Source organism: Alkalihalophilus pseudofirmus OF4 (assembly GCF_000005825.2).
GTDB classification, from domain to species: domain Bacteria; phylum Bacillota; class Bacilli; order Bacillales; family Bacillaceae_D; genus Alkalihalophilus; species Alkalihalophilus pseudofirmus.
Genome location: NC_013791.2, coordinates 2,994,325 through 3,455,697, shown reverse-complemented (window position 1 = coordinate 3,455,697; position 461,373 = coordinate 2,994,325). Strand labels below are relative to the sequence as shown.

The following is a 461,373-nucleotide window of genomic DNA, read 5'->3' as shown; positions in this document are numbered from 1 at the left end:
GTTAATGTGAATCGAACTGCTTGATGTTCTACTTTCTAGAAATATACCTGAAGCATTGCTTGTTATTTCAAGGTCAAATAAATTAGCTGCATCACGTAAAGGAATATAGCTTTGATTATTATGAGTAAGCATAGTTCCTGGCAGAAGAGAGGCACTACCTTTATGCTCAACGATATATGGTTCTTCAAACATATATACATTTTGCAGGGAGCTAAAGGCAAATACATTCGTACTTGGGAATACAAGTATAAGCAACAAGACTATAAAAATACTTATTTGTAACAATTTATTCAATGGATTGATCCTCCTGATCGTAAAGATCTATTTATATAAACCTAATAAACTACTAAATTATACCATGTTAAGGAATGGGAGGTAACAGAAAAAAGACAGAAATAAAAACCAAGTCTATTTGTTTTAAAAAGACTTGGTTTAGGCTACTTTTAGTCGTTTGTTATTTCTTCTGACGTTTCTTCAGTTAAAGTAGATTCCTCTTTATGGTCGTCTGTATCATCAGAGGGAGCTTCCGTGTCTTCATCGACATCAGAAGTTGGGGAGTAGCTGCCTTCTTCATCTAGTTCTGTTGCTTCTGCGTCAGCATCAATAGTAACTTGTTCTTCCGTCATTTGCACAGCTTCCTCTAATGTGATCTTTACATGTCTTGTTTGTTGATTCCACTGTACATTTGCTCCAATAGCTTCACTAATGAAGCGTAGGGGGACAAAAGTTCTTCCATCAAGCAGCATTGCAGGCGCATCAAGTGAGACATTTTGACCATTTACTATAGCTTCATGTTTATGAATAGGAATTTCAATGCTTATGTCATCTTTAGTAACGTATACTTTTCTAGCTCGGGAATCCCATCTTAAAGTGGCTCCAAGCTCTTCAAAAATACTTCGAACAGGTACGAGGGTTCTTCCTTGTACAGAAAAAGCTCCGCTTGTTTGACCTAAATTATTCCCATTTACTTCAAGGCTGACTGGTAATTTTCTTGCTTCAAAGCGTGACATGAAGGCTCGATGGCTGTTGAGTCCCACATAAAGCCCTACTTGACGGTTTTGGTTCCAAATCCGGTCAAAGTATGAAAGTGGGACATGCGTATTGCCGACATAAGGTGCCAGCTCTGGTGTGAAAGCTGGACGCTTATACTCTTGGATAAACCAGTCTGTATAACCGCCTCCGCCTGTACGTGAAGGAACACCCATCATGGTGTAGCCGGTCATGCTGCTGATTGCTCTAGCATGCTGGCGGTCACGAGTGAGTTGAGCACCAGACTGGTGGAAGTTCCAAAATAAAATTTCTCCACTGCTGTGATAAGAAACAGCCATTTCAGGATCAATCTCATTTGTTAAGGACAACACAGCTTTTACCTCTTTGGCAGTATGAGGAGCACTCCCACGATGATTAGACCAGCTAGGCCGCCCAGGATCATTAGCTAAGTTATTCCAATTCGCATTAAATTGTCTGTTTAGGTCAATTCCGCGAGCATTTGCTTTCCAGCGTTGAAAGGAAAGGCTTCCGTTATTCATCGTTATAAGTGCACTATGAGCGCTTGATGGAAACGCTGATAAACCTCTTTGCTGAAGGGTTACTCCATCAGGGTTCATCATCGGGACAAACCAAAAGCTATGAAAGTCTAGGATATTTTTTACGTTGTAAGAGCCAATATTACGATTAGATCTATAGGCCTGGGCATATTGATCGATCATATTCATTGTAAGGTTCGTTGAAATCCATTCTCGAGCATGGTTTGATGCATTTATGTAAGAAGTTGATAGACCATTCCCGAGCTTTACCGCATAAATTGGTCTGCCATACTCACTTTCTCCAATTACCTTATATTCAATGATTTCTGGGTACGTTTCGGCTAATCGAACAATGTCTCTTTCCATTTGTTCAAATGAATAAACCTGCTTTGGATTTACAATATTTGAGGCATTTACCTCATTTGAAAAAGGAATTAAGACAACTACTATGAAACTTAAAAATAAGGACAAAAAGATAGACCTTTTGGACATTGAATCCACACCCTTCTTAACGGTTTACTATAATAGTAGCGTATAGCTAGTGGAAAAATTCGTCAATTTATTTTTTGAACTTTTTGAGATTGTCATAGATTTGAGTTTACGTTTTTCAAATATGGGAAACAATGAAATATAGATATCATAGACTGCTAGCTGGGACATATTAGTGAGAAGGGAGTGTGTGAGATGAAGAGAGTACTTATATTTTTCTTGTTTATTTTGATGGTGTTTCTAATACATAATCCAACAGCAGGTGCTTATCAGCCTATTAACGTGATGATGAATGATCATCAATTAGATATGAATGCCCCGGTACAGGTGCAAAAAGGAACAACCATGCTTCCGATGCGGGTTATTTTTGAAGAGTTAGGAGCTAAAATCAAGTGGGATCAAGCGACAAGAACAGTGACCGCCACAAGAGAAGGTACAGAAATCCTTCTAACAATCGGATCACACACAGCCCTTGTTAATGGGGAAAATAAGACTCTGGCTATCGCTCCGTATGTCTATCAGCAACGCACTTATGTCCCGCTTCGTTTTGTGTCAGAATCGCTAGGCGCCATGGTTAGATGGGATCAGGAGACAAGAACCGTATATATTGAATCAAACGATAAACTTACCCCTTCGGCACAAGAGATTAAGCTTGAAGTAGGCAATATTCAGCTTGGAGATACGATGGATCAAGTTGAATCCTTACTCGGAGGTTCATTAGAGCAATTAGCAAGCAGCTATTCATTTGATTGGCATGTGTTTCACGAAGGCTATGACCGCTATATGCAAATTGGAATTAATAAAAATGAAGTGACGGCCCTTTATACGAATCATATCTCAATGATCGGCAGTAACAACGAAAAATCAACGTATACGAGAGAACAAATACGCAATCTGCTTGGAACACCTCTTCAAACGATTAAAAAAGGAGAAAAAGTCTATCGCATAGACGGCTCAAACCGTGATACCTTTGATCACAAAGGCGCATATGTCACCGTCTTTTACGACAAACAACACAGTGATCAAGCAACCGCAATACAGATTGTAAAGAAAGAAGCAGAGCTTGAGAAGGCAGGCTATGTAGGTGCTGATCCAGCTGCTAAAATCAGCGATTATGAACGTCAATTATTTTTGCTGACCAATGCCGTCCGCGTTCGTGAAGGAGAGAAGGCGCTTAGTTGGAATGACTCCGTTTCAAATGTGGCACGCGATCACAGCGAGGATATGGCTGAGAATAGATACTTTAACCATTTTAATCAAGCAAATGAAACCCCATTTGACCGGTTAGACCGTGCTGGAATAAAGTATTCGCAAGCAGGAGAGAACCTTGCTTTTTCTCATAGTGATGCGATTTATGCACATGAAGCACTTTGGAATTCTGCTGGTCACAGGTCGAATACATTAGGTACAACATTTAAGCAAGCAGGTGTAGGGGTTGCATGGAATGGTGAGACTCCTTACTACACGATTAATTTCTTGAATCCATAAGATAAGAAAGAAGGTTCGACTGTTCGAACCTTCTTTTTGTATATTTTTTCAGAGGATATCATTTGTGCTTTTCACGTTCCCTTTGTATAATCAATCTTGTATAACAAATGTACAATGTTCGTCCAAAAATATAATAAACCTTGAAATGTGAGAGGAGAAAAGCCGATGATCTCTTGGCTGATACGAAAACGCAAAATTACTATTCTATTCTTTCTAATGTTTACTCTCGTCGGGGTGCTGAGCTTCCTGCAGCTGCCTCAGCGTGAAATCCCAGAATTCAACCCGCCAATTGCCCAAGTAATGACGGTGTATCCAGGGGCATCTAGTGAACAGGTGGAACAAAATGTGACCGACCTGCTTGAGGAAAACCTCTCACAAATGCAGGAAATTGCCTCACTCACCTCTGTCTCAAGTCCTGGTCTCTCCTTTGTCACAGTAGAGCTTGAAGAAGGCCTTGATGTCGATCAAGTGTGGAACGAAGTCCGTCAGCGCGTAAACGATGCCTCTGCAGAATTTCCTGATGATGCGAATGCGCCGATGTTTAATAATGAGCTTTCCACACAAGGACTCGCAACCTATCAGCTGACATTCGATAATTCTGATCTTGTGCCGGAAGTTGATGCGATGCTTGACCGCTGGAATACTAGGTTAAATGAGCTTCCGGATATCGTCTCTATGCAGACACAAGGGACGCTTGAAAAGGAAATTTTAATAGAAGTAGACCCAGAGGCGCTCGCGGATGAGAATATTTCAACCGATCAGCTTATTGGTGTCTTAAACGGCGAGGTCAGCGCGGTTCCGCCAGGTGAGTGGAAGACCGATGACTATAATTACCGCGTAGAACTTGAGACATTTACGAATCTCTCAGACCTTGAAACTCTTCCTGTAGGAGCAAATGCCGAAGGAGACATCATCCAATTTGGTGATGTCGCGACTATCAATGAAACGTTCAAGCCAGTTACAGAGCAAGTTGCCTTTGAAGGGGAAGAAGCAATCTCGCTTACGTTTTATCTGAAATCAGGAGCAAGTGTGACAAGCGCTCAAACGGAACTCGACAGCTTTGTAGATAGAATGGAAGCAGAGCTGCCAGACGGTGTAGAAATGACGTTATTGTACACCCAGGCAGATCTTGTAAATGAGCTGTTCCGTGACCTTGCGATTTCATTTGCGATCGCCGTTGTCTCCGTATTAATTGTTTGTTCACTGGGGCTTAATGTCTCAACAGCGTTAAGTGTGGCTCTAGCGATTCCTGTCTCTTTAAGCTTAGGAGCGATCATTCTGCCATTTATCGGCGTCGACTTAAACCAAATCTCCTTGATTGCCTTTATTATTGCCTTGGGAATATTGGTCGATGATGGAATTGTAGTCAATGAGAACATCGAACGCCGCTTACGTATGGGTGATAAGCCGATGGAAGCTGCAATTAACGGAACGAAGGAAGTGGCAGTATCTGTACTGACATCAACATTAACCGTTGTGTTCACATTCATGCCGCTCCTGCTTCTGCCAGGAGGCGCCGGTGGATTTATCCGCCCGCTGCCAGCCGTGTTAATTGCGACAATGATCGCATCGACACTCGTGGCATTATTCTTAATACCAATTTACCGAACCATCCGTGAAAAAACGGCTTCGCCTACTACAAGAACCGAGAGGAAGCCGGCCGGATTTTTAGGTGGCACGTTTGATAAGGCTGCTGGCTTCTACGGAAATCGAATGATGAGAGGCGTCACAAAGCGCCCGCTCTTAGTTGTAATCACTGGGTTCCTGCTCGGAACAGCAGCATATGCGCTGATTCCGTTTATCCCGCTTGAGTTTTTCCCAGACACAGACCGTGAGGAAGTATTTGTTGAGGTAACCTTGCCTGAGGGAACAGGACTATCTGCTACTGAAGAGCAAGCAAGAGAAATCGAAGCATGGCTGTATGATGTCGATCATGTCCGTTCGGTTTCAACCTATGTCGGAACAGATATCCCGCGCCTGTTTGGGGCAGGAAGAGGCGGAGCAGCTGGTGAAAATGCAGCGAACTTCCTTGTGTTCATAGACCGCGAGCAATTCTCGACACGCGAGACAATGAACGAGTGGAACGAAACGATGCCAGACGCGTTCCCTGAAGCCTCTAATATTAATGTATCGATGATTGAATCCGGTCCGCCAGTCGGCGCGCCGATTGCGATAGAAGTGAGCGGCGAAGAGTTTGACACGCTCCGTGAAATGGCTGATGAAGTGAAAGAAATCCTTGCTTCCACAGAAGGGGTCGCAAGCGTTGATGATGATGTCGGTGAAGATGTAGAAACGATCCAAGTCACACCAGACCGTGACGCGCTTGAAGAGAACGGAGTCGCAAGTGATGATCTTGCAACGGCGCTGCGTCTAGTCGGAGAAGGCTTGCCGCTTGGGCAGCTCCAGCAGCCGGGTGAGTTGATTGATATGCGCATGGTTTATGCCAATACAGGGCCTCTATCAGTTGATGTGCTAGATGAGATCACGGTAGAAGGCATCACTGGTGAACGACTTGCTGTCAGCGACCTTGTCACAGTTGATGAGGTCACCACAGAGCCGCGTATCCCGCATGCGAATACGGTGCCGACGATTACAGTACGTGCGTATCCAAGTGATCGTTCTAGTGATGAGATCTTAGCCGATGCTCGTGCAGACCTTGATGCAGTCACTGCAGACAACGCTGCATACTCGCTGTCAATCGGCGGAGAAACTTCTGCCCGTACAGATGTGTTTATTGATATCGGTCAAATTTTCATCGTCGTTGTATTCTTGATCTTAATTGTCATTGCGATTCAATTCTACTCGCTGACGTTGCCAATTTTGATTTTAAGTACGGTGTATTTAGCGATTGCCGGAGCATTGATCGGCTTATTCCTTACCCAGACCGGGCTCGGCTTTATGTCGATGATGGGAGCCGTCAGTCTAGCCGGAATTGTCGTCCGAAATGGAATTGTCTTAATTGAGTTTATTGAGCAGCGAAGAAAAGATGGAATGGATGCCCGTGAAGCTGTCATGATGGCAGCCAAGCAGCGCTTCCGCCCGATCGTCTTGACCTCACTCACATCGATTGCCGGCTTATTGCCGATTGCCCTCGGCAACAGCACGCTATTCAAGCCGCTCGGTATAGCGATCGTCTCAGGACTGATCTTCTCCACACTGCTCACATTGTTTATCGTGCCTGCACTGTACTTGCTGCAGTCGAATGCACGCCAGCGAATCCGCGCTAGACGCGAGAGGAGAGCAGTGTAGGAAGGAACCCGCGCCCCAAAGGCGCGGGTTTTTGTGTGGTGTTGTACGGCTGTGTGCTGAGCATTGGCCGAGTGCCGAGCGGAGAGCATTGGCGCAATGATCGCCGAGGTGAATACAATTTGATGCTGAACCGACGCATAAAAGGCGTGAACCGACGCAATAAGAGGAGAGTGACGCAATTAGTCCGTGAACCCACGCATATCGCGGCCGAAATGGCGCGATATTCTCTGCACTCACGAAATAACAGTGGTAACCGGCGCAATCCCCGCCGCAACAAACGCTCCAGCAACTCTCGAATAGTCTCTTTATAAAAACTTCCTACCGCCAAAATGTTATCTTCATGAAACTTTAGTGTTAACAATTGATAAATATTAACTAAAAAATCGTACATTTGTCTAATAGTGGAAATTAATGCTCGTATGCGAAGCTAGAATAGTGAGTTTTCCTACTATTCTCAAAATAAAAGGAGTGTTGTTATGAAGAGGCTTTTAGGTATAGTGCTTATCGTGTTCTTGCTGGGACAAGGATTTATGTTTGCTGGTCCATCAGCGGAGGCTTCGTCTACGATTGTCGATGAAAACGTGTGGGCTGCTCTAGATCGTCATTCATTAGCTGAGGTCATTGTTACATTTGAAGGAGAGGACAAGCCGACTGCTGCTCATTTATCTTTGCTGGAACGTCTTGATATCACATCGGCAGTGTCGCTTAACAACTTGCCGATTGTCGGTGCCCTTCTTACGAAAGGGCAAGTAGAAAGATTAGCGGAGAATGATGATGTGAAGTCCATCTACTTAAATGAGCGGCTTGAGTATTTTAATGCGGATGCTAATGAGATCACGGGTGTAAACAAAGTGAGGGCTGACGAGAATTTTACTGAGCAAAACGGAGGTCTTCCTGTTACTGGAGAAGGTGTCGGTGTTCTAGTCAACGATAGCGGCGTCGATGGTACACATGGTGACCACACGTTTAAAAAGAATCTCGTGCAAAATGTGTTAGGAACTTCTTATTTATCAAGCACAGGTATTATCCCAATTTCTTATATAGAGAATATCATTAACACAGATACCAATTCAGGACACGGGACTCATGTGGCTGGGACAGTTGGCGGTACGGGAGTGATGTCTGGCGGGAAATATGCAGGGGCAGCACCTGGTGCTGATCTAATCGGATACGGCTCAGGGGCTGTACTGCTCGTCCTTGATGGTATTGGCGGATTTGATTATGCTCTTGAACATCAAGATAAGTACAATATTCAAATCATCACGAACTCATGGGGCGGATCTGGGGACTTTGATCCTCATCATCCAATTAATGTGGCAAGCAAGAAAGCCTATGATGCCGGGATTACGGTATTATTTGCAGCTGGAAATGAAGGTCCAGAAGAAAATACACATAACCCATATGCAAAAGCACCTTGGGTCATCTCGGTTGGTGCTGGTGAGAAGGATGGCAGCCTTGCTGACTTTTCATCAAGAGGCTCTGATCAAGGGGGAACGTTTGAAATGGATGGTGAGCAGTGGACATGGAAAGATGAGCCGACTGTTGTAGCACCAGGTGTCGATATCATCTCAACACGAGTACTTTCACCTTTATCGGTCATCTCTGCGCCAAAAGATATTCAATTAATTGAAGCGAGATATTTACCGTTTTATACAACGATGAGCGGCACATCGATGGCAACACCGCATGTAGCAGGTATTGCTGCCCTGCTGCTAGAGGCAAATCCTTCGCTTACTCCAAGTGAGGTGAAAGAGATATTACAAGAGACGGCGACACCGATGCCAGGTTATGAGTCATGGGAAGTCGGAGCTGGATATGTGAATGCATATGATGCGGTGGAAGCAGCTTTTGCTCAATGATTGTATGAGGCTGATCCTTTTTAGAGGGTCAGTCTTTTTTTGGTTTTTGGAGCTGGGTGAAGTGGCGCAATCTGTCCCCCTTGTTGTTCCATCATCCACCTAATAACTTGGACTATATAATTACTCATTTTATAAAGAATTTATAAAATATCGGGACTTTTGTTGAAACTATTTTCCAATTTATGCGTAAATAGGAGAGGTGTTTATAAACTGACTAAGGATATAGGGGGAGTGCAGCATGTCTGAAACTGCATTAGAGAACAAACCAGAATTGCCGAAGGGTGAAAAGCCATCCATCTTTAAATTTATTACGGAGCCACAGGAGCAGTTCCGTCGTATGCGTGAGAATCCAAAGGTCCTTGTACCGCTTCTTATCGTGACAGCAGTGTATGCCTTGTGGGCTGCCTTGTTTTCGTTTTTAGCTGATTTTCAATTGATGATGGGAGATCTCTCTGCTGAAGATATGGCTATGATTGAAGGAGCAGAAACAGCTATTCGTGTGTCCACTTTTGTCACGTCACTCTTAATGCCTGTGATTGGCGGGGTGATCGGTGCCTTTATCATGTGGATTGTGGTGAAGCTGACTGCGGGTGATGCGACATTTAAGCAGTTGTTTTCATTAAATGTATTTATTATGTTCATTGGAGGAATTGGATTAGTCCTAAATAGCATTTTGACGTTAGCGTTGAATTTAAATCCTGCTCAGATGATTACGGGGCTGACCGTATTTTTTGATCCATATGATCCGATGTACTCGCTTGTCAGCTTGTTTGAAGTGTTTTCGATTTGGAGCATTATTCTAATGGCCATGGGTCTGCGTATTGTCGCTTCAATGAAACCCGTTACTGCTTGGGTTGTGACGCTGATCATTACGGTAGGTGCTGCATTAATCGGATTTTTAGCGGCTGGAGTGTAGGTGAAATTGATGAAAAAGAAAGTTTGGATTGGGTCGGCTATTGTCCTGTCGGTAATTCTTTTTACAGCGATCGCTGTCGTGCAGTCACAGGGGAGTGACACGTTCGACGTAGAGGCGGCTGCTCCTGAGATTCAAACGGTGAAGCATGAAATCATGGTGCCGGGTGAGATGGAGTTAGCAGAAATGGAGCACATTCGAATACGAGCGGAAGAAGACTATACGTTACTGGTCGAGGAAGGTGACACAGTTGAGGCTGGAACTCCATTGATTGAATACACAAGTGAGGATCTTGAGTTTGAATCAGAACAGCTCGCCATTCAAATTGAAGCAGGTTACTTACGGATTAACCAAGTCGGAAAGCAAGAAGACCGTCTTTCAGATGAACGAAATAAGCTTGCAGATGATGTAGGCCGAGAAGAGGCGAGAGATCATTTTCGCTCTGAGCATGAGCAGCTTGACTATGAGAAACGCGCAGCAAACCTTGACCTTAGACAGCTGTTAAAGCAAAAAGAACAGCTTGAAAATCGTACGAAAAATCTAACAGAAGAAAGTCCGATTGCGGGTGTCGTCCTAAAGATTGATGAAGGGACAGAAGCGCAGGTGACGATCGCTTCGACAGAGTCGTTTATAGCTAGCGGAGATCTATCTGAATATGACTCCCTTGAAATTAAGGAAGGACAGAAGGTAGGCATTACGTCCGATGCCATTCTTGATCAAACGTGGACGGGTGTGATCGATCAGATTGATTTTCTCCCTTCGCAAAATGAACTAGATGGAACAGGAATTAAGTATCCGTTCACCGTAAAAGTAGAAGAAGGGGACACAAGCTCTCTGCGTCCTGGGTACCAGGTGATTTTAAATGTCGTGTCAGATGAGAGAGAAGCCCTAACGGTGCCGATTTCAGCGGTGCGGCAGCTTGATGATACGGCCTATGTGTACACCATTGTAGAGGGGGCAGCAGTGGAGCGGGAAGTGGAGCTTGGTATGACTTCTGATGGCCGTTATGAAATTCGGTCTGGCCTTAGTGAGTCTGATCAAATCATCAGTGACATTCCAGAAGGGCTTCGTGATGGATCGGAAGTGATTGTCCTTGATTAAGCTGGAGGGTATTACGAAAAGCTATCGTGTTGGGGCAGAGGATACGACGATTTTAAAAGGAATTGATCTTGACATTGAACGGGGAGATTTTCTAGCGATTATGGGCCCGTCTGGATCTGGAAAATCAACGCTGATGAATATCATTGGCTGCCTCGATCCCCCTAGCACCGGCCACTACTTTTTAAATGGAGAAGACATCTCGAGTTATGATGAACAGGGGCTTGCGAAAGTACGTAATCAACAAATCGGCTTTGTGTTTCAACAGTTCCACCTCCTGCCAAGATTAACTGCGAAGAAAAATGTAGAACTGCCGATGATTTATGCAGGTCTCTCAAAAAAAGAGCGTGAAGAACGGGCTGAGGAGGCACTTAGTCTTGTTGGACTGAAAGATCGAATGGATTATCTCCCTAACTCGCTTTCTGGCGGGCAAAAGCAGCGTGTCGCCATTGCGAGATCACTTGTTAATGAACCGTCGATCATTTTAGCCGATGAGCCAACAGGAGCTCTTGATACAAAGACGAGTGAAACAATTATGGATTTGTTGACAGAGCTAAACGAAGGCGGGACAACGATTGCGCTTGTCACTCATGAGCCGGAGATTTCTGAGTACACAAAGAGAACCATCTATGTGCGGGACGGCGAGTTAACGTCGCATGTGAGCCGTGAGAGGGGGTAGAGCCAGTATGAGTGTAAAAGAAAATATTTTAATGGCAATCAACTCGATAAAAGCTCATAAGATGCGCTCTGTTCTCACGATGCTTGGGATCATAATTGGGGTAGCCGCGGTCATTATTGTCGTTGCGATCGGTCAGGGCGGCGAGGAAATGTTGAAGACCTCGATTGCAGGAGAGGGGAATACATCAGAAATTTTCTATATGCCATCGGATGAGGAGATGCAGACGAATCCGAATATCTGGAATGAACCTGCGTTTACCCTGGAAGATATCCGTGAAATTGAGACGGTTGATGGCATTGCAAATGTAGTCGCGACAAGCTATGAACATAGCTCTATCCGTTACCAAACAGAAACAAGTGATGCTTCCGTTAATGGAATCAGCGAAACGTATCTGGATGTTCACCAGCTCAATGTGGCAGAAGGATTTTCACTGCAGCCAGCCGATTTTCTCGGTGGACGTCGAGTAGCTTTAATCTCAGATTCTCTTAATGAAGAGCTGTTTCCCGAGCAGTCGGCGGTAGGCGAAGTGATACGTGTGGCTAATCAGCCGGTGGAGGTTATCGGTGTACTTGAAGCACCGAGTGGATTGTTTGCCTTTGGTATGCAGGAAGTTTATATGCCATGGGAGACGTGGCGGACGGTCTATAGTAAGAGTGAATTCAATCAAGTGACGATTCAAGCGGAGTCGCTTGAAGAGCTGCAGGCAGCAGGAGAAGAAGCTGTACAACTGTTGAATGCAAGAAAGAATACAGAAGAGGCCTATCAAGTAATGAATATGGAAGAGATTGCAGAGGGGATTGGTCAGATCACACGTATTATGACAATGATTATAGGCGGCATAGCAGGGATCTCTCTTTTTGTCGGCGGAATTGGTGTCATGAATATTATGCTCGTATCTGTAACAGAGCGAACGCGCGAGATCGGGATTCGTAAGTCACTCGGTGCAACCCGCCAGCAAATTCTCATTCAATTTCTCATTGAATCGATCATCCTGACGTTAATTGGCGGGATCATCGGTATCCTTTTAGGCGGAGGGATCTCTACTCTGATTTCCTTCTTTGCTGGATGGCCATCGCTTCTTTCATGGCCGGTCATCATCGGAGCACTATTATTCTCGATGATATTAGGCATTGTATTCGGCTTGCTTCCAGCGAACAAAGCGGCGAGATTGAATCCAATTGAGTCGTTGAGATATGAATAGATAGTTAGGAGGCATTGACTGAGTCAATGCCTCTTGTTGTATTTTCACAAGTATTGGCCGAATGCGGATGGGAGAGAGCGGCGCAATTACCGCCGAAGTGAATACAATTCACCGCTGAACATACGCATAAGCAGCGTAAACTGACGCAATCAGAGGAGAGTGACGCAAATAGACTGGAACCCGCGCATATAGCGGCCGGAGAGGCGCGATTAGCTTCAGAAAGGACGCAATTACAGCGGCAAAAGACGCAATCCAATTAGAGAGACCTCCATCCATTTTCTGAAAACTAAGAATAATTCATAAGTCATTTCTTTCTGAACCAAGGTCGTATATAGTACTATTTATCTGGTATTTTAGAATTAATGTGGAAGTCTTACATATTCTTGAGTGCCAAAATTGAACGAATTAAAAGAATGAGAGGAATTGCTGATGAGTCGCTTACTGAAACTACTTAAAACGTTAAAGATGAAATTGATTATTTCTTTTACCCTTATTCTCATTATCCCTTCGGTCGTTATCGGAATGTTAGCTTATAATGCTGCAAAAGGTGCGGTGGAAGAAGAAATCATTTCCGCTGGTAAACAAGATGTAAATCTATTAAACTCAATCATCACCAACACGATTGAGCCTAAAATCAATGATATGAATGTGTTTTCTGAATCAGTCACATCAGACCTTTATGACGGTACGGAGAGCCCTGAGTTAAGAGAGAAATTTGCACAATATGCAGCCCTCCACCCTGAGGCGACAAGTATATTTGTGGGGACAGAAGAAGATGGATTATTTATTCAAGAGCCTGCCGTAGCGATGGATCCTGATTACGACCCAAGAGAGAGAGACTGGTATATTGATGCCATGTCAAATACAAGTGATGTCGTTATATCTGAACCCTACATTGCCGCAGGAACAGATGATATGGTTATTACGGTATCAAAAGCTCTGCAAGACGGTTCTGGTGTTGTAGCTGTTAGTGTAGACCTAACACACCTTCAAGAGCTGGCTAATTCAGTCCAGATAGGGAATCAAGGGTACGCGATCTTATTAGATGATAACCAAATGTACATTGCCCATCCTTTTGAGGAGGGCGGAACACAGGCAACTCAAGCTTATTATAAAAATTTATACACTCAAGAGATTGGTGAATTTCCTTATGAGTTAAATGGTGATTCTAAGCACATGGTTTTTGTCACAAATGATATGACAGGATGGAAAGTTGCGGGCAATATGTATGAAGAGGAAGTAGACGAAGCAGCCTTCCCTATTTTTCTCACAACCATTGGTGTTATTGCAATGGCCTTAGTAGTAGGCGGTGTATCTGTATATTTTGTAATCCTTTCAATTATTAAACCGATTAGAAAACTAACTGATTCTGCAGTGACAGTGAGCAAGGGCGATCTTACTGAGGAAATCACCATCCATTCAAATGATGAAATTGGTCAATTGGCTTCAGCTTTTAAAGGAATGCAGATGAGTCTTAAAGAATTAATAAATGAAGTTGACTCAAAAACGGACTTAGTAGCGGCTTCAGCAGAAGAACTCACAGCAAGTTCAGAAGAAACGAGTGCTGCTACTTCACAAGTGGCTAGTTCCATACAAACAGTTGCCAGCAGTGCGGAAAGTCAAACAAACGGAATCGAAAAGAACTCACAATCCATCGAAGAACTGACGGTGGGTGTTGGGAGAATCGCTGAGAGTTCAATGAGTGTAGCTGAATTAACTCAACAAGCTACATTGCAGGCAGAGGAAGGAAATGAAGCCATTCAAAATACGATTAAACAAATGAATTCAATAGAGGCTTCTGTAACTGAATCAAATACTATGATTCGGTCATTATTTACACGCTCAAAAGAAATCACTTCAATTTTAGATGTCATAACAGGAATAGCAGAACAAACCAATTTACTTGCTTTGAATGCTGCAATAGAAGCAGCTAGAGCAGGTGAACACGGGAAAGGGTTTGCGGTTGTAGCTGGTGAAGTTCGGAAGCTTGCCGAGCAATCTCAAGACTCAGCTAAACAAATTTTTGAATTAATTCAAGGAATACAAAAGGATACAGAAAGCTCTGTAGAAGTGATGTCAAAAGTAACACATAATGTAAAAGATGGAATGACAATCTCTCACGATGCAATGGAAAAGTTTGCAGAAATCTTATCCAGCATGAGGTCCATTACGCCGCAAATGCAAGAGGTCTCTGCTACAGCTGAGCAGATGTCAGCAGGAATACAAGAAGTGAATGCAACAACCAGTGAATTAGCGGGTATTGCCAATAATAACGCGGCAACATCTGAAGAAGTGGCTGCAACAACAGAGGAGCAGTTAGCTGCAATGGAAGAGGTAGCTAGCTCAGCCAAATCTCTTTCTGAAATGGCTGAGGAATTAAAAATGCTGCTATCTAAATTTAAAGTGTAAACAGAATAGCTATTCTAATTAATATAACCCTGTCCTTCTTATGATCTTGATTGGATAGGGTTATTTTTTGTGAGGTTCGAGTAAAACTGTGAAACTTCTCTCACCAACTAACGTAAACTATCCTATAAGAACGGAGGGACCAACATGGAAGCCATCTTTATGCTGACCGTTTTCTTACTGATATTCGGCGGCTTTATTTTAAACGTTATCACAAGTATCTGGTGTTACCGCAACTTGATTACCACCGAATTTTAAATAAAGTAGCAGATAAAGCCATTACAAAAAGAGCGAAGGCTAAGATTAAAGCGAGCCGGCCTTTAACCAATAAAAAAAGAATTGAACATTTATTAGAGGAGGTCCGAGAAGCGGTTCAAATTCTCAAAATCTCATCTAGTGTGCCGATTCATTCTCTTGATGAGATGAGCGGCTACTTAGAACAGATCAATAAAGGACTGTTCCTGCGTCCTGATCAGTTGACGATTGTTCTATCTTTTTTAGATCATTGTCGTAAATTAAAACGGTTTATGCAGGACAAAGAATTTACCGCTCCGCTTATTACAACGTATGCATGGTCCATTAATGATTTAGGTGAGCTTGAACAGGAGGTATCCCGCTGCATCACACCATAGATACGAAGCAAAAAAGCTACGAAAAACAAATCATTATCAACAAGCATGCGAGAAAAAAGCCAACAACGAAGAAGAAGGATCAAGAGGCTGTAAGGAGCTTTGTTCAAGGAGATACAGTTCGTCTGTCCTCAACAAACGAATTGGGGATTGTCTACAAAGGACCGGATGAGGCAGGAAATTATATGGTGCAAGTGAAAGAAGAAAAGCAGACGGTCAACCATAAGAGACTGACTCTACAAGTTTCAGCCAATGAACTCTATCCTGAAGACTATGATATCGACATCATTTTCAAATCAAAGGAATATCGTAAAAAGAAGCATCAACTGGGAAGGAAGCATGTAGAGGGCTTAACGATCGACGAAGAAGAATAATGATTATTTTGCTCAAAAACCGGGTATATAAAGAGGGTGACTATTGAGGTAGAGGAGCGGATAAAGATGACTGAGAATATTTACGGAAATACCCCTCCATTTTTAGGAGCGATTAATGGAACGACGGAATCAACGGAAGACTCGGATGTATTAATCTACGGTGTCCCTTGGGAAGGTGCTGTTACATGGGGCGATTACACAGGCTGTGAGTTGGGGCCGAAAGTAATGCGCTTATGCTCAGGCCGATACAGCGGATACTTGCCTGAGCTTGATCATATCGATGTATTCGAGCACTTGAAGCTTGCGGATATGGGCGATGTGGATGTCGTTCCTGCAGATGTAATTGAGACGATGAACCGGATTGAGTCGTTTTCAGGCGATATGTGGGATTCCGGAAAATTCCCGCTCGCGCTTGGCGGCGACCACGGCATCACCTACCCGATTGTTAAAGCATTAACCGAGCGCACGGGTAAGAAAGTCGGCATTCTTCACTTAGATGCTCACTATGATAATATGCCGCATCACGACGGTGATAAATATGCCCGTTCGACACCATTTGCGAGACTTTATGAGCTTGATGGTGTCAGAAATGAAAGCTTAATTCATGCCGGAATCCACGGACCGCGCAACAAGCCAGAGAGCGGCAAGTTTGCACGAGAGGCTGGTGCGAAGACGGTTACGATCAATGATATCCGCGAAGCAAAGGATATTCGTAAGCTTGCGGCAGACTTGTATGACCAAGCAAGCGAAGGTGTAGATGTTGTCTACCTTTCAGTATGCAGTGACGTACTCGACTTTGCCTTTAATCCAGGTGGGCCAGTTGACGGAAACGGCCTCACGTCATATGAGCTGCTTACGTTAATTTATGAATTTACAAAGCGCGGCATTGTTGGGATGGACTTTGTTGAGGTGTACCCGCAGCAGGACCCAACGAATGTATCCAGCCACTTTGCTTCGATGATTGCTCTTTACGCCCTAGCAGGTGTGGTGGAGCACCAGAAGAAATAAATTGGGTGCTGAACCCCTCTTCTTAATGAAGAGGGGTTTTCCCTTTGATTGTCGAGATGGGGAAAGCTTGATATAATCGGTTGGGAGTTTGTTGAATTTTGTAAAAAGAGAGAGTGACATAAAGTGGGGGATTCGGTTGTTATTTAATTCATATGAATTTTTGTTTGTGTTTCTGCCAATCGTCTTTCTCTTCTATTTCGTTTTTAATCGATGTGGATGGATTACATTTAGCAAAGGGTGGCTCGTTGTTAGTTCACTCTTTTTTTATAGCTGGTGGAATGTTTTATATTTGCCATTGATTTTAGCCTCAATGGCGATGAACTTTTTGATTGGACGTGCTCTAGTATCTGATCGCAAACCCGCCATTCGAAAAGCTCTTGTTACACTAGGGATCATTGGAAATATAGCTTTACTTGGCTACTTTAAATACTCGGATTTCTTTATTGGAACGGTCAATACGCTGCTGGATGCGAACTGGGCCTTGCTGGAGTTAACACTTCCTCTTGCGATCAGCTTTTTTACGTTTCAACAGATAGCCTTTTTGGTTGATGCTTACCGGGGCGAGACAAAGAATTACCGTTTGCTTGATTATGCGCTTTTTGTCACGTTTTTCCCTCAGTTGATCGCGGGCCCTATTGTTCATCATAAAGAGATGATGCCTCAATTTGAAGACGTCCAAAATCGATGGATTAATCCAAAGCATATGGCTATGGGGATTTTTATTTTCTCGATTGGACTATTTAAAAAAGTGGCGATTGCAGATACGTTTGCCCAGACAGCGACAAACGGTTTTGATGTACGTGAGTCGTTAACCTTTCTAGAAGCGTGGCTCGTATCTTATTCGTACACGTTTCAGTTGTATTTTGATTTTAGCGGCTATGCTGATATGGCGATTGGCCTTGCACTCCTATTTAATATCAGCTTGCCTGTAAACTTCTTATCTCCTTATAAGTCTCTTAGTATTCAAGAGTTTTGGAGAAGGTGGCATATGACTCTTGGGCGTTTTCTTACCCATTACCTGTATATCCCGCTTGGTGGAAATAGGCGGGGGAAAGTAAGAACGTACGTAAATTTGTTCATTGTCTTTTTTGTGAGCGGAATTTGGCATGGGGCTGGCTGGACGTTTGTGCTATGGGGAGTGCTTCACGGTGTGGCGATGATGATCAATCGCCTGTGGCAGCAACTCGGGTTTAAGATGAATAAGGTGTTAGCTTGGTTTATTACCTTTCAATTTGTTAATTTTGCCTGGGTGTTCTTTAGAGCAGAGAGCTTTGAGGATGCGTTGAAAGTATTAAAAGGAATGGCTGGGTTCTCAGGGTTTGCGCTTCCTGAATGGGCAGCGGAGCAGATGGCTTGGTTTACGTTTGCGGCTGAGTTTCAAATGGCTGAGGCGGACTTTTATTGGGGGCTTGGTTTAACAGCAGCGGCATTTATCGTCGTTTTAACATGGCGAAACTCAATTGAGAGAATGGAAGCTTTTAAACCGAATTTTTATCATGTGTTGATTTGTGCAGCGGCATTAATCTACAGTATTTTAAGCTTATCTGAAGTGAGTGAGTTTTTATATTTCAATTTCTAAGTGTGGTGGTTATGGATGGGTGTCTATAAGGCTTGGCTCATAAAGCTTGCAGCCGTATGTGTGGTACTGGTTATGCTTGTTGGAGGATTTAATTATATGGTGGATCCATTATGGGCGTTTGATCATGCCAACCCATTTAATGATCGGCAAGACAGTATTAATGAGCGGGAGCAGAAATCACTTCACCTTGCCTATACCGATCAAGAGTACAATGCCCTTCTGCTTGGAAGCAGCCGCTCAACAGTTGTGGATCAGCATCAGTTTGAAGGCGTGAAAATGTTCAATTATTCCGTTCCTGCGGTTTCGATTGAAGAGTTTAATGAATATATTCATTTTGCTAAAAAACATGGGCATGAACTTGAACTGATCGTGCTCGGGCTTGATTTTTTCACAACGAATGAAACAAGGAAGCAGACAGAATTTCCAAGCGAGTATTTTGAAACGGTGGAAGATCCGCTTCATCGCTTTAAGACGTTATTATCAATGGATACATTTGAATATTCCTACAAGAATGCTTGGTCATCTTTAATCGATACCGAACAATTTGTGAGGCGTTATGACAGGCACCACACGGCTGAGTTTCAGCAGATCAGTCAAGAAGATAAGGACGAGCTGATTAAAGGTGACTTAAGACGGTATAAAGGGATCCATTATGCTCCTAGTTATCAATACCATTCTGGATACAAGAATCAATTGCAGCAAATGGTCGATGAAAATCCGGATACTGACTTTATCGTGTACGTAACACCGGTAACTGAGCCGCTGCTTCGTTTATTGTATGAACAAGAACGGCTTCCAGATTACACGCATTGGTTAAGGGAGATTATCGAGGTGTTCGGCGGTGTATATAACTTTATGACGATAAATGAAGTGACGACGAATCTGGATCGTTTTTATGATGCTCATCATTTTTATGCCGAAGTTGGAGATGGGATAGCAGCACGTCTTCAAGATGAAGAGGTTGAAGAAGCTGATTTTGGCGAGTGGGTAACAGAAGAAACATTCGAAGATCATATTGAAGAAGTACGGCAGTCGCTCGAAGCAGAGGCCCAGTAAGGGATTCTGCTTTTTGATCAAATAGTTTAAGGTTTTTTCACCAATTTGTAAAGTGTCTCTAGTCAGTATAATTTTAGTAAAAAACTAATTCTTTTATCCTGTATACAAAGTCTGTTATGAGAGAGTAAACTACGGTAGAAATCATTACTTGAAAAAGGAAGAAGGATGAAAGAGTTGAAAAAGATTTTTACGCTGTTTTTAGCTGTATTACTCTCGTTCACTGCCATTGTACCAATGTCTGCTTCTGCACAGACTCGTGATTTTGACAGCTACTTTTTATTTGATGTGTGGGATCACTGGGGTGCTGATCAGCTAGATGATTTAGTGAACGCTGATATATTTGGCGGCTATAAAACGAGCCAAGGTGATTATGAATTTAGACCAAATCGTACGATTACGCGTGCTGAGTTTGCAGCGATTATCGTTCGTTCCCTGCAGTTAACTAGAAAAAGTGCAAGCACAAGCTACCCTTTTACAGATGTACCAGCGAACCATGCCCTGCGTAATGAGATTGCGATTGCTAGTGATCACGGAATTATTGCTGGTCTTGGCGGGGGTAAATTTGGTCCAAACCAAAATGTAACTCGTGAACAAATCGCATCTATGATTGTACGTGCTTTCTCAGATACGATCAGCTTTACAGGCGGTACAGCAAAGAACTTCACAGATGTTCCGGCTGGCCACTGGGCTGCAGCAGATATCAAAAAAGCAAGCTCGATTGGACTTGTGAGCGGTGTAAGTCAAACAACTTTCGGTATGGGCCGTGCTGCTACACGCGGTGAGGCAGGAGTGCTTCTGCACCGTGCATTAAACCGTGAAACGAAAAATCTTACAAGTGCAGATACTCTTGTCTCACTTGCAAATTCATACCAAACAAGCTTGTTTTCTTTAGATAATGCAACTAAAGCACAGCTTACAAACCATATCAACACGTACTATACAGGATTCCAAAAAGCGTTTGCAACAGAAATCTATGAATATGGTTATTTAGCTGATATGAATATTACAGGTGAGCTGACTTTCACTGTGAAGAGCAACCATACGCGCTTTGCTCAAGTTAAAGGGACAGGGGCAACAATGACGTTTGAGTACTACGATCCAGATAAAAGACGTGATGTGGTAGAAACAGTCGATTATGAGCCGACATTCTACATGAAGAAAATCGGTTCAAGCTGGAAAATCTATTATGTAGAAGATTTTTCATTTGATTTTGAAGAAGATTATTTATATTAAGAACGAAAGCTGTGTAGAAGGTTATACCAATCTTCTACACAGCTTTTCTTTTTGCTCTACTACTTGAAAATAATTCTATATATTTCTACTATTTTCCTGTAAACTAGGGTAGATAGACTATTTAAACTAGTACACTGTAGGAGGGTAATCATGTTCAGACGCAGCAACAAAACGTTTCTACTATTTATGATTGTCTTATTAGTGAGCTCCTTAATCGCACAGCCAGTCTCAGCGGCTATAACGACAGGTGACTCGAACCAAGAAAGACTTGAGAAATTACTAGGTGATTTAGGAATAGAATCAGATGAACTTGTTTCCTCGAATCGAGTAAAGAATGAAGAGTTAAGACCGAGTGAGGATACATTAGTCATTAAGTATTCGGAGGCGATTTCTAATGCCGATCACCAAAAGGCGGGAGCGACTCTTCAAAAGCGTATTCCGACGCTGGGATATGATGTTGTAAAGGTCCGCGGCGGAATGAAGCTTGAGCAGGTGGCGAAGAAATACGCAGCCCTTGATTCAGTGATCAGCGTGCAGGCGAGTGTACCTTTTCAACAGCTGGCTGTCACCGATCCGAAAGCTTCATCTATGTATCATTTAAATGAACTTGGGATCGAGGAAGCACTTAAGCTGACAGGTGATCATGCGGTAACGGTCGGGGTAATCGACAGCGGCTTAGATCGTAATCACCCTGAATTAAAACATGCTCTAGTTGGTGAATACAATGTCCTTGACCCATTGAAGCGTCCGCAGATTGATTCACACGGTACGCATGTTGCCGGAATTATTGCGGGTGAAAAAGGAAATGAAGTTGGCGGTTATGGAGTTTATCCAGATGCTGACATTTATTCTATTGATGTATTTAACCGCAGTATGTTCACATCTGACTTCACAATTGCCGAAGGGATTCTTCATGCAGTTGAGAAGGATGTTGACGTCATTAATATGAGTATTGGTTCGACGATGCCGTCATCCATTATCCAAGATGCGATTGATGTTGCTGTTGAAGCAGGAATTGTATTAGTAGCTGCTGCAGGAAATAATGGCTCTACCATTAAAAGCTATCCCGGGGCGTATGCGGGGGTTATTAATGTCGGGGCGACTGATCAAGCAAATGAGCTTGCATGGTTCTCAAGCTATGGACCTGCTCTTGATGTGGTAGCACCAGGAAACCAGGTATATGCACCGATGTTTGATGTGGATAAGCACTCTACATTTGAAGAGATGTCAGGTACATCGATGGCTTCTCCGATTGTTGCAGGGGTTGCTGCGATGTTGAAATCAAAGTATCCTGACCTTACTTCGTATGAGGTGATGTATATCCTGCAACAGACAGCAACAGATCTTGGCGCAAAAGGGTATGATACAGAGTTTGGTTTTGGTATGGTCAATCCAAAAGGAGCTTTATCATTTGACGTTTCAAAACTGCCAAGTGCTGGCGGTGAGTCAACATCAACGTTGTCTTTTACAAATGACAAAGCAAAAGCTGAAGGTTCGTTTAAAAACATGGCTGACAAGTATTTGTACCGCATTGATGTCCGCGAAGGCGAGCTGCTTCAGTTTAAATTAGAAGGTTCTGCTTTATATGATTTAGCGATTGAGCTGACGTATGAAGGAAGCGACGAGGCACCAATTGTAATCGATAAAGTGCGTGAAGGAGAAATAGAAGCAGTTCTTCATGAGGCGCTGATGGATGGAACAATTGTTGCTGCTGTTTATGACACAAATGAACATTATCGGAATGACTCAACGCACACGTTCACACTAGAGGTAGAGCGTGCGGATGAGTACTTAGAAGATGGTCTAACTGTAGATTCACCAATTGAGATTAATCGTTTCCCGTTTACTACAGCAAAAGATGTCGCTGGGCCGCTTTATTTAGCTGGTCCTGAGGGAGATCAAGATTATTTCCGCTTCACATCAGATGAAGGTGAAGTAGTAGAGATCACGATTCCTGGGGTACCTGGAATTGATACGGCGATCAATGTTTATTTTGCAGAAGAATTTGATATGTTCTACGGCGAGCGTGAAGAGTTAGAAGAGTATATGGATATGGAAGATGTTTATTATGACGACTACGGTCCATACCCAATGTATCAGGATCAATCCTATGGTGTTGGAGTAGATACACAGCTTACGTTTGAGACGATTCCAGGTATGGAATATGTCGTAGAAGTAACAACGCGTTCAGCATTTGATTTAGATCCATTTATGTTCATGTTCTTTGATATGTTTGAATTTGGTCCAATGCACGGAGATTCCTCTCATCTTCCTTACCAAATGAATATCCGGGCAAAAGTCCTCCCTGAAGATGAAGACGGTTATCCAAATGATTACGATATGCCGCCATATGATGAAGAATGGACCGAAGAAGAGTTCGAGGATTACAGGACAGCACGTCAAAGCTTTGAAAAGCAGGTGCTTGATTACTTCCAATTAGGATTTGATCTGTACCTTGAAGAAGAAGAGCTTGAGAGCATCATTGGTACAGCAAGAGAACTTGACGTAAACAGCAATCTAGATGGTTATTTCCAAATGTACGGTGACTTTGATTTCTTTACGATTACGCCTGAAATGAATGGCTTATACCAATTGAATTGGAACAAGGCAAATTCATTAAACCCGTTATTAGAAGTATTTAAGTTGAATGAAACAGAAGAAGGAGAGACGTATTTGACGTACCTTACGCAATCAGGAGGGTACAACCTTTTTACGGGTGAAGAATTAGACGGAGAACCTGTGCTTCACCTGGGACTCGAAGAAGGCGCGACGTACTTAGTGGCAATGGGTAATAACGTAGGCTACGGTCAGCCATCGCTTGAAGCATACGAGCTTTCACTATCTATGCTTCGTGAAAATATTGAGGATGCTTACTGGAAAAATGATGACCTGACCAATGCTGCAAAGCTGCCAAACTACGCAATTAATGCCAATCTTTCTATGACAGGTCGTCAAGATGTATTCTATTACAAAGCTAAAGAAGATGGCGTTGCTGGTTTCCATTTTGAAAACCTCCCAGCTTCACAGGCAATTAAAAGCGGTTTACCGGAAAATCTTTTTGAAGATATCCTCCCGTTGATCTTAGTTATTGAAGACACAAATGGTGATGGTGAGATCACTGGGGATGAAGAGCAGCGTATCATGCCGTTTATGCCAATGTATATTGATGAGGCTGAACTGCGAGGTTCGTTCCGTGTTAAATCTGGAGCTGGTTACTTTATTGCGGTAGCCAATGATTCTTTCTTCTCTGGAGAAGATACGCTCTTGACGCCTTATCGTCTGCAAGTCTCAGAAATTGATCACACACGTGCACAACCACAAGCATTTCGTGCAGTTGGGGTGAATAGCTGGAGAACTACGGGCTTCTTGCCGGTAGAACATCACAGCGGCAAGGTACACCAAACGCACTCATTCACTGTGAATGAGCCAGGCTATTATACAGCAACATTAGACATTCCTTCTGATTTAGATGGAGTGATAAAAATTATTGATGGTGCCGGACAAACGGTAGCAAGTGCAGATTATTACGGCAAAGGCGATCGTGAATATGTACGAGCAAACTTAGCAAAAGGAACGTACAGCATTGTCGTTCAAGATACAAACGGCGACACAAGCCTGCATCCGTACTATATCAATATCGATAAAAAGTAAGAGAAAAATCCCTCAAGCTTATGGCCTGAGGGATTTTTTTGTTTTATTTAAAACGATCGTTAAGGGAACGGGCGACAAACATAGAAAATTCTGCGCGAGTCGTCTGTTTATTAGGCATGAAGTTTGCCCCTTGCTGTGAGGTGATCCCGTTTTCTGCAAGCTTGTTGATATATTCATACGACCAAGCATTGCGGTTTACATCCGTAAAATGGTGGAAGCGTGCCGGCTCAGCATAGTTAAAGCTCTTGCTAAGAAGAACACTTACCTCTGCTCTAGTAATAGGGTCATTTGGACGCATTTTCTTTTCATAGCCTTGCATAATTTTCTTTTGCTCAAGAGCACGGAGAGCATCATAGGCAAAATGGTTAGCAGAAACATCCGATACTTGTAATGAGTAGGAATCAGTTGCTTTTAATCCGGTAACATTAACAATCATTAATGCGGCTTCAGCACGGGTAATGCTGGCTTGCGGCGCAAATTGATGATTACCTTTACCAGAAATGTAGCCAAGGTTATGAAGGTAGTGGATCGCCTCATAAGCGAAGTGATCATTCGGTACGTCTGTAAAAGAGTCTACTAGTATTGCAGCTTGATTCTCTGCTGCTGGTAGTTTAACCGTATGTTCTGCAAGGGCAGCAGGAGTAAATAGAGTTGCTGCGAGGAAAGAAGTAGCTAAGATTGCTGGCATTGTTTTTTGCTTCATGTAAGTAGGCCTCCAATATGTAAAATTTGACAATGTGTTATTAACTCTACTATATATGAAAACAGGTTGTAATTATAGTAGAAAAAAACAAAATTACACAAATTATGAGCATAAAGTATGGTTTTACCTATTTAATCACAAAGTTTTCCAATAAATCTTTTAAACAACATGGTAATCTTGTAAAATCATAGATGAAATATGACGAAAGATATAAAGAAGAGTTATATTTTGAGAAAATATGATGGAGTGAAGCAAGTGAAACGTTTTATTAGTAAAATAGTTCTAGTCGCTTTGGTGGCCTCATTAGCGGTGCCGGTTGAAGCGTATAGTTATAACGGATTTGGAACGAAAACATCCGCAAAGAAAGAAGATTTAGCAGAAGGAGTTTCGCTTGTAAGAGAGTCTTACAGCGGGAGCGGCAGAAATCAAGCCGTACAAGTATTAGATGTTCAGTACCGTAATCCAAATGTTGGTTTAGAGTTGTATTATCCTACACCAATAGGGCGTGTTCAAACCACTTCTCAGCAAGCGATGGCAAATACATATGAAAACCATCGAGTAGTAGGGGCAGTAAATGCTTCTTTTTACAATATGAGTAATGGTATGCCGGTCAATTTGCTTGTTGAAAATAATAAGATCTTAAACTATGGAGTTCTATCTAATGATCAAGGAGGGCCGGTAAATGCACCATTTGCCTTCGGTGTGAATCGCAACGGGGCTTTAACGCTTACAGACTTTCAGACAAAGGCAACATTTTATGTTAATGGACAAACATATGATTTAGGCTCAATTAACGGTGCTCGCGGGGAAAGGGAAGCTGTCCTTTATACGAGCGGTTATAAAGAGGCAACGACTGGTGCAAGTCAGTGGGTTACAGATATTGTTGTAACAAACACGAATAAAAGTGCTGCGAATTTTTCATTCGGAGATAAGATTACTGGTACTGTTTCAGAGATTCGCAGATTAGGAGAAGGGGCGAATGCAACAATTCCTAAAGATGGATTTGTTATTTCAGCAAATGGAGGACCATTCCGTGATGCATTAACCGGTGTAAGCGTTGGAGATGAATTAACCGTCGAAGCCTCAATTAATGATGCGTGGAGAGATGCAGAGTTTATATTAGCAACAGGACCAACTCTCGTAAGAAATGGGCAAACATCTATTTCTATGAGTACATCAAGTCCTTTTGCTAGAGAGAGAGCACCTCGAACGGCAGTTGGTGCATCAAGTGATGGAACAAAACTTTTCTTAGTCACCATTGATGGCAGGCAGTCTGGCTACAGTAATGGTGTAACGATTCCCGAACTTGCTGCCTACATGCGTTCCATAGGTGCTCATAATGCCATCAATTTAGATGGGGGTGGGTCTACTACAATGGTAGCCCGTTATCCATGGGCTGATCATGTATCTGTAGTTAACCGACCATCTGATCCAGGAGGCAGACAGCGAGCGGTTCCAACTACTTTACAAGTTATATCTAAAGCAGCACCAATTGAAATTACAGAGGATGCTTTAGTGGTTAATGATTTTGATTCGACCACTGGACTCTCAGCAAGTGCAGCGAGAGCAACCGCATCTATTGCAAGAGCAACAAGTTATGAACCAATCCGAATGGGACAGTCTTCTGTGCGCCTGAATTATGATTATACTCAAGGTGAATCAGGTACATCAGCGGCCTACGTGAAATTTGATCAAGCGAAAACGTTATTAGGCAACCCGAAACAAATCGGTATGTGGGCGTATGGTGATGGACGTGAACACTGGTTACGGGCTACATTGCTTGATGGGCAGGGAAATCGTCATACTGTTGATTTTACACAAGAAAACCGATTCAATTGGAGAGGCTGGCAGCATGTCAGAGCTAATATACCTGAAGGCTTGACTGCACCTATCCGCATAGAGCAAGTATATATTGCTCAGCCTACAATTTCTAAGCAAGGTAATGGACGAGTATATTTTGATCATTTAGAAGCGATCTATAACCCATCTTATGAAGTGCAAAGATTCTCTGATGTTAATTCTACTTTTTGGGGTAGAGGAGCGATCTTAAACTTAAGTAATGAAGGAATTATAAGTGGTTTTGATAATGGAACATTTAGACCAAATGAACCAATCACTCGTGCTCAAACAGCCAGCATGATTGCTCGTGCGCTAGGTTTGACAAGCAACGGCAGTCAAACATCTTTAACAGATATAGATCCAAGTTCTACCTATTACTCTACTATACTAGCGGTGGAACAAGCGGGGGTTATGACAGGTAAAACGGCTACAAGGTTTGACCCGAATGCTACGTTAACACGTGCTGAGATGGCAGCTATTCTCCAACGTGCTTATAAACTATCAGGAACCAGCACCTCTCCATTCCCGGATGTGCCTAAAACACATTGGGCTTACGGAGCTATTGATACATTAAAAGCCAATAATATTTCCTCTGGTATGCCTAATGGAAATTATGGTCCTAACCAAGCGACTACTCGCGCTGAATTTTCTGTGTTTCTAGACCGAGTAAATAACTAATTTAATAGACAGGTCGAGGGGAGAAAATAGATATGAAGAAGTGTATACAACTGATGCTTGTCACCGTGTTATTTTTTTCTTCGTTTTTAATATATGCTCCAAATAAAATGGTGGCTCAAGTGCAGGATGATTTAACAGGCCATTCATTGGAAGCGGAAATGAGAGAAGCGGTGAACAGAGGTATCTTAAAAGGCTACGGGCCAGGTAGATTTGGACCAGATGATAGAGTGAACCGTGCTCAATTTGCAACATTTGTAGCAAGAGCATTGTCTCTTCCAAATGGTGTTTCAAACTTTGAGGATGTTCCCCAAAGTCACCCTCTTGCTCAAGGGATAGGAAGAACAGCTGCGAGTGGAATTGTTGCGGGTTACCCAAATGGTTCGTTTTATCCTGAACGTAACATAACAAGGGAACAAATGGCTGCGATGATTAGTCGTGCTTTAGAATATGAGGGCATGTCTTTGACACCTGCGGCTTTAACTTTTACAGATGTTGAGCAGATTCATCCTAATTTTAGAGAGGCGGTAGCGAATAACACCTATTTAGGAATTATTCACGGGATCCCAACCAGTAATCAAAGGCTGCGTTTTGGTCCTAAAGATGATGCTACCCGTGCACATGCTGCTGCGTTTATTGTACGTATGCTTCAAGTCTTAGAGTCTGGTGATAGTCTAAATGATTTATATAAAACAGGTACGATTGTAAACGGACAAGTGAGATTAGATACACAAGCTTATCTGACGTATCAACAAGCAGCAAATACTGGTAAAGATCTTATTTACCAAGGGCAGAACCTTATGAAGATGAAGAACGGGTTAGTGGTTGCAAATCCGCCTGCAGGTCAAGAAATTGTAAGGATTATGAATGCTGCTAAGACAAGCCAGCTGACCTATGTTGTTAAAGGGACAGAGCTTCAATATATTAATGCAGATGAAAATTGGGTGCACGTCCGCTATGCTGACGGAGAAGGGTATATTCGCCAATCTGAAGCTTGGCTGCTTCCAACTGAACTTCAAAAAGGCCGCGCTCAATATACGGTAACGAACGGAGTCCTGCATTACAGAGGGTTTGACCACCTAAAAGGAGAATATGAATGGGCACGGCCCTATTCAGATGCTCCTTCCTTTATGCAAAATGGACAAGTCTATTACAGTCTAAACGGATATGATTTCTTCAACGTGTCAGGCCAAAAAGTTGGCACTGCGTATCAATACTTTAACTTCCTGCCGCTTCGCACGAAGACTAATTATACAGCAGAAGATTTGAACCGCTACATCGCATCTGTTAACCAAACAATTAACGGTAAAAATGTAGCAACAGACAGCCCGCTTTTAAATCTTGGACATGTGTTTATTGAGGCACAGGAGAAATACGGAATTAATGCTCTCTATTTATTTGGAAAAGCGATTCATGAAAGCAGCTATGGACTAAGTGTGATAGCAGAGCAGCGTAAAAATCTATTCGGTTACGGAGCCTATGATAGTGATCCGCTCGGAAATGCGAAGCCGTTTAATAGTTTCGAAGAATCCATTCATCATGTCGCAAACTCAATGAACAACCGCTACTTAACTCCAGGCGGGGATCAGTACCGCGGTGCGGTGCTTGGTTTGAAAGGGCATGGTATGAATGTTAATTATGCCTCAGATCCGCTTTGGGGTCAGAAAATTGCTAGTCATATGTATCGTGCAGATAACTTTTTAGGCAAGAAAGATTATGGCTACTATACAATTGCGAAAACAACGACAGCTGGACTATACGTTCGCTCTGATGCGTCAACTAGTTCAGCCGCGCAATTCCAGTTCCCAAAAGCAGGTCATTATGTTGCTTACGTACCTGGCAGAAATCAAGCGGGTGCAACCTGGTATCAGATTTTCTCTGATCATAAAGATCACCAGTATGGCTACGTACACGGAAGTTATCTTGAACCAATCAACATTATGAAGCGTTAAATAAAATAGAGGGGTAGCAGTGTGTTACCTCTCTTTTTTAAAATTATTTAGGGGGTATATATTCCTATGACTAAACGCAGTATAGTCTTTTTACTTATGTTTATTCTCGTTTCTGTATTCAGCCCTCTTGAAACAGTTGATGCTTCATCAAAAGAGGGAGTTGTAACAGCTACCTCATTGCATGTGAGAGCTGAACCATCTTCTCAAGCCAACTCTATCGGCTCACTAAAAGTAAATGACAAAGTAGTGATTCTAAGATCTGTTCCATCATGGTATGAGATTACATATGGAAATCAAAAAGGTTATGTTCATCAAGATTACATAAGAGTGTCATCTACCCAACAGCCTGCCAACGGTGATATTAAAATATTTGTGAATGGTGAGAGGCTGGATCTGGATATCTCACAGGTACCAATGATTGATAATCGAGTGTTGCTGCCTTTTAGAGCGATAGGAGAAGCATTAGATATAGATGTCAAATGGCGTCATCAAGAAAGACAAGTATGGGCATCAGATCGAGGCACAGAAGTATTATTTACTTTAGATAATACGAATACGATTGTAAATAACCGTTCGGTGACTGTTTCACCAGCACCTCATTTATTTGAACAACGTACAGTTATACCTCTTCGTTTCTTTTCAGAAACCTTTGGAGCGGATGTAAACTGGAATCAGCAAGCTCGTGAAGTAAGAATTACAAGAGAAACACAAAGTGCAGGTTCAACTGGTGTGTATAGCGGGACTGTTGCACGAGCTGATACATTAAATGTGCGCTCGGGACCTGATACTAGTCATGCTTCCTTAGGGCGTTTAACAAGCGGACAAACAGTAGAAGTACATAGCTTTGATGACCGTTGGGCTAAAATCACTTTTAATGGCAGAGATGCCTATGTTCATTCCTATTATTTAGATCTGTATCAAAATGGTGTCCAAAAGCGTCTGTTAGGCCAACCTAAAGTAACGAAAGTCGGGGATGTGACTACTCTTTCATGGGCGAAAATTGGTGGTGTCGTCAATACATCGCATCAACAAAACGGAACGCTGCGAACGATTACAACCAATGCTGCTGAGATGCCGATCGTAGCATCATCTGTTAATGGAATGAGTCAAGTATCGGCTGTTAATCAATCAGCAGGAAAAGGGATGTCGTTCAGGGTAGCAGATGGATACCAGGCCTCCATATCTCATACAACAGCAGAGTTAATTATAAACGTTAGTCCCGTTCGTCAAGGCGGTTCTTTATCAGGGAAGAAGATTGTGATCGATCCTGGCCATGGCGGAAGTGACCCTGGGGCAGTCGGGAACGGATTGCAGGAAAAGGAGATTGCTCTAGATGTGGCTCAGCGTGCAGAGAAGCTCTTGCTGGCTGCTGGTGCTCATGTGATTATGACGAGAGACACGGATGTGTACCCGACTTTATCTGACCGCGTGAAAGTAGCCAATGATGCGAATGCGGATTTGTTTATTAGCATCCATGCCAATGCTGCCACCGCAACTTCTGCCAATGGGACAGAAACGTATTGGGATGCAACCTATGCCTCAGCCGGAAGCGAGAAGCTTGCTCACGCGATTCATGGCCATCTCATTGATAAATTAGGTACGCGCGACCGAGGAGTTAAGACAGCCGGCTTCCAAGTCATAAGACAAGCAAGAATGCCAAGCGTATTGCTCGAGCTCGCGTTTATTTCTAACTCGCAAGATGCAGCTAAGCTGAAGACGGATTCGTTCCGTCAACGATCTGCTGAAGCGATTTTAGAAGGTGTTGTGGATTATTATAAGTAAGGATGTGAACCGCCGATGGGAGTCGGCGGTTTTTTGGTGCTGTGGCGTGAGGCGTGGTGTGCCGGCGCGTGAGGTCAATCGGGGAGTGAAGTCAACCGGCGCAATTATAGCTAGAATGGACGCATAAGCAGCAGCGAGCGACGCAATATCAGGTTGAACCGACGCATAAAAGCCGGAGTGACGCAATTAACAGGTGAACGAACGCAATAAAGTGAGAGAGCCGCTCAATTAGCTCTGAGACAGGCGCATAAGTGAGCTGAATCGGCCCAATCATCTGAGGCCGCCTAGCATGTCACCTTGGCCTAACACAAAAACTCCCCGCTACGGCGGGGAGTTTCTTCATTATTTTTGGTTTGGTGGGTAAGCTTTCCACTTACTTAGGTCTGGTGTATCCTTTTTGACCATTGATTTAGGGAAAATGAATGTCCATGGCTTACTAGTATTAGCGCTCACTTTAAAGTCCTCTAACTTAAATCCGCCGGTCGCAACAACTTCACCTGTTGCATCCTCAACATTTAAAGGAATCTGCTCAAGGTTGATCGTTTTTTCACTTCCGTTGCGGACAAGCATAGTAATATGCAAGTCACCTGTTTCTTGTTTCTTTGCTTGAAGTCCCATGAAATTAACCTCACCTTTTTTAGGAGGCTCTAGGTTTTCAACCATTTCTTCTAGCTTCTGTTTGCTTTCTTTCGCTAGAGATTTTTTCCATGAGTCTGCTAGCTCTAGTGAATGCTTTCGTGCTGATGGATTAAGTTGGAACGCAAGCTTCCAGCCAGAAGCCGGTAGATCTGTAGTAAATAAATCCTTAGTTGTGAAGAAAAAATGCCAAGGGCGGCTGCTTCTTGCAGGGATTTCTCCTACTTCACTTAAATCAAACGCCTTACGTCCTAATACTTGATCCTTTTCATCTAGAAGAACAAGGGTTACTTCTTGCAGCTGGATCGCTTTGTCAAGACTGCTTCTAATAAAAGCAGAAGCGCGGAATTGATCTTCTTCCACTTGCATTAAGCTTATTCCAGATAGAGATAATTGATTAGGCTTTAAATCTTCAAGCTCCATGTTAAGGAATTGAAACGCATATTGATCTTCTTTTGCTACATTCCAGGCTGGGTGAATCGATAAAGCGGTTGAGATTGATTCATCCGCTGATTCTTCGCTTGTTTCATTTAATAATTCTTCAGTTGAAACAGCACTTTCTTTTCCTTCTAGTTTTGGCTTGTTGTCTTTATTTTTGTTGAAAAATGGTAGCATGCTAGATTAGTCCTCCTTGGTGGTTACACTTAAATAACGAGTAGTCATTTTTGAGTACTGGATGCTTGAATTACGCTGTAAGGTCTTGTACATCATGGTGAAAAGCTCGAATCCTTCACGTGTGTAGATGCGCATCGGATCTTCTTGACCGTAGCTGCGCAGACCAATTCCTTCTTTTAAGCGGTTCATTTCTTCAAGATGCTGCGTCCAATGTATGTCTAGGTTAGATAGTAAAATTCGATCGATTTGGATACGGATTTTTTCCTGCTCATGCAGCGGTTCAACGTCACCTATAAATTGCTCGTATGTCGCAGTGATATATGCTTGTACTTCCTTTTTCTCATCAGGGCGTTGAGTAAATCCTTTAAACGTAGGCAGGATTAATTGAATGCGCTGAGTTAGTTCCTCAAGATTCCATTCTTCAGGAAGAAGCTCGTCTGCACAATAATGATCCACGTAGTCTTTCCACGTCGTATCAATCATTTCGCGTACCGTGTCAAAGTTATTCTCTGACTCCAGCAGTTTATTACGAAGCTTGTAAATAACTTCCCGCTGTTCATTAATAATGTCATCAAGCTTTAATGTGTACTCACGAGCTGAGTAGTTATGGTCCTCAGACATCTTCTGAATTTTATCAACTAATTTGTTTATGTTTTCATTTTGGACTAGTCCGTTGTCGTCCGTTTTTATCTCTTCTTTAAATGCTTCAATCATTTCTCCGCCAAAGCGCAATAAAAGTTCGTCTTCAATGGAGATGATGAATTGAGATTCGCCTGGATCACCTTGTCGTCCGGAGCGTCCTCTTAATTGGTTATCGATTCGCTTGCTTTCATGGCGCTCGGTACCGATTACATACAGTCCACCGAGCTCATGGACACCCTGGCCCAGCATAATATCTGTCCCGCGGCCTGCCATGTTTGTTGCAATCGTCACTTGATTTTTTTGACCGGCAAGAGAGATCAACTGGACTTCTTTTTCCACACTCTTCGCGTTAAGAAGTTCATAAGGAATCTTTTTGTCATCAAGGTAGCTCGCCATTGTTTCTGATTGAATGATTGATGTTGTACCAATTAAGACAGGCTGTCCTGTTTTATGGCGTTCTTCCACTTCTGCTGCAACTGCCTTATACTTATCTTCGCTCGTTGCAAATACAAGATCATTACGGTCTTCACGGATGCGCGGCTTATTGGTTGGTACTTGAATAACATCCATGCCGTATACCATTCTAAATTCACGTTCTTCCGTTTTAGCTGTACCTGTCATCCCGCAAAGGTTAGGGTACATACGGAAGTAGTTTTGAATCGTGATCGAAGCTTGAGTTTTGTTTTCTTCAGTAATTTCAAGGCCTTCTTTGGCTTCAAGAGCTTGATGCAGACCATCGCTGAATGTTCTGCCTTCCATAATACGGCCTGTGAACATATCAACGAGCTGAATTTCGCCCTCTTTTACAATGTAGTCTACATCTAGCTTAAACATCACCCGTGCACGTAAGGCTTGTATCATAAAGTGATAAAGCGTGTGGTGCTCAAGGTCATATAGATTATCGACTCCAAAAGCACGTTCAATCTTTGTGATACCGTTATCGGTTAAGCTTGCGGCTTTAAGAAGAGGGTCGTACATATAGTCATCATTTTCTTTGAAGCTGCGTGCCACTTTTGCACAAATATGATAAAGGTTAGGACTTACTTGCGTTTTCGCAGCAATGATAAGCGGAGTCTTTGCTTCATCAATTAAAACCGAATCAATCTCATCAATTATGGCGAAATGATAAGGGCGCTGTACACGCTGGCTTGTTGCATAGACCATGTTCCCTCTTAAATAGTCGAATCCAAACTCATTTCCGACACCATATGTAATATCAGCGTCATAAGCTAGTTTCTTCTCTTCTGGTGAGATCATTGGAACGTTTAACCCAACTTTTAAGCCAAGGAACTCATGAACCGGTCCGATAATTTCACGGTCACGACTTGCAAGGTATTCATTTACAGTGATAACATGGACACCTTTTCCTTCAAGGGCACGTAAGTAACTTGGAAGAGAGGCAACAAGTGTTTTTCCTTCTCCTGTTGGCATTTCTGAGATATTTCCTTCACTTAATGCCAAGCCTCCGATTAATTGTGAATCATAATGGCGCAGCCCAAGGACGCGCTTTGAGGCTTCACGGACCACAGCGAAAGCTTCTGCTTTTAATTCATTAATAGAGGTACCGTTTTGTATTTGTTCCTTAAATAGGGAAGTTTTTTGACGTAATTCTTCATCTGACAGCTTTTCCATATGTGGCTCGAGTTCATTGATCTTCGCTACCACTTTTTCATATGACTTTATTTTTCGCTGCTGAGAGTCACCAATCAGCTTTTTAATTGAGCGTAACATAACGTTCTCTCCTTAATTTGTCATCATTTCCTAGTATAACATGATGCGCCGATTGTTTAATAGAGTAGAAGATAATAGAAGTATGTAGAAATATAAGGAAATTATTTTGGGGGATTTGGTGAAATCATGAATGATTTGAAAAGGTAATTCCATCCTTTGTTGTTTTTTGATATGATTTGCTAGGAGTATTATGTAGTAACATCTATGTTCCATAAAAATACAGAAGTTGGTGATTGACTTTGTCAGAACGATTTGTTGAAGTTCTTGGCGTTCCTTTTATTAACACGACTAAAGATCAATTTGTGGCTCGCCTCGGTGAGCATCTTAATAAGGAAGATAAAACATTTGTCGTAACAGCTAATCCTGAAATTGTGCTTCATGCATATGAAGATAAGACGTACAGAGAGTATCTTGATCGTGCGACCTATATAACAGCAGACGGAATCGGTGTAGTGAAAGCAGCCGGTATGCTAGGTCATCCGCTTCCAGAGCGAGTGACGGGGTTTGATACATTTATGGACCTGCTCGCACTTGCAAATGAGAAGTCATATTCAATCTATTTATTAGGGGCAAAGGATGAAGTTCTGCAAAAGACAATTGCAGAAATAAATCGTCAGTTCCCGAATGTAGTTATTGCAGGTTCTCATCATGGATTCTTTGATTGGTCAGAGACGACGATTGAAGATGAAATAAAAGAAAAGAAGCCGGATATGGTTTTTCTTGCATTAGGATTTCCGCGTCAGGAAAAATGGATTGCAGAGCGGATGGACCAATTTGATAAGGGGCTTTTCATGGGGATTGGCGGAAGCTTTGATGTGCTGGCAGGTGAGGTACAGCGAGCTCCTGAGTTTTGGCAGAAGGTTCATCTTGAATGGTTTTACCGCCTCGTAAAGCAGCCTTCTAGATGGAAGAGGATGCTTGCGCTGCCTATCTTTGCAGGCAAAGTGCTGCGTGAGAAGAGAAGGGCGAAAAAATGAGTAAATCGAGCTTGTTAAAAGGGGCAATCCTGCTTACGATTGCTACCTTTTTATCGAAACTATTAGGAAGCGTGTTTCGGATTCCTCTGCAAAACATTGCAGGGGATGAAGTGCTTGGTATTTTCAGTGTTGTCTACCCTGTGTATATGTCGATTTTAATTATCACAGTAGCTGGGATTCCACTTGCGATCTCGAAGCTGATTTCTGAAGCGAGAGCGAAGGGCCGAGATAACGATGTGTATTTCATCTACCGGACGGCAACGATTTTAGGAATGGTATTCGGCGTGATCAGTTTTATCTTAATGTTTGTGCTGGCCGAATGGATCGCAGGCTTCCTAGGCGGATCGTTGATGACGTATTCGATCCTAGCCGTGTCAGTGACGCTGATCTTTGCGCCGTATATGGCTGTCTACCGCGGTTTTTTCCAAGGGTATGAGGATATGGTGCCTACTGCGGTTTCTCAAGTGTTAGAGCAGTTTGTGCGTGTGTTTATCATTATTGTGGCCGCTTATTACTTAACGGTTCAAGCATTTGCCCCCGAGGTTGTGTCGGCAGGTGTCATGATTGGATCCGTTGTCGGGGTCCTTGCCTCACTCGTTTATTTAAAAGTGATATTTGCAAGACGCAAGCCTATTAAAACCGCGACCAAAATGAACAAGGGAACATTCTCACATTGGGCTAAACGGATTTTGATCGTGGCCTTGCCGATTTGTTTCGGTGCGTTAACGATGGCGCTGTTAAATGTCGTTGATTCGCTAACGATTCCTAGGCAGTTAAGTGCTCTAGGAAATACCGAATCAGAAGTCGCTCATATTTACGGAACAACTTTTGGACGTGGACAAGCGTTGGTGCAGATGGCTGTCGTATTTGCGAGCGCCCTGATTTTACCATTGATCCCTGCGATTACAAAAGCGCTTGCGACAAATGATAAAGATAGAGCTTCTATGATTGTTGATCGAGGAAATACGATTACTCATTTAACGGCTTGGCCTGCAGCGATGGGCCTTGCTGCGCTGACTGTCCCGATTAACTATGCGTTATTTGGAGATGTGCTCGGCAGTGATGTTATTTTCATTTTATCCGTAAGTGCATTATTCACTTCATTCTCTGTCTTAACAACGGGGATGCTGCAAGGGGCTAACCGCGAATTTGCCGCTGCAATTATTGTACTTATGTGTTCTGCTGTTAAATTTGTTCTAAATATTATTTTAGTTGCCCAGTACGGAATGATCGGGGCCGCGATTTCAACATTAATCGTGTATGTGGCGATCACCATTTTAAATGTGTACATCTTATACCGTACATTGCCATTCCCCGTTGTACGCCGGTCGCATGCGTTATATGCCTTAGCGAGTGTCGTCATGGGGGCAGTGCTGTTATTTGCAGTCGATTATTTACAGGTGGAGCTATGGACTCGTTTGAACGCGATGCTGTTTGTGGCAGCCGGGGTAGTTATAGGTGCCATCATATATGTTGTTATTTTAATTGGAACGAAAGCAATTGACGATGAGATCGCATCATCGCTCCCGCTTCTTTCTAAACTGAATAGACGTAAATAAGGAAAAGGAAGGGTGTTACCGTTGGTTAAGAAAATAGCGTGGGCGCTGATTGTGATTGCGTTGCTCGTATCAACACCATCAATTATTGATCGAGTGAACGTTGAAGAGAGCAATAAAAGTTATGAGATTACGATGGCCTATGATCAATACGAGCAGTGGCCGTTAATGCTTGATGAAATGATGACGGAAGAAGAAATACTTGAACAGTTAAGAGATAGTGGGCTGTCCTCGATGAGCTTTGAGCCTCTTACGATTTGGGACTTAGTATTAGAGGGAGAATTTGAGAGGAAATCACGCCCTGAAATTATCCATGACCACCCAGAGGCGAAGGATGAGCTTTCTGAATATAACGGGCAGTATATTCGAATTTTAGATGATGAGAGCCCTTATATTGACCTCATCAAAGAGGCTTACAATAATCATTATGAACTAATGTATGAGGATGAAATTTTTCTCACGCAATATGAAGTGGAAGAGTTTGAGTATGGTGAAGATCGAATTCTTTTTCTTCCTTATGAAGTAAGTTTAGCGGCAATGCCTATTACGTTTGATTTTGAAGCAATTGATTTAGTTTACGATGCAGGAATGGAGATCATCCCAAGATTACCTAACAGGTTTCCAACGATTCAGCATGAAAATCATTTTATTTATGACCAGTTAGAAAGGTTAGCAGTTGATTATCAAGCAGATAAAATATTGTTTTCTGGAAATGATGTTGTAGGTTTCAATGAACCAGAACAAATAAGAACCTTTACAGATGCTCTTAATGAGTATGGTTATAACATTGTAAAGATTGATTTTAATGATCAGCGCGGCATGGGATCCCTTCTTCGCGTTGGGAATAAAGAAGAAGATGTTGTGCGTTTGTTCAGCATGGAGCTGGGTAAAGGAAATGAACCAAAATATCAAGAAGAGCTGGATAAAGGAATTCGTGGCTATAAAGAACGTAATATTCGAATGCTTTTTGTTAATCCATTAGCACGTCCTGGCGGTACTTTACAAACATATCACCACCCGGGAGAAGCACAGCAAGGCTTCCATTACACAACAGAGATGCTAAATGAACTTCAAAGTCAATTAGGGGAAGATAGAAATACCGGGGCTGAGACATACGGATCTTTGTCTCAATCTACTATTGTTACGTTGATTGTTTCACTTGGAGCAGCTGCTCTGATTGCATTGACGGCATACAGAATATATCCTGTCCTTATTTGGCCTGCAGGAATTGGAGGGCTTGCTTTAACAGCAGCAGGGATATTGTTTAATATAGACCTAGCATTAAAGGGTCTTGCACTTCTGACAGCTATTTCGGCAGCTGTTTATGCCGGACTTCATTTTAGGGGAATAAAGAACTGGAAGCACCTGATTATAACGTATGCTATTTCTGCCGGTATCGCTTTAGTTGGGGCTTGGCTGGTTGTTGGAATGCTTTACGGTACTGAATTTCTCCTTAAAGTAGACGAATTCAGAGGTGTAAAAGTATTATCTATAGCACCTGCAGCTATTGTAGGGGTTGTGTTGTTTATAACATTTATTAGACAGACACTTAATGAGCCTGTACGATATTGGCATTTAATGGTCATGGCTATAGTGGGCGCGATTTTAGCTTTCTACGTTACACGTACAGGGAACGCTGCAACAGCTCTTCCATATGAGCTTGAATTCAGGCAGTGGCTTGAAAATCTTCTTTACGTCAGACCGAGAACAACGGAATTCTTAATCGGGTTCCCGATATTTATTTTAGGCTTGTACATGATGATGGTGAAAAATAAGCTTGCGCCGATCTTTATAACAATTGGAATGCTTGGTTTCGCTTCAATTGTAGGGACATTCACGCATCTGCACACACCTCTGTTAGTATCTGGTCTGCGCAGTGTGTACGGATTGTTATTTGGCCTTGGATTTGGCTTATTCTATATCTTCATATTCCGTGTGATAACAAATTATGTGTACCCTCAGGTTGAAAAGAGGTGGATGAATAGATGAGACTAGTGTTATCTGGTTATTATGGCTTTGATAATGTGGGGGATGAGGCAATTCTATTCTCGATTATCTCAGCGCTTCGCGAGCAACAGCCTGACATCAAACTAACCGTGCTGTCTAACCAGCCTGAGAAAACCGCAGAAACGTACCAAGTGGATGCGGTGGACCGCTGGAAGCTTAAAGACGTCTCCGCAGCCATAAAACGCGCAGACGGAGTGATCAGTGGGGGAGGGAGCCTCCTTCAAGATAAAACTGGGAATCGGAGCGTGGTTTATTACTCAGGAATTATGTGGCTTGCAAAGCTGCACAAAAAGCCATTCTTTGTGTATGCGCAAGGAATTGGGCCCGTTTCAAAAGGGTTTAATCAAAAGATTGTTAAAAGCACTGTGTCAAAGAGTTCGCTCCTCACTGTCCGAGATCACGAGTCAGAAGAGCTGCTTAAGCAGTTTGGTGTCACAAAAGAAATTAAGCTTGTGCCAGATCCGGTGCTTGGCATCACGCGTCCTAATGGTAGTGAACAAGCGAAAGGTGAGATCAAGCGGATCGCTGTGTCGGTGCGTGATTGGCCAAGTGACTACTCGTTTAAAGAAGAGATTGCAAAAGCCCTTGATCAAGTGGCAGACCGCGGATATAATATCCGTTTCATCCCCATGCATGGTGAACATGATCACAACGCCTCAAAGGATGTGTTAGATCTGATGAGGCATGAGGCAGAGATTATGCCGCATGACGGGGAGATCCAAGAGAAAATTCAATGGATTGAGGATTGTGATCTTCTAGTTGGAATGAGGCTTCATGCATTGATCTTTGCTGCAGTGGTAGATACGCCGTTTGTTGCGTTGTCATATGATCCTAAAATTGATTCATTTGCCTCACTTTGCAAGCAGCCTGTAGCGGCTCATGTTAATGAAAAATGGGAAGCAATGGAGCTAGTTGCTGTTATGAATGAGCAGCTCGAAGATTTACGTTCAGCCTTAGAAAAAATGAAGCAATATACAGACCACGCAAAAGAAGAAGCGCGCCATACAGCTAAATTAGTGGTTGATTCCATTAGGTAAAGGGTATATAAAGGACCAAGACGAATTGATGTCTTGGTTTTTTTGATTAGAACTTGATAAATACAAATGTTTCATCTCATTTGTTTGTGAAATTATGTAACGAAAACTGTTTTGTTTCAAAAGCGCTTCTCTTGATTAGGACAATGTGCTATAATCCGTTAGGTAGTAGATTAGGAGTATTATAGTTTTTGTCAAAACAGAATATATAAGGCAGAAGTATGAAATAAAAACATGATATTTGGAGAACGTATAAACAAGGAGGTTCAACCATGATCGCTTGGACATTATTGATATGTTTTATCGTCGCGGTTTTAATTACACCGGTCGTAAAACAATTTGCGATTAAGATTGGCGCTACAGATCAACCGAATCATCGTAAAGTCCATCAGAAAGTGATGGCCAGGTTAGGTGGTTTGGCAATATATATTGGATTTCTTATTGGTTTTATCATCTTACAACCGGCTAGTCCTTACATGATACCGATTCTAATCGGAAGCTTTATTATCATTTTAACCGGATTTTTAGATGATATGATTGAGCTGTCCGCTAAATGGAAATTGTTTGGCCAGTTATTAGCAGCAGGTGTCGTTATATTTTACGGAGTTCGCTTAGATTTTATTAACTTGCCTTTCGGCGGGGAATTGCACTTAGGATGGTTAGCGATACCAATTACGCTTTTATGGATTATCGGGATCACGAATGCGATTAACTTAATTGATGGCTTAGACGGTCTAGCAGCTGGTGTTTCATCAATTGTTTTAATTACCATTTCAGGTCTTGCGATTTTAGACGGCAATATATTTGTCGCATCTCTTGGGGTAATCTTATTAGGAAGTACGCTCGGATTTTTAGTTCATAACTTTAATCCGGCAAAAATCTTTATGGGTGATACAGGGGCCTTATTCTTAGGATATATGATTGCTGTTATTTCATTATTAGGATTTAAAAATGTTACGGCATTCTCATTAGTGATTCCTGTCATTATCTTAGCTGTTCCAATTTCAGATACACTGTTTGCGATCGTACGTCGTGTGGTGCAGAAGAAACCATTATCAGCACCAGATAAATCGCACTTACACCACTGCTTGCTGCGCATCGGTTTATCTCATAAACAAACTGTATTAGTTATTTATGCGATGACAGCATTCTTTGGTTTAGCAGCCGTTGTTCTTACGATGTCAACGCTATGGATCTCATTACTAGTTATTACTATCAGCTTGGTCGTTATTGAGCTGATTGCAGAGCGTGTCGGCTTAGTAAGTGATGAGTACCGTCCAGTGATGAATTTAGTTCGTCGCATTCAGAACAAAAATAGTGCAAGACGAATTTCATAAGAATGAATACAGCCTGAGTGATCGTGATGATTACTCAGGCTTTTTTGCGGCATATAGCGAGAGTTCCATTTATTTGATGCGTTTGCTAAAATAAAAGCTGTTTTCGCTGGATTATTTGCTGCTTTGCTAAGAAAAATGACGACTCTGCTAAAATTTCCTAATAATTTGCTCGAAACAACCTCAAAAAAAGGTTCATCGCACCAGATTGGTGGATGAACCTTCGCTTGTATTATTCTGTTTCTTCATCTTCGTTTGTATCAAATGAATCATAATCACGCTCTTCTGGTTCAACTAAACCTAAGTGAACACGGAAGATTGCTGATAACTCATCAATGGAGTCTTGTCTCGGTTCGAAGTAATACCCGCCATTAATTCGGCGATCGTCTCCTTCAATATGGATCGAATCCATATTGTTCAGCTCACTTGCATACGAGTGAAGAGCGACAATGTTTCCAAAGCTTAAGTTTGTTGAGATATGATCTTCAATGCTCTGCAATACTTCATTGTAGCTTGAGATGGAAGAGAAAGATGCCCCTTTACGAATAACGGCTTTAATGACTTCTTGCTGACGTTCGCCGCGGCCGAAGTCTCCACGTGGATCACTTTTTCTCATACGCGAGAAAGCAAGTGCTTCTTCACCGTCTAACAATTGTGTGCCTTCTTCTAATGTAATGGCACCGTGCGTGTCATTACTGTCCATTTCTGTAAATGTGAATGGAACCTCAACTTCTACGCCGCCTAATGCATCAACAATTTCAACAAAGGCAACGAAGTTTAATGTTACATAATAATCAACTGGGATATCAAATAAATTTTCAACCGTATCGATCGTTGTATCGAGTCCCCCGTACGCATGGGCGTGATTAATTTTGTCACGGTTTTTACGGCCAGGTATGTCCACAAGTGAATCACGAGGTATATTTAACAATTTGATGGATGCTAGTTCTTTATTGAAGGTAGCAAGAAGCATTGCATCTGTGCGTCCCTCTAAATTTCCTTCACGGTCATCTAATCCTAAAAATAAAATCGATATATTATCTTTACTTGGATTTACAGGTTCAGTTCGAAGCTCTGATTTCTCCCCGCGTTCTAGCTCTACTTCAGATGATGTCGTTGCATTTGCTAATTGAAAAGCAAAATAGGTAACGGCTGCTCCAGCTAGTAAGAAGGAGAAAAGACCTATAAATACAAAGATCTTTACTGTTCGTTTCCAACGACTTTTACGTCGTCTCACTCTCGATTGCGCCATGGCAATACCTCACTTTAAATAATTTGTCCATATCTATCATATCATAGCGAATAATCGCTAGGGCGTAAAGAAAAAATTGTACGAAAGTATTCATATTAAATGAATAAATTATGGCAGTGAGTTTATTTGTATGCGTGTGAAACACATAGCATATAGATATTTTGTCGTAAATGAGCGAACGAATTTAGCCTAATTTAGAAAAAAAGTACTTGATTGTATTCAGAATATTATATATTTTAGAATATATCAGTAAAATTCTGAAAATTAACAAATCTATTATTCTTGTATGTGTTTTTGGTGTGTACATAATGTTATCGATAAATATCTTTCTACGATAAAGTCAAATGACATTTCTATAGGGATGTGTGAAGGAGGCATTTAAATGTCTGAAGTTGTTCTTGAGCTTAAAAATGTGCGGACGCATTTTTTTACAGACAATGGTGAGATTCCGGCTGTGGATGATGTGAGCATGAAAATACATAAAGGAGAAGTAGTCGGCATAGTTGGAGAGTCAGGCTGCGGGAAAAGTGTCACATCTTTATCAGTGATGAACCTTGTGCCGAATCCTCCAGGTAAAATTGTTGGCGGAGAAATTCTGTTTAAAGAAGAGAATCTCGCAGCCGTTTCAAAACGGCGGATGAAAAAAATTCGCGGCAATGAGATCGCGATGATTTTCCAAGAACCGATGACATCATTAAATCCTCTCTTTACAATCGGCAATCAATTGATGGAGGCGATCCGCAACCATCAAAAGCTGTCTAAAAAAGAAGCGAAAAGAAAAGCGGTCGATATGCTGAAGCTTGTTGGGATTCCACGTGCGGATGAAATTGTGGATGAGTATCCGCATCAATTATCTGGTGGAATGCGTCAGCGTGTCATGATTGCGATGGCGATGAGCTGTGATCCGGAAGTACTGATTGCGGATGAACCGACAACCGCCCTCGATGTAACGATCCAAGCGCAGATTCTTGATTTGATGAGGAAGTTAAATAAGGAGCAAGGGACAGCGATTATGATGATCACTCATGATCTCGGTGTGGTTGCGGAAATCTGTGACCGAGTGATTGTGATGTATGCAGGCAAAGTGGTGGAGGAAGGGACGGTTCGTGCAATTCTAAAAGAGCCGAAGCATCCTTATACAAAAGGATTGATTAAATCCCTGCCAAAGATTCATGAGAAAGAGCAGCGGCTGTATTCGATTCCAGGGAGTGTACCAAAGCCTGGGAGCATCAGGCAAGGCTGTCGTTTTGCAGCTCGTTGTGAATCGGCGTTTGGCCGCTGTATCACAGAAGATCCTGAGCTCTTAACGAATTCTGCCGGGCATCAGGTGCGGTGCTTCCTTTATGACACAGAAGGGAGCGAGAACGTTGGCTAAACCACTTTTAGAAGTAAACGGATTGAAAAAATATTTTGATGTGCACGGAGGCTTCCTAAGCAAAAAAGTAGGCGAGGTCAAAGCAGTTGATGATGTCAGTTTCACCGTCTATGAAGGCGAAATCTTAGGGATTGTTGGCGAGTCTGGCTGCGGCAAATCGACTACTGGTAAATCGATTTTACGATTGATTGAGCCGACAGAAGGTGAAGTGAAATTTGAAGGTCGGGATGTCACAAAGCTCTCGGATGAAGAGATGAGAAAGCTCAGACGAGACATGCAGATTATTTTCCAAGATCCGTATGCATCGCTTAATCCACGTCATAACATTGAGCGGATTATCAGCGAGCCGCTTCTTGTGCACGGGATTGGGACAAAGGAAGAGCGGCGTAAAAAAGTTGCCGAACTTCTTGAGGTGGTCGGACTCAGTTCGTATCACGCGAATCGTTACCCTCATCAATTCAGCGGAGGGCAGCGGCAGCGAATTGGGATAGCTAGAGCGCTTGCGGTGAACCCGAAGCTTGTCATATGTGATGAGCCGGTATCAGCGCTCGATGTTTCGGTGCAGTCGCAAATTCTTAATTTGATGGAAGATTTGAAGGATGAGTTTAAGTTAACGTATGTGTTTATTGCTCATGACCTTAGTGTCGTTAAGCATATAAGTGACCGCGTCGGGGTGATGTATCTTGGCCGGATGGTTGAGCTTGCTGGGAAGGATGCGCTTTATGAGGAGCCGAAGCATCCTTATACAAAAGCCCTGCTCTCAGCCGTACCTGTGCCAGACCCTGATGCGAAGGCGGACCGGATGATTTTAGAAGGCGATGTACCAAGCCCATCGAATCCGCCAAGCGGCTGCACGTTTCACACGCGGTGTCCGGAATGCATGGACATTTGCAAAACCGAACGCCCTGCCTTGCAGGATGTAGGAGATGATCATTTTGTAGCCTGCCACCTTTATAACTAGCAGCGCTGCATGAATGATAGAGAAAACAAAGAAGAGACAGGGGGAAATGATGCATGAAACATCGATTGTCGTTTTTGATGGTGCTCTTGCTTGCGTTCGTATTATTCCTTGCTGCATGCAGCAGTGATGATACGTCGGCACCAGAGTCTAGTGATGGTGAGGCAGAAGAGGAAGTAGAAGGCACAGAGGGTGAGTCCACAGGAGATCAAACATTAGTATTTGCCCGTGGTGGAGATTCTGTCAGCTTAGATTATGCAAGTGTAACAGATGGTGAATCGTCTCGTGTCACAAAGAATATTTATGAGACATTGATCGAGTTTGACCGCGATTCATTTGAAATCGGTCCAGGTCTTGCTCATGATTGGGAAGTAGATGATTCTGGTCTGCGTTTTGTGTTCCACCTTGAAGAGGGTGTGAAATTTCATGATGGAACAGACTTTAATGCAGAAGCTGTAAAAGTGAACTTCGAGCGCTGGGCTGACCCAGAGCATAAGTATGCATTCCTTGATGAAGGCTACACATACAGCGTGTATGGCACGCAGTTTGGCGGCTATAAAGGTGACGAGGGTCACGTGATTGAAGAAATCAACGTGCTTGGTGATTATGAAATTGAGTTTGTATTAAATCAACCGTTAGGGTCATTCCTGCAAAACATGGGGATGAGCTACTTTGCGATTACGTCTCCTCAAGCATTTGAAGAGCATGGAAGTGCAATCAATGAAAACCCTGTAGGAACAGGTCCATTTAAATTTGTCAGCTGGTCTCGTGATGACTCAATTATTTTAGAGAAAAACGAAGACTACTGGAAAGAAGGACTGCCGAAGCTTGACCGCGTTATCTTCCAGGTGATTCCTGATAACTCGGCTCGTCTGACAGCGTTACGTTCTGGCCAAATTGATATTATGGATGGGTTAAACCCTGATGATGTGGCTCAAATTGAGGGCGATGACAGCCTGCAAGTGTTTGAGCGTACAACAAATAATATTGGATACTTAGGCTTCCATGTCGATAAAGAGCCGTTTAACGATCCTGTGGTTCGTCGTGCCTTTAACCATGCGATTGATAAAGAAGGGTTAATTGCGATTCTTTACGGCGGTCTAGCAGAAACAGCGAAAAACACAATCCCGCCAGGATACCTTGGCTATAATGATGCCATTGATGAGTACAGCTATGATCCTGAGCTTGCAAAAGAACTTTTAGCTGAAGCTGGAATTGAAGATGGCTTCACATTTGATCTATGGACAATGCCTGTTGCTCGTCCTTACATGCCAGATCCGCAGCGTGCAGCAGAAGCAATCCAAGCAAACTTAGCTGATGTCGGCATTACGGCAAACATCGTGACAAAAGAGTGGGCAACATATCTTGAAGAAACAGAGCAAGGTAAACATGACGTGTTCATGCTTGGCTGGTCTGGTGTAAATGGTGACCCGGATTATTTCTTCTCAAACCTATTACACGGTGATGCGATCCCTGGTGGTAACCGTTCATTCTACAGCAATGAAGAAGTGAATGAGCTGCTTGTTCAGGCAAAAACAGAAGTGGACTTTGATGTGCGTGCTGAGCTTTACGAGCAAGTACAAGAGCTGATTCATGAAGATGCTCCAATGGTTCCGCTTGTTCACTCAATCCCGACACTAGCGGGTAGCTCGAACGTGAAGAACTATGTACCACACCCATCTACAAGTGAAACATTAGATGAAGTTGAACTAGAGAACTAAGCAAAAGGTGGGGAGTAGAGACGTCTCTACTCCTCCTTTTTTAGGATTAAATAGTAGCGAGGTGACATCATGCTGGCTTATGCGATGCGACGTTTATTATTGTTGATTCCTGTTTTAATCGGGATGACAATCGTGACGTTTTCAATCATTCACTTAATACCTGGAAACCCCGCACAAACCATTCTTGGTGAACAAGCCTCTCCTCAAGCAATCGCTGATCTTGAAGAGCGTCTTGGACTAAATGAGCCGTACTGGGTGCAATACGGGTTATACATGAAAGACTTGGCAACAGGGGATTTAGGGACGTCTCTTAGAACAAATAAACCGATTATGGAAGAAATTTGGCCATATTTAGCAGCCACTATCGAGTTGACGATTTTTGCAATGATTTTTGCCATTATTATTGGTGTCAACGCTGGTATTGTCAGTGCGTGGAAGCAAAATTCTTGGTTTGACTATTTGAGTATGTTCATTGCGCTCGTCGGAGTGTCGATGCCGATCTTTTGGCTCGCGTTGATGGAGCAGTGGATCTTTGCTCAAGAGCTTGGGTGGCTCCCGGCTTTCGGACGAGATAATCCGCGTGATCCGATTATTTCAACGACCGGACTCTACGTATTCGATACGATCATTAGCGGGCAATTTGATAAGACATGGGAGTCGATCAAACATTTAATTCTTCCGGGAATTGCACTTGGCACGATTCCGATGGCAATTATTGCAAGAATGACCCGTTCGAGTATGCTTGAAGTGCTTCGCTCGGATTATATTCGAACAGTCAATGCAAAAGGTTCAGGACAAGGTGTGGTTATTTATAAACATGCGCTGAAAAATGCATTAATTCCGGTATTAACGGTGGTTGGTCTGCAAACGGGGAACCTGTTAGGCGGCGCCATCTTAACCGAGACGATTTTCAGCTGGCCGGGAATTGGACGTTATATTTTTGAAGCCATCAATTATCGTGACTATCCGGTCATTCAATCTGGAATTCTCGTTGTTGCGACCATTTTTGTTTTAATTAATTTATTTGTTGATCTGCTGTATTCCTACATTGATCCGCGGATTAAATATTAAGGAGGGACTCGGATGAAAACAGAACATGCTAAGCCGTTGATGACACCAGAGCCTAATTCGCCCCCTCCAGAGGATCAATATACAGCGGTTTCTCCTTGGAGGGAAGCGTTTAAGCAGCTGAAGAAGAATAAGCTCGCAATTGTCGGGCTCATTATTATTACTAGTTTTATTTTAATTGCTATATTCGCTCCGCTTTTAACGAGCAGCTCTTATGCTGAAACCAACCCGTCAAACCGCCTGCAGGGTCCTTCTGCTGAACATTGGTTTGGAACCGATGATTTTGGGCGGGATATTTTTACGAGAATTGTGTACGGGGCAAGACTTTCCCTCCAAGTCGGGTTCTTTGCAGTTACAGGGGCTCTGATTTTCGGGACGACGCTTGGCTTGATCGCTGGCTACTACGGCCGCTGGATTGATATGTTGATCTCTCGCATTTTCGATATTATGCTCGCTTTCCCAAGCATTCTATTAGCAATTGCAATTGTTGCGATCTTAGGACCGTCATTGCAAAATGCGTTGATTGCGATTGCGATTGTCAACGTGCCTATTTTTGGACGGCTGGTCCGTTCAAAGGTCATCAGCTTGCGGGAAGAAGAATTTATTATGGCAGCCAAGGCGCAGGGGATGAAGAATGGCAGGATCATCTTCCATCATATTCTCCCAAATAGTCTCGCACCGATCATTGTTCAAGCAACGCTCGGATTCGGTACAGCGATACTCGAAGCCGCAGCACTTGGATTCCTCGGCTTAGGTGCCCAAGCGCCGATGCCAGAGTGGGGCAAGATGCTATCTGATTCACGACAATTCATCCAGTCCGCCCCATGGACGGTGCTGTTCCCAGGGTTCTCGATCATGCTTGTTGTACTAGGATTTAATATGATCGGAGACGGACTGCGTGATGCGCTCGATCCGAAAATGAAAAGCTAGATTAAAGAGTATAGCTCCTCTAGGCGATGAGGCCAGAGGAGCTTTACTTATGTGACGCGTTATAATATAGAAGAAACTCGGTATTTTATTTTGGGTAGCGGAAGATTTTTGGTACAAAAGCCACTGCGTGTGGAGCAACCGGCGCATTAATGCAGGGAAATATTACATATAAGCAGGAAATCGATCAAATAGCGGCGAAGACTGACGCAATAAGAGGAGAGAGGCGCAATATTGGTCTGAAGCGACGCAATTATAGAAGAGAGCGACGCATAAGTAGAGAGGGAAGACGCATTAAAGGCTACAACTGACGCAATCAGGCTCTGCACTATTCCTGCCCAGCACCCGATACATATTAATGTGGTATACACTCGTCCGACATCACACATCTACATCCATTAAATGTAAACGCTTACCTTTATATTAATATAATTTTTTGCTTGATTCTCCCAATTATGGGTCTATAAGCTTGTTTATAAATTCGTAAGGAATGGCTTTTTTATTTACACAATTCGAATTGGAAGCCTGTTAAATCGCATAAGGACAATGTTTCATTACATTTTGATTACGAAGTCTGTAAGAATTTATCACAAAGAAAAATTATTTTAAAAAGATTGAATATTGCATTCTTTATGACATTGACATATAATGACGTTAGTCCAATTTACTAAATTTGCAGAAAACTATGAGAAAAGTTGATAATAGCAGCTGAGACAATGGGTATGGCCGATTGTTTTAGTCCATACCAGGTATGAATGAGTATTCAATTCTCTTGATAATTCATAATTTTCTTGTTCTTGCTTACCTGGGAAATAGATTCAAGCTCTTTCTCGTTATTTCATAATTGGAATGTAGTCTTCTAGGATAAAGAGGTGTAAATGTTATGGTGGAAAACAAGCCATTGCTAGAGGTTCGAAATCTAAAAACCTATTTCTTTAAAAAAGGAAAAGAGCTTCCTGTTGTAGATGATGTGTCCTTTGAAGTGAAACAAGGGGAAACATTGGCGATTGTAGGGGAATCAGGGTCTGGTAAGAGTATGACTACGTTATCTCTTATGCGGCTGGTACCTTCTCCGGGCGGAAAAACCGTTGGCGGAGAAATTGTATTCAATGGTGAGGATCTTCTCAAGCAAGGGGAAGACAAGATGTATAAGGTTCGTGGAAATGATATCGGAATGATCTTCCAGGAGCCGATGACCTCATTAAACCCTGTATTTACAGTTGGAGATCAGTTGATGGAAACGCTCATCTACCACAAGAAGCTCTCAAAGAAACAAGCTTACGAGCGCGCTCGTGAAATGCTGCAGCTCGTTGGATTCTCTCGCGTAGATGAAATTCTTCGTGATTATCCGCACCGCTTATCTGGCGGGATGAGGCAGCGTGTCATGATTGCAATGGCGATGAGCTGTGACCCGAAACTATTAATTGCCGATGAGCCAACCACAGCACTGGATGTAACGGTTCAAGCGCAGATTCTTGATCTAATGCGAGGATTAAGTGATAAATTTAACTCTTCTATTATTCTCATTACTCATGATTTGGGAGTGGTAGCTGAACTTGCCGACCGCGTTGTCGTCATGTATGCAGGCCAGGTGGTTGAAGAAGCGAATGTGGTTCCGTTGTTTGATAAGCCTCTTCATCCTTATACAAAAGGATTAATGGAATCTGTACCGCATGTTGATGATGAAAAAGATCGGCTTACATCGATTGCCGGGAATGTGCCGACACCGGACAACTTTCCTACAGGATGCCGCTTTGTCACACGATGTCCGCACGCTATGGCGCGCTGTGTAGGAGAGCAGCCTGAGCTGCTTGAGGTTGAACCGGGACGTAAGGTGAGATGTTTCTTGTTTGAGGAAGGAGCGAGCAACAATGAGCACACAACTAACTGACCGCCCGGATGCTGGCGCGGCTAAAGAGAACGATGTATTGCTTGAAGTAAATGGCCTGAAAAAACATTTCCCAATCAAAAAAGGAATGTTTCAAAGAACAGTGGGTCATGTCAAAGCAGTAGATGACATCAGCTTCTTCGTTCGAAAAGGAGAAACATTCGGTCTTGTAGGAGAGTCTGGCTGCGGGAAGTCCACAACCGGACGAACGTTAATGCGTCTATATGAACCGACTGATGGTCAGATCATCTTTGACGGAAAAGATATCTCCAACATGAAAGAAAGAGAGCTGCATCCATTTCGTAAGGATATCCAAATGGTATTCCAGGATCCATTCTCTTCGCTTAACCCGCGAAAAACGGTGCAAACAATCTTACGTGAACCATTAAGCGTTCACGGTATGTATAAAGGGAAAGCTAGGCAGGAATACATTGAAGATTTGATGGAAAAAGTTGGTTTGAATCCAGCCTACGCCAATCGTTACCCGCATGAGTTTTCAGGTGGTCAGCGTCAGCGTATCGGGATTGCACGAGCCCTGGCATTAAATCCTAAATTGATTATTGGAGATGAGCCAGTATCAGCCCTTGATGTGTCTGTTCAGTCTCAGGTATTGAATCTATTTAAAGATCTTCAAGATGAGTTTGGACTCACTTACTTATTTATTGCCCATGATCTGGGGGTTGTTAAACATATTTCTGATCGAATCGGTGTAATGTACCTTGGGAAAATGATGGAAGTAGCAAGTAAGAAGGATTTATATGCTGATCCATTGCATCCTTACACACAGGCGCTCTTATCAGCGGTGCCTCGTTCACACCCGACAGAAGTGAAACGTGAGCGCATTATTTTAACAGGGGAAATTCCAAGTCCATCTAACCCGCCGACAGGATGTGTGTTCCATACACGCTGTCCGATGGCGATGGAAGAGTGTAAGCAAGTCACGCCGGCATATAGAGAAGTGAAAAAAGATCATTTTGTAGCTTGTCACCTTTATAAGTAAGCCAAGAATGTTTGAAAAAGGTTAATCATTAAGGGAGGTGTTGCCTACATACTAAGGCTAAAGGCAAAGCAGTAGGATGTTAGCAAGACTGCAAGAAAAAATACTTAAAAAAGGTTTAGGGGGAAAGACGATGACAAAGAAAAGTTTGTTAGTGCTGTTAGGCATGGTCATGGCGCTTATGCTTGTACTTGCAGCATGCGGCGGTTCAGATGAGCCTGCATCAACAGATGAAGATCCAGATGTTGAAGATCCAGTAGAAGGTGAAGGCGAAGATGGTGATGGTGAGGAAGCTGCAAGCGGCGAGCCTCAACAAGGTGGAAGTATCGTTTTAAGCACATCGGGTGAGCCGGTAACATTCAACCCGCTTTATATTCAAGATACAGCTAGTAGTGATGTAGCAGATATGATTCATGCGCAGCTTATTGAGGCTGACCCTGAATTAAATCTAACTCCATCCCTTGCAACAGAATTGCCTGAGATTTCTGAAGATGGATTAGAGCATACGTATACGATTCATGAAGGTGTTCTATTCCACGATGGAGAAGAGCTTACAGCTGAAGATGTAAAGTTTACTTACGATATCTTCATCCACGAAGATTACACAGGCCCACGTGCTGGTGATTTTGAATACCTTGATAGTGTTGAGGTCATTGACGATTACACAGTAAAGTTCATTTTATCTGATGTAGATGCTACGTTCTCTACACGTACTACTTATGGAATTCTTCCTAAACATATTCTAGACGATGTTCCTGTAGCAGATCTTGAAGAGCACATGGAATATAACCGTAACAACCCAATTGGTGCCGGTCCATTTGAATTCGTTGAGTATGTAGATGGACAATATATTGAGCTTGTTGCTCATGAAGATTATTTTGCTGATGGTCCATATTTAGACAAAATCACATGGCGTGTAGCGTCGGATTCAAACGCTGAATTATTACTATTTGAAACTGGTGAAACAGATCATATGATTCTGCCTGCTACAGAATATGCTACAGCTGAAACATATGACCACGGTCGTATTTCTTCAACTCTAGCATTACGATATGACTACATTGGATGGAATAATGAGCGTCCATTATTCCAAGACCCTAAAGTACGTCAAGCTTTAACAATGGCTATTGATCGTCAGCTTATCGTTGATGAAATTATGGAAGGACGTGCAGAAGTAGCGCATGCTCCGGCATCTCCTCTTAGCTGGGCTTATCCTGATTCTGCTCCTGAATTTGATTATGATCCTGAAGGTGCAAAAGAGCTTTTAGCTGAAGCTGGCTGGGAGCCTGGTGCTGATGGCATCCTTGAAAAAGATGGAGAGCGTTTCGCTTTTGAAATCCTTTCTAATGATGGTAACGTCGTTCGTCGTGACATTGGTGTTATTGTTCAACAAATGCTTGGTGATATCGGTATTGAAGTAGAAGCTCGTCAAATGGAGTGGGGTGCGTTCTTAGAACAAACAAATCCTCCAAACCGTGATTTTGATGCAGTTGTGCTTGCATGGGGATTAGGTCTTGATCCAGATCCATCAGCGATTTGGCATTCCCGTGAAAATCAAGCTGGCTTAAACAGTATCTCTTACAATAATCCGACTGTTGATGAACTTGCAGATGCAAACAAGAAAATTGTGGATCAGGATGAGCGTGCAGAAGCAATTTCTGAGATCTTCCAAATTGTTGCTGAAGAGCAACCATACACGTTCTTATTCTATCCAGAACAACATGTACTTTTAAATAACCGTTTGCAAGGTTTTACTCATCACCCACGTTTAAACAGCTACAAAGTTAATGAGTGGTACGTAACAGAGTAAGCCTTCAAGTAGTGGGGGGAAGGGGATTTCCCTCCCCTTCCTACTCTACTAAACTATCTTGAGGGATTGTGAGGAATGAAATTATGACTAGTTACATCATCAGACGGCTGATCATGATGATCCCAATTCTAATTGGTATTTCCATCATATCATTTGCAATTATGTATGCTGCACCAGGTAAGCCTGCTATTTTAAATCTTGATCCTGAGATTTCTGCAGAAGTACGAGAAGCTCAAATTGAACGACTAGGGTTAAATGATCCGATTCCTGTGCAATATGTACGTTGGTTAGGTAACGTTGCTCAAGGTGACTTTGGAACGTCCTATTCACGTAAGATGCCTGTAACGGAAATGATTTTAGATCGTCTTCCAAATACTTTGCTACTAATGGCGACCTCGCTGTTTTTAGCAGCCATAATAGCGATACCATTTGGGGTTATTTCAGCTACTAGGCAGTATTCTTTAACGGATTATGGAGTGACCTTTGGGTCGTTTATTGGACTTGCCACACCGAACTTTTGGCTAGGAATTATGTTGATCATGGTATTCTCTGTACAACTCGGATGGACACCTATTGGGGGTGTGGCTACAATAGGGGCTGACTTCAGTATACTTGATCGACTAAAACACTTGATACTGCCAGCATTAGTTCTTGCCACAGCGGATATGGCGGGACTCACTCGTTATACACGTTCTAGTATGCTTGAAGTGGTTAATCAAGATTATATACGTACCGCTCGTGCAAAAGGTTTCAGAGAGCGCCGCGTTATTTATAAGCACGGACTTCGTAACGGATTAATTCCGGTTATCACCATGTTTGGTTTAATGCTTCCGACAATGATCGGCGGTTCAGCGATCGTTGAATCAGTATTTGGCTGGCCTGGAATCGGGAAATTATTTATCGATGCGACATTCCAGCGTGATTATCCTGTCATTATGGCGATCACAATGTTTGGTGCACTATTAACAGTAATTGGTAACTTAATTGCGGATATTTTATATGCAGTCCTTGATCCGCGGATTGAGTATTAAGGAGGGGAGACTTCATGGAATCTAATGCACAACAAGTATTTCAACCGAGTACACCTGAAGGGAAACCTCCGGTTGAGGACAAGCAGTTAATTGGAGAACGTCGCTCTCTCCTATCGATTATCATTGGTAAATTTTTACAAAATAAGCTTGCCGTATTTGGCATTATCACACTCGCTATAATTACAACTGCGTGTTTACTAGCACCTTATATTGCACCACATGATCCATCTTATCAAGACCTTAGAAATCGTCTGGCTCCTCCAAGCTCTGATTTCTGGCTTGGTACTGATCATTTAGGGCGTGATTTATTTAGCCGTATGCTTTACGGTGGGCAGGTATCTCTATATGTAGGGTTTGCATCGATGCTTGGAGCAGTGGCTATTGGCTCTGTTATTGGAGCTGTAGCAGGGTATTTCGGCGGACTGGTGGATGCATTTTTAATGCGTTTAGTAGACGTAATCCTTGCGTTCCCGAATATTTTCTTATTAATTACACTCGTTGCAATCCTGCAGCCAAGCATCAATATTCTCATTCTTGTGTTTGCTTTGCTAAGTTGGACGGGGACAGCTCGTGTAGTTCGTGGAGAGTTCTTAACCTTAAAGAAACGTGAATTTGTGCTTGCCTCTCGTACAATCGGGATGTCTAATGCCCGGATTATCTTTACACAGATTTTACCAAATGCACTTGGACCTGTTATCGTAGCGGCTACTCTAGCAGTAGGTGGATTTATCCTTGCCGAATCAGCGCTAAGCTTCTTCGGTCTTGGGGTTCAACCGCCAAATGCATCTTGGGGGAATATGTTAACGGACTCTCAAAGTATTACGATTTTCCGTAACGCTTGGTGGTACCCGACATTCCCAGGTTTATTGATCTTAATAACCGTATTATGCTTTAACTTCATTGGGGACGGCCTTCGTGATGCGCTTGATCCACGAGTAATTGAAAAATAAAAACGGAAAGGACAGAGAGAGCAATTCTCTGTCCTTTTATTAAACCTGTTGCTCATTTTTTAAACGTGAGTAAGACTTAAATGAAATGAGTGATGAACATGTCTAAGATCGATGAAATGGATTACACCATTCTAAGCTTTCTGCAAGAAGACGGGAAGAAGTCTTATACCGAAATAGCAAAAGAATTAAATGTAAGTGAAGGAACTGTCCGTACAAGAATTAACCGGATGCTAAAAGATAATGTCTTTGAATTCATTATCCATATGAACCCAAATAAAATCGGCTTAAACGTACAAGTCATTATCGGCATCTCAACCAAACTCGGCTACCAAGAGAGCATAGCACGCGAGCTGAACCGCTTCTCGGAAGTCCGCTTTGTCGGTGCTTTTTCCGGCCAGCATGACTTGATTATGCAAGCCTATTTCAAAAATAACGATGATCTCGTTCACTTTGTAAATAAAGAACTAGCAAAAATAGAAGGCATTATTTCAGCTGATGTGAATATTGAGCTGAAGCAATACAAAGACTCATTTTCTTATATTACAAAATAATTTTGCGAGGGAGAGACATTCGTTTCTACCTCTTTTATCTGTTTAATTAGGAGAGAAGATAAATGAAGACCATTCTAGTAACCGGATTTGAACCCTTTTTAGATCATGAAGACAACCCAACCCGCAAAATCGCAGCAGCTATTGATGGGGAAGTCATTGGAGAATATAAAGTGAAAGCTGCGGTATTGCCGGTGACGTTTAGTGGGGCAGCGGGTAAAGTTAAAGAAAAGATAGAAGAAATTAATCCGGATGCAGTAATTATGCTCGGTCTAGCCGCAGGTCGTAATCGCATCACGCCGGAGCGTGTGGCGATCAATTGCAACGATGGTGAAGTTGATAATGATGGTGTAAAAAAGCAAGATGAGGAAATTGTCGAAGGTGGCCCAGCAGCGTATTTCTCGACGCTGCCTATCCGCCCATTTGTCGATAGATTAACAGGAGCAGGGATCCCGGCAGCCATTTCAAATACAGCAGGGACGTACGTCTGCAACAATATTATGTATCAAACGCTGCACTATCTGGGCGAGCGCGGATTAAGTATACCCGCTGGATTTGTTCATGTTCCAGCAAGTCATCAGATGGCTCTAACCAAACCAAGTTTGCCGAGTATGAGTGAAGAGGAGATGTTGCGGGCAATGCAGGTGATGATTGAGGCGATGTAACAGCTATTGATTTTAAGGGCATGGCAGGTTGAGGGTGGGCGCGATTGCGTCGATTGAAGGAGTTATTGCCTCCTTCTCGGGCGGAATCGCGTCACTCTCCACTTTATATGCGTCAAAGGCAGGCGCAATTGCGTCAGTTCAGCTTGTTAATGTATCAACTACCTAATTAATTGCGCCGCTCACCTGGCGCCAAACGAGGTCAAAGCCCAAATCAAATATCTGTCTCCAAATATACTTCTTCGCCGCGCTTAATCTCCGCCTGACCATTCGTTAAGTTGGTCATCCATTCTTCAAATGCCTCGATTTCATCTGTCGCTACATAAGTCTGCACATCCACTTGATCAAGGTAATCTATATGCTTTAGTTGAAAGATTGATTGTCTTAATTCATTTTCAACCTTGCCGAGCCAGTGGTAATCAACTTGTGTATGCACCACACACATCAGCTTGCGCTCGACCACTCCAACTGCGTTCAAACCCTCGCTGACAGCACCGCCGTAAGCGCGAATAAGTCCGCCTGCACCGAGTTTAATTCCGCCGAAATAACGCGTGACGACGACAACTACATCTTTTAATTTACGTTTTTTCAAAACTTCAAGCATTGGAACACCGGCTGTCCCGCTTGGTTCACCGTCATCATTTGCTTTTTGGATGTTGTCAGTTTCTCCAATTAGATAAGCAGAGCAATTATGAGTAGCATCACGATTTAACTTTTTAATTTCTTCAATGAAGGCTTGAGCCTCTTCTTCTGTCGTCGCGCGAGAAAAGTAGGAGATGAAGCGCGACTTTTGAATGACAATTTCATGTTCTCCCCTGTCTTTTATCGTGTAATAAATAGGTAGCAAGGCCACCAATCCTCCTCTTTTTTTCATAGTTTTACAAATCAGCGTTATCGCTATGTAATAAAGGTTTGGTACTATAGTGTAGTCATCCGATAAAGCAGTCGAGATGAGTAAAAGGACGCTAGGAATAAGTAACGCTTTTTTCATCCTATTGTTGTAAGATAAGGATAGCGGAAACTTTATCATGAAGCAAATGGACAAGCTTTAAATTTCTGCACCAGTTAGCGCCAGTATAAGGCGGTGGGGGTTGGTGAGAGCCTTGACTGACAAGAACATGTTAGACAAGATAATTGATCAAACATTAGATACGGTGGGACAAAGCCGGGAACAGATCTTTGACATTGGTGAAAAATCGAGGCAGGAGTATCAAATGCTTCAAAAAGAGCTTCAAGATGTCAGGATGAAAGTGGCCGGCGTTATTGAAAGAACAGATCGTACTCATTTACATGCGAAATTTGCGAGAAATCGCTTAGTGGAAGTAAGCAAAGCGTTCGATCGTTATAGTCATGAAGAAGTAAAATCGGCATACGAACAGGCAAATGATTTCCAAGTTCAGCTAGCCGTACTGCAACAAGAAGAAATTAAGCTTCGAGAGCGTCGTGACCATATCGAACGAAGGCTGATTAATTTAAATGAAACGATTGAAAGAGCGGAGCAATTAGCCAGTCAAATGGCTGTTGTCTACAACTTCTTATCCAGTGATTTAAAGCAAGTAGGTGAAGTTATAGAAGATGCTAGGGAAAAGCAAAGGTTTGGGCTTAAGATTATCGAGGCCCAAGAAGAAGAACGGAAAAAGCTTTCCCGGGAAATTCATGACGGACCAGCTCAAATGATGGCGAATGTTCTGCTTAGGTCTGAGCTAATAGAACGAATTTATCATGATCGCGGCATTGAAGAAGCGCTAAATGAGATTCGTGACCTTAGAAAAATGGTAAAAAGTTCACTTGCGGAAGTGAGAAGGATTATTTACGATTTGAGACCGATGGCGTTAGATGATTTGGGATTAATACCTACATTGAAGAAGTATTTAGCAAATTTTGAAGAACGCAATGGCATTGCTGTCAGGTTTCAGCATTTGGGCCGTGATCAACGAATTCCAGAAGAATATGAAGTGGCATTGTTTCGATTAATCCAAGAAGGGGTACAAAATGCCTATAAGCATGCGAACCCTACAGAAATCCAAGTTAAAATTGAAATTAAGCCTACAAAGGTTATAATGATCATTAAAGACGATGGAGTAGGATTTGATACATCAAAATTAAAAGAAGGATCATTTGGCCTCATGGGTATGAGGGAGAGGGTCAACATGCTCAAAGGAGAGCTGCAGATCCAATCGAAAATTGATATCGGCACCCTCATTTCCATTGCTGTACCATTAACATAAAGATCGATATTGTATGATTCATGATTAAATTGGATTAATTGAACTAGTAATTGGCAAAGATAATACCGTGTAAACGGAGAGGTGATAAGGATGAACGAAAATAAAAAGATCCGTATAGTACTAATTGATGACCACCAACTATTTCGTGAAGGTGTTAAACGAATCCTAGCAATGGAGCCTGATTTTGAAATTGTAGCAGACGGAGAAGATGGTTCTGAAGCAAGAGCGCTTGTAGATGAGCATCGCCCTGATGTGATTTTAATGGATATCAATATGCCAAAAGTGAACGGTGTAGAGGCAACGCGTGAGCTTGTTGCAGCATATCCAAATGTGAGAGTGTTAATCCTATCGATCCATGATGACGAGACATATGTCACGCATGTTCTTAAAACAGGTGCATCAGGCTACTTGTTAAAAGAAATGGATGCAGGTGCTCTAATTGAAGCTGTTAAAGTTGTTGCTTCAGGCGGATCTTACATTCATCCGAAAGTAACACATAACCTAATTAAAGAATACCGTCGTCTAGCTACAGAGGACGATAAATATGAAGAGTCAATCGGCTTCCGTGAAGTCGAATACAGAAAGCCACTTCATATCTTAACTCGTCGTGAGTGTGAAGTACTTCAGCTGATGACTGACGGTCAAAGCAACCGTGCGATCGGTGAGTCATTATACATTAGTGAAAAAACAGTTAAAAACCATGTAAGTAACATCCTGCAAAAAATGAGCGTAAACGACCGTACTCAAGCGGTAGTTGAAGCGATTAAAAAAGGATATGTCATCGTTCGTTAATTCGTATGGTGGACAAGAGGTACCGCTTAGTGGTATCTCTTGTTTTTGGTTGGGAGAGGAAGACTTTAAGGACAGACTAACAATGGACTGAGCGCTCAGTTGAGGTAATAACAGTCTAGACAGACGCAATCGCTCGCCACACCGGCGCAATTCAGCTCTGAATTGACGCATTCCCTGTCAACCCGCGCAATTACATGCTGAGTCGACGCAAATACCCCTGACATCCGCGCAATTCCTAGCTCCACCGACGCAATCAGAAACCGAACAGACGCAATTCCATATCCCTACATAAATCGACTATCTCTCCTCTTGTATCTTAGTAGAATTAACGGTACATTTAATAGAAGAGAAAACGAGTATAATCGAAATGAATTATTCAAATTAAATTATTCAAATTAAATTATTCAAATTAAATTATTCAAATTAAATTATTTAAAATTGAATCTTCCCAAGATGGGAAAGTAAAGTGAGGATCTATTAGATATGAATAAAGTCGCAATTGTAACAGATAGTACCGCGTATCTCGCGCCAGATATACGAGATCAGTATTCAATAGAGATGGTACCGTTAAATGTTGTTATTGGTGAAGATTCTTATCAAGAAGAAATCGACCTTACGACGAGCCAATTTTATAAGCTGTTAAAGAATACAGAAAAACTGCCTACGACATCCCAGCCGGCAATCGGACATTTTCTCGAGACATTTGAGAAACTGAAAGATCAAGGCTATGAAGAAATCATTACAATCCACTTATCTAGCAAAATTAGTGGCACATACCAGTCTGCGATGAGTGCTGCTAGTATGGTTGAAGATATCTCGGTAGAGGGATTTGACTCTGAAATCAGTTGTGCCCCTCAAGGCTATTTTGTGCTTGAAGCAGCGAAGATGGCCGCTGAAGGCGCGGATGCGAAATCCATACTAGCGCATCTAAAAGAGATTAAAACAACACTTAAAGCCTATTTCATGGTAGACAGCCTCCAGCACTTACACCGCGGCGGCCGTTTGAACGCAGCGCAGCTTGTAGTGGGTAATCTATTAAAGATCAAGCCGATTCTTCATTTTGAAGAAGGAAGCATTGTACCGTTTGAAAAAGTCCGTACGGAGAAGAAAGCTGTGGCACGTATTTGTCAGCTGCTAGAAGAAGATGTGACACAAGGCGGGGCGTACAAAGTGACAGTGATCCACGCCAACCGCTTAGAGTCAGCGCAAACTCTTGCAAAAGAAATCCAAGTGAAATTTGAAAATGTCGAAGTAGACATCAGCCATTTCGGTCCGGTGATCGGGACACATTTAGGAGAAGGAAGCCTAGGTGTATCATGGTATAAATTATCCCGCTAAAATAAATAAAGCATGAAGCAGCACCCGTTGTTTCATGCTTTTCTTTTTATCATTATCCCCAAACTTAACTAATCCTTCGAGGTGATCCCACTTGTCCACCGACTTACTCACATTTATCACAGGCAAGCGCCTGCTGCGAACAGAAATTCCCTTTCCAAAGCATGAACTAGATTTACTTATCCACACTGGTGCATTAATAGAATCTCCCAGCATCCTTTATCAACAGTCTATCCCCAGCTGTGTACGGTGCGGAAACCGTGACCGCAGTTTATTCGCCTCTCATTTTTGTCACACGTGTCAGAAGGACTGCTTGTACTGCCGACATTGCATTAAACTTGGTAAAGTTCAAGAATGTAAGCCTCTAATCCACCTCGCAACTTCTGATAAAACTCCATTTCTCAATCACTCATCCTCTTTAAAATGGAAAGGGGAACTATCGCTAGCTCAAGAGAAAGCTTCAAATTCTGTAATCAAAGCAGTAGAAGAGAAGAGTTCTCTCTTACTGTGGGCCGTGTGCGGGGCAGGGAAAACAGAGATGCTTTTTAAAGGAATCGAAGCGGCTATCAATAAAGGTGAAAGAGTATTGATTGCGACGCCTCGTGTGGATGTGGTCAAAGAGTTATCCCCACGACTCCGTACTGTCTTCCCTTCTATACCAATAGCAAGCCTATACGGCGGCAGTAAAGACCAGCACATAAACGCCCAGCTTGTGATCGCCACCACTCATCAAGTGATGCGGTACTTCCAAAGCTTTGATGTGGTGATTGTAGATGAAGTCGATGCATTTCCGTTCAGTTACGACAAAAGCCTCCAATATGCGATTAAACAAGCAAGAAAGCCCCAATCGAGCCTCATCTATTTAACAGCTACCCCTACCAGCCAAATTAGAAAAATACCCAAACTAGAAATCGTTTATGTACCGAGGCGTTACCACGGCTTTTCACTGCCTGTCCCAACCTTCACCTGGTGCGGCAATTGGCGGACACGTCTCACGAAAAAGAAACTCCCTCCTGTTGTGATGAAGTGGCTTCAGGAACGACTCGAAGCTAAGAAGCCTACGCTCTTATTCTTGCCATCAGTTGACGTGTTAAAGGAAATTTCTCATCTATTAGGCTCTCAATCTATTAAACATGAAGCGGTCTATGCAGCTGATAAAGCGAGGCATGAAAAAGTAGCTAGATTTCGAAACGAAGAGTATTCTCTTTTGCTAACGACAACGATTCTTGAGCGTGGAATAACCATTTCAAACCTTGATGTTGCGGTACTCGGGGCGGAAGATCATGTGTTTACCGAATCAGCGCTTGTTCAAATTGCAGGACGGGTTGGAAGAAGTGCCAAGATGCCAACGGGTGATGTCACCTTTTTTCATTACGGGAAGACTGACGCAATGGTACGGGCGAGAGCGCAGATTAACTGGATGAACAAGAGGGAGGTATAGGTGGTGAGGTGTTTAATTTGTCACGAGAAAACGCAGGCTAAGTTGAGTTGGAGTACGATCTTTTTAGGAAGTGAGGAAGAGTTGGTTTGCGAGAGATGTGAAGAGGGGCTGGAAATGTTAGGCGGGGAGCAATGCGAGCTGTGCAGCCGTGTGCTCGGAGGTATGTGGCGATCTTCTGCTGAGTCCTTATGTCTTGATTGTACTAAATGGAACCAGCACGAAACAGCACAAGACCTGCTTGTCAAAAACACCTCGCTTTACGCATATAATGAGACGATGAAAGAGTGGCTCGCTCAATATAAATACCAAGGGGATGCTGAGGTTAGCCGCTATTTTTCAACCAAACTAAAAAGCTTTTATGCTAAAAACTTTAGAGACTATTCGCCTGTTCTCATGCCACTCAGCAACGAACGTCTTCATGCTCGCGGTTTTAATCAAGTGGAGCTGATAACAAAGGAGTGGCTTGCTCCTACTGTGACGCTGGGCAGGAGGGAGAGCGAGCAGCAAAGCAAGAAAAATCGTAAAGCGAGAGTCTCTCAATTGAATCAATCGCCTTTTTATATACAGAGTGGAATAGACTCGGTGAAAACACTTAAAAAAATCGTGTTAGTTGACGATGTATATACTACAGGGACAACGGTGCGGCAGGCTGCTTACGTCTTAAGGAAGCACGGCGCAGAGCATATTGAATCGTTAACGCTTGCTAGGTAAGAATGCGCCGCATACGTTATAATGAAATGGTAAGAGAGGAGAGGCGGATATGAAAAATGTAGCCAATTGCCCGAAGTGTGGGGCTTTATTTGTAAAGGCACTCCGTCCATTATGCAACGCATGTTATAAAGAACAAGAAGAGAACTACGATAAAGTTTCACGCTTTATGCGTCGTAAACAAAACCGTATGGCCTCAATCCGCGAGGTGCATGAGAAAACAGAGGTGCCCCTTGAACAGATTCATCAATTTGTGAAAGAAGGGCGAATCCTCGTCACTCATTTTCCAAACATGGGTTACCCATGTGAATCATGCGGTGCGCTTATTCAAGAAGGCCGTATCTGTGAAAGCTGCAAAGGGAATATAACAGGTGGTTTAGAACAGATTCAAAAAGAGAAAGAGTTTAAAGAGCGCGTGGCAGAAAATTTAAAAGCTGAAGAAAGTGCCCAGAATAAAACGTATCACTCTTTAGATGACCGGTTTGATAAATAATCCTTAACAGAGACAACCCCCGTGCCGATATAAGCTGTAAGAGCCATCGGTACGTTTTTATGTCAGTGATGTTAAAAAAGGAGGGAAAACGATGAAGATTAATTCATACCAGTCCATCCAGCAAAATCCTTACAGAAAACAAGTAGACACATCTGAAAAGCTTCAAGGTGCAAAGAAGAAAGTTGATAAGCTTGAAATTTCAACAGAAGCACTTGAAATGCAAAAAGGAAACCCAATCGAGAAGGCGCGCGAGGAAAAAGTAGAGGCGCTTAAAAAGCAGATCGAAGCTGGGGAATACAAAGTGAATCCAGAAGCTGTAGCGAAGAAAATGTATGAGTTCTGGAATGATAAATAAAAGGACAGGTGAGTATCATGTCAGCACAATTGGTGATCCAAGCATTAGCGGAGCTGTTAAAGCTTCATCAAGAATTGAATAAGACAGCAGTGCAGAAGCTTGGTGCGATTAAAGCCAATGACATGAATGCTCTTGGCCAGGTTGTTCGCGAGGAAGCTAAGCTGATTCGTGCTATACAAACGGCAGATGCAAAAAGGGTACGTACAGCAGAAGAGTTTATGAGGCATAAGGGAGAGGGCAGAGAAGACGCGACGGTTCAAACATTGCTCACCTATACGGAGGGTGAAGACCGTCTCATGATCGAGAGATTGCAGAAAGCTTTGCTAAAGGAAGTAAGGAGACTTTCTGAGCAGAACGAGCAAAACAAAGAGTTAATTGAAGAATCCTTGCGTTTTGTTAACCTTTCCCTTGACCTCATGGTGCCGCAGACAGAGGATGTGCACTATCAGAATCCAACAAACAAACAAGATCAAACAGAGCTTTACAGCCGCTCTGCCTTTGATTCGAAAGCTTAAGTAAGTGGAGGAGCAGAAATGAAATCAACTTTTCATGGATTAGAAACAGCAAGACGTGCGATGATGACGCAGCAGTACGCTTTGCACACAACCGGTCATAATATTGCCAACGCGAACACACCTGGCTACTCGCGTCAGCGTGTTAATTTTACGCAAGCAGAGCCTTACCCAAGTATTGGAATGAACCGTCCAATGCTGCCGGGGCATCTTGGGACGGGTACGAAAGCGGGATCGATTCAGCGTGTGCGCGAGCATTTTCTTGATATTCAATTTAGAAATGAACAAAGTAAAACAGGCTACTGGAGCACACGCCACACTGGCCTTCAAAAAATGGAAGACATCCTAAATGAGCCGAGCACAGACGGGATTGCAAGTACGATGGACCGCTTTTGGAATGCGCTGCAAGATTTATCAACAGACCCGCAGGATTCGGGGGCGCGTTCTGTTGTTCGGGAGCGCGGGGTTGCTGTGGCTGAAGTGTTTAATTATGTTTCCAACTCTCTAACAATCATCCAGAAAGATTTAAAAGGGGAGATAGGTGTTCAAGAAAAAGCCTTTAATTCGATTCTTGATCAAATAAAAAATATCAATGAAGAGATTTCTAAAGTGGAGCCGCACGGGTATGTTCCTAATGACCTTTACGATCGCAGAGACAACTTGATTGATGAGTTATCGCAATATGTAAACGTGAAGATAGACCGCATTGAATCAGGCGGAAATGCTTCTAGTGTGGCAGAAGGTGCTTACAATGTAAGACTTGTTGACAGTGACGGAAAAGACTTAGGAATTACGCTGATTGACGGTGCAAATCATTCGGTTAACTACCTCTCCATCGATTTTGCTGGAACTAACGGAGAAGGTCTTGTTGAGAATCTATCATTTGGCGGGAATAGTATGTCAGTTGCCGAGTTTGAGTCTAGAGGAAGCATTAAAGCGATCATTGAATCGTTTGGTTACATGGATGGAGGCGCGGAAAAAGGTGTCTACCCTGAAATGCTGCATGATCTAGATCAGATGGTAGCGACCTTTGTCGAAGAGTTTAATAAAGTCCACCGCGCAGGCTGGAATCTTGAAGATATTGAGGCTGGAGAAAAAGGACCGTCTCTTAACTTCTTCACCTATAGTGGAACCGGAGCATCTCCTACATCTGATCAACCAGCGGGAGCTGCAAGCCGTTTACAATTATCAGCGGATATTATGACAAGCAGCAATAAAATTGCCGCCGCAAAGCCTGGTGTTGACGGTGTGGCGTTCGTAGGGAGTGGTGCGAATGCGCTTGAACTTGCCAATGTGAAAGATAAAACACTTAATTACGGGGGAACGAACACGAGCGTTCAAAGCTTCTATCAGAGCGTGATTGGTGATATGGCTGTTCATACAAATGAGGCAAACCGTATGATGAGAAATGCAGATATGCTGAGAAATACGGTAGAGGAACGCAGGCAGTCAGTGAGCAGCGTATCATTAGATGAAGAAATGACCGATATGATTAAATTTCAACATGCATACAATGCGGCAGCTAGAAATATTACGATGGTCGATGAGATGCTTGATCGTATTATTAACGGCTTGGGTGTTGTGGGCAGATAAGAAGGTGTGAGATAGATGCGTGTAACTCAATCAATGTTAGCTAATAATGCGCTCAGAAACATTAGTTCTGGCTATGCGAATTTAGCCCAAATACAAGATAGACTAGCAACAGGAAAAAAGTTTACGAGAGCGTCTCAGGATCCTGTTGTTGCCATGAACGGAATGCGCTACCGCACGCAAGTAACAGAAGTGACTCAATTTAAACGTAATCTTGCGGAGATGTACAATTTTATGGAGAGCTCGGACTCCGCTTTAGGTGAAGTCAATCAGGCGTTACAGCGTATTCGTGAACTGACAGTCCAAGCGTCAAACGATACGTATAATTCCAACGACCGTAAAAATATTATTCAAGAAATCCAGCAGCTGAGCGAGCACTTAGCTTCGATTGGAAATACAAAAGTTAACAATAAGTATTTATTTAATGGAACGAATACTTCAAAGCAGCCAATCGACTTATCGAAACTGCCAAACTATCTTAATCGACCACAATTTGTAGGGGTTTCCGATACGCCAAATCCAATGCCGTATCAAAATCTTGGTTCCTATGACGTTGAAAGCACGTTTACTGGTTTGTCTTTTGATGCCGACCAATTGCGAGAAACATTTAATCTAGAAAATGTAGAAGATTTAGAAGGTAAAACATTGCGAATTGGCCCATTTGAAGGCGGGGGTACTGTTGAGGTGACCTTAGCAGCAGTGGGAGATGGTGTTTATAAAGTTCCACTAACCACTCAGCAACATAATTATCTCGAAGGAAACAATGAGGTGGACGTTCAGTTATTTGAAATTGAACCACTTGATGGCGAAACCGTCCAATTTACTGACACTAATGGCGAATTAAAGTTTCAAGAGCCTCAGAATATTTCCCTAACGATACCAGCTAGTACACTGCAGGCGTCAGCAAATGATGTAGTAACGGTGAATATTCCGGGGCATGATCCAATCCAGCTTCCTTACCGTTCTGCAACAGGTTCATTTGAAGTGAGTGGATTAAATGGTTATTCACTAGAAGAAATTCAAAATGCAACCGTGGAAGTAAACGGGCAAACTGTAGAAACTCGTATTGAGATCGAGCTTAGTGATCTTGAGCCGCCATATCAAGCGGAGGACTACTTTGCTACGCTAATGTTTAACAATAAAGAGTATCGTTTTGTATATGACGAAGCTACTGGGAAATATGTAAATCAACAACCGATCTATGCACCAATAGAAGAAATAGAGGCAGCGATTAAAGCAGTTGATAAACAAAACAATAATCGTTTCTTTAATGTAAACGTCATTCCATCTAAGTCACCAGTATCCGGAAACAATGAAACAATTGAAATTGAACTTCTTAAAGGCGTAACCATTGCCAGCAATGTAAATACGCAAAATGTTATTTCAGCTGAGTTGTTTGCGATTATTAAAGAGATAACAGATGAGCTTGAACTATTGATGGATGATATGGAACACTCGAGCGGAAGCAAGATTAACGGGTATTTAGATCGATTAGATAAATGCATGGATGATGTGTTATCAGCCCGCGCCAATCTAGGAGCGCGTATTAACCGGGTTGAGATGATTGAAAACCGCGTTCTAGAGCAAGAAGTAATTGCCAAACGTATTATGTCTGAAAATGAAGATGCGGATATGGAGCAAGTAATTATTGATTTAACTACACAAGAAAGTGTTCACCGTGCAGCGATGGCGGTCGGGGCACGAATTATCCAGCCGTCTTTACTCGACTTCTTACGTTAATCTCATAAATAGGAGGTGGGGTTGTGCAGCTAGCATCACTCAATATCCAAACGACTCCCGCCCAAACGGGATTAAGATCACAAAAAGGGACACTGCAGCTTAAGCAGCATCAAGCTGACTTGAACATCCAAACGAATCGAGAGCCGCTTAAGATCAGCACAACCTATCCGCAGTTATCGATAGATCAAACAGAAGCCTTCGCTGATGCGAATCTAAAGAATCCATTACGTTTTGCCAATGATAACTACGGGAAGATAAAATCGATCGTCTATGAGTATCTTGCAAAGAAAACTCAAGAAGGCACTCAGATGATGGAAATAGAGCATGGGTACGGCGGAGCGATTGCACGGATCGCAAAGCAAAACAGCCAATCTCCTGAACCGCAGCTACAATTAGTGAACATCCCTCGCTCGATGAACCAAACAAAGATTGATTTTCGACCAAGTGAAATCAGTTTTCAAGTTCCGCGTCACGAAGCAGCTATTTCTGTGAACCGGCGTGAGCCAGAAGTACACATGCCAAAATGGCAGACCGAAACGTATGTAAAACAAAAAAATAGCATCTCCTTTCAAGCGATTGGAGCTGCTATTGATTCAAGCTTATAGGGCGACAGTTCGCAAGAGAGCTGCAGAGGATTGCAGTCTCTCGCCAGGTCTGTCAATGCTGTTCGGGGCACTGCTTTTGAACAGAACTCCACACCTGTAACGAACGACTTGCCCCGCGCTCAGCAAGATGTCTCCGCCAAACCTTACATACCTCCATTTAAACACACCAAAATAAAGGATTGAACACACTACACCTTTTATGCAAAGCCCTTTTTTAAGTTGTTTTCAAATTGGAAATACGTAACGTTTGAGAAGGCATATTGAAGAATGTGAGGCAGGCTGCCGCTTGGTTACCCAAACGGTTCAACCAGTCGTATGGGGTAGGTACCTAGGTAAATAGCGGACTATTTACCTAGGTATAATGTAATTTTCTACATAAGTTTGTAAATTCCTTCAAGTTTTTAAAAGTTTTTAATTATTTTTAAGAATCTTGTTAAACAAAGTCGAGATTGCTAGAAGACATGCTATCATAAAGGAAGAAATCGACAAAAGGTGTGATAGATTTGAAGATTGAAACCAAATATACAGGAACGATTGAAATAGAAGAAAGCCGATTCATTCGCTTTGAAAAGGGGATTCCGGCATTTGAAGAAGAGAAGTCTTTTGTGCTGCTTCCTTTTGAAGAAGGAACGCCTTTTTATGTGCTGCAATCAACGACAACACAAGAGGTAGCATTTATTGTCATTAACCCATTTCAATTTGTACCGGGCTATCAGGTGAAGCTGCCTGACTCAACAATTGAGCAGCTAGATATTCAATCAGAGGAAGAAGTGGCGACATTCGTAATGCTGACAGTGAAAGAACCGTTTGAAGAGACAACGGCTAATTTGCAAGCGCCTGTTATTATTAATGCTGCCAAACAAAAAGGAAAGCAGCTTTTATTAAGCAACACAGACTACCTCACGAAAGCTCAAATCTTTAAGCAACCAGTGAAAGGAGAGGCGTAAATGCTCGTCCTGACACGAAAGTTAAAAGAAGCGATCCAAATTGGAGATGACATTGAAGTTAAGATCCTTGCTGTTGACGGAGATCAAATTAAGCTTGGAATTGATGCCCCGCGAAATATTGAAATTCATCGTAAAGAAGTGTACTTAGATATTCAAAAGGAAAACCATGAAGCAGCAAGAAAAGTATCTTTAGAAGGGCTGAGAGGATATATCAAGCGAGATCAAACCTAAAAAGAACAAATCTCACATACTGGTGAGATTTGTTCTTTTTTGTCGTATTTAGCAGAATTTTAGGTAAAAACTAATAGTCTAAAAGGATCTTTTATGATATATTCTTTGTAATACGAAATTTTGACAAGGATGTCGATTAAATTTGTCGAATGAATAGAGTAAGTCAGTAAATGAGGGAGGATTTACATGCATACAACAACACAGAAAGAGTCCATCACCTTTATAACGACTGATGCTTCCTTGCAAACAAAAATCATAGAAGGTCTAAATGAATACCAACAAAACGAACTAACCTTTCGAGTGATACATAATCCTGAAGACGTCCGCACTTGTTTAGAACTTCTACAAAAGAAAACGAAGAAGTATAGCAGTCAGCAGAAAAAATACATATGGGTTATCAGCGAAGAAGAGCAAGATCTCGCAAAAGAAATATTGTCGTATGGGCAAGCAAGCATTATCGCTAAAGAAAGCAGCTGCCTCATCAAATCAATGGATCAAGCCATCAAGCATTATCCATGCCTAGATCTGCCGTTTCAAAAGGGTATACTAGCTATGGTCTACCGCAATAACAAGCCAAAGCGAACGGAAGACTTAACGATCAGCCTCGACTCGCACTCTGAATTTAATCAAACCGAAAAAGATATCATTTATTACTTACTTCAAGGCAAAACGGCAGAGCAAATTGCAGAGCAAACGTATAACTCTGTCCACACGATTAATAACAACATCGTGAAAATTAAGAGGAAGCTCAATGTAAGGTCGAAGGTAGAGATTATCACGCATTTTGTGAAGAAGAATAGAAGGTAGAGGAAAGCACTTGATCGAAGGATCAGGTGTTTTTTTGTTAGAAGAAAAGTCACAAATAAAAGTAAAAAAACACTAAACACTTTACCTCTCATACCGATATAAAGAGTGTAAGCACGAGGACCTAGTTAGCGGCCGATAACAAAGTCCTACGGCTCAAATATCACTATCCAACCACAAGGACGTGGGCGGACTCAAATTCAAGGAGGAATTTTACATGATTATTAACAATAATATCCCAGCGTTGAATACGTACCGTCAGATGGGTGTAAACCAACAAAACGGACAAAATGCAATGGAGAAATTAGCATCTGGTCTTCGTATTAACCGTGCAGGTGATGATGCAGCCGGACTTGCAATCTCTGAGAAAATGCGTGGACAGATCAGAGGTTTAGATCAAGCTTCTCGTAACTCTCAAGATGGTATCTCTTTAATTCAAACAGCTGAAGGAGCTTTACAAGAAACACACTCAATTCTTCAACGTATGCGTGAATTAGCAGTTCAATCTTCAAACGATACGAATAACGATAAAGACCGTGAAGAATTACAAAAAGAAGTTGATCAGTTAGCTCAAGAAATCACACGTATTGCAGATAATACTGAGTTTAATACTAAGAACTTAATGGGTGAAAATGGTTTTTCAGGTAAGTTTCATATTGGTGCAAATGCAGGACAAGATATTACATTAAGTATTGATAATATGACTTCAAAAGCATTGGGAGTTAATGAAGCTACAGCATCTGCAGTTGATGTTGGAGATTATGCATCCGTAAAAAATAATACTGAAACAGAAATAACAATTGAGTTTGCGGCACTTGGTGGAGGTGCTGAAATTAGTGAAACAACAGCTGTAATGAGTGAAGATGGAACTACAATTACTGTTACATTAGCTCAAGCTGCTGACAATAGTGCAACTGCTTCTAAACAAGATGTTATTGATGCTTTAAAGGGTATCGGTGAAATCTCAGTATTAGAAAAAGATGTTGACCTAACTGCAGACGCAGCAGTAGTAACTGATATTACTGTAGGTGCCGCTACTATTGATACATCAAAAGGAATTGATATTTCATCTTCTCAAGCTGCAGCATCAAGTGCTATTACAACTATTAACAGTGCAATTGAAACGGTTTCTGCAGAGAGGTCTAAACTGGGTGCGGTTCAAAACCGTTTAGAGCACACAATCTCTAACTTAAACAACTCTTCTGAGAACCTACAAGCTGCAGAATCACGTATCCGAGACGTAGACATGGCTCGTGAAGTAATGGAAATGACGAAGAATAACATTCTTTCTCAAGCTTCTCAAGCAATGCTTGCACAAGCGAACCAAGCTCCACAAGCTGTTTTACAGTTACTTGGATAATTTTAATATTCAATTTATGGGAGGCTCTAGATTTCTAGGGTCTCTTTTGTATAGTAAGGGGGAATGATTTGTTGAATTATAAATTTACTGATCCAAGCACTCATTTAGATTTTGGTTTTGGAGTATCAGCATCAAACTTTCATGATACAGCTAATTTCATGTGGGAAAATAACCCTTCTAGAAAAACAACAGGCTTATTACCAAATCTGTACATGTATCGGCATTCAATTGAACTTTATTTAAAATCACTAATTGTTATCATTCACAAGAAATTGAAAATAGACTATAAAGATGGTGAAGTATCCTATAATTCAAATATGCCATATGTTTTGGTTAAGCAAAATGAATGGAAGAAGATTACTTCTTGTCATTACATTTCAGCATTGTATAGATATTTTGAGCAATTAATTATTGAACATGAAGAATCTTTACATAAACAAGCCTCAATGAAGCTCTCAAAGATAATTAATCCTGACAATCAAAGGATAGTTGATCATATTAAGCAATATGATGATAAAAGCACATACTTTAGATATTCGGATTTAAGTAATTCGGACTCAAATCAGAACTCTAGGGAGTCAGAAAAACATTATAACAAAAAGGTTGAAGTACAAGACCTTGAAGAACATATCCCCATGGAGAAACCATCCACATTTTTTGTAGTGGTAAATCCAGAGTCTGGGGAACCAATTGAAGCACATAAAAGTGTAAAAGAAATGCCATTAAATAAGCTAGCAGCGGATTTGAAAAGTCTTACTGAGTATTTATCTAGTATACATGCAATGTTTCGGATGGCTCTTTGTGATGGCTACTAAGAACAAACTTTTCCTAGATACACAACAATAACCTAAAACGAACTAAATGAATATTCAACCATATATTATAAAAATGAACGTACGTTTGTTCTGTGAGCACTAGATGTTCAAGAAACAAGCGACCTAAGCCTCTACTTCCATTGTGGGAGTAGGGGCTTTTTCTATTTTAGGAGGAATGTAAAATGAGAAAGTATGATTACAGAAAGCAGTTACAGTTGCCATTGATGGATGTAGTGAAAGAAGAGAAATCACAGCCAGCTAAACGAGTAAGCATTGTTAGTCTAAAGATGGTGAGGGAGTCCAGTATGTTGTACAAGGAAAGGAAGGTAACATCACCTGATGATACTTTCAATTTGCTGAATCCGAAGCAAGCAGTGCACTGTCACCACCCGAAGATTGTTAGATTTTGTCGATTGATTACCATATATTTAAGATGCTGTTTTCTACTGCAAAGTAACTACTATGTATAGCATCGATAAAAGATAAGTACCTTTAAAAAAGCGAACCTCGCTAGTCACTACTCAACGTTAATAGATCTTGTCGTCTAAATGACAATCAAAACTTTCGCAAATTGCTGGAGTTTTTTTATTTTCCTTAACTTCCCTTCTAATTTACCGATACTACTAATAGAAACTTATTAGGGAAGTAGTGATAGTAGTGGAAAAATACCGTGATGTCATGGAGCAGTCGCTGGATTTAGTTAAGACGATGGTAGAGGGGACCCATCATCTTCAGCTTCTATTAAATGAAGGCAGGTTTGAGCAAGGGATTATCTTGTTTGAGGACATTATGAAGGCGTATGCGGCAATTGAACGTTCGATTGCTCCTGTGGTTGAAGAAGTTGAAGGGGAGGAAATCTGCGTTCAACTTGGTAAAGTTCGTGAGAGTTTGGAGCTTGTGTTAACTCATTTTGAGAAGAAGGAATTTGGTCGTGTGAAGGAAGTGGTTCAGTTTAATTTGCTTCTGCAGCTTAAGAAAGTGGAAGCGGATTCTTCAACGGCTTTTTCTAAGTATTTGGTTTCGTAATAGGTTAGGAGGGTTTAGATGGATATCGCACTACTTTCAATGGCTTTAAACCAAGGCCAGGTTCAGCAACAGGCATCTATGGCTGTGATAAAAAGGCAATGGGGAATGCTGAGCAGCAAGGTGAAGCGCTGCAGAAATTAATGAGTTCAGCTGATGCAAAGGTGATTCAACAAGCGGCTCAGCCTCATTTAGGGAGTACGATTGATTTGAGTTTGTGAGAGTAACCTCGGAGGTTGCTCTTTTTATATGGGGGGCTGTTAGGTGAAAGAGGGGAAAATGGATCAAGTGAATCAACTGTCTGTTCTGAGACAGCATTTAGAATGGAGTAAGGAGAGAGCGCGGTTACTAGAAGAGATAGAGAATACGCTTGTAGAGATGAGAGAATTAGCGGAAGAAGCGATGAATCCCCAGTTAGATGAAGAAGATCGTCAAGAGTTAAATGAACGTTTCATTAAGCTTGAATCGCAGTTAATTGAGCTGCAAAAGGAAGCCACAGGCGCTAACCTTCATTAAAACAAGAAACTTTTCTTTACTAAAAGGTATCTTCTGCCGATATAAAGAGTAACTAAGTGCAGTGTCGAGGAGTGAAGCGAATGAGGATGGGTGGTTTAGCCTCGGGTATGGATACCGAGCAAATCATGCGTGATTTAATGCGGGCCGAGCGGATGCCTGTTGATAATATGGTGAAGCAGCGCCAGGTCGTAGAATGGCAGATGGACGCGTACCGTGAAGTGAACCGGAAGTTTAATGAGTTTCGAAATAAAATGGTCGATCAGTTTATTTTAACGAGTGCGAATTTAAGTGCGAAACGGGTGACGAGCTCAAATAGCAGTTTAGTTTCGGCAACAGCGAGTGCTAGTTCCGGGAATGTCTCGTTAAGGATTTCTCAAGTAAATGAACTTGCTAGGGCAGAGTCTAATTTTAGTGCTGGTAGAATTTCTGGAGAAGAGAAAGTGGATACAAGTAAAGCTTTGAAGGATCAGAAGTTTGATCAAGCAATTGAATGGAAAGATGGGGCAGTGAAAACTGAAACCATCCGTACGAGCTCAGCAACAACCAGTGTTTCATTTGCTCAAGGTAATGTAAATAATCTAAAAGAAAATGCTGAAGCTGATACAGTTGTAAAAGTGAACGGTAAAGAATATGAGGTAGTTCAGGGAACACCTAATGAAAATCAAGTTGCGGTGGATTACAAAACTGGAACACTTACGTTTGCTAATTCGATTGCATCTGGCGCTCAAGTTTCTGTAACGTTTATTGAAGAGAGTGAAACTGAAAAATATACTACCTCGTCTATCACTACTTTCGATAGAGATGGAAAAGAGGTAAAGGATACTTTTGTTATAAAAGATTCTGAAACTCTTAGCCAGGTGTTTCAAAAGGTAAATCGCTCAAATGTTGGGGTTAGTATTTTTTATGACGAGCATAATGATGGAGTCTCAGCCACCCGTAAAGAAACTGGTATAAACAATAAAAATAGTGGAAATGAGATGGTCTTTGGAGATGGCTTTTTTAATGAAGTACTGAAGCTAAAAGAAAATTACCAAGTAGTAAATGAAGAAGGTGATCCTGAGACACGTTCAAACGTACAGGAGGCCAAAAACGCCGTCTTCACCATCAATGGCATGGAAACACAACGTCAAACCAACACCTTCACCATTGATGGGGTAACCATCACACTCAGAGGAGAAACGGTAGGTAATGAAGAAGTCTCTCTAAACGTCAGCACCGACACAGACAAAGTATTCGACACGATCAAGGGATTCGTTGATCAGTACAACGAGCTTCTCGACTTTGTAAATGGCAAGCTGACCGAAGAGCGTTACCGTGATTATAAGCCGCTTACGGATGAAGAACGTGACGCGATCAGCGAGAAGGAAGCAGAGCGTTGGGATGAGCGTGCACAAAGCGGAATGCTGCGGAATGACCGGATGATCCAAAGTGTAATGGACCGGATGCGTACGGATATTTACGGGATGGTCTCTAATAACCTAGGTTCCGATTATAATCAGCTCTCAGCAATCGGGATTACAACCTCTCGTGATTATAACGACCGTGGGAAACTTGAGATTAATGAAGACCGGCTTCGTCAGGCAATCGAAAGAGATCCTGCTGGTGTTGCTGCAATCTTTAACTCCGATGGTCCGACTTCAGGTGAAAAAGGGATCATCCGCCGCATGCGTGAGACATTGACGAGCGGGATTGACAGCATCTCGAGCCGTGCCGGTGGAATGGGCGGTAAGGTTGCGAACCATCAGTTCACCCTAGGGCGTGAAATTGAATCAATTAATACCCGAATTACCAATTTTGAACGCCGTCTTCAGCAAGTAGAAGACCGTTACTGGCGCCAGTTTACGGCCATGGAAAAAGCGATGCAGCAAGCGAATGCGCAAGCAGAATCGTTATTTGCCCAATTATATGGAAATCAGTAATCTGTTGTGAAGATCAGTTCATTTAGCTGGTCTTCTTTAGCTTAAAGGGATGGAGGAAGAGGGGGAATATGAAGAAGCTCGTTGTCTATTTATCATACCTAGTCATTCTTGGGTTAGCAGCCTATGTCTTTCAACTATTTTTCTTTATATGGGTGGGAATGTCGAGATTTAGAGCGGCAGATGGCCCTCCAGGGATCTCACCCTGATTGAAAAGTTATATTATGGCTTTGGGTACCCCACTCTGTTTTTCTTATTATTTTTCTATCTCGCTCATCGAATCGTAAAAAGTTGTAAAAGGAATCATATTCAGTTAAGTAAAACGGTTTTTGTTACGACAAATAGTCTTATTGTGATCTATTTAATGATTCGGTTTAACCTTTACTTATTTGATATTGTTGGTTTATAAAAGTTGCGTGCAGAAACCATTTTCTGTGCGTTTTTTTATGTCTGTAATCCTTCTCGTTCTAACTTTCATCCATTTCCATCCAAATTTCCATGTCAGATAACATAACATATCTGACCATTCCGAAAAGATTTTCCTTTATAGTAGTAATTGAGAAAGGGGTTAGTCGACATGAAGAGAGGAATCGTTTATTTCGTTGGAGCAGGTCCGGGTGATAAAGAATTACTCACGATAAAGGGACTGAATGCGTTAAGAGAAGCGGATGTCGTGGTGTATGATCGGTTGGTTAACCCTGTATTGTTAACGGAAACGAAAGAGAGTGCCAAGCTGATCTATTGCGGGAAGCAGCCGTGCAAGCACACGCTTCGTCAAGAAGATATTCAAAAAGAGCTGTTGATTCATGCGAGAAAAGGAAAGAAGGTTGTTCGTTTAAAAGGCGGAGATCCTGCTGTGTTTGGCAGAGTTGGTGAAGAGGCTGAATTATTAGCCGACAACCATGTCCCCTATGAGATTATACCAGGGATTACAGCAGGTATTGCAGCGACGATGTATGCAGGCGTTCCGATTACACATAGGGAGCATTCTGGTTCTTTTGCGGTAGTGACCGGACATACGAAAACGAGTGATGGCAAGCCGGATGTGAAGTGGAAGTCGCTTGCTGAAAGTGTGAGTACGATCGTGTTCTATATGGGAGTGAAACATATCCGCACGATTGCAAGTGAGTTAATCAGTAATGGAAAACGCGCTGATACCCCTGTGATGGTTAGTCAGTGGGGAACTTACAGCAGACAGCAGACAATTACCGGTACATTAGCAACTATTGCAAATCTCGTAGAAGGCCAGATTCAAAATCCAGCGATTATTGTAGTTGGAGAAGTGGTCAAGCTGCGTTCGAAGTTAAATTGGTTTGATAACAGAATGCTTCATGGAAAAGGGATCTTAATGCCAACTTCAACAATAGAAGAGAAAGAAGCGGCACAGCATCTACGCAAACTAGGAGCAGATGTCTATGAACACCCAAAATTAACTGAATATTCAACCTGTTTAGATAATGAAGTGTTTGAAGATATCGAGCATTATGAGGAAATCGTTTTCTATTCTCCTAAGGCAGTTCAAACATTTCTGAAGGAGGTTGGTGAACGCGAAATGGACTTGCGTACACTGAACGCTTGTTTTTACGCAAGTAACGATGAGACGAAAACAGCTTTAAGACATGCAGGACATCTCGTACAAGAGTGGGTTGGTATCCATGAGTGGAAAAGGGCGCTTGTGATTGGCAGTGAGATCGAACTGGATCAATCTTCTCCGCTCCAAGCAACAAAGTGGGTGATCGCAGAAAAATGCGTGACAAACGGAGAAGTAACGGCCTTATCTCGTTTAATGGAAGAAGGCCATGTGAATACTCTCATAATCACAAGCGAGAATGAAGCGCAAAAGCTTATTGCCTTTTTTAAACTGACTGGCCAAAGTACAGCGGAGTGGTCGAATAAGCTTCGGGTAATATGCATGGGGCCTGCAGCAAGTAAACGTCTCGCGGAAATTGGTCTTATCGCAGATCACGTATTAGATGAGGAAAGTACAACAGAGGAGATCGCTTTAGCACTAGCAGGCAATGTCGTCTTGGCCAAAGGAAGCTGATTAAGCCCTTATAGGGAAAGAAAGGATCGTTTACATGTTCAAAGATACGTTAGAGACGCTGAATGGAATGGCACTTTCAAAGAAGAAACAGCTTGAGGCAAGTCGTTTTCGTTATTTAATTTCTGCTAGTTTAGCGGGTGCCTATGTCGGTCTTGGAATTGTGTTGATTATGTCTGTCGGGGCGCCGCTCGCTGAAATGTCGATGCAAGTGACTTCGCTTGTGATGGGGTTATCCTTTGGCGTCGCTCTTACACTCGTAATCTTTGCGGGAGCGGAACTTTTTACCGGTAATAATATGGTCTACACGGTCAGCACCTTATCGGGTCACACGACGTGGAAAGATACGCTCACGAACTGGTTTTGGTGTTACTTAGGCAATTTTATCGGGGCAATCGCTCTATGTTTGTTAATTTTAGCTTCAGGTATTTTTTCTGGAATTGGCGGGGATCACCTATTGATGACAGCTGCGGCAAACAAGATGAATTTGAGCACGAGTGAGTTATTTTTCCGCGGTATTCTTTGTAACTGGCTCGTCTGTTTAGCGATTTGGACAGCACTTCGCACGAAAAATGACGCTGCTAAGCTGATTTTGATTTTTTGGATGTTGTTTGCATTTATCGCCTCAGGCTATGAGCACAGCATCGCTAATATGACCGTACTCGGGTTAGCGCTTGTTCACCCTCATCCAGAGACGATTACCATCGCTGGATTTGTCCATAATTTAATACCTGTCACACTTGGAAACATCGTAGGCGGGGCGCTGTTTGTCGGAGCCTTGTATTGGATGATCAATCCGTTGAAGTCAAAAGAGAAAGCGGATCAGAAAGAAGTTGTCGTCAACCAGAAATTAGCTTCTATTAAATAGCTTTTATTAAATAGCCCCTATAAATAGATCTTAAAAAGGAGAGGTTTAGCTTGATGCGAGAGAAACTAGTTTTGATTGGGAATGGTATGGCAGGAATTCGAACGATTGAGGAAGTGTTGAAAAAAGATCCAGATCGTTTTGATATCACGGTCTTTGGCGAGGAGCCTCACCCAAACTACAACCGGATTATGCTCTCATCTGTTCTGCAAGGGGATGCAAGTGTCGATGATATTGTCCTAAATTCCTATGAGTGGTATGCGGAGAACCATATCACGCTGCATACAGGAGATGCTGTAAAGAAAGTCGATACGAAAAAGCAAGTGGTCTACAGTGAGAAAGGAATGGTCCAGAGCTATGATAAGTTAATCATGGCAACCGGTTCTAATGCGTTCATGCTGCCGCTGCCGGGTGCGGATAAAGAAGGCGTGATTGCATTTCGGAATATTAAAGACTGTGAAACGATGATTGAGACATCAAAAAACTATAAAAGGGCCGTTGTGATTGGCGGGGGCTTGCTAGGCCTTGAAGCGGCTCGTGGTCTTTTAAACTTAAATATGGAAGTAGACGTCATTCATATCAGTGATTTCCTAATGGAGAGGCAGCTTGATGAGCCAGCGGGAAGGATGCTGAAAGAAGAGCTTGAAGCGCAAGGGATGAGGTTCCATTTAAAGAAAAATACCGAGCAGATCCTCGGCAAAGATCGTGTAGAAGAGGTGCGGTTTACAGACGGTTCGGTCCTAAAAACTGACCTTGTCGTCATGGCTGTTGGCATCAAACCGAATATTGAATTAGGGAAGAGAAGCGGTCTTAAGACAGAACGAGCGATTATTGTTAATGACTATATGCAGACAAGTGCTGAAAATGTCTATGCGGTCGGGGAATGTGCCGAGCATCGAGGCATTGCATACGGCTTGGTTGCACCGCTTTATGAACAAGGCAAAGTGCTTGCTGCCCATCTTTGTTCAACAGATGCCGCTTCAGAACCAGGCTACAAAGGGTCCATCGTTTATACCCAGTTAAAAGTGTCAGGAGTCGATGTGTTCTCAGCAGGGGTGTTTCAAGATAATGAAAAAACAAAAGCAATCCGGGTGCATGATGAATTTGAAGGCATTTATAAGAAGGTCGTCGTTCAAGACAATAAAGTGGTCGGGGCTGTGCTGTTTGGTGATACCGGGGATTCCCCGCGGCTGTTAAATATGATGAGGAGCGGAGAAGACATTTCTCAAATGAGCAAAGTGGCGATCCTGCCGTCAGAGTCTTCCTCGGATTCAAAGGTGAGTCCAGTTGTGGCGATGGCAGACGGAGAAACGATCTGCGGCTGTAATGGCGTCTCAAAAGGAGACATTTGTACGGCGATCACAGATCTTGGCTTGCAGTCTGTGGAGCAGGTGAAGCAATGTACGAATGCCGGCAGATCCTGCGGAGGGTGTAAGCCGTTGGTTGCTGACCTGTTGGAGTTAACGACGGGTGAAGAAGTGGGGAATGTGAAAGAGCCGATGTGCGGCTGTACGGAATACACCCATGAGGAAGTGGTATCTGAGATCCGCGAGCTTGGATTATCTCACCCTCGGGAAGTGATGAATGTACTTGGCTGGGAATCGGATGAAGGCTGTTCAAAGTGTCGTCCGGCGATTAACTACTATCTGCAAATGGTTGATCCGATCAAAAATGCTGATGATCCATCTTCTCGTTTTGTTAATGAGCGAGTTCATGCCAATATCAATCATAATGGGACATTTACGGTTGTGCCGAGAATGTACGGCGGCGTAACGAATGCCGATCAACTCCGTAAAATTGCTGATGTGGCAGATAAGTACAGCGTTCCTCTCCTGAAAGTAACAGGCGGACAGCGCATCGACTTATTTGGCGTAGAAAAAGAAGACCTGCCGAAAGTGTGGAGTGATCTAGGGATGAGATCCGGTTCAGCTTATGCAAAAGCGCTTCGTACGGTAAAAACTTGTGTCGGTGAACAGTTCTGCCGTTTCGGTACACAGGATTCAATCGGTCTTGGCATTGAGCTAGAGAAAAAATTTGAATACATTAACACCCCTCATAAAGTGAAGATGGCCGTCTCAGCCTGTCCGAGAAACTGTGCCGAATCAGGGATTAAAGATTTTGGCGTTGTCGGCGTGGAAGGAGCGTGGGAGCTTTATGTCGGCGGAAATGGCGGGGTTGACCTGCGCGGGGGCGACTTATTTTGTAAAGTGAAAACGAAAGAAGAGCTCATTGATACGATCAGTGCCTTCCTGCAATATTACCGCGAACATGCCCGTTACCTAGAACGTACGTCTCATTTTGTGGAGCGTGTCGGGCTTGATCATATGAAACAGGTGGTCTTAGAAGATACGGAAGGACGAAACGCTTTAATTGAGCGCTTGGAGATTGCTTTATCAACTGGAAAAGACCCGTGGAAAGAGATCGTTGAAAATGAAGAGAAGCAGAAGCAATATCAAAAAACGCATGTGACGATGTCCTAAGGAGGAAACGTATGAGTACAGTAAACAGCGTAAAAAAGGTATTAGTAGCCACGATTCAAGAGCTCTCAGTCGGGATCGGAAAACGAGTGAAGGTAGAAGGCATTGAGCTTGCTTTATTTAAACAAGAAGATCATACCGTGCATGCAGTCGAAAATAAATGTCCTCATAAAGGAGGTCCCCTTTCTGAAGGGATTGTCAGTGGCGAACATGTCTTTTGCCCGCTGCATGATTGGAAGGTGAACGTCCGTGACGGCCAGGTCCAGGCGCCGGATCAAGGCTGTGTGAACCGTTATGACGTGGAGATCGAGGGCGAGCGGGTGTATGTATATATTGAATAGAAGATGGGAGGAAGCTGACTCTGGTGACAGAGCAGCTTCTTTTTTATGGAAAATGCTATAACGGGACGCGATATGGACCGATAAAAAAGAAAAAAGCGTCGTGCTGCGGAGGTGCCTTATGGAGATTCAACATTCAACGTCATCACAGCTTATTGACCTATCAAAGAAACCTGCAAAAACAATCGAGAACACACCGGGTGAATTGATTCAAAAAGGGATTGAATATGTAAGAGAAGAAAGACGGAATCATTATTCGAAGGATCTGCTGGATGATCAGGTTGAGAGCATGAATGATTTGTTAAAGACGAATCAGACGTCGGTGAAATTTAATGTTCATGAAGACTTGGACCGAATGTATGTGCAAGTGGTTGATCTTGAAACAGATGAAGTGGTCAAAGAGATTCCGCCTGAACAATTTCTCGATATGGTTGCCTCAATGTTAAAACATGCGGGATTAATTGTCGATCAACGAATTTAATGTTTAACAATGACGAATAAAAGCCGATATAAATAATGTGAAATCACCACAATGATTGAAGTGGAAAGGGTGACTTGATATGGCAACAGCAATGCAATCGGCTTACAAACAAAATGCGATGAAAACAGCTTCCCCGGGGGAGTTAACGTTAATGTTATATAATGGCTGCTTGAAATTTATTAAGCAGACACGTCTGGCAATGGAAGAAAATGATTTAGAAAAACGCAATCTGAACTCGACGAAAGCACAAAATATTATTCGTGAGTTAATGGTGACATTAAAAACAGATAATGAAGTCGGGCAAAATATGATGCGGATGTATGATTTTATTTTGAGCCGTCTGATCGAAGCAAACGTGAAAAACGATGCCAATGCGTTAACAGAAGCAGAAGGGCTCGTTGTTGAGTTTCGCGATACATGGAAAGAAGTGATCCAGCTTGATCGCAAGCAGCGTCACGGGGCGGGCGGCAAGGCATAATGTCTGTCGTAAAAGAACTGTATATTGCCACACAATCTTTGTATGAACATACTGAAAAGCCGCTGCCTAAAGAGGATGATTCAAGGGATCAATTTATAGCGATTATTGATCTCAAGCTCGAGTATCGCGCGGCATTGATTGAGCAAATTGAGCGAGAGAATCTGACAGCTGGTGAGAAAAAGCTTGGAGATGAGCTGATAAAGCTGAATACGAAGCTGAATGCGCGGCTTGAAGTGATCCAAGCGAAGATCCAGGCCAATCTTTCTGAGTTGAAAGTGAAAAAACAGACCCACAAAAAATATGAAAATCCTTACGATGGACCAACAACGGATGGTGTGTTTTTTGATAAACGGGGAGTATAAGATGAGCATAAGTTCCTTATTTGGGAGCTTGTGCTTTTTTGTGGTGAAAAGAGGGGTGCATGCTTGGTATAATAAGAGGAGCAACTGCATAAGCAAGGTGGCGGCTGAACTCCCTTTATGAAAGGGGGTGATGCTTATTACGACATACGAGGCGCTTAGTTTATCGGCACAAATGATTGTTGTGCTCGTTTCGGTACTCGGCTTAGTGATCACGATCGTCGTGGAGTTAAACAAAAAGAAATAGCCACCCTGCCTGCCAGTAAGGTGTGCTATTTCTATGCAATAACCTGATGGTCAGTCGCTCCATTAGCGACATGTAGTTGCGTTTGCAGGGTGTTTGCCGCACCCTGCTTTTTTCGTTTTGTTCTGTTAGGTCTATTATACAAAAAGATTTGCTTTCTATGCAATAAAAAGCAGCGCATGAAGATACGCTGCTCACAATCAATGTTATTCTGTTTCTTCTTCCTCTAGCTCAAACTCTGTCTCATCAAAGTCTTCAAAGCCGCCGAAATCAAGGTCTAATTCTTCTGCAGAATCAATAATTTCTTGTGGGACTTCAATGTTTTCAATTTCGTTGAAGTTTGAGAATGTTCCTTTTGAATGCTGAATCATCGAGATTTTCTCGCCTTCAGCTTCCATTGAGAATTCCATCATCATATCGATTGCTTCTTGATAGAATGTTTCTTTATTTATGTGAAGCGTGTAATCTAATTGAGTAATATCCATCATTGATGTTAACTCACCGAAACCTTCACCTAAGTTTTCGCCAAACATCATGTTCAGCTGGTCAGCCATTTGATCAATCGTCTGATCTGAACCTTCCACTGTAATAACGTAGTGATCGCCATCCTCTGTCATCGTTAAATTCTCAGAATAGCTTTTTAAGATCTCAAGCTGCTCTTCAGGCTGCATTTGCATTTCTTGAAGGGCAAGCAAATCTTGTGTGAAGTCATCTGGATACTTGAACCAGACATCTTCCATACCGTCATTCATATATGCGCCGTCTTCAGTAAAGTATACTTTCGCCATTAAGTCGCCTTCATCAAAATCAGGAACTTGCATAGACGTTTCTTGATAGAGGCCAAATGGATTTTGTGTGGCATCCATTTTCATTGTCATTTTCGTTGCAATGGTCTCTTCCTCACCTAGAGTCGTTTCTTGATCGACTTCCATCTCTGTAGAGAAGCTTTCAACACCGTTCATTGCTTCAATTGATTTAGCTAAAACATCTTCTACTGTAAGCTCCTCACTGACTTCTTCTTCAGCAGGCTCTGTTTCATCTGCTGCCGGCTCTTCTTCTGGCCCTGGTTCCTCTCCCTCAGCAGGTTCAGCCGCTTCCACTTCTTCTAGTTCATCAATCTCTGTTGTAGAGCTTTCATTACAACCTGTCATGATCATCACAGCGGCAATCCCAGCACCTAGCCATTTCATTTTTTTCATTTGTTCATCCCCTTTATGTTGTTGCTCCATATGTCATGTTTCATTTTACCAGAGAGTACCAATTGATGATAGGTCATTCTTATAATCAATTGGTAAAAAGAAGGGAAATCATTCTTTTTGCTCATGAAAAGGATAAGAGAAAGGACATAATAGAGACAATGAATTATTCCCTGATTTAGGTAAAATGAAACCTAAAAAGCAAACGTTTACAACTATTTCAGTATTGTACTTTATAAATTTACTATTTTTTCTGTAAATTTAAAATGAAACCGTTTGACAACAGAATCTGACGCTGCTATAGTAAAAGTGTGGAAATTATTCCACGTGAATTAAGTTACGAAGGGAATGTGAAAACATGCAAGGAAAAGTAAAATGGTTTAATGCAGAAAAAGGTTTCGGTTTTATCGAGCGTGAAGATGGAGACGACGTATTCGTACACTTCTCAGCTATCAATTCTGAAGGATTCAAGTCTCTAGACGAAGGTCAAGACGTTGAGTTTGAAATTGTTGAAGGTGCTCGCGGACCTCAAGCTGCAAACGTAGTTAAGCTTTAATTCACATTCCTGGGCAGGAAATGAACTATAGCTATAACGATACAACCCATCCCGTTTTCGGGATGGGTTTTTACTTTTTCAAGATAGATTATCCCTGCAGTTTCATTTACTTTTGTCGAATGAGGGAAGTTTTGGAACGTGTGTCTCGATCGTTTTTGGAAATGTTATAGATGTGGCAATTTCTTACCTAGAAAGGCTTCTGCGCCATTGGAGTGGTGGAACGCTTGTGTTATGTGAACACCTTATGAACGCCTGATGTAGAATGTTGTCACATTATTAAATCTTTTTAAAGGTTTAAGAAGGAATAGATGAAGGGTATGTAGAATATTAAGTACATAGAAAAGGAGGAGTTCTTTATGAATTATAATATTCGTGGCGAAAACATCGAAGTAACTCCAGCATTACGCGACTATGTTGAGAAAAAGGTTGGGAAGCTCGAGCGTTATTTTGACACTACCCCTGTAGCGGATGTCAATGTACGCATGCAGGTGTTAAATAACCAGCATATTATTGAGATTACAATCCCAATGCCGCAGCTTTTACTACGTGGTGAGGAAACTCATACCGACATGTATGCTGCTATTGATAATGTGATTGAAAAGCTTGAAAGACAAATTCGTAAGCACAAAACAAAAGTAAACCGTAAGTTCCGTCAAGAAGGAAGCTTAAAATATATGTTCAAGAATGAGTTAGAGCCTCTTGAGCAGGAAGAAGTCGAGCCGGATGAAGATGAAATCGAAGTGGTTCGTAAAAAGCGCTTTAACTTAAAGCCGATGGATGCAGAAGAAGCGATTTTACAAATGGATATGTTAGGCCATAATTTCTTCGTCTTTTCAAATGCAGTAAATGGCGATACAAGCGTTGTCTACCGTCGTAAAGATGGCAAGTACGGCTTAATCGAGCCGGAAGCTTAAAATAACGTGAAAAAGGAGTGCAGCTTACGAGCTGTGCTCCTTTGTTTTTGTTTAGGGGTGAGGGATGATTGCGTCAGTCTGGCTGGTTATTATATGGGTTGCTTGTGCTATTGCGTCGGTTGCCGGCAGATATGCGTGAGTCTAAGCTCGGACTGCGCTGGTTGGGTGATTAAATGCGCTTATTAGGTCCTAATTGCGTCAGTCTCTACCCCAGGGTCTCATACAGCCTTGCTTCCATTAAGACGGTATTAATTGGGCAGGATTCAGAATCGCGTCCATATTGCCATGCCCATACATTAGCATCACAACTCGGTCGTGCTGGATTATAGCGCGGAATACGGTTTTTAGGCGTTGTGCCGGGCTCAGGTTCTGCGCTGAAGATCACCGCTTGCTGGCGGATGCTCTCACTTGCCTCAGACGCATTACAATACGCATCATTAAAGCCGCCTTCTACCGGATCGCCTAAAAAGCCTGGGCGGTAAGGACTCGTATAAAACGCATCGGACCAAGCAATCAGCCATGCTGGATCCACATTGAAGAAATTTTCAATAGTAGCGAAAATGAAGCTGCCTTCTAAAATGCCGAGCCGTCTTGCTTGGAAGATCGCATTACGTGCGGCCACTGCCCCGGCACGTTCACCGACTGCTTCACTGAAATTGTTATAGATCGGCATAATCTTCATCCCTTGATCGCGGATAAAGCGTATCTCTTCAGGAGTCAGGCCGTCGCATACATTTTCAATCGTGGTTAGGAAGCGGCCCCAAAAGTCAGGCTGTCCGTACGAGGAGGTGACGCACTCATACAGCTCTTGTGTGACAGCTGCGGCCGAGTCCACCCCCCAATTGATACTGCGTTGATTTCGATACATATCATGACCTCCTTCTTTATCACCACGATATGCAAGGGGTGCCAAGTTGGAAGGATGTCTAAATGAAAAAAAGAGGAAATCGCCTAGAAAAGTTGATTTCCTCTTTTTACTTATAAGCTGAATCCAGCTGGTACTACATTTAGATCAATGCCCCAGAATAGCGGCACCATGAAGTACACGGCAAGGACAATCAATACTGCAGCGATAAGGTTAACTAAGAACCCGACTCGTACCATTTCGATAATTTTTAATTTCCCCGTACCGAAAATGATCGCATTTGGCGGGGTACCAACCGGAAGCATAAATGCACAGTTAGCAGCCATCGCACAAGGAATCATGAGGGCGAATGGGTGAATATTTAACGCTAGTGCAAGGGACGCAACAACTGGAATAATCATTGTCGCTGTCGCTGTGTTTGATGTGATCTCTGTTAAGAATAGAACGAATAGAGCTGTTGCAGCGATCATGACGATTAAGTGCAAGCCGTCAAGGACTGTAAGCTGCGTACCCATCCAATCAGATAAGCCTGTTTCTCTAAATCCAGCAGCAATCGCAAGACCGCCCCCGAATAGAAGAAGCACGCCCCAAGGAATATCACGCGAGTCTTTCCATTCTAAAATACGAGAACCAAATTTACGTGAAGTTGGAATGACAAACAGCATAACAGCGGCTAATACGGCAATCATACCATCACGTAATTCAGGAACAAGATCGACCCAGATAAATTCGCGGGAGATCCACATGAATGCAGCAAACGAGAATACAGCAGCTACAGCTTTTTCTTCAAATGACGTTTTTCCAAGCTTAGAGCGCTCGCTTTGAATTAAATTTTTGCCTCCAGGAAGGCCTGTGATACTCATCTTAAATGCCACACGTCCAAGGTACATCCAGGCACTGACTAAGAGAAGAATAACAACAGGAACCCCGACCATCATCCATCTTGCAAATGAAATTTCAACATCAAATAATTGCTGTGCTTGTGCAGCTAAAATAATATTTGGCGGCGTCCCGATTAACGTACCAAGACCACCGATTGTACCCGCATAACCTACACCGAAGATCAGCGCTTTTTCAAATTTCGGCAAGTCGCGCTCTTCAGGCTTTCCTTTAAGAGCTGCTGCTACTTGAGCCGTGATAGCAAGTCCCATCGGCACCATCATCATAACGGCTGCCGTATTCGATACCCACATTGATAAAAATGCTGTAGCAATCATAAATCCAAGTAAAATACGCTGTGTACTTGTTCCGATAAAAGCGATAATCGCTAGAGCCATACGCTTGTGCAGGTTCCATTTTTCCATAGCTGTGGCAATAAAGAAACCACCTAGGAATAAGAAAATGATATCGTCACCGTAAGCAGAAGTAACTGTGCCCCCGTCAAGTGCACCGGTAATCGGCAGTAAGAATATCGGCAGGATCGACGTTGCCGGGATCGGAATCGCTTCAGTGATCCACCAGGTTGCAACCCATAATGTAATCGCAAGAACAGCTCTTGCTTCAAAGCTTAGTCCCTCTGGTGAAAAGAATAAGATGGTAAGTAAAAAGAGTGCTGGACCTAAAATCAGTCCGATCATTTGTGCTTTTGAATACGAATTTTTCGGTTCATTATCATTATTCTGCGGCTGCATCGACTGCCCCTCACGTGCGTTCGTGGCGCTTGCATTTGCAGCTTTTGCAGCTGATCCTTTTTGATAGGAAAAGACATTGAGCAAATTCTTCGTTTGGCGGTGTGAGTTCCACAGGCCGTTCCAAACATTCGCTACCATACTTTTCATGTTTAAAGCCTCCCTCTCTTGAAAGCGATTTCTTTCTTTATATTCTGAATCATTTGAGTCTTATCGTACAGTTTTAGAAACTATTATGCAGGGTTTTGTAACTAAAGAAAGTGAGAGAGGGTAGGTGTGTTCCAATATTTGTTATCATTTGTTAAAATAATTGAAAGATTTGCTAGAAAAGTCACCTAGTTTGCTAGAAAAAATGACGGTTTTGCTAAAAAAGACAACAAATTTGCTAAAAAACTCCTACTGAGCGCTCAGTCCTCCAGTATAAAACACCGCACCAAACCAAAAAACTGCCGCAAACACGGCAGTTCCCGCTTATTTCTCTTCCTTTAATACACTCACAATATAATCATAGCCTTGGTTGGTCAGCTTATATTGATGCAGCGGGCGGCCTGTGCGCTGATAATCGACATCGAACAGGAGAATATCTGAGTTCGTTAAATATTGCAGGTATTTTCTCAATGATACGCGTGAGATGCCTGTTGCGTCTACTAGATCATTGGTAGAGAACCAGTCGCTATGCTTATTAATTTCTCGCAGCACGCGTATGTACGTTTCTTTTGTGATTCCTTTTGGCAAGGGGAGATCAGCTTTTGGGACATTTTTGTTTGAATTGCCTTTTGTTAAAAATAAACGATCAACCTCTTCTTGCTGGATTGCTTCTTTTTTCATATCTTGAAAGGTCTGCTTATAACGTAAGAGCGCATCTTGAAAACGATCAAACTCAAACGGCTTAATCAAATAATCTACCGCACCAAAACGGAGGGCGGTTTGAATCGAACCGCGGTCATTGGCGGAGGAGACGACGATCACATCGACCGGATGATTCTCGCGTCGCAGTTCCATTAATAGATCCAGCCCGTTCTCATTTGTCATATATACATCTAGTAAAATTAAATCAACAGCTTCCTCGTTTAAATACGTCCAGCCCTCCTCAATGCCGCGTGCGACACCAACAAGCTTAAACTCTGGAATTCTTTCAACGAAGATCGCATTAAACTTAGCTACCATCGGGTCATCTTCAATAATGAGTACTCGTATCATGGTTGGTGTAGGGAATGCGTGCCTTAAAGGTCATTCCTTCTCCTTTCTGTGATTCAATTTCGAGCTCTCCGTTTGTACGGCGGATTGCTTCATTAATTAGATACATGCCGTAGCCGCGGTCGCCGCTTTTCGTCGTTTGCTTTTTCTCCAGCCAATTTCTCGGATGATCCTCATTAAGCCCTGGCCCGTTATCTTCTACGGTCCATTCTAAGTAACCATCTTCTGAATATGAAACGTCAATATAGAGTTCCTGCACATCTTGGTCTTTAATCGCTTCATAGGCGTTATCCAGCGAGTTGCCGATGACTGTAATAAGAGAATCCAGCACCTCAGCTTGTCTAATCGAAGGCCACGGCATTTCACCGCACAAATCAACTTCGACGCCTTGTTCTTCTAAGAAGCTTAATTTGTTTAGAAGATAGCCGGCTAAGACTGGGTCCTTTACATAGTCGGAGATCCAGCCGACATCCTTTTGATAGAAGTCAGAGATTGTTTGAATGTAAGATTGCAATTCATCATAGGACTCGGTAAAAACCATCGCCGAGATGACATGGAGTTTATTCATAAATTCATGGGTGTGGCTGCGCAGGGTTTCAGCATATGTTTTCGCACCTGATAATTGCTCTAGCATCATCGTCAGTTCTGTTTTATCACGGAAGGTAGCTAGGGCGCCGACTAATCGGCCGGACGTCTTAACAGGGACATGATTAATGACTATATCGAGCTTATTCAGCTTTTCCGCTTGGTCTAATTTCATCTCTTTATGCACTAATACCTCATGCAGTCGGGAGTTTGGCATGTAGGATGCGACATGCTGTCCTAATGGATTACCCTTAAGCCCGGCACGTTCAAACATGCTGAGAGCCGCACGGTTTGCAACGACGATCACACCTTTTTCATCAATCGCAATAATTCCTTCCCGAACAGAAGCAAGCATCGCCTCGCGTTCTTTAAGCAGCTGTGAAATTTCACTAGGTTCAAGCCCATTTAAGACATTTTTAATCTTTTGCGCTAAAAACAGGGCTCCGATTAAGCCAGCTAACAAACCGAGAATAAGCCCGTAAATGATGCTTGTTTGACCTTCAATGATCGTTGAGCGGATCTGGCTTTGCAAAATACCGGTAGAGACAACGCCGATCTGTTCATCTCCGTCATAGACGGGTACGAAGGCACGCATAGATTCTCCTAATGTCCCTTCTGCAACTGACGTGTAGGATTCACCTTGTAAGGCCCGGTCCTCATCGCCGCCGACAAATCTCTCCCCTATTAATTCTTCATTTGGGTGTGACAGCCGGATGCTGTTCATGTCCATGACGACGATATAGTGAACATCGGTTAGGTCTTGAACCTCTTTTGTAAAGGTTTGCACAGAACCATCTTGATCCCCGTTACGCAGCCCGTAAATGACATCTGGAGTTTGTCCGATCGTTGCAGCGATTGTCCGTGCTTTCTCTTCAAGAGTCCGCTCGCTGCGCTGGGCGGTATCGTAGGCAACAAGAAGGCCGGTTAACAGCAGGGCACTAACGACCACAATCGATACTAACAGGATGATGAGTGTTCGAAGTTGATACGGTCTCTCCTTTTTTAAATAGCTAAGCGGGTTCTTCATCAGAATTTCCTCATTTTTTGCATTTTTTTCTACTATATCAAATGAAAACGTTCAAGAAAATGGGTTTATTCCGTATATTGGGTGCAAGGTACCAAAAATAGAAGCTTGATGAAAAACAAGAAAGGCTAAGTGAAGCTTAGGTTTCGGGATGGGGCAAAAAAATCTCCCACCATTTAATAAAGTTTTACTTTTTCAATGATTCGCGTTGTCGATTCACTGACTGTAAGGCGGGTTCGTGTCGACATCTTCTAGGCCCCGTAGCGGTAATTACCTTGTAAGGGCAGATTTAACCTGTTAAAATTGAGCATATGCGAGATAAAGCTTCACGTTCATAGAAAGTTGTTGTTATGAGCTGAATGAAGAGAGGGCGAATTCAATGCTAGGACTACTAAAAAAAGTCATCGGTGATCCAAGTCAGCGTCAAGTAAAGAAAAACGAAAAGATCGTGGACCAAATTGATGCGCTAGCCGATGATATGAAAAAGCTATCAGATGATGGTCTTCAAAAGAAAACGTTTGAATTTAAAGAGCGTCTTGAAAAAGGCGAAAAACTAGATGACTTATTACCAGAAGCCTTCGCAACTGTTCGCGAAGCTTCAACACGTGTCCTTGGAATGACACCTTACCGCGTACAGTTATTAGGCGGTATTGCACTGCACCAAGGAAATATATCTGAGATGAAAACAGGGGAAGGTAAAACATTAGTTGGAACACTCCCTGTTTATTTAAATGCCTTAACAGGTAAAGGCGTTCATGTTGTAACAGTCAATGAATACTTAGCTCGTCGTGACTGTGAAACGATGGGTGAGTTATTCCGTTTCTTAGGATTGACTGTCGGGCTGAACGAATCAGGCCTTACTAAAGAAGAAAAAGCAGAAGCATACCGTGCGGATATTACGTACAGCACAAACAACGAGCTAGGCTTTGATTATCTTCGTGACAACATGGTTCTCTACAAAGAGCAGATGGTACAGCGTCCGCTTCACTTTGCTCTTGTCGATGAGGTTGATTCGATCTTAGTCGATGAAGCAAGAACCCCGTTAATTATTTCTGGCTCGGTTGAACGTTCAACCCAGCTGTACACGCAGGCAAACTCATTTATCCGCGTGTTAAAAGCAGAGGAAGATTACACGTTTGATGAGAAAACAAAAGCTGTTCAGCTGACAGAAGAAGGGGTTTCAAAAGCAGAGCGCGCGTTTGGAATTGAAAACTTATATGACCAAAAGCATGTTCAGTTAAACCACCACTTAAATCAGTCTTTAAAAGCACATGTCGTCATGCAGCGTGATGGGGACTATGTGGTGGAAGACGGTGAAGTGGTGATTGTTGACCAATTCACAGGCCGTCTGATGAAAGGACGCCGCTACAGTGATGGTCTTCACCAAGCGATTGAAGCAAAAGAAGGCATGCAGATCCAGCGCGAGAGCATGACACTTGCTTCTATCACGTTCCAAAACTACTTCCGTATGTATGAAAAGCTTGCCGGTATGACTGGTACTGCGAAGACAGAAGAAGAAGAATTCCGCAATATTTACGGCATGGACGTTATGGTGATTCCAACCAACAAACCAATTGCCCGTATCGATAAGCCGGATCTTATCTACAAGACGATGGAAGCGAAGTTTAGAGCGGTTGTTAACGAAATTGAAGAAATCCATAAAAAGGGACAACCTGTACTGGTTGGTACTGTAAGCGTTGAGACATCTGAACTTGTTTCAAAGCTGTTAAATAAACGCCGTGTCCCGCATCATGTATTAAATGCGAAAAATCATGAGCGTGAGGCTGAAATTATTGAGGGTGCAGGTCAACAAGGTGCGGTAACGATCGCAACAAACATGGCCGGCCGTGGTACAGATATTAAACTAGGCGAAGGTGTACGCGAGCTTGGCGGTCTTCATGTTCTAGGTACAGAACGCCATGAGAGTCGTCGTATTGATAACCAGCTTCGTGGTCGTGCCGGTCGTCAAGGGGACCCTGGTTCATCTCAATTCTATTTATCAATGGAAGATGAATTAATGCGCCGCTTCGGCTCTGATAATATGCGTTCAATGATGGAGCGTCTTGGCATGGAAGAGGATCAGCCGATTGAAAGCCGTCTTGTTTCACGTGCGGTTGAAACGGCTCAAAAACGAGTAGAGGGTAACAACTTCGATGCTCGTAAGCAAATCCTTCAATATGACGACGTAATGCGTGAGCAGCGTGAGATCATTTACAAGCAGCGTATGGAAGTACTTGAGTCTGACAACCTGCGTAAAATTGTGGAGACGATGATTAAGGATGTCATTGATCGCACAGTCCGTCTGCACACACCTGAGAATGAAGTGCCAGAGGATTGGGATCTTATGGCGATCGTCAACTATATGAATGCAAACCTTCTCCAAGAGGGCGAGCTTGAAGAGAAAGACATTAAAGGTTTAGATCCAGAGGAAATGGTGGAGGCTATTACGGAGAAAGTGATTGCTCGCTACAATGAAAAAGAAGAGCAGTTCACACCTGAACATATGCGTGAGTTCGAGAAAGTTATTATGCTCCGCACGGTTGACCGTAAATGGATGAACCATATTGACCAAATGGATCAGCTGCGCCAAGGGATTCACCTCCGTGCATACGGGCAGAACGATCCATTGCGTGAATACCGCTTCGAAGGCTTCGAAATGTTTGAAGCGATGATTGCTTCTATTGAAGAAGAGGTTTCAATGTACATCATGAAGGCACAAGTACAGCAGAACCTTGAGCGTCAAAAAGTAGCTGAAGGAAAAGCAGTTCATCAAGATACATCTAAACAAGAACCGAAGAAAAAGCAGCCAATCCGTAAAGGTGAAACGATCGGACGTAACGACGCGTGCATTTGCGGAAGCGGCAAGAAATACAAAAACTGCTGCGGAGCGGGGAAATAAAGCGCTAACGTATAATATAGGTATGAATGGAGCCCCGCTTATGCGGGCTCCTTTAGCCTTTTCGGCAATAAATCTATGTAGGGAATTAATTAATGAGGTGAGCGTATGGAATTAGTAGAAGTGAAGCAAGAACTAGCAGCAATGGCCAAAAGATTAACAGACTTTAGGGGGTCTCTTTGACTTAGAAGCGAAGCAAGAGCGCATGGCTGAACTTGATGAGTTTATGACTGCTCCTGACTTTTGGGATGACCAAGAGGCTGCCCAAACTGTAATTAATGAGTCAAACGGCTTAAAAGAACAAGTCAATGTATTTTTAGAGCTTGAAGAAAAGTACGAGAACCTTGAAGTATCCTATGAGCTTGTGAAAGAAGAAGCGGATGAAGAGCTTGAAAAAGAGCTTGAAGCAGGCGTAAAAGAGTTAATCTCTCGTCTAAATGACTTTGAACTGCAGCTTCTTTTAAGTGAGCCATATGATAAAAATAATGCAATTCTTGAGCTGCACCCAGGTGCTGGGGGTACGGAGTCACAAGACTGGGCATCCATGCTCCTTCGTATGTACACTCGCTGGTCCGAACAGCGCGGCTTTAAAGTCGAAACAATGGATTACCTGCCAGGTGATGAGGCTGGGGTGAAAAGCGTTACCCTCCTTATTAAAGGACATAACGCATACGGCTACTTAAAAGCGGAAAAAGGGGTTCACCGCCTCGTTCGTATTTCTCCGTTTGATTCATCAGGACGCCGTCACACATCCTTTGTATCTTGTGAAGTCATGCCGGAGCTTGATGATAATGTGGAAATTGATATCCGCACCGAGGACTTAAAAGTTGATACGTACCGTGCGAGCGGCGCCGGTGGTCAGCATATTAATACAACCGACTCTGCCATCCGTATCACTCACTTGCCGACAAACACAGTCGTTACATGTCAAAGTGAACGTTCACAGATTAAAAACCGTGACCAAGCAATGAAGATGTTAAAGGCGAAGCTTTATCAATTAGAGATTGAAAAGCAGCAGCAAGAACTTGCAGAAATCCGCGGTGAACAAAAAGAAATCGGCTGGGGAAGCCAGATCCGTTCGTATGTGTTCCATCCGTACAGCCTTGTAAAAGACCACCGCACAAACTTCGAGATCGGAAACACAAACGCAGTCATGGACGGCGATTTAGACGGATTTATCAATGCATATTTACGTTCATCATTGAAGATGTAATCTAGCAGGGAGACTGTTCTTTTGGGAACAGTCTTTTTTTGTGCGGTGCGGGAAGAGGGCGAGCAGAGTGGCGCAATGACGGCTTGAAGTGACGCAATAAATTGAGACAGCAGCACAAATAATTAACACGACCCGCGCAATTATAGATTGAACTGACGCAATTAACTTGTAATTGCGCCATCTGAGGAGTTTATAGCGTCAGTATTGGCAGGAATAGCGTCTGTATCTGAGTTATTTGTATCAACTGAGCGCTCGGTCTCGAGGTTCTTCAGTTGATGCTCAGTCCCGCGCCAGCACCCCGCAACCCCTTCACCGCATTAGCGAGCTCGCGTTTACAGCGCGAGGCCGTGGTGCTATACTACCGTAGGATTTAGGACATACTACGAAGAAAAGAGAGTGTGACAAGCATGGTGAACACAAGAAGACTGCCTGAGCCACGCAGCCGTTTAATGCAAGGAATGATTGATTATACGTATATTTTAGTTGGATCAGCAATCGTGGCATTGGCATTTAACTTATTTTTACTACCTAATAAGATCGCATCAGGCGGAGTAAGCGGGATTAGTACGCTGTTAACTTATACGGTCGGTTTTGAGCCGGCGTACACGTTATGGGCGTTTAACATTCCTTTATTTATTTTAGGGGTGCTGATGCTTGGTGGCTTTAAATACGGCATAAAAACGTTAGTCGGGACGATATTTTTACCGTTTGTCGTTTTTATTTCTAGAGATTGGTCAGTTGGGATTGAGGATCCTTTACTAGGGGCTTTATTTGGCGGGATTGGAGTCGGTTTAGGACTCGGGACGGTATTCCGTGCCAATGCGAGTACAGGAGGAACAGATCTTGCAGCTCAAATTTTCAATAAGTACACAGGGGTGTCCCTTGGCTTATGTGTCTTTGTCATTGACGGCTTAATCGTAGCGACTTCAGCTGTCGTATTTAGTCTGGAATTAGCACTTTATGCCTTAATTGCATTATTTGTTACAGGAAAAACGATTGATTTAGTGCAAATGGGGGTAGGATATGCAAAGGTAGCTCTTATTATCTCTGATCATCAAGAGGAAGTTCGCCAAAGCATTTTAAGAGATGTCGATCGCGGCGTGACGAAGCTGAGCGGACATGGCGGCTATACGGATGCGGAACGTCCTGTGCTGATGTGTGTGGTCAATCAGCAGGAGGTCACAAAATTGAAACAAATTGTCCGAGCCGTTGATCCAAAAGCGTTTGTCATTGTTACGAATGCCACAGAGGTGCTTGGGGAAGGATTCAAGCAAGCGTAAGGGATAATAAATCGGCTATAATATTGTGTGATGGGTTTCTACCCATATCTATCCAATTCATTTTAATAAAAAGGAGGAAACACAGATGAAAAAGTTTTTATTAGCTCTTGGCGCAGTTGTTGCTCTTACAGCATGTGGCGGCGGAGACGAAGCTGCTCCACCGGTTGATGAGGAGTCTCCAGCAGTAGATGAAGCTCCAGCAGATGAGCCTGCAGATGATGCAACAGCTGGTGATTACGATGCAGAATCAGCTCGTGCTACATATGAGCAAAGCTGTATCGCATGTCATGGCGGCGATCTTCAAGGGGCATCAGGTCCAGCTCTAGTAGGAACTGGCCTGTCAGCTGCTGAAATTCAAGACATCATCCAAAACGGACAAGGTTCAATGCCTGCTCAAAATTTAGATGATGACGAAGCTGCTAACCTAGCTGCATGGCTTGAAGCTCAATAAGCCAAAGGATCTACTCTCATATTGAGGGTAGATCTTTTTTTATGCATCCATTTATACCGAATTTTTTTACAATTTAAAGCACGTTTGAAATGAAAATGTAACATAAATGATCATGCACAAGTTTTAATAAATGGTATAATGGGTAAGCGAGCCGACAGGATAGGCTCATATTCTACAAAAAGTACTGACTTTAACGTCGTATTATGTTGCTTATGTAAGCAGCGTTCGTAGGAAATCATGAAGGTTAATAGACACCATGAGAGACTGAACGCAAGGAAGTGAGATACTTGATTGAAATGAAAGACGTTTGGAAGGTGTATCCAAACAATGTTTCTGCAATTAATGGCATTAATATAACAATTGAAAAAGGTGAATTTGTGTATGTCGTTGGGCCCAGCGGTGCTGGTAAATCAACGTTCATTAAAATGATGTACCGAGAAGAACGCCCAACAAGAGGCGATATCCTTATAGATAAGACGAATCTATCTACTTTAAAAGAAAAGCAAATTCCTCATCTGCGCCGTAGAATCGGTGTAGTGTTCCAAGACTTTAAGCTTCTTCCAAGTCTTACAGTCTATGAAAATGTTGCGTTTGCTCTTGAAGTAATTGAAGAGAATCCATCGGTCATTAAACGTAAGGTGATGGATGTTTTAGATATTGTTCGCTTAAAGAGTAAGGCTAGAGCACTCCCTGATGAATTATCAGGTGGGGAACAACAGCGTGTAGCAATTGCCCGTGCAATTGTAAACCAGCCGGATGTGCTTATTGCTGATGAGCCGACAGGAAACCTTGATCCAGATACTGCTTGGGAGATCATGGATATTTTAGAGGACATTAATCATCGCGGGACAACTGTGGTGATGGCTACTCATAATAAGGACATCGTAAACACTTTAAAAAGACGTGTCATAGCGATTGAGAATGGACGAGTTGTGCGTGACCAGGTAAGGGGGGAATACGGTTATGAAATTTAGAACCCTCGGACGCCATGTAAAAGAAGGCACGAAAAATCTCGGTCGAAACGGCTGGATGACGTTTGCATCGATCAGTGCTGTTACCGTCATGTTGTTTGTAGTAGGTGCGTTTTTACTTTTAATATTAAATGCCAATAATTTTGCAAGCAGTGTGGAAGATGATGTTGAGATTAGAGCTTATATTGAATTAACCGCAACTCCTGAACAACAAGAAGAACTAAGAACTCAAATAGAAAACACCCCAAACGTGGAGAGTGTAACCTTCTTAAGTAAGGATGAAGGTCTCGATCAGCTGATAGACAGTTTAAATGAAGCAGGAAGCGCTTTTGAATCGATACGAGAGGAAAACCCGCTTAATGATGCATTCATTGTCAGAGCAGCGAGTCCGCAATTAACAGAATCTATTTCTCAGCAAATAGATGAAATGCCTTATGTAGAGTCAACGAATTATGGACAAGATTTTGTTGAGCGCTTGTTCGCTTTTACAGATCTTGCTAGAACCATTGGCGTCATTCTTATTGTCGGGATGATGTTTACAGCGATGTTCTTAATTGCCAACACGATTAAAATTACGATTATCGCACGTAAACGAGAGATCCAAATTATGAAACTAGTAGGGGCAACAAACGGCTTTATCCGCTGGCCTTTCTTTGTAGAAGGACTGCTGTTAGGTGTAGTCGGTTCCTTAATTCCGATTGTCGTATTAGGTTTTGGTTATTCCTATCTTTACTCTGCGTATGGAGCACAGTTTGAAATGTTATTTTTCTCACTGTTATCGCCATTCCCTTATATATGGCAAATCGCTGCTCTGTTAGTTGGAATCGGAGCGTTTATCGGTGTATGGGGAAGCGTAATGTCAGTTCGTAAGTTTTTAAAAGTCTAAATGAATGTAATAAAAGGTAGCAGCTTCTTGCTGCTGCCTTACATATGAGGAGGAGCAAGGTCGAATGAGGAGAAGAATCGGATTAGTCGCAGCAGCCGCAATACTTACATTCAGTTCGTTTGGATTTTCGCCGAAAATGGATGTAGCCCATGCCAACAGTAAACTTAAACAACAAATCTCTGATGTTCAACGTGAGCAGCAGCAAAACTCAGAAAAAGCAACTCAGACGGAAGCGGAATTAGAGAAAATTGAGGCGGAACTCGAGTCAGTGAATGCTGAAATGCAGGAAATTGATGAGCAGATGTCTGAAACAAACCAAAAGATTCGTGAAAAGCGCGGAGAAATTGAAGAAACACGTGCTCATATTGAAGAACTTCAAGAAGAGATTGCTATTTTAGAAGAGCGTATCGCAGAACGTGATGAACTATTAAAGGATCGTGCTCGTTCAATGTATCAATCTGGCGGATCTATTGACTATTTAGAAGTGATCTTAGGATCAAAAGATTTCGGTGATTTCCTTGATCGTGTCAGTGCGTTAACGGTTATTGCTCAGCAGGACCGTAGTATCCTAGAAGCACATATGGAAGATCACTTAGCTCTTGAAGAAGCGAAAGAGACCGTTGAAAGCGAGCTTTCTAATTTAGAGCAGCAGCTAATCGAGCTTGAAGAGTTAAGTGCTGAACTTGAAGCACAACGTCAAGAAAAAGATCGTCTTCTCGGTCAGCTTGAGCAAAAAGAAGGCGAGCTTCATACCGATCTTGGTAACTTAGATAATGAAAATGAAATTCTAAAGCAGCAAGAAGCGGCATTAGCACAGCAGCTTGCAGAATATGAAGCAGAACAAGAGCGTAAACGCAAAGAAGAAGAAAAGCGTAAAGCAGAAGAAGCTGCAGCAGCGGCTGCGAGCCAGCAATCGACTTCAAGAAGTTCTGGATCAAACTCAAACTCTAGTTCAAATTCGAGTGCAAGCAGTAACACGCAGCATAGTGCACCTGCAGTAACGAACTCAGGGTTTATGCGTCCGGCAACAGGAACGATTACATCAACATACGGACCACGTGCAACATTTGGCGGCCGTATGCACCACGGAATTGATATTGGTAAGAATGGACGTACTGGTGACGTTCCAATTGTTGCAGTAGCAGATGGACAAGTTGTTCAGTCTTACTACTCTTCAAGTTACGGAAATACCGTATTAATTTCTCATATGGTAAATGGCCAGCAAATCACGACATTATATGCTCACCTAGAAAATCGTGAAGTGAGTAATGGAGACCGTGTAACAAAAGGACAGCGCCTTGGTATGATGGGTAATACAGGCCGTTCGTTTGGACCGCACTTACACTTTGAAGTACACGAAGGCGGCTGGAATGGCGCGAAATCTAACTCAGTCGATCCTTTAAAATATATTCCACGTTAATTCGTACGTAAAACATGTCAAACACAACTTGTATTCTTACAAGTTGTGTTTTTTTGTGTTTGGTAAAAAAGAATATGTTAGTTGATCTGACATGATTAAAGATTTTACACTTACTGGTTAGTTAAAATAGAAATGATATGTATTGGTACAAATCGTGCAGACAGTTTTTTAGATAAAAGTTATTAAAAACAGGAGGGGACTATATGGGGAAGCAACGATTAGTGGTCATTGGAAATGGGATGGCAGGAGTCCATTGTCTAGAAGAGATTTTCAAGCTTCAGCCTGATCGATTTGATGTTACCATATTCGGAAGCGAGCCACATTTCAATTATAACCGCATCCTGTTATCTTCCGTTTTACAAGGCTCAGCGAAGATAAGGGATATTACTCTAAATGATCGAAACTGGTATGAGAAGAATCGTATTCAATTGTATACAAGTGAGACCGTTACAGAGATTGATCATCAGCAAAAGTGTATCCGTACGAATCAAAATAAAGAAGTTCAGTATGATAAAGTGATCATTGCAACTGGATCTACCCCTTTTATCTTGCCAGTCCCAGGGGCAGAAAAAGAGGGAGTCCATACTTTTCGAACAATAGAGGATTGTACTCAGATGATGGAGAGTGCAAAGCGGTATAAAAAAGCTGTAGTCATAGGCGGCGGAGTGTTAGGGCTGGAAGCGGCAAGAGGCCTGTTGGGCTTAGGAATGGCGGTAGATGTGGTTCATCTTTCTAACTCATTGATGGATAAGCAGCTGGATTCTACCGCATCGAAAATGCTGCGGCATGAGCTTGAGCAACAAGGAATGAATTTTTTGCTTGAAAAAGAGACGGCTGAGATCATGGGTGAACGGCGGGTAGAAGGTATTCGTTTTAAAGACGGAACTAAAGCAGCTGCAGATGTAGTGGTCATGGCAGCTGGTGTCAGACCTAATATTCAGCTTGCAATAAAGGCCGGGATTGAAACAAGAAGAGCTATAAAAGTGAATGATTATCTTCAAACTAGTGCGCCTGATATATACGCAGTGGGTGAATGTGCAGAACACCGAAATAAGGTATATGGACTTGTTAAACCATTGTATGAGCAAGGAAAAGAGCTAGCAAAACATATATGTGAAGTGGATTCACATGGTTATCAAGGCTCTACTTTATCAACGAAATTAAAAATATCTGGAGTGGAAGTGTTCTCAGCAGGAAACTGGGGAGAGGATGATACAACCAAAACGATGATTCATTATGACGAAGATGAATCTATTTATAAGAAAATTGTTTTAAGAGATGACAGGGTTAAAGGAGCCATAATGTTTGGAGATGCCACTGCCTCCAATCGATTAATTGATTACATTTATAAGAAGAAAGCAATAACGGCTAAGGAAAAGAAGCTTTTAATGCAAGAAGGTTCACCAGAGAATTCAGAGATATCTACTATGGAAAGTGCTGCTATTGTTTGTAACTGTAATGGAGTGTCAAAAGGAGAAATAATTGAAGTTGCTCAAAAGCAGGCATTAACAACCATTGAGGAAGTAAAAAAATGTACAAAGGCTTCTGGTGCATGCGGCGGATGTAAGTCCTTGGTGGGCGATTTGTTGACGTACATGCAAAGTGCTGAGTTTAAAGAAGTGAAGGAAGAACGTTCATTATGTTCTTGTACGTCATTAACAGATGAGGAAGTAGTGACAAATATGCAGACGCTGCAGCTTGTGTCTTTTGAAGAAGTCACTTCTCGATTGGGCTGGTCAAATAAAGAAGGATGTTCACTGTGTGCTGCGGCCATCGATTATTACATTAAAATGCTAAACCCAAGCCATAAACAAGCAGAAGCATCATTCGAACTTTTTGATCATCCCTATGCGGTGAGGCAACATGATGGATCTTACATCGTTTCTCCTCATATGTATGGAGGATTTACAGATGCAAAACAACTAAGAAAGCTTGCAGACTTAATGGAAAAATATCGTATACGACAAGCTTTCATAACAGAAGAGCAAAGACTTTCGTTATTAGGTGTTAGTGAAGAGGCCCTGTGTGCAATAGATAATGAAACCGACCTTTCGTTAATGAGGAAAGATGCAAATATAGTTCAGGTTATGAATGAATGTATGGGAGACGAAAATTGTCTGTGCGACAAGCAGGAGGTGTTTAAGCTAGGTGAAAAAATGGATCAGATGATCACTCACATAAACACTCCTCATCGTATAAAAGTCAGGGTGTCAGGTTGTATTCATACTAAAAAAAGAATTGAGTTGGGGGATATAGGGGTTGTTCATTCTAATCTTGGTTGGGAAATTTATGTAGGTGGAATGCAAAAAGATATGAAGGCTGTCCAGCTGTTATATGTAGCGAACTCTGATCATGAATTACTAGAAATCTTTATAAGCCTTATTGAATACTATCGCCAAACCGCGAGATATAGTGAACAGCTTTTTGAGTGGCTGGAACGAATGAACCTTTTACATGTACGAGAGATTCTGTTAGATAATGAATTACGAGATGAATTGAACGAAAATTCAGAACTCGAAACAGGTGTACGTGTGTAGGGAAAGAAGTATCGGTTAAAGTGCGGACTTAATATTGACTATACTACTTTTTGAAGGAATGATTGGTAGATGACTGAACTGTTATTACGTTATTTTAGAAAAAAACAAAAAGAGGTCCAAACTGAAAAAATATATGATACTCAATGTCCTTTCTGCAGTATGCAATGTAAAATGCAGCTGATTGAGCAATCTACCGTTACGCGAAAAAAATATCAAACAATTGCTAAAGATAATCCAACTTCACAAGGACGTCTCTGTATCAAAGGGTTACATGCACACCAACATGCCCTGCATAAAGATCGAATAAGAAATCCGCTATTAAATGTAGATGGGGAATTTCAGGAAATCTCATGGGAACATGCTATTGCTCTGATTAAAGAGAAGTTCACAGGCATTCAATCATCTTATGGAAAAAATGCACTTTCTGTTTATGGCAGTGCAACCATTACGAATGAAGAAGCCTATTTGCTTGGCAAATTTGCCCGTGTTGCCCTTCAAACTAAATATATCGATTATAATGGTCGTCTCTGTATGTCATCAGCAGCCTCAGCGGCCGTTCAGACTTTTGGAATGGATCGGGGTTTTACAAATAGCATAAGGGATATTGAAGGTACCAGGTGCATCATATTAGCTGGAACGAATATTGCTGAATGTCAGCCAACGATGATGCCATACTTTGAAAGAGCAAAAGAGAAGGGCTGCTTTATCATAGCAATTGACCCAAGAGAGACGATGACAACTAAACTAGCAGATATCCATTTGAAGGTGAAACCTGGGATGGATGCAGCGTTAGCGAATGGAATATTAAAGGTCATTATTGAAAAAGGACTAATAGACCACTCTTTTATAGAACAAAGGGTAGCTGGTTTTGATGAAGTGAAAAGTCATGTAGCTTCTCTTGACCTAGAAGAGATTGCTAGGTTAACCGGGGTAGAAAGCAAATTAATTGAGCAAGCTGCGACTGTGTTTGGAAAAGAAGAAACAGGCATGATTTTTACCGCAAGGGGAGTCGAGCAGCAGACAGATGGGTCGATCTCAGTAAGGAATTTCTTGAATATTCTTTTAGCTACTGGAAAGGTGGGGAAAGCTTATTCAGGATTTGGAGCTGTTACAGGTCAGGGAAATGGTCAAGGGGCTAGAGAACACGGGCAAAAAGCAGATCAGCTGCCAGGCTACCGGTCCATTGAAAATCAAGAGCATCGTGAGTATGTGGCAAACCTATGGGGAGTGAAGGAAAAGGATTTACCTCGCAAGGGGGTTTCCGCTTTTGAGATGTTTGAAAAAATGAATGAAGGCGAAATAAAGGGTTTGTTTCTTATGTGTTCAAACCCAATAGTATCTAATCCTAGCTCGGCTTTTGTGAAACAAGCTATAGAGAAGTTAGACTTTTTCGTAGCCGTAGATATGTTTATTTCGGAAACGGCCAGCCTAGCCGATTTGATTTTACCTGCAACTTCTTATTTAGAAACCTCAGGGACCATGACAAATGTTGAAGGAAGAGTGACTTTAAGAGAGGCGAGCTTCCCATTAAAGGCAAATGCAAAGCATGACTGGCAAATTATTTGCGAAGTTGCTCAAGCACTTGGATATGGCGATTATTTTTCTTATCATACCTCCGAAGAAATCTTTGAAGAATTAAGGAAAGTCAGCAAAGGTGGATTAGCTGATTACTCTGGAATTACGTATGATCGCCTAAGAAAAGAAAACGGAATATTATGGCCTTGTACCGATGAATTACATCCTGGCACAGAACGTTTATTTGAAGAACGTTTTGCTCATTCGGACGGGAAAGCAAAAATGATCCCGGTGCCTAACAAAGCAGAAGTTAAAAAGGAAACACCCTCAGAGGATTTTCCTTTGTATTTAACTACAGGAAGAGTCATGTCTCACTATCTAACAGGTGTACAAACGCGCAAAAGTTCTAGTCTTGCTGCAAGGGAATTTGAGTCTTTTATGGAGATCCATCCGGAAACAGCGAGAGAATATAAAATTAACGATCAGGCTTTAGTTGAAATTGAGTCAGAACGAGGCAGCATTATAGTCAGGAGCAGGTTGAGTGCTTCCATTCGTAAAGACACACTATTTGTGCCGTTTCATTGGGAAGAAACTCAAAATGTAAATCAATTAATCTCAAAAAAACTAGATCCTACTTGCAGAATGCCAGGCTTTAAAGTTAGTGCCGTGAGAATACGTTCGGTTACAAACTAAAACAATCAATACTAGTAAAAACCGCTCTCAGATTTGCTTTGAGAGCGGTTTTTAATGACTATAAGGCTTTTCTTTTAAGTCCTTCTTCATTGATGGTTTGAGAAACTTCCTCTTCCTCTGATTTTAATTCATCTGAGGAAAGATAATATTCCTCGCTAAATGAATTTTTAGGCTCTTCCAGTGTAAAGAAGCAAATAATAAAGCTGCCTAATGCCCCTGTGGCAAGGATAAAAAAGAACTGTTGAGGCGTTACAAAAGTGTAAAGAGTTAAATAAATAGTCGCTCCAACATTCCCGTAAGCTCCAGCCATTCCTGCAATTTGACCTGTTACTCTCTTTTTAATCATAGGAATCACGGCAAAAGTAGCCCCTTCGGCACCTTGGATAAACATGGACGTTAAGACGGTAATGGCGACAGCAAATATAAGCGGCCAGCTAGAATCCATAAATCCCATTCCGAAAAGACCGAGGGTAATTCCGAACATGTAGATAAGCATCACTTTTCTTCTGCTGCCCATCCGATCAGATAGTATTCCGCCTAGAGGTCTGGCTAACAAGTTCACAAAGGCGAATGAGGCGGCAATAAGACCAGCTTGAGAGGCAGAGAGAGAGAATGTTAATTGAAAAAACATTGGAAGCATGGAAACAATGGCTAATTCAGCTCCAAAATTAGCAAAGTAAGTACTGTTTAGAGCACCGACATTTTTGAATTTATAGCGATCATCCTCAGGTACTCCTTTTTTTAGGATAGGTATGTTCACTTTTAAAATCATGAAAATTTGATAGATAAGGGTGATACCAATGACTGCATATACAAGATAGAGAGCCGTATTTGAGATGAAACCGAGGTTTGCAAGTCTCCATGCACTAAGGGCTAGTGCTCCCCCGAGTGGTAACGTCCAGAAGATTAATTGTGCTAGATCTCCCCAGCTGCTCACTTCTAGTGCCCCGCTTCTCTTGGGTCTAATAAACTCTTTTCCATCTGGAGTATCTTTAACATTAAAATAATAGATGAACCCATAAACAAAACATACTACTCCAGTGAAAGCTAGTGCATATCTCCATCCCTCATCTCCACCTAATAGAGTAAGAGCGAACCAAGGAAGAAGCATAGCAGCTACTGCGGACCCGAAATTTCCCCAACCGCCATAAATTCCTTCTGCAAAACCAATGCTTTTTGGAGGGAACCATTCAGCAACCATTCTAATCCCGATTACAAAACTAGCGCCAATACTTCCAAGTACTAAACGGGCAATCATTAATTGTGCCCAACTATCTCCAAAAGCAAATACGATAGCGGGGAAGGACATGATAATCAGTAATGCTGAATAGACCTTTCTAGGACCGTATTTATCTAACAACGTACCAATAATTACACGGGCTGGTATGGTTAGGGCAACATTACAAATACCTAGAGCTGCAATATGCTGAGGGGTTAACCAGTCCATAGTTTCAAGCATTGTTGTTGCAAGAGGCGCCATATTATACCAAGTGAAAAAGGAAATAAAGAAAGCGAACCATGTAAAATGCAATACCTTGATTCTTTCATTTTTGAATTTGAAAAGCTCAGTTACAGTCATTTAACTAGTCCTCCTAATAGTAGGTATGTCGCTAAGTATTTTTATACAGGAATTAGGAGTAATTGTCAGAATATTCGGCAGGAAATGTCACATTCTTTTTATCTGCAAAGAGATTCACAATCCTTCTCTTTGACAATCTTTCATACTATAAACACTTATCCTCTTTTGACTTGCGAAAGGTCCTTGTTTAAAATGGAAGTATTAGATAGATGCGACATAAACCGTACAAGCTACACATAAGATGAAGGTAAGATAGGGCATTGCACATGCGCGTGTAATGCCTTTTATTGCACATGAAAGAGTGTTCGGGGAAATTAATACACGCATACCGCTCAACATATGTGTTTTTTCTTGAAATGTTTTTGCAAGATCGTAACAAACAAGATAATCAATCGGCCCTTGTGGTTTGAGATCAAGTGGGAGTGGTGAGGATGAATAGCAAGAAATTGCTTCTCATACTAGTCGCTGTAGTGGCGATCGGCTTAGGAAGTATCTTTTTATTTACAGGCTCATTTGCATTAGAAGGAAATGAGAGGGCGTCAACAACTGATTCAGATAACCAGCCTGCAGAAGAGGTTCAGCTAGAGGATATTGAGTCACTTGAGAAGATTGCGAAGACACTCGCAATTATTCAAGAGCAATATGTAGAAGATGTGAGTGAAGAAGAGTTAATTCAAGGGGCCATTGAAGGAATGCTTGATACGTTAGATGATCCTTATTCCGTGTATATGGATCAAGAAACGGCTAATCAATTTGTGGAGTCGCTTGGCTCAAGCTTTGAAGGAATCGGAGCTGAAGTAAGCATGACAGATGGCACGGTCACGATTGTGGCACCGTTCCGTGAGTCCCCTGCAGAACAAGCAGGTCTTCAGCCGAACGATAAGATTATTGAAATTGACGGCGAGTCAACAGACGGTTTATCCCTTTATGAAGCAGTGTTAAAGATCCGCGGGGAAAAGGGAACGACCGTAACACTTACCGTTGAACGTGCTGGAGCAAACGAATTACTAACGATTCCAGTAGTACGAGATGACATTCCAATTGAAACGGTAAGAGTCAGCACGATTGAGCGTGACGGAAAAACGATCGGAATGCTCGACATTACTTCGTTCTCTGTTGATACAGCTGAACGTTTTGAAGAAGGCTTGGCGGAACTAGAAGCACAAGGTATTGATGGACTATTAATTGATGTTCGCGGAAATCCGGGCGGCTACTTAGATAGCGTGGAAAAAATCGGTAAGCTGATTATTCCTGGCGGCGAACCAATTGTACAAATCCAAGATCGTGCCGGAGAGCGTGTTCGTTACGTATCTTCATTAGATGAGAGAAAGCCTTATCCGATTGTTGGCTTAACAGACCGTTCAAGCGCTTCTGCGTCTGAGATTTTATCGGCTGCTTTAATTGAAGCAGGTGATTATGATGTGGTCGGTGAGACAACATTTGGAAAAGGAACGGTACAGCAAACGATTCAGCTCGGTGATGGAAGTGAATTAAAGCTTTCCTTATTCAAATGGTTGACATCAGCTGGGAATGATATTAATGGCAAAGGGGTCGACCCTACTGTGGAAGTGAAGCAGCCAGATTACTTCTATTCTGCACCGCTCACAGGTGATGAGACGTTAACGCTCGATATGATGAATGAGCAGATCCGTAGTGCGCAGACGATGCTTAAAGGACTTGGTCATGAGCCTGGCCGCACAGATGGGTATTATGATGAACAAACGGAGCAAGCGGTTCGTGCGTTTCAAAAAGCCCAAGGATTGAGTGAGACAGGCGATATTGACGAAGAAACAGCTGGCGCATTGCAGCAGATAATCGTTGATGAAGTCCGCGATGAGTCTAATGACAAGCAGCTGCAAACAGCGATTGAGTTAATTATGAAACAAGTGAATTAATGACGAAGAGACGGGGATGAAACGAAGTCTCTAACCGGGCCCTTATCGCGAGCTTTTCTTATTGAAAAGTTTGGATAAGGGCCTTTTGTATGTAATAAACATGGGTAATAGCGGACTCGCCGCTCCTGAAATATGCTTCGCTTTCCGTGGGGAGCTAGTGAGCTTCCTCGGGCTTTAGCCCTGTGGGATCTCAGCCCTGCTCTAGGCACCGCAGGAGTCTTCGCATATTTCATCCGCTGGGTTAATGCTTAATGTAATTATTATGTGGAGTGATTTAGTTATCTTAAAAAAAATACCTTAAATAAGATGCCTCAAACAAGGGTTATAGAATAGTTGTCGCTCCTGAAATATGCTTCGCTTTTCGCGGTGAGCTGCTGAGCTTCCTCAGGCTTATGCCCTGTGGGATCTCAGCCCTGCTCTAGGCACCGCAGAAGTCTACGCATATTTCATCCGCTGGGTTAATGCTTAATGTAATTATTATGTGGAGTGATTTAGTTATCTTTAAAAAAATACCTTAAATAAGATGCCTCAAACAAGGGTTATAGAATAGTTGTCGCTCCTGAAATATGCTTCGCTTTTCGCGGTGAGCTGCTGAGCTTCCTCGGGCTTATGCCCTGTGGGATCTCAGCCCTGCTCTAGGCACCGCAGAAGTCTTCGCATATTTCATCCGCTGGTTATTGCTTTTAGTAATTAGGATGTAGAGCGATTTTGTTAAGCTCAGTTCACATTATAAACCGCCCTTCGTTTACTAAATCACTGAGCAACGAACAAGTTCGATGAGGGAGCACTATACAACCTTCTCGCTTCGTTGATTGGAGCGGAAGGCACCGACTCCAGCGGGATGCGCGTGACCAGGGAGATCCCACAGGAGCTAAAGCGACGAGGAAGCTCCCGGGCCGCCCGCGGAAAGCGTGTGCCTGCAGCGGAGATCAACAATTATTGCAGGGAGAACTCTTTAGTAGCCTGAGATGCGTGGCCGTGGTGATCCCGTATGAGTGAAGCTATGGCTATGCTCCCGGGCCGCCCGCGGAAAGCGTGTGCCTGCAGCGGAGATCAACAATTATTGCAGGGAGAACTCTTTAGTAGCCTGAGATGCGTGGCCATGGTGATCCCGTATGAGTGAAGCTATGGCTATGCTCCCGGGCCGCCCGCGGAAAGCGTGTGCCTGCAGCGGAGATCAACAATTATTGCAGGGAGAACTCTTTAGTAGCCTGAGATGCGTGGCCATGGTGATCCCGTATGAGTGAAGCTATGGCTATGCTCCCGGTCAGCCCGTGGAAAGCGTGTGCCTGCAGCGGTAATCAACAACTATTGTAAGTAGGATACTAAGTTAGTGCATGTTATTTTTAGTTAATTTTTCTTAACCACCCTCTCCTTTGTAGGAAATTATCAAAAATCACAATTTCTCATAGATCCTTTATCTCTTTTCCCCTTATATAATGTAGAATAGAGAGAAAGAGTTCTGGAGGCGTTAGATGTATGATGATCGACATTCTGAAAAGCTTGGGACTTACGATTGGCTCATTTTTCGCCAACCCCATCTTGTACATAGGATTATTTGTGATTTTTTTAATTGCGCATCGCCGCGTTCAAAGAGAACGGGTAGCGTTTCATACGCGTGTGACAGATAAGATTGCTGATTTTGTCATTCCATTCTTGCCTGCGTTATTGATTGGGCTCATTATTTCAGCCGCAACGCTTGGAATTGGAATTGTGATCACGATGGAAGTGGTTTTTGTCATGATCGCGGCTTCGATTGTGATGGTGTTAACTACCTCTGTCAGATGGATGTCACCTTCTTATATTATGGGTCTGTCCCTTTTAGCTGTGGCGTTTGCACCTGTATTTACTAAGGTTAGTATGCTGCAAAATATCGCTGCTTTTCTGAGCGGCTTCCCGCTGCATTATATAGCCGTTATTCTTGCTTTATTAGTGATGGGTGAAGGGATCCTTATTTATCGCAATGGAGATGTGTATACATCACCAGGTGTTGAACGAAGTAAGCGTGGTAAATGGGTAGGATTTCAAGAGGCTAAGAGATTATGGATTGTTCCTGTCTTCTTCTTCGTACCCACAGGAATCATACCTGGCTTTGAGTATTGGCCGGTATTCTCTTTAGGTGAGACAAGCTTTCAGCCGATCCTGTTTCCTGTACTAGTAGGGTTTGGACAGCGTGTTCGTTCAAGCTTGCCAAAAGAGCCTATAAAGATGATGGGTATGCGAGTAGCCGGGCTTGGGGTGTTTCTAGGTATTCTTGCTGCAGTAAGCTATTGGTATCCATTTGTCGCGGTGCTCGCAGCTTCACTAGCAATCATTTTACGAGAAGTGTTATGGATGCTTGCCAAGGCTCGTGATGAGGCAGGCCCTGCATTTTACGGATCAAGGGATAAGGGCTGTGTGATTTTAGGCGTGATTCCGAATAGTCCAGCTACGAAAATGAAACTGCAAGTAGGAGAGACAATAGTTAAAGTGAATGGTCAAACCGTCCATGATGAGAACAGTTTCTATGAGGCGCTCCAGCTTAATGCTGCTGCCTTCTGTAAATTAGATGTGCTTGACCATTCCGGGGAAGTTCGATTTACCCAAGGGGCCCTTTATGACGGAGAACATCATCAGCTAGGTGTATTATTAGTAAAGCAAGACTATCAATTGCAAGATTCGGTGGTTTAAGCTTGAGATAAAGTAAAGGAGAAATCGTATAGAGCATGTCAGAAATATTATTAGCACTGTTCGCCCCGTTCTTGCTAATGGTCATCACCACAAGAGTAACCTTTAGTTTGGTCGGAGCAAGTATTGTCACATGGATGGTCATTCTGTCTGTCATCAGTGTGTATGATAAACCTTGGTGGCTTTTGCTGCTTGCCATCCCATCATTTGCAGCAGGCGTCCTTATCGCTAAAAAAGTATTAACCAAACGTCCAGGTATGTAGCGGAGAGTCGAGAAATCGGCTCTCTTTCTTTATGTTAATACGAAGTAGTTTCAAATTTAAGGAAAAAACATGGGGACGTACGTTCTTATTATTTGCTTTTAACCTAGCTGGTTGTGATATACTATTGCTAAGAGATCATAGGTTCGTGAGGAGGTTTTTTGGTGGATCAGACATTTGAACTTAACTCGCCTTATCAACCAGATGGCGATCAGCCTGCTGCGATTAAAGAGATTGTAGCAGGGATAAAAGAAGGAAAAAAGCATCAGACTTTGCTTGGTGCAACAGGTACAGGTAAGACATTTACGATATCTAATGTTATACAAGAAGTAAACAAGCCCACATTAATTATCGCCCATAATAAAACTCTTGCAGGCCAGCTTTATAGTGAGTTTAAAGAGTTCTTCCCAAACAATGCTGTAGAGTATTTTGTCAGCTACTATGATTATTACCAGCCAGAAGCTTACGTCCCTAGTTCTGATACGTATATTGAAAAAGATGCAAGTATAAATGAAGAAATAGATAAACTTAGACACTCGGCTACAAGTGCGCTTTTTGAAAGGAAAGATGTCATCATTATTGCCAGTGTCTCTTGTATTTACGGCTTAGGTTCGCCTGAGGAGTACCGCGACTTAGTCGTGTCTCTTAGAACTGGAATGGAAATGGACCGTAATGCTTTATTGCGTAATTTAGTAGACATTCAATATGACCGAAATGATGTCAATTTCACGCGTGGTACGTTCCGAGTTCGCGGCGATGTCGTAGAAATTTTCCCGGCATCTCGTGATGAACAATGTATTCGTGTGGAGTTTTTTGGTGATGAAATTGACCGGATGACAGAAGTAGATGCGCTGACAGGTGAAATTAAAGGCGAGCGAAATCATGTAGCCATTTTCCCAGCATCCCACTTCGTTACCCGTGAAGCAAAGCTTAAAAAAGCGATTGCTAATATCGAAGTAGAACTTGAAGAACAGCTGAAGAAAATGCATGAGGAAGGGAAGCTTCTAGAAGCGCAGCGTCTTGAACAGAGAACGCGCTATGATTTAGAGATGATGGCTGAAATGGGCTTTTGTTCAGGCATCGAGAACTATTCACGACACTTAACGTTGCGCGAAGCGGGAGCTACCCCTTATACACTGCTTGACTTCTTCCCTGAAGACTTTTTACTGATTGTCGATGAGTCACATGTTACACTTCCGCAAGTTCGGGGAATGTATAACGGAGACAGAGCTAGAAAAGAAGTGCTCGTGAATCACGGATTCCGTCTGCCTTCAGCGCTGGATAACCGGCCTTTAAAATTCGATGAGTTTGAAAAGAAGATTTCACAAAGCGTATACGTTTCAGCGACACCAGGGCCGTATGAGCTTGAACACACGCCGAAAATGGTCGAGCAGATTATCCGTCCAACAGGGTTACTCGACCCAACCATTGACGTGCGCCCGATCGAAGGCCAGATTGACGATATGATCGGCGAAATTAATGCAAGAGTCGAGAAAAATGAACGAGTGCTTGTCACGACACTGACGAAGAAAATGTCTGAGGATTTAACGGATTACTTAAAAGAGATCGGCATTAAAGTACGTTATCTCCACTCAGAGATAAAGACGCTTGAACGAATCGAAATTATTCGTCAGCTGCGGATGGGAACGTTTGATGTGTTAGTCGGCATTAACTTGCTGCGTGAAGGGCTTGATATTCCTGAGGTGTCTCTTGTTGCGATACTCGATGCTGATAAGGAAGGGTTCTTGCGTGCAGAACGTTCGTTAATTCAAACGATAGGACGTGCTGCTCGTAACTCTAATGGTCATGTCATTATGTATGCAGATAAGATGACGAAATCGATGCAGATCGCCATTGATGAAACGGCAAGACGCCGCAGCATTCAAGAAGAATATAACGAAAAACATGGCATCACCCCTAAGACGATTCAAAAGAAAATTCCAGAGGTGATCCAGGCAACGATTGTATCGGATGAAGACGGCGAGGCAACAGCCGCACCGAAGACGAAGTTAAGCAAGAAAGACAAAGAAGCAATGATCGAACGAATGGAAAAAGAAATGAAGGATGCTGCCCGCGAATTAAATTTCGAGCGTGCGGCAGAGCTTCGTGATTTATTATTAGAGCTAAAAGCGGAAGGGTGAACAGGATGGCATTAGAAGAAATCGTCGTAAAAGGAGCTCGCTCACATAACTTAAAAAATATTGATGTGACGATTCCTCGCGACAAGCTTGTCGTATTAACAGGCTTATCAGGCTCAGGTAAATCTTCGCTTGCCTTTGATACGATTTATGCAGAAGGGCAAAGAAGATATGTTGAATCCCTTTCTGCCTATGCTCGTCAATTTTTAGGACAGATGGATAAGCCTGATGTGGATGCAATTGAAGGCCTTTCACCAGCTATCTCAATTGATCAGAAAACAACAAGCCGCAATCCAAGATCTACTGTCGGTACGGTAACAGAAATCCATGATTATCTGCGGCTTTTATATGCACGTATCGGAAAACCAGTTTGTCCGAAGCATGGGATTGAAATCTCCTCGCAGACGATTCAGCAAATGGTGGACCGCCTGATTGAATATCCTGAGCGGACGAAAATGCAAATTTTAGCACCGCTCGTTTCAGGGCGGAAAGGAACACATGTGAAGGTGCTTGAAGACATTAAGAAACAAGGCTTTGTCCGTGTGCGTGTGGACGGCGAAATGCGTGAAGCAGCAGAGGAAATTGAGCTGGAAAAGAATAAAAAGCACAGCATTGAAGTCGTTATTGACCGAATTGTAATCAAAGAGGGCATTCATACTCGTTTAGCTGACTCACTTGAAACTGCACTGCAATTAGCAGACGGACGTGTCCTTGTTGATGTAATTGGTGAAGAAGAGCTGCTCTTCAGCCAGCATCATGCATGCCCTGAGTGCGGCTTTTCGATCTCAGAGCTTGAACCGCGGATGTTCTCGTTTAACAGTCCATACGGCGCGTGTCCAACATGTGATGGACTTGGTTCAAAGCTTGAATTGGACTTAGAGCTTGTGGTCCCTGACAAATCAAAAACACTTCGTGAGCATGCAATCGCAGCGTGGGAGCCGACGAGTTCACAGTATTATCCACAGCTCCTAGCTGCAGCTGCAGATCACTACGGAATTGATCTTGATCAGCCGGTGGAACAGATACCTGAAGCTTTATTTGATAAAGTGCTCCATGGAAGCGGACGAGAGAAGATCTTCTTCCGTTATGAAAATGAATTCGGACAAGTGAGAGAAAATGAGATTGTTTTTGAAGGGGTAGCGAACAATATTTCACGCCGCTATCATGAGACAAGCTCTGATTATATTCGTGATCAAATGGAAACGTATATGACGCATAAGCATTGTCCTAGCTGTAAGGGCTACCGTTTAAAGAAGGAAGCTCTAGCTGTAAAGATTAATGGAACACATATTGGTGAGGTTTCCTCTCTTTCAGTAAAAGAAGCAAAAGAGTTTTTTGAAAACCTAGAACTGAGTGAGAAGGATTATGCAATTGCTCGCCTTATTCTAAAAGAAATTAATGACCGTATCGGCTTTTTGATCAATGTTGGGCTCGACTACTTATCTCTATCGCGTGCAGCGGGTACCTTATCAGGCGGTGAGGCGCAGCGTATCCGCCTGGCGACTCAAATTGGGTCCTCGTTAATGGGCGTTCTCTACATTCTTGACGAACCGTCCATTGGCCTTCATCAACGGGATAATGACCGCTTAATTCAAACGCTTGAACATATGCGGAATCTTGGGAACACATTGATTGTGGTTGAACATGACGAGGATACGATGATGGCAGCTGACTATATTATTGATATTGGTCCAGGTGCGGGCGTTCACGGTGGACAGATTACGGCACAAGGGACGCCAGAAGAGATTATGAAAGATAAAGAATCACTTACAGGCCAGTATTTATCCGGCAAAAAGTTTATTCCGCTGCCAACAGAACGCAGAAATTCAGACGGTCGTTCATTTACTGTGAAAAAAGCAAGCGAAAATAACTTGAAAAACGTTTCAGTTACGTTCCCGCTTGGTTTATTTATGGCCGTAACAGGCGTTTCGGGCTCAGGAAAAAGTACCCTTATTAACGAGATTGTGTATAAATCATTGGCTCAAAAGCTTCATCGTGCGAAGGACAAGCCAGGGAAACATAAAGAAATTGCTGGTATCGATGAGATCGACAAGGTTATTGATATTGACCAGTCGCCGATCGGCCGTACACCTCGTTCAAATCCTGCAACGTATACGGGAGTGTTTGATGATATCCGCGATGTGTTTGCGATGACAAACGAGGCAAAAGTGCGCGGATATAAGAAAGGCCGCTTCAGCTTTAATGTAAAAGGCGGCCGCTGTGAGGCTTGCCGCGGGGATGGGATTATTAAAATTGAGATGCATTTCCTGCCTGATGTATATGTGCCTTGTGAAGTGTGCGAAGGGAAACGTTATAACCGTGAAACACTTGAAATTAAGTACAAAGGAAAGACCATTTCTGATGTGCTTGAAATGACAGTGGAAGAGAGTGTAGACTTCTTCGCTAACATCCCGAAAATTAAACGCAAGGTGCAGACCTTGGTCGATGTTGGGCTCGGCTACATTAAACTTGGCCAGCCAGCAACGACTTTATCAGGGGGGGAAGCGCAGCGTGTGAAACTTGCTTCTCAGCTTCACCGTCGTGCGACAGGCAGAACGTTATATATTTTAGATGAACCAACCACTGGTCTTCATGTTGATGATATTGACCGTTTATTAAAAGTGTTGCAGCGACTTGTCGATAATGGGGATACAGTCCTTGTTATTGAACATAATTTAGATGTGATCAAAACGGTGGACCATATTATTGATCTTGGACCTGAAGGCGGGGACAAAGGCGGGCAGATTGTCGCTGAAGGGACACCAGAGCAAGTGGCTGAAACAAAAGCTTCTTATACCGGCCGCTATTTAAAACCGATACTTGAACGTGATCGTAAACGGATGGAAGATCAAATGAATGATCAAATGAAAGAAAAAGAGTTACAAAAAAGCTAAAAGATTTGAAACATGATTGCAGGTTCATCCGTAATACAATAGAAGATGACAACAGAAAAGGTGCGTGCTTTTAGTGCGTACCTTTTCTACTAAGTATTATAGAAAATCTGACATGAGCTACATTAATTAAGGAGGCTTTAACGATGGAAGAGCGGAAAATGATTTTGAAGATGATCGAGGATGGTAAAATTACAGCTGAAGAGGGCATTAAGCTTTTAGAAGCGATGGATACGAAGGCGGAACCTGAACCAAGGCGTGCTGAGCCAGCTTCTCTATCAACAGATGTGAATTGGGATGAGGGAGAAGAGTATAAGAAACGCAACCGTCAATCCACTTCTGCTGAAAATCGATTTGCAAGCTTCATTGACACGGCACTCCAGAAAATTAAAGACTTTGATCTAGACTTTAACTTTGGTTCTTCTGTTGTGGTGGACCACATTTTCCAACATCGTGACCTAGCTCCTGCTAATGTGGATATTTCACTTGAAAACGGGTCGATTACCTTTGTTCCTTGGGAAGAGCCGGATGTTCGAATTGAATGTCAGGCGCGTGTATATCGCGTGAAAGACTCAGAAGAGGCACGCCGTGTGTTCTTGCAGGAAGCGACTTTCCGCGTGAACGAGCAAAAAGTATTATTCCATACCAAAGTAAAATCAATAAAAGTGCAAGCGACTGTTTATGTTCCTAAAACGACATTTGAACACCTTAAGCTCTATACGTTTAACGGTCAAATAAAAGGGGAACAGATTCATGTCGATACATTTGATGTAAATACGTTAAACGGAGCGATATCTTTTAAATCCATCAAAGCGAAAAAGATCATGGCAGAAACAGTAAATGGTGCTATTGAACTCGAGCATCAAGAGTCTGATCTTGTTGATGTGAAAACGGTCAATGGAAGCATCACGTTATCTGGAAAAGCTCAGGATGTGGATGCGGAGACAGTTAACGGTGGCATCACATACAAACTAGATGCCTTGAATGAGTCCGGATATGCGGACCTTAAAGCGACGACCGGCAGTATTCATTTATATGTGCCGGAGGATATCCGCGTCGAAGGTAAGCTGAAAACGAATGTGGGCGGCTTTACAGTGGACTTAGCCAACCATGAAATTCTAGATGAGAAGAAAGAATTTGCCCAAAAAAGCACAAGCTTTGTAGGGAACCAGCAGTCCTCGCCACGCGTGAAGGTGAATGCTGTGACCTATACAGGCTCTATTTTGGTAAAAGACCGCTAAGTTAAATACACGTGAAGCCGTCCAGAAAATGAGGTGATATGAGATGAAAAAATTAGTCAGAACACAATATGATCGCAAATTAGCTGGTGTATGTGGAGGACTTGCGAAATACTTTGGCATTGATTCAACGATTGTACGAATTATCTTTATCGTACTTTTCTTCTTGTCAGTCGGTTTTCCGCTTCTCCTTGCTTACTTTATCGCCATCTTCCTAATCCCTAATGAAGAGGATGTGCGTTAATCAATGAGATGGATCATAGGTCTTGTTATAAATGCTGTCATTTTATTACTCATTGCATATGTCTTTGACGGCTTTGAGCTTTCTGGTTTTTTGGCTGCCATTGTTGCCAGTGTGCTGCTTTCGATTGTGAACGCAATTGTTAAACCAATCTTGGTCGTATTAACGCTGCCGATCACGATTTTAACATTAGGGTTATTTTTGTTTGTGGTTAGTGCGTTAACACTAATGCTGACAGCGGCCCTTATGGGTGATGCGTTTGTGATTAATGGATTTGGCATGGCGCTGCTTGCTTCTATTCTAATCGCTTTAATCCAAACATTTGTCGTTAAGCCGCTCCGTAATTAATTGACAAAAAGGTCTGGCCTCTAAAGGTCCGGCCTTTTTCTAGTGAAAGAAATGAGCAGTGCTTCTCATGTTCGTCTTGCTCCTTAAAACATGATAAAATGGAAAATAGGTTTTAAAACTGGATTAGAGATTTTAAATCGGCATAAATGTGGGAAAGTGACGAGGTGGGAATAGCATGGCTAAAGTAACAGCAAATGATTTACTAGAACAATTTCAATTAGAGTTATTAGCGGGTGAGGAAGGAATCTACCGTCCGATTACAACGAGTGATATATCGCGTCCTGGTATGGAAATGGCAGGCTTTTTCACGTATTACCCGGCAAAACGTCTGCAGCTGTTAGGTAGAACGGAGCTCACGTTCTTTGAGCAGCTGACAAAAGAAGTTCAACAAGAGCGGATGCTTAAATTATGTACATATGATACACCGGGAATTATTATTTCACGTGGGAACGAGGCTCCTCGTGCGCTACTCGAAGCGGCTGAGCAAAACGGCGTTCCTGTTATGCGCTCGAAGCAGACAACAACACGTTTGAGCAGTAAATTGACAAACTATCTTGAAAGTAAGCTCTCACCAATGACAGCTGTACACGGTGTGTTGGTGGACATTTATGGCATTGGTGTGCTGATTACAGGAAACAGCGGTGTGGGTAAAAGTGAAACCGCTCTAGACTTAGTTCGCCGTGGACACAGATTAGTAGCGGATGATTCAGTAGAAATTCGCCAGGAAAATGAAGATACGCTCGTCGGCCGTTCTCCTGAATTGATTCAGCACTTATTAGAAATTCGCGGACTAGGCATTATTAACGTAATGACGTTATTCGGTGCCGGGGCGGTTCGTCCGTATAAACGAATTGTGTTATGTATTCATCTTGAGCTCTGGGATCAAAAGAAAGCCTATGATCGCTTAGGGCTTGAAGAAGAGACGATGAAAATCATGGACTCAGAAATTCAAAAGTTGACCGTGCCTGTACGTCCAGGTCGTAACCTTGCTGTTATTATTGAAGTTGCAGCGATGAACTTCCGTTTAAAACGCCTTGGCTTTAACGCAGCGGAAGAATTTTCTGAGCGTTTAACGGATGTAATAGAAGAAGGAGACCGTGACGAATTCAACTAAATGACTAAAACAAGAGATAGAGAGGATGATTTAAATGGAAGAATCGATTGAACCGCTTAGTCGGATCTTTTTAGATATAGGTCCATTTACGATTTATTGGTATGGCGTCATTATTGGGCTTGGGGTATTTCTTGGCTACATCTTAGCTTCAAGAGAATCCGTTCGCTTAGGAATGCCGAAGGAAACTTTCGCTGACCTCTTGCTGTTTGCGATTCCAATTTCAATAATTTCAGCTCGTATATACTATGTGACCTTTAGGTGGGAACAGTTTGCTGACGATCCAATTCGTGTTTTCTACATATGGGAAGGTGGAATTGCGATTCACGGAGCTCTTATTGGAGGGGTCTTAACGGCCTATGTGTTCACAAAAAGACATAATCTTTCCTTTTGGCAGCTCGTTGACGTAGCCGCACCAAGTATTTTATTAGGACAGGCGATTGGCCGCTGGGGTAATTTTATGAACCAAGAAGTATACGGCGGACCTGTGACGCGTGAGTTTCTTGAAGGGCTTATGCTGCCTGAATTCATTATTAATCAAATGTATATTAACGGCACCTACTATCACCCGACCTTTCTTTACGAATCGATCTGGAATCTGCTCGGGGTAGCCTTGTTGCTGTACTTACGTAGAGTGAACTTGAAACAAGGGGAAATTTTCTTTACGTATGTGATCTGGTATTCAGTAGGACGTTTCTTTATCGAGATCATTCGCTTAGATTATTTACTCATTTTCGGCGTGCTTAAAACAGCGCAGGTCATTTCAATCGTATTAGTAATTGGTGCCGTTATTCTATGGGTGTACCGCAGAAAACAGCCTGATACGAAAAGATATTTAGATCCTGCACTGCCAGTAACTAAAGCAAAAGCTTCTTCTAAAAAGACAAAGAAAAAGAAGAAGTAAATAAGGAGTTAGAGGGGGAGAGAGCACATGCTGAAAAGAGGTTTCTTAGTCGGTCTCAAAACGACGTGGACACTTGGGAAAATCATTTTTCCGATCACGTTAATTGTGACGATCCTAGGCTATACACCGCTGCTGGGATGGATGGCTGATTGGCTTGCACCGTTAATGAGATTTATTGGACTTCCTGGGGAAGCAGCGATTCCGCTCGTTCTTGGAAATGTGTTAAATCTGTACGCAGGGATTGGAGCCATTTTGACGCTTGATTTTACAGTGAAAGAAGTGTTTATCCTCGCTGTTATGCTCTCTTTCTCTCACAATCTTTTTGTAGAGTCGGCAGTTGCGACCAAAGTCGGCATCAGAATGAGCGTCGTCTTAGCAGTCCGCGTCGGGCTTGCGTTATTTTCCGCTTTTATGATCAATCTTTTTTGGAGCGGAGGAGGCGAGCAGGCACAGTATGGGTTTGTCTCCACAACTCCAAGTGCTGACCCGACGACATGGCTAGGAATTGCTTGGTCAGGTGTGGAAAGTGCGACACTTGGTATCCTGCAGCTTGCTATGATCGTCATTCCGTTAATGATTTTTGTGCAAATTGCAAAAGAAATGAATTGGCTGCAAGTGATGTCACGCTGGATGGCGCCTTTTACGCGGCTGCTTGGCATTCGTGAAAATACATCCACTACACTCGCTTCGGGTTTAGCATTCGGCTTGGCCTACGGGGCCGGGGTGATGATTCAAGCGGTGAAAGAAGACAATGTCTCGAAGAAAGATTTGTACTTAGTTTTTATTTTTCTCGTGGCTTGTCATGCGGTAGTTGAAGACACATTGATCTTTATTCCTCTTGGCATCCCTATTTGGCCGCTGTTAATTATCCGTCTTGTTACGGCAATTGTTCTCACGATGGCGGTGGCCTTCATCTGGAACCGGCTTGAAAAAGATCAACAGGTAAATCGAAAGGAAGCGACGACCTATGAACATTAATACGAACACTGAAACAGGTATCAAAACACTATTATTTGATCTGGATGGAACATTAATTAATACCAATGATTTAATTATTGCTTCATTTCTGCACACTCTTGAGCAATTTAAGCCTGGAGAGTACACCCGTGAACAGGTAATCAATTTTATCGGCCCGCCGTTAATTGACAGCTTCAGAAAAGTGGACCCTGAGCGTTATGAGGAAATGATTGACGTGTATCGTACGCATAACCATTCCTTCCACGATGAGCTAGTCAAAGAATACGAAGGTGTTTATGAGACCATTAAGGAACTTCACGAAAAAGGCTATAACCTAGCGATCGTGACAACAAAAATCCGCAAAACGGCCTTGATGGGGCTGAAGCTGATGAAGCTCGATCAATTTTTCGATGTTGTCATTGGTCTTGATGATGTTGAAAATGCGAAACCGCACACAGAGCCGCTTGAAAAAGCATTGAATGCCCTTGGTGTCACAAAAGAAGGCGCGATGATGATTGGCGATAGTCCTCATGACATTCATGCCGGCAAAAATATGGGGATCCCAACAGCTGCGGTCAGCTGGTCAATCAAAGGGGAAGAAGCGATGCGCGCCTTAGATCCGGACTTCATTTTAGCAGAAATGAGTGATCTGCTAGATATCGTGGAGGCGAGATAGTGAGTCGAAAAACTGAGAGCTATCCGGTGAAAACCGCAAATTCCTTATGGCATATTTACCGCACAGTTCCGTTTTTTAAAGTTGTTAAAAATTTTATTGTAATCCAAATTGCCCGCTACACTCCTTTTCTAAAGGTGAAAAATTGGCTGTACCGCATGTTTCTCAGAATGAAAGTCGGACCTGAGACGGCGGTCGCCTTGATGGTGATGATGGATGTTATGTTCCCAGAACGTATCTCGATTGGGCGCAATACGATTATCGGCTATAATACGACGATCCTTGCCCATGAATATTTGATTAAAGAGTACCGGCTTGGAGATGTCGTGATCGGCGATGAAGTGATGATCGGTGCGAATACGACAATTCTTCCAGGTGTAACGATTGGTGACGGGGCTGTCATCTCAGCTGGAACACTTGTCCACCGTGATGTACCAGCCGGCGCATTTGTCGGCGGCAACCCGATGCAAATAATAAAAGAACGAGTCTAGAACCGCTTCAGCACAAATAATGTGCTGGAGCGGTTTTTCTGTGCTGGAGGATTTATAGGAGAAAAAGTCGAATACTAAGTAGAATGGGAAGGTTATTGGTTTGTGCGGAGCAAGGGGATTGCGTCGGTTGGAGACGTAATCGCGTCTGTTCAAATGGTAATAGTGTCGCTTGCTCAAGTAATTGCGCCGCTTCAAGGCCTTATTGCGCCGATTGGATGTAATTACGCGGGTTGGATGGGTTATTGCGTTGGTCTCAGACGTTATTGCGTTGGTCTCAGACGTTATAGTATTCGTTCGAGCTATAATTGCGTCAATCGGCCTCACTGTCCCGCTGAAGCCCCATCTTCTATTACTCTATAATCTCAAAAAAATCAGTCTTTTCAGTTGACGGTATGGGTAACCTCGTGTAGACTACATATAAATTCTTTATTTCGGTAGTATATTAGCGAACTAAAGCAAAACGAAACGAACTAGTATGAGGAAGCCGCTTAAGCTGACTCACCTTATAAATAGAGATAACAAGGAGTGGAACGTGATGTCGAAGCCATTTATGTTTGAAAAGCCGATTGGAATGAGAGATACCTTACCTGCTCTTTATCGAACGAAAAAGTTGATTCGCGATCAGCTGACGACAGAAATGTCATTATGGGGCTATCAAACAATTGATACCCCAACACTTGAATTTTACGATACGGTTGGAGATGCGTCTGCGATTTTAGATCAGCAGCTCTTTAAATTACTGGATTCAAAAGGACATACCCTTGTGCTTCGTCCAGATATGACTGCACCGATTGCAAGACTTGTTGCATCAAGCTTAAAGGAAGCAACATTCCCAGTGCGTCTTAACTATCAGTCAAATGTATACCGTGCCCAGCAGCATGAAGGCGGCAAGCCGGCTGAATTTGAACAAGTTGGTGTCGAGCTGATTGGAGATGGGACAGTAAGTGCTGATGGTGAAGTGATTGCTTTAATGATCGCAAGCTTAAAGCGTGCCGGTCTTGATAACTTTAAAGTAGCGATTGGGCATGTCGGCTATGTCGATGCCTTGCTCTTAGATGTCGTCGGAAATGAGGAACGAGCGCTTGTTCTTCGCCGTTATTTATATGAGAAGAATTACGTCGGCTTCAAAGAGCATGTAAAAGAGCTCAGCCTTTCATCAATAGATAAGGACCGACTCTTAAAGCTGCTTAAGCTGCGCGGCGGGAAAGAAGCACTTGATCAAGCACGTGAATTGATTCAAACAGAACAAGGAGAGCGCGCTCTCAATGAATTAACACAGTTATGGGATGTGCTTGAGAGTTACGGTATTGATTCGTATGTGAAGCTTGACCTAAATCTTGTATTGCACCTGAGCTATTATACAGGGGTTGTATTTGAAGGCTACGGCGGTGACCTTGGTGTGCCATTAAGCAGCGGCGGCCGTTATGACCAGCTGCTTGAAAAGTTTAACCGTCCAGCACCTGCGACAGGGTTTGGCGTGCGTTTAGACTTATTAACGGAAGCGATCGGCAAGACAGCGCCTGGTAATGAGAATGTATGTGTGATTTTCAGCAAGGAGCGCCGCACTGAAGCAACAGAGTTAGCCCGTGGGAAACGTGAAGAAGGGATTTCTGTTGTCCTGCAAGATCTCTCTGGAGTTGGCGATGTGGATCAAATGAGCGAGCAGTACGATGATGTAATCTATTGCATTGGAAAGTCTAAAAAAGGAGGCGAGTAGAATGAGCGAAGTGTTAACAGTGGCAATGCCAAAAGGACGTATTTTTGAAGAGGCGGTTGAGTTATTACGTAAAGCCGGCTACCGCCTCCCAGAGGAATTTGATGATTCAAGAAAGTTAATTATAGATGTCGAAGAAGAGAACCTGCGCTTCATTCTAGCAAAGCCGATGGATGTACCGACGTATGTGGAGCACGGGGTAGCTGATATTGGGGTAGCCGGAAAAGATGTCATGATTGAAGAAGAACGTGATGTGTACGAGGTGCTTGACCTAAAAATCAGCGAGTGCTATTTAGCGGTGGCAGGTCTTCCGGGATATGAGAAAAAAGACATTAATCCGAAAGTTGCCTCCAAGTATCCAAATCTTGCAGCGCAGTATTTTAAAGAGCAAGGCGAGCAGGTCGAGATGATTAAGCTGAATGGTTCCATCGAGCTTGCACCGCTTATCGGACTGGCGGATCGCATTGTTGATATTGTTTCAACGGGGCGCACCTTGAAAGAAAACGGTCTGGTTGAGTTTGAAACAATTGTGCCGATCACCTCCCGTTTAATCGTTAACCCAGTCAGCTACCGCATGAAAGATGAGCAGATTGACCGCATGGTTGAACGTTTGTCGGGTGTTGTGGATGGTGTGGAAGCATGAGGATTATAGAGGTGACAGATTCGGTTAGTTTAAAAAGAGACTTAGATGCTGGTACGAGAGAGCAGCGCGAGGCAGTGAATGCGATTATTGAAGAGGTGCGAAATCGCGGCGATCAAGCCTTGTTCTCATATACCGAGAAGTTCGACGGGGCGAAGCTTGACGCACTTCTTGTTGAAGAGCCAGAATTTCTTGCGGCTTATGAACAGCTGGACCCAGGCGTTTTAAAAGCTATTAGAGAGGCAATTGGGAATATCCGTGATTTTCATCAGCGGCAGGTGCAGCAGTCTTGGATGACGACAAAAGAAGACGGAACAATCCTTGGCCAGAAAGTAACTCCGCTTGATGCTGTTGGCTTATATGTGCCAGGCGGCAAGGCAGCTTATCCTTCTTCGATTATGATGAACGTGATCCCGGCGCAGGCAGCGGGCGTAGGAAGAATTTCGATCGTTACTCCCCCGCAAAAAGACGGCACAATCCCGGCCAGTGTTCTCGTTACAGCGAAGGAGCTTGGCATCACTTCTATTTACAAAGTAGGAGGCGCTCAGGCAATTGCCGCTCTCGCTTACGGAACAGAGACCATTCAAGCTGTCGATAAAATCACAGGACCAGGCAACATTTTCGTGGCTTTGGCAAAACGCGCGGTATTTGGACGAGTGGATATTGATATGATTGCAGGACCGAGTGAAATTGTCGTCTTAGCGGATGAGAATGCGAATGCGCAATACATTGCAGCAGATCTGTTGAGTCAAGCAGAGCATGATGAACGAGCATCGGCCGTACTTGTGACACCAAGTCAGGACCTCGCCGATGAAGTAAAAGCGGAGGTCATTCGTCAGCTTGAAACCTTGCCGAAGCGAGAAATTGCCCAAGCATCAATTCAAGATTATGGAGCCATTTATGTGACGAAGGATTTAGAAGAAGCCGTGAATGTAACGAATGAACTGGCACCAGAACATCTGGAGATCCTAACAGAGGATGCGATGTCACTTGTTGGTCGTATCCGCCATGCGGGAGCGATTTTCGTTGGACCATACAGCTCAGAGCCAGTGGGTGATTACTTTGCCGGACCGAATCATGTGTTACCGACAAATGGCACCGCACGCTTTTCAAGTCCGTTAAGTGTCGATGATTTTGTGAAGAAATCAAGTGTTATTAGCTACAGTAAACAGGCAATGAAGCAGAACGGAGCAAGTATTTCAGCCCTTGCTAGATTAGAAGGATTAGAAGCGCATGCAAGAGCAATCGATATTAGGTTGGAGGATGAATAGAGATGAGACAAGCTAGACTGGCAAGAAAGACTGGAGAAACAGATATTGTTCTTGATTTTTCAATTGATGGGGAAGGTACTTCTAAGCTTGAGACAGGCGTTCCATTTCTCACTCATATGCTTGATTTGTTTACAAAGCACGGCCACTTTGATTTGACGGTTGATGCGAATGGTGACACAGAAGTAGATGATCACCACACAACTGAGGATATCGGAATCTGTCTTGGGACGGCTTTAAAAGAAGCTTTAGGTGATAAAAAAGGGATTAAGCGTTATGGAAGTGCCTTTGTTCCAATGGATGAAACACTTGCCCAAGTGGTAGTGGACTTAAGCAACCGTCCGCATCTCGAGTTCCGTGCTGAGTTCCCGAGCCAGAAGGTGGGCACATTTGATACGGAGCTTGTGCATGAGTTTTTATGGAAGCTTGCACTTGAAGCTAGAATGAATCTGCACGTTATTGTTCATTACGGACAGAACACTCACCATATTATTGAGGCAATCTTTAAAGCACTAGCGCGTGCCTTAGATGAGGCAACAACTATTGATGAGCGTGTTAAAGGGGTTCCATCCACGAAAGGAATGTTGTAGATGATTGGCATTGTCGATTATGGCATGGGGAATTTACATAGTGTCAGTAAAGCATTAGAGCGCAAGGACATGCCTTATTTTCTATCAGCGGACCCGGCTGAGCTTGAAAAGGCAGATGGGCTGATCTTGCCGGGAGTAGGCGCGTTTCGTGATGCGATGAGTATTTTAAATGAAACAGGTCTTGCGCTATTTTTACGTAACTGGGCAAATGAGGGCAAACCGCTGCTTGGTATCTGTCTAGGAATGCAGCTTTTATTTGAAAGCAGTGAGGAGCATGGCCTTACATCAGGGCTTGGTTTTCTCCCTGGACGTGTGGAACGCTTCAGCGGGGTGGATGATTCGGGCCAGACCTATAAAGTACCGCATATGGGCTGGAACAAACTGAAGTTTCATAAAGAAAGCTCGCTGCTTCGCGGGGTAGAACAAGGTCATGTGTATTTTGTGCATTCCTATGTTGTGAAAACAGACGATAAGGATGTACTCCTTGCTACAAGTGAGTATGGAAGAGTCGTTCCCGCCGTTGTTGGCCGTGAGAATGTATTAGGAACACAATTTCACCCAGAGAAAAGCAGCACGGTCGGACTGGCGATCCTGAAAAATTACGGGGCTTATGTAGAGAGAGGAGCGATTGCACGTGGCTAAGTTTGAGATCTATCCAGCAATTGATATGCGTGATGGGAAATGTGTGCGTCTTGTTCAAGGCGATTACAACCAAGAGACGGTGTACGGTGATTCACCGTTTGAGATGGCTGAATTATTTGCTGAAGCAGGAGCAAAGTGGATTCATATGGTCGACTTAGACGGGGCGAAAGCGAAGACTCGCATTAACCATGAGCATGTTGTAAAAGTAGCGCAAGAACTTGATGTGTCCGTTCAAGTTGGTGGCGGCATCCGTACCGCTGAAGATATTGCGTATTATCTAGAGCGCGGGGTTGATCGTGTCATTTTAGGAAGTGTCGCAGTCAATAATCCTGCTTTCACTAAAGAAATGCTTTCTACATACGGCGGTGAGAAAATTGCAATCGGCTTAGATGCGCGCGATGGCTATGTGGCAACTGACGGCTGGCTTGAGACATCTTCTGTTCAGGCAGTTGATCTTGCCAATGAGCTCGCACGCCACGGGGCCGAGGTATTTATTTTCACAGATATCTCAAGAGATGGGATGTTATCCGGTCCTAACACAGATGCAATTGCAAAACTCGCTGAGGCGACAGGGAAAGAAGTGATTGCTTCAGGCGGCGTCAGCAATTTGGCTGACTTGAAAGAACTGCGCGAACACCCAAGTGAGATCGGCGGAGCAATCGTCGGCAAGGCTTTATATACGAATCAATTTACCCTCGAAGACGCATTAAAAGGAGAGTGAGACCGCATGCTTACGAAACGAATGATTCCATGCTTGGATGTGAAAGAAGGACGTGTGGTCAAAGGGGTTCAATTTGTGGACTTGCGTGATGCAGGTGATCCAGTTGAACTCGCTGCCTTTTATGATGAGCAGGGAGCTGATGAACTAGTATTCTTAGATATTTCCGCCTCGCATGAAGGGCGTGAAACGATGGTCGAAGTCGTGGAAGAAGTGGCCGGAAAGCTTGCTATTCCCTTTACGGTCGGCGGCGGGATTAATACGCTTGCAGATATGAAGAGAGTGCTGCGGGCCGGTGCTGATAAAGTATCACTGAATACAGCAGCAGTGAAACGTCCTGAGCTGATTCGTGAGGGAGCAGACTTTTTTGGCTCGCAATGTATTGTCGTGGCGATTGATGCGAAATATGACGAAGAGCTTGGCTCATGGAGAATTTATACACATGGCGGCCGTCAAGCAACGGAGTGGGAAGTACGTGATTGGGCGAAGGAAGCGACGCGTTTAGGTGCAGGTGAAATTTTGCTTACAAGCATGGACCAAGACGGGGCTAAGACTGGATTTGATCTTGCTTTAACAAAAGCGGTCAATGAAGTGGTCAGCGTACCGGTTATTGCTTCAGGCGGTGCAGGCAAAAAAGAAGACTTTGCTGATGTGTTTAAAGAAGCCAACGCGGATGCGGCACTCGCAGCTTCAATTTTCCATTACAAGGAAACATCTGTAGAAGAAGTAAAAACATACTTGAGAGAGGAAGGGGTGCTCGTTCGATGAGTGTAGATAAAATCAAATTTGACGAACGTGGACTAGTGCCGGCAATCGTTCAAGATGCGACAAGTAAAGAAGTGCTGACATTAGCTTATATGAACGAAGAATCTCTGCAAAAATCTCTAGAAACACGAGAAACATGGTTTTACAGCCGTTCTAGAGAAGAACTGTGGCATAAAGGCGCAACTTCTGGCAATACGCAGCTGATTGTTGACATGCGTTATGACTGTGATGCTGATGCGATTGTAGTACTCGTCACACCGGCAGGTCCGGCATGCCATAAAGGAGATTACACATGCTTCAGCGATTCGCTTTTCGGCGAAAATATCCGTACCAATCCTACACGATTTGCAATTATTGATGAGCTAGAGCGTGTCATTGCTAAGCGAGAGGCGGAGATGCCTGAAGGTGCGTACACGACCTATCTTTTTGAAAAAGGGGTCGATAAGATTTTGAAGAAAGTCGGCGAGGAAGCAGGGGAAGTGATTATCGCTGCGAAAAACCGTGACCCAGAAGAATTAAAATGGGAAGTGGCAGATCTCCTTTATCATGTTCTCGTGTTGTTAAGAGAACAAAAGCTGCCGTTAGACGAAGTGTTATCAGTGCTTGAAGAACGCCATAAGCCTAAATCATAAGAGACAGAGACTTATTCACATGTGGATAGGTCTCTTTTTATATAAAGTTTGCTCAACATTTCACGAAGTAGTCACAGAAAACATTGATATGTGATTAACTTCACAAACTAATCGTAGTATACTATGAGTGTAAGGAAGTTAGTGATCACTAATCCAAATCAAATTTTTTTAACTTGTCATGTGAAATGTTTCACAAAGCAATTTGCAAACTGAAATCATACCTAAAAGGAAAACAAGAGGAGGACATTACGATGTTTATGAATTTTTTACGGACGAACCGCTATGCAGCAGGAGCTCTAACGTTGATCCGATTATATATTGGCTGGATGTGGGTGACAGCCGGCTTTGGTAAAGTAACGGGAGGATTTAGTGCTGAGGGATATTTAATGGGCGTTGTGAATAACCCCGCTGTGCTTGAGCAATATCCAACATACCATGCTTTTATTGAGGGGTTTGCTGTTCCTAATGCAGAATTGTTCAGCTTCATGGTGGCATGGGGAGAGTTGTTTGTCGGTCTTGGATTGATCTTTGGGGTATTTACAACGGCTGCAGCCTTCTTCGGGATTATGATGAATTTTGCCTTCTTATTTGCCGGAACGATTTCTTCTAATCCGTGGATGATCTTATTTACCATCTTTATCTTGGCAGCAGGAGCGAATGCAGGCAGATACGGCGGCGACCGCTGGTTAATCCCATATATGAAAGGGTTCATTAACAACAAACGAAATGGCGGCCAAAGCATTCATAGGGATATGGCGAAGGCGGCTTAACATTCTATAAAAACTCAGGAACATGATGATATGTTCCTGAGTTTTCTTTAGTGGACAGAGGCGAAGAGAACTTCTACTTAATAGATTATTTATTTCACATTCCTACTTCTCGTTGTTTATTGTATACTTGGGTGTATGAATGAGAACTTGGGGGAATTAAACTTCATGAACTTAACACCTGAAAACGAGCAAGAAAACCGAAATGTGGTTCCGTTTTATCGCAGCGGCGATTATTTCTTTCATAGAGGTATTATCGCTTACCGTAAAAACCATCTGAAGCGTGCAGTGAAACTATTTGAACGTGCTGTTAAGCTGACGGATCAAGAGCCGGTTTTTCATGTTCAATTAGCGGCAGTTCTCTCAGAGGTCGGCCAGTATGAGAGATCGAATGACATTTTAGAGATGGTCCTAACGAATCACGGCGACGATCAATCTGAATGTTATTTCTTTATGGCAAACAACTACGCCTACCTTGGATTATTTGAAAAGGCTGAAGAGGCGGCAAAGCGTTATATGGTATTAACTCCTGGAGGGGAGTTCTTTAAAGATGCAGGGGATCTGTTGGATCTCATGCAAGTAGAGCAAAATGAAGCAGAGGCAGATGCGGACGACGAAGAAGATTGGGAGTCGTTTGATTTGTCATCTGATGAATATATTATTGAGCATGGCCGTGCCCGTACGCTTCTTAGGGATGGGAAGCCTGAAGAGGCGCTTCCTATTTTGCAAGATATTATTACGGAGCACCCTGCTTGCTGGTCGGCGCATAACCATTTAGCTGAAGCACTTTTTCGGTTAGGCGATGATTCGGCGTTTGAACTAAGCAGAAATGTGTTACAAGAAGATGAGGGGAATTTATTCGCCCTTTGTAATTTAGCTGTATTTTATACGATGAAAGAGGATGATTTGTCTGCATCTCCTTTTATTGATGCGATTAAGCGCATTTATCCGCTTGATATCGAACATCATATGAAGGTAGCACAAGTGCTGGCAGCAGTCGGACATTACGAGCAGGTTATCGGTCGGATTATGCGTGTAGAGCCATTTATTTTAGATCGTGAGCCGGATCTGTTCCATTGCTTAGCTGTTGCGCACTATCATACAGACCAATACGAAAAGGCCTTATTTTACTGGCGCAGAGCGGAAAAGCTAGGGAATAAAGCTGCGGCAGAAATTCTTGAAAAAGTAGAGCAAGGCACCCTTTTGGCGCGCGATGTGGAATACCGCCTGTGGTAATTGTAAAGAATTTGTGTCGTTTGAGCATATAAGTAGACACTTATATGTCTCTTGATTAGGATAAGGGTAGAAATCAATTTACAGCAATGATTGAAGGAGTGGATTAGGATGAGTGAAGAAAAAGTGTATGACGTCATTATCGCAGGAGCAGGTCCTGCCGGAATGACTGCAGCTGTTTATACATCTCGTGCAAACTTAAGCACGATTATGCTTGAGCGCGGAGTTCCTGGCGGTCAGATGGCTAATACAGAAGATGTAGAAAACTATCCCGGATTTGACCATATTTTAGGGCCTGAGCTTTCAACAAAAATGTTTGAGCATGCGAAGAAGTTCGGTGCTGAATATGGCTATGGCGATGTCAAAGAGATTATCGATGAAGGTAATTATAAGATCGTCAAAGCAGGCAGTAAAGAATACAAGGCGCGTTCTGTCATTGTTGCAACGGGTGCAGAATATAAAAAGCTTGGCATTCCAGGTGAAAAAGAGCTTAGCGGCCGCGGGGTTTCATACTGTGCTGTTTGTGACGGAGCTTTCTTTAAAGGGAAAGAGCTTGTTGTTGTCGGCGGAGGAGACTCGGCTGTTGAAGAGGCTGTATACTTAACTCGTTTTGCTTCTAAAGTGACAGTCATTCACCGCCGTGATCAGCTTCGTGCTCAAAAAATTCTTCAAGATCGTGCGTTTAACAATGACAAGATCGAATTTGTTTGGAATCATGTCGTAAACGAGATCAATGAAGAGGGTGGAAAAGTAGGCAGTGTCACAATTGAGAACACAGAAACAGGCGAAACAAAAGAGTTCAAGACAGATGGTGTATTCATCTACATCGGTATGCTTCCGCTAAATGCGAGTGTGAAAAATCTTGGCATCTTAAATGAAGAAGGATATGTTGTTACAAATGAAGAAATGGAAACGAAAGTACCTGGCATTTATGCAGCAGGTGATATTCGTGAAAAATCTCTTCGTCAAATCGTCACAGCAACAGGCGATGGTAGCTTAGCAGCTCAAAATGTGCAACATTATTTAGAAAGTCTCGCAGAAGGGACAAAATAATTCAAAAAACTGCAGAAAAAAACGTAATTCGGTCTTAATGAGTTTGTAACAAGGATGAAATATATATGGGGTATGATATAAATAAGTAATTGACCCCCTTTTTTATATAATTTGCACGGACACACCGTCCGTGCCCTTTTTTTGTCTATTTTTGAAATTATTCGACAAAATCAACTCCCCATGCAAATTTTCCCTAATCCAAGTAATTGTGACGTTATCAAAATGAATGTATAATATTAAGGAGTAGTAGAACTGAGGTGAAGCTGTTGCAAAGGGTTACAAACTGTGTACTAGTAAATGGAGAACAAGCGTTATTGTTACAGAAGCCACGTAGAGGATGGTGGGTGGCACCAGGCGGAAAAATGGAATCTGGTGAATCCATTAAAGAAGCAGTGACAAGAGAGTTCCGTGAAGAAACAGGATTTCTTGTGAAAGATGCGAAGCTGCGTGCCGTTTTTTCAATGGTTATTATTGAAGATGACAAGATTCAATCTGAGTGGATGATGTTTACATTTCAAGCAACACAGTATGAAGGTGAACAGCTTGAGGAATCACCAGAAGGATCTTTAAAATGGCAGCCGCTAGATCAGATTACATCCCTGCCTATGGCTGAAGGAGATAAACAGTTATTCCATCACGTGTTAGAACACGACGGACTGATGTATGGAACATTCCATTACACACCCGATTTTAAATTACTATCTTATCGATTAGATCCAGATCCATCAGATCCCTGATCAATCTAAGTAAAGATAAGCTGAAAGATAAATTAAACATAAATAAGGTTATTTTTAATAAGATTGAACTAAATCTAAGAGCAGGTGATAGGCTATGACCAATCAAGAAGAAATACAAATCGTAATCATCACAGGAATGTCTGGGGCAGGAAAAACTGTGGCTGTCCAAAGTTTTGAAGACTTAGGATATTTCTGTGTGGATAATTTGCCGCCTGCTTTAATTCCAAAATTTGTTGATCTCTTAAAAGGATCTAACGGGACGATGAATAAAGTCGCACTCGTCATTGACCTTCGCGGGAAAGCATTTTTTGATCATTTATTTGAGGCAATTGATGCGATCAGCATAGAAGAAAACATCCAGCTTAAAATGCAAATTTTGTTCTTAGATGCAAAGGATGCCAAGCTCGTACAACGCTACAAAGAAACGAGAAGGTCTCATCCATTAGCTAAAGGCGGGCTTCCGCTGGATGGAATTAAAAAAGAACGTGAATTGCTTGAAGAGTTAAAAGGCCGCGCCCAGCAAATTATTGATACAACAGAGATGAAGCCAATCCAGCTGCGTGAGAGAATCATCCAGCGCTTTAAAACGACGGACCGTCATCCATTCTCGATCAATATTATGTCGTTTGGCTTTAAATACGGAATTCCGATTGATGCCGACCTTGTTTTTGATGTGAGATTCCTGCCTAACCCTCATTATGTCGATCATCTAAGACCTCAAACAGGATTAAATGAAGAGGTTTCATCTTATGTATTAAAGTGGAGTGAAACACAGACATTTATTGAAAAGCTTCGTGACTTGCTGACGTATATGCTTCCTCAGTATAAACGTGAAGGGAAGAGCCAGGTCGTCATCGGAATTGGATGTACTGGCGGAAAGCACCGTTCGGTTACTTTAGCGGAATACTTTGGTGAGGCATTTTCAAATGAGTATGTAATGCATGTGAGTCATAGAGATATTGAAAAGGGGAAGGAAAAAACAACGTGAAGCAAAAAAAAATTGTTGTAATCGGCGGAGGAACAGGACTATCTGTATTGCTTCGAGGATTAAAAACATTTCCTGTTTCGATCACGGCGGTTGTAACAGTGGCCGATGATGGGGGCAGCTCAGGGCGTTTGAGGCAAGAGCTTGATATTCCGCCTCCAGGAGATGTTCGTAACGTTCTCGTTGCCCTTGCTGAAGTAGAGCCATTAGTAGAAGAGTTATTTCAGCATCGTTTTCAAAATGGGAATGGCTTATCAGGACATTCCTTAGGCAACTTGCTGTTAGCAGGAATGACTTCTCTAACTGGTGATTTTGCCAAAGGGATTGCAGAGCTCAGCAAGGTCTTAAATGTACGTGGAAAAGTATTTCCTGCTGCTAATCGCAGTGTCGTCTTACATGGTGAGATGGAAGATGGCACCGTGGTAACAGGGGAGTCTAAAATACCGCTTTCCAAAAAACGAATTAAACGAGTCTTTTTAACACCAGCAGACATTAGTCCGCTTTATGAAAGTGTTAAAGCTATTCAAGAGGCAGACCTCATCGTACTTGGACCAGGAAGCTTATATACAAGTGTCCTGCCAAATCTGCTTGTTCCAGGGATCAGTGAAGCTGTTTCAGAGTCAGAAGCGAAAAAGGTATATATCTGCAATGTGATGACACAAAGCGGAGAGACTGACGGCTATACAGCATCCGAACACCTCGATGCGTTGTTTTCTCATTGCGGAAAAGGTATGATAGATGAAATCCTCGTTCATGGGTCATCTATATCTGATGAAGTGAGGAAGCATTATTCAAAAGAACATGCTGTCCCTGTTACTGTAGATACAGACCGGCTTCAATCAATGGGCGTCGGCATAATCTGTGATCATTTTGTTGTAGAGTATGAGAAAATGCTGAGACATGATGCGATTAAAGTATCTAAGGCATTGATAGATGTAATAGATAAAAGGTAAATGGCGTAAAAGGTTACTAGAATATTGGCGTGTGGTTTTGCAAACGATCAATTAGTAAAAGCGGGTCATACATGCGTGCTGCACGGCTGAAAGGAGTGAACGTAATGTCCTTCGCAGCCACTACTAAAAAAGAACTAACCCAGTTTGAGCAGGAGGATTGTTGTGCTAAAGCAGAACTTTCCGCTTTAATCCGTATGAATGGATCGATGTCACTTGGAAACAAGCAGCTTGGACTTGATGTGACCACCGAGAACGCAGCGATTGCTCGTCGGATTTACACTTTAATTAAAAAATTATATCCAGAGATTTTTGTAGAGCTTCTGGTTCGAAAAAAGATGCGCTTAAAGAAAAATAACGTCTATCTTGTTCGAATCTCTCATGAGGCAAAACGATTGCTTGAGCAGCTTGGAATCCTTGGAGAAGGGTTTTCATTTATTCGCACGATCTCACAAGAAATAGTGAACACATCATGCTGTAAGAGAGCATACTTAAGAGGGGCGTTTTTAGCAGGGGGCTCAATTAATCACCCAGAAACCTCATCTTATCATTTAGAGGTTTTTTCTCTATATGAGGAACATAATCAATCTTTATGTGAATTGATGAACGAATACGATCTAAATGCAAAAACATTGGAACGTAAGAAGGGGTTCATCACGTATATGAAAGAGAGCGAAAAAATTACGGAGTTCTTAAACATCATCGGCGCACATCAAGCTCTTCTTTATTTTGAGGACGTGCGTATTATGAAAGATATGCGTAATTCTGTAAACCGTCTTGTAAACTGCGAAACCGCTAACTTAAATAAGACGGTAGGTGCAGCTTTAAGACAAGTGGAGAATATCCGGCTGGTGGAACGTGAGATCGGCCTTGAGCAGCTCCCGCCGAAACTACGTGAAATCGCAGAACTTCGAATGAAACACCAAGATGTTACATTGAAAGAGCTTGGGGAAATGGTGGAAAGCGGTGTCGTTAGTAAATCAGGCATCAATCATCGTCTCCGGAAAATTGACCAGCTGGCTGAACGTATTCGCTCTGGGCAATCGGTGGAATTAAAAATGTAAGACTAGAACGAAAAACAGTAGAGGAGGGACACAGATGGCAGAAAAAGAAGTACAAGTTAAACTAAAAACCGGTTTGCAAGCAAGACCTGCAGCTCTATTTGTCCAAGAAGCGAATCGTTTTTCATCTGATGTATTTATTCAAAAGGGTGAAAAGAAAGTGAATGCGAAGAGTATTATGGGTCTTATGAGCCTAGCTTTAAGCCAGGGCACGTCGATTACCCTTATTACTGAAGGACATGATGAGGCAGAAGCGTTAAAAGCACTAGCTGCCTATGTAGAGAAAGAAGCTTAAAAAGGGACGGCCTGATGCAGGGCCGTTTTTTTGTTTGGGAATAGTTTCAATACAATGGTACGTAAGTTGGCTTGACGCTCCTGAGAAAATCCGCTATGTTATGCTTTTTTGGGGAGTTAGAAGATCAAGTGAAAAACAAAAATGCAGTGTAGGTGTAAACTCGTCGCTCCTAAAATATGCTTCGCTTTCCGCGGTGAGCTGCTGAGCTTCCTCGGGCTTGTGCCCTGTGGGATCTCAGCCCTGCTCTAGGCACCGCAGGAGTCTACACATATTTCATCCGCGGGGTTACTGCTTTTTGTAATTATTATGTGGAGCGATTTAGTTAGGCTCAGTTCAAATTATAAACCGCTCTTCGTTTACTAAACCACTGAGCAAAGAACACGTTCGATGAGGGAGCACTATCCAACCTTCTCTCTCGGTTGATTGGAGCGGAAGGCACCGACTCCTGCGGGATGCGCGTGACCAGGGAGATCCCACAGGAGCCGTAGCGACGAGGAAGCTCCCGGGCCGCCCGCGGAAAGCGAGTGCCTGCAGCGGAAATCAACAACTACTGTAGGAGGAACTCAATCAAAGACCTTGGGATATCTATAACAAGAAAACCGCCTGACAAAATGCCAGGTGGTTTTTCGTTTTGTGCTTATTTTTTTGGTGAAGAAATTACTTCGTCAATTAAGCCGTATTCTTTTGCTCTTGAGGCAGTCATGAAGTTATCACGGTCTGTATCGCGTGCGATGACTTCTAATGGTTGACCTGTACGCTCAGCAAGAATTTTGTTTAATGTTTCGCGCATTTCAATAATGCGGCGAGCATGGATTTCGATATCAGAAGCTTGACCGCGTGTTCCGCCAAGCGGTTGGTGAATCATCACTTCACTGTTTGGAAGAGCAAGACGTTTGCCAGGCTCACCAGCAGCAAGAAGGAATGCCCCCATAGAAGCTGCCATACCGATACAAATAGTTGATACTTTCGGCTTGATAAAGTTCATCGTATCATAGATCGCCATACCAGCTGTGATCGAACCACCTGGGCTGTTAATATAAAGAGAAATATCTTTTTCTGGATCTTCTGCTTGTAGGAATAAAAGCTGAGCAACAATAGAGTTTGCTACGTTGTCATCAATAGCACTACCAAGCATGATGATACGGTCTTTAAGTAGGCGAGAGTAGATGTCATAAGCACGCTCACCTCGGTTTGTCTGCTCAATAACTGTAGGAATTAAGTTCATAATAAGTTCCTCCTTATAATGGATTGTTCTAAAATCATTAGGCTGATTCTAGCTGTCTTGCCGCCGTCTGGTAAACAGTTTCTTATGTACGAACGGCTTTTTAAATATATGTACATCATACCTAATAGGTCAAAGAAGGTCAAATGTTTTGCCTCCTCTATTACATACTATTCCCTATGTTGGTGCTTAAACCCTTCTTACATCATAGCCGAATTTAAAGTAGTTCAAACGTAAAATGCTTTTGGCTGGTCTTAAAAGAAGTCAAAGAGCGACTTCTTATTGTTTCCTCTAATTTTTCTCCATGCCAGAACACTCATTTCCACTTTTCTTGTCTAGCTCATTGGCTCAGGTATTCGGATGCTTCACTTTGTCAAACGAAGTCAAAGAACGACTTCTCATTGCCAAAGCTCCACCACCTTCATACCTAAACGAGCCAAAATCACTTTTCTGTCTAGTTTCAATTCGTTGGCCTGCTAGAAAAAACGATGAACCAAATGAAGTCAAAGAACGACTTCATATTGTTTCCTCTAATTTTTCTACATGCCAGAACACTCATTTCCACTTTTCTGTAGTATAATGGCTTTAGTTGGTCTGATTTTTATTTGTATTCATACTATTTTAGTAAGCGCTTACAATGCGGCTCGCATATCTGGTTTTTATGGTATGATACTTTTACGGAAGGAAGGAGGAAGTTTATGCAGTTTGGTCTTTTTCAACAGCAGACAACAACATTAATTATGACGCAGCAGCTGCGCCAGGCGATTAATTTGTTGCAGTACTCCACAACAGACTTGTCCGCCTTCATACATGAACAGGCACTTGAGAATCCATTAATTGACTTACAAGATCAAGCTTCTATGCAAGCGGGGAGCGAATCTTCATATATAGGGGCACCGGCACCGAGGTCCGGTAGCACTAGAAAGAGTGAAGACGAGGCATCGCCTATTGACTATGCCCTTGTTGACCATAAAAGTTTGAGCGAGCACTTAGTTTCCCAAGCAGGGGAGATTGCGTTATCAGAAGAACTTGAGCGTCAGCTTCATTATTTTATTTTCAGCTTGAGAGAAGACGGCTACTTTTGCCGCCCGTTTGAAGAGGTGTGCAGTGATTTAGCCATCTCAACAGAAGAGGGAGAAGATGTTTTACGTATTTTGCAAAGCTTTGAGCCTGCCGGGGTAGGTGCTAGATCTCTTTCAGAATGTCTTCTCCTGCAGCTTAAGCACCTTTCAAATAAAGCGCCATTGGCTGAAATCATCGTTTCCCGGCATATGGAGGATCTTGCTTCTAAAAAATGGAAGACTCTCGCGACTGAATTAGATGTGACAATGAGTGATATCCAAGATGTGTACGACTTAATTCAAACACTAGATCCGCGTCCGGGCACCCAATACTCAGGGGAGCCGACGAATTATTTGATCCCGGATCTTTCAATTACATGGAAGAACGGCGAGTTAGTCGTGCAGTTAATAGATGACTCCTTGCCGCCAATCAGGCTTAACCGTGATTATGAACAGCTTCTGCATCGTTCGAATCATGCGGAAGCGACTGAATATGCTAAGCAAAAATATCAACAGATTCAATGGCTCCTAAAAAGTATTGAACAGCGTCAGCAGACGATTAAAAAAGTAGCCGAAGCGATTGTCCGTCATCAGCGCGATTTCTTTGAATCAAAAAGTGGGGTATTGAAGCCACTGACACTAAAAGATATTGCTGAAGAAATTGATATGCATGAGTCCACTGTCAGCCGTGCCACCACTCATAAATACGCGCAGACACCGCGCGGGCTGTATGAGCTGAAAGCATTCTTTACATCAAGTGTGAAGAACGGCTTCGGGGAATCCACCTCGAGTCAATCAATCAAAGAATTGATCAAAGAGCTGATTGCAGGTGAATCGAAGCAAAAGCCATTATCAGACCAAAAAATTGTCACATGGCTTGAGAGTGAAAAAGGAATCACTGTTTCTCGCCGTGCGATTGCGAAATACAGAGATGAGCTTGGGATTCCGTCTTCCTCAAAGCGCAAGAGGTATGAATAGGAGATGAATAGTGACGCATGCTACAAGTAGTAATGTATTCGAAAGAGCAATGCCCGCTTTGTGATAAAGGGGAGCAAATGCTGCAAGAACTAAAAGAAGAGCTTCCTTTTGAGTTATCGGTAGTGGATATTTATAAAGACGATGAACTGCTTTTGAATTATCAACTGATGATTCCAGTTGCAGCGGTGCAAACAGAAGAAGGCATCGAAGAAATTGATTACGGGCAATTATCAAAAGAAAAAATAAGAAAACGTTTACTTCAGATAATTGGGTAAATATCGCTTGTAACCAGATCATATCCTTGTTAAAATGAACGTGAAGATGAGGATTTGATCTTTTTTTACCCATATCGGGACGTAAAATGACTGTGCGGGACACAAAATAACCCAATAGGAATTTTATGTGAGTAACGAATGAGGAGTTTTGTGTGATGCGAGTATTATTAGATATTCAGCAAAAATTATTACCAGACTTGCTCGATGTTATGGTAAAACGTTTCAAAATTCTCCAGTACATTCGTTTGATGCAGCCGATTGGTAGAAGGAGCTTATCCACAAATCTGCAAATGTCAGAGCGAGTACTGAGAACAGAAGTGACGTTTTTAAAAGACCAAGGACTCGTTCACTTTGCCACATCAGGAATGACGGTTACACCTTCTGGTGAGGCGCTTTTTTACCAGCTGGAAGATGTAATGAAAGAATTGCTTGGTCTTAGAAATCTTGAAGAGCAAGTAGAGCTTAAGCTTGGTGTAAAAAAGGTATTAGTTGTCGCTGGAAATAGTGATGAAGACCATTGGGTAAAGCATGAGCTTGGACGTGCAAGTGTGGCTGAGCTGAAAGCCAAACGTGAACCAAGTGATGTTATTGCTGTCATGGGAGGAACCACACTAGCCGCTGTTGCTGAAATGATGACGCCTGATGTTGGAATGCGGGATGTCACGTTTGTGCCGGCACGCGGTGGGTTAGGTGAGAACGTAGAAAATCAAGCCAATACAATCAGCGCCGAGCTTGCAACTAGAGCAGGGGCTCAGTACAGGCTGCTTCACGTTCCTGACCAACTAAGTGAAGATGCTTATTCTTCTCTTGTATTAGAGCCTTCAATCGGGGATATCCTAAAGCTGATTAAATCAGCCCGTGTGGTTATTCACGGAATAGGTGAAGCCAATACAATGGCGTCACGCCGAGGATCTAAGAGCACGTTTATCGAGAAGATTGAGCGGGAACAAGCGGTAGCAGAAGCATTTGGCTACTACTTTAACCGTGAAGGTGACATTATTCACAAACAGCGTACGATCGGCCTGCAGCTTGACGAGTTAGATAACAAGTATGTGATAAGCGTTGCTGGGGGAGAATCTAAGGCAGAGGCCATCTCTGCATACATGAAATACCGCCCAAGCGATGTACTGATTACAGATGAGTCTGCAGCAAGACGATTGCTTGAAATCGAGTAAAGCATAATCGAGTAAACATAATGATGGTAGATAAAAGGGTAACGCCCTTTTTGATATAGATAGGATGCTAGTTACTTTAGTATTTCTTATCAAAAACTTACTTACTACTAGGAGGAATTTTATCATGGCAACAAAAATTGGTATTAACGGTTTTGGTCGTATTGGACGTAACGTATTCCGTGCAGCATTAAATAATCCGAACGTTGAGGTTGTAGCAATCAATGACCTTACAGATGCAAACATGCTTGCACACCTTCTAAAGTATGATTCAGTACACGGTGTACTTGATGTAGAAATCGAAGTAAAAGACAACGCATTAGTTGTAAACGGAAAAGAAATCAACGTATCTGCTGAGCGTAACCCAGCTGAGCTTGCTTGGGGCGATCGTGGAGTAGAAGTAGTTGTAGAATCAACTGGTTTCTTCACTAAGCGTGAAGATGCAGCGAAACACATCGAAGCTGGCGCTAAGAAAGTAATCATCTCAGCTCCTGCATCTGATGAAGATATCACAGTTGTTATGGGTGTTAACGAAGACAAGTACGATGCAGGAAGCCACCACGTTATTTCTAACGCATCTTGTACAACAAACTGTCTTGCACCATTTGCAAAAGTTCTTAACGACAAATTCGGTATCCGCCGCGGTATGATGACAACAGTTCACTCATATACAAATGATCAGCAAATTCTTGACCTTCCGCACAAAGACTACCGTCGTGCTCGTGCGGCAGCTGAGAACATCATTCCTACAACAACAGGTGCTGCTAAAGCAGTTGCATTAGTCTTACCTGAACTTAAAGGTAAATTAAACGGTGGTGCTATGCGTGTTCCGACACCAAACGTATCACTAGTTGACCTTGTAGCTGAACTTGATCAAGAAGTAACAGCTGAAGATGTAAATGCAGCATTCAAAGAAGCGTCTGAAGGTGCTCTAAACGGAGTTCTAGCATACAGCGAAGAGCCGCTTGTATCTGGTGACTACAACGGTAACCCAGCTTCTTCTACAATTGATGCATTATCAACAATGGTTATGGAAGGCAACATGGTTAAAGTCATCTCTTGGTATGACAACGAATCAGGTTATTCACACCGTGTTGTAGATCTTGTTGAATACATCGCTAAACAAGGACTATAATCAAATAAGATAGCAATGGGGGAGGAGAGTATGAGTACTAACTCCCCTTTCCGCTGTCAAGTATAGAGAGTAGAATGTGACTGGAGGTCCGATCTAATGAACAAAAAAACCGTTCGCGACATTGATCTTAAGGGAAAAAAGGTATTTTGCCGTGTGGACTTTAATGTTCCGATGAAAGATGGCGAAATCACTGATGAGACTCGTATTCGTGCAGCACTTCCTACGATTGAGTTCTTAATAGAAAAAGGGGCAAAAGTAATTCTTGCAAGCCACCTTGGCCGTCCTAAAGGCGAGGTAGTAGAAGAGCTTCGTTTAACACCAGTTGCTGCTCGTCTTGGAGAACTTCTTAATAAAGATGTTAAAAAAGTAGACGAAGCGCATGGTGCAGAAGCGGAAGCCGCTGCAAACAGCCTGCAAGATGGTGATGTGTTATTGCTTGAGAATGTTCGTTTCTATGCTGGTGAGGAGAAAAATGATCCTGAACTAGCTAAGGCATTTGCAAGCCTTGCTGATGTGTATGTGAATGATGCATTTGGCGCAGCTCACCGTGCTCACGCTTCAACAGAAGGAATTGCAAAACATATTCCTGCAGTTGCCGGCCTTCTTATGGAAAAAGAACTTGATGTACTTGGCAAAGCATTATCTAATCCTGAGCGTCCTTTCACAGCGATTATCGGCGGGGCGAAAGTAAAAGATAAGATCGGTGTGATTGATAATCTTCTAGAAAAAGTAGACAACTTAATCATTGGCGGAGGGCTTGCTTACACATTCGTCAAAGCTCAAGGTCATGAAGTAGGGAAGTCGCTTCTAGAAGAAGATAAGATTGACTTAGCTCGGTCATTTATGGACAAGGCGAAAGAAAAAGGCGTGAAATTCTACATGCCAGAAGATGTGGTTGTCGCTGATGATTTCTCAGAAGAGGCAAATACAGAGGTAGTAGATATTGATTCGATTCCAGCTGATTGGGAAGCGCTAGATATCGGACCGAAAACACGTGATACATATCGCAGCGTTATCGAGGAATCGAAGCTTGTGATCTGGAATGGACCAATGGGTGTATTTGAATTAAGCGTATTTGCAAATGGAACAAAGGCAGTAGCTGATGCTCTTGCAACAAGTGATGCTTATTCAGTAATCGGCGGCGGAGATTCTGCTGCAGCTGTTGAGAAGTTTGACTTAGCAGATAAGATGAGTCACATTTCTACTGGCGGCGGGGCTTCCCTTGAGTTCATGGAAGGAAAACAACTTCCGGGCGTCGTTGCATTAAACGAAAAATAATACGAGGACGAGGTGGTTCACATGCGTAAGCCAATTATCGCAGGTAACTGGAAAATGAATAAAACGCTTGGCGAAGCAAAACAATTTGTCCAAGAAGTAAAATCAAACGTTCCTGCTAACAGCGAAGTAGATGCAGTAGTATGCTCACCTGCTTTATTTCTTGAAAGCCTAGTATCTGAAACTAACGGTACAGACCTTAAAGTAGGAGCACAAAATGTACATTTTGAAGAAAATGGCGCATTTACTGGCGAAATCAGCCCTGTTGCTCTAGAAGACATGAACGTAGCTTATGTGATCATTGGTCACTCTGAGCGTCGTGAAATGTTTGCTGAAACAGATGAAACGGTAAACAAAAAAGTACATGCTGCGTTCAAACACAATTTAGTGCCAATCATGTGCTGCGGTGAAACAGACGCAGAGCGTGAAGCTGGAAAAACAAATGATGTTGTTCGCGAGCAAGTAGAAAAAGGTCTTAGCGGCCTGACAGAAGATCAAGTAAAAGAAACTGTTATTGCTTATGAGCCAATCTGGGCAATCGGAACAGGTAAATCATCTTCAGCAGCAGATGCAAACGAAGTATGTGCATACATCCGTAAAGTGGTTGCATCTAACTTCTCAGAGGATGCTGCAAATGCAGTACGTATTCAATACGGCGGCAGCGTGAAGCCTGCAAATATTGCAGAGTACATGGCGCAAGCTGATATTGACGGCGCACTTGTTGGCGGAGCCAGTCTTGAGCCAAAATCATTTCTTGAGCTTTTGGAGGCAGGTAAATGAGCAAGAAGCCAGTAGCACTCATTATCCTTGATGGATTCGCCATGCGCGATGAAGTGCTAGGAAATGCAGTGGCACAAGCAAAAAAACCAAACTTTGATCGTTATTGGGACAAGTACCCGCATGCGACACTTGAGGCAGCTGGTGAGGCGGTAGGATTACCTGGGGGCCAAATGGGGAACTCAGAAGTAGGTCACCTAAACATTGGAGCTGGCCGTATTGTGTATCAAAGTTTAACTCGTGTGAACCTTTCTATTCGTGAAGGAGATTTCTTTGAAAACGCGACCTTCCACGAAGCAATCAAGCATGTGAAGAGAAAGAATAGCGCACTTCATGTTTATGGGTTATTATCAGATGGTGGTATTCACAGTCATATCGATCATCTATTTGCCCTTCTTGAACTAGCAAAACGTGAACAAGTAGAGAAAGTGTACGTTCACGGATTCTTAGACGGACGTGATGTCGGACCAACATCAGCCGAAATTTACATTGAAGCGCTTGAGAAGAAATTAACCGAGCTCGGAACAGGCCAACTTGCCAGCCTGCACGGGCGTTATTATGCGATGGACCGTGACCGTCGCTGGGATCGTGTTGAAAAGTCATACCGCGCAATGGTTTATGGCGAAGGACCAGCTTATCAAGATCCGATTGAGCTGTTAAAAGACAGTTATGAAAACGGAATCCATGATGAGTTCGTCATTCCATCTGTGATGACGAATGAAGACGGTACACCAGTGGGTACGGTACAAGATGATGACGCGGTGATTTTCTTCAATTTCCGTCCGGATCGTGCGATTCAAATGTCACAAGTATTTACTAACGAAGACTTCCGTGGGTTTGAGCGTGGACCAGCTCATCCAACAGATGTTCATTATGTGTGTATGACGCACTTTAGTGAGACAGTCGACGGTTATGTGGCGTTTAAACCAACAAACCTAGATAACACATTAGGTGAGGTATTAGCACAACAAAACTACAAACAATTACGTATCGCCGAAACAGAGAAATATCCACATGTGACGTTTTTCTTCAGCGGCGGACGTGAGGAGCCATTTGAAGGAGAAGAACGTATTTTAATTGATTCTCCTAAAGTGGCAACGTATGATCTTCAACCTGAAATGAGTGCTTATGAAGTAACGGACGCACTCTTAGCAGACATTGAAGCAGACAAGCACGATGCGATCATCCTTAACTTTGCAAACCCTGATATGGTCGGACACTCAGGCATGCTTGAACCGACAATTAAGGCTGTAGAAACGGTGGATGAGTGCTTAGGTAAAATAGTCGATGCAATCATTGCTAAAGGCGGAGCGGCTGTCATTACTGCGGACCACGGTAATGCCGATGAAGTCACAACGCTTGATAATAAGCCAATGACTGCGCACACTACAAACCGAGTGCCTGTTATTGTGACACAAGAAGGTCTCACATTACGTGAAGATGGAATTTTAGCTGATTTAGCTCCTACAGTACTTGCCCTCTTAGGCGGCTCTCAGCCAAACGAAATGACTGGAAAGAAACTATTTTAAATTTTAAGGAGTGACTATATTATGACAATGATTACAGATGTTTACGCACGCGAAGTCCTTGACTCACGTGGTAATCCTACAGTAGAAGTAGAAGTATATCTTGAGTCTGGTGCGATGGGCCGTGCGCTTGTACCAAGCGGTGCGTCTACTGGTGAATATGAAGCAGTAGAATTACGTGATGGCGGCGAGCGCTACATGGGTAAAGGAGTTATTCAAGCAGTTGATAACGTAAATGACGTTATTGCTCCTGAGCTTATTGGCTTTGACGCTCTAGATCAACTTGGTATCGACCAATTAATGATTGAGCTTGATGGTACGGAAAATAAATCTAAATTAGGCGCTAACGCAATTCTTGGTGTATCTATGGCTGTAGCTCATGCTGCTGCTGAAGCACTTGGTGTACCTTTATACGTATACCTTGGCGGATTCAACGCGAAGCAGCTTCCTGTTCCAATGATGAATATCATCAACGGTGGTGAGCACGCTGATAACAATGTTGACATTCAAGAATTCATGGTTATGCCAATCGGTGCTGAAAACTTCAAAGAAGCATTACGCATGGGTGCTGAAATCTTCCATAACCTAAAAGCTGTTCTTAAAGGCAAAGGCTACAACACAGCTGTAGGTGATGAGGGTGGATTTGCTCCTAACTTATCTTCAAATGAAGAAGCACTTTCAACAATCATTGAAGCAATCGAAAAAGCTGGTTACAAGCCAGGCGAAGAAGTTGTTCTTGCAATGGACGTTGCTGCTTCTGAAATCTACAACAAAGATGACGGTAAATACCATCTTTCTGGCGAAGGTAAAGTTCTTTCTTCAGAAGAAATGGTTTCATTCTATGAAGAGCTTGTTTCTAAATACCCAATCATCTCAATTGAAGATGGCTTAGACGAAAACGACTGGGATGGTTTCAAGCTGTTAACAGATCGTCTTGGCGATAAAGTACAGCTTGTTGGTGACGATCTATTCGTTACAAACACAACAAAGCTTTCTGAAGGTATTGAAAAAGGAATTGGTAACTCAATTCTAATCAAAGTGAACCAAATTGGTACACTTACTGAAACATTTGAAGCAATCGAAATGGCGAAGCGTGCTGGTTACACAGCAGTTATCTCTCACCGTTCTGGTGAAACAGAAGATGCTACAATCGCTGACATCGCTGTTGCGACAAATGCTGGACAAATTAAAACAGGTGCACCTTCTCGTACAGACCGCGTAGCGAAGTACAACCAACTTCTACGCATCGAAGACGAGCTGGCTAACGTTGCTCAATACGGCGGCCGCAGTGCATTCTACAACTTAAAGAAGTAATAAATCGATGAAAGGAGCGCATGACGATGCGCTTCTTTTTCTTTTGAACAACAACGGTCTTTAATATGGGTTCTAGAGGATTCACCGCTCCTGAAATATGCTTCGCTTTCCGCGGTGAGCTGCTGAGCTTCCTCGGGCTTATGCCCTGTGGGATCTCAGCCCTGCTCTAGGCACCGCAGGAGTCTACACATATTTCATCCGCTGGGTTACTGCTTTTTGTAATTATTATGTGGAGCGATTTAGTTATACTTTAAAAGCAATTAAACATAAAGCGGCTCAAACAAAGGTTATAGCAAAGTCGTCGCTCCTGAAATATGCTTCGCTTTCCGCGGTGAGCTGCTGAGCTTCCTCGGGCTTATGCCCTGTGGGATCTCAGCCCTGCTCTAGGCACCGCAGGAGTCTACGCATATTTCATCCGCTGGGTTATTGCTTTTTCCAAAAATGTAGCCGATTGAGATCGGAAGTGAGCTTAGTTCTAATTATTATCGCTTTCATCTTCCTTACCGTCTTTTAGGTTTTAGAAGCTACTTATACTGAGGGAGTAACTTAACAACATCCTTTCTCTGTTGATTGGAGCGGAAGGCACCGACTCCAGCGGGATGCGCGTGACCAGGGAGACCCCACAGGAGCGTAGCGACGAGGAGGCTCCCGGGCCGCCCGCGGAAAGCGTGTGCCTGGAGCGGAGATCAACAATTACTGCCAGGAGAAGCCTCAAGCATAGTACGAGAGGACGCGTTACCCTGTGGATATGGAGCATATTTCATAAGAATTATGATATTTAACTTCGAACTCTTTTATATTTAGTTGTTAGGTGATTCTGTAAATAATGTTGTTACAACACTCTTATTTGTGGTAAAGTTATAGAAGCGCATATTGTGCTTGGAGGTGTAGAAGGGGTGCAAACGGTTGCTTTTGTTATGTTAATTATCGTTTCAATCGCGTTAATTGCGGTTGTTCTACTTCAATCTGGACGTAGTGCTGGTTTATCTGGTGCAATCTCTGGTGGAGCAGAACAATTAGTAGGTAAGCAAAAAGCGCGTGGAATTGATGCAGTGTTAAGCCGAGCGACAGTTGTTCTTGCGGTATTGTTCTTTGTCTTAACAATTGCCGTCGCATATTTCATGTAATTACTAAGCAGCGGGTGCGATACCTGCTGCTTCTTTTGTTAGGGAAGCATAAAGATATAGAAGAATGTATGGAAAAGAAGATTGTAAAACATGTCAATCGGGTACAATCATAGTAACAGCAGAGAAGGGTGAGAGAGATGATCGGATGCCTCTGTTTGCATGGCTTTACCGGTGAACCGTGGGAAGTGGAGCCTGTGGCCTCTCATTTGCAAAAACAGGGGTGGCTTGTCTATGCCCCAACGCTTCCTGGACACGGACCTAGCGGGAATTTAAAAGACGTTACGTATAAAGAATGGGTGTACATGGCTGAAGTGGCGGTCAAAGAATTATTAGACCGCTGTGAAAAGGTGTATGTGATTGGTTTTTCAATGGGCGGTATGTTAGCCTGTTATATAGCTTCTAAATATCCTGTATCAAAGCTGGTGCTCCTTAGTGCCGCAGCTTATTACTTGAATCCAATGCAGCTGTTGCAAGATTTAAAAGAAGCTGTACGGATGCAGTTTCGCGGTGAGTTAAAGGATGATTTCACTTATAATTTATATCGTAAAAAAGTTCTTGAAACCCCAATGGCTGCGGTTTTTCAATTTATGCAGGCAGTGAAACTAATCCGGCCGTATTTAGCTAAAGTAAATATTCCCACTCTTATTATTCAAGGGGGAAAAGACGGTGTGGTCCCCAAAAAGAGTGCGCAGTATTTATTCGATATGATTACCTCAGAGGAAAAGGAGCTTCGCTTTTTAGAGAAGTCCAATCATATGATCTGCCACGGCTTTGAACGTGACGTATTAATTGAAGTAATTGAAGAATTTTTATTTGACGGAACCGATATAGATTCATTTAAATCAAGAGAGGAAGACGAACATGAAAGTAGTAGCACCTAAGCCATTTACATTTGAAGGAGGAGACCGTGCGGTTCTTCTGTTGCACGGCTTCACTGGAACAACGGCCGATGTGAGAATGATCGGACGCCACTTACAAAAAGAAGGGTACACATGCCACGCCCCTTTATATAAGGGGCACGGAGTTCCTCCTGAAGAGCTTGTTCATACAGGTCCTGAAGATTGGTGGAAGGATGTAGAGGCAGGCTATAACTACCTAAAAGAAAAAGGTCATGAGGAAATTGCGGTGTGCGGGCTTTCTCTTGGCGGGGTATTCTCCCTGAAAATCGGGTACACTTTACCTGTAAAGGGTATTGTGCCAATGTGCGCTCCCGTTCGCCCAAAAACAGAGGATGCGATGTATAAAGGCGTTCTAGCCTATGCCCGTGAGTACAAAAAGCGTGAACAAAAGTCAGATGATGTGATCAATCAAGAGATGGAAGCATTTAAACCGATGGGAACGCTAAGTGCCCTTGGTGAGTTAATACAAGATGTTCACAATCATCTCGATCATATTTATTCTCCAACTTTTGTGGTTCAGGCTAGGAATGATGAGATGATTGACGTGGAAAGTGCAAATATTATCCATGATCAAATCGAATCAGATGAAAAATCATTAAAATGGTATGAGGAATCAGGCCATGTTATTACATTAGATAAAGAAAAAGAACAGCTTCATGAAGATATTCTTCAATTTTTAGAAGGATTAGACTGGACTGTATAGAACAGAACAGGCGGGGCTGTTTGTACCGAAAGGAGATTATAAAATGAATGAAGAACAAATCCAGCAACTGTTGACCTACTTTCGCGACGAAGCCGAGAAGCCCGTTTCTGTAGCTGAGCTTGAAGAGGTTTTTCAAGTAGAAGGTAGCGAGAACTTTAAAGAGCTAGTGAAATCATTAAATGAAATGGAGGCCCGTGGTCTTGTCGTTCGTACAAGAAGCGACCGTTACGGGGTTCCGGAAAAAATGAATCTTGTCAGAGGCCGTGTACAAGGACATGCGAAAGGGTTTGCCTTTATTATCCCTGATATTGAGGGAGAGAAAGATGTGTATGTATCTCAAGCAGACCTTGAAAGTGCGATGAATGGTGATACGGTTCTTGTCCGTTTGCACCAGCATTCAAGAGGTGACAGGCCTGAAGGAAAGGTTGTCCGTATTTTAGAACGTGGTGTCACCGATGTAGTGGGGACGTACTTAGATCATGATTCATACGGAATGGTTGTAGCTGATGACAAGCGTATACCAAATGATATTTTAATTCCAAGCACCGCAAATAAAGGTGCTGTTGACGGACATAAAGTCGTCGTATCTATTACGAAGTACCCTGAAGGCCGAATGAGTGCAGAAGGAGAAGTGACGAAAATTCTTGGGCATAAAAATGACCCAGGGATGGACATTCTCTCTATTATTTATAAGCATGGCATTCCGCTTGAATTTACCGATGAAGTGCTTCAGCATGCCAACTCAATTAGTGATGAAATCGATCCGAAAGATATCGAGGGCCGACGTGACCTTCGAGATGAAGTGATCGTCACGATTGACGGGGCCGATGCAAAAGATCTAGATGATGCAGTTCATGTAAAGCAGTTAAGTAACGGCAACTTCTTACTTGGTGTTCATATTGCTGATGTCAGCCATTATGTCACAGAAGGATCGCCTATTGATAAGGAAGCGGCTGATCGGGCGACTAGTGTATATTTAGTAGACCGAGTCATTCCGATGATCCCGCACCGTCTCTCAAATGGAATCTGCAGTTTGAATCCACAAGTCGACCGCCTGACATTGTCGTGTGAAATGGAAATCACGCCTGATGGACAAGTGGTTAACCACGAGATTTTCCAAAGTGTGATTAAAACGACTGAGCGAATGACCTATTCAGATGTGAATAAAATTCTAGTGGATAATGACGAAGAAGTAAAAGCTCGTTATGAGTCCCTTGTTCCAAATTTTGAAGCGATGGAGAAGCTTGCAGCGATTCTTCGCAACAAACGTTTTGAGCGCGGAGCCATTGATTTTGATTTTAAAGAAGCAAAGGTTCTTGTGGATGAAGAAGGGAAAGCAAATGATGTGGTGCTTCGTTCACGTTCTGTAGCTGAGCGTTTAATCGAAGAATTCATGCTCGCAGCGAACGAAACGATTGCTGAGCATTTCCACTGGCTGAAGCTGCCATTTGTTTATCGAATTCACGAAGATCCTGATGCTGAAAAGCTCACTAAATTCTTAGAGTTTATCACAAACTTCGGCTATGTCGTACGAGGAAATGCCAACACGGTTCATCCGCGTGCGTTGCAAAAGCTTTTAGAAGAAGTTCGAGGAGAGCCTGAGGAAACGGTAATCAGCACGGTTATGCTTCGTTCGATGCAGCAAGCAAAATATGACCCGAACAGTTTAGGCCACTTTGGGTTATCAACAGAGTTCTACACACATTTCACATCCCCAATCCGTCGTTACCCGGATCTACTTGTCCATAGATTAATTCGTACGTATTTAATCAAGGGTAATGTCGATGCCGAGACGCAGGAGCATTGGCGTGAAAAACTGCCAGATCTTACTCGCCACGCATCGGAAATGGAGCGTCGTGCAGTAGAGGCAGAACGCGATACGGACAGTGTGAAAAAAGCTCAATATATGGAAGATAAAATTGGTGAAACGTTCCCAGGTATGATCAGCGGCGTGACCAACTTTGGCTTGTTTGTTGAGCTTGAGAACACAATTGAAGGTCTTGTGCATGTCAGCTACTTAACAGATGATTACTATCACTATGATGAGAAGCAATATGCGATGATCGGTGAGCGTACCGGCCAAGTCTTCCGTATTGGAGATGAAATTGAAGTACGTGTGCTCAATGTTAATGTCGACGAAGCTTCAATTGATTTTGAAGTAGTAGGCATGAAGCCGCGTAAACCGCGAGAAGGCCGCGGCCGTCCGAAAGTCATTGAAGGTGGTAAACGAAAAAAACGCGCAGGTCAAGGCGGCGAAGAAGGCGACCGTAGACGAGGCGGGCGCAGTAAAAAAGGAAACAGCAAAGGGCTTAATTTAAGCGAGGGCGGTAATGGTTCTAGTAAGAAGAAAAAGAAACGTGCTTTTTATGAGAATGCGCCAAGTGTGAAGCGTAAAAAAGGACGTAAGAAAAAACGTTAACACTTATGCAGGCTGTCTATTTAAGTAGGCAGCCTTTCCTTTTAACACATACGACACCGGACGCTGGTTGACCCGCTGATTGACCTGATTGACGCATTCCGCTTCTATTTGCTAAGATGAAAGAATGAAGAATGACGAGGTGTCGGACAATGGCTGGAACAGAAGGAAAAGTAATTGCCCAAAATAAAAAAGCAAGACATGATTATTTCATTGAAGAAACATATGAAGCAGGTATGGTACTGCAGGGAACTGAGATTAAATCGATGCGTGCCGGCCGTATGAATTTAAAGGACTCGTTTGCGCGGATTAAAAACGGGGAAGTATACCTTCATAACGCTCATATCAGCGAGTATGAACAAGGAAACCGTTACAACCATGAACCAGAACGTGCCCGCAAGCTGCTGCTTCACAAAAAGCAAATCAATCAGTTAATTGGTTTAACCAAGCAACAAGGTTACTCACTTGTTCCTTTAAAGGTCTATATTAAAAACGGCTATGCCAAGATTTTAATCGGCCTTGCTAAAGGTAAGAAGAACTTTGATAAACGTGAAACGCTTAAGCGTAAGGATGCCAAACGTGAAGTAGAACGTGCATTAAAGGACCGGATGAGAGGGTAACACTTCCAGTTGCAAGAAAAAGTAAGGGATGCTATAATAAGAAGTCCAGAGCACAGATGTTCTGGGCTGTTGATTACAACGGATGGCTTCGGTAATACAAAGAGATCCCACATATTTTTTACAACATGGGGACGTTTAGGATTCGACAGGGATAGGTCGTGCTTATGTTGCGAGTCGAGGGGGTCGGCCTCGTTAAAACGCCAAAGCCTATAACTGGCAAAGAAAACAACAACTTCGCAGTAGCTGCCTAATAGCACTCTGCGGTTCCACCCTCCATCGCCCATGTGGTAGGTACTGGAACTCACTCTAAGTGGGCTACGCCGGCTGCTCTCCGTCTGTGAGCGAAGGAAGAGATTGATCAGACTAGCCGTTCGGACGCCTGTTACTGGGCAGAAGAATTGGCGAAATGCTAATACAGTAACTACACTCGTAGAAGCATAAGTGTCGTTGTTTCTGGACGTGGGTTCGATTATGGAAATAGTCGCCTCATGTGGTGACGCATGAGTGATAACTTGGCTTTATCGGTGAAGTCTACGTCATGACGAATACGTTATGATAAGGTGATGCCGAGCGGTATGTGGAGCAATCCAACAGCCGTGTATCGACTTATAGGCTGCCTACAAGGTAGTACTAGGATGGAGCATTCTGCAATAGATTGCACAAAATACATGTTCCATAATACGCCAAGGGACTTGTTGATCAAGTTCAAGATATAGTCAGTGCCATTGCGAAAGCATGGAATTACATGTCCCACCGTCTCCACCATACTTATACCGTCAACCCGATCACTGCACCAGGTGATCGGGTTGTTTTGTTATAAAGAGAAAAAATCTTGCTCGAATTTTCGTTTTAATATTAATTTTTCATCAGTGTATTTACCATTCCGACAAGTCACGTTTTCGTAATGATCTAATATAAATTGAGCCCGTAATTTTTTTTGTTTTATTTTGAGATAGGGAATAATGTCTCTTAGAATACTCATAACCATACTTTTATTCTTGACCGATAAAACATAAGAATCTTTATGAGTTCCAGGCTTGTAGTTTTTCTTTGATGTAATATAACCTCCAACCAGGTTTTTAATGTAGTCTAATAGTTCCCTGTCTTTACTCGGTATAGAAATAACAGGTCTACGATTTTCTTTCAAATGCGCTCTAGTTAAAGAAATTGTACCTTCCCCATCAATAATTCCGGCTAAATAAGCAGCTTCAGTTTTTTCTAACATTAATACAGCTCCTTTCTTTATAAAGTAACCTCCATAAACAAAACATCTTCCTAACGCAATAACTGAAGGCACATATTTGAGCGTTTCCCGATTGTTTTCAGGGTCAGAAGGTATTGCTGTTTTTTAAAGCTGATGTTATCCACTTCTTATTCACATATTCAATAGACAAAAGGAAAAAACTAGATTATAGTACGATTATCCACAAAGGGGAATCAAAAATTAGGTAGGGGAGGTGTGTGTAGGATGGGCAAAGGGTTACTTATCGTTAGTTTTTTGTTATCAGTTATTGTGAGTTCTTACAGCCATGTACTCATACCTGAAGGACATCATGATCACCCTGCATACATTACCCATGAACTAGAAGAGTTAGAAAAGCTGGGAGGACTGAGCTCTGGACCAACCATTGAGTATACGGGTTATGTTTTAAAGGCTTATGTCTTGGCTTGTGCAGACAGTATTTCAGCTCATCTCCAGTTTTATCTGAAATCATCTATTCCTTTACTTAAGATAAAATGCCTACTCATGACGATCAAATATCAAAGTACTTTTTTCGCTCACTCTAATGTTATTCACAAGTTATAAACAACTCACACATTAGAGGAGATGAAATCAATGAATAATGATATTAAAGAGCCGTTCACAGGACTAGTAGTGGGAATTGTATTAATGATTATCGTGTTTCTAGTCGCTCATTTTGTTTTTGGCTTAGAAGCTTTTTCATAATAAAAACATCGTTTTGAGGTAGAGAATAAAAATAGGAATAAGAATAGCGTACCAATTCGCAATGATTTGGTACGCTATTTTTTGTTGATATATCAACAGCCCCAGCCTCATTTTGCATACATACTAAGCTGCTAATTTCCTGCACTCTTCCGCACACTTAAAGCATGCTTCTGCGCATTTTTGGCAGTGGTCGTGATCATGCTTTTTGCACTCATTTCCACAATCCTCGCATATTTTTGCACATAAGGCAGCGAGCTCACTTACATAAGGTGTGCCTCTAACTAGAGCTTGTTCAAAATAACTGCATATGTCGGCACATTCTCGGTCTAATCGAATACACTCTCTCATCATCTCAAGGTGATCTTCTTTTAAACAAGAGTCATAACAATGGTTACAAGCAGTCATGCATTCATGCAATGTCGTTATCATTGACTTATATTTCTCATGTGACATCAAAAGCCCTCCTTAGAATTGTATTCTTTCTACGTATACCTCCACTCGTAATGTTTAAACATTGTTCGAAACCGATTATAGCTTTTATACCAATCATCCAAAATAAATGAAAACCCCTATAAAATTGTCCAAAAAAATAATGCCTAGCTCATACGGGAACAAAAGTTAAAGCGGCATAATGCCAATAGGGGATGACCCTCTGTTAGTTTCGTTTAATTAAATTGTAAAAAATTTGGATTTTAAGAGGAGGATAGGCCGGTAAAAAAGGAATAAGTCGAATTAGGTTAGTTTTGAAGTAACTAATTCAGTCCGGGAATGCATGTGCAAAACGTCTTGATTAATGTTAGGTATTCGAAAGATAAAGGTATCATTGTGCTTAATTTAATTTAGGGTGTATCTCTGTTTTCGGTGAAAAAAGCATAGTGAACGATAATGAAATAGTACTAAGAATGACTGCCGCCACCTCGTTATCACCGCTCAGCACACAATTGCAGGGTTCGTCTTATTGATATAGGATACGAATGTATTTTATATAGGAAGACGGAGGTGAACGGTTATTTGTTTATAAAGAAAGCAGCTATTTTATTTATCATAAATAGTCTTGTCTTAAGCAGTCTGATACCAATGCATGCGGCTTCTGCTGAAGAACAAGGATTACCTAAAGAAAGTAAATACGATAATTACGGTGTCAGTGCTTCCCACCCTGCTGCAGTCGAAGCGGGGATGGAGGTTCTTGAAAATGGAGGAAATGCTGTTGATGCGGCAATTGCTGTTTCCTATGTGTTAGGTGTAGTTGAACCATATGGATCAGGGATTGGCGGCGGCGGTCAAATGCTTATTTTACCTCCTGAGAAAGAAGAGCCGGTTGTGTATGATTACCGGGCAAGTGCAACATCTGATGAAGAATGGAATGAACAATCAACGGGCGTCCCAGGACAAGTCAGAGGACTTGCTGAGATTCATGAGGATCTTGGGTTAACACCGATGGAACATCTGATTTCACCGGCGGTTACTCTTGCAGAAGAGGGGTTTGAAGTCGACTATCTTCTATGGGAACGGCTTGAAGCTGCGAAACCTCGTCTGCCAGTTGAAGAACTTCCACATTTCTTCCCAAACGGTCAGACTATTGAGCCTGGAGACAGCTTAAAGCAGCCAGAGTTAGCAGAGACATTATCGGCTATCCAGGAAATGGGGCCAAGAGCCTTTTATGCAGGGGAAATTGGTGAGAAATTCACAGCGGCAGTTCCTTATATAGATGCTGAAGAGTTAGCTGCATATGAAGTAGAAAGAACTGAAGCAGTAAAAGGTGAGCTTGAAAATGGAACGCTATACTCTGCAAGTGCGCCACTAGCCGGGGTTTCTGTTGTGCAGTCTATGCTTCTCGCGGAAGAAATGAATATAGAGGAAACGAAAGACAATGAATTTGAATTTGTTCATATTATGAATGAAATTTCAAAGATTACAAAGAACGAGCGAATTAAAAAAGTGGGGGATCCGGAATTTGCTGATGTTGATGTGGACGAGCTGACAAGCGACGAACATATTAAAGAGCTGGCAAGTCAAATTTCACTTTCTGAACCATCCGAAGAAACGATCTTTGATGAAGAAAGAGAACATGATGAAAAAACAGATACGACACATTTTGTCGTTGTGGATCCTGATGGAATGGTCGTATCAGCGACCGATACTCTGAGCAACTTCTTTGGTTCTGGTGAATATACATCTGGTTTTTTTATCAATAATTCTACTGAGCAATTTAGTGAGTTCGCTAATTCTCCAAACGCATATGCACCCAATAAACGTTCAAGAAGTTTATCGGCACCTACTATTTATGTAGAGGACGAGCGAGTGATTGGAATTGGGACGCCTGGAGGGAACCGAATACCTCCTGTCATGGCCCAGGTGTTATCAAGGCACCTCTATTTCGATGAGCCGCTTGAAGATGCAGTGGATGCCAAACGGTTTTACGGGGAAGATGATGTCTTATATGTAGAAGATGGCTTTCCTGAGGACGTATTAGGCGATATTGCACGAGCGGGCTATCAGTTTCAAAACAGGCAGCTTGCCGTCTATTTTGGCGGTATTCAAGCACTGGAGCTAAATAAAGTCAACGGAGCAATCACGGGGATTGCTGATTTGAGACGAAGCGGATTATGGGACGCTAAGGATTTATTTAAATGGAGTGAGTTTTTTGAGAAGCTGTTTTTTGTCTTCTTTATATTAGGGATTATTTTTCCTGCACTTCATTTACTTCATTCTCTGCCTTGGTTCAAATCAAAAGGTGAGAGTATTAGAAGACAGCTTGAAGAAGAAAAAGGCATCAGTGTGTTGGTTCCTTGTTACAACGAGCAAGGGATCATCGAAACCTCATTAAAAAATATGAGCTCCTTGCCTTATCAAAAGAAGGAAGTTATTTATATTAATGACGGCTCGAAAGACCGAACGTTTTCACTGTTAAATACGTATTTAAAGCTTAAGCCGAGTACGAAAAAACCTTTACAAAAATTATCGCATAAACGAGTGAGGGGTGTCTATCAATCCGAACTGTATCCGTTTATTTACGTTATTGATAAAGAAAATGGAGGAAAAGCGGATGCGCTGAATGCTGGGATTGAATATGCCGGAGAGGACATCGTCGTATCATTAGACGCCGATACTGTCTTAACTGAAAATGCCTTGCCGAAAGTAAATGAGGCTTTTGAAGATGAGGATGTGGTTGCTGCTGGAGGGATGGTGCATGTCCTGCAAACGAAAACAAAGAACCCGCTCAAGCGTTTATCGCTCCGTCACGCTAACTTCCTTGTCCGCTTGCAAATGTTTGATTTCTTAAAAGCCTTCTATATAACCAAAATATCATTAGCACGTTTTCACGCGCTAGCGGTTATTTCAGGGGCATTTGGGATTTTTAGAAAAGATGCATTGCTTGAAGTAGGAGGGTACCGTTCAACGATCGGCGAGGATATTGATATCACCTTGAAAATGCACGAGTATATTGCCAAACATGTGAACAAGAAAGTTATCCACTTGAAAGAAGCCATTTCTTATACGGAGATGCCTGAAACATGGAACGACTTTTTCAAGCAGCGTGTACGATGGCAGAAGGCTTATATTGATTGCGTGATTCATTTCCACTCCTTCTTTAGAAAGACCTTATTTAGGAAGGCTGTTTCTTTCTTTTATATTTTCGAATCATTTTTAGTCGGAATTGTTTCAGCCTTTATTATGACCGGCTTCTTTATTGCCAACGCGATTATATCGCCGCCGGAATCGTATCTAGCTTATGTGCTGTACTATCTAACCTTCCTGCTTATCTTCGGGGTCGTTTATGATATTTTTGCGCTCATTATGAATCGCTATCACGGGTTTAGATTTAGGTGGAAAGATATCCCGTCTTTATTTGTAACGATTCTCTTAGATGTATTTGTTTATCGATTTGCTCTGATGTACATTGTTATGCACGGGACCATTGAGTACTTCTTCAACACTGATTGGAACAAAGTATCTCGTACAGGCCGAAACTATCAAACGGAAACAAAGTCAGAGACAAGTCCTGCTGCTTAACTCGCAATGGGGAATTAAATCAGGAAATAAATCGTAAATGCTCAATCTGCTGTTGGGCATTTACGTCTTTTAAGCTGAAGCTAGAATGGAGGTGTCGACATGTCAGATAAAATGAAAAAAATAGTCCTTATTCTAATGACGGCTGCTCTAGTACTTGTAGTTGGAGCGGGTGGATATGTGTGGAGTGCTGCGACGTCTGCTTTTGGCAGTATTCAAGAAAACTTGGATCGTTCAAAGTCTGAAAAGCGGCTCGAAGAACTTAACTTAGATGAAGGAGATCCTCTTTCTGTTTTATTAATGGGAGTAGATGAACTTGAAGGTCGAGAAGATCTTGGGCGCAGCGATACGATGATCCTTCTAACGATTAATCCTAATCAGGAGTCGATCCAGATGGTCAGTATTCCACGTGATACGCTGGTGGATATAAGAGGTTATGTAACAAAAGATAAAATCAGTCATGCGCATGCCTTAGGCGGCAGAGAAACGGCTGTTTATACGGTGGAGCATTTCTTAGATGTGCCGGTAGATTACTATGTGAAAGTGAATATGGAAAGCTTTAAAGATACCGTCGATGCAGTAGGGGGCATTGAGGTAGAAAATGATCAAGAGTTTACTTTTCATGAGATGCATTACCCTGAAGGAACGATTAAGCTTGATGGCGAAAAAGCGCTTGGCTATGCTCGGATGAGGCATTTAGATCCGGATGATGATTTCGGACGCCAAGAAAGGCAGCGTGAAGTAATGGAAGCGGTGATGGAAAAGGGGTCGAGTATTTCTTCACTCACTAATTTCAATGATATTCTAAAAGTCGTAGAAGATAATGTTTTAACGAATCTCTCTTTAGGAGAACTATGGGACATTTATTCCACTTATAATGTGGCTATTGATCAAATCGAACAGCATGAATTAGAAGGAGAAGATATAAAGAAAGACGGTATTTATTATTTCTCTCCTGATGAAGAAGAGCTTGCATCCCTATCAACTAAGCTAAAAGAACATCTAGAGTTAGAGGATTGATACCTTACAAAGTACGAATCAAACGGGAGAAAAGGAGGGCGCTGAAAAGCTCCTCCTATTAGTAGTGGTTGATTACCGTGGGCGGGTACGGGAGCCTACTTGTCTTTTCTCCTGTGGGGTCTTGTTTTTAACGTACATAAGGCAACTGAAAAAACACCAGGAAGCTAGAGGAATCTAGTGATGTCACAGTTTAGTTCAAGGGAAAAAATGCAGTGTAGGCGTAAGCTCGCCGCTCCTGAAATATGCTTCGCTTTCCGCGGTGAGCTGCTGAGCTTCCTCGGGCTTGTGCCCTGCGGGATCTCAGCCCTGCTCTAGGCACCGCAGGAGTCTGCGCATATTTCAGGAGCTGAGTTATTGTTTTTTCCAGGAATGGGGTGGAATAATGTAGTTAATAGGCTCAGTTCTATTCACTAAGTACTACTTATTTTGAGGGAGCAACTGAACAACATCCTTCCTCCGTTGATTGGAGCGGAAGGCGCCGACTCCAGCGGGATGCGCGTGACCAGGGAGATCCCACAGGAGCAAAGCGACGAGGAAGCTCCCGGGCCGCCCGCGGAAAGCGTGCGCCTGCAGTGGAAATCAACAACTATGGCAGGGAAGTGTATCTCAGGAGCGGCGAGCACACTCAAGCACTATGAGGTATTCAGCAGTGGTAATACTATACAGCCTGCATTTGTAATGCTTGGAGTCCCCTGAGACAAAATACTTTTGTCCAGTCTCTTTTTCCCATACGCTTCTTGCTATCCAAACAGAAAAAACTATGTTATCATGAAGTTAAGTTAATAGACGGTAGGAGACACGGAGAACCAATGCGCGTAATAACAAACTTGTTATTATGCTTGTTGTCGTTTCTCGGTGTCTTTTTTGTATACAAAAATAAAAAGTGGAGGTTTGGAGGATCATGAGCACACATTTCTCAGCACGGACTAGATCAGATCAATTTAAACAAATGGAAAAAGAGCAATATGATGTATTAATTATCGGCGGGGGTATTACTGGAGCAGGAATCGCTCTAGATGCAGCCCTGCGTGGAATGAAAGTAGCCCTTGTGGAAATGCAGGATTTTGCGGCAGGTACATCTAGCCGCTCAACGAAGCTTGTTCACGGCGGTCTGCGTTATTTAAAACAATTCCAAGTCGGGATGGTAGCTGAAGTTGGTAAAGAACGAGCAATCGTTTATGAAAATGGACCGCATGTAACAACACCTGAATGGATGATGCTGCCGATGCATAAGGGCGGAACATTCGGAAAGAACAGTGCTTCCCTTGGGTTGTTTGTATACGACATGCTAGCTGGGGTTAAGAAGTCTGAGCGCAGAAAAATGCTCTCAGCTGAAGAAACAGCAAACAGAGAACCGCTTGTGAAAAAGGACGGCTTAACAGGCGGCGGTTATTATGTAGAGTACAGAACAGATGATGCACGCCTGACAATTGAGGTTATTAAAGCAGCAGCTGAGCATGGTGCAGATATTATTAACTACACGAAAGCAGAAGACTTCTTATATGATGAAAATAAGAAAGTATCTGGTGCTGTCGTCTCTGATCGTCTGACAGAAAACACGTATCAAATTAATGCGAGAAAAGTAGTTAATGCAGGAGGTCCTTGGGTCGATCAGATTATTAAAAAGGATTACTCTGAAACCAATAAGCAGCTGCGTCTAACAAAAGGGGTTCACTTAGTGATTGATCAATCGGTGTTCCCGCTGCGCCAAGCGATTTACTTTGATACTCCGGACGGCCGCATGGTGTTTGCGATTCCTCGTGATGGAAAAACATATGTCGGAACAACCGATACGTTCTTTGATCAAGAAACGGCAAGCCCTAAGATGACTTCTGAGGATCGTGAGTATATTTTAAACGCTATCCACTACATGTTCCCGGATGTGACTGTCACAAAAGAGGATGTAGAGTCAAGCTGGGCAGGGGTTCGTCCGCTTATTTATGAAAAAGGAAAAGATCCATCTGAAATCTCTCGTAAAGATGAGATTTGGGAAGGCGAGAGCGGTCTTCTTACGATGGCTGGCGGTAAATTAACAGGCTACCGTAAAATGGCTGAGTCTGTTGTCAATTTAATTGCCAGACGCTTTAAAGAAGATCAATATAAAGTGTTCAGCACGTGTGGGACAAAGAAATTCCCGATTTCAGGCGGAGATGTAGGCGGATCTATTGGTCTAGAGCCATTCATTGCTAAAAAAGCAGAAGAAGCAACAGGATATGGCTTTACGTACGAGGAAGGTAAAAAGCTTGCTGGCATGTATGGCTCTAATGTTGATAAACTCTTCTCTTATGCTAAAGATTATAAGAGTGAAGAAGAGACAAAGCTTAGCCTTTATGTATATGTGAAATTAAAATATGCAATGAATGATGAGATGACAGTGAAGCCTGTGGATTTCTTTATTCGCCGCACAGGGGCTCTATTCTTTGATATTCAGTGGGTCCGCACATGGAAAGAGCCGGTTCTTGCTTATATGAAGTCTGAACTTGGCTGGTCTAAAGAGGAATTAAACACCTACCGCAATGAGTTAGACAAAGAGCTAACAGATGCAGTTATTCCAGTAGACCTTCAAACAGAAGCTCAGATGGCAAAACGCTCATCATAAAAACGAACTGCACCTTGCATGTTGCAACATGTAAGGTGCAGCTTTTTTATTATGGCTTTAAAACAACTTTAATACAGTCATCTTCATGGTTATTAAAGATTTCATATCCTTTCTTCGCCTCATTTAGTGGGAGTTTATGAGTAATGATCTCCTTTGGGTCAAACTCTTTATTAGTTATTTTATCTAATAAAAGAGGCATAAACGGTATAACAGGAGCCTGTCCCATTTTTAAAGTGATATTCCTTGTGAAAAAAGCCCCTAAAGGGAATTGATTATAGAGACTCCCATATACCCCTGTGATCTGAACAGTGCCTGCTTTCCGAACAGCTTTAGTGGCTATTTGAATAGGACCGAGTGTCCCGCCTTGCAGTTTTAATTTCTGTTCAATAAACTCAATCGGCGATTTTTTACCGTCCATCCCCACACAATCAATGACAACATCCGCTCCGCCTTTAGTAATTTCTTTTAAATATTCACCCATATCTTCAAACGCAGCGAAGTCAAATACTTCTACGTTATTTAATGCTTTTGCTCGTCTTAAGCGGTAATCGAGATAATCCACTGCAATCACTCTTTTAGCTCCGTGCATCCAAGCAAATTTTTGGGTCATTAAACCAACCGGCCCACAACCGAGTACAATAACCGTATCTCCTTTTTTGACACCGGAATGAACCACACTCCAATAGGCAGTCGGGAGTACATCACTTAAAAACAGCAATGATTCATCTTCAAGTTCGCATGATTCAGGAATCACAAATGGTGTGTAATTTCCAAAAGGAACTTTTAAATATTCTGCCTGACCTCCGGGATGGTTTCCGAACTTTTCCGTGTATCCAAAATATCCGCCGGAATCATAGTGAGGATTAGAATTATCACATTGACTGGTCAAATCATGCTGGCAATACATACATTCACCACAGGAAACATTGAATGGAATAACGACGCGGTCTCCTTTTTTGACTCGCTCGACATCAGGTCCTACTTCTTCTACGATTCCCATCGGTTCATGACCGATGATGTATCCTTTTGGCAAAGGCATATTTCCTTGATACAAGTGAAGGTCAGACCCGCAAATAGCTGTCGAGGTGATACGAACGATCACATCATCTCGTTTTTCAAGCTTTGCATCGGGCACTTCACTTACTTCAACTGAGTGATTTCCTTGATACGTCACAGCTTTCATATACTACACTCCTCATCTTTTCGTCATTCCCATATAGTAGTATGGTGCAGAAAGTATGAAAGCTATTCTGATCTATGCAGGAATTGTAAGGTACGTCAGAAGGGTGGTAGGGTCAAGAACTAGCCTTACTCCGGCAGAGTTCTTTTTTTATGAGTAATGATTTTCTCAAGACTTATGGATCTATTCATTTGGAAAGAAATGACTTACTATAAATAGGAAAGGAGCTGACTAGATTGAAAGCATATCGTTTTCCTTTATTTTTAATAGCAGCCATTATTATAGGTAGTATTTTAGGTATTTTATTAGGTGAACGAGCAGAAGTGTTGAAGCCTTTAGGTGATATCTTCTTAAATCTCATGTTCACGATTGTTGTACCGCTCGTCTTTTTCTCGATTAGTGCGGTGATTGCCAATATGTCAAACTTAAAGAGGCTTGGCACAATTATGACGTGGATGATGATCGTCTTTATTGTAACGGGCATTATCTCCTCGATCGTCATGATTGCAGCGGTCACTCTATCGCCGCCAGCTGCTGGTGTGTCAATTCAATTTGAAACCCCAGAAGAAATCGATGAGTCACTTAGTCTAGGTGCTCAAATTGTCCAAGCTGTGACTGTTCCTGATTTCGTTGATATTTTCTCAAGAACGAGTATGCTCGCTTTGATTATTATGAGTGTATTAGTAGGGTTTGCAACGAATCTCGCCGGAAGCGAGGGACGTATTTTTGCACAGTTTTTAAATAGCGGCGCTCAAGTGATGCGCAAGCTTGTCGGCATTATTATGTATTATGCTCCAATTGGTCTCGGCGCTTATTTCGCTTCATTAGTAGGGGTATTCGGGCCAGAACTTTTAGGGAGCTATGCAAAAGCAATGATCGTCTATTATCCGGTTGCGATTCTCTATTTCCTGATTGGATTTACGTTATATGCTTTTATTGCCGGAGGGAAGTCAGGAGTGAAGGTGTTTTGGAAGAATATTTTAACGCCTGCAGTGACCGCTTTATCGACGGGAAGCAGTGTAGCGACCATTCCAGCCAACTTGCAAGCGACAGAAAAGATGGGTGTACATAAAGATGTACGAGATGTCGTCATTCCGCTAGGTGCATCAATCCATATGGATGGCTCCGCCTTAGCGGCAATATTAAAAATTGCTTTCTTGTTTGGGATTTTTCAAATGGATTTTCTAAGCTTTCAAACGTTCGCTATTGCGATTGGTATCTCTCTGTTAGTAGGGACTGTGATGAGCGGGGTGCCTGGCGGTGGATTTATTGGGGAAATGCTGATCATTACGATGTATGGTTTTCCGATGGAGGCTCTCCCTATTTTAGCAATTCTCGGTACGTTGGTTGATCCGCCTGCAACGATGGTTAATGCTTCAGGGGATGCCGTATCTAGTATGCTTGTTTCCCGCGCGGTTGAAGGAGACGAATGGATGGACGAAGCAGAACGGCCAGCAAGTTAGTGTATATAGGTTAATGAAGAAGACGACGATTCATTGATTGAAATGAAATGTCGTCTTTTTCTTGTTGAATAAGCTTACTTCATGGGGATTATTAATATATACAAAGACAGCGGTACATGATAAGGTAATAAGGTTTACTCAGTAAAATAAGGTATACTATATTTGTTGAATAGATTCTCTTTAAAGACAAGAAAAGTAGGTGAACAAAGTGGGAAAATATCAATTGGATTCTAAAGGTAAGGCAGCTGTAACAAAGTTTCATGAAAAACAGAAGCCTGCTAAATTGGATAAAAAGCAGCGACTCGAAAAAATACGTGCGGAGTATTTGAAAAAAAAGCAAACAGATAAATAATAATAAGAAAACCATAGGGAAACTAAAATCTCCCTATGGTTTTCTTATTTGAAATATTTTCTATGCATACTAAGCTCGCCGCTCCTGACATATACTTCGCTTTTCGCGAGGAGCTAGTGAGCTCCTCGGGCTTTGCCCTGTGGGATCTCACCCCTGCTCTAGTCCCTGCAGAAGTCTACGTATATTTCATCCGCTAAGTTATTGCTTTGGTAATTATCAAGTGGATTGATTTTGTTATAATTCAGTTCAACGTAAAAAAAGCTGGTGTCTAGGGCTTCGTTTGCAAAGATCAATGAACAGGTGTTTTTAATGATGAAATTGTTTAACTATATTCTCACTCTATTGATAAAAGACTCCGAGGCTGCCCGCAGGAAACGAGTGCCTAGGAGCCGAGATAACACCTAATGATAGGCGGCTTGCTATCAGTTCTTACTGCTCTACCAGCTGTGATAATGGTACGTCCTGCTCATTATTCGGCTCGTTCAGCGGATAAATTCTAGCCATTTGTGCGCCTTCATCAACATGTTGAATATACACAGCCTGTTCATTGTACATGACGTTTGCCATTACTGGTGATGCGGCAATCTCTTGTGCGCGTAGTGAGTTCATCTATACCCCTCCTTTAACTGAAGGTTAGGGTGTGCAGATCATCATAGAAATATGCGGTTAACTGCTCGCAGTATGAGAATGTCCTTTTTTAATGTTTACCCGGTTTCGTCCTTCTGTTTTAGCAGTATAAAGCTGTCTATCTGCAGCTTCAATGGCTTCATTTAACTGATCAGGAGCCTCTAGGCGGGCTATACCGACCGAGATGGTTACCCTGCCGATTTTCTCCCCTTCAATGTTCTGAAAAGGAAAAGACTCTACTTTCTCTCTAATAAGATCTGCGACCACATAGGCATCTCTAATAGAAGAAGCTTCGATACACAGAATAAATTCTTCTCCGCCATACCTTGCACAAAGCAAATGGTTTGATGAATATAACGTAAGAATTGTAGCAAGGTCTTTTAACACTTTATCACCGCTTGGGTGTCCATTCGAATCGTTAATACTTTTAAAATGGTCAATATCGAGCATAGCAATATATGAAGAGCCTGCCGACTTTTTCTCGCGAATCATCTCAGAAAACTTCCTTACATTATAAAGACCTGTCAACGGGTCATGATCGGCATAATGTTTAAGCTTATCCATAAGCTCAAGATTTCGGTAGCTAAGTGTAATAAAGTAAAACAACGTAAATGCGCCTAAATGAAATGAAACGAAGCGGATGAGCCAAAAATCCTGAAATGCTTCAAGACCGTTTGGAACAAAGAAAATAATCGGCAGATCACAAATTAACCAAAATAAAGTGTATAAGAAGAAACCTTTCATATACGTTAAAGGCGCTTTTTTAAGGTGAAACACTCCTAATGCGATAAACGTCGGAATCATTAATCCGAAAATAACCCCAGGCACAGCCCCGGGTCCTCCTATAACTGCGAAGCGCCAAATAGAGGTGATGATCAGCGTTGGAATAGCGAGCAAAGGTCCATGCAGGATTGCTAAAATCGTTATTGGAATCGTACGCAAATCAAACCTGAACTCATCAATAAAGATTGGCATATAAAACATTGCAATGATTGCACTTGAAATAATCAAGACATGCATAAATGATTTTTCAAACTTGAGTTTTGTAATATTTTTCTCTTTAAAATAGAGGCTCTGAATACAGAGGTGCATAAATAATAGAATTGAAATATTAGCTAGAATTGATTGGATCAAAATTTTCACATCCGTACTGTAGTGATTTCTACCTAATTATACGCATCTATTTTCCTCTTGGATAGGGAAAATTTGGTGGGATTGTGTCGAATAAATGAGGGAATTAATCGGGCTTACATTAGGGCACTGTCTGAGGTCAAACTAAAAAGGCTGCCCGCTAGAGGACAGCCTTTTTATTAATTTGTAGATTGTGCCAATCGTACAAGCATATGTGCTAGATGATGACGTTGTTCTTGATCACCTAATTGCCATAGCTCTTGAAGAAGCTTTTCTTCACGGTTTCTAGGATCTTCTTTTGCAGCGAGGTAATCGCCGACTTTTTCAGCATATTTTGCCAGTGTCTCTTCGCTCATGCCTAATTTTTCACCTTTTGCTACTTTGTCACCTAAGTAATCCTTAAACTGCTCAAAGTTTTGCAGGATCTCTTCTTTTTCTTCAGGAATAGATTGTTGAACTTCACTCTCAATTTTGTTTTCGTTCATTTTATAAAACCTCCTGATCCAAATTTTGGTGTACAGTAGTCTGTTCCCATATAGAAAGATCCTAAACATTTTAACCGAAAATAAGACGATCCTCCTATGATGGAGAATCGTCTTTGATATGGAAAAGTTTTTAGATGGAAGCTTTTGATAGACTGAAATAGCTTATGACTCCTAAAACAAAAGTTAGTGCAAGCATAACAAGAAATTCTGTTATAAACGTACCGCTGTTTGGTAAAGTGATCATCCAATCAATGATTGGTGTATGAATCGCCGGGATAAATAATAAGAGCACGGAAGCTGCTACAACAGACAGCATAGCCCATTGACCAAACCTCACTTGTAAGGAGGCAAGGAAGAATAAAAGCATTCCAAGCATACTCATAATTAATCCATCAGCCACTAGATTTACCCAAAATCCATTACCGGAAGAAAGAACGGAATCCCACGTGAAAAACGTAATTTCACTTTGAATAAGAAACGATTGAATTAGATCGATAAAGAAAATGTAGAGTTGATTAATGAGAGAGAATACAAGACTAAGCAGCAAAGTGAAAATCGTCACATTGAAAACAAATGCCTTTCTAGTCGTTCCTAAGTGAATCGCATGTTCAAAATCCCCGCTGCTTAATAATCTGTAGCCAAAAATAGCAAGGAACACATACATTGGTGCATTTGTCATCACAATCATATTAGGAATTCCAAGAAATAACACGAGTAAAAGGAAGAAGAGAACAAACCCTGTCAAAATCGCCCAGAAGGTGATGAAGCTCTTTTTTAAATCAGACATAATCATCGTACTTTGTGCAGTAAATTGTCTCATATTCTTGCCTCCTTTTTTCCGTCCGTAAGCATGACCATAGATTGCTGGAGGGTCAGTGTCTTTTTCTCGATCGATGGCGGCAGCGCGTCAAGCACTAGATCAGGGTCATATACAGTAGCTGAGTATTCGCCGATAAAAGACGACTCACTCAATAGTTTAACCTCATTAAGAAGCGGGGCGATTGCTTCTTTAGATCCACGCAGGACATACGTCTTTTCCTTTAATGCCTCTACGCTTTCTGTTAAAGCAAGCCGTCCATGATTGATTAGGTGGATATCTTGAAACAAATTGCTTACTTCATCAATTAAGTGAGTGGAGAGTATGATTGTTCTTGGGTGAGTAGTGTAATCATCGAGCAGCAAATCATAGAAGGTTTGTCTTGCTGCTGCATCCATACCGATATACGGTTCATCAAAGATTGTGAGAGGGGCTCTGCTTGCAATACCGATAGAAATTCCAAGAGCTGAAGTCATACCTTTTGATAATTGAGATACTTTCTTCTCTAAAGGCAGATTAAAGATGTTCAGGTACTCCATAGCGGCATCCTGGTCAAGCATTGGAAAGTATGCAGGAGCAATCTTCAATACATCTTTCACTTTCATCGCAGCCTTAAAATTACCGCTCTCTTTTATAAAACAGATTTTTGATTGAATAGCAGGGTTATCAAATGGTGTCTCCCCGTCAATAAGGATGGAGCCCGCGGAAGGAAGGGACTGACCAGTCATCAATTTCATCAATGTTGTTTTCCCTGCACCATTTCGACCAAGCAGTCCATAAATCCGGTTCTCTTCAAACGTACATGAAATAGAGTCAATGATGGTTTCTTTCTTTATCCTCTTAGACACGTCATTTAATACGATATTCGTGCTCATTTATTTTCCTCCCTTGTTGATCATCTCAATAATAGCCTCTTTTGATAACTGGAGTTTTTCTGCCTCATGAAGCAGCGGGGTAATAAAGTCATTACTGAACTTTTGCCTGCGTTCCTCAAGCAGTTTCTCTCTGGCACCTTCTGCAACAAACATACCTACACCCCTTCGTTTAAATAATATTCCTTGCTCTACTAAAAGATTGATCCCTTTTGCGGCTGTGGCAGGATTAATTTGATAATGTTTAGCAAATTGATTTGTAGAAGGAACTTGAGCGCCTTCTGCTAGTTCATCATGGATAATGTTATCAGCGATCTTTTCAGCGATTTGCAAAAAGATGGGCCGTGAGTCATCGAATCGCTCCATCATTACCTCCTTGGTTCATTACTTATGTAACTAACCATATTACGGTTACAAATATTTGTCAATAATAAGATTAAATAAATAATACTGATGGTGTTTTCCAAAAGATGTTTTTAATTTTGTCACTAAGGACATTGACGAAATTGCATTTAGATAGTGTTGAGAAGCCTATGAGAGCGCTTTACTATTAGAGTATAAGATTTATTACTTTTTGGGGGAGGAATGAACATGCCAAACGAACAAAGAAAAAACGCTGGTGTAAAAGCAAAGATTCAGCGATTTGGCAGTTATTTAAGCGGCATGATTATGCCTAATATAGGAGCATTTATTGCTTGGGGGATTATTACAGCCCTATTTATAGAAACCGGATGGATGCCTAATGAAAATTTAGTTCAGCTGGTTGATCCAATGATTATATATTTACTTCCATTATTGATTGCGTTTACAGGGGGTAAGATGGTCTATGACGCACGTGGAGGGGTAGTCGGAGCAACAGCTGCCATGGGTGTGATCGTCGGTGCAGATATTCCGATGTTTATCGGTGCGATGATTATGGGGCCGCTTGGCGGATATGCGATTAAGAAGGTCGATCAATTATTTGAAGGAAAAGTACGCTCTGGATTTGAAATGCTGGTCAATAACTTTACGGCTGGATTTGTCGGGTTATTTCTCACACTGCTTGCTTATCTTGGGGTAGGTCCAATTGTCTTAGCCTTTAATGGTATTTTAGCAGCAGGTGTACGTGTCATTGTAGATGCTGGAATGCTCCCGATTGCGAGTATTTTTGTTGAACCAGCGAAAGTATTATTTTTAAACAATGCCATTAACCACGGTATCCTTGGGCCATTAGGTATTCAAGAAGCCACAGAAACAGGGAAGTCAATTCTATTTATGCTAGAGTCTAACCCTGGTCCTGGTCTTGGGATTTTACTTGCCTTCTTAGTGTTTGGAAGAGGAGCAGCGAAGTATTCTTCTGGTGGAGCGGCAGTGATTCACTTCTTTGGGGGGATTCACGAAATCTACTTCCCGTACATCTTAATGAAGCCGATGCTTTTATTAGCAGCCATTGCCGGCGGTGCGAGCGGTGTATTCACATTCATGTTGTTTAACGTAGGATTAGTAGCCGTACCATCACCGGGAAGTATTATTGCTTACATGCTGATGACGCCTCGCGGGGATCATTTAGGAGTGCTGTTAGGTGTCATTGTGGCAACAGGTGTTTCGTTTGCTGTCGCATCTCTTATTTTAAAAAGTTCAAAAGATGACGAAGATGGTTTAGAAGAAGCAACGTCAAAAATGGAAGATATGAAGGGCAAGAAAAGCAGTGTCAGCGGTGCTTTAACAGCTGAATCAACATCTGAAACAACAGAAGAAGTAACAACAACTGCTGATCAAGCAGGAAAACTTGACCCAAGCAAGATTAATAAGATCATCTTTGCATGTGATGCCGGTATGGGATCAAGTGCGATGGGAGCCTCGATCTTGCGAAATAAAGTGAACAAAGCAGGGCTCTCAATTGAAGTAACAAATAAAGCAATTAATCAGATTCCAGATGATGCTGATTTAATTATTACTCATAAAGATTTAACGGATCGCGCAAAACAAAAGCAGCCGAATAAAACGCATATTTCAGTTGAAAACTTTATGAATGGTGCAAAGTACGATGAGATTGTCAATGAATTAAAGGGTGACGAATAAAAAACTCGCCGGATGAACGGGGGTGATTCAATGTATTTGTCAGCAAGGGAAAGACATATCATTCAGTATTTAATCGAAGCCGAACAAGGCATCACGATTAAGGAAATAGCCGACCGATTAAATGTCAGCACACGAACGATCCATCGAGATATACAAGGGATTGAGCAGATGTTAACTCAATATGAACTGACGTTAGAAAGGCAGTCGGGTGTTGGGTTAAAGCTCACCGGAAGAGATACTAAAAAGATAGAGTTAAAAGAGCTCATTACAGAATCTGAGCCTAATGAGTATACACCTTGGGAGCGGCAGCAGCTGCTCCTATCTATTCTCCTGCAAGAACGAGAGCCGGTGAAGCTGTTTACGTTAGCCAAAGAAATTGGTGTAACGATTGCTACGATCAGCAATGATTTAAATAAAATCAATGATTGGCTGCAGTCATTTGATCTTGAAATGGTGCGCAAGCGCAGTTACGGGATTGAAATACAAGGGGATGAACCTAAAAAAAGAATGGCGCTCAGACGGTTGATTACAGACAAAGTGAGCGAGGAAGAGCTGGTGTCTATCCTGGAGTCTTACCGCTTAAAAAGTGAACTTGGGGAACAAGCGTCTGAAAAGCTTCTTTATTTAATTGATCTAAACGTCATTTTAAAAGTGCTGGAAACGCTGCATGAGCTCCGGAGAGATGGGGAGCCGATTGCAGATGTCTCCTATGTTGGTTTAGCTGTTCATTTAAGCTTAGCAGTTGATCGTATCAAGCGTGGCGAGAAAATTGAAAAGCATTCCGAGGGATTTGAAAAAGTATTAAAAACAAATGAATATGAAGCAGCTAAACGGTTAGTTAAAAAGCTCGAAGAAACCTTTTCCATCGATATTCCTCAAATAGAGGTCGCTTATGTAGCAATGCATTTACTCGGAGCTAAGCAAGGGGATGATGGCAGCTTCTTTTTTCAGGAAACGTCACTTGATATTGCGATGCGGGCGAAGAAATTAATCGAAGCAGTTGGTGTTCGCACAGAAGTCGCATTAATCAATGATCACTCATTGTTAGAAGGGTTGATCAGCCATTTAAAACCTGCATTGTTTCGTATGGAGCAAGGAATGAAAATTTATAATTCGATGCTTCCTGCTATTAAAGAAGGTTACGCGCCTTTATTTAATACGATCAAAGAATGTGTAGTCGAAATTTTTCCGACGTGGTCATTTCCAGATGAAGAGATTGGGTATCTTGTGATGCATTTTGGATCAGCCATTGAACGGTCGAAAAAGAAAGCTGTGATAAAAGCGATTGTCATTTGTTCAAGCGGCATTGGGACATCTAAGCTTTTAGCAACAAGGCTTGAAAAAGAGATCCCAGAAATTCAGGGGATTACGCATATGTCAGCATTTGATATTACCCAGGATCAGATTCCTGACCATACAGTGGTTATCTCAACGGTTCCCTTAATGTCAATTGATCCTTATTTTCTCGTTAATCCATTTTTATCTAAAAAAGAAGTGGACCGGATCCGTCAGTATATCCATTCATACAATTGGAATCCAAACAATAAGACGAAAGAACAGGCTGCTGACGCAAAAGAGGTAAGCAAGATGGAACATCAAATAGATGCTGAGAGCGCTTCTGATGACAAATGGGCGAAAGAAACGGTTTTGAGTGAACTCGGTCATATCGAGCAGCTCAGTTCCTTGATTAATTCAGTGTTATCTCATTTCAAATTAAAGAGTTGGCCTGTGTGTGAGTCACTGAATGAGTTAATTATTCAATTAGCGAAAGACCAGGAAGACAGCTCACTTGTTCGTAATAGCGAATTAGTTGCAGATGCGTTAATGAAAAGGGAAGAGCTAGGAGGCCTTGCCATTCCAGGAACAACGCTTGCTCTATTCCACACCCGAAGTGATGCCGTAGACATTGCGACGTTTACTGTACATGAGCTAGAAGAATCGATGCTTTTACGTGGAATGGACAATGAAGACACTGAAGTGAAACGGATTTTATTGATGCTCGCCCCGTTGGAATGGAATAGAGAAGGGCTTGAATTAATGAGTTTCATTAGTGCTCTTGTCATAGAAAGCAGCGAATCCATCCGTCAATTTGAAACGGGGGATGAGCAAGAGATTTTTACCTTGCTTGAGAAAAAGTTGAAAGAGTATTTAATTACTAAATTACAAAAATAGGAGTGTATCAAACATGGCTAAAGCAGTATTACAACTAGAGAATATTTTACACGGTGAGAATGTGCAATCGAAGGAGGATGCGATTCAGACTGTGGGAGGGCTTCTTCATAAAAATGGCTATGTCAACGCAGAGTATGTAAACAAAATGATGGAGCGTGAGGAGCTGACATCAACTTATATGGGGAACTTCTTAGCGATCCCGCACGGAACAGAAGATGCGAAAAAAGAAGTGATCGAATCAGGTATTACGATTATGCTCCTAGACCAGCCGATTGATTGGGATGGAAACGAAGTAAAGCTTGTCATTGGTATTGCAGGTAAAGGGGATGAACACTTATCAATCCTATCAAATATTGCAATCACATGCTCTGAAGAGGATACACTACAGCAGATTTTAAATGCAGGTTCAAAAGAAGAATTAATGAGCTTCTTCAACGAGGTTGAGTAATATGCTTGCTGTACACTTTGGAGCAGGAAATATTGGACGAGGCTTTATTGGAGAAGTACTCCATAAAAATGGCTATGACATTTACTTTGTTGATGTCGCCCAGCCTTTAATTGACCAGTTAAACGAGCAAAAATCGTATTACATTCGTTTAGCTCAGGAAAAAGAAGAAACGGTCCTTATCAAAAATGTTTACGGGTTGAACAGTCAAACCCAAGCAGATGAGGTCATAGATACGTTAGCAAAAGCTGATTTAATTACGGTGTCTGCTGGAGTTAATATTCTTCCGCTGATCGCACCGATTCTTGCAAAAGGGTTATTAAAGCGAGTGGAAGCAGGAGCTGGTGCAGTCGATGTCATTGCGTGTGAGAATGCTATTGGTGCATCAACGACGTTAAAAGGACATGTCTTAGATGAGATGAAAGACAATAAAGCAAAAGAAGCAATCTTAGCGAACGTTGGATTCCCCGATGCCGCTGTAGACCGAATTGTTCCTAATCAAACGAGAGACGGATTAAATGTACTTGTAGAGCCTTTCTTTGAATGGGTTGTGGCTGCAAAAGGCATGAAGACAGGAGAGCGTCTTCAAGGGGTGAACTATGTAGAAGAACTCAATCCTTATATTGAGCGAAAGCTGTATACAGTGAATACCGGCCATGCCTGCCTGGCGTATGTAGGATTTGCAAAAGGAATTCCTTCGATTGCAGAGGCGGTGGCAGATCAATCGATTCGTAAGGAACTAGAGGAAGTATTGAAAGAAACGAGCCGTCTCTTAGAAGAGAAGTATCAATTTGATGGAGCAGAACTAAAGGAATACCGCGAAAAAATCATCAGCCGCTTTGAAAATGTACATCTGTCAGATCCTGTTGAGCGAGTTGGAAGAAATCCCCTACGAAAGCTAAGTGCTTCCGACAGGCTGATTGGCCCTCTAGTACAGCTTTATGATCGTGGGATACAGTCGCCTCATCTGGTTAAAGTGGCAGCCGCAGCATTTCAATTTGATGTTCCTTCAGATGAAGAGAGCGTTAAGATTCAGAGCATGCTGAAGGAAAAAGGCTTAGAAGAAACGATTACTAAAGTGACTTCATTATCTGCAGACCACCCGCTGGTAACTCAGATTAAAGAACAATTAGAAGCATAATAAGCGGCTTTGTATGAGACGCGGGTGCAGGGTGAGGATGCAGTTAATTGGATGATTTCTGGACGTTTATGCGTCAGTAAGTGAGCTGATTGCGTTTGTTCATCGAGTGATTGCGTCGCTTAATGACTAAATTGCGTCAATTCATTGTAATTGAGCCCATTCCAAAGAAAAATGCGTCATTTGAAAGCATAATTGTATCGCTTCACAGAGGAATTGTGTTATTCCAATAAAAATGAGCTGCCCGCTATAAGGCAGCTCTATTTTTTTAGTTCATCGAAGGATTGCCGCTGCCATTTCCATAAGGAAGCTGGTTTGTGTAGCCTTGGAATTGTTGATAGCTTTGCTGCATTTTCTGTACTTCAGCAGCTTCTAGCGCATAGAATCCTTTTCGGAACATCACATTATACAAATCGCGCTGACAGTCTTGCGTTTGCTGGCAAATGCCGGCTAAGTCCTGATACAAAGCAGCGTGGCTTGCTTCGTTTAAAGCGATGCTGTAAGAAGACGTCATGTATTTTTCTGTAGCAAGCTGATCGTTAATGAAATCACGCTCAGACATTTGCGTATTTTTAGGAACTTGAAGCTCTGGGTTCTTAATTTTGTTTTGTTGTTGCTGTTGATTCATATACGATTCCTCCTAATTAACGAATGCTAAAGCTTACTGCATTGGAATAGTTGATTGAGCTTGAGTCGGCTGCAAATGCGTTAATATTTTCTCATAGTGCTGCTGATGCATCATACCAGCTTTCTCAAGTGCTTGCTTAATCTCTTGGTCCTGACATTGCTCAGCAAAAAAATGGGCTTTTTTTGTGGCAAGTAAATTCCACGAAAGCATATCATTTAAATATAGAGAGTCTTTTGTTGTAATCACTTGCGGCGGTTCAGGATACTGCATTTGCCCCGTTTGTGATTGAGACATGTTTCCTTGTTGCATAGCTTGCTGTTGTGGTGTTGGTTGTTGTTGCATAAGGAAAACCTCCTTTTGATCATAGAAAATCTTGCGTACCAAGCTTTTTGATACAGCTTTAGTGTTAGGGAACAGGGCGAGATATATGCTATGAACAACTAGGACAGTTTACAAAACAATGGAAATATGAGGTGGGGAGCCATAAATATAAAGGCATTAAACAAACATTTAATTAATAATATTTGATCAAACAATAAGAAAGATGATAATTTTCAGAATTATGTATTGCAACTGAACGACAATTCATTTATTATAAAGATAGAAGTTACGACAAATTGCTCGTTGCCTTTTTTTTGAGGAAATAATGAATGAGTATTCATTCGGTAAGTTTCCTGCATATGAAATCAACAGCAATCATATATAAGGTAAGGCTTGGACAAATCATTTATCCTAATGGATCAATCAGAACTAACGATTAAGGGGGAGAACAATGGGTAGACAAATTAAAAAAGCAGCTGTCATTGGATCGGGAGTTATGGGCTCTGGAATTGCTGCTCACCTTGCAAATATCGGAATCCCATCATTATTATTAGACATTGTTCCAAGAGAGTTAACACCACAAGAGGAAGCAAAGGGCTTAACGCTTGAGAGCAAAGCCGTTCGTAATCGTATCAGTACAGAGTCAATTAAGCGTCTGGCTAAACAAAAACCAGCTCCACTTGCAACTAAATCACTTGCTACATACATTGAGCCAGGCAACTTAGAAGATGACCTAGCGCGTCTTAGCGAGGTTGATTGGATTATTGAAGTAGTCGTTGAGAACTTAGATATTAAACGTCAGTTATTTGAAAAAGTGGATGCGGTTCGTACACCTGGTACAATCGTCACTTCTAATACATCCGGAATCTCCATTGAAGCAATGGCAGAAGGCCGTTCAGAAGATTTCCAAGCACATTTCCTTGGAACGCACTTCTTTAACCCGCCTCGCTACTTAAAGCTTTTAGAGGTGATTCCAACAGAGAAAACAAATCCAGACGTACTGTCATTTGTGAAAGCGTTTGCTGAAGATACACTTGGTAAAGGTGTGGTTGAGTGTAAAGATACACCTAACTTTATCGCAAACCGTATCGGAACTTACGGACTTTTAGTAACAGCTAATGAAATGCTTAAAGGGGAGTACTCTGTTGGAGAGATTGACTCTGTAACAGGACCTTTAATCGGCCGTCCGAAGAGTGCGACGTTCCGTACATTAGATGTCGTTGGACTAGATACATTCTTACACGTTGCTAAAAATGTGTATGACGAAGTGGAGGGTGCGGAAAAAGACGTATTTGACCCGCCTGCATTTATGAAGGAAATGGCTGAAAAAGGCATGCTCGGAAGCAAGAGCGGGCAAGGCTTCTTTGTACAAAAGCGTACGGAGAAGGGGAAAGAAATTTTAGAACTTAATCCAGTAACGCTTGAATACCAAGAACGTAAAAAGCTTCGTGCAGCCTCTGTAGAACAAGCAAAACAAGCGAAAAAGCCTGGTGATAAGTTAAAGGTGCTTGCTTATGCAGATGATCGTGCAGGACAGTTGATCTGGAACTTAGTGAAGCCAACCTTATTATACTCTGCTGAAAAAGCATATGAGATTGCAAATGACATTAAAGCTGTTGATGAAGCAATGCGCTGGGGCTTCGGCTGGGAGCTTGGTCCATTTGAAATGTGGGATGCGATCGGTGTGGCCAAGTCTGTTGAACGTATGGAAGCAGAAGGCGAAACGGTTCCTGGCTGGGTAAAGGAAATGCTTGAGACAGGAAACGAAACATTCTATAAAGGATCAAGCTACTTCCACCAGGGTGAATATAAGGGTGTGGAATCAAACCCTAAAAACATCCATCTAAAATCATTAAAGCCAGACAATGTGGTAATGAAAAACAGCGGTGCATCACTTATTGATATCGGTGATGATGTAGCATTGCTTGAATTCCACTCACCGAACAATTCCATCGGCCTTGATGTGATTCAAATGGTTAATAAGTCTATTGAAGAAGTAGAAAAGAACTTTAAAGGGCTTGTGATCTCAAACCAAGGAAAGAACTTCTGTGTAGGTGCGAACTTAATGATGATCTTAATGGAAGCACAAGATGATAATTTCTTTGAGATTGATTTAGTTATCCGTCAGTTCCAGCAAGCGATGGCCAATGTACGTTATTCAGCAAAGCCTGTTGTCACAGGACCGTTTGGAATGACGCTTGGCGGCGGAGCAGAGATCTGCCTGCCTTCTGCAAGCATTCAAGCAGCTCATGAAACGTATATGGGACTTGTTGAAGTCGGCGTCGGCCTCATTCCTGGCGGCGGAGGAAACAAAGAATTGTACCTTCGCAACCTTGAAAGCCTGCCGCAAGGAGCACAAATTGACCTTCAAGCAATCGCAAATAAAACATTTGAAACGATTGCCATGGCAAAAGTGGCAACATCGGCTCATGAAGCGCGTGAAAATGGCTTCTTAAGTGAACGCGACGGGGTTGTAATGAATGGGGAACACGTCATTCACCGTGCGAAACAGCAAGTCATTCACTTAGAAGAGTCTGGCTATCGTCCGCCAGAGCGTAAGAAGATTCCTGTAGTTGGTGAAACAGGCTATGCGACACTGTTGCTTGGAGCAAAAACAATGAAGTTTGGCGGCATGATTTCTGATCACGACTTAAAGATTGCCGAGAAGCTTGCATTCGTCTTAGCGGGCGGCCGCGTCCCTAAAGGAACACTTGTGGATGAGCAATACTTGCTTGATTTAGAGCGTGAGGCGTTCTTGAGTCTTGTTGGTGAGCCGAAATCACAACAACGTATGCAATACATGCTGACAAAAGGAAAGCCGTTACGTAACTAATTCAAACAGGCAGGAGGGATACGATAATGAGAGAAGCAGTAATCGTTGCTGGCGCTCGTACGCCAGTCGGAAAAGCAAAGCGTGGAACTTTAGCAAATGTGAGACCAGATGATCTTGGTGCTCTTACGATAAAAGAAACATTAAGACGTGCAGAAGGATTTGATCCAGCACAAATAGATGATGTGATTATTGGCTGCTCAATGCCAGAAGCAGAGCAAGGAATGAACGTCGCTAGAAGCATCTCTGCTCTTGCGGGACTTCCTAACACAGTACCAGCTATTACGATAAACCGTTACTGTTCATCAGGTTTGCAAAGTATTGCTTACGGGGCTGAGCGCATTATGCTGGGCCACTCAAAAGCGATCATTGCAGGCGGTGCAGAATCAATGAGTATGATCCCAATGGGCGGGCATGTCATTGCTCCTAACCCTACGCTTGTTGAAGAACAGCCTGAGTATTACATGGGCATGGGATATACCGCAGAAGAAGTAGCGAATCGTTTTGGCATCAGCCGCGAAGATCAGGATGCTTTCGCTGTAGAGAGTCATAAGCGAGCAGCGGCTGCGATTGAAGCGAATCGTTTTGCTGATGAAATTGTACCAGTCGATGTTACGCTTCGTGCAGTTGGACCTGACAATAAATTAAAAGAGAAAAAGGTTGTATTTGATACAGATGAAGGTGTTCGTCTTGATACAACGCTTGAAGGTCTTGCGAAACTTCGTCCGGCTTTCCATCCAAAAGGGTCTGTAACAGCTGGGAACTCGTCACAAATGAGTGATGGCGCAGCGTCGGTTCTTCTTATGGACCGTGAAGAAGCAGAAGCAAGCGGCCTGCAGCCGCTGCTTAAGTTTAGAAGTTTTGCTGTTGCAGGTGTTGCTCCTGAAATTATGGGGATCGGCCCGGTAGAAGCGATTCCTAAAGCTCTTAAACTAGCAGGTTTAGACATTTCTGATATTGGATTATTTGAATTAAATGAAGCATTCGCATCTCAATCACTTCAAGTTATTCGTCATTTAGAGCTTGATACAAATAAGGTGAATGTCAACGGAGGAGCCATTGCTCTTGGCCATCCGCTTGGATGCTCTGGTACAAAGCTGACGCTGTCATTGATGCATGAAATGAAGCGCCGCGGCGAGCAGTTTGGTGTTGTAACGATGTGTATTGGCGGCGGTATGGGTGCTGCTGGTGTGTTTGAATTAATTGGTTAATTAATAGGTGACAATTATTAGATCACATATATTAAGGGAGGAATTATGATGAGTAACACAGCAGAACGTGTCGTAAAAGGCGGGAGCTTCTTAGTAGAGGATATTGAGGCAGATAAGGTCTTTACTCCAGAGGACTTTACAGATGAGCAGATTATGATCGGCCGTACAACGGAAGAGTTTGCGGTGAAAGAAGTCGTACCTCATCTTGAAAAGATCGAAAACCACGAATTTGAGCACACAGTAAGGCTTTTAAAGCAAGCTGGTGAGATCGGACTTCTTGGTGCTGATGTACCTGAAGAATACGGCGGTTTAGGACTTGATAAGATCAGTTCATCTCTAATCTCTGAGAAATTTGTTCGCGGCGGTGCATTTGGATTAAGCCACGGCGCACACGTTGGAATCGGGTCACTTCCAATCGTATTTTTTGGAAATCACGAGCAAAAATCAAAGTACCTTCCTGGCCTGGCAAGCGGTGAAACCATTGCTGCTTATGCACTAACAGAGCCAAGCTCAGGTTCTGATGCTCTAGGTGCGAAAACAACTGCTGTTCTAAACGAAGCAGGAACGCACTATGTATTAAATGGGGAAAAGCAATGGATTACAAACTCTGCCTTTGCTGATGTCTTCGTTGTTTATGCAAAAATCGACGGTGAGCAGTTCACAGCATTTATCGTAGAAAAAGACTACGAAGGCGTTTCAACTGGTCCAGAAGAAAAGAAAATGGGGATCAAAGGATCTTCTACTAGAACACTAATCCTAGAAGATGCACTAGTTCCAAAAGAAAACATACTTGGTGAGATCGGCAAGGGCCATGTCATTGCCTTCAATATCCTAAACGTTGGTCGTTACAAGCTTGGAGTAGGCTGTGTAGGAAGCTCAAAGCGTGCGCTGGAGCTTGCAGCTAAATATGCAAACGAGCGTAAGCAATTTAAAACACCAATTGGGAAATTTTCTTTAATCCAAGAAAAGCTTGCAAACATGGCAACAGCAACATATGCTGCTGAAAGCTCCATCTATCGTACGGGCGGATTATTTGAAGAACGTCTTGGCGGATTATCTGATGAAGAGCAAAAAGACGGCCGTGCCGTTGCTAATGCAATTGCTGAATATGCGATTGAGTGTTCTTTAAATAAAGTATCAGGTTCTGAAACGCTTGATTATGTAGCCGATGAGGCTGTTCAAATCCACGGCGGTTACGGCTTTATGGCTGAATACGAAGTAGAGCGCATTTATCGTGATTCTCGTATTAACCGTATCTTTGAAGGAACAAATGAAATCAACCGCCTTCTTGTACCAGGTACGATCATGCGTAAAGCAATGAAAGGCGAGCTTCCTCTTCTTCAAAAAGCAACTGCGCTTCAAGAAGAGTTAATGATGATGATGCCGCAAGAAATCGGTGACTCGCCGCTTGAGCAAGAGAAATACTTGCTTGGCATGGCTAAGAAAATCTTCTTAATGGTAGCTGGTACTGGAGCTCAGAAGTATCAACAAAAGCTTCAGCACGAGCAAGAGCTTCTTTCAAATGTGGCTGATATCGTAAGTGAAGTGTTCTCTATGGAATCAGTAATCTTACGTACAGAGAAACAAATGAATAAGTCTGGCGAAGAGAAAGCAGCTCAAAAGCTTCGCATGACTCAAGTATATTGCCAAGAAGCATTCAACCGCATTGAAGCTCATGCGAAAGAATCTTTAGTGGCCATGGAAAGCGGAGATACTCTTCGTACGATGCTTTCCATCCTGCGCAAATTAACGCGCCACACGCCAATTAATGTAGTAAGCATTAAGCGTGAAATTGCAGCGGAAGTTCTTAAAGAAGAACGCTACGTTGTTTAATAGTTACGACTGTTAGTCCAATTACGTTAACCAATTTTGGGGCTTAACCGCCCCAAAAATTATATAACTCCTTTCTTATGAAGCATTCTCCTCTCTAGTACAAAAAAGCCCTGGAAGCGGGCTTTTTTGTCGTTAGTGCGGGAAGTGCTCGGACCAGAGCGGAAAGAGCGGAAGCCCAGGAAGATGGAGGCACGATGCAGACTGGCGGCTTGTTGCAGACCGGCGTAATGCAGACAGGCGCAATTATGACGAAGGTAGATACAATTGTTCTTTAGAATGACGCAATCAGTACCTGAACCGGCGCAATAAAGAGCAACTGACGCAATACACCGCTGTAGTGACGCATATATCACTCTGAGCAGCGCAATAAACGTTTAGACCGGCGCAATTCAACGCCACACCGACGCAATTGCCGCCCAGAGCTTTAAGTTATGCGGTACTATCAGCCCCCTCTAAACTTCCAGAATCGTTTCGGCTCATTCGTAGCATCCTATAATCAAATTTAACAACAAGGGAAGGGATTACGATGAAAAAGCAGCCGAAGATTGAGTATACAGGACCATTAACTGGAGTAGAGGAGTTTGCGACGGATCTAACAGAAGATACAACTCAAGCAGCCATTCAGCAAATGTGGGAAAGTGATATAGATGATCATGAGCGTAACAGTTGTAGAAATAGAAAAAATAAGCAATAATGACGTAAAGTATCCAAGCAGGAGAGGAGTTTTTTTATGTTAGTAACGTTTTATCATTATCCGAAATGCGGGACATGCCGTAAAGCGAAGAAGTGGCTCGAAGAAAATGGAGTTGAATTAAACGAAGTACATATTGTAGAATCACCTCCTTCTAAAGAAGAGCTTGAATCATTTTATAAAAAAAGCGGACTTGAGCTTAAGAAATTTTTTAATACGAGCGGACAAAAATATCGTGAGCTTGGCTTAAAAGATAAGCTGGCAGATATGAGTGATGAGGAGAAACTTGAGCTGCTTGCTTCTGATGGCATGCTGATTAAGCGCCCGATTACAACGGACGGCAATCTTGTCACGGTAGGCTTTAAAGAAGAGCAATTTGAGCAAACATGGAAATAATCCTATACAAAATCACGTTGATCATGACACATTAAGACAAAATCTTTCGACTAAGCATTTAGTTTATATGGCAAAAAAGGTATAATAGAGTGAGTATGTACCAAATTGATGGAGGGATTATCACATGAGTGCAAATGTACCAAAGGAATTAAAGTATTCAGAAGAGCATGAGTGGGTGAAAGTTGAAGACGATAAAGTACGTATCGGAATTACAGACTTCGCTCAATCAGAACTAGGAGATATCGTTTTCGTTGAGCTTCCTGAAGTTGGAGACGACATCGAAGCAAACGAGCCTTTCGGTAGTGTAGAATCAGTTAAGACTGTTTCTGAACTATATGCACCAATTAGCGGGAAAGTCGTTGAAATCAACGAAGAGCTTGATGATTCCCCTGAATTTGTAAACGAATCACCGTATGAAAAAGCATGGATGATCGTTGTTGAGCCTAAGGATTCAAATGAAGTGGACAAGCTGATGAACGATTCTCAGTATGCAGAAATGATCAGCGAAGATTAATCATTTTAGAGAAGGAGGAACCTGCCTCCTTCTCTTTCTTTTTCCTTGAGTAGAACACACCGTGCGGCATACACTATAGCTACACCATACATTTGGAGGGGAAACGGTATGGATTTAGTGAAAGTGGATGTGACAAGCAAGGTAAAAGGAAAGTATGAAAACGGCCATATGAACCTGTATGTGGATGATGCTCGCATCGGACAAGTAACGGAAACAGAAGCGGGCTTGCAGCATATTATGAGTGCTGGATATGTATTTGAAGAGGATAAAGTATATAGATATGAACAGACCGACCCTAACCAAGTGACTTCCTATGTAGACAGCTGTGAAGAGGGCTGGTGTTAGAAGAACTGGTGTTAGATGATGTAAGCTTTTCGTCTGAAAACTTTGACGAAAGGCTTTTTATTTTGGGTGAAATCGACTATTATATTTAGGGGATCGAAATAATGAAAAGGTGATGGTCGATATGGCGCGTCTTATGGGAGACTGGTCAAGACAGCTTAAATCATATAATCGAAATGTGCGTTTGTTTCTTTTAGCCTCTGTCCTAGCTAATATTGGGATGGGGATTTTTATGGTTATTTATAATTATTATATACGTGAGTTAGGCTATGTTGATCAAGTCAACGGCAGAGTCATTGCGATGCAGGCTATGGCTAGTGCGATTGCACTTTTGCCTGCTGGCTTGTTGAGTGATAAGATCGGCCGAAAGAAAGTCATCTTGTTTGGAGCCGTTTTTGCAGCCGTCAGTCTTTTACTAAGAGGGGTGCTGACAGCTGAAACACTTCTATTAGCAACTGCTTTTATGACAGGACTTTTTATGGCGTTTATCCAAGTTTCTTCTATTCCACTCCTTGCGGAAAATTCATCTGAAAAAGAACGGGTGCACCTGTTCAGCTTTAACTTTGCTCTTATTATGGTAGCAAACGTAATCGGAAACACATTAGGCGGGACGATGTCTGATTTTTCATAATGTATTTGGCCTCGCCATGTTAACAAGTGTACGAATCACCTTGTTGTTTGGGGCAGCATTATTTTTTATAGCGTTAATTCCAATTTTAAAGATTCGTGAGGAACAAAAAGTCCGCAAAGAGAAAACAGGAGCAAGCTCTCTAGGGAAGTTATTTACGACACATCGTTCCAGTCTGAAAGTGATCGGACTTTTCGCTGTAGCTAACTTATTGATTGGCTTTGGATCTGGTCTCGTTATCCCTTACCTGAATCTCTATTTTACCGACCGCTTTGATGTAAGTTATTCGGTTGTCGGTATTATTCTCTCTTTAGGCCAGGCAATGACGGCGATTGCGCTAATGATCGGTCCAAGTGTCGTGCGAAGAGTGGGTGAAGTAAAAGCGGTGGTCATTTTGCAGCTGTCCTCCTTGCCGTTTCTTCTATTAACTGCCTACACAGAAATATTGTGGGTTGCTGTTATAGGTTTCTTATTTAGGCAGGCATTAATGAATGCAGGGAATCCAATCCAGATGGCATTGATGATGCGGAAGGTAGATGACTCGATGAAAGGTCTTGCTAACTCAGTGGGCCAGATGGTGTTCCAGCTTGGCTGGGCGGTAATGGGTCCTGTTTCAACTACCCTTGTAATGATTCATGGTTCCTACTACGGGTATGCGTATGTATTCACGATCACAGCAAGCCTGTATCTCATCGGTTCGGTCTATTTTTTTCTAGTATTTAGGGAGAAAAAAGAAGCGGAAATATCTTCTTCAAATGTTTCGGCATAAAATCGTTGACAGCTAAAAAACCCGCGTGCTATGATGCATTCATGTAAAAGCGAACGACAACAACTTTATATCTCTTATCGCGAGAGGTGGAGGGACTGGCCCGATGAAACCCAGCAACCACTAAGTCATATGTTGACCTAGAAGGTGCTAATTCCTGCAAAGCATGAGCTTTGGTAGATGAGAGAAGGGATAATGAATTTACGCCTTTCTGTTCATCATAAACAGAAGGGCTTTTTTATTGTGTATGAGTTTGTCGTACGTTAGAGTTAGGAGATCCTCATCCTTTCATGCTTTACTAAATAACTTCAGTAAAGCTTAAAACGTGGTTTGGGATTTATAGAGAAAGTAGGGAGTAATTAATGATTTCACTTCGATCGATTCGTAAACGATTTGAAACGAAGAATGGCACCGTTCATGCCGTCGATGGCGTTGATTTAAATATCGGCGAGGGTGAGATATTCGGTGTGATTGGATATAGCGGCGCAGGTAAAAGTACGTTAATTCGTATGTTAAATATGCTTGAACGTCCAACAGAAGGAGAGGTTGTTGTAGCTGGCAAAAAGCTTTCAGCACTCTCAACAAAAGAATTAAGAAAAGCCCGTCAAGAAATCGGGATGATTTTCCAGCATTTTAATTTGCTTTGGTCGCGTACGGTGCGAGATAATATCGCGTTTCCTCTTGAAATTGCAGGTGTGCCAAAAGCCAAACGTGAACAACGAGTGAATGAGTTAATTGAGCTAGTAGGGCTTAAAGGACGCGGAGACAGCTATCCATCGCAATTGAGCGGCGGACAAAAACAGCGTGTCGGTATTGCACGTGCGCTTGCTAACAATCCTAAGGTGCTGTTATGTGATGAAGCAACATCCGCACTAGATCCTAAGACGACAGATTCGATTTTGGACTTGCTCGTTGATATTAATCAAAAGTTAGGCTTAACGATCGTGCTGATCACACATGAAATGCACGTCATTCGTAAAATTTGTCATCAAGTGGCTGTGATGGAAGCCGGTAAAGTAGTTGAGCAGGGACCGGTGCTAGAAGTATTCCGTAAGCCAAAAGAAGAGATGACGAAGGAATTTGTTAAGCAAATTACAGAGCCTGAAGAAACGACAGATGCGATTAAGCAATTACTCGCAGATCACCCTGAAGGTAAAATTGTTCAGTTAACCTTCGTCGGTGAAGAGGCGGAAAGCCCATTAATTACGCAGCTGATTCGCTCATTTGATATTGAAGTAAATATTGTGCAAGGAAAGATCACGAAGATCCAAGAAGGGTCATACGGGACGTTATTTGTTGCTTTAAACGGAGAGACTGATGAAGTCGAGCGCGCGATTGCCTTTATCCGCAGCAAGAAAGTGGAAGTGGAGGTGATCACGTATGAATGATCAATTTCTAGCTGATGTGAAATGGGACCGCTTATGGGATGCGACGCTTGAAACGCTCTATATGACGTCTATTTCTGTCTTTGCTACATTTGTACTTGGACTCATTTTAGGATTAGTTCTTTATCTGACAGCCAAAGGGAATCTATGGGAGAATTATCTTGTTAACGTGGTGGCAAGCTTTATCGTTAATATTTTTAGATCAATCCCATTTATCATATTAATTGTTTTATTAATTCCATTTACAAGGGCCCTGACAGGTTCGATGCTTGGGGCAAATGCAGCGCTTCCTGCATTAATCATTGGAGCTGCCCCGTTCTATGCGCGTATGGTGGAGATTGCCCTGCGTGAGATCGATAAAGGGGTTATTGAAGCGTCACAATCAATGGGAGCGAGCAACTGGACAATCATTCGGAAAGTTTTAATTCCTGAATCCTTGCCAGCACTTATTTCTGGAATCACCGTTACAGCGATTGCACTTGTCAGCTATACAGCGATGGCAGGGGTCATTGGTGCAGGCGGTCTGGGCCATTTCGCGTACCTAGAAGGATTCCAGCGCAATAACAGCGAGATTACTTTGGTAGCAACAATCGCAATTCTATTGGTCGTTTTTGTGATCCAGTGGATTGGTGATTATTTTACAAATAAAACAGATAAACGGTAGGGGGAAAAGAGAGATGAAAAAGTTTTTAAGCGTAGTAGCAGCTGCAGCATTGTCTGTATCATTAGTGGCATGCGGCGGTGCAGAGGAAGAAACAACAGATAACGAAGCTGGTGAGGGTGCTGAAGGTGAAACAACGACATTAACAGTCGGTGCTTCTGCTGTACCGCATGCAGAAATCCTTGAAGCAGCACAGGAATTGCTTGCTGAAGAAGGCATTGACCTTCAAGTCCAAGTTTTCCAAGATTACATCTTGCCAAACCAAGCGTTACGTGATGGCGACATCGATGTGAACTATTTCCAAACGCCTGGTTATTTAGCAATGCAAATTGATGAGAACGACTATGACTTTGTCAGCGTTGGTGCAGTCCATGCAGAACCAATCGGTGTGTACTCTAAAGAATATTCAAGCCTTGATGAGCTTCCTGAAGGCGCGTCAATTATTATGAGTGATTCAATCAGTGACCACGGCCGTATTCTGCCGATCTTTGAGCGTGCAGGCTTAATTGAGCTAGATGTTGAAGAAGGTCAATTAGCAACAATCGATGATATTTCATCTAATCCGAAGAACTTACAATTTGGTTCAACTCAAGTAGAAGCTCGTATGCTTGCTCCTTCATTTGAAAGCGGCGAGGGTGATGCTGTTGTCATCAACACAAACTACGCTCTTGAGGGCGGAGTAGATATTGAGCAATACGGAATTGCATTTGAAGAAGAAGATGTACTTCAACCTAACCTGATCGTTGTTCGTGCAGAAGATGAAGAGCGTTCAGAAGTACAAAAGCTTTTAGAAGTTCTTCAATCTGAAGAGATCCAAAACTTCATCAACGAAGAGTATAATGGAGCTGTTATTCCTTTAACTGAAGAATAAGATGAAAAACAGATAAAGAGCGCCAAAATGGCGTTCTTTTTTGTATAAATGAATTCCTGAAATCGAATACTACCTTTGAAGTGGATTCAATTTTAGGAGGGATGAATGATGGAACAGCAGCAACAGCAGAACCAAAGTGCAGTTGAGATGGCACTACTTGAATATAAAGAAGGATTAGGACACTTCACAGAGAAGATGCCTGATATTGCTAAGAAATATAATGCGTTCACAGAAGCATGTTTTGCAAAAGGCAAGCTTTCTCAAAAAGAAAAGCAAATGATCGCACTTGGTATTAGTGTATTTTCACAAGATGAGTATTGTATTATTTATCATACAAAAGGATGCCTCGACCAAGGCTGTACTGAAGATGAAATTTTAGAAGCAGTGGGCGTTACAGCAGCATTCGGCGGCGGGGCAGCGATGAGCCAGGCTGTCACTCTTGTCCAAGAAGCAATGACCGACCTTAGCGGCAAAGGCAGTCAGATGCAGCAGTAAATTTTTCAAATATTGGGTCAAGTCGAAAAACGGTGGAAATAAGAGTTATCGTGTTGGTAAGTTTTCTGACAATGGCATAGGTGATCTGATAACCTGTAAAGGAACCTCAGCCTCTTTTTTGCGCTTTGGTCAATTAAAGCGTTCATGTTAAGATACATGTATCAAAAGAGAAGGGATTGATTCATTATCCAGTCATTAGACGCTGCGTATACGAGTGATATGGAAAAGGCAATGCATTCTGCACATGGAGTAGGTTATGAGGAATACAACCGAAGCCTCGATAAAAGAATGGAAATTGAGAGAGCTCGTGATAAAGAATACAAACGCTGCAATGAAATGGTAAGGGAATTCAATCAACACCATCTATAAGTTCTGTTAGGATAGAATAAAATGACATAAGGGAGTGGCCCATAACTGGCGCCGCTCCCTTTGTGTATGAACCAATCTATATTATAATGAAGAATGTTGCGTGAAACGCAATTGTACATACTAGTCTCGTTACCTTGAACTTATGTTGGATTTGTTATAAGATTGTAATGAGAATAGATTGAGAATAATTCGATTTAATCATCGAAATCACACTGCTTGTTATAAGCAAGATAAATTGGAGGTCATAAAGATGTCAGCACCATTCTTAAAAATCGAGAACTTACACGTTTCAATTGAAGGAAAGGAAATTCTTAAAGACTTCAGTATTGAAATTAACGGTGGAGAAATCCACGCAATCATGGGACCAAATGGTACAGGTAAATCAACTTTAGCTTCTGCAATCATGGGTCATCCGAAATATGAAATCACAAGCGGATCTGTAACAATGAACGGTGAAGATGTGCTTGAAATGGAAGTAGACGAGCGTGCACAAGCAGGTCTATTCCTAGCGATGCAATATCCATCTGAGATCAGTGGAATTACAAACGCGGACTTCTTACGTTCTGCTATTAATGCAGGCCGCGAAGAAGGTGATGAGATTTCTCTAATGAAATTCATCCGTAAATTAGATGAGAAAATGGATCTTCTTGAAATGGATCAACAGTTTGCACAGCGTTACTTAAATGAAGGATTCTCTGGCGGTGAGAAGAAGCGTAACGAGATTCTTCAATTAATGATGCTTGAGCCGAAGCTTGCAATCCTTGATGAGATCGATTCAGGTCTAGATATCGATGCACTTAAAGTCGTATCAAAAGGTGTTAATGCAATGCGTGGTTCTGAGTTTGGATGTCTAATCATCACTCACTACCAACGTCTTCTTGACTACATCAAGCCTGATAAAGTACACGTTATGATGCAAGGCCGTATCGTGAAATCTGGTGGTTCTGAATTAGCTGAACGTCTTGAGGCAGAAGGTTACGACTGGATTAAAGAAGAACTTGGCATTGAAGACGAGCGCGTAAACCAAGAAGCTTAAGTCAGTCTAGTTTTATCTGCAGTGCATGATTTGCACAGCAAGAAAAGAAGCAAATGAGCGAATCAACAGTAAAGGGTGGGTATGTATGTCAATCGAGACAAAAGTAACGTTCGACAAAGAACAGATTCAAGCATTCTCGGATGGACGCAATGAGCCGGCATGGCTTAAAGACATCCGTTTAAAAGGAGCAGAGCTATTCGATACGCTTGAGCTCCCTAAACCTGATAAAACAAAAATCGATAAATGGAACTTCACAGCAGCTAACTACAATCTTGCTGAAGTAAAAGCAGCGGACAATGTAGCAGCACTTGCTGAAGGAATCCGTAACTTAGTTGGCGATGAAGATAAAGTAGATAACCTTCTAGCACAGCAAGACGGTTCTACGGTTTATAAGAAGGTCTCAAAAGAGCTGACAGATAAAGGCGTTATTTTCACAGATCTTGCTACTGCAGTAGAAAAGCATGAAGATCTAGTGAAGAAATATCTTTTCGGTGAAGCTGTTCAAATGGATGAAAACCGTCTAACAGCTCTTCACGCTGCATTATTAAACGGCGGTACGTTCATCTATGTGCCTCGTAATGTAGATGTAGAAGTACCGCTTCAAGCTGTATATGCATTTGGTGCAAAGGATGCTGGTTTATACAACCACGTCATCGTCGTAGCAGAAGAGAATAGTTCAGTAACATACGTTGAAAACTATGTTTCGTTATCAGAAGATGAGGCGGTAGCTAATATTGTGGCAGAGGTTTATGCAGCACAAGGCGCAAAAGTAGCGTTCGGTGCAGTTGATAATCTTTCAAGCAATGTAACAACCTATGTAGTACGTCGTGGACACGTTGAGCGCGATGCTCGTCTTGAGTGGGCACTTGGTCAAATGAACGACGGAAATACCGTATCAGAGAACACGACTCATCTTGTAGGTGACGGTTCTTGGGCTGACACTAAGACTGTAACAATCGGTCGCGGCAGCCAAAAGCAAAACTTTACAACACAGATCTTCCATCATGGAAAGCATTCTGAAGGATATATCTTAAAGCATGGTGTTATGCGTGATGCAGCAACAGCCATCTTTAATGGAATTACGAAGATTGAACATGGAGCAACAAAATCAAATGGTGAACAAACTGAGCGCGTTCTTATGCTAAGTGAAAAAGCTCGTGGAGATGCCAACCCAATTCTTCTAATTGATGAAGATGATGTAACGGCAGGTCACGCAGCTTCTGTAGGCCGTATTGATCCGCTTCAAATGTTCTATCTAATGAGCCGCGGTATTCCGCGTAAGGAAGCAGAAAGACTCGTTATTCACGGTTTCTTAGCTCCTGTTGTGTCACAACTGCCGATCGAGTCAGTGAAAGAGCAATTGCGCGAAGCAATTGAAAGGAAAGTTCTGTAATGAATGTAGCTGAGATCAAGAAGCAATTTCCGATTCTTGACCAAAACGTAAACGGCCACCCTCTCGTGTACCTTGACAGTGCAGCGACTTCTCAAAAGCCGTTGTCTGTCATTGAAAAGCTTGATGATTATTATCGTCGTTATAATTCTAATGTACACCGTGGTGTGCATACACTAGGTACGATGGCGACAGATGAATATGAAGGAGCACGTGAGAAGGTTCGTTCGTTTATTAATGCTTCCTCCGCTGAAGAAATTATCTTTACTAGAGGAACAACAACAGCTCTGAACCTTGTTGCCGGAAGTTATGCGAGAAGCAATTTATCGGCTGGAGATGAAATTATCATTACCCCGATGGAGCATCACAGCAACATCATACCGTGGCAGCAAGTGGCTCGTGCAACAGGTGCTACGTTAACGTATTTACCTCTTCAAGCTGACGGAACCATTGATCTTAAAGATGTAGAGGAAACGATCAGCGAGAAAACAAAAATAGTATCGATCATGCAAGTATCAAATGTACTTGGAACGATCAATCCAGTAAAAGAAATTGCTGAGATTGCCCATCGCAACGGGGCTATTATGGTTGTTGACGGGGCACAAAGTGCTCCTCATATGAAAGTTGATGTGCGTGATCTTGACTGTGACTTCTTCGCATTTTCTGGTCACAAGATGGGTGCACCGACTGGAATCGGAGCATTGTATGGTAAAAAAGAGCTTTTAAACAATATGGAACCGATTGAATTTGGCGGAGAAATGATCGACTTCGTTGGACTGCAAGAATCAACTTGGAAAGAGCTGCCTTGGAAGTTTGAAGGCGGGACTCCGATTATTGCAGGAGCGATCGGCCTCGGTGCTGCGATTGATTTTCTAACTGAGATCGGTCTTGATGAAATAGAAAAGCATGAACATGAACTAGCAGAGTACGCACTTGAGCGCTTGTCAGAAGTAGATGGCATGACTATTTATGGACCAAAACATCGTGCAGGACTTGTTACTTTTAATTTAGATGATGTACACCCGCATGATGTTGCAACTGTTCTAGATGCGGAAGGAATTGCTGTTCGCGCAGGTCATCACTGTGCTCAGCCGCTTATGAAATGGCTGGATGTAACTGCAACGGCTCGTGCAAGCTTCTATATTTACAATACAAAAGAAGATATTGATACCCTTGCAGAGAGCTTAGTAAAAACAAAGGAGTACTTCGGAGATGTCTTTTAATAACCTTGATACCTTGTATCGTCAGGTGATTATGGATCATTATAAAAACCCGCGTAACCGTGGTGAGTTTGATGGTGACACACTGACAGTCAACATGAACAACCCGACATGTGGAGATCGTATACAGATTCAAATGAAGTTAGAGGACGATCGTATTTCTGAAGCGAAGTTTGTAGGAGAAGGCTGTTCAATCAGCCTTGCTTCTGCATCGATGATGACTCAAGCTGTTAAAGGATTAACAGCAGAAGAAGCCATCGCAATGTCTGAGATTTTCTCAAACATGATGCTTGGCAAAGAATACGATGAAGATCGTTTTGATTTAGGTGATATTGAAGCTCTTCAAGGGGTTTCAAAGTTCCCAGCGCGAATTAAATGTGCAACTCTTGCATGGAAAGCAATGGAGAAGGGCCTAAACGAAAAAGAATAACGGCTTAGCCTTTTGCAAAAAGGGGTAAGCAACTATCTAAGGAGGGTTTCCGACATGGCTAAAAAAATGCCTGATATCGGTGAATACAAATACGGGTTCTCGGATCGTGACGTATCCATCTTCCGTTCAAAGCGTGGTTTAACTCGTGAGATCGTAGAAGAAATTTCACGTATGAAAAAAGAGCCGCAATGGATGCTTGATTTCCGTTTGAAGTCATTAGAACAATTCTATAAAATGCCTATGCCTCAGTGGGGCGGAGATTTATCTGAACTTAACTTTGACGAAATTACGTACTACGTAAAGCCGTCTGAGAAGTCTGAGAAATCTTGGGATGAAGTTCCTGAAGAAATCAAAAACACATTTGATAAGCTTGGAATTCCAGAAGCTGAGCAAAAATATCTTGCAGGTGTATCTGCACAGTATGAATCTGAAGTTGTTTACCACAACATGAAAGAAGATTTAACTGAGCTAGGTATTCTTTTCACAGATACAGATACAGCACTTCGTGAACACGAAGAGATCTTTAAAGAGCACTTCGGTACAATTATCCCTCCATCTGATAACAAATTTGCAGCATTAAATTCTGCTGTATGGTCTGGTGGTTCATTTATCTACGTGCCAAAAGGTGTTAAAACGGATACGCCTCTTCAAGCGTACTTCCGTATCAACTCAGAGAACATGGGTCAATTCGAGCGTACGTTGATCATTGCTGATGAAGACAGCTCTGTACACTATGTTGAAGGTTGTACAGCACCTGTTTACTCAACAAACTCACTTCATAGTGCGGTTGTTGAAATCATCGTTAAAAAGAACGCATACTGCCGTTACACAACGATCCAAAACTGGGCGCCTAATATCTTCAATCTAGTAACTAAGCGTGCGGTAGCAGATGCTGGTGCAACAATGGAATGGGTTGATGGTAACATCGGTTCTAAATTAACGATGAAGTATCCAGCTGTTGTAATGCGCGGTGAAGGTGCAAAAGGTACGATCCTTTCAATCGCTATTGCGGGTAAAGGACAACACCAAGATGCGGGTGCAAAAGTTCACCACTTAGCGCCAAACTGTTCATCAACAATCGTTTCAAAATCAATCTCTAAACACGGCGGTAAAGTAACGTACCGTGGTATCTGTCACTTCGGACGCCGCTCTGAAGGGTCTAAATCAAAAATCGAGTGTGATACGCTTATCATGGATAACGAATCAACTTCTGATACGATTCCATACAATGAGATCTTAAATAACAACATCACACTTGAGCATGAAGCTACGGTATCAAAGGTATCTGAAGATCAACTCTTCTACTTGATGAGCCGCGGTATTTCTGAGCAAGAAGCAACAGAAATGATCGTAATGGGCTTCATCGAGCCATTTACAAAAGAACTTCCAATGGAATATGCCGTTGAAATGAACCGTCTGATCAAGTTCGAGATGGAAGGTTCAATCGGTTAAGGATTGGATAATGAATGATACGTGCTATGCACGTTGCGAAAAGCGAATCCATCATGGATTCGCTTTTCTTTTCTACATATATGGCATGGGTTTGCGGGACACGCGGGGCAGCCGACAGGCAACCGGCGCAATTACTGCCTGAACCGACGCAATCGCCTCGCGCTAGAACCCGCCACACAGCTCGCAGCACCCATATCGATCTTCTTAAAAAGGAAGGTGAGTTCATTGATCTACATTGGATTAGCTGGCTGGGGAGACCATGATGACTTATATGAGGGGACCCCTAGCAACCAAAAGCTTGAAACGTATGCTAGTTTCTTTCCTGTCGTTGAATTAGACTCTTCTTTTTATGCTGTTCAGCCGCTTCGCAACATGGAGAAATGGGCAAGAGTGACGCCGTCTTCTTTTAAATTTGTCGTAAAAGCCTATCAAGGCATGACAGGTCATCAGAAAAGCTCAGATCCGTTTGAATCGAGAGAAGAAATGTTTGCGGCCTTTAGAGCCTCGCTTGAGCCGCTTCAAAAAGCAGGGAAGCTTGCGATGGTTCTATGTCAGTTTCCTCCTTGGTTTGATTGTAAGAAAGAGCATGTGGCGTATTTACGTTATGTAAAAGAGCAGCTAAAGGATATTCCATGTGCACTCGAATTTCGGAATCAGACATGGTTCACCTCAGATATGAAAGAGAGAACTCTTTCCTTTATGAAAGAAGAAAATTGGATTCACAGCATCTGTGATGAGCCGCAAGCAGGCGTAGGCTCTATCCCTGCTGTTTTGCAGGCGACAAATAAAGAAGCGACATTAATTCGCATGCACGGCCGCAACCGTCATGGCTGGAATGATCCAGGCAACGGAAAGTGGCGTGATGTTCGGTACTTGTATCAGTATAAGGAACACGAGTTAAAAGAATGGCAAAAGAATCTCTCCCAGCTCGAAAAAGAATCGAAGACGATCTATATGATCTTCAATAATAATTCAGGCGGCGATGCTGCAGGAAATGCACAAGAGATGATCTCGATGCTTGATATTGAATACACAGGCCTTGCCCCTAGACAATTGGACTTATTTTCGGAATAATATAGTAAAATTAATTAAAGACAGAAATAAAGGAAGGTTCCTTTTATGGAGTGGATATTGCTCGTTATTGTTGGGCTGGTTGCAGGCACATTTGGAAGCTTACTCGGGCTTGGCGGGGGAATTATTGTCGTACCGGCCTTATTATTATTAAGTTCCACAGTCGGTATATTAGCAGGAGTCACACCGCAAGTAGCGGTTGGAACCTCGCTGTTAATCATGATTTTTACAGGCTTATCATCAACTCTTGCGTATATTAAACAGAAGAAAGTTGATTATAAGAGCGGCCTGCTCTTTTTTCTTGGAAGCGGACCGGGTGCACTTATTGGGGTCTGGTTAAACCGTTACCTTGAAGTGGAGCCATTTTTAATTTATTTTGGCTTATTTATGATTGTGGTGGCGATTGTATTAATCATAAGGCCATATTTAAAGCCGATCCCGTTATCTGAAAAAGGGGTTAAGCGTACATATGTAAACGATCTTGGTGAGTCATTTGAATATGGTTACCGGCCGGCTGTTGCCATTTCAATTGCGTTTGTTGTTGGTATGTTATCCGGACTTTTCGGTATTGGCGGTGGTTCGTTAATGGTGCCGGCAATGATTATGTTATTTCATTTTCCACCTCATATGGCAGTGGCTACGTCGATGTTTATGATTTTGCTCTCAGCGATAACAAGCTCGGTTTCACATATTGTACTTGGTAATGTGAACTGGCTGTATGCTCTTGCGTTAATTCCTGGAGCCTATCTTGGGGGAATAGCTGGGGCTGCAATTAATAAACGATTATCCAGTAATGCGTTGTTAATAGCGTTTCGTATCTTTTTAATCATTGCCGCTATACGATTGATTTACCAAGGGGTTACAGGAGCATAGGGAGGAGGAAACGATGTCAGTAGAGAGAATTACGATTTATCATACAAATGATATTCATAGCGGTTTTGATACATGGGCGAAGCTTGTTGCCTACATAAAGCAGCATAAGGATCCTAACAGTTTATATGTCGATTTGGGCGACCATGCAGATAGAAGTCATCCAATTACAGAAGCGACAAGCGGTGCTGGGAATGTATCTCTTTTAAATGAGGCAGGGGTGGAGTATGCAACCATCGGCAATAATGAAGGAATTACCTTCTCGCATGACGAGCTTGATGCTTTATATACGAATGCCCAGTTTCAGGTGTTAATCAGCAATTTATTTACTGCTGAAGGCAAGCGGCCGCGCTGGACAAAGCCCTATGCCATCCACCAAACGAAAAATGGGGTGAAAATTGCTTTGATCGGGGCTACTGCTCCTTTTAAGCAATTTTATCATCAGCTGGACTGGAAAATTACTCCGCCGATTGAGGCGATTAAACAGTGTGTAGAGGAAGTAAGAGACAAGGTAGATGTTGTCATTGTCTTATCGCACTTAGGCTTGTTTCGTGATGAGGAACTGGCTGAAGTAGTTGAAGGAATTGATGTGATCTTAGGGGCACATACTCATCATGTTCTTGAAAAAGGGAAACGACGTTACGGCACGTTAATTGCACAAGCTGGCAAGCACGGTGCGTATCTTGGAAAAGTAACGATTGATGTCGATCTTAAAACAAAAACCGTCGCAGCCGATGAGGCTGAATTGATTGATCCGGCTTCATTAGTGGAAGAAGATGATGCGACGCTTGCTTTGTTGGATCAATTAAATCAAGACTCAGAAACAGCCTTAGCCAAACATATTGCCAATCTTCCTAGAGTGTTGCCTGTTTCATGGCAAGAAGAGTCAGAGGCCTCGCAAATCCTTTGTGATGCCTTAACTGAATGGTGCAAAGAAGAGATTGGAATGATGAATGCAGGCGTTCTTCTTGAAACATTTACAGAAGGTCCTGTGACGATGCAGGATGTCCATAGATCGTGTCCGCATCCGATTAATCCCTGTGTTGTGGAATTAACAGGAGCAGCCCTTAGAAGCACCATTATCCGTTCTTTTAGTACAGAGATGAGGACATTGGCTTTAAAGGGATTTGGCTTTCGAGGCAAAGTATTAGGACGGATGATTTTTACTGGGATTGAAGTGGAGCTTGATAAGTATGAACAAGTGACTGAGGTCCTTATTTTAGGCAAGCCGCTTGATCTTAACCAAACCTATACGATTGCAACGCTTGATATGTATACGTTTGGCCACCTCTATCCGGCCATTGCAGATGCAAAAAAGAAAACCTACTATATGCCAGAGCTTTTGCGGGACGTTCTTAGTTGGAAGCTAGGACAAATTTGGGCATAACTGATGCTCACCCATTCCTTTGAAAGGTCATATCGTAATAAGGAAAACGGATGACTGGATTTGAAAAAGGAGTGGAGTAAAATGCTTGAAATGACACCTATTACTATCGAAGGAGAGACGTTTATAGCGGTCACTTTAAAGCTGCCGAAAACCAATTTTATGGCTGTCACAAATGATGTCGGCTATATTATGTGCGGAGCGCTTGATGTCGGGTTGTTAAACGCTAAGCTGAAAGAACGTAAAATCGTAGCGGGCAGGGCAGTAGGTGTGCGAACAATTGAACAGCTGCTAGAGGCCCCTCTTGAGTCAGTAACGCTTGAAGCTGAAGAGCTCGGAATTACCGTGGGAACGACAGGGAAAGAGGCTTTATTGAAAATGAAATACGATTCATAGAAGAAAGCCCTCTAATCGGCCGCTGATAAAAAGCAGCCGATCAAGGGCTTTTTATTTTTGTCACAGAGGGTTGTTCACAAATAGGCAGGCATGCGGTACACTTTGTTATAGTTGCGTGTTAAATACACAAGAATCAAGGTGAACGACTATGAGGTTAGTTTCTGTTAAGCATGTAGAGTCTGGAGCAACGCTCGGCCGGGATATTTATAATGACAGCGGCCAGATCTTGCTTTTTAGGGGAGTTGCCCTGACAGATCGTCTAAAAGCCCGTCTTGTTGGTATGGGAATCTATTATATCTACATAGAAGATGAGATGACAGAAGATGTTGTCATTGAATCAGTGATTCGTGAGGATACTAGGCACAAGGCGGTTCAAACGATTAAAGAAGAGTTCAAAGCGATAAGTGTGGAAACAAAGCTCAACAAAACGATTAATTTGGACCATCTCAGCAAGAGCTTTACATCAGTTATTGATTCCCTTTTAAAAGATATTAAAGAAAATCAAGATGCGCTTGCAATGCTGCAGGAAGCTTATGTGCATGACAACTACATATTTACCCATTCGTTAAATGTGACGGTCTACACGTTAGGTCTTGCGATGAAGCTCGGTTATTCATCGAAGAAATTAAATGAAATCGGGGTCGGTGCCTTACTGCATGACGTCGGTAAAGTGTCAGTTCCGCTTGAGGTTTTAAATAAACCAGGCCGATTAAATGATGATGAATATGAAATCATCAAGACGCATGCGATGGCAGGCTATGATATGCTGCGGGGAGTCCCGAATATTCCTCTTTTGGCTGCTCACTGTGCACTGCAGCATCATGAGCGCATAGATGGAAGCGGGTATCCTCGTAGGTTAAAAGGCGAACACATTCATCAGTATGCTAAAATTATTGGCATTGCCGATGTATTTGATGCGGTCACTTCTCATCGTGTCTATAGAAAACCGATGCTGCCTCATGAAGGGCTTGAACTGCTTTATTCCGGGGCAGGCCAGATCTTCGACAAAAAGCTTGTGGAAACGTTTCGTGAAACCATTTCGATTTATCCAATCGGCCTCACGGTAAAATTAAGTGACGGGCGTATGGCGATTGTGGTCAAACAGAACAAACAAATGAGCACCCGCCCTGTAGTACGCGTATTTAACGAGAATGGGCAGCGAATTAAACATTATTATGATATTGATTTAATGGATTATTTAGATGTGACGATCGTGGAAACAGAAGCAACACTTGCAAGCGTAAAATAAAGGAGTTGAACATAAATGGACCAATATCTTGCTTTATGTGAGCATGTTTTAAAAAATGGTGAAACAAAATCAGATCGTACGGGGACAGGCACGATTAGTACGTTTGGCTATCAGATGCGATTCGATCTAGCGGAAGGATTTCCGGCACTGACGACGAAAAAGCTTCACCTTCGTTCGATCATCCATGAATTATTGTGGTTCTTAAAAGGTGATACCAATATTGGATACCTTAAAGAAAATAACGTTCGAATCTGGAATGAATGGGCCGACGAAAATGGCGATCTAGGACCTGTTTATGGTAAGCAATGGCGTTCATGGGAAGGCGCAAATGGCAAAGTAGTTGATCAAATCTCTGAGTTGATCGAACAAATTAAACATAATCCGGATTCTAGAAGGCTGATTGTCAGTGCCTGGAATCCAGCAGAAATTGATGAAATGGCGCTTGCTCCTTGCCACTGTTTGTTCCAATTTTACGTAAATGATGGCAAGCTTTCCTGCCAGTTATATCAGCGCAGTGCCGATATTTTCTTAGGCGTGCCTTTTAATATTGCTTCATATGCGCTGTTGACGATGATGATTGCTCAAGTAACAGATCTTGAGCCAGGTGAGTTTGTTCACACATTTGGAGATGCTCACATCTATTCGAACCATGTTGAGCAAGTAAAGCTTCAGTTAACAAGAGAACCAAGAGCACTTCCTAAAATGAAAATCAATAAAGAAGTGAAATCGATCTTTGACTTTACAATTGAAGACTTTGAGTTAACAGATTATGATCCGCATCCGCATATTAAAGGCGAGGTATCTGTATGATTTCCTATATTGTAGCGATGGATAACAAGCGTACAATCGGAGCAAATAACGATCTTCCTTGGCATCTGCCTGCTGATTTAGCTCATTTTAAGAGAGTGACATCAGGGCATACCATTGTGATGGGGCGTAAAACATATGAATCGATCGGCCGTCCTCTTCCAAAGCGCAGAAATGTGATCTTAACGAGAAATAGAGATTTCAACGCAGAGGGCTGTGAGGTCGTTCATCAATTAGAAGAAGTATTAGACATCGCCAAACAAGAAGAGGAATGTTTCATTATAGGTGGGGCCGAATTATTCAAGCTGTTTTGGGCTGATACTGACCGCCTGTACATTACTCATATTGACGAAACCTTTGAGGGGGATACATTTTTTCCAGAGATAAAAGAAAGTGAGTGGGAAAAGGTCTCTGAGGAGGCAGGTAAAGTGGATGAGAAAAACCGCTATCCTCATACGTTCTGTACGTATGAGCGTAAAAAGTAATCAAGCATAAATAAATAGAAGTCAATTTGTCCCCCTTTGCTGCATATAGTTTTTGCAAAGGGGGTTTTCAACATGAGATTCGGCAAACGATCGAGACCCCGGAAAGGTCCCTTGCCATTTCGTTATGTACTGCTCTTATCCTTTTTAATCTTTGTTATTTTAACCGTCCAAGGCCTTTGGATCATTGAGAAAGGAATCAGACCGACACTTGTTCATATTGCCACAACAGAAACGAGAGTCATTGCAACAAAAGCGATAAACGATGCGGTATCTAAAAAGATCGCATCAGATCTTAATCAAGAAGAGCTGTTTATTCGGGATGCTGATAATACGATTCAATTTAATACGCAAATGTACAACCGTATTCTCTCAGAAGCAACAAACCGCGTACAGCGCCATTTAAAGGCGGTCGAACAAGGCGAGGCGTTTGATGTTTCGTTTGATAATGAAGAGGCTGTCACCTCAGACGGGGGAATAATTTATACGATTCCGTTAGGGCAGGCAACAAATAATGCCTTACTTGCTCATCTAGGACCGCAAGTACCTGTTCGTTTTTCAGCGATTGGGGATGTGAAAACGGATTTAAATTTAAAAACATTCAACACAGGCATTAATAATACGACGATGTCTGTCAATTTTGATGTCGTGGTTGATGTAAAGATTGTTATTCCTTTTGCTACAAATACAGAAGCGATTAAGACGACAATTCCAGTTGGCCTCATTAACATTCAAGGAGAAGTTCCTGAATACTACGGCGGGAACGGCGGCAGCATGATTATACCAGCACCTGGTAATACCTTAGGCGGTGGCGATAATTAACATTGTCAACCTTGTAAAACTATGATAAGATAATTCGGCAAACTTAATATGAAGTTGCCTCATCAACATGGTGGGGTAGAGGCGCGAATGCAGATAAGTACACACTTGGAGGATGACAACGTAGAGAAGTGTGAAAAGGATCATTTGCCGAAGTGGAAAAGAGGAGTCAGACCTTTTCTGCTGGGGTTGCATTGAAGAAGTGTAACACTGTCACAGTCAATAGACTGTGGAGAACTACTGTTGTGATGGGGATACCTGTGCTTATTAAGCCGATAATGGGTAGCCATTATCGGCTTTTTTTATACTCTTTTATCCGAGTATAGGATGCATCCCTGTATCAACAAACTCAAAAAAGGGGGATGGACCGAATGGAAGGTTCAATTTTATCGCTGCTGCCACCGATTCTAGCACTTGCGATGGTTATCTTAACTAGACGCGTGCTATTGTCACTTGGTGTCGGTATTATCGTCGGTGCACTAATGTTAAACGGGTATAATCCTGTTGATAGTGTAGCTGAAATTGTATCAATTGTTGCGGCAATCTTTGTCGCAGACGGCGCTATTAATGATTGGGAACTTTATATTATCTTTTTCCTATTACTGCTTGGTATGATGGCGGCGCTCGTTACTCGTTCAGGAGGGAGCCGTGCGTTTGGAGAATGGGCATTAAAGCGTGTCAAAACTCGTGTTGGCGCACAGCTTGTAACAGTCATGTTAGGGATTATTATCTTTATCGATGATTATTTCAACAGCTTAACAGTAGGTAACGTGTCTAGACCATTAACAGACCGTCACCGTGTATCTCGTGCAAAACTTGCTTACCTGGTTGACTCTACAGCAGCACCTATGTGTGTTATCGCACCGGTATCAAGCTGGGGAGCATACATCATTACGATTATTGCCGGCATTTTAGCTACACATGGTGTGACGCAGTATGAAGGCTTACAAGCGTTCATGCTGATGGTTCCGATGAACATTTATGCACTAGTTGCGATCGGGCTGGTTCTAGCGGTTGTATTCTTTAAGCTTGATTTTGGAGCAATGAGAGTACATGAAGAGCGTGCATTGAAAACTGGGGAGCTTGTTGACCCTGATTCTGGTGCGATTCCAGGAGATCAAGAAGACCTTAAAGTTAGTGATAAAGGCCGTGTCGGCGATCTTGTATGGCCGATTGTTGCCTTAGTTTTAGGAACAGTTGCTTTTATGATTATTACAGGTATTCAAGCATCAGAAGGTGCCGCAACGATTCTTTCTACATTTGAAAATACGGATGTAGCATCATCATTATTATATGGTGGTATCATCGGTTTTGCAGTGGCTCTAGTGCTTAATATTGTTAAGAAAACCGAAGCAAGTGACCTTGGTGCAACGATTTGGGCCGGGATTAAATCAATGCTTCCGGCGATTTATATTTTACTATTTGCATGGACGATTATTTCAATCATCGGCGACTTAGGAACAGGTCAATATCTAGCTTCTCTTGTAGATGGTAATATTCACCCAATGTTCTTACCTGCAATCCTCTTCTTAATTGCTGGATTTGCAGCATTTTCAACGGGTACATCTTGGGGTACATTCGGGCTGCTTCTTCCTATTGCTGGAGAGATGGCCGCTGTTATTGATATCACAATGATGCTTCCAATGCTTGCAGCCGTTCTTGCTGGAGCGATCTTTGGAGATCACTGTTCACCAATTTCAGATACGACAATCCTATCTTCTACAGGAGCAGGAAGTCATCATATTGACCATGTAGTCACGCAGCTTCCGTATGCGATTGTGGCAGCCGTTATTACATTGATTTCCTACCTAGTACTAGGTGGAACAGGAAGTGTCATCTTAACGCTTGTGACAGCTCTTGTATTATTAGTAATCACAGTTCTTATATTGAAAAAGTTATCAACACCGATCGAGTCCTAAAGAAAAGGCTTCTGCTGCCAAGCAGAAGCCTTTTTTGGATCATATTGCCTAATTCCTATACAATTTTTGAGAAAACCTTCGAAAAATGTGACAATTTCCTTAAAATTATTTTGACAAACATCTAGTAAATCATTATAATCAAAAAGTGAATAGTCAGATAACTCTAAAAAATGGAGGGGTTACAAAAACGGATACTACTACACGTTGATGCGCTAAATAGACTTGTTGAAATAATTGTCAAATAATTTTGATGGAAAATATTTTTAGTGCGGCTACTATTTACAGAATCTTTTGAATACAATTTAAGGAACTTAGTTCACAACAGAGAGGAGTTATCGACGATGGCTAGAGAGCAATGGGGAACACGAGCAGGATTTATTTTAGCGGCGATCGGTTCAGCAGTCGGTTTGGGTAACATTTGGCGTTTCCCTTATGTAGCGTATGAAAATGGTGGGGGGGCATTCTTTTTACCTTATCTTTTTGCACTATTAACAGCGGGAATTCCGCTACTTATTATGGAGTTTACATTAGGTCACAAGTATCGTGGCTCTGCACCGCTTTCATATGCTAGGTTAAACAAAAAAGCCGAATGGATCGGCTGGTGGCAGGTAGCGATTGCCTTTGTTATTTCCACTTACTATGCAGTTATTATTGCTTGGGCGATTGCCTACACGTATTTTGCTTTCAATCAAAGCTGGGGAGAAGATACCGGCGGATTTTTAATGGGAGAGTACTTGCAGCGTATTGACTTATCAGGCGGTGCGTTAGGTGAAGTTGGTTCCCTTGTACCGGGTGTATTCATTCCGTTATTAGTTGTATGGGCCGTAACGCTCGGCGTATTATTTAAAGGGGTTAAACGCGGTATTGAAATGGCCAACCGTATCTTTATCCCGATGTTACTTGTCATGTTCTTATTAATTGTTATTCGCGCGTTAACGCTTGAAGGAGCAATGGTTGGTTTAGATGCATTCTTTGCACCAAACTGGAGCGAGATCATGTCCCCTGGTGTATGGGTTGCAGCTTACGGACAAATCTTCTTTAGTTTATCGATTGCCTTTGCGATCATGATCACCTACTCAAGTTATCTTGGGAAGAAATCAGATATTAACAACAATGCCTTTATTACAGGCTTTAGTAACTCGAGCTTTGAGTTATTAGCAGGTATCGGGGTTTTCGCAGCATTAGGTTTCATGGCGACAGCATCTGGTGTCGGCGTTGATGAAGTAGCAAGTGCAGGGATTGGGCTAGCCTTTGTGGTCTTCCCAGAGATCATTAATACATTCCCTGGCATGAATGCATTTTTCGGAGTCTTATTCTTCGGATCTTTAGTGCTTGCAGGTTTATCTTCACTTATCTCAATTGTGGAGACATTTGTAGCAGGGATTCAAGATAAGTTTAAAGTATCTCGTACAAAAGCCGTTGCGTTTGGGGGCGGATTATCAGCCTTGATTTCATTGCTTTTTGCGACACAAGGCGGGTTGTTCTTCCTAGATACAGCAGATTACTTCATTAACCAATTTGGTGTAGCATTAGCTGGTCTTGTATCTGTTATTGCCGTATCATGGTTCATCCGTAAGCTTCCTGAATTACAAAGTCATGCAAACGGTGTTTCTGACTTTAAAACAGGCTTATGGTGGAAAGTATGCTTAAGCATTATCACGCCGATTGTTCTTGGTTACATGGCGATTCAAAATACGATTACAAATATCACATCTAATTACGAAGACTATCCAACATCGCTTGTTGTGAGCTGGGGCTGGGTAGTAGCAATCGGAGCGATTGTCATTGGATTCGTCTTTGCGGCATTCAAATGGCAGAAGAACGACCTTGATGTTCCGGCAGACTCAAATGATAAAGGAGCTGAGCTATAATGAGTACAGGCGCAATTGTTATGATGCTTGTCGGCATGTTGATTATTTGGGGCGGTATGGCTCTAAGTATTGCAAATGCAGTTAGAGTAGCTAAGCAGAAAAAAGCTTCTTCTTAAAAAGTACAAAAAATAAGGAGTCAGCATAAGCTGGCTCCTTATTTCTTCTTTTTGCGGTCTTGATACGCTTTACGCTCCCATTGCTTTAGGGAAGGGAATGGATCAAATGACCACTCAGTAAAGCCGTTATCTCTATACATACCATAATGAAGATGCGGCGGGAATTTGCCTTGGGTGCCGGGCTTACCGTAACCCGAGCTTCCGCAGTAACCAACCACATCGCCAGGAGACACAATGCTTCCTTCTTCAATTCCTTTCTCAAAGCCGCTTAAATGAGCGTAGTAATGATACACATTATCTAAGTCGCGAATACCGATACGCCAGCCGCCGTACATATTCCATCCTTTAACTTCTACTTTTCCGTAAGCTGTAGCACGCACTGGCACATTATAACCGGCAAAAATATCTGTTCCTTCATGGATCCGCCTTCCGCCCCAACCTCTGCGGTCCCCCCATGTGTTTTTGTAGCTGTAATTATAATTGAGAGGGATAGGGAACGCATGATCATCTAAATCAAGTGTTCCAAAATGCTCATACACAGCTGCATGACCGTGGATAATAGAAACAGACTGCTCGCGCTGGTAATAATCCCATAAAGCAATTCTAAAGTCATCTTCGTCAAATCCGTATTGTTCTAAGTAATGAGCAAATGTGTAAAGAACATCTTCATCGTCTGTTGGACTCGCGACGCCATCACCGTTTCCATCTAACCCTATACCATTAAATAAACTAATGGATAACGGATCTGTGTCTTCTTTATTTGGGTTGATCGGACCTGCCCATATTTCCGGATCATAAAAGATAGAAATAAATCCTTCTTCCCTCGGTCGGTCACGCTGAGCACGGCGCAGTCCACGCTCATACGTATCAACTGCAGCTAAATAATGCCACGGGACTTGGGTAATGGCCTCCATTTTTTGATACAGCTCCATCCGTGCATTGAATATTTCTTCTTGTGACATTTCTTCGGTCGTATTTGCTAAAGTAATCTGCGGAGCAGAACTGATTATAAATAAGGTCAGCATAAGTATTTGTAAAAACCGTTTAGCTCGTTTCACTTTATTCCCTCCTCTAGGAATTCTCTTCTTCTCTAGTGTGCAAAGTTTTTAGAGAAAAATATGAGTGAATCAATGGAAATTTCGAGCGATAGTTTGGTCATTTGGGAATAATCATGATAAAGTATAGAAAGATAAATGCAGCGAGGTTTGTCGATTTTCGTATGCAGAATATGGGAAAGCGGATGGAGTGAATAGCATGGCAAAGAAAGAAGAACATTTACGTAAGCCGGAGTGGCTGAAAATAAAATTAAACACAAATGAGACTTACACTGGTCTAAAGAAGATGATGCGCGAGAAAAATCTACATACAGTCTGTGAAGAAGCGCGTTGTCCAAATATCCATGAATGCTGGGCTGTTCGTAAGACGGCTACATTTATGATCTTAGGGGATGTATGTACACGTGCCTGCCGTTTCTGTGCCGTTAAAACAGGTCTTCCTAATGAACTTGACCTGCAAGAGCCGGAACGTGTAGCAGATTCTGTAGAAATGATGGGATTAAAGCATGCCGTTATTACAGCTGTCGCTCGTGATGATTTAAAAGACGGAGGGGCGGCTGTGTTTGCTGAAACCGTTCGTGCCGTACGCCGTAAAAATCCATTCTGTACGATTGAAGTACTGCCATCTGATATGTTAGGTAATTTTGATAGCCTGAAGACGTTAATGGATGCGAAACCGAATATTATGAACCATAATATTGAAACGGTTCGCCGCCTGTCGCCAAGAGTTCGCGCACGTGCAACGTATGACCGTACATTAGAGTTCTTGCGCCGCGCTAAAGAAATGAACCCAGATATCCCTACAAAATCAAGCCTGATGATCGGTCTTGGTGAAACAAGAGAAGAGATTATTGAAACAATGGATGATCTTCGTGCCAACAACGTGGATATCATGACTATTGGACAATACCTTCAACCGACGAAAAAGCATTTAAAAGTACAAAAGTATTACACACCAGAAGAATTTGCTGAATTTAAAGAGATTGCTCTTGAAAAAGGCTTCAGCCACTGTGAATCTGGTCCGCTTGTACGCTCTTCATACCATGCCGATGAGCAGGTAAACGAAGCCCAGGTAAGAGAAGAAGCGAACAAAGTAGCAAAAACACATAATTAATGAGGAAAGAGCGCTGCGGCGCTCTTTTCTATTTGATTGCCAGTGGATAGGGGCGAGGGCGTGCCGGGGAGAAATTGGCGCAATTCTAAGGAAACTAGTGACAATTATATTTAAAAGGAATATAAATAACGTTCACACTGATGCAATTCAATTCAATTGACGCAATAAATATGGCAATAAGAACAATCAGTAACTGCATCGACGCAATAAAAAGTGGAATAGGCGCAATAAACAATGAGAAGCAGTCAAATAATAAGTCAGAAACCGCCGTGTATTCTCTCTTGACAAGTCGGAATAGTGTGAATATTATTGAAGCAATACGTACTACTATTAAAAAGACGAAGTCAATGGGGGAATAAAGATGAGTGAAGAGAATCATTTCAGGCCGGAAACATTAGCTATTCATGCTGGACAAGAGATTGATCCAACCACGTTTTCACGCGCGGTTCCGCTTTACCAAACAACCTCTTATGGATTTAAAGACACAGATCATGCTGCAAATTTATTCTCGCTAAGTGAATTTGGAAATATTTATACACGCTTAATGAACCCGACTACCGATGTATTTGAAAAAAGAGTAGCCGCACTTGAAGGCGGGGCAGCGGCTCTTGCGACTGCTTCAGGACAGGCGGCAATTACGTACTCTATTTTAAATATTGCTGAGGCTGGAGATGAAATAGTGTCGGCCGCCAGTTTATACGGGGGTACATATAATTTATTTTCAACAACATTACCGAAGCTTGGCATCAAGGTTCATTTTGTTGACCCGACTGATCCTGCTAACTTTAAAGCAGCTATCACTGATAAAACAAAAGCCATCTATGCAGAGACGGTAGGGAATCCAAAAGGAGATGTGCTAGATATTGAGGCAGTGGCTCATATTGCTCATGAGCACAATCTTCCTCTCATAGTCGATAATACCTTCCCAAGTCCATACTTACTGCAGCCAATTAAGCATGGTGCGGATATTGTTGTTCATTCTGCCACAAAATTTATCGGTGGCCATGGTACTTCAATTGGCGGGGTGATCGTAGACAGTGGAAAGTTTGATTGGACAAAAACAGATAAGTATCCTGGGCTTACGACGCCGGATCCTAGTTATAACGGCGTCGTCTACACAGAAGCCGTTGGTCCAATTGCTTATATTATAAAAGCACGAGTACAGCTTCTTCGGGACTTAGGGGCATCTATTGCACCGTTTAACTCATTTTTACTTCTGCAAGGGCTAGAAACCCTTCATTTACGAATGAAGCAGCATAGTGAAAATGCGTTGGAGACAGCAAGATTTCTTGAGGCGCATCAGTCAGTTGACTGGGTTTCTTACTCTGGGTTAGAATCTCATTCCTCCTATGACCTCGCTCAAAAATATTTGCCAAAAGGTCAGGGAGCCATTTTAACATTCGGATTAAAAGGTGGAGTAGAGGCTGGGAAGAAGCTTATTCATTCGGTTGAATTGTTCTCACACCTAGCTAATGTAGGGGATTCAAAATCACTGATTATACACCCGGCTAGTACGACTCATCAGCAGTTAACAGAAGAAGAACAGCTCGCAGCAGGAGTGACACCTGGAATGATTCGTCTTTCAATCGGAACAGAAGCGATTGAAGACATTTTAGGCGATCTTGGCCAAGCGATTGAAAAAAGCCAGCAATAAGAATAGAGCAGCTCCTGAGTTAGGGAGCTGCTCTATTTTGGGTTTAGAGTAAAGGCTGGCGCTATTATTAGCCGAAGTGATACATATACGCTTGCTACAGACGCATATAACGTTTGATTAGGCGCAATTAAACTACATCGGCGCAATCAAGCCGGCAAGTAACGCAATAAGGCGAGAGAGGAGAGCAATGGCTGTATACATTGACGCATAAAAGGCTTGAATATATACAATCTTCTCTTCCCCTTATTTTACCGCAAGCCAGCCCACTCACCTCCGCTTTTCGTGTCTAGCTTCGGCTCGTTGTCCTGCGGGAAATAACGGTGCATCGAATGAAGACAAAAAGCGTCTTCATATCGCTGCCCCTTATATTTCCGCAAGCCAGCCCACTCGCCTCCGCTTTTCGTGTCTAGCTTCGGCTCGTTGTCCTGCGGGAAATAACGGTGCATCGAATGAAGACAAAAAGCGTCTTCATATCGCTGCCCCTAATATTTCCGTATGCCAGCCCACTCGCCTCCGCTTTTCATGTCTAGCTGCAGGGTTCAGATAATCGGTGGCTTCACTTTGCCAAACGAAGCAAAAAGCGCTTCTCATTGTCAAAGCTCCATCCTCCTCATACCTAAACGAACCCTTCCGCCTTTCCTTTAATCCATTAATTTCTGGTGTTTCTTTTCCATGACGTTCATGTTGTCGTCGGTGTCCTCGTTGTAGGCACCTTGTGGAGATTGGCGCATTTCTTGGATCGTTTGTTTAAGCGTTCCGTCTAAATTTCCAGTTGTTGTGGAGCCATCTTGGAAGCGTTCAATGTCTTCGAAATGACTATGATCATCTGTAATATAGACTTCATAGTAACGCGGAACTACAGAAATCGCACTGCGTTTTACTTGGTCCGCTACGTAATCGCGGTCGTTCGTATCGCAGTCATAGGCAACTAATACGTACTTATCTGTAACAAGCGTTGCGGCCTCGCTCACCGTTTCGTTCGTTAAGACCATTCTTGTTACCGTATCAGAAAGCTCTGTCCGGTCAAACATAGGTGTTGATTGTTGTCTGCCGTTTGCTTCTACCTGTTGTTTTTGATATCTTGTGTACCCATAATGGTTGTAGTCATTATTTTGATTTTGCTGACCCATTCCCATTGGATAATAGCCATGATTCGTTTGCATAGGGCCGTAATTCGGATTAGCTGTACGCTGCATCGATTGCTGCCCCACATCATTCATCTGGCAGCCGGTCATAAGCATTAAAGCTGCGACACCAGAGATCACCATTGATTTTTTTATCATGATGTTCATTCCCCCTCTACTTTAAGAATGACCAAAAAGAAATGTTTTTACTGATAGAAAATGATGCCACAAAGGTTACTGTAGGGAGGCTCGGGTGTGGTATAATAAGGGTATGAAAAGTGAGGTGAGCCCAGTGGTTCGCATTCAAGGAATGCAGTATGAAGTAATAGAGGATATAAAAGAGGGCTGGAATGAAGAAGCCTTTAAGTCACGTTACAGTGATGTGTTAAATAAATACGATTATATTGTTGGTGATTGGGGTTACAGCCAATTGCGTTTACGCGGCTTTTTTGAAGACCGCCATAAAAAGTCGACCTTTGATACGAAGATCAGTACTCTTCCTGATTATTTATACGAGTATTGTAATTTTGGCTGCGCTTATTTCGTGCTTAAGAAAGTGAAGGAAACGAAAGAAAAGGATAGGGAAAAAGAAAAACAGCCCGTACCTGCAGAAGAGGCAGCGGCATTAAGTGAAGAATAGGGGAGAGCCCTTTTAAAGGGCTCTTTGTTTAAGTGGTCGTGTAAGGTGGTTCTTCGTTTTTATCAGGATCATCATGAGTTGGGTGATGTCCTGGATATTTACGCGGAAGGTTTTGGTGCAAAGATTTAAACTCATAATTGAAAGCGCTGTAATAACGCTGCCCAGGCTTCCATGGGGTGCTTTTATTTTCAACAGGTTTATCCTTATTGATTGGTGAGCCGTAAGGGCCTTCTGGAGTAATTTCTGGCAAAATGAAATTACGCATCGTTTCGACGTTTGAGAAGTCAGTGTAATCTTCCGTTTCTTTATCACGTGAATCTGGCATAAAAAAACCACCTCCTGCCGTTAGTTTTACCGGAAGAGATGGTTTTTACTATTAAATGACTTCATATAAAAACGAACGTAATTCGCCAGCTTCTTCTTCACTGATTTGATAAGCGTGCTCAAGATAGCCAGGCTCTTCTAAATCGTCTGTACCAATAATGGCAAACCGATTAGATAATACATCTAGAACCAGCTTTTTCCCGTAATAGCGGGAAGAGGTGATGATGGCTAGGTCAAAACGTTGTGACTCACCCATAAAGCTTACAAATCTGGTCCTTGTTTCTTCTGTGTCATCATATAAATAAAAGCGCTCAGACATTCTTATTGCCCCCCAAGTAACATTGTTTTTTTATCATATCATGCCACAAGAGGGGATGCGATACTTAGTCGTTCATCACTAAATGAGGTTTATGATCAAGATGGTGATGTGTTTTAATGTAGCGGACTGTTCTTGTCTTAGCACGCATAACAATGGAGTCAGTTTCAGCAAGGTCTCCGCCTAAAAAGCGTACGCCTTCAACTAATTCACCAGAAGATACTCCCGTTGCAGCAAAAATAGCATCATCACCGCGAACAAGATCGTCTAATTGTAATACTTGACGAGGATCTTCTAGCCCCATTTTTTTGCAGCGTTCAAACTCTTCATCATTCATTGGTACAAGACGAGCTTGCATGTCACCGCCTAAAGCTTTTAGTGCAGCAGCAGAAATAACACCTTCTGGAGCTCCGCCTGTTCCAACAAACAAATCAATACCCGTTTGCGGCAAGGCAGTGGCAATAGAAGCACCAACGTCACCGTCACCAAATAATTTAACACGAGCACCCTTTTGGCGAACGCGTTCAATCAATTCAGCATGACGCTCACGCTCTTGGATAATCACTGTTACATCACGCACTCGTTTATTTGTCATTTTAGCCACAATATCAATTGTTTTTTCGATAGGGTCATCAAGACGGACAAGTCCAGCGGCAAGAGGTCCGACTGCGATCTTTTCCATATACATATCTGGTGCGTGAAGCAGCGTTCCTTTATCCGCTACCGCAATAACAGCCATCGCATTAGGGTGTCCTTTCGCTACGATGTTTGTTCCTTCAAGCGGGTCAACCGCGATGTCAACTTCAGGACCATGCCCACTGCCGACTTCTTCGCCAATATAGAGCATTGGTGCCTCGTCAAGTTCTCCTTCACCAATGACAACAGTACCTCTGCAGTTTACTGAATCAAACATTGTGCGCATGGCACTCGTTGCAGCATCATCTGCTTCATTTTTCTTCCCGCGGCCCATCCATTGAGATGAAGCTAGGGCTGCTGCTTCCGTTACACGGACGATTTCTAAGGCTAGTTCACGATCCAAGTTGTTTCTCCTCCATTTGTGTAAAAAAGTTTTGTGTAGCTTATTTTTTTTGTAGTAGCATAATGTGTGTAGCATTCACTACTTTTCATTTGTTCGACAATCAATCAGGTCCTTGTCGAATCATTTACGTTCTTTATCATAACAAAAACGCCGTAAAGAATAAATCATTTCTTTTGATGTGTTTAACTTTATCTAAAAAAAACGTTTAATGTGTTATACTAATTCAAAAAAAGAAGGTGTTCCTATGTATTTTGTGAATCGTGAAAAAATTGAAGATACCCTTACATATATGGATCAATTGTTAACAGAATTTGAGGAGAATCAACCTCTTGAAACCGTAAAGGATAAGCTTGCTTATGAGCGGTTTGCAACGGTTGTCATTGAATCAATTATTGATGTTGGGAATAGTATGATTGACGGCTTTATCATGCGTGATCCTGGGAGCTATGAAGACATTGTAGAAATCCTTTTTGATGAAAAAGTGCTCCAAAAAGAAGAGGCGGCTGCCCTAAAAAAAGTGGTCAGTTTAAGAAAGCCGCTTGTAACATACTACACACAAATTAAGCATGAAGATGTACAAGCTGTCATTCAAACGGAAAGAAAGGCTCTAGAGTCTTTCTCAAGCCATGTTAGACGCTATTTAGTCGAGGAGCTTGGTCCTGTTTCTGCGTTTTTGCCTGAACAGAATTAATAATTCAGGTAAGTGTTCAAGGTCAATGTAAGAATAGTTTTAAATTGACACATAAATTTACAATTGACCACACATCGCTTACAATGAGGTGAAGGATGGTGATGGTCGTGAATAATAATACCAACTCCACAAGGCAAGTCATCTTAGTGATGTTAAAAAAAAGCCAGCAGCTGACCGTCTCAGAAATAGCTGAGCAATTAGAAATTACAGAGATGGCGGTGCGCAGACACCTACAAGGATTAGAAAAAGAAGGGCTGATCGAATCGAGGCTTGAAAGACAGCCGATGGGCCGCCCTACACATAAATATTCTTTAACCCTTAAAGGAGAAGAGAGCTTCCCAAGGAATTACGGCAATCTCTCGCTTGAATTTTTACAAGACCTCGAACAATTAAGTGGTACGGAAATGATTGAAAAGTTATTTGAACAGCGCCGCGAACGACTGCTTGATAAATACAGCACTGCTGTAACAGGCAGTTTTGAAGAGCGTGTTGAGACACTTGCTCGTATTCAAAATGAGAGCGGGTATATGGTTGAGGTTGAGAAGCAGGATGATGGAACATATCGGTTTGTAGAATACAACTGCCCGATCGCGCAAGTCGCAACGGCTTATCCTGTTGCGTGTACGTGTGAACAGAAACTGTTTAAGTCTCTGCTTGATACGGATGAGATCGAAAGGGAAGAGTGCATGGCTAAGATGGATACGGCGGGCTGTGTATATGTTTTAAAAGAGAAAAGTAAAAAATAACACGACAGCCACCTTGCCTAAAGGTGGTTGTTTCTTATAAGGAGTAGAAAATGAAAGCATATAAAGGATTTCTAATTGATTTAGACGGAACAATGTACCGAGGCACTGAACCGATTCCTGAAGCTATTGATTTTGTGAAAAGAATAGAACAAATGGGGTATCCTTATTTATTTGTGACAAACAATTCTACCAAAACTCCAAGAGAAGCAGCAGGGATATTACAGAATATGGGGGTTCCTGCGACAAGTGAACATATTTTCACGACAAGTATGGCTGCAGCGGGTGTGATTAAAGACCTTAAGCCGAATGCAAAAGTTTTAATGGTAGGAGAAAATGGACTAAAGCAAAGTCTACTTGATGAGGGACATGAATTGGTTGATGTGGACCCAGATTATGTTGTGATGGGATTAGATCGAGAAATTACATATGAAAAGTTAGCAAAAGCAGCACTGGCTGTTCGAAGTGGTGCTGCGTTTATTGCAACAAATGGCGATCGTGCCCTACCGACTGAAAAAGGACTAATGCCTGGTGCCGGCTCACTTATATCAGTGATTACGACTTCTACTGGAGTGAAACCGACCTTTATTGGAAAGCCTGAGCCGATCATGATCGAACAGGCACTTGAGAAGATAGGGGTTAAAAAAGAAGAGGCACTGATGATTGGTGATAATTATGACACAGATATCTTAGCGGGAATCAATGCCGATGTTGATACATTAATGGTATTAACGGGAGTGAGCAATGAGGACCACTTAAAAGATGTGGATGATAAGCCAACCTATGTATTACCATCTTTGTCTGAATGGCAGTTTAATTAAACGTTTGTTTAAGAGGTTCATGCGTGTGCATGAGCCTTTTTGTGTCCTAGCCCAAGAATATTACCTTAGGCTTGTGTAAGCTCGCCGCTCCTGAAATATACTTCGCTTTTCGCGGGGAGCTGGTGAGCTTCCTCGGGCTTTTGCCCTGTGGGATCTCAGCCCTGCTCTAGTCCCCGCAGAAGTCTCGCATATTCATCCGCTGGGTTAGTGCATTTTCTAATTAATATGTGGAGTGATTTAGTTATGGCTTCAAAGATTCTTTATCTTAAAATACATTAAACATTAGTTATAGCATAGGCGTCGCTGCTGAAATATGCTTCGCTTTCCGTGTGGAGCTGGTGAGCTTCCTCGGGCTAAAGCCCTGCGGGATCTCACCCCTGCTCTAGTCCACACAGGAGTCTACGCATATTTCATCAGCTAAGTACGGTCGTTGAAACAGGTTTAGTGGCATTATTTCGTTTTGGATCAGTCGAATCGAAACCAATTACTTTCAATATGAGGAACCTCTAACAACCTACTCGCTCCGTTGATTGGAGCGGAAGATACGAGACTCCTGCGGGATGTGCGTGGCCAGGGGAGACCCCACAGGAGTGTAACGACGAGGAGGCTCCCGGGCCGCCCGCGGAAAGCGTGCGCCTGCAGCGGAGATCAACACTTATGGCATGGGGGATTTTACATTGTGTACGTGGCTAGTAGGAATCCTGCTAGAGCGTGGCGATGAGGAAATTTCCGGACGGCAACAACTATGTAAGGAGAGCGGGTCTTTAGGCGATGGAACAAAAAAAGTATCTTACAAGCTTGGATCTTTTTTAGGCATATGTAATAGATCCGACTAATCACTTAAGTGGCAGCCGAATCTAGGGTATGTTGATCGGATGTAGTAAACTAGGAAGCATATTTTAATCCATCCCTTAACACCTTACTCTACATTTGCAGCACGGTGAGCGAGGCGGCTTGAAGCAGCTGCTGCAATCGCACCTACAATATCATCTAAAAACGTGTGACACTCCCCACTTGACTTGTCATTTAATTTCTTTAAAATCCCAGGTTTTTGTTTATCAATATAGCCATAATTTGTAAAGCCGATTGAGCCGTACACATTTACGATAGACAATGCAATAATTTCATCGACCCCATATAACCCTTCATCTCTTGCAATAATCCCTTGAAGCGGTTCTTCGAGCTTTTTTTGCTCTGTTAATACATCTAATTGAATTCCTGTTAATATCGCATTTTGAATTTCGCGTTTGCGGATCACTCGATTGACGTTATGAATGCAGTCATCCATCTCTAAATTGGGATGGTATTTTTCCTGAAGAAAATAGACAAGATCGGCAATGTCGTTAATCGTTACGCCGCGCTCTTCAAGTGCTTCACGAGCTCTTTTTTCAACTTCATCAATAGGTTGTGGTTTTTTCTCAGACATAAAATCCCCTCCAGCGTTCGGTTCACCTTATCAACACTTGGTGTGGAGACAAAATGATTATTACTAGTCTACGGGAGTTGAACACATTTTATGCAGATGGGTCATAGACTAGATAAAAGGTGTGTATGGCAAGGAGGGGAAAAGTGTGTTTGAGCGCAATGTATATGATCAGTACGGGCTTTATTGTGACTCGCGTTTTGCTTTAGGAGACTTTGAAGGATTTGAAGCCGGCGGGAAGTCGTATGTATTCTTTCCAAAAGAAGATTGTGCTTCAAAAGAACAAGAAATGCTTGATTATGCTGAATATTACCGTTCGATTGGTGATGCTTCTATGCTCACTTTGCAAAAAACGAAATCAAACGGCAATGTCGGACTGATTGACGGGCAGGAAGTTTATTTATTTGAAATGCCTGAACCTGAGCGAAATGGAGGCCTTCACTTAGAATCTAGTTATGACATTGGCGGTCACTTAGCTACCATTCACTATTACGGAAAGCAAATGCCTCAAACGAGGAAATCGCATGACTATTTTGGACAGTGGCATAAGTTATGGGAGAAGAGACTTGAGCAGCTTGAGGGCTGGTATCAACAGATTGGTTATGAGCAGCCAAGATCCTATGTTGATGAGGCTTTTTTGTACTCTTACCCATATTATATGGGTCTTACAGAAAATGCGATTCAATATGCGGTCGATGCAAGGCTTGATGATCCTACTCATGACAAGGAGCAAGGGACGGTATGTCATAGACGATTTACAGATCAAACATGGCTTGTGACATCTACACGAGGCGGGATCATAAAACGACCGACAGAATTTGTATATGATCATCCTTGCCGAGATATCGCAGAGTGGATTAGGCAAAAGCGCTACGATCAGGCGCTAAGCCGTAATAATAATTGGGAAGATGTGCATTCATTTATTGAAGGCTATGAGCAATATGAACCTTTAAGCACGTATGCTTGGAGATTAACCTATGCTCGGCTGCTTTTCCCTGTACATTATTTTGAGTCGATTGAGAACTACTACCGGGCCCAAATAAATGAGGATAAACAAGAGCATGGTCAGGTGTTTTTCTCCTTAATTGAACAAGAAGGAGAAAACGAACAATTTTTAAAGCAATTTTCAGAGATGATACGGATTCCTAAAACCTCCTCAAGAACTCCAAATGTAGAATGGTTATAGTCAAATGCAAAGGAAGCCGCCTTTTTATAGGCGGTTTTTTTAGTGCGTGTATTTAATTGAGGGCGATAAATGGATAATGTGGTATGATATATTGAAATTGTTTGAACATTTACAAAATACCCCTTGTTTTAAATGGAAATTCATCTTATAATGTCCTTTATACAAATACAAATGTTCTTTTTAGAGGAACAAAACAGAGAAACAGATCGTATAGTTTGGATTGGAGTGGAGCAGAAATGAAACAAGGCATCAATGTAGGGTTATTAGGACTTGGAACGGTAGGAACAGGGGTTATTTCGATTATTAAACAGCACCAGCAGGAATTAAAGCATCAAGTAGGATGCGCTGTAAATGTGGCCAAGGTGCTTGTTCGTGATACAGATAAGAAACGTGGAGTTGAAGTTGAGGAAAACTGGCTGACAACAGACCCTGCGGAAGTATGCTGCGACCCAGAGATTGATGTGGTGATTGAAGTGATGGGCGGTGTGGAAGATACGAAAGAACATCTTGCCAATGCCCTGAAAAATAAAAAGCATGTCGTAACTGCAAATAAAGATTTAATGGCATTGTACGGAGCAGAGCTTTTGCATCTCGCTTCAGAAAACGGCTGTGACCTGTTTTATGAGGCAAGTGTAGCTGGAGGAATTCCTATTTTGAGAAGTTTAGCTGACGGGTTAGCGGCTGATCGGATTACAAAGATGATGGGGATTGTGAATGGAACAACAAACTATATTTTAACGAAGATGTCGCAAGAAGGAAGCCAATACTTAGATGTGTTAGCTCAAGCACAGGAATTAGGTTTTGCAGAAAGTGATCCGACTTCTGATGTGGAAGGGTTAGATGCTGCAAGAAAGATGGCAATTCTTTCTACTTTAGGGTTCTCGATGGATGTTAGTCTTGATGATGTTTCAGTCAAAGGGATTTCACAAGTCACGGATCGCGACCTTCATTACTGTGAACAGCTTGGTTATACAATGAAATTAATCGGTATCGCTAAGCGTGATGATGACCGAATTGAAGTAAGTGTAGGGCCGACACTTCTCCCAAATGACCATCCGCTAGCTGCAGTAAATAATGAATACAATGCTGTTTATGTGTACGGAGAAGCAGTTGGAGAGACAATGTTTTATGGCCCAGGTGCTGGCTCGCTGCCGACAGCAACAGCAGTGGTTTCAGATTTAGTGACTGTGATGAAGAACATGCGCTTAGGAGTGAATGGTCATACCGTTCATGCGCCGCTTCATGAGAAGGTACTTAAAGAAGATAAGGAAATTGATTCTAAGTATTTCTTACGAATGAGAGTAACAGATAAAGCAGGAACATTCTCTGCTATTACTTCTTTATTTGCAGAATATGAAGTCAGCTTTGAGAAGCTTCTGCAGCTTCCGCTAGATGGAGGAGAAGAAGCTGAAGTTATTGTGATTACGCATCATACAAGCAAAGAGAATTATCAGAAACTATATGAACGTTTACAAGCGCTTGAGGTTGTAGAAAACGTAGAGAGCAGCTACCGTGTTGAGGGAGGACAATAAATAATGAGCAAATGGAATGGGTTACTTCATGAATATAAAGAGTTTTTACCGGTAAATGATAAAACACCAATGTTAACGTTAAAAGAAGGAAATACTCCTTTGATCCCTCTTGAAAATCTGTCAAAGGAATGGGGAGTGGAGCTATACGTTAAGGTAGAAGGGGCAAACCCGACTGGTTCTTTTAAAGATCGCGGAATGGTCATGGCTGTTGCGAAAGCAAAGGAAGAAGGCAGTGACACAATTATTTGTGCTTCAACAGGAAATACGTCAGCAGCGGCTGCGGCTTACGGTGCGCGTCTTGGCATGAGATGTATTGTCGTTATTCCTGAAGGAAAAATCGCTCTTGGTAAATTAGCACAAGCTGTCATGTACGGAGCTGAAGTCATCGAGATTAAAGGAAACTTTGATCATGCGCTTGAAATTGTTCGTGCGATCAGTGAAACGGAGCCGATTACGTTAGTGAACTCGGTAAACCCTTATCGAATTGAAGGGCAGAAAACGGCTGCATTTGAAGTGTGTGATGCACTTGGGCAAGCGCCGGATGTACTTGCAATCCCAGTAGGAAATGCCGGAAATATTACAGCGTACTGGAAAGGGTTTAACGAATACCACGAAAAGAAAGGTACGGGCCTTCCTGAAATGCGTGGGTTTGAGGCAGAGGGAGCAGCCGCGATTGTTCGTGATGAAGTAATTGAAGAGCCTGAAACAGTTGCTACAGCTATCCGTATCGGAAATCCTGCCAGCTGGTCTCAAGCGGTAACTGCAGCTAATGATTCAAATGGAGCCATTGATTACGTAACAGATGAAGAAATTTTAGAGGCGTATCAGCTTCTTGCTAAGCGTGAAGGGGTATTTGCTGAACCGGCATCTTGCGCTTCATTAGCAGGTGTGAAAAAGCAGCTTGCTTCAGGTGAATTAAAGAAAGGCTCAAAGATTGTATGTGTGTTAACAGGAAACGGCTTAAAAGATCCAAGCACAGCAATGGATACAGTAGCTGTTAAACCAACGGTTCTTCCTAATGAAAAGGATGCATTCTTATCTCATATTAAAGGAGGGGTTAAGCTGTGAGCGTTGAACCTTTTATGATTACGGTTCCTGGCAGCACGGCAAACCTAGGACCTGGATTTGATTCTGTAGGACTTGCGGTTGATCGATATTTAACGTTAGTCGCAAAACCCGCAGATGCTTGGTCGTTTTATTCTGAATCACCGGATCTCAAAGGCGTTCCAACTGATGAAGAGAACCTTATTTACAAAGTGGCAAAACACGTAGCTGATACATACGGCTATATGCTCACCCCTTGTGAAGTCGAGATGACAAGCGATATTCCGTTAACAAGAGGTCTAGGAAGCAGTGCTGCTGCGATTGTAGCTGGAATAGAGCTTGCTAATCAACAAATGAATAATATTCTATCTCCTGAAGAGAAAGTGCGCCTGTCGAGTCTTTGGGAGGGTCACCCTGATAATGTAGCAGCCTCTGTATATGGAGGACTTGTTATCGGCACTCACACAGAGGAAGCGACGCATGTTCTGTATGGAGGAGTGCCTGAAGTTGATCTAGTCGTTGTCATTCCAAAGCACGAGCTGTTAACGAAAAAAGCTCGTGGGGTGCTGCCTGAATCCCTTCCGTACAAAAAAGCTGTCAGAGGGAGCGGGGTAGCTAATGTGTTAGTAGCTGCGCTTCTTCAGGGCAATTTCAGCTTAGCTGGAGAGATGATGAGTGCAGACATCTTTCATCATCCATACCGAGGAGAGCTGGTCCCGCACCTGCAAGATGTGATTGATGTCGTGCGCGAGGATACGGATGCATATGGTGCAGCATTAAGCGGTGCTGGTCCAACAATTTTCTGCTTAGCCCCTCTAAATCGCGGGGAAGCAGTGAAAGAAGTACTCTCGAAACGTTTCCCAGACTTTGAAATTGATGTTTTAGCCCCTGCGAAGCACGGGGTCTGTGTCAAGGTTCCGAGCTATTTACGAGAAGCTTAATCTAAGTTCCAGCCTAAACATTTTCATATGAATAGTTCAAGCATAGTCGGGCAAACCATAATCATCAGCCATGAAAAGGAGTGTCCGCTATGCTTGATATGAATCAATTACATGAGGGGCAGTCGGTATATGTGATCTATAGGAATCCTCACACGCCGACTGTCTCCTCTATTCAAGAGGCAACAATTGCCCTAGATCCAATGAATCCAGGCCAGATCTCTCTTGTCTTATTTGATTATTACCATCCCATTGAAGAAGACGATGCTATTTTTTCTTCCTATGAAGAAGCCGAAGCCTCTTACGATGATTATTTTATGTAAAAGAAAAAAGCCCGCAGCTGCGGGCTTTTTATTATGAAGCAGTATCGATCTTACTCAATACGAATAGCTTACATTAAAATACTTGCTCGATTTCTTTTACGCCAGGAACTTCTTCAAGAAGAGCGCGTTCAATTCCTGCTTTTAGCGTAATTGTTGAACTTGGGCAAGAACCGCATGCACCAAGAAGACGAACTTTAACGATACCATCTTCAACTTCTACAAGTTCAACGTCCCCGCCATCACGAAGCAAGAAAGGACGAAGCTTATCTAATACTTCCTGTACTTGCTCAACCATTTCAGTACTTGTTGCCATTATTAACAACCCCTTTCTATCTATATTATAATAGCCAGCACGAAAAAAATCCATGAATCTGCCATGATCATTTAAATATGGGCTGAATATTTTTTAAAATGCGCACCCGAACCTTTTCGAAGAAAAACATGCATATTTTGTATAAGATATGTATAATTAAAGTATATATATTGTGGAGGGGATGATGATGAGAGCGGTGTTAATAACAGGAGCTACCTCTGGAATCGGAAAAGCAGCCGTTCATCGCTTTGCTAAAGAAGGAGATCATGTGATTGCTGTCAGTAAATCTCATGAAAAAGGCTCGTTCTTTATTAGTGAAATTGATCGATGTGAGTACAAGGGACATGTCGATTTTTTTCAAGCCGATATTAGGTGTGAAAATGAAGTGGAGAGATTGTACGCAGAGCTTTCTATGACATTTCGATCGATTGATGTGCTCGTTAACAATGCAGGAGTGGTTCAGCCAGCTGCAGGAATGATTGAGAAAATCCAGGAAGATGAATGGGACGAGTTGTTTAACACAAACGTGAAAGCTGCTTTTTTGATGATGAAACATGGGTTGAAACAGATGGATCGAAAAACAGGAGCAGCGATTATTAATGTAGCTTCTGCTATGGGATCTACTACATATCCCCCTGCACTAGCTGCTTATAATTCATCAAAAGCGGCCCTCATTTCGTTAACAAAATCATTAGCCGCCCGCTACGCTAAGCAGGGAATAAGAATTAATACCATATCACCTGGACTTGTAGATACCCCGCTCGCTCATTGGCTGTATGGAGGAAAATGCTCATTTAAAAAGGTTAGCGAAAAGCACCCAAGAGGGTATGGGGCAGCTCCAGATGAGATTGCCTCCATTATTTATTTTCTTGCCTCAGAAGATGCTTCCTATGTGATCGGCCATAACTTGATTGCCGATGGAGGCCATTCCTTAAAGTAAGAGATTGATCTTTCGCTATCGTTTCCTATATGCTAAAAGTACAGATATGGTTAGGATAGGTAAACGAAGAGGGGTGCTGTTATGAGCGAAATTAGACTTGTCGTGTACGGAGCAGAAGAGAAATGTGCCAGCTGCATTAATTTACCCACTGCATATGAGACCAAAGAGTGGCTAGAAGCGGCTCTGTCAAGAAAGTATGAACAGGAGAATGTGAAAGTGGACTACGTAGATATCCACGGAATCTACGGTGAAGAGCATCAGTCTTACGTTAATGCTATTTTAGAGGATGAATATTTTTATCCGCTTATTGTATTTAACGATGAAGTAGTAGGGGAAGGGAATCCGCGTTTGAAGACTATCTATGAGAAGATTGAAGCGAGTCGCTAAGGGTGGTCCGTGTCTTGGTGTTTAATTGCGCCGTTTCAAGACGTTTATGCGTCGGTTGAAAACCTGATTGCGCGGGTGCAAAATGTTATTGCGTCGCTAGTCTGCTTAATTGCGCCAATCCAAGCTAATTGCGTCTTTTCAACCTTTTTATGCGTCTAAGTTTAAAGAAATTGATTTATTTCAAAGAGTATATGCGTCACTTGCTAAACAGGAAAAAGCTGTCCGCATAAATGGGACAGCTTTTCTTATTGGCTAGCTTCAGGGTTCAGGTAATCGGTGGCTTCACTTTGTCAAACGAAGCAAAAAGCGCTTCTCATTGCCAAAGCTCCATCCTCCTCATACCAAAACGAACCCTTCCGCTTTTCTTGTCTAGCTCCGGCTCGTTGCCTTGCGGGAAATAACGGTGCATCGAATGAAGTCAAAGAGCGACTTCATATCGCTGCCCCTCATATTTCCGCAAGCCAGCCCACTCGCCTCCGCTTTTCCTGTCTAGCTTCAGGGTTCAGGTAATCGGTGGCTTCACTTTGTCAAACGAAGCAAAAAGCGCTTCTCATTGCCAAAGCTCCATCCTCCTCATACCTAAACGAACCCTTCCGCTTTTCTTATGACCCTGAGTGGTGTTTGTACATCCAGAGGACGCCGCTTTTTAGGACGCGTGGCACTCGGCCTAGCAGGGTGCGTTCGCCCATTAGTCCGAAGCCGTGCTTTTTACCTAGTGATCCGAGTACTCCTTTTAACTTGATGCGCGGGAGTTCCTCAGGAAGCGGTTCGTTGTTCCATTGCTTCTTTAAGATCGTTACAATTTGCTCTGCTTGTCCTTCCGCAAGCTGTGCGCTTGGTGCATGCGGAAGGCTCGCACAGTCACCTACAACAAAGACATTTTCGTCTGTTGGAAGGAAGTGCTGGGGAGTTAATACCACACGGCCTTGCTTATCTTTTTCAACATCTAGGTTGCGAACAACTTCTACTGGCTGAATGCCGGCAGTCCAAATGACAGCATCGGTGTCAACACGCTCATCATGGTTGTATAGAGCGCCTTCTTCTACTTTGGTGATATTCGATTTATTAATCACTTCTACGCCATGGTCAATAAACCAATTTTGGACATACGTACTTAAGCGGCGAGGGAACATAGATAGAATGATCTCGCCACGGTCAAATAATTTAATTGTTAGATCAGGGCGGCTTTCACGAAGTTCACTAGCAAGCTCTACACCGCTTAAGCCAGCGCCGACAATTGATACGACACCTTGCGGGCGGATATTGTTGAGGGCTTCATACGTGCGTCTTGTTGCTTCCATCGTTTGAATGCCGTATGTGTGCTCCTTAGCGCCTGGTACGCCGTGGTATTTATCTTCACAGCCAAGACCGATAATTAACTGGTCATAAGGAACAAACTCCCCGTTGCTTAATTCAACGGTTTTATCGTTTAAATGGATTTCTGAAATCGTTTCGTATTTAATGTTCAGACGAGAGTCTTCTGGAAATTGAACGCGCAGATGATGATCTGCTGCTGTTCCTGCTGCAAGAGCATAGTATTCCGTTTTCAGACAGTGATAAGGCAGTCGGTCAATCAGTGTAATCTCAACGTCATTTGGCAGATCATTCGGTAAGAGGCGCTGTAAAATACGCATACCGCCATATCCTGCACCTAAAACAACAAGTTTTTTCATAAGTGAGTATCTCCTTTGCTCTGTAATAGATTCTAAACTGGCATGGATCAGGTCCATAATTTTAGAAAGTAACTGAGCTTTTGTAGGTTCTTTCGCAAACGTTTGTAAACCATACGAAACATGACTGTTTATAATGTGCGACCACGTTTTAATAGGAATAGAAGAACGAATATAACCTGTTTCTTCTGCTTGAGATAACAGGGTTTCCCAATGTGGGAGAAGCAGTTGTTCATCCTCGATCACATGCTTCCAAATTTGAATGGTTAATGCAGGGTGAATGTCATAATCACTTAAAATAAATTGAAGATAAGAGCGAATACGTACCCCGAGAGGAAGAGTCCTCAGATTAGGCTGTTCAATGTATGGAAGCGCAGCTTGTATCCGTTCGGTTGCAAGCGATTGCATAATGGATTCTTTAGTAGGAAAATAATTAAAGAACGTACCTTTTGCGACATTAGCTGCCTTTGTGATCTCTAAGACAGTCGTATGAGAGAAACCTTTTTCAAGAAATAGTTCTCTGGCTGCTTGTTCAATTCTCTTTTTCGTTTGTGTTTTCTTTGCTCTCTCACTCATGTCGTCGCTCCTTAAAAATGACCCTGGTCAGTTTTGATTATAACGAGTTATACAGTAAATAACAACAAATTTGTGAATTTTTTTAGACGAAGACAATATTAAATAAAAAGCATTAAAATGATGCGTTAAAATCTTCCTTCATATTATAAACAGATTATAATCAGATATCATTGACTTATAGTTCGCATCCGAGTAGGATTATAGACAAGAAATTTGAGGTGAAAGTGATGCGTCCTATTATCGAATTTTGTTTAAGTAATCTTGCAAGCGGCACTCAAAAGGCGATGGAAGAGCTAGAACGTGACCCTAATCTAGATATTATTGAATACGGATGTCTAGGAAATTGCGGGAGTTGTGCTGTCACACCTTTTGCGCTTGTAAATGGAGAATATATTTCCGGTGAAACAAATGAAGAGCTTGTAGAAAATATCTACACGTATTTAGAGGAAAATCCTATGTTTTAATAGTCAGCTTCTAGACATTCTAGAAGCTTCTTTTGTACGTCTGGAGCTGAACCTATACAACGAACAGCAATTTACTGAAGAGAGTAGGTGTAGAATATGGATGTGATACCTTTTCAACATACATTGCCATATGAGCGGCAATTTGAGGATATTTATGTGAGTTCTTGTCCGTTTTGTGAGGAAGAACAAGTCTTGACCCATATGAAACCTCGTGATTATAAGCAAGCTAAAGAAGGTGTCAAAACGATCTTAATTATGCCGTGCTGCCGTAGTAAAATTACAATATTAGAAGCAGACGACGATTATTTTTGGGCAGATGAGCCATTAAGAAAATAACCAGTAAAAAAAATGAGCGAGGGATCTAGATGAAATTCACGAAAATGCACGGCCTTGGAAACAGCTATATTTACGTTGATTTATTTAAAGAAACATTGGAAGAAGAGCAATTGGCCGCATTAGCTGTAGAGGTTGCTGACAAAAATAAAGGAATTGGTTCTGACGGGATGATCCTGGTATGTCCTTCAGACGTTGCGCCTGTGAAAATGAGAGTATTTAATAATGACGGGTCAGAAGCAAAAAACTGTGGTAACGGCCTTCGCTGTGTAGCAAAATTTGCTTATGAACATGGTTATGTTAAAGATCAAACATTCCAAATTGAAACATTAGGCGGGCTTGTTACGGCAACAGTCCATATAGAAGGAGAGCGCGTTCATACGGTGACGGTCAATATGGGCAAGCCTCGTCTAACTAGAGAGAGTCTTCCGATGCTTGGTTCATCAACGGAAAAAATAGTAGCAGAGCCGTTCGAAGTCGCTGAAACGAAGCTTGAGCTTACAGCTGTGTCAATGGGGAATCCGCATGGAGTGTTTTTTGTAGAAGATATTAACCAAGCACCAGTAGATACATTAGGACCGATTATTGAAAAAGATGAGCGTTTTCCGGAATGGATAAATGTAGAATTTGTAGAGGTTGTCAGTGAGTCAGAGCTTCATTTCCGCGTGTGGGAGAGAGGCTCAGGAATTACGCAGGCTTGCGGGACGGGAGCATGTGCTGCAGTCGTTGCATCAATCCTGAATGGACATTCTAACAAAGGGGAATCTGTAACGGTGCACCTGCTCGGGGGAGACCTTGAGATTGAATGGACCGAGTCAGGAGATGTGTTAATGACCGGTGCAGCTGAAGTTATTTGTGAAGGTGTATTTGAACGTAAATAAAGATAAATATTAGTACGAGGAAGTTGGTATAAAGCCAGCTTCTATTTTATATTTTATTTGTGAAGAATTTCACAAATTAGACGTAACTATTTATAAGAAGTGGTAGATTTTAGACATTTTTTAACATAGACTAAGGGGGAGTTAAGGAGAGATTTACGAGGAGGTATGACATGATTAATGAGTTGAAAAGCATGAAGGTAGTTTTAATAGGGGCAGGTTCTGTTGGAGCAAGTTACGCCTTTGCTTTACTAAATCAAGGATTTGTCAGAGATTTAGTAATCATCGATCTAAATCACGGAAAAGCGGAAGGAGATGCGATTGATCTTCTTCACGGCATGCCGTTTTCCTCTCCAATGAATATATGGGCTGGAACCTACGAGGATTGCAAGGATGCTGATCTTGTCGTAAATTGTGCTGGAGCTAACCAAGGGCCTGGAGAAACAAGATTAGACCTGCTTGAAAAGAATGCTAAGATTTTTAAAGTGATCACAGAGTCTGTAATGAAATCAGGGTTCAAAGGAATCTTTTTGATTGCGACAAACCCGGTGGATGTGCTTACTTATGCCACATGGAAGTATTCGGGTCTCCCAGCTCACCGAATTATCGGCTCTGGAACAGTTCTAGATACAGCGAGATTCCGTTATGCATTGGCAGATAAATTTGAAGTCGATGCTAGAAATGTACATGCCTACATATTAGGAGAGCATGGAGATTCCTCTCTTCCTGTATACAGCCACGTTACGATCGGCGGCAAGCCGCTCAAAGATTATCAAGACCCTAATAAACCCAACAGTGAAGAACTTGAACGGTTATTTGTCGGAGTTCGGGATGCTGCCTATGATATTATTCAAAAGAAAGGCTCAACCTATTATGGGATTGCGATGGGCCTTGCTAGAATCACAAAAGCCATCATAAAAAATGAGAATGCAGTGCTCCCGGTCTCGGCTTTGCTTGATGGTGAATACGGACAAAAAGATGTGTGTATCGGTGTGCCAGCCATTATCAACTCTAACGGAATTAGAGAACTGGTAGAATTAAATTTAACAGAGACTGAACAAAAGCAATTTAATAAGTCTGCTGACGTTTTAAAACAATCCATCAATCAAATTTTTAATTAACAAAAAGCCGTTCCATAAAAGGAACGGCTTTCTTTATGTTTAGTAAGTTTTGATAACGTTATAGAAGGTGTCACGTTCAACTGGAACTTTATTTGCACTCTTAATTAAGTGGATTAATTCATCACGAGTAATACCTTGAGAAGTGAGGGCTCCTACAGAGTGAGAGATACGCTCCTCAATAAGTGTACCGTGAATATCACTTGAGCCGAATGTCAGTGCCATTTGAGTCAGCTGCACACCGATGTTAATCCAGTATGCTTTAATATGATCAAAGTTATCTAACATAAGCCTGCTGATCGCAAGAGTTCTCATATCATCGTAAGCAGAAGTACGGCGTTTTAGACCAGCATTTACGCTGCGAGGCTGCATCGCAAGCGGGATAAATACCATATATCCATTTGTACGGTCTTGAAGCTGACGTAGACGATCCATATGGATAAGACGCTCTTCTTTCGATTCAATTGAACCATAAAGCATAGTAGCATGTGTTTTAAGTCCAAGATTGTGAGCTGTTTCATGAGCTTCGAGCCATTGGTCAGTTGAAGCTTTATCAGGGCTCATTTTTAAGCGGTAACGCTCAGTTAAAATCTCCGCTCCGCCGCCAGGAAGGGTATCTAAACCTGCTTTAATTAATTCTTCAAGCACTTCTTTCATAGATAATCCTGAAATACGTGAGAAGAACTCAATTTCAGCACCTGTATAAGCTTTTACAGTCACATTAGGATAGTGTTTTTTTAAGGTACGGATTGTATCAAGATAATAATCAAACGGCACTTCATGGTTGTGCCCCCCAACAATATGGAATTCACGGATGTTATCATTCCAGCGCTCTTCTACGTATTTTAGAAGAGCTTCACTGTCCATCGTATAGGCTCCCTCTTGACCAGGCTTACGCTTAAATCCACAGAACCCGCAATTTGCTTCACATACATTTGTAGGGTTGATGTACATATTCTGAATAAAATAAACGTTGTCCCCGTTTTTCTTGTAGTTTACTTGATTAGCGAGTTGTGCGATCCCTAGAAGGTCAGGCGTATCATATAAATATAGGCCATCTTCAATCGATAATCGCTCGCCGTGCTGAACTTTCTCTGCAATTCCTTGTAATTTTGTATCTGTAAGGATTGTTGTCATGTCCTTATCCTCCATTCCGTCTAAAGAGACGTTCGGTACATATTATTTTTCGTAACTCTAAGTAAAAGGCAGCAAACCTTATAAAAAGTATGTGGCAAAATGTTTGTACGATAATCACTATTATACTATCAGATAAAGATAATGAAAACAAAGTGAACGTTTTTGGAAAAGAGGAAGGATATTGAATATCTAGTGTAGAAATTGTAAAAAACAATGAAAATCATCTATATTTAGTTGTTTCATAGTTGATTTACTTACGGTAATTAATTAAAATGTAAGTAATATACAAATTTAGATGTACGGACGACTGTGATTTACTACTATATTATACTAAAGTTCTTTATTTATACATACATCTATTAGAGGGGTGAATGACGATGACTACAGCATTAACATATGATGCCTGTCTTGAAAAAATTGAATCTTTACGTGAAAAAATGATACATGCAGCAGCTAAACATGGTATGTCTCACCCACTCGTACTAGATTATAGCCAGGAATTAGATCGGGCCCATAACCTTGCTATGATGCATAACAATAATCAAGGAAAAAATAAACCTTTAAAGGAAGCGTTCGAATTTTGAGCAGATGATGAGAGCATGTCTCTTGAGGTTCAAGAGAACAAAAGGTATACTGAGAGCAATCGTTAATAGGAGTGATAAAATGATTACATTAACGGAAGCGGCAGTAAGCCAGATTAAAGAAATGATGAAAGCAGAAGGTCAAGAAGGTCTTATGCTTCGTGTCGGTGTTAAAGGCGGAGGCTGCAGCGGCTTGTCATATGGAATGGGTTTTGATACAGAAAAAACTGAAGATGACACAAAGCTTGAAATCAGCGGGCTGCCTGTATTAATCGACAATGAAAGTGCACCAATTATTAAAGGTGTCGTGATTGATTATAAACAAAACATGATGGGCGGCGGATTTACTATTGATAACCCTAATGCGATCGCAAACTGCGGGTGTGGTTCATCATTCCGTACAGCAACCAATGCCGGAACGCCAGAAGATTGTTAACATGTAAAATGCCTTAGCGGATATCGCTAAGGCATTTTCTTATTAAAATAAGCTCGTGCTATGTCCTGGATGTAATTTAGCATCAGGATCAATATAGGCTTTGGCATTATTAACAGCTGTCGGTGCTTCTCCAAATCCTGTGGCGATAAGTTTAACTTTGCCGTCATACGTACAAACATCCCCAGCCGAATAAATTCCTTTAATATTCGTTTCCATTTTAGAGTTGACGACGATGGAATTCTTTTCGATCTCAAGGCCCCACTGCTTAATTGGACCTAAGGAAGAAACAAACCCAAAGTTTACGATCACTGCGTCTACATCTAGTGTTTCTTTGCGGTCACCTTTGATTTCTTGAAGCGTGACTTGGTTAATAGCTTCTCCATCTCCATGGAGTTCTTTAATTTCAAAAGGTGTCATAACATTTACTTTTGATTGATGCAAAAGCTCGACACTATGTTCATGAGCACGGAACTTATCCCGACGGTGAATTAATGTGACTTCTTTTGCAAGCGGCTCAAGCATAAGCGACCAGTCAAGAGCTGAATCACCGCCGCCGCATACGAGCACCTTTTTACCTGTGAAGCTTGATAAATCGTTAATGAAGTAATGAAGGTTCTTTCCTTCGTATTCTTTTGCGCCGTCCACTTCAAGGCGACGAGGCTGGAAGGCACCTACGCCTGCAGTAATAATAATGGCTTTTGAAAAATGTGTTTCTTTATCCGTTGTGATCATAAATGTCTCATCTTCTTGCTTCTCGACCTGGGTCACAGACTGTTCAAGTGCAACAGTCGGATTAAATTGCTCAGCCTGCTTTGCCAGGCCGTCAACAAGATCTTGTGCCTTCACTTTTGGAAACCCGGCCACGTCATATATGTACTTTTCCGGATATAAGGCAGATAATTGACCGCCTAATTGAGGCATGCTTTCAATGATTTTTACTTTTGCTTGTCTCATCCCAGCATAAAAAGCAGCAAACAGCCCTGTAGGTCCACCACCAATAATTGTAATGTCATACATTTGATCTTCGTTTGTCATCGTTTCTTGCCACCCCCGAAAAAGTTTGTCTCTACAATCCCATTATATGCATATCCACTTATAAAAAGAAAGAAGACGGGTCCTATCATTCTTAATTAAATCGTACATTATTCAATTGCACAATCCGCTTGAATAAATTGCTTAGATTAGAACATCTTATGTTTAAATTCAAAAACGCTTTCTTCGTAATATGGAAAAACAAAGAAAAGTAAAAATGAAGTTGAAAATTAGCGGGAAAACCAATATGATAGGAATTGTATTTGTGAATATTTTGCGACATTCATCTTACTTATTATTCGTTCTTTATAAATTAGTTCGTGAAATAAATCACAATGTCATCGTTTATTGTATAATAAAGGCAAGTAAAAAATAAGAAAATGGAAGTGATTAGTTTGAAAAAGCCAAGTATCGTCCTTTTGGGTGCTGGTTACGGCGGAATGATTACAGCGACTCGTTTGTCAAAGCAGCTAGGACATAACGAAGCCAATATTACATTGGTGAACAAGCACGATTATCATTACCAAACAACATGGCTGCATGAGCCAGCTGCTGGTACACTTTCTCCTGAACGTACTCGTATGGAGATCAAAAGTGTTCTAGATCTCAACAAGATCAAGTTTGTAAAAGACTCTGTAGTTGAAATCAAAACAGACGTTAAAAAAGTCATCCTTGAAAATGGTGAACTTGACTATGACTATCTTGTAGTTGGACTCGGTTCTGAAGCAGAAACATTCGGCGTACCAGGTGTACACGAGCATGCATTCAGCAAATGGACTGTAAATGGCGCACGTGAAGTAAAAGAGCATATTGAGTATCAATTTGCTAGATATAACAACATGACAGAGAAGCGTGATGAGCTGTTAACGCTCATCGTTGCTGGTGCTGGATTCACAGGAATCGAGTTCATTGGTGAGCTTTCAGAGCGTGTTCCAGAGCTTTGCAAACACTATGACATTCCTCGTGAAAAAGTAAAAATGTACGTGATTGAAGCAGCTCCAACAGCGCTTCCAGGATTCGACCCTGAGCTTGTTGAGTATGCAATGAACCTTCTTGAAGCTCGTGGAGTAGAGTTCAAAATTAACTGCCCGATCAAAGAAGTAACAGAAACTGGCGTTACGCTTGCTAGTGGAGATGAAATCAAAGCTGAGACAGTTGTATGGGCAACAGGTGTACGCGGAAGCTCTGTGATCGAGAAGTCTGGATTTGAAGCAATGCGCGGACGCATTAAAGTAGAGCCAGATCTTCGTGCTCCTGGTCATGATGATGTATTTATCATTGGTGACTGTGCTCTTCTCATTAACGAAGAGATTAACCGTCCTTACCCTCCAACAGCTCAAATCGCTATGCAAATGGCTGAAACATGTGCAGAGAACATTAAGCTGTTAATGAAAGGCGGATCGTCACTGAAGACATTCAAGCCAGACATTAAAGGTACAGTAGCATCTCTAGGCGGCAAGGAAGCAATCGGAGTTGTTGGTACTCGTAAATTATTTGGTGCTCAAGCTAACTTCATAAAGAAGATGATTGATAACCGCTACCTATTCTTATTAGGCGGACCTGGTCTTGTATTGAAAAAAGGGAAAAACCCATTGTAAGAAGCAATTTATTTAACACAAGTGTGCACTCCAAGTGCGCACTTGTGTTTTTTTATTTTTGAAAAAGAGAGTAATTCTATTTAAGCGTAAGCATTCTAGAGAGAATATTTTTTGTTTGCGCTTACATGAGCGCGGAAGTCCTTAAAAAGAAGTTTTAATTATATAAATATTCTGATAATATAATTAAACAATCTATAAAGATAAAAGGGGTGTAGAGAATGAAGCGCTCATTAAAGTATACAGAGAACGGAACATGTCCATATTGCAACGGTGTAGGTTATTTTCAGTTATTACTAGGCGGCAGTGAAACATGTGAGCATTGCGGAGGCCATGGTAAGAGTCATAAAAAGCAATAATACGTAAAGAAGCAGGCTGTTCCTTTGAACAGTTTGCTTCTTTTTAATGATAAAGCAGAGGTGCTTCTTTTAATAGAGAAAGCTGATTTTGCCGCAAAGACACATGGAATGTATGATCTTTATTAAGAGAAGCAAAGAATACATCCTCTATTCTAGGGACTCCGAGCTCTTCTAATTGTTGATACACCCATTCCTCACTCACTTCTAAATGAGTAATGACATCTTTATACAAATAGCCATCAATAATGACAGGAAGAGCAAGCTCTGAGTGAGGTGCAGCCACATTAGCATCTGCACGAGTCAAAGGCTTTTTATCGGGTTTTTTATGCACGGTTAAGGTACCGTTTGCCTCAATAATTGCAAGCTCTACCTCGCTTACATCAAATACATCATTTTCCCGCAGCATCATTAGCACATTATCAATGGAATATCGGATCTGCTTTAAATTTTCGATTAAGAAAATGCCATTATAAATAACTACCGCTGGTTCAAAGGTGAGCATCTTTCCAAACGTTCGGTTAGATATTTTAAGGGTGGCAACAATGATTTGAAAAATTCCAATGAAAACGACGGCAGCAGCGGTATGCAGATGGTCAATATCAGGGTCAGCGAGGTCTGCACCAACTACAGCACCAAGTGTGATAATGATGAGGAAATCAAATACGGGCAGCTCTGCAATCGAACGCCTGCCCATCTTTAAGGTGATAAATAATAACAACGGAATAATCGTGATGATACGAATGATAAGAATGAACAGTTCTTTGGTTAGTTCCACTTATACACATCCTTTATATATGACTCATTAAAAGTATGTGTACTTCTGTAAGGTATTATTTGAATAGTTGTGCGGATATTGCCACAAAAGATAAGCGATGGATAGTTGACGCACCTGCCATGTATTCAGTAAACTATCTATGATACGGGGGTGCAAGTTGTGAGCTTACCACAATTGTTAATATCAATGGTGCTGTTCCTCATCTTATTTTTTGGGATCGGCTTCTTGTTAAATATGGTTTTACGTTCAACCTGGATTATGGCTGTTGCTTATCCGGTTATCGTTATTTTAATTATTGATAATGTCGGTTTCTTTGATTACTTTACATCACCAGCTGCTTCATTTGCCGATCTTGGTCAAACATTTGTCGCATTAAAGCTGGTAGATATTTTAATTTTAGTGAGTGGATTTGCCGGAGCTATTATTGCAGGTGTTGTGATAAAAATGCTTCGTGTACGTGGCTATCAAATGTTCTAAAGTGAAGTCTTCCTTTGAAAAAAGGAGGGCTTTTTTTGAAGTGATTATATCTGAAAATTGACTATATTTTAAATGACTTCAATTTAAGAGAATTTTAACCGTTATATAAAGAGGAGTAGGTAATTTAACCTAGATTTCTTAAGAGTGGGGGCTTTATATGTTTTTTAAAAAGATAGTAATCACAGCTTTTGCTATAGCGGGGCTTCTTCTTGTTGGCTGCCAAAATGAGGCGGTGCAAGAAGAGGTCGAAACAGAGTTGAGAGTTGGAATAATGTTGTCAGACGTCGGACTAGGAGATCAGTCATTTAGTGATGCTGCCTTTAACGGCTTGATTAGAGCGCGGGAAGAGCTTGGCATCATGTTTGATTACCGGGAATTAGAGGCTGCTGGGTCGTATGAGCAAGGTCTCACAGAATTAGTAAATGAGGACTTTGATCTTATTATTGGCCTTGGTTTTATGGTGAAGGATGCACTTGAAGAGACAGCTGATAAACACCCAGACCAGCACTTTCTCTTAATTGATGACCTGTCAGACAAAGAAAATATAGCATCTGTTTCCTTTAAAGAACATGAGGGAAGCTTTCTTGCAGGAGCAGCGGCAGCAATGGCTTCTGAAAGCGGGGTGATTGGCTTTGTCGGTGGAGCAGATGTCCCTCTTATTAATAAATTTGCTGCGGGGTACGAACAAGGTGCACGTTATGTGCAAGAAGATATTGAGGTGTTGATTGAGTTTGCAAATGACTTCGGGGCACCTGAGATAGGAACCACACTTGCAAGTCGCATGATCGATCAAGACGCAGATGTATTATATGCTGCTGCAGGTTTAACAGGGGTCGGTGTCCTTCAAACTGCCCAAGAAAGAGGAGTATTAAGTATCGGCGTAGATAGTGATCAATACGTGATAGCCGAGGATTCTGTCATGACTTCGATGATGAAATTCATAGATCAAGCAGTCTATCAATCGGTTGTTGCTTATGCTGATCAACATCTTGATGAGGAGGTTGTTTTCGGTTTAGCGGAAGCAGGTGTTGGCTTAGCCCCGTTTAGAATCGTAAATGAGGAGGCCTATATAAGTAAAATCGAAGAAATCAACGAAGCAATCATTAATGGTGAGGTAGTTATTTCAGAAAAGAGGGAGGGAGCACAATGAAACTTAAACATAAGCTTCTAGTACCTGTCGTTTCTATTTTAGGGCTTTCTGTTTTGTTGATTGCCTACATTGTTCTCGGCATGATCAATCTTCAATCAACAAATCGTGATTATGCGCATGTATTAATTGATGTGCAACGATTAGATGCATCAGTCGTGACAGGTCAGCAGAGTTTAAATTACTATGCATACAGCCAAACAGAGCAAAATAGACAAGCAGCAACCCTGCATTTACAGACCATGAGTGAGCGGTTTGATGCATTAGAGACAGCTTTAAAGGGAGATCCAAGTGAGGATATCTTTAATTCGGCTCGTGGGAAGTATGAGGAATTATCACAGACAGCAGCCGAAGCATTAGAAGTTGGGAATGCGACTGAGGTTATGCGTCAATCTGTGCGTGCCCTTGGGGTGTTAAATGATTTACATCGACTAAATGTGCAAACGACTAATCAATATAATCAGCTGATGGGCGACTCTGAAGCAGCTATGCAGAGATTAATTTGGACGACAATGATCAGTGCAGTATTATTGTTTGCCTTATCTCTTGTAATCAGCTTTTGGACGAGAAGGTCGATTACGATTCCGCTGCAAAAGATCTCTATTCAAGCTGAACAAGTCGCATCAGGTGATTTGACGGTCGAACCTGAACGAGTAGAAACCAATGATGAGATCGGACGCTTAACTACATCTTTCTCTCAAATGGTAGAACAATTAAAGGAGCTTTTGCACTCCATTCGTCTTACAAGCAATGAAGTGCTGTCCTACAGCGGGAAAGTCACTCAAGATACCACGCAGTTAGTAGAAACGAGTCAGCAGGTTATGATCTCAACAGAGGAGCTGGCCAGCGGAGCGGCTAAAGTATCTGAAAATCTTCAAGACACGGTCGTTTTTGTTGAGGAAATGGACGCAGCATTTGATAAAAATGTGGAAGCAATCGAAGCAGCTAGTGAGTTTGGGGAGCAAGTATCGGCTGCTGTGCTAGATGGAGAAAAAGCGATACAAGCACAAGAGAGCATCTCAGCTGAAAACAAAAAGGCGACAAATCAGATGGTCGCATCAGTCGGTTCGTTAACAGATCATATTCATTCCATTGAAGAAATGGCCGAGCTTGTATCAGGCATATCAGATCAAACAAATTTACTCGCCTTAAATGCAGCCATTGAAGCAGCTAGAGCTGGTGAAGCAGGTAAGGGATTTGCGGTAGTAGCTGATGAGGTGAGAAAGCTAGCAGAACAGTCAAGAGAAGCAACAAAAAAGATTTTTACGATGACCAATGCCTTAACCAAGCAAATGAGTGCGGCGCATGAAGCAGTGAAAAATGGTGAACATCTGCAAGCGGAGCAGTCTAGTGTCTTACAATCCACAACGGCCGTCTTTCAAGATATTGAGAAAGCGGCTAGTGCTATGTCTGCCCAATTACATTCACTCGTTCACACAACCAATGAAACGAAACAAAAAGCAAGTAAGGTTCTTGAAATTGTAGAAGAGATTAGTGCTGTTACCGAGGAGACAGCTGCCGGAAGCGAGGAAATCTCTGCTTCAACAAATGAACAGCTCCGCTCAACTGAAGAAATTACAAACACAGCAGAATACCTTACAGATGTAAGTAAGAAGCTTAACGCTAAGCTTCAGCATTTTAAAATGGACGACTTTAAAACGAAAGACTAAGCAGGGAATTTACTACACTACTCTTACAATTTACGGCTAGATGAATAGAATGCCTCTCTTTGGGACAAGATGACTCAAAGAGAGGAGGAGATTATGAATACGTGGAAACAAGCTGGCCGCAGGCTGGTCATGACAACGTTATTTTTAGCAGCATTTTTTACAACCTTTCAAACATTTTCAGGAGTAGGGGCACAGGAGCTTGGCCGGTGGGTAGGCGAACAAGCTGCTCATACAAATGATGAACTTAAACGAACGGCAGTTCAGCATATGGAAAAGGCGTCAGCTTTCTTTAAGCGAGCCATTCCAACGATGCAGATTGAGGAAAAGTCGATGTCAACAGAGGTGGAGGCTTCACCTGTCAGTCTTTTTGAAGCTGTTGACTGGGAGCGCTATCCAAGTGTACGAGTGGTCGCAACCGGATATACGGCAGGGTATGAATCAACTGGCAAGAACCCCGGACACCCGAGTTATGGCATTACATATTCAGGGGTGGAGGTTCATAGAGACCTATATTCAACGATTGCCGCAGATCCAAGTGTTTTTCCAATCGGAACGATCCTCTACATTCCTGGTTATGGATACGGGGTAGTTGCCGATACAGGATCAGCCATCAAAGGTCATATCATTGATCTTTACTATGATTCAGTTGATGACGTATTTAATAAATGGGGCAAGCGCGAATTAGATGTGTATGTGATTGAACGAGGCGAGGGAAAGTTAACTCAAGAGGAATTAATGGCTTTAAATGAAGATGAGGCTGTACAAGTATTTAGAAATGAAAAGTCTTATGAATAAGTAATTACTGACGAAGCCTAAAATCGTTATTGTATTTTTTCATGAGAGTTATGCGTTAGTTAAAGAGCTTATTGCGCTGATGTTTACGGATATTGTGCCGTTTGCCAGCTTTATTGCGTCTATCTGGTGTTATTGCGTCGTTTCAACCGCTATATGCGTCTATGCTAATTACAATAGTGTCGATTCAAAACAATATTGCGCCTATGAACAAACAGGAGCTGACCCGAGGTCAGCTCCTGTTTGTTATGCTTGTTGAAGCAGAGGGTCAACACCGTCATCCGCTGGAAAATGTTCGGGATGAAGGATTGCAGCAAGCTTTTTAAGTCCAAGTAAAAGCCTTGGAGAGGGTCTGCAGTAGAGGGGCTCAGGCAGAACATGGACTCGATTTTCTGCTACTGCTGGTAGCTCTGGCCAGTCAGGCCGTTTCAATAGCAGTTCTGGCTTCACCTTGTTTGTTTGAATACCTACCCATGCAAGACAGATATGGTCTGGGTTTCGATTGTATACATCTTCCCAATCTGTCTGGATGCTTGCTTCCTCTTTATCCATAAATGCATTTTCTCCCCCGCTTAATGAACTGATTTCAGTCAGCCAATTTGTTCTTCCTGGAGTAAAAACAGGTTTTGGCCACCATTCCCAATAGAGCGTTTGTTTTTCTACTTGTAATGCAATGCTTTTGTAATCGGAAATCATCGATTGATAGAGGGAGACAACATGGTTTGCATATTCTTCACGTCCAGTGCGTTTGCCTAGGTCGATAAGGTCGGAAGCGATATCATCAAGAGACTGTGGATTATAAACTACATGCGGGATGTCTCGTTGCACAAGCTCTTTAATATTTTTCTCCATTCCCGGAACGCTAAGGGAAGCGAGGACAAGGTCAGGCTGCAAAGCTTCAAGCTTATCCATATCGATGGATAAATCAGGGCCAAGGCGAGGGAGAGTTGTTATGGACTGTGGCCAATCAGAGTAATCGTCCACTCCAACCAACTGATCTTCTAACCCTAAGTATGCAGCAAGCTCTGTGTTACTAGGACAAATAGATACAATTCTCATAAGTGAACCTCCTTTTGCAGAAAAAAGTTAAGGATATAAAAAAAGCTCGGACTAAACGAGCGTGTTTCCATGATAAGCGAATGTCTAACTTGGAAGATGAAAAATACGGAGAATTTCTTTAGAACTCTCTCTCCGTCCAGTGGTTGTTAATTTCCGCTTCAGGTACTCGCTTTCCGCGGGCGGTCCGGGAGCCTCCTCATCGCTTCGCTCTTGTGGGGTCTCCCATGGCCACGCACATCCCGCAGGAGTCGAGTACCTTCCGCTCCAATCAACAGAGCGATAATGAGGTTGAACTGAGCCAAAATTAAATTTATCCTCATAACTTCTATACAAAGAAGTACCTTAGCGGATGAAATATATGTAGACTTCTGCAGGGACTAGAGCAGGAGTGAGATCCCGCAGGGCGAAAGCCCGAGGAAGCTCACTAGCTCCCTGCGAAAAGCGGAATATATTTCAGGAGCGGTGTATATGCGCGCTTCATCTTTTTTCGCATTGTTATTAAAACACTAAATGTCCAAACCTCTTACTCTTTAATTTTTTATTAATGGATCAAGGCATGTAGGATTAACGTTAGAATAATCCCGAGCAGGCCTCCAAAGAATACTTCAATTGGTTGATGACCTAATAATTCTTTTAATTCTTTACGCTTTTCGATTTCCTCTTTTTTAGGCCAGGACTTCACTTCTGAAACCAATTTATTAAAATCCGTTACCAGCTGGTTTAAAACCGTTGCGTGATAACCAGCATGTCTTCTCACCCCTGTTGCATCAAACATAACAATAATCCCAAAGATTGCTGCGACGGCAAAGATTGTGGAGTCCATCCCGTGTTCAATCGCTACGGCAGTTGAAAGAGCCGTAACTGCAGCCGAGTGAGAACTTGGCATGCCTCCTGTACTTGTAAACAGTGTCCAATCAAGCTTCCGCGTAGGGAGAAAGGCAAGAGGAATTTTAATGAATTGAGCAAAGAAAATAGCAAATAAAGCTGCCCAAAGCGGAAAATTATGAAAAATCTCCATGTAGACGTTCTTCCTTTCTATTGAGTCGAATGAGTCGAATGAGTCGAATCTATGAAAATACGAATTCACATGTAAGACAAGCAATTTGCTGCTTATTTGATCATGTGAATCTACGTAGCTGTCTAGTCAAATTGATTTCCATTATACCATACAATACCCGTTTCGTTCTGTTCTGAACATAGAAAGTTATGCTTCGAATATCGAAATATTTTGAAGATCGTGTATACTTAAGGTGGACATTATCAAAATGTAAAGCTGAAAGGGGTTTTAAAGATGTTTAATATACAGCAATCTTACGATCAAGCGGCAAAGCATGATGCCCTCATTATCGGGTTATTTGAAAAGAAACAGTTAACGAATACGGCTCAAGAAGTGGACGGATTTTTAGATGGTCAAATAACAACATTAAAGAAAAATAAGAAGATCTCAACAAAACGAGGTAAAGTTACACCGCTTTATACATTACAAAAGATTGAGTGTGATGTCATTTATATCGTTGGACTTGGCAAAGAAGAAGAATTGGACGCTGAAGGTCTGCGTGAAGTATTTGCTGCTGCAGGGAAGAAAGCGGGAAGTGACCGCTCAAAGAACATTGCTATTGATCTTGATAGCTTTCGCTCAGAGGCTGCTGAGCTTGAGGATTTGGCAGTGTTAGCAGGAGAATCATTAGCATTAAGTACATACCAAGTAGCGGATTATAAAGAAAAAACAAATGAAGTGGATGTGTCTATTGAAGAAGTAACATTCTATGCGGTTTCAGGAACAGAAGGGTTAGTGGAAGCAGCTGATTGCGGTTTTGCTTACGGAAAAGGGGCAAACCGTGCGCGTAAACTCATTAACATTCCAGGTAACCTGCTTACTCCGACTGAACTTGCTAAGGAGGCAAAAGAGTTAGCGGATCAGCATGGTTTTGAGTACGATGTGCTTGAGAAAGAAGACATGGAGAAACTTGGTATGGGCGCGCTTCTTGCGGTAGCAAAAGGAAGCGATGAACCGCCTAAAATGATTGTCTTAAAATATCAAGCGAAAGAGACATGGGATGATGTGTTAGGCTTTGTTGGAAAAGGCTTAACGTTTGATTCAGGTGGTATCTCAATTAAGCCTCGTGAAAATATGCATCAAATGAAAATGGACATGGGAGGAGCGGCAGCTGTTTTAGGCGCAATGGACATTATCGGTGAAATGAAGCCGGATGTAAATGTGTTAGCGGTCATTCCTTCCTCTGAGAATATGTTAAACGGTTCTGCACTGAAGCCAGGCGATGTTATCCGGGCAATGGATGGCAAAACGATCGAGGTTCGTAATACCGATGCAGAAGGACGCTTAATTCTAGCAGATGGAGTAGCTTATGCTAAGCAATTAGGAGCTACGAATTTAGTAGATGTAGCGACTCTTACAGGTGCTGTATTAATTGCACTAGGAGATTGTACGACAGGGGCAGTTACTAATAATGAGAGCTTTATGGAAGAAGTGTTAGAAGCATCTGTTGAAACAGGTGAGTGGATCTGGCGTCTGCCTAGCTATAAGCCGTATCGCGATATGTTGAAAACGAGCGATGTAGCAGATTTAAATAACGCCCCAGGCCGCTTAGCCGGCAGCATAACAGCAGGTTTGTTTATCGGTGAATTTGCGGGAGACACTCCTTGGGTTCACCTTGATATTGCAGGTACTGCTTGGAATTCAAAGCCAAATAACCTTTGCCCGCTCGGAGGCACAGGGGTGATGGCTAGAACGTTGGCACAGCTTGCTATGAACCGTGAAGAAATTGAATAAGATCGTTTTGGAGCACCTGCGTGATAGGTGCTCTTTTTTTATGCAGGAATAATAACTTTAAGAAAAGATATGAGATATATGTATTTTTATGGGACTAAATTCCTGTGTGAAGTTCTGAAATTCTGAATATTTAAGCGATGTGGCTAGTATATAGACAGATCATTCTGGTGACCTTTCGAGAACCTGTCTCATCCTATGACATCCGGAAATATACGTAGATATCACGTTTGTGGTGGAAACTTCTTTCCAGTATGATTTTTAGTAAGTGATTCTTTTTTATTCTTTTTCAAGTTTTTACATGCTGATTTAACTTGTTTAAACACTTATTTAGAAAGGGGGAAATTTTGCTTGAACGTCATTCGAAAGCTTGATTACGGGTTGATGAAGCTAGAAGAATATATTCTTAGTTATTCCATTATCATTATAGCCGTTATGGTTGTAGGAAATGTTTTAAGCCGTTCGATCTTTGGGAGCAGCTGGTCCTTTGCCAATGAAGTAAGTCAAATGGCGGTAATTATCGCAACGTTTATCGGCATCAGCTACGCAGCTAGAAAAGGCCGCCATATCAGCATGTCAGCATTTTTTGATCTAGCTCCGTATCCTATTAGAAAAGGGCTTGCGATCTTTATTCCTGCCGTTACAGCAGTTATTCTTTTTATCTTAGCCTATTATTCATACGGGTATTTCTTATCTGTTCACGGAACTGGGCGTGTGACGACATCCATGCAAATGCCAGTTTATATGATGGCCATCTTTTTACCAATCGGCTTTACATTAGGAGGCATCCAGTTTTTACGAAATATGTGGATTAATATAAAAGAAAAAGATGTGTACTTAGCACAAGATAAAAAAGATTACTCGTAATCAATAACAAAATAGATTGTGAGGAACGTACATGGTAGCAACAATGTTAACAGTTATGATCGTTTTGCTGGCACTTGGGTTTCCGATGATGATCCCAATGCTTGCCGCTTCTGTTGTTGTCATCCTCTTTTTCATGCCGAATGTTGATCCGATTTTTCTGGTACAACAAATGATGGAGGGTATTTCCTCTTATGTGCTATTAGCGGTTCCGTTGTTTATCTTTGCAGCAGACATTATGTCTACAGGAAAAACATCGAAACGGCTATTAGATTTTGTTGGTTCCTTTGTCGGACATGTTCGAGGAGGGTATGCCATAACAACGGCAGCCGCTTGTACACTTTTTGGATCGATTTCAGGTTCTACTCAAGCAACAGTTGTAGCAATCGGTAAACCAATGAGAAAGCGGCTATTATCAGTAGGTTACAAAGATTCCAGTGCCATCGCTTTAATTATTAATGCAAGTGATGTGGCGTTATTGATTCCGCCAAGTATTGGGATGATTATATACGCACTAGCAGCACCGAATGTATCTGTTGGCGACTTGTTTATCGCAGGTATAGGTCCTGGTGTCTTAATCTTCTTAATGTTCGCTATTTACAGCTACATCCATGCGAAAATATTCAATATTCCACTTGGAGAAAAAATGAGCTGGAGAGACCGCGGGAAAACGACAGTGCGTGCATTGTTTCCGCTCGGATTCCCAGTCATTATTGTCGGGGGTATTTATTTCGGTCATTTCAGTCCAACAGAGGCAGCAGGGATTTCAGTTTTATATGCCTTGATCTTAGAAGTGCTTATTTTCCGTTCGATCAAGGTGTTTGATATTCCAAAAATTGCTCTATCTACTGGACTCGTAACAGCAGCGGTCTTTATCTTGGTAGCAGCAGGGCAGGCGTTTTCTTGGTTGATTTCATACGCAAGAATTCCAAGACTATTAACAGAGACAGTTATTCCTGCTGATCCGACTGCGCTTCAAGTTTTATTAATTGTGGCGATCTTCTTCTTTATCGGCTGTATGTTTGTCGATCCAATCGTTGTTATTTTAATCTTGACTCCGATCTTCTATCCGGTTGCTGTTCAAGCCGGTGTCGATCCTGTTCATCTTGGAGTAGTGATTACGTTCCAAGCGGCGCTAGGTTCAGCTACCCCGCCATTTGGAGTTGATATCTTTACGGCGAGTGCCGTCTTTAATAAGTCATACTTAGATGTTATTAGAGGGACTCCGCCATACATTATTATGCTATTGATCGCATCCGTGCTGATTATACTATTTGAGGATATATCACTCTTCCTTCTTAGGTTTATGTGATGATCCTTTCAAAATAGAATTTGTTTCAATAGGTTTAATAGATTAAAAACAGGGGGTATTCGATGTTTTTTAAAAAGAGAAAAGTACTAACAGGCGCAATGGCAGCAGCACTTGCAGTAGGTCTTGCAGCATGTGGAAGTGACGGTGCTTCAACTGAGGGCGACAACGGAGCTAGCGGTGGGGAAACGTATGACTGGCGCTTTGTCGTAGAGGAAACAGAAGGACAGGTACAATATGAGTACGCACAAGAATTTGCTGAGCGTTTAAACGAAAAGACAGATGGCCAAGTAAATATTGATGTGTACGATTTCGGTTCATTAGGCAGTGAAGTAGACCAAGTTGAAGGCGTCCAGCAAGGGATGTTTGAAATGGGAATTATTTCTCCAGGATTCACTGGCGGCTTAGTAGCTGAAGGGCAAGTGTTCTCATTGCAATTCTTGTTCCCAGATGACCAAGAAGTCACACAAGAAATTTTAAATACTAGTGAAGCGTTAAACACACATTTAGTCGAATTATATGAAGCGCAAAACCTTAAGCCGCTTGCATTTATGTCAGAAGGGGCAATGCAGTGGACAGGGAACCGTGAATTACGTACACCAGAAGACTTTAACGGCTTCAAAATGCGTACACAAAGTTCACCTTTAATGCTTGAAACATACGGCGCTTACGGTGCAGATCCATCTCCGCTTAGCTGGTCAGAGCTTTATGTATCGCTTGATCGAGGGGTAGTGGACGGACAGGAAAATCCAATTTTCTTTATCGAGGATGCGTCCTTCCATGAGGTTCAAGATCATATGACAATCTCAAACCATAACACGTATGTAGCAATGGTGACGATTAACCCTGGTATCTACAATGATCTGCCTGAAGATATCCGCACAGCATTAGATGAGACGGTAGAAGAAATGCGTGACCGTGGATTTGAAATTCAAGACCAGCTAAACGAAGAGCTGCTTGATTCGATTGTCAATGATACGGATAACCCAACAGAAGTGATTGAGCTGACTGAAGAAGAGCGTGCAGAGTTCCGTGAGCTGCAGCTGCCAATTCGTGATTTCTTCCGCGATGAAATCATCGGTGATGAAGGCCGCGAGATGTTTGACCTTCTACTAGAAGAAATTGCTGAGCACGAATAAAAACAAATAGGAAGGGCTCGTCTGCTAGGTGAGTAGGGTGCGATTCTGATTGAACTGCAATTGTATCTTTTCAGACCATTTATGCGTCAGAGACAAATTCAATTGCGTGTATTCATCGCCTTATTGCGTCCTTTCCAATATGAACAAAAGCTGTCCTGCGATACGCGGGACAGCTTTTGTAATGTTGTTAGCTGGTGGGGGTGCTCATGAATCCGATAATCATTAAGCAAACTGTAATAAGTCCTGTTGCGATGGTTGAGAAGACAATCAGCTTTTTCATCAAAGGTATGTCATAGAAGTTTCTCGTCAATTCATCAATCACGAAAAAGCCAAATGCTGCGAAGACGGCAATATACCCTAAATTTGCATCCCATAACCCAAATAAAGCAACGAGCGCGATATGAACAGCAAGGGAAATGCCTCCTCGCACAATGGAATTCGTGTATTTACGGCTAATAAACTCGGCAAGCACGGATACAGGCAGCAGATAAAAGAGAATTCCCGTTACAGCGAATAAAGAAGCAAAAAACCAGGCTTCATAAAACGTTTGAAACATGTCCCAAGAGCTGATGTAGGTAGACCCAAAGAGAATAACAAAGAAGCTAGTAAGAATAGCGACTAGAACTTTACGTAATATCATGACTGTTTTCCTTCCTTTATGAAACAATAATAGTTTCATCGTACCATCCTCCATATAGACAGACAATGGAAGGAAGCAAGGAGTAAAAAAATCGACATTGTTAAGTCTGTGTAAAGGTTTCTTGGTGAAATTGAGATCTGACCTGTGTAATGATAAATTAAAGGAAGGATAAATCAACTAGAGGAGACAAAGATGGCACAAACAAAAGAAATGAGCTTTAAAACACTCATTGAACTTTTAATCATTTCTACAAGACTGGGTCTTACATCATTTGGCGGTCCCGTTGCGCACTTAGGGTATTTTCATCAAGAGTACGTGCGAAAGCGTAAGTGGATGGACGAATCAAGCTATGCAGATCTTGTAGCACTGGCACAGTTTTTACCGGGACCAGCCAGCAGTCAGGTCGGCATAGGGATCGGTGTGATGCGAGCAGGAGTGATAGGAGGAATCGTTTCATTTATCGGGTTTACGCTGCCTTCTGTTATTGTTTTAATCGTGTTTGCCCTGCTTGTTCAAACGTTTGATGCAGGCGATGCTGGATGGATTCACGGGTTGAAAATTGTTGCTGTTGTCGTGGTGGCTCACGCAATTTTAGGGATGGCTAAAAATTTAACGCCCGATGTGAAACGCAAAACAATCGCTTTAGCAGCCCTGATGGGTACGCTTTTGTGGCAAACAGCGTTTACACAAGTGGGAGTTATCCTGCTAGCAGCAATGGCCGGGTACATGTTGTATAAGAACCATGATAACGTAGACCAGGTGAAAATGAACTTTCCGATCAGCAAGCGTTTTGCCTCGGTTTGTTTAACTATATTTTTTGGGCTGTTAATTCTTCTTCCTATAGTAAGAGAGATGACAGCTTACAACTGGGTAGCGATGTTTGACAGCTTTTATCGTGCAGGCTCCCTAGTTTTCGGCGGTGGTCATGTTGTCTTGCCGCTGTTAGAGCGTGAATTTGTTCCCACTGGCTGGATAAGTGAAGAAGCCTTTCTTGCAGGATACGGGGCAGCACAAGCCGTACCAGGTCCTTTATTTACATTTGCTGCTTACCTTGGAGCTGTGATAAACGGATGGCAGGGCGGACTGCTTGCGACTGCTGCTATATTCTTGCCGGCTTTTCTATTAATCTTAGGAGCTCTACCTTTTTGGGATGCGCTGCGCCGTCATGATAAAGTGAGAGGAGCATTAATGGGAGTAAATGCGGCTGTAGTCGGGATCTTAATCTCAGCATTTTATCACCCGATCTTTACAAGCTCCATTTTATCTCCTGTTGACTTTGCATTCGCTGCTTTATTATTTACGATGCTTGTTTATTACAAATGGGCACCGTGGATTATCGTATTAACGGGTGCAATAGGCGGACTAATCTTATCTTTCATAGTTTAGTCCTGGAAGCTGTCTCGTATGGAGACGGCTTCTTTTTTTATAGAAGGAATTTGCGAGTCTGTTATGGAAATAATTTGTATGAAGAAATAGAAAGTAGGAGACATGATGAAGCTTGTTATATTAGACGATTATGAGCGCACCACTGATCGAATATCTTTTGAACAGCTTTCTTTAGCAAATGTAAACGTAGAAATCTTTTATGATCAGGCAGAGGGAGATGAATTAGTAAATCGTATCCGGAACGCAGAAATCATAATCCCGATTCGAGAACGCACCCACTTTACACGAGAGCTTTTTCTCCAACTGCCAAATCTTATGCTGATAGCACAAACTGGCTCTGGGACGGCTCATATTGATAAAGGGGCAGCAGAGGAGCAAGAAATCGAGATTCTCACTACACCGGGAGGATCTCAAGCTGTGACGGAGCTTGTATTTGGATTGATGATTGCTCATGCTAGACAAATTCTTCAGCTTAATCAAGAGACGAAACAAAATAAGTGGTCGAATGCTATGGGGACAGGCTTAGCTGGCAAGACGTTAGGTGTGGTTGGTTTAGGCAAGATCGGCGCTCGGGTAGCAGGTATTGCAAAAGTGTTCGGCATGAGAGTAATTGCTTGGGGTCCTCGTTTAACAGAGGAAAGAGCCTTTCTACATGATGTTGAATATGTAGAGTTGGAGCAATTGTTTTCTCAATCAGACTTTCTTTCAGTGCACGTGAGATTGGTCCCAGAAACAAAGAATCTAATCAAAGCTGAACATTTTAAAATGATGAAAAGAAGTGCGTTTTTTATGAATACATCACGAGGAGAAATTGTGGATGAAGAAGCACTCGTTCAAGCTTTAGAGGAGAAACAAATAGCGGGGGCAGGCATTGACGTATTTACTCAAGAACCGCTTAAGGCCAAGCATCCGCTTACCGAACTAGACAATGTGATTCTTACCCCGCATATCGGATGGAAGACAGATTCGACGTTTGAAATGTTCTTAAACAAAGCGTTAGATAATGTAACAACATTTCTTAAGGATAAAGCAAAAACAATAAACTAATTATTAAAAAAATGATTGACACAAGGGAATGAAAAACGTAAGATGAATTTAACTTAATAACCGAGAGATTTTTGTTTTAACTTCGATTAGAAGAGAGGCTTTAGCAGGCAGTTAATGAATATTGGCTGAATGAAGAAGCAGCTTGTTTGAGAGAAGGAAAAATAGGTATAAATCGGTATATTTCTTAATGGGAGGGGACTCTATTGGGGAATATACCGTTTTTTGTTTGCAGAGGAGAGAGAAAAATGGTTTCTAAAACAAAAGGAAGCATGGAAGCTGAAATAAGCAAGGTGTTAACACAGTGGGAAAAAGACTATCTTGGGCGAGGGTCTGTATCTGTGAAAACAGACATTTTGCGAGATATGATTATCGTTAATTTACTCGGAGTTTTAACGCCAGCAGAGCACTCGTTAAGTAAAACAAAAGAGGGTATGCTCTCGATTAAGAGAATAAGGGCCGATTTAATTGAGTCGGGAAAAGATGGATTAATTGACATTATCTCTTCCATTACTGGTGAAGAAGTGAAAAGTTTTCACACCGATGTCAGCACTACTACAGGTGAGAGAATTATGGTTTTTAAGCTTACAGCTAACCTTGAAAAGAAAGCAGCAAAGTAAATAGGTGGGAGATCATTCAAAAACCGAGAAGGTAGTTGAAGATAAACCGACAATGATCAGGACTAAATCCTGTAGTTGTCGGTTTTTTTTGATTAATCAAAAGGAGGAAGAGGATGCAAGAAATTATGTTGGAGAATTTATTATCGCCTGTCGTTTTGTTTTTTGTATTAGGCATTATTGCAGCCATATGTAAATCAGACTTAAAGTTCCCGCCTGCGCTAAGTGAAGCATTAAGTATTTACCTTCTGATAGCAATCGGGATAAAAGGGGGAATAGAGCTATCTCGTTATTCTATTCAAGATGTGTTAGCACCAATAGCGGCCGTTTTATTCTTGGGAACAATTATCCCTGTTTTAATCCTCGTCTTATTGCGGCTCACTCATTTAGATTTAGATAATTCAATTGGATTAGCAGCCACGTATGGTTCTGTGAGTATTGTTACATACGGGGCGGCCATCTCCTTTTTAGATAAGGTTGGCACGTCTTACGAAGGGTTCATGAATGCCTTAGTCGTATTGATGGAAAGTCCAGCTATATTAGTCTCACTCGTCTTACTAAAGCTGGTTGAAAAAAATAAACAAATAGCACCTGTTTCTCAGCGAACTTTAGGTATTGTCTCCACTTCTCATTTATTTGATAAAGAAGTCCTGAGAGAAAGTATTTTCGGCAAAAGCATTCTTCTATTATTAGGCAGTCTGCTTATCGGTCTGTTTTTAGGGGAGCGTGCCATTCCAATGATCAAGCCGCTTTTTATGGATTTATATAGCAGTGTACTGATCTTATTTTTATTGAATATGGGCTTGGTTGCGGGTGAACGCATTAAAGAAGTAAGAGAATTTGGTTGGAAACTTTTAATCTTTGGCCTCGTCTCTCCTGTTTTATTTGGACTTTTAGGGGTTTTGGCAGGTACAATTGCAGGCCTCTCGCTTGGAGGAGCTACGTTAATGGGAGTGTTGGCCGGAAGTGCTTCTTATATAGCTGCTCCAGCTGCTCTGAAAACATCCGTTCCAAAAGCAAACCCATCGATCTATCTAGGGCTGGCATTAGGAATTACATTTCCTTTTAACTTAATTGTTGGAATACCGCTCTACTTTGAACTAGCAAAGTGGATGCAATAAATATATGAAATTTGAACAATATGCTATCTAATATAGGGGGTAAAACAAATGGAAAAGAAAACAGCAGGTAAAAAGACCTTAATTATTACTAGTCTAGAAGGAAATCAGTCATTGTGGCTTTCCTCTGTTTTAAAGAAACCGCTGGATGAATTGCTCTTTATCCACTCATATGGCAGTTTTATTTCTCAGTCGTATGGCTGCATTATCCGCAGTATTATCATGGCGGCTTATTATGAAAATGTTGAAGATGTATATGTCATAGGGGTTGAAGGAGACAAACAGAGTAACATTCACAGAGAGGATCTTCTGTTGAAAATGGAGGAAGCGGGAGTCTCCGGAAATACACTCCATACACTTGATTACATTAGAGTGGTGGAAAAGGATATCATCTCTTGGTTAACCGGACCTGAAGATATGAAAGAGGTCATTAAGAAAAATATAGCGCTTATCGAACGTCACCCCTTAATGCCAAAGACAATCAATGTTCAGGGATTTATTACTGCTAAAGGGGCAAATACATTAAAAGCAATCTAATGAATAAGGGGCTGGAACAAAATTAAAGTAACTTATGGGAATTTGAATAGTGCAGGTGCGCTCTATGTGCCGCTCCTGAACTATACTTCGCTTTCCATGGGAAGCTGCTGAGCCTCCTCGGGCTTATGCCTTGTGGGGTCTCAGCTTTGCTTTAGTACTCATAGGTGTCTCCACATATTTCATCCGCTAAGTTATATTTTTGGAGGATGTTATTTGGAGGATTTAATTTATGGCGCGCAAAGTTCAAATGAATATCGGACTGAGCTACCACTTGTTACACTTCAAATTTCCGAAGCATTTTCTGCTAGTAATGAGGGAGTAACTAAACAACCTACGCGCTCCGTTGATTGTAGCGGAAGGGACTCGACTCCTGCGGGAAGTGCATGGCCAGGGAAGACCCCACAGGAGCGGAGTGACGAGGAGGCTTCCGGACCGCCCGCGGAAAGCGAGTACCTGCAGCGGAAATCAACAACTACTGTAGGGGGACTTTTTCATGACCTGTCTCAACCTCCTATACTTATGCAGCAGTTGATAAAGCTTTTTCTTTTCGTTTTACCATCGACATGATCACCACGCCTAACGAGAAGAGAACGAATACGCCTCCGACTGTTGCGTTCATTTCTACCGTTGACTGCTCAATCACAATACCGCCGATCATTGAACCTGCAGCAATTCCAAAGTGAAGAGCAGAGTTGTTCAAACTTTGTTGAATATCAGATGTTTCTGGGGCTGTTTCAATTAAGTAGCTTTGAATTGCTGGAGTAATCGCCCAGCTTAACATGCTCCAAACGACCATCACAACTAAGAACAGCGGCAGAATTGATGTTGTGTATGGAATTGTGAAAATAGAAACAGCAAAAACAATGATTACCCCCACAATCGTAGGCTTTGTCCCAAAACGGTCAGCAAGCATTCCGCCAACACCGCCCCCGATGATTGCTGCCACACCGAAGATTAAATACATCATACTAATCCAAGTCCCGTCCATTCCCATCGTCATACGTAAAAATGGAGTCAGGTACGCATAAAGCGTTAAATGACCAGCTAAGAATAGAAACGATGTTAACTGTATGAGTAAAATCTTTCTATTTTTTAATGTTTGCAATTGCTTTTTAATCGATAGTGCTGGTTTTGGCTCGATTTTGTCCATTAAGAAATAAACACCGATAAACGAGAGAGCAGTTAAGGCCGTAATCATGATAAATGGTGCTCTCCAGCCAAATGCATTTCCAAGCATAAGACCAGCAGGTACTCCAAGTACGAGTGATGCACTAATTCCCATGAAAACAATCCCAATCGCACGTGCTCTAAACTCTTCAGACACGATGTTTGAGGCGATCGTGACACATAGAGCAATTAAAAGAGCCCCGCTCATGGCAGAGATGATCCGTGCCACTAAAAGCATCGCATACCCAGAACTTAAAACAGCTAAAAGATTGGCAAAGAAAAACACGACCAACGCAATTAGCGTCAGTTTCTTTCTTTCCATTGTAGCTGTCGCCGTCAATAAGATCGGTCCAAAGACAGCAAAGACTAATGAGAAAATAGAAATGAGCATCCCGACTTGACCTAGTGTTACTCCAAGATCAAATGCAACGAGATCTAGGATGCCTCCCAATATAAGTTCTACTAAACCTACGATAAAAGAAACAATCGTTAATAAATAAACTCGTTTATCCATAAAAACACCTCTTTAATTAGTTACCACTAGAAGGGTAACACTAAAAGGTGGATGGCACAAGGAGAAATTTTATGATTATGTTTCCTGTGCTATGATTAAGACAAGGATAAATAAAGGAGAATGCAGCATGCTTCAACAATTTGGATTTACACAATATGAAAGCCAAGTGTATACGTCACTTATCACAGTGAACCAGCCGTTAGATGCTACGGCGATCGTGAAGCGCTCAAGTGTTCCAAGGTCAAAAGTATATGAAGTTCTTCAGCGTCTCTCAGATAAAGGAATGATTCTAGAAGCTACAGTTGAGAAGAAACGCTTATATACAGCGCTTCCGTTAGAATCAGTTATTGAAAAATTAAAAGCAGATTTTGAGGAGAATATTGAACAACTTAAAAAGATTGAAGTGGAAGATGTACCGCTTGATGACCGTATTTGGAGCTTGAAGGAAAACCAATCGATTCAATCCTTAATCAAGGAACTAACGGAAGGCGCAGAGCGTTCGATTTATCTATCTGCATGGGGCGATGACCTGAATCAATTTCTTCCAATATTAGAAGAGAAAGATCGACAAGGGCTCGACATTCATATTCATGCGATTGGAGAAATTGAGACAAGTATTAAAGCCGTGTCCACTCTTATTCCTGATCAGAATCATAATACGCTAGAACGCAGCAGGATTTTAATTGTCGATCAAAGAGAAATGCTCTTTGCAGGGATTGAAGAGTCGAGCTGGCAAGCGATCCGTACCCAATCACCGCCTTTAGTAAAATTCTTCACGGAATTTTTCTATCATGATGTGGCATTGACGAAAATTACAAAACGGTATAAAGAGACAATTATGAAAGACGAGGAAATTAAAGATATATTGCTGAAATTACGTTACTAACAACACTTGGATAAAGAGCCAAGTGTTTTTTTTCTTTAGTCCTTTATCACACGAAAGAAAGTCATTGACAATGAGGTTCGTAGAATGATAGTGTATATGTATGTTTTAGTTCATTAGTGATTTAATAAGATAAAGGATTAGGAGTTGATTTCGATGAATGCTGTATTACTCGCAGTCATCGTGATGCTTGTACTTAGTTTGGTACGTGTACACGTGGTGCTTGCCTTAATCATTGGAGCACTTGTAGGTGGATTTGTAGGCGGACTTGGACTTGAGCAGACGGTGGCAGTATTTAGTGATGGGTTAGGAGGAAGTGCCACTGTTGCATTAAGTTATGCTTTACTTGGAGCGTTTGCAGTCGCTATTGCAAGAACAGGTCTTCCTGATATGATGGTCAACACAGTAATTAAGCTTGTGGGACGTAATGGAGATACAGAGAAACAGATATTATCTAAAGCACTTATTTTCTTTTCTATTCTTGTCATTTCTTGTTTCTCTCAAAACGTGATTCCAATTCATATTGCGTTTATTCCGATTTTAATCCCGCCGATCTTAAAAGTGCTTAATCGTCTAGGAGTAGATCGCCGGGCCATTGCTGCAATCATGACATTTGGTTTAACAGCACCTTATATATTCCTGCCTTATGGCTTCGGTGCGATCTTCCACGGAATTGTAGCGGATAATATGGCAGAGAGCGGTTTAGCGATCGAGCTTGGCGATATTCCGGTGGCTATGGCGATCCCAACTGCAGGGCTTGTTCTAGGGCTGATTGTAGCGGTATTTGTAACATATCGTAAACGTCGTTTGTATGAAGACCGTCCGATTATTGGGGAGGCTTCAGAACAAACTCCTTATACTACATGGTCGATTACAGCAGCCATTATCGCTGTTGTGGCTACCTTAGTCGTTCAGCAAGTAACGGAATCTATGATTATTGCTGGATTAGCTGGTATTGTGATTTTATTAGTCAGCGGCGTTCTGAAATGGAGAGAAGCTGATGATGTTGTTACAAATGGTATGAAGATGATGGCATTCATTGGGTTCGTCATGCTTGCCGCATCAGGGTTTGCAGCGGTTATTCGTGAAACCGGTCATGTTGAGCTATTAGTGGATCAAGTTTCAGGAATCCTTGGAGATAGTAAAGCTGTTGCTGCCATTCTTATGTTAGTGGTTGGATTATTCATCACAATGGGAATCGGTTCTTCATTCTCAACGGTCCCTATTATTGCAACTCTGTTTGTACCGCTTGGTATGGCAGTAGGTTTCAGTCCAATGGCGATTATTGCTTTAATTGGTACAGCAGGGGCATTGGGTGATGCCGGAGCACCTGCATCAGATAGTACGCTTGGACCAACGGCTGGTTTAAATGCTGATGGACAGCATAACCACATTTGGGATACATGCGTACCGACATTCCTTCACTTTAATATTCCGCTATTAATCTTTGGATTTGCAGCGGCAATGATTTTATAAGCAGAAGAACCCCCTCAAACGAACTTGAGGGGGTCTTCGCTTTATGAAGCTAGCTTTCGTTGAAGGGGGTTCGCGTTTTTATTAACCGTGTGATAAATACGAGAAGCTAGAACAGCTGCGAAAATTGTAAAGATGATATCTTTTACAAGAGGTGCAACCATCCATGACCAAGCCATACCGTAAGTGATCGCATCTAGGTCTGCAATAAATTGATAAGCGAAGTACATATAATTCGTTCCGAGAACATAATTTATCGTAAGACCCACAAAGCATGCAACCATAAATGTTGAAACGGATTTCTTGCTGCTTCTCTCAATGATTTTACCAACGACAAAAGCTAGAATGATAAAAGATAATAAAAATCCAAACGTAGGGCTGACAAGAGAACCTAAGCCTCCGCGAAATTGGGCGAAAACAGGGAAGCCAGCTAGTCCAATCAGGACATAAATCATCATAGCTAGAGCACCGCGTCTTGAGCCTAAGAGAGCACCGGCTAATGTCGCAAACAGTGTCTGCAGCGTGATAGGTACCCCGCCAATCACTAAGAAGGATGTAACGTTTGCACCGATCGCCATTAAGGCTGCAAACATTGGGATAAGGACCAGTTCAATAGTAGAAAAATAGCGTTTACGACTTGACATATGTTCACCTCATGTTAGTAATTAGTTAACATTAGAATAATCTGAACATTGTTTTTTGTCAACTAGATTAAACGTCTTGTTAACAATGTTTGTGATAGTTTGGGAGAGTGAATAGTGATATAATGGAAAATGTTTGACTAATGTTTATCATATGGTTAACGTACTTATGAATAATAAAAGAGGTAAGAGAAGAAAGGGGAAGTCTATATGGTGAAACAACCCGCGGGATTTTGGATCCGTTTTGGAGCTTCTATTTTAGATGGATTGTTATTAGGACTTGTTACATTTATCATTTCAATGGCTTTGAATTTTAATGAGGATGGGCAGTTAATTTTTGATTCGGTTGTTCAGTTAGCCTATCTGCTGATTCTTCCTGTCTTATGGTACGGCTATACGTTAGGGAAGAAGGTATGCGGAATTCGTATTGTGAGAATGGACGGCAGCAACGTTGGATTCGGTACGATGCTTCTTCGCGTGCTCGTAGCAGGTTTTGTGTATGTGATTACACTAGGGATTGCCTATGTTGTATCGGCATTTATGGTCGGCTTACGTAAAGATAAACGTAGTATTCACGATATGATTGCGAATACGTATGTAACGTATGAGAAGCCAGTAGAAAATGAAAATCCATATCAAACCGAAGCATAAAATAAAAGCATGAACCTAATTGGGTTCATGCTTTTTATTTACATTAATTACTTAACAGCATCTTTCAGTTGTTTACCAGCTTTGAATGCCGGTGTTTTTGTTGCAGGAATATCAATTTCTTCACCAGTTTGCGGATTGCGCCCTTTTCTTGCAGCACGTTCACGCACTTCAAAGTTTCCAAAACCGATCAATTGAACGGTCTCGCCTTTTGACATTGTTTCTGAAATCACATCAAATACTTCATTTACTGCGTTCCCTGCATCTTTTTTAGATAATTGCGTACGTTCAGCAACTTCATTAATAAGTTCTGTTTTATTCATTATTCCCAACTCCTTTAAATATCTTCGTCCTGCCAATCTGATACAAGCATTGACCGTTTTCAGACTTTTATACATGAATTTAGTGAAATGGCTATAAATTCTCTGCTTTCGCCCGTTTTTGGTGAAAAATTGTCGCATTGATCTCTCCGCCGACGATGATAATCAGACCGGTTAAGAAAAACCAAAGCATTAGGATAATGACTCCGCCTAAACTTCCATAGGTTGCTGAGTAGTTACCAAAGTTAGTCACGTAATAGGAAAAAAGCAGAGAGATGATTTGCCACCCTATAGTAGCACTTAATGCCCCAATTATGACTTGTTTAAACTTCAATTTTACATTTGGCGCTGCCCAATATAAAAACATAAGAACAAGAGTCATAAGCCCGATCCCTATAATCCACCTTAATACGTTTAAGAATTCAGCAGTCTCGGGTGGTACGGCAAACAAGTATTCCATTCCATTAATAATTAATTTACCAAACACCGGCAAAAGGAGGGTCGTTACCACCACAAAAATCATGCATAACGTAAGCAGGATGGAAAGCAATCGCAGTGACAGGAAATTCCTTGTTTCCTCAATGCCATAAGCGCGGTTTACAGCGCGAATGAGGGCATTTACTCCATTTGATGCTGACCACATGGCTGCGATTACCCCAAATGAGACTAAACCGCCTTGAGGGTGGCTGATCACTTCAAGAATCGTATTCCCAAACAAATCGGCTAAATCGCTTGGCACATAATCATATAAGATTTGATACACTTGATCAATATTTAATTGAAAGTATGGCAAAAGGGCGATCATAAAAATCAGCAATGGGAAAATAGATAACATGAAGTAATAGGCAAATGTAGCTGACCAATCTGGGATGGGATCCGTTTTTAATTGTTCCATAAAATGCTTCATAAACGAGTTCTTTTTCATTGATTAATCCTCTCTGTAACTGATTAGGACAAGCTTTTATACAGTGAACATTATTCGTTCAATTAGTATTCATTATTCCCTTGCTTATTACCCGCTCAAACTATTGTATAATAAGAAGTTGGTAATGATGATTGACCTTCAGATCATTTATTCACTCGACATTCAATTAAAAGGGGAGAAGATTAATGAGCCGTACAAAGTTTTTATTAAGAACATCTGCCATTTATGCGTTGATCGGAACGTTTATGGGTTCACATATGGCCGGAGCAGGGTCGATGATGTTAAGAGCGATTCATGCTCATATTTTAGTAGTCGGCTGGCTTTCGCTGTTTGCTTTTGCAATTTTTTACCGGGTATACCCTATCCCAAAGCAGTCTAAATTAGCCGCTGCCCAAGTATGGACTGCATTTATTGGTGCTTTTGGACTGACAGCAGGCATGTACATTTACTACATGAAGCCAGACTTTATACCAGAGATCGTGCAGTTATTATTCTATATTATCGGCGGAACAGTCCTAGTGGTAAGCTTTATTTTATTTGCTGTTATGACGTTTGTACACAGTAAAGGGATGACGGATAAGGAATGAAGACATTTATAGCAGAAGAACCCAAGATTCTCTGGACGATTCTATTTTTTATGGCGATGACTTATGCGTATGCTCTAGAAGGTAATATTCAGTACTTTGCTTATGCAGCGATGGCTGTAAGCTTTCTAGCATTAACCACTCGTTATCATCTAACGGTAGAAGAAGATAGACTTGTAATGATAATAAAAGTAGCTGGTGTGAAGGTTCGGACGAAACAATTGCAAGCAATGGAGATTACAAATGTCCATCAAATTATTGCAGGATCGAAAGTCATTTTCATTGTTACGGGCAAGTCAGGTCAGCAGATGAAAATTCATCGTTTTAAGCCGCATTCATTTGAACAAGAGGTTAGTGAGTTTGTTGATCGTAATGAATTACAAATCAAACAGACGGTCACAAAGGAACGGAAACAATAGTCATATAATCAGAAAATTCTCGTAAATGTTTAGACTTCTCACTCTGCATTCGTTATACTGTAGTCAACTGCTAGATTAAAGCAAATGACAAGGAGTGATCAGTGTGCCGACTGTAGAGAGTTTTGAGTTAGACCATACAATTGTAAAAGCACCTTTTGTCAGACATTGTGGGCGTCATGACGTTGGAACTGACGGGGAAATTAATAAATTTGATATCCGTTTTTTTCAGCCTAATAAGCAAGCGATGAAGCCTAATGTCATCCATACGATGGAGCATTTACTTGCGCTGAATGTTCGCCGCTTTGCCGAAGACTATGACCATTTTGATGTGATTGACCTCTCACCAATGGGCTGTCAAACAGGTTTCTACTTAATTATGAGCGGGGCGCCTTCGGTTGATGAGATTATTGATGTTCTTGAGAAAACGATGAAGTATTCTATTGAACTTGAAGAGGTCCCGGCTGCGACTGAGAAGCAGTGCGGACAAGCGAAGCTTCATGATCTAAAAGGTGCAAAGAAACTGATGGAATACTGGTTAGAACAGGATAAAGCAAGCTTGCGTGAAGTATTTTCTTAAGTGATGAAGAGCATGGGGAGAACCTCATGCTCTTTTTCGTGCCGGTTGAATCTGTTAGCAATAATCGATAAAATGGCAGGATGAAATACATACTAATCTAGAATAAACAAAAAGCAGGTGCAGAAATGGACAAACAATGGTGGAAAGAAAGTGTCGTTTATCAAATCTATCCGCGCAGCTTTTATGACAGCAACGGGGACGGAATAGGAGATATTAAAGGAATCATTTCGAAGCTTGATTATCTAACTGAACTCGGGATTAATGTTGTCTGGCTTTCACCGGTATATGAATCGCCTAATGATGATAACGGCTATGATATTAGTGACTACAAAGCAATTATGGATGACTTCGGCACAATGGAAGACTGGGATCAATTATTAGATGAAATGCATAAACGCGGTATTAAGCTTGTCATGGATTTAGTCGTAAATCACACATCTGATGAGCATCACTGGTTTGCAGAATCTCGCTCATCTAAAGACAACCCTTACCGTGATTACTATATTTGGCGGCCGGGAAAAGGGGATGAACCTCCGACTGATTGGATTGCCTCTTTCGGCGGTTCAGCGTGGGAATATGATAAAAAGACAGATGAGTATTTCTTGCATATGTTCTCAAGAAAGCAGCCTGATCTAAATTGGGAAAATGAACAGGTGCGTCAAGATGTATATGAGATGATGCGTTTTTGGCTTGATAAGGGTGTGGATGGTTTTCGAATGGATGTCATAAATATGATCTCCAAAAAAGAAATTCTGCCAAGTTGTGATGCGTATCAAAAAGGGGACGCTGAAGCTGAGGCGTATCAATTTAATCTGCCAGGGGTTCATGATTACTTACGTGAAATGAATGAGGAAGTATTATCTAAGTACGATATTATGACAGTTGGAGAATGTCCGAAAGTCACTCCAGAAGAAGCAATTAAATATACAGCTGTCGAGCGTCAAGAGTTAAATATGGTCTTTCAGTTTGAACATATGGGCCTTGATAAACATAAGGGCAGACCAAAGTGGGAATTGAAGGAACTGGAATTACGTGATTTAAAAAATAATCTTTCCAAATGGCAAGAGGAGTTAGCGAATTCTGGGTGGAACAGCTTATATTGGAGCAACCATGATCAGCCCCGAACTGTCTCTCGTTTTGGGGATGACACCCACTATCACAGAGAGTCTGCAACGATGCTTGCTACGCTCCTTCATATGATGAAAGGGACGCCGTACATCTATCAAGGCGAAGAGATTGGCATGACCAATATCCATTTTGATTCGATTGAAGACTATCGTGATATTGAAACGCTGAATCATTACCGCGAAATGGTTGAAGAAAAAGGGATGAGGCCTGTGGATATAATGCCAGCCATATATGTGAAAAGCCGTGACAATGCACGTACGCCAATGCAGTGGAGTGCTGAAGAAAAGGCTGGATTTACAACAGGCACGCCTTGGATCGACGTAAACCCAAATTATCAAAACATAAATGTGGAGCAGGCATTAGAAGACAAGGATTCTATTTTCCACTATTACAAGAAGCTGATCCAATTAAGAAGACAGCATGAAGTCATTGTTTATGGAAAGTATCAACTGCTTGATGCCGATCATCCGTCTGTATTTGCCTATGAAAGGGAGCTAAACGGCGACCAACTTATTGTCATCTGTAATTTTTACGGTGAAGAGACAACGTTTGATTTAGGAAATAGAAAGGCAGCAGAAGTGGTCATTAGTAATTACGCAAACGAGCTGCCAGCAAGTGATGAAATTAAACTTAGACCATATGAAGCCATTGTTTACCGGTTAGATAATAACTCTCGCATGTAATGCGAGGGTTTTCATTTTGAATAAAAAAAGCTAGCTCAAAGATCCATTTGATCATAGAATAGAAGTAATGATTATTTGTGGAAATATAGAAAGCAAGGGGGAGTTTTATCGTGTCTAATAATGATAAGTCTAATAAGGATATAAATGAAATGTTTAACCAAGAAGAAAAAGATTCAATTTATAAAGTAATAGCAACTCGCCGTGACGTAAGAACATTCTTGTCTGCTCCAGTAGAAGAGGAGAAAATTCAACGGATCATTGAGGCTGGACATCAAGGTCCATCCGTTGGCTTTATGCAGCCTTGGAACTTTGTAGTTGTACAAAGTGATGAAGTGAAAGAAAAGCTTGCTTGGGCGGCTGATAAAGAGCGCCGTGCGCTGGCTATTCATTATGAGAATAAAGATGATCGCCATCAAAAATTCTTATCCCTTAAAATTGAGGGGTTAAAGCAAGCACCTGTGACGATCTGCGTGACATGTGACCCGACTCGAGGCGGCTCTCACGTACTTGGCCGTAACTCTATTCCAGAGACCGATATTCTCTCAACTGCCTGTGCGATTCAGAATATGTGGCTTGCTGCGACCGCAGAAGGTCTTGCTCTAGGGTGGGTAAGCTTCTATAAAAAGAATGATATTCGCGATATTCTTAATATCCCGCCTCATATTGAGCCTATTGCTCTATTGTCCATTGGATATACCGACAACTATCCGGACAAACCGATTCTTCAGTCTTCTGGCTGGGAAAAGCGCCGAGAGCTGGATAGTCTGATTTTTAATGAGAAATGGGATTCAAAATAAAAGTAGAGAAAGCCTGTCATATTTGTAATGGCAGGCTTTCTCTTTTATCTAAAAATAATCCTATTTAAGCGGCAAATCCAAATCAACGGACGGTGTTATATCAGCTTTCGCCACATTTTGCATCAGGTGAAGAGCTTCCGTATTCGCTTCTGCTGTATTAGATCCAGAGCAGTCGCTTGGTACATATATTTTGTAGTCATGCATATAAGCATCATTCGCTGTAAAGAGTACACACATATTACCCGCAACTCCAGTTAGGATAAGGGTATCCACATTTAAATGTTCCAATAGTAGATTTAGAGGTGTTGCAAAAAAGCCTGAGAACTTAGGCTTTAAGACGAAATAATCCTTCTCTTCGTCAGGATGGAGGATTTCAACAATAGGACGGCCCTTTACATCGTGTTCAAGGCAGTGAGCAACTAAATGTCTGAAATCAGATTGCCATTTTCCGTAATTATCGTTGACGTAAATGACAGGAATATGAGCTTCGTTTGCTCTCTTTTTAAGAGCTGCGATGTTTTTGGCAACAGGCATAGCATGTTTGATTAACAGCTCCGAATCCTCAAATTCAAAGTCGCTGATCATATCTATAATTAAAAGAGCTGTTCGGTTATTTGATGAATTAGATAGTTCCATTTATACAAGCACTCCTTTGTGTAGATTTATTCAGAATTTTATGTGAAAAACGTATCGAAAAATAGCTAATATGTTATGATAAACAAAATTGAACCAATCCATGCGCTATAAGCGAAAGGAGATAGAGAGAGATGGAGAGTAAAGCAATTGATATTTTGCATATTATAGAAGAAAATGGCCGTGTTTCCATACCGACCTTAGCTAAGATGGTAGACGCTTCTGAAGAAGAAGTAAAGGGGCTCTTGAAGAAGCTTGAGGATGATCACATTATTTTAAGCTACTCTGCGGTAATTGACTGGAGCAAAGTGGATCAAAATGAAGGGGTCACGGCGATGATCGATGTTAAGGTGACTCCCCAGCGCGGAGTAGGTTTTGATCAAGTAGCGGAGCGGATTTATCGTTTTCCTGAAGTGAAAGCTTTGTACTTAATGTCTGGTGCGTATGATTTATCGGTAGTTATTGAAGGGAAAACGATGTCTGAGATTGCACGCTTTGTTTCAGAGAAGCTTTCAACTGTAGATTCTGTTTTATCCACAACAACGCATTTTCAGCTGAAGAAATATAAACATGATGGCGTGGTCTTTGGAGAAGGAGAAGAAGATCGCCGAATTGTGGTGGCACCATGACAACCAAACAAGTAAACAAACGTTTATCTAAAAAAGTGCAATCCATCCAGCCATCAGGCATAAGACGATTTTTCGACCTTGCATCAAGTATGGATAATATCATTTCACTTGGTGTTGGGGAGCCTGATTTTGTGACACCCTGGAACGTACGTGAAGCAAGTATTTCTTCGATGGAGCGCGGTTTCACTGCTTACTCAGCCAATGCGGGCATCATTGAATTAAGAGAAGCAATCTCTAATTATATGACTTCTCGCTTCTCTGTTGATTACGATCCTGAATCAGAGATCCTGGTAACTGTAGGGGCAAGTGAAGCCATCGATGTCGGGATGAGGGCGATATTAGATGAAGGCGATGAAGTCATTGTAGTCGAGCCGAGTTTCGTATCGTATGCGCCTTTAGTATCGATGGCAGGCGGGGTGCCTGTGGCAGTAGGGACGAATATTGATACTGATTTTAAAGTGACCGCAGCTCAAATCGAGGCTGTCATCACAGACCGAACGAAAGCTATGATGCTCTGTTTCCCAAATAATCCTACGGGATCAACGATGAATAAAGAGGAATTAAAAGAGATAGCCGAGCTGGCTGAACGTCATGATTTATTAGTTTTCTCAGATGAGATCTATGCCGAATTAACCTATGACGAAGAGCATGTGGCCTTTTCGAGCCTTGAAGGAATGAAAGAGAGAACGGTCATCATTTCAGGGTTTTCAAAAGCATTTGCCATGACAGGATGGCGTCTTGGCTTTGTATGTGCCCCAAAAGACTTGCTTAGTGCAATGCTGAAAATCCACCAATACAGCCTTATGTGTGCCCCGACGATGGCACAGTACGGGGCGCTAGAGGCACTGAAGACCGGTATGGATGATGTCTACCGCATGAAGCAGTCCTATAAGCAGCGTCGTAATTATTTTGTTAAATCTTTTTCTGAAATTGGATTGGAATGTCACACGCCAGGCGGTGCCTTCTATGCTTTCCCGTCGATTGAAAAAACAGGCCTAACATCTGAACAGTTTGCAGAAAAGCTTTTGCTAGAAGAGCGAGTTGCTGTTGTTCCTGGACATGTTTTCGGTGAAGGCGGCGAGGGGCATATTCGTTGCTCCTATGCAACGTCTATGGAAAATCTCGAACTGTCGGTTGAGCGGATCGGCCGGTTTTTAAAACAGTTTTAAGCTGATAGGAGCTGTGTAATAGGTGAGGTCTTGAACAATGATAAGTTTTCAGGATGTTTATGCGTCTGTTACAAAGCTGATTGCGCTCCTTACTCGCGCAATTGCGTCGGTTAAAGGTTTCTTTGCGTCTTTCTCAACTAATTGCTTCAAGGCACAGCGGAATTGTATCTTTTTAGAGAGTAATTGCACCGTTTCACTAGCCAAAGCAACGTATCTACATCAGAAGAGCTGCTCCTCACTTTTAGAGGAGCTGCTCCTCACTTTTAGAGGAGCAGCTCTTTAACATAAAAAAAGGAGGCAAGAGCATGGCGCTCTTGCCTCAATTATGGGGGAATACGATTGTAATACCTAGTATGACCAATCGGGCACACTTTAAACGTCTCAAACTAAAAAAATATTAAATTTGTTTTCCACTAGTGTTGCATAAAACCCTATAATTATAGTAAGAATATTCTGTCTATATTTCACTCTGGTAAATGAGCTAAAAAGACAATCCAAAGCGAGAGGTGGCACTGACCATTTGGTAAAAATATACATTTAATACTTAAGCAACATCGACTAGTACATGTTTACGGACTTCCTCTTTGCTCAATGAACCTGAACCATGTTCTTGCTGGTCTCCACATAGTTGCCTTGAGCCATCGGGTAATCCGTAATAATGTAGGTTTTCCTTTGGCTTCAAGTTGAACGAGTACATTGAGGCAATACGTAATTAACGCAAGGAAAATTTGATTGTGTACAGCTTGTTCGCTGTATCCAAAAAATGTTTTGATTTCGACGTGCTGCTTTAACCATTTGAAAAATAACTCTATTGCCCATCTTGAACGGTATAGATCGCCTATTTCTTCCGCTTTTAAGTCAAAGCGATTCGTGATTAAACGTATTGGATTCCCTTTGGAATCAACTGTTTCAAGGATTCGAAATACATTTTCAGTACGCTTTTGTGTTGTACCGATGTACGCTATTTTATCCGTTGTAATCGGACTTCCTTCAGGTAAAGAATAGGATTCAACCTCTCTTATGACGGCATTCTTTTTCAGTCTTGAGAGAAAAAAGATTCCTTCATCAAAGTAGCGATCAAACCGTTGATAGTCGATATATCCACGATCAAACACATACATGGCATCTTTGTCATCAACGAGAATCTCCAATTGATTCCGATCGTGTTCAACGGCATTTGTGATAACCGCTTTATCAGGATAGACCGTATCTTGATCGACAAAAACTAATCTAAGATGAAGTTTGACACCACCCTTGCTCTTCCGAAATGTAGCCCAGTTACAACGGGTGAGATTTAGCGGCAGGGTGCTTGAATCAATAATTTTTAAAGGAAATGGTGACTGATATTGGTTGGTTTTCATCTGAATCTGCCGAACTAATTCAAGAAAGACGATGGAAAACAGCGATGAATCTATAGCCCTGTTTTTACGAGAAAGCTGAGAAACACTGATTGATTTGATCCCCAGTTCTTTCTGTAAGTTTTCATCGGCTAGTTCTGCATTCAACGCATGAAGGCTTTCCACTTGTTTCAAGTGTGCATAGAGAAATAGTTTTGTAAAAGAGGACGTTGATAATTTCTTCTTATACTTATCTAGTCCATCTTTTTTTACTTGTTCATCAAAAAGTTTCATATTTATGGGTGCAACCCATTTACCAAATGAAGATAATCGTGTATTCTTGTCCATAGCGGATATCCTTTACGTTGGATTTGGGCAGGAACCACCTGTACTTCCATTGTAAAGGATTTTTTTGTGCGCTCATGAACTGAAATTTGAATATTGGGTGTATTTTGAATCTTGAAATAATATTAATGCAACACTAGTGTTTGTTTTCATAAATAAAAAAAGGTAAGATTTTCTCAAACCCAACTATTTATCGAAGGGAAGTAATGACATGCTGTTAGAACGAATTAAAACAGAAAACCCGCTTATTCACTGTATGACAAATGTGGTGGTTACAAACTTTACTGCGAACGGATTACTCGCACTCGGTGCTTCTCCTGTTATGGCGTATGCGAAAGAAGAAGCAGCCGACCTAGCCCAGGTGGCAGGCGGCCTATTATTAAACATAGGAACACTATCAACAGAAGAAGTAGAAGCAATGATCATAGCTGGAAAGGCAGCAAATCAAGCTGGAGTTCCGGTCGTATTAGATCCGGTTGGAGCAGGGGCGACGTCGTTTCGAACAGAAGCGAGTCTTAAGATCTTAAAAGAAGTAGATATTACCGTTATTCGTGGAAATGCTGGGGAAGTTGCATCTCTTGCAGGGATAGAAGCTTCTGTAAAAGGTGTTGACGGAGCGATGGAAGGTGATACGATAGAACTTGCTAAGCTTGCAGCAAAACAGTTTTCTTGTGTAGCAGTTGTGACAGGAGAAGTGGATGTGATAAGTGACGGTGTTCATGTCCAAACGGTCTACAACGGTCATCCATGGCTGACTAAAGTTGTTGGGACAGGCTGTTTACTTGGTGCAGTAGTAGCTGCGTTTATCTCGGTATCAAAAGACGATATTCCGAATGCTTGCAGGAAAGCAGCCGCTTATTACGGAATTGCCAGTGAACGTGCATTTGCTGAAACGAACGAACAAGGTATCGGTTCTTTTCAACAAGCATTTTTAAATCAATTAAACAAATTGACTGATGCGGATGTTAAACAATTAACGCGCACAGAAAAATAAACAAAAAGAAAGAGGCTTAACTATGAGAGGTACGTTTGAAATCGACGGCTTGCCGTCAATGTATCAGGAAGCATTATCGAAAATGGGAGTAAGCGAACCAACGGATATCCAAGCGAAAATGATTCCAGAAGCACTCCAAGGTCAATCCATTATCGCACGCTCGCAGACAGGTACAGGGAAAACACTTGCTTTCCTTCTGCCGGCTCTTGCAAAAATTAACAGCAAGGAAAAAGGGCTTCAAGTATTAATTCTTGCCCCAACTCAAGAGCTTGCGATGCAAATTGTTGAGGTAGCACGTGAACTAACGAAAGAGGCACCGATTGAAATTGGTTCATTTATAGGTGGTGCGAATGTTAAACGTCAATTAGAACGTCTAAAAAAGAAAAAGCCGCAGCTTGCCGTTGGGACACCAGGCCGAGTGCTGGAACTTGTAGACATGAAGAAATTGAAATTGCATGAGTTAAAAGTCGTTGCAGTTGATGAAGCAGATCGCATGCTAGGAGAGAAATCTTCATGGGATGCTTTTACGGAAATTGCAAAGCGTGCCGGCCGTGATCGTCAGTTCTTATTCGTATCCGCGACGTTACCCGATGACTTTGCTGATATGATCGCTTCATTTGCACCTTTTACAGTCGAGATGGAAGCCGAGGGGGGCCTGTTAGTCGATCATATTGAGCATTTGCTCATTCGCGTGGAAGCAAGAGAGCGAGTCGATATGGCTAGAAAGCTGATCCATGCTGAAAAAATTGAAAAAGGGATTGTATTTGTTAATCAGCTTGAAAAATTAGCTGAAACGACAGAAAAGCTCGTATACCGGAAAATTAAAGCTGCTTCACTTTCTTCAGACAGTACGAAGCAAGAACGTGAGAAGGCTCTAAATCAATTCCGCAAAGGTGACATTCACATTTTAGTAGCTACAGATATAGCGGCTAGAGGACTTGATGTTGATGATGTGACCCATATCATTCAATTAGATCCTCCTGCAAGTCCTGATAGTTATCTTCACCGAGCAGGACGTACAGGCAGAATGGGCAAAGAAGGCAAGGTCGTTACTTTCATTGAACGCAAAGATGAATATAAGGTTGAAAAGTACAAAAGAGAGCTTGGAATTGAGCTTGATGAACGATTTATTGCAGGCGGAGTATTAACTTCGGAAAAGCCCAAAACAGGTAAACGTTAATTAATCCATAAGCCATCTGACATGTCGTCAGATGGCTTATAAGGTGTTGTCTCATTTCTTGTTTTACGTTTCTATATAAACCTGTTAAGATAAGCAAAGATGTAAAATAAAAACTTTTTAAACGATGTTTTGCGTAAAGTCGCATCCTATGTTAATATTAAAAGGTTAATAAATAGTTAGGAGATGTATGTAGATGTCAAATTATGAAGTAGGCAGTATTGTAGAAGGTAAAGTAACAGGAATCAAGCCTTTTGGTGCGTTCGTAGCAATTGACGAGCAAAAACAAGGCTTAGTACACATTTCGGAGGTAGCTCACGGTTTCGTTAAAGATATCAATGATGTTCTTTCTGTAGGCGATGAAGTTAAAGTGAAAATCATGAACGTAGAAGAAAATTCTGGTAAGATTTCACTTTCTATCCGTGCTACACAAGAAGCTCCTGAGCGCCCAGCTCGTCCAGCTAAGCCTCGTAACACTGGCGGCGGTCAAGGCGGACGTAAGCCACAACAACAAAACAAACCTCAACAAGGTTTCAACACACTTGAAGATAAGCTTAAAGAATGGTTAAAGCAATCTAACGAAATTCAAGCTGATCTTAACAAGCGCGCTAAGAAGTAATTCTTGCCACCGAAGCATCCGGTTATACTGGATGCTTTTTTATTTTATATATTTGGAGGAAAGTATCATCTATTGGAGAATATAGTGAGGCATAGGAATTAAAAGAAGCACCTCAAATTAAGATTTGAGATGCTTAAGCCATTTTTATCGTTCTGTTTCTGGTACGCGTTCAAGTTCCTCATCAGGCTTGAACAGAATTGAAATACAATAAAGACCAGCTAGACCAACAAGCGCGTAAATTAAACGAGATAGGCCTGCAGCTTGTCCGCCAAAGATTGCCGCGACAAGGTCAAAACGGAAAAATCCGATCAGCCCCCAGTTAATTGCGCCGATAATCGCTAAAACAAGCGCTGTACGTTGAATACCACTCACACCATTCACCTCCTGCTATTAAGGATTTGCACAACCATCGATGTGAGGGTGTGCTTCCCTTTTAGAATGAGGATGTCAGTGGACAATTATTCACTTATACCGTTGCCTATTGTTAGGAGACAGTGTTAATTTATGGGAAATGGGATTTGAAGTCTGTTTCCTTTACATATGTCACGGTATTTGTTGATAATAATAGGTAAATCCCTATCAAGGAGGAATACATATGAATCCATTTGTTTTTAAAAATCCAACTAAATTAGTTTTCGGTAAAGGCCAGAATGAAGAATTAGCCAATGAAGTAAAGCGTTATGGCAAGAAAGTATTAGTGGTTTATGGCGGAGGCAGTATTAAACGAAACGGTTTGTACGATCACGTCATCAGTCAATTAAGTGAGATCAATGCCGAAGTGACGGAACTTGCAGGTGTTGAACCCAACCCGCGTTTAACGACGGTTCGAAAAGGAATTGAGCTGTGCCGTGAGAATGATATCGAGTTTATTTTAGCTGTAGGTGGCGGAAGTGTTATTGATGCAACAAAGGCGATCGCTGTCGGGGCTAAATATGATGGCGATATCTGGGATGTCATCACGAAAAAAGATACGCCGAGTTCAGCACTTCCTTTTGGAACAATCTTAACTCTTGCTGCGACTGGTTCAGAAATGAATGCAGGGTCCGTTATTACGAATTGGGAAACTAGCCAGAAAGTCGGCTGGGGAAGTCCATACTCATTCCCTACTTTCTCTATTTTAGATCCTAAAAATACATTATCTGTACCAGAAGACCAAACGATCTATGGCATGGTTGATATGATGAGTCATGTAATTGAAGCGTATTTCCATCATGCTGAGAATACACCGCTTCAAGATCGTATTATGGAGTCAATTTTATTAACAGTGATGGAAACAGCTCCGAAGCTGCTAGCTGACCTAAATAATATTGAACATCGCGAAACAATTCTATACTGTGGAACGATGGCTTTAAACGGCATTACTCAAATGGGGCTAAGAGGAGACTGGGCGACACATAATATTGAACATGCAGTGTCTGCGGTGTATGATATCCCGCATGCAGGCGGATTGGCGATTATTTTCCCTCACTGGATGCGCAATAGTCTTGATGAGAGAATCGAGCGGCATGTACAGCTTGCGACTAGAGTGCTCGGAGTTGACCCAGAAGGCAAATCTGATCGTGAATTTGCACTTGAAGGAATTGATAAATTATCAGCTTTCTGGACGGAGCTTGGTGCGCCAAATCGCTTAGCTGATTATGATATCGACGAATCACAAATTGACCGCATGGCTGGAATTGCAGTTGAAAACGGCGAATTCGGCAACTTTAGAAAATTAAATAAAGACGATGTGAAAAAGATTTTAACAGAAGCACTATAAGGTGAAGATAGACTTGGACTGAAGATTGTATTTAAGGGGTTTTTTGAACGAAGCAATTCCTTAGCTGAAGAAATATACGTAGACTCCAGTGGGATCCAAAGCAACGGTGAGACCGCGCAGGAAGCTCGAGGAGGCTCACCAGCTTCCCATGGAAAGCGAAGTATATTTTTGGAGCGGCGTGCTTCCTAAATTCCACTTTAACATTCTTCTTTCCAAGTCTTTTTTCTTTAAGCATGAATTAATTTTCCACTGGTTCCGCTTACATTTCTAGATGAACTTGATTCTTATACAGGCATTCGGTTAAAGTGAATAGTGAAATGAACGTAAATGATTAAGGAGGCATCACCTTCATGGAAAAAATTCAATTCGATTATTCAAAAGCACTGTCTTTTTTTGGACAACATGAAATTGATAACATGCAAGATGCTGTAACTGCAGCTCATGAAGCTCTACATAACGGAACAGGTGCAGGAAATGATTTTTTAGGTTGGATTGACCTGCCAACAGCGTATGATCGTGAGGAATTTTCACGCATTCAAGCAGCGGCTGAAAAAATTAAAAATGATTCCGACGTACTTCTTGTTGTTGGAATTGGGGGCTCATACCTTGGAGCACGTGCAACGATTGAAGCATTGAATCATTCTTTTTATAATGTATTGTCAAAAGAAGAACGTAAAGCGCCGCAAGTATTCTTTGTTGGAAACAATATTTCCTCAACGTATGTAAAAGATTTATTTGCTTTGCTTGAAGGTAAAGATGTGTCTGTGAATGTTATTTCAAAATCAGGGACAACGACAGAGCCAGCTATTGCTTTCCGTATTTTCCGTGAATTCCTAGAAAAGAAATACGGACAAGAAGAAGCGCGTCGGCGAATTTATGCAACAACTGACCGTGAGAAAGGAGCTCTAAAAACTCTTGCAAATGAAGAGGGATATGAGTCCTTTATCATTCCTGACGATGTTGGGGGACGTTTCTCTGTACTTACTGCAGTAGGACTTCTGCCAATCGCTGTGAGTGGTCTTGATATTGAAGCACTGATGAAAGGTGCTGCTGATGCAAGTGCTGACCTTTCTAATCCAGACCTTAAAGAAAATCAAGCATATCAATATGCTGCTGTACGTAATGCGTTTTACAATAAAGGCAAAACGATTGAACTGATGGTGAACTATGAACCGTCTCTACACTATGTATCAGAATGGTGGAAGCAGCTGTACGGAGAAAGTGAAGGAAAAGACGGAAAAGGAATTTTCCCTGCTTCTGTTGACTTTTCAACAGACCTGCACTCAATGGGGCAATATGTCCAAGACGGCCGTCGTGACTTATTTGAAACGGTATTGAATGTAGGGAAGGTTCGTGAAGAGATTAAGATTGAGGAAGCTGATAATGATCTTGATGGCTTGAACTACCTTGCAGGGGAAACGATGGATTTTGTGAACAAGAAAGCCTTTGAAGGGACAATGCTTGCTCATACTGATGGCGGAGTGCCAAACTTAATTGTCAATATCCCAGAACTAAACGAGTATCATTTCGGTTATTTAATTTATTTCTTTGAAAAAGCATGTGGCATCAGCGGCTACTTACTTGGAGTCAACCCGTTTGACCAGCCAGGAGTAGAAGCATATAAGAAGAACATGTTCGCTCTTCTTGGGAAGCCTGGCTTTGAAAAAGAAAAAGCTGAGCTAGAAAAACGCCTTAAATAAAGATTGTTGAGATCACGCTTTTGCGTGATCTTTTTTGTTTGCTCATTTTTCTTTCGGTCAAAGCACATACTAGTTGTACATTATCTATAAGAAAGGGTGGGGTGAATGATTGCTTTACAATCTGCTGTAGAAGGTAAAGAATTTAAACTTCAAGTATTAGAAGAAAAACTGAAACCGCTTGGCTATGTTATAGGAGGCGGCTGGGATTATGATCATGGATATTTTGATTATAAAATTGATGAAGAGGTAGGATATATTTTTTTACGACTGCCTTTTCAGCCGGTTGACGGAGAGTTAGGGGAAAGAGGGGTAAGTGTTTCATTAGGGCAGCCATTTCTTTTAAGTCATAAATTTCAAAAAGGACTTGATGATAATACAGATCCTCTAAATGGGTTGATTCCGATGACATACAACAGCATCTTTAACCAATTTCAAGAGCCGGTAGATAAAGACGCTAAAGTAGACAATAAATACATGACTGTTGCAAGGAGCTTAGTTCAAGAGCTTGAACTTACGTTATTGTACTAGCATGGAGCCTGTTAATTAATATTAATAAATCACCTTGCTGTATTACTGTGTCATGAGGCGGATGGAGTAAAACTTCCTCAGAACGTTTTACTCCAATTAATAAATCTCCTCTGTTGTATAATTCGCTTAATAAAGCAGCAAACGTTTTGTTTACATGTTCTTCCACGATAGGGCTGAATGTTAATTGAGTTCTTTCATTAAAAGTTAATAAGTCGTCTAGTACGTCACTCATATGATGGTATAACAGACTGTTTATCAGAACCGAACCTGTCAACGTAGTAGATTCCACAATTTCATCCGCGCCAGCCCTTTTAGCATTAGCAATTTGTTCAGTTGTTAACACTTCCACAATCGTATACACTTCTGGATGCTGAGATTTGACAGCCAATGTGGATAAAATTGAATGAGCATCTGATGAAAACTCACTACCTTGATGCTGCGCAGTAATAAGCACACTGCTTGCGAGCCCTATGTTTGCCTGTTTTAATGTAGCATCCTCACTGCTGTTTCCTCTAACGAAATGAATATGTCTTAATCCTTGAGGCAGCTCCTGCAACGTATCATCAATTAATACGATTGATGATTTAGGTTCTACCTTTTGCAAATTTTCAATTGCGTGCCTGCTCCGTTCGTTCCATCCGATAATAATAACGTGTCCATCACCCATAAATGTTAACATCCCTTCACGAAAAGCGTTTACAGTCGAGATCATTTTAGCGGCAAGTGAGGTGACAAACAGAGTCATAAACCCCACTCCTGAAAAAATTAAAATAATTCCTAAAACACGTCCGATTGTTGTTACTGGTACAAAGTCCCCGTAGCCAACTGTAGAGACAGTGACTAGCGCCCACCATACGGCATCAAACCAAGTAGGGAACACATCAGGTTCGATAAAGTGAATAATTAACCCAATCGTTGTGGCTAAAATGAAAACGATTGATATTAATCGAGCGACAATCGGAATACGTCCTACAAGAGCACGTAAAACAACTAACTCTAACATGGTCGACAACCACCGATCCCTTTTAAATTAATAGTAATCAGTATAACCACTCTCTTGTCCTAGCAATCGTATCTCTGCTAAGATGAATGTGGAATGTATGAAGAGGAGAGGGACATATGGTAACTGCTGTTATTTTTGGATTTGCTATATTTTGTGGCTGGCTTGTCTTCGATGTCACAAAGCACAAGAAACTCACGTTAGAAAATGTCATAAGTTCTCTCGTGGTTGGCGTAGTTGGGGCACTAGGCTGGTGGCTGTTAGATTTAATCTTTTAACATACAAAAAGGAGTATTTCTGATGAGAAATACTCCTTTTTGATCTTCTATACGAGCTGACCATTTACTTAACTGGAACGTTGGCCGCCTTTTTTGCCAATTTCAGCGAAGTGATCAGAACCATACTCTTGCTTAACTTTTTCGCCACCTTTACGGCCAGCTTCTTCATAACTCATATTCTGGCTGCTGCTGTTGTTGCTGTTGTTGCTATTGCTGTTATTGCTGTTATTGCTGTTATTGCTGTTATTGCTGTTATTGCTGTTGTTGTTGCTATTGTTATTGCTGTTGTTGTTGCTATTGCTGTTGTTGTTGCTATTGTTATTGCTGTTGTTGTTGCTATTGCTGTTGTTGTTGCTATTGTTATTGCTGTTGTTGTTGCTATTGTTATTGCTGTTATTGCTATTGCTATTGCCGCTATTGTTATTGCTGTTGTTGCTATTGCTGTTGCTGCTATTGTTATTGCTGTTGCTATTGTTGTTGCTATTGTTATTGCTATTGCTATTGCTGCTGTTGTTGCTGCTATTGCTGCTGTTGTTGCTGCTATTGCTGTTGTTGCTATTGTTATTGCTGTTTGCTGTTGTGCTGTTATTGTTATTACTGTTGCTATTATTTGATGATGTGGAGTTTTGGTTATTTGAATTTTCTCCACCCTTTTGACCGATCTCTTGGAAATGTTCTTTACCGTATTCTTGTTTCACTTTCTCTCCACCCATACGGCCTGCTTCCTCTCGACTCATCGTGTTACCGTTATTGTTGTTATTATTATTGTTATTGTTTGTAGCCATGTAAATCATCCTCCTAAAAAATTTTAGTGATGTTACACTCCCTGTTTACCAAAGTTAGAAATTTTTCAAACATATTTATTCTATAAAATTCTAATTTTGACATTTTTAGTCTAAAGGATCGCATCTTTTACCATATTTCAACAAATCGTATATCGCCATCATATCACTAGGATGGTCTTCTGAATATCTAGCCGGAAATAAGGCGAAGAAAATATAGTATATTGAAAAGTAAACAAAATTATAGAAGAAGATATGTGGTGCAAGAATGTCCATTAAAATTAAGCCGTTAACGATGAGAATGCTTATGAAGTTAAACAAAGAGCCACCAATAAATACTAACAAATGGCTGAATGTCGTATCATGTTTAAGTTCTTCGAATTGAAAAAAAGAATGCCAGAAATAAATTCTTCTAATTTCTATGGAGCCAAAAGAAAATATTTTTTTACCGGCACCTATAACGAATGTAACTTTTCCACCGAAAAGCCAGACGAAAAATACATGACCGGCTTGGTGTATGATAGTAATCAGCGGAAGGAGAATGAACAAAGAGACAAGTAAAATTGGGATGTCAGATAGTGTGAACATGAAAGTGTCACCTCCAAAATCATGATGCTCTTACTCACATTGCCAACTTATAACTAAAATAATCCTCTTTTTCTATGTAAATTATTGATTGCTATTAAAGAAAAAGTTGCTATAATAAAAACAAGTACCTTACATACGGGGCATTAGCTCAGCTGGGAGAGCGCTTCGCTGGCAGCGAAGAGGTCAGCGGTTCGAGCCCGCTATGCTCCATCTTTTTTTACAAACCGCGGTACAACAACGTTTCTTATACGAAGGCTTATACGGAGACTTGTCGCAACGAAGCGTTCCTAATTTAGGAGTGTTTCGCTACAACTAACGTTCATAGCCGCAATTATTAACGCTTTCCTTATAAAGGGAGGCGTTTTTTGTCGTGTCTAATCGCGCAGGTAAGTCGGTAAAAAATGAACGTTCAGGCATAGAGTGGCGAAAGTCTATTTACGATTTAGATGCGCTATTCGAAAAATACTACGACTCTAAAGTTGCGGAGGGGCGTGCAGAAGGGACGCTTAAGTCATACAGACGCGTTTATGGCGTTTTTAGCGAATATTTAACTAACAACGACGTCCAATTAGATATACGCGCCATAGAAACTGATACTGTGCGGGGCTTTGTGGCTTGGTTGCTTAGAGAACGTATTAGATGGGATGGCCATAAGCACAAACCGGAATACGTGCAAACAAAAGGGCTTTCTCCACGTTCGGTAAACGATCATATAAAGACTCTAAAAACATTCTTTTCGTTCTTAGTAGACGAAGATTTAGCAGACTTTAATCCTGTTAGCAAGGTAAAGAAAGTTCGCCAAATAGAGAAGGAAATAGATGTTTTAACTGTCGATGAGCTTAAAGCGTTAATGTCAGTTCCCTATCACCGGAAATATGCTGATTTTCGTGATTACGTAATTATGACTTTTTTGTTAGACACAATGTGCAGGATTAATGAAGTTTGTACGCTTAGAAAGCGAGACATAGATTTCAAAGACAATACCGTTCATATACGAGCAGAAATTACAAAGACACGAAAAGGCAGGCATGTGCCATTTCAGAAAAGAACAGCACGCTTATTAAAAGAGCTAATAAAAGAAGTAGATGTTTTTGATAGTGAATATATCTTCTTGTCTAACTATGGAGAGCAACTTGAGCCAAATCATTTTCGTAGTCGTCTGAAAGGCTTTGCGAAGAAAGCCGGGATAGAAAGGAACGTTCATCCGCATCTGTTTAGACATACCGGAGCGACAATGTTCTTAGAAGCTGGGGGTGACATTCGCCATTTGCAATTAATACTTGGTCACGCGGATCTTAGAATGACTACTCGTTATACCCATGTAAGCGGCAAGAGTATTGCGAAGCAACACGAGCAGTATTCACCTATTAACGGAGTTATTGGGAAGTTAAATAAAGAGAGAAAAATCTTGAGATAAAAAAAAGAGCGCTTCACCTACGAATGCACTAGACACTCATCGGTAAACCACTCAAGCCTATGTTTAGTTTATCGAAAAAATCCGGTCTAGTCAATACGCAACCGGTCTATCTATTTAACCGAACGTATATTCGTGTGATGCGCACTCAAACGGGAGGGCATCGCCATGCTATTAGCCGATAAAAATACATACGAAAAGCTCGCTACCTTTGCGAGTATAGCCGATCTTAATGCGGCCATTAAAGAACACCGCGACCAACACGCGGAACAACTTACACCAACTATTCGCGAAGTCCTAGACGTAATTGCGCGTCATTCATGCAAGTATCTAGGCGTCTCTTATCTGCGCAAGAATAAAATCGCTGAATTGATCGGTAAGTCACGGCGTACTGTTATCCGCGCATGTAACCGCCTTGAAGAACTCGGCATAATCGAACAGCACGAATTGAAGCGAGTTAAAGGTGATCGTCGCCAAGCTGCAAATGCTATCGTAATTAAGCCGATTAAAGTTGATGTCATGCCGGAATGTCACGCCAAAGAAGCTCCTACTAAAGCGCAATCTATTAATACATTAAAAGATACTGTCGCGCCTGCCAATACGTTAGCTCAAGCGTTGCCTAAGGAAGTCTACGAAGCGATGTCTCGTTATTTCGAAGCAGACGACATTTATAAGTATTACGGCATCCTATTGCGTGCTAAACGTTCAATTAGCCGTAGCGTAATGGTTGAAGATAATCCGGAGCCATTCGTAGAAGCGTTTAATGCGTCAATATTCAAGCATAAGCGCGGTAAGATAAATAACTTCGCAAATTACTTATACAACGCATTCCAAGCAGCTACGGCTCGCGCTATCCGTTTGCTAGGGCGTGAAAAGCTGGCCCATGATATGACGTGGCTTACGAGCTAATTTCCTTCTCTATGCGATCAAGTACGGAGTTTAATTCACGAAATATTTGTCGACCACTGAAGCGCATGACACGCCAGCCATTATTACGCAAAAAGGCGTCTCTACGTTTATCGCGTGCTTTCTGTTGCGGTGAGCTATGGAATGCCTTACCGTCAGCTTCAATCGCTAATTTGTGAGACACAAGTGCTATGTCTATGCGATATTTTCCGCATGGTACCTGTGTTAATGGCGAATAACCCCGAGCAAGTAAACCGTCATATAAGCGCCGTTCTATTGGTGATTCACATTTGTCGCGGGGCGTGTGTTGGCGCGGTTTGTATTGTCTTTCAGAAAGGAAGAATAGTAGTAAACAAAAGCCAATTAGTGCAAAGAAGATAGCGTATTCAATTATCATAAGCCAAAGTTAGAAGGATCCTGCCCTAAATTAATAAGCGCTTTCTTAACTTTTAACTCGGTCGCCATTTTCGGCCTATAGTCTTTATCGTTACACATTTTAGATATCGTACCACGACTAAGATTTGACTCTTTTTCTAAGTCTAATTGTGTTATTCCGTACTTATCAATTTTCTTTCCGAATTTGCTGCGCGGTTTTCCGATTCCGAACATTCAGGACACCTCCTTAAGTGTAAGTCTGTCCATAATGTCATTTTTTAAACTTCGGGCAACTTTATGACATAACGGACAAGCGATGCTTTGTATACTTTATCAAGGACGTCGACGAGGCGTCACACATCATGAGGAGGCTGATTATATGACGAAGCAACTAGCAGAAGAATTGGTGAAAGTATTAGCGGAGGGTAATTACAAAATTTATCTGACACCAGCTGGACGTCTCGCAATTACCGAACTATTGCACGAGAAAGGTACCGAGCAAGATGTATAGGCCGACAGTACGGTATGCAGACGTCTATAAAGATTACGTTGATGCGCTATTTAAAGCAACGACTCTCGATCGCAATCAAATAATACGGGCGGCATTGTTTAACGCTGCCCACTCGAATCTATTTAGTGAGCTGATACGTCCTTATTTACGCAAAGACGTCCCTCTCCCCCGCGCTGATTGGAGCGCATCGGACCACGGTTTATGGCTATCGCAAGGGCAGTCGGAAGAGAGGGGAGGCGGGGACGTCAATGGCGAACAGAAAATCAGACGAACGGAAGAAGCAACTAGACGTCAGCAACCGGAACAGGGACGAATTAGGCAGGTTCGCGAAAACGGCGGAATTAAAATTACCATCGGATAGACCGATCAAGCTCGTTAGAATTCGAGGCTCTTACAAGTCTTACGAGGTTAGGGAGCGTTGGTTTACAGATGAGGAGCGAGCTTTAATATATGGAATGCTGGCATTATTAGGGTGGTTGTTTATTTTATAAAAATTTACATTGAAAGAAATAAATGTATACGTTACATTGGTAATAGGACAATATTACTTATCGGAGGTGCCGACAATGGGCGCATTTAAGAATTGGTATACGAAACAGGACGCAAAGTATCAAGCGAAGAAGGCGGAAAATGCCGCAAAAGCTGAAACAGTTAAACTTAACGCTGAGCAGGCGCAGAAGGAGCACGAAGAATTTGCGGATAAAACGAAAGCTGTCGGTCGTAAAGTACAGCGCGTCGGTTGCGGGCTTACCTTCTTATTGACGTTCCCTATCGTCGGCTTACTGTTAGGTCCGATCGGCTTCGTGCTAGGCTTGGCGCTCGGCGGGCTACTGTTTGCAGCGATGGTTATGAGCGGAAAGAAAGCGAAAGCATAACGAAAAAAAACCTCCTGCAAAAATGCAAGAGGCACTACCGATCCTTCTAAAATCGATTCTTTATTATTATATTCTTGTTTTATATTAATGTCTACTAATATCAGTATAATCAAAATATTAGTGTGAAGTAATCAGAGTTATGTAATTCAATACAATAAGTTAAAAGTAGAGGGGTATTTATTAATGAAAAAGATTCTAGCCGCCTTCTTGTTATTATTTGCTCTTACAGCATGCGGCAGTAGTGAGCCGAGGCATGAAGTTACAGAGGATATGATTAACTACGCTACGGATTTAATGAAAGATAATGAACACGTAAGCGATGCTGCGGTGTCCGTTCAAGACGACAATCAAATTAACCTTGCTATAATAGCAGAAAACGCCGCAATCTCTGAAGAGTTGGCCAAAGAGCTATCAGATAGCTTTGTTCGCGCATTGTCTTCTCGAGCGGCTATGTTAACCGATTATGAAGCGCCAAGCAATGAATCTTTAGGCGGACTATGGGACGATTACCGAGTATTAGTTGGAGTATACGACGATTCGCAAAATGAAATCGTTCTCGGTCGATCTACAGCAGGTAAGATCGTGTGGTAAACAAAAAACGCCTCAACTCGCATTAGTCGCGGGCTGGGGCGTTTTCTATGTATTTCAGCAATTCTCCAGGTGTTAGATTCAGTCCTTCGCAAAATTTATCTAATGTTTCGTAGTCAATGCGTTTAGAGGCATCTGATTGAAAGCCTTTAATAGTATTACGACTAACTCCGGTTAATTCAACGACGTCTTTATTAGATAAGCCGCGCTTTTCCATAATTTCACCAAGTGTACAAATAATCATAAGATCCCCTCCAAAATAATTTTATGTCAGCATGTTGACATTTAGACGTATCAATTGTATGATGATTACAGAAGGTCAGGATGTTGACATACAGACAAATTGACTACTAACTATTTTAACACTAAACGGAGGGGAAATTAACATGAACAAATTAATCGGATTTATTTTTCAACCGGAAATGAATGCTTTCCTAGTAACGTTGGCTGCGACTGGCGAGCAGTTAATAATTGAAGTAGAAGACTTTGACTCATTTATAGTCGAGCAAGGCTTTGCAGCACGAGGCGCCTATCTAGGCGGATCATATGTAAACTGCGAAGTGATCGAAGAATTGGGATTCACGTTACCGCATCAAGCGGAGGCGATGTTAGCATGAATTTCAGTCTAACGACAATCAAGGACTCCTTCGAATCGGATGGACGCATTAAGACGGAGCGGCATAGCGCATTAGTTGATCATAAGAATCGCATCGCAATATATACAGCACGAGACGAAGTAAGACTTGGCGCAGTAGATGCTGATAACCGTCTAGGTTGGTCGATCCTTTTGGCAGAAGGCATTCGTAAGCCGGTCGGGCTTACCGAGCTATATGGTCGACTACAAGCGCTATCAGCATACGATTACTTTCGGCTATATGCGGATCGATGTTCCGATTATAGCTTCGGTTTAGAGCGTTTGGTGTAGTTGGCGTCTCCGATGAACGCGCAAGGGTGTGGCAGCCCGATCGGGGAATGCGTCGGAGGAGCATCGGGGTATCGGCAAATACCCTACATAGATAGTCGGTTACGGCAATAATCGGCTAATAACGAAGGCCTCTTTAGGCGAGGGGCTTTCTAGGAGAGGAGCGGCATTGGCGTGTCGTTCCTTTAATTATATATTAGAACATATGTTTGTGTAAGTCAATAAACTTATTACGTCAGCTTTTCGGGGTTGGATTATTTTTTTAAAAACTAATTAAGGGAAAGTGTGCGACATAGCGGCTCAAAACGGTCTAGAAGTATATAGGGTTAAAAATTCTTTTCCCCTCGGAGGGGTTCTTTTGCGTATAGTCTTATGAAGACTTTTTTATGTCCCAATTTAATGGGTTACTGTCCCACATAGTAAGTGAGTATATAAAAAGTTTATCTATTTTTGCGCAGAATGGCATGTTTAGATTGTAGGATTTATTAAGGGGGGAAAAACATGAACGAACAGAAGCAATTACCGAACGATAAAAAGGAATTGTTAGAAGGGAGGAACTACGAAATGTATAATCTCGACGTCATACGTAAGGTATTTCCGCGCATCATAGCTGAAATTCAAGCGAATCACGGTCGAAATCAGCGGAAATTCCAGTCGCGTGACCTTATAGCGCTGTATTTTTACCTATTATCGTATGTGGACGGCAATTATTTACGCAAAGATGGCACGCAAAATGAGCGGTTTGGAGCTGCATTTCCGAGCGTGGCCCGCATTAAAAGCGCGTTAGGTATAGACGAAAAGAGGATTCCGAAGCTAGTTGGAATTTTAGTGGCGAACGGACTAATATCCGAGACTCGCGATCATTGGGATGGAACGAGGCGTGCAAAGTGGTACTTTGTTTCATTCTGCCCGCGGATAACTGATGACGGCTACCTGGTGAGTGAAAATGGGGAGATTATAGAGCCGAATTTTAGCGATTACGGTGTCTAACGGAGGTATGGAAATGGGTGTTAGACGGAGGATTGGATAGGGTGCTCTATCCCCCAAGTAAACATACCAATACGTAACATACCAATATGTAACATACCAACAAAAGATAGCGGGGGCAAAGTCAAAAGAACAATGGCGGGAAGAAGAACACTTCCCTTAACCTGCATTCACATTCGTTCATTTGGTTATCTACTATTGCGCGATATTTAAATTAAAAAGATAACGCGATATTAAGTACACGATATATTGCGAAGAGAAGCAAAGTCAAAAGATAAGGGGCAGGGTAGTCACGGCGCGCCTGGAAATCAGAGGAGGAGATTACGATGATTAGAAACGAAAAGAAACTTGAAGCGAAGGCGAAGGAAGTATTCAAAATGGTAGGAAGTAAATATGCTGCGCCAGAAGCTGTATTGAGGATAAGCACTCAAATTATCGCACTTGGGTTGCCGGAAATGGATGCAGTCAGCGCGAAGCAGCGTCAAAGTAATGCCAAAAAGGGAGTCGTTTTCGAAGGAGTACGTGGTGAAATTGAGGGATTTACTAACGCAATCCTAAAAGCCGATGAAAACAAGAGAAGGAGCCAAGTTCTGAATAAAACGCGTGAAGAATGGGAAGCTTTGGAGTTTGAGTATACCGGTTACATTCCGAAAGTAAATGCCTACGGGGAAACTATTTGCGCATGTTGGAGGTGTTCAGAGGCGTCAGCAAATAACAGTAAATATTGCGGGGAGAAATGTAGCAATGAGCAGAAGCGGGCTCTACGACAATTTAAAAAATACGGTACATATTTACCGACCGAAGCCTTCCAAGAAGTTCGCGAAGAAAACAAAGAGAAAAGGGAGAGAAGAAATACACTCACAATGCAGGAATACGAGCGAGCAATTGATAAGCAAATTAATGAGATTGGAGTTAAAAAGAAGGCACCAACTAGCGACTCTCTTGAGGGGCACAAGATAAAGGTACTAGGGCTGGACTACAGTAACTCTCAGGCGAGATTGCTTAGCGGTAAAGTAAATGAGTTTAAGATGTCTACTCCGATGCTTAAATGGTACCTTGCAATGGCATATGGGACAAAGCAAGAAGTAGAGTCGGTTGAGAATATGCTTATGGAACTCAATCACGTATATAGTGAGGAAGAGAATATTCATTTACCGGCGGTTGTCTAAGGACAAGCGTCTTTTTTTATGTCCAAATTGCTAATAAAAACTAACAATTGAGGAGGGTACTAAATGAAATTAACTTCTATTCAAGTAAAGAAAATTAGAGAGGTTTATGGTTTGACACTAGTTGAAATGAGTTCGCTAATGGGAGTTACTGATGCTCATCTATGCAATATCGAAAATGGTAAAAGGAGACTAACTGATAGATTAATTTTAAGACTGAAAAGAGAGCTAGAGTTAACGGAAAAAAAACTGGACCGTATTATGAGTATTCATAGCGAGTTCCAATTGGAGGCGGACATTGAGTCTTAAAACGGAAATTCAACGACAAGTTAAAAGTGAATGCGCAACATATGCAGGTAACGGGCGGTGTCTACTAGATAGGCAGTGTCCTTTTTTCGGTGCTGGCGAATCTTTTATACGGTGCTCTTATTACGAGAATTGCGTAATGCCAGGCGATGAATCTTTAACCGCTCGATATTGGAATGCGCTCGGTAATTCTGAATCACTTGCGGACTATTGCGAAAGCTGCAAGCAGCCGTTTCAAAAGCGATCCAATGCGCAGAAATATTGCTCGAGCTGCCAGTCGAAAATCAATGCGGAGCAACGTCGTAAAAGGGACCGAGAATATAGGGCAAGAAAACGACGCATTCAAGCCGAAATCAGCTAAATTTAGCGTGTTTTTAGCGTGTATACGCAAGGTTATGATGCGCCTAGTGTATTTGTAAGGTAATAGCAAATATGACGTTCTAATGCGTCGTTTTAAGGAGGAACGAAAATGGATTGCTTATATTATGCTCACGAACATTATGGACCGTACGGAGAGCAACGAAAGTATTTAGAACGTGAGGGCGGCCGGCCGTTATTTCCGGATAACGTGGCAATTATTGAGTTCGATGCAAAACCTTTCAATGATGGTTTTCTCTGTGAATACCAAGTTAAGACGATAGTAGGCGAGACGCTCGGATTTGAGCGGTTCTTTAATGAAACGAAAATTGAAGCTGAAGCGCGGCTTCTTGCTTTGGAGAAAGCTGTAATAGTTGCGAATACGTACAAGAGTCACGTAATGACATTGGTCGGCGGCAAGCTTTCCAGTGACATTGCGACGGTTCTCAAAATAAAAATTACAATTGCGAAGGAGAATGCAGAATGAACGAAATTTGGAAGAATGATGCAGAAACGTTAGAAGCTTTAGCGTGGATCAAACCTACAGGACACGTAAGCAAGCGAGAAGGGAAGAAGTCCAAGACCGAAAAGCCCGCACAAGATCGGCTCGCATGGTTCAATACTGCGCGAGGTTATGGTTATACCGAGAAAGACGTATTCATACATCGCGACTCTGTAATTAGTGGGGAGCCACGCCCGGGGGCAGCAGTGACGTATGAGCTAAAAGAAACGCGCAAAGGTAAACGAGGCGAGCGCGTATGCGTCCTTTAATTGTTGCGAATGTTGAGCAATTAGAGAGCGAAATGTTCTTGGTCGCGATACTTTATGGCGCTGACGGACTTTGTGCCGACAAGATTATCGTTAAGTTTGATGGCTATGGCGACGCGTTTGAACGCTTGAAGAAGCTCGGTGGCGATGATTTCGAGCTATATACCGCGGACAAGCAGCTATTTAAGGGAGCGTTGGAAGTTGCCGGCATTGCTGTATCTATTAAACGACCAAGTGACGTCGATGATACACGGCGCGAGATTGAATTGATCGCTGACTTGCTGCGTGAAGTACATGAAATAGAGCCAGTAATAAAAGAGGAGCGACCGAAGCCTTCTAAGTTGCGGGGGTTCTTGGTAAAAAAGCTAGAAAAAATATTGATGAAATTGCGAGGGGATTACGATTATGAAATTTGAGCTGTTAGATCAGTACACAGAAGAAAGAGCGGCTAGAGTGCGCCAATCAAGTGAAATGAGTTTTCGCGTTAAACAGGCAGAAGAAGAAGTGCAAGGCTTGAAAGCAGAATATGAAGCAAAACTACGGGCGTCTCTTATTGACGGTAAGGACATTACTAAAGAGTTGGACGCGTTAGACGAGAAGATCAAAGAAGCTGAAAAGGCACACGCGAGACGGAGACAGGAGCAGACGTTATTTACGCAAATGAAAACAACGTCAATTACGCCGGACGACATCGTTGAAGAGTGGCGCAGTAAGTATCTGCCGGAATTTAAAGCTATTAAACTAGCGCCAGCCTACGAGAAAATGTTCGAAGCTAAGAAGCAATGGGTCGAAGCATGGGCCGAATACCAAGCGGCAATCGCTGAATACAACGATGAAAAACAAGCGACGATTCACGAAGTAGGCGATTACGTGTATTACAAGCTAGGCAAGATCGAAGCTGACGCTGATGAACGCGATAAATACTTCTTTGGTGAGTACGACGCCAGCAAGTGGGCAGACAAACACGTTAAGGGGGCGAAATAATGAGCGTAATCTTAGAATCGCAAGTAGAAAAGGCGAAGGCAGAAGCTCAACAGTCCGGCAATCCTCGCAAACTAGCGGAGTACAGCCGATTAAAGCAACTATATCGCGAGCAATTAAACGTATTATTCGACGAAGAGAATCCGTTCTTGCGTAGTTTCAGAGGCGAAGCGCTCGATGAAATGAAGGCGAAAGCAGAAGCGGACGGCGCCACTAATGCGGATAAAGAGCGTTATGCAATTCAAGCGGACCGTTTCAAAATGCAAGAAGAAGGCAGGCGGGCGCATGTCGGCATTCATGAGGCGAAGGCTACATTGAGGCAAGCGTTACAAAGCGGCGAAGTAAAGCCGGAGCATGAAAAGATGGCGCGTGACTTAGCTGCGTCAAACTCTACCAACGAAAATGTTTCGATCTTTACGCAGATTCAAAGAGCTTTAAATTAATTTCAAATACCACACTAAAAAGGAGTCGGTCATTTATGAGTATTCAACAAATTAAGGAACGTATTGAGAAGGTAAAGTCATTAAAATATACAACGCCTGGAGAAGCGAAAGGTAATAGCTCGATGGCGCAAGCAGCAGTAATCTTCAATGAAGTCAAACAGAAGCTAAGCGAAGTAACAAACGATCGAACTTTATCAGCTTTTGGTATGGCCGAAAAAGAACGCGAAATTAAGAAAGAAGGCGCTCGCCAATTAGCGAAGATTATCAGTGTTATTGAGAACGTTAAGCAAAAAGAGCTTGAAGAGGCGGAACAAGTTGCGAAAAAGCTAGCGACAAGTCCGGAAGCGAAACCTGCTGACGTTGATATTGCGCTATTTGAGCAGAAATTCAGCGAGCTTAAAACGGAACTAGCGGTCTTTCCGAGTCGGACAAGTGCTCAAGCAATGCTCGACTTTATTTCCGGAATTGAATCGCCTTATTTTGCAAACAAAGTCGCGAGCGAGTTCGCTAGTTTCGGCGCTCAAATGAGTGCGCATACGGATCCAACTCGATTAAGAACAGTGTACGACGGTTTAAAGATTACAGGATCACGTTCTGAGAAAGTAGCTGCGCAAGATTTACTAAAAGAAATTGAAGCACTTAAAGGTAGCTCGGCGGTTGATGAAATGCAAATTAATGTCGGAGTTTCTAAACTGTTCGGCGAAGGTTACCAATCGTTAGTAAGAGATTATAAAAGTTTTATGTAACTTAAACATACTGCGATGAAGCTCGGATGCCTAGACATCATTCGATGTGGAGCTATGGATTCCTCCAATAAAAAAATCAAAAAGGGGTTGTTACGATGAAGATGAAATTTTACGAAGGAAAGCCGGTCATTACAGAAGACAGCGAAGTATTAGCAATGGTAGGCGACACTTACATTGAAACGGCGGACTATAAAGCCGAGCGAGACAGGTCGGCAGTGGCTCGAATTACAAGTGACCATGTAAATGCTGATAAGCTTAGTCGCGCGTATGGTGCAGCATTAACGTACAAGACACCGGAGTCAGCGGCAGTTTATGCTCGATTGAAAGGCGAGTTCTTAGCGCAGTACAACTAACTGAATAGAAATTCCTCCAATTTACGACGTCCGCAATGGGCGTCTTTTTTATTTATTCAAAAGGCGGTGATTAATTGAGCTTCATTTATGTAATTGGCTTTATTGTAATGCTTGCGTATCTGTACTTTACCGTTCAGATCGGCGGGCTATTTCTTTACCTACTAAAAAATGAAATTAGAAAAGAGGAGATCAAATGAAAACACTGACAGGATTATCCGAGCTATTCACTTCGATTCACGCCGAAATGGGAACCGGCATCATTTCCAAGCGATCCATTCGCAAACTTAAGGAGTACGACCGCTTCATTGATGGGCTTGAAGGCGAAACAAAAGAAGCGATGCGGGGAATATCCGATGCTCTCCAAGCTATGGCGGTGTCATTACGAAAGTATGACTACGATGAATGTGAACGCATTAACGACAGGATTATTGAGGTCAGCGAGAAGTGGGTGGTATAAATGGCGTTTAATTTAGAGGCTGTTTTAAAGCTAACTGATAAATTCAGTAAACCGCTAAGAAGCGCCAGTGAAGGCGTAAGTAAATTTAGCGATCAGATAGAAAAAAATCAAAAGAACTTCGAAAAATGGGGCGGTGCCCTTCAGAAATTCGGTAAAGTCGGATCGGTCGCTGTCACGGCGCCTTTAACAGCTATTGCGGGTACTTCAGTTAAGACAGTCGCTGCTTTCGATGATTCTATGGCGAAAGTACAAGCGATCAGCGGCGCCACAGGTGAGCAATTTGAAAAGATGCGCGAACAAGCGATGCAGCTCGGTTCTACGACAGCGCACTCGGCGTCCCAAGTAGCGGATGCCCAAAGTTACATGGCACTAGCCGGCTGGAATGCAAATCAGATTATGGAGGCGTCTCCTGGACTTCTAAACTTAGCGAGTGCTGCGTCAATGGATCTCGCAAGTGCTTCCGACATTCTAACCGATCAAATGGCCGCTTTTGGAATGGAAGCCGGTAGAGCTGGTGAAGCAGCCGATATGTTTGCTAAAACGCAAGCGGTCGCTAATACTGACGTTCATATGCTCGGTGAGGCTCTTAAATATGCGGGCGGTGCCGCTGCTTCAGCCGGTATGGATATGGCGCAAACAAACGCCGTACTCGGAGTTCTTGCCAACCAATCCCTCAAGGGGTCGCAAGCCGGTACGACATTAACGTCAATGTTGTCAGACATGCGTAATAAAGCGGTTGATGGCATGCTGGCGATAGGAGATATGACGTTAGAGCTATATGACGCGCAGGGGAACATGCGTGACTTAGGCTCGGTAATGGGAGACGTCGAAAAGGCTACGCAGGGAATGACTACCGCGCAGAAAGATGCCGCATTAGGTTCGATATTTGGCGAACAAGCGATGCGAGGAGTCAATGCGATGCTCCAAGAAGGATCGGCGAGCTACAACAAGCTTGAAGAAGCGATACGAGGCTCGACTGGATACGCAGAAGAAGCAGCCGGCATAATGGAAGATACGCTAGGCGGGGCGTTCCGGAGTATGAGGTCCTCGATTGAAGGCTTTATGCTCGTACTCGGCGACCAGTTAAAGCCGTATGTAAGACAAGCTGCCGAATTTATCGGGGAATTAGCATCTAAGTTCGGCGCACTTGATGACCGTTCACAAAAGATCATTATCGTACTTGGTATTTTAGCGGCAGCTATTGCTCCTATTGCGCTAGGCATAGGCATTGTACTTTCAATGATTCCGTCGATGGTGGCCGGATTCAAGATGCTAGCTGCAGCAAAGGCAATGTTAAACGTTACTTTATTGGCCTCTCCAATCACATGGGTTATCGCAGCGATCGTAGGATTAATCGCGGCCGGATATTTATTGTGGAAAAATTGGGACACGGTTAAAGAGAAGGCGCTTCAATTATGGGAACGTTTAAAAGACAATCCAATGCTCGCAATTGTAGCTGGACCAATAGGCGCTTTAATCGCGGCCGGTATCTCGCTTTATCAAAACTTCGACACGATCAAGGAGCGCGCATTACAGCTATGGGCACGACTGAAAGATAATCCGATGCTTGCTATTGTTGCGGGTCCTATTGGCGCACTAATTGCGGCAGGCGTATCTTTGTATCAAAACTTCGATGAGATCCGCGCTAAAGCAGCCGAATTGTGGTCGGGCATTAAATCGAACTTCACCGACATCGGCAGAAAGACTCGCGAAACGTGGGACGAGGTTAAAACGAAGATTAGCGACTCTATGTCATCGGCTACTTCAGCGGTAAGCGACTTCTTTAGTCCGCTAATGTCGTTCATTGATACTGCGAAAGGCAAGTGGGACTCATTTACGAGCGCGATTACTAACTTTAAGATGCCGAGCTTCAGCGGAGCTATTAATTTAGTAACAGGCGGAAGAGCAGGAAATGGGAACGGACATTATCACGGGTTAGATAACGTCAGATATGATGGATATCATGCGAGACTTCACCGCGGTGAAATGGTATTACCACGCGAAGAAGCACAAGCATACCGAGAAGGTCGCGCCGGTGGTGGTAATGGTGGTGGTACTACCGTAACTATCTCCGGAAATACTTTCCACGTACGCCAAGAGAGCGACATTGAAGCAATTGCTGAAGAGTTAGGTAAACAAATATTACGACATAAACCAAGTTTAACGGGGGCGTTTTAATTGACTATACACCGAAGTTTAAGAATCGAGGGCAGTGGTACCGCCAAATTAGCACAAGTTATCGAGAGGCTTGGCTACAATACAGATACTAAGTTAGAGCGAGCTACTGTACTCGAGCCAATGCCGAATATGCGCATTAGAATGAACAGCGATGAGATCGAATTAGATCGCGCTTTCCTAACCGTCACAAGGTCGGCTGCTAATTTAAAAGTCGGAGAGCAAGCGCTTGTTGCATGGGATGAGCGAGAGCAGTTTTGTGTAGTGTTAGACGAAATTATTTAAACGATGAGGGGCGCTTAATTGCGTCTCTTTCTCTTTACATAGCTTTAGTCGCATCTAGCCGGACATTGTTCGTTTATTGCGTATACATATAAGAAGAAACACATCGCAAATATGAGCGGGAATGACCGCCGGTGTCCGACTACATGCGACTATAGAGTCTAACGTCCATTTTTGCGGACATATATAGAAGGAACGGAAATCGAACGTTAGACTATTTGGACTCTAAACCTGCGAGGGGGTCCAGATAGACACGCGTCGGAAACTTTTCGAGCTTGTGATCCGCTGTGATATTTAACTGCGAAAGGCTTCGGATAGAGGCGCAGAGTGTAACGTTCAGTACCGATTACGCACTATATAGAAGAAAGGCGTCAGTAAGGCGGTCATAGTCGGTATTTTCCGTTACACTATTTACACTCTACGACTGCGACACGGGTCAGACGGAGAGGCATCGGAAGTTTTCGAAAGGGTACGCATATATAGAAGGAAGTGTACCGGGGCTATTCCGAATACTTCCGATATTACCTGCGACACGGTCCTTGCGCGTGGGGTCCGGAATACTTTGAACACGCAAAAAAGACGCCCTTTATTGAGCGCCTTCTTTCCTCCGATCCAATTCGCGGTACAAAGAGCCTTTACTAACTCCGGTAAGCTCCGTAATTTCCCTCACGCTATGAGACTTAGCTTCGTATAACCGCACCGCATGATCTAGCTTGCGAGCGTCAGTCTTAGGGCGACCACCTTTGCGACCACGAGCCCGCGCCGCTTCTAATCCCGCCTTAGTGCGTTCCCTTATCATATCTCGTTCCAGCTCGGCAATCACGCCGATCATACGAAACATCGCCTTGCCGATGGGCGTCTTGGTGTCCATATTATCGTTTATGCTTACGAGCTCCGCACCGAGTTCGTCGAGTAGGTCCGCCACCTCGATTAGCTTCTTGGTGGAACGGGCTAGGCGGTCTAGCTTATAGACGACGAGGGTGTCACCTTCGCGTAAGGTGTCGAGTACCCTCGCTAGCTCGATGCGGTCATCCTTGCCGCCGCTTGCCTTTTCCGTGTATATCCGTTCGCATCCGGCTTTGTTTAATGCGTCCATTTGTAAGTCGAGCGATTGATCCGCTGTTGATACGCGAGCATATCCGATAATCATAATAACGCCTCCTAGTATTCGTTAGGCTTATCGTATCATAAACGTATGTTATCGGTCAATAGATAATGAAACGGATATCGTACCGATTTATTGATTCATTTCAGCGCAAAAGTTTCGTTTTATTTAACGTTTCATAAACTATCGTTATCGGACTAGGTGCGGACGGGGTGAGTGGAGAAGTGGCGGCGACCCCCATAGCCTAGGGTCGTGTGTACCGGCATCTTCTTCGGATACACCGCGAATTTTTAGAAAACACTTTGACTCTTCATGAAAGGTGATAAATAATTGTAAAAATATAGTGAGTATTGTGTATTTATGTAGTATAGTAAAAATATACTATATCGAAAGGCGTGGTTATTTTGACAATGTATCTTAGATTTCAGCACAAAGGTAATAAATATAGTGATAAATTTTTTTCTATATTGGACCATACGCATGAAGGGATAATTAATGCAGTAGAGATATATAAAGAAGATGGTAAGATTGAAGTTCTTCACTGCGCAAAACAATCATTAACGCACTACACTTATGAAGCACATGAAAATAAAAGAATTGAAGGGCAAAGTTGTGTAATTACAATTAATAAAACTGAGTACCCATTTAAATTGATAGAGAAAATCGTGGAAGAATATGCATATCCTAATATCGAGTCTCTAAGTAAACAGAATAAACTTGTAACTATTAAGTTGAATACAGGCGATACATTTGAGGTTTCGAATGAATTTCATGATTATAGAGATTATAAAGAGAGTATGGATAATGATATAAATGAATTTTTAAGGGCATTAAAAAGGAACTTGTAATATTCGTTGTTGCTAGCAACGTCATACGTGCAACTAACTTTTGCGCGGTAGGTAATCGGTCGTTAGGTGCAGCGAAACGTTCTTTATATTGCGCCAACCAACGCCTGTATGTTAAGATTGCGTTATATTACATAATTTTCGGGAAAGTGTATGATAAACGTGGCTTAACGTTAGGCTTATCGTATAGACTTGCCGTATATAGAAACGTGGAATGGTTCGGAAGTATCGCTGGCAGCGAAGAGGTCAGCGGTTCGAGCCCGCTATGCTCCATAAAAAAAGAAAGGCGACCAAATGCGGTCGCCTTTTTTTGTTAGTGTATTTTATATTCTCCTACTTCGTAATTAGATTGCTCTTCATGCTGTTCGTTGAACTAATAGCTTTAACATTATTGAACTAATAACTTTAACATCCTTGGACTCTTTATTGCTAATATTTTAACTGTAATATACTATCACTAGCTAAAATGACTCAAGTAATAAAGAACTAATGAAATTTAAAGGGCTTATTACTCATTTTCAAATATCTTACAAGTGGATGAAGGGAAATTACTTAGAGAACCGAACATTTAAAAGGCGGTAAAAACATACGAGGAGGAATACGATGAAAAAATGGATTGCAGGATTAACATTAACAGGGTTATTGGCTTTTGGTGGCTCAGGAGTCTTAGCTGAGGAAAAAACGGACTATATTATTACATTCTCACAACAAACAATTCCAAAGGCTATTGTGGAAGAGATGGCTGATTTAGGAGTAGATGTTTTACAGGAAGTCCCGCAAATAGGAGTAATCAATGTGAGCACTTCAAATCCTGAATTTAAAGCATGGGCTCAACATCACGGTGGAATTGCAGCTGTTGCAGAGGATGTAGAACTGCGATCCCCAGAAGTTGAACTAGAGCGAGCGTACGAAATAAATCAATTGAGAGTCAATGCGAGTGAAGCTGATTTGTATGAGGAGTACCAATGGGATATTAAACGCGTAACTAATAACGGAGAATCATGGAAATTGAATGCTGGTAACCACGATGTCTTAGTAGGGGTTATTGATTCTGGAGTTGATACAACTCACCCTGATCTTAAGGATAATCTATTATTTGCAAAATCATTCGTTCCAGGAACAGCAGACAACTCCTACTCTGGCATGCATGGAACGCATGTGGCTGGTACGATTGCAGCTAATGGTCGAGTGATGGGAGTTGGTCCGGAACTTGCCATGGCCTCTTATAGAGTTAGTAATTGGACGAGTATATTAGCAGGAATTACTACTGCTGCTGATGATGGCGTAGATATTGCGAACTTGAGTCTTGGAACTTACAGCATGATGAATAACGAGCAGCAAAGAACTCTTCACCTTTCAGCTTCGCGTGCTGTGAGATATGCACAAAGCAAGGATATGATGATCGTAGGTGCTAATGGAAATAATGCCATTGATTTAGGGAAGAAAATGTATACGATTCCTGGAGAAGGAGCGCAATGGTCAGGGCCTCTCCATGATACATTCTCTGATATACCATGGGTTATTAGCGTGTCATCTTCTACGATTCATGATGAATTAGCTTATTACTCAAACTATGGAAATGTAGATCTTGCAGGACCTGGCGGGGATACGGAGGCAAGAGCTCTTTCAACCGTACCTGGGGGATATGGCTATGCGATTGGTACGAGTATGGCTGCTCCTAAAGTTGCTGCTTCACTTGCTTTAGTAAAAGCAGAGAATCCGGAATTGACTCCAGCGCAGATTCGTACTTTATTACAGCAAACAGCAGACTTTGGCACAGGAAAAAGCCGTCAACATTTTGGTCATGGAATTGTAAACGTTTATGAGGCACTAAAAAAATAACATCAACAAAAAGCTGCCAAAAAGGTATAGAAACCTTTTCGGGCAGCTTTTTAATTAAGGACTACTGATTTTGAATATCATTACTCTGTGAAATATCCGATAAAGCCTCTTCAGCTTCATTTTGAAGCGTGTTTTCAACAGCTAAGTCGCCAAGAGCAACCATACCAACTAATTGACCGTTATCAACAACTGGCAGGCGGCGGATTTGGTGCTGGGCCATTAAAGCAGCTGCTTCATGTGCATCCATTGTAGATGTTCCTACTGTAAGGTTGCTTGTCATACATTCGCGTACCGGAATATGTGTTGAAGTACCCTCCGCAGTTGAACGCAGAGTGATGTCACGGTCGGTAATCATACCTGCTACTTGACCATTTTCAACAACAGGGATGGATCCGACATTATGTTCTTTCATAAGAGCTGCTGCTTCTTGGATCGATTGTTCTGGTGTGACAGAAAATACTTGAGTGGACATAAGATTTTTTAGGTTTTGTGGCATTACGCTCACTCCTTTCGTATCTACTATTTGTTGTTTAGAGTGATTTATACTTGATTATTTCAAGAACGTTTAGGGTACATATAGAAAAAAAGAAAAGACAAAAAGAATGGAGGGGCTGTGCAATGCCTTGGAACAAAAATGATTATCCAGATGCGATGAAGAATTTAAACAAAGAAGTGAAAGAAAAAGCAATTGAAATTGCTAATTCATTAGTAGAAGATGGTTATGAAGAAGGAAGAGCGATACCTATTGCAATTGATGAAGCAGAGAAAATCGGGAACACAAAGAACGATGAAATTTATCAATTAATAAATCAAAATGATCAATGGGCGATCAAGAAAGAAGGAGCAGAGAGGGCAAGTAAGACATTTGAAACGAAAGAAGAAGCGCTGAAATATGGAGATGAGCTGTTAGCGAAAAAGCAGATTCAATTAAAAGTTTATAAAAAAGACGGTGCACTCGAGCGGACCAAGAAATACAGTGAAAAATAAAGGAAACAGACTGGGACATAACCACAGTGTTTGACTCATGATATGAACAGCTCTAATCTAGCGGATGATGTTCACGCAAGGTCTACTTTGGAAGTAAAGAATGTCACTCAGAAGTCCGCCTTACAGTAGGTGTTAACCTCTGCTGCAGGTACTCGCTTTCCGCGGGCGGTCCGGAAGCTTCCGCGGAAAGCGTAGTATATTTCGGGAGCTGCATACATAGGCCGCATCGGGAAGTTGAATTTACATAACATCAAACAGTTAATCGCTCAATAAGTTTAAAAGGGAGTTCGCGCTTTTTTTTGACTGGTTGGAGACCCTCTCTGATCTTATAAAGTGTTTTCAATGCTTCACTGCCCATTTCTTTAATAGGAATACCTATAGTAGAAATATCCATTACTTTTGAAATGTCTTGATTATCAAAACTTAACACAGCCAAGTCTTGTGGAATGTTTAACTGATGCTTTGCTGCTTCTAAAATGACTCCCGCTGCAAGCTGATCATTTGTGGTTAAAATAGCAGTCGGCTTTTCTTTTAGCAACAAGTATTTTTGAACGATAGAAACACCATCTTCCATTGATAAGCAGTGGTCAAATATCCAATTTTTTCTGATAGGTTCTTTTATTTGCTCCATCATTTTCTTATAGGAATGAATTCTTTTTTTGCTGTTGATCCCATCCGTTCGATTTAACGCGATGGCCATTTTTTTATGCCCTTTAGAATGAAGATATTCTAAGCCATAACTAAACGCTTGATCATGAGGGATGCTTATTGAATAAAAATCATCTTGATCAGTATCTTCTAAAAGGATGATCGGACCATATTCTTGATAGGTTCTTACTTCAATAAGTGAAATGGCACGTGAACAAAATATAATTCCGTCCATAAGATGTCCCCTTAATAGCTCCAAAGCTTCTCTTTCTTTTTCGGTTTCATAATTAGATTGAATAAGCACTAATTGAAGGTGGAGTTTTCTAGCTTCCTCAGCAAGACCTTCTACAATTTCACTGAAATACGGAAGGTCAATTTTTGGGAGGATCACCCCGACAAGATTTGAGTGTTTATTTGCTAATTGGATAGCTTTTAAATTTCTAGAGTAATTAAGTTCTTTTATAGCTTGGTGCACAGCCCTTTTTTTCTCTTTACTTACATAAGGGTGGTCGTTTAGTACTCTTGAAACAGTAGCTACTGACACTTGTGCGATCTTTGCAATTTCTCGAATCGTCGCCATGAGCAATCTCCCCTCAATTTAATTTTTGAAAAATCACTTGCTATGTAACGCGTTTCATACATTACCTTTTTAGTATCAGCTTAAAAAGGAGTGGATGAAGCATGGTAGCAGGTGTGTTAATTATCATTGTTTTATGTATGATTGAATTAATCTTAGCAAGTCACGTAACAAAAGACCAACAAAGATCGCTGATGAGTGTGTATGATTTTTTTGATCAATCAAAATAAACTAAGTTTGTCTGTGTTCTGTATGAGCGGTCAAACACATATCATTTAACTAGTGTGATGAGGGGGGATGATATGTTTTATCATGTGAAGGAACTGCAATATTGGGCGAAGCCAGAACGACCGGATCCAGTTTATGCGAAGAAACTTCAAGAAATACTGGGTGGACAATTTGGTGAAATTTCAGTAGCTATTCAATATTTGTTTCAAGGGTGGAATACAAGAGGGAATGAAAAGTACAGGGATATGCTGATGGATGTGGGGACAGAGGAGCTTGCACATATTGAAATGTTAACGACAATGATTGCTCACCTGCTAGAGGGGGCTCCAGTCGATCAGCAGGAGCAAGCTGCCCAAGATCCTGTGCTAGGTGCAATATTAGGAGGTATGAATCCGCAGCATGCTATTGTTTCAGGGCTCGGTGCGATGCCGGTAAATAGTGTAGGTGTTCCTTGGAATGGCGGTTATACTATTGCAAGCGGGAATTTATTAGCTGATTTTAGAGCGAATTTAAATGCTGAGTCTCAAGGAAGACTTCAAGCTGTAAGATTGTATGAACAGACAGACGATCGTGGTGTAAAGGATATGCTCTCCTTTTTAATTGCAAGGGACACAATGCACCAAAATCAATGGCTCGCTGCCATTAGTGAACTAGAAGCTCAAGAAGGTGTCATTGTTCCAAGTACTTTCCCAAGAGAGCTTGAGAAACGAGAAGTATCTCATTTATTTATCAATTTATCAAGGGGAGAAGAAAGTGCACAAGGACGCTGGGCGAGCGGTCCGAGTATGGACGGGGAAGGTGAATTTCAATATTTTGCTGAACCATACCCATTTGCGGATGCGCCTAGTTTAAATCCAGCTCCTCCGTATATTCATGATACTCCTCCAATGATGTAAAAAGAACAGTCCGAGCGCCTAAGCTTGGGCTGTTCTTTTAGTAGTTATACTAATGGTTGTTCTGAAACTAGTATCCCATCCTCATCAACGTACACATAAGCTCCCGGCTCAAAGTTAATCCCTGCAAATTGAACAGCAACTTGCTCTAGCCCTTTGCCTTGCTTAATGCTTTTTAAAGGGTGAGTGGCAATGGCTCTTACGCCAATATCCATTTGGTTAATTTCCGCGCTGTCTCGAATACAGCCATAAACGATAATTCCAGGGAGCTTCCGTGTAACGGCGATATCAGCTAAATTATCTCCGAGTAAGGCACAGCGAGTTGAACCACCGCCATCAACGACAAGAACACTGCCTTCGGGGATGGTTTGGAGAGCTTTTTTTACAAGGACATTATCTTCATACACTTTAACCGTATGTACAGGGCCGTAAAAAGATTTCCGTTTGCCGAACATCTTAAAAATGGGGTCTGCTATTTTTACTTTTTCTCTAAATTCATCACATAAATCTGCCGTAATAATTTCCATGTTTTCCTCCTGGCTGAATATTCTCAGTGAAAAGTCTGACTCAATAAATTGAATCAGACTTAATAGTTAAATGTTATATAACAGTATGTTGTTTAATCGTGGTTTGCATGTCTTAGACACTTCTCGCATTGATTGAAATAAGCCTCTTGGATTTGATTAATAACCTTTCCACAATCCGTACACTCTTTCATACCAGTTCTTCTTGTAATCATCGCTTTGTAAGTCATTATTAATCGCCTCCGTTTGTTTTGTTGAATTCATTGTACTATAACAGATAAGGGGAATGCAAGTATATTTTCAGATTATTTTTAAATTTGTTTTAAAAGAAACAAAAAGGCTTAAATCACAGCCCTTTGGGAGTGCTTAAGCCTTTATAAGTTTAGATTTTATAGAACGTATTTAAGCTGACCAGCTTTTGTTGGAGAGAATTAATTTCCGTTTGGAATAAGGTGAACGTTTCTTTATTAACCAATGTCATAAATTCTTCAGCAGCATGAAGCATTGAAATAATAGCTTCTTCCTTAGGTAGATCCCAGCTCTCTAAGCATGTTTTATCATCGGTGATAGAAAGAGTGAGTCGGGTATCTTTTAAATGTAGCTGAAGTTTTAGAGGCTGATAAAGATAGTCAATGGAGTATTCTCCTGTTTGAAAAAAGTTGAAACAGAAGATTTTAAAAAAAATTGATGACTTAACAAAGAAATTATTTAGAGATTAATAAGGTTTAAGATAAGAATGACAGGGAATCTCCTATACTAAAGAGGAGGGATTACCTTGGATAATAAAGAAAAAGACAAAGTTCTTAAAGAAAGAAATGATAAGTCAAAAGCTTTTAAAGAAGATAGAAGCAAACAAAAAGAGCGGGATCAAACAGTGATGCCTGTAGATGATCTTCCGCTAGATGAGATTAAATATGAAGAAGAAGAGGAACGGAAAAAAGAAAAGACGAAAGATCGTTCAACAAGTGAAGAATAAGACCAAGCCACAGTGCTTGGTCTTATTTTATGTGTAAATAGGTTCAGATGGGGTAAGGAAGTATTAGATACAACTTAATTAAAAGGAGAGGATCATAGTGGAACGTGAACGTTATTTTGTTTCAGTAGATATGCCAGTTTTAAGTATTACTAAAACAGAAACCCCTGATAATCTTATTCAATATGAGATTTATGCAACTCCTGATGAAAAGGATGAGATTCACGCTTTGCTTGAATCGGTCAGTAATCAAGATTTTGAACCGCAGCAGATTTTTGAAAGACCGTTTCAAGAAAGAAAAGCGGATAATGAAAAAGATCACACTCAAAAAGAGATAAGAGTTTTATATGAGAAGCTTTATGCGTTAGGATCGCCTGAAACAAAAGAAATATTAGCTGATATTATGCCGGTTGGAAAAACCGATAGCGGCCAAAGTTCTCTTTAGATCGTTCTTGAAGTAATTAACCAAATGTGTATTTTTCACACATTGTCTAACAATCTCACATAATTATTTTTTAAAAATAATGTTTGAGTTCTATGAATAACGGTTACTCAATAAGTACACTAAACAAATTAGGAGGCACAATTACTATGAAAAAAGCAAAAACAATCTTAGCAGGAGCATTTATTACATCAACGATCGTTTTAGGAGCTTGTAACACAGATCAAGAGGTGGACAACCCAGCACCAGAGGATCAGGTAGAAGAGGAAGATAACACAATGGGTGATGATACTGACGACACAATCGGTGACGATGATACAACAATGGGTGACGACACTGACACTGATGAAGATAATGATATGGGCGAAGACATGGGTGACATGACTGAAGACGAAGAGCCTGCAACAACCGCATTTGGTTTCTCGACATTTGAGCTAAATGTTAACTATGATGAAATGGGCGACAACTATGATGTAACGTATGAACATGATCCAGAGGAAGTACGTGCAGAAATTGATGATTCAGTAAATGACACTCAATTAGAGGGTGATGAAGCGTATACTGAACTAGAAACGACATTTGAAGAAATGGAACTAGACAGTTCTATGAGTGAAGAAGAAATCATTGATGCTGTTGTACAAGGTTTTGGTCTAGATCCAAACTATGACAGCCTTGAGTTAACAATTACTTGGGATGATGGAACAGACCTTGATATTGAACATTCTCAAGAAGATGACACTATGTAATAACCATATAAACGAAACCACATCTACTATAGATGTGGTTTTTTTATATTGATATAGTAATAAGCTCTCGTAGACATGAGTTGATGAACATTACATAAGTGTTTGGTATATACAGGATTTCCCAACGGATGCTGTACTAATTCTTTTTTAACAGGCATAGGATGAATTAGCTTGTATCTGTCCGCTCAGTCTTTTTCATTTTACCTAGATTAAGAGAACCCCCCATTATATTAGCTGTTGCTACCTTTTAAGCAGGTTCTCTTTCTCGATGATAATAGGGGGCATTCTAATGGGAAAACGCATAGATAAAGAAAGAAATAAATCTGATAAGAAACAATGGAAACTGTTCGCTTCCGGTGTGTTGTATTTGCTCCCTGCTTTAATTGTCATTAGTGTTTTTTTATTTTATCCCATGTTAAAGACGCTTTACTTCAGTTTTTTTGTTACCACAGCTGGCGGGGTCACCCAAGATTTTGTAGGAGCCGGACATTACACTAGGCTTCTGCAGTCAGGTGCCTTTCAAACTAGTATGTGGGCAACGTTTAAGTTTGTACTTTATACCGTTCCTACAGGCATCGTCTTTGCTTTGTTTTTAGCAGTGATAGCAAATGAGAAACTTAAAGGAATGGCTTTTTTTCGTGTCATTTTTTCATCGACTTTAGGAGTGTCAGTAGCTGCGGGGGCGACCATTTGGTTGTTTTTATTTCACCCGACACTTGGGGTGCTTAATAATATCTTAGCAGTGTTCGGTATAGACGGGATCAATTGGCTGACTTCATCAGATTGGGCTTTAGTTTCTGTAGCCATAACAACCATTTGGATGAACATAGGCTTTAACTTTATTGTTTTGTTAGGCGGCCTTCAAAATATACCAGAGGAACTTTATGAAAGCAGCCGAATTGATGGTGCGGGGTATTGGCATCAATTATTCAAGATTACTCTTCCTATGTTATCTCCAACATTATTTTTTGTAAGCGTTGTCACGTTAATTAACTCTTTTCAAACGTTCGGTCAAATCGATATTTTGACCGGAGGAGGGCCGTCTAATTCAACAAATCTCATTGTCTATTCGATTTACCGTGAGGCTTTCTATAACGGAAGGTTTGGATATGCTAGTGCACAAGCGATTGTTCTATTCTTGATTATTCTTATCTTTACTGTTCTTCAATTTAAAGTGGGAGAGAGGAAGGTGCACTACCAATGATGAAAAAAATCATTCTCTACATCTTATTAATTGCTTCAGCATTGGCTATTTTCTTTCCCATCCTCTATGCATTCTCAGCAAGTCTCATGTCTACTCGAGAGATTTTCAGCGGAGCTCTCATCCCTGCATCACCTAGCGTAGAAAGTTACGGGCAAGCGTTTAATAGAGTCCCGTTGCTCCAGTTCCTTACTAATAGTTTCATTGTTTCATTTGTTGTTATGATTGGTCAGTTAATTGTCTGTAGTCTGGCAGCGTATGCGTTTGTCTTCATTCCTTTTAAGGGAAGAGGAATTATCTTTGCACTTTTTATTTCAACGATGCTTATTCCTTGGGAAGCGACAGTCATCCCTAATTACTTTACGATCCTCAATTTAGGGTGGGTTAACACGTATCAAGGATTAACTGTGCCATTTTTTGCACTAGCTTTTGGAATCTTCTTGTTAAGACAGCATTTCTTAACGATTCCTAAGGAGATCTTTGAATCCGCTCAAATGGATGGGTGTTCAAGATTTCGTTTCTATTGGAACTTTGTTCTGCCTCTTTCTAAATCTACATTAAGTGCGCTTGGGATATATGGTTTCTTAACAACGTGGAATATGTATCTCTGGCCGCTTTTAGTGACGAGTAATAATGATGTCAGAACGGTTCAAATTGGACTGAAAATGATGATTGCTCAAGAATCATCGACATCTTGGAATATGGTAATGGCAGCAGTAGTGATGATTTTGCTGCCGACTCTGCTGCTTTTATTCTTTGGCCTAAAACACATTCGTAAAGGGTTAATGGCTGGAGCTATAAAGGGATAAATATAAAAAAGGGGAGAAGAAGATGAAGAGTCGGAAAGTCTGGCTAGGTGTGGTCGCCTGTTTAATGTTGTTTGTCGTGGCGGCTTGCGGCGGAAATGATTCTGCAACGGAAGAAGGCAAGAAAAAGATTACGTTTTGGCATGCAATGGGTGGAGGCCCTGGGCAGGCGATTGATGAAATGGTTGCAGATTTTAATGCTCAATCAGACACTGTTGAAGTAGAAGCCGTCTATCAGGGCAGCTATGAGGAGCTCCTAAATCAACTACGAGCAGTTGGCGGCTCAACTGAGGCCCCTTCTTTAGTGCAAGTGTACGAAGTGGGAACTAAATACATGAGTGACAGCGGTTTTATCACTCCGATGCAAGAATTTGTTGATGCAGACGGTTTTGATGTGAATCAGCTTGAAGAAAATATTTTAGGCTATTATGAATTAGATGGTGATCTGTATTCGATGCCGTTTAATACATCTAATGCCATTATGTTTTACAACAAGGATATGTTTAAAGAAGCGGGGCTTGACCCAGAAAATCCTCCTCGTACATTTGAAGAGGTGAAGGAAGCCGCTCAAACATTAACTGATCAAACAGATGCTAACGGTTTTGCTATTCTTATTTATGGCTGGTTCTTTGAGCAGTTATTAGCGAATCAAGGGGCTCATTATCTTGATCAAGACAACGGTCGCGGCGGAGAGCCTGCCGAAGCTCTGATTAATGGTGAGGCAGGGCAAAATATTTTTAATTGGTTAAACGAGATGGATGAAGCAGGAACGCTTGGCAACTTCGGTCGTCAGTGGGATGATATTCGCGCTGCATTCCGTGCAGGCCAGGTTGCAATGTATCTTGATTCCACAGCTGCAACTCGTGATAATGTCAATGATTCTCCCTTTGAAGTCGGTACAGCTTTCTTACCGCATGTAGACGGAGAAGAAGCAAACGGTGTGATTGTCGGAGGCGGATCTTTGTGGATTACAAACCAAGTATCGGCTGAGGAACAGCAAGCTGCATGGGAGTTTGTAAAGTATACAGCTGATCCTGAAGTGCAAGCAAAATGGGCTGCGGCAACAGGGTACTTCCCGATTACGCCGGCAGCTTATGAGGTAGAGGAGCTGGCTGCTGTATATGAAGAATTTCCTCAATTTACAACAGCTGTAGAGCAGCTGCAAAACACTCAGCTGACGCCTGCAACTCAAGGGGCATTGATGAATGTTTTCCCTGAGGCCAGAAATATTATCGAAAATGCGATTGAAGAGCTCTATGAGCAAAATGATCCTGATGCATCGCTGAATAAAGCAAAAGAGTTAATTGATGAAGCGTTAAATCATTAATTAAAACAATGAAAAGTCTTACTCATACGCATAGTGAGTAAGACTTTTCTATACAAGTATAAGAAGGGGGGATACGGATGCTGACACGGACCAACTTTCTTGACAGAGAAATAAATGAATTGAAAGAACGGCTTCTTTTAATGGTCGAATTAAGCTACCAGATGCTGCAGCTTAGCTCAGAATCGATAGAGAAAGACTCAACCTTTGATAAGGAAAGTATTTTGCAAGCAGAAAAAGATATGAATGCCATTAATAAAGTGATACAAAAAAAGGTGCTTGAGCTCTTATCCTATGAACAGCTCGCCATCAAACAAGTGAAGGGGCTTTTCTTATTTTCAAAGATGGCTAAAGATTTAGAGCGTGTTGGTGATCATGTCATTAATATCATTGTTGTGGCGCCAATTGACTCAGTACCTCATCTTGTCATACAATCTTTTTCTCAGTTTATGAAGAATATTGGTCAAATGCTTGAGTCTCTTAAAGAGGGGATTAAAGAGGAAGATTGTTCACGCTTAAAAGCTATTTATGAAAAAGAAGATGAGGTCGTTAATCGTTTGAATAAAAAGTCCTTTAAGCGGATTACTGATTCTCTTAGTCTAGAGCAGCTTCCTGCAGACAGCGGGGGCAAGTTGATTTTAATGAGTCGATTCTTTGAAAGGATGGCCGATCATGTTTCCAATGCAGCGAGAGATTACAGACAGTATTTACTAGACTGCCACTCCTCAATAAGCAGGAATTCTCCATGATGATTACACAGAGCCTTCTAAGCTTCATAGGAGGGCTTGGCATCTTTTTATATGGAATGAATCGACTAAGTAAAGGATTACAAAAAGCAGCTATTAATAAACTGCGTCATCAAATGGGCGTACTCGTTAAAAATAGATTACAGGCATTAATTGTTGGTCTCTTTTTTACTTTTTTCTTACAAAGCAGCACGGTGATGTCCATTATTGCAGTCGGACTAGTGAGTCACTCGATCATCACGTTTGTGCAAGCACTAGGTGTGATATTAGGTTCTGCGATTGGAACGACACTCACTGTGCAAGTGCTTGCTTTCAATATTAGTCAGCTATCCCCGGTATTTATCTTTCTCGGTGTTATTTTCCTTGTGTTTATCTCTACGGATCGTGTGAAACCAGCGGGTGAAGTTCTTCTCGGTCTAGGGTTAGTGTTATTCGGAATTTCTTACCTGTCACAAGCAGTCTCACCTTTAGCAAATGATCCTTTTATAACAGAATGGATGCTGCGTCTAACGAGTCAACCAATCTGGCTTTTTCTTTTGAGTGTAGGGGTAACCGCAGCCCTTCATAGCAGCGTGGCAATGATTATTATTGGGATTTCCTTTTATTCAGCAGGCGCGATGGGTTATGAAGAAGTCATTTGGCTTGTGCTTGGAGCAAATGTAGGATCAACTGTACCTGTCTTAATTGCTAGCTTCTCTGTTTCACGGGAAGGAAAAAGGGTTGCCTTTGCCTATTTAGTTATGAAGCTGTCAATTGTCGTTGTGGTTGGAATGATGTTATTGATATTCCCTGTGATTAGTATGTTTATCCCTGGAGAAGCAGAACGACAGATTGCTAACTTTCATACTGCTTTTAATATCTTTTTAGCACTATGCTGGCTCCCATTTTTAGCTCTTTTGGCTAAATTAATGACTAGGTTTCTCCCTCCATCTGAACCAAGGCAGGTTGTTCATATAAGTGAGCAATATTTAGCAATCCCGGATGAAGCCCTTATTCAGACTGAGAAAGAAGTACTCAAGCTCTCGCGTTATATTCAAACGGAAATAATTGCTCCCATTCCGGCAATTATAGACGGGAACATAGACCATCATGTGATCGTACGCAAAGAAGAATATATAGATCAAGCTTATTTAATTATTCAACAGTATCTTTTAAAGCTTGCCCAGCAAGATTTGTCAAAGGAACAATCAGACCAAGAGGTAAAGCTCCTATATATGTTAAATGACCTAGAGCAGATAGGTGATATTGTCCTCCAAATTTCAGCTAATATTGAAAAACTGCGAAATCAGCATTTTGAGTTAGTGGCAGAAGATGCCGAGAGATTAAAAGAGTTTATCCCAACTATTGAAGATATTTTGCAGCATGCAATCACAGCTTGTGAAGAAAAAAATAATAAGCAAGTTCGAAAAGTCATTAGAGAACAAGGCGCACTTAGTGAGAAAGAAAGAGATTTTAGATTTGATCATTTCAATACGCTGCTTCAGCAGAATGAATACAACCCGGCAATAAGCGCTATTTATCTTGATTTAGTCAATCAGCTTATGCGCTTGCAGCATGCCTCTATGAATATATCGAGAACGGTGCTAGGTATTATCTAAGCCTGAATTTAATGACAAATTATGTTAGGATGATAAGGTGAATTCATCTCTATGATGATTCACCTTATCTTTTTTTAATCTAGGCTATACATATCAGATCATAGATAACTAAGGGGGAAGCAGCTTGAATGAAGTAAGGATCAAGCTTAATCAACTATCAAAAGAGTACGGAGAAAATCATGCCGTTAAACCATTTGATTTAGAAGTGAAAAAGGGGGAACTTTTTTGCTTTCTAGGGCCCAATGGATCGGGGAAAACGACAACGATTAAGATGATGACAGGATTGCTAGAGCCAACAAACGGAACGGTTCATATTTCCGGGGTGAACATGTGGAAGGAAGCACTTGAGGCTAAAAAACAGATTGCCTATGTACCTGATCAGCCAAAGCTCTATCCTAAGCTGACAGGGAGTGAGTTCCTCCAGTTTACAGCGAGTGTGTTCCGATTGAAGGAAGAAGAGTTTGAAGAAAGGGCCGAGCGGTATGTCCGCATGTTTCAGCTTGAACATAGGTTAGATGAGCTCATTGAAACCTATTCCCATGGGATGAAACAAAAGCTTAGTCTGTGTGCAGCGCTTCTGCACGAACCGAAAGTGTTATTTCTTGATGAGCCTACTGTTGGACTAGATCCAAAAGGAGCTCGTACGATGAAAAATCTGCTTCAAGAATTATGTAGAGGCGGCATGACGGTATTTATGTCCACTCACATTTTAGAAATTGCTGAGCAGATGTGTGACCGGGTTGCTATTATTAAAAATGGGGATCTATTAACAGTTGGAACAGTAGATGAATTACGTCAGGAAAAAGGCAGTGAGGATTCATCGCTTGAAGATCTTTTCTTGGAGCTGACTGGAGATCGTGAAACACAATCATACGTGCAAGAAATGGAAGATTATCCATCAAAAGGGATTAGGGAATAGAGGTGAGGGTATGACGTGGAATCTAATTCGCTGGTTTTGGAGGATGAATCTTAATAGCTTTAAAGAATCTTCCGATAAAGCCAAAACGACGCTTATCATTTCTGGTGTTGCAATAGGATTTGCGGTTCTCTTTTTTAGCGGTATCGTATTTTCTGTAGCAAGGACGCTTCCGGGAGAATTACTAAGTGATATCCTTTCTCTTAGTTTTCTATCTCTTTTTGCTTTCTTAATTTTATTTGCTGTACCACAAGTGTTTACCAAATTGTACGGCGATGATGACTTAACCTTGTTGTTCACTTTGCCATTAAAATCAACTCATATTTACTGGGCAAAGTTCACGCAGGTATTTCTTGGAATACCAGGGCTGATTTTAGCAGCTTCACTCGTCTTACTTACCATGTTTGGTCTAGGTGCGGGGGCCAATATATTTTATTACCCATTTGCTTATTTTACAGCCATTTTGGTTGTATTAATGGGGCTTGGGATTGCTTATTTACTTAATTTACTTCTTATTCAAATGATCCCTGCCCATAGAGCGAAGGAATTGATGACTGTAATTACTGCTTTTGCAGGGATTCTAGGCTATGTGGCCTTTCAAATCCCTACAATGATGTCTCGAGGGGGCGGGGGGGAGTCTTCTATGCTTATCCCAGAGCTTCCTCAATGGCTGCCATTGTATTGGGCTGGAGAAAGCGTCAGTCATCTTTTACTCGGTGACGTAACGGGAGAAACCATTTTGTTTAGTGGATTGCTCGCAGGTTTGACATTAGCTGTCTTATATCTATCTTCTATGCTGGTGGATAAAGGATTTCGTACAGGCTGGATTCAGATGAATGAAAGCAGATCAAACCGAAAGAAAAAGAAGGCATCCTCTGCTGTATTTAAAGTAAGGACTCCAATCATTGAGGTTGGATTAAAAGAATGGCGGACGATCAAGAGGGATATGAGAGAATGGACGATGCTGATTCCTATGACATTTTTTATGTTCTTTCCTATATTCTCGATTATGATTCGAGACGGCAATATGGAGTTTCTTCAAACAGTTCCCGCCCTTTCTTGGATCAGTCTTCAAGCTATTGCTCTAGGGTTGTTTTCCTTTATGACGTCGACATTCACTTCTGGCTCTGTTGCAAGAGAAGGAAGTTCAATTGACCTGCTGCGGGTGCTGCCCTTAAAGGGAATTGAGGTTGCTGTTGGGAAACTGTGGATTCATTGGCTGATTCTATTCGGATTTATCGGAATACTGCAGATCATTTGTGCTATTATATTCGGATGGTCACCTTTTCATACGGTAGCTGGTTGGTTGTTAATTGGATTAACCGGTCTAGGCTCAAGCGCTATCGGATTATATTTTGGTGCCATTGGGGCGAAGTTTAATCATAAAAACCCTCAAAATCGCTTAGAAACAGGAACCTCGTTCATTTTATTATTTGTCGCAATGGGGTATGTGCTCATACAAGTAATTCCATTTGGCTTAACATTACTGCCTGCCAGTGAGCTAGTTTTTTTGCTGGGGGATGAATCAAGTGGTTTTTTTATGATGATTGTTCAATGGATAATCGGGTTAAAATCGAGTATGCCAATCATAGTGACGTTAGTCGGCTTGGCACTAAACCTGTTCATTACCGCTATAACGGTATGGGGAGCTTTAACCTTCACAGCCAAGGAGATTGACCGGGGAATCACTATTAATTTTGTAAAAGAATAATGGAAAAAGGTCCTGCGATAAGCATCAGCTTATGCGCAAGACCTTTTTTGGACTGACCAGTCAGTCTATTTTGCTGCTTGCAAGGTTAAGAAACGACTTGTTCCTGTCTTTGTTTTGTTTCTTGTTCACTCTTTTTAATATCTAGCTTCATCATAATAGACACAAGCAGCGCAAGCAGAATCAAGGCTGAGAAGACATAGAAAACGGGAATATAGCTGTCTGTACGTTCTCTAATTTGGGATACGATCATTGGACCCAATATCCCGCCAAGTGACCATGTTGTTAATAAGTAGCCGTGAATGGCCCCTAACTGTTTTGTTCCAAATAAATCTCCTACAAAGGCTGGGAGATTGGAGAAACCGCCGCCATAACAGCTGACAACAAGCAGTATAAGAAGCTGGAAGATGATAACATTAGTAATCATCGGTAATGTTAGAAAGGCAATCGTTTGGATTACAAAGAATATGAGAAAGACGTTTGAGCGTCCAATATAATCTGAAATGGCTGCCCAGCCAAGACGGCCGCCCCCATTAAAGATACCCATGATCCCAACCAATGTAGCAGCTGCAGCGGCAGATAAGCCTACAACCTCTTGAGCCATTGGAGAAGCAACAGAGATCATCATAATTCCGGCTGTTGTATTGATCAACATCATTGTCCAAAGCATCCAAAAGCGTTTCGTTTTGACAGCCTCGTTTGAAGTCAGCTGCTGAAGATCTTTTTTGATTACTTTTTTTCCAGAAGCGATATTACGTTTCATCGAAGCCGGCATCCAACCTTCTTTTGGCGGGGCAATATAGGAAGCACCCACAAGCATTAAGGCGAAATAACAGGCACCGAGTACGTAAAATGTAGCGGAGATGCCAATGGTGCTCATCAAATTAGCAGCGATGGGTGCTGTAATAAGTGCGCCGCTCCCAAATCCGAGAACTGCCATGCCTGTTGCGAGTCCTCGTCTGTCAGGAAACCACTTTACAAGAGTAGATACAGGTGAAATATATCCGATACCAAGACCTAATCCACTGGCTAGTCCATATGTTAACAGGAAAAGCGGCAAGGACCCGAGCGCAATGGCAACACCTGAACCAGCTTGTCCTAAACCGAAAAGGACAGCAGCAACAATGGCAGATTTTCTAGGTCCGCTGCGTTCAACAAATTTTCCGAAGAAAGCTGCAGAAGTACCAGCGAGCGCCATCATAATCGTAAAGGCAATCGTAATCTCTGTTGGCGACCAGCCCATTTGCTCACTTATAGGATACGTGTAGACACTGTAAGCATAAGCTCCGCCAATGGATAGGTGGATAGCGATGGCAGATAAAGCAATTAACCACCTGTTTTTCGTTGTATTCATCTTTCTCTCCTCCTTCTCTTTCTAAAGCTATGAAAACCCTTTCATATATAACAGGGTATAATCTCTAGATAGAAAAATCAATAAATTATGAAAATTTTGTTACTTTTTATTTTTTATATAAGTGTACAAATAGACATCTTTCTTCTTTTTTTACGCAAAAAAACCTGTAGAGCACGTACTCTACAGGAGGGGGTTTAATCAAGCCAAGCAGATCGAACCCTGTCAATAAAGCGATGGTTTTTTCGTTTTTTCATAAAGACCTGGATCATCGCATCTAACGTATTATGATCCATTAAGATGATTTTATTTGCGGTAGCATATTGTCCGGCTTCTTTTGTAAAGAGGTGATTCGTCACAATTATTACTTGATTTGCTTTATATTGTTCCTTAACGTAATTTATATCTCGCAGCGCTTTAGCCTGAACTTCATTTTGACTTAGCTTAGCATGTACAATCGCCTTTATGCCGCGCTTTCGTACAATGAGATGAACGCCATGTTCATTTGAGTGCTTTACTTTTGTGACTGAGTAACCTTGCTTTTGAAAGAGAGGCTTTAAGAATAAAGTGAATTGATGATGAGTCATCCCATCAATTTCACGGGCAGAAGATAATCGCTGTTCTGCGATCTTAAGCTGCTTCCATCCGTACCAAGATAGCGGAATGGATCCTAATAACCCTAATACGATAAAGAATACAGTCACGTTATATTGAAAAAGCTGGACCATATAAAATGTAATGACAAATAAGAGAGTAGGCAAAAAAGGATATCGTTTCTTTTTACCCATCATGGTTGTTTTCTTTTCTTGCACGAGGCAACATCCTTTCTATACAAATCATTCTTACTATTCCACTAAAAATCAATAATATGTAAATAATTCCTGAAAAACGGTGTTAACGTTATAATAAAGAGAAGGAGTTGGTCAGGTGAATGTCGTCCATACGCTTAAAGTCATCGCTCGAACGTTAAATGTGGGGGAAGACCTCTCTACTATGCTTCAATCTGTTTTAGAGAGGCTGTTAGAAGTAACTAATCATGATACAGGTTGGATCTTTTTAATTGAAGGCCATCGTCATCAAATGGTTGCTCATCATGGGCTTCCAAGCGGGCTCGAACATCGCTCAAAGCTCATGTGTGAGGGTGGCTGCTGGTGTAAAGATAAATATATGAACGGACAATTGAAAAAAGCAGCGAATATTATGGAATGCAGAAGGATTGAAAGAGCTAGTGAATTAGGCAGACCAACCAAAGGCTTAACTCATCATGCAACGGTCCCCATTTTTGCGGGGGATAGGACATATGGGTTAATTAATATTGCTTCTGTTGATAAAAACCACTTTTCTAACGAGGAATTAGAGGTATTAGAAACAGTAGCTCTTCAAATTGGTGCTGCTATTTATAGACTGAAACAGGAAGAAAAAAAAAGAGAACTTGCGAGAATGGATGAAAGAAATAAATTAGCTCGCGACTTGCACGATTCTGTAAATCAATTACTTTTTTCTGTGTCACTTACTGCTAAAGGGATAAAAGGCAAGGGTGAGGATACGAATGTAAACGAAGCCATAGATTTAATTGGAGAGGTATCCAGTGAGGCTCTTCTAAAGTTAAAGCAGATCATTTGGCAGACGAGTACGGAAGAACTAGAAGATGGGATTGTTGCTGCCATCCATCGTTATGCAGCACTGATTGGAATAAAAGTGAATGTAAAAGGTGACGGGAACGTTCAATTACCATCTAGGGTGGAGCGCAATGTGTGGAGAATCATTCAAGAATCAATAAATAATTGCAGCAAGCATTCAGGAGAAAAAAGCGTCGACCTGCATTTTGATCGAGATGAATCTAATTGGATGGTTAGTATTACAGACTTTGGATGCGGGTTTTCCCCACAAGATCATTCAATCTTTAGTGGGGACGGCTTTCTCAACATGCGAACAAGAGCACAAGAGATTGGCGCAACCTTTAACATGAAGAGTGCTCCTGATCAGGGAACTGTGATTTCAATTTCTATTCCTCTAGCCTCTAACGAACAAAACATCTTTCGAACAAAAAAGGAGAGAGAATGATGATTAAAGTGATTATCGTAGACGATCATCAAATGGTCAGACGAGGCCTGCGTTTTTTTCTAGATACACAAAGCGACATAGAAATAGTAGGAGAAGCAACAAACGGTGAGGAGGCTGTAAAGCTTGTTCAAACTGTAAAACCGGATGTGGTTCTTATGGATATTGTCATGCCTGTGATGGGCGGAATAGAAGCTACAAAACAGTTAATAAAGGTAAACCCCGAATTGAAGATTTTAGTTTTAACGAGCTTCTCGGATCAAGATTATGTGATTCCCGCGCTGAAAGCTGGTGCAAGCGGCTATCAGTTAAAAGACATTGACCCAGAAGAATTAGCAGAAACGATCCGTGCTCTTCATGCAGGTGAGAGTAAAGTGCACAGCAAAGTGATGAAGTACGTGCTGACTAGAATTTCACATAAGGAAGACGAGGAGGAAGCTAAAGTAAAAAGACTGACCAAGCGTGAAAAAGAAGTGCTCATAGAATTAGCAAAAGGACGAAGTAATAAAGAATTGGCGGATGTTCTACATATCAAAGAGAAAACAGTCAAAACGCATATTTCAAATATCCTCTCTAAATTAGAGCTCTCAGATCGAACACAAGCAGCCTTATTTGCAATGAGGATGGGGATAAATTAACAGGGTCTAGGGGCCAATCTTAAAAGTCGTCAAACGTGCGGGAGGGAAGAATAAGCTCGCCGCTCCTGAAATATACTTCGCTTTCCGCGTGAAGCTGCTGAGCCTCCTCAGGCTAGGCCCTGTGGGGTCTCAGCCCTGCTTTACATCACGCAGGAGCAAAGCGACGAGGAAGCTCCCGGGCCGCCCGCGGAAAGCGAGTGCCTGCAGCGGAAATCAACAACTACTGTAGGGAGATGTTTTATCAAGTGCGCGGCCCGCGGAAAGCGAGTACCTGCAGCAGGAATCAACCATTACTGAAGGAATGGGGGTTTCAATAGTGTCTATTTAAAGAGGAGTTTCCTCCAACCATTCTACATACAGCTCCTCATCTACCTCGAGGAAAATAGATGTCAAGCCATTTTCAAATTGATAGGGTCCTTCGATCTTTTTTTCGTCCTCGCTGCTTATGTGATTAAGAATGCGGTCAATCGAATCTACTTGCCATGCAACATGACAGCTTAATTGTTCTTTGGCAGGGTGATAAATAAGCTCGAGCATGAACTCATTCAGCTGGAAAAATCGGATCGTCTCCTCACCAAAAGTGATTTCAAAAAGAAACCGAGCTTGATAAGTAGATTGGACGTATTCTGTACTTTTATTAAGATCAACGACATCAATTCCAAGATGATGCAGCTTCATGCATAGGTCCGCTTCCAAATGAGATTCAAATCACCAAACTCATGCCATAGATACTGTTCGTTTATGGCTGCTTGGTAGGCCTCAATCAACTTTTTTTCTTGAACAAAGGCGCATAACATATCAAGGTGGCTCGCTTCAGGCTCATGAAATCCTGTAATCAGGCCGTCTACAACTTTTAAGGTCGTATCTTTTTCAATATATACATTAGTGAGCCCTTCTTGTGGCTGCAATCCAGCTTTGGGGTCATATGCACTTTCTAGCGCGCGCACCACAGTGGTTCCAACTGCCACCACACGATGTCCTCCCTTTTTTGTTTTGTATATATGTTCAACGGTATCAGCTCCCACTGAAAACCACTCAAAGTGTCTTAAAGGATCAGGCCAGCGGTTGTTCTCGTAATAGCTTAGGCCGGTGTGAAGGCACACATAGGCGATCTGAACTCCTTTATCCTTTAATTGTTTCAGCATTTTATGAGAAAATGCACGCCCCGCTGAATTCATCTCTACAGATCCAGGCTAATGGCTATAGACTGTTTGATAATGTGATAGCTGCCACGGAGAATCGATATATTCGTAGGTGATTGGCTGACCATGATTGTAAAAGAAGTGCATTAACTCCTCCCCTCCAATAGAAAATTCAATAAGAGTCAACTCAGGAGCCATACCTGGACCGACGATAGATGCCGAGATTCCATCATCAAAATAGAGAGTGGTGGATTCGTTTAAACGTTCCTCTAAGATTAAAACCTCCCATACCTGTTCATCTATCTTTCTTGAAAGTCGGACCTCTGCCCCATCTACTGTCCGAAGTGAGCTTGGAATGGTACGGCTAGTGTTTAAGATAAGAAGATCATTAGGCTGAAGAAGGTCTATAATATCTTCAAACGTGTGATGATCCCAAGCCCCGCTGTCTCCGTGTAAAGTCATTAACCTTACATCGCTGCGTTGATTTCTTGTAACTTCTGCAGGCGTAGTGGCATGCAGATTAGGTGGTAGTTTAAATGAATGGATCGTACTATTAATCATCATGAGGTCCCTCCTCGATAAGGTCTTGTGCTTCGAATCTTTTCCCGTTTAAGCTCATCGTTTCATCTAATACGACTGATTCTAGTGTTCGTGCAATTTGTTCTGGGGATGAGAGAGAGTAATTACAATCTGGTACCGCAATTTTGTGCATAATCGTATCCATTTCTCCTGGGTCGACCAGCACTATTTGGACTCCTGTACCTTTCAACTCATCCGCCCAGACAGCAGCCAATCCTTCTAGGGCATATTTTGAGACACTGTAGGCTCCCCATTCTGCATAGCCAGTAATACCAACTTCAGAAGTGATTGAGATGATGGTTCCTCTTTGTCTAGCAAGCATGCCGGGTAATACTCTCTTTGTCATATAAAAAGGGTTCGTAATATTTGAGAGAATGACGTCTTCAAATGCCTCATCAGGGTAATCTGCTAAGTACGTTGGGCCAGGGCCGAATACAGAGGCATTATTGATTAGAACATCAATCTTGCCGAAGGTATTTTCAGTTATAGAAACAAAGCGCTCTACATCTTTTTTATTACTTACATCAGCGACGGCCGCAACGACTTTTGCACCACGTCTGTGAATCTCATTTTCTACTTGCTTCAGCTCTTTCTCATTTCGTGCGCAAATCGCTAATTTATGGTCTTTAGCAGCAAGGTGAAGAGCTAATGCTTTTCCTAATCCTTTTGATGCTCCAGTGATCATAATTACTTTTTGTTTCTGCATGATCCTACCAGCTCCTTTGTTTTAGTTACTTTCAGTTTACGAATTACGCGGTCCGCGGTCCTCGGTGAAGATACGGATCTTTTTTGCATAATCTGGTTGAGCCGTCTCTACGACTTTTGATGTAGAGCGATGAAAAACATATGTTTGCATGCAGGGGGAGAATCCCGTATGATGAGGGCATGTGAATAGAAAGGTGTGAAGACGGTTGATTGATTCGTTTTCAATTAGTTCTTCGTTAGTGATCTGGATAGCGGTGGCTCTTGTAGTCCTTTTATTAATAGGCTGGATTAAATGGATAGTTGGGCGAAGAAGAAAATTTGATTTGGCTAAAATTACAATGCGTGATATCGATAAAATGGATGGACATGAATTTGAGGATTATCTCTATGTGCTGATCTCAGCTCTTGAGTATGAGCAGGTTTATCAGACCAAGAAAAGCCGAGATTACGGGGCTGATCTATTTTATGAGCAGCAAGACGGGACGAAGTGTGTCGTTCAAGCAAAGCGATATCGCGAGAAGTTAGGGTTATCCGCGGTGCAGGAAGTATATGCAGCAAAAGCCTTTTACGGGGCAGAGCGGGCTTTAATTATTACAACAGCAGATAAACTCTCAGATTCCTGCTTGAAACTTGCCGCAGCAACGGACGTTCATATTGTCGATCGCTTGGACTTAGATGTAGTTATTAAAGCCTTTAAAAAAGGAAGATACGCGGAGGCGTGGGAAGTGTTAGACGTTCCTTTAGAACCGGTCGCCTTTAGTTCAACAAACAGCTTAGAGAAGCCTCCTGAGGTCAGAGGTGCTATTCAGGCGGGGGAATACTTTTATAAGCAGTAAGGTTCACTAGTCATAAGACAATCATGTGGCATCATAAACTGCCCAAAAGAGGAGCGTGCCGTGATGCTAAAAGGAATTGACCTTCAAATGGTTGCGTTTGTTGGAGCTTCATTACTGCTTGAGTATGTTCCATTTTTCCATATTCCGAAATTGTATTATTTTACTTCAAAAACAGATAAAGAAGATGATGACCGGGCAGCGTAAACGTTGTCCGGTTTTTATGGTGGAGCTAGAAGGCTGAGTTGCTTGAGATGATCAAGGAGGCTTGGGAAATGCGAAGAATAGATCCGTTACCTTCTTATACCGAAAAATCGGAGGAATATCTTAAAATAATTGAAGAGGGGCTGCCCGATATCGGAGCACCTCAAAAAGATATATTAATTTTGGGAGCTGGAATGGCTGGGCTTGTAACTGCTTATCTCTTAAAGCAGGCAGGCCACAAAGTGACGATTATTGAGGGAAATGACCGAATTGGTGGAAGAGTTCATACGATCCGAGAACCGTTCTCTGAAGGGAACTATTTTGAAGCGGGTGCAATGCGTATCCCGAGTCATCATGTCTTAACACTTTCCTGGATCAACAAATGGAGCCTATCTATAAACCCTTTTATCACAAGCACACCGAATGATCTTTTATATGTTAATGGACAATTGGTTAGAAGATATCAATACGAAGAAGATCCCGCCATTTTGAAGTTCCCGCTTTTAGAAAATGAAAAAGGTAAGACAGCCGAACAATTATTACAAGAAGCTGTAACTAGCTTTGTTGACCTTTACAGAAAGTCAAACGAGCAGCAAAGAGAGCTGCTAAGACGAAATTTTGATCAGTATTCAATGACTACTTTTTTTCGGAATAATCCAATCGGAAGAACGTTATCAACTCAAGCTATCCATAAGATACAGACCCTTTTGGGGATCGAAGGATTTCCTTCCTTATCCTTTTTAGATACCCTCTTAAACATTGTAAATACAATCTTTATGGAAGATGTGTCGTTTTATGAGATCGAAGGGGGAAATGACCGGCTTCCTTATTCCTTTTATCCTGATTTAGAAGAGGATATTTATTTAAATCATGTAGTGAAAAAAATAATCCAGCATGATAAAGGAGTAGAAGTAAATACAGAAGGGCCTCAATCTATTCATAGTTTTCAAGCAGATTATGTCATTTCAACGATTCCTTTTTCTGTATTCCAGTTTATTGAAGTGGAGCCCTACCATTCCATTAGATATGAAAAGTGGAAAGCGATACGGACGCTGCCTTATGTCTCCTCTGTGAAAGTCGGCCTAGAATTTAGTGAGAGATTTTGGGAGGAAGATGGGATGCTAGGGGGGAAGCTGATTACGGATTTGCCGACTCAGTTTATGTATTATCCAAACCAAGGGATCGGTAAGCCAGGTCCTGGGGTCTTATTAGGAAGCTACAGCTGGGGTGAGAATGCCAGGTTATGGGAGGCGATGTCTGATGAGGAGCGAGTGGAATATGCGTTGACTTTTATTACAAGGATCCATGGCGAAAAAGCAGAACAAACCTTTCTAGCAGGAACCTCATATAATTGGGGACAAAATCGTTTTTCAGGCGGGTGTTTCTCCTTATATGGACCTTATCAAGCCACGACATATCCAGAGATCATAACAATGCAGGAACAACGGATTCATTTTGCAGGAGAGCATACTTCTTTCATGCATGCCTGGATTGAGGGTGCAGTTGAGTCAGGCATAAGAGCAGCCTTGGAGGTCCATCAACTGACTGAATGATGTCCTTGAAAAAGAAGCACCCACCTTATGGGGTTGGCCCGTTAAGGTGGGTGTTGTTGAGGTAATAGACGTATCGGTCAAAGGAGATGGAACATTCATTATGTTCAATAACAGGATACTTTACTTTTTCTGGTCGTTGTGAGCGCATTTGAGCCACACTTGCTAAATAAGCGAATCCAGGTCTTGTCACCATATTTGTTAAATAGGCAGGCTGCGTGGCCCAAGGCGCTCTGGATTCATTTAAACTCGCAATCATCTGGTCGGCTCTCATAATCCCCATGCCATGGCCATAATAGGTTCCGTCTTCAAGTAAAACCGCATTAACTCCTCGCCATTCCGGGGTTTGGGGATGATATTGAGGGTTGTTAAAATACACAACATCCCCTGGGACAAACTGAGCAGAAAATCCGGTTTGCAGGGCAAGATCAGGGTCAAAATTCCAGCTGTACAAGTAAAGGTCAGGAAATAATTGATCAAATTTAGCTGGACCGATGACATTCAAGACCGCGTGGTAATAAACAATCACCATGGCTGTCGCACATTCAAACCCATACATATGACTATTACGGTAAATATCATCAATCGCAACAGAAGGTCTGGCTCCAGGTCTTAATTGAAAACCTCCGTATCTTGTTGTATACCAATACATTGGATTGCTGCGAGAGGTCTCAAATACTTCAAAAGCGGCATTACTTTGATTAAGCATTCGAGAACTTCGTATGATGCTTCTCCGTAATTCCACTTCAAATTGCTGTTCATTCATTGAACGATAGGAAAAAGTAGCAGAAGAATTCATCATCTGATCCACAATACTTCGCTCTAAACTCCCGGCAGGCCAGCTTGTGCTTGAGTGAAAAGGGACTCCTGATATTTCAATCATTCTATACCTCGCTAGTTATGACATGTTGCCCTATCATATTCAGCTTTGAGGGTAATTATGAGTTGACGAGCTATGTTGGATAGAAATAAAAAATCCCCCTTAGAGAACTAAGGAGGGATGTATGTTACAGCTGAGCAGCTGTCTGATTGCTTTCAATAACGTCTCCGATTTTAGCAATAATCGGCTCAATATCATTCTCGTTACGAAGCAGGTCGTAATCAGATATATTTAGGCGCAGGACAGGACAGGAAGTAAACGAGTCAATCCATGTTTCATAACGCTTATGCATTTCTTCCCAGTAAGAGACTGGTGTTTGCTGCTCCATTTCACGTCCTCGTTTTTGAATGCGGTCAATAATATCATCAAGACTTCCTTCAAGATAAATGAGAACATGTGGGTGAGGGAAGAATGGGGTCATAACCATCGCATCAAACAAGCTTGTATACGTTTCGTAATCTACAGGGTTCATCGTTCCTTTATCTGCATGCATTTTCGCAAATATACCTGTATCTTCATAAATCGAACGGTCTTGTACAAATCCGCCGCCTTGTTCAAACATACGCTTTTGTTCTTTAAAGCGTTCGGCTAAAAAATAGATCTGCAAATGAAAGCTCCAACGCTCAAAGTCTGCGTAAAATTTATCTAAATATGGATTATGGTCTACATTTTCAAAAGAGGTTTGAAAACCAAGCGCTTTTGCAATGGACTTGGTCATCGTGGATTTCCCAACGCCAACTGTACCGGCAATTGTGATAATAGCATCTTTTGGGATATTGTATTTATCTCGTAGATTCAAGGCAAAAAGCTCCTTCTTTTCTAGCATCATCAATCAGGGTGAAGATTTTTTGCAAATCTTGTTCATGTTGAACAAAATCCAGCTCATCTCCATTGATGCGGATTATTGGTATATCAGGGTATTCGACGGCCCATTTAGCCATGGCCGTTTCGTAATCTTCTCTAAGCTGACGCAAGTATGCAGGATCCATTTTCAGTTCCATTTCACGGCCGCGCATCTCTATTCGTTTTAACAATGTCGGCAGGCTTGCATCAAGGTAGATAATAAAGTTCGGCTTAGGCATATCTTGGGTCATAATATCATAGATTGCGGTGTACTTTTCATATTGGTCGCTTCTTAATGTGCGCTGGGCAAAAATAATATTTTTATAAATATGGTAGTCCGCAACGACAGGAACATTGGAGGCTAGAAATTTCCGCTGGATATCTTCAAGCTGTTTATAGCGATTGCAGAGAAAAAACATCTCTGTTTGAAAACTCCATTCCTCTATGTTTTCATAAAACTTGCTTAGAAATGGGTTCTCGTGGACAATTTCTTTTAGTAAATGATATTGATAATGAAGCGATATCGCTTTAGCCAGAGAGGTTTTTCCCACTCCAATCGGTCCTTCAACGGCAATAAAAGGTGTATGGCTCATAGGTGGACATGCCTCCTTTTTAGTAAGGTTCGCTGTATATTTTTTGAGAGTCAGGCAGCTTATTTTTTTCAGACAAGCGTTATTGTACCACATGTTTGACGCACTTTGGGGATTAAACAAACGTTTAATTAATAGAAGTGTTCGCATAGGGAGGAATTAAAAAAGAATCACCCGAAATTTTTCTGGTGATCCTTCTTTTTCTCAAGATACTTTTTATCTGTTCGAATGATTTTCCATTTTTCTTCAAAGATTCGTGCCGACTCTGCTTTTTCCTCATCTATCTGCCGCTTGTTCACATGACCGTCTTCATCGTACTTTTTCCCGCCTTTATAATTTGCATAGCGTCTGGCTCTCGTATAACCCATTTGAATGAATTTACGAGCCATATCCATGCCGATGAAATCGTCATTTTCTTTGTAGGATTGGAAGAGTTGGTAGATTTTCTCAGATGATTCGCGTGCAATTTCTTGTGTTTTAAAACGCCAATGAGGAAGAATTTCACTTTTATAAGGTTCCACGAGAAGAACGCCTTGCTCCCCGCGTCCGACTCGATACTTTTCAGGGTTTTCACGGAAATTGATGTTGTCAAAGTCTTGCTCATAATCAAAGCTCATATGATCACTCCTCTAATGCCATCATTCCCCGGTACGAATGAATGAAACAAGAAGCTTGAATGGTGTAAGGCAGCCGCCGCTGAACTATACTCCGCTTTCCGTGGGGAGCTAGTGAGCTTCCTCGGGCTTATGCCCTGCGGGATCTCACTCCTGCTCTAATCCCCATCGGAGTCTGCGCATAGTTCATCCGCTAAGTTATCGCTTAATTTAGAAATGTAGTGGAATGATGTAGGAAGTGAGCCCAGTTCTAATGATTATTGCTTTCATCTGCCGCACCGTATTTTAGGGTTAGAAGCTGTTTATAATGAGGGAGCACCTTCACAACATCCTTCCTCTGTTAATTGGAGCGGGATGTGCGTGACCAGGGAGACCTCACAGGAGCAAAGCGACGAGGAGGCAACTGGTGCCGCCCGTGGAAAGCGAGTGCCTGCAGCGAAGATCAACAACTATGATAGGGATGTATTTCTTTTTGAGAAAGTTCGGCTAAGTCACTGCTTATTGAAAGGTTATCCTTCAAAAAAAGAAACAGCGCGTATCTGCAGAACAGATGCGCGCTGTTTCTCATCTATAAATGACTTTTGTCACGAATTCTTATTTATACTAATTTCGTCGTCCAACTTTCGCAGTTCCACACGTCTGTTACGAGGTCTTCATAAAATTCTGGTTCGTGCGAGATCAGAAGAATACTGCCTTTGTATGCCTTTAAGGCACGTTTGAGTTCAGCTTTAGCTTCTACATCTAAGTGGTTTGTCGGCTCATCGAGAATAAGGATATTTGATTCACGATTAATCAATTTACAAAGGCGGACCTTTGCTTTTTCTCCACCGCTTAATACAATCATTTTACTTTCAATATGCTTTGTCGTCAGGCCGCATTTAGCAAGAGCTGCACGGACTTCTGCTTGTCCAAGTGAAGGGAACTCCTGCCATATCTCTTCAATACACGTGTTAGAGGAGTCTTTTGCTTCTTGTTCAAAATAGCCGATTTCTTGATAATCTCCGCGTTCAACTGATCCAGAGAGAGGCTTATTAATACCTAACAGGCTCTTAAGCAGGGTCGTCTTACCAATACCGTTTGCCCCAACTAAAGCAATTTTTTGACCGCGTTCCATACGTAAGTCAAGAGGACGAGATAACGGCTCATCATACCCAATCACAAGGTCTTTTGTTTCAAAAATAAGCTTGCTTGTTGTGCGTGCTTCTTTAAAATTGAATTCAGGCTTTGGCTTCTCCTTAGCTAATTCAATTACATCCATTTTATCTAGCTTCTTTTGACGAGACATAGCCATATTTCGTGTAGATACACGTGCTTTGTTTCTTGCTACGAAATCTTTAAGCTGTGAGATCTCTTGCTGCTGGCGCTTATAAGCGGCCTCTAATTGCTGCTTTTTCATTTCATGAACTTCAAGGAAATGATCATAATCGCCGACATAACGATTCAACTCTTGATTTTCCATATGATAAATTAAATTAATTACACTGTTTAAGAAAGGAATATCATGTGAAATCAAAATAAAGGCATTTTCATATTCCTGCAGGTAACGCTTTAACCACTCGATATGTTGTTCATCTAAATAGTTCGTCGGCTCATCAAGCAAGAGGATATCTGGCTTTTCAAGCAACAGCTTAGCAAGAAGAACTTTAGTACGCTGACCGCCGCTTAGATCTTCAACATCCTTCTCAAGACCAACATCATCAAGACCAAGGCCGCGAGCAATTTCTTCTACTTTGGCATCAATAACATAGAAATCGTTGTTTGTGAGAGTATCTTGAATCACACCGACATCTTCTAAAAGCTTTTCTAACTCTTCTGGAGTTACATCCCCCATTTTGTCATACATCGCATTCATTTCAGCTTCTAGGTCAAATAAATATTTGAATGCACTCTTAAGAACATCACGCATTGTCATGCCTCGCTCAAGTACGGTATGCTGATCTAGGTAACCGACACGAACTTTTTTTGACCATTCTACTTTTCCTTCATCAGGCATTAACTTACCTGTAATAATGTTCATAAATGTAGACTTACCTTCGCCGTTTGCGCCAATTAAGCCGATATGCTCGCCTTTTAATAAGCGGAAGGAAACGTCATGAAAAATAGCACGGTCACCAAAACCGTGGCTTAAGTTTTTAACGGTTAATATACTCATGGACTAACACCTTTCCTTTTAAACAGTCTCCAATACTACTGTAGCCATCTTACCATATTCATTCCTATAAAGTGATGTTTATTCTTCCCTAAATGAGGTTATATATCTTTAACAAACAAAGGAGGAATAAAACGATGGCAAACAATAATGATGGACTTTCAGATAAGGTTAAAGGCGGAGTGAACAAAACAAAAGGTGAAGTGAAGGATCAAGTGGGAAATGCAACAAACAATAACAAAATGCAGCGAGAAGGCAAGAAAGAAAAAACAAAGGGGAATGTTCAAAAAGAGATCGGGAAAGTTAAAGATCTATAAGTTCACCTTATAAAACCGCATATTTCAACATAAAATGAGTAGCATATAAGGGTTCGTTTCTTATATGCTTTTTTGTTCTCATTTGATTTTAATAAGGCATTCTTATCTCAAGTACACATGTTCATTATCAGTGCATATGTTGGTAATAAGCACATTTTAATTGGGGAGAGTTGGTGATCATTGATGAATACACCACCAATAGGATTTTATCTGCATTCAGGAGTAGTAGCAGGAGAGACGACTATTCATGTAAAAGGGATTGGTATCGATCAATTAAGTGATAATGATCTCAAAGAAAATATCCATATTAAAAGCCATACCGGCGAGGATATTCCAATAGATGAAGTAAGAAAAATTGAAGACGATCTAATTGAACTAAGCGGTGTATTTTCAATAGAACACATACCATTTACAGTGACATATAAAGAACAAGCCATACAGCTCCGTCTTCATTGGACGTTAATGGATACCTATTTTAAATATGAGGGACAATTAGGAGCCGCTTTGCATGAAAATGGAAATGCCACTTTAAAGCTATGGTCTCCATTAGCCGACTCTGTTAGTGTAATTGTTTATGATAAAGAAGATCAGTTCAATATCATAGCTGATGAAATCATCATGACCAAAGAAGATCAAGGTGTATGGAAGGTGACACTTACCCATGAAAATACGGGCGTAAGTAACTTAGAAGGCTATTATTATCACTATGTTATTGAAGTGAATGGTCAGAAGAAACTAGGGCTTGACCCATATGCAAAATCAATGGCAGCATGGGATTTCAGAGGAGGTTATTTAGTGGGGAAAGCGGCCATTATTAATCCTTCAACCATAGGTCCAGAGCTGGATTTTGCAGCGATCGAACAATATGAAAAAAGAGAAGATGCAGTCATTTATGAGGTACATGTAAGAGACTTCACTTCTGATCCAATGATTGAAAATGATTTAGAGTCGCCTTTTGGGACATACACTGCTTTCATTGATAAACTTGATTATATTAAAACACTCGGGGTCACTCATATTCAGCTTTTGCCCATCATGAGCTGTTATAAAGTGAATGAAAATGATAATAAAACACGCGAACTGGATTTTTCATCTGAGGGAAATAATTATAATTGGGGCTATGATCCGCATGGGTACTTCTCGCCATCAGGCATGTACTCAGATCAACCTGAAATCGCTAGGCGTCGAATTGAAGAATTGAAGCTTTTAATAGAGGCGGTCCACCTTAAAGGAATGGGCGTCATATTAGATGTTGTCTATAACCATACAGCTCTCGTTGAAATCCTAGAAACCTTAGTTCCTCATTATTATCATTTTATGGACATAGATGGGACTGCAAGAACGAGCTTTGGCGGAGGACGGTTAGGTACCACACATTTTATGGCACGAAAGCTTTTGTTAGATTCAATTACCTATTGGGTGGAAGAATTTAAAATAGACGGCTTTCGTTTTGATATGATGGGAGACCATGATAGTGAAACAATCCAACTAGCATATAATCAGGCTAAAGCTCTCAATCCCAAGATCTTAATGATAGGAGAAGGCTGGAGGACATTTGTAGGCGATGAGGGATTGCCTGTCCGTGCAGCTGATCAAGATTGGATGCAATATACCGACAGTGTGGGTGTGTTTTCTGATGAATTTAGAAATGAATTAAAGTCTGGCTATGGAAGTGAAGGACAGCCAAGATTTTTAACGAATGGCGCAAGAAACATACGTCAAATATTTGATAATATTAAAGCCCAGCCACATAATTTCATCGCTACTTCACCTGGTGATGTCGTGCCTTATATTGAGGCACATGATAATTTAACCCTTCACGATGTCATTGCTCAGTCGATCATGAAAGATCCAGAGTACCATCAAGAAGAAATTCATAAACGAATCAGAATAGGAAATGCGCTCGTGTTGTTAAGTCAGGGAACAGCTTTTATCCATGCCGGCCAAGAGTATGGCAGGACAAAGCAGTTTTTAGCGAACACAGGGCACGCGCCTTATAAATCAACGTTTATGGTAAATGAGCAAGGGGAACCGTTTAGATATCCTCATTTTATTCATGATTCATACAACTCTTCTGATCGAATAAATATGTTTGACTGGTCAAAGGCTGCGGATGCAAACCAGTTTCCTGTTCATACAGCAACAAGAAAATTTACATCGGGATTAATTCATTTGAGACGGTCTACGAATGCGTTCAGGCTAGGAACAAAGGAGCTCATAGATCAGCATGTACACCTGATAGAAGCGCCTGAAATTCAAGAATTTGACTTAATCTTAGCCTACAGAAATGCAGCTACTGACGGAACGGGCAGCTATTATGTATTTGTCAATGCCAGTTTGCATGAGCGAATGCTGACGTTATCTGAAGACATCACCCAAGGGATTGTCATAGCAGATGCCGCTAATGCAGGCACTGATAAGATTGAGAACCCAACTGGCTTTACATTAACCGCTAAAAGCATAACGATCGATCCTTTGACAGTCGTTGTTATAAAAAAAGAAGACAGTTGATAAGAAGGAGCAGCCCAAAATTAAGTGGGCTGTTTTTTTCGTTTAAGAATGATTAGTGGAAACTGAGAGAGGCTAAGTAGATACATTGAAAAAGGGGGAGCTCTGATGAAAAGATTAGGGATGGTTTATATATGCTTTCTTCTCTTGTTTTTACCAATACAAAATCACGTTTATTCTAAAGAACTTAATCTAAATGTGGACAGTTTAGAGCTTCAGGTTCAAGATATCATGATGCTTCAATTGACAGATCCAGTTAGTGACGCCGTTAAGAAGTATTATGCAAAAAGTCTTAAGGAGGTACCCGTTGTATATCCTTACGAAATGTCCGTCTTACATATTGAAAGAATGGATGGATTTCGTTCCTTCCGTTTTAAAGTAGTTCTTGATGTTGTACCGGTAATTGGCCCTCATATAAGGGTCGGGAGGGATCGAGTTACATTGCTCGTGACAGCAGGGGAAACAAAAGTTATATCTTTTGAACATATTGAAACGTTCGAGCTGCCTCCAAAGTGGGCACAATTTAAGAAAGAGGAGTAGAAGCTTTTACCTGTAATGAATACTGTGATACGTTAGTGGAGGAATAAGGAACATTTAGTCGAATCTTATAAAGTAGAGAGAGAAAGGAGTGGATTTGGATGAAGGTTGTCGTAACAAGAAAGTTTCCAGATTCGATCATCAACCCGTTAAGAGACAAATATGAGGTAGTGATGTGGGAATATGAAGATAAAGTAATGCCTCGTGACCTTTTATTAAAAGAAAGTAAGGATGCTGATGCATTACTAGTGAATTTAACAGATGACATTAATAATGAATTATATGAACAGTCGCCAAAGCTAAAAGTAGTGAGTACAATGGCGGTTGGATATGACAATATAGACGTAGCAGGGGCTATAGAGCGAGGAATTAAAGTCGGGCATACGCCTAACGTTTTAACAGATGCAACGGCTGATCTGACATTTGCTTTAATTTTAGCGAGTGGAAGAAGGCTTATAGAAGCAGCAGATGTAATTAGAAGAGACGAATGGAAAAGCTGGGCGCCTTTTTATTTGACCGGTCAAGAAGTTTCGCATAAGACAATTGGCATTATCGGTATGGGGCGTATAGGTGAAGCAGTAGCAAAGAGAGCTCAAGGATTCTCGATGAAAATTCTCTATCATAATCGATCAAGAAAACGAGAAGCAGAAGAGACATTACATGCTTCCTATGTTACTTTTGATGAGCTTTTGGAGCGATCAGACTATGTAGTCTTATTAGCCCCTTCTACTCCTGAGACGAAAAAAATGATGGGACATGAACAATTTGCTAAGATGAAAAAATCCGCTGTGTTTATTAATACGTCCCGTGGTACAAACGTAGATGAAGAGGCTTTATATGAGGCTTTAAAAACAAATGAAATTTATGCCGCTGGCTTAGATGTATTTGATCAGGAGCCGATCTCTGCAGATCATCCGCTGCTTAAGTTACCTAATGTTACCGCAATGCCTCACATTGGGAGTGCTGCGCTTGAAACAAGAATGAAAATGGCTCAAATGGCAAGAGACCATATTATCCAAGGATTAGAAGGCAGGGACCTTACACACGAAGTAAACTGAAAATAATGTATGTTGTCTAAATTCTTTTTGTAGAATGAAAAGGAAATAAGTATGTTTATATTGAATACTAGTTAGTGGTGTCGATAAGATACTTTTTTGCAATGGAAGGAGAAGGTTGTTTTGAGTACAAAGCTAGAATTTATTGAAGATAGAAGAGGGACAGACTCTATGAAATGGGATATGACGGAAGCTCGTTTTGGAGCGAAGGACGTTATTCCTTTATGGGTAGCTGATATGGATATTAAAGCACCGCGCCCAGTTATAGATGCATTAAAAGATAAAGTAGAACACGGTATTTTTGGGTACCCAGCTCCTTCTGTAAAAGCAGACGAAGCTATATGCACTTGGTTACTAAACCGATATAGCTGGGAAGTTAATCCTGAATCCTTTATTTACACATCAGGGATTGTCCCGACAATCAGTCATATGATTCAAGCTTTTACAGAACCGGGTGACGAAGTTATTATTCAAACGCCTGTTTACTATCCTTTTTACGATGTTATTGAGAAAAATGGGCGTATTATTTTGAAGAACTCGCTTAAGCGAGTAGAAGATCAATATGAGATGGACTATGACCATTTAGAATCATTGATTACTGAAAAGACAAAAGTGCTGCTGCTGTCTCATCCTCACAACCCTGTAGGCCGCGTGTGGAAGCAAGAGGAACTTGAAAAAGTAGCTCAAATCTGCAAGAAGCATGATTTGCTAGTTATATCTGATGAAATTCATGCTGACCTCCTTTTTGATGGTCAAAAGCATATTCCGATCGCTTCTATCAATGAAGATATGGCAATGCGGACATTGACGTGCCTTGCGCCTAGCAAAACGTTTAACCTGGCCGGAATCCAGGCATCATATGCTGTTGTGATTGATCCAAATAAGAGACTAAAGCTTAAACAATTTATCCAATCAACATTCAGCTCGATAAATATTTTCTCACAAGCAGCGACAGAGGCAGCATATCGTCACGGAGAAGAATGGCTAAGCGAGTTGATGGATTATATCCAGCAAAACTATGAATTTGTGGAACAGTACTTTAAAGAACATATGCCAAAAATCAAACCAATTAAGCCAGAAGGCACATATCTTCTATGGATTGATTTTGAGGAGCTTGGTATGCCTGAGAAAGAGCGAAATGAATGGCTGCTGCACGAAGCGAAAGTAGCTTTTAATCACGGTCCGATCTTTGGTCCAGAAGGCGAGCATTTTGAAAGAATGAACTTAGCTTGTTCAAAAGACACCTTAGCAAAAGCACTTAAGCAAATGAAGCAAGCATATGATAAAAAAGGATTCTAAGAATGGAAGACAACCAGTCCGGTTGCTTATAATAGAATGAAGAGAGGTTGCTAAGGTAAAATGGAACAGATTCGTAATGATATTCTTATTGATGCTTATTTAAAAGCAATAGAGCTAGAGTTAGATCTTGAATTTTTAGAGCTTCTTTACCAAGAATTACAGACCAGGGAACTTGAGCAATTTGTGTCTCCTCCTTCGAAAAAAACAACGAAAATAAGTTGAATTTCAAATTAATTAGTGCAGGATTTGCAATATTCAGATAGAATGAATTATATGTAGAACATAATATGGAATCTAGATGAATAGACTAGGGTTATGTTACACAATATTAGGTCAAGCCTTCACCTTTTATTGGAGTTTTTCGAAAAGGAGACATTTACACATGGCACTTGAAGAATGGTATGAAGAGCTCTTAGTAGAATGTAAATGTAAGCTTGGTAGAGAATTGACTGAAAAAGAGGTAGAACTCTTGAACTGGGTGAAAGATAAGCAATTTGAATCCGTTTATCAGCAAATAAAAACCTCATAATTAATGGTGACGATACCCTACACATATGACTTTCTGCCTTTTGGCAGAAAGTTTCTTTTTATCATTATTGTTAACCTAGATATAAAAAAAGTTAACAAATTTGCTCGATTCTATTGAAAAGCAGTTATAACAATGTTAATTTTTAGAAAAGTAAGCTGCGAGGAGGGGATCAGATTGGCAGGAATATTTATTACGGGAAATGATACAGACGTAGGAAAAACAGTAGCATGTGCTTATGTAGTACGTGCATTGAGACAAGCTGGCATTAATGCAGTGGCTTACAAACCTGTACAGACGGGAATCGAAACCGACCAAGCGGACATGGAGTTCTATAAACAAGTGGCAGGACATGCTGCGGCAGCACAGACTACATATACATATAAGGTGCCTTGTTCACCTCATTTAGCAGCTGAACTCGAAAATTCAGCAATTGGTATTGAACAGATAATTATTCAAATAAGACAGTTAGAAAAAGAGTATGATCTAGTCGTTGTTGAAGGGGCGGGAGGACTGGTTGTCCCGTTATCATCTGATGGTACGACGATGACCACGCTTATTCAGCAAATAGGCTTTCCAGTGCTCGTGGTAGCTAAATCAAAAGTAGGAGTCTTAAATCATACGGCCTTGACCATTTATTATGCGAGAAGCAAAGGAATTAAAGTTAATGGAATCATCTTGAATGAATGCGGCAATAAGTTTGATCCGATCGAAGAAGACAATAAACGAATGCTTGAAGAAATGAATGACACATCAATTATTGTAAAGCTGCCAGTCTTTGAGCCAACCGCGCTAATAGAAGAGCTGCAACAAATGGCCGATTCCGTTTTAAATGAAAGATTACTACAAGCTTGTGAGGTGCATAAAAATGGAAAAAGATATGCTTATTCAAAAAAGTAAGGACTTGCTTTGGCTGCCTTTTACTCAAATGAAAGATTATGAAGAAGACCCGTTAGTTATTGAACATGGAGAAGGGGTCAGATTATATGATACAGAGGGCAAAAGTTATTATGATGGATATTCATCCCTGTGGTTAAATGTCCACGGCCATAAAAAGAAAGAACTAGATGATGCGATTAAAGAGCAGCTAGGAAAAGTCGCTCATACAACGCTTTTAGGAGCAGCGAATAGACCAGCTATTGAACTCGCTGAACGATTGATTGATCTAACTCCTGCTCCATTAAAGAGAGTATTTTACTCAGACAGCGGGGCAGAAGCTGTTGAAATAGGGTTGAAGATTGCCTTTCAATATTGGAGAAATAAAGGATATCAAGATAAAACGAAATTTGTGACAGTGACCAATGGCTACCATGGTGACACAGTTGGGGCAATTAGCGTTGGGGCAGTAGACATTTTTCATACTACATACAAGCCGTTAATGTTTGACAGCTATAAAGTGCCGTTTCCGACGGTTTATCGCAATGAGCTGCCGGACCCGGTTGACGTTAGGGATCAAGCGCTGGCTGAACTTGAGACGATGTTAAGTGAAAAAGGCAAGGAGATTGCCGCTGTTATAATGGAAGGTATGGTCCAAGGTGCAGGCGGAATGCATGTGATGCCTAATGGGTATTTAAAAGGGGTAAAGAACCTTTGCAAGAAACACGACGTCTTATTAATTGTCGATGAAGTGGCAACAGGATTTGGGCGCACAGGTAAAATGTTTGCGGTGGAGCATGAAGAAGTGGAGCCGGACATTATGATGGTAGCTAAAGGAATTACAGGAGGCTACCTGCCTATTGCAGCCACGTTAACAACCGAAGAAATTTATAAAGCCTTTTATGCAGATTATGCTGAGCTGAAAACGTTCTTTCACGGGCATTCCTATACAGGAAATCAACTGGGGTGTGCTGCTGCTCTTGCAAACTTAGATATTTTTGAGAAAGAAAACGTAATGGAAGATGTTGAGAGGAAAACGGCATTTGTCAAAGAAAAGCTGGAGGCATTAAAAGCCTTGCCGCATGTGGGAGATATTAGACAGCTTGGCTTAATGGTGGGGATTGAACTTGTACTTGATAAAGAGACGAAGCAGCCTTTTCCATGGGTTGAACGCATTGGTTATCAGACAACTCTTGAAATGAGGAAGCTCGGCATGTTATCACGTCCACTAGGCGATACCATTGTATTTATGCCTCCTTATGCAAGCAGCTACGAGGACCTCGATGCGATGATTTCCATTATGGAACAAGCGATAAAAGAAACAACGAGTAAGGTGCTGCAAACTTAATAAAAAGATCTATGCCTGCCGCAGTATGCGAACGAAGAGCAGGGCAAAAAAAGTCCTTTGTAGTTGTTGATCTCCGCTCCAATCAACGTAGGAAGGATGTTGTATAGTGCTCCCATTATAAGTAACTGATCAGTGATTTAAGCAAACGAAGGCTTGGTTTGTTCACTTGAACTGAGTGAGACTTCATCTAACTCATATATTACTAAGAGTAAATTACCTAGCGGATGAAATCTGCGGAGACTCCTGCGGTGCCTAGAGCAGGGCTGAGATCCCACAGGGCCAAAGCCCGAGGAAGCTCAGCAGCTCACCGCGGAAAGCGAAGCATATTTCAGGAGCGGTGACTATGCTATAACCCATGTTTTAGTGATTTTATTTAAATAATATGAGAAGACCAGATGTATTTTTGCCCTTCATTTCTCCATAAATTACTAGCTCCCCATGGAAAGAGAATTATATTACAGGAGCGGCAACTCTCCTTTGATACGTTCTAACCCAGCCTTTTTTTTAGTTGTGTTATACTTAAATAAATAAAAAGCACTGTACATATTTTCCTTACACACGAAACAGGAGGGGATTTTGTGAAAACGTTTAAGCTTTACTCACTATGTATATTAGAAGGCAGCGAGGGTTCGATTAAGCAGCGTGCGGTCCCATTAAAAGATGGATTAATTATAAACATGGAAAACGAGGAACATACTTGGCATATTGATGCTGTCATGGAGGAATCATTTAAAGGTTATTTCGAGGAAATCAAACAAGAAAGCGGCCATTTGCTAGTAGATGCTATTATTACGTCTAAAAACAATCACCCTGCAACAATGGTCACAAATGTTGTTACGATCACAGACTTATCGGATGGAATCAGTGTGTTATTAGAAGCCAAGTTAGTTCTGCAAAAGGACGAAGTGATTGAAGATGTGATTGAGGACCTGGTCGAAGAGGGACTTAGTGGTGAGCAGTTAGTCCAGGAATTCAAAAGCCGTAAAGAAAACTTAGCAGCTCACTCAGAAAATACGTTAGCTGAAGTGTATGCATCATTAAAAGAGAGCGGCAACTATCAACTGAAATAAGAGCAATCAAAGGCTGGTCAAACATTTGTAGTTTGATCAGCCTTTTTTTGGTTCTGCATAGTTAAAAAGAAACTCTCCATACTAAGAGTACCGAATGTTTAACGCGTTTGGATGATGGTGACAAGGAGAGGAAAAATCGAAATGAAAGATAAGAAAAAATGGGACTTGTTATCGATCGCATCAATTCCCCTTGTCATGACATTAGGGAATTCGATGCTTATTCCTGTGTTGCCTATTATTGAACGTGAATTATCCATAAGTTCGTTTCAAGCAAGCTTGTTAATAACCGTTTATTCGGTGGTGGCCATTATATGTATACCAATAGCGGGGTATATCTCCGACCAAATCGGTAGAAAGCGTGTCATTATCCCAAGTCTAATCATTGCAGCACTAGGAGGTTTACTAGCCGGCTTTGCGGCGTGGCAGATGGAGTCCTCGTATTGGGTGATTATGTTTGGCAGACTGCTGCAAGGGGTTGGCGCAGCTGGTGCTTCTCCAATCGTACTGCCGCTTGTAGGTGATTTATTTACAGATGAGCAGGAAGTCAGCAATGGACTTGGAGTGATTGAGACGTCTAATACATTTGGAAAAGTGCTTAGCCCAATCGTCGGTGCTTTTTTGGCTTCGCTCCTTTGGTACTTGCCTTTTTTAGCCTTTCCCGTCTTCTGTGTCATTTCTATTGCTCTTATCATTTTTCTAGTGAAATCTCCACCGATGCAAAAGGACCCTTTAGCTGGAAAAGAATTTTTCCTGTCATTAAAAGTCATCTTTAAAAGGGAAGGGGCTTGGTTATACGCTGTATTTCTGATTGGTGCGATTTGTATGTTTATTTTATTTGGTGTTCTGTTTTATTTATCTACCATGTTAGAGGAGCAATATCAAATTGAAGGAGTGAAAAAAGGGATTATTCTAGCGATCCCGCTCGCAGCCCTTTGCATAGCTTCTTTATCTGCGGGGAAAATCATCGGGCAAGAAAAATGGCTGATGAAACGAATGACATTAACTGGGGTAAGTTTATTAACTATTTCAATGCTTGCACTGTCCTTTTCAGATGACATCTACTTTTTACTAACGGCCTTACTCAGCAGCGGGATTGGAATTGGAATTGCTCTGCCTAGTCTGGATGCATTGGTAACCGAAGGAATACAGATGGAACAAAGAGGGTCTGTTACTTCTTTATATTCAAGTATGCGCTTTGTTGGTGTAGCAGCAGGTCCCCCTGTTTTTGCAATATTAATGAATACGACCCATTCTCTTCTCTTTCTAATCCAAGCAGGCGTTGGAGCGGCAGCCATTATCATTGCCATTTGCTTTATACGACCTGATAAAGGCAGCGATCCAACATGGTAAATCGGTTGGATTGTTGTATGAAACAACGTATACTTCTAAGTAGATAGATGGGGAAGGATGGGGACGCCTGAATGCGGCAATTTACTGATCAAAATGGGAATACGGTTCGTCTAGTGTTAAAGGGGGAAGAACCGTTCTCAAATGACCCTAAACATGTGTGGGTCATCTGTAAATATCGTTATCAGTGGCTTCTAACGACACATCAAAAGAGAGGTCTGGAGTTTCCTGGCGGCAAGGTTGAGTACGGGGAAACCCCATTAGAAGCTGCGCATAGAGAAGTACTTGAAGAGACTGGTGCTCTGATTCATTCGATAACATGGCTTGGGCAATATGAAGTAGCCGCAGAGGAAGAGCGTATTCATAAGAATATTTACTTTGCAGTGATATCAACTTTGCAAGAAAAAGATTGTTACTATGAGACAAATGGGCCAGTTTGCCTTGACGCTCTGCCTGATACAATCAGAGAGGATTCACGCTTTAGTTTTGTAATGAAAGATGACGTGTTAACCTATTGCTTAGACTATTTAAGAAAAGAGCAGCTCCTGAAATGAGCTGCTCTTTTTGGGCTAGAAATGTTTGACAAGCTTTGTCTCAAGCCATTCAACTGCTTTATACATAATGGTTGCAAGTATAGCGATAACAAACAAGCTCATTAGGACAAGTGTGAAATTAAACACTTGGAAGCCGTAAATGATAAGATAGCCAAGTCCTTGCTTTGAGACTAAAAATTCACCAACAATGACTCCCACCCAGCTAAGTCCTACATTGACCTTTAAGGTTGAGATAATTGTTGGAACACAAGCAGGCAATATGACTGATTGGAAGGTCTGCCTCTTAGAAGCCTGGAATGTTTGCATCACTTTAATATAATTAGCATCCACTTCTTTAAATGCTGTGTAGACGACCATCGTGGTAATAATAACAGAAATTAACGCCCCCATGGCGATAATTGAAGTGAAGCCTGGTCCAAGCCCCACAATTAAAATGGGCCCAAGCGCCACTTTGGGCATTGAATTTAAAATGACTAAATAAGGGTCAAGCACCTTAGAAGTAAAAGGGGACCACCATAAGACAGCTGCTAAGATCGTTCCGGCTAGTGTTCCTATAATAAATCCAAGCACCGTTTCAAATAAAGTGACTGAGGTATGTGTGATCAGAGTTCCATCCGTTATTCGGGTGACTAAAAGGTTGAAAATTCGAGAGGGCATGCTGAACAATAGTTGGTCGATCCAGCCATTTCTCGCAGAAATTTCCCATATGCCGATAAATGACATCAGGATGATTAATTGAACAAATAGTACATTTCGTTTTTCCTTCTTTAAGGAGCGCAGATACGTTTGGTGCAAATCAGCTTGACTTAAATCATCCTTTGTTTGTTTCAAGACTCTCCAGCTCCTTCCATATTTCATTAAAAAGCTCTGTATAGGAAGAAAGCTGTCTTGCTTCAAATGGAAGAACGCCTCTGATTTCCTTTGGAATGTCAAAGATTTTAGCGATCCGGCCTGGTCTGGCAGATAATAAAATCACACGGTCAGACATCGCAATGGCTTCACCGATATCATGGGTGACAAGAATCGCTGTCTTTTGTTCTTCTTTTAAAATCGTGGCTACTAAATCTTCCAGCTTTAATTTTGTTTGATAATCAAGAGCAGAGAATGGTTCATCTAAAAGCAGAAGAGAAGGATTTGTAGCCATCATTCTCACAAGTGCCACGCGCTGTCTCATTCCTCCTGAGAGCTGGGAGGGGTAGTGTGTCAGCTTATCAAGAAGCCCCACTTTCTCTAATAACGAGAGAGCTGAATCCTTAGACTGCGGCGTATCCATTCTTAAAATTTTTTGACCAAGCTTAATATTGGACTCAATTGACAGCCAAGGAAACAAATAATCTTGTTGAAGCATGTAGCCGATATTCGCCTGCTTACTTGAGGTAGGAATCCCGTCTAGTGTTACGGTTCCTGAAGTGGGCTTAAGGATTCCTGCTACAAGGGATAAGAGAGTGGTTTTCCCGCAGCCGCTTGGGCCGAGAATGGAGATGAATTCTCCATTCTCAACTGAAAAGTGAATGTCGACAAGAGCTTTAGTGGCATCACTCTTGGATAAATAAGTGAGTGAGACATCATCTACACGTAAATTTCCCATCGGTCTAACCACCTTACTCTACGATCGATTCTGCAATTTGGGTGTTTACCAGCTCTTCGTATTCAACATACAATGGCAGCTCCCCTGATGCATCCATGATCGTTTGTAAATTGTCCCAAGCACCTGATGATAAGAAAGGATCCGTTGCATAAGACCCTTGTTCCTTATAGCGCTCTACTACTTGAGTGACGACATCAACCGGCGTATCTTCAAAAAAGGTTACAATGGTCGCAGCGATGATTTCAGGAGGTTGTTCACTTACCCATTGTTGTCCTTTGTATAGTGCACGGGTAAAGCGTTCAATCATTTCGTTGTTATTCGTAAGGGTACTTTCTTTTGTCATAAAGACCGTGTATGGAACCTCTCCAGACTCTTCACCAAATGAGGCAACAATATGGCCTAATCCTTCATTTTCAAACAACGTTGCTTGAGGCTCGAATAATTGAACATAATCACCTGTACCAGAAGCAAAAGCACTCGGGATGTTTCCAAAATCGATATGCTGCAGCAAGTTTAAGTCTTTCCTAGGGTCAATTCCATGCTGTCTTAATACATGCTCGCCTACCATTTGCGGCATGCCGCCTTTACGTTGACCGAGGAACGTACTGCCTTTTAAATCATCCCAATGAAACTCATCAGTCGGTTCTCTAGCTACAAGAAATGTGCCGTCTGTTTGGGTAAGTCCGGCAAAGTTAATAACAGGATCAGAGGCATTTTGTGCATAGACATATATCGATGTCTCAGCCCCAACGAGTGCAATATCAGCACCGTCAGATAATAACGCAGTCATTGTTTTATCTCCGCCCCAAGCAGTAGTTAACTCAAGATCAATTCCTTCTTCTTCAAAATAACCTTGTGCCATTGCGGCATAAAGAGGGGCATAAAAGATAGACCGGGTCACTTCAGCTACTCTTACTTTTTCATTAGAACTATTTCCAAATGAACAGCTAATAGAAATAAGGATCAGACTGATAAGTAACGGGAGCCATATCCATTTTTTCAGTTTCATTGCATGTCAACTCCTCATCATGTGAATCTTGAAATATCTTATGTAGGAAAACATAAATGTGTGTATGCCCATCACATACTAGATGATTGGTGTTTTAAAAGCGGGATTGGTATGCTAGAGGCGACATGAAAGAGGTGAAGGCATGATGAAAATGATCATTGATAAACAAAAAGTTCCATCCCCTCACTCCTACATTTCATTGTATTTAATTACATACATAAGTGATGGGTTGAAAGTAAAGGGATATTTAGCTGAACCGCAAACACTCACTCGTGAGAAGCTTCCGGGACTTGTTTATTTAAGAGGGGGCATAAAAAATGTTGGGATGGTTCGAATTCAGCGGGTGATTCAATGGGCAGCCGAAGGATTTGTCGTCATTGCTCCATTTTATCGTGGCAATAAAGGGGGAGAGGGACAGGAAGATTTTGCAGGGGAAGATCGAGAAGATGCACATACAGCTTGTGATATCCTATTCAGTCATCCAACTGTTGACCCCGATAGCATCCACCTTATCGGATTCTCAAGAGGGGGAGTCATGGCACTTTTAACTGCACTGAACAATAAGAAAGTTGCTTCTCTTATCAGCTGGAACGGTGTGACGGATATGTTTTTAACGTATGAGGAACGAGTCGATTTAAGAAGGATGATGAAGAGAGTGATAGGAGGGACACCAAATAAATATCCAGAGAGATATGTAGACCGAACACCCCTGGATCAACTGCAGGATCTTCAATCTTCTGTTTTAATTATCCACGGGATGAAAGATGAGCACGTATCGATTGAGCATGCTTATAGACTAGAGCAGGCTCTAAATCAGGTAAATAAAAAAGTTGATGCTTGGTATTACCGTGATTACACTCATCATTTTCCTGCAAAAGAACAACAGAGAATCCTGACAGAGGCAGGGAAGTGGCTAAAAGCGCAACGAAAACACGGACTTGGTTAATCACCGACTTATTCAGGTCGGTGTTTTTTTGTGCTTTAGTGGAATATGTTTGGAAATTTGTTAAAACGGTTAGAGAAACATATACGCTAACATGAAAGGATGAGATTAATGGCAACTGTAACAGCAGGATTTCAAGTATTACCGAACGGGAAAGATGTTGATACGGACGGTGTGATTCCAAAGATTGTAGAGGTTGTTCAAAACTCTGGACTCACCTATCATGTAGGACCGATGGAAACGGTAATAGAAGGAAGTATTGATGATGTATTTAATGTGATTAAATCAGCACAGCAAGTTGGTATTGATGAAGGGGCAAGCGATGTGTTAACGAATATCAAGCTTCATTACCACAAAGATGGTGTTTCGATAAAGGATAAGCTGACCCATGTCAATGAAGGAATGCAGGGTAAATAGTAAACGAAATAAGATACTAAAAAGCCAAGTCGTGTAAGGCGACTTGGCTTTTAGTGGGAAAAGTATGATTAATAATGGGATTATAATGTTGGTCCTGCAGATTTGATCTCGTCGCTGACATTTTCAAATTTCTTGAAGTTTTCTTGGAAGTCAGCAGCAAGTTGTTTTGCCTTTTCATCATACGCAGCTTTATCTGTCCATGTATCACGCGGGTGTAGAACTTCATCAGGCACACCTGGGCAGTGAAGTGGGACGTGCAGACCAAAAATTGGGTCAACTGCTGTTTCTGTTTGACGAAGCTCACCTTGCAATGCAGCTTGAATCATTGCACGAGTGTACGGCAGGTTCATGCGTTTGCCGATACCGTATGGACCGCCAGACCATCCAGTATTCACTAGAAATACTTGAACATCATGCTGGGAGATCTTCTCGCCTAACATTTCTGCATAACGAGCTGCAGGAAGCGGTAAGAACGGTGCACCAAAGCATGTTGAGAACGTTGCTTCTGGTGATGTAACCCCGCGCTCTGTTCCAGCTAACTTACTAGTGTAGCCAGATAAGAAATGGTACATTGCTTGTTCTTTTGTTAATTTGCTGATTGGTGGCAATACGCCAAAAGCATCAGCCGTTAAAAAGATAATTGTATTCGGATGACCTGCAACACTTGGTGTAAGTGCATTAGGAATCGCTTCAAGCGGGTAAGCAGCACGTGTATTTTCTGTTAAAACCGTGTTGTCAAAATCAGGTAATGCTGTCTTTTCATCTACGACAACGTTTTCAAGAACAGATCCAAAACGAATCGCATTCCAAATTTGCGGTTCTTTCTCTTCAGAAAGGTTAATGCATTTTGCATAGCAGCCGCCCTCAATATTAAATACACCGTTAGATGACCACCCGTGCTCATCATCTCCAATTAAGTAACGATTCGGGTCAGCAGATAAGGTAGTTTTACCTGTACCTGATAAGCCAAAGAATAAAGCAACATCGCCTTCTTTTCCTGCATTCGCAGAGCAGTGCATTGAAAGAACGTTTTGTTCAGGGAGCATGAAGTTCATCACAGAGAAAATAGATTTTTTCATTTCACCTGCATATTCAGTTCCTCCAATTAAAACGATACGTTCTTCAAATGAAATAATAATGAATGTTTCAGAGCGAGTTCCATCTACTGCAGGATCAGCTTTAAACGTTGGTGCTGAAACAATCGTAAAGTCTGCAATGGTTTCTTGATTCAATTCCTCAGCAGTTGGACGGATAAATAATTGTCTAGCAAAAGCTTGATGCCATGCAAATTCATTTACAACTTTTAAAGAAAGACGGAAGTTTTTATCAGCTCCAGCATATCCCTTTGAAACAAATAATTCTTCTTTCGTTCCAAGGTGGGCCAGCACTTTTTTGTAAAGCTTCGTAAATACATCCTTCTCGATTGGCTGATTAACAGGGCCCCATGCAATTTTGTCGGTTACACTTGGCTCGTTGACAATGAACTTATCTTTTGGCGAACGTCCTGTGTACGTACCAGTCTCAACGCTTAATGCACCAGAAGCTGTTAATTTACCTTCTTTACGCATCAGTGATTTTTCAACTAATGCCGAGATCGGTAAATCATGGTGTGTCTGCTCACTTTTCAATAATTGGTCAAGTTCTGATGTAAGGCTTAAAGTAGTCATTGTCGCAAAACCCTTTCCTATTTAAAGTAATTTAACTTTTTATTGGTATTTGGTACTTGTCATCGTTTCTATGTCAATTAGTATAACACATTATATCTATTAGTCTATACTAATGTGAAAGTTTTTTTGAAAAATGATGCAATGAACCAAAAGCCGCCCTTTTGGTATGGAAAGGGCCAAAGGGGAAAAGGTGTTAGTTCTTACGATTTGAGACGAAAATGAAGAAGAGTTTAAATGAATAAGTCCATAAAATATGAAGAAATGAATTCTGGAAGAAGCATAATACTATATAGAAGAAAAGGGTTTAATCTAGATGGTGATGATAATAAAATGACATTAATAAATGAATAGTATAACTCATTATAAACGAGTTCTACTCCGACTAAAAGTATGAATATTAGTGAATTTTCGGCCGGTGTTGACAGAGGATTCTATGTACGTTATGATATGTCGCGAACGGATACTCTTATCCAGAGTAGGTGGAGGGACAGGCCCGAAGAAACCCAGCAACCAACACTCATGCCAAACGAGTGAAAAGGTGCTAACCTGCAAGGCAGCTGCCTTGAACGATAAGAGGCGAAAGGTAAACATTTCAACCCTTTTCCTCGATGGAATGGGGTTTTCTACGTTTATACACGTCTTAAACCGTTTTATCACCCATTGGATGAGAAACGAGTGCCGTCTCAAATCATTCGCACACAACCGTTGTAGTTGTCTGCATAGGAGGAATTTGAACATGGTAGAAAAGCAAAGTCGTCGTTTATTTACATCAGAATCAGTAACAGAAGGTCATCCAGATAAAATTAGTGATCAAATCTCTGATGCGATTCTTGATGAGATCTTAGCGAAAGATCCTAATGCTCGTGTAGCTTGTGAAACATCTGTAACAACTGGTTTAGTTTTAGTTGCGGGTGAGATCACTACAAACACATATGTAGATATCCCTAAAGTCGTTCGTGAGACGATCAAAGGAATTGGTTACACACGTGCTAAATATGGTTTCGATGCAGAGACTTGTGCTGTTTTAACATCAATTGATGAGCAATCAGCAGATATCGCAGCTGGGGTTGACCAAGCATTAGAAGCTCGCGAAGGACAAATGACTGATGCAGAAATTGAAGCAATTGGTGCAGGTGACCAAGGTTTAATGTTTGGTTATGCAAATAACGAAACAAAAGAACTTATGCCGCTTCCTATTTCATTAAGTCATAAACTAGCTCGCCGCTTAACTGAAGTACGTAAAGAAGAAATTCTTCCTTACTTACGTCCAGATGGGAAAACACAAGTGACTGTGGAATATGATGAGGACGGAAAACCAGCTCGTATTGATACGATTGTTATCTCAACTCAACATCATCCAGAAGTAACTCTTGAGCAAATTCAACGCAACTTAAAAGAGTATGTCATTAACCCGGTTGTACCAGCTGAATTGCTTGATGAGGATACGAAATACTTCATTAACCCAACAGGACGCTTTGTTATCGGCGGACCTCAAGGGGATGCTGGTTTGACTGGACGTAAAATCATTGTAGACACTTACGGTGGATATGCTCGTCACGGCGGCGGTGCATTCTCTGGTAAAGATGCAACAAAAGTTGACCGCTCAGGTGCTTATGCAGCTCGTTATGTAGCGAAAAACATCGTTGCAGCTGGACTAGCTGATAAGTGTGAGGTGCAGCTTGCATATGCAATCGGTGTTGCTCAGCCAGTGTCAATTTCAATTGATACATTTGGTACGGGTAAAGTTTCTGAGGAAACACTCGTTTCATTAGTTCGTGATAACTTTGACCTTCGTCCTGCTGGCATCATTAAAATGCTAGACCTTCGTCGTCCTATCTATAAGCAAACAGCAGCATACGGACACTTTGGACGTACAGATATTGAGCTTCCATGGGAGCAAACGGATAAAGCGGCTGTTCTTAAAGAACAAGCAGGACTTTAATTTACAGTTTTATTAAAGGAAATACAAACAAGCACAATTTCTCATTTGAGAGATTGTGTTTTTTGTTTTAGATTCCATAAACGGGGTATAGCAATTTATAGAAACACTTCGAGGTATGCTTCTCTTCAAAAAAGGCCAAGCTAGGCAGTAAGAGGGAGGTGGACTAATATGGCACAAGATGTTTTATGTGAAGTGAACAATTGTGTACATTGGTCACATGGTAACCAATGTGCAGCGGATAAGATTTATGTGATCAGTCATAAAGGGAAACAAGCAGATCGTCAAGAGGAAACGGATTGCAAAACGTTTGAACCAAGCTAAGAGTATAAAAAGAGGGCATTCTCCGTGCCTTCTTTTTATACTCTTAGTATTGAGAATAAGAATCAATGTTATTCATGTGGATAAAAAAACGTACCTGTTTTGGCACAGGTACGTTTTTTCTTATACACATTGAAAAGATGAAATTCTTCTTAAATCAATCCCGAAGTTTACCCAGCGGAAAAACCACCATCGATAACCGGCAACTGAGTTTCGGCCTACAAATGTAGGAAAGAACCAAAACGTTTCACCATTTGTTAGGCGGATAAATGTAAATCGAAATAAACAGCGATTAATGGCTCCAGGATCCACCGCGAAAGCTTGAGGACCGCTTGGAAGCTGAGGCGTCATCTGCGGAGGAGGCCCAGGGGGTCCTTGCCTCTCCATCTGTTCAAACATTGGATCGTAATAATACATTCTCCCACTCCTTAGCAAAAGATCAGTTAACTCTTTATTACACTATGCTCACGCCTAGAAAGTGGTGAGGATTGAAGGGGAGAGAGGTTAGGCAAGGGATCTTTTATCCAAGGAACCAATGCTAAGTTTTTTATAGTCTGATAATAATCCGTCGAAAATAGAATCCCATGATTGGGATAAGGCATACGTTCTTGCTGCAAATCCCATCTCAAGCCGCTGACTAGGAGAGTAAAGGAGCTTAGTAATGGCTTGAACAAAAGATTCGGCATTACCAGACTTACAAATCATTCCTGTTTTTTCATGTTCCACAATTTCCCTAACGCCTCCTTTATCAGCAACAATAGCTGGTGTTCCTGAAGCCAAAGCTTCTAATACGACATTACCGAACGTCTCCGTTTGGGAAGGGAAAATGAATAAGTCGGCTAAAGCGTATAGTGCTGAGAGAGCCTCGCCGTTTAAATAGCCTGTAAACGTCACCTGATCACATTGGAACTCAGACTTCATTTCAGACAGCATCGGCCCATCTCCAACATAAATCCAATGAACTTGTTCACATATCTCTTTAGGAAGCTGGCGCATAATCCTTTTCATGGCTGCAAGATCTTTCTCGGGTGCCATACGGCCAACATAAAGGAGAACAAATTTTTGTTCTATATTGTAGAGGTCATACAAATATCCTTCTTTCTTTGAGGGTGAGAACTGCTGGCAATCTACACCTCGGCTCCATATATCTAGATGGTTAAATTTTTTAGAGGCAAGATGGAGCTTTGTTTCAATTGAAGGAACGAGGACCTTCTTACAGTCTGCATAAAACCATCTTAAGTAAGACCACATCAAGTCGGACAGGAAAGTGAGTTTATAGTATTGCAAGTAATGATCAAAATGAGTGTGATAAGAGCCAACTAAAGGAATGTGATATTTCTTGCTGAGGTGAACACCTGCCAATCCCAGGTTAAAAGGTGTGGTTACATGGAGGACGGTTGGATTAAATGCTAGCAGCTCTTTTTTTAATCTCAGCATATTAGGCCAAGCAACTCTACACTCTGGATAGAGGAAAAAGGGAAAGCTTGTGAAAGAATGAATGTTGCTTTTAAATGGGTCTGTATGTTCTAGCTGATCAGGGATAAACAATTGATATTCAACGTTTCGTTTCTCTAGGTGGCTGACAAGTCTCGTTAACGTTCTAGCTACTCCGTTTACCTGTGGACTGTACGTATCAGAAAATATAGCGATTCTCATCTTTCATCCTCCTATCGATCTCAACTCATCAAAGCAACAACTGCTGCATAAAAAAGTACACCACTTACAAACCCAAGTCCCCATCCGGCCATAACATCAGAAGGGTAATGCAGCCCAAGACTAATGCGTGAAATGCCAACAAGAAATGACGTAATTAAAAAGAGAATAGAATAGGCTGGGAACATCATCATAAAAGGCGTGCAGGCTGCTATGGCTGCTGTTGTATGTCCAGATGGAAACGAATGATCTTTTAAAGGCTTTTTTAATACATGGGATTCTTTGAGAGATACATAAGGTCTGTATCTAGGGGTACGGTGTTTTATACCCCTGACAATAAGGTGGCTTGTGATTAATGCAGCCATGGCAGCTATACTGGCTGTAAACATATCACCCGATGTGAGGAGTAATAAACTTAGTAAAGAAATAATAGTTAATGGAGCGCTGCCCAAGTGAGTGATATACTGCATCGGCAGCATGAGGCGGTGATGCTTATTAATTAAATAAAACAGCTGGCAGTCCGTTTCATACAACCAAGATTTATTTATGATCATCTTCATTCCCCCTCTCTATTTTCTTATAGTGTAAGGGGGAATTATTGAGTTACTATCAAGGGAAGGTAAATGTATTGTTTAGAAGTGTGAAGGCGTCTTAACGACTTTAGACAGGAGGCGGCATATTTTATGAGAACATGACAAAAAACCTTCTATCTTGAGTAGATGCAAGATAAAAGGTTTTGATTATTTATTTTTTATTTACTTCTGATTGCACTTGTTTGTAGTGCTGACCTTTTTCTACGTATTCCCGCCTAATTCTTGCCATGTCTGCTAGATCCTCATCCGTTAAATCACGGACTACTTTAGCAGGACGACCGAATGCGAGGGTATTAGGTGGGATTTTCTTTCCTTGAGGGACAAGACTTCCGGCACCGATAAATGCACCCTCGCCGATTTCAGCTCCATCAAGAATAATCGACCCCATTCCGATGAGGGCATTTTTTCTAATGGTGCAGCTATGTAGAAGGACCTGGTGGCCTACAGTGACATCATCTTCAATAATAAGCGGGTATTTAGGGCTTTGATGAAGCATGGATTGATCTTGAATATTCACACGTTCGCCAATAATGGTTGGAGACACATCACCGCGGATCACAGTTTGATACCATATACTGCTCATTGCTCCAATAGTAACATCGCCGGTGATTGTGACATAATCAGCAATAAAAGCGCTCTCATCAATTTTAGGCCATTTCCCCTCGTATGGATAAATCATTTTATACACATCCTTTTGATTTGATAAAAAAACAGCTATACTAATTTTAACGTAAATATCATAGAGGTGGAAACGAATATAAAAAAAGAGAAGAAATGAAGTTAGGGGGAATCAATTATGTGGAAATCAGAGATTTCTGAGCCGCGTGGTGTAATCGTAATGGTACACGGAGCCGGTGAGCATCACGGGAGATATATGTGGCTTGCTAAGAAGTGGAATGACCACGGCTTTGATGTGGTGATGGGAGACTTGCCAGGTCAAGGGAAGACAAGAGGTACAAGAGGCCATGTGCAATCATTTAATCAATATTTAGATGCGGTTGATGAATGGATGCTTGAGGCAAAAAAGAAAGATTTACCGATTATTTTGTTTGGCCATAGTATGGGAGGTCTTGTTTGTGTTCGTTCGTTAATGGAGCGTAATCATACTCATATTACTGGAGTAATCTTATCTTCACCTTGCTTAGGATTAAGCAGCCCCCCTCCAAAAACAAAGGCATTGGCTACAAAGCTTTTGCACAGAGTCGCACCAACCTTCAGTGCTAAATCTGGATTGCGTACTGAGCATTGTACGCGCAATGAAGAAGTACGTGAAGCTTATTTGAAAGATGAACTGCGTGTAACGAGGGTGACCGCTAGGTGGTATCAAGAGCTGACGAAAGCGATGCACCTTGCCAACCGCTATCCTGAAAAAATGCCGAATCTGCCTATATTAGTGATGCAGTCTGGTGAAGATTATATTGTCGACCAAATCGCTGTAAGGGACTGGTTTGATCATTTACTTTTAACTGAAAAGAGTTATAAAGAATGGGAAGGGCTGTATCATGAAATTTTTAATGAGCCGGAAAGAGAAGATGTATTCAGGTATGCCATCGGATTTGTAAACATCCTCCTTCCATAGAATGACTCTTACAAGAAAGCTTTAACAAGGCTTTCTTTTTTTGTGTAAGCAATAATTATAAGCAATAAGCAGCGGCCGGCGGAATTTATGAGGATGCTTTGACATTAACGGTAGATTTATTGTTGCTTGCTTTTTTTTGTGCTAAGGTACTAATTATGGAAAGTGAATGGAGGAGAACACTTCATATGAAAGTCCCTACAAAACCGATTCCGATTTTAATGAATATTTATCGTGATGTTGTCCCTACTGTAAATCGTTATTTTAATCAATGGATAGAAAAGGCACAAACGATTCCTGATGATGAATTGCGCTCACAAGCCTTAGATGCCTTAAGTAAAAAGAAATTTCATTGCGAAGGGGGAGGAGTGTTTGGATTAGTTGCTAGAGATCGTTTTGATGAATTAATCCAATTTATCATTGCTTATCAGATTATGTGCGATTACTTAGACAACTTATGTGACCAAAGCGACTCGCTAGACCCTAAAGACTTTCGCGCCCTACATAATGCGTTGCTTACAGCCCTGACACCAGGGGCACCGCTTGAGAATAACTATGAGTTCCGTAACGAGCAAGAAGATGGCGGTTACTTACACGCGCTGATAGAGACTTGTCAGCAAATCCTATCAACCTTCCCGTCTTTTAAAAAGATGCAGCCTGCTATGCTTGAGTTAAGCGGATACTATTGTGATCTGCAAGTGTATAAACATGTGAAAAAAGAAGACAGGATTCCTATGCTTAAAGCTTGGTATGAGCGTCATCGTCATAAGATGCCTGAGATGACATGGTATGAATTTTCAGCTTGTACAGCCTCTACGTTAGGTGTATACGCACTAGCTACGTATTCAACAAAACCTAATATGACGAGTGAGACTGCTGAAACAATTAAAGCCGGGTACTTCCCGTGGGTTCAAGGATTTCATATTTTACTTGATTATTTTATTGATCAAGAAGAAGACATTGCTGATGATGAGCTTAACTTCCTATTTTACTATGACAGTGAAGAGGAAATGATTGAGCGCTTTCGCTATTTTGTCAAAAAGGCAGAAGAAAGTCTTTCAACCCTCCCAGACCCTAAATTCCACCGTTTGATTTATCAAGGGATTATTGCTATCTATTTATCTGATGAAAAAGTGCAGGGAAATAAAGAGATGAAGAAAAAGTCGAAAAAAATGATCAAGACCGGCGGACTTCCTACCTTTATTTTTTATTTGAACAGCTGGGTTTTTAGAAGAAGTTAAACGATAGAGATAGGCTGCAGCGAGTTAGATGGCTGCAGTTCTTTTTTTAGGAGGCGTACATTGGATGGGACATAAAAGAGTCGTCCTTATTACAGGAGCGAACAGCGGATTTGGATTATTGTCATCATTATCGCTTGCCAAAAGGGGATGCCAAGTCATCGCAGCGGTGCGAGATGTGAAAAAGAGCAATGAACTGCTAGATAGAGCCAAGCGTGAAGGGACCAGTCATTTAATAGATGTAATTCAGCTTGATGTCACGAGAGAAGATCATATTAAAGAGGCATTTTTATATGTGGAATCGCAATATGGTCAATTAAATGTGCTGGTGAATAATGCAGGGTACAGCGCAGGCGGAATGATTGAGAAGCTTGAAATAGAGGAATGGCGGAAGCAGCTAGATACGAACTTGTTTGGCGTCATCACAATGACGAAGACGTTTTTGCCGTTATTAAAGAATGGAAAAGGAGCAAAGATCATTAATCTAGGAAGCATTAGCGGCAGAGTCGGATTTCCGGGGCTGGCACCATATGTTACGTCCAAATTTGCTATTGGCGGATTTAGCGAATCTCTGCGTTTAGAGCTCCTTCCGCAAAATATTTATGTCTGTCTGATTGAAGCAGGTTCTTTTCAAACAAATATTTGGAACAAAGGACTGGAAAGTGTTCGTTCAAAAAAGAATGGGATGAATGATCCATTTTTTGATTCTATTTATCAGCAAGCAAAACAAACAGCAGCAGGCGCCCAAGATCCTGCTGAAGTCATTCAACTGATTGTCAAAATCTCGGAAGCAAAAAAGCCTAAGTTCCGCTATCATGCTGGTAAAGGGGTCCGACTGTTAGTGCTTTTCAAAAGCATTTTACCTTGGTCTCTCGTAGAATGGTTGATTAATAAAAGGTTGATAAAGAAAAAGTGATGACGTAAAATAAAGAATCCGCTGCACATAGATGGCAGCGGATTTTGTAATTATAGATGATCGTATCCATTTACAACGACATCTAGTTTCCCTGTGTCAGGGCAAATTACAAGCCCGTGAACCGGAATTTGGCGAACGAATAACGGATGATTATTAATCACATCAACACTATGAGCAACATTATCTTCAACTTTTGAGAAGCCTGTTAAGAACCCTTTCACATCAATGCCTGAGTATTCAAGCGTATCCACTACATCTACGTCGAGTCCTCTCTCTTTTGCTTTCTCAAGAATGGATTCAGACTCGAGTCCTGCCATACCGCAGCCGTGGTGTCCAACTACAACGACTTCATCAGCCTGCAGCTCATAGACCGCCACTAAAATACTTCTCATAATACTTCCGAATGGGTGAGAAATAACAGCACCTGCATTACGGATAATTTTGGCATCCCCATTTTTTAGATCCATAGCCCGGTGAAGGAGTTCGACAAGACGAGTATCCATACACGTAAGGATTACAAGTTTCTTGTCTGGAAACTTCGTTGTTTGGAATGGTTCATACTGCTTTGTTTCAACAAATGATTTGTTATAGTCTAAGATCGAATCAAGAATTGTCATGATGAGTACACCCCTTCGTAATATTGAACTTATTTCCAATAAAAAGTTTGATTTATCAATCATTTCTTTTATATAAGTGTAAAGAAATCACGAAACTTGTCAACTAATCTTTTTGATACTGAACTCACTTATCTTTTTTCTATCGCAACAATGAACGGGGGATTATTCGCTTGATTAATAAACGAATAGTTTAGAACATGAGCTTTTTTTTGGTCAAGTCTTGTTACATACTCTCTCAAATGATCACGTTCTGCAGCCCCTTCGGCATGTCCATGGTAAATGACAAGCACAATCATGCCTCCCTTGGGCATGAGTTCAAGTAGAGAGTCAATTGCTTTAATTGTGGTCTGAGATTGAGTCACAATCGACTTATCCCCTCCAGGAAGGTAACCCAAATTAAAAATCGCCCCTTTGACCCGACCATATTCTTCTTTTGGAATGAGAGTAGAAATATGTTCATGTCCGCTTTGGTGAAGGGTTACTCGATTGGCCACTTCAGCCTCTCCTACTTTTAATTTTGTGTTTGTGATCGCAGTTTCTTGGATATCAACACTGTACACATGGCCAGTATTGCCAACTAAGTTTGCTAAGAATAAAGTATCGTGCCCGTTTCCTGCAGTACAATCGACGGCAATATCACCTGGTGAGATACTTCGTTCAAGTAAAAAACGCGCAAAAGGAAGAACGCCTAATAATTTCATCTATTCTTTAACCTCCGCTTGATAAAACTTACCTTGCCAGCTGTCACGGCGCTTAAGTTCCGCTTCAATGGCATTGAATACCGACCACTTTTGAGTGCTCCACATCGGGCCGATCATTAAATCTGCAGGGCCATCTCCTGTTAATCGATGAATGACAAAGTGCGGCGGAATCACTTCAAGTTGGTCAACAACAAGGTTTACATACTCTTCCATGCTCATGAATTCAACCAGTCCTTTTTCATATTGTTTGACCATAGGGGTTTTTTTCAAAAGGTGAAGAGAGTGGATCTTAATCCCTTGAACATCGAGCTTAGAAACTTCACGTGCTGTTTCCATCATCATCTTATGATCTTCTTTTGGGAGCCCGTTAATGATGTGAGCACACACGCGGATCCCGTGCTTTCTTAACTTTTTTACACCTTCTACATAGCATTGATAGTCATGAGCACGGTTGATAAGCTGTGCTGTCTCTTCATGAATTGTTTGTAAGCCTAGCTCTACCCATAGATAGGTTCGTTCATTTAACTCAGCCAAATACTCAACGACATCATCAGGAAGACAGTCAGGCCTTGTGGCGATAGATAAACCAACGACGCCTTCTTGCTCGAGTATCACTTCATAATATTTACGCAAGGTGCGAACCGGGGCGTATGTATTTGTGTACGCTTGGAAGTAGCCGATGTATTTGCCGCTTTTCCATTTATGGTGCATTCGTTCTTTAATGGTATTAAATTGAGTGACAAGGTCATCTGAGCGGTCACCAGCAAAATCACCAGACCCTCTTTCGCTGCAAAATGTACAGCCTCCGTAAGCTGCAGATCCGTCTCTGTTCGGGCAATCAAAGCCAGCATCAAGTGAAACTTTAAAAACTTTCTCGCCAAAATGCTGACGTAGGTGGTTATTCCATGAATAATAGCGTTTATCGCCAAACTGTTTGAAACGCTCAGAGTCAGCGGCGTTTACTATCGATTGATTACACATATAAGTCAGCCTCTCTAAAATATTAGGTCCATTCGATTTTCTTTCATACTTGTAGCAAGATTATTGTAGCATGAGAGTCTTGGTGAAAAAAAGAAATGGCAAAGATTCAGACAGTATGTAAATACGAAAAAATGATTGCGTTCTTCAGATGATTCTACTAGTATTATTTTGGTGCTCGAAATAATGCTCGCGTTACACGTTAGAAGAAGGAGGGCGCTTTTATGCCTAAGGCTCTTTGGCTGTTAGTAGTGGCGATGGTGATTAATGTGACGGGGGCTTCTTTTTTATGGCCGCTAAATGCGATTATCATCCACCAAGAATTAGGACGCTCATTAACAGCAGCTGGATTTATATTAATGCTTAATGCTTTTGCCGGGGTGATCGGCAACCTTATCGGCGGAAGATTATTCGATAAAATAGGTGCCTACCGGACAATGATTTTATCTATTATTATTACAACCATAAGTGCTACGATATTGGCCTTTTTTCATAGCTATTACTTTTATATGTTTTTATTAATGGGGCTTGGATTTGGTTCTGGAATGATGTTTCCAGCGATGTATGCCTTAGGTGGAAGTCTATGGCCTGAAGGGGGAAGAAAGCCGTTTAATGCCATGTACGTCGCGCAAAATGTAGGAGTAGCGCTTGGAACAGCATTGGTAGGGATCGTTGCTTCTATTCAATTAACCTATGTGTTTAGCGCGAATGCTTTGATGTATGCTTTTCTGCTCGTATTTGTAGTTTTTGCATTTAGAGGGATGAAGGCGAAAACAGCTGACGCCAATGCTGTGAATGTATTTGAACAAAAGACTTCTCTCCGAAGCAATTACCGGCTTCATTCATTACTTTTGCTATCCGTTGCCTTTTTTATCTGCTGGGTTGCCTACACGCAGTGGCAGGCTAATGTGTCTGTTCATACGCAATCTCTGGGTATTTCCTTGCAGCAATATAGTTTATTTTGGACAGTGAACGGTCTAATGATCGTTTTTGCACAGCCTGTGGTCTCATGGCTGATTAAAAGGGGTAAGATGTCCTTAAAAGGTCAAATGATAGTAGGTGTCATTATTTTTATGGCTTCTTATATCGTGCTGTCTGAAGCAACAATCTTCAGCGGATTTTTAGCTGCGATGATTATCTTGACGTTTGGTGAAATGTTTGTATGGCCGGCTGTACCGACGATAGCAAATGATTTAGCTCCGAAGGGAAAAGAGGGGTTCTATCAAGGGATTGTCAACAGTGTGTCTACTGGAGGGAAAATGATCGGACCATTACTCGGAGGAATGTTAGTGGATTTCTATTCAATGACAATTCTCATTTATGTGCTCTTAGTTATGTTTGGAATAGCAATCGTGTTTCTTATGAAATATGACACCCCTATTATTAAGAGAAACATGTCCTTAGAAAAAGAAGAGATGAACCTGCCGAGTTAAATCGGAATATAGTGTTGTTAAAGCTTGACATCGAACGATTCACTTCATACAATACTAATTAAGTTCATATTAAGACGTTTAGAAGGAGTAGTAATGATATCTGGGAAATAAGAGAGCAGACGGCTGCTGAAAGTCTGCCAGAAGGATATGATGAACTCGCCTTTTAGTTTTGAGAGTGAAAAATGTAGTAATTCTCAACGGGTCACGTCCGTTAAGCGTGCTGAGCGAACAAGTAATGTTACTTGTTAATTTGGGTGGTACCGCGGGAATAACACAACTCTCGTCCCTGACTATTGTTAGGGGCGGGAGTTTTTTGTTTCTTAAAATCATTAGCGATTTAAAATCTTGTGATTTCAATTTAACCCTAATCGTTCGATTGAAAATGAGGTTGCGTGGCAATCATGAATAGATAGCTCAAGCAGGCAGGATGACAACAATACGTATAAACTCGAAGGAGGAAAAGATATGTCGTTTTCACATTTAGACATTGAAAAAAAGTGGCAAAAGCATTGGGAAGAAAATAAAACGTTCAAAACTACAGAAGAGGCAGATAAGCCAAAGTTTTATGCTTTAGATATGTTTCCATTCCCATCAGGAGCTGGCCTGCATGTTGGTCACCCAGAAGGCTATACGGCAACAGATATTCTATCACGTATGAAAAGAATGCAAGGGTATAATGTGCTTCATCCAATGGGCTGGGATGCATTTGGACTTCCAGCAGAGCAATATGCACTAGACACAGGAAACGATCCAGCTGAATTCACGCTGAAAAATATTGATACGTTCCGCCGTCAAATTAAGTCACTTGGTTTCTCTTATGATTGGGACCGAGAAGTGAATACGATTGACCCTGATTATTATAAGTGGACACAATGGATTTTCTTAAAGCTTTATGAAAAAGGGTTGGCTTACATTGATGAAGTAGCTGTAAACTGGTGCCCTGCACTTGGAACAGTACTTGCAAATGAAGAAGTTATTGACGGGAAAAGTGAGCGCGGGGGGCACCCTGTAGAACGTCGTCCCATGAAACAATGGATGTTGAAAATTACAGCTTATGCTGACCGCTTGTTAGAAGACCTTGATGAGCTTGATTGGTCAGAAAGCATCAAAGATATGCAGCGCAACTGGATCGGCCGTTCAGAAGGGGCTGAGGTTACATTTAAAGTAGACGGACACGACGCGGAGAAAGTTGATGTATTCACGACTCGGCCGGATACATTATTTGGCGCAACTTATATGGTGCTTGCTCCTGAACATAAGCTGGTAGATGTAATTACAACAGCAGAACAACAAGAAGCTGTCGAGAAGTATAAAAAACAAGTGGCATTAAAGAGTGATTTAGAGCGTACAGAGCTTTCTAAAGAAAAGACGGGCGTATTTACAGGTGCATTTGCTGTAAACCCTGCCAACGGTAAACGTATTCCGATCTGGATTGCTGATTACGTACTTGTAAGCTACGGTACTGGAGCAATTATGGCTGTTCCGGCTCATGATGAGCGTGATTATGAGTTCGCTAAGACGTTTGACCTTGAAATTATTGAAGTAGTAGCTGGCGGAGACGTTCTAAAAGAGGCTTATACAGGTGACGGGGAGCATGTAAATTCTGACTTCCTTAACGGTCTTGATAAAGAATCTGCTATTACAAATATGATTGAATGGCTTGAAGCGAATCATTACGGAACGAAAAAAGTAACGTACCGTCTACGTGACTGGTTATTCAGCCGTCAGCGTTACTGGGGTGAGCCAATTCCTATGATTCACTGGGAAGACGGTTCAATGACACCGGTCGCTTATGAAGAACTGCCATTAACTTTGCCAAAAATGGATGAGATCAAGCCGTCTGATACAGGAGAATCACCGCTTGCTAACCACAAAGAATGGCTTGAAGTGACAGATCCTAAAACGGGCATGAAGGGCAGACGCGAAACAAACACAATGCCTAACTGGGCAGGAAGCTGCTGGTATTATCTTCGCTACATCGATCCAAACAACAGCGAAGCCTTAGCAGATCCTGAAAAATTAAAGCAATGGCTGCCTGTAGATATTTATATTGGCGGAGCAGAGCATGCGGTTCTTCACTTGTTGTATGCACGCTTCTGGCACAAGTTCCTTTATGACCTTGGAGTTGTGCCAACGAAAGAGCCGTTCCAAAAGCTTTATAACCAAGGAATGATTCTTGGTGAAAACAATGAGAAGATGAGTAAATCAAAAGGAAACGTAGTTAATCCTGATGATATCGTTCTAAGCCATGGTGCAGATACCCTGCGTTTATACGAGATGTTCATGGGACCTCTTGATGCATCGATCGCTTGGTCTACAAACGGCTTAGACGGAGCACGCAGATTCTTAGATCGTGTATGGCGTCTATTTATCGATGAAAAGACAAACGAGCTGAACCCTGCAATCACAGATACAAAAGGGACAGATGAATTTATCCGTACGTATCACCAAACGGTCAAAAAAGTGACGGAAGACTTTGCAGCGCTTCGCTTTAACGTTGGAATTTCTCAAATGATGGTGTTCATCAATGATGCCTACAAACAAGAGAAGCTTCCACGTGAGTTAATGGAAGGCTTTGTTAAGCTTCTAGCGCCACTCGCTCCTCACATTGCAGAAGAGCTTTGGCAGAAGTTCGGACACAACGAAACCATCACATATGCTGAGTGGCCAACATACGAAGAATCACTTCTTGTTGAAAATGAAGTAGAAGTAGTTGTTCAAATTAACGGTAAAGTACGTGCAAAGCTTGTAATTCCAGCAGATGCATCACGCGATCAAATGGAAGAAATCGCAAAGAATGACGACAAAGTTCAAGAAGCAATCGGCGGCAAAACGGTAAGAAAAATTATCGCCGTCCCAGGTAAGCTGGTTAATATCGTAGTGAGCTAAAAGGAAAAGTGAAAGCGACTGTTCTGGCTGAAGTCGCTCAGCTGGCTGCTAAACCGTAATTGTACGTTTTCAAGCAGTTTATGCGTCGGTAAGAACACTAATTACGCTCGTTCCACACGTATATGCGTCATTGCCGAATGTTATTGCACTTTTCTAAGGTAATTGCGTCGGTTCAACTGAGATATGCGTCGATGCCAGATGGTTATGTATGATCTCAGCATATAATTACGCCGGTTCACAAATGAGAGAAAAAGGAGCTGTCCACAAGGGCAGCTCCTCTTTTCTTTTATCATTAAATGAATGAATATTCAATCACATATTATATCCACATAAATTTGTTAATAAAGAAAGCGTTATCAACAAATTTTCAGAAAATACTAACAGACTGTGTATAACTTGTGGATAAAAAATGAGTTATGCACAGTCTGTTGAAATCCAAACGGACAAATATTGGTTTATTAAGGGGAGTGATCTGTGGAATTGTGAATAACTTAAATTCCCCTATAATGAGCTGACTAGCTCTCCTGCTGCTTTTCCAGCCGTGTAGCCAGTAGAGAAGGCGCAGGTAATATTATATCCTCCTGTATATCCATGAATATCTAATACTTCTCCGCAGAAGAAGAGACCTTGCTTCTTCTTAGACTGCATCGTTTTCGGTTCTACTTCTTTAACAGAAACGCCTCCGCCTGTAACAAACGCTTTTTCTATAGAGAGCGTACCATTTGCTTTAAAAGAAAAGGCCTTACAGAAGCCGGCGATCTCACGTAAGCGGTCATGTGAAAAAGTGTTAGCTGCCTGAGTACTATCTAGGTCCAGCTGCTCGAACATAAATAAAAGAAAGCGTTCAGGTACAAAGCCTTTTAATAAGTTCTTTAAGGATTTTTTTGGTTCCTCTTTGACGCGTTTCACTAAATTTTGAAAGAGCATTTCTTTATTAGTGGCAGGAAAAAGGTCAATTTGCATTTCAATGGTCTTAACGGAAAATTTCTTTAATGCTTTAACCACATACTGGCTGCAGCGAAGAGCAGCCGGACCGGAAATTCCAAAGTGAGTAAAGATCATATCACCGTCATGAGTTTTGATCACTTTTCCTTTCGGGTTGATAACAGAGAGATGAATGTCTCTAAGGGACAAGCCTTGGAGCTGCTTTTGCTTAATAAAGCGCTCATTTGATGTGATCGGAACTTCTGTAGGATAGAGTTCTGTAATCGTATGTCCAGCTTCCTCTGCCCACGGATATGCATCACCTGTACTGCCGGTATGAGGTACTGATTTCCCGCCTGTAGCGACGATAACAGCATCAGCCTCGAGAGTTTCACCATTTTGTAATTGAACGGAGTGGACTTTCTCCTCGTTAAATTGAAGGGATTTTACTCCTGTATTTGTTCGGATATTGACATTCAATGCATGGACACGATTTAGAAGAGTAGAGACAACGGTCGTTGCTTTATCATTAACCGGAAACATTCTGCCCCGGTCTTCTTCTTTTAACTCGATACCAAGCCCTTCAAAGAAGGTAATAATGTCTTCATTATTAAAGACAGAAAACGGACTGTGCATAAACCTACCATTTCCAGGGATGTGAGCAATTAATTCCTGCAAGTCCATTCTGTTTGTCACATTGCAGCGGCCGCCTCCTGAAATAGCCAGCTTTCGACCAAGTTTATTTCCTTTATCAAGAAGTGTTACATTTGCGCCGTGTTCCGCTGCAGCAATAGAAGCCATTAGCCCGGCTGGACCGCCGCCAATGACAATTACGTGTTTATTCATTTATATCACCTTATTTATCTTCATTTGATTGTTTTAGAGTAGCATCTTTTATAGGCAAAAGGAAGTTTGTCCTGATATATCGCACATTTTAATGAGTGTAAGCTTTATCTCAAATGCAGTTATTTCTCGATTAGACTTTTTTATATAATTACTAAATATTTAGTGTGTCTCTATGCTACAATGCTTACTAGTGTTAAATATCATTTCTAGAAGTGAAAAATAGAGGTCGTTTGTTACGAAGTGTTCTAGTAAAAGTAGGAGGAAAAGATGGCTGATCAAAAATTAATGCGTGGCACAATGGTTTTAACGGCTGCGACGCTTATCTCGAAGATCCTTGGTTTTGTCTATATTGTTCCGTTTTCTGCATTAGTAGGACAAGTAGGTCTTGCTTTATATGGATACGGATATGCACAATATGTAGTCATATTAAGTTTAGCTACACTCGGTGTTCCTTTAGCCGTATCAAAGTTTGTTTCTAAATATCATTCACTAGGAGATTATGAAACCGGTCATCGATTATTCAAATCTGGCTTATTATTTATGTCTATTACAGGGTTTCTAGCGTTTCTGACGCTGTTTCTTTTGGCGCCTGTCTTGGCACCTAGTATTCTTCCTGTGGAAAAGCCTGGCGGTAACACTCAAGCAGATGTTATTTTTACCATCCGTATGGTCAGTGTTGCGCTGATCATTGTCCCGGTGATGGCTGTTATTCGAGGGTATTTCCAAGGGTTTCAATCCATGGGGCCGACGAGTGTGTCACAAGTAGTTGAACAGATTGTTCGTATTTCTTTTATCCTTGCAATGGCCTTTATAATTGTAGGGGTTGGCGATGGCGGTATCGGTTTAGCCGTCGGATTTGCTACATTCGGCGCCTTTGTCGGGGGGCTTGGCGGTCTTGCGGTTCTTTTATATTATTGGTTTAAACGAAGAAAACATATTTTAAAGCAAGTAGAAGAAAGTACGATAAGGCATGACTTAACTCTTCCTCAAATGTATAAGGAGCTGATTGCTTATGCACTGCCTTTATCATTTGTTGGCTTAGCCATTCCTTTGTTTCAGTATGTTGATTTATTCACCGTAAATAACGCTCTTTCTGGTACTTCCTATGAAGCAGTTTCAGAGGCGTTCTTTGGTGCGCTAAACCAATCTGTTCATAAGATTGTGCTTATACCGATGGCTTTAGCAACGGCATTGTCTATTACATTAGTGCCGACGATTACAAAGTCTTTTACTTCCGGTGATCACGCTGCCTTGCAGCGTCAAATCACTCAGACGTATCAGATTATTTTATTTATCTCTGTGCCAGCTGCAGTAGGGATGGCGGCACTTGCTTACCCAGTTTTTGCTTCTCTTTATGGACTTGAAGATTTAGCGATTGGCGGAATGGTTTTACAATATTATGGACCTATGACGCTGCTATTCTCGCTATTTGCTGTAACAGCTGCGATTCTGCAAGGGATGAATCGTCAAAAGCAAGCAGTCTTATCTCTTGTAGCAGCTCTATTAGTTAAATTAGCTTTAAATTATTTGATGCTCCTTCTAATGGGGCCTGCTGGAGCAATTGTATCGACTTATGCCGGCTATCTAGTAGGGATTATGATTAATGTGTGGGCTATTGGCCGCTATGCGCAATTTGATTACTCCTCCATTTTCAAACGATTCCTTCTTGTATTAATGTTTTCAGGTGTCATGGCAGGAGCCGTCGTATTAGGGATTAATGGACTTCAATCGTTTATGCCTCTTGATACAAGATTGAACAGCTTTATTCTTATGTTCATAGGTGTTGGGATCGGTGCACTTGTTTATGGGTATTTTGTATACCGATCTGGTCTTGCAGAAAAAGTATTAGGCCACCGTTTTCGCTTTCTAAAACGAAAAAAGGCCGCCAAAGAAAATAGTTAGAGGAATAGGTGTGAGAAGCTGATTGCCGTGGCAGTCAGCTTTTTCAATTTTTATCTTAAATTAATGGTCTTTTACTGGTCTTTCTTTTTTTGCGTAATCATGTAAAATATTGAAGGATATGATGAATCTTGTCTAAACGCCGTTATTTCGACAAGTGTTGGCAACGAAAGCCCCTTTTTCTAATTTCAGTCGTTTGATATAATGAATCAAGCTAGAACAGTCATGGAAAAAAATAAAGACTGAACAAGTTGGGGGACCGGATGAAATATTCATTTATTAAAGATAATGATTGGGTTCTTATCATTACAACGTTCCTATTAGCTGGGTTCGGTCTGTTAATGGTATTTAGCTCAAGTTATGTATTGGCGATTGATAAGTTTAATAATCCTTATCATTTTATTACAAGACAAGCTGTGTGGTTCTTGCTTGCCATACCAGCTTTTTTATTCTTCATGCACTTTCCATACCGGCTATACAGAAAGCTTGCCATCGTTATTGTCGGGCTTATGGTAGTATCCTTAATCCTTGTTAAAACCCCATTAGGTCATGAAGTAGGTGGGGCCCAGCGCTGGATTCGTATTGGTCCGCTTAATTTGCAGCCCTCAGAATTTGTGAAAATCGGAATTGTCATTTACCTTGCACATGTCTATTCCAAAAAACAAGTGTATATTGATCAGTTTATCAAAGGGGTTCTTCCGCCGCTCGTTGTGGTTGCGGTTATTTTTGGACTGATTATGCTTCAGCCAGACCTAGGTACTGCTACATCGATTTTAATGGTTTCTTTATTAATTGTTTTCTTTTCAGGGGCTAGGTTTAGACATTTATTAGGATTGGGGCTTGTGGGAGGCGGACTGTTTGCGACCCTCGCTATTACAGAGCCTTACCGAATAAGGCGTCTTACTTCTTTTACAGATCCATTTTCCGATCAATTCGGCGATGGACTTCAACTCGTTAATTCCTACATAGCCATTGCTCATGGGGGATTAACAGGTACGGGACTTGGACAAAGTGTACAAAAGCTTCTATACTTACCTGAGGCACATACTGATTTTATTTTAGCGATTGTCTCAGAAGAATTAGGTTTTTTAGGCGTTATTTTCGTATTAGCATGTCATGGGTTAATTTTGTTCCGTGGTGTTATTATTGGAACTCGCTGTAAAAGTCCATTTGGAAGTTTGATGGCATTTGGAATTGTGTTCCAAATTGCTATTCAAGTTATTTTTAATGTGGGAGCAGTATCAGGACTCTTGCCTATTACAGGAATTCCGCTTCCACTCGTTAGTAACGGGGGATCTTCGTTGCTTGTTACATTAGTATCAATAGCGATACTTGCAAATATATCTAGAAATAACATCCGGCAAAAGCGGCTGAACCAGCATGAAGATGAACCGTTGACTGCCTAAGTGCGTATAGGTGTAGTTGTTTCGTTTGGAGGAGACAATGGAAGAACGTAAAACAAATTTGCAACAAATTGATTATACATTGCTTTTTCTCTTGTTTGTGTTGATGTGTTTTAGTCTGCTGGCTATCTATAGCGGATCTGGGCAGTATTTCAGCAGTGACCCTACCTTATTCTTAAGAAGGCAGGTCATATTCTTTGTTGCTGGAACTCTCATTATGGCGCTTGTGATGGTAATGGATTACGATTTATTTAAAAACTTTTCGATTCCGCTTTATGCGATCGGAATGATTGCACTGATGCTTGTTTCATTTACTCCGCTTGGGGTATTTAGAAACGGGTCAACTCGATGGTTAAACCTGGGCTTTGCACAGCCGCAGCCATCTGAATTTGTTAAGATTTTTGTTATTTTAGCTTTAGCCCATCTGCTGTACAAGATTACGACAGAGCGAAGGGAAAAAGACTTCAAATCAGATATGATTGTGGTGGCTAAAGTTCTAGCGGTAGGGCTGCCTCCATTCTTTCTCATACTTCAGCAGCCAGACCTAGGTACAGCACTTGTTATTGCAAGTATTATTGCTACAATGCTGTTAATGTCAGGTATTGCATGGAGGATTCTTGGCTTTTTAGGCTTATCTGCTGTCACGGGGATTATTTCCTTAGTCTGGCTCCACAATAATCATTTCGAAATATTTACTAAGATTATTGCACAGCATCAGCTCGAGAGAATTTATGGCTGGCTTGACCCAGAAGGATATGCGTCTGGCTACGGCTATCAGTTAACGCAGGCTATCCGTGGTATTGGTTCAGGTCAGCTTTATGGAAGCGGCTATCTACAAGGTGTGCAAACACAAAGTGATACAATACCAGAAATTCATACCGACTTTATCTTTACCGTTATCGGTGAGGAGTTTGGTTTTATAGGAGCTACTGTTTTACTTGTTACGTATTTCTTGATTTTTTATCGCATGATTATCATTGCGCTGACATGTAATAATTTATATGGAACGTATTTAGTAGCTGGTGTGATTGGATTACTTGTGTTCCAAGTGTTCCAAAACATCGCGATGACAATCGGATTAATGCCGATTACAGGTCTTGCTCTTCCGTTTATCAGTTACGGTGGTAGTTCGCTTATAACGAATATGCTGGCCGTTGGAATTGTTTTAAATGTTGGAATGCGAACCCGTCACTACATGTTCCAAACCGAAGAGATTGCTTCATAAGAGCTGTTAATCACCCGATTGCAGTTCTTTTATTATTTAAACAGGAGGGGTCAAAATGGTTATTATCATAGGCTCAGGACGTCTAAGTAAAGCGTTGCTCTCTCAAATAAAACATGACCAAGTTGGAGTGTACGGAAGAAATCAGAAGACAGTAAGGGAGCTCACAAGTCAGTACCCATTTGCAGTCCCAGTTAAAAAAGAAGAACTTAAGAAGGCAGAAATGATGCTCGTTTGTCTTCCTAAGAATGCCTATGAGGAATTCTTTACAGAGCATATCCATCACTTAGATGAAGATGTCATTATTTTTCATTTTGCTACTGCCTTATTAGAAAAAGATGTGATGCCGTTAGTAAAGGGAAGAACATTGCTTCCTTGTAAACTAGTTGGGCATGCGGCACAATTGCTGAAGGATAAGGATGGTTTATTAGCGATTCCGCCTGAATGCGGACACTTTAAAGAGAAAGTTCAAACACTCTTTCCAGCTCTCAGGGTGGAGCTGGTGAGTGAAGAGGATGTACTGGCTGCGAATAAACTAGCTACAAAAGAAACCTTAAAAATGCTCATACAAATTGAAACTAAAGCCAAAGAGATGAAGCTTTCAAATCAGGTAATAAAACAGATACAAAAGCAAATTGCACCTGGTGTGGTTCGAGGGTACCTAAACAATGACCTGGGTGGATTTGCAAAGTCTATTATTGATGAATTGAAATCGAATAGTTAAAATCCATCATAAAGTAATCGATAGAAAGGTGAAGAGGATGAGGCTAGATAAATTGCTTTCGAACATGGGATATGGTTCACGAAAAGAAGTGAAAAAAGTTCTTAAAAGCGGCAGTGTACGAATTAATGAAAAGGTGATAAAAGATGGCTCATATAAAGTAGACCCTGATCAATCCGATGTGACAGTCCATGGCGAACTGGTAGAATATAAGCCGTATGTTTACCTAATGTTAAATAAACCGCAAGGCGTCATTTCTGCTACGGAAGACAACCATCATAAAACCGTTATAGACCTGTTAGATGAATCGTATCTCTTATATGATCCATTCCCGGTTGGCAGGCTCGATAAAGATACGGAAGGAATGCTGCTTCTTACAAATGACGGGAAATTTTCTCACTCTTTGATGTCACCCAAGAAACATGTCAAAAAAACGTATTATGCTAAAGTAAAAGGAACCGTAACAGAAGAGGACATTGGTTTATTTAAAAAGGGAGTAACCCTTGATGATGGATACGTAACAAAACCTGCGGATTTAACCATCATTACCGCAGGTGAGCAATCGGAGGTCGAATTAACGATTACTGAAGGAAAGTTTCATCAAGTAAAAAGAATGTTTGAAGCAGTAGACAAGAAAGTGACGTTTTTAAAGCGCATATCAATAGGTGGCTTGAAACTTGATCCAAGTTTAGAAAAGGGCATGGTCCGGGAGTTGACTGAAGAAGATAAGCTGGCCTTGTTTGAAGAACTAATTTGAAGAACTAAAATAAAGAGAAGAAATCAAAGAACAAAATCAAAGCCACAAAAAGACGAAAGGATCTGCTCCTTTCGTCTTTTTGTGGCTTTAAGTATTATACATGTTCTCATAGAAGTCGTTATCAATTCGTAAGGTAGTGTCCAGCATACAGCAATTTCAAGTTAAAGAAACTATGAAACGCGTGTTTTTCTGTCTGTTACGCTCCATTTTCCTCTTGAAGGACTGCTAACAAGATTATTGTACTCTAGTACATTCAAGTCACGCTGGATGGTGCGTTGGGTAATCCCGAATTCTTCAACCAATTCAGTCGTCGTGACGGTCCCCCTTTGTTTGATGTAGAGGTAAATGGATTTAATACGGGTCAGCATACGATCAGTTGAAGTTTTCAAAAAACCACTCCTTATTCATAATCATGACCTAGTCCTATAGCACATTCTATGCTTCTTTAAACATATATATGCAGGACTACAGCGGATCACTTACCGTCAGAGGGGGATGAGATGTAGATGCGTTCTTATTTTCTGGCTCTTGACTGCCAGCTAAGAGTGAGAAATGATTTCTCGTCTTAACGTAATAAGAGCATTACACAAATCTTGGTTGTAGTGGGTCATTTGATTTTTATCTTATAGCAAGGTAATGTTGATATTGGTTCGTGATAGTGATTTAGAAACACATGATCACATCGAACCCTCCAGACACCTATATTCTATAATAATTCTTGAAATTTAGCAAAGGTTTTGCTTGACTATTGTTCATGTATGTAAAGGAGAATCGGAAAAATGAAGATTAATTGGCTCAACGAAGTAGAAAAAAGAAAAGATCAGTTAATAAATGAAACTCAAGAATTTCTGCGTATTAACAGTGTTTTAGATGAGTCGACGGCATCAGCAGGCCAGCCGTTTGGTAAGGGAATTGCAAACGCATTGCAACATATGTTAACAGAAGGTGAAGATCGTGGTTTTTCTGTTAAGAATCTTGATGGGTATGCGGGGTATGTAGAACATGGCTCTGGAAAAGAGAGTGTAGGTATATTATGTCATCTCGATGTGGTGCCGGCAGGAACGGGGTGGACAAGCCCGCCATTTGCTGCAGAGATTCGGGAAGAGAAACTGTTTGCTAGAGGGGCAATAGATAACAAAGGTCCAACAATGGCAGCTTTTTTTGCCTTAGCCTTAGTAAAAGAATTAAATGTAGAGTTGTCAAAGCGTGTTCGGATTATTTTCGGGACGGATGAGGAAAGCAACTGGAGATGTGTAGAGCATTATTTTGAGCATGAAGAAATGCCGACAATCGGCTTCGCACCTGATGCTGATTTTCCCATTATCCATGCAGAAAAGGGAATTATGGATGTAGAACTTAAATTCTCCGAAAAAGATTCAGACGGAGAGGTTAAACTAGAAACATTTAAGTCAGGCGAACGTTTAAATATGGTGCCAGAATCTGCAGAAGTGAAGTTGAAGGGGAACGAGGAACACCTAGCCTCTATTATCGCTTCATTTTCCGCATTTCTAGAAGAAAAAACGTTTGAAGGTTCCTTTGACCATACGAAGGAAACCCTCGTTTTATCTATTCTTGGGAAATCTGCACATGGCTCTACACCAGAGAGAGGAATAAATGCAAGCCTTTACTTAGCAGAGTTTTTGCACTCGCTTCAGTTAACTAAACTTCCGGCCTTTATTTCGCTGTTAGGCGAGAAATGTCAAGGAGACTTCTATGGTCAAACGCTCGGTATAAACGTAGAGGATGAAGTATCTGGTCCGTTAACTGTGAATGTTGGTAAAGTATCTTACAAGCGGGGATCTAGTGCTGGAGTTGGATTAAATATCAGGTATCCCGTGACGGCTGATGGAGACAAGATTATTCATGCGTTAAAGCAGGCAGCAAGTGATAATCAAGCCGAGATAAAGGTGATTGATCATATGACACCAAGCTATGTAGAGGGAGACCACCCTCTAATTAAAACGCTTCAAGGAGTGTATGAACGCCAAACAGGTGAGAAAGCCGGTTTACTTGCGATCGGAGGAGGAACCTATGCTCGTTCTCTTGATGTCGGCGTAGCCTTTGGGCCGATGTTTCCTGGAAGAGAAGATGTTGCCCATCAAAAGGATGAGTACATTTTAATAGATGACTTAATTAAAGCAGCAGCTATTTATGCTGAGGCTATTTATGAGCTTGCTAAATAATAAAAGCGGAGAGATCATTAATCTCTCCGCTTTTTCTTATTGATCGTTAAACTCGAATAAGTCAGTAGATAAATAACGCTCACCCGTATCACAAGCAATCGCTACAACCACATCCTCAGGTGATAAGCGTTTAGCTACTTCTAGCGCTGCAAAGCAAGCAGCACCTGAAGATGGACCGACTAGAATCCCTTCTTGTTGGGCAAGTTCTCGTGTAACGCGGTAAGCATCCTCATCTTCAATTTTCAAGATTTCATCATACACTTGCTCATTAAGGATAGGAGGGATAAATCCAGGACTTGTACCGACTAATTTATGAGGTCCTGGCTTGCCTCCAGATAAGACTGGTGAACCTGCAGGCTCTACTACATGAATAGAGGCCTCTGGGTAGAAACGTTTTAGTTCTTCACCTGTCCCAGTAATCGTACCTCCTGTACCTGATGCAGCTACAAAAGCAGATAATGATTCATCTACACTATCAAGCGCGGTTTTAATTTCTACAGCTGTTGTTTTGCGGTGTGCATCTGAGTTTGCTTCATTTTCAAACTGCATAGGCATGTAACTATTTGGTATTTCTTTAACTAATTCATGAGCTTTTTCAATGGCACCTGGCATTTTCTTATCGCCTTCTGTCAGTACTACCTCTGCACCGTAGGCTTTTAGTAAATTAATTCGCTCTTGTGACATCGTGTCAGGCATGACTAAAATCGCACGGTATCCTTTAGCTGCGGCATTCATCGCTAAGCCAATACCTGTATTTCCGCTTGTTGGCTCAATGATGGTTGAGCCTTCCTTTAAATGACCTTGTTTCTCGGCTTCTATAATCATATTGTATGCAGCACGGTCTTTAACACTTCCGCTAGGGTTCATCATTTCCATTTTGAGATAAACTTTGGCACCGCCTGGAGCTGGGATGCGATTTAACTTTACAAGTGGCGTTTGACCAATTAATTCTGCCATATTATTAACTACTCTCATCATTCCACATCCAATCCTGATTTCTATACGTATAGTTTATCACAGCTGTGTTTTGATTTCCTATTAACAAGATAGGAAAAGATGATAAATAAATGTTTTACTTATATTCATTCTTTCTTTTGATACAATATCATTTATAAGAGTACCCCAAAAGACAGTTCCATAAAAGGAGTTATTAGGATGAAAAAGGCGGTCTTAGTATGAACGAACAACATTATTTTCTGTCAGTGCCAGTTAGCGCGGAAATTAAAGAACTGTATAGTAAGCACTTAGCTGATTTGAAAAAACAATATCCATTTAAACAATGGCCTCATCCAGAGGATCTGCATATTACGCTCGTATTTCTAGGGGCTGTATCAACGAAGAAAAGGCAAGAATTGATTGAACAGATAAATCAGACCCTCAACTCAAGCGGGCTCTCTAGCTTTACTTTAAGAATAGGCGGGCTAAACACATTCGGTAATGAACGGTCACCGCGCATTCTTTGGGCAGATGTTCAGGGCAATCTAGAAAAGCTTCATAAACTCCAAAGAGAAATAAATGGTGTATGTCAAAATTTAGACCTGCGTACAGACAACAGACCGTACCGTCCACATATGACTATTGCTAAAAAATGGGTTGGACAAATGGAATTTTTATTGTCAGATGATCCATTTACTGAATCCTTTGTAGAGTGGGATATACCGTATTTTCAGCTAATTGAAATCCACCCGAAGCAAAGTCCAAAATATAAAGAAATTCAACGTTTTAATTTAGGAGGTGAATAGCCGGATGAAGGTAGTCTCTTTTATGCAAGTACTCATACATATCGCTATTTTATATGGGTTTTATAGGTTAGGGGTATGGATTCAGCAAGCTTTATCATTGTCCATCCCTGGAAGTATTATAGGCATGCTTTTATTATTTATCTTGCTCGTAACAAAAATCATTCCAGTTACAAGAATTGAAAAGGGGACAACCTTTTTAATACGCCATATGCCGTTGCTTTTTATTCCTGTAACCGTAGGAGTGATGGAATATATTGATGTCTTCCGCGGTAAAGGCTCCTTATTAATTGTCATTACACTAATAAGCACAATCTTGGTGTTTGGGATCGCAGGACTGGTTAGTCAATGGTGTATACATAAAATGGAGAGTAATCGACTGCAGCCTAATAGAAAGGAGTATAGTGATGAATGAATGGAGTATAACGATCATCATGCTTGCCTTAACGATTATCATATATGGATTTGCCAAAACCTTTTATAAACGTCTTTCTCATCCATTTACATTGCCAATTTTGACGTCTACCCTATCTATTATTCTGTTATTACTTCTATTAGATATAGATTATCACTTGTACAAAGAGGGAAGCAGATGGTTAGATGAGTTACTAGGTGCTGCAGTTGTTGCTCTTGCTTATCCATTATACAAGCAGCTGCCTATGCTTAAACGGTTTATTCTCCCAATTCTTTTAAGTATTACAGTAGGTGCGTTTATCGGCGTTTTCAGCGGAGTGCTGCTATCTAGATGGCTAGGGATTGATTCTTCCATCATCGGGGCCCTTGCTCCCAAGTCTATTACCACACCGGTTGCGATGGAGATTGCTTATAATCTTGGCAGCGCTGCCCCTTTAGCTGCCGTTTTTGTCATGATAGCAGGTATAGGAGGGGCTGTGTTATCCCCTTTTTTATATAAATGGTTTAACATTACTCACCCGATCAGTAGAGGAATAGGAATGGGTTGTGCGTCCCATGCTATTGGAACGGCAAAGGCATTTGAAAATGGGGAACTAGATGGTGCCGCCAGTTCTATTGCGATGACTGTTAGTGCCATAGTAGTAGCATTAATCATTACGGTATTCTTCTAACAGGTAATCATGTAAATGTTTGGGTGAATCGTGGAAAAAAAGGGGAGTCTTGGCCTATTCATTCTAATTTTGCAGAAGGTATGGTACTATTTCTTTATTAGAATAGGTTCACCCAAGAGTCGGGGGGATAACGATGTCACATTTAATTAAACTAGAAGACTATGTTTCAAGGTATCAATCAGATCTTCACAGATACCCTAGTCAGTTTACTAGAATGAAGAAAGAACGATGGGAATTTCTGAAAACTGAATGGGAGCGTCTTCAACAGGCAGACCATACTAACATCGAGCAGTCTCAGGATGAGGTATTAATAGAAAAAGAAGGCAGCTTTTTCAGTCAAGCTGTTAGAAAGATGAAAAGCTGGAAAGCAAAGCGCAGCCAATCAAATATAGAAGAGTTAGATGTGGAGGAAGAAAAGGAAAAGATGGACCCTTCTCTTAGTCTTGAGCAAGTAAAAGAAAGGTTTTTACAGGAATTATTTCATTCACAACTAAGATGGGCAAGTTCTTCCTTACTTGAAGAATCCTCCCTCCACCCTCGGTATAAAAGAGATGAGGTCCTTCGTTTTTTTACTCAGCATCTGCCAGATAATTTCTTTGTGATGTACAGGCCCGTTTTCTATATTAAGAAAGCTCCTATTGAGTTGGATATTATTTTGATTACACCTAATGAAGTAATATGCGTGGCCCTTCTAGATGGACATGAACATAGTATATTTGAAGCGAGCTCAGAACGGTTTTGGACAGAGTATATCGACCAAACGAAAAAAAAGCGAATTAGTCCATTGCTCTCATTATCGAGAATGAGCGGTGTGATTAAACCGATCTTAGAGGCTGAAGAGTTAAGCATACCCATTCGAAAGGTAGTCTTGTCTCCGAATGGATTGATTGACGGCCACCTTACAGGTAAGAAAGTCGAATTCATTGATCAGCGTAACAAAGCAGATTGGCATTACAAGCTTGCAAAAAATCCTTCTCCAATAAAACATCAGCAATTAAAAGCAGCTGAAGTTCTCCTAGGATATACACATACGATGGCGTTTCAAAGAATGGAAAATCATGAGACTTAACTGAAGATTACAAATAACGGATCGAGATTGAATTTAAAAGAAGAAATCCGTATAATAGGTAAGGATGTTAAACGTTCCCTATGCAAGGCATAGGGATTTTATTTGTGCATTTGATTAGCTGATATAATCGTCTTTAATCATACGGCGGTTTACTAAAACAGTCACGTGAAGTCGTAATAGTTGAGAAGGAGGGTGCCCATGCAGATAGTACCGAAAATTGATGATTATGCTTGGCAAGTCCGGCGTGTGCCAGATTGGACGGGTCAGACAGAAATTATGATAGAAATTATAGGAGCTGAAGGTTGTGTCAGCTTTGGGTATTCGGTAAAAGAGGCAAAGCGTGGATTAAAGGAAGCTCTTTTGCTTTGGATCAAGATGTACGGTGAACTAGCCTTGCCAGAAGCTCGTGAGGGAGCCCATCTGATTTATATAGAACCTGAAATGAGCAAAGAAGAAGAAGATTACATTAACGTAGAACTCAAAAAACTACAATAAAAATCGATCCTAGATCTAGGATCGATTTTTATTTGGCCTTTTAAAGTACGGGTAATAGGCGGCTTCATTTTTCAAAAGAAGCAAAGAACGCTTCTCATTGCTTCCCCTCATTTTACCGCATGCCAGCCCAGTCGCCTTCGCTTTTCTGTCTAGCTTCATGACATTGCCCTTCGAGAAACTTTTGTTAATCAAACGAAGTCAAAAATCAACTTCTTTTTGCTTCCCCTAAGTTTTCGAATGCCAGATCATGTCATTCCGCTTTTCTGTCTAGCTGCAGGGTTCAGATAATCGGATGCTTCGCTTCGCCAAACGAAGCCAAAAGCGCTTCTAATTGTCCAAGCTCCACCCTCCTCATATCTAACCGAACCCCTCTGCTTTTCTTCTTTAAAAGACGACGGTTTTGTTTCCGTAGACGATGACTTGGTCGTTTGTGTGCCATTCTACGGCTCTGGCTAACGCAATTCTTTCTACATTTCTTCCTGCTACACGTAGTTCCTGAGTAGAGTAGCGGTGGTTAACACGAAGAACATCTTGTTCGATGATCGGACCTTCGTCTAAATCATCTGTAACATAGTGAGCTGTTGCTCCAATTAATTTAACCCCGCGTTCGAATGCTTTCGCGTATGGATTAGCTCCAATAAAGGCAGGTAAGAATGAATGGTGGATATTAATGATTCGATAAGGAAATGATTCTACGAATGTTGGTGAAAGGATTTGCATATAGCGTGCTAATACAATGAAATCCACATCATGCTGTTTCAGTAAATTAATCACTTCCTGCTCAGCCTCTTCTTTTGTATCACGAGTTACAGGTACATGATAAAAAGGAATTCCATAGCTTTCCACAACTTGTTTATTAGTAGGGTGGTTGCTTATTATTAATGGAATATCCACTTGTAATTCACCTGAACGCCATCTCCATAAAAGTTCTAATAAGCAGTGATCCTCTTTGGAAACTAAAATGGCCATGCGTTTTTTTCTCGCCGCAAGTTCCATTTTCCACTCAAAGTCCAATTTATCGGCTAATGTATGAAATTCTTTTTTAAACCGAAGGAAATCAGGGCTTGAATTTCCCAGATCAAATTCAATTCTCATGAAAAACATACCGCCTTCAGGGTCTGTTGAAAATTGATCAGATTGAACAATATTCGCATCATATTGATGAAGGAATGTTGACACTGCTGATACAATGCCAGGTTTATCCTGACATGAAATAAGTAAACGTGCTCTGTTTGGATGTTGACTCATTGACTAAAATCCTCCGTTCGGCTCTTCGATTATAACGATTTTCGTTAGCTCTTTTAGACAAGCTTAGTTTATACCAAATAGCCATGCTTATCTATATGATATCCCAATTAAGTTAAGCTATAATGACAATCGTCGGCTGCATTCCTTTTAGGTACTTTCAATATTGAAGCAAATCCACAATACTTCTGTCAATTGTCTTTTTACATTCTTCTTAAATGTAATCGATATCATGAGATTTCTGTAAGTTTTACTTGTTTATTAAAGTTATGACGGGAGAGAATCAGGAAGATAAAGAGTGAAGGTGATTGACTGTAAACGAGCTTTTTTGATACTATTGAAATCAATTCTTAAAGAATACTATAATTTATTAGCGTAGCAGAGTTGCCTACTAAAACTCTGCTTATTTTGTGTAAAGTAGCTAATACAGCATGTGACACTGGGTTTCGATTGTTATTTTAATTATTATTTAATGAAATTGATTGAATTTTTGATAGGTAAATACGACAAAATACGCTATACTAAGAAGATAATGCAGTAAGGTGAAAAGAAAGTTAATGGAAATTGAGGGTGAATTGGTTGGAAATGTTTTTAGGAGATGGCTGGAAGGTGGAACCAGCTGGTGGAGCGACAGGTGAAGCATATATAGCCCAGCAAGGTGACCAGAAAGTATTTCTGAAACGCAATTCATCACCATTTCTTGCTGTTCTTTCTGCTGAAGGAATTGTTCCGAAGCTGCTATGGACTAAACGCTTAGAAAACGGTGATGTTGTAACGGCACAGCGTTGGGTAAAAGGCCGTGAGTTAAAAGCTTTTGAAATGAAAGAACGAAAAGTTGCGGAGCTTTTAGCTAAAATTCACGGGTCGAGCGAGCTGCTTGATATGTTTAAGCGAATAGGAAATGAACCTTTATCGCCAGAAGTCATTGTAGATAACCTGCGTGTTCAGCTGCAATTAAATCAAGTAGAAGACGATATCATTGAAACAGGGATGGCTTTTTTAGCATCTCAATTAAATGATGTCTCGTATGATCATTATGTGGTATGTCATTGTGATATTAACCATAACAACTGGATTCAAGATGAGGAAGAGCAGCTATATTTAATTGATTGGGATGGTGCAACGGTTGCTGACCCGGCTCTTGATCTAGGATTATTACTCTACTCTTATATCCCGCCTGAAGAATGGGAAGACTGGATTAAAGAGTATGGATTGTTGCTCGGAGAATCATTGCGTGAGAGGATGCATTGGTATGTCGTTTCTCAAACGATCTCAGTTATTCTTTGGCATTATGAGCGTAAACAATTTACTGAAGTAGATAAATTTAAAGAATACCTCCATTCCTTATTAGTTGAGGATTATAAAGAATAACGAAGGTGCAAAATCACATAATAAAAAGGCTGATCCACAGGGAGCAGCCTTTTTTATATGCAAATGCTGTCAAAGCCGGGGAATGATGAAAGAGGAAATAATTATTTGTAGTTATTTCCTGGGGAATGTCCCGTATTGCTGTCGAACGTTATCTGATTCATACCAGTTAACCATTGTTCGACATTCTCTTGTAAAAAAGGTTCATGATTCAATTGATGCTGCTCGCTAATTTCACCAATAATCTGCTTAATCGATTGATCTACAGAAGGGTCATTGCTTAAGGATTGAAGCAAGCGGGTAATTTGAGAAGCTTCGTCATCAGTCATATAATGCTCGTCTGCTTGATTCTTTAAAATGTCACAAAGTAAGCCGATTTTGTGTTGATTTGAAATGGGCATACAATCACTCTCCACTTTTTCTGACGGCTGTGTTCCAACTGTTAATTTGCAGCCTTTATATATAGAGTGTACATCTGGTCGTGTATGTATTCAGAACAGAAATCGCAGAAATATAAAAAATTCCAAAATAGAAGTGCTCATATACATTGCTGACTATAAAGGTTATAATACATGATTGAGTTGAAGAAATGGAGGAGTGATTACGGTGCGTTTACGTCACAAGCCGTGGGCAAGAGAAGAGATGGACAAATATCCATCCATTGTTATTCAGAACCCGCACGAAAATAAAAATAAATGGCATGAATGGTTTGGCAACGACAAGCCGCTATATGTGGAAGTAGGAACAGGAAAAGGTCAATTCTTAACAGGAATGGGTGAGTTACACCCTAATGTTAATTTCATTGGGGTGGAGAAGTATGACAGTGTCTTAATTTCTGCGATGGAAAAAGTTCGCGATACTGAGCAGGAAAATGTTGTATTTTTAAATGAAGATGTAGAGAATTTATTGGATTTCTTTGGTGAAGGCGAGATTGATCGTTTATTTATAAACTTTACAGATCCTTGGCCTAAAAATAAGCATGCCAAGCGTCGTCTTACACATGGGAATTTCCTAACTCTATATAAGAAAGTGTTAAAAGAAGATGGAGAGATTCACTTTAAAACCGATAATCAAGGGTTATTTGAATATTCCCTTCATAGTATGTCCACTTTTGGAATGGCTTTTAATCAAGTTAGCTTAGACCTCCATAAAAGTTCAATGGAGGGAAATGTGATGACTGAATACGAGGAAAAATTCTCGCAAAAAGGAATGCGCATTTATCGTCTAGAAGCACATTTTAATAACAAATAAACTCTTCGAATGAAGAGTTTTTTGTTGTTTGCATATCAAGTTTAGGGCCTCTAATTTTATGAAGAGAACGAGGGGAAATAAGGGAATAAAGAGTCTGCCAGAAGACTATAAATTTATTTAGACAGACTCTTTTTCTAAATTAAGTTAGGTTAGTCCTTGATTACGATTAATTGCGGTGCATAATCTGCATGCTCCCCTCCGTGAATCTCCAATACATTGCTCGTAAACGAAGCTGTGGTCGCTGATTTAATTCGAAATTGTAACTTGTTATTGGATGCAATTTCTTTTAGAACATGTGATGGTAATTCAAAATCCACGAATTGATGATCTTGTGATGGTACTTGCGCAGTTAAAAGGTTAGAATAGGTTGCAGCTGATGAATAATCAATGGACTCTAGAGAAGAAGATGTGCCAAATGCATTCACTTTCATATCTACATCCATTGTTTGTACATTACCTTGTAGGGCTTTTCGGTAAACTCTAAGCTTAGCCCCTTTGAGGGTGTGGGTACTCGAAAGGGAAGAGGTATCGAATGATAATATCGTGCGGTACGTATCAGTGTTATACATCCCCTTATCACCCACCTTTAGAATAGATGTGCTTAATCCATCTGCACTAAAACGTCCGACAAAGCCGTCTTCCTGTGCAATAGACGATAAAATCACTTCATTTGCTGCTTCAGTAATCATATAATCCTCAGAACGGAGCTCTTCGGATAAGCCGTTGCTATCAACCGAGTAGAACCTTAAGGTTGAAGAGTTCTCGATAAAAATAGGTTCGGAGTAGACAGGTGAATTCTCATCTGGTGTTGTACCATCGACTGTATAGTAGGTTTTTGCTTCTCGGTTAGTCTGAAGTGTCACACTGACTGGACTCGTATAAGTGCCTCCGTTGGGTGATGCTGTTGTCATAGGAGGGGCCCCCTCACCTGGGTCATCTTCATTAGGGTCCTGCTCTCCTCTTTCCTGCATGAAAAACTGCCACATTAATTCGCTCGCATTTGGACCGTTTGGGTCGGTGTAGCTCCCTTGGGTACTCCCTCCTGACCAAGCGTGGCCCATGCCATTTACTAAATATTTTTCTAAAATGGTTATTCCGTACTTATCCTGATAGATGTAATTGGTATAACTACGCCCTCCTGAAACCTGTCCTTGCTTTGTCTGATTTGGTGTATCATTTATATACGTATTTTCTACTCCGCCGTAGGCCAGATCGTTTGTTTTAGCCCATTGCGATATGACTTGATCTCCATTAATAGGTTGTACAGTATAGTCACTTGTTCCGTGAAAAACAATTGTAGGCATCACCTGCTTATACTGACCCATTGCATTGTAGGCTAAGGTACCTTGTGTTTTGGGGTTTGGCCCCCCGCTGCTCATAGCAGTAAAAGCTTGAATGGAGTTAGTGGCTGCTTTATACTCTAAGCCAGCCGCTACACCAATTGCTGAGAATACATCCGGATAAGTCGCACCCATAATGACACTCATTGCGCCTCCAGCGGAAAGTCCTGTCACAAATACGTTATCGCTATCAATAGCAAAATTATTTTTAACTTGCTGAACCATTCCAGCAATAACGGCGGGCTCACCGCTTCCTCTAGCTTGATGTCCAGTTTCAAACCAATTCCAGCATCTACTAGAATTTGCACTTGATGTTTGTTCTGGATACAAAACAATGAAGGATTCTCGTTCTGCAATAGTATTCATTTCTGTTCCAGCAGCAAACTGATTAGCATCTTGCGTACAGCCATGAAGCATGACAACTAATGAGACGGGTTCAGAAGTATGATAGGAACTAGGTACATACAATTTATAAGTCTTACCGCCATATGAATGAGAAGTAAATGTCCCTTCCCCAAATACAGTGGATGTGATTAAAAGATGGAATATTCCAATAATTATTAATGAACGTATAACTTTCAACATATTCTTAGTTTGAATCATTTAAATCCTCTCCTCTTCTAAAATTTAAACCTAAATAATAGTAAGTACATTTTCCTCCTTTTTAAGAATTTTGAAACTAGCTTGTTTTCTGGCTCATCGCTTGTCAAGAAGATGGGTTTGAAAATTAGGGCAGTTAGTGCAGGATTGGCCTGACTATTTAAATATGAAGGGGGAAAGTTTCATATAAGTTACAAGTGAAATGATGTGATGAACAATCAGAAAAAAAGATATGTTATAAGACATGTTTAATAACTGTGCTTTAAATGAAGAAGGGATCTAGGGGATGGTACAATTTCATGAATTTATAAAAGTTCTGTAACTGAGTTATGTTACGATAGATAAAATTATAGTGACTAATGTTCCAGTTGGTGAATTTAAGTAAAAAACAAATAATATTATTGATTTAAGCAGGAAATCATCACCCTGCTAGCCGAAAAGATAGTAATAAAGCAGCAGACAGACTTTTTTCCGGTCAGAAAGATTGAGGTTGAGACAAGAGATTGTTCTGGAAAATCCAAGGAACATCTAATAGAAAAAAGCTATATGATTGAGAGGAGGAGTTATATGCAACCGAAACGAAGGTTAGCAGTATTGCGGACTAAATTTATTCCCCCTTTGCAGCGTAGTTCAATGATCTATCGACCTAAATTAATGAAACAATTAAAACAAATTGAAGAGTGTCCTCTAACATTGATACATACAGGGCCAGGGTATGGAAAAAGCTCTGCACTTTCTAGCTTTTTGGATACCTCTGATAAGCTATCCTGCTGGTACAGCTTGTCAAAACAAGATGAAAATTTCTTTCACTTTATTGTTCATGTTGTACATGCTGTGCGTGAGAAATTCCCGCATTTTGGTTCAGAGCTTATTGAATATTTGATCTCAGGTGAGGTTGAAGGGTGGGAAGAGGAGCTCGACTATATATGTATAGAGTTTTGCAATGAGCTTTTGCAACTGAAAAAACCATTTGTTTGTGTGCTTGATGATATTCATATTACAGAACGTTCAGAACTTGTTAAAGACTGGCTCCAACTACTAATCGAATCAGCGCCTGCCAACGTTCACATCGTGCTTGCTGGAAGGGTGCGGCCAACGTGGGATGTGATTACTCGAAGGCTGTTGAACGGACAATTACTTGAATTAACCGAAACTGATTTTATTTTCTCAAATGAAGAAATTGATGTTCTCCTCTCAGATGTATTTAATATTGACTGTACACCAGAAGAGTTGATAGAGATAGAAAAAGCGACTGAAGGGTGGGCAATTGCCTTGCAAATGCTTGGTCAACAGTGGAAAGAACATGGGGAAGTTCAAGCTGTTCTTCAGGATGGTCTTGAGACTACCGACGAGCTTTTTCGATTCCTAACAATGGAAGCGTTTTCAAGACAACCTGAAGAAATTAAGAAATTTTTATTAGAAACAAGCTTGTTTGAGGAGTTTAATGAAAAGCTTTGTCAAACCGTCTTTGAAGCTGTGCATGCTGGAAATTATATTACTCATCTCATTCAACAGAACTTGTTTGTAGTAGAAATTGGTAAGAGCCAGTACCGGTATCATGCCTTGTTTCGAGATTTTCTATTGCGTCAACTCAGTAAAAATCCAATTTTACAGGATAACCTTTTGCAAAGAGTAGCTTGTTACTATAAGGCTGCTGGTGATTATGAAAAAAGCTTAGAAGTATACATGCGGGCTGGTGATTATAGGGAAGCGTCTGCTCTTTTAGTTCACGAAGGTATACGTCTTTTACACAATGGTAAAATGGAAGGACTCATGGTTACGCTTGACTCAATCCCAGAGATAATGAAGGACGAATATTGGTTGCTTTGGTATCTTGAAGGTGAGATGAATCGGTACTATTCAAAATTTGAGCAAGCCATGACTTGTTACCGTAAACTTGAAGAGCTTGCAGAAGAAAAGCAAGATGCTGAAGGCTTGAGCCTTAGTATGGAAGGGCGCGCTCAAATCTATTTAGATACAATCCAACCTGTAAAAGCACAGCCTTATTTACAAAAAGCGATTAATTATATGGAGCGTACAAACACGAGTGTAGAGCGCAAGGTGAGACTTTATAGTTTGATGTCAGAAAATCTTCTTAACCTCGGTGAAGTAAAGGAAGTTGAGTCCTGGCTTGTGAAAATTCAGGCTGTTCATCCAGAATATAAAAATATTGAACTTGAGTCTCGATACCTTTTGAGGACAGGTCAGTTTCATACAGCAAAGGAATTATTACAGGAAGCTAAGCTTTATGAGAAGGATCATAAACTCTCAAGCTCTCACCGAGAAGGGGATTTGCTATTGTCTTTATTAAATAGCTTAATGGGATTAACAGAGCACGCCAAAAAGCAGGCTGAGGCGGCGATCGTAGGCGGAGTTCAACGTCGCTCTCCTTTTGTTGAGGCGGTAGGATGGGCTCGAATGGGTCATGCTGTGCAGCTACTAGACGATTATGATCCCTCTCTTGCAATTCAATGTTATGAAACGTCGCTAAAGTTGATGAGTGATTTAAAGATGTCACGCGGTAAATCAGAAGCTTATATGGGACTTTGTTTATTATATGGAAAGCAAGGAGAATATGATAAAGCGCTACGTATAGGGAAGGTGGCTCTTGAAGAACCAGAGCGTGTTAAAGATCGTTGGTTAAGCGGCTTAGTCCAGCTAGCTTTGGCGCTTGTCACTTTTAAGCAGGGTGATTTGATTGAAGCAGAAAAGCGTTTGAATGGGTGTGAGAAGACCTTTAGAAGCTGTGGCGAAAGTTTCGGAGAAACTGTCACACTTTACTGGCTCTCGTCACTCTATTTAAGACAAGAAAATTCATCAGCTTTTAAAAAGACGATAACACGCTGCTTGACCCTCATTCAAAAACATAATTCTCAATTCTTTTTTTCTAATAAGACCTTGTTTGGTCCCACAGATATTCAGTGCATACCGCCACTGTTGCTAGAAGCAAAAACACATCAAGTTGAGGCATATTTAGTAGAACCCCTTCTCGCAGAGCTTGGTTTTGCTCAATTGGCTTCTCACCCAGGCTATACGATTCGTGTTCAAACATTAGGGGAATTTCAAGTGTGGCTTGGGGAGGATAAGCTTGATGAAAAAGGGTGGAAGCGTGATAAAGCGCGTGAGCTTTTCCAACTTTTTATCACAAGAGCTAATCAGTTTATTGCAAAATCTGAAATATGTCATTTACTATGGCCTGGTCAAAATGAGGAGGACGCGAGTCGCGACTTAAAGGTTGCTTTGAATGCAATGAATAAAGCCATTGAACCACATCGAAAAGCTCGCCAAGAAGCCTTTTTTATTACTCGTGAGGACCAAATGTACGGTCTGAATAAGGAGGCGAGCATAGATATTGATGCCCATCGCTTTATCTATTACATTGAATCAGGATTAGAGGAGCGAAGCCGGAAACGGGCAAAAGAAAAGCTTGTGAAAGGTCTGGAGTTATATCGCGGGGAGTATTTGCCGAGCCGGCGTTTCGATGATTGGTGTATTGAACTGCGTGAGCAATTATTTGTTTTATATTTACGAGGAGTAGAGCGAGTTGCTCAAATTAGTGTCGCTGAAGAAAAGTTTGATGAGGCGATTCGCTGGTGTGAACAAATCTTAACAGAAGATAGCTGTTGGGAAGAAGCGTATAGGCTGCTTATGTATTGTTATTATTGCAAACAAAACCGTACACAGGCTCTTCGTATCTATGAGCGTTGCCAACAGCAGCTTCAAGACGAGTTAGGTGTAGCCCCGCTCGAAACAACCAGAGAAATGTGGAAAATGATTAAAGAAGCAACAGAAAAAATTTATTTAAGTCATCTATAGTCAGCCTGTAAAGGCTGACTATTTTTGTGACAAAATTGTAACTTTAATTTTTTATGATAGGAAAGAAATCAAATTCATACTTCGAAGGGAGAAAGCGGATGGAGAGGTGTATAACTGTTCATGTACGGGATTTAGACTTTAACGTGGTCGACCATGGTGGCAGCGGGGAGGTGATCGTTTGCATACACGGTTTAACCGCTAATGCTCATTTTTTTGATTCACTAGCATCAGAGTGGGTGAAGGATTATCGTGTCCTAAGCTATGATTTACGGGGCAGAGGAAACAGCAGTAAGCCAGCTGCAGGTTACAGCTTAAAAGAACATGCAGAAGATTTAGTGGAAATATTAAGAGCGCTCAAATTAGAGAATGTAATTGTCGTCGGGCATTCACTAGGAGCGATGATTGCCAGTTATTTTACTGCTCATTATTCACGATTTGTAAAAAGGCTGATCCTTATTGATGGAGGAGCTAACTTAGATGAACGTGTTATTTCAGCCTTAACCCCGTCTATTAATCGTCTCGATCATCAATATGAAAGCTATCAAACATTTCTTTCTAAAATGAAGGAAACTGATTTCTTTAAACCATGGCATCAAGGCTTAGAACGCTATTTTAATTATGATGTCCATCACATGGAAAATGGAAGTGTACAACCAAAAGTTCGTAAGGTAACGATTGAAGAAGAACTAAAAAATCTTCTTGCCGCTGAAATTACCATGTTGCATGAAAAAATAAACGTTCCTGTTCTCATTTTCTTTGCACCAGATTGTCTATACGATAAGGAGGCCTTTGTTATTTCAAAGCAACAATGTAATGAGCTAGTCTCTCGTTACAAGAATTATGAATTGATAGAAATTCCCCAATCCAATCACTTTTCGATCGCTATTCACTTTGCAAAAGAGGTGGCAGCCTCTACAAAAACGTTCATTGAGCAAGTCTGTAACTTACATGCAACTACAGGAAGATATAATTCAGATAATTCTTAAAACAAAAGGGGGAAACAAAATGAGATGGAGAAAAAGCTTGATAGGCTGGGGGTTGGCCTTGATGACATCAATGCTTGTTGCATGTGGAGCTGATGACGTAGGAGGCAGTGAGGAAGCAGGGGAAAGTCCAGAGAATACTGAGGCAGAAGATGTTGTACGTGTTGGGGTTTTAACCTCACTAACTGGAGCTTTAGAAGCATATGGCACACAAACCGTAAGGGGATTTGAGCTTGGGTTGGAGTATGCCACTGATGGCACGATGGAGGTTGGCGGCAAAAAGATCGAATATTACGTTGAAGACACAGAGACTCAATCAGACGTGGCTGTTCACAAAGCAACTCGTTTACTTGAAGACTATAATGTTGATTTTATTGTTGGCTCATCTTCATCAGGCGATACGCTTGCAGTACTTCCTTTAATGGAAGAGTACGAGAAAATAATGGTGGTAGAACCAGCAGTAGCAGATAGTATTACTGGGGAAAACTGGAATCGTTATGTTTTTCGTACAGGGCGTAGCTCTTCACAGGATGCAACTGCCGGGGCAGCTGCAATTGCAGGTGAGGGAGTAAGAATTGCCACCCTTGCCCAAGATAATGCATTTGGTCGTGACGGCGTGAGTGCGTTTAAAAATACTGCAGAAGAGCTTGGTGCAGAGGTTCTTCACGAAGAATATGCAGACCCGGCTGGGGTGGATTTTGCTTCAAATATTCAGCGAGTTATTAATGCAGATCCTGACTACTTGTTTGTTATTTGGGCAGGAGCAAACAATCCATGGGGGCAAATTGCTGATATGGGTGTACAACAGCGTGGAATTCAAATCTCCACAGGAGCACCTGACATCGCAGCCTTACGCACAATGGGAGCGGTTGTCGGGATGGAAGGCTTTACAGTATATCATCACAGTCTTCCGGATAACGAAGTGAATGATTGGTTAGTTGAAACACACCAAGAGCGCTATAACGGCGAGATGCCGGATCTATTTACACCAGGTGGATTTTCAGCGGCGATGGCTATTGTGCAAGCGCTTGAGGAGACTGGTGGAGATACAGATACAGACTTGCTCATTTCTACCATGGAAGGCATGACATTTAATACGCCGAAGGGAGAAATGACGTTTAGAGAAGAAGATCATCAAGCCCTTCAGTCTATGTATTCGATTACGCTAGAAGAATCACCTGAATATGACTATCCAGTACCTGTTCTTTCTCGTGAACTAACACCAGAAGAAACAGCGCCGCCTATCAATAATTAATGACTATAGAGTACTATCAGATTTTTTGATAGTACTCTCTTTAAAAAAGGAGGAGAAAGGATGTCAACAATATTAGAAACAAAAGGATTGACGATTGCGTTTGGCGGCCATGTTGCCGTAAACGATGTCACAATTGCGATAGAGCGTAATCAGTTGAAATCAATTATCGGCCCGAATGGGGCAGGGAAAACTACCTTTTTTAACATGTTGAGTGGTCAGCTAAAGCCAACAAAGGGGGAGGTCATCTTTAATGGAAAGGAGATTACAAACCTTTCTGCCACTGAACGAACTAGACTTGGAATTGGAAGGTCTTTTCAAATCACAAATGTATTTCCGAATTTAACATGCTATGAAAATGTACGGTTAGCTGTTCAGTCACAGCAAGGTATCCGTTACAATATCTTCTCTCATTTTTCGAAATACAAACACATTGAAAAGCGGGCATTGGAGCTGCTAGATGTAGTTCTTCTTAAAGATAAGACAGAAGAGCTAGCTGTAAATTTGGCTCATGGTGAAAAAAGAAAACTTGAAATAGCGATGCTGTTAGCGCTTGAGACTGAATTGCTTCTATTAGATGAACCGACTGCTGGCATGTCGTTAGAAGAGGTTCCGATGATTCTTGATGTAATTAAATCAATTCGTGATCAACGCAGTCGAACAATATTGTTAATTGAGCACAAAATGGATATGGTGCTTGATCTCTCAGATAGCTTGATGGTGCTGTTTCACGGAGAATTACTTGCTGATGGTAAACCAGAAGAGATTATGAATAATGAGCAGGTGCAGTCAGCTTACTTAGGAGGTATGCAGCATGACGCTTCTTAAGGTGGATCATATTCATACGTATATCGAGCAATATCATATTTTGCAGGGAGTATCTTTTGAGGTGCAGCCAGGTGAGGTTACGGTGTTGCTCGGTCGAAATGGAGCAGGGAAAACAACAACGCTTCGCTCAATCATGGGATTAAACCCTGTTCGTGAAGGGGCCATTACGTATAAAGGCAAGGAGATTCATAAGCTGCCAACCTATGAAATAGCTAATTTGGGAATCGGCTATGTTCCAGAGGATCAAGGTATTTTTGGTGGGTTAACGGTCGAAGAAAATATGAATGTAGCGATGAAAAAGAAAGACGAAGCAACATTAGCGAGCATGAATTACATCATAGATTTGTTCCCGGATTTAAAGAAATTCTGGAAAAAGCAAGGCGGGCACCTTTCAGGCGGACAAAAACAAATGCTTTCCATTGCTAGAGCATATGTGAACAACAATGAATTACTAATCATTGATGAGCCAAGTAAGGGGCTTGCACCCATTATTGTTGAAAAAGTAATGGAATCAATTAATGAAATGAAAGATAAAACGACGGTGGTCCTCGTTGAACAGAACTTTATGATGGCAAGTACAATCGGAGATCGATTTTATATTATTGATGATGGGCTTTCGGTGCATAAAGGTGAAATGGAGGAGCTTAGTCGCGATGAAGAGTTAAAACGTAAATATTTAGGTATAGCCTAAAAGGAGTGATATAGGTGGAGACGATTGCAAATATAACAATTAATGGGTTGGCAACAGGCATGCTGATTTTTCTCTTAGCAGCAGGTTTAACGCTCATCTTTGGATTAATGGATGTATTAAATTTTGCCCATGGTGCTTTGTTTTTATGGGGAGCCTATGCTGGAATTTGGGCCTATACAACTACAGGAAGCTTTTTAGCAGGAATCTTAGCAGCATTGGTCATTGGAATGGTGCTTGGATACTTACTCGAACGTTTTATCATCAAGCCTGTGTATGGAAATCATATTCAACAATTACTGATTACCTTAGGGGCGATGCTCGTCTTGAGTGAGGTCGTGAAAGTATTCTGGGGACCTAACATATTGCAAGCTCAGGCACCGCTTTGGCTTCAAGGTAGCTGGGAAATTGGAGGGCTTTACTTAATTAAATACCGATTGTTTATCATTGCTGTAGGATTGATCGTATTTCTCGGGTTGCTTTTCTTATTAAACCGAACAAAGATTGGTCTCATTGTGCGAGCAGGAGTTATGGATAAAGAAATGGTTCAATCTCTTGGAATTAATATTCGTAAAGTATTCTTATTTGTTTTTATGCTTGGTGCTGCAATGGCAGGATTAGCTGGAGTTTTATTTGGTCCTTATTCAGGGGTTATTTATGCAGAAATTGGATTAGAATACGGAATTTTAGCCTTTATTGTTGTTGTCATCGGTGGAATGGGCAGTGTGCTTGGTTCGATGGTTGCGGCGATTATTGTCGGTTTGCTCGGCGCTTATGCTGGATACTACGCACCGGATATTGCGCTTGCTGTTAACTTTTTAATCATGCTTGCCGTTTTAATTTTTAAACCATCTGGAATTATGGGCATGAAGGAGGCGGTTCGATGAAAAGCCTCCAAAAACTCTCTCGCTTCAAACTAACTTTACTTGTTTTAGCTATAGGTTTAGCTATATTTCCATTTGTGAGTGATTCGCGTACAGCACTAATTATGCTCACTCAAATTTTTATTTTTGCTGTTTTTGCGATGAGCTATGACATCTTACTCGGATACACTGGCATTGTTTCATTTGGTCATGCGATGTTCTTTGGAATAGGTGCCTATACAGTCGCTATCTGCTTGAAAATGTTTGGCTCTACAATGCCCGCTTTTTTCGTAGCGATAGTGCTTACACTGATTTTTACAGGGGTAGTAAGTTATCTGGTTGGTATTCTCACGCTCAGATTAAAAAGTCACTTTTTTGCAATGCTAACGCTTGCAGTATCTAGTTTGTTTTTAGTCACAGCTGAGAAATGGCGTTCTCTTACAATGGGAAACGATGGCTTTACATTCGTTGTACCAGAGCTTTTCAGGGACCGGGTTTCCTTTTATTTAATCGCCCTTGTTCTGTTAGTCGGTACGTATATCTTCCTTGATCGCTTCACTCAATCCCCGATGGGAAAGGTATTACAGGCCATTCGTGAAAATGAGCCTCGTGTCGAATCACTTGGTTTTAAAGTGATGCACTATAAAGTTATTGCCAATGTTGTAGCTGGAATGGTTGCTGGGCTGGCTGGAATCCTATATGCAATGAGCTTACGTTTTGTTAATACAGCTGTATTATCTGTTGAGCTCTCGCTTGATGTGTTGTTAATTACCATAATTGGCGGGGTCGGTACACTATTTGGCTCCGTAGTGGGGGCAGCAATTATTGAGCTTGCTCGTCATGGATTAATGGACTTAGCAAAAGTACATTGGATTTTTGAGCGTTGGGTCATTTTATTTGGCATAATCTTCATTTTAGTAGTTATGTTTTTCCCAAAAGGGATTGTTGGAACGACGAAGCATTGGTGGGATAAACGCCAATATAAAAAGAAAGAAAAGCTCAGAAAAGAAATGGAAGCTGGTGCGGTAAAAGATACCTTTAGCTAAGGGAGCAGTGATAGTGATGGAAGAAGTCCTTGACCAAGTTGTTTCGTCCTTTATTTTACGTGTCCACCCGCATGATACGATGCGGATAAAGATTAAGCATGTTCAAACAGAAGAAGAATACGTTTGCGCTAGTTTAGAAGAGGCAATGGATTATATTAAGCAGGTGATGCACCTATGAATCTAGAAGTAGAGAAGGTAGGAATTATAGCGACAGGTATTTATTTACCGGAAGAAAGAATGACTGCATCAGAACTAGCAGCAGCTGCCAACTTACCGATTGGAATTGTTCAAGAAAAGCTTGGGATCGTTCAAAAAACAATTCCTGGTATAAACGATCACACATGCCAAATGGGGATCTGGGCGGCCGAAAAAGCTTTACAAAAAGCACAAATCAATGCTGCTGATATAGATATCATTATTTACATTGGTGAAGAGCATAAAGAGTATCCGCTCTGGACGGCTGCGATTAAGCTTCAGGAGAGTATTGGTGCAATCAATGCATGGGCATTTGATGTAGCCTTACGCTGCGGGACGACAATTATGGCGCTGAACCTTGCTAAATCTTTAATGAAGTCAGATGACACAGTAAGAACCGTATTGCTTGCTGGAGGCTACAGAAATGTAGATTTTATCGATTATGCGAATCCAAGAACTCGTTTCATGTATAATCTTGCAGCTGGGGGCGGAGCTATTGTATTAAAAAAGGGTGCTCATAGACACCGTCTGCTTGAAACAAAACTTATAACAGACGGCGCCTTTTCTGAGGACGTAGTTGTACCAGCGGGCGGGACTAAACAGCCGCTGTCACCAGCAGTACTGGAGCAAAAGCAGAACTATTTAGATGTTATCGATCCTGTAAGTATGAAGGAGAGATTAGCGGAGAATTCAATGGCTAATTTTATTACTGTCATTAAATCGTCCCTTGAAAAAAGCGGTTATTCTGTTGGCGATATCGACTACGTTGCGATGCTTCATATGAAAAAATCTGCCCATGACTATATCCTAAACGAACTAGGCTTAACTCAAGAGCAATCGATTTACTTGGACCATTACGGACATCTGGGTCAGATCGATCAAATTCTATCCTTAGAATTAGCCGAAAAAGCCGGCATGCTTAAGAGTGGAGATATTGTTGTTCTTGTTAGTGCTGGTATCGGTTATGCATGGGGAGCTACGACTATCATTTGGGATGAAGGGAAGGTGGGTAAACATGAACATTCAGCTTAAATATGTTGACTTAAACAATGGAGAACGGCTTGCATATCGAGAACGAGAAGGGGGAACTGATGTTGTTGTCCTTTTGCATGGCAATATGACGTCTTCATTGCACTGGGATCTCCTCTTAGAAAGTCTTGATCCAACCTTTAAAGTGTATGCCATTGATATGCGAGGTTTTGGAGAGTCGACCTATCATAGAGCAGTTGATTCAATTGAAGATTTTGCTGAAGACATTCGAGAAGTTCTCTCAAAGCTAGAAATAGCTTCCTGTGATTTAATCGGTTGGTCAACAGGTGGCGCAGTCGCTCTTCAGGTAGCAGCCAGAGAGGAAAAGCAGGTACGGCGTGTCGTATTGCTCGCCTCTGCCTCTACAAGGGGCTATCCATATTATCAACAGATAGAAGAAAGTCGTCTCGAGCGGTTGGAGACGAAGGAAGCGATAGCGGCTGATCCGGTAAGGACGATTCCAATTGAAGAGGCCTACTTAACACGTAATACCGTTTTACTTAAGCAAATATGGGATTCCTTAATTTATACAAAGAATCAGCCGAGTGAAGAACGCTATCAGAAATATATTGATGACATGTGTACTCAAAAAAATTTAGCAGATGTATATTATGCACTTAATACATTTAATATGAGTGAACATCATAATGGATTGGTAGAGGGCAGTGGAGAAGTAAATAATATCTCCCAGTCCGTACTGATTTTATGGGGTGAGCATGATTTAGTCATTTCTGAAGTGATGACTCAAGAATTAATAGAAGATTTGGGAGAGCGAGCATATTATGTAAGATTAAAAGATTGCGGACACTCTCCGCTCATTGATGATTTAGCACAAGTAACAAAGGTTATGGAAGATTTTCTAAAAAAGAAGGAAACGAGCCTCTTTTCGGTTTAAACGAAAAGGGGTTTTTTGTTACTAGACTGTTACGTCCATTTTATACACTGAACCTAAGCGAAGAAAGCAGAGGAGGAGTGTAAATGAGTTGGGAGCAGGATTGGTTATGCAAAAGAGCACAGCTTACCCCTTGGAATATTGCTATTATTGATGGAAGCACGAAAGAACGATGGACATATCAGGAGTTAAATGAACGAGCCGAGCGATTAGCTGGAATGTTGCAGCAGCGTGGCATTAAAAAGGGGGACAGGATCGCTTTACTTTCACCAAACCATATTAGTTATTTTGATTTACTATTTGCCGCTACAAAGCTTGGAGCTATTTTTGTTCCGTTGAACTGGCGTCTTTCATCCACCGAGCTGGCTTATATTTTTTCTGATTGTGAGCCGAGCTTAGTTTTTGTTGATGAAATCTTCATCTCATTAGTTGATGGGGGGGTTCCGAGTGTACAGTTAAACCAAGAATATAAAGAATGGATTGCAAAAGCCGCTCCTTGTAAAAAGGAGGAGATATCCGACTCTGACCCGCTGCTCTTAATTTACACAGGGGGGACAACAGGTTTACCAAAGGGAGTCGTATTAACTCATCAATCTGTTTTTTTTAATATGATCAATACTATTACAAGCTGGGGCTTAACGAGCGATGACAAAACGATAACGAGCTTGCCGATGTTTCATACAGGAGGGTTGAACGCCCTATCCTTACCTATCCTTCACATAGGGGGCACCGTGATATTATCAGACCAGTTTGATGGCGAGAAAACGATTCAATTAATTGAAGAATTCCAATGTACCGTTATTTTACTTGTCCCGACGATGTATCATCTCCTCATCAAAGCACCGAGCTTTAAAGAGGCTACGTTTCGTTCAGTGCATACCTTTCTTTCTGGGGGTGCCCCTTGCTCCTATGTCATATATAAAGCGTTTCAAAAAAAAGGGCTTGCCTTTAAGGAAGGATACGGACTAACAGAGGCTGGCCCGAATAACTTTTTCATCGACCCAAGCGAAGCTGTTTCAAAACGAGGATCCGTTGGAAAACCGATGCTTTATAATGAGGTGAAAATCATCAAAGAAAATGGAGAAGAGGCTGACCATGATGAGGTTGGTGAAATATGCATCCGTGGTCTTCATGTCTTTGATTCATACTGGCAAAAGCCTGAGATAACCACTAATACAGTAATAAATGGTTGGCTTCACACTGGTGATTTAGGTAGAAGAGACAAGGAAGGCTATTTTTACATTGTTGGACGAAAGAAAGATATGATTATTACCGGAGGAGAAAATGTTTATCCCCTAGAAGTTGAACATGTTCTAAACGAGCACCCGGCTGTTTCTGAAGCAGCAGTCGTTGGACTCGCTGATGAAAAGTGGGGCGAGGTAGTGAGTGCGTTTATTGTAGTAAAGAAAAACTTTACGCTGTCAGAAGAGGAACTGCTGGCTCATTGCCAACGAACATTAGGGCGATACAAAATTCCGAAGCGAATAACTTTTGTTGAGGAATTACCAAAAACACCAGTAGGGAAGGTGGATAAGAAGAAGTTGTTTACAGAGGCAGTATAAAAAAAGGTTCTCTTACAAACTCATGAAAATTCAAACATTGTGGCTTTAAAGCAGTCACAGTGTTTTTTTATGGCCTATTAACTTTTAAGAAAATACTAGGCGGCTTGAAAAAAGATTTCACATAATGGATAGAGTGAACGCCTCGCAAAAACACAGAGTGTTTAGAGTGTGAATTGTGATAAAATAAAGAAGAATGAATCAAAGGAGGGGTTTCCTGTGGAGAATTTAGAAAGAGATGGCATGAAGATGACTTGGTTAAACGGGGGAGTAACCCATATGGATGGCGGTGCGATGTTTGGTGTTGTACCTAAACCATTATGGAGCCGTAAATACCCGCATAATGAAAACAATCAAATTGAACTTCGAACAGATCCGATTTTAATACAAAAGGATGGGAAAAACATTCTGATGGAATCAGGAATTGGGAACGGTCGTTTTTCAGATAAGCAAAAGCGAAATTATGGAATTAAAGAAGAGTCCTCTATTGAACGTAATTTACAAGAGTTAGGTATGACGACAGCTGATATTGATATTGTTATGATGACACATATGCATTTTGATCATGCATCTGGCCTAGCAAAGGAAGAGGACGGACAATGGGTGCCTACTTTTGAGAACGCTGTCATTTATACTTCAGAAATAGAATGGAATGAAATGAAAAATCCAAATGTGCGCTCTCAAAATACATATTGGGAACAAAATTGGAAGCCGATTGAATATCAGGTAAAGACGTTCAAGGAAGAAATTGAGCCAATCCCGGGAGTGAAATTAGTCCATACAGGCGGTCATAGTGATGGACATTGTATCTTGGTGTTAGAACATGGTGGGGAGACATTTATTCACTTAGCAGATATTATGCCGACTCATGCTCATGCCAATCCTCTTTGGGTGCTCGCTTACGATGATTTTCCAATGGATTCTATTTTCAATAAACAGAAATGGCAAACGTACGGTAAAGAAAAAGACGCGTGGTATTTGTTCTACCATGATTATAAATATCGTGCGGTAAAGTGGAATGAAAACGGAGAAATAGTCGAGTCAATTGAACGTGAGCAATACGTTTATTCAAGCTGATAAATAGAGGCTGGGACAAAAGCAAGTGTTTATCTGATGAGGGAACAATAAGCAAATGCAGCGTAGTATATTTCAGGAGCGTGTATACGCATTACCCACATTTTGTTCAGCCTTCTCATTCGTTACACACCTAGTCCCAGCCTCATTCTTTAATTTATGCTGCTTTTAACTCGAGTAACGTACCAGTCTTAGTATCAGCTAGAAATTCGAATTGTACTGTACCCGATTCAGTTGTCGTAGAAATACCTCCACGATATACCTCCACACGTACATTTTCTCTTTCTACTGTTTCAGGAATCATATGAATCCAAGATCCTGATATAGCATGAGTAGACGAAACGGTTTTCTTCACTTCTTTTAATGCTTTCTCAGGTGATACTTTTTCTGCTTCAAGGCTTGGACGTAGGAAGTACCCTGCAACAACGCCAATGCCGACTCCTAATGCAAAACGTTTTATACTCATCATGATCATCCTTTCACACTTACGTTAGATTTGTCAGGTGATATTCAGGAAGCATTAACTTTTTCAAAACAACTAAGACTAGATATAGTATACAGAAACTTTCTGTCGTTTTCCAATTTAAATAAGATGAGTCATTGTTTATTCATTTTTTTAAAAGAAGGTTTTATTTAGGCAAAGTAGCAATTGCTAGAGGATTCAGATAAAATAAATATGTACATATATTTTTCGGGAATCGAAAGGAGCTTGTCATGAATCAAGAAACGCTTACTATGTTTAAAACGTTAACAGAATTACAAGGAGCCCCTGGATTTGAACACGACGTTCGAAAGTTTGTCCGAGGAGAGCTTGAGAAATACTCTGATGAAATTGTACAAGATCGTCTAGGAAGTATTTTTGGTGTGAAGAAGGGAGCCGCGGAAGGCCCTACGGTTATGGTAGCTGGTCATATGGATGAAGTTGGCTTTATGGTGACATCTATTAATGAAAAGGGATTAATTCGCTTTCAAACATTAGGTGGCTGGTGGAGCCAAGTGCTGCTTGCTCAACGAGTTCAGATTATGACTGATGCCGGTCCGGTTATCGGAGTCATAGGTTCAACTCCGCCTCATCTTCTAGAAGAATCTCAACGTAAGAAGCCGATGGAAATTAAACATATGTATATTGACATTGGCGCAGATGATAAAGAAGACGCTAAGAAAATCGGCATTAAGCCTGGACAGCAAATTGTACCGGTTTGCCCGTTTACACCTATGGCAAATGATAAAAAAATCTTAGCAAAAGCATGGGATAATCGTTACGGGGTAGGGCTTTCCATTGAGCTTTTAAAAGAATTACAAAATGAAAAGCTTCCTAATACGCTTTATTCAGGAGCTACCGTTCAAGAAGAGGTTGGACTAAGAGGAGCTCAAACTTCTGCTCAAATGATAAAGCCTGATATTTTCTATGCGCTAGATGCGAGTCCAGCAAACGATGCTACAGGCGGAAAAGATGCCTTTGGTCACCTTGGAGAAGGAGCGCTTCTTCGTATTCTAGATCGTACGATGGTGACTCACCGCGGCATGCGTGAATTTATTTTAGATACTGCTGAAACACATAATATTCCATACCAATATTTCATCTCGCAAGGTGGTACGGATGCAGGACGTGTGCATATGTCAGGGGACGGGGTACCTTCAGCGGTAATTGGTATTTGTTCTCGTTACATTCATACAGCAGCTTCCATTATTCATATTGATGATTATGCAGCGGCAAAAGAGTTAATTGTAAAATTAGTGAAGAATACAGATCAGAACACATTAGAACAAATAAGAAAAGGCGTTTAAACGTTTACTGGTAATAGGAATTATGGAGGTCAGCGGAAAAAATGAAGCTAGCAATAGGTACAAAAAATCCCGCTAAAGTGCATGCTGTAATGGATACTCTTATTCGTGAGCCATTGGAATTCATTAGTATTGATGCCCCGTCCGGTGTGTCAGCTCAACCATTCTCTGAAGAAGAGACCTTGGAAGGTGCCATTAATCGAGCGAAATTTGCCTTAAGTGCAGCAGGCTCAAACATAGCTGTTGGACTTGAAGGAGGGGTTTGTGAAACCCCTAATGGGATCATGCTATGTAATTGGGGAGCGTTAACGGATCATTTGGGGGGAGTTTGGATTGCCAGTGGGGCCAAAATTCCATTGCCTTCTAATGTTGAGCGAAAATTAAAAGAAGGTTATGAGCTTGGTGTGATTATGAGTGAGCTCATGCAAGATCCTCATATCCGCCACAAAGAAGGTGCAGTTGGAGTCTTTACTTCCGGTATGCTGACTCGTAAGGAAATGTTTAGCCACATTGTACGGATGCTTTACGGTCAATATCAATTTGACAGACCTTCATACAGCCATTAATAGAAAAAAAGCATTAGTGTCCTTGAGAAATGGACCTAATGCTTTTTTATGCTTTCAATAGATTTCATTTATTCTTCTTCAAACACATAAGAGAGAGCTTGTATCGCTTGTTCAGGAGTCTCAACGACAACTTGTGCTTTATTTGCTAATTCTTTAAGCGGATGATGCAGCTTTTCTGGTCGAATGAGGATTAATGGTTTTTGCAAGGCAATGGCTGTGGCAGCATCCATGGCACTGTTCCATTGTTTGTACGTCTCTCCGAATAAGGCGATAACGACATCGGCTTTTTGAAGAAGAATTTGAGTACGTAAATTATTAATACTTGAAGCAGCTTCATCTTTTAGGATGCTAGTAGGCATTGTACCCAAGATCTCTTCTCCAATATCATCAGACCGATCATGATTTTCCATCGGTCCTGTAAAATGAAGAGGTAGATTTCGATTTTTGGCAGCCTCTTTCAGGTCTTGTCTCCATGAGCTATGAATTTCTCCTGCTAAATATACGTTTAGTTCCACAATCATCTCTCCTTTACTATTTTTTCCCTTTCTATTATAAAGCAAGAACTCTTTGGAGACGAATAATAGGACAAGATTCATTGGTGATCTGTCTTGTCACATGTAAAGGTTGCGGTTATGATAGGAAAGAAATGATTTAAATGTTATGAGAGAGTAGGAGAGGGCATGCAGAATTTCTTAAAAAGAAAAGGCATTGAATTACATTGGAAAACCTATGTCATTACAGGATTAAGTCATATGGCCTTAGGGCTGTTCGCTTCATTAATTATAGGTTTGATTATTCGTACAGTGGGTGAGCAAACTGGATTAGAATTTTTAATAGAAATTGGAGCGCTTGCTATGAGTCTTACCGGCCCGGCCATTGGTGCAGCTGTAGCCTATGGGTTAGGTGCTCCGCGGCTTGTATTATTTGCTGCTCTAATCAGCGGCGCGGCTGGTTTCCAGCTAGGAGGACCAGCTGGAAGTTTTGTTGCTGCAGTGATCGCTACTGAACTCGGAAAAATGGTGTCAGGAGAGACAAAAATAGATATTATTATCACTCCGCTAGTGACGATTTTGTCTGGTTTTACGATAGCTAGTCTGATTGGCCCTGGGATCGATGCAGGGATGACACAGCTTGGCAGTTTGATTATGTGGGCCACAGAACAACAGCCGATTTTAATGGGGATCATTATTGCCACCTTGATGGGGCTTGCGCTCACAGCACCTATTTCAAGTGCAGCGCTCGCTATCATGCTTGGGTTAGAAGGAATTGCTGCAGGTGCCGCGACAGTAGGGTGTGCAGCTCAAATGGTCGGCTTTGCGGTAAGCAGCTACAGGGAAAATCGCTGGTCTGGATTAATTGCGTTGGGTCTAGGAACATCGATGCTCCAAATAGCCAATATCGTTAGACATCCTCTCATTCTTATTCCTCCAACGGTAGCAGGGGCCATCTTAGCACCGTTCGCTACTACGATGTTTGGGCTAACGAATAATCCAGCTGGAGCTGGAATGGGAACAAGCGGATTAGTAGGGCCGATTATGACATTTACCGATATGGGGTTCAGCTATCAAACGGCTTTGTCAGTTGGGCTTCTATATTTTATTTTACCTGCTTTAATAAGTTTAGGTATTTCTGAATGGATGAGAAAGGCAGGATATATTAAAATGGGAGAGATGAAGATAGAACAATCATAAAGGGGAATGAGAATAATGGAGAAATTAACAAGTGTAGAACAATTTAACAAGCTGGCTGAAAATGAAACGGTCGTATTTATGTTTTCAGCAGACTGGTGTCCTGACTGCCGGGTGATCGAACCTATTTTACCTAGAATTGAAGCGGACTTCCCTTCGTTTTCTTTTTACTATGTAGACCGTGATGAGTTTATTGATCTATGTCAAGAACACATGGTGATGGGCATCCCAAGCTTCTTAGCCTTTTCAAATGGAAAAGAAGTAGATCGTTTTGTAAGCAAGGATCGTAAAACAGAAGAAGAAATTATTGAGTTCTTAACTAGAGCAGAAGCTAACAGCTATTAATCGGCAGGGAGTATCCGCATCATGTGATGTGGATACTCCTTTTTTATATCGGTCTCGTATTTCAATCATTGGATAGCCATTCTTAGAAATGGTACACTGTAAGGTATGAAGGAGAGTGTATGCAATGGAACTTCGTGAATTTAGAAAAATGGTAGAAGAAAAATTAGAACGTGATGATCGCAGCATCACATACAATCATAAAGAGTCAACCTTACGTATTACAAATAGTAAGACGAATAAAGGAGTAACCCTTTCTTTAAAGCCTTTATTAGCAAAATGGGAAAGAGAAGAGTATGATTCCATTGATGAGGTCATCCGCTATATTGAAGTTGGCCTTGCAACGATGGATAAACGACCTTCTCTAAAAGGGAATGAAAATAAAATATTCCCTGTTATCAGGTCAACTTCTTTCCCTGATGAGACCAAAGACGGCATACCGTTGCTATTTGAGGAACATACAGCAGAGACTCGTGTCTATTATGCTATAGATCTAGGGGAAGCCTATACATTGATTGATGAGGAAATGGTACGTGAGTCAGGTCTGACGGCTGAAAAAATAAGAGAAATGTCACGCTTCAATCTTCGGTCGCTGCCACAGCCGATGAAAGAAGATGTGGTTGCAGGAAATACCTTCTATTTCTTACGTGCAAAGGATGGGTACGATGCAAGCCGAGTTCTTGATCCATCACTCCTAGAGAAAATGGCGAAAAAAGTGACAGGTCAATTGGCCGTTGCAATTCCTCACCAAGATGTTTTAATTATGGCAGACATTCAAAATGACAGCGGGTATGATGTACTCGCGCAGATCGCTCTTCAGTTTTTTGGAGAAGGAAGAGTGCCGGTAACCGCGCTGCCTTTCATGTATGAGGACGGAGAACTAGAACCTACTTTCATTCTAGCTCAGAAAAAACCAAAGCAGCCATAATCACCAAAAGAATGATTATGGTACAATCAGGTAGTAATACGCTAATAGCTGATGAAGCCATATGAAGCCGGATTTGCCTTTTTTGTGATCGGCTGATACGAATAAACAGAACCACTAGAGCTAACTAGTGGTTTTTTCTACTCATATATGAAAGGGCTATTTTTAGAACGAATGATAGTCAGTTAAATAGTCATAAAAATGGTGAAACATTAGAAAGAGAGTGAGTGAGGAGTATGGATACATTAAAGCAATGGATTAAAAAGATCCAAGGGGCTTTATCTGGCGGGGAAGAAACGGATAATACTTCTATTAAAAGTCACAAACAAACAACAGAGGATCATCCATCCCAAGCAGCCCAAAACAGTAAGAGGTCTTTTGGCTACATAGAAAGCGGGCAGCGCGAAAGTGAACCACGGATGGTCTACCAATATCCTAAGCCTGGTAAATTTCGTTTTCCTCTTATAGAAGATGAGAATCAAGAGCGGGAACGTTCAGTTAGTGAAACTGAACACAGTCCAAGAAAGACATTTAGACAGGCAGAACAAGAACAGCCTGAAAATAAACGTACCAGAAGAACAGAACGAGTAAGCCAAGAGAGACATAAGCCGTCACAAATAAAAGTAGATAAGAAAATTGAAGAAAAAGCAATGGAGCGAACCCAAGGAAATTCTCAGGGGAATACTCAAGGTTATACTCCCAGTTTTCCTCAATCAAAGAAGGAGTTCAAACCCACTTCTATACCATCTCCGGTGTATGGATTTAAAGAAAGAAAGAAAAACATGCTTGAAGATGAATCTTTATTATCTTCTCTTCCTGGGTACGGGAAAGTCATTGAGCCAAAACGTCCAAGTGTAACGATGGAAAAACAGCTCGAAGTATTTCTAAAAGCTGAAAACCTGAGGAATAGTCAAGTTGCAGCAACTGTACTAGATCAAATTGCAGAAAAGTCCTCTGAATCAACAACACAAGATGATTCTGCTACTGAAAAGTCAACTATACTTGATTCTATACCTGAAAAAGTCGATGTCCACGTAAGAAACGACCTCCTTTCTATAGAGGATGACGATGCTGAAACAGTAAATGAAGCAATAACCCAAACAGTGAATGAACCCGTAGATGAACAAATACCTGAACATAATCTTCAATCAGATCCATCTGATGTTCAAAAAACAGCCACTGATTTCAAAGAGGACTTACCACACGTTGAAGAGAAACCAGTAGAGAGCCCGTTTCAGGAAACTGTTGAACCAGCATCTGTTGTTGAAACGATAGAGGAAGATAAGGATGACGAGGCAGAGGCATTTAAAACGGATACCGCGGACGAAGTAATTTCGTCATCACAAGTCACAGAGCCAGTGGAACAAAATGAAGTAAGTTACGAAAATGTACCAAATCAGATCGAAACTATCCAAACTGAAGAAAGTATTCAGAACAGCCTAGATGAAGAAGTTATCGTAGAAAAGAAGACAGAGGTTAAGAGCGATCAAGCAGCTGCTAGGAGTAAACCAAAAGAGAGCATTCCTTTTAATGTGATGATGCTTCCTCAGGATAAAAAGCCTCAAAAAGTCCAGCCGCAGCAAGTTACAGTGCAAAGTGAATATAATCATCCGAGTATCCAGCTGTTAAAATATCCTCAGCATCAAGAGGAGCAGGATAGTGAATGGTTACAAGAACAAGCAGAAATTCTTGAAGAAACTCTACTAAGCTTCAACGTAGATGCAAAGGTTGTTAATGTCACAAAAGGACCTTCTGTAACAAGGTATGAAATTCAACCGGCGCGTGGAGTCAAAGTAAATAAAGTAACAAGTTTAACAGATGATATGAAGCTGGCTTTAGCAGCGAAGGACATTCGAATTGAAGCCCCTATTCCTGGGAAGAACACGATTGGAATTGAAGTGCCTAATAAAGTATCGAAACCAGTCTTCTTAAGAGAAATTTTACGCCGGGATGTCTTCATCAAGCCGGAGTCACCTCTTACAGTCGCGCTCGGATTGGATATCTCAGGGCAGCCAATTGTGACAGACCTTCGTAAAATGCCTCATGGACTTGTTGCTGGGGCTACAGGTTCAGGAAAAAGTGTCTGTATTAACTCTGTTTTAATCAGCTTGCTTTATAAAGCGAATCCAGATGAGGTGAAATTATTATTAATTGATCCCAAAATGGTTGAACTAGCTCCGTATAATAAATTACCTCATCTTGTCACGCCAGTGATCACGGATGCAAAGCAAGCGACAGCTGCTTTAAAATGGGTAGTAGGGGAAATGGAAAGACGTTATGAGCTGTTCAGCCAGCAAGGAGTCAGAGACGTCACTCGTTATAATGAGCTTTATTCGGAATCAAAAGACAAGCCAGCTCTTCCTTATATGATCGTGGTTATTGATGAGCTTGCCGATTTAATGATGGTTTCACCGCAAGATGTAGAAGATTCCATTTGCCGGATTGCTCAAAAAGCAAGAGCTTGCGGGATTCACTTATTATTAGCGACACAACGTCCGTCAGTAGATGTTATTACGGGGCTGATAAAAGCAAATATTCCTACTCGTATTGCGTTCTCTGTCTCTTCACAAACAGATTCAAGAACGATTTTAGATATGAGCGGGGCTGAGCGTTTATTAGGAAGAGGAGATATGTTATTCCATGAAAACGGGGCTCCAAAGCCTGTACGGGTTCAAGGTACATTTGTCTCTGATGAAGAAATAGAAGATGTATTAGCTTTTGTGAAAAAACAAAGAGAGCCAGAGTATCTTTTTGCGCCAGAACAGCTGAAAAAAATGCAAAGCAGCGCAGAACAAGATGATGACCTGCTAGAAGAAGCTTGTTATTTTGTGATTCAGCAAGGCGGAGCTTCTGCTTCAAGCTTACAACGAAGATTTAGAGTAGGGTATAATAGAGCGGCTAGATTAATAGATATGATGGAAGATATGGGTGTCATTAGTGAAGCAATGGGCAGCAAGCCAAGACATATTCTTGTTGACGAAATCGAGCTAGAAGAGAGGTTATACCCAAACAGGTAAGATAAATCCTTGCTTAACCTTGTATTCATCCTAAAGGTTATATATGATAAGTACGATAAGAGTTTCGATGCTAGTAAAATGCGGCTAGAATGATATAAGCTAGAACGAGATAAGCTAGATAGAGAGAGAAGATAACTATAGTTGGGTACAAGGAGTATAAGGGGCTATGAAAGAAATTGAATTGAAGATGCAAGGTGAAATTAAACGTTTAACAAATCAAACGTTTAAATTTGATGAACGCATTCATGAAGGCTGGTTTTCGGCGGTTTATTTTTTGAAAACGAGAGAGATAGTAGAAAAATACCATTCAGACAATATTGTAACGATGCAGTTTTTCCAAAAAGAACATGCTATTCTTTGCGGGACTGATGAGGTCATTGCATTAATTAAAACATTTGCTAAAAATGCAGATGAACTTGAAATCCGCTCTTTAAAGGACGGAGATAAAATTAAGCCGTTTGAAACGGTCTTAACAATCAAAGGCCCTTATCAAAACTTCGGTTATTTAGAAGGTATAATTGATGGGATTTTTGCTAGAAGAACATCTGTAGCAACTAATGTATATAATGTCGTAAAAGCAGCGAGAAAATCAGGTGTTCAAAAGCCAGTCATTTTTATGGGAGATCGAGACGATCATTTTACCCAGCAGTCGGGTGACGGCTATGCAGCTTATATCGGCGGATCAAAAGCTCAGGCGACTCATGCGATGAATGAGTGGTGGGGTAAACAAGGAATGGGGACTATGCCTCACGCTCTTATTCAACTGTTCAGAGGCGATGTAGTTGAGGCGACTAAAGCATATAAAGCAGAATTCCCAGAAGATGAATTAATGGCTTTAGTTGATTATAATAATGACGTGATAACGGATTCCCTAAAGGTAGCAAGGGAGTTTGGAGAAGAATTAAAGGGAGTCAGAGTTGATACATCTAGGACGATGGTCGACCAGTATTTCTGTAGAAACCCTGAGGTGATGGGGGCATTTGACCCGCGCGGAGCTAATCCAGTTCTATTATTTGCTCTTCGGGAAGCGTTAGATAAAGAAGGGTTTAACCACGTGAAAATTGTAGCCACCGGAGGATTTAATGCAGAGCGTATTGAGGCCTATGAAGAGCAAGGTGTACCTATTGATATTTACGGGGTCGGAGGAAGTTTGCTTAAGATACACATTGGTTTTACAGGAGACAATGTCTTGCTAAATGGGGAACATGAAGCGAAAGCCGGCAGGCGCTATCGCGACAATCCTAGATTAGAACTTGTCGATTAACGGTTAGGTGACCCGCTAATTGAGTGGGTCACTTTTTTTAGGAATAAATCATGGTTTTAATAATTGGTAATAATTTAAGTACTCGTCAAAAATGAGGAATTCGTGCTGCGGAACAAGTCGAATTGGTGATTGCTCGTATTTCTGCTATAATCATAACGTGAATCGTAAAAGGTGAAATGGATTTACATAAACCCAACACTTACACATGACTTGGACGCGGTTTGAAACCATGAGGAATTTGGAGGTCCAACTATGACTAAATATCATTTTATTGGAATTAAAGGATCGGGGATGAGTGCATTAGCACAAATTCTCCATGATATGAAGAAGAACGTGCAAGGATCTGACGTTGCGAAACAATTTTTTACTCAGCGCCCGTTAGAACAAAAAGGCATCTCTTTATTAGAATTTAACAGAGATAATATCGAAGAAGATCAGCATGTTATCGTTTCAGCAGCTTACGGGGAAGACCACGAGGAAGTTGCTCGTGCTAAGGAAATCGGTATTCCTGTTGATCAGTATCCACACTTTTTGGGGGACTTTATTCAACAGTTTACGAGCGTGGCTGTTACTGGCTGCCACGGCAAAACATCAACAACAGGGCTGTTATCTCATGTGTTAGGTTCAGCCTTCCCAACATCGTACCTTATTGGGGATGGAACAGGTAAAGGGGAGGAAGACTCAAAGTATTTCGTATTTGAAGCCTGTGAGTACCGCAGACACTTCCTTAACTACAAACCTGATTACTGTATCATGACGAATATTGATTTTGATCACCCTGATTATTTTAAAGACGTTGATGATGTGTTTGAAGCATTCAGTGAAATGGCAATGCAAGTTAAAAAAGCAATCGTAGCCTGTGGTGATGATCAATATTTACAAGGGATTCATGCGAATGTACCTGTTGTATTTTATGGATTTAGCGAGCAGAATGATTTCCAAGCAAGAAGTGTAGAAGTGACGGACAAAGGAACGAAATTTGATGTGTATGTTCGTAATAATTTATACGGAACATTTACTATTCCTGGCTATGGGAATCACAACGTGTTAAATGCTCTTGCAGTTATTGCATTATGCCATTATGAGAATGTACCTGCAGAAGTTCTTAAAGAACATCTAAAAACGTTCCAAGGGGTAAAGAGACGTTTTACGGAAAAGAAAGTCGGCAGCCAGATTTTAATTGATGATTACGCACATCATCCAACTGAAATTGCCGCAACAGTTGATTCTGCCAAAAAGAAATATCAGGACCATGAAGTAGTAGCTATTTTCCAGCCGCATACGTTTACCCGTACTAAAACATTTCTGAATGAATTTGCTGAGGCATTGAAGCTGGCAGATCATGTTTACCTGTGCGACATCTTTGGATCAGCTCGTGAACAAGCAGGATCGTTAACGATTCAAGATCTTCAGGAGCTCATTCCACAATCTCAATTAATCACTGAAGAAGACGTTGAAAGGTTAAAGGAACATCAAAACAGCACCTTGTTATTTATGGGGGCAGGAGACATTCAAAAATTCCAAAAAGCCTATGAGAATACGTTAAACTAAAAGGAACCCCCTGCATTTGCAGGGGGTTTTCTTGATTAATGTAACATATCCTCAGCTGTTAAAACGGCCTCAATACCGAGACGAGCTTCTTTTATAACCGAATCTCTCCATTCTGGGTCATCCGGATAAAACATTTCCTTAAATTCATTCATGATCCAATCGATATCTTCTTGTTTTTTTGCCCCTTCAAAATATAAATGATTTTCTAAGATAATCGTCTGAAATTCACGAAATTCAGCTTTCTTTCCGGTTCCAAACGTTCCAAATTCAAATAATGCCGAAAAAAGTTTCGTATCTGGATATTCTTCTTTTCTCACTCTATGAAAATGGTGAGTGGAATCTCCTTTTACTTTATCAGCAGAGAACGGAAGAATATTTTTCAGCTGATAGGTATCTTTTAGTTGTTCTTCACTGCGCCCATCAAGGTCTGATATAACCATAGTGATTTCATTAGCAGGGCCGAGTGCAGTATGCCAATCCATATGAACGACTCGTGCGAATGTCGATAAAAGCTTTTTTTGAATTTCTTTTAAATAAGCTGTATTGGGCTCTTCTTGTTTACCGCCGTAATAGACTCCTCGTTCAAATTCAAACTGCCCCATTCCTTTCGCTTTTTTAATGCCGCTGTAACCGGTAGTGACTAGAGCTTTACTTAATTGTGTGTACAGCTTTCGCTTTTCTTGTGTGAGGTCTGCTATTTTTCCATTTGGAAGGAACATCTCACTTTCTTTTGAATAATGATCATTGATGTCTTTTGGTACAGAATTTGGATCGTAGAGATAATTGCGATTAAGATCCACATTGTTTTCAGTGACTCTTCGGTAATTTCTCATCCCCCATGGATTTAGTGCATGAATAAGACATATGCCTGTTGTATGAGGGTCTATACGATCAAGGTATTCATTGATAAATAGATGAGTGCAAGCAGCACCAGCAAAGCCTTCGATTCCGTGTTCACCGATTGTAAAAAAGAGGACTTGTTTATTTTCAGTTAAGGCTTCTGCATAAATCATATCAATTGTATTATCAGCTTCATTACCAATTGGCTTAGTCGAAATCACAGCATTAGGCCACTTTTTCTTGATGGGGTCTAAATGTCCTCGGAATACCTCTCGAGATTGTTCATAAGTAGTTTTGAAATAATCTTGTTTGTCTATTGTCATTTGAATCGCACCCTTCATCTTTTTGTAGGGATGATTCCACGAACAAAATTTATTAAACATTGTATGTTTAGCTGTAACCATAAAAAGGAAGGAGTATAGCAATTTACATTTAGAAAGGTGTGGATTGGTAATGAAGGCTGTAACATTTCAAGCTAAAGACAAAATTGAAGTAAAAGAGATGGAGGCTCCAAGTATACAATCTGCTGATGATATGGTGATAAGAATTACAGCATCAGGTATTTGCGGATCCGACCTTCATTTGTATAAAACAGGGATTCCACTAGAAGAAGATTATATCATTGGACATGAGCCGATGGGGATTGTAGAAGAAGTGGGAGCAAATGTGAAAAGCTTGAAAAAAGGTGACAGGGTCGTGGTTCCATTTAATATTGGGTGCGGCACTTGCTTTTTCTGTCAAAACCAAATGGAAAGTCAATGTGATGAGTCCAATCCCCATAGTGATTCTGGCGGGTTATTCGGATTTTCTAAGATGTTTGGAAACTACCCAGGCGGCCAAGCAGAATATTTAAGAGTTCCCTATGCTGATTTCACTTCTTTTAAAGTGCCTGAAGACAGCGAATTAGATGATGAAAGTGTTCTCTTTTTATCCGATGTCATTCCTACTGCTTGGTGGAGTGTTGAGCCTGTTAAAGAAGGCGACACAGTTATTATTCTCGGCAGCGGGCCGATTGGATTAATGGCTCAGAAATTAGCTTGGTTAAAAGGAGCGAAACGAGTAATCGCAGTCGACCAAGTGGATCATCGCCTTGCTCATGCTAAGCGGACAAACCAAGTAGAGACCTTTAATTTTCGTGAAAACCCCGAAATAGGTGATTTATTAAATGAAGAAACAAATGGTGGTGCTGATATTGTCATTGATTGTGTTGGGATGGATGGCACTGTACCTCCTGGTGAAACATTCGGCTCAAAGGGCGATAATCAATTTGGAACGATCAGCCCTATTATTACTGCATCAAAAGCCGTTAGAAAGTTCGGACTGGTTCAGTTAACTGGTGTGTATGGAACAGAGGCGAATAACTTTCCACTCGGTGATTTCTTCTCAAGGAATGTATCTCTTAAAATGGGACAAGCACCCGTTATTCACATGATGCCAAAGCTTTATGAAATGGTGAAGCAGAAGAAGTTTGATCCTACAGACATTATTACGCATCGTATGAGTTTACAAGAAGCACCGAAAGCTTACGATATTTTTGACAAAAAAGAAGATGGTAACATTAAGGTAGTACTTAAACCATAAAAAAGAAGCTGCAGTGAGAAAAGCTGCAGCTTCATCATTTATTTTAAGTTTTCTGGGTTTAATGCTTCTAGCTCAGGGATTACAAAGCGTCCATCTTTACGAATAAGCACCTCATCAAAATAGATTTCTCCGCCGCCATATTCAGGGCGCTGAATATTGACAATGTCCCAATGAATAGAAGATTGGTTGCCGTTTGAAGCCTCTTCATAGCATTGACCTGGAGTGAAGTGGAAGCTTCCATCGATCTTTTCATCAAAAAGAATATCTTTCATTGGATGCTGAATATATGGGTTAACGCCTATAGCAAACTCACCAATATATCTAGCACCTTCATCTGTATCTAAAATACGATTAATACGGTCTGTATCATTTGCTTCTGCTTTTACAATTTTACCATTTTCAAACGTGAATTTAATCGATTCAAAAGTAAAACCTTGGTACGGTGATGGAGTATTATAACTAAGCGTACCATTCACTGAATCTCGAATGGGTGCAGTGTATACTTCACCATCAGGAATATTCATATGCCCTGCACATTTAATGGACGGGACCCCTTTAACAGAGAAAGTTAAGTCGGTACCAGGCCCTTTAATATGTACTCGGTCTGTTTTATCAAATAAAGCAACCAGAGAATCCATCGCTTTATCCATTTTGCTGTAATCTAAGTTGCATACGTTAAAATAAAAGTCTTCAAAAGCTTCTGTACTCGTATTAGCTAATTGAGCCATAGAGGAGCTTGGGTAACGAAGCACTACCCAGCGAGTTTTTGGAACGCGGATCTCACGGTGAACTTTTGTTCCGACTGTTTTTCCGTGAAGAGCCATCTTATCACTTGGAACATCAGAAAGTTCAGATATATTATCGCCTGCGCGCAGTCCGATATAAGCATCCATTTCACTCATCACTTGTGCTTCAAATGAAGCCATCATTTCAAGTTGTTCTTCACTTGCACCAAGAAGAAGCGAACGATCCACTTGGTGATCTTTTAAAAGGACAAATGGCAATGCGCCAACGTTATATGCTTCTTTAACAAGGGCTGTAACTAGTTCTTTTTGCAGGCCGAAATTCTCAATTAGAACCTTTTCGCCTTTTTGTAGATTCACTGAGTACTGAATTAAGTTTTTAGCTAACGTAGTAATTCGGGGATCTCTCATTGTTTTGCCTCCTTTATATACCTTATTATTGTATACGATAACAAGAAAACTTAATAGTAAGACAAGAATTAAAGGAGGAATTTCTAATATTTTATCGAATTACTATGTTATACCTTGTTTTATTTGGCGAGAATTAGGGTAATAGAAGGTATAAGGAGGTGGAAGCAAACATATGGAAAGTTTACTTTATATCAGTGCAATCATCGTAGCTATTGCTTTTGCCGTATTAGTTGGCTATATCGTTGTAACGCTTAAGTCTGCTAATCGAACACTCGATCATGTTGCAAATACAATGGCAGGACTTGAAAAGCAAGTGAATGGTATTACGAATGAAACTGAACTTCTTCTTAACAAAACAAACCGGCTTGCAGATGATATTCAACATAAAACGGAATCGTTGAATACAGTCTTTGCCTCAGTGAAGGAGTTAGGAGATTCTGTTCAACAGGTTAATCGTTCAATTCGCCATGTTTCCACAACAGTTTCAGAACAATCAGTTAAGCAGTCTGAACAGATTGCCAAAGCTGTCCAATGGGGAAATGTTGCAATTGACTTTTATACGAAATTTAAAGCTCGCAAAGCAAGTCAAGAACAATCATCTACACTACATAAGGAGGAGATTTAAGTGGGAGACATGAACACAAAAGATTTTCTAATTGGATCACTTGTAGGGGGAATTGTTGGAGCATCAACAGCCTTATTATTAGCACCTAAGTCTGGTAAGGAATTACGCGGTGACTTAAACGAACAAGCTACTATTGCTCGTGAGAAGACAAACCAATTCACCAATAATGCGTATGAAAAAGGAAACGAATGGGCTAATTATGCTAAAGAAAAATCAAACAACATTGCAAAAGTTGTTTCAGAGCAATCAGCTCAAGTGTCTGAAAAGGTTAAAGAAGTGACAAACAGCGTGCGCGGTGAAGCTGATGAGGTGAAACAATCAGCAGAAGAGCTGGCACAAGATCTTTCAGGTGACTTACAACAATCTGGAGAAGAGATTGCTGAAAGTGTAAAAAATGAAGTAGATGACATTCAAAATAAACTAGAAGAAGAAAAAGAAGCACAGCGTACTCTTTAATCTTCTATAACTGGTAAATTAGGAAAACGGTAATCACTGCGCATAGTGATTACCGTTTTTTTATTTAGAACAAATTAGGATGATGTCCATTCTCCGCCGTTCACATGAAGCGTCTGTCCAGTTACAAACCTTGAGTCATCTGAAGCTAAGTAGACGAAGGTTGGGGCTAATTCAAAAGGCTGCGCCATCCTCTCCATTGGATTGAATGCACCAAAAACAGCCACTTCATCAGCAGAGAAACTTGAAGGGATTAAGGGGGTCCATGTTCTTCCTGGAGCAACAGCATTCACTCTTATTCCTTGCTCAATCAAATTATTAGCAAGAGCTCTGGTAAATCCTATATTCGCACCCTTAGTGGCTGTGTAATCGATCATTTGTTTTTCTCCTGCATAGGTTACTACAGAAGATGTATTAATGATTGAACTGCCAGCAGTCATGTAAGGAAGAGCTGCTCTAGTTGTATAAAAGTGTGAGTAAATATTGACCTTAAATGTATCGTCAAACTGCTCATCAGTTATATCAAGCAAACTAGGCTGCTGAAATTGTATACCTACATGATTACAAAGGATATCTAATTGCTTAAACTCCTCTATCGTACGTTCAACAATTTCCACACATTGTTCTTTGCTGCGAAGGTCGCCGGGCATTAATAAACATCTCTGTCCTAATTCCTCCACTCTAGCCTTCGTTCTGTTGGCATCTTCATGTTCATCTAAGTAAGCAATCGCAATATTTGCACCTTCTTTCGCAAACGCTATGGCACAAGCTGCACCGATTCCGCTGTCTCCACCTGTGATCAGTGCTGTTTTACCAACTAATTTTTCACTGCCCTTATAATTTGGGTTTTCAATAATCGGCCTTGGCACCATAGCACTCTCATAGCCAGGCTGCCGTAACTGTCTTTGTTCAGGTACATTTATGGGTATGTCTTCATACCGAGTAATTTTTCCGTAGTTAGGATAGAGCGGGTATGAGCTATCTCTTTTGGGCTGGTCTTTACTCATTCGAAGCCTCCTTATTTTTGTCTTCTGTGCTACTTTATGTAACCTGGGCATGTGTTGTGATGAATAGATGGAGGTGAATATATGTAACCTGGCTCAAAATATAAGCAGGAGCATAGGGTAAGTATGAGAAAACAGAATAGGAGGAAAGAGGATGGAAAATTATATTTATAACCCTCAAGCAGAACTATTGTTAGAAGCAGACTCTGATGAGGCAATAACAATGACTTATATAGATCAAACATGGGCTATGCCCAAAATAGGCCCCCGTCCACCTTATTATTGCAATCCAGTATATGAAGAAAATAATCCGACGATCTAAGCGTAATCAAAGGTAATGAAAAGGGGATGTCAAAAGATCCAGGCTGCCTGGATCTTTTGCATGTAAATAATATTTATAGTAAGATAGTGGACAATTATTTAAAAATGATTCACTTTAGCGCTTAAAAGCGTTTAATTAATAAAGAAAAAATTCGTGACATTCAGTTAATTATGCTTTATAATGAATCCTAATTAAGAAAAAGAAGCCAAAGAGATGAGGAGTGGAGAGAAATGAGTAATGAACAATTAGATAAGTTGAGATCAGAATTAGACGAGGTGAATCTGAAGCTTCTTGAGTTAATTAATGAGCGTGCTAGAGTGGTTCAAGAGATTGGTAAAGTAAAAGGAAAACAAGGTGTTAATCGTTTTGATCCTGTACGTGAGCGCAGCATGCTAGATCATATTGCAGCAAATAATACAGGTCCATTTGAAACATCAACCTTACAGCATTTATTCAAGCAAATCTTCAAGGCAAGCCTTGAGCTTCAAGAAGATGATAATAGTAAAGCTTTACTAGTTTCTCGTAAGAAGCATCCAGAAAACACGGTTGTGGACTTGAGAGGCGAAAAAGTTGGAGATGGCACACAGCGTCTTATCATGGGACCATGTGCGGTAGAGAGTTATGAGCAAGTAGTTACTGTAGCTAAAGCAATGAAAGAAAGAGGCTTAAAATTATTACGAGGTGGAGCATTTAAACCAAGAACGTCTCCTTATGATTTCCAAGGTCTTGGACTTGAAGGCTTAAAGATTTTAAAACAAGTTGCAGACGAGTTAGATATGGCTGTAATTAGTGAAATTGTTAGTCCGCAAGATATCGAAACAGCTGTAGAATATGTAGATGTTATCCAAATCGGTGCACGTAACATGCAAAACTTCGAGTTACTGAAGGCCGCAGGTTCAGTTAATAAGCCAGTATTATTAAAAAGAGGACTTTCAGCAACGATTTCAGAGTTCATTCATGCAGCAGAATATGTGGTAGCTAAAGGAAATAGCCAGTTAATGTTATGTGAACGTGGAATTCGTACATACGAAAAAGCTACTCGTAACACTTTAGACATCTCAGCTGTTCCAATTCTTAAGCAAGAGACACATCTTCCTGTTTTAGTTGATGTTACACACTCAACAGGCCGTCGTGATTTACTCTTACCTACAGCTAAGGCTGCGCTTGCGATTGGTGCAGATGCTGTCATGGCAGAAGTACATCCAGACCCAGCGGTTGCTCTTTCAGATTCAGCTCAACAAATGGATATTCCGCAATTCAATGAATTCATTGATGAATTACAAGCATCAGGTTTATATAAAGGGTAAACAATCCATTAAGCCGTTCCTTATTATAAATATAAGGGACGGCTTTTAAGTTGAGTCCAAAAGGTACATGCTATACATATAGGCGTACATACATGATGATAAGGCTGCTTTGGCAACGGATTCGAAAAAATCGTGAATTCTTACACAAAGATGTCAAATATTTTCCCTGAGTGTCGATATAAGTAGAGTAAAGACATTGCGGACCTCATCATAGTATCGTATGATAACAATACATTGATTACGTGAATAATTACGTTTACTTGATAGAGGAGGATTACAGTGAATACGACGATTTATGATGTAGCAAGAGAGGCAGGCGTATCAATGGCGACCGTTTCCCGTGTCGTCAATGGCAACCCAAATGTTAAGCCGGCAACTAGAAAGAAAGTCTTAGAAGCCATCGAGCGCCTTGGATACCGTCCAAACGCTGTTGCACGTGGGTTAGCTAGTAAGAAAACAACAACAGTTGGGGTAATTATCCCTGATATTTCAAGCATTTTCTTTGCTGAACTTGCACGTGGAATTGAAGATATTGCGACGATGTATAAGTACAATATTATTCTGTGTAACTCAGACCAAAACAAAGATAAGGAAATTCATCTGATTAATACGCTGTTAGAAAAACAAGTGGATGGTATTGTATTTATGGGTGGACAGATTACAGAGGAGCATGCAGAGCAATTTAAACGTTCTCCTGTCCCAGTTGTATTAGCTGCCACGCTTGATACGAATAAAGAAATTCCATCAGTCAACATTGATTATAAACAAGCAGTGTATGATGCGATTACTCATTTAATTGAGCAGGGCCACACACAAATCGGCATGGTGTCCGGCACGTTAGATGATCCTGTTAACGGATATCAAAAGTTTGCAGGTTACCGCGCTGCTCTTGAAGATGCTAAGATAGCATTCAATGAAGACCTTATTGCAATTGGTGATTACACGTATGATTCAGGCATTGAAGCGATGGAATCGTTGCTAAATCTTGAGCAGAAGCCTACAGCAATCTTTGCTTCAACCGATGAAATGGCACTAGGTGTTATTCACGGGGCACAAGATAGAGGATACAATATCCCTCAGGATTTTGAAATTTTAGGTTTTGATAACACACGACTTGCCACGATGGTTCGTCCTACTTTATCGACTGTTGTTCAACCGATGTATGATATTGGCGCTGTATCCATGAGATTGCTGACGAAATACATGAACAAAGAAGAAGTGAATGATCATATCGTCGTCCTTCCGCACCGCATTGAATTTAGAGATTCAACAAAGTCATAATCTATAGAAATAGAGAGATGACTGAGCAGGGAGAGACCAATGAAAAAATTTGATATCTTAACGCCAATAGGAGTATTTTTAGGAATAACGGTACTTCTATTGGCTGTATTCTCTAATTCAGGACCATCAGGCCTTATATTTTTTATCCAAATCGCTTCGATATTAATTGTACTTGGTGGACTTATAGCAGCACTTATTATTACTTTTTCTTTACCAGACTTAAAAATGGTTCCAAAAGTATTAAAGGAATCGGTCCAAACTGTTGATCATGATCTTGAAGGATTAATTCAAACCTTTGTTGATTTATCAGGTAAAGCTAGAAGAGAAGGTCTTCTTGCCTTAGAAGTAGGCCTTGAAGATGTAAGGGATCCCTTTATAAAAAAAGGGGTGCTTCTTGCCGTTGACGGCATTGAACCTGATGTCATTAAAGACATTATGATGGCCGAGGTTGTAGCTATGGAAGAGCGTCACCGTAAAGGGCGTGCGATTATTGAAAAAGCTGGAGAATATGCTCCTGCTTGGGGAATGATTGGTACCTTAATCGGGCTTGTGCTGATGCTGCAAAATCTAAATGACCCTGCCACACTTGGACCTAATATGGCTGTTGCGCTTCTTACGACCTTGTATGGTACTGTGCTTGCTAACCTTATTTTTCTACCAATGGCAACTAAGCTTGCTAATAAAACAGATGAAGAGGTTTTTGTTAAGCAGATTATTATTGAAGGAGTTATTGGGGTACAGTCAGGACAAAATCCTAAAATTCTAGAAGAAAAGTTAAGTGCTTTTACACGTGAGAAACAAAAGACGGAAGATGCAGGGGATGAAGACAATGAAGCGTAGGCGACGCCAGCAAGAGAAGGGCGCTCCAAAATGGATGGTCACATTCTCTGATATGATGACGCTTATTCTCGTGTTTTTTATCTTATTATTTTCAATGTCAGTTGTTGATGCTCAGAAGTTTCGTGCAATCTCTGAATCTTTTCAGCAAAGACAAGTTTTTGAGTTTTTTCCTTCTGCGATAGAATTTGAGAATCCATCGGAAGAATTCGGTGAGGAGTTTCCAAACCCTTTTGACGAGGGGGGTTTTAGTGAGGAAGGCTCTAATACCGATGAGGTCGATATGGATGAATTATTAGAAGAAGTCCAAGAGTTCCTAGAAGTGAATGAAATGAATGATGTGATCTCAGCGACAAGAGATGATCGAGGGGTTGTTCTTGTTTTACAAGAGCGGACCTTGTTTGAAACAGCAGAAGCTGAGCTGCTTGATTCTGCAGAGCCTTTCTTAGAAAAGGTGGGGACATTGCTTTCTGCCATACCTAATATGGTAAAAGTAGAAGGTCATACAGACAGCAGGCCGATTTCAAATTTTCGTTATCCATCAAACTGGGAATTGTCAGGAGCTCGTGCAAGCAGTGTCATCCGTTACTTAGTTGAAACGAATGATCTTGATCCAAAGCGATTTATTGCTACTGGGTATGGGGATACTAGACCTGTAGTACCAAATACGACAGTAGAGAATTTACAATTGAACCGCCGTGTGGTCATTGTTATTTCTGACCCTACATATTCAGAAGAAGACGCGTTTTAATGGACTGCCCGAGATATCATCTCGGGTCCTATTTTTTATTTACCTAATTTTTAATGAGGTGTGTATTTATGAAAGTAGCAGTAATAGGCGCAATGAATGAAGAAATTGAACGAATGCAAAAAGAGATGAGCGTTGAAGAAACGATAACCTTTGCAAAGGTTCCATTTTATGTTGGCAAGATGTGCGGGATTGATATCGTTCTGTGTAAATCAGGGGTAGGGAAAGTGAACGCTGCTTTAACTACACAAATTTTGATTGACCGCTTTGAGGTTAGTCATATTTTATTTACAGGCGTCGCGGGGGCACTTGATGAAAGCCTTGAAGTAGGTGATCTTGTTATTTCTACAAGTGCAATGCAGCATGACCTAGATGCAAGTCCATTAGGATTTAAGCGTGGTGAGATCCCTATGTATGACGGGGATTCGGATTTTAAAGCTTCTACACGCTTAGTCGAAATAGCTAAAGAGGCAGCGGACAGCCTCACGGATCGACAAGTTGTGTGCGGGCGTATTCTTAGCGGTGATCAATTTATTGCAAATAAAGAGGAAGTAAAACAGTTAAAAGAGTTATTTAATGGGGTTTGTGTAGAAATGGAAGGGGCTTCTGTAGCTCATGTGTCAGATATGAATGATGTTCCTTTTGTTATTATTCGCTCTATGTCTGATAAAGCAAATGGCGAGGCACAAATCAGCTTTCAGGAATTCACAGACATTGCCAGCGAGCAGTCTCATTTATTAGTAAAAGCAATGCTCAAGGAGTTAAAAGGATAGCGCTTCGCTATCCTTTTCTTGCTTTTGCTTTCATTTCATTGCGAATATGAAAAAGGGCTTTCTCTAATGTTTTTAAATTCTTTTCATTTATTTCGCTTTTTCTCGGAATAGTCGGAATAATTGAGGGGTGATCATTCCATGTAGAAGGCAATTGATTTTCAGCTTTAGGCTGCCACTTTTCTAACCATTCCTGTGGGATCGGCTTGTCTAGAATATCTCTTTGATTTGTCATCTCAAGCCAAATTAAAGACCAAGCTCTAGGTACCACACGCCACATATCATATCCGCCGCCGCCGACAGCAATCCATTTTCCATCACAGTACTCATGAGCAAGTTCATGGGCAAGTTTTGGAATAAATTCATAAGTTCTCATTGATGAACATAAATGAGTCAATGGGTCATAATGATGAGCATCGACACCATTTTGCGTTAATATCACATCTGGTTTGAAAAATTCAATGACTTCTCTGAAAGCTGTTTCATAAAGTTCGATAAAAGAATCATCTTCTGTAAAAGCATCGACAGGAAGATTAATAGAATAACCGTATCCTTTTCCAGAGCCTTTTTCTCCAACACTTCCAGTACCAGGAAATAAGTATCTTCCTGTTTCATGAATGCTTAAGGTACATACATCGGGATCATCATAAAAGGCCCATTGAACCCCGTCCCCATGATGAGCATCTGTATCAATATAGAGTACTTTTGCCCCGTATTTCTGCTTCATATATTCAATGGCGATTGAACTATCATTATAAATACAAAAACCCGAAGCTCGTCCTTTAAAGCCATGATGAAGCCCTCCGCCTAAATGAAGAGCGTGCTTGCACTGGCCGCTCATTACAGCATCAACTGCGGTCAATGTTCCCCCAACAAGTAGAGAGGCTGCCTCATGCATATTAGGAAAAAGAGGAGTATCTTCAGTGCCTAGTCCAAAATTAGAGGCAATTCCATTTGATAAAGTGCCTTGTCCTCCTTGTCTAACCGCATCAATGAAGGCAGGGTCATGAACAAGCTTTAATTCGTCTTCTGTTGCCATACGTGGTTCTATAATATGTTCTTTAGACAAGGAGCCGACACTTGTTAACAAATCATACGTTAATTGAAGCCGCTGATGATTAAATGGGTGACTTTCATTAAAGCGATAGGTCAGTTGTTTGTCTGAATAGATAAATAAAGATTCGTGTGTCATAAGTTCATCCCTGGTTGTTTTGGCCAGATCACTTCATAACCCGCTTGTTCAATCGCTTTAATGATACGTCTTGGATCCATCGTTTGCACCCTGAAAACAAGAATCTTATATTCAGGATTTTTATATGGATATACAAGAACGCTCGTAATATTGATATGCATCTCTTTAAAAATGGAAGCAATACTTGCAAGCATTCCGGTTTGATTCAAGACTTTTACTTCAATATGTGAACTTGGCTGATGAGCACCCATTAATTCAACCAGCGTATGAAGAATATCTGTTTCAGTAATAATCCCTCTTAATTCATCGTCATCTGTAACAACAGGCAGGCAGCCAATATTATTTTCATAGAAGATCGTAGATACTTCTTCTACAAAATCTAGTGGATGTGCCGTTATAACATTGCGCTGCATAATAGAAGAAACTGGCTTCAAGAAATCCTCTAAATGTTCGGTTGAGTGAAAAATAGAAGGGCTGGCATCTCTAATATCTCGGTCAGATATAATGCCGACCACTTTTTTTTCAGGTCCTTGAACAATTGGAATATGACGAATTCGATACTTATCTAACAATAGCATTGCATCTTTAATAGGAGTATCTTCTGTCAAAGTAATAACGTCGGTTTTCATTATTTCTTCTAAAATCATGGCTGTACTCACTCCTTTATGAAATAAAAGTAAGTCATTCTAGATTCCTGTATTAGTACATAAAGCGATTTTGAAAGCGCAGCTGATCAAACTGTTGGATCGAATCGGTGTCTATTCTCTTTCCAATACGAGCCATTAAACAGTTGGCAGGATGAGAACTGATTTCTGGATCATCTGTTGCATACCACTCGAGTCCACCAGCATTCATCATCTTTTCCATTACTTTTCGATATTGCCATACATCGAGGCCGCTTCCTTTTAAATCCCAATGCCAATAATATTCTGTTGTAATCACGATATAATCTTCCATCGCATCATCCATCATAGAAAGGCGCAGCAGGTTTTTTCCGACTTGTGCACCACGGTATTTTGGAGCAATTTCAATAGCTCCAAGTTCAATTAAATTTTCCATCTTTCCTTCTGACCAACGTTCCATCGGGTCAGGGTAAACAAATGTAACATAACCAACAATCGTATTTCCGTCGCGTACAACGTTAATTCGTCCCTCAGGCAGTTTTGCAATACCGATTAACGCTTTCTTTTGTTCAACTGAAGGTCTAAATGAAGTAAGGTCTTCATGAAAATCATAAGAAGCAATTTCTTCAGCTGAGATAGGGCCTTCAAGTAATAATGTCCCTTCAGAGTATGTTACTTCCATAGAGTAATACGTTTTAGGATGATCCATTTTTGTGTAACCACCTTTTGCCAAGCAGATTCGTCTTTATTATACATGATAACGTTATCAAGATGAGAGAGTTCAAGAAATTTTCCGAAATTATTCTATTTGATAAGTAAATTACGACAAGAATATACAAGAATTCCCTTTACTATTAATTTTAAATTGAATAAATTTTCAGTCTGTATTATAATAGAGTAGAAAATACATAATAGAGAGGAAGATGTATAATGAATGTGCAAGCGCTTCCATCTGAAAAAGGGTTATTTAATTTAGAAAATTACGATGAGGCTGCAAAGAATTTCGACTGGTCAACGGTTGAAAAAGAATTCTCTTGGAGTGAAACGGGCAATGTGAATTTAGCTTATGAAGCAATTGACCGTCATGCAGAGGGAACAAAGAAAGATCACGTAGCTTTATATTATAGTGATGCAAAAAGAGATGAAAAGTATACGTATAATGATTTGAAGATTCAGTCAAATAAAGCAGGGAATGTCCTTCGTGATATTGGCGTAGAAAAAGGCGATCGAGTATTTATCTTTATGCCTCGTTCACCGGAACTCTACTTCTCTATTCTTGGAACAATTAAAGTGGGAGCCATTGTCGGTCCGTTATTTGAAGCTTTCATGGAAGGTGCTGTACGTGATCGTCTTGAAGATAGTGAAGCTAGAGTACTGATCACAACACCTGCTCTACTAGAGCGTGTTCCTGTGGATGATCTGCCTAAACTTGAAAAGGTACTAATTGTAGATGAAGACGCAAAAGAAGAGGGTCCTTATTTAAACTTCTTTACTAGATTAAATGCTGCAAGCGAAGAGCTTGATATTGAGTGGGTAGACCGTGAAGATGGATTAATCCTTCATTACACGTCTGGCTCTACTGGAAAACCAAAAGGTGTCCTTCACGTACACAATGCTATGCTGCAGCATTATCAAACGGCTAAATGGGTTCTTGACCTTAAAGATGAGGATGTATACTGGTGTACTGCTGACCCGGGCTGGGTAACTGGTACATCATACGGGATTTTTGGTCCTTGGCTCGCAGGGGTAACTAATGTTGTTCGAGGCGGACGATTTAGTCCGACCGACTGGTACGACACATTACAGCGCTATAACGTATCAGTGTGGTACAGTGCTCCTACTGCATTCCGTATGCTGATGAGTGCTGGAGATGAGCTTGTAAAACAATACGATCTATCTTCTCTTCGCCACATCTTAAGTGTTGGGGAACCGCTTAACCCAGAAGTGGTTCGTTGGGGTATGAAAGTCTTCAACTTACGTATTCATGATACGTGGTGGATGACTGAAACTGGAGCTCAGCTTATTTGTAACTACCCATCTATGGAAATTCGTCCAGGGTCTATGGGTATGCCGATCCCAGGAGTAAAGGCTGCTATTATCGATGACCAAGGAAATGAATTGCCTCCTAATCGCATGGGGAACTTAGCAATCCGTAAGGGCTGGCCTTCAATGATGCGTGCGATCTGGAACAACGAACCTAAATATAAGAGCTATTTTGAAATTGATGGCTGGTATGTATCAGGGGATTCCGCTTATATGGATGAAGACGGCTACTTCTGGTTCCAAGGACGTATTGATGATGTCATTATGACTTCTGGTGAGCGTGTAGGACCATTTGAAGTAGAAAGTAAGCTTGTTGAGCATCCTGCTGTTGCAGAAGCTGGTGTTATTGGTAAGCCAGACCCTGTACGTGGGGAAATCATCAAAGCATTTGTAGCTCTTCGTGAAGGATATGATGTTACTGATGAGCTTCAAGAAGATATCCGTAACTTCGTTAAAAAAGGTTTAGCAGCACACGCTGCTCCTAGAGAGATTGAATTCCGTAAGAGCTTGCCTAAGACACGCAGCGGTAAAATTATGCGTCGCGTACTTAAAGCGTGGGAACTTGATTTACCGACAGGTGATCTGTCTACAATGGAAGATTAATAAGCTGCACCGCTTGCCTTAAGGCAAGCGGTGTCTTTGTTGTATAACATCTTTCTAGACCCCAGCGCCAGCGATATGAGGGACAAAAAGAGCAAACTCAATTTGAGTTTGCTCCTCTCGTTTAATCATCATCTGTTGGCTCTTCTGGATCTCCAGGTTCTTCTGGGGGCGGTTGATTCCCGTTTCCATTGCCATTCCCGTTTCCATTGCCATTCCCGTTTCCATTGCCATTCCCGTTTCCATTGCCATTCCCGTTTCCATTGCCATTCCCGTTTCCATTGCCATTACCATTACCATTACCATTTCCATTGCCGTTCCCATTTCCATCACTCTCACCATTTCCACCATCGTTATCATTCCCTCCATTTTGCTCGGAAGGAGGATCTTCGTCTGGTTCGCTTGGTTCAGTATCTGGTTCATCGGGCTCAGATGGTTCAGGTGCATCTGAATAATCGGCACCTTCAGCTTGAGAGGAAGAGGTTGATTCTCTCCCAGCTGTATCGATTGCAGTAACATAATAAGCAAATGATCCACCGTTTACTGTATAGCTTGTAGAACCATTGCCTTTCACATGCCCTACACGCTCAAAGCTGCTGCTGCCGTTAGCCGCTCGGTAGATACGGTAACCGACAATATCATTATCAGGATGCTTAGACCATGATAATGTTTGACCGTTTAATGATACTCCGCTGACTGCCCCAGGGGACCGTCCGTTATTTGGTGCATCTCGATCAGGGACAACCCCTTGCATAGAGTCAGGTAAATATTCACCTATATTGCTGACCCCAAAGACTGTATCAGGAACGGTCACTCCGACATCTGTAAATTCTTGCGGAGTCGAATCAAGTGCTAAATAGTTTTGACTGTTTATCGTAACATATCGTGCACTATCTAAATTATCTCCAGAACCAGGCTGGAAGTTAACATTAAATAAGTCTGACCGAACGAGTCCTGCTTGCTCACATAATGAGGTAGGAGCTTGACCTGTAATGCTGCAGACAGATCTGCGCACAATTCCTTCAGGCATAGCAAAGCTTTCACTTGGAGCTAATAAATTTGGATTTTGATCATAAGCAGCATTGGCGATGTTAGCCCAAATACGCTGCGTCCTAGGACCATAACGTAACCCATTCACGACTCTATCGATCGGCTGGTTTTGACGGTAACCAATCCATACGCCAAGTGTTACATTAGGGTTTGTAGCCACAAACCAAGAATCTCTGAATTCACCGGTCGTACCTGTTTTCCCAGCCCAATCAGCTGAGAATTTTAAGCGGCCGGGTACCGAGCTTGCTGTACCGCCAGCTCGCAAAACATCTCGCATCATATCAATGCTCAAATAGTTTGTTTGAGGTGTAAATACATTTACTTGTTTTATCTCGTGTTCAAATACTATGTCGCCGTCTGCTGTTTCAATTCGTTCAATCATAAACGGATCGGTTCGATTTCCTCCGTTGCCAAATGTTGAAAAGGCACTTGTATTTTGCTCTACTGTGACATCAAAGGCTCCCCCAAGAGCGGCAGATTCATAAGGCTGACTCTCATCATTAGGGGTGAATCCTAGATTAATCATCGTTTCTCGTAGTTGTTCATGTGGAACTCGTTGGAAAGAACGAACAGCAGGTATGTTACGAGAACGAGCCAGTGACTCACGGACAGAGATTAAGCCAGCATAACTATTATCAAAGTTAGAATAAGGTTGTCCACCGCTATATGTGGCAGGCGTATCAGGAACTACGATGCCTGGCTGAATTACTCCAATTTCTAAAGCAGGCCCATAGGCTAGCAATGGTTTCATGGTAGAACCATTTGAACGGTAGGCTTGAGTCGCGTAATTGTAATGGTTTGTTGTTTCGCCTTCCCCGCGTCCACCTACAAAGCCTTTAATCGCTCCTGTATGATTTTCAATTAAGACAGCCCCGACTTCTTCTTGATCATCACCCTTTTGTGGACCGAATAAGGAGTGGTCATTAACTGCTTCTTGCATCGCATTATATACATTTTTATCTATTGTTGTATGAATTCTAAACCCTTTTCGTCTTAGATCTGCATCTGCTTCAGAGCGAAGATCAGTAAGAAACAATTGGCGCTCATCGCCTTCTAGTTCATTCAGCTCTTCTTGATGTTCTTCAAGTTTTTGACTGTAGAGAATATCACTAGCACGTCTCATCACTTCATGTGTTAAATACGGATATTCTTCAATCGGCGATGGCGTACGGTCTGTTAAATTTTCACGTAAATCAAATTCTAATGCTTCTTCGTATTCACGGTCGTTAATAAATCCACCCTCATGCATTCGTCTAAGTACGGTTTGCATACGATTTAACCCCGGATCTAAATTCTCCTTCACCTCACCATTCCCGGTAAAAGGAGTGTAACCGAATGGACTTTGGGGTAAACCAGCTATGAAGGCTGCTTGCGGAATGGATAGATCTTTGGCATCCACACCGAATAACCCTTGTGAAGCTGCTTGAACACCTGCTACTTGTCTGCCAGATGCATTACGTCCGAAGGGAACGACATTTAAGTAAGCTTCTAAAATTTCTTCTTTTTCAAGAAAATGCTCTAGCCGCATAGCCAGTAAAATTTCTGTTGCTTTACGGTCAAAAGAGACTTCACTCGAAAGAACTTGCTGCTTAATTAACTGCTGAGTGAGTGTACTTCCTCCAGTTTGAACAGATGAATTAGCAACTTCTTGGAATGTAGCTCGCAAAATCGCTTTAGGAACTATTCCTTCGTGTTCAAAGAAGTGCTCATCTTCTGTTGCAATTACTGCGTTCTTGACATGGTCCGACATTTGATCTAAAGAAACCTGATGTCGTTCAAGCTCAGTAGGGAGCTCACCCAAGTACGTATCATCGGCAAAGAACAGCTGACTGGTTTCTTCATAGTCATAGATGTCTGTTACCATCTCATCTGGTGACCGAAGAGGCTCATCTTTAACTAGAGAAGCGAAATATCCAGCGGCAGTTCCCCCTATGAAAAAGATTGACATCAATCCCACGATCATAACAATTAGGAATAAATTCCAAAACACTTGGTATGTAATGCCGATCTTTCGAAAGACTTGTTTTTCATGTAATGACTCTGAAAATAACCTCAGTTTTTGTTGCATTTGAGAGTAGAAACTCTTCATAGCAAACCTCCTTATTAAGTTCAAAGGCCTATAGTATCAGGCATTATAGCTAAAGAGATAATGTGTAAAATAATCGCATCTATAGCTAGAATATCAGCAATATTATAGCATAGGTTTACATAGGATGATATGTTTTTACAAAATCTAAGAAAGTCTGCGATTGACAACAAAAATAGAAATGTGGTAAAAAGAGAACAGTATATGTAAACAGCTTTGAAGGGTCGGAGTAGGTACTGTTTTACTTTTTAGAGAGCTGATGGCAGGTGGAAATCAGTAGGGAAGCAGTATTCGAATTACAGCCTGGAGCCAATTCTTGCGTAGCAAGAACGGTCATACCGTTATCATGTTGAGTGGAAGTTTATTTAGTGATAGCTTCAACAAGGGTGGTACCGCGAGAACCTCGTCCCTTTTTTGGGAGGAGTTTTTTTTATGTCCAATTTTAGATTAGATGCTTATTTCTAACATGATGAAAAAGGGTTATTTAAATAAAGGAGGCAGCATGAAATGAGTGAAGAAACGAAGTTAACACTAGAACAAGAACAAGAGGTAGAACGTCAATTAGAGATTCTAAAACGTGGCGTGGTAGAAATTACCCCAGAACATGAATTAAAAAAGAAGATTGAAAAATCGGTTCGTACAGGTAAGCCGTTAAAAGTTAAGCTAGGGATGGATCCGTCTGCGCCTGATGTTCACCTTGGACATACGGTTCCCCTGCACAAGCTGCGTCAATTCCAAGAACTAGGTCATGAAATCCAAATGCTTATCGGTGACTTTACCGGACGAATTGGTGATCCTACTGGGAAATCTGAAACTAGAAAGCAATTAAGTGATGAAGATGTAAAACGTAATGCAATGACGTATGTAGAGCAATACGGAAAAATTCTCGACATGGAAAAAGCAACGATCTATTACAATTCAGAATGGCTCAAAGCTTTATCATTTGAGGATGTTATCGGTCTATCTGCTAATATGACAGTAGCTAGAATGCTTGAGAGAGATGATTTTGAGAAAAGATATAAATCTGGTCAGCCGATCTCCATTCATGAGTTCTTCTACCCATTAATGCAAGGATATGATTCCGTGGCGTTAGAGTCTGATATTGAAGTGGGAGGAACGGATCAAAAGTTCAATCTTTTAATGGGACGTACACTTCAAGAGGCATATGGCAAAGAGAAGCAAGTAGCTATGACTTTGCCGTTAATTGAGGGGCTTGACGGAGAAAGAAAAATGTCTAAATCCCTTAACAACTACATTGGTATTGATGAGTCGCCAAATGAAATCTTTGGTAAATCGATGTCGATTCCAGATGAATTAATGATTAAATATTACAAGCTGGCAACAGATATTCCTATGGATGAGATCAATGCTCTAGAAGAAGGGATCAAGAATGGTTCAGTACACCCAAGAGATGCAAAGATGAATCTAGGTGCTAAGTTTGTGGAAATGTACCATGGAAAAGATGCTGCTGATGAAGCAAAGAGCTACTTCCAAACAGTTTTTCAAAAGCGTACCCTCCCAACAGACATCCCTGAAGTGAAGTGGAGCGGGGAAGACGCTGTGTGGGTTGTTGAGCTGCTGGTTGAATTGAAGATGATGTCTTCTAAAGGAGAGGCACGTCGTATGGTTCAAAATGGCGGTGTTAAAGTAAATGAAGAAAAAGTAGAAGATGTTCAAGCCCAAATTAAAATAGAAGATGGACTAATCGTTCAAGTAGGTAAGCGTAAATTTGCTAAGCTTGTAACACATTAATAGAAGATAAAAAAAGAAGAACGGGGAATGCGTTCTTCTTTTTTATTTAGTCAAATAAAAAAGACTCCGGGAGATCCCAGAGTCTTTTTTGAAGCGATTAACGAGAGTAGAATTCAACGAATCACTCAACCCTTGATATACCAACGCTTACACCAGTGTTATTCAGAAGTGGCCCCACTTTTGGCCCCACTTAAACTTTCTGAGAATAATTGAACAGTTTCTTCTTCTAGGTCCAGAAATGTATGACCGTATATATCTAATATCATTTGTGGCGTATTTCCTAGCCGTTCAGCAACTACTTTTACACTCGCAGCACGTTTACTTTGGCTGAGTAAAAGAGTTGCGTGAGTATGTCTTAACCCATGTGGAGTGATTGGTTTTATGCCAGCTTTTTTAACCACTCGCCTTAAAGAATAAATAACACTATTATCGGTGATTGGTTCACCAGTTTGATAAGAGAGAAATATAAAGTCATCATTCTTCAAATGGTGTCCAAACTTTTGTCTAGTTTCTTTACACCAATTTTTATACACTATTAATTGTTGTACTAGAACTTCATCAATTAAGATCGTACGATAACTATTTTGGGTTTTGGGGGTTCGTACTCCTTTATTGTCCCTTGTTCGTTCCACGGTTAATGTTTTCTTGGTGAAGTTAATATTATCCCATTGTAGTCCACAAGCTTCACCACGTCGCAAACCAGTGTATGCTAACAGTAAAAAGAAAGTGTAATTTGTGATGTTTTCATGCTCTTTTGCAGTGGCTAACAACTTATTCAACTCGTGCGCTTCTAAAAAGTTTTCGTTTATATTCCCTTTCGTAGAAAGAAGTTCAGACTTTTCATCGCGAATTGTAATTTTGGTGAAGCGATTTCGTGCTAGTATTTCATCGTCTACAGCTGCATTAATTCCAATCTTAAATAATCGATGAAAAAGCTTTACAGTTTCGACTTTATACTTTTTGAGTAGCGGGTTAATAAACGCCTGTTTGTATGTTGTTTTGTCCAGTTTTTGAAGTTTGTAATTGCCTAATAAGGGTTTGATCTGAAGTCGAATAGCCATTTCCCGTTGCAAGCGTGAGGTAGGCTTCCAATCCAGCTGATGTGTCTCGAACCAAATGTCAAACCATTCAGCAACGGTGTAATTAGAAAACTCTACTAATTTAATTGCACCTTGAGCAGTATTAGTCTTTACTTCTAATAATGCTTGATATGCTTCCTTTTCTGAAAGGAACCCCCGCTTCTTTTTCTCTTTACGCTTTCCGAAAGAATCATAATACTTATGACGAAACATCCAGCGCTTTTCACCTTTATCGTTTATGGAGTAATAAAGTTCGGGGTCTTTTTTAGATTTAGTATACTTCATATTCCTATCCTTTCTTTGGCATGGGCGAAGGGATAGAAAGAAGTAAGAGAATAAAAAAGGTTCTATCTATATGTATCTTCATTTGCTTCTTACTAATTAAGTATAATTGAACAGATTGAAATTGTCTTCAAGAGTTTGTTTTGATAAATAACTCTATAAATAAAGAAAAGGAACTTCAGTTAAGAAGTTCCTTAAATGTAGAGCGTTTAAAAGATGTGGTTAAATTACCTTAGTGGAGGATAATATATCAGTAAAAATTATTGCTGTTTCTCGCCGGCGTTTCGGTAAGACATGGTGATAAGTTTCATCTATTTCTCTTACCGTGTCTCCTAGTCTATCTGCCACATCTTTTGTACTAAGTCTCATTTCACTATCGTTTAATAAAATTGTTGCGTGAGTGTGTCTAAGTCCATGTGGTGTAATCCTTTTAATGTTTCCCTTTTCTACCACTCTATCTAAAGCATTATTGATAGTATTATCTGATAGGGGTTCTCCTGTTTGATAAGAAATAAAGATGAAATCATCAATTTTTAAATGTTTTCCAAATGAAAGTTTCGTCTCTTTACACCAAGTTCTATATTTACTTAACTGGTCAATAACAGATTTGTCAATATCGATTGTACGATAGCTATTAATTGTCTTTGGGGGACGTTTCCCTTTATTATCCCTTGTCCTATCCACAGTAAGTTTTTGATTTTCAAAATCTATATCATTCCAACGCAGGCCGTTTGCTTCACCTCTTCTTAGTCCAGTGTGAGCTAAAAGGTAAAGTAAAGAATAGTTAGTGATATTTTCACTTTCTTTTGCCGTCTTCAACATTCTAATCAAGTCATGAGGCTCTAAATAGTTTTCTTGAGCGTTTTCAATGAAGTTTTTTTCTGTTTTATTTTGAACTGTGATTTTGGTAAAACGATTTTTAGGAATAATTTCTTCTTCAACAGCTGCATTAATGCCTATTTTAAAAATCTTATGAAATGTCTCTACTGTACTAGATTTTTTACTTTCAAGAAGTTTATTAACGAACTCTTTTTTGTAGATGGATTTACTTAAATCAGCTAATTTATAGTTGCCAAGGAGTGGTTTAATATGCAGTCGTATAGCCGACTCTCTTTGGATACGAGTACTAATTTCCCAATCTTTGCTGTAAGTTTCAAACCATGTATCAAACCATTGAGCAATTGTATAGTTAGAGAATTGAACCTGTTTGAATGCCCCTTTTAGTGTATCAACTTTTAATTTTAACAGAGCTTGGTATGCTTCTTTCTCCGTATCGAACCGTTTCTTTTTCTCTTTTCGTTTCCCATATTGGTCGTAATATTTATGACGGTACATCCATTTCTTTTTTCCGTTTTCAAAGTAGCAATAAAGTTCTGGGTCTTTTTTTGACTTGTGCAGTTTCATTTCTTTTCTTCCTCTCTATGATTTTGGTTAATTAAGCTACAATATGATACTTTGAGATTTTCGGTATTTTAACCCCTCGAAAAAATTTTTTTTGTTTATTAAAGCTATTCGAATAGGAAGTTTGCGGTGGTAATATGCTTTTAGCAAAATCCAATGCTGCAGTAGAAGTAGATAAACAAGTCTAAAAGAGGGTGAGATTGTGATTGCACAAGCAAACGTAAATATTGAATTGGATAACAAGTCCATCGAGCAATACATTCAAAAAAGAATTGATGTACAAATAGATGAAAGTTTATTTTTGGTAGATGTTGAAACCTTGAGTAAAAAATGTTCTATGTCTCGTCGTTTCTTAGAGGAGGAATTTTTAAAAGATCCCCGATTTAAACTAATTGAAAAAACGAAGGTTAGAAAAAGATTTTATTATTGGGAAGAGGCAAAGAGGGTTATAGAAGAAATAATTGAGGAATGGTAGTAACAACTTTATAGGATGATGTAAGGAACACTATGAAAAAATAGCTCTGAACACATTAAAGAGATTGGTGAAAAGTGGGAGGTGTTGAAAGAAGCTTTATTAATAGGTCTCAACAAAAAAAGAACAGTTAATCTAGGAAGGACACTATACAATGTATATCAGGTTTCGATGGATGATATTATCGAGATTAATCGTGTAAGAGAAGTAAATTAACAATAAGGATATTTTTAGTGTGAGCAAAGTTTGTAGATGCTTTGCTCACTTTTATTTATCAAAAAGTTCTATAGAGTTTGTTGTTTCAATAATGTATCTTATCTCTTTGCCTTTTTAATAAGAAATATAAACTTAATCAATAATTTTGGATTTTTTGGTATACTTTAGGAGGATATTCTACAGGAATGGTGTTGAGAACCCAATGAGTGAGAATTTAGAGATATTAAAGTCAAGAGAATACATAAAGGGAAGATTTCGAGTTAGTGTAGAAATCATATTTAAAATGGTTAAAGAATTAGAAGGTGACAATTACCAAAAATATATAATGGATATGCCACATATGATAAACAGCCCTATGGAAGATGCAATAAGATATAAATTTATTGTTTTAGCTCACTAGTGTTGCATTAATATTATTTCAAGATTCAAAATACACCCAATATTCAAATTTCAGTTCATGAGCGCACAAAAAAATCCTTTACAATGGAAGTACAGGTGGTTCCTGCCCAAATCCAACGTAAAGGATATCCGCTATGGACAAGAATACACGATTATCTTCATTTGGTAAATGGGTTGCACCCATAAATATGAAACTTTTTGATGAACAAGTAAAAAAAGATGGACTAGATAAGTATAAGAAGAAATTATCAACGTCCTCTTTTACAAAACTATTTCTCTATGCACACTTGAAACAAGTGGAAAGCCTTCATGCGTTGAATGCAGAACTAGCCGATGAAAACTTACAGAAAGAACTGGGGATCAAATCAATCAGTGTTTCTCAGCTTTCTCGTAAAAACAGGGCTATAGATTCATCGCTGTTTTCCATCGTCTTTCTTGAATTAGTTCGGCAGATTCAGATGAAAACCAACCAATATCAGTCACCATTTCCTTTAAAAATTATTGATTCAAGCACCCTGCCGCTAAATCTCACCCGTTGTAACTGGGCTACATTTCGGAAGAGCAAGGGTGGTGTCAAACTTCATCTTAGATTAGTTTTTGTCGATCAAGATACGGTCTATCCTGATAAAGCGGTTATCACAAATGCCGTTGAACACGATCGGAATCAATTGGAGATTCTCGTTGATGACAAAGATGCCATGTATGTGTTTGATCGTGGATATATCGACTATCAACGGTTTGATCGCTACTTTGATGAAGGAATCTTTTTTCTCTCAAGACTGAAAAAGAATGCCGTCATAAGAGAGGTTGAATCCTATTCTTTACCTGAAGGAAGTCCGATTACAACGGATAAAATAGCGTACATCGGTACAACACAAAAGCGTACTGAAAATGTATTTCGAATCCTTGAAACAGTTGATTCCAAAGGGAATCCAATACGTTTAATCACGAATCGCTTTGACTTAAAAGCGGAAGAAATAGGCGATCTATACCGTTCAAGATGGGCAATAGAGTTATTTTTCAAATGGTTAAAGCAGCACGTCGAAATCAAAACATTTTTTGGATACAGCGAACAAGCTGTACACAATCAAATTTTCCTTGCGTTAATTACGTATTGCCTCAATGTACTCGTTCAACTTGAAGCCAAAGGAAAACCTACATTATTACGGATTACCCGATGGCTCAAGGCAACTATGTGGAGACCAGCAAGAACATGGTTCAGGTTCATTGAGCAAAGAGGAAGTCCGTAAACATGTACTAGTCGATGTTGCTTAAGTATTAAATGTATATTTTTACCAAATGGTCAGTGCCACCTCTCGCTTTGGATTGTCTTTTTAGCTCATTTACCAGAGTGAAATATAGACAGAATATTCTTACTATAATTATAGGGTTTTATGCAACACTAGTGGTTTTAGCTGAATTATTTAAAAGGTTTGCAAGGGCTATAAGTTATACCTATTTTAGATACGATCCTAATACTACAAGTGAAGAAAAATATCACTCGATGAATATGTACCTTTTGAGCGATGAGGATTTAGTCGAAGAAATAGGAGGAATTTTAAACAATCGTAATGATTTGGCCCACATTTTTATTGATGATATTTTAGACTTCATTGATAATAATTTTTTTGATATGGCCAAAAAAGCAGTTATGTTATATGAGGTTATAGAAAAATATGTAGAATATGTTAATAAGTATGATCCTTCAAAGACCAGAATTAGAAAGATTTATCTTGAATAAGACACTCGTAAAGGGCGGCTTGTTCAACAATTTTTCAACATCCTGACTAAATATTTACTAAGCAGGAATAGGTTTAGAATTATCGAATGGGTACTTAAGAATTTTTCTAGTAACCCATAAGGAGAATATGAATGGAAGCAACACTTTTTATTGATGAAAGCGGAAATACTGGAACAGATTGGTTAAATGATAACCAGCCATTTTTTACATATGGAGGGTGGCTTGTTCCAAATGTGAAGCTAGATTTGGTCGAAACCTACTTGAATAGTATTATATCAAAAGAACAAGCTGTAGAACTTAAATCAAAGAATGTCTTTAAGAGAACAGGTGGTTTGGAGTTGTTTGCTAGTATTTATCATAAATTGATTGATGAATTTTCTGCCATTCCTTTTTTTATAGTTGCTGATAAGAAGTTCATGGTAGCTGCTAAAATCGTCGAGACTTTTTTTGATTGTGAATACAATCCTTATGTAAATGAATATTTAACTCATCCTGTAGAATTAAAGAAGGCTTTAGCAAATTGTATATTTAATCATCAAGATAAAACGATACTAGAATCCTTTGCAATTTTAATTAAGAATGGAACTATTCCAATTGATAAATTAAGTAAAATTAATTTAGGTCTAATATCAATATTTGAAAAAGAGGGACATCAACAAGTTGCAAATTCACTGAGAAATCTTACGGAAGAAAATTATCTTAGTATGATTGATGAGTTTGAAACTGTTACTAAAAACGGAACTTTTAAAAATAGAATTACTTTAACTCAAACAATGTTGCTTGAGATATTAAGAAATGTAGAGATATATTCTAATAACAGAAATATTTCGGTAAGAGTTTATCATGATAGTCTTCGAGGGTATTCAGAAATTTTTAAAGAAATAGAAGAGGTCTTTTTCAAAGAAGAACCACCAATTGTATATAATAATAATGATGTTATATGGCTTAGTAGATTCCCCCACATTAAGTCAATCACTGTAAGGAATTCTATAGAAGAGCCTTGTATTCAAGCAGCTGATTTAATGTGTGGATTTACATCCAAATATTTTTATTTAGTTTCTCAGATGAGCCACTTAAAGAAAATTGAAAAAGAACTTCTTAAATCACTTGTAACCGTACATGATTTTTACATTAAAGAGAAAGCAACCGTATGGAATTGGTATGCTCCATACAATTTTGAAAGGAAGTTTATATTATCACTTAACCCCAAAGCCAATATGCAAGCAAAGGATTATCACATGATTATTAAAAGAGACTTTGATAAGGCAATTAAGAATAATAGAAGATGGAATCTGCAACAAAATGATTTCTTTGATTTTCATAAGTGAAAATAATCCTCATACCTTAAATTACACAAAGGCATAATAATGTGTAAAAACTTGAATTTAAATGGGTATGTTTAAATTACTTCTGACCGTTATTATGAATTAATTAAAGCTTTTTGGACTGAACTTTTGGTGTTCAGTCCATTTTTATGCTTTCTTTGCTCAAAGAGTCACTCTTATTAAGTATCTGATTATGGTAACTTTATCTCGTTTAATAGGCGTCGTAATTCATTCAAACGTGGGTAAAGAATATCTTTATTCCCTTCAATAAATCCTTTTACCAATTTTCTTTTGTTAAGGTTCAGCAATTTTACATCCTCTGATACAACAGTTTCTCCCTGAAGATCAGCCAAAACGTTTGCAAGAAGAATGTTGAGGTCAATGAGTCGGTGCAAAGGTAATTCTTCACTTTGTCTGCTCCACTTGCCTGTGCTTTCGTCGCCAGTTGTATGTCTCCAAACCTTAGCGGAAATTTCATCATCGTTCCATTGTGCGTTACCAATCGTTAAAGCCTGTGCATCAGTAGTGTCAGGATTATTTTTTCCATCCTTCTGATTATAATTATCAATTGTATAAACAGGCTTATGAGCTAAATGACGAGGTGCTTCCATATTAATCACTCCTTACTTCTGTTAAGTACATATTACTAAATGATTCAGTAAAACGTCAAGTAATTAAATTAGTAAAGAAATTAGTGATTGATTTAGTAATTTTCTTAGTAATGATATAAATGAAGATTTTGTTGAATTAATTAGGTTTAGTATAAGATTGATAGTTGTAGCGTGTTCAATACTTCAAAGTATTGAACATTATTTCCTAGTGCTGTAGATTAGGCTGTTAAGCCTAATCAATACTTATGTTCAAAAATATGTGCTTTATATTGGTGAGGCAAAAATTTTATCGGTAGAATAGACTAGTAGGTTTTTCCAAATGTAAGTTAGCACTAGTTGAAAATTACCTCCGTCTGCTGAGGATTCTAGCTAACATTGATAAAGCTTTTAAGAACTACTCAATAAATGTAAAATGTAAATATAAATATATTTAAAGGATGAGAAAACATGATTAACTTTCAGGATAAAGTAAGTTTTATTTGGTCCATTGCAGAGATTTTGCGAGGTCCATACAAGCCAGAAGATTACGGGAAAGTAATTTTACCATTAGCTGTATTGCGCCGTTTTGACTGCGTATTAGATAGTACAAAAGAAGAGGTATTAGCTTCAGCAGAAAAGTTTGCTTCTATGAATGAGGAAGCACGAGAGCCAATTTTAAACCGTGTAGCAAAACAAAATTTCCATAATACAAGTAAATATGATTTCAACAAATTATTAAGTGATTCAGATAACATAGCTGATAACTTGCGTGATTACATAAATGGTTTTTCAAAAACTGCACGAGATATTATGGATCATTTTGATTTGGAACGCCAGATCGACAAGCTAGAAACAAACAATCTGTTATATTTAACGATTAAACGCTTCAGTGAAATTGATTTGCACCCAGAAGTAGTGTCTAACGTAGAAATGGGCTACATTTTCGAAGAATTAATACGTCGCTTCAATGAGAATGCAGAAGCTGGGGACCACTACACTCCACGTGAAGTGATTCGTTTAATGACGCATTTATTATTCTTGCATGATGATGCAAGTATTTTAACAAAGCCCGGTTTAACACAAACACTATATGACTGCGCAGCGGGTACGGGGGGCATGGGGTCTGTTGCTCAAGAATATTTAGCAAGTGTAAACTTTTCCGCGCAATTAGAGTTCTTTGGACAAGAAATCAACGGTGAATCGTATGCTATCTGTAAAGCGGATATCTTAATAAAAGGTGCGGATGCTAAGAACATTCGATTAGGGAACACGTTATCCAATGACCAATTCCCATATGATAAATTTGACTATTTAATTAGTAATCCACCTTATGGGGTAGATTGGAAATCTTATCAAAAGCCTATTGTTGATGAACATGAGAAGCAGGGGTTTAATGGTCGTTTTGGTCCCGGTACACCGCGCACAAGTGATGGACAATTTTTATTCTTATTGAACTTATTGTCTAAAATGAAACCTGTCACTGCTGAAAATCCACAAGGGTCACGGTTAGCGATTATTATGAACGGCTCTCCATTATTTACAGGGGATGCAGGATCAGGGGAAAGCGAAATTCGTAAGTATGTGTTAGAAAACGATTTAGTAGAAGGCATTGTCGCATTACCAAACGACTTATTCTATAACACGGGGATTGCCACATATATTTGGATTTTAACGAATAATAAAGCACCATTACGTAAAGGGAAAGTAGAGTTAGTCAATGCAGTTGATTTCTATAAGAAAATGAAGAAAAGTATGGGAAGCAAACGGAATGAAATCACAGAAGAACAAATTAATAATATCGTTAGTTTATATGGAGATTTCCAAGAAGGAGAATACGTAAAAATCTTTGATAATGAAGATTTCGGTTATGCCAAAATTACAGTAGAACGTCCATTACGCTTAAATTTCCAAGTAAACGAAGAACGGATTGTAAAGATTACAGAAGAAAAAGGGTTCATGAATCTTGCGACATCAAAGAAAAAAGGGGAAGCGGGGCTTAAAGAAATCGAAGCAGGAAAAGAACTGCAAACACAAATTATTAAAGTATTGCGCAACTTAGCTAGTGATGAGATATATAAAAACCGTGAAGCATTTACAAAAATATTAAAAGATGCATTTAAAGAAGCAGAGATTACAGTAGGTGCGCCAGTATTAAAAGCCATTTTAAATGGTCTTTCTGAAAAAGATGAAACAGCTGATCCTTGTATTAAAAACAAAACAGAGATGGAACCGGATACTGACTTACGTGATACAGAAAATGTACCGCTTAGAGAAAGTATTCATGATTACTTTGAACGTGAAGTATTACCGCACGTTCCAGATGCATGGATTGATGAAACAAAAACAAAAATTGGCTATGAGATTCCATTTACTAGACAATTCTACAAATACAAAGCGTTACGTGGCTCACAAGAGATTATGGAAGAAATACGCGTGTTAGAGGCAGAGATTGCTGAGCAGTTAGAGAAGGTGATGGGATGAAACCATTATTTGAATTAGAGAGAAACAATGTCAATTACGATTGGCAAGTTATGAAAATTAAAAGAGTATTAGACATACCTATTACGGATGGACCACATGAAACACCTGAATTATTAGAAGACGGTGTGCCATTTCTATCTGCAGAATCAGTTAAAAACGGAAATCTAAATTTCGATTTAAAAAGGGGATATATTTCTCAAGAAGATCATGAAAAATATATTAAGAAGTGTAAGCCACAAAGAGATGATATTTTCATGGTTAAATCAGGTGCAACTACTGGTAATATTGCAATGGTAGACACTGATGAGGAATTTAGCATTTGGTCTCCTTTAGCACTAATTCGTGCAAAAAAAGAAATAGTAATTCCAAAGTATCTATACTATTTTGTTGGTTCTCTGGCTTTTAGAGAGCAAGTAGAAGTTAGTTGGAGTTACGGTACACAACAAAATATTGGCATGAAGGTTATAGAAAACTTGTTTATTTCTATACCTTCATTGGAAATTCAAAAAAGGATTGTGAGATACATTGAGTATAAAGTCAAAGATATTGATATATTAATCAAGCAAAAGGGAAAATTTATTAAATTACTTGAACAACAACGTCAATCAATTCTTACAGAAGCTGTTACAAAAGGGTTAAATCCGAATATGAATATGAAAGATTCTGGAGTTAAGTGGATTGGTGAAATCCCAGAGCATTGGGAAGTAAAAAAAGTTAAGCATTTCGCTATTCATGTAGGGAGTGGAAAAACACCTTCTGGGGGGGCAGAAATTTATCTTGATGAAGGTATTCCTTTTTTAAGAAGCCTTAACGTTCATTTTGATGGTATTCATTTAAAAGACTTAGCTTTTATCTCAGAGGAAATCAATGAAGAAATGAAAACTTCTCAGGTCCAACCTTTAGATATACTGCTAAATATTACAGGTGCATCTATTGGAAGAACAACAATTGTCCCTAAAGATTTTGGTAGAGCTAATGTGAATCAACACGTTTGTATTATTCGTTTAAACCAAAATAAGGTTTATCCATACTATTTCAATATGTTGATGGCTTCTGATGTTATTAATCAACAAATTTGGTTTGCACAAAATGGTAGCTCACGAGAGGGTTTAAACTTTGCTCAAGTAAGAGAGTTGATTTTTGCAATTCCTCCTACTTTAGAAGAACAAAGAGAGATAAATGAATGGATTTACAATAAGCAAATGAAGATTTTTAATTTGATTAATCTAGTTAAAGAACAAATCGAAAAGTTAAAAGAATACCGCCAATCTCTTATATACGAAGCAGTAACAGGAAAGATTGATGTGCGTGAGTTGGAACTTGATTAAGTGAGGTGAGTATAGATGGCAGTGGATACGTCGGAAAAAGGATTTGAAACGAATATTGAAGCAGCATTAATTGCAAATGGTTATAAAAAGCGAGTACTTGAAGGAGAGGCAAGTGCGCTTTTTAAACAATATGCTATTGATGTAGAAGAGTTATTTGCTTTCTTAGAAGATACGCAATCAAAATCTTTACGTGCATTAGAAAAGTCCTATGGACCAAATTATAAAGAGCAGGTGTTAAAGCGAATTGTAGAGCAACTAAAAACATCCAAGCAAGGGCTTGTGGAATGTTTACGAAAAGGGATTAAAGATCGTGGTGTGACATTAAAATTTGCTTACCATAAACCAGCTACAACGATGAATCAATTAACGAATGAGTGGTATTCGAAAAATCGTTTTAATGTTGCCCGTCAAGTCTACTATAGCGATAAACATAATAATAGCGTAGATATGGTGCTGTTTTTAAATGGGCTGCCGCTTATTGTAATGGAGTTGAAAAACCCATTAACAAACCAGACAGTCGAACAAGCGATGAAGCAATTAAAGTTTGATCGTGATCCAAATGAGCGGTTGTTTAAATTTAATGAACGTGTAGTGGTGTACTTTGCGGTTGACCCAGATGAAGTATTTATGACGACAGAGCTGAAAAAAGGGAAAACGTATTTCTTACCATTCAATAAAGGAAATCAAGGTGGAAAAGGAAATCCACTTGTATATGAAAACTACCGTACCCATTATTTATGGGAAGAGATATTGGCACCTGATAGTTTATTGGATATTTTATTTCGTTTTGTCTTTATTAAGAAAGACGATATATTAGATTCAAACGGTGATACAATTGAGGAACGCAAAATGTTAATATTCCCTCGATTCCATCAGTTAGATGCAGTGCGGAAACTTGAAGAGGATGTAAAAGTACGTCTTGTAGGGCATAATTACTTAATTCAACATAGTGCAGGTTCCGGAAAAACAAACTCAATTTCATGGTTAGCCCATCGTTTAGCAAAGCTGCATGACGAAAATAACGAATCGATTTTTAGCAGTGTCATCGTAATTACAGATCGCCGTGTATTAGATAAGCAATTACAAGATGCTGTATATCAGTTAGAGCATAAAGCGGGGATGGTTGAGCGTATTAATAAAGATTCTGCGCAGCTTGCTAACGCGATTAATAATGAAACACGTATTATTATTACCACTCTACAAAAATTCCCATTCATTATGGAAAAAGTAGCGGGAATAGATCGTAAAAAGTATGCAGTGATAATTGACGAGGCACATTCATCACAAGGTGGAAAAGCATCAACGGCATTAACGAATATTTTATCGGACAAGACATTAGAAGATGCCTACAATGAAGATCGTATTGCAGAAGAAAATTTAGAGTCTCTTGATGAACAAATTATCGAAACCATTATGAAAAGTGGTAAGCAAGATAATGTATCGTTCTTTGCTTTTACTGCTACACCGAAGCCAAAAACATTAGAGAAATTCGGTACACTTGGAATGGATGGAAAACCACGTGCCTTTCATGAGTACACGATGCGTCAAGCCATTGAAGAAGGTTTTATTTTAGACGTTTTACAAAACTATACTACATATAAAACCTTCTGGAAAATTGCCAAGACAATTGATGATGATCCAGAAGTATCAAGGAAACAAGCTACCAAAAAGCTAGCTCAGTATGTGTCATTGCATCCACATAGCATTGCACAGAAAACGGAAATCATTATCGAACATTACCGGAATTTTGTAAAGCGTAAAATTGGTGGTCGTGCAAAGGCAATGGTGGTCACAGCGAGTCGTTTACATGCAGTGAGGTATAAAATAGCTTTTGATAAGTACATTGATGAAAAGGGTTATGATGATTTAAAAACAGTCGTAGCGTTTTCAGGTACTGTAAAGGACGGCGAAATTTCTTATACAGAGCCGGATATGAACAAATTCTCTGAAAAAGAATTGCCTGAAAAGTTTAATTCAGATGAGTATAAAGTGTTGCTAGTGGCAGAGAAATATCAAACAGGCTTTGATGAACCATTGCTTCATACTATGTACGTAGATAAACCGTTAAGTGGGATTAAAGCTGTACAAACATTATCTCGTTTAAATCGTACTTGTCCGGGTAAAGAAGATACATTTGTTTTAGACTTTGTAAATGAGCAAGAAGATATTAAGGCATCGTTCCAACCGTATTATGAGTCAACAAGTCTTTCGGAAGTTACAGATCCCAACATTTTATATGACTTACAAGGTGAATTAGAGCCATATCAAATCTTTACGGAAGAAGAAGTACAGAAGGTAAATGAGTTAGAACTAAATGGCGGTTTAAATAAATCTACATCAGCACAAACTGCGCTAAATGCAGAAATTGATAAAGGTGTGGAACGTTATAAAAAACTTTCAGCAGGAGAGCAAGAGGCCTTTAAAGCAGCTGCAACAAAGTTTACTCGTACGTATGGGTTCGTTTTACAAATTGCAACGTTTATCGATGTAGACTTACACAAGTTATATATCTATTTAAACTACCTACTACGGAAGCTTCCGCGTGACAAAAACGATAAAGACGTGTATTTAGCAGATGATGTGGCACTAGAATACTACCGCAATCAAAAAGTATTTGAAGGGAGCATCGAGCTTGAAAAAACAGGTGGCGTGGAATTAGATCCACAAAGACATGGTGCTGGTGGAGCAGTAGAAGATGAGAAGACTAAGTTGTCTAGTATATTGGAAAAGTTAAATGACCGATTTGGTACAGAATTTACTGAAGAAGATTTATTGTTTGATGAACAAGTAGTGTCAACGATGACAAAGAGTGAAGATGTACAAGTAAGGGCCAAAAACAATTCATATGATAACTTTAGATTAGCAATGAAAGAGCGTATAATTGATTTTGTTATCGACCGAATGGAAGCAAATGAAAAATACACTCATAAAATTTTAGGCGATCAAGAATTCCAATCATACTTTATTGATAAGATTATTGCGGAAGTATATACAGAGATAAACGCTGGATAACTTTATAAGAATTAGCAAAACAAAAATGTAGGATGGTTTACCAACCCTTCATTTTTATAGTAGAAAAGGTAGAGTGCGAAAATAGCCATTATCACGCTCTTCTATTAAATTTCTCACAAACTATATAATTTTAATTTAGTTAATAGTTTGTGAGAAGATGTATTATGCTAAGAATATTATCTAAAAAAACTAGAAACCCGCTCATTAATTTGGGCGGGACTTTTTAATATGTGGATTCAATAAATCATGTATTGTGTGAAGGTGTCGAGTCTGAATGGTAAGATATAGAAAGTAGCTAAGGTAAAGGTTGAAATAAATAATTAAGAAAGGCAAGGTATTAAATATGAAAGAAAGAAAGAAAATTATAAATTTGAATAAATGGCCAAGAAGTATTAATCATAAAAAATCAATGAACCAATTAATTGAAGAAAGGAAACAAAATAGGGAAGAAAAAATAAAGCAGATTGAAAAAGAAGCAAATGATTTATTGAAAGAACTAGAAGATTAGTTGTTAGAGTTCGTCACGATAAAGTCATAGAGTTAAATGGATTGATAAATATGTAGTAAAAGTGGAAGGGTGGGGAGTTAATGAATACAGAGATATATTTTCTTAGACACGCTCATTCTGATTTTTCATTAGAAAACGAAGAAACTAGAGAGTTATCTGCAAAAGGTTGGGCTACCGCAAAAAAGATTACTGACAAAATGATAAAAGAGGATATTCAATATGTAATATCTAGTCCATATGTAAGAGCAATACAAACAGTAGAAGGACTAGCAAGGTATCTACATAAAGAAATTGAACTGGATTCCCGTTTTATAGAGAGAGACTTAGCAGCAAGAGATTTTTATTTTGATAAACCACTTGAAGCCATTAAATATGTGTTTGATAATCCCATTTTTAGGTTTTCGGGTGGTGAATCTAATCAAGAAGTTCAAGAACGTGGTATAAGTGGTTTGAAGCATATTGTTTCTAAATATCGTAGAAAAAGGGTAGCAGTAGGCATTCATGGTAATATCATGACATGTACATTGAATTATTTTAATAAGAAATTTGATTATCATTTTTGGAGGGATTCAATTGACAATCTATCAAGATATTATACGTATATTTGAAGAGAATTCTTCTTATAAAAACCCGACACAAGCAGTAAATCAGGCAAGCTCATTAAATGCATTATCTGGTGATTTATATACTGATGCAAATAGATTCATCTATGAGTTACTACAAAATGCTGATGATTCTTTAGAAAAGGGTAATCCTGTTGAAGTTTGGGTGAAGATCATAGGTCAAGAATTGATATTTGGTCATAGTGGAAAAGCTTTTGATAAGCGGGATTTAATGGGGATTTGTAATGTAAATAATGGAACCAAAAAAAATGACATTAGCAAGACAGGCTATAAGGGAATAGGTTTTAAATCTGTATTTGGTCAGTCAGATAAAGTAAAAATTTATTCGAACGGTGAGTATTTCAGATTTGATAGAGACTATGATTTTAGATGGCAATGGGAATATTCTAGGGAGGAATGGGAAACTGAAAGTGGCAGGAAGTTTCAATACCCTTGGCAGATAATTCCTATATATACAAAAGAGGATGAAGTAAGTTTATCGATAAGGGAGTTTATAAAAAGTAAAGATATCAATGTTGCAACAATTATTACTTTACATAATTTAGCTGACGTTGAAGAAGCCATAAACTATTTAACTAAAAACACAAATATGTTCTTATTCTTAAAAAATATCTCAAAAATTAACTTCGAACTTCCTCAGAGTTCATCGATCTTGATAGATCGTAGCAGTGAAAACATAATAAAATTAGAGAATAAACATAGCAATTCAGAATGGATAATTAAAAGTACTACATTAAAAGTACCAGAGAGTATGCGAGCAATTCTTAATGAAGATAGAAATATTCCAGAAAAATTAGCAGCAGCAACTGAAATTGAGATTACTTTAGCTGCAAAAATTATTGATAATGAAATAGTGAAATTATCTAAAGAAGAAAATCTATTGTATTCTTACTTACCGACAGGTGAATCTAAATATGAACTTCCAGTCTTGGTAAATACAAGTTTTTTAACTGCGGCTAATAGAGAATCATTACATAGTGATTCAAAATGGAATCAATGGATTTTTAATTCATTACCTGTTGAAATTGTTCGTTGGATTGCAGAGCTAGTATGCTCGGAGTTTAAGTATCAAGGTTATCAATTAATCCCAAAAGAAATATATAAAAATGAATTAGGGAATAGTTTCAATAGTGGTATTAAAGAAGCGTTTAATAAAATTAAATTTATACTTACAAGAGATGATGAATTAATAACTGTTAGGGACGCTATAGTAGATACAACTTTTTTATCTGAAAAAGCTTTTGTTGGGGAAAAAGCTGTTAAAGCATATGTATGTAGATTTTTAGATTATGAAGAATCCTTGAATAAAAAATTTATAAAAAGTAATCCCTATTCAACATATATAAATGATTTATGTTCCTTTAAGTTTTCTTGGAATGAATTTAGTAAGTTTCTTCTTTCATCTTATTTTTATGTGGAACATAATGAGTTTAAAAATATTTATTTAATTTCTCATTTGAAGAAACTTTATGATAAAAAGACTAAACCATTTGATGATCAATTTATGCAGAGTCTTCCTTTTATTTGGAATCACAAACAAAAGCTAAGCTTTCCTAATCAAGTATGTATTCCAACTCCCGATGATACAAATTGGAATAACCCTGAAAGTGATCTGATGTTTTTACATGAAGCAATTCAAAAAACTATAAAAGTCAACCGAGAGTTATATAAATGGCTTGAAAATTTAGGTGTTAAGGAAAAAACTGATGTAACTTACATACGTCAAAATATAATACCGAATATTGAAAACATTTCAACATTAGAAAATACACATAAATTAATAACTGATTTATTTTTATTATATAGAAAAGGTGTTTTGGATGATGCTCTTTTAAATGACTTAAATAAAATTAAAATCCTTACACAAAAGGGTTCACTAATACCAGTAAAAGAATGTTATTTATCTAATTACTATAAACCAAGAGTGGATTTAGAAATGTTAATTCAGAAAGATTTTTTTATTAGTGAAGAGTATTGTGAAAATAAATTAGAAATTGACGAATGGAAACGTTTTTTTAAGAAACTCGGTGCTAAGGAAGGAATTTCACTCCTAAACTACTCAGACAAATATACTAAACAGCAATTATTATCAAAAGGAATTAAAGACGAATACTTTAATGAGGATGATAAAAAGTTTAAACCCTTTCACTCTGTATTTAGGGCGGATGAATTTGAAAGAATAGTTTCAATTGAGTTTCTTGAAAATATAAATAATAATCCTAAAGTTGCCAAAATATTATGGGAAGACATAATGGATTTATATTCTCCAAATGAATTAAAAAAACCTGCTCTTGCATTTTGGGGATATAGTGGGCGTCATGGGAGAATTAGTGGTGATGAGATAGAAAACTACATTCCTTGGTTTATTAAGAACAATAATTGTTTACCTACAGTAAAGAATAATTGTTTAAACTCGAGTGCAATTTTTCTTAATTCGGAAGAGATAATTGAAGTCGCAGGTAAATACCTGCCAGTTTTTCAGGGCAATGAGCTTTCATCAGAATGGAAATCATTTTTTAATTTAAAAAATCATCTTGAGCTTGAAGACTACTTAGAACTTTTATCACAAATTTCCATGGACACTCTCGATAACAATCAAGTTAAAGAAGATAATTTAAAAAGAATTCAGTCAATATATCACCAACTTATGGATAATTGTGAGTATTGGAATCAGGACCAACTTGAAATAGTGAAAAAATGGTCTGAAGAAAATTGTTTATTAAATAGTAAAAAGTTCTTCGGTGAATGCAAAAGTCTATATTATTATTGGGATGGAAATGAATCTGTATTCCAAGAACAATATGGGTTCATTTATTTAAGCTCCGAAAATAAACAGCATCGGTCTCTAGAAACATTTTTAAACTGCTTTAAAGTAAAAATTTTAAGACAAAGCGAGTTTAAATTAGTTCATTCCGAAATACAGTCAGCATATTCGTTAAAGAGCCATTTGTATAAAATTTTACCATACTTAAAAGTTTGGATTGAAAATGATGAAAGTAACGAATTGATAAATACTACATTAAGTATGCTAGAAGAAAATACAGATGCCTTAGAATTATACGAAGCAGAAGAATTAAAAATTACTTATGATGAATTAGGATTTTCTAAAGTAGTTTATACTCACTTTATGGATAACACACTTTATGTAAAGGAACCATGGGACTCAAACAGTGTGTTATTAAAATTATCTGGGGATTTAGGTAATTATTATAATTTAAGAGGTCATGACAAAAAAATTGATTTTCTTTTAAGATCATCTATTCCAGAAATAAAGCATTATTTCGAAGTTGAAGAATTTGATATTACTCATATTAAAGAGGATGACTGCGAAATTTTAGGAGCTACAAATGATAATAAGTTAAAATCATTTGCAGAATTAGAAAGTAAAATTGAAAATAGCAAAATGCCTCCTTCTTTTTATCATTTATCTAAATCGGAATATAATGCATTAGTTCATGCTGAAAGTTTAGTCGATAGAGCAGTTACTAATGTATTAAACTATCTAACAACTTTAGATGAATATGATTGTTCAAATAGTTATCGAATAGCTAAAAGTATAATTGGAGGGATCTATAAAAATGGTAATGAAATAGCGGTAGTTGCCAGACCTTCTGATGGAAATAAGGTTTTATTATACTATACTTCTGAGTTCGATGTTCTAGACTATATGGATGCTGAGCTGTGGTGTGAAAATGGTGATTTACATAGTGTTAGAAGGATAACTATGGGACAATTATTTAAGAAAACAGGAATGAATAAAATTCCCATTAATAACATTGAATTTATTTCAGATGACTTAGATAAGATATTAAAAGAGAAGAAGTCTAAGGTTTTAGACTTTAGCCCAGTCCCATATACTCCACAGATATTATCACAGACCATAGCAGCCTTTAGTAATACTGATGGAGGTAAATTAATATTTGGAATTAAAGAAGTTAACTCACATTTAAATGAAGTTGTAGGTATAAGTATAGAATTTAAAGTAGTTGAGATAATAGGAGAAGCTGTAAGATTATTATCAAAGGTTCCACAGATTAAGTATGATTGGACTCAACATAACCAAAAGATTATATTTGCTATAGAAATAGGAAAAAGTGATGAGCCAATTTTAATTAGTAATTATAAATATGTTCGTGTGGGGAATCAAAATGTTATAGAAAATAGACCACCTAAAACAGTAACAACATTAAGTAAACCGCACTATGAAAAAAACGTTGCTCTTATTATTTCTATAGAAAATTATTTTCCTAGAAATCAAAATCAAATCCCCCCTGTTAAATATGCTAACGATGATGCAGAGAAATTTAAAAATGTATTAATTGATCATATGAAAATAAGAGAAGAAGATATTATTGTTATAAAAAATGAAGAGGCAGTAAAGTCGAATTTAGAATTTGATCTTAAAATGCTATTTAATTCATTAACTGAGAAAGATCGATTTATTTTTTATTATGTAGGTCATGGATTCCATAATGGAGTAACAAACTACTTGTCAACTTATGATATGCATTCTTCTAGTATAACGGAAACAGCTATATCACTATCAAAGTTATTATTGGATCCTTTAAAAAAATCAAAATGTAATAATGCATTAATTTTTATAGATGCCTGTGCCAAAATCTTTAAGGATGAAAATGAGAGAAGTAATATATCGGATATTATTGATGATGAATTAGTTATATATACTAACGAAAATCCAAATTATTCTATATTTTTATCTTGTTTAACAGGTCAAAGCTCATATTCCTCGGATATTTTAATGAATGGAGTTTGGACTTATCATTTAATTAATGCATTAAGTGGGAAAGAAAAGAGTGCTATTGTAAATGGAAATTATATAACGGATAGGTCATTAAGCAACTATTTGTCTAATTCTGTCTCAAATTATACTGAACCTGAATGGAAATATACTCAAATACCTAGGTCAATTATTGAGTCATCAAATGAAAATATAATTTTGGAAATGAATAATATTGAATAAGCCTTATTAAAAATAGTAGTTAAACTTACGTTAGTAATATCTTTTTAAGGAAAATGATTTTTCATTATCACTGAAAGAGAATAGCCAATTAAGAGTGTCTTGTGGTAAACAAGGGCGTTAATCCAAGAAGGATTAACGCCTTTTTTGTGAAGTTTTATACTAATGTGGCAGTTTAAATGAAAAAGGTAGACTATTATTTACGAACAAAAAAAGCATGGATAGTAATGGGATGATTGATAGCGAACGAATAACTAAAGAGATGAACAACGCTAAGGAACTATCTGAAAAGTACAGAAATGAAGCGGATATCTTTGATGTTACTCGGAGAATACTCGCAGGTTCTATATTGCAATTAGCTAAACAAGGACTCTCTATTGTATTCGGTCAAACTATTAACTTCCCTCAAGAGCCAAAGATAGAAGACTCATTTGTTGCTACGATTATTTTTGCAGGAAGTGAAGAAGGACATAGGTTAGCCCCATCTCTGCCATCTTTTTGACCCACTCCGGACAAGATATTGATCCACTTATGACAGAAGTGATCCACAACCATATAAATAGTGAATCCAAAAGTATTATTGGTGTAATCTTTCCGTATGAGTATTGAGCCAGAATGAGCCAGTAAGTGCCGGGGAGAGAGACAATAGTAGATTGATATAAAGCCATTGAAACCTGAAACATTCCAATGGCTGTTTGACTTATTTAAAGCTTTTACCGTCTAGTTCTTGATTAATTATCTCAAGAGACCAACGAACGAGTTCATCGTAGTCTAATTCCTCTTCACCTTTCCAAACACATGGAGGTAGGAGTTTTTCTTCCACTTTCCGCATTACTTCATCAGGTAAATACATGTGTAAAAAATACTTCGCTATACGGATTTCAACTTCTTCTGGGATCATTTTGATACCGCCAATCCGTGACGTTCTCTCATGGAGACTTCACCGTCAATAAGTATGGTGTAGGAATCGTGCACAATTCTGTCTAGAATGGCATCTGCCAGTGTACCTTCACCAATTTTATCGTGCCATCCTCTAGGATCAAATTGAGAACAAAAGATAGTTGATCCTTGCTGGTGGCGTGCTTCTACGATTTCAAGAAGATCTCTTGCCTCAGTCTCTTTTAACGGAGTTAATAGCCACTCATCTAAGATGAGTAGGTTTACATTCTTGTATTTTTTCATCACCTTTCTATAAGTTCCTTCTCCTCTTGCGATTGCTAATTCATCCAAGAGGTCTGGTAATCGAATATATTTCACTTTATACAACTGACGACATGCAGCTATGCCAAATGCACAAGATAAATAGGTTTTTCCATTTCCAGAAGCACCCATTAATATAATATTGTGATGTTCTTCAATATAATTACAGGTTGCTAATCGTAAAATTTGCGCTTTATCAAGCTTTCTATCCGGATGATATTCAATATCCTCGATACATGCCTGTGTATCACGTAATTCAGCCGACTTGATCAGGCGATCAAGTTTATTGTTTTGTCTTCTGGACCATTCGATATCAACGAGTAACCCAAATCGTTCCTCGAAAGATAGTTCTTGGTATTCTGAATTTCTCAATTGTTCTCTTAATGTTTCTGCCATTGCAGTCATTCTCATTTCATTTAATTTTGTTAAAGTGTTATCAATTGTCATTATTATTCCCTCCGTAATAATCAGCGCCACGAGTAAACCCGTAAACGTTATCATTTTTTTGTGTGCTCAACTGTTTGCTTGTATCCTCTACTGGTAATTTGTCATGTCCTGTTTTTAGGATGGTTTGAATGCTTTTTAGTTTGGGTCTTGGCGTATAGGACAACACTCTTTCACATGCCTTCTCTATGCGTTCGATAGAGTATTTATCTGCTAGTTTCATTAATGCATAGGCAGATTTCAGGCCCTGCTTTTCAGTCGGATAAGATTCTAAGATTCTTTCAATGGTTAATAAGGTGGCAGGGCCAGTTGTAGCACCCCACTCTAATATAAATTCCTTATCAAATGATGCATACTTTCTATGGTCTCTAGGCATATGATCAGGAATAGTACTGAAATCTCCACCTGACTTATTTGATCTTTTATGCGAAGCAATTCGTATATTCTTATAAAATACTTCAATGATATTCCTCGTTACTCGAACGTCTACCACATATTTGATATAATCATAGGGAACAGAGTAATAGTTATGATCCACTTTTATATGATAGTCAGGCTGGACAACGGTCTTTGCCCAGCTTGCGATCTCATAAGGTGAATGAGGCAGGGGAATCAATGCAAATCTTTCTTCCTCTAAAAATGCTTCCTGCCTATTCCCTTTTCTCTTTTGGAAAGGTTTTGTATTCACTACATCTAGTTTTTCTTTTATCGCTTTGTTTAGTTCAATCAAAGAAAAGAACTTTTCATTGCGAAGAGAAGCGATGATCCAAGTTGAGATATGACCAACATTACCTTCTACACTTGGTTTGTCCTTGGGATGACGTACACGTGCTGGGATAATAGTAGTCTGGTAAAACTCAGCCATTTCCTGATAGCTTTGATTAATAATAGGATCGGTACGGGAAGACTTTGTCACTCCTGTCTTTAAGTTATCGGGAACAATAATCCTCGTGACTCCCCCATAAAATTCAAAAGCATGAATATGGGCTGTAATCCAACTCTCTACATCCATGGATAAGAATCCTTCTACATACGCATATTGACTACATGGCAATGCAGAAACAAAAATATAAACAGGAGCTTCTTCTCCTGTTAGATTGTTCGTGATATGCATAGTTTGACCTGCCCAGTCCACTTCCATTTGTTCCCCAGGCTTTCTTTTGATGCGCATTGTTGCTTTGGTTTTCCTTGCATAGTCGTTGTAAAATCTACAAAACTGACGATAACTGTACGGAATTTCATCGTTTGCCCTGCACTGTAAAGAGTACTCGTCCCATAAAAGGGAGAGTGTTACCCCAGTTTTAGCCAATTCCTTATGAATATACTCGCCATCAGGCTTTCGACGATGGTCTGACGGCACCTTTTTCTCAGGGAATAAAATCATTTGTAGGTCTTGATCTGTCATGTCCTTTTCTATTGGCCACTGAATGTTCTTCTCTTCCGCTCGCCGAATTACTTCTCTAATTGTGTTTCTAGAATGGCCACAGCTCGAAGCTATCCCCCTTTGTGTGACTTCCTGCGCATGAAGCCTTAAGATTTCTCGATACTTAACCACAAAAAAACCTCCTATATAATAAATTTGCACAAATGTGCTCCTTCATTATATAGGAGGGTGGGTCAGTCATGTCTTAATTGGATCAAATTCATGTCCGAGGCGGATCAAAAAGATGGCACAACTGGTTCAATCGGATGGCTGTAATCAGAAGAAATCAATCTATGCATTACGAAGAAGGGAGCAATAAAAATGTAACTAAAAGTTGCTTTGAAGCATTGGCACAGATAGATAGTAAATTTGCTCTGCATAATGCATCTGGTAAGAACAAGAGTATAGAGATAATGGATATGTTAGGTTGGTATGATTATGAAAGTTACATAGCTACTATGGAAGATTTGTTGAATGATTATAACAATGGCCAATTGTGTGTTAAAAAGTTAGGGGTTGTTAATAGAACTGTCCAAAGAATCCCATTGGAGGACTAGTGTGGATTTATTTAGTTTCCAAGTTGAATTTAAAGAATTTAGAGTCAGTGCAAAATGGTTATGATTCATACAAGAGAATGTGAAGGATTATACTTAAAGATGTGCTTATGTTGAACAAGATACCTAAAAATTTTTTGAACCAATTACTGCGTAGTATAACGATACTATTCATGAAAATTAAATAGTTATAGAAATGAGCCTAAAGGATGCAGGGTTTTAATTAAGCTCTGCATATTTTGCTCATTTTTAATTTATAAAATGTACTGCGATATAGCATTAATTAAATCTGATTACAGCCATTGATATGTACCACCTCTGCCATGTTTCTTACCGTCAAATGACAATAAATGTACCAGTTAATGCCACGAGTTTACCACAACATACCTTTGTATAATTAATGTGCACACCTAATGGTGTGACATTTTTATATGGAGGTATTTTTTTGATTAAGTACCAGAAAATTTTAGAATTACATGACGAGGGAATTAGCCTTAGAGGTATCGCGGCAAGCACTGGCAACTCTCGGCAAAAAGTAACAGAGGTTATCCGTCTAGCAGAAAAGAAAGGGCTTGTTTGTCCGTTAGATGAAGAGATGACAGATAAATGGATTGAGGAATTTCTCTTCCCAGAGAAAACGTTGGAGGGATCAGGAAGACACCCTTTAAACTTCGATTATATCCATGAAGAGTTGGCCAAACCGAATGTAACACTCTCCCTTCTACATTATGAGTATGAAGCAGAGTGTCGTGCTAACAACAGGATTCCTTACTCGTATCGTAGCTTTTTGCGCCATTACAGTAGATATGCAGATAAATATAAAGCTACTTTGCGTATACGCCGAAAGCCAGGTGAAATTATGGAAGTTGATTGGGCGGGATCTACAGCTTTCGTCATTGATAGGGATTCTGGAGAGAAAGTAAAGGCTTATGTCTTCGTTGCTACACTACCATGCAGTCAGATATCTTATGCGGAAGTGACATTATCTATGAATCTGAGTTCTTGGATACAAGCTCATAATCGTGCTTATCAGTATTTTGGCGGAAGCACACAAATTGTTGTGCCAGATAATTTGAAAACGAGTGTGACAAAGCATACATCACGTGAGTTGGTTTTGAACCCTACTTACAGAGAAATGGCGGACCATTACAGTACAGTAGTTATGCCTGCTCGTGTTCGAAGTCCGAAGGACAAAGCAAGTGTAGAGGGCTCAGTTAATGCTATCTCAACATGGATTATTGCAGCCTTAAGGAATACACAATGTTTCAGCATTGATGAATTGAACGAAGAAGTTTGGAAGAAATTAAAGGAGTTTAATGAACGTCCTTTTACTCGGAAAAAAGGATGTCGTTTATCAGCTTTTGAGGAAGAGGAGAAATTTGCGCTTTCCCCTCTACCTAGTAAACCTTACAAGATGTCCGAATGGAAAAAAGCCATAGTACGTCCCGATTATCACATCTCTGTCGATAGTATGTTTTATTCAGTTCCATACGAGTATATTAATCGGGAAGTAGATGTGAAACTCTTAGACGATATGGTTGAAGTCTACTTTAACCATATGAGAGTAGCCTCTCATAAAAGATTATATGGCAAGTATGGTCAATTATCTACTAGTCGCGACCATATGCCAGATAATCACAAGTTATTTCTAGATCAGACACCAGAAGCCGCCTTTGAGTGGGCAAAGAGCATTGGAGAATCGACGTTGAACGTTGTTCAATACATCTTAGATACATCTCAAAACGAAAAACAAGCATTGCAATCAATATTCTCGTTAAAGAAATCAGAGAGAAGTTACACAAAATATGAGATTGAACGCGCTTGTAAAATGGTTATTTCTATGACAAAAAGACCTACGGTTAAAAGCATTCAGACCATTTTGAAGAGTAATAAGAAGAATGATGCTGAACAAGAATTGAAACGAAAATCAGAGAGTACTAAGAATAATTTCGGCTTCACACGTGGAGCAGGTTACTACGGAGGAACAGACAGATGATAAATGACCAAACACTGACTAAATTACACGAAATGAAACTAGGTGGCATGGCGGACGCCTATAAAGAGCAATCATCAAGCAAGGATTTTCAAAAGATGAGCTTTGAAGATCGTTTCACTCTTCTTGTTGATTTAGAGTATTCTCGACGCAAAAGCAATACACTTCAACGCTTAATAAAATCAGCAACATTCTTAGATTCCAATGCATGTATCGAAGATATAGAATATTACGAGGATAGAAGACTAGATAAAGAACTTATTTTAAAGCTTGCGAATGGTACCTATATACACGATTGTCATAATATTATCTTGAAAGGCCCCACTGGTTCAGGTAAATCGTATTTAGCGAGTGCGTTTGGGGTGTCAGCTTGTCGTCAATTCTACAAAGTAAAATATATTCGCTTACCAGAATTAATAGATGAATTATCACTCGCAAAGTTAGCTGCAGATGGAAGTTATCGTAAGTGTATAAAGAAATATAAAAAAGTAGATCTACTAATACTTGATGAATGGTTACTGACCGAGTTGTCTACTGATGAAGCTGCAATCCTTTTAGAAATAGCAGAAGCACGCCACAAAGTGGCTTCAACTATATTCTGTTCTCAGATAGATCCAAGTGGTTGGCACATGAAATTAGGAAATGAAACTATAGCAGAAGCAATCTTAGACCGTATTATTCATGATTCCTATCAGATTCTTATTGACGGGGAAGTTTCCATGAGGGAAAGATATGGATTAAGTAAAGAACTTTAATTTAAATAAGGCTCTCTTTACACCCCTTACAATGTGCATTCTGTAAGGGGTGTCTTATTGGTAAAGAGCTTGACATCACCTGGTAAATACTTTGGCGAAGGTTGGTAAGATAGAAGGCATTAGTGGTAATATTCAATGGCCGTAATCAAAATCCCGAATACAACATATTGATCAGGATTATTTCAGACGAATGGTTACTTTTTATAGTAACTGTTAATAGTATCTGTTAAAGTTTTTCATTTAAAATATGGGGTTAAAAATGATAAAAAGTTGTTGTTAGTAACTGATAATAGTTACTAGATAAAGATAACACTTAATGAAGTGTTCAGTAGGAAGTGTTTGATGTGTTTATCTATGATTCTTGCAAATTATTAATGGTGTTAAATCTACTCTAAAAAAATATAATAGTCGGTTTTTTACGACCTTTGAGGCATGATTTAACCTTTAGTATTACTAGGATTTACGGATATAAATATATAGGCTTACCCATAGGTACAATTGGGCGTATTAAGATCTACCCAATTGTAAAGTTAATTACCTAAAAAATATCTGCTGCTGTATTTGTGAGTGGTTGTTTTAGTATCTTCATTTTTTTCCGATACTTTTTGTAGTTACCTTTTATAGTATCTATTAAGAGTAACAAACTAAGATTTATAAGATATTTAGGTCAGTGATGGGGTTCTAAGTTCTATGGAAAATATAAAGAAAAAAGTGGAACAATTTTCAGATTCTGAAAAAATTCAGAATCAATTTTTTATTTATTGCTATTAAAATATAAAAAAATGAAGATACAATGAATAAAAATAAATGGAGGGAGGGCAACACGGTTGTTAATATATGAGGTATTAGTTTTCTTAAATGAAGGTAAATCTATATCCGATTTAGCGAAGAAACTAAATAAACCCGCAGGATCATTGTTGAAAAAACTTAAAAACTCTTGTGTAGAATTTGATAATGAAACCAATGAATGGGTCTGCAGAAGCAATGACAAGTACACAGCATTGAATCGGGACATAACTAAAACAATAAAAGTGCTAAAAGTAGATAAAGAATTAAGCCAAAATCAATCTGCAGAGGTTCATTCTGAAATAAAAACAGAGGATAAAGAATATGAATTATTTCTTTCTTATCGGGATGTTGACCATTCAGAGTTAACAGAGAAGAAATCTCTATTTCTAACGGAAGAAAACTATGAGTTAATAAAAAGTATATGTAAGAAAAACTCCTTTAAAATTAATGGTTTCATTCATGTATTACTAGAGACTGGATTGAAGAGCTTTAATCTGAAAAATAATAAGGGAGATAATCTTTAACAATGGCTTCAATAGTAAAAACTAAATTAATATCAAATAAGGAATTTATTATATTCCTACTGCGAATATAAATTTTACGATTTACCATATATTGGTAAAATGATATCCTAATAGATATTAATTGTATTGAATTTCCAAAAAACAACATAACATCCTTTAATTTCAGTAAGATGGAAAACGAAGAATGCTCAGTTGAATGAAATGGAGGATCAAGATGCCAAGAAAAGCTGTTTTTTATAGTTGGAATTTGCTATCATGCCTCTTTGTATTACTGTTTTCTTTTTGGATGGCTGGTCCGGGAATGCTGAGGCGGATTCTGCGACATATAGGTGGTACTTCATGTTTTTGTTTGCAATTTGTTTGATTGGTTTTATAATGCAGTTAAAAATGAAGACTAGAGTTTTTGGGGTCTTTCTTACGATAATACCTACATTATTTTGTTTTTACCTCTTATCGAAAGCTATTCTTTTTTAATATCCAGAGGAAGGTTGTGTTTGGATGAATTATCTAAAAACAGGTGTTAGTTTCAATTTTAAGTATATAAAAGAGCAGCATCCGTGCTTATGGGATTTGTATAAAGAACACTTTGAAGGAATTGACATTGAAAATGAAGAAAAGGTATATTTCAACTATTTAGCTGACAAAGTGGAGGGGAGAGTATTGTTTAACTTTCTTAACGATTGTTTGCCGGAAGAATTGAGGAAAAACTTAGAAAAATAACTGATTAGAATGCTATAAATCCAAGGGTTGATAAAATTTTGGATTTATAGCCTTTTTATATTTTATCAAATTATGAACCAAGACTGACTTTGTTAGTATCATGTAATTTGACTACTAAATAGACGATTAATATTGTGCTTACATACTATTTTTCTAGAGAAAATAAGAAAGCAAATAATGCTTTTTTTTGTTCATTATTTAGTCCGTCAATCATTTTATGGAGTTTGCTTTCGAAGTCTAAATAGGTGTTAACATTGGCATTGTCTATCTCTTTTACTGATTCATTTAAGAGTTGTTCTGTATTTTCTAATCTATTAAAGAATTCACTAACTGAAATATCTAACTCTCTACATATTTTTATTAGTAGAGAAAAAGACATTTCTTGGTTTCCATTTTCAATTCGTGACAAAGAAGGTTGGGATATTTCTACCCTCTTAGAAAATTCGCTCATTGATAGTTCCTTATCTAATCGCAACTCTTTAACTAATTTACCCGCTAAAGTATTATTCATAATTTTCCCTCATCTAAACTATTTATATTTATATTTATAACTAGCACTTCTTTACTATCGTACTGTTTTTTAATTTTACAATCAAATAAAAATAAATTATAATACATTAAACGAAATATATACATTTAACGAAAAAAAAGGGTGTGTTGAATTTATGCTTGATGGTTTACAGGCTACTACGGAACAGTTTATAGAAAGCAGACTAGAGGCATTGTTAATAAGTAAGGAGTATCAAGTTTATGCGGATATTATTTACAGAGATTTAGAGGAGAAATTGTTAGATGCGACACAAACATTAGATGATGAGGCTAGAAATTTATTAATTGAGGATATAAGATCAAATATTTTCGAACAGATCTTTTTTCAAACAAAACAAGCATATCGACAAGGATTTAGTGATTCAATGACATTTATGATTGATCGTTTAGTAAAGAAATAAGCATAAAAATAAAGGAGGGATAGCTAACAACATGAAGATCTATTCAGGGAAATTAGTAATTAATATAGCCACTGTAGTAGAAGAAAAGATAAAGGCCTTTGAGGTGGAGGAAGCACATAAAGAATTAACGGATGAGTTATTTAATGAAATTCGACTCTTGTTAGGTTCTCACGGTTTTTGGGCTAACGATATTGGTGCAACTCTTGAAGAGTGTGAATATGCAAAGGATAGCACAATTAAAGTGATTCAATCTGAGGTTGAGAAGGCGAAAAAGGTTAGAAATGAAACGTACAGCAACAAAAAGGTCACTAGAACTAGAATCGAGTAGCATCATTCTATTCGTAAATTTATTTTAAAGTACTATAGAGTTAGGAGATAAATATGTTAGATCTGTTTATTTTGCCAACAAGTTTATTTAATCAATCGCTTACTGATGCAGAATTGTACGAGGAGATATATAAGCAATTTGATAAACAAGTTGAAACTTTTTTGGGTGGTACAGATGAAAGATTAAATTCAAACGGAGAGAAGAGTTTTTTTGTTCCTTCTAATGCAATTGCTGCAGAGTATGGGGAAGAAATAAGGGGAATAGATTTAGTTGTTTATGTCTACCTATGTTTACTTGTATTTAATAATCAAGAAAACACGGTAAAACTAGATATTAATGACTTAGCCAAAAGAACGAGAATTAAAAAGACCCAAATAAAACACTCAATAAATCACTTAGTTAGAGAACAATTGATTTCTGAATCTTCTCGAAGTGGTTATTATACTATCTTAGAATTAGAGCTACTTTTAGGTTGATGTATATGAAAATAGTAGATCCCCTTATTACTATTGAGGAAGGAAAGATGGGGGCTATGAGCCGATATTCTTTAGAAGAATTTTATCAAAATAGCGAGAGTTCGCCTAATCCTCTAGAATACATACATGAACAAATATTTAGTCTACCAACGTCTCAAAAGGAACATCAACTCATTCTTGAAAGACTAAGAAAGAAATTACTAATATTGGGTGGAATGAGTTATTCATTTTGTAGTTATCCGAACGATTTATTATTAATTAAACAGGATGATATCGCAATAATTAAACCAGACTTAGCCGTTTTTAAATTTTTGAATGAGAGAAGACAGGTTCCTGATGTTATCTTTGAGATAATTAGTCCAACTAATCAAGCTCATGATTTAGTTTTAAAATTAGATCTATATATGAGCTTTAAAGTCAGTGAATATTGGGTTATTAATCCTTTACTCAAAGCTGTCCTTTTATTTTCGCTGGATGAACACGGATACAACCAATCAGACATTGCAAAAAATGAAGGTGTTGTCCAGTCTAAACTGATACCAGAATTTAAAGTGGACCTAGCAATTCTGTTTAAAGAGCAATGATTATTTAGAATGGAGTGGGACAATGAGAGAACCTGAACGAATTGAAAGAATTTTACACTTACTTAATACAATATGGCAGCAGCAACCTGATTGGCGATTTAATCAATTGATTTATAATTTACAGAATTTATATTCGCAGCAGAATAATGAATACGGGAGAAGGAAAGCTATTCAAAAAACAGATTATGGAGAGGTTAATTCCAGTTATCTCGATTTTTTCTTCCTTGAAGATGACAAATGGGAAAATTTTTTAGTCGAAATAATAGACAATATGAAGTCAGAAAATGAGTAAAACAGTTAAATGATCACCCTCGGATGAAGGAGGTAGGTTCGTGGATTTAAAGAGATTAATGTTATATGTCAATATTTTGGGCATATGTCTCCCACTAGCATTAACATATGTCATAATAATAAACATTTTCTTAGGGTTGCCGGTTGAGCCTGAATCTGTGTTTATCTTGGCGTTTGGTTATGCTGTGATGATTAAACGTAATTTTGTATTTCAAGAATTGTGGGAGAGGTGGTTTGGTAGGTAGTGAAATAAGAAGAAAGAAAGCAGAATATAAACATATTTACTACGGAACTGTTTGTTGCCAATTGATTTGGTACAACACAGCAACGATAAAGCAATCTTGACCTATCGTTGCTGTTTTTATATTAGTAGCTTTCTTCCAATCTTTTCAAAGCTTTTGCATAAGCTAATTCTCTCTCTTTTTCTTCCCAATCCAATCTTTGAAGAATTCGTTGCCAATAAATATTTCCTTCGTTTGCATATGATTTCGCAGTTTCTCTCCATAAGTATGTTTCAGCTTCTTCCAATACAATATAAAACCTGCTCTGAATTTTGAAGTGGGGCATTCCATCTTCCTTAATTAGACTATATATTGTGGAAGGACTTGTTCTGAAATGAGTAGCAGCTTCTTTTATTGTTAAAACGGTTCTGCCATAATAGCTAGTCTTCTCTTTGTTAGTGTGCTTTTTAATATCCTTAGAGAAATTATTAAGCTCCTCTCTAATTATTTCTCTCAGAATGTCTTCAATCATTTTATTGCCTCCCTTATCTCTTTCAAATTGCATGATATCATCCTGCACTAACTGTACATCCCAATTCTTATCTGGATCAGTCCAACCAAATTTATTGTAATTTGAGATTGTTTCTTTAATTTCTCTTTCTTCAAAAATAATTCGAGCTTTAATTTTCCGGTGAGGCATAGCTCTTGCATAGGTTAACTGTCGTAAAGTATAAGTTCCTATACCTGTTATATTTGATACTTCCTTAATAGTGAGGTACTTCTTTGGCAAAAAGTTTACATTATTAGAGAGATTATCATTGAAATGGCAGAAATCCTCATGAAAAACATCTTTTAAAAGGAGTTCAAAAGACTTGCTCATCATTTCACCTCTTTCATATAAGTTTAAATTAATTATAGAACATTAGTTCTGCCCTGTGTTGTATAATTAGAATAAGAGCAATCATAGTTTCTTTGATTAATAAATATTAGAATTGGAGTTGAAAAAAATGTCTAGTATAACGCTGTTGGAGTCTAAAATTAAAAGGCTTCGAAACGACATAAGTCGTTTAGAGGGAAAAAGGGCAAATGCTGTAAAAGATGAAAGTAATGCAATTAAAAAGATAAACAGCGCAAATGCAACGATAAAAAGAACTAAAAGTACTTCTACAGTTTCAACCAAACAAAAAGAAATAGAACGAGAAAATAAAAAAGTACAAAAAGCAAAAGAAGATCAAGCTAAAGTTATGACTGAAATTGCCAAAAAGAATATTGAACTAAATAAAGCACTAACGAATCTTAGTAAAACTGAACAGGAAGCGATAAACAAACTTAATACAAAACAAGAAGAAAAAATTAACGCTTTATACTTTCAGCAAAACCAAGAGTTTGAGAATCTAAATGCATCTCACAAAGAAGTCGATGAAGCTAAAGAATATGATGTCTTTATATCACATTCAGCAGATGATAAAGACAGTTATGTTTCGACATTAGCTGATCATTTAAAGGCTGCTGGTATAACAATATGGTATGATACCGATAGTATAGGTTGGGGACAAAGTATTAGAAGGGAAATTGATAAAGGCCTTGCATATTCAAAATATGGGATAGTTGTTGTATCTCCGAGTTTTATAGAGAAGTATTGGACAAACTATGAATTAGATGGAATCCTTTCTAAAGAGAGTGCAACAGGTAAACAAATGATTCTACCAATTTGGCATAATGTTACAGCTGATCAAGTGAAAAAATATAGCTATCCTTTAGCTGGTAAACTAGCCCTTAACTCTGCTGTTAACACTATAGATGATATAGTTGAAGGTGTTAAGAAGCTAGTAAAATAACAAAACTGGTTATGCCACCAACAATGAATAAAGTATAAATCCCGTTCATTTTTATGAGCGGGATTTATTTTATAAGACTAATTAAAGAATGATGTGATCTACACTTGACGTATTTAGATCAAAGCTAATAGAGAAATATATTAGTGAAAAAAAACTTATTATAAGGACTTAAAATATTCAAACACATAATGTACAGTATTTAAAATCAATTGAAGAGGTGAATTAATTTTGTTTACTGTACAAAATGTAAAAGGCTTTTATATCGTGCCAAGAATAAAAATTGAAAGACCTCGTGATAAGATGTTATACCTTTTTTTATGCGAGAAGGCCAACTTTATTGACAGCGAACTATGTAGTAGAGGTGAGTTAATCACTTCAAAAATAAAATTAGAACAAGAGGCAGGGTGGTCATATTCAAAAATTAGAGGCTCTATTAAGAGGTTGGAAGATTTGGGCCTTATTAAAACTGAAACTCTACCAATGAAAAGTGGAACAAAGATATTGATTGTTGATTATTCTTTGTTTCAAGATTTAACCAACTATAAAAATATGACATCAATATTAAGATATGAAGAAATTCAAGCAGATAACAAACCTAATACTCATGAGTCTAGCAATCAGATTGTTCCTAAGAAGCTAGAGATATCAAGAGAAGAAGAAGGTAAAGGCAGTATCACTAGCAAACCAGATAACTATCTAAATAGCAATGAGAAGCTCAAACAGAGCAGCAATACTATAACAAAAGCTTTTAACAAAATTTTTAAACAAAATGAATATAACATAAAAGAGAACAGGGGGTTCTCTTGTTTATCAAAAGTATTTAGAAATTCTGAACTGTTTTTACAGTCATATGAAGATACGGCACAGTTTGTTGAAAATGTTGTATCAAATGACTTCCCTTTCACAACTATTAATCAAGAGATTTTCATGGACTACCTAGAAAGTATTCGCCTAGTTAGAAACTCTGAAAAAGTAAGTGTAGTAACCGTTGTAAGCTTCCTAGCTGAAATAGAAAGCTATAGAGTCGAAATTGTTGAGTCTGCATTCGACATTCACAGGAAGGGTCACAGGGATAAAAAAGAGACTTACACTAAAGGTATTATAGAAAATTTAAGTAAGACAGCACCGATTAAAATGCCATATAAAGAATATAAACCTAGAGTGAGTAGAAATGTGAGAAAAAGAGAAGAAAAGTTAAAGGCCAAAGGATTAATAGAACGTGTTGATAGTTTGGAGGTGGATTTTTAATATTAAGGAATTGGTTATTAATATGAGCTAATAAATATAAAAGTCAACTAGTAATCTATATAACACCATTGGATAGACATCTTTAAAAAGAAGGTGTAAGATCTAATGTAATTTTTATTATGCTGTTTTTGGAGTAAACGTAAGACAAGCACAGCCTGAACGATTAGTTTATTAAGTAGAAGATGAAGATGTACTAAATGAAGAACAAATCTTTAATTTTATTCAATTGAGGGGTGTATCACCACACGTTTACGGAGTTAAGTCCGAAATGGACTTTTTAGCAATTATTATGTGACTCCGATTGATAGATTAAATTCAATCGAGAGTGAATTTCACAATAAAGCGTTATTATTGCAGCGAGTTATGATCTAATTTTCGACTACTCGTATCAATATCCTATCACTAGCAATTAATTAATATATGCCTCGGCAGAAAAATCTTGATTAGAATCCTGTGTTAAAACAGGATTCTTCTTTGATGTTGGCTAAAATCTGGTATTACTCAATTAATAGGTTAAGGTCTTCCCTGCACACTAAATGTAGTTTATAAAAAAACTTTTTAGACATAGCAGTGCAACATTCTGCAACTTTTAATTGGGTTAAACTTCGTTCTTCTTCTTGTGACTTCATTTCTTTTACGCGGGGAGCTGGATTGAGAGTAATCAGTAAATTATTCCCATTTTAATGTTATAATTACTTTATAAATGAACAAAAATGAAAATCACTTTAATATTGAAAAGGTCTCAATAGGATGAAAAGGTATAACGATGGTAAGGTTAGAAAGTTCTAAAGTTGAAATTGAGGAAATTGGATAGTAGTGTGAGTATAGGACAAAAACAATTTACTGTTGGAAGGTAGAGGTGCGGTTTTCACTAAGTTAAGGTGATGCCAGTAGTACAAAAAATGCTTCAAATATAACAATGGTACGGCTCTAATGTTGTTAATTAAGGGTTTACTTTGAATTTCAATTTAAGTAATAATGTTAAATAGGACAATATTGGGAAAATCAATATATGGGAGGTAGTTAAATGTCTCAAAAACAGTTGTCGGAAGATTTTGAGAATATAAGAGTTTATAAAGATAGAATTAGAATATTCCTTATTCTATATATTTTTTCTGAAGAAACATCAAGTCAAGATTCAATAGTATATAAAAAAGTGTTTAAAAGTGAAGTTAGAATTCAAAAAATTGATTTCTTATTGCGTAATCCTGACTACTTTTCATACGAATTACTATTATTTGCGATGGAGGGAAAGTTCGATAAACAAGAAATTAAAGGAATTGTAAAAGAAATTTTTGAAACAAAAGAACCAAATATTAGACGTTTAGAAATGGAAAGGTTTTTCTTTGGTGCATACGAGGATATTGATGATGTGATTAGCTTTCTTAAAAGTATTGATTTTATTGACTTTAAAAGTAGAAGAAGCATTGACCTTAAAACAATAGATAAGCACTATTATATTACTAAGTATTCACATGACAGGTTTGAGAATTCACTTAGACATCTTCCTACAATACAATGGTACATAGAACGTTGCAATTTGATAAAGAGATTTTTTGGTGATTTAACAGGAACTCAACTGAAAATATTACAGTATCAAATAACAGAGTATAGAGATGCTTCTTACAAGGAGTACATTAATGATATTCAAAACGATGTAAAAAAACTATTTTCGGAAATGTATGGTGAAGAATTATGAAATTTAATTATGATAGGTTTATTAGTAGTTTACATCAAGAATATAAAGAAAATTTTTCATTAGGTGAAATCGAAGATATATTAAATATAAAAGGTGACTACGATAAAGATACACCTGTTTCTACCGGTAAGAGATTATTAATATCAAAGTTAAGTATTAAAGGAAAAAAAAGTAATGGAAACATAATTGATTTTACTCTTCCGCTTGATAGTGGCATTAATTTAATTATTGCGGATAATCTAAAAGGAAAATCAAGTTTATTTAAAATGATACAAGTTGCACTTACTGGAAGTAATAAGTTGAAAGCGGATGTGAAAAAGTGGATTGAACTAATTAATTTGGGCTTTAAAATTAATAATAAAAATTATTCCGCAGTTATAAAGTTTAACAACTCTCGATTAAGTGGTTCTTTATATAGTCTAAATAATGAAGATGTGAGCTATTCAGAATTAAATAAACTTACTCCGATTTTTTCTGCAACCAGCATAACTGATTATGAAAAAAGTATTCAGGAGTTCTTTTTTAAACAATTCTCTTACTATCCATTAAAGTGGACCCAAAAAGCTTCCCAGAAAGACAAGAACGAGCTAAATGAATCTAGGGCTAGTTGGAAAACATACTTTAAGTCAATCTATCTTGAATCGAAGGATAGTTCGAGTTTAATGTACGGTGGTCAAGGGAAAAAAGTATTTCAAATGTTGTTGGGACTTGAACTAACCTATGCGATTAATTACCTTACAGTTAAGCACGATATGCTAACTTTTAATAAAGCAAAGGAAAATGAATTCTCAAATCAAAATAAAGAAGAGACAATTGAGAATTCTTACTTATTAAAAAGAAAGGAAGAAATAGATCTAGAATTAGAAAAGTTAAACTCAAATCATAGTTCTTTAAACCAACTATATGAGGAATATGAAAAAGTAATAAATAAGATAAATGATGAAAATTCAATTATTATTCGAAATGGTAAACTCGCTAATGAAAAGGCAAATGAATTAAACTCAATTACCTCCAAAATCAATTCATATACATTAGAATTGAAGAGAATAAATAAGGAAATTAGTACAACCATAAGATACATAAATGATTTGGAAGAGTACATTGAAATAGGCAGCTTCTTTACTAACCTTGATATAAAGCATTGTCCTAGTTGTAATCATAAAGTAGAAAATCAAAAAAAACATAAAGACACCTGTTCATTGTGTCATGAGGAAATCAATCACTCGAATACTGAAATGAATAAGGAAGCATTCCATCAAAAAGTCAATGATTTAAAAAGAATTCTTGATGAATTGAACAAAGAAGAAAGATTAATAAAAACCAGTATTCAAAGTCTGAACGAAATCTATAGTAGTGTAAAAAAATCCTATCTTGAATTGGAAGAAAACCTAAACACAAAAAATAATATATCACCTCTTAGGGACCAATTAAGGGTTATTGAAAATGAAATAAAATCAGTAAAGATGAAGACAAATGATAGTTGGAAGATGAATTTAATTGCAGAAAAAGCTGTAATTGATTATCAGCTATCGAATTTAGGAAAGAATACAGTGTTGGAAGAACAATTAAAAGATGATTTAAAAATTCCTCTTGTTAAACGTGCCATAGAGAAGCTTAGTGATTTTAGATATGAAAGCAGTAAATATATATTAACCTATCTATCGGATAATATGTTAGAAGAACTTCACCATTTTGGACTAACATCAATTACAGAGATTAATATTGATGAAAACTTTGACATCAAATATAAGCAAGATGGAGAGTTTATTGGTTTTGATGACATAGCAGAAGGTGAACAATTAAGAGCAAAAATTGCGTTTTATCTTGCACTTATCCAATTAGATATTGAAAATAATTTTGGAAGGCATACTCGATTTCTTATTTTAGATAGTCCTAACAAAGAAGAGGGGGACTCTCAATACTTAAATGGATTGACACAGACTTTAATAAATATCGATAAAAGATATGGTGATAAACTACAGATAATAATAGGAACAGCTGAGAGACAGTTAGAGAACATTGTTGAAAATGAAAAAATCTTTGAGAAAGGAACTTATGTTTTCTAATGAAAGATATAAATGAGTTTCAGAATTGGCCAATAAAGGATAAGTTCAATTTTTTCGACACTAAAAGTAACAAAATTCCTAATAAACAAGAGATTAAAACAACTCAGAGTTTCTTAATTGAAACAATATTAAATTCAAAAGAGAATTTAAATATTAGAAAAAAAGCTTTAGAACATTTTATGAATCTCGTTAAGCTACAAAATATAAAGAAGAGAGTGGCGCTAAATCTTTTATTGGATGATTGGACAGAAACTGAAGATATATTTTTAGAAACTACGAGATTAAAAAATTTGTTCCTTTTTTATGAGGATGAACCTGAAGAGATAGAAGAAATATATCAAAATTTAGTTGAACATCATGAATCTGAAGTGAAAAGTGAGAGTTTATATCACTTGGGCTTGGTCTTCTTTTTTAAAGCAAATGTAAAGGTGAACAAAGAAGGATATATAGAGTACTTAACAAGAAGTCTAGAATATTTTATACATTCGAGAAATTCTATAGAAAATAGAATCGATGCAGAGTTTTTTATTTTGATTGTTTCAAATTTACTGAATGTTTTAAAAGGAAGAGAAGCTGATCTCGAACAGAATTTGAGAAGGATAGTTCAACTATTGTGGAAACAGCACCTTTTCGCATTAGAGGATGTTGTATCACCATTACAGGTAGGGCTTTATAGAAAACTTTATGAGTTCAATAATATAAAACTCTCTAAACCAGAAGATTGGTTAGATTATAGAGAGGGCTTTAATGATTTATGCTATTATTTTTATGAAATTAAAAATCAAGAAATAAAAAATGAACTAATTAAGAATGTTTCTGAAAACTTAATTAGACGATCTATTGAACCATTATTTGCACTTAATTTTAATGCCCAAATATGTAAAATTAATAAAAGAATAAATGAGGTAGATGTACTTTCTAAAGAGCATAACTTTCTCTTATATTTAAGGGAAGTCGCAGCAGATTCCAAGATTAGTGAAAATGCGTCTAAAGATTTTATTGTAAATAAATTAGAGGATGCATTTCCTCATATAGAGAAAACAAGGATTGAAATTGAAGTAAAAAAGATTGAAGAGGTGCATAATCCCCAAAATATAATGCACCTTTATGAAATATTTTCAGATTCCTCATATGAAAATCTTTTAGATGTAGTAATAAGTTCTTGTATCAATTTGCAGGGAAACCAAATATATCGAAATGCGTCTGAAAACGAAAGAAATACTTTTATTGGTTCTATGTTAGAAATGGCAGGCTTTAATATTAAGGATCAGACTTTATGGGGGAAATCAAGAGCAGGGAAAACTTCAGGGGAAATAGATTTATTTGTAAAAAAGAAAAATAGTGATCCGTTTTCGATTATAGAAGCTTTAAATTTAAATTCCTTAAATAAATCATACTTAGGATTTCACATAGATAAATTGTTTAATTATGACACAACAGGACTGAAATATAATTTTATTTTAGTGTATTCATCCTCTAAGAACTTTTTCGATTTTTGGAAGAGGTATGTTAAATATGTCCAAGAACATACATATCCATTTAAATTATTAAAATACGAAGAGGTTGAAGGTTATGATTACTCAGATATCAGGATCTGCAAAACAAAGCATCTAAGGAAAGGAAAAGAAGTATATTTGTATCATCTCATGGTAGATTTATCTTAAATGGATAATGGTGATTATTGTGAAATAGCTCTTAAATACACATAAATACCCTCATAGTATTTTCTCTATTTTATTTTATAATTGAACATCAATTTGTAGTGAGGTAAATGTTTTTCTTCCCATCCCTTCACCCATGCCAGTAATTTATTTGGTCCCAAATTGGCCCCAGTTGGCCCCAATTTAGTGCATTAGCCTGCATCATTTTGCAAAGTAGATAAAAATAAAAAATCCCCTGAAACGTTGATGTAACAACATTTCAAGGGGTTTTTGTGCATTACTCTGCAATCTAAAAAGATTAACGAGAGTAGAACTCAACGATAAGAGCTTCAGTGATTTCAGCAGGAAGTTCAGAACGCTCAGGAAGACGGCTGAAAGTACCTTCAAGCTTCTCAGCATCGAATGTTACGTATGCTGGAGTGAAATCGTTAGCTTCAAGAGCTTCTTTAACAACGCTTAAGTCACGAGATTTTTCGCGAAGAGCAATTGTTTGACCAGGTTTAACACGGTATGAAGGAATGTCAACACGACCTCCATCAACCATGATGTGACCATGGTTAACTAACTGACGAGCAGCACGACGAGTACGAGCAAGGCCCATACGGTAAACAAGGTTATCAAGACGTGACTCAAGAAGAATCATGAAGTTTTCACCGTGGATACCAGGCATTTTGCCAGCATCATCAAAGATACGACGGAATTGACGCTCATTCACACCAAACATGTGACGAAGCTTTTGCTTCTCTTGTAGTTGAAGACCGTATTCCGATAATTTTTTACGTTGGTTTGGACCGTGTTGCCCTGGAGCATACGGACGCTTTGCTAATTCT

Annotated in this window: 442 protein-coding genes, 1 tRNA gene, 1 other RNA gene, 2 pseudogenes, 3 riboswitches and 2 other annotated features (2 of these 451 cut by a window edge); of the genes and pseudogenes, 342 read left to right on the top strand and 104 right to left on the bottom strand. The window is 40.8% G+C overall.

Annotated features, from left to right (window positions below; all coding sequences use genetic code 11):
* Both BPOF4_RS21300 and BPOF4_RS21295 read right to left on the bottom strand, forming a co-directional pair.
* On the bottom strand, positions 1–294 hold the 5' portion of the coding sequence (locus tag BPOF4_RS21300; RefSeq protein WP_012960517.1) for a stalk domain-containing protein. Its footprint begins 1,350 nt before the window's first position; only the first 294 of its 1,644 coding nucleotides appear in the window; the start codon lies at positions 292–294; the stop codon falls past the left edge of the window.
* A gap of 149 nt (positions 295–443) precedes the next feature.
* Entirely contained in the window at positions 444–2,018 is a 1,575-nt protein-coding gene (locus tag BPOF4_RS21295; RefSeq protein ID WP_012960516.1) for a M14 family zinc carboxypeptidase, read from the bottom strand.
* 192 nt (positions 2,019–2,210) lie between these two features.
* Here BPOF4_RS21295 and BPOF4_RS17270 point away from each other — a divergent pair, with 192 nt between their 5' ends.
* From BPOF4_RS17270 to BPOF4_RS17200, 15 genes are all read left to right on the top strand, one after another.
* Positions 2,211–3,503 (top strand): stalk domain-containing protein, encoded by a 1,293-nt coding sequence (locus BPOF4_RS17270; RefSeq protein ID WP_012960515.1) that lies wholly within the window; start codon positions 2,211–2,213, stop codon positions 3,501–3,503.
* 165 nt (positions 3,504–3,668) lie between these two features.
* On the top strand, positions 3,669–6,752 hold the full coding sequence (locus BPOF4_RS17265) for an efflux RND transporter permease subunit (RefSeq protein ID WP_012960514.1): 3,084 nt from the start codon (positions 3,669–3,671) through the stop codon (positions 6,750–6,752).
* 476 nt (positions 6,753–7,228) lie between these two features.
* The gene (locus BPOF4_RS17260; protein WP_012960513.1) at positions 7,229–8,611 is read left to right on the top strand and encodes a S8 family serine peptidase; all 1,383 of its coding nucleotides are present in this window, start codon (positions 7,229–7,231) and stop codon (positions 8,609–8,611) included.
* Between the two features lie 238 nt (positions 8,612–8,849).
* Positions 8,850–9,527, top strand: a complete 678-nt coding sequence (gene yknW, locus BPOF4_RS17255; protein ID WP_012960512.1) for a YknW family membrane protein — start codon at positions 8,850–8,852, stop codon at positions 9,525–9,527.
* A 9-nt stretch (positions 9,528–9,536) separates the two neighbouring features.
* Positions 9,537–10,625 (top strand): efflux RND transporter periplasmic adaptor subunit, encoded by a 1,089-nt coding sequence (locus BPOF4_RS17250; RefSeq protein WP_012960511.1) that lies wholly within the window; start codon positions 9,537–9,539, stop codon positions 10,623–10,625.
* The gene (locus BPOF4_RS17245; protein WP_012960510.1) at positions 10,618–11,301 is read left to right on the top strand and encodes an ABC transporter ATP-binding protein; all 684 of its coding nucleotides are present in this window, start codon (positions 10,618–10,620) and stop codon (positions 11,299–11,301) included. The genes BPOF4_RS17250 and BPOF4_RS17245 overlap by 8 nt, the downstream gene beginning before the upstream one ends.
* Positions 11,302–11,308: 7 nt before the next feature.
* Entirely contained in the window at positions 11,309–12,502 is a 1,194-nt protein-coding gene (locus BPOF4_RS17240; protein ID WP_012960509.1) for an ABC transporter permease, read from the top strand.
* Positions 12,503–12,931: 429 nt separating this feature from the next.
* A complete protein-coding gene (locus BPOF4_RS17235; protein WP_012960508.1) occupies positions 12,932–14,911 on the top strand; it encodes a HAMP domain-containing methyl-accepting chemotaxis protein in 1,980 nt (659 codons plus the stop codon).
* Between the two features lie 221 nt (positions 14,912–15,132).
* On the top strand, positions 15,133–15,540 hold the full coding sequence (locus tag BPOF4_RS17230) for a hypothetical protein (RefSeq protein WP_012960507.1): 408 nt from the start codon (positions 15,133–15,135) through the stop codon (positions 15,538–15,540).
* Positions 15,541–15,680: 140 nt separating this feature from the next.
* The gene (locus BPOF4_RS17225; protein ID WP_158305582.1) at positions 15,681–15,911 is read left to right on the top strand and encodes a DNA mismatch repair protein MutS; all 231 of its coding nucleotides are present in this window, start codon (positions 15,681–15,683) and stop codon (positions 15,909–15,911) included.
* A 66-nt stretch (positions 15,912–15,977) separates the two neighbouring features.
* The gene (locus tag BPOF4_RS17220; RefSeq protein WP_012960505.1) at positions 15,978–16,919 is read left to right on the top strand and encodes an agmatinase family protein; all 942 of its coding nucleotides are present in this window, start codon (positions 15,978–15,980) and stop codon (positions 16,917–16,919) included.
* Positions 16,920–17,055: 136 nt separating this feature from the next.
* Positions 17,056–18,498 (top strand): MBOAT family O-acyltransferase, encoded by a 1,443-nt coding sequence (locus BPOF4_RS17215; RefSeq protein ID WP_041822518.1) that lies wholly within the window; start codon positions 17,056–17,058, stop codon positions 18,496–18,498.
* Positions 18,499–18,513: 15 nt separating this feature from the next.
* Positions 18,514–19,554, top strand: coding sequence for a hypothetical protein (locus tag BPOF4_RS17210; protein ID WP_012960503.1), 1,041 nt, complete (start codon positions 18,514–18,516; stop codon positions 19,552–19,554).
* A gap of 165 nt (positions 19,555–19,719) precedes the next feature.
* Entirely contained in the window at positions 19,720–20,787 is a 1,068-nt protein-coding gene (locus BPOF4_RS17205) for an S-layer homology domain-containing protein (RefSeq protein ID WP_012960502.1), read from the top strand.
* A 150-nt stretch (positions 20,788–20,937) separates the two neighbouring features.
* A complete protein-coding gene (locus BPOF4_RS17200) occupies positions 20,938–24,438 on the top strand; it encodes a S8 family peptidase (RefSeq protein ID WP_012960501.1) in 3,501 nt (1,166 codons plus the stop codon).
* Positions 24,439–24,481: 43 nt separating this feature from the next.
* On the opposite strand, the gene BPOF4_RS17195 is transcribed toward BPOF4_RS17200, so the two are convergent.
* A complete protein-coding gene (locus BPOF4_RS17195) occupies positions 24,482–25,141 on the bottom strand; it encodes an S-layer homology domain-containing protein (protein WP_012960500.1) in 660 nt (219 codons plus the stop codon).
* 198 nt (positions 25,142–25,339) lie between these two features.
* On the opposite strand from BPOF4_RS17195, the gene BPOF4_RS17190 reads away from it, so the two are divergent.
* From BPOF4_RS17190 to BPOF4_RS21290, 3 genes are all read left to right on the top strand, one after another.
* Complete coding sequence (locus BPOF4_RS17190; RefSeq protein WP_081457692.1) at positions 25,340–27,658, top strand: S-layer homology domain-containing protein; 2,319 nt, start codon at positions 25,340–25,342, stop codon at positions 27,656–27,658.
* A gap of 32 nt (positions 27,659–27,690) precedes the next feature.
* The gene (locus tag BPOF4_RS17185) at positions 27,691–29,607 is read left to right on the top strand and encodes an S-layer homology domain-containing protein (protein WP_012960498.1); all 1,917 of its coding nucleotides are present in this window, start codon (positions 27,691–27,693) and stop codon (positions 29,605–29,607) included.
* 66 nt (positions 29,608–29,673) lie between these two features.
* Complete coding sequence (locus tag BPOF4_RS21290) at positions 29,674–31,389, top strand: N-acetylmuramoyl-L-alanine amidase (protein ID WP_012960497.1); 1,716 nt, start codon at positions 29,674–29,676, stop codon at positions 31,387–31,389.
* Between the two features lie 342 nt (positions 31,390–31,731).
* On the opposite strand, the gene BPOF4_RS17175 is transcribed toward BPOF4_RS21290, so the two are convergent.
* Together BPOF4_RS17175 and secA2 are read right to left on the bottom strand one after the other, a co-directional pair.
* On the bottom strand, positions 31,732–32,640 hold the full coding sequence (locus tag BPOF4_RS17175) for an accessory Sec system S-layer assembly protein (RefSeq protein WP_012960496.1): 909 nt from the start codon (positions 32,638–32,640) through the stop codon (positions 31,732–31,734).
* A 6-nt stretch (positions 32,641–32,646) separates the two neighbouring features.
* The gene (gene secA2 / locus BPOF4_RS17170) at positions 32,647–35,013 is read right to left on the bottom strand and encodes an accessory Sec system translocase SecA2 (RefSeq protein WP_012960495.1); all 2,367 of its coding nucleotides are present in this window, start codon (positions 35,011–35,013) and stop codon (positions 32,647–32,649) included.
* Between the two features lie 239 nt (positions 35,014–35,252).
* On the opposite strand from secA2, the gene BPOF4_RS17165 reads away from it, so the two are divergent.
* The 5 genes from BPOF4_RS17165 (at position 35,253) to BPOF4_RS17145 (ending at position 41,924) form a co-directional block, all read left to right on the top strand.
* Positions 35,253–35,990, top strand: coding sequence for a WecB/TagA/CpsF family glycosyltransferase (locus BPOF4_RS17165; RefSeq protein ID WP_012960494.1), 738 nt, complete (start codon positions 35,253–35,255; stop codon positions 35,988–35,990).
* Positions 35,987–37,549, top strand: a complete 1,563-nt coding sequence (locus BPOF4_RS17160; protein WP_012960493.1) for a putative polysaccharide biosynthesis protein — start codon at positions 35,987–35,989, stop codon at positions 37,547–37,549. The genes BPOF4_RS17165 and BPOF4_RS17160 overlap by 4 nt, the downstream gene beginning before the upstream one ends.
* A 21-nt stretch (positions 37,550–37,570) precedes the next feature.
* Complete coding sequence (locus BPOF4_RS17155; RefSeq protein WP_012960492.1) at positions 37,571–39,535, top strand: DUF5693 family protein; 1,965 nt, start codon at positions 37,571–37,573, stop codon at positions 39,533–39,535.
* Complete coding sequence (gene csaB / locus BPOF4_RS17150; RefSeq protein WP_012960491.1) at positions 39,532–40,590, top strand: polysaccharide pyruvyl transferase CsaB; 1,059 nt, start codon at positions 39,532–39,534, stop codon at positions 40,588–40,590. The genes BPOF4_RS17155 and csaB overlap by 4 nt, the downstream gene beginning before the upstream one ends.
* A gap of 269 nt (positions 40,591–40,859) precedes the next feature.
* A complete protein-coding gene (locus BPOF4_RS17145) occupies positions 40,860–41,924 on the top strand; it encodes a glycosyltransferase family 4 protein (RefSeq protein WP_012960490.1) in 1,065 nt (354 codons plus the stop codon).
* Positions 41,925–42,153: 229 nt separating this feature from the next.
* Here the strand turns inward: BPOF4_RS17145 and BPOF4_RS17140 are convergent, their stop codons facing one another.
* Positions 42,154–43,173 carry an LCP family protein gene (locus tag BPOF4_RS17140; RefSeq protein WP_012960489.1) on the bottom strand — a complete coding sequence of 340 codons (1,020 nt, stop codon included), beginning with the start codon at positions 43,171–43,173 and terminating at the stop codon, positions 42,154–42,156.
* A gap of 382 nt (positions 43,174–43,555) precedes the next feature.
* Between BPOF4_RS17140 and BPOF4_RS17135 the strand changes: the two genes are divergently transcribed.
* From BPOF4_RS17135 to pcp, 12 genes are all read left to right on the top strand, one after another.
* Positions 43,556–44,548 carry an ABC transporter ATP-binding protein gene (locus tag BPOF4_RS17135; RefSeq protein WP_012960488.1) on the top strand — a complete coding sequence of 331 codons (993 nt, stop codon included), beginning with the start codon at positions 43,556–43,558 and terminating at the stop codon, positions 44,546–44,548.
* Entirely contained in the window at positions 44,541–45,509 is a 969-nt protein-coding gene (locus BPOF4_RS17130) for an ABC transporter ATP-binding protein (RefSeq protein WP_012960487.1), read from the top strand. Before BPOF4_RS17135 ends, BPOF4_RS17130 begins: the two co-directional genes overlap by 8 nt.
* Positions 45,510–45,562: 53 nt before the next feature.
* The gene (locus tag BPOF4_RS17125; RefSeq protein WP_012960486.1) at positions 45,563–47,227 is read left to right on the top strand and encodes an ABC transporter substrate-binding protein; all 1,665 of its coding nucleotides are present in this window, start codon (positions 45,563–45,565) and stop codon (positions 47,225–47,227) included.
* 69 nt (positions 47,228–47,296) lie between these two features.
* A complete protein-coding gene (locus BPOF4_RS17120) occupies positions 47,297–48,298 on the top strand; it encodes an ABC transporter permease (protein ID WP_012960485.1) in 1,002 nt (333 codons plus the stop codon).
* A gap of 12 nt (positions 48,299–48,310) precedes the next feature.
* Positions 48,311–49,225 (top strand): nickel transporter permease, encoded by a 915-nt coding sequence (nikC, locus tag BPOF4_RS17115; protein WP_012960484.1) that lies wholly within the window; start codon positions 48,311–48,313, stop codon positions 49,223–49,225.
* Positions 49,226–50,105: 880 nt separating this feature from the next.
* The gene (locus BPOF4_RS17110) at positions 50,106–51,113 is read left to right on the top strand and encodes an ABC transporter ATP-binding protein (RefSeq protein ID WP_012960483.1); all 1,008 of its coding nucleotides are present in this window, start codon (positions 50,106–50,108) and stop codon (positions 51,111–51,113) included.
* The gene (locus tag BPOF4_RS17105; RefSeq protein ID WP_012960482.1) at positions 51,094–52,110 is read left to right on the top strand and encodes an ABC transporter ATP-binding protein; all 1,017 of its coding nucleotides are present in this window, start codon (positions 51,094–51,096) and stop codon (positions 52,108–52,110) included. Before BPOF4_RS17110 ends, BPOF4_RS17105 begins: the two co-directional genes overlap by 20 nt.
* A gap of 130 nt (positions 52,111–52,240) precedes the next feature.
* The gene (locus BPOF4_RS17100) at positions 52,241–53,917 is read left to right on the top strand and encodes a peptide-binding protein (RefSeq protein ID WP_012960481.1); all 1,677 of its coding nucleotides are present in this window, start codon (positions 52,241–52,243) and stop codon (positions 53,915–53,917) included.
* Positions 53,918–54,000: 83 nt separating this feature from the next.
* Positions 54,001–54,948: an ABC transporter permease gene (locus BPOF4_RS17095; RefSeq protein WP_012960480.1), complete on the top strand. Its 948-nt coding sequence runs from the start codon at positions 54,001–54,003 to the stop codon at positions 54,946–54,948.
* A 14-nt stretch (positions 54,949–54,962) separates the two neighbouring features.
* Positions 54,963–55,898 (top strand): oligopeptide ABC transporter permease, encoded by a 936-nt coding sequence (gene opp4C / locus BPOF4_RS17090; RefSeq protein WP_012960479.1) that lies wholly within the window; start codon positions 54,963–54,965, stop codon positions 55,896–55,898.
* A gap of 98 nt (positions 55,899–55,996) precedes the next feature.
* Positions 55,997–56,449 (top strand): Lrp/AsnC family transcriptional regulator, encoded by a 453-nt coding sequence (locus BPOF4_RS17085; protein WP_012960478.1) that lies wholly within the window; start codon positions 55,997–55,999, stop codon positions 56,447–56,449.
* 62 nt (positions 56,450–56,511) lie between these two features.
* The gene (gene pcp, locus BPOF4_RS17080) at positions 56,512–57,111 is read left to right on the top strand and encodes a pyroglutamyl-peptidase I (protein ID WP_012960477.1); all 600 of its coding nucleotides are present in this window, start codon (positions 56,512–56,514) and stop codon (positions 57,109–57,111) included.
* Positions 57,112–57,322: 211 nt separating this feature from the next.
* On the opposite strand, the gene BPOF4_RS17075 is transcribed toward pcp, so the two are convergent.
* Entirely contained in the window at positions 57,323–57,955 is a 633-nt protein-coding gene (locus BPOF4_RS17075) for a YigZ family protein (protein ID WP_012960476.1), read from the bottom strand.
* A gap of 256 nt (positions 57,956–58,211) precedes the next feature.
* Between BPOF4_RS17075 and BPOF4_RS17070 the strand changes: the two genes are divergently transcribed.
* The 3 genes from BPOF4_RS17070 (at position 58,212) to BPOF4_RS17060 (ending at position 61,466) form a co-directional block, all read left to right on the top strand.
* Positions 58,212–59,336 carry a sensor histidine kinase gene (locus BPOF4_RS17070; RefSeq protein ID WP_012960475.1) on the top strand — a complete coding sequence of 375 codons (1,125 nt, stop codon included), beginning with the start codon at positions 58,212–58,214 and terminating at the stop codon, positions 59,334–59,336.
* Positions 59,337–59,426: 90 nt separating this feature from the next.
* The gene (locus BPOF4_RS17065; RefSeq protein ID WP_012960474.1) at positions 59,427–60,128 is read left to right on the top strand and encodes a response regulator; all 702 of its coding nucleotides are present in this window, start codon (positions 59,427–59,429) and stop codon (positions 60,126–60,128) included.
* 483 nt (positions 60,129–60,611) lie between these two features.
* Positions 60,612–61,466, top strand: a complete 855-nt coding sequence (locus BPOF4_RS17060; protein WP_012960473.1) for a DegV family protein — start codon at positions 60,612–60,614, stop codon at positions 61,464–61,466.
* Here BPOF4_RS17060 and BPOF4_RS22545 read toward each other — a convergent pair.
* Positions 61,455–61,679 carry a hypothetical protein gene (locus BPOF4_RS22545; protein ID WP_012960472.1) on the bottom strand — a complete coding sequence of 75 codons (225 nt, stop codon included), beginning with the start codon at positions 61,677–61,679 and terminating at the stop codon, positions 61,455–61,457. The two genes, BPOF4_RS17060 and BPOF4_RS22545, sit on opposite strands and share 12 nt — an antisense overlap.
* A 97-nt stretch (positions 61,680–61,776) precedes the next feature.
* Between BPOF4_RS22545 and BPOF4_RS17055 the strand changes: the two genes are divergently transcribed.
* The 25 genes from BPOF4_RS17055 (at position 61,777) to BPOF4_RS16930 (ending at position 83,561) form a co-directional block, all read left to right on the top strand.
* Positions 61,777–62,904 (top strand): ATP-dependent helicase ComFA, encoded by a 1,128-nt coding sequence (locus tag BPOF4_RS17055; protein WP_012960471.1) that lies wholly within the window; start codon positions 61,777–61,779, stop codon positions 62,902–62,904.
* A gap of 3 nt (positions 62,905–62,907) precedes the next feature.
* A complete protein-coding gene (locus BPOF4_RS17050) occupies positions 62,908–63,615 on the top strand; it encodes a ComF family protein (RefSeq protein ID WP_012960470.1) in 708 nt (235 codons plus the stop codon).
* 49 nt (positions 63,616–63,664) lie between these two features.
* Positions 63,665–64,105 (top strand): TIGR03826 family flagellar region protein, encoded by a 441-nt coding sequence (locus BPOF4_RS17045; RefSeq protein WP_012960469.1) that lies wholly within the window; start codon positions 63,665–63,667, stop codon positions 64,103–64,105.
* A gap of 91 nt (positions 64,106–64,196) precedes the next feature.
* A complete protein-coding gene (gene flgM / locus BPOF4_RS17040) occupies positions 64,197–64,460 on the top strand; it encodes a flagellar biosynthesis anti-sigma factor FlgM (protein WP_012960468.1) in 264 nt (87 codons plus the stop codon).
* 17 nt (positions 64,461–64,477) lie between these two features.
* Positions 64,478–64,975 carry a flagellar protein FlgN gene (locus BPOF4_RS17035; RefSeq protein WP_012960467.1) on the top strand — a complete coding sequence of 166 codons (498 nt, stop codon included), beginning with the start codon at positions 64,478–64,480 and terminating at the stop codon, positions 64,973–64,975.
* An 18-nt stretch (positions 64,976–64,993) separates the two neighbouring features.
* Positions 64,994–66,565 (top strand): flagellar hook-associated protein FlgK, encoded by a 1,572-nt coding sequence (gene flgK, locus BPOF4_RS17030; protein ID WP_012960466.1) that lies wholly within the window; start codon positions 64,994–64,996, stop codon positions 66,563–66,565.
* A 15-nt stretch (positions 66,566–66,580) separates the two neighbouring features.
* Positions 66,581–68,302: a flagellar hook-associated protein FlgL gene (gene flgL / locus BPOF4_RS21285; RefSeq protein ID WP_012960465.1), complete on the top strand. Its 1,722-nt coding sequence runs from the start codon at positions 66,581–66,583 to the stop codon at positions 68,300–68,302.
* A gap of 23 nt (positions 68,303–68,325) precedes the next feature.
* Positions 68,326–68,907 carry a DUF6470 family protein gene (locus tag BPOF4_RS17015; RefSeq protein WP_012960464.1) on the top strand — a complete coding sequence of 194 codons (582 nt, stop codon included), beginning with the start codon at positions 68,326–68,328 and terminating at the stop codon, positions 68,905–68,907.
* A 503-nt stretch (positions 68,908–69,410) separates the two neighbouring features.
* The gene (gene fliW, locus BPOF4_RS17010) at positions 69,411–69,854 is read left to right on the top strand and encodes a flagellar assembly protein FliW (protein WP_012960463.1); all 444 of its coding nucleotides are present in this window, start codon (positions 69,411–69,413) and stop codon (positions 69,852–69,854) included.
* Complete coding sequence (gene csrA / locus BPOF4_RS17005) at positions 69,855–70,085, top strand: carbon storage regulator CsrA (protein ID WP_012960462.1); 231 nt, start codon at positions 69,855–69,857, stop codon at positions 70,083–70,085. It abuts the gene before it with no gap.
* Between the two features lie 186 nt (positions 70,086–70,271).
* Positions 70,272–70,892 carry a helix-turn-helix transcriptional regulator gene (locus BPOF4_RS17000; RefSeq protein WP_012960461.1) on the top strand — a complete coding sequence of 207 codons (621 nt, stop codon included), beginning with the start codon at positions 70,272–70,274 and terminating at the stop codon, positions 70,890–70,892.
* 214 nt (positions 70,893–71,106) lie between these two features.
* The gene (locus BPOF4_RS16995) at positions 71,107–72,249 is read left to right on the top strand and encodes a flagellin N-terminal helical domain-containing protein (RefSeq protein WP_012960460.1); all 1,143 of its coding nucleotides are present in this window, start codon (positions 71,107–71,109) and stop codon (positions 72,247–72,249) included.
* A 71-nt stretch (positions 72,250–72,320) separates the two neighbouring features.
* Positions 72,321–73,064 (top strand): hypothetical protein, encoded by a 744-nt coding sequence (locus BPOF4_RS16990; protein ID WP_012960459.1) that lies wholly within the window; start codon positions 72,321–72,323, stop codon positions 73,062–73,064.
* 657 nt (positions 73,065–73,721) lie between these two features.
* A complete protein-coding gene (locus BPOF4_RS16980; protein WP_012960457.1) occupies positions 73,722–74,090 on the top strand; it encodes a DUF8042 domain-containing protein in 369 nt (122 codons plus the stop codon).
* 18 nt (positions 74,091–74,108) lie between these two features.
* Positions 74,109–74,231 (top strand): hypothetical protein, encoded by a 123-nt coding sequence (locus tag BPOF4_RS22905; RefSeq protein ID WP_337999216.1) that lies wholly within the window; start codon positions 74,109–74,111, stop codon positions 74,229–74,231.
* Positions 74,189–74,308 (top strand): hypothetical protein, encoded by a 120-nt coding sequence (locus BPOF4_RS22900; RefSeq protein ID WP_012960456.1) that lies wholly within the window; start codon positions 74,189–74,191, stop codon positions 74,306–74,308. The genes BPOF4_RS22905 and BPOF4_RS22900 overlap by 43 nt, the downstream gene beginning before the upstream one ends.
* A 43-nt stretch (positions 74,309–74,351) precedes the next feature.
* Positions 74,352–74,603, top strand: a complete 252-nt coding sequence (locus BPOF4_RS16970; RefSeq protein WP_012960455.1) for a hypothetical protein — start codon at positions 74,352–74,354, stop codon at positions 74,601–74,603.
* An 80-nt stretch (positions 74,604–74,683) separates the two neighbouring features.
* Positions 74,684–76,522, top strand: a complete 1,839-nt coding sequence (locus tag BPOF4_RS16965; protein ID WP_012960454.1) for a flagellar hook-associated protein 2 — start codon at positions 74,684–74,686, stop codon at positions 76,520–76,522.
* 574 nt (positions 76,523–77,096) lie between these two features.
* Positions 77,097–78,563, top strand: a complete 1,467-nt coding sequence (gene cobA, locus BPOF4_RS16960; RefSeq protein WP_012960452.1) for a uroporphyrinogen-III C-methyltransferase — start codon at positions 77,097–77,099, stop codon at positions 78,561–78,563.
* Positions 78,564–78,597: 34 nt separating this feature from the next.
* Positions 78,598–79,428 carry a formate/nitrite transporter family protein gene (locus BPOF4_RS16955; protein WP_012960451.1) on the top strand — a complete coding sequence of 277 codons (831 nt, stop codon included), beginning with the start codon at positions 78,598–78,600 and terminating at the stop codon, positions 79,426–79,428.
* Positions 79,429–79,481: 53 nt separating this feature from the next.
* Positions 79,482–81,905, top strand: coding sequence for a nitrite reductase large subunit NirB (gene nirB, locus BPOF4_RS16950; protein WP_012960450.1), 2,424 nt, complete (start codon positions 79,482–79,484; stop codon positions 81,903–81,905).
* An 11-nt stretch (positions 81,906–81,916) separates the two neighbouring features.
* Entirely contained in the window at positions 81,917–82,243 is a 327-nt protein-coding gene (gene nirD, locus BPOF4_RS16945) for a nitrite reductase small subunit NirD (protein WP_012960449.1), read from the top strand.
* A gap of 118 nt (positions 82,244–82,361) precedes the next feature.
* Entirely contained in the window at positions 82,362–82,721 is a 360-nt protein-coding gene (locus BPOF4_RS16940; RefSeq protein WP_012960448.1) for a flagellar protein FlaG, read from the top strand.
* Positions 82,722–82,800: 79 nt separating this feature from the next.
* Positions 82,801–83,199, top strand: a complete 399-nt coding sequence (fliS, locus tag BPOF4_RS16935) for a flagellar export chaperone FliS (RefSeq protein WP_012960447.1) — start codon at positions 82,801–82,803, stop codon at positions 83,197–83,199.
* Positions 83,199–83,561, top strand: a complete 363-nt coding sequence (locus tag BPOF4_RS16930; protein ID WP_012960446.1) for a flagellar protein — start codon at positions 83,199–83,201, stop codon at positions 83,559–83,561. The genes fliS and BPOF4_RS16930 overlap by 1 nt, the downstream gene beginning before the upstream one ends.
* A gap of 447 nt (positions 83,562–84,008) precedes the next feature.
* Here BPOF4_RS16930 and BPOF4_RS16925 read toward each other — a convergent pair whose 3' ends face one another.
* Positions 84,009–85,001: a DUF6612 family protein gene (locus tag BPOF4_RS16925; RefSeq protein ID WP_041822516.1), complete on the bottom strand. Its 993-nt coding sequence runs from the start codon at positions 84,999–85,001 to the stop codon at positions 84,009–84,011.
* 355 nt (positions 85,002–85,356) lie between these two features.
* Here BPOF4_RS16925 and BPOF4_RS16920 point away from each other — a divergent pair, with 355 nt between their 5' ends.
* A complete protein-coding gene (locus BPOF4_RS16920; RefSeq protein WP_012960443.1) occupies positions 85,357–85,554 on the top strand; it encodes a cold shock domain-containing protein in 198 nt (65 codons plus the stop codon).
* 356 nt (positions 85,555–85,910) lie between these two features.
* Positions 85,911–86,468: a ribosome hibernation-promoting factor, HPF/YfiA family gene (gene hpf, locus BPOF4_RS16915; protein ID WP_012960442.1), complete on the top strand. Its 558-nt coding sequence runs from the start codon at positions 85,911–85,913 to the stop codon at positions 86,466–86,468.
* Between the two features lie 205 nt (positions 86,469–86,673).
* On the opposite strand, the gene BPOF4_RS16910 is transcribed toward hpf, so the two are convergent.
* The 4 genes from BPOF4_RS16910 to dcuS all read right to left on the bottom strand — a co-directional run bounded on the left by BPOF4_RS16910 (position 86,674) and on the right by dcuS (position 91,770).
* Positions 86,674–87,336, bottom strand: a complete 663-nt coding sequence (locus tag BPOF4_RS16910) for a glycoside hydrolase domain-containing protein (protein WP_012960441.1) — start codon at positions 87,334–87,336, stop codon at positions 86,674–86,676.
* Between the two features lie 110 nt (positions 87,337–87,446).
* Entirely contained in the window at positions 87,447–89,111 is a 1,665-nt protein-coding gene (locus BPOF4_RS16905) for an SLC13 family permease (protein ID WP_012960440.1), read from the bottom strand.
* 321 nt (positions 89,112–89,432) lie between these two features.
* Positions 89,433–90,161, bottom strand: coding sequence for a response regulator (locus tag BPOF4_RS16900; protein WP_041822515.1), 729 nt, complete (start codon positions 90,159–90,161; stop codon positions 89,433–89,435).
* Positions 90,139–91,770: a DcuS/MalK family sensor histidine kinase gene (dcuS, locus tag BPOF4_RS16895; RefSeq protein WP_012960438.1), complete on the bottom strand. Its 1,632-nt coding sequence runs from the start codon at positions 91,768–91,770 to the stop codon at positions 90,139–90,141. Before dcuS ends, BPOF4_RS16900 begins: the two co-directional genes overlap by 23 nt.
* A gap of 376 nt (positions 91,771–92,146) precedes the next feature.
* On the opposite strand from dcuS, the gene secA reads away from it, so the two are divergent.
* The 9 genes from secA (at position 92,147) to nasC (ending at position 105,629) form a co-directional block, all read left to right on the top strand.
* Positions 92,147–94,666: a preprotein translocase subunit SecA gene (gene secA, locus BPOF4_RS16890; protein WP_012960437.1), complete on the top strand. Its 2,520-nt coding sequence runs from the start codon at positions 92,147–92,149 to the stop codon at positions 94,664–94,666.
* A gap of 105 nt (positions 94,667–94,771) precedes the next feature.
* Positions 94,772–95,876 (top strand): peptide chain release factor 2 gene (prfB, locus tag BPOF4_RS16885; protein WP_148229539.1). Its coding sequence is split into 2 segments (ribosomal slippage): positions 94,772–94,843 and positions 94,845–95,876, totalling 1,104 coding nucleotides; the frame shifts between segments, so codons are not numbered across the junction.
* Positions 95,877–96,283: 407 nt separating this feature from the next.
* Positions 96,284–97,156 carry a YitT family protein gene (locus BPOF4_RS16880; RefSeq protein ID WP_012960435.1) on the top strand — a complete coding sequence of 291 codons (873 nt, stop codon included), beginning with the start codon at positions 96,284–96,286 and terminating at the stop codon, positions 97,154–97,156.
* Positions 97,157–97,241: 85 nt separating this feature from the next.
* Positions 97,242–97,607 (top strand): c-type cytochrome, encoded by a 366-nt coding sequence (locus tag BPOF4_RS16875; protein ID WP_012960434.1) that lies wholly within the window; start codon positions 97,242–97,244, stop codon positions 97,605–97,607.
* A 287-nt stretch (positions 97,608–97,894) separates the two neighbouring features.
* The gene (ftsE, locus tag BPOF4_RS16870) at positions 97,895–98,581 is read left to right on the top strand and encodes a cell division ATP-binding protein FtsE (RefSeq protein ID WP_012960433.1); all 687 of its coding nucleotides are present in this window, start codon (positions 97,895–97,897) and stop codon (positions 98,579–98,581) included.
* Positions 98,571–99,464: a permease-like cell division protein FtsX gene (gene ftsX, locus BPOF4_RS16865; RefSeq protein WP_012960432.1), complete on the top strand. Its 894-nt coding sequence runs from the start codon at positions 98,571–98,573 to the stop codon at positions 99,462–99,464. Before ftsE ends, ftsX begins: the two co-directional genes overlap by 11 nt.
* 64 nt (positions 99,465–99,528) lie before the next feature.
* Positions 99,529–100,884 (top strand): murein hydrolase activator EnvC family protein, encoded by a 1,356-nt coding sequence (locus BPOF4_RS16860; protein ID WP_012960431.1) that lies wholly within the window; start codon positions 99,529–99,531, stop codon positions 100,882–100,884.
* A gap of 203 nt (positions 100,885–101,087) precedes the next feature.
* Entirely contained in the window at positions 101,088–103,421 is a 2,334-nt protein-coding gene (gene nirB, locus BPOF4_RS16855) for a nitrite reductase large subunit NirB (protein WP_012960430.1), read from the top strand.
* Between the two features lie 69 nt (positions 103,422–103,490).
* The gene (nasC, locus tag BPOF4_RS16850) at positions 103,491–105,629 is read left to right on the top strand and encodes an assimilatory nitrate reductase catalytic subunit NasC (RefSeq protein ID WP_012960429.1); all 2,139 of its coding nucleotides are present in this window, start codon (positions 103,491–103,493) and stop codon (positions 105,627–105,629) included.
* Positions 105,630–105,687: 58 nt separating this feature from the next.
* Here the strand turns inward: nasC and BPOF4_RS16845 are convergent, their stop codons facing one another.
* Positions 105,688–107,208, bottom strand: a complete 1,521-nt coding sequence (locus tag BPOF4_RS16845; RefSeq protein WP_012960428.1) for a NarK family nitrate/nitrite MFS transporter — start codon at positions 107,206–107,208, stop codon at positions 105,688–105,690.
* 431 nt (positions 107,209–107,639) lie between these two features.
* Here BPOF4_RS16845 and BPOF4_RS16840 point away from each other — a divergent pair, with 431 nt between their 5' ends.
* The 29 genes from BPOF4_RS16840 to BPOF4_RS16700 all read left to right on the top strand — a co-directional run bounded on the left by BPOF4_RS16840 (position 107,640) and on the right by BPOF4_RS16700 (position 137,072).
* On the top strand, positions 107,640–109,103 hold the full coding sequence (locus tag BPOF4_RS16840; RefSeq protein ID WP_012960427.1) for a S41 family peptidase: 1,464 nt from the start codon (positions 107,640–107,642) through the stop codon (positions 109,101–109,103).
* A 1,479-nt stretch (positions 109,104–110,582) separates the two neighbouring features.
* Positions 110,583–111,773, top strand: a complete 1,191-nt coding sequence (locus BPOF4_RS16835; RefSeq protein WP_012960426.1) for a PDZ domain-containing protein — start codon at positions 110,583–110,585, stop codon at positions 111,771–111,773.
* Positions 111,774–111,808: 35 nt separating this feature from the next.
* Positions 111,809–112,033 (top strand): DUF2198 family protein, encoded by a 225-nt coding sequence (locus BPOF4_RS16830; protein WP_012960424.1) that lies wholly within the window; start codon positions 111,809–111,811, stop codon positions 112,031–112,033.
* Between the two features lie 161 nt (positions 112,034–112,194).
* Entirely contained in the window at positions 112,195–114,171 is a 1,977-nt protein-coding gene (gene uvrB, locus BPOF4_RS16825) for an excinuclease ABC subunit UvrB (protein WP_012960423.1), read from the top strand.
* A gap of 5 nt (positions 114,172–114,176) precedes the next feature.
* On the top strand, positions 114,177–117,062 hold the full coding sequence (gene uvrA, locus BPOF4_RS16820) for an excinuclease ABC subunit UvrA (RefSeq protein ID WP_012960422.1): 2,886 nt from the start codon (positions 114,177–114,179) through the stop codon (positions 117,060–117,062).
* A gap of 143 nt (positions 117,063–117,205) precedes the next feature.
* Positions 117,206–118,300, top strand: coding sequence for a DUF4097 family beta strand repeat-containing protein (locus tag BPOF4_RS16815; protein ID WP_012960421.1), 1,095 nt, complete (start codon positions 117,206–117,208; stop codon positions 118,298–118,300).
* 43 nt (positions 118,301–118,343) lie between these two features.
* The gene (locus BPOF4_RS16810; RefSeq protein ID WP_012960420.1) at positions 118,344–118,541 is read left to right on the top strand and encodes a PspC domain-containing protein; all 198 of its coding nucleotides are present in this window, start codon (positions 118,344–118,346) and stop codon (positions 118,539–118,541) included.
* Between the two features lie 3 nt (positions 118,542–118,544).
* Positions 118,545–118,886 carry a phage holin family protein gene (locus BPOF4_RS16805; RefSeq protein ID WP_012960419.1) on the top strand — a complete coding sequence of 114 codons (342 nt, stop codon included), beginning with the start codon at positions 118,545–118,547 and terminating at the stop codon, positions 118,884–118,886.
* Positions 118,887–119,061: 175 nt separating this feature from the next.
* Positions 119,062–120,000, top strand: coding sequence for an HPr(Ser) kinase/phosphatase (gene hprK, locus BPOF4_RS16800; protein ID WP_012960418.1), 939 nt, complete (start codon positions 119,062–119,064; stop codon positions 119,998–120,000).
* Positions 120,001–120,034: 34 nt separating this feature from the next.
* Complete coding sequence (gene lgt / locus BPOF4_RS16795) at positions 120,035–120,901, top strand: prolipoprotein diacylglyceryl transferase (RefSeq protein ID WP_012960417.1); 867 nt, start codon at positions 120,035–120,037, stop codon at positions 120,899–120,901.
* A gap of 27 nt (positions 120,902–120,928) precedes the next feature.
* Positions 120,929–121,879 (top strand): nucleoside recognition domain-containing protein, encoded by a 951-nt coding sequence (locus tag BPOF4_RS16790; protein WP_012960416.1) that lies wholly within the window; start codon positions 120,929–120,931, stop codon positions 121,877–121,879.
* Entirely contained in the window at positions 121,869–122,534 is a 666-nt protein-coding gene (ppaX, locus tag BPOF4_RS16785; RefSeq protein ID WP_012960415.1) for a pyrophosphatase PpaX, read from the top strand. The genes BPOF4_RS16790 and ppaX overlap by 11 nt, the downstream gene beginning before the upstream one ends.
* Positions 122,534–123,022, top strand: a complete 489-nt coding sequence (locus tag BPOF4_RS16780; RefSeq protein WP_012960414.1) for an acyltransferase — start codon at positions 122,534–122,536, stop codon at positions 123,020–123,022. The genes ppaX and BPOF4_RS16780 overlap by 1 nt, the downstream gene beginning before the upstream one ends.
* A 535-nt stretch (positions 123,023–123,557) precedes the next feature.
* Positions 123,558–124,739, top strand: a complete 1,182-nt coding sequence (locus tag BPOF4_RS16775) for an ATP phosphoribosyltransferase regulatory subunit (protein ID WP_012960413.1) — start codon at positions 123,558–123,560, stop codon at positions 124,737–124,739.
* A gap of 1 nt (position 124,740) precedes the next feature.
* Entirely contained in the window at positions 124,741–125,379 is a 639-nt protein-coding gene (gene hisG, locus BPOF4_RS16770; protein ID WP_012960412.1) for an ATP phosphoribosyltransferase, read from the top strand.
* Complete coding sequence (gene hisD, locus BPOF4_RS16765) at positions 125,376–126,647, top strand: histidinol dehydrogenase (protein ID WP_012960411.1); 1,272 nt, start codon at positions 125,376–125,378, stop codon at positions 126,645–126,647. Before hisG ends, hisD begins: the two co-directional genes overlap by 4 nt.
* 2 nt (positions 126,648–126,649) lie before the next feature.
* The gene (gene hisB, locus BPOF4_RS16760) at positions 126,650–127,234 is read left to right on the top strand and encodes an imidazoleglycerol-phosphate dehydratase HisB (protein ID WP_012960410.1); all 585 of its coding nucleotides are present in this window, start codon (positions 126,650–126,652) and stop codon (positions 127,232–127,234) included.
* Complete coding sequence (gene hisH, locus BPOF4_RS16755; RefSeq protein WP_012960409.1) at positions 127,235–127,876, top strand: imidazole glycerol phosphate synthase subunit HisH; 642 nt, start codon at positions 127,235–127,237, stop codon at positions 127,874–127,876.
* Positions 127,869–128,597: a 1-(5-phosphoribosyl)-5-[(5-phosphoribosylamino)methylideneamino]imidazole-4-carboxamide isomerase gene (gene hisA / locus BPOF4_RS16750; RefSeq protein WP_012960408.1), complete on the top strand. Its 729-nt coding sequence runs from the start codon at positions 127,869–127,871 to the stop codon at positions 128,595–128,597. Before hisH ends, hisA begins: the two co-directional genes overlap by 8 nt.
* Positions 128,598–128,603: 6 nt before the next feature.
* Complete coding sequence (gene hisF / locus BPOF4_RS16745) at positions 128,604–129,362, top strand: imidazole glycerol phosphate synthase subunit HisF (protein WP_012960407.1); 759 nt, start codon at positions 128,604–128,606, stop codon at positions 129,360–129,362.
* The gene (hisIE, locus tag BPOF4_RS16740) at positions 129,359–129,991 is read left to right on the top strand and encodes a bifunctional phosphoribosyl-AMP cyclohydrolase/phosphoribosyl-ATP diphosphatase HisIE (RefSeq protein ID WP_012960406.1); all 633 of its coding nucleotides are present in this window, start codon (positions 129,359–129,361) and stop codon (positions 129,989–129,991) included. The genes hisF and hisIE overlap by 4 nt, the downstream gene beginning before the upstream one ends.
* A gap of 251 nt (positions 129,992–130,242) precedes the next feature.
* The gene (locus BPOF4_RS16735) at positions 130,243–130,761 is read left to right on the top strand and encodes a DoxX family protein (RefSeq protein ID WP_012960405.1); all 519 of its coding nucleotides are present in this window, start codon (positions 130,243–130,245) and stop codon (positions 130,759–130,761) included.
* Between the two features lie 135 nt (positions 130,762–130,896).
* Positions 130,897–131,994, top strand: a complete 1,098-nt coding sequence (locus tag BPOF4_RS16730; protein ID WP_148229538.1) for a tetratricopeptide repeat protein — start codon at positions 130,897–130,899, stop codon at positions 131,992–131,994.
* Between the two features lie 108 nt (positions 131,995–132,102).
* On the top strand, positions 132,103–133,044 hold the full coding sequence (gene trxB, locus BPOF4_RS16725; RefSeq protein WP_012960403.1) for a thioredoxin-disulfide reductase: 942 nt from the start codon (positions 132,103–132,105) through the stop codon (positions 133,042–133,044).
* Between the two features lie 266 nt (positions 133,045–133,310).
* Positions 133,311–133,781, top strand: coding sequence for an NUDIX hydrolase (locus BPOF4_RS16720; RefSeq protein WP_041823032.1), 471 nt, complete (start codon positions 133,311–133,313; stop codon positions 133,779–133,781).
* Positions 133,782–133,875: 94 nt separating this feature from the next.
* Positions 133,876–134,769 (top strand): RNase adapter RapZ, encoded by an 894-nt coding sequence (gene rapZ / locus BPOF4_RS16715; RefSeq protein WP_012960401.1) that lies wholly within the window; start codon positions 133,876–133,878, stop codon positions 134,767–134,769.
* A complete protein-coding gene (locus BPOF4_RS16710; protein ID WP_012960400.1) occupies positions 134,766–135,719 on the top strand; it encodes a gluconeogenesis factor YvcK family protein in 954 nt (317 codons plus the stop codon). Before rapZ ends, BPOF4_RS16710 begins: the two co-directional genes overlap by 4 nt.
* A gap of 104 nt (positions 135,720–135,823) precedes the next feature.
* Positions 135,824–136,780, top strand: coding sequence for a DNA-binding protein WhiA (whiA, locus tag BPOF4_RS16705; protein ID WP_012960399.1), 957 nt, complete (start codon positions 135,824–135,826; stop codon positions 136,778–136,780).
* Between the two features lie 34 nt (positions 136,781–136,814).
* Positions 136,815–137,072 carry an HPr family phosphocarrier protein gene (locus BPOF4_RS16700; RefSeq protein WP_012960398.1) on the top strand — a complete coding sequence of 86 codons (258 nt, stop codon included), beginning with the start codon at positions 136,815–136,817 and terminating at the stop codon, positions 137,070–137,072.
* A gap of 637 nt (positions 137,073–137,709) precedes the next feature.
* Here the strand turns inward: BPOF4_RS16700 and clpP are convergent.
* Complete coding sequence (clpP, locus tag BPOF4_RS16695) at positions 137,710–138,297, bottom strand: ATP-dependent Clp endopeptidase proteolytic subunit ClpP (protein ID WP_012960397.1); 588 nt, start codon at positions 138,295–138,297, stop codon at positions 137,710–137,712.
* 695 nt (positions 138,298–138,992) lie between these two features.
* Here clpP and rpoN point away from each other — a divergent pair.
* The 14 genes from rpoN (at position 138,993) to ssrA (ending at position 154,044) form a co-directional block, all read left to right on the top strand.
* On the top strand, positions 138,993–140,333 hold the full coding sequence (gene rpoN / locus BPOF4_RS16690; RefSeq protein WP_012960396.1) for an RNA polymerase factor sigma-54: 1,341 nt from the start codon (positions 138,993–138,995) through the stop codon (positions 140,331–140,333).
* A 17-nt stretch (positions 140,334–140,350) separates the two neighbouring features.
* A complete protein-coding gene (locus BPOF4_RS16685; protein ID WP_012960395.1) occupies positions 140,351–140,608 on the top strand; it encodes a glutaredoxin family protein in 258 nt (85 codons plus the stop codon).
* Positions 140,609–140,763: 155 nt separating this feature from the next.
* Positions 140,764–141,783 carry a sugar-binding transcriptional regulator gene (locus BPOF4_RS16680; RefSeq protein ID WP_012960394.1) on the top strand — a complete coding sequence of 340 codons (1,020 nt, stop codon included), beginning with the start codon at positions 140,764–140,766 and terminating at the stop codon, positions 141,781–141,783.
* Between the two features lie 124 nt (positions 141,784–141,907).
* The gene (gene gap / locus BPOF4_RS16675) at positions 141,908–142,915 is read left to right on the top strand and encodes a type I glyceraldehyde-3-phosphate dehydrogenase (RefSeq protein WP_012960393.1); all 1,008 of its coding nucleotides are present in this window, start codon (positions 141,908–141,910) and stop codon (positions 142,913–142,915) included.
* A 96-nt stretch (positions 142,916–143,011) separates the two neighbouring features.
* Positions 143,012–144,193 (top strand): phosphoglycerate kinase, encoded by a 1,182-nt coding sequence (locus BPOF4_RS16670; protein ID WP_012960392.1) that lies wholly within the window; start codon positions 143,012–143,014, stop codon positions 144,191–144,193.
* 21 nt (positions 144,194–144,214) lie between these two features.
* Positions 144,215–144,970, top strand: coding sequence for a triose-phosphate isomerase (gene tpiA, locus BPOF4_RS16665; RefSeq protein WP_012960391.1), 756 nt, complete (start codon positions 144,215–144,217; stop codon positions 144,968–144,970).
* Positions 144,967–146,496 (top strand): 2,3-bisphosphoglycerate-independent phosphoglycerate mutase, encoded by a 1,530-nt coding sequence (gpmI, locus tag BPOF4_RS16660; RefSeq protein WP_012960390.1) that lies wholly within the window; start codon positions 144,967–144,969, stop codon positions 146,494–146,496. Before tpiA ends, gpmI begins: the two co-directional genes overlap by 4 nt.
* 21 nt (positions 146,497–146,517) lie before the next feature.
* Positions 146,518–147,807, top strand: coding sequence for a phosphopyruvate hydratase (gene eno, locus BPOF4_RS16655; RefSeq protein ID WP_012960389.1), 1,290 nt, complete (start codon positions 146,518–146,520; stop codon positions 147,805–147,807).
* Positions 147,808–148,703: 896 nt separating this feature from the next.
* Complete coding sequence (secG, locus tag BPOF4_RS16650) at positions 148,704–148,934, top strand: preprotein translocase subunit SecG (RefSeq protein ID WP_012960388.1); 231 nt, start codon at positions 148,704–148,706, stop codon at positions 148,932–148,934.
* Positions 148,935–149,071: 137 nt separating this feature from the next.
* The gene (locus tag BPOF4_RS16645; RefSeq protein WP_012960387.1) at positions 149,072–149,815 is read left to right on the top strand and encodes an alpha/beta hydrolase; all 744 of its coding nucleotides are present in this window, start codon (positions 149,072–149,074) and stop codon (positions 149,813–149,815) included.
* The gene (locus BPOF4_RS16640; protein WP_012960386.1) at positions 149,796–150,536 is read left to right on the top strand and encodes an alpha/beta hydrolase; all 741 of its coding nucleotides are present in this window, start codon (positions 149,796–149,798) and stop codon (positions 150,534–150,536) included. The genes BPOF4_RS16645 and BPOF4_RS16640 overlap by 20 nt, the downstream gene beginning before the upstream one ends.
* Positions 150,537–150,579: 43 nt before the next feature.
* Positions 150,580–152,955 (top strand): ribonuclease R, encoded by a 2,376-nt coding sequence (gene rnr, locus BPOF4_RS16635; protein WP_012960385.1) that lies wholly within the window; start codon positions 150,580–150,582, stop codon positions 152,953–152,955.
* A gap of 149 nt (positions 152,956–153,104) precedes the next feature.
* A complete protein-coding gene (smpB, locus tag BPOF4_RS16630) occupies positions 153,105–153,572 on the top strand; it encodes an SsrA-binding protein SmpB (protein WP_012960384.1) in 468 nt (155 codons plus the stop codon).
* 135 nt (positions 153,573–153,707) lie between these two features.
* Positions 153,708–154,044: a transfer-messenger RNA gene (gene ssrA / locus BPOF4_RS21720) on the top strand.
* A 342-nt stretch (positions 154,045–154,386) separates the two neighbouring features.
* On the opposite strand, the gene BPOF4_RS16625 is transcribed toward ssrA, so the two are convergent.
* Positions 154,387–154,797: an LAGLIDADG family homing endonuclease gene (locus BPOF4_RS16625; RefSeq protein ID WP_012960383.1), complete on the bottom strand. Its 411-nt coding sequence runs from the start codon at positions 154,795–154,797 to the stop codon at positions 154,387–154,389.
* 243 nt (positions 154,798–155,040) lie between these two features.
* Here BPOF4_RS16625 and BPOF4_RS16620 point away from each other — a divergent pair, with 243 nt between their 5' ends.
* Entirely contained in the window at positions 155,041–155,379 is a 339-nt protein-coding gene (locus tag BPOF4_RS16620; protein ID WP_012960382.1) for a hypothetical protein, read from the top strand.
* A 264-nt stretch (positions 155,380–155,643) separates the two neighbouring features.
* On the opposite strand, the gene BPOF4_RS16615 is transcribed toward BPOF4_RS16620, so the two are convergent.
* The gene (locus BPOF4_RS16615) at positions 155,644–155,973 is read right to left on the bottom strand and encodes a four-helix bundle copper-binding protein (protein WP_012960379.1); all 330 of its coding nucleotides are present in this window, start codon (positions 155,971–155,973) and stop codon (positions 155,644–155,646) included.
* A gap of 546 nt (positions 155,974–156,519) precedes the next feature.
* On the opposite strand from BPOF4_RS16615, the gene BPOF4_RS21280 reads away from it, so the two are divergent.
* The 3 genes from BPOF4_RS21280 (at position 156,520) to BPOF4_RS16595 (ending at position 163,150) form a co-directional block, all read left to right on the top strand.
* Positions 156,520–159,534, top strand: a complete 3,015-nt coding sequence (locus BPOF4_RS21280) for a gamma-glutamyltransferase (protein WP_148229537.1) — start codon at positions 156,520–156,522, stop codon at positions 159,532–159,534.
* 99 nt (positions 159,535–159,633) lie between these two features.
* The gene (locus tag BPOF4_RS16605; RefSeq protein ID WP_012960377.1) at positions 159,634–160,551 is read left to right on the top strand and encodes an LCP family glycopolymer transferase; all 918 of its coding nucleotides are present in this window, start codon (positions 159,634–159,636) and stop codon (positions 160,549–160,551) included.
* 901 nt (positions 160,552–161,452) lie between these two features.
* On the top strand, positions 161,453–163,150 hold the full coding sequence (locus BPOF4_RS16595; protein WP_012960375.1) for a glycerol-3-phosphate dehydrogenase/oxidase: 1,698 nt from the start codon (positions 161,453–161,455) through the stop codon (positions 163,148–163,150).
* 49 nt (positions 163,151–163,199) lie between these two features.
* On the opposite strand, the gene BPOF4_RS16590 is transcribed toward BPOF4_RS16595, so the two are convergent.
* A complete protein-coding gene (locus tag BPOF4_RS16590) occupies positions 163,200–164,333 on the bottom strand; it encodes a zinc-dependent alcohol dehydrogenase (protein ID WP_012960374.1) in 1,134 nt (377 codons plus the stop codon).
* A 233-nt stretch (positions 164,334–164,566) separates the two neighbouring features.
* Here BPOF4_RS16590 and BPOF4_RS16585 point away from each other — a divergent pair, with 233 nt between their 5' ends.
* Both BPOF4_RS16585 and BPOF4_RS22510 read left to right on the top strand, forming a co-directional pair.
* Complete coding sequence (locus BPOF4_RS16585) at positions 164,567–165,793, top strand: dicarboxylate/amino acid:cation symporter (RefSeq protein ID WP_012960373.1); 1,227 nt, start codon at positions 164,567–164,569, stop codon at positions 165,791–165,793.
* A gap of 208 nt (positions 165,794–166,001) precedes the next feature.
* Positions 166,002–166,145 (top strand): hypothetical protein, encoded by a 144-nt coding sequence (locus tag BPOF4_RS22510; RefSeq protein ID WP_012960372.1) that lies wholly within the window; start codon positions 166,002–166,004, stop codon positions 166,143–166,145.
* Positions 166,146–166,574: 429 nt separating this feature from the next.
* On the opposite strand, the gene BPOF4_RS16575 is transcribed toward BPOF4_RS22510, so the two are convergent.
* The 6 genes from BPOF4_RS16575 to BPOF4_RS16550 all read right to left on the bottom strand — a co-directional run bounded on the left by BPOF4_RS16575 (position 166,575) and on the right by BPOF4_RS16550 (position 170,446).
* Positions 166,575–166,754: a small acid-soluble spore protein H gene (locus BPOF4_RS16575; protein ID WP_012960371.1), complete on the bottom strand. Its 180-nt coding sequence runs from the start codon at positions 166,752–166,754 to the stop codon at positions 166,575–166,577.
* Between the two features lie 57 nt (positions 166,755–166,811).
* Positions 166,812–167,864 carry a diguanylate cyclase gene (locus BPOF4_RS21275; protein WP_274378537.1) on the bottom strand — a complete coding sequence of 351 codons (1,053 nt, stop codon included), beginning with the start codon at positions 167,862–167,864 and terminating at the stop codon, positions 166,812–166,814.
* A gap of 218 nt (positions 167,865–168,082) precedes the next feature.
* A complete protein-coding gene (locus tag BPOF4_RS16565; RefSeq protein WP_012960369.1) occupies positions 168,083–168,388 on the bottom strand; it encodes a DUF3243 domain-containing protein in 306 nt (101 codons plus the stop codon).
* A gap of 130 nt (positions 168,389–168,518) precedes the next feature.
* Complete coding sequence (locus tag BPOF4_RS16560; protein ID WP_012960368.1) at positions 168,519–169,208, bottom strand: hypothetical protein; 690 nt, start codon at positions 169,206–169,208, stop codon at positions 168,519–168,521.
* A complete protein-coding gene (locus BPOF4_RS16555) occupies positions 169,205–170,080 on the bottom strand; it encodes an ABC transporter ATP-binding protein (RefSeq protein ID WP_012960367.1) in 876 nt (291 codons plus the stop codon). Before BPOF4_RS16555 ends, BPOF4_RS16560 begins: the two co-directional genes overlap by 4 nt.
* The gene (locus tag BPOF4_RS16550; protein WP_031311681.1) at positions 170,081–170,446 is read right to left on the bottom strand and encodes a GntR family transcriptional regulator; all 366 of its coding nucleotides are present in this window, start codon (positions 170,444–170,446) and stop codon (positions 170,081–170,083) included.
* 222 nt (positions 170,447–170,668) lie between these two features.
* Here BPOF4_RS16550 and BPOF4_RS16545 point away from each other — a divergent pair, with 222 nt between their 5' ends.
* Genes BPOF4_RS16545 through BPOF4_RS16530 form a run of 4 tightly spaced genes read left to right on the top strand, consistent with a single transcriptional unit; the run spans position 170,669 to position 175,896 of the window.
* Entirely contained in the window at positions 170,669–172,138 is a 1,470-nt protein-coding gene (locus tag BPOF4_RS16545) for a PTS mannitol transporter subunit IIBC (protein ID WP_012960365.1), read from the top strand.
* A gap of 30 nt (positions 172,139–172,168) precedes the next feature.
* Positions 172,169–174,310, top strand: coding sequence for a BglG family transcription antiterminator (locus BPOF4_RS16540; RefSeq protein WP_012960364.1), 2,142 nt, complete (start codon positions 172,169–172,171; stop codon positions 174,308–174,310).
* Positions 174,311–174,323: 13 nt separating this feature from the next.
* On the top strand, positions 174,324–174,758 hold the full coding sequence (locus tag BPOF4_RS16535) for a PTS mannitol transporter subunit IIA (RefSeq protein ID WP_012960363.1): 435 nt from the start codon (positions 174,324–174,326) through the stop codon (positions 174,756–174,758).
* Between the two features lies 1 nt (position 174,759).
* Positions 174,760–175,896 (top strand): mannitol-1-phosphate 5-dehydrogenase, encoded by a 1,137-nt coding sequence (locus BPOF4_RS16530; RefSeq protein WP_012960362.1) that lies wholly within the window; start codon positions 174,760–174,762, stop codon positions 175,894–175,896.
* Between the two features lie 265 nt (positions 175,897–176,161).
* On the opposite strand, the gene BPOF4_RS16525 is transcribed toward BPOF4_RS16530, so the two are convergent.
* Both BPOF4_RS16525 and BPOF4_RS16520 read right to left on the bottom strand, forming a co-directional pair.
* Positions 176,162–176,521: a spore coat protein gene (locus tag BPOF4_RS16525; protein ID WP_012960361.1), complete on the bottom strand. Its 360-nt coding sequence runs from the start codon at positions 176,519–176,521 to the stop codon at positions 176,162–176,164.
* A gap of 33 nt (positions 176,522–176,554) precedes the next feature.
* On the bottom strand, positions 176,555–176,863 hold the full coding sequence (locus BPOF4_RS16520; protein ID WP_012960360.1) for a hypothetical protein: 309 nt from the start codon (positions 176,861–176,863) through the stop codon (positions 176,555–176,557).
* Positions 176,864–177,293: 430 nt separating this feature from the next.
* Here BPOF4_RS16520 and BPOF4_RS16515 point away from each other — a divergent pair, with 430 nt between their 5' ends.
* The 30 genes from BPOF4_RS16515 (at position 177,294) to BPOF4_RS21715 (ending at position 206,346) form a co-directional block, all read left to right on the top strand.
* A complete protein-coding gene (locus BPOF4_RS16515; protein ID WP_012960359.1) occupies positions 177,294–179,675 on the top strand; it encodes a 3-hydroxyacyl-CoA dehydrogenase/enoyl-CoA hydratase family protein in 2,382 nt (793 codons plus the stop codon).
* 26 nt (positions 179,676–179,701) lie between these two features.
* The gene (locus BPOF4_RS16510) at positions 179,702–180,883 is read left to right on the top strand and encodes an acetyl-CoA C-acetyltransferase (RefSeq protein ID WP_012960358.1); all 1,182 of its coding nucleotides are present in this window, start codon (positions 179,702–179,704) and stop codon (positions 180,881–180,883) included.
* A 48-nt stretch (positions 180,884–180,931) separates the two neighbouring features.
* Positions 180,932–182,716 carry an acyl-CoA dehydrogenase family protein gene (locus BPOF4_RS16505; RefSeq protein ID WP_012960357.1) on the top strand — a complete coding sequence of 595 codons (1,785 nt, stop codon included), beginning with the start codon at positions 180,932–180,934 and terminating at the stop codon, positions 182,714–182,716.
* Positions 182,717–183,242: 526 nt separating this feature from the next.
* Positions 183,243–183,410: a hypothetical protein gene (locus BPOF4_RS22290; RefSeq protein WP_012960356.1), complete on the top strand. Its 168-nt coding sequence runs from the start codon at positions 183,243–183,245 to the stop codon at positions 183,408–183,410.
* A 36-nt stretch (positions 183,411–183,446) separates the two neighbouring features.
* The gene (locus tag BPOF4_RS16500; protein WP_012960355.1) at positions 183,447–183,803 is read left to right on the top strand and encodes an arsenate reductase family protein; all 357 of its coding nucleotides are present in this window, start codon (positions 183,447–183,449) and stop codon (positions 183,801–183,803) included.
* Positions 183,804–183,927: 124 nt separating this feature from the next.
* Positions 183,928–184,317: a glycine cleavage system protein GcvH gene (gcvH, locus tag BPOF4_RS16495; RefSeq protein ID WP_012960354.1), complete on the top strand. Its 390-nt coding sequence runs from the start codon at positions 183,928–183,930 to the stop codon at positions 184,315–184,317.
* Positions 184,318–184,425: 108 nt separating this feature from the next.
* Positions 184,426–184,662 (top strand): YusG family protein, encoded by a 237-nt coding sequence (locus BPOF4_RS16490; protein ID WP_012960353.1) that lies wholly within the window; start codon positions 184,426–184,428, stop codon positions 184,660–184,662.
* Positions 184,663–184,783: 121 nt separating this feature from the next.
* Positions 184,784–185,290, top strand: a complete 507-nt coding sequence (locus BPOF4_RS23035) for an MFS transporter (protein WP_476489871.1) — start codon at positions 184,784–184,786, stop codon at positions 185,288–185,290.
* 16 nt (positions 185,291–185,306) lie between these two features.
* Positions 185,307–186,056: an MFS transporter gene (locus BPOF4_RS23030; protein ID WP_476489870.1), complete on the top strand. Its 750-nt coding sequence runs from the start codon at positions 185,307–185,309 to the stop codon at positions 186,054–186,056.
* 71 nt (positions 186,057–186,127) lie between these two features.
* Positions 186,128–186,240, top strand: a riboswitch (SAM riboswitch).
* A 175-nt stretch (positions 186,241–186,415) separates the two neighbouring features.
* Positions 186,416–187,441 carry a methionine ABC transporter ATP-binding protein gene (locus tag BPOF4_RS16480; protein WP_012960352.1) on the top strand — a complete coding sequence of 342 codons (1,026 nt, stop codon included), beginning with the start codon at positions 186,416–186,418 and terminating at the stop codon, positions 187,439–187,441.
* The gene (locus tag BPOF4_RS16475) at positions 187,434–188,102 is read left to right on the top strand and encodes a methionine ABC transporter permease (protein ID WP_012960351.1); all 669 of its coding nucleotides are present in this window, start codon (positions 187,434–187,436) and stop codon (positions 188,100–188,102) included. The genes BPOF4_RS16480 and BPOF4_RS16475 overlap by 8 nt, the downstream gene beginning before the upstream one ends.
* Positions 188,103–188,115: 13 nt before the next feature.
* Positions 188,116–188,970 carry a MetQ/NlpA family ABC transporter substrate-binding protein gene (locus tag BPOF4_RS16470; RefSeq protein ID WP_012960350.1) on the top strand — a complete coding sequence of 285 codons (855 nt, stop codon included), beginning with the start codon at positions 188,116–188,118 and terminating at the stop codon, positions 188,968–188,970.
* 108 nt (positions 188,971–189,078) lie between these two features.
* A complete protein-coding gene (locus tag BPOF4_RS16465) occupies positions 189,079–189,465 on the top strand; it encodes a carboxymuconolactone decarboxylase family protein (protein ID WP_012960349.1) in 387 nt (128 codons plus the stop codon).
* Positions 189,466–189,684: 219 nt separating this feature from the next.
* Positions 189,685–189,834 (top strand): YuzK family famiily protein, encoded by a 150-nt coding sequence (locus tag BPOF4_RS22505; RefSeq protein ID WP_180316873.1) that lies wholly within the window; start codon positions 189,685–189,687, stop codon positions 189,832–189,834.
* A gap of 250 nt (positions 189,835–190,084) precedes the next feature.
* Positions 190,085–190,870, top strand: a complete 786-nt coding sequence (gene sufC, locus BPOF4_RS16460; protein ID WP_012960348.1) for a Fe-S cluster assembly ATPase SufC — start codon at positions 190,085–190,087, stop codon at positions 190,868–190,870.
* An 85-nt stretch (positions 190,871–190,955) separates the two neighbouring features.
* Positions 190,956–192,263, top strand: coding sequence for a Fe-S cluster assembly protein SufD (gene sufD / locus BPOF4_RS16455; RefSeq protein WP_012960347.1), 1,308 nt, complete (start codon positions 190,956–190,958; stop codon positions 192,261–192,263).
* Positions 192,263–193,483, top strand: coding sequence for a cysteine desulfurase (locus BPOF4_RS16450; RefSeq protein ID WP_012960346.1), 1,221 nt, complete (start codon positions 192,263–192,265; stop codon positions 193,481–193,483). Before sufD ends, BPOF4_RS16450 begins: the two co-directional genes overlap by 1 nt.
* On the top strand, positions 193,473–193,910 hold the full coding sequence (gene sufU / locus BPOF4_RS16445; protein WP_012960345.1) for a Fe-S cluster assembly sulfur transfer protein SufU: 438 nt from the start codon (positions 193,473–193,475) through the stop codon (positions 193,908–193,910). Before BPOF4_RS16450 ends, sufU begins: the two co-directional genes overlap by 11 nt.
* Before the next feature lie 54 nt (positions 193,911–193,964).
* Positions 193,965–195,362 (top strand): Fe-S cluster assembly protein SufB, encoded by a 1,398-nt coding sequence (gene sufB / locus BPOF4_RS16440; RefSeq protein ID WP_012960344.1) that lies wholly within the window; start codon positions 193,965–193,967, stop codon positions 195,360–195,362.
* Between the two features lie 225 nt (positions 195,363–195,587).
* Complete coding sequence (locus tag BPOF4_RS16435) at positions 195,588–196,436, top strand: DUF72 domain-containing protein (RefSeq protein WP_012960343.1); 849 nt, start codon at positions 195,588–195,590, stop codon at positions 196,434–196,436.
* A 45-nt stretch (positions 196,437–196,481) separates the two neighbouring features.
* Positions 196,482–197,306, top strand: a complete 825-nt coding sequence (locus BPOF4_RS16430) for a sulfite exporter TauE/SafE family protein (RefSeq protein ID WP_012960342.1) — start codon at positions 196,482–196,484, stop codon at positions 197,304–197,306.
* Between the two features lie 13 nt (positions 197,307–197,319).
* Positions 197,320–198,690: a bifunctional metallophosphatase/5'-nucleotidase gene (locus BPOF4_RS16425; RefSeq protein WP_012960341.1), complete on the top strand. Its 1,371-nt coding sequence runs from the start codon at positions 197,320–197,322 to the stop codon at positions 198,688–198,690.
* A gap of 81 nt (positions 198,691–198,771) precedes the next feature.
* Positions 198,772–199,083, top strand: a complete 312-nt coding sequence (locus BPOF4_RS16420) for a YunC family protein (protein ID WP_012960340.1) — start codon at positions 198,772–198,774, stop codon at positions 199,081–199,083.
* A gap of 148 nt (positions 199,084–199,231) precedes the next feature.
* Positions 199,232–200,332, top strand: coding sequence for an HD-GYP domain-containing protein (locus BPOF4_RS16415; RefSeq protein ID WP_012960339.1), 1,101 nt, complete (start codon positions 199,232–199,234; stop codon positions 200,330–200,332).
* A gap of 15 nt (positions 200,333–200,347) precedes the next feature.
* Positions 200,348–201,142, top strand: a complete 795-nt coding sequence (locus BPOF4_RS16410; RefSeq protein ID WP_012960338.1) for a thymidylate synthase — start codon at positions 200,348–200,350, stop codon at positions 201,140–201,142.
* Entirely contained in the window at positions 201,139–201,624 is a 486-nt protein-coding gene (locus BPOF4_RS16405; RefSeq protein ID WP_012960337.1) for a dihydrofolate reductase, read from the top strand. Before BPOF4_RS16410 ends, BPOF4_RS16405 begins: the two co-directional genes overlap by 4 nt.
* Before the next feature lie 72 nt (positions 201,625–201,696).
* Positions 201,697–202,443 carry a sporulation protein YunB gene (gene yunB, locus BPOF4_RS16400; protein WP_012960336.1) on the top strand — a complete coding sequence of 249 codons (747 nt, stop codon included), beginning with the start codon at positions 201,697–201,699 and terminating at the stop codon, positions 202,441–202,443.
* Between the two features lie 68 nt (positions 202,444–202,511).
* A riboswitch (Lysine riboswitch) is annotated at positions 202,512–202,688 on the top strand.
* Positions 202,689–202,811: 123 nt separating this feature from the next.
* Positions 202,812–204,359 carry a Na+/H+ antiporter NhaC family protein gene (locus tag BPOF4_RS16395; protein ID WP_012960335.1) on the top strand — a complete coding sequence of 516 codons (1,548 nt, stop codon included), beginning with the start codon at positions 202,812–202,814 and terminating at the stop codon, positions 204,357–204,359.
* 341 nt (positions 204,360–204,700) lie between these two features.
* The gene (locus tag BPOF4_RS16390) at positions 204,701–206,230 is read left to right on the top strand and encodes a sodium-dependent transporter (RefSeq protein ID WP_012960334.1); all 1,530 of its coding nucleotides are present in this window, start codon (positions 204,701–204,703) and stop codon (positions 206,228–206,230) included.
* Entirely contained in the window at positions 206,230–206,346 is a 117-nt protein-coding gene (locus BPOF4_RS21715) for a methionine/alanine import family NSS transporter small subunit (protein ID WP_012960333.1), read from the top strand. The genes BPOF4_RS16390 and BPOF4_RS21715 overlap by 1 nt, the downstream gene beginning before the upstream one ends.
* Before the next feature lie 38 nt (positions 206,347–206,384).
* On the opposite strand, the gene BPOF4_RS16385 is transcribed toward BPOF4_RS21715, so the two are convergent.
* Positions 206,385–207,404, bottom strand: coding sequence for a M23 family metallopeptidase (locus BPOF4_RS16385; protein ID WP_012960332.1), 1,020 nt, complete (start codon positions 207,402–207,404; stop codon positions 206,385–206,387).
* A 196-nt stretch (positions 207,405–207,600) separates the two neighbouring features.
* Between BPOF4_RS16385 and lipA the strand changes: the two genes are divergently transcribed.
* Together lipA and BPOF4_RS16370 are read left to right on the top strand one after the other, a co-directional pair.
* Entirely contained in the window at positions 207,601–208,515 is a 915-nt protein-coding gene (gene lipA, locus BPOF4_RS16380; RefSeq protein WP_012960331.1) for a lipoyl synthase, read from the top strand.
* Between the two features lie 361 nt (positions 208,516–208,876).
* Positions 208,877–210,169, top strand: coding sequence for a homocysteine synthase (locus BPOF4_RS16370; protein ID WP_012960328.1), 1,293 nt, complete (start codon positions 208,877–208,879; stop codon positions 210,167–210,169).
* Positions 210,170–210,637: 468 nt separating this feature from the next.
* Here the strand turns inward: BPOF4_RS16370 and BPOF4_RS22825 are convergent, their stop codons facing one another.
* Together BPOF4_RS22825 and BPOF4_RS16360 are read right to left on the bottom strand one after the other, a co-directional pair.
* Positions 210,638–210,766 carry a hypothetical protein gene (locus BPOF4_RS22825; RefSeq protein WP_012960327.1) on the bottom strand — a complete coding sequence of 43 codons (129 nt, stop codon included), beginning with the start codon at positions 210,764–210,766 and terminating at the stop codon, positions 210,638–210,640.
* Between the two features lie 44 nt (positions 210,767–210,810).
* A complete protein-coding gene (locus BPOF4_RS16360) occupies positions 210,811–211,452 on the bottom strand; it encodes a YhcN/YlaJ family sporulation lipoprotein (protein ID WP_012960326.1) in 642 nt (213 codons plus the stop codon).
* A 112-nt stretch (positions 211,453–211,564) separates the two neighbouring features.
* Between BPOF4_RS16360 and BPOF4_RS16355 the strand changes: the two genes are divergently transcribed.
* Positions 211,565–211,933, top strand: coding sequence for a YutD family protein (locus tag BPOF4_RS16355; RefSeq protein WP_081457720.1), 369 nt, complete (start codon positions 211,565–211,567; stop codon positions 211,931–211,933).
* A gap of 28 nt (positions 211,934–211,961) precedes the next feature.
* On the opposite strand, the gene BPOF4_RS16350 is transcribed toward BPOF4_RS16355, so the two are convergent.
* The 3 genes from BPOF4_RS16350 to glpX form a co-directional block, all read right to left on the bottom strand.
* A complete protein-coding gene (locus tag BPOF4_RS16350) occupies positions 211,962–212,258 on the bottom strand; it encodes a hypothetical protein (protein WP_012960324.1) in 297 nt (98 codons plus the stop codon).
* A 51-nt stretch (positions 212,259–212,309) separates the two neighbouring features.
* On the bottom strand, positions 212,310–212,576 hold the full coding sequence (locus tag BPOF4_RS16345) for a DUF3055 domain-containing protein (protein WP_012960323.1): 267 nt from the start codon (positions 212,574–212,576) through the stop codon (positions 212,310–212,312).
* A 64-nt stretch (positions 212,577–212,640) separates the two neighbouring features.
* A complete protein-coding gene (gene glpX / locus BPOF4_RS16340) occupies positions 212,641–213,612 on the bottom strand; it encodes a class II fructose-bisphosphatase (RefSeq protein WP_012960322.1) in 972 nt (323 codons plus the stop codon).
* Positions 213,613–213,856: 244 nt separating this feature from the next.
* Between glpX and BPOF4_RS16335 the strand changes: the two genes are divergently transcribed.
* The 3 genes from BPOF4_RS16335 to BPOF4_RS16325 all read left to right on the top strand — a co-directional run bounded on the left by BPOF4_RS16335 (position 213,857) and on the right by BPOF4_RS16325 (position 215,867).
* Positions 213,857–214,303, top strand: coding sequence for a DUF86 domain-containing protein (locus BPOF4_RS16335; RefSeq protein ID WP_012960321.1), 447 nt, complete (start codon positions 213,857–213,859; stop codon positions 214,301–214,303).
* 95 nt (positions 214,304–214,398) lie between these two features.
* Positions 214,399–215,049 (top strand): helix-turn-helix transcriptional regulator, encoded by a 651-nt coding sequence (locus BPOF4_RS16330; protein ID WP_012960320.1) that lies wholly within the window; start codon positions 214,399–214,401, stop codon positions 215,047–215,049.
* A gap of 50 nt (positions 215,050–215,099) precedes the next feature.
* A complete protein-coding gene (locus BPOF4_RS16325) occupies positions 215,100–215,867 on the top strand; it encodes a TIGR01457 family HAD-type hydrolase (RefSeq protein ID WP_012960319.1) in 768 nt (255 codons plus the stop codon).
* Positions 215,868–216,786: 919 nt separating this feature from the next.
* Here the strand turns inward: BPOF4_RS16325 and BPOF4_RS16320 are convergent.
* Positions 216,787–217,293: a phosphatidylglycerophosphatase A family protein gene (locus tag BPOF4_RS16320; protein WP_012960317.1), complete on the bottom strand. Its 507-nt coding sequence runs from the start codon at positions 217,291–217,293 to the stop codon at positions 216,787–216,789.
* Positions 217,294–217,438: 145 nt separating this feature from the next.
* Here BPOF4_RS16320 and yutH point away from each other — a divergent pair, with 145 nt between their 5' ends.
* The 5 genes from yutH to BPOF4_RS16295 all read left to right on the top strand — a co-directional run bounded on the left by yutH (position 217,439) and on the right by BPOF4_RS16295 (position 222,313).
* Positions 217,439–218,476 carry a spore coat putative kinase YutH gene (yutH, locus tag BPOF4_RS16315; RefSeq protein WP_012960316.1) on the top strand — a complete coding sequence of 346 codons (1,038 nt, stop codon included), beginning with the start codon at positions 217,439–217,441 and terminating at the stop codon, positions 218,474–218,476.
* Between the two features lie 236 nt (positions 218,477–218,712).
* Positions 218,713–220,008, top strand: coding sequence for a homoserine dehydrogenase (locus BPOF4_RS16310; protein ID WP_012960315.1), 1,296 nt, complete (start codon positions 218,713–218,715; stop codon positions 220,006–220,008).
* A 3-nt stretch (positions 220,009–220,011) separates the two neighbouring features.
* Positions 220,012–221,076 (top strand): threonine synthase, encoded by a 1,065-nt coding sequence (gene thrC, locus BPOF4_RS16305; RefSeq protein WP_012960314.1) that lies wholly within the window; start codon positions 220,012–220,014, stop codon positions 221,074–221,076.
* Positions 221,073–221,993: a homoserine kinase gene (thrB, locus tag BPOF4_RS16300; protein WP_012960313.1), complete on the top strand. Its 921-nt coding sequence runs from the start codon at positions 221,073–221,075 to the stop codon at positions 221,991–221,993. Before thrC ends, thrB begins: the two co-directional genes overlap by 4 nt.
* Positions 221,994–222,082: 89 nt before the next feature.
* Positions 222,083–222,313: a transcriptional regulator SplA domain-containing protein gene (locus BPOF4_RS16295; RefSeq protein WP_012960312.1), complete on the top strand. Its 231-nt coding sequence runs from the start codon at positions 222,083–222,085 to the stop codon at positions 222,311–222,313.
* A gap of 73 nt (positions 222,314–222,386) precedes the next feature.
* On the opposite strand, the gene BPOF4_RS16290 is transcribed toward BPOF4_RS16295, so the two are convergent.
* A complete protein-coding gene (locus BPOF4_RS16290) occupies positions 222,387–222,680 on the bottom strand; it encodes a NifU family protein (RefSeq protein WP_411809986.1) in 294 nt (97 codons plus the stop codon).
* Between the two features lie 127 nt (positions 222,681–222,807).
* Here BPOF4_RS16290 and BPOF4_RS16285 point away from each other — a divergent pair, with 127 nt between their 5' ends.
* Together BPOF4_RS16285 and BPOF4_RS16280 are read left to right on the top strand one after the other, a co-directional pair.
* Complete coding sequence (locus BPOF4_RS16285; RefSeq protein WP_041822506.1) at positions 222,808–223,566, top strand: SDR family NAD(P)-dependent oxidoreductase; 759 nt, start codon at positions 222,808–222,810, stop codon at positions 223,564–223,566.
* An 81-nt stretch (positions 223,567–223,647) separates the two neighbouring features.
* The gene (locus BPOF4_RS16280; protein ID WP_012960309.1) at positions 223,648–223,953 is read left to right on the top strand and encodes a YuzD family protein; all 306 of its coding nucleotides are present in this window, start codon (positions 223,648–223,650) and stop codon (positions 223,951–223,953) included.
* Positions 223,954–224,555: 602 nt separating this feature from the next.
* Here BPOF4_RS16280 and BPOF4_RS16275 read toward each other — a convergent pair.
* Together BPOF4_RS16275 and BPOF4_RS22955 are read right to left on the bottom strand one after the other, a co-directional pair.
* Entirely contained in the window at positions 224,556–225,626 is a 1,071-nt protein-coding gene (locus tag BPOF4_RS16275; protein ID WP_012960308.1) for an NAD(P)/FAD-dependent oxidoreductase, read from the bottom strand.
* 411 nt (positions 225,627–226,037) lie between these two features.
* Positions 226,038–226,199: pseudogene (locus BPOF4_RS22955) on the bottom strand (TetR/AcrR family transcriptional regulator); the annotation flags it as partial.
* A gap of 227 nt (positions 226,200–226,426) precedes the next feature.
* Here BPOF4_RS22955 and BPOF4_RS16270 point away from each other — a divergent pair.
* From BPOF4_RS16270 to BPOF4_RS16255, 4 genes are all read left to right on the top strand, one after another.
* The gene (locus tag BPOF4_RS16270; protein ID WP_012960307.1) at positions 226,427–226,663 is read left to right on the top strand and encodes a YuzB family protein; all 237 of its coding nucleotides are present in this window, start codon (positions 226,427–226,429) and stop codon (positions 226,661–226,663) included.
* Positions 226,664–226,759: 96 nt separating this feature from the next.
* On the top strand, positions 226,760–226,999 hold the full coding sequence (locus BPOF4_RS16265; RefSeq protein ID WP_012960306.1) for a hypothetical protein: 240 nt from the start codon (positions 226,760–226,762) through the stop codon (positions 226,997–226,999).
* Positions 227,000–227,028: 29 nt separating this feature from the next.
* Positions 227,029–227,877 carry a diaminopimelate epimerase gene (gene dapF / locus BPOF4_RS16260; protein WP_012960305.1) on the top strand — a complete coding sequence of 283 codons (849 nt, stop codon included), beginning with the start codon at positions 227,029–227,031 and terminating at the stop codon, positions 227,875–227,877.
* 170 nt (positions 227,878–228,047) lie between these two features.
* Complete coding sequence (locus BPOF4_RS16255; RefSeq protein WP_012960304.1) at positions 228,048–228,995, top strand: L-lactate dehydrogenase; 948 nt, start codon at positions 228,048–228,050, stop codon at positions 228,993–228,995.
* 39 nt (positions 228,996–229,034) lie between these two features.
* Here BPOF4_RS16255 and mqnE read toward each other — a convergent pair whose 3' ends face one another.
* Positions 229,035–230,129 carry an aminofutalosine synthase MqnE gene (mqnE, locus tag BPOF4_RS16250; RefSeq protein WP_012960303.1) on the bottom strand — a complete coding sequence of 365 codons (1,095 nt, stop codon included), beginning with the start codon at positions 230,127–230,129 and terminating at the stop codon, positions 229,035–229,037.
* A gap of 377 nt (positions 230,130–230,506) precedes the next feature.
* On the opposite strand from mqnE, the gene BPOF4_RS16245 reads away from it, so the two are divergent.
* Both BPOF4_RS16245 and BPOF4_RS16240 read left to right on the top strand, forming a co-directional pair.
* Positions 230,507–230,713: an aspartyl-phosphate phosphatase Spo0E family protein gene (locus tag BPOF4_RS16245; protein WP_012960302.1), complete on the top strand. Its 207-nt coding sequence runs from the start codon at positions 230,507–230,509 to the stop codon at positions 230,711–230,713.
* Positions 230,714–230,792: 79 nt separating this feature from the next.
* Positions 230,793–231,146, top strand: a complete 354-nt coding sequence (locus BPOF4_RS16240; RefSeq protein WP_012960301.1) for a HesB/IscA family protein — start codon at positions 230,793–230,795, stop codon at positions 231,144–231,146.
* 42 nt (positions 231,147–231,188) lie between these two features.
* Here BPOF4_RS16240 and BPOF4_RS16235 read toward each other — a convergent pair whose 3' ends face one another.
* Positions 231,189–232,181: an NAD(P)/FAD-dependent oxidoreductase gene (locus BPOF4_RS16235; RefSeq protein ID WP_012960300.1), complete on the bottom strand. Its 993-nt coding sequence runs from the start codon at positions 232,179–232,181 to the stop codon at positions 231,189–231,191.
* A 377-nt stretch (positions 232,182–232,558) separates the two neighbouring features.
* On the opposite strand from BPOF4_RS16235, the gene BPOF4_RS16230 reads away from it, so the two are divergent.
* Positions 232,559–233,776 carry an NAD(P)/FAD-dependent oxidoreductase gene (locus BPOF4_RS16230; RefSeq protein WP_012960299.1) on the top strand — a complete coding sequence of 406 codons (1,218 nt, stop codon included), beginning with the start codon at positions 232,559–232,561 and terminating at the stop codon, positions 233,774–233,776.
* Between the two features lie 218 nt (positions 233,777–233,994).
* Entirely contained in the window at positions 233,995–234,132 is a 138-nt protein-coding gene (locus tag BPOF4_RS22285) for a YuiA family protein (RefSeq protein ID WP_012960298.1), read from the top strand.
* A 43-nt stretch (positions 234,133–234,175) separates the two neighbouring features.
* Here the strand turns inward: BPOF4_RS22285 and BPOF4_RS16220 are convergent, their stop codons facing one another.
* Entirely contained in the window at positions 234,176–234,907 is a 732-nt protein-coding gene (locus BPOF4_RS16220) for a DUF421 domain-containing protein (RefSeq protein ID WP_012960297.1), read from the bottom strand.
* Positions 234,908–235,066: 159 nt separating this feature from the next.
* Between BPOF4_RS16220 and BPOF4_RS16215 the strand changes: the two genes are divergently transcribed.
* The 4 genes from BPOF4_RS16215 (at position 235,067) to BPOF4_RS16200 (ending at position 238,996) form a co-directional block, all read left to right on the top strand.
* Complete coding sequence (locus BPOF4_RS16215; protein WP_012960296.1) at positions 235,067–235,384, top strand: YuiB family protein; 318 nt, start codon at positions 235,067–235,069, stop codon at positions 235,382–235,384.
* Positions 235,385–235,541: 157 nt separating this feature from the next.
* Positions 235,542–236,534, top strand: a complete 993-nt coding sequence (locus BPOF4_RS16210) for a BMP family lipoprotein (RefSeq protein ID WP_012960295.1) — start codon at positions 235,542–235,544, stop codon at positions 236,532–236,534.
* Positions 236,531–238,201, top strand: a complete 1,671-nt coding sequence (locus BPOF4_RS16205; RefSeq protein ID WP_012960294.1) for a methyl-accepting chemotaxis protein — start codon at positions 236,531–236,533, stop codon at positions 238,199–238,201. Before BPOF4_RS16210 ends, BPOF4_RS16205 begins: the two co-directional genes overlap by 4 nt.
* A 93-nt stretch (positions 238,202–238,294) precedes the next feature.
* A complete protein-coding gene (locus BPOF4_RS16200) occupies positions 238,295–238,996 on the top strand; it encodes a 3D domain-containing protein (RefSeq protein WP_012960293.1) in 702 nt (233 codons plus the stop codon).
* Positions 238,997–239,239: 243 nt separating this feature from the next.
* On the opposite strand, the gene BPOF4_RS16195 is transcribed toward BPOF4_RS16200, so the two are convergent.
* Together BPOF4_RS16195 and BPOF4_RS16190 are read right to left on the bottom strand one after the other, a co-directional pair.
* Positions 239,240–240,052, bottom strand: a complete 813-nt coding sequence (locus BPOF4_RS16195) for a cobalamin-binding protein (protein WP_012960291.1) — start codon at positions 240,050–240,052, stop codon at positions 239,240–239,242.
* Between the two features lie 541 nt (positions 240,053–240,593).
* The gene (locus BPOF4_RS16190) at positions 240,594–241,070 is read right to left on the bottom strand and encodes a divergent PAP2 family protein (protein ID WP_012960290.1); all 477 of its coding nucleotides are present in this window, start codon (positions 241,068–241,070) and stop codon (positions 240,594–240,596) included.
* Between the two features lie 273 nt (positions 241,071–241,343).
* On the opposite strand from BPOF4_RS16190, the gene BPOF4_RS16185 reads away from it, so the two are divergent.
* From BPOF4_RS16185 to BPOF4_RS16170, 4 genes are all read left to right on the top strand, one after another.
* A complete protein-coding gene (locus tag BPOF4_RS16185; RefSeq protein WP_012960289.1) occupies positions 241,344–242,843 on the top strand; it encodes a leucyl aminopeptidase in 1,500 nt (499 codons plus the stop codon).
* Between the two features lie 348 nt (positions 242,844–243,191).
* On the top strand, positions 243,192–243,707 hold the full coding sequence (locus BPOF4_RS16180; protein ID WP_012960288.1) for a TRAP transporter small permease: 516 nt from the start codon (positions 243,192–243,194) through the stop codon (positions 243,705–243,707).
* 31 nt (positions 243,708–243,738) lie between these two features.
* On the top strand, positions 243,739–245,016 hold the full coding sequence (locus BPOF4_RS16175; protein ID WP_012960287.1) for a TRAP transporter large permease: 1,278 nt from the start codon (positions 243,739–243,741) through the stop codon (positions 245,014–245,016).
* A gap of 62 nt (positions 245,017–245,078) precedes the next feature.
* Positions 245,079–246,152, top strand: a complete 1,074-nt coding sequence (locus tag BPOF4_RS16170) for a TRAP transporter substrate-binding protein (protein WP_012960286.1) — start codon at positions 245,079–245,081, stop codon at positions 246,150–246,152.
* Positions 246,153–246,339: 187 nt separating this feature from the next.
* Here BPOF4_RS16170 and BPOF4_RS16165 read toward each other — a convergent pair whose 3' ends face one another.
* Entirely contained in the window at positions 246,340–246,831 is a 492-nt protein-coding gene (locus BPOF4_RS16165; RefSeq protein WP_012960285.1) for a hypothetical protein, read from the bottom strand.
* A 153-nt stretch (positions 246,832–246,984) separates the two neighbouring features.
* Here BPOF4_RS16165 and BPOF4_RS16160 point away from each other — a divergent pair, with 153 nt between their 5' ends.
* The 5 genes from BPOF4_RS16160 (at position 246,985) to BPOF4_RS16140 (ending at position 251,494) form a co-directional block, all read left to right on the top strand.
* Positions 246,985–248,178 (top strand): chromate transporter, encoded by a 1,194-nt coding sequence (locus BPOF4_RS16160; RefSeq protein WP_012960284.1) that lies wholly within the window; start codon positions 246,985–246,987, stop codon positions 248,176–248,178.
* 102 nt (positions 248,179–248,280) lie between these two features.
* Complete coding sequence (locus tag BPOF4_RS16155; protein WP_012960283.1) at positions 248,281–249,225, top strand: D-2-hydroxyacid dehydrogenase family protein; 945 nt, start codon at positions 248,281–248,283, stop codon at positions 249,223–249,225.
* Positions 249,226–249,470: 245 nt separating this feature from the next.
* Positions 249,471–249,842: a Na-translocating system protein MpsC family protein gene (locus tag BPOF4_RS16150; protein ID WP_012960282.1), complete on the top strand. Its 372-nt coding sequence runs from the start codon at positions 249,471–249,473 to the stop codon at positions 249,840–249,842.
* Between the two features lie 113 nt (positions 249,843–249,955).
* Positions 249,956–250,960 carry a sodium-dependent bicarbonate transport family permease gene (locus BPOF4_RS16145; protein ID WP_012960281.1) on the top strand — a complete coding sequence of 335 codons (1,005 nt, stop codon included), beginning with the start codon at positions 249,956–249,958 and terminating at the stop codon, positions 250,958–250,960.
* 48 nt (positions 250,961–251,008) lie between these two features.
* Positions 251,009–251,494 carry a carbonic anhydrase gene (locus BPOF4_RS16140; protein ID WP_012960280.1) on the top strand — a complete coding sequence of 162 codons (486 nt, stop codon included), beginning with the start codon at positions 251,009–251,011 and terminating at the stop codon, positions 251,492–251,494.
* 517 nt (positions 251,495–252,011) lie between these two features.
* Here BPOF4_RS16140 and BPOF4_RS16130 read toward each other — a convergent pair.
* Complete coding sequence (locus tag BPOF4_RS16130) at positions 252,012–253,175, bottom strand: MFS transporter (protein WP_012960278.1); 1,164 nt, start codon at positions 253,173–253,175, stop codon at positions 252,012–252,014.
* A gap of 127 nt (positions 253,176–253,302) precedes the next feature.
* On the opposite strand from BPOF4_RS16130, the gene BPOF4_RS16125 reads away from it, so the two are divergent.
* Positions 253,303–254,061 (top strand): TrmB family transcriptional regulator, encoded by a 759-nt coding sequence (locus tag BPOF4_RS16125; RefSeq protein WP_012960277.1) that lies wholly within the window; start codon positions 253,303–253,305, stop codon positions 254,059–254,061.
* Between the two features lie 153 nt (positions 254,062–254,214).
* On the top strand, positions 254,215–255,534 hold the full coding sequence (locus tag BPOF4_RS16120) for a Na+/H+ antiporter family protein (RefSeq protein ID WP_012960276.1): 1,320 nt from the start codon (positions 254,215–254,217) through the stop codon (positions 255,532–255,534).
* Positions 255,535–255,575: 41 nt separating this feature from the next.
* On the opposite strand, the gene BPOF4_RS16115 is transcribed toward BPOF4_RS16120, so the two are convergent.
* Complete coding sequence (locus BPOF4_RS16115) at positions 255,576–256,175, bottom strand: biotin transporter BioY (RefSeq protein ID WP_012960275.1); 600 nt, start codon at positions 256,173–256,175, stop codon at positions 255,576–255,578.
* Between the two features lie 207 nt (positions 256,176–256,382).
* Between BPOF4_RS16115 and BPOF4_RS16110 the strand changes: the two genes are divergently transcribed.
* Positions 256,383–256,823, top strand: coding sequence for an RDD family protein (locus tag BPOF4_RS16110; protein WP_012960274.1), 441 nt, complete (start codon positions 256,383–256,385; stop codon positions 256,821–256,823).
* Positions 256,824–256,870: 47 nt separating this feature from the next.
* Here BPOF4_RS16110 and BPOF4_RS16105 read toward each other — a convergent pair whose 3' ends face one another.
* Complete coding sequence (locus BPOF4_RS16105) at positions 256,871–257,143, bottom strand: HU family DNA-binding protein (protein WP_012960273.1); 273 nt, start codon at positions 257,141–257,143, stop codon at positions 256,871–256,873.
* Between the two features lie 91 nt (positions 257,144–257,234).
* Positions 257,235–258,065, bottom strand: a complete 831-nt coding sequence (locus BPOF4_RS16100; RefSeq protein ID WP_012960272.1) for a YihY/virulence factor BrkB family protein — start codon at positions 258,063–258,065, stop codon at positions 257,235–257,237.
* Positions 258,066–258,250: 185 nt separating this feature from the next.
* Here BPOF4_RS16100 and BPOF4_RS16095 point away from each other — a divergent pair, with 185 nt between their 5' ends.
* From BPOF4_RS16095 to bluB, 5 genes are all read left to right on the top strand, one after another.
* On the top strand, positions 258,251–258,652 hold the full coding sequence (locus tag BPOF4_RS16095) for a hypothetical protein (protein ID WP_012960271.1): 402 nt from the start codon (positions 258,251–258,253) through the stop codon (positions 258,650–258,652).
* The gene (locus BPOF4_RS16090) at positions 258,649–259,068 is read left to right on the top strand and encodes a hypothetical protein (protein ID WP_012960270.1); all 420 of its coding nucleotides are present in this window, start codon (positions 258,649–258,651) and stop codon (positions 259,066–259,068) included. Before BPOF4_RS16095 ends, BPOF4_RS16090 begins: the two co-directional genes overlap by 4 nt.
* A gap of 103 nt (positions 259,069–259,171) precedes the next feature.
* Complete coding sequence (locus BPOF4_RS16085; protein WP_012960269.1) at positions 259,172–259,645, top strand: S-ribosylhomocysteine lyase; 474 nt, start codon at positions 259,172–259,174, stop codon at positions 259,643–259,645.
* 125 nt (positions 259,646–259,770) lie between these two features.
* Positions 259,771–261,456 carry a glycoside hydrolase family 13 protein gene (locus BPOF4_RS16080; RefSeq protein WP_012960268.1) on the top strand — a complete coding sequence of 562 codons (1,686 nt, stop codon included), beginning with the start codon at positions 259,771–259,773 and terminating at the stop codon, positions 261,454–261,456.
* Between the two features lie 149 nt (positions 261,457–261,605).
* Entirely contained in the window at positions 261,606–262,253 is a 648-nt protein-coding gene (gene bluB, locus BPOF4_RS16075; protein WP_041823009.1) for a 5,6-dimethylbenzimidazole synthase, read from the top strand.
* 60 nt (positions 262,254–262,313) lie between these two features.
* Here bluB and BPOF4_RS16070 read toward each other — a convergent pair whose 3' ends face one another.
* Positions 262,314–262,889, bottom strand: coding sequence for a cysteine hydrolase family protein (locus tag BPOF4_RS16070; protein WP_012960266.1), 576 nt, complete (start codon positions 262,887–262,889; stop codon positions 262,314–262,316).
* A gap of 131 nt (positions 262,890–263,020) precedes the next feature.
* Here BPOF4_RS16070 and BPOF4_RS16065 point away from each other — a divergent pair, with 131 nt between their 5' ends.
* Positions 263,021–263,515 carry an Lrp/AsnC family transcriptional regulator gene (locus BPOF4_RS16065; RefSeq protein WP_012960265.1) on the top strand — a complete coding sequence of 165 codons (495 nt, stop codon included), beginning with the start codon at positions 263,021–263,023 and terminating at the stop codon, positions 263,513–263,515.
* The gene (locus BPOF4_RS16060; RefSeq protein ID WP_012960264.1) at positions 263,512–264,684 is read left to right on the top strand and encodes an aminotransferase; all 1,173 of its coding nucleotides are present in this window, start codon (positions 263,512–263,514) and stop codon (positions 264,682–264,684) included. The genes BPOF4_RS16065 and BPOF4_RS16060 overlap by 4 nt, the downstream gene beginning before the upstream one ends.
* 569 nt (positions 264,685–265,253) lie before the next feature.
* Here the strand turns inward: BPOF4_RS16060 and BPOF4_RS16050 are convergent.
* Positions 265,254–266,369 (bottom strand): IS4 family transposase, encoded by a 1,116-nt coding sequence (locus BPOF4_RS16050; RefSeq protein WP_012957436.1) that lies wholly within the window; start codon positions 266,367–266,369, stop codon positions 265,254–265,256.
* A 208-nt stretch (positions 266,370–266,577) separates the two neighbouring features.
* Here BPOF4_RS16050 and thiM point away from each other — a divergent pair, with 208 nt between their 5' ends.
* From thiM to yugI, 3 genes are all read left to right on the top strand, one after another.
* The gene (thiM, locus tag BPOF4_RS16045; protein WP_012960261.1) at positions 266,578–267,360 is read left to right on the top strand and encodes a hydroxyethylthiazole kinase; all 783 of its coding nucleotides are present in this window, start codon (positions 266,578–266,580) and stop codon (positions 267,358–267,360) included.
* Positions 267,361–267,382: 22 nt separating this feature from the next.
* Positions 267,383–268,540 (top strand): DEAD/DEAH box helicase, encoded by a 1,158-nt coding sequence (locus BPOF4_RS16040; RefSeq protein WP_012960260.1) that lies wholly within the window; start codon positions 267,383–267,385, stop codon positions 268,538–268,540.
* 193 nt (positions 268,541–268,733) lie between these two features.
* Entirely contained in the window at positions 268,734–269,156 is a 423-nt protein-coding gene (gene yugI, locus BPOF4_RS16035) for a S1 domain-containing post-transcriptional regulator GSP13 (RefSeq protein WP_012960259.1), read from the top strand.
* A gap of 144 nt (positions 269,157–269,300) precedes the next feature.
* On the opposite strand, the gene BPOF4_RS16030 is transcribed toward yugI, so the two are convergent.
* Positions 269,301–269,528, bottom strand: a complete 228-nt coding sequence (locus BPOF4_RS16030; protein ID WP_012960258.1) for a DUF378 domain-containing protein — start codon at positions 269,526–269,528, stop codon at positions 269,301–269,303.
* Positions 269,529–269,751: 223 nt separating this feature from the next.
* Here BPOF4_RS16030 and BPOF4_RS16025 point away from each other — a divergent pair, with 223 nt between their 5' ends.
* The 3 genes from BPOF4_RS16025 (at position 269,752) to BPOF4_RS16015 (ending at position 273,143) form a co-directional block, all read left to right on the top strand.
* Positions 269,752–270,915 (top strand): iron-containing alcohol dehydrogenase, encoded by a 1,164-nt coding sequence (locus BPOF4_RS16025; RefSeq protein WP_012960257.1) that lies wholly within the window; start codon positions 269,752–269,754, stop codon positions 270,913–270,915.
* Between the two features lie 350 nt (positions 270,916–271,265).
* On the top strand, positions 271,266–272,615 hold the full coding sequence (locus BPOF4_RS16020; RefSeq protein WP_012960255.1) for a glucose-6-phosphate isomerase: 1,350 nt from the start codon (positions 271,266–271,268) through the stop codon (positions 272,613–272,615).
* A gap of 105 nt (positions 272,616–272,720) precedes the next feature.
* A complete protein-coding gene (locus BPOF4_RS16015) occupies positions 272,721–273,143 on the top strand; it encodes a YugN-like family protein (protein WP_012960254.1) in 423 nt (140 codons plus the stop codon).
* On the opposite strand, the gene BPOF4_RS16010 is transcribed toward BPOF4_RS16015, so the two are convergent.
* Positions 273,127–274,146 carry a potassium channel family protein gene (locus BPOF4_RS16010; RefSeq protein ID WP_012960253.1) on the bottom strand — a complete coding sequence of 340 codons (1,020 nt, stop codon included), beginning with the start codon at positions 274,144–274,146 and terminating at the stop codon, positions 273,127–273,129. The two genes, BPOF4_RS16015 and BPOF4_RS16010, sit on opposite strands and share 17 nt — an antisense overlap.
* Positions 274,147–274,262: 116 nt before the next feature.
* Between BPOF4_RS16010 and BPOF4_RS22500 the strand changes: the two genes are divergently transcribed.
* Both BPOF4_RS22500 and BPOF4_RS22820 read left to right on the top strand, forming a co-directional pair.
* On the top strand, positions 274,263–274,421 hold the full coding sequence (locus BPOF4_RS22500) for a hypothetical protein (protein ID WP_012960252.1): 159 nt from the start codon (positions 274,263–274,265) through the stop codon (positions 274,419–274,421).
* A 110-nt stretch (positions 274,422–274,531) separates the two neighbouring features.
* Entirely contained in the window at positions 274,532–275,035 is a 504-nt protein-coding gene (locus BPOF4_RS22820; protein ID WP_158305580.1) for a hypothetical protein, read from the top strand.
* A gap of 276 nt (positions 275,036–275,311) precedes the next feature.
* Here BPOF4_RS22820 and BPOF4_RS15995 read toward each other — a convergent pair whose 3' ends face one another.
* Positions 275,312–275,791, bottom strand: a complete 480-nt coding sequence (locus tag BPOF4_RS15995; protein ID WP_012960249.1) for a hypothetical protein — start codon at positions 275,789–275,791, stop codon at positions 275,312–275,314.
* 137 nt (positions 275,792–275,928) lie between these two features.
* Here BPOF4_RS15995 and BPOF4_RS15990 point away from each other — a divergent pair.
* The 3 genes from BPOF4_RS15990 to BPOF4_RS15980 all read left to right on the top strand — a co-directional run bounded on the left by BPOF4_RS15990 (position 275,929) and on the right by BPOF4_RS15980 (position 278,114).
* Positions 275,929–276,001: transfer RNA gene (locus BPOF4_RS15990), tRNA-Ala, on the top strand.
* A 160-nt stretch (positions 276,002–276,161) separates the two neighbouring features.
* Positions 276,162–277,208: a tyrosine-type recombinase/integrase gene (locus BPOF4_RS15985; RefSeq protein ID WP_012960248.1), complete on the top strand. Its 1,047-nt coding sequence runs from the start codon at positions 276,162–276,164 to the stop codon at positions 277,206–277,208.
* Between the two features lie 165 nt (positions 277,209–277,373).
* Entirely contained in the window at positions 277,374–278,114 is a 741-nt protein-coding gene (locus tag BPOF4_RS15980) for a helix-turn-helix domain-containing protein (RefSeq protein WP_012960247.1), read from the top strand.
* On the opposite strand, the gene BPOF4_RS15975 is transcribed toward BPOF4_RS15980, so the two are convergent.
* Positions 278,104–278,508: an endonuclease domain-containing protein gene (locus tag BPOF4_RS15975; protein ID WP_041822502.1), complete on the bottom strand. Its 405-nt coding sequence runs from the start codon at positions 278,506–278,508 to the stop codon at positions 278,104–278,106. The two genes, BPOF4_RS15980 and BPOF4_RS15975, sit on opposite strands and share 11 nt — an antisense overlap.
* A complete protein-coding gene (locus tag BPOF4_RS15970) occupies positions 278,505–278,720 on the bottom strand; it encodes a helix-turn-helix domain-containing protein (protein ID WP_012960245.1) in 216 nt (71 codons plus the stop codon). Before BPOF4_RS15970 ends, BPOF4_RS15975 begins: the two co-directional genes overlap by 4 nt.
* A 145-nt stretch (positions 278,721–278,865) precedes the next feature.
* Between BPOF4_RS15970 and BPOF4_RS22815 the strand changes: the two genes are divergently transcribed.
* The 4 genes from BPOF4_RS22815 (at position 278,866) to BPOF4_RS15955 (ending at position 280,463) form a co-directional block, all read left to right on the top strand.
* Positions 278,866–278,997, top strand: coding sequence for a hypothetical protein (locus tag BPOF4_RS22815; RefSeq protein ID WP_012960244.1), 132 nt, complete (start codon positions 278,866–278,868; stop codon positions 278,995–278,997).
* On the top strand, positions 278,990–279,358 hold the full coding sequence (locus BPOF4_RS15965; protein WP_012960243.1) for a hypothetical protein: 369 nt from the start codon (positions 278,990–278,992) through the stop codon (positions 279,356–279,358). Before BPOF4_RS22815 ends, BPOF4_RS15965 begins: the two co-directional genes overlap by 8 nt.
* 205 nt (positions 279,359–279,563) lie before the next feature.
* The gene (locus BPOF4_RS15960) at positions 279,564–279,872 is read left to right on the top strand and encodes a hypothetical protein (protein WP_012960242.1); all 309 of its coding nucleotides are present in this window, start codon (positions 279,564–279,566) and stop codon (positions 279,870–279,872) included.
* A 183-nt stretch (positions 279,873–280,055) separates the two neighbouring features.
* A complete protein-coding gene (locus tag BPOF4_RS15955; protein WP_012960241.1) occupies positions 280,056–280,463 on the top strand; it encodes a hypothetical protein in 408 nt (135 codons plus the stop codon).
* A gap of 22 nt (positions 280,464–280,485) precedes the next feature.
* Here the strand turns inward: BPOF4_RS15955 and BPOF4_RS15950 are convergent, their stop codons facing one another.
* Positions 280,486–280,704 carry a helix-turn-helix domain-containing protein gene (locus BPOF4_RS15950; protein ID WP_012960240.1) on the bottom strand — a complete coding sequence of 73 codons (219 nt, stop codon included), beginning with the start codon at positions 280,702–280,704 and terminating at the stop codon, positions 280,486–280,488.
* A 142-nt stretch (positions 280,705–280,846) separates the two neighbouring features.
* Here BPOF4_RS15950 and BPOF4_RS15945 point away from each other — a divergent pair, with 142 nt between their 5' ends.
* The 14 genes from BPOF4_RS15945 (at position 280,847) to BPOF4_RS15870 (ending at position 290,406) form a co-directional block, all read left to right on the top strand.
* Entirely contained in the window at positions 280,847–281,077 is a 231-nt protein-coding gene (locus BPOF4_RS15945; protein ID WP_012960239.1) for a hypothetical protein, read from the top strand.
* Between the two features lie 806 nt (positions 281,078–281,883).
* Entirely contained in the window at positions 281,884–282,372 is a 489-nt protein-coding gene (locus BPOF4_RS15935; RefSeq protein ID WP_012960237.1) for a helix-turn-helix domain-containing protein, read from the top strand.
* 323 nt (positions 282,373–282,695) lie between these two features.
* A complete protein-coding gene (locus tag BPOF4_RS15930) occupies positions 282,696–283,538 on the top strand; it encodes a hypothetical protein (protein ID WP_012960236.1) in 843 nt (280 codons plus the stop codon).
* 63 nt (positions 283,539–283,601) lie between these two features.
* Positions 283,602–283,844 (top strand): helix-turn-helix domain-containing protein, encoded by a 243-nt coding sequence (locus BPOF4_RS15925; protein ID WP_012960235.1) that lies wholly within the window; start codon positions 283,602–283,604, stop codon positions 283,842–283,844.
* Positions 283,845–284,310: 466 nt separating this feature from the next.
* On the top strand, positions 284,311–284,685 hold the full coding sequence (locus BPOF4_RS15915; protein ID WP_012960233.1) for a hypothetical protein: 375 nt from the start codon (positions 284,311–284,313) through the stop codon (positions 284,683–284,685).
* A complete protein-coding gene (locus BPOF4_RS15910; RefSeq protein ID WP_012960232.1) occupies positions 284,682–284,969 on the top strand; it encodes a cold-shock protein in 288 nt (95 codons plus the stop codon). The genes BPOF4_RS15915 and BPOF4_RS15910 overlap by 4 nt, the downstream gene beginning before the upstream one ends.
* On the top strand, positions 284,957–285,382 hold the full coding sequence (locus BPOF4_RS15905; protein ID WP_012960231.1) for a hypothetical protein: 426 nt from the start codon (positions 284,957–284,959) through the stop codon (positions 285,380–285,382). Before BPOF4_RS15910 ends, BPOF4_RS15905 begins: the two co-directional genes overlap by 13 nt.
* Positions 285,372–285,950 (top strand): hypothetical protein, encoded by a 579-nt coding sequence (locus BPOF4_RS15900; protein ID WP_012960230.1) that lies wholly within the window; start codon positions 285,372–285,374, stop codon positions 285,948–285,950. The genes BPOF4_RS15905 and BPOF4_RS15900 overlap by 11 nt, the downstream gene beginning before the upstream one ends.
* Entirely contained in the window at positions 285,950–286,390 is a 441-nt protein-coding gene (locus tag BPOF4_RS15895) for a hypothetical protein (RefSeq protein WP_012960229.1), read from the top strand. Before BPOF4_RS15900 ends, BPOF4_RS15895 begins: the two co-directional genes overlap by 1 nt.
* 35 nt (positions 286,391–286,425) lie before the next feature.
* The gene (locus BPOF4_RS15890; RefSeq protein WP_012960228.1) at positions 286,426–287,136 is read left to right on the top strand and encodes a hypothetical protein; all 711 of its coding nucleotides are present in this window, start codon (positions 286,426–286,428) and stop codon (positions 287,134–287,136) included.
* Between the two features lie 95 nt (positions 287,137–287,231).
* The gene (locus tag BPOF4_RS15885; protein WP_012960227.1) at positions 287,232–287,489 is read left to right on the top strand and encodes a hypothetical protein; all 258 of its coding nucleotides are present in this window, start codon (positions 287,232–287,234) and stop codon (positions 287,487–287,489) included.
* Between the two features lie 193 nt (positions 287,490–287,682).
* Entirely contained in the window at positions 287,683–287,946 is a 264-nt protein-coding gene (locus BPOF4_RS15880; RefSeq protein WP_012960225.1) for a hypothetical protein, read from the top strand.
* Positions 287,947–290,124 (top strand): phage tail tape measure protein, encoded by a 2,178-nt coding sequence (locus tag BPOF4_RS15875; RefSeq protein WP_012960224.1) that lies wholly within the window; start codon positions 287,947–287,949, stop codon positions 290,122–290,124. It abuts the gene before it with no gap.
* On the top strand, positions 290,125–290,406 hold the full coding sequence (locus BPOF4_RS15870; RefSeq protein WP_012960223.1) for a hypothetical protein: 282 nt from the start codon (positions 290,125–290,127) through the stop codon (positions 290,404–290,406).
* A 583-nt stretch (positions 290,407–290,989) separates the two neighbouring features.
* Here BPOF4_RS15870 and BPOF4_RS15865 read toward each other — a convergent pair.
* A complete protein-coding gene (locus BPOF4_RS15865; protein WP_012960222.1) occupies positions 290,990–291,553 on the bottom strand; it encodes a recombinase family protein in 564 nt (187 codons plus the stop codon).
* Positions 291,554–291,903: 350 nt separating this feature from the next.
* Here BPOF4_RS15865 and BPOF4_RS15860 point away from each other — a divergent pair, with 350 nt between their 5' ends.
* Positions 291,904–292,356 (top strand): hypothetical protein, encoded by a 453-nt coding sequence (locus tag BPOF4_RS15860; RefSeq protein ID WP_218959097.1) that lies wholly within the window; start codon positions 291,904–291,906, stop codon positions 292,354–292,356.
* Positions 292,357–292,956: 600 nt separating this feature from the next.
* A complete protein-coding gene (locus BPOF4_RS15855) occupies positions 292,957–294,195 on the top strand; it encodes a S8 family serine peptidase (protein ID WP_012960220.1) in 1,239 nt (412 codons plus the stop codon).
* 61 nt (positions 294,196–294,256) lie between these two features.
* On the opposite strand, the gene BPOF4_RS15850 is transcribed toward BPOF4_RS15855, so the two are convergent.
* The gene (locus tag BPOF4_RS15850) at positions 294,257–294,691 is read right to left on the bottom strand and encodes a CBS domain-containing protein (RefSeq protein WP_012960219.1); all 435 of its coding nucleotides are present in this window, start codon (positions 294,689–294,691) and stop codon (positions 294,257–294,259) included.
* A 122-nt stretch (positions 294,692–294,813) separates the two neighbouring features.
* Here BPOF4_RS15850 and BPOF4_RS15845 point away from each other — a divergent pair, with 122 nt between their 5' ends.
* Positions 294,814–295,182, top strand: coding sequence for a DUF2188 domain-containing protein (locus BPOF4_RS15845; RefSeq protein WP_012960218.1), 369 nt, complete (start codon positions 294,814–294,816; stop codon positions 295,180–295,182).
* A 250-nt stretch (positions 295,183–295,432) separates the two neighbouring features.
* On the opposite strand, the gene BPOF4_RS15840 is transcribed toward BPOF4_RS15845, so the two are convergent.
* Entirely contained in the window at positions 295,433–296,410 is a 978-nt protein-coding gene (locus BPOF4_RS15840) for a LacI family DNA-binding transcriptional regulator (RefSeq protein WP_012960217.1), read from the bottom strand.
* Between the two features lie 101 nt (positions 296,411–296,511).
* Between BPOF4_RS15840 and BPOF4_RS22810 the strand changes: the two genes are divergently transcribed.
* Both BPOF4_RS22810 and BPOF4_RS15835 read left to right on the top strand, forming a co-directional pair.
* Positions 296,512–296,637, top strand: coding sequence for a hypothetical protein (locus tag BPOF4_RS22810; protein WP_012960216.1), 126 nt, complete (start codon positions 296,512–296,514; stop codon positions 296,635–296,637).
* A 72-nt stretch (positions 296,638–296,709) separates the two neighbouring features.
* The gene (locus BPOF4_RS15835) at positions 296,710–297,531 is read left to right on the top strand and encodes a manganese catalase (protein WP_012960215.1); all 822 of its coding nucleotides are present in this window, start codon (positions 296,710–296,712) and stop codon (positions 297,529–297,531) included.
* 44 nt (positions 297,532–297,575) lie between these two features.
* Here BPOF4_RS15835 and rraA read toward each other — a convergent pair whose 3' ends face one another.
* Positions 297,576–298,055 (bottom strand): ribonuclease E activity regulator RraA, encoded by a 480-nt coding sequence (rraA, locus tag BPOF4_RS15830; RefSeq protein WP_012960214.1) that lies wholly within the window; start codon positions 298,053–298,055, stop codon positions 297,576–297,578.
* Positions 298,056–298,147: 92 nt separating this feature from the next.
* The gene (gene yhfH, locus BPOF4_RS21705) at positions 298,148–298,246 is read right to left on the bottom strand and encodes a protein YhfH (protein ID WP_337999213.1); all 99 of its coding nucleotides are present in this window, start codon (positions 298,244–298,246) and stop codon (positions 298,148–298,150) included.
* 581 nt (positions 298,247–298,827) lie between these two features.
* Here yhfH and BPOF4_RS15825 point away from each other — a divergent pair.
* From BPOF4_RS15825 to BPOF4_RS15780, 10 genes are all read left to right on the top strand, one after another.
* A complete protein-coding gene (locus BPOF4_RS15825) occupies positions 298,828–299,028 on the top strand; it encodes a hypothetical protein (RefSeq protein ID WP_012960211.1) in 201 nt (66 codons plus the stop codon).
* A 97-nt stretch (positions 299,029–299,125) separates the two neighbouring features.
* The gene (locus BPOF4_RS15820) at positions 299,126–299,470 is read left to right on the top strand and encodes a hypothetical protein (protein ID WP_012960210.1); all 345 of its coding nucleotides are present in this window, start codon (positions 299,126–299,128) and stop codon (positions 299,468–299,470) included.
* A 146-nt stretch (positions 299,471–299,616) separates the two neighbouring features.
* Positions 299,617–300,213 (top strand): YusW family protein, encoded by a 597-nt coding sequence (locus BPOF4_RS15815; protein ID WP_012960209.1) that lies wholly within the window; start codon positions 299,617–299,619, stop codon positions 300,211–300,213.
* A 268-nt stretch (positions 300,214–300,481) separates the two neighbouring features.
* Positions 300,482–301,417: a carbohydrate ABC transporter permease gene (locus BPOF4_RS15810; RefSeq protein ID WP_420796439.1), complete on the top strand. Its 936-nt coding sequence runs from the start codon at positions 300,482–300,484 to the stop codon at positions 301,415–301,417.
* Positions 301,414–302,223, top strand: a complete 810-nt coding sequence (locus BPOF4_RS15805; RefSeq protein WP_012960207.1) for a carbohydrate ABC transporter permease — start codon at positions 301,414–301,416, stop codon at positions 302,221–302,223. Before BPOF4_RS15810 ends, BPOF4_RS15805 begins: the two co-directional genes overlap by 4 nt.
* Before the next feature lie 22 nt (positions 302,224–302,245).
* Complete coding sequence (locus BPOF4_RS15800; protein ID WP_012960206.1) at positions 302,246–303,547, top strand: ABC transporter substrate-binding protein; 1,302 nt, start codon at positions 302,246–302,248, stop codon at positions 303,545–303,547.
* A gap of 77 nt (positions 303,548–303,624) precedes the next feature.
* Positions 303,625–304,293, top strand: a complete 669-nt coding sequence (locus BPOF4_RS15795) for a phosphate signaling complex PhoU family protein (protein WP_012960205.1) — start codon at positions 303,625–303,627, stop codon at positions 304,291–304,293.
* Positions 304,290–305,888 (top strand): Na/Pi cotransporter family protein, encoded by a 1,599-nt coding sequence (locus tag BPOF4_RS15790; RefSeq protein ID WP_041822500.1) that lies wholly within the window; start codon positions 304,290–304,292, stop codon positions 305,886–305,888. Before BPOF4_RS15795 ends, BPOF4_RS15790 begins: the two co-directional genes overlap by 4 nt.
* 124 nt (positions 305,889–306,012) lie before the next feature.
* Positions 306,013–306,807, top strand: a complete 795-nt coding sequence (locus tag BPOF4_RS15785; RefSeq protein WP_012960203.1) for an ABC transporter ATP-binding protein — start codon at positions 306,013–306,015, stop codon at positions 306,805–306,807.
* A 10-nt stretch (positions 306,808–306,817) separates the two neighbouring features.
* The gene (locus BPOF4_RS15780) at positions 306,818–308,515 is read left to right on the top strand and encodes a putative ABC transporter permease subunit (protein WP_012960202.1); all 1,698 of its coding nucleotides are present in this window, start codon (positions 306,818–306,820) and stop codon (positions 308,513–308,515) included.
* An 85-nt stretch (positions 308,516–308,600) separates the two neighbouring features.
* On the opposite strand, the gene BPOF4_RS15775 is transcribed toward BPOF4_RS15780, so the two are convergent.
* Positions 308,601–309,866, bottom strand: a complete 1,266-nt coding sequence (locus BPOF4_RS15775) for an L-lactate MFS transporter (RefSeq protein ID WP_012960201.1) — start codon at positions 309,864–309,866, stop codon at positions 308,601–308,603.
* A 194-nt stretch (positions 309,867–310,060) separates the two neighbouring features.
* The gene (locus BPOF4_RS15770) at positions 310,061–310,675 is read right to left on the bottom strand and encodes a restriction endonuclease (protein WP_012960200.1); all 615 of its coding nucleotides are present in this window, start codon (positions 310,673–310,675) and stop codon (positions 310,061–310,063) included.
* 115 nt (positions 310,676–310,790) lie between these two features.
* Between BPOF4_RS15770 and BPOF4_RS15765 the strand changes: the two genes are divergently transcribed.
* Positions 310,791–311,927 (top strand): GAF domain-containing sensor histidine kinase, encoded by a 1,137-nt coding sequence (locus BPOF4_RS15765; RefSeq protein WP_012960199.1) that lies wholly within the window; start codon positions 310,791–310,793, stop codon positions 311,925–311,927.
* The gene (locus BPOF4_RS15760) at positions 311,924–312,562 is read left to right on the top strand and encodes a response regulator transcription factor (protein WP_041822499.1); all 639 of its coding nucleotides are present in this window, start codon (positions 311,924–311,926) and stop codon (positions 312,560–312,562) included. The genes BPOF4_RS15765 and BPOF4_RS15760 overlap by 4 nt, the downstream gene beginning before the upstream one ends.
* Positions 312,563–312,886: 324 nt before the next feature.
* Here the strand turns inward: BPOF4_RS15760 and BPOF4_RS15755 are convergent, their stop codons facing one another.
* From BPOF4_RS15755 to BPOF4_RS15745, 3 genes and pseudogenes are all read right to left on the bottom strand, one after another.
* A complete protein-coding gene (locus BPOF4_RS15755; protein ID WP_012960197.1) occupies positions 312,887–313,240 on the bottom strand; it encodes a VOC family protein in 354 nt (117 codons plus the stop codon).
* Positions 313,237–314,265: pseudogene (locus BPOF4_RS22660) on the bottom strand (S-adenosylmethionine:tRNA ribosyltransferase-isomerase). The gene BPOF4_RS15755 and the pseudogene BPOF4_RS22660 overlap by 4 nt, the downstream one beginning before the upstream one ends.
* On the bottom strand, positions 314,258–314,989 hold the full coding sequence (locus tag BPOF4_RS15745; RefSeq protein ID WP_012960196.1) for an SDR family NAD(P)-dependent oxidoreductase: 732 nt from the start codon (positions 314,987–314,989) through the stop codon (positions 314,258–314,260). Before BPOF4_RS15745 ends, BPOF4_RS22660 begins: the two are co-directional and overlap by 8 nt.
* A gap of 205 nt (positions 314,990–315,194) precedes the next feature.
* On the opposite strand from BPOF4_RS15745, the gene BPOF4_RS15740 reads away from it, so the two are divergent.
* The 3 genes from BPOF4_RS15740 (at position 315,195) to BPOF4_RS15735 (ending at position 317,578) form a co-directional block, all read left to right on the top strand.
* The gene (locus BPOF4_RS15740; RefSeq protein ID WP_012960195.1) at positions 315,195–315,824 is read left to right on the top strand and encodes a restriction endonuclease; all 630 of its coding nucleotides are present in this window, start codon (positions 315,195–315,197) and stop codon (positions 315,822–315,824) included.
* A gap of 63 nt (positions 315,825–315,887) precedes the next feature.
* Positions 315,888–316,028, top strand: a complete 141-nt coding sequence (locus BPOF4_RS22495; protein WP_012960194.1) for a hypothetical protein — start codon at positions 315,888–315,890, stop codon at positions 316,026–316,028.
* Positions 316,029–316,096: 68 nt separating this feature from the next.
* Positions 316,097–317,578, top strand: coding sequence for a flavin monoamine oxidase family protein (locus BPOF4_RS15735; protein ID WP_012960193.1), 1,482 nt, complete (start codon positions 316,097–316,099; stop codon positions 317,576–317,578).
* A gap of 25 nt (positions 317,579–317,603) precedes the next feature.
* On the opposite strand, the gene BPOF4_RS15730 is transcribed toward BPOF4_RS15735, so the two are convergent.
* From BPOF4_RS15730 to abc-f, 5 genes are all read right to left on the bottom strand, one after another.
* Positions 317,604–318,458, bottom strand: coding sequence for a protein-glutamine gamma-glutamyltransferase (locus BPOF4_RS15730; RefSeq protein WP_012960192.1), 855 nt, complete (start codon positions 318,456–318,458; stop codon positions 317,604–317,606).
* Between the two features lie 124 nt (positions 318,459–318,582).
* Positions 318,583–319,281, bottom strand: coding sequence for a deoxynucleoside kinase (locus BPOF4_RS15725; RefSeq protein WP_201783214.1), 699 nt, complete (start codon positions 319,279–319,281; stop codon positions 318,583–318,585).
* Positions 319,238–319,891: a deoxynucleoside kinase gene (locus BPOF4_RS15720; RefSeq protein WP_012960190.1), complete on the bottom strand. Its 654-nt coding sequence runs from the start codon at positions 319,889–319,891 to the stop codon at positions 319,238–319,240. The genes BPOF4_RS15725 and BPOF4_RS15720 overlap by 44 nt, the downstream gene beginning before the upstream one ends.
* Positions 319,892–320,058: 167 nt before the next feature.
* The gene (locus BPOF4_RS15715) at positions 320,059–320,505 is read right to left on the bottom strand and encodes a DUF4385 domain-containing protein (RefSeq protein ID WP_012960189.1); all 447 of its coding nucleotides are present in this window, start codon (positions 320,503–320,505) and stop codon (positions 320,059–320,061) included.
* Positions 320,506–321,100: 595 nt separating this feature from the next.
* A complete protein-coding gene (abc-f, locus tag BPOF4_RS15710; protein ID WP_012960188.1) occupies positions 321,101–322,654 on the bottom strand; it encodes a ribosomal protection-like ABC-F family protein in 1,554 nt (517 codons plus the stop codon).
* 134 nt (positions 322,655–322,788) lie between these two features.
* On the opposite strand from abc-f, the gene BPOF4_RS15705 reads away from it, so the two are divergent.
* The 12 genes from BPOF4_RS15705 (at position 322,789) to ytkD (ending at position 334,088) form a co-directional block, all read left to right on the top strand.
* Positions 322,789–322,968: a CsbD family protein gene (locus BPOF4_RS15705; RefSeq protein WP_012960187.1), complete on the top strand. Its 180-nt coding sequence runs from the start codon at positions 322,789–322,791 to the stop codon at positions 322,966–322,968.
* A 183-nt stretch (positions 322,969–323,151) separates the two neighbouring features.
* Positions 323,152–325,479, top strand: a complete 2,328-nt coding sequence (locus tag BPOF4_RS15700) for a pullulanase (RefSeq protein WP_012960186.1) — start codon at positions 323,152–323,154, stop codon at positions 325,477–325,479.
* A gap of 105 nt (positions 325,480–325,584) precedes the next feature.
* Positions 325,585–326,016, top strand: coding sequence for a DUF3888 domain-containing protein (locus BPOF4_RS15695; RefSeq protein WP_012960185.1), 432 nt, complete (start codon positions 325,585–325,587; stop codon positions 326,014–326,016).
* Positions 326,017–326,114: 98 nt separating this feature from the next.
* On the top strand, positions 326,115–327,071 hold the full coding sequence (locus BPOF4_RS15690; protein ID WP_012960184.1) for a 2-hydroxyacid dehydrogenase: 957 nt from the start codon (positions 326,115–326,117) through the stop codon (positions 327,069–327,071).
* 120 nt (positions 327,072–327,191) lie between these two features.
* Entirely contained in the window at positions 327,192–328,367 is a 1,176-nt protein-coding gene (locus BPOF4_RS15685; protein WP_012960183.1) for a MalY/PatB family protein, read from the top strand.
* Between the two features lie 60 nt (positions 328,368–328,427).
* The gene (gene sda, locus BPOF4_RS21700; protein ID WP_012960182.1) at positions 328,428–328,589 is read left to right on the top strand and encodes a sporulation histidine kinase inhibitor Sda; all 162 of its coding nucleotides are present in this window, start codon (positions 328,428–328,430) and stop codon (positions 328,587–328,589) included.
* A 160-nt stretch (positions 328,590–328,749) separates the two neighbouring features.
* Positions 328,750–328,896: a hypothetical protein gene (locus tag BPOF4_RS22490; RefSeq protein WP_012960181.1), complete on the top strand. Its 147-nt coding sequence runs from the start codon at positions 328,750–328,752 to the stop codon at positions 328,894–328,896.
* A gap of 174 nt (positions 328,897–329,070) precedes the next feature.
* Complete coding sequence (gene bioD / locus BPOF4_RS15680; RefSeq protein WP_012960180.1) at positions 329,071–329,793, top strand: dethiobiotin synthase; 723 nt, start codon at positions 329,071–329,073, stop codon at positions 329,791–329,793.
* The gene (gene bioA, locus BPOF4_RS15675) at positions 329,762–331,117 is read left to right on the top strand and encodes an adenosylmethionine--8-amino-7-oxononanoate transaminase (RefSeq protein WP_012960179.1); all 1,356 of its coding nucleotides are present in this window, start codon (positions 329,762–329,764) and stop codon (positions 331,115–331,117) included. The genes bioD and bioA overlap by 32 nt, the downstream gene beginning before the upstream one ends.
* A 578-nt stretch (positions 331,118–331,695) precedes the next feature.
* Positions 331,696–332,187 (top strand): YwpF-like family protein, encoded by a 492-nt coding sequence (locus tag BPOF4_RS15670; protein WP_012960178.1) that lies wholly within the window; start codon positions 331,696–331,698, stop codon positions 332,185–332,187.
* Between the two features lie 141 nt (positions 332,188–332,328).
* A complete protein-coding gene (locus tag BPOF4_RS15665; RefSeq protein WP_012960177.1) occupies positions 332,329–333,537 on the top strand; it encodes a bacillibactin exporter BcbE in 1,209 nt (402 codons plus the stop codon).
* 71 nt (positions 333,538–333,608) lie between these two features.
* Positions 333,609–334,088 (top strand): RNA deprotection pyrophosphohydrolase, encoded by a 480-nt coding sequence (ytkD, locus tag BPOF4_RS15660; RefSeq protein ID WP_012960176.1) that lies wholly within the window; start codon positions 333,609–333,611, stop codon positions 334,086–334,088.
* A 15-nt stretch (positions 334,089–334,103) separates the two neighbouring features.
* On the opposite strand, the gene BPOF4_RS15655 is transcribed toward ytkD, so the two are convergent.
* From BPOF4_RS15655 to BPOF4_RS15645, 3 genes are read right to left on the bottom strand one after another with little or no spacing between them, the layout of a single operon-like run.
* Positions 334,104–334,919 (bottom strand): ABC transporter permease, encoded by an 816-nt coding sequence (locus BPOF4_RS15655; protein WP_012960175.1) that lies wholly within the window; start codon positions 334,917–334,919, stop codon positions 334,104–334,106.
* On the bottom strand, positions 334,900–335,676 hold the full coding sequence (locus tag BPOF4_RS15650; protein WP_012960174.1) for an ABC transporter ATP-binding protein: 777 nt from the start codon (positions 335,674–335,676) through the stop codon (positions 334,900–334,902). The genes BPOF4_RS15655 and BPOF4_RS15650 overlap by 20 nt, the downstream gene beginning before the upstream one ends.
* A 13-nt stretch (positions 335,677–335,689) precedes the next feature.
* Positions 335,690–336,685, bottom strand: coding sequence for an ABC transporter substrate-binding protein (locus BPOF4_RS15645; RefSeq protein ID WP_012960173.1), 996 nt, complete (start codon positions 336,683–336,685; stop codon positions 335,690–335,692).
* Between the two features lie 151 nt (positions 336,686–336,836).
* Here BPOF4_RS15645 and BPOF4_RS15640 point away from each other — a divergent pair, with 151 nt between their 5' ends.
* Together BPOF4_RS15640 and BPOF4_RS15635 are read left to right on the top strand one after the other, a co-directional pair.
* Positions 336,837–337,631: an alpha/beta hydrolase family protein gene (locus tag BPOF4_RS15640; protein WP_041822992.1), complete on the top strand. Its 795-nt coding sequence runs from the start codon at positions 336,837–336,839 to the stop codon at positions 337,629–337,631.
* 108 nt (positions 337,632–337,739) lie between these two features.
* Positions 337,740–338,045, top strand: a complete 306-nt coding sequence (locus tag BPOF4_RS15635; protein ID WP_012960171.1) for a thiamine-binding protein — start codon at positions 337,740–337,742, stop codon at positions 338,043–338,045.
* Between the two features lie 80 nt (positions 338,046–338,125).
* On the opposite strand, the gene pckA is transcribed toward BPOF4_RS15635, so the two are convergent.
* Positions 338,126–339,712, bottom strand: coding sequence for a phosphoenolpyruvate carboxykinase (ATP) (gene pckA, locus BPOF4_RS15630; protein ID WP_012960170.1), 1,587 nt, complete (start codon positions 339,710–339,712; stop codon positions 338,126–338,128).
* A gap of 463 nt (positions 339,713–340,175) precedes the next feature.
* A riboswitch (SAM riboswitch) is annotated at positions 340,176–340,288 on the top strand.
* Positions 340,289–340,448: 160 nt separating this feature from the next.
* On the opposite strand from pckA, the gene metK reads away from it, so the two are divergent.
* Together metK and BPOF4_RS21695 are read left to right on the top strand one after the other, a co-directional pair.
* The gene (metK, locus tag BPOF4_RS15625) at positions 340,449–341,654 is read left to right on the top strand and encodes a methionine adenosyltransferase (protein WP_012960168.1); all 1,206 of its coding nucleotides are present in this window, start codon (positions 340,449–340,451) and stop codon (positions 341,652–341,654) included.
* Positions 341,655–341,822: 168 nt separating this feature from the next.
* Positions 341,823–341,975: a DUF1540 domain-containing protein gene (locus tag BPOF4_RS21695; RefSeq protein ID WP_012960167.1), complete on the top strand. Its 153-nt coding sequence runs from the start codon at positions 341,823–341,825 to the stop codon at positions 341,973–341,975.
* Positions 341,976–342,095: 120 nt separating this feature from the next.
* Here the strand turns inward: BPOF4_RS21695 and BPOF4_RS15620 are convergent, their stop codons facing one another.
* The 4 genes from BPOF4_RS15620 to BPOF4_RS15605 all read right to left on the bottom strand — a co-directional run bounded on the left by BPOF4_RS15620 (position 342,096) and on the right by BPOF4_RS15605 (position 344,897).
* Complete coding sequence (locus tag BPOF4_RS15620) at positions 342,096–342,389, bottom strand: hypothetical protein (RefSeq protein WP_012960166.1); 294 nt, start codon at positions 342,387–342,389, stop codon at positions 342,096–342,098.
* Between the two features lie 87 nt (positions 342,390–342,476).
* A complete protein-coding gene (locus tag BPOF4_RS15615) occupies positions 342,477–343,628 on the bottom strand; it encodes a glycosyltransferase family 4 protein (protein ID WP_012960165.1) in 1,152 nt (383 codons plus the stop codon).
* Positions 343,629–343,648: 20 nt separating this feature from the next.
* Positions 343,649–344,179 (bottom strand): phosphatase PAP2 family protein, encoded by a 531-nt coding sequence (locus tag BPOF4_RS15610; protein ID WP_012960164.1) that lies wholly within the window; start codon positions 344,177–344,179, stop codon positions 343,649–343,651.
* 190 nt (positions 344,180–344,369) lie between these two features.
* Positions 344,370–344,897, bottom strand: coding sequence for a gamma carbonic anhydrase (locus tag BPOF4_RS15605; RefSeq protein WP_012960163.1), 528 nt, complete (start codon positions 344,895–344,897; stop codon positions 344,370–344,372).
* 117 nt (positions 344,898–345,014) lie between these two features.
* Here BPOF4_RS15605 and BPOF4_RS15600 point away from each other — a divergent pair, with 117 nt between their 5' ends.
* The 3 genes from BPOF4_RS15600 (at position 345,015) to BPOF4_RS15590 (ending at position 347,948) form a co-directional block, all read left to right on the top strand.
* A complete protein-coding gene (locus tag BPOF4_RS15600) occupies positions 345,015–345,797 on the top strand; it encodes an alpha/beta hydrolase (protein ID WP_012960162.1) in 783 nt (260 codons plus the stop codon).
* A gap of 185 nt (positions 345,798–345,982) precedes the next feature.
* Entirely contained in the window at positions 345,983–347,035 is a 1,053-nt protein-coding gene (locus BPOF4_RS15595) for a tetraprenyl-beta-curcumene synthase family protein (RefSeq protein ID WP_012960161.1), read from the top strand.
* 64 nt (positions 347,036–347,099) lie between these two features.
* Entirely contained in the window at positions 347,100–347,948 is an 849-nt protein-coding gene (locus tag BPOF4_RS15590; protein ID WP_012960160.1) for an SDR family oxidoreductase, read from the top strand.
* A 50-nt stretch (positions 347,949–347,998) separates the two neighbouring features.
* Here BPOF4_RS15590 and BPOF4_RS15585 read toward each other — a convergent pair whose 3' ends face one another.
* The 3 genes from BPOF4_RS15585 to mnmL form a co-directional block, all read right to left on the bottom strand.
* Positions 347,999–348,565 carry a beta-class carbonic anhydrase gene (locus BPOF4_RS15585; protein ID WP_012960159.1) on the bottom strand — a complete coding sequence of 189 codons (567 nt, stop codon included), beginning with the start codon at positions 348,563–348,565 and terminating at the stop codon, positions 347,999–348,001.
* Positions 348,566–348,693: 128 nt separating this feature from the next.
* The gene (gene mnmM / locus BPOF4_RS15580; protein WP_012960158.1) at positions 348,694–349,266 is read right to left on the bottom strand and encodes a tRNA 5-(aminomethyl)-2-thiouridylate-methyltransferase MnmM; all 573 of its coding nucleotides are present in this window, start codon (positions 349,264–349,266) and stop codon (positions 348,694–348,696) included.
* The gene (gene mnmL / locus BPOF4_RS15575) at positions 349,267–350,247 is read right to left on the bottom strand and encodes a tRNA modification radical SAM protein MnmL/YtqA (protein WP_012960157.1); all 981 of its coding nucleotides are present in this window, start codon (positions 350,245–350,247) and stop codon (positions 349,267–349,269) included. It lies immediately after the preceding gene.
* A 221-nt stretch (positions 350,248–350,468) separates the two neighbouring features.
* Here mnmL and BPOF4_RS15570 point away from each other — a divergent pair, with 221 nt between their 5' ends.
* Together BPOF4_RS15570 and leuS are read left to right on the top strand one after the other, a co-directional pair.
* Positions 350,469–351,677: an MDR family MFS transporter gene (locus BPOF4_RS15570; RefSeq protein WP_012960156.1), complete on the top strand. Its 1,209-nt coding sequence runs from the start codon at positions 350,469–350,471 to the stop codon at positions 351,675–351,677.
* A gap of 68 nt (positions 351,678–351,745) precedes the next feature.
* Positions 351,746–351,968: a binding site (T-box leader), on the top strand.
* A gap of 174 nt (positions 351,969–352,142) precedes the next feature.
* The gene (gene leuS / locus BPOF4_RS15565) at positions 352,143–354,566 is read left to right on the top strand and encodes a leucine--tRNA ligase (RefSeq protein ID WP_012960155.1); all 2,424 of its coding nucleotides are present in this window, start codon (positions 352,143–352,145) and stop codon (positions 354,564–354,566) included.
* 501 nt (positions 354,567–355,067) lie between these two features.
* Here the strand turns inward: leuS and BPOF4_RS15560 are convergent.
* Entirely contained in the window at positions 355,068–356,336 is a 1,269-nt protein-coding gene (locus BPOF4_RS15560) for a BaiN/RdsA family NAD(P)/FAD-dependent oxidoreductase (RefSeq protein ID WP_012960154.1), read from the bottom strand.
* 267 nt (positions 356,337–356,603) lie between these two features.
* Between BPOF4_RS15560 and BPOF4_RS15555 the strand changes: the two genes are divergently transcribed.
* From BPOF4_RS15555 to BPOF4_RS15535, 5 genes are all read left to right on the top strand, one after another.
* Positions 356,604–358,238, top strand: a complete 1,635-nt coding sequence (locus BPOF4_RS15555; RefSeq protein ID WP_012960153.1) for a putative polysaccharide biosynthesis protein — start codon at positions 356,604–356,606, stop codon at positions 358,236–358,238.
* Positions 358,239–358,498: 260 nt separating this feature from the next.
* A complete protein-coding gene (gene ftsW, locus BPOF4_RS15550) occupies positions 358,499–359,641 on the top strand; it encodes a putative lipid II flippase FtsW (protein ID WP_012960152.1) in 1,143 nt (380 codons plus the stop codon).
* Between the two features lie 37 nt (positions 359,642–359,678).
* A complete protein-coding gene (rodA, locus tag BPOF4_RS15545; RefSeq protein ID WP_012960151.1) occupies positions 359,679–360,863 on the top strand; it encodes a rod shape-determining protein RodA in 1,185 nt (394 codons plus the stop codon).
* A gap of 55 nt (positions 360,864–360,918) precedes the next feature.
* Complete coding sequence (locus tag BPOF4_RS15540) at positions 360,919–361,584, top strand: NAD(P)-binding domain-containing protein (protein WP_012960150.1); 666 nt, start codon at positions 360,919–360,921, stop codon at positions 361,582–361,584.
* A gap of 37 nt (positions 361,585–361,621) precedes the next feature.
* Positions 361,622–362,338, top strand: a complete 717-nt coding sequence (locus BPOF4_RS15535; protein ID WP_041822498.1) for a pseudouridine synthase — start codon at positions 361,622–361,624, stop codon at positions 362,336–362,338.
* Between the two features lie 170 nt (positions 362,339–362,508).
* Here BPOF4_RS15535 and BPOF4_RS15530 read toward each other — a convergent pair whose 3' ends face one another.
* Complete coding sequence (locus tag BPOF4_RS15530) at positions 362,509–362,727, bottom strand: DeoR family transcriptional regulator (protein WP_012960148.1); 219 nt, start codon at positions 362,725–362,727, stop codon at positions 362,509–362,511.
* 390 nt (positions 362,728–363,117) lie between these two features.
* Between BPOF4_RS15530 and pepV the strand changes: the two genes are divergently transcribed.
* Positions 363,118–364,521 (top strand): dipeptidase PepV, encoded by a 1,404-nt coding sequence (pepV, locus tag BPOF4_RS15525; protein ID WP_012960147.1) that lies wholly within the window; start codon positions 363,118–363,120, stop codon positions 364,519–364,521.
* Between the two features lie 36 nt (positions 364,522–364,557).
* Here the strand turns inward: pepV and cysK are convergent, their stop codons facing one another.
* The gene (gene cysK / locus BPOF4_RS15520) at positions 364,558–365,496 is read right to left on the bottom strand and encodes a cysteine synthase A (protein ID WP_012960146.1); all 939 of its coding nucleotides are present in this window, start codon (positions 365,494–365,496) and stop codon (positions 364,558–364,560) included.
* Between the two features lie 200 nt (positions 365,497–365,696).
* Here cysK and thpR point away from each other — a divergent pair, with 200 nt between their 5' ends.
* The 5 genes from thpR to BPOF4_RS15495 all read left to right on the top strand — a co-directional run bounded on the left by thpR (position 365,697) and on the right by BPOF4_RS15495 (position 368,909).
* Positions 365,697–366,263, top strand: a complete 567-nt coding sequence (thpR, locus tag BPOF4_RS15515) for an RNA 2',3'-cyclic phosphodiesterase (protein ID WP_012960145.1) — start codon at positions 365,697–365,699, stop codon at positions 366,261–366,263.
* Positions 366,264–366,267: 4 nt separating this feature from the next.
* Positions 366,268–366,675, top strand: coding sequence for a CidA/LrgA family protein (locus tag BPOF4_RS15510; RefSeq protein WP_012960144.1), 408 nt, complete (start codon positions 366,268–366,270; stop codon positions 366,673–366,675).
* Positions 366,668–367,345: an LrgB family protein gene (locus tag BPOF4_RS15505; RefSeq protein WP_012960143.1), complete on the top strand. Its 678-nt coding sequence runs from the start codon at positions 366,668–366,670 to the stop codon at positions 367,343–367,345. The genes BPOF4_RS15510 and BPOF4_RS15505 overlap by 8 nt, the downstream gene beginning before the upstream one ends.
* 133 nt (positions 367,346–367,478) lie before the next feature.
* The gene (locus tag BPOF4_RS15500) at positions 367,479–368,414 is read left to right on the top strand and encodes an NERD domain-containing protein (protein WP_012960142.1); all 936 of its coding nucleotides are present in this window, start codon (positions 367,479–367,481) and stop codon (positions 368,412–368,414) included.
* Between the two features lie 198 nt (positions 368,415–368,612).
* Positions 368,613–368,909: a hypothetical protein gene (locus BPOF4_RS15495; RefSeq protein WP_012960141.1), complete on the top strand. Its 297-nt coding sequence runs from the start codon at positions 368,613–368,615 to the stop codon at positions 368,907–368,909.
* A 384-nt stretch (positions 368,910–369,293) separates the two neighbouring features.
* Here BPOF4_RS15495 and purU read toward each other — a convergent pair whose 3' ends face one another.
* Complete coding sequence (gene purU, locus BPOF4_RS15490) at positions 369,294–370,157, bottom strand: formyltetrahydrofolate deformylase (protein WP_012960140.1); 864 nt, start codon at positions 370,155–370,157, stop codon at positions 369,294–369,296.
* A gap of 582 nt (positions 370,158–370,739) precedes the next feature.
* Here purU and BPOF4_RS15485 point away from each other — a divergent pair.
* Positions 370,740–371,525: a phosphotransferase family protein gene (locus BPOF4_RS15485; RefSeq protein ID WP_180316890.1), complete on the top strand. Its 786-nt coding sequence runs from the start codon at positions 370,740–370,742 to the stop codon at positions 371,523–371,525.
* A gap of 101 nt (positions 371,526–371,626) precedes the next feature.
* Here the strand turns inward: BPOF4_RS15485 and BPOF4_RS15480 are convergent, their stop codons facing one another.
* On the bottom strand, positions 371,627–371,923 hold the full coding sequence (locus BPOF4_RS15480; RefSeq protein WP_012960138.1) for a YtzH-like family protein: 297 nt from the start codon (positions 371,921–371,923) through the stop codon (positions 371,627–371,629).
* Positions 371,924–372,128: 205 nt separating this feature from the next.
* Between BPOF4_RS15480 and trmB the strand changes: the two genes are divergently transcribed.
* On the top strand, positions 372,129–372,773 hold the full coding sequence (gene trmB / locus BPOF4_RS15475) for a tRNA (guanosine(46)-N7)-methyltransferase TrmB (protein WP_012960137.1): 645 nt from the start codon (positions 372,129–372,131) through the stop codon (positions 372,771–372,773).
* Between the two features lie 149 nt (positions 372,774–372,922).
* Here the strand turns inward: trmB and BPOF4_RS15470 are convergent, their stop codons facing one another.
* Positions 372,923–374,716: an extracellular catalytic domain type 1 short-chain-length polyhydroxyalkanoate depolymerase gene (locus BPOF4_RS15470; protein ID WP_012960136.1), complete on the bottom strand. Its 1,794-nt coding sequence runs from the start codon at positions 374,714–374,716 to the stop codon at positions 372,923–372,925.
* A 564-nt stretch (positions 374,717–375,280) separates the two neighbouring features.
* Here BPOF4_RS15470 and BPOF4_RS15465 point away from each other — a divergent pair.
* The 12 genes from BPOF4_RS15465 to BPOF4_RS15415 all read left to right on the top strand — a co-directional run bounded on the left by BPOF4_RS15465 (position 375,281) and on the right by BPOF4_RS15415 (position 388,941).
* On the top strand, positions 375,281–378,529 hold the full coding sequence (locus BPOF4_RS15465; protein WP_012960135.1) for a winged helix-turn-helix domain-containing protein: 3,249 nt from the start codon (positions 375,281–375,283) through the stop codon (positions 378,527–378,529).
* 98 nt (positions 378,530–378,627) lie between these two features.
* Positions 378,628–379,515: an alpha/beta fold hydrolase gene (locus tag BPOF4_RS15460; protein WP_012960134.1), complete on the top strand. Its 888-nt coding sequence runs from the start codon at positions 378,628–378,630 to the stop codon at positions 379,513–379,515.
* Between the two features lie 19 nt (positions 379,516–379,534).
* Entirely contained in the window at positions 379,535–380,767 is a 1,233-nt protein-coding gene (locus tag BPOF4_RS15455) for a substrate-binding domain-containing protein (protein WP_012960133.1), read from the top strand.
* Between the two features lie 60 nt (positions 380,768–380,827).
* Positions 380,828–381,592 carry an ABC transporter ATP-binding protein gene (locus tag BPOF4_RS15450; RefSeq protein WP_012960132.1) on the top strand — a complete coding sequence of 255 codons (765 nt, stop codon included), beginning with the start codon at positions 380,828–380,830 and terminating at the stop codon, positions 381,590–381,592.
* Positions 381,579–382,283 (top strand): ABC transporter ATP-binding protein, encoded by a 705-nt coding sequence (locus tag BPOF4_RS15445; RefSeq protein WP_012960131.1) that lies wholly within the window; start codon positions 381,579–381,581, stop codon positions 382,281–382,283. Before BPOF4_RS15450 ends, BPOF4_RS15445 begins: the two co-directional genes overlap by 14 nt.
* A gap of 14 nt (positions 382,284–382,297) precedes the next feature.
* A complete protein-coding gene (locus BPOF4_RS15440; protein WP_012960130.1) occupies positions 382,298–383,167 on the top strand; it encodes a branched-chain amino acid ABC transporter permease in 870 nt (289 codons plus the stop codon).
* A complete protein-coding gene (locus BPOF4_RS15435; RefSeq protein ID WP_012960129.1) occupies positions 383,164–384,189 on the top strand; it encodes a branched-chain amino acid ABC transporter permease in 1,026 nt (341 codons plus the stop codon). The genes BPOF4_RS15440 and BPOF4_RS15435 overlap by 4 nt, the downstream gene beginning before the upstream one ends.
* 13 nt (positions 384,190–384,202) lie before the next feature.
* The gene (locus BPOF4_RS22275; RefSeq protein WP_158305579.1) at positions 384,203–384,367 is read left to right on the top strand and encodes a hypothetical protein; all 165 of its coding nucleotides are present in this window, start codon (positions 384,203–384,205) and stop codon (positions 384,365–384,367) included.
* Positions 384,364–385,416: a 3-oxoacyl-ACP synthase gene (locus BPOF4_RS15430; protein WP_012960127.1), complete on the top strand. Its 1,053-nt coding sequence runs from the start codon at positions 384,364–384,366 to the stop codon at positions 385,414–385,416. Before BPOF4_RS22275 ends, BPOF4_RS15430 begins: the two co-directional genes overlap by 4 nt.
* Entirely contained in the window at positions 385,400–386,308 is a 909-nt protein-coding gene (gene phaZ / locus BPOF4_RS15425; RefSeq protein WP_012960126.1) for an intracellular short-chain-length polyhydroxyalkanoate depolymerase, read from the top strand. The genes BPOF4_RS15430 and phaZ overlap by 17 nt, the downstream gene beginning before the upstream one ends.
* 83 nt (positions 386,309–386,391) lie before the next feature.
* Complete coding sequence (locus BPOF4_RS15420; RefSeq protein WP_012960125.1) at positions 386,392–387,867, top strand: acyl-CoA synthetase; 1,476 nt, start codon at positions 386,392–386,394, stop codon at positions 387,865–387,867.
* Positions 387,868–388,083: 216 nt separating this feature from the next.
* Positions 388,084–388,941: a YtnP family quorum-quenching lactonase gene (locus BPOF4_RS15415; RefSeq protein ID WP_012960124.1), complete on the top strand. Its 858-nt coding sequence runs from the start codon at positions 388,084–388,086 to the stop codon at positions 388,939–388,941.
* A 154-nt stretch (positions 388,942–389,095) separates the two neighbouring features.
* Here the strand turns inward: BPOF4_RS15415 and BPOF4_RS15410 are convergent, their stop codons facing one another.
* On the bottom strand, positions 389,096–389,407 hold the full coding sequence (locus BPOF4_RS15410; RefSeq protein WP_238446470.1) for a PepSY domain-containing protein: 312 nt from the start codon (positions 389,405–389,407) through the stop codon (positions 389,096–389,098).
* A 245-nt stretch (positions 389,408–389,652) separates the two neighbouring features.
* On the opposite strand from BPOF4_RS15410, the gene BPOF4_RS15405 reads away from it, so the two are divergent.
* Together BPOF4_RS15405 and BPOF4_RS15400 are read left to right on the top strand one after the other, a co-directional pair.
* On the top strand, positions 389,653–390,726 hold the full coding sequence (locus BPOF4_RS15405) for a M42 family metallopeptidase (protein ID WP_012960122.1): 1,074 nt from the start codon (positions 389,653–389,655) through the stop codon (positions 390,724–390,726).
* Between the two features lie 41 nt (positions 390,727–390,767).
* Entirely contained in the window at positions 390,768–391,289 is a 522-nt protein-coding gene (locus BPOF4_RS15400) for a DUF84 family protein (protein ID WP_012960121.1), read from the top strand.
* Positions 391,290–391,357: 68 nt separating this feature from the next.
* On the opposite strand, the gene BPOF4_RS15395 is transcribed toward BPOF4_RS15400, so the two are convergent.
* A complete protein-coding gene (locus tag BPOF4_RS15395; protein ID WP_012960120.1) occupies positions 391,358–391,804 on the bottom strand; it encodes a YtoQ family protein in 447 nt (148 codons plus the stop codon).
* Between the two features lie 165 nt (positions 391,805–391,969).
* Here BPOF4_RS15395 and BPOF4_RS15390 point away from each other — a divergent pair, with 165 nt between their 5' ends.
* From BPOF4_RS15390 to murC, 6 genes are all read left to right on the top strand, one after another.
* Complete coding sequence (locus tag BPOF4_RS15390; protein WP_012960119.1) at positions 391,970–392,980, top strand: PTS sugar transporter subunit IIC; 1,011 nt, start codon at positions 391,970–391,972, stop codon at positions 392,978–392,980.
* Between the two features lie 15 nt (positions 392,981–392,995).
* The gene (locus BPOF4_RS15385) at positions 392,996–393,322 is read left to right on the top strand and encodes a thioredoxin family protein (RefSeq protein WP_012960118.1); all 327 of its coding nucleotides are present in this window, start codon (positions 392,996–392,998) and stop codon (positions 393,320–393,322) included.
* Between the two features lie 124 nt (positions 393,323–393,446).
* Entirely contained in the window at positions 393,447–394,247 is an 801-nt protein-coding gene (locus tag BPOF4_RS15380) for a DUF1444 domain-containing protein (protein ID WP_012960117.1), read from the top strand.
* Positions 394,248–394,480: 233 nt separating this feature from the next.
* On the top strand, positions 394,481–397,261 hold the full coding sequence (locus tag BPOF4_RS15375; RefSeq protein ID WP_012960116.1) for a DNA translocase FtsK: 2,781 nt from the start codon (positions 394,481–394,483) through the stop codon (positions 397,259–397,261).
* Positions 397,262–397,427: 166 nt separating this feature from the next.
* Positions 397,428–398,525 (top strand): nicotinate phosphoribosyltransferase, encoded by a 1,098-nt coding sequence (locus BPOF4_RS15370; protein ID WP_012960115.1) that lies wholly within the window; start codon positions 397,428–397,430, stop codon positions 398,523–398,525.
* 252 nt (positions 398,526–398,777) lie between these two features.
* Positions 398,778–400,076 carry a UDP-N-acetylmuramate--L-alanine ligase gene (gene murC / locus BPOF4_RS15365; RefSeq protein ID WP_012960114.1) on the top strand — a complete coding sequence of 433 codons (1,299 nt, stop codon included), beginning with the start codon at positions 398,778–398,780 and terminating at the stop codon, positions 400,074–400,076.
* Between the two features lie 35 nt (positions 400,077–400,111).
* Here the strand turns inward: murC and BPOF4_RS15360 are convergent, their stop codons facing one another.
* Complete coding sequence (locus BPOF4_RS15360; protein WP_238446469.1) at positions 400,112–401,320, bottom strand: M14 family metallopeptidase; 1,209 nt, start codon at positions 401,318–401,320, stop codon at positions 400,112–400,114.
* Between the two features lie 49 nt (positions 401,321–401,369).
* On the opposite strand from BPOF4_RS15360, the gene BPOF4_RS15355 reads away from it, so the two are divergent.
* Entirely contained in the window at positions 401,370–402,497 is a 1,128-nt protein-coding gene (locus BPOF4_RS15355) for an alcohol dehydrogenase catalytic domain-containing protein (protein WP_012960112.1), read from the top strand.
* A 38-nt stretch (positions 402,498–402,535) separates the two neighbouring features.
* Here the strand turns inward: BPOF4_RS15355 and BPOF4_RS15350 are convergent, their stop codons facing one another.
* Positions 402,536–403,651 carry an aminopeptidase gene (locus BPOF4_RS15350; RefSeq protein WP_012960111.1) on the bottom strand — a complete coding sequence of 372 codons (1,116 nt, stop codon included), beginning with the start codon at positions 403,649–403,651 and terminating at the stop codon, positions 402,536–402,538.
* 172 nt (positions 403,652–403,823) lie between these two features.
* On the opposite strand from BPOF4_RS15350, the gene BPOF4_RS15345 reads away from it, so the two are divergent.
* Positions 403,824–404,276, top strand: a complete 453-nt coding sequence (locus BPOF4_RS15345; protein ID WP_012960110.1) for a DUF948 domain-containing protein — start codon at positions 403,824–403,826, stop codon at positions 404,274–404,276.
* Complete coding sequence (locus BPOF4_RS15340) at positions 404,277–404,732, top strand: YtxH domain-containing protein (protein WP_012960109.1); 456 nt, start codon at positions 404,277–404,279, stop codon at positions 404,730–404,732.
* A 74-nt stretch (positions 404,733–404,806) separates the two neighbouring features.
* Here the strand turns inward: BPOF4_RS15340 and BPOF4_RS15335 are convergent, their stop codons facing one another.
* On the bottom strand, positions 404,807–405,736 hold the full coding sequence (locus BPOF4_RS15335) for an SDR family oxidoreductase (RefSeq protein ID WP_012960108.1): 930 nt from the start codon (positions 405,734–405,736) through the stop codon (positions 404,807–404,809).
* Between the two features lie 151 nt (positions 405,737–405,887).
* On the opposite strand from BPOF4_RS15335, the gene BPOF4_RS22485 reads away from it, so the two are divergent.
* The 6 genes from BPOF4_RS22485 to BPOF4_RS15310 all read left to right on the top strand — a co-directional run bounded on the left by BPOF4_RS22485 (position 405,888) and on the right by BPOF4_RS15310 (position 411,001).
* Positions 405,888–406,055, top strand: a complete 168-nt coding sequence (locus BPOF4_RS22485) for a hypothetical protein (RefSeq protein ID WP_012960107.1) — start codon at positions 405,888–405,890, stop codon at positions 406,053–406,055.
* A 230-nt stretch (positions 406,056–406,285) separates the two neighbouring features.
* Positions 406,286–407,362, top strand: coding sequence for a bifunctional 3-deoxy-7-phosphoheptulonate synthase/chorismate mutase (locus BPOF4_RS15330; RefSeq protein WP_012960106.1), 1,077 nt, complete (start codon positions 406,286–406,288; stop codon positions 407,360–407,362).
* 279 nt (positions 407,363–407,641) lie between these two features.
* A complete protein-coding gene (gene ccpA / locus BPOF4_RS15325; protein WP_012960105.1) occupies positions 407,642–408,643 on the top strand; it encodes a catabolite control protein A in 1,002 nt (333 codons plus the stop codon).
* Positions 408,644–408,682: 39 nt separating this feature from the next.
* A complete protein-coding gene (motP, locus tag BPOF4_RS15320) occupies positions 408,683–409,483 on the top strand; it encodes a flagellar motor protein MotP (RefSeq protein WP_012960104.1) in 801 nt (266 codons plus the stop codon).
* Positions 409,473–410,231 (top strand): flagellar motor protein MotS, encoded by a 759-nt coding sequence (motS, locus tag BPOF4_RS15315; RefSeq protein ID WP_012960103.1) that lies wholly within the window; start codon positions 409,473–409,475, stop codon positions 410,229–410,231. The genes motP and motS overlap by 11 nt, the downstream gene beginning before the upstream one ends.
* Before the next feature lie 68 nt (positions 410,232–410,299).
* Entirely contained in the window at positions 410,300–411,001 is a 702-nt protein-coding gene (locus BPOF4_RS15310; protein ID WP_012960102.1) for a 5'-methylthioadenosine/adenosylhomocysteine nucleosidase, read from the top strand.
* Positions 411,002–411,008: 7 nt separating this feature from the next.
* Here the strand turns inward: BPOF4_RS15310 and BPOF4_RS15305 are convergent, their stop codons facing one another.
* Genes BPOF4_RS15305 through BPOF4_RS15295 form a run of 3 tightly spaced genes read right to left on the bottom strand, consistent with a single transcriptional unit; the run spans position 411,009 to position 413,522 of the window.
* The gene (locus BPOF4_RS15305) at positions 411,009–412,190 is read right to left on the bottom strand and encodes an acetoin utilization protein AcuC (RefSeq protein WP_012960101.1); all 1,182 of its coding nucleotides are present in this window, start codon (positions 412,188–412,190) and stop codon (positions 411,009–411,011) included.
* On the bottom strand, positions 412,187–412,837 hold the full coding sequence (locus tag BPOF4_RS15300) for an acetoin utilization AcuB family protein (RefSeq protein WP_012960100.1): 651 nt from the start codon (positions 412,835–412,837) through the stop codon (positions 412,187–412,189). Before BPOF4_RS15300 ends, BPOF4_RS15305 begins: the two co-directional genes overlap by 4 nt.
* Before the next feature lie 52 nt (positions 412,838–412,889).
* Complete coding sequence (locus BPOF4_RS15295; protein WP_012960099.1) at positions 412,890–413,522, bottom strand: GNAT family N-acetyltransferase; 633 nt, start codon at positions 413,520–413,522, stop codon at positions 412,890–412,892.
* Positions 413,523–413,743: 221 nt separating this feature from the next.
* On the opposite strand from BPOF4_RS15295, the gene acsA reads away from it, so the two are divergent.
* The gene (gene acsA, locus BPOF4_RS15290) at positions 413,744–415,459 is read left to right on the top strand and encodes an acetate--CoA ligase (RefSeq protein ID WP_012960098.1); all 1,716 of its coding nucleotides are present in this window, start codon (positions 413,744–413,746) and stop codon (positions 415,457–415,459) included.
* Between the two features lie 121 nt (positions 415,460–415,580).
* Here the strand turns inward: acsA and BPOF4_RS15285 are convergent, their stop codons facing one another.
* Entirely contained in the window at positions 415,581–418,595 is a 3,015-nt protein-coding gene (locus BPOF4_RS15285; protein ID WP_012960097.1) for a transglycosylase domain-containing protein, read from the bottom strand.
* A 204-nt stretch (positions 418,596–418,799) separates the two neighbouring features.
* Positions 418,800–419,006, top strand: a binding site (T-box leader).
* 93 nt (positions 419,007–419,099) lie between these two features.
* On the opposite strand from BPOF4_RS15285, the gene tyrS reads away from it, so the two are divergent.
* Positions 419,100–420,344 carry a tyrosine--tRNA ligase gene (gene tyrS, locus BPOF4_RS15280; protein ID WP_012960096.1) on the top strand — a complete coding sequence of 415 codons (1,245 nt, stop codon included), beginning with the start codon at positions 419,100–419,102 and terminating at the stop codon, positions 420,342–420,344.
* A gap of 158 nt (positions 420,345–420,502) precedes the next feature.
* Here the strand turns inward: tyrS and BPOF4_RS15275 are convergent, their stop codons facing one another.
* Together BPOF4_RS15275 and BPOF4_RS15270 are read right to left on the bottom strand one after the other, a co-directional pair.
* Positions 420,503–421,708 carry a site-specific integrase gene (locus BPOF4_RS15275; RefSeq protein WP_012960095.1) on the bottom strand — a complete coding sequence of 402 codons (1,206 nt, stop codon included), beginning with the start codon at positions 421,706–421,708 and terminating at the stop codon, positions 420,503–420,505.
* Between the two features lie 219 nt (positions 421,709–421,927).
* Positions 421,928–423,109 carry a site-specific integrase gene (locus tag BPOF4_RS15270; protein WP_012960094.1) on the bottom strand — a complete coding sequence of 394 codons (1,182 nt, stop codon included), beginning with the start codon at positions 423,107–423,109 and terminating at the stop codon, positions 421,928–421,930.
* A gap of 199 nt (positions 423,110–423,308) precedes the next feature.
* On the opposite strand from BPOF4_RS15270, the gene BPOF4_RS15265 reads away from it, so the two are divergent.
* From BPOF4_RS15265 to BPOF4_RS15245, 5 genes are all read left to right on the top strand, one after another.
* Entirely contained in the window at positions 423,309–423,581 is a 273-nt protein-coding gene (locus BPOF4_RS15265) for a hypothetical protein (protein ID WP_012960093.1), read from the top strand.
* 358 nt (positions 423,582–423,939) lie between these two features.
* On the top strand, positions 423,940–424,194 hold the full coding sequence (locus BPOF4_RS15260; protein ID WP_158305578.1) for a hypothetical protein: 255 nt from the start codon (positions 423,940–423,942) through the stop codon (positions 424,192–424,194).
* Positions 424,195–424,327: 133 nt separating this feature from the next.
* The gene (locus tag BPOF4_RS15255; RefSeq protein WP_012957436.1) at positions 424,328–425,443 is read left to right on the top strand and encodes an IS4 family transposase; all 1,116 of its coding nucleotides are present in this window, start codon (positions 424,328–424,330) and stop codon (positions 425,441–425,443) included.
* Between the two features lie 32 nt (positions 425,444–425,475).
* On the top strand, positions 425,476–425,934 hold the full coding sequence (locus BPOF4_RS15250; protein ID WP_218959096.1) for a hypothetical protein: 459 nt from the start codon (positions 425,476–425,478) through the stop codon (positions 425,932–425,934).
* 131 nt (positions 425,935–426,065) lie between these two features.
* Positions 426,066–427,262 (top strand): DUF3800 domain-containing protein, encoded by a 1,197-nt coding sequence (locus BPOF4_RS15245; RefSeq protein ID WP_012960090.1) that lies wholly within the window; start codon positions 426,066–426,068, stop codon positions 427,260–427,262.
* A 188-nt stretch (positions 427,263–427,450) separates the two neighbouring features.
* Here the strand turns inward: BPOF4_RS15245 and BPOF4_RS15240 are convergent, their stop codons facing one another.
* Positions 427,451–427,870: a DUF6530 family protein gene (locus tag BPOF4_RS15240; RefSeq protein ID WP_012960089.1), complete on the bottom strand. Its 420-nt coding sequence runs from the start codon at positions 427,868–427,870 to the stop codon at positions 427,451–427,453.
* A gap of 447 nt (positions 427,871–428,317) precedes the next feature.
* Between BPOF4_RS15240 and BPOF4_RS15235 the strand changes: the two genes are divergently transcribed.
* The 7 genes from BPOF4_RS15235 to BPOF4_RS15210 all read left to right on the top strand — a co-directional run bounded on the left by BPOF4_RS15235 (position 428,318) and on the right by BPOF4_RS15210 (position 441,281).
* Positions 428,318–430,330, top strand: a complete 2,013-nt coding sequence (locus tag BPOF4_RS15235; RefSeq protein ID WP_012960088.1) for a type I restriction-modification system subunit M — start codon at positions 428,318–428,320, stop codon at positions 430,328–430,330.
* Positions 430,327–431,658 carry a restriction endonuclease subunit S gene (locus BPOF4_RS15230; protein WP_012960087.1) on the top strand — a complete coding sequence of 444 codons (1,332 nt, stop codon included), beginning with the start codon at positions 430,327–430,329 and terminating at the stop codon, positions 431,656–431,658. The genes BPOF4_RS15235 and BPOF4_RS15230 overlap by 4 nt, the downstream gene beginning before the upstream one ends.
* A gap of 15 nt (positions 431,659–431,673) precedes the next feature.
* Entirely contained in the window at positions 431,674–434,670 is a 2,997-nt protein-coding gene (locus tag BPOF4_RS15225) for a type I restriction endonuclease subunit R (protein ID WP_012960086.1), read from the top strand.
* 343 nt (positions 434,671–435,013) lie between these two features.
* Complete coding sequence (locus BPOF4_RS22480) at positions 435,014–435,178, top strand: hypothetical protein (protein ID WP_012960085.1); 165 nt, start codon at positions 435,014–435,016, stop codon at positions 435,176–435,178.
* A gap of 80 nt (positions 435,179–435,258) precedes the next feature.
* Positions 435,259–435,786 (top strand): histidine phosphatase family protein, encoded by a 528-nt coding sequence (locus BPOF4_RS15220; protein ID WP_012960084.1) that lies wholly within the window; start codon positions 435,259–435,261, stop codon positions 435,784–435,786.
* Positions 435,752–440,782, top strand: coding sequence for a sacsin N-terminal ATP-binding-like domain-containing protein (locus tag BPOF4_RS15215; RefSeq protein WP_012960083.1), 5,031 nt, complete (start codon positions 435,752–435,754; stop codon positions 440,780–440,782). The genes BPOF4_RS15220 and BPOF4_RS15215 overlap by 35 nt, the downstream gene beginning before the upstream one ends.
* A 214-nt stretch (positions 440,783–440,996) precedes the next feature.
* Positions 440,997–441,281 (top strand): hypothetical protein, encoded by a 285-nt coding sequence (locus tag BPOF4_RS15210; protein WP_158305576.1) that lies wholly within the window; start codon positions 440,997–440,999, stop codon positions 441,279–441,281.
* A 198-nt stretch (positions 441,282–441,479) separates the two neighbouring features.
* Here the strand turns inward: BPOF4_RS15210 and BPOF4_RS15205 are convergent, their stop codons facing one another.
* Genes BPOF4_RS15205 through istA (BPOF4_RS15195) form a run of 3 tightly spaced genes read right to left on the bottom strand, consistent with a single transcriptional unit; the run spans position 441,480 to position 443,978 of the window.
* Positions 441,480–441,680: a hypothetical protein gene (locus BPOF4_RS15205; RefSeq protein ID WP_012960081.1), complete on the bottom strand. Its 201-nt coding sequence runs from the start codon at positions 441,678–441,680 to the stop codon at positions 441,480–441,482.
* Positions 441,677–442,426 (bottom strand): IS21-like element helper ATPase IstB, encoded by a 750-nt coding sequence (istB, locus tag BPOF4_RS15200; RefSeq protein WP_012958830.1) that lies wholly within the window; start codon positions 442,424–442,426, stop codon positions 441,677–441,679. The genes BPOF4_RS15205 and istB (BPOF4_RS15200) overlap by 4 nt, the downstream gene beginning before the upstream one ends.
* Complete coding sequence (istA, locus tag BPOF4_RS15195) at positions 442,416–443,978, bottom strand: IS21 family transposase (RefSeq protein ID WP_012958831.1); 1,563 nt, start codon at positions 443,976–443,978, stop codon at positions 442,416–442,418. The genes istB (BPOF4_RS15200) and istA (BPOF4_RS15195) overlap by 11 nt, the downstream gene beginning before the upstream one ends.
* A 77-nt stretch (positions 443,979–444,055) precedes the next feature.
* Here istA (BPOF4_RS15195) and BPOF4_RS15190 point away from each other — a divergent pair, with 77 nt between their 5' ends.
* The 5 genes from BPOF4_RS15190 to BPOF4_RS15165 all read left to right on the top strand — a co-directional run bounded on the left by BPOF4_RS15190 (position 444,056) and on the right by BPOF4_RS15165 (position 449,181).
* Positions 444,056–444,403: a hypothetical protein gene (locus BPOF4_RS15190; RefSeq protein ID WP_012960080.1), complete on the top strand. Its 348-nt coding sequence runs from the start codon at positions 444,056–444,058 to the stop codon at positions 444,401–444,403.
* Positions 444,404–444,845: 442 nt separating this feature from the next.
* Positions 444,846–446,396, top strand: coding sequence for an IS21 family transposase (gene istA, locus BPOF4_RS15185; protein ID WP_012960079.1), 1,551 nt, complete (start codon positions 444,846–444,848; stop codon positions 446,394–446,396).
* The gene (gene istB, locus BPOF4_RS15180; protein WP_012960078.1) at positions 446,393–447,148 is read left to right on the top strand and encodes an IS21-like element helper ATPase IstB; all 756 of its coding nucleotides are present in this window, start codon (positions 446,393–446,395) and stop codon (positions 447,146–447,148) included. Before istA (BPOF4_RS15185) ends, istB (BPOF4_RS15180) begins: the two co-directional genes overlap by 4 nt.
* Positions 447,149–447,975: 827 nt before the next feature.
* Positions 447,976–448,461, top strand: a complete 486-nt coding sequence (locus BPOF4_RS15175; RefSeq protein ID WP_012960077.1) for a hypothetical protein — start codon at positions 447,976–447,978, stop codon at positions 448,459–448,461.
* A 498-nt stretch (positions 448,462–448,959) separates the two neighbouring features.
* Complete coding sequence (locus BPOF4_RS15165; protein ID WP_012960076.1) at positions 448,960–449,181, top strand: hypothetical protein; 222 nt, start codon at positions 448,960–448,962, stop codon at positions 449,179–449,181.
* Positions 449,182–449,326: 145 nt separating this feature from the next.
* On the opposite strand, the gene BPOF4_RS15160 is transcribed toward BPOF4_RS15165, so the two are convergent.
* A complete protein-coding gene (locus tag BPOF4_RS15160; protein ID WP_012960075.1) occupies positions 449,327–449,692 on the bottom strand; it encodes a helix-turn-helix domain-containing protein in 366 nt (121 codons plus the stop codon).
* Between the two features lie 154 nt (positions 449,693–449,846).
* On the opposite strand from BPOF4_RS15160, the gene BPOF4_RS15155 reads away from it, so the two are divergent.
* The 5 genes from BPOF4_RS15155 to BPOF4_RS15135 are packed head-to-tail and all read left to right on the top strand — an operon-like array spanning position 449,847 to position 451,811.
* Positions 449,847–450,131, top strand: a complete 285-nt coding sequence (locus tag BPOF4_RS15155; RefSeq protein WP_012960074.1) for a hypothetical protein — start codon at positions 449,847–449,849, stop codon at positions 450,129–450,131.
* A gap of 31 nt (positions 450,132–450,162) precedes the next feature.
* On the top strand, positions 450,163–450,459 hold the full coding sequence (locus BPOF4_RS15150) for a hypothetical protein (protein WP_012960073.1): 297 nt from the start codon (positions 450,163–450,165) through the stop codon (positions 450,457–450,459).
* Positions 450,460–450,512: 53 nt separating this feature from the next.
* Entirely contained in the window at positions 450,513–450,935 is a 423-nt protein-coding gene (locus tag BPOF4_RS15145) for a hypothetical protein (RefSeq protein ID WP_012960072.1), read from the top strand.
* Positions 450,936–450,940: 5 nt separating this feature from the next.
* On the top strand, positions 450,941–451,519 hold the full coding sequence (locus tag BPOF4_RS15140; RefSeq protein ID WP_012960071.1) for a Uma2 family endonuclease: 579 nt from the start codon (positions 450,941–450,943) through the stop codon (positions 451,517–451,519).
* A gap of 22 nt (positions 451,520–451,541) precedes the next feature.
* Positions 451,542–451,811: a hypothetical protein gene (locus BPOF4_RS15135; protein ID WP_012960070.1), complete on the top strand. Its 270-nt coding sequence runs from the start codon at positions 451,542–451,544 to the stop codon at positions 451,809–451,811.
* Positions 451,812–452,176: 365 nt separating this feature from the next.
* On the opposite strand, the gene BPOF4_RS15125 is transcribed toward BPOF4_RS15135, so the two are convergent.
* Positions 452,177–452,914, bottom strand: a complete 738-nt coding sequence (locus BPOF4_RS15125; RefSeq protein ID WP_148229532.1) for a helix-turn-helix domain-containing protein — start codon at positions 452,912–452,914, stop codon at positions 452,177–452,179.
* A gap of 124 nt (positions 452,915–453,038) precedes the next feature.
* Here BPOF4_RS15125 and BPOF4_RS15120 point away from each other — a divergent pair, with 124 nt between their 5' ends.
* From BPOF4_RS15120 to BPOF4_RS21255, 5 genes are all read left to right on the top strand, one after another.
* On the top strand, positions 453,039–453,869 hold the full coding sequence (locus tag BPOF4_RS15120; RefSeq protein ID WP_012960067.1) for a toll/interleukin-1 receptor domain-containing protein: 831 nt from the start codon (positions 453,039–453,041) through the stop codon (positions 453,867–453,869).
* A 228-nt stretch (positions 453,870–454,097) separates the two neighbouring features.
* On the top strand, positions 454,098–455,117 hold the full coding sequence (locus tag BPOF4_RS15115; RefSeq protein WP_012960066.1) for a hypothetical protein: 1,020 nt from the start codon (positions 454,098–454,100) through the stop codon (positions 455,115–455,117).
* Positions 455,118–456,144: 1,027 nt separating this feature from the next.
* Positions 456,145–456,816: a hypothetical protein gene (locus BPOF4_RS15110; RefSeq protein ID WP_012960065.1), complete on the top strand. Its 672-nt coding sequence runs from the start codon at positions 456,145–456,147 to the stop codon at positions 456,814–456,816.
* Positions 456,813–458,882: a hypothetical protein gene (locus tag BPOF4_RS15105; protein ID WP_012960064.1), complete on the top strand. Its 2,070-nt coding sequence runs from the start codon at positions 456,813–456,815 to the stop codon at positions 458,880–458,882. The genes BPOF4_RS15110 and BPOF4_RS15105 overlap by 4 nt, the downstream gene beginning before the upstream one ends.
* Positions 458,882–460,546 carry a hypothetical protein gene (locus BPOF4_RS21255; RefSeq protein WP_012960063.1) on the top strand — a complete coding sequence of 555 codons (1,665 nt, stop codon included), beginning with the start codon at positions 458,882–458,884 and terminating at the stop codon, positions 460,544–460,546. Before BPOF4_RS15105 ends, BPOF4_RS21255 begins: the two co-directional genes overlap by 1 nt.
* Positions 460,547–460,841: 295 nt before the next feature.
* Here BPOF4_RS21255 and rpsD read toward each other — a convergent pair whose 3' ends face one another.
* A protein-coding gene (gene rpsD / locus BPOF4_RS15095) for a 30S ribosomal protein S4 (protein WP_012960062.1) crosses the window boundary here: on the bottom strand, positions 460,842–461,373 show its 3' portion. 71 nt of this gene lie beyond the right edge of the window; 532 of the gene's 603 nt are visible here — the last part of the coding sequence; its start codon lies off the right edge, out of view; the stop codon is at positions 460,842–460,844.

What these genes read in the sequence shown, in the direction of transcription:
- BPOF4_RS21295 (WP_012960516.1), bottom strand. Translation starts at nt 2,018, where the DNA reads ATGTCCAAAAGGTCTATCTTTTTGTCCTTATTTTTAAGTTTCATAGTA.
- BPOF4_RS17270 (WP_012960515.1), top strand. Translation starts at nt 2,211, where the DNA reads ATGAAGAGAGTACTTATATTTTTCTTGTTTATTTTGATGGTGTTTCTA.
- BPOF4_RS17265 (WP_012960514.1), top strand. Translation starts at nt 3,669, where the DNA reads ATGATCTCTTGGCTGATACGAAAACGCAAAATTACTATTCTATTCTTT.
- BPOF4_RS17260 (WP_012960513.1), top strand. Translation starts at nt 7,229, where the DNA reads ATGAAGAGGCTTTTAGGTATAGTGCTTATCGTGTTCTTGCTGGGACAA.
- yknW (WP_012960512.1), top strand. Translation starts at nt 8,850, where the DNA reads ATGTCTGAAACTGCATTAGAGAACAAACCAGAATTGCCGAAGGGTGAA.
- BPOF4_RS17250 (WP_012960511.1), top strand. Translation starts at nt 9,537, where the DNA reads ATGAAAAAGAAAGTTTGGATTGGGTCGGCTATTGTCCTGTCGGTAATT.
- BPOF4_RS17240 (WP_012960509.1), top strand. Translation starts at nt 11,309, where the DNA reads ATGAGTGTAAAAGAAAATATTTTAATGGCAATCAACTCGATAAAAGCT.
- BPOF4_RS17235 (WP_012960508.1), top strand. Translation starts at nt 12,932, where the DNA reads ATGAGTCGCTTACTGAAACTACTTAAAACGTTAAAGATGAAATTGATT.
- BPOF4_RS17220 (WP_012960505.1), top strand. Translation starts at nt 15,978, where the DNA reads ATGACTGAGAATATTTACGGAAATACCCCTCCATTTTTAGGAGCGATT.
- BPOF4_RS17210 (WP_012960503.1), top strand. Translation starts at nt 18,514, where the DNA reads ATGGGTGTCTATAAGGCTTGGCTCATAAAGCTTGCAGCCGTATGTGTG.
- BPOF4_RS17205 (WP_012960502.1), top strand. Translation starts at nt 19,720, where the DNA reads ATGAAAGAGTTGAAAAAGATTTTTACGCTGTTTTTAGCTGTATTACTC.
- BPOF4_RS17200 (WP_012960501.1), top strand. Translation starts at nt 20,938, where the DNA reads ATGTTCAGACGCAGCAACAAAACGTTTCTACTATTTATGATTGTCTTA.
- BPOF4_RS17195 (WP_012960500.1), bottom strand. Translation starts at nt 25,141, where the DNA reads ATGAAGCAAAAAACAATGCCAGCAATCTTAGCTACTTCTTTCCTCGCA.
- BPOF4_RS17190 (WP_081457692.1), top strand. Translation starts at nt 25,340, where the DNA reads ATGACGAAAGATATAAAGAAGAGTTATATTTTGAGAAAATATGATGGA.
- BPOF4_RS17185 (WP_012960498.1), top strand. Translation starts at nt 27,691, where the DNA reads ATGAAGAAGTGTATACAACTGATGCTTGTCACCGTGTTATTTTTTTCT.
- BPOF4_RS21290 (WP_012960497.1), top strand. Translation starts at nt 29,674, where the DNA reads ATGACTAAACGCAGTATAGTCTTTTTACTTATGTTTATTCTCGTTTCT.
- BPOF4_RS17175 (WP_012960496.1), bottom strand. Translation starts at nt 32,640, where the DNA reads ATGCTACCATTTTTCAACAAAAATAAAGACAACAAGCCAAAACTAGAA.
- secA2 (WP_012960495.1), bottom strand. Translation starts at nt 35,013, where the DNA reads ATGTTACGCTCAATTAAAAAGCTGATTGGTGACTCTCAGCAGCGAAAA.
- BPOF4_RS17160 (WP_012960493.1), top strand. Translation starts at nt 35,987, where the DNA reads ATGAGTAAATCGAGCTTGTTAAAAGGGGCAATCCTGCTTACGATTGCT.
- csaB (WP_012960491.1), top strand. Translation starts at nt 39,532, where the DNA reads ATGAGACTAGTGTTATCTGGTTATTATGGCTTTGATAATGTGGGGGAT.
- BPOF4_RS17145 (WP_012960490.1), top strand. Translation starts at nt 40,860, where the DNA reads ATGATCGCTTGGACATTATTGATATGTTTTATCGTCGCGGTTTTAATT.
- BPOF4_RS17140 (WP_012960489.1), bottom strand. Translation starts at nt 43,173, where the DNA reads ATGGCGCAATCGAGAGTGAGACGACGTAAAAGTCGTTGGAAACGAACA.
- BPOF4_RS17135 (WP_012960488.1), top strand. Translation starts at nt 43,556, where the DNA reads ATGTCTGAAGTTGTTCTTGAGCTTAAAAATGTGCGGACGCATTTTTTT.
- BPOF4_RS17125 (WP_012960486.1), top strand. Translation starts at nt 45,563, where the DNA reads ATGAAACATCGATTGTCGTTTTTGATGGTGCTCTTGCTTGCGTTCGTA.
- BPOF4_RS17120 (WP_012960485.1), top strand. Translation starts at nt 47,297, where the DNA reads ATGCTGGCTTATGCGATGCGACGTTTATTATTGTTGATTCCTGTTTTA.
- nikC (WP_012960484.1), top strand. Translation starts at nt 48,311, where the DNA reads ATGAAAACAGAACATGCTAAGCCGTTGATGACACCAGAGCCTAATTCG.
- BPOF4_RS17110 (WP_012960483.1), top strand. Translation starts at nt 50,106, where the DNA reads ATGGTGGAAAACAAGCCATTGCTAGAGGTTCGAAATCTAAAAACCTAT.
- BPOF4_RS17105 (WP_012960482.1), top strand. Translation starts at nt 51,094, where the DNA reads ATGAGCACACAACTAACTGACCGCCCGGATGCTGGCGCGGCTAAAGAG.
- BPOF4_RS17100 (WP_012960481.1), top strand. Translation starts at nt 52,241, where the DNA reads ATGACAAAGAAAAGTTTGTTAGTGCTGTTAGGCATGGTCATGGCGCTT.
- BPOF4_RS17095 (WP_012960480.1), top strand. Translation starts at nt 54,001, where the DNA reads ATGACTAGTTACATCATCAGACGGCTGATCATGATGATCCCAATTCTA.
- opp4C (WP_012960479.1), top strand. Translation starts at nt 54,963, where the DNA reads ATGGAATCTAATGCACAACAAGTATTTCAACCGAGTACACCTGAAGGG.
- BPOF4_RS17085 (WP_012960478.1), top strand. Translation starts at nt 55,997, where the DNA reads ATGTCTAAGATCGATGAAATGGATTACACCATTCTAAGCTTTCTGCAA.
- pcp (WP_012960477.1), top strand. Translation starts at nt 56,512, where the DNA reads ATGAAGACCATTCTAGTAACCGGATTTGAACCCTTTTTAGATCATGAA.
- BPOF4_RS17065 (WP_012960474.1), top strand. Translation starts at nt 59,427, where the DNA reads ATGAACGAAAATAAAAAGATCCGTATAGTACTAATTGATGACCACCAA.
- BPOF4_RS17060 (WP_012960473.1), top strand. Translation starts at nt 60,612, where the DNA reads ATGAATAAAGTCGCAATTGTAACAGATAGTACCGCGTATCTCGCGCCA.
- BPOF4_RS22545 (WP_012960472.1), bottom strand. Translation starts at nt 61,679, where the DNA reads ATGCTGGGAGATTCTATTAATGCACCAGTGTGGATAAGTAAATCTAGT.
- BPOF4_RS17045 (WP_012960469.1), top strand. Translation starts at nt 63,665, where the DNA reads ATGAAAAATGTAGCCAATTGCCCGAAGTGTGGGGCTTTATTTGTAAAG.
- flgM (WP_012960468.1), top strand. Translation starts at nt 64,197, where the DNA reads ATGAAGATTAATTCATACCAGTCCATCCAGCAAAATCCTTACAGAAAA.
- BPOF4_RS17035 (WP_012960467.1), top strand. Translation starts at nt 64,478, where the DNA reads ATGTCAGCACAATTGGTGATCCAAGCATTAGCGGAGCTGTTAAAGCTT.
- flgK (WP_012960466.1), top strand. Translation starts at nt 64,994, where the DNA reads ATGAAATCAACTTTTCATGGATTAGAAACAGCAAGACGTGCGATGATG.
- flgL (WP_012960465.1), top strand. Translation starts at nt 66,581, where the DNA reads ATGCGTGTAACTCAATCAATGTTAGCTAATAATGCGCTCAGAAACATT.
- csrA (WP_012960462.1), top strand. Translation starts at nt 69,855, where the DNA reads ATGCTCGTCCTGACACGAAAGTTAAAAGAAGCGATCCAAATTGGAGAT.
- BPOF4_RS17000 (WP_012960461.1), top strand. Translation starts at nt 70,272, where the DNA reads ATGCATACAACAACACAGAAAGAGTCCATCACCTTTATAACGACTGAT.
- BPOF4_RS16995 (WP_012960460.1), top strand. Translation starts at nt 71,107, where the DNA reads ATGATTATTAACAATAATATCCCAGCGTTGAATACGTACCGTCAGATG.
- BPOF4_RS22905 (WP_337999216.1), top strand. Translation starts at nt 74,109, where the DNA reads ATGGATATCGCACTACTTTCAATGGCTTTAAACCAAGGCCAGGTTCAG.
- BPOF4_RS22900 (WP_012960456.1), top strand. Translation starts at nt 74,189, where the DNA reads ATGGGGAATGCTGAGCAGCAAGGTGAAGCGCTGCAGAAATTAATGAGT.
- BPOF4_RS16965 (WP_012960454.1), top strand. Translation starts at nt 74,684, where the DNA reads ATGAGGATGGGTGGTTTAGCCTCGGGTATGGATACCGAGCAAATCATG.
- cobA (WP_012960452.1), top strand. Translation starts at nt 77,097, where the DNA reads ATGAAGAGAGGAATCGTTTATTTCGTTGGAGCAGGTCCGGGTGATAAA.
- BPOF4_RS16955 (WP_012960451.1), top strand. Translation starts at nt 78,598, where the DNA reads ATGTTCAAAGATACGTTAGAGACGCTGAATGGAATGGCACTTTCAAAG.
- nirB (WP_012960450.1), top strand. Translation starts at nt 79,482, where the DNA reads ATGCGAGAGAAACTAGTTTTGATTGGGAATGGTATGGCAGGAATTCGA.
- nirD (WP_012960449.1), top strand. Translation starts at nt 81,917, where the DNA reads ATGAGTACAGTAAACAGCGTAAAAAAGGTATTAGTAGCCACGATTCAA.
- BPOF4_RS16940 (WP_012960448.1), top strand. Translation starts at nt 82,362, where the DNA reads ATGGAGATTCAACATTCAACGTCATCACAGCTTATTGACCTATCAAAG.
- fliS (WP_012960447.1), top strand. Translation starts at nt 82,801, where the DNA reads ATGGCAACAGCAATGCAATCGGCTTACAAACAAAATGCGATGAAAACA.
- BPOF4_RS16930 (WP_012960446.1), top strand. Translation starts at nt 83,199, where the DNA reads ATGTCTGTCGTAAAAGAACTGTATATTGCCACACAATCTTTGTATGAA.
- BPOF4_RS16925 (WP_041822516.1), bottom strand. Translation starts at nt 85,001, where the DNA reads ATGAAAAAAATGAAATGGCTAGGTGCTGGGATTGCCGCTGTGATGATC.
- BPOF4_RS16920 (WP_012960443.1), top strand. Translation starts at nt 85,357, where the DNA reads ATGCAAGGAAAAGTAAAATGGTTTAATGCAGAAAAAGGTTTCGGTTTT.
- hpf (WP_012960442.1), top strand. Translation starts at nt 85,911, where the DNA reads ATGAATTATAATATTCGTGGCGAAAACATCGAAGTAACTCCAGCATTA.
- BPOF4_RS16910 (WP_012960441.1), bottom strand. Translation starts at nt 87,336, where the DNA reads ATGTATCGAAATCAACGCAGTATCAATTGGGGGGTGGACTCGGCCGCA.
- BPOF4_RS16905 (WP_012960440.1), bottom strand. Translation starts at nt 89,111, where the DNA reads ATGAAAAGTATGGTAGCGAATGTTTGGAACGGCCTGTGGAACTCACAC.
- BPOF4_RS16900 (WP_041822515.1), bottom strand. Translation starts at nt 90,161, where the DNA reads ATGATACGAGTACTCATTATTGAAGATGACCCGATGGTAGCTAAGTTT.
- dcuS (WP_012960438.1), bottom strand. Translation starts at nt 91,770, where the DNA reads ATGAAGAACCCGCTTAGCTATTTAAAAAAGGAGAGACCGTATCAACTT.
- secA (WP_012960437.1), top strand. Translation starts at nt 92,147, where the DNA reads ATGCTAGGACTACTAAAAAAAGTCATCGGTGATCCAAGTCAGCGTCAA.
- BPOF4_RS16880 (WP_012960435.1), top strand. Translation starts at nt 96,284, where the DNA reads ATGGTGAACACAAGAAGACTGCCTGAGCCACGCAGCCGTTTAATGCAA.
- BPOF4_RS16875 (WP_012960434.1), top strand. Translation starts at nt 97,242, where the DNA reads ATGAAAAAGTTTTTATTAGCTCTTGGCGCAGTTGTTGCTCTTACAGCA.
- ftsX (WP_012960432.1), top strand. Translation starts at nt 98,571, where the DNA reads ATGAAATTTAGAACCCTCGGACGCCATGTAAAAGAAGGCACGAAAAAT.
- BPOF4_RS16860 (WP_012960431.1), top strand. Translation starts at nt 99,529, where the DNA reads ATGAGGAGAAGAATCGGATTAGTCGCAGCAGCCGCAATACTTACATTC.
- nirB (WP_012960430.1), top strand. Translation starts at nt 101,088, where the DNA reads ATGGGGAAGCAACGATTAGTGGTCATTGGAAATGGGATGGCAGGAGTC.
- nasC (WP_012960429.1), top strand. Translation starts at nt 103,491, where the DNA reads ATGACTGAACTGTTATTACGTTATTTTAGAAAAAAACAAAAAGAGGTC.
- BPOF4_RS16845 (WP_012960428.1), bottom strand. Translation starts at nt 107,208, where the DNA reads ATGACTGTAACTGAGCTTTTCAAATTCAAAAATGAAAGAATCAAGGTA.
- BPOF4_RS16840 (WP_012960427.1), top strand. Translation starts at nt 107,640, where the DNA reads ATGAATAGCAAGAAATTGCTTCTCATACTAGTCGCTGTAGTGGCGATC.
- BPOF4_RS16835 (WP_012960426.1), top strand. Translation starts at nt 110,583, where the DNA reads ATGATGATCGACATTCTGAAAAGCTTGGGACTTACGATTGGCTCATTT.
- BPOF4_RS16830 (WP_012960424.1), top strand. Translation starts at nt 111,809, where the DNA reads ATGTCAGAAATATTATTAGCACTGTTCGCCCCGTTCTTGCTAATGGTC.
- uvrA (WP_012960422.1), top strand. Translation starts at nt 114,177, where the DNA reads ATGGCATTAGAAGAAATCGTCGTAAAAGGAGCTCGCTCACATAACTTA.
- BPOF4_RS16815 (WP_012960421.1), top strand. Translation starts at nt 117,206, where the DNA reads ATGGAAGAGCGGAAAATGATTTTGAAGATGATCGAGGATGGTAAAATT.
- BPOF4_RS16810 (WP_012960420.1), top strand. Translation starts at nt 118,344, where the DNA reads ATGAAAAAATTAGTCAGAACACAATATGATCGCAAATTAGCTGGTGTA.
- BPOF4_RS16805 (WP_012960419.1), top strand. Translation starts at nt 118,545, where the DNA reads ATGAGATGGATCATAGGTCTTGTTATAAATGCTGTCATTTTATTACTC.
- hprK (WP_012960418.1), top strand. Translation starts at nt 119,062, where the DNA reads ATGGCTAAAGTAACAGCAAATGATTTACTAGAACAATTTCAATTAGAG.
- lgt (WP_012960417.1), top strand. Translation starts at nt 120,035, where the DNA reads ATGGAAGAATCGATTGAACCGCTTAGTCGGATCTTTTTAGATATAGGT.
- BPOF4_RS16790 (WP_012960416.1), top strand. Translation starts at nt 120,929, where the DNA reads ATGCTGAAAAGAGGTTTCTTAGTCGGTCTCAAAACGACGTGGACACTT.
- ppaX (WP_012960415.1), top strand. Translation starts at nt 121,869, where the DNA reads ATGAACATTAATACGAACACTGAAACAGGTATCAAAACACTATTATTT.
- BPOF4_RS16775 (WP_012960413.1), top strand. Translation starts at nt 123,558, where the DNA reads ATGTCGAAGCCATTTATGTTTGAAAAGCCGATTGGAATGAGAGATACC.
- hisG (WP_012960412.1), top strand. Translation starts at nt 124,741, where the DNA reads ATGAGCGAAGTGTTAACAGTGGCAATGCCAAAAGGACGTATTTTTGAA.
- hisD (WP_012960411.1), top strand. Translation starts at nt 125,376, where the DNA reads ATGAGGATTATAGAGGTGACAGATTCGGTTAGTTTAAAAAGAGACTTA.
- hisB (WP_012960410.1), top strand. Translation starts at nt 126,650, where the DNA reads ATGAGACAAGCTAGACTGGCAAGAAAGACTGGAGAAACAGATATTGTT.
- hisH (WP_012960409.1), top strand. Translation starts at nt 127,235, where the DNA reads ATGATTGGCATTGTCGATTATGGCATGGGGAATTTACATAGTGTCAGT.
- hisF (WP_012960407.1), top strand. Translation starts at nt 128,604, where the DNA reads ATGCTTACGAAACGAATGATTCCATGCTTGGATGTGAAAGAAGGACGT.
- hisIE (WP_012960406.1), top strand. Translation starts at nt 129,359, where the DNA reads ATGAGTGTAGATAAAATCAAATTTGACGAACGTGGACTAGTGCCGGCA.
- BPOF4_RS16735 (WP_012960405.1), top strand. Translation starts at nt 130,243, where the DNA reads ATGTTTATGAATTTTTTACGGACGAACCGCTATGCAGCAGGAGCTCTA.
- BPOF4_RS16730 (WP_148229538.1), top strand. Translation starts at nt 130,897, where the DNA reads ATGAATGAGAACTTGGGGGAATTAAACTTCATGAACTTAACACCTGAA.
- trxB (WP_012960403.1), top strand. Translation starts at nt 132,103, where the DNA reads ATGAGTGAAGAAAAAGTGTATGACGTCATTATCGCAGGAGCAGGTCCT.
- rapZ (WP_012960401.1), top strand. Translation starts at nt 133,876, where the DNA reads ATGACCAATCAAGAAGAAATACAAATCGTAATCATCACAGGAATGTCT.
- whiA (WP_012960399.1), top strand. Translation starts at nt 135,824, where the DNA reads ATGTCCTTCGCAGCCACTACTAAAAAAGAACTAACCCAGTTTGAGCAG.
- BPOF4_RS16700 (WP_012960398.1), top strand. Translation starts at nt 136,815, where the DNA reads ATGGCAGAAAAAGAAGTACAAGTTAAACTAAAAACCGGTTTGCAAGCA.
- clpP (WP_012960397.1), bottom strand. Translation starts at nt 138,297, where the DNA reads ATGAACTTAATTCCTACAGTTATTGAGCAGACAAACCGAGGTGAGCGT.
- rpoN (WP_012960396.1), top strand. Translation starts at nt 138,993, where the DNA reads ATGCAGTTTGGTCTTTTTCAACAGCAGACAACAACATTAATTATGACG.
- BPOF4_RS16685 (WP_012960395.1), top strand. Translation starts at nt 140,351, where the DNA reads ATGCTACAAGTAGTAATGTATTCGAAAGAGCAATGCCCGCTTTGTGAT.
- BPOF4_RS16680 (WP_012960394.1), top strand. Translation starts at nt 140,764, where the DNA reads ATGCGAGTATTATTAGATATTCAGCAAAAATTATTACCAGACTTGCTC.
- gap (WP_012960393.1), top strand. Translation starts at nt 141,908, where the DNA reads ATGGCAACAAAAATTGGTATTAACGGTTTTGGTCGTATTGGACGTAAC.
- BPOF4_RS16670 (WP_012960392.1), top strand. Translation starts at nt 143,012, where the DNA reads ATGAACAAAAAAACCGTTCGCGACATTGATCTTAAGGGAAAAAAGGTA.
- tpiA (WP_012960391.1), top strand. Translation starts at nt 144,215, where the DNA reads ATGCGTAAGCCAATTATCGCAGGTAACTGGAAAATGAATAAAACGCTT.
- gpmI (WP_012960390.1), top strand. Translation starts at nt 144,967, where the DNA reads ATGAGCAAGAAGCCAGTAGCACTCATTATCCTTGATGGATTCGCCATG.
- eno (WP_012960389.1), top strand. Translation starts at nt 146,518, where the DNA reads ATGACAATGATTACAGATGTTTACGCACGCGAAGTCCTTGACTCACGT.
- BPOF4_RS16645 (WP_012960387.1), top strand. Translation starts at nt 149,072, where the DNA reads ATGATCGGATGCCTCTGTTTGCATGGCTTTACCGGTGAACCGTGGGAA.
- BPOF4_RS16640 (WP_012960386.1), top strand. Translation starts at nt 149,796, where the DNA reads ATGAAAGTAGTAGCACCTAAGCCATTTACATTTGAAGGAGGAGACCGT.
- rnr (WP_012960385.1), top strand. Translation starts at nt 150,580, where the DNA reads ATGAATGAAGAACAAATCCAGCAACTGTTGACCTACTTTCGCGACGAA.
- smpB (WP_012960384.1), top strand. Translation starts at nt 153,105, where the DNA reads ATGGCTGGAACAGAAGGAAAAGTAATTGCCCAAAATAAAAAAGCAAGA.
- BPOF4_RS16625 (WP_012960383.1), bottom strand. Translation starts at nt 154,797, where the DNA reads ATGTTAGAAAAAACTGAAGCTGCTTATTTAGCCGGAATTATTGATGGG.
- BPOF4_RS16620 (WP_012960382.1), top strand. Translation starts at nt 155,041, where the DNA reads ATGGGCAAAGGGTTACTTATCGTTAGTTTTTTGTTATCAGTTATTGTG.
- BPOF4_RS16615 (WP_012960379.1), bottom strand. Translation starts at nt 155,973, where the DNA reads ATGTCACATGAGAAATATAAGTCAATGATAACGACATTGCATGAATGC.
- BPOF4_RS16605 (WP_012960377.1), top strand. Translation starts at nt 159,634, where the DNA reads ATGTCAGATAAAATGAAAAAAATAGTCCTTATTCTAATGACGGCTGCT.
- BPOF4_RS16595 (WP_012960375.1), top strand. Translation starts at nt 161,453, where the DNA reads ATGAGCACACATTTCTCAGCACGGACTAGATCAGATCAATTTAAACAA.
- BPOF4_RS16590 (WP_012960374.1), bottom strand. Translation starts at nt 164,333, where the DNA reads ATGAAAGCTGTGACGTATCAAGGAAATCACTCAGTTGAAGTAAGTGAA.
- BPOF4_RS16575 (WP_012960371.1), bottom strand. Translation starts at nt 166,754, where the DNA reads ATGAACTCACTACGCGCACAAGAGATTGCCGCATCACCAGTAATGGCA.
- BPOF4_RS21275 (WP_274378537.1), bottom strand. Translation starts at nt 167,864, where the DNA reads ATGCACCTCTGTATTCAGAGCCTCTATTTTAAAGAGAAAAATATTACA.
- BPOF4_RS16565 (WP_012960369.1), bottom strand. Translation starts at nt 168,388, where the DNA reads ATGAACGAAAACAAAATTGAGAGTGAAGTTCAACAATCTATTCCTGAA.
- BPOF4_RS16560 (WP_012960368.1), bottom strand. Translation starts at nt 169,208, where the DNA reads ATGAGACAATTTACTGCACAAAGTACGATGATTATGTCTGATTTAAAA.
- BPOF4_RS16555 (WP_012960367.1), bottom strand. Translation starts at nt 170,080, where the DNA reads ATGAGCACGAATATCGTATTAAATGACGTGTCTAAGAGGATAAAGAAA.
- BPOF4_RS16550 (WP_031311681.1), bottom strand. Translation starts at nt 170,446, where the DNA reads ATGATGGAGCGATTCGATGACTCACGGCCCATCTTTTTGCAAATCGCT.
- BPOF4_RS16545 (WP_012960365.1), top strand. Translation starts at nt 170,669, where the DNA reads ATGCCAAACGAACAAAGAAAAAACGCTGGTGTAAAAGCAAAGATTCAG.
- BPOF4_RS16540 (WP_012960364.1), top strand. Translation starts at nt 172,169, where the DNA reads ATGTATTTGTCAGCAAGGGAAAGACATATCATTCAGTATTTAATCGAA.
- BPOF4_RS16535 (WP_012960363.1), top strand. Translation starts at nt 174,324, where the DNA reads ATGGCTAAAGCAGTATTACAACTAGAGAATATTTTACACGGTGAGAAT.
- BPOF4_RS16530 (WP_012960362.1), top strand. Translation starts at nt 174,760, where the DNA reads ATGCTTGCTGTACACTTTGGAGCAGGAAATATTGGACGAGGCTTTATT.
- BPOF4_RS16525 (WP_012960361.1), bottom strand. Translation starts at nt 176,521, where the DNA reads ATGAATCAACAGCAACAACAAAACAAAATTAAGAACCCAGAGCTTCAA.
- BPOF4_RS16520 (WP_012960360.1), bottom strand. Translation starts at nt 176,863, where the DNA reads ATGCAACAACAACCAACACCACAACAGCAAGCTATGCAACAAGGAAAC.
- BPOF4_RS16515 (WP_012960359.1), top strand. Translation starts at nt 177,294, where the DNA reads ATGGGTAGACAAATTAAAAAAGCAGCTGTCATTGGATCGGGAGTTATG.
- BPOF4_RS16510 (WP_012960358.1), top strand. Translation starts at nt 179,702, where the DNA reads ATGAGAGAAGCAGTAATCGTTGCTGGCGCTCGTACGCCAGTCGGAAAA.
- BPOF4_RS16505 (WP_012960357.1), top strand. Translation starts at nt 180,932, where the DNA reads ATGAGTAACACAGCAGAACGTGTCGTAAAAGGCGGGAGCTTCTTAGTA.
- BPOF4_RS22290 (WP_012960356.1), top strand. Translation starts at nt 183,243, where the DNA reads ATGAAAAAGCAGCCGAAGATTGAGTATACAGGACCATTAACTGGAGTA.
- BPOF4_RS16500 (WP_012960355.1), top strand. Translation starts at nt 183,447, where the DNA reads ATGTTAGTAACGTTTTATCATTATCCGAAATGCGGGACATGCCGTAAA.
- gcvH (WP_012960354.1), top strand. Translation starts at nt 183,928, where the DNA reads ATGAGTGCAAATGTACCAAAGGAATTAAAGTATTCAGAAGAGCATGAG.
- BPOF4_RS16490 (WP_012960353.1), top strand. Translation starts at nt 184,426, where the DNA reads ATGGATTTAGTGAAAGTGGATGTGACAAGCAAGGTAAAAGGAAAGTAT.
- BPOF4_RS23035 (WP_476489871.1), top strand. Translation starts at nt 184,784, where the DNA reads ATGGCGCGTCTTATGGGAGACTGGTCAAGACAGCTTAAATCATATAAT.
- BPOF4_RS23030 (WP_476489870.1), top strand. Translation starts at nt 185,307, where the DNA reads ATGTTAACAAGTGTACGAATCACCTTGTTGTTTGGGGCAGCATTATTT.
- BPOF4_RS16480 (WP_012960352.1), top strand. Translation starts at nt 186,416, where the DNA reads ATGATTTCACTTCGATCGATTCGTAAACGATTTGAAACGAAGAATGGC.
- BPOF4_RS16475 (WP_012960351.1), top strand. Translation starts at nt 187,434, where the DNA reads ATGAATGATCAATTTCTAGCTGATGTGAAATGGGACCGCTTATGGGAT.
- BPOF4_RS16470 (WP_012960350.1), top strand. Translation starts at nt 188,116, where the DNA reads ATGAAAAAGTTTTTAAGCGTAGTAGCAGCTGCAGCATTGTCTGTATCA.
- BPOF4_RS16465 (WP_012960349.1), top strand. Translation starts at nt 189,079, where the DNA reads ATGGAACAGCAGCAACAGCAGAACCAAAGTGCAGTTGAGATGGCACTA.
- BPOF4_RS22505 (WP_180316873.1), top strand. Translation starts at nt 189,685, where the DNA reads ATGGAAAAGGCAATGCATTCTGCACATGGAGTAGGTTATGAGGAATAC.
- sufC (WP_012960348.1), top strand. Translation starts at nt 190,085, where the DNA reads ATGTCAGCACCATTCTTAAAAATCGAGAACTTACACGTTTCAATTGAA.
- sufD (WP_012960347.1), top strand. Translation starts at nt 190,956, where the DNA reads ATGTCAATCGAGACAAAAGTAACGTTCGACAAAGAACAGATTCAAGCA.
- BPOF4_RS16450 (WP_012960346.1), top strand. Translation starts at nt 192,263, where the DNA reads ATGAATGTAGCTGAGATCAAGAAGCAATTTCCGATTCTTGACCAAAAC.
- sufU (WP_012960345.1), top strand. Translation starts at nt 193,473, where the DNA reads ATGTCTTTTAATAACCTTGATACCTTGTATCGTCAGGTGATTATGGAT.
- sufB (WP_012960344.1), top strand. Translation starts at nt 193,965, where the DNA reads ATGGCTAAAAAAATGCCTGATATCGGTGAATACAAATACGGGTTCTCG.
- BPOF4_RS16430 (WP_012960342.1), top strand. Translation starts at nt 196,482, where the DNA reads ATGGAGTGGATATTGCTCGTTATTGTTGGGCTGGTTGCAGGCACATTT.
- BPOF4_RS16425 (WP_012960341.1), top strand. Translation starts at nt 197,320, where the DNA reads ATGTCAGTAGAGAGAATTACGATTTATCATACAAATGATATTCATAGC.
- BPOF4_RS16420 (WP_012960340.1), top strand. Translation starts at nt 198,772, where the DNA reads ATGCTTGAAATGACACCTATTACTATCGAAGGAGAGACGTTTATAGCG.
- BPOF4_RS16415 (WP_012960339.1), top strand. Translation starts at nt 199,232, where the DNA reads ATGAGGTTAGTTTCTGTTAAGCATGTAGAGTCTGGAGCAACGCTCGGC.
- BPOF4_RS16410 (WP_012960338.1), top strand. Translation starts at nt 200,348, where the DNA reads ATGGACCAATATCTTGCTTTATGTGAGCATGTTTTAAAAAATGGTGAA.
- BPOF4_RS16405 (WP_012960337.1), top strand. Translation starts at nt 201,139, where the DNA reads ATGATTTCCTATATTGTAGCGATGGATAACAAGCGTACAATCGGAGCA.
- yunB (WP_012960336.1), top strand. Translation starts at nt 201,697, where the DNA reads ATGAGATTCGGCAAACGATCGAGACCCCGGAAAGGTCCCTTGCCATTT.
- BPOF4_RS16395 (WP_012960335.1), top strand. Translation starts at nt 202,812, where the DNA reads ATGGAAGGTTCAATTTTATCGCTGCTGCCACCGATTCTAGCACTTGCG.
- BPOF4_RS16390 (WP_012960334.1), top strand. Translation starts at nt 204,701, where the DNA reads ATGGCTAGAGAGCAATGGGGAACACGAGCAGGATTTATTTTAGCGGCG.
- BPOF4_RS21715 (WP_012960333.1), top strand. Translation starts at nt 206,230, where the DNA reads ATGAGTACAGGCGCAATTGTTATGATGCTTGTCGGCATGTTGATTATT.
- lipA (WP_012960331.1), top strand. Translation starts at nt 207,601, where the DNA reads ATGGCAAAGAAAGAAGAACATTTACGTAAGCCGGAGTGGCTGAAAATA.
- BPOF4_RS16370 (WP_012960328.1), top strand. Translation starts at nt 208,877, where the DNA reads ATGAGTGAAGAGAATCATTTCAGGCCGGAAACATTAGCTATTCATGCT.
- BPOF4_RS16360 (WP_012960326.1), bottom strand. Translation starts at nt 211,452, where the DNA reads ATGATAAAAAAATCAATGGTGATCTCTGGTGTCGCAGCTTTAATGCTT.
- BPOF4_RS16355 (WP_081457720.1), top strand. Translation starts at nt 211,565, where the DNA reads ATGAAAAGTGAGGTGAGCCCAGTGGTTCGCATTCAAGGAATGCAGTAT.
- BPOF4_RS16350 (WP_012960324.1), bottom strand. Translation starts at nt 212,258, where the DNA reads ATGCCAGATTCACGTGATAAAGAAACGGAAGATTACACTGACTTCTCA.
- BPOF4_RS16345 (WP_012960323.1), bottom strand. Translation starts at nt 212,576, where the DNA reads ATGTCTGAGCGCTTTTATTTATATGATGACACAGAAGAAACAAGGACC.
- BPOF4_RS16335 (WP_012960321.1), top strand. Translation starts at nt 213,857, where the DNA reads ATGTATTTTGTGAATCGTGAAAAAATTGAAGATACCCTTACATATATG.
- BPOF4_RS16330 (WP_012960320.1), top strand. Translation starts at nt 214,399, where the DNA reads ATGGTGATGGTCGTGAATAATAATACCAACTCCACAAGGCAAGTCATC.
- BPOF4_RS16325 (WP_012960319.1), top strand. Translation starts at nt 215,100, where the DNA reads ATGAAAGCATATAAAGGATTTCTAATTGATTTAGACGGAACAATGTAC.
- BPOF4_RS16320 (WP_012960317.1), bottom strand. Translation starts at nt 217,293, where the DNA reads ATGTCTGAGAAAAAACCACAACCTATTGATGAAGTTGAAAAAAGAGCT.
- BPOF4_RS16310 (WP_012960315.1), top strand. Translation starts at nt 218,713, where the DNA reads ATGAAACAAGGCATCAATGTAGGGTTATTAGGACTTGGAACGGTAGGA.
- thrC (WP_012960314.1), top strand. Translation starts at nt 220,012, where the DNA reads ATGAGCAAATGGAATGGGTTACTTCATGAATATAAAGAGTTTTTACCG.
- BPOF4_RS16295 (WP_012960312.1), top strand. Translation starts at nt 222,083, where the DNA reads ATGCTTGATATGAATCAATTACATGAGGGGCAGTCGGTATATGTGATC.
- BPOF4_RS16290 (WP_411809986.1), bottom strand. Translation starts at nt 222,680, where the DNA reads ATGGATTTTTTTCGTGCTGGCTATTATAATATAGATAGAAAGGGGTTG.
- BPOF4_RS16285 (WP_041822506.1), top strand. Translation starts at nt 222,808, where the DNA reads ATGATGATGAGAGCGGTGTTAATAACAGGAGCTACCTCTGGAATCGGA.
- BPOF4_RS16280 (WP_012960309.1), top strand. Translation starts at nt 223,648, where the DNA reads ATGAGCGAAATTAGACTTGTCGTGTACGGAGCAGAAGAGAAATGTGCC.
- BPOF4_RS16275 (WP_012960308.1), bottom strand. Translation starts at nt 225,626, where the DNA reads ATGAAAAAACTTGTTGTTTTAGGTGCAGGATATGGCGGTATGCGTATT.
- BPOF4_RS16270 (WP_012960307.1), top strand. Translation starts at nt 226,427, where the DNA reads ATGCGTCCTATTATCGAATTTTGTTTAAGTAATCTTGCAAGCGGCACT.
- BPOF4_RS16265 (WP_012960306.1), top strand. Translation starts at nt 226,760, where the DNA reads ATGGATGTGATACCTTTTCAACATACATTGCCATATGAGCGGCAATTT.
- dapF (WP_012960305.1), top strand. Translation starts at nt 227,029, where the DNA reads ATGAAATTCACGAAAATGCACGGCCTTGGAAACAGCTATATTTACGTT.
- BPOF4_RS16255 (WP_012960304.1), top strand. Translation starts at nt 228,048, where the DNA reads ATGATTAATGAGTTGAAAAGCATGAAGGTAGTTTTAATAGGGGCAGGT.
- mqnE (WP_012960303.1), bottom strand. Translation starts at nt 230,129, where the DNA reads ATGACAACAATCCTTACAGATACAAAATTACAAGGAATTGCAGAGAAA.
- BPOF4_RS16245 (WP_012960302.1), top strand. Translation starts at nt 230,507, where the DNA reads ATGACTACAGCATTAACATATGATGCCTGTCTTGAAAAAATTGAATCT.
- BPOF4_RS16240 (WP_012960301.1), top strand. Translation starts at nt 230,793, where the DNA reads ATGATTACATTAACGGAAGCGGCAGTAAGCCAGATTAAAGAAATGATG.
- BPOF4_RS16235 (WP_012960300.1), bottom strand. Translation starts at nt 232,181, where the DNA reads ATGACAAACGAAGATCAAATGTATGACATTACAATTATTGGTGGTGGA.
- BPOF4_RS16230 (WP_012960299.1), top strand. Translation starts at nt 232,559, where the DNA reads ATGGAAGTGATTAGTTTGAAAAAGCCAAGTATCGTCCTTTTGGGTGCT.
- BPOF4_RS22285 (WP_012960298.1), top strand. Translation starts at nt 233,995, where the DNA reads ATGAAGCGCTCATTAAAGTATACAGAGAACGGAACATGTCCATATTGC.
- BPOF4_RS16210 (WP_012960295.1), top strand. Translation starts at nt 235,542, where the DNA reads ATGTTTTTTAAAAAGATAGTAATCACAGCTTTTGCTATAGCGGGGCTT.
- BPOF4_RS16205 (WP_012960294.1), top strand. Translation starts at nt 236,531, where the DNA reads ATGAAACTTAAACATAAGCTTCTAGTACCTGTCGTTTCTATTTTAGGG.
- BPOF4_RS16200 (WP_012960293.1), top strand. Translation starts at nt 238,295, where the DNA reads ATGAATACGTGGAAACAAGCTGGCCGCAGGCTGGTCATGACAACGTTA.
- BPOF4_RS16195 (WP_012960291.1), bottom strand. Translation starts at nt 240,052, where the DNA reads ATGAGAATTGTATCTATTTGTCCTAGTAACACAGAGCTTGCTGCATAC.
- BPOF4_RS16190 (WP_012960290.1), bottom strand. Translation starts at nt 241,070, where the DNA reads ATGGAGATTTTTCATAATTTTCCGCTTTGGGCAGCTTTATTTGCTATT.
- BPOF4_RS16185 (WP_012960289.1), top strand. Translation starts at nt 241,344, where the DNA reads ATGTTTAATATACAGCAATCTTACGATCAAGCGGCAAAGCATGATGCC.
- BPOF4_RS16175 (WP_012960287.1), top strand. Translation starts at nt 243,739, where the DNA reads ATGGTAGCAACAATGTTAACAGTTATGATCGTTTTGCTGGCACTTGGG.
- BPOF4_RS16170 (WP_012960286.1), top strand. Translation starts at nt 245,079, where the DNA reads ATGTTTTTTAAAAAGAGAAAAGTACTAACAGGCGCAATGGCAGCAGCA.
- BPOF4_RS16165 (WP_012960285.1), bottom strand. Translation starts at nt 246,831, where the DNA reads ATGAAACTATTATTGTTTCATAAAGGAAGGAAAACAGTCATGATATTA.
- BPOF4_RS16160 (WP_012960284.1), top strand. Translation starts at nt 246,985, where the DNA reads ATGGCACAAACAAAAGAAATGAGCTTTAAAACACTCATTGAACTTTTA.
- BPOF4_RS16155 (WP_012960283.1), top strand. Translation starts at nt 248,281, where the DNA reads ATGATGAAGCTTGTTATATTAGACGATTATGAGCGCACCACTGATCGA.
- BPOF4_RS16150 (WP_012960282.1), top strand. Translation starts at nt 249,471, where the DNA reads ATGGTTTCTAAAACAAAAGGAAGCATGGAAGCTGAAATAAGCAAGGTG.
- BPOF4_RS16145 (WP_012960281.1), top strand. Translation starts at nt 249,956, where the DNA reads ATGCAAGAAATTATGTTGGAGAATTTATTATCGCCTGTCGTTTTGTTT.
- BPOF4_RS16140 (WP_012960280.1), top strand. Translation starts at nt 251,009, where the DNA reads ATGGAAAAGAAAACAGCAGGTAAAAAGACCTTAATTATTACTAGTCTA.
- BPOF4_RS16130 (WP_012960278.1), bottom strand. Translation starts at nt 253,175, where the DNA reads ATGGATAAACGAGTTTATTTATTAACGATTGTTTCTTTTATCGTAGGT.
- BPOF4_RS16125 (WP_012960277.1), top strand. Translation starts at nt 253,303, where the DNA reads ATGCTTCAACAATTTGGATTTACACAATATGAAAGCCAAGTGTATACG.
- BPOF4_RS16120 (WP_012960276.1), top strand. Translation starts at nt 254,215, where the DNA reads ATGAATGCTGTATTACTCGCAGTCATCGTGATGCTTGTACTTAGTTTG.
- BPOF4_RS16115 (WP_012960275.1), bottom strand. Translation starts at nt 256,175, where the DNA reads ATGTCAAGTCGTAAACGCTATTTTTCTACTATTGAACTGGTCCTTATC.
- BPOF4_RS16110 (WP_012960274.1), top strand. Translation starts at nt 256,383, where the DNA reads ATGGTGAAACAACCCGCGGGATTTTGGATCCGTTTTGGAGCTTCTATT.
- BPOF4_RS16105 (WP_012960273.1), bottom strand. Translation starts at nt 257,143, where the DNA reads ATGAATAAAACAGAACTTATTAATGAAGTTGCTGAACGTACGCAATTA.
- BPOF4_RS16100 (WP_012960272.1), bottom strand. Translation starts at nt 258,065, where the DNA reads ATGAAAAAGAACTCGTTTATGAAGCATTTTATGGAACAATTAAAAACG.
- BPOF4_RS16095 (WP_012960271.1), top strand. Translation starts at nt 258,251, where the DNA reads ATGAGCCGTACAAAGTTTTTATTAAGAACATCTGCCATTTATGCGTTG.
- BPOF4_RS16090 (WP_012960270.1), top strand. Translation starts at nt 258,649, where the DNA reads ATGAAGACATTTATAGCAGAAGAACCCAAGATTCTCTGGACGATTCTA.
- BPOF4_RS16080 (WP_012960268.1), top strand. Translation starts at nt 259,771, where the DNA reads ATGGACAAACAATGGTGGAAAGAAAGTGTCGTTTATCAAATCTATCCG.
- bluB (WP_041823009.1), top strand. Translation starts at nt 261,606, where the DNA reads ATGTTTAACCAAGAAGAAAAAGATTCAATTTATAAAGTAATAGCAACT.
- BPOF4_RS16070 (WP_012960266.1), bottom strand. Translation starts at nt 262,889, where the DNA reads ATGGAACTATCTAATTCATCAAATAACCGAACAGCTCTTTTAATTATA.
- BPOF4_RS16065 (WP_012960265.1), top strand. Translation starts at nt 263,021, where the DNA reads ATGGAGAGTAAAGCAATTGATATTTTGCATATTATAGAAGAAAATGGC.
- BPOF4_RS16060 (WP_012960264.1), top strand. Translation starts at nt 263,512, where the DNA reads ATGACAACCAAACAAGTAAACAAACGTTTATCTAAAAAAGTGCAATCC.
- BPOF4_RS16050 (WP_012957436.1), bottom strand. Translation starts at nt 266,369, where the DNA reads ATGGACAAGAATACACGATTATCTTCATTTGGTAAATGGGTTGCACCC.
- thiM (WP_012960261.1), top strand. Translation starts at nt 266,578, where the DNA reads ATGCTGTTAGAACGAATTAAAACAGAAAACCCGCTTATTCACTGTATG.
- BPOF4_RS16040 (WP_012960260.1), top strand. Translation starts at nt 267,383, where the DNA reads ATGAGAGGTACGTTTGAAATCGACGGCTTGCCGTCAATGTATCAGGAA.
- yugI (WP_012960259.1), top strand. Translation starts at nt 268,734, where the DNA reads ATGTCAAATTATGAAGTAGGCAGTATTGTAGAAGGTAAAGTAACAGGA.
- BPOF4_RS16025 (WP_012960257.1), top strand. Translation starts at nt 269,752, where the DNA reads ATGAATCCATTTGTTTTTAAAAATCCAACTAAATTAGTTTTCGGTAAA.
- BPOF4_RS16020 (WP_012960255.1), top strand. Translation starts at nt 271,266, where the DNA reads ATGGAAAAAATTCAATTCGATTATTCAAAAGCACTGTCTTTTTTTGGA.
- BPOF4_RS16015 (WP_012960254.1), top strand. Translation starts at nt 272,721, where the DNA reads ATGATTGCTTTACAATCTGCTGTAGAAGGTAAAGAATTTAAACTTCAA.
- BPOF4_RS16010 (WP_012960253.1), bottom strand. Translation starts at nt 274,146, where the DNA reads ATGTTAGAGTTAGTTGTTTTACGTGCTCTTGTAGGACGTATTCCGATT.
- BPOF4_RS22500 (WP_012960252.1), top strand. Translation starts at nt 274,263, where the DNA reads ATGGTAACTGCTGTTATTTTTGGATTTGCTATATTTTGTGGCTGGCTT.
- BPOF4_RS15995 (WP_012960249.1), bottom strand. Translation starts at nt 275,791, where the DNA reads ATGTTCACACTATCTGACATCCCAATTTTACTTGTCTCTTTGTTCATT.
- BPOF4_RS15980 (WP_012960247.1), top strand. Translation starts at nt 277,374, where the DNA reads ATGCTATTAGCCGATAAAAATACATACGAAAAGCTCGCTACCTTTGCG.
- BPOF4_RS15975 (WP_041822502.1), bottom strand. Translation starts at nt 278,508, where the DNA reads ATGATAATTGAATACGCTATCTTCTTTGCACTAATTGGCTTTTGTTTA.
- BPOF4_RS15970 (WP_012960245.1), bottom strand. Translation starts at nt 278,720, where the DNA reads ATGTTCGGAATCGGAAAACCGCGCAGCAAATTCGGAAAGAAAATTGAT.
- BPOF4_RS22815 (WP_012960244.1), top strand. Translation starts at nt 278,866, where the DNA reads ATGACGAAGCAACTAGCAGAAGAATTGGTGAAAGTATTAGCGGAGGGT.
- BPOF4_RS15965 (WP_012960243.1), top strand. Translation starts at nt 278,990, where the DNA reads ATGTATAGGCCGACAGTACGGTATGCAGACGTCTATAAAGATTACGTT.
- BPOF4_RS15960 (WP_012960242.1), top strand. Translation starts at nt 279,564, where the DNA reads ATGGGCGCATTTAAGAATTGGTATACGAAACAGGACGCAAAGTATCAA.
- BPOF4_RS15955 (WP_012960241.1), top strand. Translation starts at nt 280,056, where the DNA reads ATGAAAAAGATTCTAGCCGCCTTCTTGTTATTATTTGCTCTTACAGCA.
- BPOF4_RS15950 (WP_012960240.1), bottom strand. Translation starts at nt 280,704, where the DNA reads ATGATTATTTGTACACTTGGTGAAATTATGGAAAAGCGCGGCTTATCT.
- BPOF4_RS15945 (WP_012960239.1), top strand. Translation starts at nt 280,847, where the DNA reads ATGAACAAATTAATCGGATTTATTTTTCAACCGGAAATGAATGCTTTC.
- BPOF4_RS15935 (WP_012960237.1), top strand. Translation starts at nt 281,884, where the DNA reads ATGAACGAACAGAAGCAATTACCGAACGATAAAAAGGAATTGTTAGAA.
- BPOF4_RS15930 (WP_012960236.1), top strand. Translation starts at nt 282,696, where the DNA reads ATGATTAGAAACGAAAAGAAACTTGAAGCGAAGGCGAAGGAAGTATTC.
- BPOF4_RS15925 (WP_012960235.1), top strand. Translation starts at nt 283,602, where the DNA reads ATGAAATTAACTTCTATTCAAGTAAAGAAAATTAGAGAGGTTTATGGT.
- BPOF4_RS15915 (WP_012960233.1), top strand. Translation starts at nt 284,311, where the DNA reads ATGGATTGCTTATATTATGCTCACGAACATTATGGACCGTACGGAGAG.
- BPOF4_RS15910 (WP_012960232.1), top strand. Translation starts at nt 284,682, where the DNA reads ATGAACGAAATTTGGAAGAATGATGCAGAAACGTTAGAAGCTTTAGCG.
- BPOF4_RS15905 (WP_012960231.1), top strand. Translation starts at nt 284,957, where the DNA reads ATGCGTCCTTTAATTGTTGCGAATGTTGAGCAATTAGAGAGCGAAATG.
- BPOF4_RS15900 (WP_012960230.1), top strand. Translation starts at nt 285,372, where the DNA reads ATGAAATTTGAGCTGTTAGATCAGTACACAGAAGAAAGAGCGGCTAGA.
- BPOF4_RS15895 (WP_012960229.1), top strand. Translation starts at nt 285,950, where the DNA reads ATGAGCGTAATCTTAGAATCGCAAGTAGAAAAGGCGAAGGCAGAAGCT.
- BPOF4_RS15890 (WP_012960228.1), top strand. Translation starts at nt 286,426, where the DNA reads ATGAGTATTCAACAAATTAAGGAACGTATTGAGAAGGTAAAGTCATTA.
- BPOF4_RS15885 (WP_012960227.1), top strand. Translation starts at nt 287,232, where the DNA reads ATGAAGATGAAATTTTACGAAGGAAAGCCGGTCATTACAGAAGACAGC.
- BPOF4_RS15880 (WP_012960225.1), top strand. Translation starts at nt 287,683, where the DNA reads ATGAAAACACTGACAGGATTATCCGAGCTATTCACTTCGATTCACGCC.
- BPOF4_RS15875 (WP_012960224.1), top strand. Translation starts at nt 287,947, where the DNA reads ATGGCGTTTAATTTAGAGGCTGTTTTAAAGCTAACTGATAAATTCAGT.
- BPOF4_RS15865 (WP_012960222.1), bottom strand. Translation starts at nt 291,553, where the DNA reads ATGATTATCGGATATGCTCGCGTATCAACAGCGGATCAATCGCTCGAC.
- BPOF4_RS15855 (WP_012960220.1), top strand. Translation starts at nt 292,957, where the DNA reads ATGAAAAAATGGATTGCAGGATTAACATTAACAGGGTTATTGGCTTTT.
- BPOF4_RS15850 (WP_012960219.1), bottom strand. Translation starts at nt 294,691, where the DNA reads ATGCCACAAAACCTAAAAAATCTTATGTCCACTCAAGTATTTTCTGTC.
- BPOF4_RS15845 (WP_012960218.1), top strand. Translation starts at nt 294,814, where the DNA reads ATGCCTTGGAACAAAAATGATTATCCAGATGCGATGAAGAATTTAAAC.
- BPOF4_RS15840 (WP_012960217.1), bottom strand. Translation starts at nt 296,410, where the DNA reads ATGGCGACGATTCGAGAAATTGCAAAGATCGCACAAGTGTCAGTAGCT.
- BPOF4_RS22810 (WP_012960216.1), top strand. Translation starts at nt 296,512, where the DNA reads ATGGTAGCAGGTGTGTTAATTATCATTGTTTTATGTATGATTGAATTA.
- BPOF4_RS15835 (WP_012960215.1), top strand. Translation starts at nt 296,710, where the DNA reads ATGTTTTATCATGTGAAGGAACTGCAATATTGGGCGAAGCCAGAACGA.
- rraA (WP_012960214.1), bottom strand. Translation starts at nt 298,055, where the DNA reads ATGGAAATTATTACGGCAGATTTATGTGATGAATTTAGAGAAAAAGTA.
- yhfH (WP_337999213.1), bottom strand. Translation starts at nt 298,246, where the DNA reads ATGAAAGAGTGTACGGATTGTGGAAAGGTTATTAATCAAATCCAAGAG.
- BPOF4_RS15815 (WP_012960209.1), top strand. Translation starts at nt 299,617, where the DNA reads ATGAAAAAAGCAAAAACAATCTTAGCAGGAGCATTTATTACATCAACG.
- BPOF4_RS15810 (WP_420796439.1), top strand. Translation starts at nt 300,482, where the DNA reads ATGATAATAGGGGGCATTCTAATGGGAAAACGCATAGATAAAGAAAGA.
- BPOF4_RS15805 (WP_012960207.1), top strand. Translation starts at nt 301,414, where the DNA reads ATGATGAAAAAAATCATTCTCTACATCTTATTAATTGCTTCAGCATTG.
- BPOF4_RS15800 (WP_012960206.1), top strand. Translation starts at nt 302,246, where the DNA reads ATGAAGAGTCGGAAAGTCTGGCTAGGTGTGGTCGCCTGTTTAATGTTG.
- BPOF4_RS15795 (WP_012960205.1), top strand. Translation starts at nt 303,625, where the DNA reads ATGCTGACACGGACCAACTTTCTTGACAGAGAAATAAATGAATTGAAA.
- BPOF4_RS15790 (WP_041822500.1), top strand. Translation starts at nt 304,290, where the DNA reads ATGATGATTACACAGAGCCTTCTAAGCTTCATAGGAGGGCTTGGCATC.
- BPOF4_RS15780 (WP_012960202.1), top strand. Translation starts at nt 306,818, where the DNA reads ATGACGTGGAATCTAATTCGCTGGTTTTGGAGGATGAATCTTAATAGC.
- BPOF4_RS15775 (WP_012960201.1), bottom strand. Translation starts at nt 309,866, where the DNA reads ATGAATACAACGAAAAACAGGTGGTTAATTGCTTTATCTGCCATCGCT.
- BPOF4_RS15760 (WP_041822499.1), top strand. Translation starts at nt 311,924, where the DNA reads ATGATGATTAAAGTGATTATCGTAGACGATCATCAAATGGTCAGACGA.
- BPOF4_RS15755 (WP_012960197.1), bottom strand. Translation starts at nt 313,240, where the DNA reads ATGAAGCTGCATCATCTTGGAATTGATGTCGTTGATCTTAATAAAAGT.
- BPOF4_RS15745 (WP_012960196.1), bottom strand. Translation starts at nt 314,989, where the DNA reads ATGCAGAAACAAAAAGTAATTATGATCACTGGAGCATCAAAAGGATTA.
- BPOF4_RS22495 (WP_012960194.1), top strand. Translation starts at nt 315,888, where the DNA reads ATGCTAAAAGGAATTGACCTTCAAATGGTTGCGTTTGTTGGAGCTTCA.
- BPOF4_RS15735 (WP_012960193.1), top strand. Translation starts at nt 316,097, where the DNA reads ATGCGAAGAATAGATCCGTTACCTTCTTATACCGAAAAATCGGAGGAA.
- BPOF4_RS15730 (WP_012960192.1), bottom strand. Translation starts at nt 318,458, where the DNA reads ATGATTGAAATATCAGGAGTCCCTTTTCACTCAAGCACAAGCTGGCCT.
- BPOF4_RS15725 (WP_201783214.1), bottom strand. Translation starts at nt 319,281, where the DNA reads ATGCTAGAAAAGAAGGAGCTTTTTGCCTTGAATCTACGAGATAAATAC.
- BPOF4_RS15720 (WP_012960190.1), bottom strand. Translation starts at nt 319,891, where the DNA reads ATGAGCCATACACCTTTTATTGCCGTTGAAGGACCGATTGGAGTGGGA.
- BPOF4_RS15715 (WP_012960189.1), bottom strand. Translation starts at nt 320,505, where the DNA reads ATGAGCTTTGATTATGAGCAAGACTTTGACAACATCAATTTCCGTGAA.
- abc-f (WP_012960188.1), bottom strand. Translation starts at nt 322,654, where the DNA reads ATGAGTATATTAACCGTTAAAAACTTAAGCCACGGTTTTGGTGACCGT.
- BPOF4_RS15705 (WP_012960187.1), top strand. Translation starts at nt 322,789, where the DNA reads ATGGCAAACAATAATGATGGACTTTCAGATAAGGTTAAAGGCGGAGTG.
- BPOF4_RS15700 (WP_012960186.1), top strand. Translation starts at nt 323,152, where the DNA reads ATGAATACACCACCAATAGGATTTTATCTGCATTCAGGAGTAGTAGCA.
- BPOF4_RS15695 (WP_012960185.1), top strand. Translation starts at nt 325,585, where the DNA reads ATGAAAAGATTAGGGATGGTTTATATATGCTTTCTTCTCTTGTTTTTA.
- BPOF4_RS15690 (WP_012960184.1), top strand. Translation starts at nt 326,115, where the DNA reads ATGAAGGTTGTCGTAACAAGAAAGTTTCCAGATTCGATCATCAACCCG.
- sda (WP_012960182.1), top strand. Translation starts at nt 328,428, where the DNA reads ATGGAACAGATTCGTAATGATATTCTTATTGATGCTTATTTAAAAGCA.
- BPOF4_RS22490 (WP_012960181.1), top strand. Translation starts at nt 328,750, where the DNA reads ATGGCACTTGAAGAATGGTATGAAGAGCTCTTAGTAGAATGTAAATGT.
- bioA (WP_012960179.1), top strand. Translation starts at nt 329,762, where the DNA reads ATGGAAAAAGATATGCTTATTCAAAAAAGTAAGGACTTGCTTTGGCTG.
- BPOF4_RS15665 (WP_012960177.1), top strand. Translation starts at nt 332,329, where the DNA reads ATGAAAGATAAGAAAAAATGGGACTTGTTATCGATCGCATCAATTCCC.
- ytkD (WP_012960176.1), top strand. Translation starts at nt 333,609, where the DNA reads ATGCGGCAATTTACTGATCAAAATGGGAATACGGTTCGTCTAGTGTTA.
- BPOF4_RS15650 (WP_012960174.1), bottom strand. Translation starts at nt 335,676, where the DNA reads ATGGGAAATTTACGTGTAGATGATGTCTCACTCACTTATTTATCCAAG.
- BPOF4_RS15645 (WP_012960173.1), bottom strand. Translation starts at nt 336,685, where the DNA reads ATGAAACTGAAAAAATGGATATGGCTCCCGTTACTTATCAGTCTGATC.
- BPOF4_RS15640 (WP_041822992.1), top strand. Translation starts at nt 336,837, where the DNA reads ATGATCATTGATAAACAAAAAGTTCCATCCCCTCACTCCTACATTTCA.
- BPOF4_RS15635 (WP_012960171.1), top strand. Translation starts at nt 337,740, where the DNA reads ATGGCAACTGTAACAGCAGGATTTCAAGTATTACCGAACGGGAAAGAT.
- pckA (WP_012960170.1), bottom strand. Translation starts at nt 339,712, where the DNA reads ATGACTACTTTAAGCCTTACATCAGAACTTGACCAATTATTGAAAAGT.
- metK (WP_012960168.1), top strand. Translation starts at nt 340,449, where the DNA reads ATGGTAGAAAAGCAAAGTCGTCGTTTATTTACATCAGAATCAGTAACA.
- BPOF4_RS21695 (WP_012960167.1), top strand. Translation starts at nt 341,823, where the DNA reads ATGGCACAAGATGTTTTATGTGAAGTGAACAATTGTGTACATTGGTCA.
- BPOF4_RS15620 (WP_012960166.1), bottom strand. Translation starts at nt 342,389, where the DNA reads ATGTATTATTACGATCCAATGTTTGAACAGATGGAGAGGCAAGGACCC.
- BPOF4_RS15615 (WP_012960165.1), bottom strand. Translation starts at nt 343,628, where the DNA reads ATGAGAATCGCTATATTTTCTGATACGTACAGTCCACAGGTAAACGGA.
- BPOF4_RS15610 (WP_012960164.1), bottom strand. Translation starts at nt 344,179, where the DNA reads ATGATCATAAATAAATCTTGGTTGTATGAAACGGACTGCCAGCTGTTT.
- BPOF4_RS15605 (WP_012960163.1), bottom strand. Translation starts at nt 344,897, where the DNA reads ATGATTTATCCATACGAGGGGAAATGGCCTAAAATTGATGAGAGCGCT.
- BPOF4_RS15600 (WP_012960162.1), top strand. Translation starts at nt 345,015, where the DNA reads ATGTGGAAATCAGAGATTTCTGAGCCGCGTGGTGTAATCGTAATGGTA.
- BPOF4_RS15595 (WP_012960161.1), top strand. Translation starts at nt 345,983, where the DNA reads ATGAAAGTCCCTACAAAACCGATTCCGATTTTAATGAATATTTATCGT.
- BPOF4_RS15590 (WP_012960160.1), top strand. Translation starts at nt 347,100, where the DNA reads ATGGGACATAAAAGAGTCGTCCTTATTACAGGAGCGAACAGCGGATTT.
- BPOF4_RS15585 (WP_012960159.1), bottom strand. Translation starts at nt 348,565, where the DNA reads ATGACAATTCTTGATTCGATCTTAGACTATAACAAATCATTTGTTGAA.
- mnmM (WP_012960158.1), bottom strand. Translation starts at nt 349,266, where the DNA reads ATGAAATTATTAGGCGTTCTTCCTTTTGCGCGTTTTTTACTTGAACGA.
- mnmL (WP_012960157.1), bottom strand. Translation starts at nt 350,247, where the DNA reads ATGTGTAATCAATCGATAGTAAACGCCGCTGACTCTGAGCGTTTCAAA.
- BPOF4_RS15570 (WP_012960156.1), top strand. Translation starts at nt 350,469, where the DNA reads ATGCCTAAGGCTCTTTGGCTGTTAGTAGTGGCGATGGTGATTAATGTG.
- leuS (WP_012960155.1), top strand. Translation starts at nt 352,143, where the DNA reads ATGTCGTTTTCACATTTAGACATTGAAAAAAAGTGGCAAAAGCATTGG.
- BPOF4_RS15560 (WP_012960154.1), bottom strand. Translation starts at nt 356,336, where the DNA reads ATGAATAAACACGTAATTGTCATTGGCGGCGGTCCAGCCGGGCTAATG.
- BPOF4_RS15555 (WP_012960153.1), top strand. Translation starts at nt 356,604, where the DNA reads ATGGCTGATCAAAAATTAATGCGTGGCACAATGGTTTTAACGGCTGCG.
- ftsW (WP_012960152.1), top strand. Translation starts at nt 358,499, where the DNA reads ATGAAATATTCATTTATTAAAGATAATGATTGGGTTCTTATCATTACA.
- rodA (WP_012960151.1), top strand. Translation starts at nt 359,679, where the DNA reads ATGGAAGAACGTAAAACAAATTTGCAACAAATTGATTATACATTGCTT.
- BPOF4_RS15540 (WP_012960150.1), top strand. Translation starts at nt 360,919, where the DNA reads ATGGTTATTATCATAGGCTCAGGACGTCTAAGTAAAGCGTTGCTCTCT.
- BPOF4_RS15535 (WP_041822498.1), top strand. Translation starts at nt 361,622, where the DNA reads ATGAGGCTAGATAAATTGCTTTCGAACATGGGATATGGTTCACGAAAA.
- pepV (WP_012960147.1), top strand. Translation starts at nt 363,118, where the DNA reads ATGAAGATTAATTGGCTCAACGAAGTAGAAAAAAGAAAAGATCAGTTA.
- cysK (WP_012960146.1), bottom strand. Translation starts at nt 365,496, where the DNA reads ATGAGAGTAGTTAATAATATGGCAGAATTAATTGGTCAAACGCCACTT.
- thpR (WP_012960145.1), top strand. Translation starts at nt 365,697, where the DNA reads ATGAACGAACAACATTATTTTCTGTCAGTGCCAGTTAGCGCGGAAATT.
- BPOF4_RS15510 (WP_012960144.1), top strand. Translation starts at nt 366,268, where the DNA reads ATGAAGGTAGTCTCTTTTATGCAAGTACTCATACATATCGCTATTTTA.
- BPOF4_RS15505 (WP_012960143.1), top strand. Translation starts at nt 366,668, where the DNA reads ATGAATGAATGGAGTATAACGATCATCATGCTTGCCTTAACGATTATC.
- BPOF4_RS15500 (WP_012960142.1), top strand. Translation starts at nt 367,479, where the DNA reads ATGTCACATTTAATTAAACTAGAAGACTATGTTTCAAGGTATCAATCA.
- BPOF4_RS15495 (WP_012960141.1), top strand. Translation starts at nt 368,613, where the DNA reads ATGCAGATAGTACCGAAAATTGATGATTATGCTTGGCAAGTCCGGCGT.
- purU (WP_012960140.1), bottom strand. Translation starts at nt 370,157, where the DNA reads ATGAGTCAACATCCAAACAGAGCACGTTTACTTATTTCATGTCAGGAT.
- BPOF4_RS15485 (WP_180316890.1), top strand. Translation starts at nt 370,740, where the DNA reads ATGTTTTTAGGAGATGGCTGGAAGGTGGAACCAGCTGGTGGAGCGACA.
- BPOF4_RS15480 (WP_012960138.1), bottom strand. Translation starts at nt 371,923, where the DNA reads ATGCCCATTTCAAATCAACACAAAATCGGCTTACTTTGTGACATTTTA.
- BPOF4_RS15470 (WP_012960136.1), bottom strand. Translation starts at nt 374,716, where the DNA reads ATGATTCAAACTAAGAATATGTTGAAAGTTATACGTTCATTAATAATT.
- BPOF4_RS15465 (WP_012960135.1), top strand. Translation starts at nt 375,281, where the DNA reads ATGCAACCGAAACGAAGGTTAGCAGTATTGCGGACTAAATTTATTCCC.
- BPOF4_RS15460 (WP_012960134.1), top strand. Translation starts at nt 378,628, where the DNA reads ATGGAGAGGTGTATAACTGTTCATGTACGGGATTTAGACTTTAACGTG.
- BPOF4_RS15455 (WP_012960133.1), top strand. Translation starts at nt 379,535, where the DNA reads ATGAGATGGAGAAAAAGCTTGATAGGCTGGGGGTTGGCCTTGATGACA.
- BPOF4_RS15450 (WP_012960132.1), top strand. Translation starts at nt 380,828, where the DNA reads ATGTCAACAATATTAGAAACAAAAGGATTGACGATTGCGTTTGGCGGC.
- BPOF4_RS15445 (WP_012960131.1), top strand. Translation starts at nt 381,579, where the DNA reads ATGACGCTTCTTAAGGTGGATCATATTCATACGTATATCGAGCAATAT.
- BPOF4_RS15435 (WP_012960129.1), top strand. Translation starts at nt 383,164, where the DNA reads ATGAAAAGCCTCCAAAAACTCTCTCGCTTCAAACTAACTTTACTTGTT.
- BPOF4_RS15430 (WP_012960127.1), top strand. Translation starts at nt 384,364, where the DNA reads ATGAATCTAGAAGTAGAGAAGGTAGGAATTATAGCGACAGGTATTTAT.
- phaZ (WP_012960126.1), top strand. Translation starts at nt 385,400, where the DNA reads ATGAACATTCAGCTTAAATATGTTGACTTAAACAATGGAGAACGGCTT.
- BPOF4_RS15420 (WP_012960125.1), top strand. Translation starts at nt 386,392, where the DNA reads ATGAGTTGGGAGCAGGATTGGTTATGCAAAAGAGCACAGCTTACCCCT.
- BPOF4_RS15410 (WP_238446470.1), bottom strand. Translation starts at nt 389,407, where the DNA reads ATGATGAGTATAAAACGTTTTGCATTAGGAGTCGGCATTGGCGTTGTT.
- BPOF4_RS15405 (WP_012960122.1), top strand. Translation starts at nt 389,653, where the DNA reads ATGAATCAAGAAACGCTTACTATGTTTAAAACGTTAACAGAATTACAA.
- BPOF4_RS15400 (WP_012960121.1), top strand. Translation starts at nt 390,768, where the DNA reads ATGAAGCTAGCAATAGGTACAAAAAATCCCGCTAAAGTGCATGCTGTA.
- BPOF4_RS15390 (WP_012960119.1), top strand. Translation starts at nt 391,970, where the DNA reads ATGCAGAATTTCTTAAAAAGAAAAGGCATTGAATTACATTGGAAAACC.
- BPOF4_RS15385 (WP_012960118.1), top strand. Translation starts at nt 392,996, where the DNA reads ATGGAGAAATTAACAAGTGTAGAACAATTTAACAAGCTGGCTGAAAAT.
- BPOF4_RS15380 (WP_012960117.1), top strand. Translation starts at nt 393,447, where the DNA reads ATGGAACTTCGTGAATTTAGAAAAATGGTAGAAGAAAAATTAGAACGT.
- BPOF4_RS15375 (WP_012960116.1), top strand. Translation starts at nt 394,481, where the DNA reads ATGGATACATTAAAGCAATGGATTAAAAAGATCCAAGGGGCTTTATCT.
- BPOF4_RS15370 (WP_012960115.1), top strand. Translation starts at nt 397,428, where the DNA reads ATGAAAGAAATTGAATTGAAGATGCAAGGTGAAATTAAACGTTTAACA.
- murC (WP_012960114.1), top strand. Translation starts at nt 398,778, where the DNA reads ATGACTAAATATCATTTTATTGGAATTAAAGGATCGGGGATGAGTGCA.
- BPOF4_RS15360 (WP_238446469.1), bottom strand. Translation starts at nt 401,320, where the DNA reads ATGGTTACAGCTAAACATACAATGTTTAATAAATTTTGTTCGTGGAAT.
- BPOF4_RS15355 (WP_012960112.1), top strand. Translation starts at nt 401,370, where the DNA reads ATGAAGGCTGTAACATTTCAAGCTAAAGACAAAATTGAAGTAAAAGAG.
- BPOF4_RS15350 (WP_012960111.1), bottom strand. Translation starts at nt 403,651, where the DNA reads ATGAGAGATCCCCGAATTACTACGTTAGCTAAAAACTTAATTCAGTAC.
- BPOF4_RS15345 (WP_012960110.1), top strand. Translation starts at nt 403,824, where the DNA reads ATGGAAAGTTTACTTTATATCAGTGCAATCATCGTAGCTATTGCTTTT.
- BPOF4_RS15335 (WP_012960108.1), bottom strand. Translation starts at nt 405,736, where the DNA reads ATGAGTAAAGACCAGCCCAAAAGAGATAGCTCATACCCGCTCTATCCT.
- BPOF4_RS22485 (WP_012960107.1), top strand. Translation starts at nt 405,888, where the DNA reads ATGGAAAATTATATTTATAACCCTCAAGCAGAACTATTGTTAGAAGCA.
- BPOF4_RS15330 (WP_012960106.1), top strand. Translation starts at nt 406,286, where the DNA reads ATGAGTAATGAACAATTAGATAAGTTGAGATCAGAATTAGACGAGGTG.
- motP (WP_012960104.1), top strand. Translation starts at nt 408,683, where the DNA reads ATGAAAAAATTTGATATCTTAACGCCAATAGGAGTATTTTTAGGAATA.
- motS (WP_012960103.1), top strand. Translation starts at nt 409,473, where the DNA reads ATGAAGCGTAGGCGACGCCAGCAAGAGAAGGGCGCTCCAAAATGGATG.
- BPOF4_RS15310 (WP_012960102.1), top strand. Translation starts at nt 410,300, where the DNA reads ATGAAAGTAGCAGTAATAGGCGCAATGAATGAAGAAATTGAACGAATG.
- BPOF4_RS15305 (WP_012960101.1), bottom strand. Translation starts at nt 412,190, where the DNA reads ATGACACACGAATCTTTATTTATCTATTCAGACAAACAACTGACCTAT.
- BPOF4_RS15300 (WP_012960100.1), bottom strand. Translation starts at nt 412,837, where the DNA reads ATGATTTTAGAAGAAATAATGAAAACCGACGTTATTACTTTGACAGAA.
- BPOF4_RS15295 (WP_012960099.1), bottom strand. Translation starts at nt 413,522, where the DNA reads ATGGATCATCCTAAAACGTATTACTCTATGGAAGTAACATACTCTGAA.
- acsA (WP_012960098.1), top strand. Translation starts at nt 413,744, where the DNA reads ATGAATGTGCAAGCGCTTCCATCTGAAAAAGGGTTATTTAATTTAGAA.
- BPOF4_RS15285 (WP_012960097.1), bottom strand. Translation starts at nt 418,595, where the DNA reads ATGAAGAGTTTCTACTCTCAAATGCAACAAAAACTGAGGTTATTTTCA.
- tyrS (WP_012960096.1), top strand. Translation starts at nt 419,100, where the DNA reads ATGAGTGAAGAAACGAAGTTAACACTAGAACAAGAACAAGAGGTAGAA.
- BPOF4_RS15275 (WP_012960095.1), bottom strand. Translation starts at nt 421,708, where the DNA reads ATGAAGTATACTAAATCTAAAAAAGACCCCGAACTTTATTACTCCATA.
- BPOF4_RS15270 (WP_012960094.1), bottom strand. Translation starts at nt 423,109, where the DNA reads ATGAAACTGCACAAGTCAAAAAAAGACCCAGAACTTTATTGCTACTTT.
- BPOF4_RS15255 (WP_012957436.1), top strand. Translation starts at nt 424,328, where the DNA reads ATGGACAAGAATACACGATTATCTTCATTTGGTAAATGGGTTGCACCC.
- BPOF4_RS15250 (WP_218959096.1), top strand. Translation starts at nt 425,476, where the DNA reads ATGTATATTTTTACCAAATGGTCAGTGCCACCTCTCGCTTTGGATTGT.
- BPOF4_RS15245 (WP_012960090.1), top strand. Translation starts at nt 426,066, where the DNA reads ATGGAAGCAACACTTTTTATTGATGAAAGCGGAAATACTGGAACAGAT.
- BPOF4_RS15240 (WP_012960089.1), bottom strand. Translation starts at nt 427,870, where the DNA reads ATGGAAGCACCTCGTCATTTAGCTCATAAGCCTGTTTATACAATTGAT.
- BPOF4_RS15235 (WP_012960088.1), top strand. Translation starts at nt 428,318, where the DNA reads ATGATTAACTTTCAGGATAAAGTAAGTTTTATTTGGTCCATTGCAGAG.
- BPOF4_RS15230 (WP_012960087.1), top strand. Translation starts at nt 430,327, where the DNA reads ATGAAACCATTATTTGAATTAGAGAGAAACAATGTCAATTACGATTGG.
- BPOF4_RS15225 (WP_012960086.1), top strand. Translation starts at nt 431,674, where the DNA reads ATGGCAGTGGATACGTCGGAAAAAGGATTTGAAACGAATATTGAAGCA.
- BPOF4_RS22480 (WP_012960085.1), top strand. Translation starts at nt 435,014, where the DNA reads ATGAAAGAAAGAAAGAAAATTATAAATTTGAATAAATGGCCAAGAAGT.
- BPOF4_RS15220 (WP_012960084.1), top strand. Translation starts at nt 435,259, where the DNA reads ATGAATACAGAGATATATTTTCTTAGACACGCTCATTCTGATTTTTCA.
- BPOF4_RS15210 (WP_158305576.1), top strand. Translation starts at nt 440,997, where the DNA reads ATGGATAGTAATGGGATGATTGATAGCGAACGAATAACTAAAGAGATG.
- BPOF4_RS15205 (WP_012960081.1), bottom strand. Translation starts at nt 441,680, where the DNA reads ATGATCCCAGAAGAAGTTGAAATCCGTATAGCGAAGTATTTTTTACAC.
- istB (WP_012958830.1), bottom strand. Translation starts at nt 442,426, where the DNA reads ATGACAATTGATAACACTTTAACAAAATTAAATGAAATGAGAATGACT.
- istB (WP_012960078.1), top strand. Translation starts at nt 446,393, where the DNA reads ATGATAAATGACCAAACACTGACTAAATTACACGAAATGAAACTAGGT.
- BPOF4_RS15165 (WP_012960076.1), top strand. Translation starts at nt 448,960, where the DNA reads ATGAATTATCTAAAAACAGGTGTTAGTTTCAATTTTAAGTATATAAAA.
- BPOF4_RS15160 (WP_012960075.1), bottom strand. Translation starts at nt 449,692, where the DNA reads ATGAATAATACTTTAGCGGGTAAATTAGTTAAAGAGTTGCGATTAGAT.
- BPOF4_RS15155 (WP_012960074.1), top strand. Translation starts at nt 449,847, where the DNA reads ATGCTTGATGGTTTACAGGCTACTACGGAACAGTTTATAGAAAGCAGA.
- BPOF4_RS15150 (WP_012960073.1), top strand. Translation starts at nt 450,163, where the DNA reads ATGAAGATCTATTCAGGGAAATTAGTAATTAATATAGCCACTGTAGTA.
- BPOF4_RS15145 (WP_012960072.1), top strand. Translation starts at nt 450,513, where the DNA reads ATGTTAGATCTGTTTATTTTGCCAACAAGTTTATTTAATCAATCGCTT.
- BPOF4_RS15140 (WP_012960071.1), top strand. Translation starts at nt 450,941, where the DNA reads ATGAAAATAGTAGATCCCCTTATTACTATTGAGGAAGGAAAGATGGGG.
- BPOF4_RS15135 (WP_012960070.1), top strand. Translation starts at nt 451,542, where the DNA reads ATGAGAGAACCTGAACGAATTGAAAGAATTTTACACTTACTTAATACA.
- BPOF4_RS15125 (WP_148229532.1), bottom strand. Translation starts at nt 452,914, where the DNA reads ATGATGAGCAAGTCTTTTGAACTCCTTTTAAAAGATGTTTTTCATGAG.
- BPOF4_RS15120 (WP_012960067.1), top strand. Translation starts at nt 453,039, where the DNA reads ATGTCTAGTATAACGCTGTTGGAGTCTAAAATTAAAAGGCTTCGAAAC.
- BPOF4_RS15110 (WP_012960065.1), top strand. Translation starts at nt 456,145, where the DNA reads ATGTCTCAAAAACAGTTGTCGGAAGATTTTGAGAATATAAGAGTTTAT.
- BPOF4_RS15105 (WP_012960064.1), top strand. Translation starts at nt 456,813, where the DNA reads ATGAAATTTAATTATGATAGGTTTATTAGTAGTTTACATCAAGAATAT.
- BPOF4_RS21255 (WP_012960063.1), top strand. Translation starts at nt 458,882, where the DNA reads ATGAAAGATATAAATGAGTTTCAGAATTGGCCAATAAAGGATAAGTTC.